Raw genomic sequence first — 343,135 nt, 5'->3', positions numbered from 1 at the left:
TGCATGTATTAGGCCTGCCGCTAGCGTTCATCCTGAGCCAGGATCAAACTCTCCATCGTAAATATGTTTGAGATCAACCGAAGCTGATCTCGATGTTGTTCAACCGGTGATCGAAATCACGCCGTTGTGTTTTATTATGCTGACCGTTTGTCAAAGAACTGGGCGCCTGACCCGTTGGTCGAAGCGTGGTTGAGAAGGAGATTCAAACAACTTAAATCATCTCTCGATGTTTGGGAGTGCAAAGGTACACTTTGTTTTTCCCTCTGTCAAGCAAATCTGAAAATATTTTTTTGTGTTGGTTTTCAGTATCTAACCTGTAACAGATTGATAATGAGCGACTTAGTTCTCTCTTTTCAATCTCCCTGATTGTTTGGGAGTGCAAAGGTACGAGACTTTAATTTGCTTGTCAAGTAAATCTGAAAATAAATTTTTACATTGATTGTCAGATCGTTGCACGTAATGAGTTGACTGCCAGCAGCTTTTGCCCTTGTTTTCGACTCATTCCCGATGTTTGGGAGTGCAAAGGTAGGGTGATTTTCCACCCTTGTCAAGGCCCTGTTGGAAAATAGTTTAGAAACTGCCAAATATTATTTGGTAATAGCCGCTAAATCAATTAGTTACTACTTGAAGATATTTTAAAACTTTTTTCGATCACTCTTGTTAGGGCTCCTCAAACAACATGAACAGCCCGCTCATGCCGTCTTTTTGCCCATTATGCGAACGTCATGAGTTATATTGCATCTTCCTTTTGTATCAACCCATTCGATACAACTTGTCATCTAATGAAAATACTACATACCGCCGATTGGCATTTGGGAAAACGACTACAGGACTTCCAGCGGCTACAAGAGCAGCGAGACGTACTGGAAGAAATCGTGCAACTCGCCGACCGTGACGATGTGGATCTGGTGCTGGTAGCAGGGGATTTGTTCGATACCTTTAATCCTGACCCGCAAGCAGAGGATCTATTATATAGTACGCTCAAAAGATTAACAGCTAACGGCCGCCGAACGGTAGTCGCTATCGCGGGTAATCATGACAACCCCGACCGGATTGAAGCGCAGGACCATTTTGGCCGGGAATGCGGTATTATTTTCGCGGGCTTTCCTCAAACAGAAGTTCGCTCCCATCAACTCAGTTGCGAAGCGAAACTGCTCCGGTCCGCTCCGGGATTTATTGAGTTGAAATTACCTCGGCATGAAGCACCAGTCCGTATTATCCTGACGCCTTATGCCAATGAGATCCGAATGCGTTCTTATTTTGGCATGACCAGCCTTGATGATGAACTGCGTCAGAGTCTGAAGGGGCACTGGACTACCTTGGCCGATACGTATATGGATGAGCAAGGTGTCAATTTACTGGTAGCGCATCTCTTTGTCATGAAACGGGGTGGAGAACAACCTGAAGAATCGGATGATGAACGTAGCATTTTGCAAATTGGTGGTGCATCGATGGTGTATACCGATATGATTCCTCCGCAAATTCAATACGTAGCTTTGGGGCATTTGCATCGTTATCAGGAAATGAGTGGCGGCCCCTGTCCTGTTATATATAGCAGTAGTCCATTGGCCTATAGTTTTGCCGAAGCCGACCAGCAGAAATATGTTGTTCTGATTGACGCCGAACCAGAGCAGGCCGTAACGGTTACACCTGTTCCACTGAAAACCGGCAAACGTTTGCTACGTCCTCGCTTCAAGCGCGTAGATGAAGCCGTGGATTGGCTGACGCAAAACCCAAATTGTTACGCTGAAATTACGCTGCAAACGCCAACGTATCTGACGAGTGAAGAACGTCGACAATTACAGCAAGCTCATGAATCGCTGGTGACGATCATTCCTGACGTGCGGGAAGTGGAAGACGTAGAGCAGGAAACGACACAGGCTATTGATCTTACCCAGAGTATAGAAACGTTATTTACGAGTTATTTTAAGAATGAGAACAAAGGTCAGGAGCCAAATGAGCGGCTTCTACACTTGTTCAAAGAGGTTTTAGCAACTGAACCTGAATGATCCCCATTAAATTATTGATTCAAGGTCTTTATTCGTATCAGGACCAGACAATACAGGAAATTGATTTTAAACAGCTAATTGCGTCGAGCGTATTTGGCATTTTCGGTAAAGTTGGCAGCGGGAAGACTTCACTCCTGGAAGCGATTAGCTTTGCGTTGTATGGTGAAACAGAGCGCTTGAACAGCCGCGATAACCGCCAGTACAACATGATGAATTTGAAATCGAAGCATCTGATTATAGACTTCGAATTTCAGGCTGGTCCCGAGCAGCAATTATATAAATTCGTTTATGAAGCCAAACGGCATCCCAAAAAACATCATGAAATAAATCCGGGGGAGCGACGGATGTTTATTCGGGAAGGCGATGATTGGAAACCTATTGGGAATGAAAAAGAGGACGTAGCAACCTTATCGAAGCAAATATTAGGGTTAGACTACCCTAACTTCAAACGGACAATCATTATTCCGCAAAACCAGTTTCGGGAGTTTCTGGAACTCAGTCCAACGGACCGAACCAAAATGATGAACCAGTTATTCAAACTGGATCAATATGATTTGGCCGGGCGGGTTAAGAAACTAAGTACAGCCAATAATGATCAACTGGCCGAACTACGCGGCTTGCTTTCTCCGCTGGAGGACGTAACGCCTGATGCGATAGAACAGGCAGAAACGACGATTGCCTCTATCCAGAATGTAGTAGCTGAGACAGATGGCCAGATTGAGCAGCTTGAGCCGGACGAACAGCAATTGCTGCATCTACAAAAACAAAACAATTCGCTGGTATGGGCACGTAGTGAACTGGATCAGTGGTTATCTCAGGAACCCAGGTTTCGAAAGATTGAGCGGGACATAACGCTTTATGAACAATGCCGTTTATTATTCCAGAGTGATTTTTCGACGATAAATACATTACAGGATCGACAAGCTGATTTGGCCAATTCTGTCCATAAAGCCCAAAATCAGTTGGCAGTCTTGAGTCAACTGTTGCCAACGCTTCAAACAGCTTACGCGGCAGCAAAAGCCGCTTACGAAAATCGGGGAGCTGTACAGAAGCAGATCGATGAGCTAGACACGGTTCAGCAAATCAGGACGCTACAGGATTCTATTGAACGCCTGACGAAAAATCGGCTTGTGCTGGAATCTCAGATTACCCACCAGAAAACCCAAATCGATCAGCTTAAGACCGACCGAAAAAAGCACCAGACTATTATTGACGATCATGCTGGGCAGGAATCTAATCTGGAACGTTTGTATAAAGTTCAAAACTGGTTTGGGGTGTATAAGCCATTAAAAAAACAGGCGGATACGCTTCAGGAGCAGATTGATTCGTATGATGCCAAAGTCAATCAGCTCAAACAGCGAAAAGACGAATCACTGACCGGATTTCCACCCGAATGGGCTGGCTTAACGCTCAAAACTCTCCCCGATCAGATCGATCAGGCCATTAATAAATTAAAGACAATTCAAGAAGAGCGCGAACTGGCTCATCAGCAAACACTGGTAAAACAAGAATTACTACGGTATGCCGAAAGTCTGACCGATGGCGTCCCCTGCCCCCTGTGTGGCTCAATCCATCACCCTGCCAAACACAATACAGAAACGGCCTCACCAGACGTAGCGAAGAGTGAGGAATCACTCAAAAAAGTCAGGCAACGTATCGACGATATGACAACCCTCCGCCTGACCATTAAAGGACTGGAAACCGATCTACGAAACGTGTTGGAGAATGGAAAACGACTGACAAACGAACGGGGTGACATTATTCAACAGCTCACGGCTCATGAAGACCAGTTCAGTTGGCCGGAGTTTTCCATTGACCAGGAAGGCGACGTGACCGAAGCCATCCAGAAGGAAGGTATACTTCAGAAACAGCTTCAGGAGGCACAGAAAGCCATTCGGGAGTTGAACAAAGAACTCGACGAAGTAGAGGCTATTCTTACTAAACACACCGACACGCTCAACAACGCAGGAAATGATATTGCCGGATTGACGGGACAACTTCAGCTACAGATAGCCTCGCTTGAGCACTATAAATTACCGGATGTGGAAACGTGGAGCTTGGGTCAGATTAACGATTTACGCGACTCATTGACGCAACGGTATGCACAAACAAAAATAGATTTTGACGAGGCAGATAAGCGCCGGGGCAATGCCGAAAAAGAGCAGGCTACTGTGCAGGAACAGATTCAGCAACTGACAAAACAGGTGGATAGCGTTGCCAGTGACATCAGTACATTGCAGCAAACGATCAACCAAAACCTAACCGATAACGGCCTGATTCGAGAACAGGTTGAACAAATACTACGTAGTGCGCTAAAGGTAGAGCAGGAAAGGCAACGGGTTAAAGAATACGACGACAAATTAAGCGGCTTTCAGAAGTTAGTAACTGATCTGGAAACTGAACTGGCTGACCAACCGTTCGATCAGGCCAAGCTCACCACTATTCAGGATCAGCTTAAAAGCCTTCGTAGCCAAAAAGACGCTTTGAATAAAGACCTCGGCAAGGCCGGAAATGTATTGACAACCCTGGAGCAACAGTGGGCCGAGAAGCAGAAATATCAGCAACGACACGACGAGCTTGAACTCCGGCGACAGGATCTAAAGAAAATGGATGAGATGTTCCGGGCGCAGGGCTTTGTCAACTACGTATCGTCGGTCTATCTAAAAAATCTGTGTGAGTCGGCAAATGAGCGATTTTTTAAGCTCACGAACAATCAATTGAAGCTGGAATTAGACGAGAAAAACAATTTTCTGGTGCGCGATTACCTCAACGGGGGCGAAGTTCGAAGTGTGAAAACCCTCTCGGGTGGGCAGACATTTCAGGCGGCTTTGTCTTTGGCGCTCGCCCTATCGGATAATATTCAGCACCTGACGAAAGCCAAACAGAATTTATTTTTCCTGGATGAAGGCTTCGGTACGCTGGACAAAGATTCGTTGCAAACGGTGTTTAAAACGTTGAAAGCACTACGTTCCGAAAACCGGGTTGTGGGTATTATCTCACACGTTGAGGAACTTCAGCAGGAAGTGGACGTCTACATTCGAGCCGAAGCGTCAGAAAACGGTAGCCGGATTACACGGAGTTGGGATGTGTAATTGATTATAAAAGTCGTGCCACGGTTCTGAACCGTGGCACGACTTACACTACGGCATAACTTGTTTCACGCCCCACTGCTCCACAACTTTTCCGTTAGCCAGGCGAAAGATATCATAGAACGTAGCGGGTTTTTTGTCCAGCTTGCCTTCCGACTGAACGACGACGAAGTTACCTTCACCAATAATCAGCCCTATTTTTTCAATAGACATCTCAGCTGACTTCTGCATTAGATAATCCATTAACCCACGGGTGCCATTGGCAATTTCGGGCTTGTGCTGAATCAGATCAGAGGTCGCGAAATCGGGGATTGCTTCAAGTTGTTTATTAACGAAAACTCGTTGATAGAAATCCTTCACAACTGCCTTGTTGCTGACGGTCAAGCTAGTATCACCAACCGGGATACCGCCGTCCATTATAGCATGGCCATTTAACGTAATGTCGGGCTGATCCTGTAAGGCATCCCAATGTTCTACTACTTGCCCATTCCGAAACCGGAATATGTCAACAACGACTTTCTGTTTTCCATCCCAACCAAAACTCATATTCGTCACTACGTAGTCGCCTTCGGCAATTAATCGCATGAAGGGCGTGGATGTAGTGGCCGGTTTCGGCATCTGTTTCATATAATGGAGAGCTTCCAGAAGGCCCGCTTTACCAGGTTTCACCGCCGAACTATGCTGGATATAATCGTCGGCCACTATTTCCTCAGCAAAAGCGATATCGCCCTGACTTACGGCCCGCCGATAGAAATCCCGGATAATTGATTTATTTATATCTTCCTGTTTCATGAAATTCTTTTTGTTAGCAGTCAATGGATTAGTTGTTCTGGAACAAGACAGTATCAGGGCAACTGCTACGTATAGCGAGCCCATGATGAAATAGCAAGATTTCATCGATACAAAAATTTAAATTGAAAAATGACCGGAAACTCATCGCGAGAATGTGATGAGCCAATTGCTGAAATGATCAGCAACACAGAAACATCCTACCTGCCTGAGGTGGAGTGTCTGGTTAAGGTCTGGGGTATGTGATAATACGGATCAGGGGGGTAAAGTTAACATATCTTGAAACCGATTCAGAAATAGGTTAGCTTTTTTACTTTTACTCGATAAATAACCAAACTCATTCCAATGAAAAAATCTGCTACGTTCCTCGTACTTGGTTGTATAATCTTGGCTGGTTGCCGTTCCGCCAGGCAGGGAATATCCAATACGCAGAAGCCCATTACAACAATCGCCTTTGGCTCATGCAGTCGGCAAAGTCTCCCACAGCCGCTTTGGGACGATATTGTCGCGCAGAAACCTGATGTCTGGATCTGGCTTGGCGACAATATTTATGGCGATTCGGAAAGTATGGATACGTTGCGAGCTAAATATGCTATCCAAAAATCGAATCCGGTTTATCAGCAATTGCGGCAATCGACACCGATCATTGGCATTTGGGACGACCACGACTACGGTGTCAACGATGGTGGTAAGGAATATCCTAAACGGAAAGAAAGCCAGCAGGTGATGCTCGATTTTCTGGACGTACCGGCCGATAGCCCGCTACGTACGCAGGAAGGCGCTTATTCCATGCATGCCTATGGACCGAAAGGACAACGAGTTAAGGTGATTTTGCTGGATGCCCGCTATTTTCGTGATCGGTTGAAGAAAGATGGGAAAGCAAACGTACCTGATCCCACCGGCGATATGCTGGGCGAGGCCCAATGGAAATGGCTGGAAAAAGAACTTACGAATTCCGATGCCGACATTCACATTATTGGTAGTGGCGTTCAGGTGCTCCCCGAAGAGCATGTGTATGAAAAATGGGCGAACTTCCCCACTGCCCGCAAACGACTGTTGGATTTGTTGGGCAAAACGAAACCGAAAGGCGCGTTACTCATCAGCGGTGACCGACATATGGCTGAGGTCTCGAAAGTGAACGTGCCAGGCTTGCCGTATGACCTGTTCGATATTACGAGTAGCGGCCTAACCCACGTATCGGCTCCACATGAGGAAGCAAACCGCCATCGCGTTGGCGAAATCGTATCCAAACTAAACTACAGTGTTATTACGATCAACTGGAACGACAAGCCACTGACGGCTATCGTTAAGATCAACGGGGATAATCAGGCGACGTATCTGACTCAAAAAATTACGTTTTAAGATACATAGAACATCGGGTTTTAACCCGGCGCAATGATTCATTTATATAAGCTATATAAGCGGTGTGCGTTTGGGCGTACACCGCTTTTTTGGTTTAGAGATACCTACAATTCATACAATCAATGTGCCGTTTCAGACGTTTTTTCAGTCAGTTCATTCGACACTGCCCAACGATTGATCAGTAGCTTCGATCATTCCTATAAGCCAATCAACTACCAATCAATACGTTAAAAGCAGTAAATCCAATGAAAACCAACATAGTGATGCTGGCCATACTAACGGCTTTTGCCGCCTGCCAGCCAGATCCGCTCGTACCGGGTGATAAGCCCAATGACAATGTCGATTCAATCAATGTATTCAATCGAGTGAAAATGAGCTGGGCACCTACCGATTATAAAGAAGTCGAGTACGATGCCAGTAAGAAGCCCATCCGGTACACACAGCAGAATCTGTATAATCAAGGCACAGGTGAGGTACGGAAAGTAGTACACAATCTTATCTATTCTGGCATGCAACTTACCCGACTGGACGTGTCTGATGGCTCGTATGTGACTTACAGCTATGATGGCGACAAGGTTAGTCGCACAGAGGAGTTTAGCGCAAATGGCAAACTGGTTGCCACCAGGACGTATCAATATTTCCCTGATAATCGCCTGAAACGAATGGATGAAATAAACCTTGGTGGGGCCAGAAAAGTAGAAACAGCGATGACCTTTGCCTATGACAACAAGGGAAATTTAATTCAACTGGTCGATCTTACCAAGTATCCTGAAACGGGAACGTATCAAGTGGAAATGGTGACGCGCTATACAAACTATGACTCAAAGAAGAATGTCTCAAACCTATGGGCGCTGTATCCGCTGTTACCGAATGTCACGCTTCAGGTGAATAATGCAGCAACAGTCACCCAGTACCTAGAAGGGCCTGATGGAGCGGAAATGCTGTTTCACACGTCGCAGTACGTGTATCAATACAATGCGCAGGATTATCCCACTTCGCACACGCATACAGATTCAGGCGGTGTACTGACGGCAACGTACTCCTACATTAAGGCACAATAAATCAGTGGTTTGCCTATCTGTTTACACGCAGAAAGGAGGAAAGATACGTAGTAGATCTTCCCTCCTTTCTGCGTGTAATTTATTACTGTTTATTGATCAACTCCATCACTTCTTCGGAGATTCCCGTGTTTGAAAAACCGCCATCATGATACAGATTCTGCATCGTAACCATTCGGGTCAGATCGGAGAATAGCGTTACTACGTAGTCAGCGCATTGATCGGCGGTCGCATTGCCTAACGGTGCCGTTTTGTCGGCAAAGTCATAGAACTTATCAAAGCCTCCGATACCTCCGCCCGCCGTTGTGGGCGTTGGCGATTGCGAAACGGTGTTCACCCGCACTTTGTGCGATTTGCCATAGCGATACCCGAAACTACGGGCAATCGACTCCAGAACGGCCTTAGCATCAGCCATATCGGTATAGAACGGAAATGTCCGCTGAGCCGCCATGTAGGTCAGCGCAACGACCGATCCCCATTCATTAATCGCATCCAGCTTATAAGCCGTCTGCAGCATCTTGTGAAACGACAACGCCGAAATATCGATGCTTTGCTTGAACCAATCGTAATTAAGATCCGTGTATTGTTTCCCTTTTCGAATGTTTGGGCTCATCCCGATGCTGTGCAGCACAAAATCTACTTTGCCGCCCAGCACCTCCTGCGATTTTGTGAACAGGTTTTCAAGATCCTCGACCGATGTAGCATCCGCCGGAATAACTTCGGCGTTGCATTGCTCGGCAAGTTGTTTGATAGCGCCCATGCGCATCGCAATCGGCGCGTTGGTCAGCGTAAATGTAGCGCCTTCTTCTTTCGCTTTCAGCGCGACTTTCCAGGCGATTGATTTTTCGTCCAAGGCACCGGAAATGATGCCGCGTTTTCCCTTCAGTAATCCGTAAGACATTGTCTAGATTTTCAGTTTTTCGGTTTACAGTTTTCTGTGTTTTACCCGGGGGTGAAATACAGAAAACTGCGTCTTTTACTATGGATATTTTTTCTTCTGTACCGAAGATTGCTTGTTCCTCGGAATGACAAAAATAGCTTATTTTTTCGGGCGGAGAGTCAGCAAAGGAGTTGGCGTAGATACTGGCTTCAACTTCAATACGTTTTTCATGAATGTTGAGGTACGCTGATACACGCCATTTATGTCGCCGGACGTAAAATGCGAGGCAATGACATGTGCCCCCGCTTGGGGGAAATCGACTTTTTCCTTCTTGTCAGCCGGTGTGCCCAGTTGGTCAAACATTTCCAACATAGCGGGCACTGACACTACGTTATCCTGATGTTCCTCATCTTTATAATAATAGCCCATAAAAACGGGTTGTTTTACCTTTTGGAATTGATCGGGTGTCATCCACTCGTCGAGCATCGTTTGCAGCGTAATCAATCCGTTCGTGTGATATTGAGGTAACCAATAGCGAATCCGGCCCGGCTGGTCGTAGGAGTTGACCACGTAATCACCCCCAAATACCTGGCTGAGAATTTGCTTACCCCAGGGTCTTGTAACCAGCTTCAGGGCCGGATTGGCCGTAGCAATACAAGGTGAATACAAAATAAGGCCTTCTATTTCAGGATGATGTGCGGCAAGATAAAGCGTCAGCATGCCCCCTGCCGACGTGCCCATCACGATAACTTTTTCGCCTAACTGTTTGCCAATGGCTAAAGCTCGCTCAGCCGAACCTGCATAGTTCGATGGCGTCAGGCCTTTAAAGGCATCGGGGGAATTGACGCCGTGTTCTTGGGTGCGGGCGAGGTATAAATTACAACCGAAATGTTTAGCCAGCTGCTTATGAACCGGATCGCCTTCGGCCCAGCTTGCCCCAAAACCAGGAATATAAACTATACTATAGGGCGTCTTTATTTTATGGGAACTGTCGGCCCAAACAATGCGGGCTTCGTTATCAGGACGTAAATTTGACTTCCGTTCAGCATCGGAAATGTTTTGTTCCAGCTTCACTAAGTCGGGATCAAGCATAATAGGTTCGTCTTTGATTGGGTCAGGATGCGCTGAAGGGCCCAGAAAATAGCCAACGACGATAACTGCCAGCAGTAGCCCGGAAATAGTTAAAAACCGTTTCATACGTATTCCTTGATGTCCATTCTGATCCGCCAATCTTTCGGCAGATAATTATTTACCCGGTTGCCGACACCTTTTACCCAACCTAGATTCAGACCGTTGTACTGCGCTAACAGCCAGCCTTTAACGGGTTCGTCAAACACCAGGTTTTCTTTCTTAAAGTACCGAAGTGCATCTTCCTTACTCAATGCCACGGCTGGCAAATCCCGGTTGATGACGGTACTGAGGGCCAGCGCGTGAGAGGGAATGAAATCCTGTCCTTTAAACTGGCCCATCTCCAGGCCAAACCCTTTATTGTGTATGGCACCATCCAGAAAAAGGAACGTCTTTTCCAGCGCTTTTGGCAAAGCCATTACGTCGCCGTTGGGTTTCTCCCAGAACGAAAATTCAGCCGGATGCTGGAGCCACTTCGCAGCCGATGCCGCTTCGCGGGGACGTAGCGCCCGAATGCTGCGAAACGTACGGGCATCCAGTTTCACCGTCGCCGTAAACGCTGTTTTTGTAAAAACACTAATAAAAAACCCTTCGCCCCGAACCTTATGCGGATAGCACTGATAACCAACCGCATTACCAGCCTGCTTTTCCACTACGTTCCATTCGGCGGGCAAATCGAGCGCCCGATTCCGAAAACCATTCGCGGCCAGATAACGAAGGTTATCCGTATTTTCATCGTCATTATAGGTACAGGTGCTATAAATCAAAATACCTCCTTCATCCAACAAGGGCGCGGCTGCGGCCAGGATTCGTTTTTGCCGGGCTGAACAAAGTTGTACATTTTCTTCCGACCACTCGTCCATGGCGTCGGGGTCTTTACGAAATAATCCTTCGCCCGAACAAGGTGCATCGACCAGAACGACATCGAAAAATCCAGCCAGATTGGTCATTTGTTCGGGGTCGTGGTTACTGGCCACTACGTTCGGATAGCCCCACTTTTCCAGATTTTCGCGCAGGACCGACACCCGGCTGCGAATCACTTCGTTACAAACCAGTAAACTATCAGGATGCAGGGCAGACGCCAGTAACGTACTTTTTCCACCCGGTGCCGCACACAAATCCAACACCCTCAGCGGTCGATTAAGCTTTGTGGTCTGCTGAAGCACTTCAGCCAGCAGCATCGACGATGCTTCCTGAACGTAGTAAGCACCGGCCTGAAACAAGGGGTCGAGCGTAAAACTGGGCCGTTCAGGCAAGTAGAATCCTTCAGGACACCAGGGAACGGGCTCTAAATCAGCCGTATTATAAACATTCTTGCGCGGGTTTATGCGAATGCTTACGGGTACTGCCTGCGCCAATGCGGTCTCAAACTCGGTAAAATCTGGACCTAACTGGGCTTCCATCTGCGCCCGAAACGCTTTGGGCAATCCAGCCGGTGAAAGCTCATCTGAAGAGTTTCCTGCCGAAGGCCGTTCGTGAGTAGTCATTCGACAAAAATACGGAACAGTCAGCCGGTTTTCACTAAACTTGCAGCATGGCAGTGACACAAGACCAATTCGGGCAAATAAAAACATTCATTTTCGACGTAGACGGCGTCCTTACCGACGGCAGTGTTAACCTGTTGGCATCGGGCGAACGATTTCGCACTGTTTTCATCCGGGATACCTACGCCATTGAGCGAGCGCTGAAAGCTGGCTTTCGGATCGGCATGTTATCTGCATCGAATGCGGAAGGTGTTCGTAACTGGCTAACCGCTATGAATGTAAAAGACATTTTCATGGGTGGCCCAAGCGATCAAAAAATAAAGGCTTACCTGGGCTACATCGCCCGCGATGGCTTAAATGAATCCGAAATCCTGTACATGGGCGATGACCTACCCGACTACGCTATTCTGAGCCGCCCGAACGTAGTAAGTACCTGCCCCGCTGACGCAGTTGACGAGATTCGAGCTGTCTGTCAGTACGTATCTTCTAAATCAGGTGGTCGTGGCGCCGTTCGGGACGTGATTGAACAAGTGATGAAGGCGCAGGGGAAGTGGGGTATTTGAAAAACGAACAATGGGTAATGAATACTTGAAAATGTTACTCTCTTTATCTCTCATTACCCGCTCCAACTTATACATTATTGAAAATGAACAATTTAGCTGAGCGAGATCAGGCCATTATCTGGCATCCGTTCACGCAGATGCAGACAACCCCGCTGCCCGTGCCGATTGTGCGGGGGGAGGGATCAATATTATACGGTGCCGACGGGCGCGAATATTTAGATATGATATCATCGTGGTGGGTGAATCTTCATGGGCATGCCCATCCGTACATCGCTCAACGAATATCGGAACAACTTCAAACGTTAGAACACGTCATTTTCGCGGGTTTTACTCACCAGCCTGCCGTCGAATTAGCGGAACGGCTACTAGAAATCCTGCCTAAAAACCAGACAAAGATTTTCTACTCGGACAACGGCTCAACAGCGGTTGAAGTCGCCTTAAAAATGGCTTTCCAATACTGGCACAATCTGGGTCAGCCACGCAGGAAAGTAATTGCGTTGGAGAACGCTTATCACGGCGATACGTTCGGTGCCATGGCTGTGAGCGGACGGAGTGCTTTCACGGCACCGTTTGTGCCTTTTTTGTTCGACGTGGAATACTTGCCATTGCCCATACCTGGACAGGAAGCAGACGTACTGAAACACGCCGAAGCACTGTTTACCGACGACGTAGCGGCTTTGATTGTTGAGCCGCTGGTTCAGGGTTCGGGCGGGATGATTATGTACGAACCAGCCTTTCTGGACGAGCTATTTCAACTAGCCCGACGGCAAAATTCGCTCATTATCGCGGATGAAGTAATGACGGGCTTTGGACGAACAGGCAAACTATTTGCGACAGACTACCTGAAAAATAAGCCTGACCTGATGTGCCTATCGAAGGGACTGACCGGAGGAACCATGGCACTGGGCGTAACATCTTGCTCACAAGTCATTTATGATGCGTTTCTCTCCGATGACAAGTTCAAGACACTCTTTCACGGTCACTCATTTACGGCGAATCCGCTGGCCTGCACAGCCGCATTGGCTAGCATGGACTTACTGTTAATGGGTGAAACCCAAGCTAATATCCAACGTATTATACAACGCCACACCGCATTTGCGCACCAGTTGACCCATTATACAACCGTTACAAATATTCGTCAACGAGGCACGCTACTTGCCTTTGATTTGAGCGTAGGAAGTCAGACATCTTATTTCAACAACATCCGCGACACGGCTTATAATTTTCTGCTGGATCGTGGCGTATTGATGCGTCCGCTAGGGAATGTATTGTACTTAATGCCGCCCTATTGCACAACCGACGAGCAATTGACGTATGTCTATGAGCAAGTAGAGGCCTTAGTAACTACCATATGAATAGCTACAGCTTGACATTTTGGTTTTAATAAGTCACCTTTGTTAGACCAATGCGGGAGTAGCTCAGTTGGTAGAGCGGCAGCTTCCCAAGCTGCAGGCCGTGGGTTCGAACCCCATTTCCCGCTCATAGTTGACTCATTGATCAATCCCCACTTACTATTATTGGTAAGTGGGGATTTTAATAGTAAGAGTCTAGTTGAAACAGATTGGGTTATTGCTCTTCAGTATGCATCTGTTTTATCCTATGTAAAAAGGAATATGGTTCTGTCTGATTATTTTTCTTAGTCAATGTAGGCAGCCCAGCATTCTCATTCTAGCCATGCCATATATCCAGCGTCTACGCATTTGCCTAATACTACTAAACAGCAAGAGAAGTATGTTTAGCAGGTTATAGGCTGTACTCAAAACAGGCTGTAAAAGAGCATTTTTCCGATATTACCCAGCGCTTCTATCAGTCCGCCGAAAGCCCCCTATGCCTCTTTTTAACTTGTCCATAGCTATCTCTTTAGCCCTGTGGACAAAATCCATAAAAGCAGAAATGGGTGAATTGGCCCAACTTAATATAATTGATGTACTCCGCCTAATACCTTATAAAGGATAATTGTGATGGCTATTTTCCTCATTATTTTTTTCAAACTCGGCTAGAAAGGGCTTTTGTTGCCGTTACTGGATATAGCTAAATAATCCGAAAAAAGATATAGCCTACACTTCCTATATATCTCCTCATGATCCAGCTGTTAGCAACAACGGCTGGGCTTCTTCAATTACCAGCGTGCTCTCCAAAACCGGAAAGAATTGCCACTAGATATCTAAGCACTTGACTAATAGAGGCTTTTCTACCGTAGGCAGCTGTGAGTTCGAGCCTCCACGGGCTTAAACATCTGCCAGATTGAGTAATGGTAGACTGGAGGACGTCCAGCTTCATAAGTTACGGGATCAATGAGTCGAAAAGCAACAGGCATGCTATAACATTAGGCCTAATATCCATGTTCTTTTTACTTTATTTTAGTTGAAAGAGCGACCCGATTTGCTGTAATGTCCGACCTTAACAAGTCTATCGATCCCCAGAAATCGCTCACCGAGCGAGTTGACTTAAGTTTTGCCCTGCAAGCCGCCGGACTCGGCGTTTGGGAGCTGGATACTGTTACTAACCAGGTGCAATGGGATGAGCGCTGCGGAGAGCTGTTTGGTATTAGCCAGGCCCGGAAATTTGCTTATCAGGATACGCTTCAGTTTATTCACCCGGACGATGTGAAACCGGTGAATCAAGCCATTGAACAGGCAATGAAGCCCGAGTCAGGAGGGAACTACCTGGCGACCTACCGTACTATCGGGGAAGACGGTCTAACGCGTTGGATACGCTCAACGGGCCGTAGTTATTTCAATCAAGAGGGCCAGGTGATTCGTTTTGCGGGTGTAGCACAGGATGTTAGTCAGGACGTAACGATGCGCCATCAACAACAGGCCAGTGAAGCCAAGTTCCGTTCCTTAATTGAGGAAGCTCCTGTGGCCACCAGTCTGTATACAGGCCCGAACATGATTATCGAAGTGGCCAATGAGAAAATGATGGGGTACTGGGGTAAAGACCATTCGGTGCTTGGCAAACCGCTGGCCCAGGCATTGCCTGAGTTACAGGGGCAACCTTTTCTGGGGTTGTTAGACACGATTTTTACGAGTGGAGCCGTCTATCAGGAAAGAGCCGCCCGAGCCGATCTGGTGGTGGAAGGTGTTTTGACTACGTTCTATTTCGACTATACCTACAAACCCCTACGGAATGAGCAGGGGCAGATTTACGCCATCATGAACACGGCTATTGACGTGACTGAGCAGGTGAAGGCTCACCGGCAACTGAGCGAAAGTGAAGCGCGCTATCGAGCGCTATCCCAGGCCCTTGAACAGCAGGTACAAGAGCGTACTGTGGAGTTGGCCACAATTAATAAAGAATTGATAGCTACCCTGGAAGAGTTAGCCACTACGAATGAGGAGCTAACCGCCAACAATGAGGAATATGCAGCCATCAACGAAGAATTGACCGCATCAGGAGAGGAAGTTGAGCAGGCCAATAAAGACCTTGAAGAAACCAATCGACACCTGATACGCTCCAACCAGAACCTGGAGCAGTTCGCCTACATTGCCAGTCATGATTTACAGGAGCCACTACGTAAAATCCAGCAGTTCGGGGATCTACTAAAAACTCGGTATGTCGGCTCATCGGGTGAAGACCTGGTTTATCTGGATCGGATGCAGGTGGCCGCCAGTCGCATGTCACTCCTAATTAAAGACTTACTGACTTTCTCGCGTATTTCAACCAGCCAGGCCGTTCTGTATGCGGTTGCCTTAACTAACGTGATTGATGACGCCATTGATACGTTATCCATCCTGATCGACGAATCGAATGCTACCATTCACGTTGGGGCTTTACCCATTGTGCAGGGCGATGCCTCTCAATTAGAGCAACTCTTCCAGAACCTACTCTCGAACGCCATCAAGTTTAGCCGTCAGGATGAAAAAGGCCAGAAAACCAAGCCGGAGATCCACATTCGGGCCAGCCGTATACTGGCCGGGGATATACCTGCATCCCTGAGGACGACCCGGGCAGCAGCCTATCACCTCATTGAGGTTGCCGACAACGGGATTGGTTTTGATGAGAAGTACACAAATCGAATCTTTCAGGTCTTTCAGCGGCTGCACGGCAGGAACGAGTTTGCGGGTACGGGCGTGGGTCTGGCTATCTGCGAAAAAGTGGTGACCAATCACGGCGGAGTCATTACGGCCACCAGTAAGCCCGGCCAGGGAGCTACGTTTAGCGTATATTTACCAGTTTAGCAAACGTTTCCCATGGCTGTCTACTCTATTTCAGTACTGCCGTCAAACCTCTTCAGGAAGAGGAGCTAATAAGCTTGCTGACCCACAGCGGAGTCAGAATAGCCAGGTAGGAATTACGGGTGCTCTACTCTACGTTCGGGGCAATTTCATTCAGGTGCTGGAAGGTAGTAAACAACTGGTTGAAGCCCTCTATGTAAACAAATCAGGCTTCATTTCTATTCTATCAATATGAACGCCCATCAAATGGTACTGAAATGGAAGAATCCGTAAATAAAGCGTCTGAATTGTACGACCGATCGATGCAGGCCAGACTTAGAGGAAAGAAACTAGTGGCTGACTCACTCCTGTTGCGCAGGAAAGCACAACTGGACTTCGACAAATTACACCAGTTCATTCGTCTTACCACCGGGGATGCGGCCTGGCGATAGTTTTATAAGTTCGTGCTGATAAATTGCCGAGGTTTATTGCTTCTGTCAAAAGAAGAAGGGCAGAAAACAGACCAGGCGTTTATCCTCTAGCTTGAGGTAGCAGGCGATCCTCCCACCTTGAGTTCTTCAACCCAACAAATTAGTCAGTAGGTTGGTCAGAACCGCTATATCGACCGGCTTGACCGATGAGCCGTAAAGCCGGCGGCCCGAGTCCGATGGTGGTCTTCCTGCTGGCCATAGCCCGTTAAGGCAATGACTACTATCGCTTCTCCCCAAGGCTGCTGATGAAGTAACTGACAGGTAGCATAGCCATCTAACTCTGGCATTCCAATATCGAGGAGAATGGCTACAGGCTTCAACCTATCGGCCGCTTCCAGCCCCGCCACTATGCCCTAGCCCCTCAACCACTGCATAAGCAGAAATACAGCTTTGAACTCAGCCAGCATAATGAGCGTGGAGATAAACAGAATAAGCGCCCAGACAGCGGATGTAATGTTTAAGGATAGTTTGCGCATAGCAGTAGTAGTCATCTTAAAACGTCATATGTACGACATCCGAAAGATATTGGATTTTACGCTGATTAAATTTTATTAATAGGATATAAAATAGTATCGACGTGCTTAATGGCCAACCTACTGCTGTGGGTTTATAGCGGCAGCTCATTAGGTCCTTCTAAAAATCCACCTATTCGCCGATGGTACGTAGCCATTAAGTGTGTGGGCATGATCCTAATGCGCTGATAATTATAGACAATATAAAATGGCTTTGATGTAGGTAAACACGCCCGCTTCATCGATACGTCCACGGGATTTAGGAAGCATTTCCAGCCAGTTGGGACCATTGTTCCAAAAGCTCGAAAAAAGCTGGTTATTTTTCTCACTCATCCGGCCAAAACCTTTACTCATCCAGCGAATGTTGATGTTTGGCATCTTTGATTGCCAATACGTTAGCATCGACTCTACTTTTGATGTGTCAACTAAAAACAACTAAATAATAGACAGATCATGAAAAGGATTCTTCTCCTGATGTGAGGACTGGTAGCCCGTTTCGCATCGTTTGCAGCAGCCAATAAACCCCGCAAATCCCTCATTACGACATATCTGGTTGGTAATGAAAAGTCAAACTAGTCGTTCTGCTCATGCTCGCTTTAAAGGATGAACAGGGATATGTACTTTATTCGGGCAACGTTAGTCTACACGATGGCCTTAGGCAGAATTTTGATGCTTCCGGGCGGGAAAAAGGCGTTTACAAACTGTCCATCGTAGTTGGGAGAGAACGGGCGTCCAATCCTCTACGGTAATGGAGTTACTCAGTTATCCATTGATCACCCTTTAGGGCGAATGATCACAAAGAGGTCTTTGGCTTGGTCGTTTCTTCGTGGGTTATGTGATGTAGTAGCCAATTGGCACCTTTGCCTTTTTACTGACAACGTATCATGGTCGCAAAACTAACGTACCAGCAAAAATGGCAATTAGCCATCCGGTTGCTGGTCCTCTATTCCCCCTTAATACTTTATATCAACCTGCCCGAATCGGTTCGTAATCCGGTCAGTCTGGTGAAAGCATTACCATTTATAGGTTTTTTCTTTCTTAGTGCACTGGGCTTATATTTTATCTGGATTACAGCTACTGACTGGATTCAGCTGCAACTATTCCGATGGTTTGGAGATAATTTTCTGCTCGATTTCAGCTGGCGGGCACTCACGTTAACCATGCTGATCTCGCTTGGACTGGCTCTGCTTTACGCCCAGGTTTTCCAACTGATCGTTTCCGGCTTTTTTTTCCTGTTTTTCCAGAGTGGTTTTATAGCGCAACCCAAGGGCCATGCCCCGCCATTTACACCCGAAGTATTTGCGTACTTACAACGCGTAAACAACGTATTTAACTTGGTCGTCATGCTGTCTGCTTTCTATCTGACGATCATCACTCGCTCCTATCAGCAGCTAAAAGATGTGAAGCTTCGGGCCGAACAGTCGGAAAAAGAAGCCGCGTTGAGTCAGGTCGAAGCCTTGAAACATCAACTCAGCCCGCACTTTCTCTTTAACAGCCTCAGTATTCTTACCTCCATGGTGCATGAAGATGCTGATCTCTCGGAGCAATTCATCAAGCAGTTGTCTAAAGTATACCGCTATATTCTTGAGCAGCGCGATCAGGAGCTGGTTTCCCTCAAAACCGAAGTGGATTTTATTCGCGCTTATACATTTCTGCTTCAGATTCGTTTCGAAAACAAATTTGAGGTCCTAATCGAACTCACCCCGGCTCAGCAGGAGCAGTATCGCATTGCCCCACTTTCTCTTCAATTACTGGTCGAAAATGCGGTCAAACACAACCGGATGTCGGTTACCGAACCGCTACGTGTACGTATCTATTGCTGGGATGACGTCCTGATCGTCGAGAATATCTGGCTTCCCCGCGACCAACCCGAACCCTCAACCGGCGTAGGGCTACAGAATATTGTCAACCGTTATGCACTGCTTACCCAACGACCTGTATTGTATGGCCATCAGGATGATTCGTTTGTTGTTAAAATTCCCCTCTTACTATGAACGTCGTCATTATTGAAGATGAAGATCGCACCGCCCGGCAACTGGAGCGACTCTTGAAAAAATATGATCCCTCGATGCATGTGCTCACCCAGTTGCCGTCCGTGAAAGCCGCCGTCGCCTGGTTCAGCGAGCATCCTCAGCCCGATCTGGCCTTTATGGATATTCATCTGGAAGACGGGCTGGCCTTTCGCATTTTTGAACAGCTTACGCTGACTGTACCGGTTATTTTCACGACGGCCTACGACGAGTACGTACTGAAAGCCTTTAAGGTTAACAGCATCGATTACCTGCTAAAACCGGTTGACTACGAGGAACTGGTGGCGGCTATGGAAAAATTCAAAACCATTCGGAGCCAACCCATACTCCCCGACCTGAACACCCTGCTCCAGTTGATACAAAAGCCGCAGGCGAGCAGTTTCAAGGAGCGATTTATGGTCACGATCGGCACCAAAATTCATAGCATTGAGGTAGCTGACATCGCTTATTTCTATTCAGAGGAAAAGGCGACATTCCTACTCACCAAAGTTGGCCAGTTACTTCCCCTCGAATACAGTCTGGATCAGCTATCGGGACTGGTTAACCCAGGCCATTTTTTTCGGGTGAATCGCCAGTTCATTGTAGCCAGAACAGCTATCCAGACCGTTCATGCGTATTCAGCGGGGAAACTCAAACTCGATCTGCTGCCTGCCTCCCGCCATGAAGTATTTGTCAGTATGAGTCGCCTGTCAGAGTTCAAGGACTGGTTGGGCCGTTAAGACATGCTGATCAGAATAGTGTTCCGTTACAATACATACCATACATACTTAGCTTACAATCCACTATATTTCCTTAAATTATTCAATATATACTTGGCATTCTACAGGAATGGTTAGTGGTCAATAATTCTTTATCCTATTCCTTCCCCTTATGAAAAAAATAACCTTTCTCACCTGGATGCTACCAGCGTTGGCGTTTGCCCAGCCATCCACGCTCAAAAACGGATTTCAAACCCCGCCTGATGCCGCCAAACCCCGCGTGTGGTGGCACTGGATGAACGGTAACATTACGAAAGAAGGCATTACCAAAGACCTCGAATGGATGAAGCGCGTCGGTATTGGCGGCTTTCAGAACTTCGACGCCAGCCTGCTTACGCCCAACGTAACACCTAAAAAGCTGGTGTTTATGACCCCCGAATGGAAAGACGCCTTTAAGCACACCACTGATCTGGCCCAAAAACTTGGGCTCGAAATGGCCATTGCCGGGTCGCCGGGGTGGAGCGTAACGGGTGGCCCCTGGGTACCAGCCAGTGATGCCATGAAAAAATATGTCTGGTCCGAAACGTGGGTTACGGGTGGGCAGGCATTCTCGGGTAAATTGCCCCAGCCGCCCGCCACGACGGGCAAATTTCAGAATGTGGCGCTGGCTCCCGATATGTTGAGTAATACGACCACGGCAGAAAAACAGTCGGGCTACTACGCCGATGCTGCCGTAATCGCTTACCGCCTGCCAACTGCTGAGAAGCCCATGGCGTCCCTGAATCCGAAAATTACATCGAGTGGCGGTACGTTCAGTCTGGCCGAATTGACCGATGGCGACCTGGCGAATGCCAAAACGCTGCCACCAATGGAAGTTGGTCAGGATATGTGGATACAGTATGAATTCGATAGCCCACAGACGATCAAGGCCTTCACTATCGTAGGCTCAGCTGCGGCCGGTGAGCTGGCCGAATTCAGAGGAATGCCTGACAACCGGATGCTGAAAGTGAGCGACGATGGCATAAACTTCCGGGATGTCGTTATTATCCGGGGCAGCACAATTCCCCAAAGTACGATGGGAATCCTACCGACGACGGCCAAATATTTCAGGTTTACATTTAAAACCGAGAAGCCCGAAGGAAATCCATTTGCGGCCATGATGGGCGGCCGTGCTGAACCCGGAAAGCCACAGGGCGTGCCCGTAGCCGAACTGGTGCTGCACAATACCGACCGGGTCGACCTGTTTGAACAAAAAGCTGGTTTTAGCGCCTGGCAGGAACCTACGCACTCACTGATAAAGCCCGGTGCCGATGTCATTCCTACGCAGGACGTAGTGGATTTGACGGCCCAAATGGGCGCCGACGGTACGTTGAACTGGACCGCTCCAGCCGGAAATTGGGTAGTAATGCGGCTGGGGTATTCGATAACAGGTCGAAAAAATCACCCGGCCTCGCCCGAAGCTACGGGTCTTGAAGTGGATAAGCTCGACAACGTAGCGGTTCGAAAATACATCGATACGTATCTGGACATGTACAAGGATGCCACCGGTGGCCAGATGGGTGCCAAGGGGTTGCAGTACATGGTGCTGGATAGCTATGAAGCGGGCCACATGACCTGGACTAAGGCCATGCCTGAGGAGTTTCTGAAACGGCGAGGTTATGACATCAAACCCTGGCTTCCTGTGTTGACGGGTCGTATTGTGAACAGTGCCGAAGATAGTGAGAAATTCCTGTGGGATTTTCGAAAGACCATTGGTGAACTGATCGTCGACAATCATTATGATGTGATCGGCGATGCGCTGCACGCTCGTGGCATGAAGCGCTATACAGAGTCGCACGAAAATGGTCGGATTTACCTGGCCGATGGTATGGATGTGAAACGCAAAGCCGAAATTCCGATGTCGGCCATGTGGACACCGGGCAGCCTGGCAGGCGGTAGCGACGAGGAAGTACGTAGTGAGGCCGACATCCGGGAAGCGGCTTCGGTGGCGCACATCTACGGGCAGAATCTGGTAGCGGCTGAGTCGATGACCTCCGTTCAAAATGCGTTTAGCTGGCATCCGGAGAAACTTAAGCGCACCGCCGATCTGGAAATGGCGTCGGGCCTGAATCGCTTTGTGATCCATACGTCAGTACACCAGCCGCTGGACGACAGGAAACCGGGCTTTTCGCTCGGACCTTTCGGCCAGTATTTTACCCGACAGGAAACCTGGGCCGAGCAGGCAAAACCCTGGATGGATTACCTCGGCCGGAGTTGCTTCTTATTGCAACAGGGCAAACCCGTTGTAGACGTATTGTATTACTACGGCGAGAACAACAACATCACGCAGGTATTTGCTCAAAAACTGCCTGCTATACCGGCTGGCTACGCGTTTGATTTTGCTAACTCATCCGTAGTAAAGAATGCGCTACGTATAGAAGGAGGCAAAATCAGTACGCCCAGTGGTCAGCAATACCGCCTGCTGGTGTTGGACTCCTCAGCGAGAACGATGACTCTACCCGTGCTGAAAAAACTGGGTGAACTGGTCAAAGCTGGTATGAAAGTGGCTGGGGTCAACCCGAACGCTCGCCTAGTATGAGCGATAATGCGACCGAGTTCACTACGTTGGTGAATCAGATCTGGAGCAACCCGAACGTATCGACAAAACCGGTGGAGGCCGTATTAAAAGAGATGAGCATTCAGCCGGATGTGGATATTTCCGGAGCCAAATCGAAGGTGCTGTATGTTCACCGCCAAACCAACGACCGCGACGGCGGTGATGCGGCATCCCGATCGACCGACCTCTACTGGCTCGATAACCGCAGTGAGAACCCCACCGAAGCCACCGTCAGCTTTCGGATGGCGGGTAAAGTGCCGGAACTATGGAATCCACAAACAGGCAAAACCTCAACCGTGTCCTATCAGATTAAAGACGGGCGCACAATTGTGCCTCTCAAGTTTGAATCGTGGGAAGCGTATTTTATCATCTTCCATGACAAAGCGACGGTTGTTTCGTACACTAAACCTGCCATTACCGAATCACCCGTTGCCAACGTAGCGAGTGCCTGGACGGTTAACTTTCAGGAAGGTCGGGGCGCTCCCCAGAAAGCCACGTTTACTACGCTGTCGTCGTTGACAGAAAATGCCGATCCGGGTGTCAAATACTTTTCCGGTACGGCGGCCTACGATAATACGTTCGACGTACCAACCGTCGCTAAAAACGCGTCATACATTCTTGATCTGGGTGAGGTAAAGAATATCGCCGAGGTGATTGTCAACGGCAAAAACGTGGGTACAGTCTGGAAAAAACCCTTTCGCATCGACATAACCGATGCGCTGAAATCCGGACGTAATACCGTTCAGATAAAGGTAACCAACCTATGGGTTAACCGACTCATCGGCGACGCCCAACCCGGTGTGACCAACAAGATCACGTACACTACGTTGCCATTTTATAAAGCTGACGCTCCCCTACTGCCGTCTGGCCTCTTAGGACCCGTTCGCGTACTGGCAGCTACTCCTGCTTCGTCCACCAACGAGGTAAAGCGGTAATCAGGTACGCACTGGCGAAGAAGCTTTATGCTTACCGCCAGCCAAAAGTATTTGCTCAGGAGTAAATGCTTTATACGCCTATAAACCAATCAAGTCTACCGCATTTAAGATCATGAAAAACCAACCAACACGCCGTCAGTTTCTGGGCGCTTCGGCCGCGCTCGTTGCCGGGACAGTAGCAGGCACGAACAAATTATTTGGTGCACCAGCTATTATCCGAAACCTGGGCAAGCCCAACTCGCTGATCAACGGTGTACAGATTGGCGTCATTACGTATTCATTCCGGGAAATGCCCGACCAAAGCGCCGAAGCTACGTTAAAATATGTACTGGATTGTGGAATCAGTGCGATTGAACTGATGGGTGGCCCTGCCGAGACGTTTGCGGGCGCCCCGAAAAATTCGGTCGATATGAAGACGGTCTTTCCGTTAATGCGGAAACGGCGCGAAAACCAAACCCTGACCGAAGACGAACAGAAAACACTGGCCGAAGCGGATGCACAAACGAAAGCCTACCGGGAAGAAATGTCGAAGTGGCGGATGTCTGCGCCCATGGATAAGTTCGAGAAGGTCCGCAAGATGTACAACCAGGCAGGTGTGACCATCTATGGATTCAAACCCGATGCGTTCGGCATTCAGAATTCAGATGCGGATATTGACTATGGAATGCGGGCCGCTAAAATACTGGGGGCTAATCAGGTAACGGTCGAACATCCGGCCAACGATGCACAGACGCTCAGGCTGGGCAAAATGGCGGTGAAGCATGGGTTACGCGTGGGCTATCACGGGCATGAGCAGCAGACGCCAACTTTCTGGGATACGGCGCTGGCCCAATCGCCGGGTAATGCCATGAATTTTGATTTAGGCCACTACGTAGCAGCCGGTCAGCCAGATCCGCTGGGCCTGATTCGTCAGAAGCACGACCGCATTGCCAGTATGCACATCAAAGACCGTCAGTTACCAGCTAATGGCAAGGGAAATCTGCCGTGGGGCCAGGGCGATACGCCTTTACTTCCCGTACTGCAACTGATGCGTGAACAGAAGTACAAATTCCCGGCTACGGTCGAACTGGAATACCAGATACCCGCGGGCTCAAACTCGGTCGCCGAAGTGAAAAAATGCGTCGATTTTTGCCGTAATGCGTTGAGTTAGGAGTATAAGCTTCCGTAACACCGGGTTAAAACCCGGCGCAAGTGGCAAGAACTAATGCACTGCGCCGGGTTTTAACCCGGTGTTACGTCTTGCATAAGTCGTAGCCATCATTTCCCAATGATTTCTTTACGATGGGCTAATCCCCAATAATGAAGCTCGTCCATCACTTTCTCCAGTGACTTTCCATGTGCTGTAATGGCATATTCCACCGTCGGAGGGAACGTAGCATGGACAGTTCGCTGAATCAATTTATTCGCTTCCAGGCTTTTCAACTCTTTCGACAGTGTTTTGTCGGTAATCCCAGGGACTTCCTTTGACAGTTGCTTAAAGCGCTTGTTTCCTGCTGACAGGGCGAACAATATGAGCAGTTTCCATCTGCCTTCCAGGGCTTCTAACGCATCTTTGATAGAAAGTGCTGTTTTGGGGCATCCACCTTTAGTTAGCATGTGTTCTTTCTGGGGTTGGTAAATTCCACGATACTATCAGATTGGATAGCGCTATCCAAGGTGGAAGTACTATCCATTAGAAAGCAAATGTAAATACTTTTGGGACTTGAATGAGCAATGATCATAGCATGTCAAGTCAACGAAAATCGTCAAAAGCAATTCACCTTATTCTCTGGGTGGCGCAGGTAGTTCTGGCGGCCACTTTTATCTGGGCAGCCGCCATGAAATTATTTCAACCTGTAGAAAAGCTGGCGGCTCTGTGGCCTTGGACAGGCCAAATTCCCGGAATAGTGGTAAAGCTTACCGGGCTCATAGATCTAGTAGGTGCCATTGGGTTAATACTGCCCTCATTGCTACGTATCAAGCCACAACTTACGCCGATTGCAGCCATCGGAGTTATAGCCCTTATGCTATGCGCCAGTATTTTCCATATTGCAAGAGGAGAAGCGGCACAAATAGGGGCGAATATTGTTTTTGCAGGTATGGCTGCTTTTATAGCGTGGGGAAGGTTCACCAAAGCACCGATTATTGAGCGTCCTTACAACTAGTATCCACAAAAAACATCTATGTGTTAACCATTAAAACCAGACGTTTAAACGCTACGTTCTCGGTAGACACTAACTTTACTGTGGGTCCAGTATTCAAGTATTTGTTTCCTCAACACTATTCTTTAGCCATGAAAAATACTCAGCCTCAGCGCATTAAAACAATTACTGAATATCATCAGCTCTTGGGCCTTCCAAAGCCGGAACATCCATTAATCAGCTTAGTCAGTTTTGAAAGCCTTAAACGTGTGTCAGGTCATAACCTAACAAGTCGCACCCATGATTTTTACTCTATCGCGCTGAAACGGAATTTCAATGGTAAAATGAAGTACGGGCAACAGGAATATGATTTTGACGAAGGGGTGATGATCTTCATTTCGCCCGGTCAGGTTTTTTCAATTGAGGCTGATAAAGATGTAAAACATACTGGATGGTTATTATTGATCCATCCTGATTATTTGTGGAATACGCCGTTGGCTAAAACCATAAAGCAGTATGAATATTTTAGCTATTCGGTCAATGAAGCCCTGCATCTTTCGGAAAAAGAAGAAGTAATGATTACCGGCATCCTGCAAAACATTGGGCAGGAATATCACTCAAACATTGATAAATTCAGCCAGAACGTCATTATCGCCCAGCTCGACTTATTACTGACATACGCTGACCGGTTTTATCATCGCCAATTCATCACCCGGAAAATTGCCAATCACAAAATCCTGGATCGGCTGGAAACTATTCTCACAGACTATTTCAACAGCGACGCCCTGGTGAAACAGGGCCTACCCACGGTTCAATACGTTGCCGACGCCCTGAACGTATCACCTAACTACCTAAGCGTCTTACTAAACGTATTAACAGGCCAGAGTACCCAACAGCATATACACGACAAATTGATCTCAACCGCGAAAGAGAAATTATCTACCACCGACTTGTCGGTCAGTGAAATCGCTTATGAACTAGGGTTTGAGCATTCGCAGTCGTTCAGCAAATTATTCAAAAGCAAGACCAATCATTCGCCTTTGGAATTCCGGCAGTCGTTCAACTGACCGCCAGCCAAGAAACGGCTACAACAGTCTGAGATTACGCTACAAGACTAAATCCTGAGGCATGGACCTTTGTACAGCAACAAAAACAAACTATTGCTGTACATATGAAAGTTGTAATAACAGGTTCGTTAGGGCATATCGGCAAGCCACTGGCCGAGGAATTAGTACAGAAAGGTCACACCGTCATAGTGATCAGCAGTAAGCCAGACAAGCAATCAGCAATTGAAACGCTGGGAGCCACAGCAGCCATTGGCTCACTGGAAGACGTTGATTTTCTGGCATCTACGTTTACCGGAACCGATGCCGTATTTGCGATGATACCACCCAACTACGCTGAACTCGATCAGTTGGCGTATTACCGCCGGATCGGCAGTAACTATGCACAAGCCCTTCAGGGATCGGGCGTAAACCATGTCATTCACCTCAGTAGCTACGGGGCACATTTAGCCAAAGGCACCGGCTTCATCCTTGGCTCCTACCATACAGAAAACATCATCAATGAGTTGCCTGACGTAGCGATCACCCATTTGCGTCCCGGCTACTTTTATTACAACCTGTACAGCCTTGTGGATATGATCAAAGAGCAGGGCATCATGGGCGCAGTCTATGGTGGCGATGACAAACTGGTGATGGTGGCCCCGAGCGATATTGCCGCCGTCGCTGCAGAAGAACTGGGAAAACCAGTTATGGGTAGACATATACGCTACGTAGCGAGTGATGACCGTAGTGCCAGCGAAGTTGCTCATATGTTGGGAGCCGCTATTGGTAAGCCGGATTTGCAGTGGCTAACTTTTAGTGAGGAGCAAGTGAAAGAGGCATTGACGAAGAGCGGCATGCCAGCACCTCTCGTGGCAAATTTTGTAGAATTGGGGGCCAGTATTCACAGCGGTGCATTGCGGGAAGATTATGACCTGCATAAGCCAGCCGTTATGGGCAACGTAAAACTGGAAGAGTTTGCCCAGGAATTCGCGGCTGCTTTTCAAAAAGCGTAATTGTCTTTCTACAAAAAATTACAACTATGCTATTAGTAACAGGCGCGACCGGCCAATTAGGTACAATAGTGATCCAGCATCTATTGAAAAAGACATCTGCCAACCAGATTGCCGCATTGGTACGAGACGAAAGCAAAGCTGCTGACTTAATTGATAGAGGTGTCGATATTCGCCCAGGCTCCTATGATGATATTGCCTCGCTCGACAAAGCTATGCAGGGTATTAACAAGGTTTTATTGATTGCCGGAACGGATGAGCACAAACGCCTTCAGCAACACCAACACGTAGTAGATGCTGCAAAAAAAGCTGGTGCTCAGTGCATTGCTTACACCAGCCGGACGTTGAAGGATAGAAATACGTTGGCGAACAAGTTAATGATGGGGCATTTTCAGACCGAAGATTACATCAAAGCAAGTGGCCTAAACTACATCGTATTCCGCAACGTCCTATATATGGACGCTATTCCACAATTCGTTGGAGGAAACGTTTTTGATACAGGTATTTTCTTGCCGACAGGCCAGGGAAAAGTGCCCTTTGCGCTTAGAAGCGACATGGGGGAGGCCATTGCCAATGCGTTATTGGCCGACAATTGTGATAACCGAATCTACCAATTCACCGGAAGTGAGCCATACTCTTTTGCCGATGTTGCGGTAACCCTGACCAACTTATCCGGCAAAGTGGTAACCTACACCTCCGCGGAGAAAACAGTGTTTGAGACGCAACTAAAAGCTCGTGGCCTACCTGACCTTATAGCTCAGCGGGTCATTGGTTTTCTAACCGACATCAAGAACGGGCAGGAAGACGAAGTAAGCAATGACCTGGAAAATCTACTTGGGAGAAAGCCCGCATCGCTTCGAGAGGGATTGAAAGCTCTTTACAATTTATAAGGGGTGCAATTGGCTTTTTGCAAAGAGACTGTCTCAACAGGGCAGTCTCTTCTTTTTTCGCTTTACCATCGGGTCATTCGTTTTCTATGTACTGGCTTCTAACCCCGCGCTATTGACTAACCTGTCGAGCGGTTGATCGATCAGCAGTTTTTTTGGCAAATGCATCAGGAGAAGCTGGATTCGTCAGATCCATCATTTTACAGAAGCAAACCCAGACCGACAATTAATCTGTAAACCTATATGACTTAAACCAGTTACAATAGCTTTGACCCCTATCAAACAGATATGACGATGAGCGAGAAAAACATAAAGAAAATAGCCCGGATTGCACTGGGAGCCAATTTAATTTTTGCCGGAATAAGCCATTTAACGTTCGCCCGAAAGGCGTTCAGAGCACAGGTGCCGGATTGGGTTCCCTTAAAGATCGATGACACAGTTGTGTATTCGGGAATTGCCGAAATTGCGTTAGGCAGCAGCCTTGTGCTAACTGACGAAGAACATCAGGAAGCCGTCGGCAAGGTTGCCGCAACCTTTTTTACGGCTGTCTTCCCCGGCAACATTTCTCAGTATGTCAATGATCGGAGTGCATTCGGCCTGGACACAGACACGAAGCGATTAGTGCGCTTATTTTTTCAGCCCGTGCTTGTCTATTGGGCTTTGAAAAGCACCAATAACCTTAAATAAACCTGACTTTAACAGGTAAAACTTTTGCTACGTGCGGTCATGACTGGGAATCGGAGAAACTGGTACAGAATGGTACGTAGCGTTCAACCCGCTGAATACCCCTCACGTTCGACTACAACAACCATAGATTTGACTACGTCTGCTTTTTAATGGCTGCCGAACTTTGCAGAAACAAAAAACAGAGACATGAAAGTTGTAGTAACAGGTTCGTTAGGACACATTGGTAATCCATTGACACAAGCGTTGGTGCAAAAAGGGCATACGGTTACGGTTATTAGCAGTAGCCCTGAACGGCAAAAAGATATTGAAGCCCTGGGGGCTACTGCCGCCATTGGATCCGTGGAAGACGTTGATTTTTTAACCACTACGTTTACTGGCGCAGATGTCGTACACGCCATGATTCCACCCAATAATGCCGTACCCGATCCGATGGCCCGTCATAAGAAGTTAGGTGAATCCCTTGTGCAAGCCATTGGGCAGTCGGGGGTGAAGCGCGTCGTTTATGTAAGCAGTTACGGCGCACAGTTAGAAAAAGGCACCGGCTTGATTGTTGGTCACCATCACGTGGAGAATGCGCTGAATGCCTTGCCAGGTGTCGAAGCAATTACGCATCTTCGTGCTACGTATATCTACTATAATTTATATGCGTTTGTCGGCATGATAAAATCGATGGGGTTTATGGCAGCAAATTATGGCGATGACGACTTAACCGTACTGGTGTCGCCAAAAGACATTGCGGCTGCTGCGGCCGATGAGATCGAGAACCAAACCAACGGTAAGCACGTACGATACGTAGCCAGTGACGAACGTACCTGCAATGAGATTGCTCAGGTGTTAGGCAATGCCATTGGCAAACCTGACTTGAAATGGGTAACAATTAGCGACGAACAAATGCAAAGCGGTATGGAAGCAAACGGTATACCCACAACCGTTGCGGCCAAACTGGTTGAAATGTTTGGTGCTTCTCATAGTGGTTTATTGCACGAAGATTATGATTTGCACAAGCCAGCGATAATGGGAAGCGTGAAGTTGGAAGAGTTTGCGAAGGAATTTGCGACAGTGTTTAATGGCAACTAAGTAGCCTGTACGATGAAACCCACACAACCTTATCGGATTAAAACGATTGCTGAGTATCACCAACTGATGGGGCTTCCTAAACCAGCGCATCCATTAATCAGTGTGATCAATATGCAAACCATCAAGCGGTTGCATGACAATGAGTCAATCAGTATGGTCTTTGATTTTTATTCCATTTCACTGAAACGGGGTTTTAATGCCAAGATTAAATACGGGCAACAGGCGTATGATTTTGATGAGGGTATCATGTTTTTCATTTCACCGGGCCAGGTTTTTGGCATCGAGGTTGAGAATGGGTCGACAATAAAACGAACGGGATGGATGTTGCTTATCCATCCCGATTTTCTCTGGAATACCTCGTTGGCCAAAACGATAAAGCAATATGAATTTTTTGATTATTCAGTCCATGAAGCCTTATTTCTATCCGAAAAAGAAGAAGTAATCATTACGGGCATGATGAAAATCATTGAGCAGGAATACCACTCAAACATTGATAAGTTCAGTCAGGATATCATCATTGCTCAGCTTGAATTATTGCTCAAGTATGCTGAACGATTTTATCAACGCCAATTCATCACCCGCAAAATTACCAATCATAAAATCCTGGATCGGCTGGAAACTATTCTCACGGACTATTTCAACAGCGATGATTTGCTGAAAAAGGGATTGCCAACCGTTCACTACGTGGCCGAGACCCTAAATATCTCGCCCACGTATTTGAGTGGCCTGCTCAAAGCCTTGACTGGACAAAGCACCCAGCAACACATACACGACAAGCTAATTTCAACCGCAAAAGAGAAGTTATCCGCCACCGACTTATCAGTCAGCGAAATTGCCTACGCCTTAGGCTTTGAACATCCGCAGTCGTTCAGCAAGCTATTCAAGACCAAAACCAACCTGTCTCCTTTAGAATTCAGGCAGTCATTCAATTGACAAAATCACTACGTGCCTGCGTCAAGCATGCAGACGCGGATATGTTATGATACGTTCGGGGGCTGGCTTTGGCGATTCTAGTTGATTCACCAAGGCCAGCCCCCGCATTATTCAGAAACCCTACTTAAAGCGGTGTTTTGGTGGCCACCATCTTTAGATCCAGCGAAAAAGTATCGTCGATGATTTTGTCGGCAGCCGTACCAATGATGGCAGCCCGGTACTTAATATCATAATCAATTCGATTGACCGTAAGCTTCGCCGTTGCCTGAGCCATATTGCCCGAAAGCGTTACCGAAGCCGGAAACGTTTGTGGTTTGGTCGTGTTTTTAATGGTCAGTTCGCCACTAACAGTATAATTAGGTTCGCCCGCTTTGGCTCCCTCAATTGGCTTCACGCTGGTGATTTTAAAGGTCGAGGTCGGGAATTTTTCCACCGCAAAAAAGTCCTCCGACCGCAAGTGATTGACCAATCTTTCGTTGAAGGGATTCGCTTCGCCTTTATCTACGTCGCGCATAGAAGTCATATCAGCGACAAAGGTTCCACCCGTGAGTTTATTCCCATCCATATTCAGTTGGCCTTTGGCAATTTTCACGATGCCATTGTGTTCTCCCGTCACTTTTTTGGCGTTCCAGCTGATGGCACTCTGGGCCGGATCAACCGTGTAGGTGGTGGCTTTGGCCACGGCATGTCGAGTAACTGTTTTGTGAGGAGATTCGCCAATACTATTGGCAGGCAGCAGACCGTTGGTCAGGCTCAGTGCGACCAGAGCGGCACCGATAAATAGGCTGTTTTGCATTAATGTACGAATGGTTAAAAGCAAGAATTTGAATTTTCACAAATAACTAATTTTCAATCGAAGAAACATCGAGCGTCAGATCAAAAATGTCAAACAAAGAAACTGTTTAACCTTTCGAATTTTACCCTAATAATAACGTGAATTATAGCCTAAAATATAGATAAATTATTGATATTCAATTAGTTATTTTTGTCATGTCGTCCTAAGGAGGGATCTTCGGACAAGACAAAGCTACTCCAACTTACCGAAGATCCCTCCTTTGTCGGGATGACAAAATCGTCTATGGTTTACTAGGCCAGTCATCTGTAATCCGCATTAATAATAGAGGCATTTATGTCATGCTGACGGAGCCGGGCGGCCGGTGCCGAAGCATGACATAAATGCCTGTCGTGTGCGTGTAACGTAGTGGTTAGTTCAACCCAGGAGAGTGCTGGAAATCGCCTGGGTTATATACTTCTCAGGATTTAATAAACGCCAACAGGTCTGCGTTGATGGTGGCCGCTTCGGTAGTGGGCATACCATGTGGAAATCCCGGATACGAAATGAGCTTTCCATTTTTCAACAGCTTTACCGCCTTTGCTCCACTAATAGGAAATGGAACGATCTGGTCGTCTTCACCATGCAGAACAAGCACCGGTATATCCACACTTTTGAGATCTTCCGTAAAATCGGTTTCCGAAAAAGCTTTGATACCATCGTGATGAGCTTTAATACTACCCATCATGCCCTGACGCCACCAATTATCCCGAATACCTTGCGATATGTTTGCTCCTTCCCGGTTGTAGCCATAAAAAGGAAGGGTAAAATCCTGAAAATACTGAGGTCGATGTGTGGCCGTACCTTCTCGTATTTCATCGAATACCGACATAGGAATACCATCCGGATTCGATTCCGTCTGCACCATGAGTGGCGTTACGGCACTGATCAATACCGCTTTCGCTACCCGTGCCTGTCCATGTTTGGCAACGTAGTGGATCACTTCTCCCCCACCGGTTGAATGGCCAATGTGTATCGCATCTTTCAAATCAAGGAATTGAGTAAGCTCCGCTACATCGGCGGCATAGGTGTCCATATCATGTCCCTCGCTGGTTTGGGATGATCGTCCATGTCCTCTTCGATCATGAGCAATCACGCGAAATCCCTCCTTTAGGAAAAACATCATTTGCCCATCCCAATCGTCGCCCGATAACGGCCAGCCGTGATGAAAAACAATCGGTTGCCCTGTTCCCCAATCTTTATAATAAATCTCGGTACCATCCTTTACTGTGATCTTAGCCATGTTTTTGGTCTTTACTTGTGAGAGGTGGCCGCTCGCGCGGTATTGCTACAGGCAATGGCTCAAAGCTAGCAAAGCAAGTCGTTTTTCCAAAGGACCGAGAGCTGAGTTGTGGGTTTCAGACGTATTGACTAAGGCAGGTAGGGCTTACCGACGACTAACTTGTCGCCGGAAAAATCTACTTCAAGTAAATGAGGATTCCGCACGGTACGGCCGTTACTCTTTCTATGACTATGAACGGACATCAACCAGTTACCAGTTAACGTCTGAAACAGCATACCATGACCATAGTTCGGCGGGGTTATGGGATCGGCCTCCTGTATCCACGGACCATCCAGCGTACCACTTTTGGAATAGGCAACGCCCTGCGTGTAGACATCATAAATCCAACTGGTCCAGATCATGCCCAGCCTACCGGTTCCTGTATGAAATAAGAAGGGTCCATCCGTTACTTTGTTAGGACCAATTTTACCATTCACGTTTTCACGACTCCAAGGGCTGTCGCTGGCGCGAAAGAGCAGTTTTCCTTCCCCAATCGAACCACTTAAATCAGGCTTCAACTCTATTTTTTCAATGGTTCCGTTCAGATTTTGCAGCCATTCATAACAATACACCATGTAAGGCTTGCCATCTTTATCTACCCAAAATGTGCCGTCTAAAGTAGGTTTGTCGGCGGGCAAATACGTTGGATCTTTCATGGGAACGTAAGGCCCCTCGGCTTTATCGCTGACTAACACATGGCTGGCACGGCGTTCGATGACATTTTCGCCAACCGTATCAATTTTTACCTCTCTGTTGGTGAACGTAGCAAAATAGTAGTATTTACCTTTGTACTGGTGCAGTTCGGCGGCCCAAATCATTGGGTTCTTTCCCATCCAGGATTCAGGGTCGGTCTTGGCTACTATAAAAGGACCAGTCCATGTTTTCAAGTCTTTGCTTTTCCACATCATACCCCCTGTACCGGTCATGTAGTAGGTGGCGGTCTTTTTATCGGCCAGAATAAACGGATCGCTCAGGCGAATAGAATCCAGGGGAACGTCCTGACGTAGTACTGGCGCCCGGTTTTGCGAAAAAACCGGAATCAGAGTAGCGCTAATCAACGCGAGTAGCAGCAGTGTTTTTTTGATCATTGTGCAGTGATATATAATTCGCTAAAACGTCATTCCCAACCAATTATCGTAAAGACGTAGCGAGCCTCGATGCTACTGTTGGCGATATGCGTTTATAGCTGTAAAAATCGCAGTTTTAACCAATGCAGATGGTTAGCGAGAATCAATACGTGCCGGTTTATAATCTGGAGCCAGACGAAGTAGCTGGTAATCGGAATTTTAGAGTCTATAATTTTGAAGGGATTTTACCCAGTGAGTCCGATCTTCTCGTACCGCACCGGAAGGATCACTACCTGATTGTTTTTATCAGGCGGGCTGGCAGTCGTCAATGGATTGACATGGCTCCCTATACAATTAAAGACAACACGATTTACTTCACAGGCCCTAATCAAATCATTGTAAAAGAAGGATTTGAGCAGTTATGGAGTACGGGAATTGCGTTTACGAAGGAGTTCCTGGCATTGCAGGAAAACGCTTCATTAAGCAAGCTGCCTTTAATTCAGAATCCGCAAAACGGCCATGAATTACAGCTTACGGAGGCTGACATTCTGTTTGTAGAAGACATGATGGCTAAGATCAATGTTGAGTATCAGCACCCTAGTGAATGGCAGCAACGCATGCTGGCTGCTTATTTGGCGGTGCTGCTTACGTACCTGAGCCGCCTATACACCGAGCAGTTTACAGGCAATGAAACTTCGGCGGATAAGCTTCTCCTAAAGGATTTTCAGGCTAAAATCAATGAATATTTCCACGAACTGCATGAGGTAGGTGATTACGCGTCTCTGCTGCATATTTCTGCCGGGCATTTAAGTGAGGTGGTGAAACTGCAAAGTGGTAAACCGGCTATCAAGCATATCCATGAGCGCCTGGTACTGGAAGCTCGGCGCTTGCTCTTTCATACCAATAATTCGTTAAAAGAAATTGCCTTCGAACTCGGTTTTTCAGAAGCTTCCTACTTCAACCGGTTCTTCAAACGCGAAACTGGCGTGACCCCTGCCGACTACCGCCATAACATCCGTAAAATGTACCAGTAATGCCGTAGAATGTGTTGCATCCGGGCACACTGCGCGCAGTAGCTTTGTACTGTTAACAACTTAATTATGAAAACAGTACTAATAACAGGAGCAAACAAAAGTATTGGCTTTGAAACAGCCAGACAATTACTACAACAGGGGTACTACGTATACCTGGGCAGCCGGGATATGCAGAAAGGCCAGCAGGCCGTTAGCCAGCTCCAGGCAGAGGGTTTAAATCAGGTAGAGCCAATTGAAATTGATGTAAATGACATTGCATCCATAAAGGCCGCTCGGGCCGTGTTAGGGCAAAAAACGAACGTACTGGACGTACTGATTAACAATGCGGGCATCTCCGGCACTATGCCACAGACACCGTTGGAAACGGACATCAGCGTGCTTAGGGAGGTTTTTGAAACCAATTTTTTTGGTGTCATCGAAGTAACGCAGGCGTTTATAGACCTGCTCAAGCAGTCGCCAGAGCCAAGAATTGTAAACGTTACGTCAGGCCTGGGTTCACTCACCCTGCATACTAATCCTTCATGGAAATATTATCAGGTAAAGCCAACCAGTTACGTTGCGTCTAAAGCGGCCCTCAATGCCTATACCATCGTGCTGGCTTATGATTTGCGGGATACGTCCTTTAAGGTAAATGCCGTTGATCCGGGCTACACCGCCACCGATTTTAATCACCATTCTGGCCCCGGAACCGTGCCAGATGCCGCTGCCAGGGTGGTAAAAGCAGCCATACTAGGGTCCGATGGGCCAACAGGTCAGTTCTTTAGCGATGACAACGTACCAGAAACAGGAATCAGCCCGTGGTGATCAATCGTTCGGAGGAACACTTCAGGGTACAATCTCCCGAGTCGGCTGATCGGTAAGACAACTACCTTCTTTTGCTTCAATAGAAATGCCGATGAGCCAACACGCATCGGCATTTCTATTGAGCGATACGTTCCCAATGATCATAAACTGGACGAAACTGTCTTATCAAGTCAGTTATGTTTAGATGAGTTTTGGCTAAACGAAAGGGCATTTCGGCTAAATCTGTTTTGAACGTAGTGCAGACCTTTGCATGAACAAAAACAGAACTATGAAAGCAATTAGAATTCATGAATTTGGTGGCCCTGTGGTAATGAAACTGGAAGAGGTAGAGCGTCCCGTTCCTGCCGCCGATGAGATTTTAATAAAAATGTACGCCAGCAGCGTAAATCCTGCCGATTATGTTATCCGCGAGGGTGGAAATGAAGTGTTGCGGTCTTTCCTGAAGTTACCCCTGGGCCTGGGCTTAGATGCAGCCGGTATCGTGGAGGAAACCGGCTGCGAGGTAACCGATTTCAAAAGAGGTGACAAAGTGTATGGAGTGCCAAACTTCCCCGGCGATGGCAGTTATGCGGAATATATTGCAGCAAAAGCAAATCAGTTTTCGTTAATGCCGCAGCATATCACGTTTAATGAAGCAGGAGCCCTCCCTTCATGTGCGCTTATCGCCTGGAATGGCATCGTGGATTTGGGTAACGTACAACCGGGGCAGCGTGTGCTGATTCATGGCGCAGCTGGTGGGGTGGGTAACCTGGCGGTGCAGTTTGCCAAAGCAAAAGGCGCCTATGTGATCGGAACAGCATCGGCTTATAATGTTGATTTTCTCAAAGAGTTGGGTGCCGATGAGGTAATCGATTACAATCATGAGCGTTTTGAAGAACGGCTGCGCGAGATTGACCTTGTTTTCAACGCAACGCCCATTCGGGATAACAACATCCGGTTAAAGTCGGTTGATGTCCTAAAGGAAGGTGGTCTCTTTGTCTGTACGCATCTGGATCAACCCCTCAGCGAAGATTTCCTGAACGCCCTGGCAAAAAAGAATGCCACCGGAACCCTGGTTGGCGGAGGCAGTATAACCACGTATACATCATCGCTGAGCGGTACTACCCAGCTCATTGACGAGGGTAAGGTAAAAGCGGTATTGAGCACCGTATATCCGTTGTCGCAAGTCGCAGACGCCCATCGCCAAAGCGAAACTAAACACGTGCGCGGTAAAATTGTACTCGAAATAAGAAAGGAGAACGAACCTGGTGAAACGCTTTAAAACCATTAGCGAATTTCTGCATTTCAGGCAGTTACCCAAACCACAACACCCGTTAATCTGTGTGTTCGAAGTGGAGACGGTGAGCCGTTTAAACCTGAGCGAACCAGCCGCCTGGGCTTGCGATTTTTATTGCGTTGCCTTTAAACGGGTAGCCAATGCCAATGAAATCAAATTAAAATACGGACAGCAAACCTATGACTATGATGAGGGTATTCTGTCCTTTATATCGCCTAACCAGGTAGTTGGCCTAGCTGTTGACAAGAGCGCTGTACAGCTCAAACAATCAGGATGGATGCTACTCATTCATCCTGATTTCCTATGGAATACGCAATTGGCTACAACAATCAAACACTATGATTTTTGGGATTACTCGGTCAATGAAGCCTTATTTCTATCCGAAAAAGAAGAGGACTTATTGATTGATATTCTCAACCATATTCAGCAGGAGTGCCATTCGCATATCGATACGTTCAGCAAACCCATTATCATCTCGCACCTTGAAACCCTGCTTAACTACGCCGACCGGTTTTACCATCGGCAGTTTATCACCCGGGAGAAATCCAGTCATCAACTACTGGAACGGTTGGACCACCTGTTAAGTGATTATTTCGACCAGAGAGACTTAAGCTCAAAAGGACTGCCAACGGTGGGGCATATAGCACAATCCCTGAATGTGTCTCCCAAATATTTGAGCAGCTCGTTAAAAGTACTGACCGGACAAAATACCCAACAGCATATTCATGAAAAGCTGATCGAAAAAGCAAAAGAAAAGCTGTCAACCACTGAGTTAACCATCAGTGAAATTGCATACGAATTGGGGTTTGAACATCTACAATCGTTTAGCAAGCTGTTCAAAACAAAAACGAACCAGTCACCGCTGGCGTTTAGAGCGTCCTTTCATTGAGGAGTGTCGATCATAACTTTACCCGATACATATCGATTCCAACTATCTTCCCTATTTCCTCCGCAGTTTTCCAAAGCTGCGGAGGGATTTGCCGTATCCTTTCCAAACACCTTGCTGAATAAAAGGGGTTTTGAAAACTCACCCGGTACGCTACGTTGCTGAGTGCTACGTCTTTTTCAATCTAAATGGAACATACAGGCTTCTTGCTTACCTTGTCTTAGTCTTGCTAATAACTGGCCCTATATACGGTTCAATACGTTAGCTACTACGTGTGTATGTTTGACGACAAAAACTTCGCCTAAATTTCGATCAGTCGTTCAAGTATAGCTGAGAGAATTAATGAATTCTTAGTCAATTAGGGTTACATCATATTATCAGATCATACTCCGTTTGGGAAATGAAGACATCTACGACGCAGGTCATATCTTCTGCTCCGGAGTATTACGTACCGTTAACAGGGATTAGTCCATACTGACTGACTCATCCGTTTCACCTGATTTAAGAGCGTGACCAACCAACAAGGCTATCTTAAACAGCTTATCCTTCTCTACAATAGTACATTACAGCAGCGGTTACTTTTAGGCATAGCTTTTTATACTTATTCTTGTTGGATCGTATGCCTTTTACGCCTTTTCCCGAAACCTTTCCCGTTTTTATTTTATTTTTGCTTTAAACTTTACAATCTCACATGGCGACGCAAGCAACCCTGAATCCATATCCCTGGCGACGGTTTTACCCTAAAGAGGTACCCAACGAAATAAATCCCGATGCCTATCCGTCGCTGGCTGCATTGTTTGAGGAAGGATGTCGGCTATTTAGGGACCGACCCGCCTATGCCTGTATGGGCAAACAGCTAACATTTGGTGAATTATACAACTTATCCGAACAGTTCGCGTCGTTTTTGCAGAATGATCTGGGGCTTCAGAAAGGCGATCGACTGGGTATTCAGATGCCCAACACATTACAATATCCGGTGGCTATGTTTGGTGCGTTGCGGGCGGGATTAACTGTAGTTAATACCAATCCGCTCTACACGCCCCGCGAAATGCAGCACCAGTATAAAGACTCTGGTACAAAGGCGATTGTGATACTGAGCAACTTTGCCAGTCATCTGGAAAAAATCATAGATAGAACGGAGATTAAACATGTAGTGATCACGCAACTTGGCGATTTGCTGGGCTTTCCCAAAAAGCAAATCGTTAATGCGGTTGTCAGATACGTTAAGAAACTGGTTCCTGCTTATAACCTGCCCGACGCTATTTCCTTTAACGAGGCACTCAGCCGAGGGAGTTCTCAGCCTTTCCGACCCGTAACGATCAAAAATACGGATCTGGCTTTCATTCAATATACAGGGGGAACAACCGGTGTCTCAAAAGGCGCTATGCTCACCCAACGTAACATTATCTCGAATGTTGAAGGACAGCATTACTGGATGAAACCGGGCGGTGTGCCCGACGGGGAGGGCATTATTGTCGCGGCCTTACCACTGTATCACGTTTACGCCCTGACAACGAATGCGTTAGCCGCGCTAAAAAGTGGAGCAATGAACTTGCTTATCACAAATCCGCGTGATCTGAACGCGTTTATTGACGATCTGAAGAAATATAAAATTACGGCTTTCACGGGTGTTAATACATTGTACAACGGCCTGCTGAATCATCCCCGCATTGGCGAAGTCGATTTCAGTTATCTCAAGGTTACCTCAGCAGGTGGAATGGCGCTCCAAACCACTGTAGCGGAACGTTGGGCTAAACTCACCGGCAATACGCCCTGTGAAGGGTATGGCCTGACAGAGACATCGCCCGTACTTAGCTCTAATCCGACTGATGGTACGGTGCGCGTCGGAACAATTGGTATTCCCTGGCCCAGCACCGAGATGAAAATTATTCACGATGACGGCACTGACGCACCACCTGGCGAAGCCGGAGAAATTGTAGCCCGCGGTCCACAGGTTTTCAAAGGGTATTATAATCGGCCCGAAGAGACCGCAAAATCCATGCTGGGCGATTGGTTTAAAACGGGCGACGTTGGCATCATGAATGAAGATGGGTTCTTCAAAATTGTTGATCGCAAAAAGGACATGATTCTGGTGTCCGGGTTTAACGTCTACCCCAATGAGATTGAGGAAGTTGTATCGCAGTGTCCCGGCGTCCTGGAAGTGGCCTGTATTGGCGTCCCCGACGAAAAATCGACGGAGGTAGTAAAGATTTTTGTCGTTAAAAAAGATCCGAACCTTACCGTCGAAACGATAAAAGCGTATTGCCGGGAGAATCTGACACCTTACAAAGTCCCCCGCGTTATTGAGTTCCGCAATGAGTTACCGAAGTCTAACGTAGGTAAAATTCTTCGTCGCCCCCTGCGGGATGAGGAATTAGAGAAATTGAAGAAGTAAATTTTGTTAAAAGTCAGAAGCCGTCTCACAGTTTAGAGCTACGAGACGGCTTCTGACTTTTAACAAAATTTTATTGCATTCTAAATGACAAGGTATTACGCTACCAGCACGACTGGCGCAGTGGGCTTTGAATCGAGTATCATCAACTCCTGCTGAAACCCTTTTACCTGCTTGATGAATCGGCTGGCCTTTCGGCGGGAAACTTCCACCCGATCGCCATTTACCAGGCTTACACTTAATTGCTGCTTGTCGGGATGAATACTGTCTAAGTACAGCAAATTGATAATGCTCTTCTTGTGTGGCCGAACGAACACCTTAGGTGATAATCGGCTTTCCATTTTTTTCAGAGTGAGTGACACCATCAACTGGCTCCCATCGGCAAAGTGAAAGACAGTATAATTTCCTTCACCTTCCAACCGCACAATGCGGTGCATCGGCATTTTTTTACGACTTCCCCAAAACGGAAGTGTTAAATCAGGCATGTCAAACTGACCAGCAATTTGTTCAACGTAAACGTTCGTGAGCGGTTTGGCAAATAGAGTTGCTTTCATTCTGAATTAAGTAATTAAAGGGTGTGAATAAAGAGTGTATGAAGTAACTTAACGTAACGAAAAATAACTTCTACATTCTCTGGTTAGCAAGTTTGCATAAAATTCATTGTCAAGCAATTAGCTAATGTAAAAAAGTAGTATCGGGGAGAATCTACTTAATAAAATAACAGGCAGCGATATAAGAAAACCAGATTATTCTGTGACCCTTTTTGCAGGAACAAAAACTGCTGGCGAACTTATTGGACAGCTTTAGCCTTGACAACTCAAAACAAGTTTATACGAATCAGCATGGCAACCCTGCTTGATTTAGTCGGTAACACCCCCCTGGTTGAATTGAACCGTCTAAATCCAAATCCTAACGTAGCATTATACGGCAAACTCGAAGGTAATAACCCCGGTGGCAGTGTGAAAGACCGGGCCGCGGTCAGCATGATTCAGGGCGCCCTGGCCAGAGGTGAACTGAAACCAGGCATGACGCTCGTTGAAGCGACGAGTGGCAATACGGGTATTGCACTGGCAATGATTGCCCGACTTTATGACATTCCCATTGAGTTGGTAATGCCTGAAAACTCTACCCGCGAGCGTGTCCTGACAATGGAAGCTTTCGGCGCAAAAGTTACACTGACCAATACGATCGAAAGCGCTCGCGACTATGCCGACGAGCAAGTTTTCAAAGGCGGCTATTTGATGCTCAATCAGTTTGCTAATCCAGATAATTATCTGGCACATTATCGGACCACTGGTCCCGAAATATGGCGTGATACGTCGGGGCAGATAACCCATTTCGTTTCTTCGATGGGAACAACGGGCACCATTATGGGAACTTCCCGCTATCTGAAAGAACAGAATTCGGCGATACAAATTGTTGGTTGCCAGCCTACAGATGGCTCCTCGATACCGGGTATTCGGAAGTGGCCAGTAGAATACCTACCTAAAATTTTTGAACCACAACGGGTTGATCGGGTCATGGAAGTTTCAGCCGATGAGGCTACGGTAATGACGCGTAAACTGGCAAACGTTGAAGGCGTTTTCGCAGGCATGAGCAGTGGTGGCTCCGTTCATGCCGCCATCCAGTTAGCGCAGGAACTGGAATCGGGCGTGATCGTTTGCATCATTTGCGACCGGGGTGATCGGTATCTATCATCGGACTTATTCGGTTAGACCCAGAAGGTTTTTTTAACCGTCTAGGTTTATAGGCGTATTTTTGCGGGTATGTACAAGCGAATTATCCTCCCGTTATTGTTCCGTTTCGACGCCGAGACCATTCACCATACTGTTTCGACTTTACTGAAATTTGCCCTTGCCATTCCCGGCATTTCGGCCCTTTGTCGGAAATTATACGTAGTGGAAGATAAGCGATTAGCCCGAACCGTATTCGGGCTAACGTTTCCAAATCCAGTGGGCATGGCGGCTGGTTTCGACAAAAATGCTGAGCTAATTAGTGAACTGAGTGATCTGGGCTTTGGCTTCGTCGAAATTGGTACCGTAACCCCACGCCCGCAACCGGGCAATCCACGCCCGAGGTTATTTCGACTGAAGGCCGATCATGGGTTGATCAATCGCATGGGTTTCAACAATAAGGGGGCTGGCCCGGCGGCTGGTCGGCTGCGTCACTTCGCTCAGAATCGAGGAAACAGGCAGGTTATTGTTGGAGGGAATATTGGTAAGAATAAAGACACACCTAACGAAAATGCACTGAGTGATTACCTGACCAGCTTTCGTGAATTATTTGATGCGGTCGATTATTTCGTGGTTAATGTCAGTTCGCCCAATACGCCCGGTCTTCGTGATTTACAGGAACGTGCACCGTTAACCCATCTCCTTACTGCCCTACAGCAGGAAAATCGCCAGCGCAGCACCCCTAAACCCATTTTACTGAAAATTGCCCCTGACCTGACCAACGGCCAATTAGACGATATTATTTCTATTGTCGCCGAGACAGGCATTGCTGGCGTCATTGCGACCAACACAACCATTAACCGCGCTGGCCTGACTACTAATTCAGCCCTTGTAGAGCAAATGGGTGCAGGCGGTGTTAGTGGTCGCCCCTTACAGGAACGCGCAACGGAGGTGATTCGCTATCTGTATCAACAATCAGAGGGCGCCTTCCCAATTATTGGGGTAGGTGGCATTTTTTCGGCCGATGACGCTCAGGAGAAACTTCGCGCGGGTGCGAGCCTTGTCCAAGTTTATACCAGTTTTATTTATGAAGGCCCCGCACTGGCAAAACGAATCAACCAGGGGTTGTTGAAAAATATGTGAAAACGTAGCCTACTACGTCTCTACACGATAGGTTTGGACTGTGGCTCGAAAGCGTCTGATCCGGTGATTTATCACATGAACCTGGCCTCATAGTAACGAACTGAAAACTTGTTATGTTTCTACGCTCGTTTTTCATGCGTTTCTACGTAGTTTCTCGTTAAAAAGTAGGAAATTTACCCCTGCTGCTTAAAGTACTACTTCAACGCATGGCACAACCGACGACATCTCCACGCCAAAATACACTCCGACGAAATGCTGACCGAAACGGTAATGAGCCCCGTCCCCGAATAAACAATGGTGCGTCAACCGGTCGTACCAGCAGCCCATCCTTTAACTGGGGAGCCGCCATTGACCGGTGGTTTACCGACCAACGATCAACCCTGACCCTGGGTGTTTTGCTGATGGGGTTAGCCGTAGGGTTGCTGGTCGCCTGTGTATCCTATTTACTGAATGGGCCAGCCGATCAAAGTGTAGTGGGTGCTGCTTTCTCTGAACCGCTCGCGGAAGCTGCCACCGAAACCCGTAACTGGGTTGGACTTGTAGGAGCTTATGTAGCCCATGCATTCGTTTTTCGATGGTTTGGCGTAGGTGCATTAGCCTTACCAGTCATTGTATTTCTGGCTGGGTATAAATTGACCTTTGGGAAAGAATTGCTACCCCTAAGCCGGACAACAGCGGCCCTGCTGTTCAGTGCAGTTTGGTGCAGCCTTGTGCTCGGGTACATCGTGCTCGTTACGAACTCTGCCGAAACGTCCAGCGTATGGTGCGGAGGTATTGGCTATGAGTTAAACGTTGCGTTATACGGCCTTTTTGGCTGGGGCAATCTGGCCTTCATTGCTTTTCTGCTCTTCGCTTTCGTTGTTTATTTCTTTGACGTACGTAATATAAAGTTGCCGGATGTCTCGGCGCTAAGTCGTCCACGATCTCCAAAACGGCCTGATGGTACGTTGCATACCTATGAAGAAAGTGAACTTGAAGCGGAGGAAGAGGATAATGAACCAGATCCGATAATTCATTCAAATGCTGCTGACCAGGATAAAACACCAGAACCGGCCCCGACTTATAACAATACCGCGCCTGTAGCTACCAGCACACCAACAGCCGATGCCATCAGCCAGAGTACAGGCGTTACGTTGACGATCAAAAACCGCGACGCCGTTGTGGAGGATTCGGTAGCTGATGCTGAAGAACTCGGTGCAACGCCTGCCCCAACGTTTGAGCCAGACCCATTCGAAGATGATGATTTGGTAGCCCTGCATGGTTTATATGACCCAACCCTCGACCTGCCGCAATACCAATACCCAACCAATACACTGCTAACGGAGTATCAGAACAATCGAAAAGCGTCGGTTTCAGACGATGAGCTGACTGCCAACAAAGAGAAGATTGAAAATACGCTACGTAACTTCGGCATCGAAATTGATTCCATTCAGGCGTCCATCGGGCCAACTGTTACGTTGTATGAAATTGTACCGGCGAAGGGGGTTCGAATTTCCAAGATCAAGAGTCTGGAAGACGATATTGCGCTGAGCTTATCTGCGCTTGGCATACGTATCATTGCGCCCATGCCAGGTATGGGAACCATCGGCATTGAGGTCCCGAATAAGAATCGTGAAATGGTTTCTATGCGGTCGGTGATTACAAGCGATATCTTTAGTAATAGCAAGTTCGACCTGCCAATCGTATTAGGGAAAACCATCTCGAACGAAATTTACGTAGCCGATCTGGCCAAAATGCCCCACCTGCTTATGGCCGGTGCCACAGGTCAGGGTAAATCAGTTGGTTTGAACGTATTGCTAACGTCACTTATCTACAAGAAGCACCCTTCGCAACTGAAACTGGTGCTTGTCGACCCTAAAAAGGTAGAATTAACTTTATTCAACAAGCTGGAGCGCCATTTTCTGGCCAAACTGCCGGATTCGGAGGAACCCATCATTACCGATACCAAGAAGGTTGTTAACACGCTCAATTCGCTGTGTATTGAGATGGACAATCGCTATAATCTGCTTAAAGATGCCGGTTGCCGAAACCTGAAGGAATATAACGCAAAATTTGTAAAACGACGGCTTAATCCCGACAAAGGCCATCACTTTTTGCCGTATATCGTTCTGATAATCGATGAGTTAGCGGATCTGATGATGACGGCTGGGAAAGAAGTCGAACAGCCTATTGCCCGGTTGGCGCAGTTGGCCCGGGCTATTGGGATTCACCTGGTTGTGGCTACGCAACGCCCATCGGTTAATGTTATCACGGGATTGATAAAAGCCAATTTCCCAGCACGATTATCGTTTAAAGTAACCTCTAAAATCGACTCCCGGACTATTCTGGACACGGGTGGTGCCGAGCAACTGGTTGGGATGGGCGATATGCTGTTATCCTCCAACTCCGACATTATCCGGTTGCAATGCCCGTTCGTCGATACGAATGAGATTGAAGATATTTGTGAGTTTGTCGGTAACCAGCGCGGCTACGACGATGCTTATTCATTACCCGAATTTGTTGGCGACGAAGGTGGTCAGAGCGATGATAAAGACGTGGATCTTGATAACAGAGATCCTATGTTCGATGAAGCAGCGCGTCTTATTGTCATTCATCAGCAGGGAAGCACGTCCCTTATCCAGCGTAAACTTAAACTGGGCTATAACCGCGCCGGACGCTTGATTGACCAGTTGGAAGCCGCTAAAATCGTCGGTGCATTTGAAGGAAGCAAAGCCCGTGACGTACTGGTGCAGGATTTACAACATTTGGAAGAAATTTTGAAGCGATTAAAAGAGTAGGGATAGCCTACTTATTCATTGAGCCGTTTCGTCTATTCCACTACGTTAAAACAGAGGCCGGAACGGATTTATTTGAGTTCGATTAAAGACATTAAACTATTTCGGCTTTTTTTAGTCTCTACAACAAGCCGACGTGGCCATGCGAAGTGGCCGATATACACCCTCAATTGACGAGTAATACCTATAAAAATGAAGAAAATAGCATGGATGCTAAGTTTAGCGTTGGTGATGACGCTACCTGCCTTTGCCCAGAAAGACAAACGGGCAAAGGATATTCTGGATGCAATGAGCAAATCGTATAAGGCCCTAAAATCGTACCAGGCAAACTTCACCTATGCGAGTGCTGGGGGGGGCACCAAAGAATCATATAAAGGTGATTTAACTGTCAAAAACGAAAAATTCCGGCTCCTGTTAGGTGGCCAGGAAGTGTTTACAGACGGGAAAACGATGGCTACTTATATCAAGGAATCGAACGAAGTAAATATGCAGGATTATGAAGGTTCGGCTAATGGAGAACTCAATCCTACACAGATTTATACGATCTACAAACGTGGTTTCGATTATCGTTTCCTGAAAGAACAAAAGCAAGGTGGCCGAACACTTGAAGTAATCGAACTCACACCCAATCGCCCTAAAAGCCCCATTTCAACGGTACAGATTTCTGTTGATAAGGCGGACAAATCTGTGCGTAATTGGCTAATAGTCAATAAAGACGGGAAACGTACGTCGTATACGATCACCAAGTTTACGCCAAACGTAAATGTTCCTGATACATTTTTTGTATTCGACAAATCAAAGTATCCGGGCGTTGAAGTGGTGGACTTACGATAAAGATATAGGATGTATGATACAGGATGCATGATGTGACTCGAATTCATGCATCCTAGATTCATATATTTTCTTACACTTTCGCCCCAAAGGCCAAATCACCTGAGTCGCCGAGACCGGGAACGATGTAGGAATGCTCATTAAGATGAGAATCAATTGCCCCCAGCCAAAGGTGGCATTGAGGCAATTGCTGCTGCACATGCCGAACACCTTCGGGGCTGGCAATAATGGCGGCAATGTGCGTTTGGGATGGAATGCCGTAACGGAGTAGGGCGTGGTACACTTTTTCGAGTGAACGGCCCGTAGCCAGCATTGGATCACATAGGATAAGAACTTTCCCACTCAAATCAGGACTCACGATGTAATCCATGGCAATCTCGAACTCGTCGCCACCTTCTACAGTGGCCCCTCGATAGGCTCCGGCAAACGCATTCTCGGCCTGGTCAAAATAACTGGCAAACCCCTGGTGAAACGGCAGACCCGCCCGTAAAATAGTAGCCAGAACGGGCTGCTGACGAAGCACTTGTGTCTTGGCAATGCCTAAGGGCGTTTGTATGGATACATTTTGATAGGACAGTTTTTTAGAGATTTCATAAGCCATCAATTCGCCAAGTCGTTCCAGATTCCGCCGGAATCGTAAGCGATCCTGCTGAATGGAAACATTACGAAGTTCGGCCATAAATTGATTAGCCAATGAGGATTGCTGAGCAAAAACGAACATAGCGAGTGGGGTTCTTCGCTGTAAATTAGCCGTAAGGTTGGCGTATATCCAAACCAATTTCCTAATTTAAGCGGTTCAATTGACCCATCGCATCGAATAATGAGTCATAATAGGGTCGACAGCCGGTAAATTACATGCGCAGCAACGTTTACGTTTTCTGTTTTCTTTTTCTTTCGTTAACAGTTCGGGCACAAAGTCCTCTTGTGCCGCTCAACGCGGATTATTATCATCTCATTGATCGGCTTGAAATCCGGCAGAATAAATGGGCAGAAGGCTTTCATAGTACTGTGAAGCCGTATAATCGCCAGAGTATTATTCAGTTAACGGACAGTTTACTAGCTCATCCGGGCCGTGACCTCTCCGATTCAGACTATTTCAATCTCGATTACTTACGTAACGATAGCTGGGAATGGCTGCAAACCAACGATTCAACCCAGTTGGACCCATTCACCAAACACCTGCGGCCCAAAGCGGCACCGGGCGATAGCCGCGAACCAATCCTGAAACATTTCTACCATAAAAAAGCGGACTTATATAATTTACAGACCCCTGATGTCGATTTGCATGTGAATCCCGTGCTTTATGCCGGTCTTGGCATAGATGTTACGTCGGGTCACGACGATCCGGCAGCCAATAACCAACGCTTATTATTTGTCAATACCCGTGGTTTGGAAATACGGGGCACTATTGGGAGCAAGCTAGGCTTTTACACGTTTTTTTCTGATACGCAGGCTTCTTACCCAGAATACGTTCGGCAGTATGGTAGAACCTACTCCGGGGACTCATTGGCTTCGGCACCGGGCGAGGGTTTTGTCAAGCCATTTGGCGCAAATGGCGCAGTCGATTATTTATCGGCAAGGGGGTACATTACGTTCAATACGCTCAAAGTCATTAACATTCAGTTTGGCCATGATCGAAATTTTTTCGGTAATGGGTTTCGGTCGCTGTTGCTATCAGACAATGCACCCCCAGCGCTGTTTTTGAAATTGTCTACTCGTTTAGGCCGACGTATTCAATATACGAACCTGTTTTCTTCGCTGCAAAACAAACAGGCGCCTTTACCACTCGGCGAACATTTGATTCCTCAAAAATTCATGGCGATCCACCATTTGAGTATTAACCTCAATGATCACATGAATCTCGGCGTGTTTGAAGCGGAGGTTTTTAGCCGCGACCGGCTGGACCTCAGCTACCTGAATCCTATTATTCTATACCGCTACGTCGAGTCAAGCCAGGGAAGCAGCGATAATGCGTTTATTGGCATTGATTTTAAGGCAAATTTTCTGTCTCAGTTTCTCGTCTACACGCAGATTATGCTCGACGAGTTTCGTCTAAAACAGTTGCGTGATGGGAAGGGTAACTGGACCAACAAGTTTGCCGTACAGGTTGGCGGAAAATATATCGATGCGTTTAACATACCGAACCTCGATCTGCAGGCTGAACTAAATCTGGCACGCCCCTACACCTACGCACACGAAGCGTCGGCAAGCGTCAATGCAGGCCAAACTAATTATGCGCATTATAACCAACCCCTGGCGCATCCGCTGGGTGGCAATTTTCTGGAAGGCATAGGCATTGTCAAATATCAGCAAAGACGCCTGTCGGGTACGGGTATTTTTGGCATCATGATGTACGGAGCCGACCCAGCGCCCGACATCAACTATGGAGGTAATATCTTAAAGGATTACAATGGCCGCGTTCGTGAAGAAGGAAATTTCATTGGCCAAGGTCGCAAAACGGTTATTACGTATGCTGACCTGCGCGCGTCTTATATGATCCGGCATAATATTTTTCTGGAAGGCAGGCTCCTCTATCGGTTTCAGGACAGCCAGTATCGTCCAGATAGTTACACCAACAATGTCGCCAGTTTTGCCCTACGCTGGAACCTACCTTACCGAAACACAGTATTTTAGAGAAAAGGCTCAGGAGACGCTAGTTACAAGAATGCTTGTACAGTTAGTCTCCTTGAGTAATTTTACACCCTATGCCTTAGGACCTTTACGCATTATGGCTTTTTTATGCTCGACCTTATTCGCCACGAACTGACCGAAGCGCAGTCCGTTTTAGATACATTCCTTAGCAATCCCGATCACCTGCAGGCAATTGAACGAGCCGCTGTGCTTATGGCTGATACGCTCAAAAGCGGCCATAAAATCATTTCCTGTGGCAACGGCGGCTCACATTGCGATGCCATGCATTTCGCGGAAGAACTCTCTGGACGATATCGTGAAAATCGTCGGTCGCTGGCGGCCATTGCCATTTCGGATGTAAGCCATATTTCCTGCGTTGGCAACGATTATGGCTATGAGCACGTGTTTTCGCGCTTTATTGAAGGATTAGGGAATCAGGGGGATGTATTGCTGGGGCTGAGTACCAGTGGCAATTCTGCTAACGTACTACGAGCCGTTGAAGCGGCCCGACAAAAGGGAATGAAGGTCGTCTTGCTAACCGGAAAAGATGGTGGCAAACTGGCTGGGCTAGCTGATGTTGAAATTCGGGTGCCACACTTTGGCTATGCTGATCGAATTCAGGAAATTCACATTAAAGTCATTCACCTGTTTATTCTCCTGATTGAGAAGCAGGTCATCTAACCGCGCGGGCGGCCCCGCCAGAATTTTTGTGATTTTATTGACTGACTATGACTTTGCTAGTAAGCTTTCTTCGAAAGCAATATCAAAGTGAAAGCAAAATCATAGTCAGTCAATAAAATCACAAAAATTCTGGTTTAGAATTGTTTCAGATACGATAACTTTCCAATCACATGTTGCTCCTGTTGTCGATCGGTAGCTCGTAATGACCCCGCAAAAGCGCCGTGGTTATAGACAATATATAGAAACGATAATGGCTGAAATTCCCAAGCCAGACGAATGTTCCAGACGTCTTTATCAGTATACGTATTTCGCTGATAAAAACTGATCAATTGCAAGCGCGGATTAACCGCCATCCGGCTTTCAACACTATACAAACCAATCGTACCCGAATAACCGCCGACGTTCTTAAACTCATTCAGCTCACCGCTCATGGTAAAAGACATGTGCGGAATAGGCGCCACAACCACCGAGCTCCGGCCATAATTTAGCTGACCATCGTAATAACGCCCGGTTTCGCCATTAAACTGAAAGGACAGTTTTTTTGACGGATCAGTACTGAACATAATCGTATACCGAACGTAGCGATATTTACCGGACGCAATGCGTAGGTCTAAAGGTCGGTAATCACCGTCGTCCAATCGTTGAAACGTTGGATTGACAAACAGACCAATGTTCCCTCCATTCTGAAACGTCAGCCAAACAGGATTGAAATTATACTGCGCTTCCTGTAAATAACCCGTTGACGCTTTGTGGTAAAATTCAAAAAATGCGCCAGGTTCAAAGCCTCGTACCCATTTCGGCAGCCATTTTCCCCGATTGACCAAATAAGCGCCGGGCGTAGTGGCCAGCACATCACTGCGCGATACAAAGCCCATTTCAGGATTGAAACTCTTCGTCACCAGCGACTCTGTCCACCAGGCTACAATTTGATTCGTACGATACGTTAACTGACTGTAGGCCGCCATTCCCTGATCAGCAGCACTGCCCGAACTAAGGGTTCCAATAGCCATCGCGCTATATGACAATGCCTGGTTCAGGCGAAAAAAGCCGTCTATGGCCAAGGTTGCATTTTGCCGCCCCCCGACACTATCGGTGCTGTGCACGTTTTTCAAGGTGAATAAACCACCAATTCGATTTTGTCGCCCAACGTTTTCAGCGTAGCGACCAACAAAAAAATCCGTTGTTGGACTACCGGGAATACCCCGTTGCCGGATAATCATACCGCCGTAATTTCGGTTGAGCGACCGATAAACAACCCGCGCTCCGGCATCAATTGGTACGGGCGTGCTGGTGCCGTCGGGCAACGTAGCAAGACCGATGGTGCGGCTAAAAAACGGTTGAATAATCATACTCCCCCCTTCGCCAGAGTTAGCGTTTCCGGACAGCCCTGCTCCAAACAAGCTGGCATTCTCCAGAAAAAAGGCACGTCGCTCGGGAAACAGTACGGAAAAACGAGTAATGTTATTGACCTGACGATCCACGTCAGCCTGCGCAAAATCCGTGTTCAGGGTAAGATCGAGAACCGTATTGGGGTTGATGGCCCATTTGAGATCGCCACCAATTTTTAGTTTTGCCGCCTGTCCATACCCTATTTCCATACCATTGTAGCGATCATCGCTCAGCAACAAATACGGCTGAATACGAATATTTGTCGAAGGTGGCGGTGGTTTCAATCCCGTAATCAAGCCCGCGTAGGCTACCCGGCTCGACGTAAAGGCTCTTGGATAAGGAGACCAGCTCGACAATTCGTTGGAGTACCGCCGATTACGGAAAAAATTAATGCCCCACGATTGTGTGGAATCAGCTGATCGGGCATAACGTAGCGTTTGCCAGGGAATCTGCATTTCAGCCACCCAGCCCGAATCGGTGCGGCTGGTGCGTACTTTCCAGAAACCATCCCAGTCTATATCATACAGCACATCGTCGAACGAAAGCATATCGCGTTGAGTACCATACGGATTCGTAGCAAACGTGGCCCCATTACGACGGTCATTAAAGCCGTCAATAACCACCCCAAACAGATCATGTGCCTGATTCGAAAAGTCTCGTTTGAAGTTAGGAGACCGTAGCCCCCGCCGGCCGAGCGAGTCGTGGTTAATGGCCGCTATGTAGAGGTATTGGCGATTATAAAGTACCCGAACATCGGTATCGAACGTAGCAGGTCGTCCCTGTTTAGGATCGACCTGCACAAATTTCCGGGCAGGTTTGCCTCGAAGCCAGTCGGCCTCATCAAGCCGACCGTCAATCTTAAGTTTATCGCTGATTTCAACAGCCTGAATCGTTCTACGCTTTTGCAAAGGCGCAAAAATTACCGCCTGGCCATTGGCAGTCTGCTCATTTTCGATACGTTGATCAATGGCTTCTTCACGACTTGTATCCTGCTGAATAACACCTGACTGGGCCGTATTGGGCACAACAGGATTTGTTTGAGCGAATGAAAAAGTCGGAAAAAGAATAAAAAACAGGTAGTAACGAACAGCAACGGGCAACATGTGATGTGAATGACTTAAGCTGCCAAAATTAGACACACGTGCTCGGAATCAGGCCTGTTTTTCGATGAACGGGCCATTAGTTTATTCATCGGTAGGTAGCTTAATAGTCGCCACCGGCGCCACCGCCACCAAAACTACCCCCGCCAAAGCCGCCGAAACCACCGCCACCACTGCCACCTCCCCCGCCCGAACTACCCCAGCCCGAGAATGTTGATGTGGGAAAGAAAATGGGACCGCCCCAGCCGCCACCCCGATTGCCGCTGCTACCACCACCCCGATTTCGACGCGATATAATGAATATAATGACAAACAGAACGATGAGTATAATAAAGAACCCACCCGGCCCGTCGCCATCGCTGGTTTCGGGTTCACCTTTGTACTCACCACTAGCCCGCCGGATAATCTCGGTCGTAGCGGCATCCAGACCCTGGTAATATTGCTCCTGCTTGAATGCAGGGGCAATTGTATTGGTGATGATACGTTTGGCAATCGCATCTGGAATGGCGCCTTCTAATCCATAACCCGGTGCAATGAAGACTTTTCGCGTCTGTGTGGCCCAGGCAATCACCATGCCATTGTTTTTATCCTTCTGGCCTACGCCCCATTTACGACCAACCTGAAAAGCGAAGTCTCCAATTGGATACGGTTCCGTTGTTTTAACAATAACAATGGTAATCTGCGTCGACGTAGAATCGTTATAAGCCTTGAGCTTCTGTTCAAGCTGCGCCCGCTCGGTGCTACTTAGAATACCCACAAAATCATTGACCAAGCGGGGCGGATTTGGCTTGGCAGGAATAACGTTGTTGGCCGATGTTCCATCATCGGTGGCGGTATCCTGCGCCCGTAAACTCACCGGAACGATGGTCAGTAATAAAAACAACCCAATACGCAGCGTTTGGGCAATATAAGAAAGGAAACGAGGTACGTTCACGGCAGTATCATTCAAACGAAATATCGTCGGTGAGTTCGTTAGTATCGTCGCTGGCGTACGGAAAATACTGTTTTAACTGTTGGCCGGCCCGCTCGATTCCCCGACTCAATCCTTCGACATACTGGCCAGCGGCAAAATGACTACGAAGCAGGTCTTTGGTGGTTTCCCAGAAATTGGCCGGCACCTTGGCATCAATTCCGCTATCACCCAGTATGGCAAATTTCCGATCGGTATGAGCGAGGTAAAATAGCACCCCATTCCGGTCTTTAGTCTGGTGCATACCTAAACGATCAAACACCTCAATGGCCCGTTGTACAGGGTCAGCGCTGGCGCAGTGCGGTTCAACGTGCACTCGAATTTCACCCGACGTGGCCTTCTCAGCCTGCCGAATGGCCTCCACAATGCGTTGCTGCTCGTCGGGAGTGAAAGGATTTGTTTGCATAGGGCGTGGGGCATAGGGCGTGGGGCATAAGGCAGAAATTTAATCCTATGCCCCACACCCTATGCCCTTTGCTACTTAAAACTGTACCGTTGGGGCGCTCTGAGCCGCTTGCGAAGCTTCGAAGAATCCTTTGACAGGGAAGCCAAAAATTCCGGCAAAAATGTTGTTTGGGAACGACCGTACCGATTGGTTATAGGTTTTAACCGCTCCGTTAAAATCATTGCGGGAAACAGCAATTCGGTTTTCAGTACCTTCTAACTGCGCCTGTAATTCCAGAAAATTCTGATTTGCTTTCAGATTTGGGTAACTCTCCGCAACGGCCAGCAGCCGGGATAGCGAACCACTCACCTGATCCTGCGCTGCCTGAAATTTCTGAACATTCTCAGGTGTCAATTGATCGGCAGTGAATTTTACCTGAGTTGCGCTGGCACGGGCCTGAATAACAGCGGTGAGCGTACTTTTTTCAAAATTAGCGGCTCCCTGCACCGTCCGAACCAGGTTCGGAATAAGATCAGCCCGGCGTTGATATTGCGTCTGAACCTGCGCCCATTTTTCCTGTACGTTGGTATCGGTCTGAACCAGTCCATTGTAGGAACTACAGCCGTACATGCCCAAAATAAGGGCGATAACCACCACAATAATTAATGTCTTAGACATGGTTTGATAGAATGCAAAAGGTTATTATTGGATTCAAAGTTGACAAAACTCGTTAATTTGTCAACATAAAACTACGGCAGCGGTGTTTTTCTGCCTTTGGTTAGGGGTTTGTATTGATGACTGGTATGAAGCTATTAGCGGCTTTATTTGCCGGGATTCTCTTCTTCTGTTTTTTACTATAGTAGATTTGCCTATACAGCTTTGTAAACGACATGAATCTAGACTTAACTGGAAAAACGGCCCTCGTTGGCGGTAGCACACAGGGGATTGGCCGGGCTACCGCTGTTGAACTCGCTCTGCTGGGCGCAAATATTGTCTTGATGGCCCGCAATGAACAAACACTTAAGACGACGCTGGCTGCTTTAGATACGACCAAAGGACAAACCCATCACTACGTAGTAGCCGACTTTAGTCAGCCGGGTGCTGTCTTGAAAGCAATTTCGACACACTTAGCTCAATTCCCGGACGTACATATCCTCATCAATAATACGGGTGGGCCACCGGGTGGACCGTTGATTGAGGCTAAGCCAGAGGAGTTCGTCCAAACGTTCCATAATCACTTACTCAACAACCAGGCGCTGGTGCAGGCTGTTTTTCCATCTATGAAGCGGGCAGGTTATGGGCGGATTGTCAATATTATTTCAACCTCTGTAAAACAGCCGATTGTGGGTCTAGGCGTATCCAATACGATTCGGGGAGCTGTTGCACAATGGGCCAAAACGTTATCACTCGAAATTGCCCGTTTCGGCATTACGGTCAATAACGTTTTGCCGGGCAATACCCGAACGGCTCGTTTGGAGACGATGCTGGACATTCGCGCCAGGGCATCGGGAAAAACAGAAGAGGAAATTGAGAAACAGATGGAAAGCGAAATCCCAACGGGTCGGTTCGCTACGTCCGAAGAAGTGGCCGCGGCTGTCGCTTTTCTGTGTACACCCGCAGCGGCATCCATCAACGGAATCAATGTTCCGGTCGATGGCGGAAAGACGGGGAGCCTTTAAATGAATTGTACAGTTGTAAGGTTATAGAATAGTAAAGAGGGTTATTCCTACACTTGACAACTTTATAACCTTATGACTGTACAACTTAGACCAAGCTATTTTTAAACGCATAGGCTACCATACCAGCGGTGTTTTTGGTACCCGTTTTTTCAAGAATTCGCAACCGATGCCCCTCCACAGTACGTGGGCTGAGGAATATTTTCTCACTAATTTCATTGGTGGAAAGGCCTTCGCAAATCAGAATCAGTACTTCCTTTTCACGCTCGGAGAGGAGAATCTTACTATTATAAAACCCATTAACTGGTTTATCAACTTTCGTTTTATTTGTCATCTTGCGAAGCATTGCTTTCGAGACAAACTCTGTCAGGTAAACGCCTTCGTCCATCACCTTTCGAATGGCCTTTTCGACTTCACCCGCTTCGGCATCTTTAAGCAGATAACCACTAACTCCTTTCTCCAGCAGATGCAACACCATCCGGTCTTCATCGTGCATGGTCAGCACAACGATTTTAATGAGCGGATAGTGCTCACGCATGTAATCGGCCGTAGCCGTGCCATCCATTACCGGCATTTGCAGGTCGAGCAAGACGACATCGGGCGTTTTCCGGGCAATTTTATCAATCAGTTCCTGTCCATTACCCGCTTCCAAAATCAACTCAAAATCGTGAATCTGCCCAAGAATGGTGGCCATACCAATACGAAATAACGTATGATCGTCGCAGAGAGCCAGTTTGATTTTTCGCATAGAGGAGGTAGAGTTTAAGCCAGATGCCTGTTAGTCGTTGTCAACGATAATTGAGCAAACAAATTAACTCAATAAATCAACAGGCTGAGCATCATGCCGATGAACCTGCACATGAATCTGCGACCCACGGCCAGGGGCTACGTCGAACGTTACATGTCCGTTCACTACGTTCAGGCGGCTTTCAATGGTACGCAATCCCAGGCCACCCTGGCGATTTTCCATAATTGCGTCGAAATCGAACCCTACTCCATCGTCCACTACCGACAAACGTATCTCATTATCAAGGCAAAGTAACTGAACGGCGATATGCCTGGCGCGGGCGTGTTTAATGGCGTTATTGACCAGTTCCTGCGCAATTCGGTAGAGCATTAGCTCCAAGGCGGGAGGAATTTGAACGGCCGATTCAGGATACGTCAATTGTACTTCCAGTTCGCCGTCATTAGCCCGGTCGATCAGTTCTTCGAGGGCGGCCAGCAAACCGAACCGTTCGAGGGTTGTAGGAACCAGATTACGGCTGATGCGCCGGACGTTGGTCATGGTTTCGTCAATCATAGACCGGGTTTTCTGAAACTCGAAACCTACCTGCACTTCGCCACCTAATTTACGTTCCAACTGATTCAGGCTCATCTTCGTAATCGACAGCATGGTGCCAATGCCATCGTGCATATCTTCGGCGAGCCGTTTACGCTCTTCCTCTTGCCCCCGAAACGTAGCGGCCATGAGTTCACGTCGATGTTGTGCCTGTAATTCCTTAAGCGATAACTGTTGTTTAGCCTGTTTTTGCTGATAATAGGCCACGAAGATGATGATGAACACTGCCATCATCAACAACACGGCCGTACCAACGGCAATTACAAATCCAGAGTCTACCGACATTACTTACAAATCAACCAGAGTAAGGTAAAGTTGACAAATATCGCTTTGAATGTCAATGATACGCCTTTACGATTGAGCGAGTGGTAAACTTAAATAGCTTATGGTCAAACTCATATTAAATTTTCCTGGTCGTATTTACTTGTCCAGAGCCCATAGGCAGAAAACAGGCAAAACATGACAAACAGTATCTGGCTTGCATTCCAATACTTATCAAATACTTCGGCAGGTACTTTGTTAATATCCTTGTACCAGTACTCACTAAAAAGCACGATAAAAAACGTGCCGGCCGCATAAATTAGCAAACCAGCTGTAAACCAGAACATGCTATGACTGGTAATACTTTTCACCCGCATGTCTGTCAATACTTTATTAAAATAACTCAATGAAAGAATAATTGAAAATAGTCTAAAGGCAGAGAGACTAATGGAGGAAACATCGGTGCTTTTATAGAAGGTAATTGTAATGGCAGCACAGATAATTGTGAGTACTATTAATAGCTTTTTATATAAGGGGTTATCAAAACTATATAAGAATATAAATCCTACTATTATGGTCTCGATAATGGCTTCTAAATTTTGCACATACAGTATATCAGGTATTAGAAACATATGAACGAGTGCATACGTATCTTTAAAAAAGAAGAAAATAAACAGATACCATATAATTCTTAAATTTCCCTTTAAAGAAGACAACCTGAAATAGCCAATTATTATAGGAAGACTGCTGCTTAAATATGAAATAAAATCAAGTGGATAACGCTCAATAAAATGCAGCAGTCTTTCCATAATTGCTTAATAACTAGGTATTAGTAGGACAATGTTGCGGACAAGTAAATCCATCTCCCACAGAACCACCACCTCCTCCATTATCATCTTTCATTCCAGATTTGTCAGCATAGATAGGCAAATCCCGACCCTGGGCATCTACCCCGGTTAGCAGCACACGGGGCACGAGTTGGCCCTTGTCTTTGGCTGTAGGCTTACCATTGACATCTTCCCAGCGTTTGGCATGATGAATACGTAGACCCACACAATCAGGATGATCCATCAGTTGTTTTATATGGTCAAGACCAAAAAACTCTGAGCGGACATACTCGTCCGGTTTTAGTTTTGCCTCGTTCACTTTACGTTCGCGGTAGGCATCTGTCATGCTTTGGGTCTCAGTCGGGCTAAGAATACGACCCGCGTCTTTGTTGAAAACACTCATGTAGAAAATGATTATAGATTAAGGTTCAATAAGGTTGCCCTGGAGATAGATATAATCGGAAAGCGGTGCCAAATTACAACAACCAGCTTAGTATGTCAATCTACGCCAGAACCTACTAAATCAGTATAAATGTCTATTTATTAACAACTTACACAAAATTGTTCCTTTATCAATACGTAGTTCTACGTAGTAAAATACGGGCTTTCGCCTATTTAGCTTTCTAAGCTTAGAATCAGGGTTTATGCGCTTAAAGAAGCACCTGCAAGCAACCTACCTTTGTATCGTAGCCAGTGACCGACTCAACTGAGTCAGGACGGGCAATGAAATTTCTCATAGGTTAGGTTTACAAAAAAACGCCGAAGCAGTTGCCTCGGCGTTTTTTTGCGGCCTAGGCCTTTCCGGGTTATATTGGTCTACTTCAGTATATTAAGCAAGTAGGCACCATAACCGCTTTTTATCAACGGCTGAGCAATCGTCTTGAGTTGATCGGCCGTGATAAACTTCATACGGTAAGCGATCTCTTCAATACAGCCAATTTTCAATCCCTGACGTTCTTCAATGACGTGAACGAATTGACCAGCTTGTATCAATGATTCGAAGGTACCTGTGTCAAGCCAGGCCGTTCCCCGATCCAGTACGCCAACTTTCAGTTGACCACGTTCCAGATAAACCCGGTTTATGTCCGTGATTTCCAATTCGCCCCGAGGGGATGGTTTAATATTTTTGGCAATTTCCACTACGTCGTTGTCGTAGAAGTACAGGCCGGGAACGGCATAGTTTGATTTGGGTTCATCTGGCTTTTCCTCAATGGACAGTACGTTAAACTGCTCATCAAATTCTACGACACCGTAGCGCTCAGGGTCATGTACCTGATAGGCATATACGACGCCACCTGTAGGATCATTATTTGCCTGAAGCAATTTCGATAAGCCCGAGCCGTAGAAAATATTATCGCCCAGAACAAGTGCCACTTTGTCGTCCCCAATAAATTCTTCACCGATAATAAATGCCTGTGCCAAGCCATCGGGGCTGGGCTGAACGGCATAACTAAACTGGCATCCGATACGTGTCCCATCACCCAGAAGTTTCTCGAAATGCGGCAAATCGTGTGGCGTCGAGATAATAAGAATATCCCGAATACCGGCCAGCATCAAAATTGACAGCGGATAGTAAATCATCGGTTTGTCATAAACCGGCATTAGCTGTTTGGAAACCGCCAGCGTGAGCGGATGAAGGCGCGTACCCGAACCTCCGGCAAGTATGATTCCTTTCATTTTTTAGCATGGGGCATGGGACGAGGGGCATGGGGTGTAGAGTGCTATTACCCTATGCCCCACGCCCCATGCCCCGCGCTCGTTAACGATTTGCGTACATTCCTTTATAATAACTCTGATAGGCACCGGACGTAACGTTTTCCAGCCAGGCCTGATTGGCTAAAAACCAGTCAACTGTTTTTTCAAGCCCTTCCTCAAACTGAAGCGATGGCTGCCAGCCCAGTTCGTTCATGATTTTATTCGCATCGATGGCGTAGCGAAGGTCGTGCCCGGCCCGGTCGGTAACGTACGTAATGAGTTGTGCCGATGTGCCTTCTGGCCGACCAAGTTTACGGTCCATGATCTGGCACAATAAGTGAACGAGGTCAAGGTTTTTCCACTCGTTGAAACCGCCAATGTTATAGGTTTCGCCCAGTTTACCTTTATGAAAAACGGCATCGATAGCACGGGCATGATCAACGACAAACAGCCAGTCACGAACATTTTCGCCTTTACCATAAACAGGTAATGGCTTGTTAGTCTGGATGTTATGAATCATCAGGGGGATCAACTTCTCCGGGAAGTGATTGGGACCGTAGTTGTTCGAGCAGTTCGACAGCACAACCGGCATTTTGTATGTGTTGCCATAAGCGCGTACGAAGTGGTCCGAAGCAGCTTTGGAAGCCGAATAGGGCGACTGTGGATCGTAAGCGGTTTCTTCAGTAAAGAAATCCTCCGGATTGTGTAGAGAGCCATACACTTCATCCGTCGATACGTGGTAGAATCGTTTCCCTTCAAAGCCACCCGTGCTTACCCAGCTATTTTTAGCTGCGTTGAGCAGATTAACAGTGCCTACTACGTTGGTCATCACAAACGACATCGGGTCGGTAATGGAGCGATCAACGTGCGACTCAGCCGCCAAATGAATTACACCATCAAAAGACAATTCAGCGAACATATCCTCCAGAAATTTCGCGTCCGTAATGTCACCTTTAATGAATGTGTAGTTCGGTGCGTTTTCAATATCCGACAGATTAGCCAGATTACCCGCGTAGGTTAACGCATCCAGATTGTATAGTTGATATTCAGGGTACTTCGTAACGAACAATCGTACTACGTGTGACCCAATGAACCCGGCACCGCCGGTAATAAGAAGTTTCATCTTAGTTAAGTTTTCGGCTTTCGGCTTTCGGCTTTCGGTTTACGATATTACGGAATATAGTTTCAGATACCCAAATGTCATAAACTAAAAATCGCAAACCTGTTTATTTAATTTTCTGCTGCCAGCGCCACGCATACCGCAGTGATTCTCCCAGTGGACGGCGGGCTGTCCAGCCTAATTCCTGGTTTGCTTTCGTAACGTCGGCATATACCTGTTCAACATCACCAGGTCGACGTGGGCCGATCACATAATTTACCTTAACGCCCGTTTCCTGCTCAAACGTTTTTATTACGTTTAGAACCGTTTCACCCCGGCCTGTACCAATGTTAATGACATCGTATGAGTAGTCCGTCGTTGCCTCGCTGAGCTTCTTCAACGCCTGTACGTGTGCATCGGCCAGATCCATTACATCAATATAATCTCGGATACAGGTCCCATCCGGCGTATTGTAGTCGTTACCATATACGGTCAAACTAGGTCGGATACCGGCAGCCGTCTGCGTAATAAACGGCACCAGGTTTGCCGGAACACCCAATGGTAATTCGCCGATTTCTGCCGATGGATGGGCACCAATCGGGTTGAAATAACGTAGCGCCATTGCGTTTACGGGAATCTGCGCCCGCACGGCATCGCGAATGATGTCCTCGCCGATGGCCTTCGTATTGCCATAGGGCGATTGCGCCGGAAGCCGGGGCGTCAGTTCTGTTACCGGCAAATGTTCCGGTTGGCCATATACGGTGCAGGACGACGAAAATACGAAGTTTGATACGTTGTATTTCGGCATTAACTCCAGCAACAGTAAAAGCGAGTCGAGATTGTTGCGATAATATTTCAGCGGTTGCGCTACCGATTCGCCAACGGCTTTGTAGGCGGCAAAATGAATAACGCCCATGGGAGCTTCCCGGCTGAAGATGTCTTCCATAGCCGCAACATCATTACAATTGATCGAATAACACGTGACATCGCGTCCCAAAATGGCACGCAATCCATCGAGTGCAGAGCGTTCTGAGTTCGAAAAATCGTCAACGATTATCGGTTCAAAACCAGCGTTAACCAACGAGACAACTGTGTGAGAGCCAATGAAACCAGCACCACCAGTAACCAGAATTTTAGGGGAATTGCCTGAGGTAGTCAAATCGTTATTTATAAAGATTTTGTTGCTACTTTAGCATAGCGAGTCATAAAACCAGACAAAAGTAGTATATTCATAAGGTTTCCGAAAACTGTTTTTATTCTAGGGTCATCCAGCAAAGCGGTACAAACGAATGAATGACAACCAATTGAAAGCTCTTATCTCGCTCTTAGACGACGACGATCGGGAAGTTGTTGAACATGTCGAACAGCAAATTCGACAAATGGGCGGGCAAATGATCCCGTTTTTAGAGTCAGAATGGGAAGGAAGTTTTAATCCCGAACTTCAGAAACGCATCGAAGAAATTATTCACGATCTTCAGTACGAATCAGTGCTGGATCGGATGCGCGACTGGAAAAATGGGGGGGGCATGGACCTCCTCGAAGGATTATGGATCGTGGCAACGTATCAATATCCCGATCTTTCGTTAGCTAAATTAAGGCAGGACGTAGAGCAGTTATACTACGATGCCTGGGTCGACTTTAAACCCGACATGCACCCCGATGAGCAGATAAAGGCGATGAACAGCGCATTTTTTTCAAAATTGAAATTTGCGCCAAACACCAAGCATTTTCACTCGCCCGCCAACTCCATGATCAACCAGGTACTCGAATCGCGACGGGGTAACCCCATAACGCTTTGTATACTCTATATGCTCATAGCCAAGCGGTTGAATTTACCTGTTTATGGGGTCAATCTGCCAAATCTGTTCGTTCTGACCTACAAGAATAGCAGTGGTGTTCAGTTTTACATCAATGTGTTTAACCGGGGGTTAGTATTTACAACCAAAGATATTGATCAGTATATTGATCAACTGAATATCAAACGGTTAGACACGTTCTATCAACCTTGCACCAACGCTGACATCGTTCGTCGGGTATTACGTAATCTAACCCTGGCCTTTGAGAAAAACGGTGATACGGAGCGGGTCCGGGAGGTCGAGCAAATTCTTAATGCCGTACGGGACGATGGGGATGGACTGCCACTGTCTGATTATACGCAGCGGTAAAAAAAGTCGTAAGTCAGTGACCGCCACAGTCAGTTACTGACGACTATTGACTTACGACTTTTTTTAATACGCCACCGCCAGCAAACCGGGGCCGGTTTGAAAACAGCGAATTATTAATTTTTCTTCGTGATCGGGCAGATGGACGTGACCGACGAGTTGGCTCTGTCCATCCGTAAATGGTTCTACATGCAAATGGTCCCGAAAGGTGAGCTGGCGTTTTCCGTAAAGTTTGTACAGGGCTTCTTTCGCACACCAATAAACCGCCAGTCGGTTTGGATCACCGGCTGCGTGGGAAATTTCGTCATCGGATAAGACTCTTGGAACCACGCGCCGGAATTGTTCCCGAATTGGCTCAATATCAATACCAACCGGTCGTGACCGATGCAGCACCACAGCCGCCCAGCCTGTGGTGTGTGACAATGAAATATGCCAGGGTGAGTTAATCAGATGCGGTTTTCCGAATTCATCTTTCCGTAGACCGGCGTAGCTTATACCCTGCGCTTCGATCAATTGACGAATAGCCACCCGACACGCTAGCCATTCGATACGTTGGCCCGCATGGCTGATACCCGCTAAATCTTCCTGTTCCGAAACGGTTAGCAGCAGATGAGCCTGAAGTGTCGGTTCGTCTTCTGTAATGGGCCGAAGCACGGCAAGGCACTCATTATTTGTATCTATCTGAAAAGTCACAAACCAAAGTTCGAGAAAAAGAAAGGTTTAACGACCTTTGACATTCAATTTGTTTGTCGTTGATCTGTGATTATTGAAAAAATTGATACGTTCGGGGGCCATCGGGACTGTGTTTATACGCTAGAGGCTGATTTGGAGCCCAATCAGTTTTTTTCGGCGGGTGCCGATGGATTGATCGTACGCTGGCGTCTCGACCGACCTGACCTGGGCGAGTTAGTAGCTAATATACCAGCCTCCGTGTATGCACTGGCCTTGCACCCAGTGAGTGGGCTACTGTGGGTTGGCCAGAATTATGAAGGTATTCACCTGATTGATACGTTTAATAAACGGGAAGTTGGTTCGTTGAAGCTTACTTCGGCCGCTATCTTCGACATCAAATTTCACAAAAATGATGCGTTTGTCGCGCTCTCCGATGGAGTCGTTGCTGTACTGGATGCTGAACAAATAGCTGCTAAAAAATACCTCAAGGCCTCAGATCAATCGGCACGATGCCTGACTATAAATCCGGTAGAGCGCGAACTGGCCGTTGGCTATAGCGACAAGTCGATACGTATCTTCGATCTAACGACATACGACCTCAAACGCGTGATTCCGGCGCATACGAATTCAGTCTTTACATTGGCTTACTCGCCAGATTTTCGATTCCTGCTTTCAGCCGGACGTGATGCCCATCTAAAGGTTTGGGACGTGGAGAAAAGCTATGACTTGCAAAACGACATCGTAGCGCATCTTTTCGCCATCAATCACCTGACATTCAGTCCCGATGGCAATCTAGTAGCTACGGCCAGCATGGACAAATCGATCAAGATATGGGACGCTGATACGTACCGTCTGTTGAAAGTTGTGGACCGGGCACGTCATGCTGGTCACGGCACGTCGGTCAACAAATTATTGTGGACAGACTATCATCAGGAACTTCTTTCAGCCAGTGATGACCGAACGATCTCGGTATGGAAAGTAAGTTAATACCTACCGTTTGAGTAGGATTCACCGGTTTTTCCTTCTATTTCTTGTAAAATCCGTATTATGCATGTTATTTCACCATTATCTGCTAGTCAGTAACTCATTATAATCCTAAGCGCACCCATGAAAATTACGCCCATCGAAATCCGGCAACAAACGTTTGAAAAAGGGTTACGCGGCTACAGAGCCGAAGATGTCGATGCATTTCTGTCTTCGTTATCTGAGGAATGGGAGAGACAAACCAGTGACTTTAAAATGTTAAAAATGCAACTTGAACTAGCAGAGAAAGAGCTGGGGAAACTGAAAGAAGTAGAAATGACCTTATTCCGTACACTTAAAACTGCCGAAGACACTAGTACTCAAATTACCGATCAGGCCAATAAAGCCGGTGAAAAATACATCAGCGAAGCACGCCAGAAAGCCGATGAAATGCTGGCCGACGCTCGTAAACGCTCAGCGCTGATGGTGCAGGATGCTGAAAATCAAGCTCGTTATCTGAAAGATAATATTTTAAATGATCTAAAGTCACTAGAACATGACTTTAAGGCATTAGAGAGTTATAAAGAAAATTTATCTGTGCAAATTCGCACGCTTGCCAGTAATGCCGTTGACAGCGTAGAGCGCTTTGAGAAAAAATTCGCCAAACAAAACCTGAAAGGAAAAATAGACGAAGTGGCTATGCAGATTACCGAGGAATTGAAGGAGGCTGATGCTAAAAAGCAAACGCCCGGTGAAGCCGCGTCTGACATACCCCTAGAACCGGCCACCAAGCCAAATTCGGTGGCCGATCTACCTCCATTAGCGGACCGCACTACGTCGATACCTGAAGCGATTCCGGTAGACGAAGCCGTTGTTGCAAAACTTGAAGAAGCTACTCATCCAAAACCAGAAGCAGTTCAAGAGACAGCCCCAGTTTCTGAAACAGAAACGCCTGATAAACAGGCCATTCCTGTTTCAACAGTATCACAAGCCACTATGTCCGAATCGAAGCCTGACGAACTGAAAGAAGCATCGCAACCAAATAAAAGCGGCTCTTTTTTCGACCAGATCTAAGTGAAATAATCATACGGGTAGAAATCCGCATTTTCAAGCCGCTCTCTGGTCAGAAAGCGGCAGTTCTGCACTATTTATGGGAACAATTGCCTTAGAAGGCCTGGAGTTTTTCTCCTATCATGGTTTTTATGATGAAGAGCAAAAAATGGGCAATAAATATTCGGTGGATATTGTCGTAACGGCAGATTTCTCCGAAGCCGCCCGTCGCGATCGCCTGAGTGCAACCGTTAACTATGCCGATTTGTATCAGATTACGGCCAAAGTCATGCAGCAATCCGCTCGCTTGCTCGAACATATAGCCCATCAGATTATTCAGAATATACGCGCCAAATATCCTGATCTACAATCCGTTGAAGTAAGCGTTTCAAAGTTCAACCCACCCATTGGGGGCGTTTGCCATCGGGCAAAAATCACGCTTAAAGAGTAAGAAAAGAAACGGACGAGGGGAAGAAAGGGGCTGATGGGAGATAATACCCATGTTTTCCTTTCTTCCCCTCGTCCGTTTCTCCTTTCTTATACCGCCTGTTGCAGACCCGCAAATGAAATAGACATGTGCGAAGCATCGTATATACACTCGCCATTGCGAATTAGCAGCACCTGGGGAGACTCGTGCTCGACGCCAAATTCACTTTCGATTTTTCTCGAAATGGGTCGATTTGCCAACAAGTCCAGATAGTACGGTTTCACACCTAGTTGGTCGCTCCAGTTGCGTTCCATCCGGCTAAGAGCCATTGCACTAATTGAGCAGCTTGTGCTATGCTTAAAAATCAGCACCGGCTGCCTCGCCGACTCTTCTTTAATAGCATCCAGTTGAGCGTCGCTCGTGAGTTTGTTCCAGTTCATTGTAACAACATACATTCTGTTGACGTAAAATCATTTTTCACGCTGAAAAGTTCGTCAGTTTTCGGGCGTATATCGTAGCTTCTCCGCCATTTCTGGAGAGATGGATTCGGCATACATACCATACGCATCGACCAACACACCTTTATTGCCGTTTTTAGCTTCAATAGCATATACTACGGCCTCATCGCCGGGATCAGTCATCCCTTCAAACCGATATACCTCAACGATATCGAAATCGGCAGGATGCAGTTCAACGTTATCGGGTTGACAATGCAGACGATCCGATTTAAGGTTATAATCCTGAATAAAGCCTTGTTTACGGAGCCCTTCAATAGCTTCAGTGAGTGTATCGTAAGTGTTCATGAACGGGGGAGTTTGCTAATAGAGTTTGTAACTTTGTAAGTATAATTAATAATAACCAAACGCTCATTCGCTTGTTTGCGGGATTCTATAACACAGGTATTTTCACGTTTCAATTCCTGATGCGGCTGGTGGCTCCATTGAACCGTAAGGCCCGACAATGGGTCGATGGACGGCAGGATTGGCAAGCTCATCTGTCGGCAAAACTCGCCAAAAATTCAGAAAATCCAATTGCCTGGTTCCATGCGGCTTCGTTGGGTGAATTTGAGCAGGGACGACCCGTAATCGAAGCCTTTCGAGCGCACTATCCTGCCTATAAAATCCTGCTGACTTTTTTTTCACCTTCGGGTTATGAAGTACGGAAGAACTACGACGGAGCCGATTATATCGTTTATCTACCCGCTGATACGCCCCATAATGCCCGACAATTTGTTGCTTTAGTGAAGCCCCAAATTACGTTTTTCATCAAGTATGAATTTTGGTATAATTATCTCTACGAATTAAACACAGCCAACGTAGCAGTCATTTCGTTTTCTGCCATTTTCCGACCAAGCCAGCTTTTTTTCAAGCCCTGGGGGGGCTTTTACCGCAACCTGCTACGTTATTTTGATCATATTCTGGTGCAGAATCAGGAGTCGGTTGATTTGCTGGCCAGTATCGGGATCACGAATGTGACAAAGGCAGGCGATACGCGCTTTGATCGCGTAGCACAGGTGGCAGCGGATAAGAAGGAAATTCCGCTGGCCGCTGCTTTCAAAAATAATCAACCTGTGCTGGTTGTGGGCAGCGCCTGGCCAGAGGACATGCACGTATTGATTCCTTTCCTGAACACGTTCAACCGATCGCTACGTATCATTATTGCGCCACACGAAATTCATGACGATGAAATTGAACGCTGGCGAAGCCAATTGGCCAAGCCTTCTGTGCGATTTTCGCAGACAAACGAACCGGAGATACGTAACGCCGAAATACTTTTTATCGACAACGTCGGGATGCTTTCATCACTCTATCAATACGGCGAATTTGCTTACATTGGTGGAGCATTCAAGCAGGGGTTACATAACATTCTGGAAGCTGCTACGTTTGGGATGCCGTTGTTTTTTGGACCGGAGTATGCTAACTATCAGGAAGCTGTCGATTTAGTAAAAGAAGGGGCTGCTTTTCCGGTAAGCACAGTAGCCGAACTGACATTGGCGTTCACGAAGCAGTACCTGGACCGATCAGAAGCGGCTCAAATTAGTCGTGATTATGTGCAACGGAACATTGGCGCAACGGCTCAGGTTATGAATGTTGTAGAACTAATAATGAGTGAAAGAGTGAAAGAATGAAAGGGCGATTTGCCTGTATTTATTTCACTCCGCTTCGGCGGTTATCTTTCACTCTTTCACTCTTTCATTCTTTAAAAATTGCAAAACGGCCTAATTATACGCTCCACGGGTTCCTGGTATGACATTCGCAATGCGGACGGACATATTTTTCAGGGTCGACTGAAGGGAAAATTTAAAATTAAAGGGCTGAAATTCACGAATCCAATTGCCGTTGGCGACCGGGTGACGTTTGATGTGGAGGACGAAATCGAAAACACGGCTATCATCACCGACATTGCCCCCCGCGAGAATTATATAATCCGGCAGTCGGTCCATAAAACAGCGCAGGGGCACATTCTGGCGGCTAATCTCGATCAGGCGGTGCTGCTGGCCACACTTGCCATGCCGCGTACGTCGTTGGGTTTTATTGACCGTTTTCTGGTTTCGGCCGAATCATTCCGCATTCCAACGACCCTTGTTTTCAATAAAGTAGATATTCTGAGCGACGATGGCCTTGACTTTCAGCAGGAAATCATAGAACTATACGAGCGCATTGGCTATCAATGCCTATCTACGTCGGCGACGGAGGGGGAAGGTGTAGACGCCTTTCGAAACTTGCTCGACCACAAAGTAACGCTACTGTCAGGACACTCGGGTGTTGGAAAATCATCCTTAGTCAATGCTATTTCTCCCAACCTGAACCTGCGCACAAATGAGGTGTCTACGTTCGCCAACAAAGGCGTTCATACGACGACTTTCGCAGAGATGTTCGAATTAGCACCCGATACGTATATCATTGATACACCGGGTATTAAAGAGTTGGGATTGATGAATACGTCGAAGGAAGAAATCGGGCACTATTTTCCCGAAATGCGCGACCGCCTGAATCAGTGTCGATTCAACAATTGCCTGCACCTCAACGAACCCGGCTGTGCCATAAAAGAAGCTGTCGCCCAGAACGAAATTGCTGAAAGTCGCTACATGAGTTACCTCAGCATGATGGATGGTGGGGATAACCGACGGTAGGTTAAAGATGTATGATGTAGGGTGTATGATATATGCTTTAATAGGAGCAATCATATATCATACACCCTATATCATACATCTTTTCAGTTCGTCATTGCGGCCAGCAAATCGGCCTGGGTGATGATGTGAACCTGCTCTTTTTCGTCGCGGACGAGCAGCGCTTTGTTGTCGCGGTCAATTAACGACGACAAGGCATCAATGGTATTATCCAGACCAACGAACTTAAATGGCTTATCCATTACGTCGCTGACGGGTTGATCTTTTACGCTTGGGTCCTCAATAAGACGGTTTAAAATCGTAGAGTCGGTCAGGCTGCCAACAATGTGGCTATTCTCATCTGTAACCGGAATCTGCGAAATACCGTAGCGATTCAATACGTGAATAGCCTGACTAATCGATACGCCCGAACCAATCGTTGTTAACTGCGAGTTCGATCCATCGCCCCGACCTGCTTTGTGATGGATAATATCGCGGGCCGTTTTAAATGCCCGATCCTCCAGAAAGCCGTGGTCCTTCATCCACGTATCATTGTAAATCTTGGCCAGATAGCGCGTGCCGTGATCGGGGAGCAAAATCACCAGTACGTCATCATCAGTAAGATTATCCTTCGCCCACTCCAGTGCACCGTGTACAGCCGTGCCGCATGACCAGCCGACAAACAGCCCTTCTTCGCGGGACAAACGTCGGGCCATAATGGCAGCATCTTTGTCAGTGACTTTTATAAAGTGGTCAATGACGCTGAAATCCACATTTTGTGGGAGAATATCTTCTCCAATACCTTCCGTTAGATACGGGTAAATTTCGCCCTCGTCGAACTGTCCCGTTTCCTTGTATTTCTTGAACACGGAGCCGTAGGTATCCAGTCCAACCGTAATCAGGTCTGGACGCTGCTCCTTCAGGAATTTCGACGTACCGGAAATCGTGCCGCCCGTTCCTACACCAGCCGCAAAATGCGTAATTTTACCGTCGGTATCCCGCCAGATTTCAGGGCCGGTTGTCTCGTAATGAGCGGCCGTATTGGCAGGATTATCATACTGGTTTGGATACAATGAATTCGGGATATCGCGGTTTAGTTTTTTCGCAACCGAATAATAGGACCGTGGATCGTCGGGTGCTACGTTGGTGGGGCAAACGACAACTTCAGCGCCAACTGCCCGCAGAATATCAATCTTCTCCTTCGACTGCTTATCGGCCATTGTAAAAATGCACTTGTAGCCTTTGCCGATCGCGGCCAGCGCAAGCCCCATGCCCGTATTTCCGCTGGTGCCCTCGATAATCGTGCCACCGGGTTTCAGAATACCCTGCGCTTCGGCGTCTTCGATCATGCGAATGGCAATGCGGTCTTTAACGGAGTTGCCGGGATTAAAATACTCGACCTTCGCCAGCACCGTTCCCCGAATTCCCTTTGTGACTTTGTTAAGTTTCACCAAAGGCGTGTTGCCAATGGTGTCGATAATTGAATTATAATAGTTCATGGCGGTTATTGTCGGTTTTAGGCAATTCTGTGGCGATTTGTTGTATAATCTAGTAAAGTAAACGCCAGAACCCGGTAGATCGTTTGACCGACTGCTAGGTTGCGGGACAGTTATCAGCCGCTCAACAGTTCGTGGGTCAATTCTAACCATTCAGGGCACGTTTTAGCATCTTCGTACAAACTTCTGTTTATGAGACGTTTGGCGCATCCTACCTTTGATCCGTTCTTCTTTTAAACCACAAACAAATACGAACAACCATGAAAATTTTAGCACAATCAATCCTTACCGCCCTGCTCCTAAGCACGGCCACGCTGGTATCCACAGCCGCTACAACAGCCGAAAATCCAGCAGCGCCAACCGCCACAACAAGTTCATACAAAGTGGCTGTTTTTCCATCATCCTCTGCGCCTAAACTGAATGTATATGTTGAACGGAAGCCGGGCCAATTCATGCTTATTTCCCTGAAATCTCTCGATGGAGCCTTATTGAGCAAACAGCTCGTCGGCAAAAAAGAGGGCAACTTTCACTTTAAATTCGATCTAAGCGATTTACAGGATGGTCAATATAAAGTTGAAGTAGTTTCTGGAAACGACGTAACGGTTCACCCGGTTACACTTACGACAAAGCCCGCCCAAATTGCTGCGCGTGTACTCACACTGAATTAGTTGAGTAAATTAAACATACAAACGCCACGGCCTCACGGCCGTGGCGTTTGTATGTTTATGGCAATTGAGAGAGAAAGGCTTCGACTTGATGGTGGAAGTGTCGGAAGCTTTCAGAACGTGATTCTAACCAGGAAGCATTTAAGTCGACTAAAATTTCACTGGCAATTACTATCTGCTTCCTGACAATATTTGTATCACCATATACAGCTTTCTTCGCATCAAGACGTTTATGAGACTCCAATGGTGAGTTTTTACCCGGTTCATCTCGGTGGCGTTTGGTATACCAAAGCCAGTATTCAATGCATTGCACAGGTAAAATAAGTATCGCAGGGTGGCCTATACATCTATTCTCATAGTGGTCCTGACGAATCTTAATAATTGGCTTATTTTCTGTGTCTGCATCACGTCCAACAAACAGTACGTCCAGTCCTAGTCTAGCTCGCTGTCGCAAGGCATCTGGCAGGAGTTTATCAACCTGATCGCCATTTGTGGCCTTGAACCTCCATCGCTCATTCTCATCCTCAATGAACGTATCAGGGTATTGCTTGTCCAGGTATTTTTCTAAAAAGTTGCGCAGGGCTTCATCTTCACCAAAAAAGCCGTAAGTAATTATCCGACTCATTTTGGGACCCCTCCTAAAAAACCAACTGTCCAGGCATTTCCCAATGAGCTTGTATAATGTGGTGGTTCAATACCCAAACGCTTGCTTTCTTCTGTTTCTGGCTCGATAATGTCTGTCTGTAGGTTTTTGACGTGCGTGGCACCTTCATCGTCTTTATCAAAAATAAAGACAGAATTTGGCATATCTTTAAACATATCCACGACCGTAGGGCTGTGCGTGGTCATAATGACCTGCACACCTTTATCCTCTGCTAACGCGAAAATGAATTGAATAACCTCGTGAATCCGGCGCGGATGAATACCTTTTTCGGGTTCCTCAAGAAGGAGAAGTTTGGGCGGATTGGGTTGATTGATTATACAAAGAAGAGCTAGAAAATATAAAGTACCTTCTGAAAGCTCATCAGCCCAGTAGGTTACATCTTGCTTACCATTTTTTAGCCCAATACGTTTGAAGGAATAATCTTTCCTGCCATGTAATTTTATCAATTCATCTGTTCGCGCAGCATCATCTAGCTTAATTTCAACGAACTCAGAGACACACTTGTGTAAATCCGTTTCTATTTGATAAAAAGCAGTCCTACGGTACTTGCTAAGCATTAAATCTAAGAACCCCACTAAGTTCGAGGCATCAGAACTGACTACTTCTTCACCAGTCCCTACAGGACCGGGTTGAGTAAGTTTATTTGGATCAGGTTTATAAATTTTTACCTTTTCGAGATCAGATAGAGAAATTGGGAATTTTGGCGATTGACCTAGAATAACATCTCCAAGCAGAGAATTTTTGTAATACCCTCTTACATCATTTAGCTCACCCACATCAAAAAAAAATTTGATAACTCTAGAATCAAAATCTTCATTATCAGATGGCCACAACAACTCTATATTTATCTTATTCTGGAATTTTTTCTCGAAATTAATTTGATTAACATCATGTTTCTTGCCTTTTCTATCGGGTCCTATTAACTCCAATGCCTTCAAAAAATTCGTCTTGCCGGAGTTGTTCGGGCCGATGAGCAAATTGACTTTTTGAAGGTCGAGTGTTACGTCTTTTAGGCTCTTGAAGTTCTGGATGGAAACGCGCTTGAGCATGGTCGGAGAGCGGTTAGTGGCAATGGAAGCGCCAAGTCGCAAGTTAGGAATTTAGTTAGCCGTTTGCGTCGCTCGCATCAGCACGGTATTGTCGGGGTCGATTACGACGGAAGTGGGTTTGGTGGCCAGCGGAATGGTGAATGTCTGCGTTGGTCCAGTCATGGTCAGGCGGGCGCTACGTTGCACCTCGCGCCCGTTGTTACCCCGAATGCTAAACGTTAGCGGGATCGTGAAATACGCACCACTACGTTGCGCCTGCCGAACATCAATCACCAGGGCTTTTTTAGCCGCATCGTAGCGGGAGCCCCAGACGATGTCGGGGAAACCGGGTTGGGAAAGCCACTGCTGGAAAAACTGCCCCAATTTTTTACCTGATGCGCTTTCCATTACAGCCTGAAAATCGCTGCTCTGCGCATTGGCATTGCGGAATTTCTCGTAATACGCCCGAATACCTTTCCAGAATATGTCGTCGCCAAGTTCGTGACGTAGCATGTGCAGCACCCAACCGCCTTTCTGATACGAATTCGGGTTTAGCAAATCCATCAGATTTGTCGTAGTCGAGTCAATAATGGTGCTTTTTGGCTTAAGCGCTACGTAGCGAAAAATCTGGTTTTTGTTTTGATTCAGCACCGCATTGAGCGTATCGCGGCCATAGGCATGTTCGAGATAAAGGGCCGAAAAATACGTAGCGAAACCTTCACTCAGCCACAGTTGCGACCAGTCGGTTTCGGTCGCCGAGTTGCCAAACCACTGGTGGGCAATTTCATGGGCCAGCAACGCTTCTACGTCTGAATCTTTCTTGCCGACAATAATCTTTTCGTCGTAAAAAATGCAACTGGCGTTCTCCATACCGCCAAAAATCGTAGTCGACTGAACGTTAGCCAGTTTCTCGTAGGAATACGGCCCAATTTTATCGATGAAATACTGTAGAATCGTTTTAGCTGGACGATAATCGATAAATCCTTTCTTGCTGTCCTCCGGATAAAGCCAGCTTTGAACCGGCACACCACTCACCGCACCGACCTCGTCGACCGCAAAGTGGGCCGCGCCAATCACCATCACTTTCGTTGGAATGGGCGTATTTTCCTGCCAGCGTGTTAGCTTCCGACCATTTGGCAAATTACTGTCGCCCAATAATTTACCATTAGCAATGACGCGATACGCAGCAGGTGCATTGACAGTGAATGAACAAGTGGCTTTGTCGGATGGGTGGTCAACGACAGGCAAATAATTTCGGGCGTTGTTGGGCCAGTTGTCCCCAAAAAATGTGCGTTCGCCAAATTTATTCTGGCTAATAATCAAGCCTCTGGCTGGTGTACCCTCATACCGAATCACGACCTCCGTTGGTTGGCCGGGAGCGGCTGGCAAATTAATAAATACCCGGTCGTTCCGTTGGCTAAACGGTGTTGCCTTCCCGTCGTTCAAGCTCACCGAGCGTACTTTCATGCCCGTTTTTGAGGAATCGGCCTTGCTGCCAATCAGGTCAAACCAGACGGTTTGCCGGTCGTCGGCGCGGACAAAGCGAATCGTTGTTTCACCCTGAATCTGGTTGGTTGAGTCGCTTAACGTAAGCGAGAAAGCATAGTTCTGAACGTCGACGCCGGGCTGGGTATATCGTGCTACGTTGCTGGGTACCTGGGCATTGGCAACTGTCGCAATCAAAGCCAACAGTGTTATCAAGATTTTTTTGTTTCCTTCCGTCATTCTACTTTACTCCTTAATTTCCTGACACAGTTCGATTAGTACGCCGTTCGTGGCTTTTGGATGCAGGAAACACACTAGTTTATTATCGGCTCCGCGTTTAGGAGCCTCATTTAATAACGTAAACCCTTCGGCTTTTAGCCGCTCCATTTCGGTTTCAATATCGTCCACTTCAAACGCTATGTGATGAATACCTTCGCCCTTTTTCTCCAGAAATCTGGCAATAGGACTATCGGGGTTCGTTGCTTCGAGAAGCTCAATTTTGGTCTTATTTACCCGAAAAAATGAAGTCGTTACGCCTTCCGATACTACTGCCTCCAACTTATACGGCTTAGCGTTCAGTAGTTTGGCAAATAGCTCGTTCGATGCGGCAATGTCGCGAACGGCAATTCCGATGTGTTCGACGTTTGTTAGCATAGGTAAGAGAAGAACTTTTCTGTTTGGCCGAAAGTTATAGAGAATAGCATTGATATGCGTCAATTACGACTCTATTACGACCATGGTTACTGTCTCAGAAATCGCTAAAAATAAAATTGTTGAACTCCGTCAGAAAGATGGTCTTGCCGAAAACACCGCCATCCGCGTAGCTGTAGAAGGCGGAGGATGCTCAGGCTTGATGTATGATCTCCAATTCGACGCGACGCAACAGCCAACTGACCATCTCGTTGAAGATAAAGGCATTAAGATTTTGGTAGATCGCAAAAGCCTGCTGTATCTGGCCGGTACCGAACTTGACTTTTCGGACGGTCTGAACGGAAAAGGTTTCCAGTTTAAAAATCCTAACGCAACACGCACCTGCGGTTGCGGAGAAAGTTTCGCTGTCTGAACCGCATCGGCGGCCCGGCAGGATTTGAATGATTTGCTTGATTTTTGAAAGGCCGCTACGTAGCGGCTTTTTTATTTATCCAGATTCCAGGACATTATGGAGATTTGTTAGATTGCGCAGCAAGACAAAATCATAGTCCATCATTCAAATCAAATAAATCCCGGTTCCAGATGCTAGCCAAACCCGTTAACCATTCGCGCACGACACTTACGGAGTTAATGATTCCGGCTTATGCCAATTTTGGAGGCCGCGTACACGGCGGTACGTTGTTATCACTAATGGACAAAGTGGCTTATGCCTGCGCGGCTAAACACGCGGGTCAGTACTGCGTGACGGTTTCCGTAGACAATGTGAACTTCCGGCAGCCGGTTGAGGTGGGCGAGTTGGTTTCGTTAATGGCATCAGTCAACTACGTTGGTCGAACTTCGCTGGTGGTAGGCATCAAAGTGATCGCCGAAAATGTGAAGTCTGGCAGTGTCAAACACACGAACACCAGCTATTTTACAATGGTCGCGAAAGATGAAGCTGATCGCCCAACCGAAGTACCTCCCCTCCTACTCGAAACACCCGACGATATCCGCCGTTTTCTGGAAGCCATGAAACGCAAAGAACTTCGTTCTTCTTTTAGTGAGCATTTCGACAACGCCAAAACGCGCATGCTCCTAACCGAAAATATTGACAAACTGACAACTGAGCGGTGCCAACTGGCTGATGGTCTGGAACAGGAGTTGCAGGATTAAAATGATTTTGCTTATTTTATATAAATCTGATATACAGATTTATATAAAATTTTTTTGAATTTAGAGAGATTCGTCAAATACGGAAAACAAAATCAAGAAAATCATTTAAATCACATAAATCCCGGTTTAGATTTCACCCCGAACCATCTTCGCACCTGCCACCATATTGGCTAGTTTCTGCTTTGCCGCCCAACGAGCCGTCTGACTTAGCCCACAGTCGGGTGCTACGGCCAGTTTCTCGGCAGGAACAAAGGGCAAACATTTACGGATACGTTCCGCTACGTCCTCAGGTGTTTCGATGTAATAGCTTTTAACGTCGATTACGCCCACTGCTACGTCGAATTTTTCGGCAAAGCGTTCCAATAAATGTACTTCGCTAAAGTTCAGGATAGTCATCTCAGAGTGGAGTTCATCGACCGTCATATCCAGGAAATCGGGTAGCATAGGCGCAATACTCTTTTTGCCAACCGACCGCCCTTTGTAGTTTCCAAAACAGAGGTGCATGGACAGTCGGGTTTTTCCTACGCCGGGCGCTACCGTCCGGTTGAAAATATTGACAAACCGCTTCGTGTCTTCACGATATGCGTAGCAGGACATGGATGGTTCGTCGACACAGATTTCAGGCACACCCAGCGCAACCAGATCTGCGATTTCTTTATTTACCAATGGTAAAAGGGCTTCCGTTACGTCCCAGCGATCTTTATAGAGATTTCCGGGTAATAGTCGGCCACTAAGCGTATAAGGGCCTGGAATGGAAACCTTTAACCCTTGCCCTTTAGGAGCTAGTCGCTTCAGACGTAAGTATTCTTCCACGACGCCCAATCCTTTTGGGGCCGTTAGAATTTCAACAATGTTATGCTTGCCTCGCTGGTCGTGGGCAGGTGGGCCGAATCGGCGGAGTTCGGTTTCGTTATTCTGAATACCGTTAATGTACCCGTAGAACGATAAATTAAAGTCAAAACGGGTTTGTTCGCCGTCGGTAATGACATCTAATCCGGCATTAACCTGATCATGAACGGATGCTACGACAGCATCTTCAATCATTTCATTGAGATCGGCCGGACCAAATTGGCCCAAATGCTGGCTGGAGAACTCAAGCCAGCCGGGAAACGGCATCGAGCCAACAACGGTAGTTTTAATAGGAACGGGCTGCAAGGTATGAATGGTTTAGGAGTACTACTGGATCGAACTATTTATTCAATAGTACTCCTAAATTACTGATCAGAATGGCTTTTTTCCAATTAGTTTTTTTACTACTTCTTTTAGCAGAACCGGTAAGGTAAAATTGTGACTCACAGCGTATTTAAACCCGCCGGTGTTAATGGTTTCAATAGGTTTGCCGTTTTCGCTATGCTGCACCACCTTACCGGTAGCAATGTTGACAACATGACGGAGATTGAGGTTATTCGCGAACATATCGGAGAAGCGGGGCGAATAATACATGCAACCCTCAAAATAGTAATGAGTTACCTGCGACCAGCGTGTCCGGTTTTCCCCTTTAATGGGCATTCCACCATGCACCAAGTTCGACGACCAGATCAGCACATCGCCCTTCTGCAAATAAATTTCCTGGCGCTTATAGCCATTGGCTTCCATAAACTCTTCCATGAACTCCTCATAATGAGGATACTCAGCATAGTTTTCTTCCGCTTCGATACCAATGTCGAAGTAATTGAATTCTTTTTGCCGATGCGAACGAGGATAATAAAATAGTGGGCCGTTGTTGGTGTCAGTTTCTTCCATAGCCACCCAGACACCACACATGAACCGAGCGGGCGTGCTGCTGAAATGGATCGTATCGGAATGCGCCCGTTGTTGGGTACCAAACTTAAAATTTAGTGTCTGGAACGGAATCGGTTCGCGGTCGTACAGTAAACGTAGTACGTCGAAAATTTGGGGTTGGCTGGCTACATCCCGTACTGACGAATATTTTTTCCATAAATCCTGGTGGCGCGTGGGTTGTTCGCCTACCCGGGCCGGATACTCGTGCTTAATTTCGTTCAGCGTGCGATCGATCAAGTCGTGACTTACGATCTGGCGTAGTACCAGAAAGCCTTCCCGGTTATAGTGCGTAACCATTTCCCGTTGTTCGGGTGTCAACTCTTTTTTCTGCAACAGGTCGTCAAAAAAAGGAGACTCGACCCACGGCAGATTCATTTTTGTGGCTACTGAGACGTTTTTCATTGAATTTTATAGAGAGTGCGAGGATACACTTATTGAAACAGCTGTTGACAATAGGCATCAATGACCAGCCTGATTTTCAGCAATGTTAATAAAAATCAGCTATACATTTCTTAAAAGCCAATCTAAATGAATTTTCTAGTCAAATGGCCTCAACTTTTTCGTTAACGGTCAAATTGATACTCGAACCACAGCATATTTTCAATCCGGTCGAACAGCGTAAATTTATTTTTCTCCAGTACTTTCTGGGACGCTACGTTCTCGGTCTCTGTATCGGCCACAACCCGCAAAACATCCGGTTGCTGTCCGGCCCACTGCACCAGCCCGGCAACCATTTCACTCATGTAACCCTTTCGTCGTAGAGCCGGATACGTACCGTAGCCAATCTCGACAGCACCGGTTTCGTCGGGTTCGCCCTTAAACTTGGCTTCAGCCACAAAGCACTGCTTCTCGCGATCAATGGCCATCCACATAGTATGGAAAAGGGGATCATTAGCGGGGTCTTTCAAGCGCGGAATAGTGAAATACGAAACAATACTCACCATAGGTTCGATGACTTCCCGATGCATTTTCTTCAAGCCAAGTGCCTGCTCCAATCGATAATTATCAGTCACATACAACTGAAGCTGATTAAGTGTCAGGGGAACGAGTGTTAGACGGGCTGTTTCAATCATGGCCGTTTACTTATCAATCAGCTAGATCTGTCCCTCACTCACACTCCAGCCACCATCCACTGTCAACACTTGCCCCGTGGCGAAGGCCGAATAATCGGACATGAAGTAAACAGCAGCGCCATCGAGATCGTTAGGTTGACCAATACGTCCGCCATCGAGCGGTTGCTTGGTTTTCGTGAACGCCATAATGGACTCATTTTGCGTAGCCCGTTGCGCCATCTGTGTTTCGACCAATGCCGGAGCCAACACATTTACCCGAATGTTGTCATTAGCGTAGTAAGCCGCTACCGACTTCGTAAAGCCAATAACCGCCGATTTCATGGCGGCATACGCATGGGTAGCAAAATACATCGGCGAAGGTCGCTCGCCCAGCACGGAGCCCATATTCAGGATAGTTCCACCCCCACCCTGCGCCCGAAATGCCCGCACGGCGGCCTGGTTGGATAACATCAATGACGTCAGATTGAGATTGACGGTATAGTTCCAGCCATCAAGTGTGAGATCATGAAGGGGACCATCACCGAAACGTCGGCCGCTGCCACCCGCTACGTGGTACAGACCATCAAAACCACCAAAAATCTGCTGACAAAGGGCAATGGCTCTAGGCGTAGTTTGCGGCTCTGACGCATCGCCCGACATGGCCAATCCGTTGCCGTCGAGTTGTTGTTCAGCAATCGTACAACTTTCAGGATTTCGCCCAACGACAACTACCTGCGCTCCTTCGCGTACAAACGCCAATGCAGCCGACAAGCCCATGCCCGACGTACCGCCGACCACAACAATCTTTTTAGACTCTAACCACATGCTGGTAAGCTGTTTTTTGCGATGCAAGAAACGAAAATGACTGTCGATCAGCAACTGCTCTCCTGAATTGTTCGTTTAGTGAGTTCATTTTATCAGCCTTGCCGTTTTTGTTTATCTTTGAAAAAACGCTGTTCGCTATGGAGACGAATCAGATAGAGTTCTTAGAAGAGTACCACTCAGAAGACATCAGGTCATTAAATCATTCAAAGATTATTCACCGCCTGAGTGTTGCCCTTGACCGTTATGAAAACACATATGATATTCTGCCAGAACTGGAGCTAGAGCTTTCCACGGGTAAGTGTAAACCGGACGTAGCGGTTTACCAAAACCTACCTATAGACTGGTTGAATGACATAATTTATTACAATCAGCCACCTATTATAGCCGTTGAGATTCTTTCACCAAAGCAGGCACTCACCGATCTTACGGATAAGGCTTATAAACAGTATTTTCCGGCAGGTGTTCAGTCCGTATGGCTGATTATTCCTACCCTCCGTATTATACAGGCATTATTCCCCAATGGCTCAATGTATACTTGGGCAAGTGGTACAATGAAAGATTCAGTTACAGGTATGGAAATTGACTTAGGATATTTGTTTAAGTAAGTATGTCGACTGGGGCGCGTGAGCCTTTGATTCAAGCGCCCCAGTTGGTTTACACCAAATCCCTCTCGATGATTTTCCCGCTGGCTTTCTCTTTCAGGATCACCTTATTCCGGCCGTCGTGGGTCATTTCCTGCTTGATCAGGTAATGATCCGCGTCGTACTCAACAAGCGTAGACTCCGGCTTTAGCCCTTCCTGTCCACGCCAGACGGGCAAATTAACCTTCTCCCATTGCTTGGTTTCGGCAGATTTATAGGCAGCATCCAGTACGGCATTCACTACGTATCCATCGTAGAAAGTTTCGGCAGGTTCGCGGCCTTCTTCCTGCGATTTGAACATGTCGGTAAACATGTGATTATACCCCAGATCGTTGACTTCATCGCCAACGGGGAATAGCCAGCCCGTGTTGGATTCAGCCTTTTCTGCTACGTAGTCTGCTCCTTTTCCGGTCGTAAACATCTCGAAACCCGTCCGCAGGAAGTTGTTGATCCAGATAGTACCTTCGGTGCCCATCACCTCGTCGCGCAGGTCCATGCCCCCGCGAAATGTCCAGCTTACTTCAAACTGTCCGATAGCGCCGTTTTCGTATTTTACCAGCGCAATGGCATGATCTTCAGCGGCAATGGGTTTTACCTGGGTAGCAGCCCAACACATTACCTCAACCGGCTTTACGTCTTTACCAATAAAATTGCGGGCAATCTCGACACAATGACAACCCAAATCAAGCATACAGCCGCCCCCGGCCTGCTCTTTGTCCCAGAACCAGTCGGAATGGGGTCCAGGATGCGTTTCGCGCGATTTTGCCCAGAGAATTCGGCCCAGGGCACCATTTTTGACACTCTCCAGCGATTTCAAAAACTTAGGTGTGTAACAAAGATCTTCGAGATAACCGGCGAAGATGCCTGCTTCTTCAACCGTTTTCATCATACGAAGTGCTTCGTCGGCGTTACGTCCCAGTGGCTTTGTGCACACAACCGATTTCTTGTGTTTCGCACATAAGTTAACAGCCATTTCGTGAATGTTGTTGGGTAATGCGATGCAGACCATATCTACGTCAGGGTGCGCAATAACATCTTCCATATTGGTCGACGAAAAGTCGCAACCGTAGTCAACAGCGAACTTTTGAGCGGTTTCTTCCCGGCGGGCATAAATGGCTACGACTTTGTCGCGGCTACGTTGACCGTGGATGGATTCGGCGTAGAAGCGGCCAATGAAGCCGCCACCGAGCATGGCAATACGTTGCATAAAATAGGAGTTCAGGTAAAAGGTTAATCTGTACTTTCGCACAAGTAAACCTAGAGAACGCCCACCGATTATTTTTACATATGCCCAATTTTTTTGACATCCATTCCATTTTCTTTACCGTGTGGGATTACTCCATGAGTTACCTGGAGTTCTTTGGCGTTGTTAGTGGTTCGATTGCTACGTGGCTGGCTGCCCGGGCCAATGTCTGGAGCTGGCCCATTGGCGCGGCCAGCGTTTTGTTGTTTTTCTTTTTGTTCTACCAGATTCAACTCTATCCAGACATGTTTCTGCAGGTGTTCTTCTTCATCACAAACCTGCAAGGCTGGTGGCGTTGGACACACCCAAAAGCGCAGGAAGCCGATCAGCATAACGAACTTCGCATTACCCGACTCATTGGACGACCGCTCGTTATGGTTCTACTGGGTGGCGTAGTCGCAACGGGAATATTAGGCGCTTTCGCACAGAACCTGCATACCTGGTTTCCAGTGATGTTTAGCCAACCCAGCGCCTTCCCTTATCTGGATTCTTTTACGACCGTCATGAGTATCATCGGTACGTTTATGATGATTCAGAAAAAGTTGGAATGCTGGTGGATATGGCTGCTCGTGGACATCATCAGCACGTACATGTATTTTACGAAAGGCGTTAAATTAGTCGGTATCGAATATGCAATCTTCTGCCTGATTGCCTTTCAGGGCGCCTGGCACTGGACGAAGGAATACCGTAGCTACAAGTCAATAACCCCAGCATGACGACAGGGTTGATTTTTGGCAAGTTTATGCCGGTTCACAAAGGGCATCTGGCATTGATTGAGTTTGCCAGAACGCAATGCGACCGGCTTATTGTATCGATGAGCGTTACGCCCGACGACCCGATTTCACCTGAATTGCGGCTTCGCTGGCTAACGGAACTGCTGGCTCCCTACCCGACCATTGAGGTAGTCGCCGAAGCCGACGATTTTCATGATCCAACCTTGCCAATCTGGGAAGCCACTAAGTTATGGGCGGCCTTTATCAAGCGTCGATTCCCGGAAGTGAGCGTATTTTTTTCTTCCGAAGATTATGCCATTCCTCTGGCGCATCACTCCGGTTTGCGACACGTAGCGTTTGACCCGCTCCGGCAGCAGGTCCCCATTTCAGCTACGCTGATTCGGCAGAAGCCATTTCATTATTGGGATTACATTCCCGATGATGTACGCCCTTACTTTGTCAAGAAAATATGCTTGTATGGCCCGGAAAGCGTTGGTAAAACGACCATGGCCCGTCAGCTAGCGACCGAATATGAGACGGTTTACGTGCCTGAAATGGCCCGCGACATACTTACATCTAACGACATTACAATCGATGATATGATCAAAATCGGTCATGCACAAACGCAAGCAGTCATACAGGCAGAACGCGTTGCCAACCGCATTTTGTTTTGCGATACGGACGTCATCACTACCCAGATTTATTCAGAGATTTATTTGCACTACGTTCCACCAATACTCTATAAATTGGAAAAGAAAATCCACTACGATGCTTACGTACTGTTAGATATTGATGTTCCATGGGTAGCCGATAATCTGCGCGATTTTAGCCATAAACGCCCCGAGATGCTGGCTCGTTTCCGGGAGGAGCTTACCAAACGAAAATTACCGTACACACGTATAAGTAACTCATTTTCAGACCGATTTCTGGCACTTAAGCAACTTGTAAATCAACTATTAGCCTAGATCACATACCATTTAGTAAATAAAATGCTGCTTTGTATAAATAACTATAAAACAAGATACATTAATTAGAATTATATGAAGAATATAAGCAATTAACCTGCTGATAATTATGAGTTTATTTATTTTGTTATATAATTTTGCAGAAGGAACCAAACAATCAATTTATATGGCAGTTGCCAAACAATTTCTCAAAAGCAAGCCTCTTGCAAAAGTAACGTTTGAGTTGTCGGCAGAAGCCGTCAACGGTGCAAAAACGGTCGCTCTGGCCGGTGATTTCAACGGTTGGGACCCCGCTGCCCAAGCCCTGAAAAAACAGAAAGATGGTTCATACAAAACTACGGTTGAACTAGCTGTTGGTGCCGAATACCAATATCGTTACGTACTGGACGGTACGACATGGACAAATGATTGGGCTGCTGACAAATACGTTGCCAGCGGTGTAGCCGGTGAAGAGAACTCCGTTGTTGTTCTCTAGAAAAGAAATTAGAGTAAACGTTCAATGGGTAAGCAGGTCGATACATATCAACCTACTTACCCATTGAACGTTCTGTTACGTATCCGTCTACACCGTAAAATTGTCCGACTCAACGTAGGCCTTGATAAGGGCTACTTCGCCTTCGGTTCCCTTCTGCGACTTGCCGTGCTCCATGCCGAAGATGAACTCTTTGTTTTCAGCTTTCTGCTTCTGGTAAATGTGTTTAAACACATTTTTATAGTTAATCTCACCCGTTGTCGGCTCATTGCGTCCGGGATTGTCACCAATCTGGAAGTAACCGATCTCACTCCAACACCAGTTGATATGCGGGATAATATGGCCTTCATTTTTCTGCATGTGGTAGATGTCGAATAGAATCTTACACGACGGACTATTGACAGCCCGGCAGATTTCATAGGTTTGATCAGACGTCCGCAGAAACAGATTTGGCGTATCGCTGAGCGGTTCAAGCACCATGGTCAAACCGCCCTGAGCCAGTATGTCGGCGCCCCGACGCAAGGCATCAATAACGTTCCCCGTCTGAATCCCGATAGGTAGATTACGTTCAAAATCGCCCGGCACAACGGTTGTGAATTTTGCATTGACGCGCTTGCCTGTTTCAACGGCTTTCTTACATCCGTTCAGGAATATGTCCACAAATTCGGGCTTTCCAGCCGCGAGTGTATTCTGACTATTTCCCCCTTTATCGAGCACAAAAACGCCCATTACCATATTCAGGCGGGTCATTTCTTTGGCTATTTTCTCCTGCGTAGCCGCATCGCGCCCCATCATGCCATTGTCTTCAAGGGCCGTAAAGCCCATATCGGCCATGAACTTAAGTTGATCAATGAGGTCTTTACCTGCACTGTTCTCAAACATGCCAAAGTGGGGCGCATATTTGAGTTTAAAATTATTTTTAGCCAAAGAGCTGGGCTGTGAATGCCAATTGTTGGCTACTACGTCGCTCGAAACAGCGGCACCTGCCAGGCTTAAGCCAGCCGCTCCAAACGTTGATTTTACAAAGTTGCGTCGTTGCATAGTGGTTGTAAATCCCGGTTCTTATTTGTTTTTTTTCAGGCTCGCCAAATAATCAACGAGGTCTACTAACTCTTGGGTACTCATGGATTCCTGCAAACCGGATGGCATCATAGATGGCTCGATCTGTTTCATTGATACAACATCGGCCATTTTGTAATTCTGGACCACACCACCCGGAAATTTCATTTGCAGGTCGGTTTCTGTTTTGCTGGAGATAATGCCGGTCATGGTACTGCCATCTTTAAACTTCACATCCCACCCTTCAAAGCCGAAACTGATGCCCGCATCAGGATGTAGAATGGCTAAGTATTGCCCTTCCTTGGGCAACTTAGACCCTATTTCCGACAGTTTCGGGCCAAAGTCCATACCTTCGCCGTTTACCTGGTGGCAAATTGAGCAGTTATTCTTGAAAACCAAAACACCCTTTGTCGCATCGCCAGTCATGGCCAGTAATTCATTCATGCCGGGCAGTTTTTTGCCTTCGACACTTTGCGCGCCGTCTAAATAGCTGGCCGCTTGCAGCCGAATGTTTTTGCGCCAATCACTGCTTACACCCTGCGCAGCCGCTTTTTTATAATCGCCTTTGATATCACCAGACTTCAAAAGGGCAAGCACTTCATTGGCCCCATCCATGCTGCCACCCAGCGAGCGAGTTGCTTCCTTACGTAGCGCAGTTGGGCGTTTTTCGTCCAGGGCGACCGTTTTCAATATATCAATGGACTCCTTATTTCCCACGCGACGTAAAGCAACCAGCATGTTTGTAGCGGCTTCGGCATCACCCGAAACGTCGGACCGCGCATTAATAACTTCCCAGACCATTGGGCCACCCTTTTGCTTCAGCAATTGCCGGACAGCGTCGCGTCCCATACCGTCCATAGCTTTTTGTATGGCCAATTGTTTTAAATGTGCATTTTCGGAAGTGGGTTCATAACGTGTCACGAGTTCAATGTATTCGGGCGTTCCGTATACGTCGCTCATAAGTTTGGTTAGCGCGGCCTGAGCTACCTGGTTCTGCTGAACAAAAGCCGGATCAAGGTGACGTAACGCCAGTTTCGTTACGTCTGTTGAGTTGGTATTCGCCTGTAAAATACCCAGTAAGGCCGTCGATTTTTCGGTAGCCCCCGGATTGAAATCAAACGCCCGGAAATAGCGAAGTCGCTGGTTTACATTAACCGCCGGATCGCCCGCCAGCTTGGCCAGCAAAGGTACAGATTCCTTTGTCCGGGCGCGCCAGACGATGTCACGACCACCTGCATTAGCCAGAGGATCGTTATTCATTTGTTTTACCCAGGCCGTGTAATACGTATCCCAGTTGCCATCGGCACCGATACCCAGCGCTTCCAGATACCAACGATCTTTTCCGTCGTATTTACTGGCTAACTGCGCCCATAACGCTGGGGCCTCAGGTGACGTACTCCTGCGTAGGGCAATGGCGCATTCGCGAAGAACCTGTGGGTCGGGCGGTCCGACGGTTCGGTCGTTAACCAGTTGCTTCACATAGGGGATAATGTCAGCTTTAAGTTCGCGAGCGGCCCGTAGCCCGGCGATGCGTATATCAGGATTAGCGCTTTTCAACGCCGTTTCAATATATTTTGGTCCTTTGTCTAGTTTACTCAACAACCACAATGCACGAGCCTGCATCCGCGGATTGTCGGAGGATTTATACAGTTTCGCTAGTGATTTTTCGGCTTTTTTATCCAACTCGCGCAATTTAACCCAACCCGCATACCGAATGTCCATATTAGGGCTTTGTAACGCTTCGATAGCCCCTTCAGTAGTTGAAACGTCCACTTTGGGCATTGTGTACGGCGAGTTTGGCGGTGCCACCCGATAAACACGGCCTCTATTCTGATCGCCCGCCTGGTGGCCACCCACACCGGGATCATACCAGTCAGCAATGATCAGCGAGCCGTCGGGCGCTACGCACACGTCGGCAGGCCGGAACCACTGATCACGGGCACCTTCCAGTACGTTTACGATCTCGGCTTTGTAACCAGCACCATCCTTTTGCACGGGATACGAGCGGACTACGTTCGGTCCGGCATCGCAATGAATCATCTGGTTCCGAAATACATCGGGCAACAGTTTACCTTCATAGACAATCATACCCGTTGGCGAGCCTGCACCCGTTTGCAGCAGATTTGGCACAACGCCAGGGTCGTTCAGGTGCCAGTGACGTAGTGGAATTTCGGCTTCGAGGTTGTCCCGATTGGCCTGCCAGCCCGCGCCTGTCATTTCATCGGTATAGCCATAATTACCGTATTCCATGACGTAGTTAATCCGGACACCTTTGTTGCCGTCGTCGTCGTTGTCCGATTGCCAGAGCGTACCGTAAGAGTCGACGGCGACTTCATAGTTATTGCGAAAATTCTGACCTAATACTTCTACGTTCTTCCCATCGGGGTCGCAACGAAAAAGCATTCCCATTTTAAAATTCTGCTTATCAATGGTTTTACCGGTAGCCACATCAACAACAGGCTTGCCGTCTTTATCGAGTAGCTGACCACCTTCATTACCAAAGTTGAAGTACCATTTGCCATCCGGCCCGAAGACAAACGTGTGCATGCCGTGGTCATGCTGCTCACCACCAATACCCGTAAAGAGCAATTCTTTTTTATCGGCTTTATCGTCACCGTTTTCATCCGTTAATACCCACACATTCGGGCTGTCGGATACAATGACTTTGTTGCCTTGCACCCAGATGCCTAACGGAGATTCGATACTTGGGTCCTGATAAAACACCTTACTGACATCAGCCTTGCCATCGCCATTGTTATCTTCCAGAATCACAATGCGGTCACCTTCTTTATGTGTCGGATTGCCATTAATCGCCGGACGGTAATTATAGGCTTCACAAACCCATACACGCCCGCGGGCATCCACGTCGATGTTAGTCGGATTTGTCAACATTGGCTCAGCAGCAAAAAGTGTTGCTTCCAGGCCCGGTGTTACGTTCAAACTCCCAACAGCATACTTGGGATCATGTTTGTCGTCGTCGCTAAGGTTAGCAAAAAGGCTCGTGAGGTAACTCCCCGAAGCTGTATTGAGGTTTCGATTCTGGTATGCGCCAATGAAAGCTCCACCTACAACCAAACCGGCTGTGGAGAGGGCTATAGCCCGACGAAAAAATGTGGAGGGTTTAGCCTTACGGAAAGGTTTCATACGTTAGGACAGGCGAATAGGAGTTGATTATCAAATAGCAAAGACAGCATTACATACTAGGTTAAAACGACAAAGTTGGTAGTTTATACCCATCTCCGGCCAAAAATAGCAATCCATTTTTTCTTGCTATAATGCTAATTACGTACGTTTTACGTACCATTGCAGAGCCAGCCTGGCAAATCACCTAATCTTCTTACACATATGGGCTTCTTATATTCAATTTTACTCGGCGGAATCGCCGGTTACATCGCAAGTCGGCTTATGGACAGTCATAACTCGGCTATCGTTAATATTCTGCTTGGCATTGTAGGTGGTTTCGTTGGTGGTTTTGTTGCGAAGCGTCTGGGCAACGATCCGGAGAACGATGGATTATTTATGAATCTGCTAATTTCCGTAGTTGGAGCCGTTCTGCTAATTTTTGTTGGACGACTGTTCTAATCATTAGTTGTTTACTACGAAACTGCTCAGGTTCTACCCCTAAATCCCCTGAAGGTACTTTGTGCCTACTCAAACAAAGTCCCCTTCAGGGAATTTAGGGGTAGAACCGATTAGAAAAAAGTAAATCCTTAATAATCTGCTACGTAAAACGCCGGGTCGAATAAGTTTTCGACCCGGCGTTTTACGTAGTGAGGACTGGTAATTAAATAGTCTTTCGCTTCATTTCTTTCACGGCGAAATCGGCGGCACGGGCAGTCAAGGCCATGTAGGTCAGTGATGGATTGACGCAGGAAGCCGATACCATGCAGGCACCATCCGTGACAAACACATTATTGACACCATGAATCTGGTTATTCGCATTCAGCACCGACGTTTTAGGATCTTTACCCATGCGGGCGGTACCCATTTCGTGAATGGCCATGCCTAAGTATGAGCCATTATCGTAACTTTTCACGTTTTTCAGGCCCGATGCTTCCAGCATCTCTTTCGCATCGTTCATCATATCGACGCGCATTTTCTTCTCATTCTCTTTCAGCTCCGCATCAAATACGACCAGTGGCATGCCCCATTTATCTTTTTCGGTTTTGTGAAGATACATGCGGTTTTCGTAATACGGCAGCGTCTCACCGAAACCACCCAACCCCATTGTCCAGGGACCGGGCGTAGTGAGTTCATCTTTATAATCAGCCCCAAAACTCATTTCGGCGATGTTCCGCTGCCATCCCGTCCGGCTACCTCCACCCTGATACCCGAAACCGCGCAGATAATCGCGTTTGTCATTACCAATATTACGGTAGCGAGGTACGTAAATACCGTTGGCCCGGCGACCGATGTAGTATTTGTCCAGATCCCCTTCCCAGATCCCCGACGCGCCCGTGCGGAAATGGTGGTCCATCAGGTTGTGGCCCAACTGCTCAGAATCATTGCCCAACCCATTCGGGAAGCGGTTCGATTTTGAGTTCAGCAGAACAGCCGTTGATCCTAATGTACTGCCGCAAACGAAAACAACCTTGGCGAAATACTCTTTAGGCTGCATCGTAACGGCATCAACAATACGTACGCCTGTCGCCTGCTTTTTATTTTCGTCGTACATAATCTCCGTAACAACCGAATCAGGACGGAGGGTTAAGCGACCCGTTTTAGCCGCCGGAGGCAACGTACAGGACTGAGTGCTGAAGTAAGCGCCGTATGGGCAACCCAACGAACACTTGTTCCGGTACTGACACGGCGCGCGCCCAACGCCTAGTTGAGCTTCACCCGCTTTCGAGAGATTAGCCACCCGGCCAATGGTCATGACCCGACCAGGAAAATTCTTCTCAATACGTTTACGAACTTCTTTTTCCACGCAGTACATTTCCATCGGTGGCAGAAATTCGCTGTCGGGCAGTTGGGGCAAATTCAGTTTCTCGCCCGAAATACCGACAAACTTTTCGACGTAGGAATACCAGGGCGCTACGTCCTTGTACCGAATGGGCCAGTCAATGGCGATACCATCTTTGGCATTAGCTCCAAAGTCAATGTCGCTTAGCCGATACGATTGGCGTCCCCACATAATGGATTTACCACCAACGATATTGGGTCGGTACCAGTCGAACCGCTTATCCTCTTTGTAAAGAGCATCGGTATCCTTCATCCAGTACGTTTCGGTCATTTCGTTGTACGGATAATCACGTGCCAGTTTCGGATGCGACTCTTTCTGCGCCATCGTCAGCCGACCGTTATATTTCAATTGCCACGGATCTTTCATGGCATTTTCGTAGCCTGTTACGTGTTCGAGCTGGTGTCCTTTTTCGAGCATCAGCACCCGTAACCCTTTCTCGGTTAGCTCTTTGGAGGCCCAGCCGCCTGCTATTCCCGAGCCAATGACAATGGCATCGTAGGTTTGCTCTTTTACCGAATCAATATTGAGATAAGACATTACTTAAAGTCGATAGTTATTAGTCAGCAGTTGGCAGTCAATTACAAAATGATAGTTGGTAGCCACTTGGCATTAAAGTGCCCAGGTTTTTTGACCGGGTTTGAGGGGCATGCAGCCGTTAAATTGACCCGGCACCGGCAAGTATGCCAGCGCTTTTGTTGCGCCAATTTCGGAGGTGAAATAACCCGTGGTGGTCAACTCCTTCATCCGCAGAAAAAATGGCTTATCGGCGGTCATGGTCTGCTTAACCATTTCGTTTTTCTGAGCCGCGTCCAATTCCACAAATCCTTTGCCAAATTTCGTCTTGCTATCGGCATCCAGTTTGGCTAACCCAGCGTAGAATTTATCCTGATCCTCTTTGGGATAGCAATCCCGCATCACCCGAACGATGAATTTTTCGGCGCCAGCAGCTTTAGCACCTGGTGTGCTGGTTGTCGGAATAATTACATCAGCAACTTCGGCCAATAGGGCCTCCTGCTCAACCGTGACGGCCACGCTCGGGCCGAGGTTTGTTACGCGCCCCATAGCACCGGCCAGCGTGGGAGCCGACAGAATGCCGCCCATCATCAGGGCTGCCCGGTGTAAGGCTTCTCTACGTTTCATAGATTAGGAATGTAAAAGTGTTTTTAAACTCTAGTTGCAGAACGACTACGATACAATAACGTCAAGGAACCATCAATCATACCCTGGATCAGGAATTACTTATGAAAACATAGTGTCAAAAGATCAGTACATAGTCAAGGTTCTTTCTTCTCATAAAAATAGTCATTCTACCGAAATAAACAGCATTTTCCTACGTGTAAGGGCAGCTAAAAAGCGCCCAGATGAGATTGGCTCATCTGGGCGCTTTTTAGCTGCCCTCTCTGTACCGGGATAAAACCCAGTGTACCTATAAAAAATCTATCGGAAGTAAAATCCTGTTGGCGCAATTTCGGCTTTAACGGAGTCAATCAATGTTCCGCTTGATTCATAGCGTAAGACATACCCTGCCTGTGTATAGAGAAGCGGATTCTGACTGCCATAAATCTGCCGGGTCTGTGGGTCAATACCCAACGCACTGAATGAACGGGCAATAACCTGATTACCGGGCGTTGTCGTGGCGTCAATCGAAAGGTTATAGGTCTTACCATTTAGCGTATAATAAAACGATTTTCTATCGGTATTGATGATAACGGAAGCGGGCATGGCCGAAAAGGTCAATCGTTTGGCAACCAGACGGGTCAAAGGATCAATCTGCACCAGATCCTTGCCTGCCTGTAGCCATAGTTTCCCAGTAGCATCAAGGGCAATGGGCTCGGGCGTTGACCCAAAAGCAATACGTTGTTTTTCTGTATCCGTATTCAGATCAATGATTAACAGGGTTTTATCGCCACTGTAGGTAGTACTCCCGACAAACGCTTCCGTTCCAGACACAACCATTTTTTCAACGCCTTTCACGGCGGGTATTTTTTTGATAACCGTGCCTGTATTCAAATCCACGACGGCGATATAACCGGGATCTTTGTAAAACGTACCGGCGTTATAATCACCGGAAACGTCCCAGCAACTGATGTAAGCTTTGTTCAAACCGACCTGAATCACCTGACGCGGATTTTCGATATCCGGTGTTTTTAACGTAGCGCGGGACTTGAATGTACCCACCTCAACAATCTCGACCTTATCCTGACCCGTCGAACTATTATCGACCAGAATCAGCCCTTTACCATTAATTTCTGTGTAGCCCTGTATCCCGCCACTCAGGCCTAACGATGGATTTGCGGCCTGAAAAATATTAGTAGCTACTGTTTTACTGCTACGTGGCAAAAACGAGATCGTCCCGTTATTGCTGGAAAAACTACCCGAATTCAATATATATACGCCCGAATCATACGGAATTGGATCGGGATCGGAGGTTTTACAGTTCCAGACGCTTAGCGCCAACAGGCTAACGGCAATTGATTTTGTCAATTGATTTTTCATCGTGTATTAGTTGGAAAATTAATAATCAAGTTAAGCAGCCCGTTTCGTCCCGGCAGCGCATTTCGCTTCACACTAAACGCTAATGCATCGAATACGTTATTCACCTGTCCCTGAAGCCTGCCAGTTATAGAACCGACTTTCAGCGTACTCTCCAGAATGATATTCGTCAGTACGTTCCCCTTAAAAAACTGGCTATTGTCGAACGTAATATACAGCCGGGAGTTCGCCTGAGTTTGTACCGTCAGGCGCATCGGGCCACGTTGCACATACGTATTGAGTGTGCCGGTGTGCTCCGGTACGTAAGGCAATTGTTTCTCAACCACGTCCTGTGCATACGTATCATAGGCCCGCTTCTGTGACGACCGTGTCAGAGCGTATCCAAGGCGCAAACCCGCCCGCCAACCATTGCGGGCATAGGTAAGCGTAGTAGCCAGTTCGCCACCACGCGCTACGACTAATTGCAGGTTTTCAACGTGATAATTATCCGTAGGATTCCAGTACGTCCAATTGTCTACCCGGTTATGATAGGCAGTTGCTTCGGCGTTCAGGTTAAGGTGATCGGAGAAAACAATAGTTGCAGCTAATCCCGCTTCGGCATTCAGGCCACTTTCAGGAAGCAGGTTCGGATTGCCCAGGTCGATCCAATAGCGCTCGTTGAGCGTTGGTACGCGATAGCTGCGACTCACCGATCCTTTAGCCGTCAACGTAAACAGATCGTGTTGTATAACCTGGTATTCAGCGCCAAGCGATGGCGTAATGGGTGGATTAAAATGCGTTACGAAGGCTTGTCGAAGATTCGCTGAAATTAGCCAGCGAGTCGTCTGGAAACGTAGCAGCGCATATAAATCCCCCCGGTCTTCCTGAATTAACTGGCCGCCGTAGCCATCCGTTCGCGTTCGATAGTGCGACCACTCGCCCCCAACTCTCAAATTTAAGTGACTATTGATTTTAGTCTGCAACAAGCTAAACTCCCGCTCAACTCGGCCAATGAAACGATCCGTTGCCGTATGGCTGGGTTGTGAAAAATCGCCTTTGCCATAATCAATGACGTCACGAATCCACCCCAGGCGCAGGGTTGTCTGATCATTTTCATACGTAGCAAGCAGACGGGCTGACTGCGTACGGGTACGTTCACGAGCAATAGGGTCCTGGGGCGCAAGAGTCAGGTCATTATCGGTTAACCAGGCATTCACTGATAGCTGCTTACCACTTTTGTGCAGAAAATAAAGATCCTGCATGAATCCACGCTGGGCCGTGGCCGATTGTTCCATGAAATAATTGCGCCGTTCGGTATATGGGTAATCATTGTTAAACTTGTTCCGATAGGCAAATGTCTTCCCCGATAATTTCCAGTTCTGGCCCAACACCGAAGCGTATCGCATGCCCACCTGTGTGTTATTGTTTCGAAAGGAAGCCAGTTGCTGGCCAACGGTTACGTTAATACCCGGTTGCCAGACAGGACTGCTACCCAATAGCACACTCCCGCCCACAGCATCGGAGCCAACAACACTGGCTGAAGAACCGTACTGAACCGCCATCCGGTCGAAGCCAGCAACGGGAAGTGTCGAAAAATCCGTTTGGCCAAGGTTTGGCTGGTTGATATTGATGCCATTCCAGAGAACGGCAGTATGGTTGGCCGAGGTACCTCGAAACGAAACCGTCGCTAACTGACCGGGGCCGTAATTTTTAAACGCCAGTGGCGTATTGAACGCCAGCAGATCGGTTAGTGACCCAAATCGAAACTGAAGAAGCGTTGTTGAGTCGATACGTTGTAATTTCTGCCCCGCCAGAAATCGCTCGGGCGCGATGGCCCGCACCGTCACCAACGACAGCGATACAACTTGTCCTGTGTGCGGCTGGTCAGCCACCACCGTATCCGTTTGGGCGTAACTGATACGTCCATATAACAGGCTGACAAACAGACTTAAAACGAACCGCCAAAGGGTTTGCTTTCCCAATATCAATGAAAAATAACTGTACTCCAAAACGCTGGATTACCCAATCACTACGTTGACGCATTTCCTCCGAATGCGTTACTAACTGACAGTTATCGGCAGGTCTCCTGGCTTGTCTCATCGGCTCCGGCCTTCCCACGCTAGACTTAGCGCAGTGGCAATGTAGATTGACCCGATTTTGGTGAGAGACGTACAGTTGCGGGGACAGCTTTGTCATTTCGCCACATCTGTGGTTCGACAACTTCCCTTTTAAGCCACGAAAGCTGCTATGAAACAGTATCAGGCACCGAAAACTCAGGACAAAGGTAGATGAATTCGTGGAGTATTGTCACGTGTTCAGTCAAGAGTATTGATGGAAACCTATGCAACGACGACTATGGTATGATTGCTATTACTATTTTTAGCCTACGCTACGTTTATAGTCATTACCAAAAACTCCATGAATCAATCACTCTGGTCGCTGAGCGGCCAATATGCCCTTGTAACAGGTGGCACAAAAGGCATCGGCGAAGCCATCGTTCGTCAATTTCTCGATCTCGGGGCGGCCGTTTTCATTGTGGCCCGCGATGATGAACGTTTGCAGCAACAATTAACCACGTATCAACAGCAGGGTCATACGGTAGCAGGCCTTGCTGCCGACATCAGCCAACCGGACGTAGCCAATCAGGTTATTGAGGTTGTAAAAGCAACTTGGGGCAGACTGGACATTTTGGTCAACAACGCCGGAACCAACATCCGAAAGCCCACCGTCGATTACAGCTCAGCCGAGTATGAGCACATTTTGAATACGAATCTTCGCTCGGCCTATGAACTGAGTCAGAGAGCCCACCCTCTTTTGAAAGCGTCGGGTAACGGGAAGATTGTTTTTGTTTCGTCGGTATCCGGGCTAGCGCATACTAGCAGTGGTTCGCTTTATGGCATGACCAAAGCCGCGATGCTGCAACTCACGCGTAATCTGGCCGTTGAATGGGCGTCGGATGGCATCCGGGTAAATGCCGTAGCGCCCTGGTACATCAATACACCGCTAGCCACGCCCGTGCTAACGAATCCCGAAAAATTAGCGGGTATCCTGAAACGAACCCCCATGAATCGCATCGGCGAAGCTGATGAAGTGGCCTCTGTCGTGTCTTTTTTGAGTATGCCGGCATCGGGCTACGTCACTGGCCAAACGATTTCTGTGGATGGTGGTTTGATGGCCTGGGCGTTTTAAAGGCCGGCCACCATCTCTTTCATCTTCGTCATGGCCGTTTTCGTGACGGTCATCGCATCCTGCGCATAGTAATTTTTGTTGAATACTTCCAGCGACAGCACAATAGGCTGATCAGTACGTTTGATGAGTTTCAACGTATCGCGAATGGGGGCAACTCCATCACCGGGAAACACCCGGTCGGCATCGGTTATTTTTTCGCGGGTAAAATCGGCGGTGTAATCGTTGACGTGAAATACTTCAATAGCCGGTTTACCCACCAATGGCAAACTAACCGAACCTGAACCGCCTTTGTAGAGATGATAAATATCCAGCAACACCCGAGCCGACGGGTGGCCGCTTTCGATAGCAACAAACATAACTTCTCCCAGGCGACTCAAATTGGGAGAAAAGCCCCATAATTCTAATTGAGGTACAACGCCCGTTTTGTCGCCCAACTCCAGAATAGCCCGGTAGCGTTCGGCAGCTTTATACAAATCGATTTTAGGGCTACCAGGGGTTTGAGCACCTATAGGCGGGGTAGCTACGCGCTTACAACCTACCTCGGCCAGCATCCCCATCTCACCCTTAAGTTGCTCAAGTCCCTTAGTGCGAGCAGCCTCATCGTCTATAATCCAGGGCGCGAAACCTATAGCATTTTCAACCTTTATGCCATTATCCGCCAAAATTTTACGGGCATCTGCCGTAGTAGCTCCGGTTTTCAGATACGTCTGCAATGTCTCAACCCAGATTTCAACCGACCGAAACCCTGCTTTAGAAGCGGCTTCTAACTCCTTTACGAATCCGAGTTTTTGCCCCCGGATTGTGCTCATGTTCAGGCAAAGCGTAAAGGGTGACTGAGCACTTGGCGCAGGCATAGCGTTCAGTGAATTTGGAGAAAGTGCTGCACCAACTGAGGCAGTCAGGGCAGCCAACGTCTGACGACGAGTTATGGATTGAGACATAAACGATAAAAAATTCAGGCGACTATCTAGATTTACACACCTCTGGTAAATCAGAAAATCGCCTAAACCTACTTGCTGTCTTTGGGAAAAGTTGATTGAGCTAATCATCCATAAATAGCTCAATCAACTCTTCTTAATCACGCTAAAGATAGCGTTGATCGTTTAGTCTGTTATTCCTGCTCCAGCAAAAATGCTTTGATGAAGGGATCAATGTCGCCGTCCAGTACGGCTTCTGTATTAGATGTCTGGTAACCGGTGCGATGGTCTTTCACACGCCGGTCATCCAACACATAGGAACGAATTTGCGAGCCCCACTCGATTTTCTGCTTACTAGCTTCCACTTCGGCACGGGCTGCATTACGTTTCTGGACTTCAATCTCATATAATTTAGATTTCAGCAGGCGTATGGCGACTTCTTTGTTTTGTAACTGACTACGTTCCTGCTGACACTCAATAATGAGGCCCGATGGTTTGTGTTTCAACCGTACCGCTGTCTCCACTTTGTTTACGTTTTGACCACCGGCCCCACCCGACCGAAATGTATCCCAGTCAATATCGGCGGGATTCACTTCAATTTCAATGGTATCATCGACCAACGGATACGCATACACCGACGCGAAGGATGTATGCCGACGAGCGTTGGAATCAAACGGGGAGATACGTACCAATCGGTGAACACCATTCTCAGATTTCAGGAATCCATAGGCTAATGGTCCGTCTACTTCAATCGTTGCCGATTTAATACCAGCGGTATCACCATCCTGATAGTCAACCTGTTTCAGCCCGTAACCGTGCTTTTCGGCCCAGCGCATGTACATGCGGTAGAGCATATCGGCCCAGTCCTGGCTTTCGGTACCACCTGCTCCGGCGTTAATTTCGAGAACCGCACTAAGCTGATCCTCTTCATTACCGAGCATTTTTTTGAGTTCGAGATCTTCGAGCGTGGCCGTAACTTTGCGACCTTCCTGGTCTACTTCGTCTTCAGACACGTCGCCCGCTTCGTAAAATTCGAACAGCGTTTCGAGATCACCAAACTGACTATTTAGTTTTTCATAGCCGGTAGTCCAGCCTTTCAGGGTGCGAACCTGCTTCATTACCCCCTCCGCACGGGTGGCATCGGTCCAGAATTCTGGCTGGAAGGTTTGCTGTTCGAGTTCAGCTAATTGTTCTTTCTTATTATCGTAGTCAAAGATACCCCCTTAGGGCCTCTACTCTGGCTCTCAAGTCGGTCAACTGGTCGGTTGTCATGAACTTGTCGTACTTGTTAATGTATAGGTATACTGCCCAAACACCGTAAATGGCTTTAGGAAGTACAAAGATAGAACAAAAGAAGGCGGCTTTCCGGTTTCCGGCACGTAGCTAACCGCTTGCGCCTGCAAGATGGAAGCCCCGGTATCAACTTTTCAGCCTACCTTTGCGTTCTCTTTTTAGGAAGATTCAAGATTATTCATTTTACTAATTCATTCATTAACTAATGGCTTCACAGTACGATGTAATCGTTGTGGGTAGCGGGCCGGGCGGCTATGTAGCTGCTATCCGGGCGTCGCAATTGGGTCTGAAAACGGCCGTCATTGAGCGCGAAAGCCTCGGCGGCATTTGTCTGAACTGGGGTTGTATTCCAACCAAAGCCCTGTTGAAATCAGCGCAGGTTTTTGAATATATCAAGCACTCTGCCGACTATGGTATCACCGTTTCGGGTGAGTCGAAAGCCGATTTTCCGGGTGTTATCAAACGGAGCCGTGGCGTTGCCGATAGCATGAGCAAAGGCGTTCAATTTCTGATGAAAAAGAACAAGATTGATGTTATTAACGGTTTTGGCAAAGTGAAAGCAGGCAAAAAGGTCGAAGTGACTGCTGCCGATGGCAACGTCACGGAGTATGAAGCCAAACACATCATTATTGCGACCGGTGGCCGCGCACGCGCTTTACCAAGTGTACCTATTGATGGTACCAAAGTGATCGAGTACCGTAAGGCGATGTCGCTCGAAAAGCGACCCGATTCAATGCTCATTATTGGCTCTGGTGCCATTGGCGTCGAATTCGCGTACGTTTATTCCAGCATGGGTACGAAAGTCACCATCATCGAATTCCTGCCGAACGTAGTGCCCGTTGAAGATGAGGACATCTCGAAAGAGCTGGCTAAACAATACAAAAAGCTCGGTATTGATATATATACCAAGTCTGAAGTCACAAAGGTTGATACCAGCGGCAGTGGCTGCAAAGTGTTTGTGAAGACGCCAGACGGTGAAAAAACCTTTGATGTCGACGTAGTACTATCAGCCGCTGGTGTTGTTGCTAACATCGAAAACATCGGTTTAGAAGAGTTGGGTATCGCCGTTGACCGGGGCAAAATTGTAACGGATGATTACTACCGGACAAACGTTGAAGGCTATTACGCCATTGGTGACGTAACAAAAGGACAGGCCCTGGCACACGTAGCATCGGCCGAAGCGATCATCTGTGTAGAGAAGATTGCCGGTGTGGCCCACGTTGAGCCACTGAACTATAATAACATTCCGGGTTGTACGTATTGCACACCCGAAATCGCGTCGGTTGGATACACGGAAAAAGCAGCCCGTGAAGCTGGTTATGAGCTTAAAGTAGGCAAATTCCCATTCTCGGCATCGGGTAAAGCCAAAGCTGCCGGTACGCCGGAAGGTTTCGTAAAGGTCATTTTTGATGCCAAATACGGCGAGTTCTTAGGCGCTCACTTCATCGGTAATAACGTAACCGAAATGATCGCCGAAGTCGTGACCGCCCGCCGATTGGAAACAACCGGTGAGGAAATTCTTAAGGCTGTTCACCCACACCCAACCATGTCGGAAGCCATCAAAGATGCAACCGAAGCGGCTTACGGTGAAGCAATTCACTTGTAATTTTCGCTCGATACACGAATAAATTAATGGCCGCCAGTCTGGAACATAGCGTTTTGGGCTGGCGGTTATTTTTATCCTGCTGTCGATACTACTTCAGGATTTTCCAGTGCATCAACCCAATTTTTGTAAAGAAATAGAGGAACGAGGTCCGCAGAACACCAAGGCCGTAAATCGAACTACGCTTGAAGTTAATGGACGACGCTTCGTCGAAATATTTGGTAGGGCAGGTAACCTCGCCAATTTCGTAGCCCTTATAAAAAATCTGGGCGATCATTTCATTATCGAAAATGAAATCGTCGGAGTTGTGCGTGAAGTCCAGACTACGTAGCACTTCGCCCGAGAACGCCCGGTAACCCGTGTGGTATTCAGACAGTTTCTGATTCATCAGTACATTCTGTGTGAACGTTAGAAACCGGTTGGCAATGTACTTATACATCGGCATTCCCCCTTTCAAAGCGCCTTTCCCCAAAATCCGGGAAGCGAACACCACCGGGTATAACCCATTCCCAATAATTGTAATGATGGCCGGCAACAGCAATGGTGTGTACTGATAATCTGGGTGGAGCATGACTACAATATCGCCCCCGAGTTCAAGGGCTTTGGCGTAGCAGGTTTTCTGATTACCGCCGTAACCTTTATTTCTATCATGGCGAATCACATGTCGGATACCCAATTGGCGGGCTACCTCAACGGTGTTATCGGGGCTGGCGTCGTCTACAAGTATGACTTCGTCTACTAAATCGAACGGAATTTCACGATACGTACGCTCCAGCGTTAGTGCTGCCCGGTAGGCTGGCATCACTACAATCACTTTTTTGTTATTAAACATGGGGCAAAATTAAGAGGTCGATGCCACTATGCCAATAAAATTGACAACTGAAACCGATTCCTTCGCCATATTGGGCGTAGATTTGTTGTTTAACTTACCATATAATCCAATTTGAGGCTTAATTGCCTGTCCACTTATTAGTTATGTTATCCAGCGAAACTATATTTTTTCTTGCTTTTGCCGCTTTCGTTCTTTTAATTATGACTATTGATCTTGGCGTTTTCTCCAAGCAAAAAAGTCACGTTGTTCATTTTAAAGAAGCTGCCATCTGGAGTGCGATTTGGGTTGCGTTGTCAATTGCCTTTTATTTTTTTCTGCAACGATACGGTTATCTCATCCATGGTATCAATACATTTGCCCGACTCAAGGAGGTACGAGATCTTTACGCCGACCACGTTGAGCTTATTCCGGGCAATTTTGCCGCTAGCTTAGATCGCTTCGAGGCCAATATGGCCCTGGAATACATCACCGGTTATTTAGTCGAATACTCGCTTTCTGCTGACAATATTTTTGTTTTCATCTTGATATTCAGTTCGTTCGGCGTTCAGGAACGGTATTATAAAAAGATTCTGGTTTACGGAATTCTGGGCGCTATCATCCTGCGATTTATCTTCATTTTTCTGGGATCGGCTTTGATTCAGCGGTTTGAATGGATCATGTATTTGTTCGGGGCCTTTCTTGTCTACACAGGCATACAGTTGTTTTTCCAGAAGGAAGACGACGAAAAAATCGAACCAGCCAAGCATCCTGTCATTCGTTTTGCCAGCAAGTATTTGAATGTTTATCATCGTAATGTAACCGATAATTTTTTCATCCGTCGGAAATCAGATCATAAGCTGTTTGTAACGCCCTTATTTCTGATTGTCATTGTTGTAGCCTTCACGGATCTGGTTTTTGCGGTTGACTCCATCCCGGCCATTTTTTCGATTACGAAAGACCCCTATATCGTCTTTTTCTCGAACGTATTCGCCATTATGGGCTTGCGTTCTATGTTCTTCTTTCTGTCGAGCATCATGAGCCAGTTCCGTTTCCTAAAAGTAGGCCTGGCCGTGTTGTTAACGTTTATTGGCGCAAAAATGCTGGCTGAACATTGGTTGCAGGACATCGGCTTCAAACCCGTTTACTCACTCTACATTATTGTTGGTATTCTAAGCGTGAGCGTTCTGGCCTCATGGTTGATCCCTGAAAAGAAGGAATAGCGTTGCCAGATCGGCAGGATTTGGACGACTAAAATGAATTATGAGGTTGAGACGTTGATTCGTTAGTAAATCCTGCCGGATTGCCGGTACAATTCAGACCATTGTGAAAATCCCGCTTCAGACTGTTCTTAAAACCTTTCGCCGACGATTAACTAACCTTAGCAGCCGCAACCGCTCCTTGTTGCTGACGAGCCTGCCCGCCGGACAGTTTCTGGATCTTCATGAAACGGATTTTCTGCTTAACAAGCCCTCATTCACTATAATTGCTGATTTAATTGCCCGAAAACCATCGGTTGCTTTATGCGAAGTCCTTGATCCGCGCCAGGAACGTAGCAATGAAGTCAGTCGTAAACTTCGGAAAATTGACCGCACGGCCCGCTTCATTGAGGAAGAGCGCGGAACAGAAGACTTATATGTAGGCTGGCCGTTTGTAAAAGGGAAATTCCTGGATGATACGACTGTTCATGGGCCATTACTTTTTTTCCCGGTTAAGATCGAGCAACAGGGGAAATTCTGGAAATTGGTCCGTCGGGGCGATGAGCTGGCCTTTCTGAATCCAACGCTGGCCCTGGCTTATGGGCAGTTCAATCAGGTCAAGCTACCCGACGATCTTATTGAGAAAACAATGGACGATCTCGACCGAGATTCGCTGGTTTTCCGTACGCAACTCTACGAGTGGCTCAAAAGCAGCCCGCTGGAAATCAACTTTAATCAGGATTTATTTGTCGATAAACTCCAGTTTTTCACCAGGCAAACAACAAAAGATCTCAGTCAACTGGAACGCACTGGTGAGCTAAAACTCTATCCAGAAGCTGTATTGGGCATTTTTCCGCAAGCCGGATCCTTTCTGGTGCCAGATTATGATGCGCTGATTGCGAAGGGTGAGGGGCAAGGGGCAGAGGGTGAGAGGCCGGAGGTAGAAACTGATCTGTCTGATGATACCCTTCTGAACCTTTACCCGTTGCCCCCTGCCCTTCGCCCTTTGCCCGAAAAAAATATTCACACGCCCTTGCTGATGGATGCCTCACAGGAACTGGCGTTGCGAGCGGTGAAAGCGGGTCAATCACTGGTTGTGCAGGGGCCTCCCGGAACGGGCAAATCTCAACTCATTGCTAACCTGATGGCCGACGCAGCCGCATCGGGGAAGCGGGTATTGCTCGTGTGTCAAAAACGGGCAGCACTTGATGTTGTACAGGAGCGACTTGAGCAGGTCGGTATGGGACCATTTATGGCTTTAATTCACGATTTTCAGGATGACCGACGTGCGTTGTATGATCAGATCGCCAGCCAGATAGACCAGGTAGATGCTTATCGACAACAGAATAATAGCCTAAACGCCGTATTACTCGAACGCGACTTTGAGATAGAAAGTAAACGTATTGATGAGACAGTTACAGTTTTGCAATCGTTCAAGGATGCGCTGTTCGATACGAGTGAATGTGGTCTGTCAGCCAAAGAATTGTATTTGATCAGTGAGCCAGGCAAACCGACAATTCCACTCGAAGATATTTATGCACAGTTCCCGTTGAACAATGTGGATAACTTCGTCCGGCGTATAAGCGACTACGTAGCATATCAGCATCGTTTGGGATCAGATCATCCATGGAATGATCGAATCAGCTTTGCGCCATTCGTTACTACCGATTTAACGAAAGCTATCCAGATAATCAATGGGTTAATACAGCTGCGTAATGATGCAAATGGCCAAACGGCGGCTTTCCTAGGGGGCCAGCCACTCGCGCTGGCTGAATTAGTAGACTGGCAGGCACACGATTGGGAATTGACCGCTTTATTAAATCTCCTGACTGTTGACGATACTGATACGTTATGGAAAGTTATAATGATGTTTCGTAACAATCCCGACCATCCAGCTTTCAAAACAGAGGAGACTCAACTGGAGAAACTAGCTCAGACATGGGATGATGCCCTGGTACCACCTGGCCCAGAACTGTCGTTGCAATCTATCGAATTATCCCCTTTTCGTGAATTACTGGCCGATGCGCTGGCTGCCCGACCTTCCTGGGTAACCTGGAATTGGTGGCAGTTAACGAAATCGGGCAAAGCTCAATTGCAGGATGTTGCAACAGCTAACGGATTGGTTCTATCAGAGCACGATTTGCAAACGTTGACAGTGAAAGTGGCCAAGCGTATTCAACTGGAAGGTGTTCAGCAGCAAAGTGCTACGTTGCTTAGTGATTTATCGCTTCCTAACTCACCTGACAGTGTTCGACTTGTGCAACAGGCACAGCATATTACCGAGCGTTTGAATACGCTTCAACTAGTATGTCAACTGCCAGAATCCTGCTGGCAAACGTCAAAGAAATTTCTGGAGGTTGTAACGAATTTATTACGTGTTGCCGCAGCAGTTGAGAAACAACGAATAGACGCTCAAACCTACCTTACGACGGACCAAATTGGTCAACTCTGGAAGGACGATGTTTATACTGATAATCTACGCCGTACACTGAGCAGTGACTTCGATCTGTTGGTTGAAGCGGACAGGATACAGGAAAACTTTTCTGAGTTTGAACGAACAGTCATAGCTCGATTGGGCAATCATGAGCCACTACGTTGGGTAGAAACGTTTCAGGAGAGTATACACCGGGCCTGGCTTGACCACATTGAAACGAAATATCCCGAACTCCGCAGCGTATCATCGCTTAGAATGAGTCAATGGGAACAGACGTTGCAGGAAAGTGTACAGCGAAAACAAGTGCTGAGTCGCGATATTCTGCTGGTTAAATTACGCGAACAGACGTATCGGAATCTAGTTCTCAATCGGTTGAGCAACGTAGTAACATACCGTGATCTACTGCATCAGACCAGCAAGAAACGAAACGTGTGGCCAGTTCGTAAACTGATGGAGTCATTTGCCGATGAAGTGTTCAAACTGGTACCGTGTTGGCTGGCCTCACCCGAATCGGTATCGGCCATGTTCCCATTACGTGAGGGTCTGTTCGATCTAGTTATTTTCGATGAAGCATCGCAATGCTTTGCGGAGAATGGTATTCCAGCTATGGTGCGGGGTAAACAGGTGGTTATTACCGGCGATAATCAGCAACTTAGGCCTAGTGATCTTTACCGAATCCGCATAGATGAGAATGAACTAGCGGAGGAAACCCCGATCGCTCTGGAAGTCGAATCGCTCCTTGAATTAGCGGCTCAGGAATTGCCACAAGTTTCGCTAAATGAACATTATCGAAGTCGATCGCTGGATTTGATTACTTTCTCCAACGAGCATTTCTACCAAAATAAACTATTGCTTTTGCCTCACTTTGAGGTTGTTAATCAGCAGGAACCAGCGATCCGCTATCTGAATGTAAAGGGAACCTGGCTGCGAAATACAAATCTTGCCGAAGCGGAAGCCATTGTGCATCTTATTGATCAATTGCCAACTGAACTGCCTGGTCGCTCTGTGGGCATCGTCACGTTCAACTATCCGCAGCAGCAACTAATTCAGGACATGCTGGAAGATCGTTTCGCATCAGAATCTGTTTCTGATGAAAATAAATCGGAACTTCCATCTGGTTTATTCGTCAAAAATATTGAAAACGTGCAGGGCGACGAGCGTGATATTATTATTTTCTCCATTGGTTACGCACCTGATGAACGCGGAAAACTGTCCATGCAATTCGGGAGCTTGAACGCACGTGGTGGTGAAAATCGTTTGAACGTAGCTGTCACCCGAGCACGGGAGCGAGTGTATGTTGTTACAAGCCTATGGCCCGATCAGCTCACTATTGCTGATACAGCTAACGAAGGTCCGAAGTTATTAAAAGCCTATTTAGCGTATGCGCTTAACGTAGCCCAGCAACAGTTCCGACCGGCTCAGCGCTTTCAACAGATTATTCCATTCGGCACTTTATTGAAGAATAAACTATCGGATCAACATCCCGATTGGCAACCCGAACTGCCTTTCGCCGACTTGACGATCAAGATCGACAATACGTATAAATCGCTTGTTCTGACCGATGATGATGCCTATTATCAGCAAACGCTTAAACAAACTCATGCTTATCTGCCAATAGCTTTACAAGATCGTAAATGGCCGTTTCAGCGTGTTTGGAGTAGGGAGTACTGGCGGGGTACGAGTAAAAAAGCCTGAGTTTCCCCAGGCTTTTCATTATTCGTTCATCATTGCGACAAACTGATCAAACAGGTAGCGAGAGTCGTGTGGTCCAGGCGAAGATTCTGGGTGATATTGTACCGAAAATGCTGGTTTATCTTTCCGACGAATACCCTCAATTGTATTATCATTGAGGTTAATATGCGTCAGCTCAACATTCGGATGATCCATCACCTCGTCGGCTTTTACGGCGAAACCATGATTCTGAGAAGTAACTTCACAATGACCCGTAATTAGGTTTTTGACTGGATGGTTCAACCCACGATGGCCGTTATGCATTTTGTAAGTCGAGATGCCACTAGCCAATGACAGAATCTGGTGGCCCAGACAAATACCAAATAATGGCGTTTCAGTTTCCAATGCCTGCTTAACAGTTTCAACTGCGTAAGGCATCGCTGCCGGATCGCCAGGGCCATTAGCAATAAAAAAGCCATCCGGCTTCCATGCCGCTAGCTCATTATATGGCGTTTTGGCTGGGAAAACTTTACAAAAAACATCCCTTTCATGAAAATTCGTCAGAATGCTACGTTTAACCCCTAGATCCAACACAGCTACCCGCAAGCTGGATTCAGGATTACCCGATTCATAGGCTTCAGGTGTACAAACTTCGGAAGATAGCTCAAGACCATCCATGTCGGGGACTTTCTGTAGTTCAGCCAGCAATATAGCCGGGTCCAGAATTTGTGACGATATAATGCAGTTCATCACACCTTTTGAGCGAATATAACGTACCAGTTGTCTAGTATCTACACCGTGAATCCCAACGATACCAGCCCGTTCAAAATAATCCTGCAATGAACCATCAGCAGTATACCGGGAATGAATATTCGAGAAAAAGTTACATACCATTCCACGAATTTTCACCCCACCTGATTCCTGCTCGGCGTTATTAAGCACACCGTAATTACCAATGTGCGAAGTTGTATTAATAACAATTTGACCATAGTAGGAAGGATCCGTGTAAATCTCCTGATACCCGGTCATGCCTGTATTAAAGCAAATTTCGCCCCCAGCTGTTCCTATTTTACCGAGAGCAAGTCCCCGATAAACGGTTCCATCCTGCAAAACTAGTAGCGCTTCAGGTTGCTGCGTATGTTTCATGTATGCGTTTTGGCTAATAAGACTAAAAAAAAGGGCTAACCATTGCGGTTAACCCATTTCTATATGACGTGTTAGTTAGTCACTTCGTTATTGTTCTTCTTTACCACCCTTTAAACGATCCTGCAGTTCTTTCAGTTCGTCCAATTTGCCGTCACGTGCCATCGCAGCCTGTTCATTCCAGGTAGTCGCGTCATGTACGTTAAAGCGTGAGCCTGCTTCAGCTAAGACTTGTTGAACCGTCTCATCCTGTGCGTCGGCCAATTGTGCAAAGGTAGTAACACCAGCGTTATTCAACAACTCAGCAATTTTAGGCCCGATCCCTTCGATCAGGGTCAGATCATCACCCGCCACTGGCGCAGCTGCAACAACTGCTTCATCAACAGGTGCTTCGGTAGACGTAGCAACTGGAGCAGATGTTGTTTCTGCTGGTTTCGTACCACTTCCCCGACGGCTCCGACGCGTTTTGGTCGTTGTCGCTGCTTTTTCAGCAACAGCCGAAAGAAGCAATTCGTTGAAATCAACAAGCTCGATTAGGCAGGTTTCTGCATTATCACCCAGGCGATTACCCAGTTTAATGATACGTGTATATCCACCAGGACGGCTAGCGATTTTATCGGCTACTGTTCCGAACAGTTCCTTCATCGTCTCTTTGTCATTCAACGACTGGAACACAACGCGACGATTCTGATAGGTGTCATCCTTAGCTCGCGTCAGAATAGGCTCCACAAATTTTCGGAGTTCTTTCGCCTTCGCAAGTGTCGTCTCAATGCGCTTATGCAAGATGAGCGACGAAGCCATGTTCTGTAACATCGCTTCGCGGTGCGAATGTGTCCGGCTTAAGTGATTATCTTTTTTACCGTGTCTCATTTTCTTATTTAGTCGTCAGTCGGTAGTCGTTAGTCGATAATAATTAGCTGGCATACCTGCTAATGACTAACGACTGACGACTAACTACTATTAATCTTCGTCTAGTCTGTACTTAGCGACGTCCATACCGAACGTCAGGTTCTTTTCAGCAACTAATTGCTCTAATTCCGTCAATGACTTCTTACCGAAGTTGCGGAACTTCATCATGTCCGAAATCTCAAGCCGAACAAGATCACCCAGCGTCCGTACATCTGCTGACTTAAGGCAGTTATAAGCCCGGACAGATAGATCAAGATCTGCAAGTGACGTTTTGAGAAGTTTCCGCATGTGTAGAACTTCTTCATCCACTACGTTCTCTTCTTCTGGCTTGGCCGTTTCAAACGTCATTGTCTGATCCGAGAACAGCATGAAGTGCTGAATCAGGATATAAGCTGCACCTTTTAGGGCTTCTTCCGGGTGGATCGAGCCATCCGTTTCAATATCCAGCAATAGCCGTTCATAGTCAGTTTTTTGCTCTACCCGTGTATTTTCAACACTATACTTCACGTTTTTAATCGGTGTGTAGATAGCGTCAATTGGGATGTGACCAAACGGTAACTCATTCGCCCGTGGTTCATCGGCAGGCACATAGCCACGACCTTTCTCCACGAAGATTTCCATCTCCAGATCCCGTGTATCGTCGATATGGCAGATCTCCAGTTCTGGATTCAGTACTTCGAACGAAGGCGAAAACTTGGATATATCACCAGCCTTTAAGACTGACTGTTTTTTAATATTGACGGTGATCTTGTTGTCGACCATGTCATTGATCTTCTTGAAACGAACCATTTTAAGGTTCAGAATGATCTCTGTCACGTCTTCAACAACGCCCTCAATTGAAGAAAATTCGTGCAACACACCGGGGAATTTTACGCTCGTGATGGCGTAACCTTCCAGCGATGACAACAGTATGCGCCGTAACGCGTTACCGATTGTTACACCGTATCCTTTTTCAAGGGGTTTGAATTCAAACACCCCGTGAAAGTCGTCAGCTTTCTCCACTACGACTTTGTCGGGCATTTGGAACGCTAAAATTGACATACGTTTCGTATTTTACAGCAGTTCTCTGCCTTGGCGTGAAGACTGAAATTTTATCTGGTTTTCAGTTTCTTCGATTTTGGTATTCTTCTGGACCCAATGACCAGCCTTCAACCGAAAACCAATCAATCCTGAACCGTAACTATTTATAGAAAAGCCAGCAGAACTCAGGCGAGTTCTGCCAGTACTGTTACTTCGAATACAATTCGACGATGGCTTGCTCGTTGAAGTTTTCCGGGATTTGATCACGCTCAGGATAGCTGATAAACTTACCCGTCAATTGTTGACCGTCCCACTCAACCCAGTTGTACCGTTTAGTATTCCGAGCTGAAAGGCTCGTAGAAACAGCTTCCAGTGATTTAGATTTCTCCCGAACACCGATCAATTGACCAGGCTTCAGTGAATAAGAAGGAATGTTAACGACTTCGCCATCAACAATAATGTGTTTATGCGAAACCAACTGACGGGCGGCCCGACGAGAAGAAGCAATACCTAAACGATAAACAGTGTTATCGAGCCGAGCTTCACATAGCTTCAACAGGTTTTCACCTGTGATGCCCTCCCGAACCTGAGCCCGGTGGAACAGTGCCCGGAACTGGCGCTCCAGAATACCATACGTATATTTTACTTTCTGCTTTTCAAGCAACTGAAGCGCATATTCGGATTGTTTCCGTTTGCGACCCCGACCGTGCATACCCGGTCCGTAATTTTTCTTCTGTAACGCTTTGCTCGGCCCCATGATGGGTTCGCCGAACTTGCGCGAAATTTTGGCTTTTGGCCCAGTGTAACGTGCCATTCTTCAATGAATGAATAATTGTGAAACATTGGACAGACACAACTAAATGTCGCCTGCCCCTATTCATGCCATCCGTAAGTTATACGCGACGACGCTTTGGCGGCCGACACCCATTGTGCGGCAGCGGGGTAATATCACGAATCGTTGTTACTTCGATACCCGAGTTTTGAATGGTACGGATTGCGGATTCACGACCTGATCCTGGACCTTTCACAAACACTTCTGCTTTGCGCATGCCCAGATCGTGAGCAACGGCAGCACAGTTAGAAGCGGCAGTCTGCGCAGCATATGGGGTATTTTTCTTTGAACCACGGAAGCCCATTTTACCCGCCGATGCCCAAGAGATAACTTGGCCGTTCATATTGGTAATCGAAATGATGATGTTGTTGAACGTAGCCCGGATGTGTACCTGACCAATGGGTTCAACGACTACCACCCGCTTTTTCGCTTTGTCTTTGCGTTTTGCTTGAGCCATTGTTTTTAGGTAATCGTCAATGTGTTACCGGTTATCATTACTTGTCCCAAGAAGCTCAGCCTCAAAGAACCACAAATGCTCCGTATAACGATGAGCGACCGATTAATTATTTCGTTACTTTCTTTTTGTTAGCAACTGTCTTACGCTTACCTTTTCGGGTACGTGAGTTGTTTTTGGTATGCTGTCCACGAACCGGAAGTCCCTTACGGTGACGCAAGCCACGGTAGCAACCGATATCCATCAAGCGTTTGATGCTTAATTGAACTTCCGAACGCAGCTGACCTTCAACCTTGTACTCGTTTGAGATAGCGTTACGTACGGCACTCGCTTCATCGTCCGTCCATTCATTGGCTTTCTTGTCAACACTGATACCAGCGTCGGTCAAGATTTTCTTAGCCCGGCTACGTCCAATGCCGTAGATGTATGTCAGCGCGATTTCGCCACGCTTCTTGTCTGGAATATCAACACCTGCAATACGTGCCATGCTTAGCCTTGTCTTTGTTTGTAACGGGGATTCTTTTTGTTGATCACGTACAGCTTCCCTTTCCGCCGGATCACTTTGCAATCTTCACTGCGTTTCTTGATTGACGCTTTAACTTTCATGGTAAAAGTTTCAGTTTACAGCCCTCAATCTCCAGTTTATGTATATCAGATAATCCTTGTCTGGTTACTGAAAGGCATACCCTGAAAACCAAAAGCTTACTTGTATCGGTACACAATTCGCGCCTTACTCAAATCATAAGGCGACATTTCCAATTTTACGCGATCTCCTGGCAGGATCTTAATGTAATTCATCCGCATTTTGCCAGAGATGTGGGCAATTACCTCATGTTTGTTGGCCAATTCGACCCGGAACATCGCATTCGATAATGCCTCCAAAATCACACCGTCTTGTTCTATAGAATTCTGCTTTGCCATGTTCGCTTTAAACCGCCATCAGATCTTGTGTTTCAACCATTAGGCTTGTGTTCGCGGTTACTGCTTCAATGTATTCAAAGGTTGTCAGAATCTCAGCTTTTCCTTTGCGCACAGCTACTGTGTGTTCAAAGTGAGCCGATGGCTTACGGTCAACAGTACGAATTGTCCAGCCGTCCCTTTCTTGCACAACACCCTTCTTGCCGAAGTTAATCATTGGCTCAATTGCCAGAATCATGCCTTCCTGCAATTTCGGACCTTGACCTCGTTTGCCATAGTTTGGTACTTCAGGGGCTTCGTGCAGGTTTTGGCCAACGCCATGACCTACTAACTCTCTAACAACCGAATACCCAAACTTCTCTGTATACGTCTGAATAGCATACCCAATATCGCCTACTCGATTTCCTTCAATGGCCTTTTCCAGACCGATATAAAGTGATTCTTTAGTTCGGGATAACAATCGACGAACGGCCGGACTTACTTCCCCAATTGGATATGTATAAGCACTATCACTGTGATAGCCATTCAACTTAACACCACAATCAATCGAGATGATGTCACCGTCACGGAGTTCATAGCGGCTAGGAAATCCATGCACTACTACGTCGTTGACTGAAATACAGAGTGAAGCCGGAAACTTGTTATAACCTAAGAACGATGGAGAGCCTCCGTTATCCTTAATAAACGTTTCTGCAACCCGATCAAGTTCCTTTGTTGTTACACCAGGTCGAATAAGCTTAGCCACTTCAGCATGAGCCTTTCCAAGTACCTGTGCACTGATCTTAATCAGAGCGATTTCTTCATCGCTTCTGATAAAAATCATTTTATCTTTTTTATCGGAACTAGACATCTCTGTTATGCGGCTACTGTCTCTGCACTCGTGCGACCCTGTACTCGACCTGATTTCATCAGACCTTCGTAGCGACGCATCAGTAAGTAACTCTCCACCTGCTGCAGCGTATCAAGCACAACACCAACCATAATCAGAAGCGAAGTACCTCCAAAAAATTGGGCAAAGCCACTTGTCATACCTAATAGATTAGCAATAGCGGGTAAAATCGCCACAATCGCCAGCATAATAGCGCCAGGAAGTGTAATTCTATCTAACACTGTACCAATATACTCAGATGTCTGAAAACCTGGTTTTACCCCGGGAATGAAACCGCCACTACGTTTCATATCATCAGCAATCTGAACCGGGTTGACGGAGATCGCCGTGTAAAAGAACGTAAAGACAATAATCAAAAGCGAGAACAACAAATTGTATTGCCAGGTTGTATAGCTCTGAAACGCGTTCTGCACACTAGCCGCAAAATCGCTTTTTTCTGCAAATAAACCTGCAACGTAAGTTGGAATAAACATCAATGCCTGAGCGAATATGATTGGCATTACACCAGCCGCATTCAATTTAAGTGGCAAATACTGACGCTGTCCACCAACAACTTTATTTCCAATAACCTGTTTGGCATATTGAATTGGAATACGACGAACAGCCTGCGTTAAAACAACCGCACCCATAATCACGAAAAACAGACCTACTAGTTCTAATACAAAAACCAGTACCTGAGATGTTCCGCGTGATAAGGCTTCTCCATATATAGCCCCTGGAAGACGTGACACGATCCCAATCATAATGATCATTGAGATACCATTACCTATTCCTTTATCTGTAATCCGTTCGCCCAGCCACATGCAGAAAATGGTACCAGCCGTGAGAATAAAGAGCGACGAAATTGTGAATAAGCCCCGATCTATTAGTAGTGCCTCAGCCGGAATCGTCGTGCGTACATACGTAATAGCCTGAACGGCGGTTACACCAATTGTTAGCACCCGCGTAATCTGGTTTAGCCGTTTACGCCCCGATTCACCTTCCTTCTGCATTTTCTGGAAGTAGGGTAAAGCCAGTGTAAGCAATTGGATGGCAATCGACGCCGAAATGTATGGCATGATGCCTAGCGCAAAAATTGACGCCTTGCTAAAAGCACCTCCTAAAAAGGTATCTAACAAGCCAAGCAATCCCTGAGGATTGAGATTCAATTTTTGTGGATCAACGCCTGGTAGCACAATAGCCGAACCAAGACGAAACGCCGTAATAAACAACAGCGTGTTGAGGATTCGACTCCGCAACTCGTCAATTGCAAAAATATTCTTAAACGTGGTGATGAGTCGGTTCATAAAATAGGTCGGCTACTGCCGTGCTCACAACTAATTCGCTGCTTCCTCTGTCACTTGTTTAGCAGGCACGATTGCCTTACCGCCCGCTTTTTCGATCGCTTCTTTCGCGCTTGTCGAGAAAGCATGGGCATGAATTTCAACGGCGGCTGTTAGTTCACCCCGGCTTAATACTTTGACTAAGTCTTTCTTGCTAACCAGGCCATGCTGAAGCAGAAATTCCATATCTACGATTGTAGCCTTAGTTTCATCGACTAACGCCTGAATAGAATCCAGATTCAGAGGTTTGTATTCGACGCGGTTGATATTCTTAAAGCCGAACTTAGGTACACGACGTTGCAATGGCATCTGACCACCTTCGAAGTGTGTTTTACGACTATAACCTGAACGCGATTGCGCTCCTTTGTGACCACGCGTAGACGTACCGCCCATGCCTGATCCCTGTCCGCGTCCGACTCGCTTGCGCTCTCTGACGGAACCTTTTGCCGGTCTAAGGTTGCTTAAATTCATTGATATATATTTAAAAAGATGATTCTTTTGGCTTTTAACATCACCCTTACACGAAGCCAGAGCAGTCTGAAAACCAAAAGAATCGCAAAGATACTAAATTTCTTCAACCTTCACTAGGTGCTGCACCTTATTGATTGCACCTTTCAGCGCGTCGTTGTATTCCAGCTCGACGCTTCGATTGATTTTGCCTAAGCCTAAAGACTTAATCGCGTTCTTTTGCGATAACGGCCGTTTGATGGTGCTGCTGACCTGCGTAATACGTACTCGTGCCATGTCGTCTGTTGCTCCTATTGATTAACCGTTGAAAACTTTAGCCAGACTGATCTGACGCTGAAAAGCCACCTGGTGAGGCAAACGCATTTTCAATAACGCATCAAGCGTTGCTTTTACTACGTTGTGTGGGTTCGACGAACCTTTCGATTTCGCTAGGATGTCGTGTATACCAGCCGACTCAAGAACGGCCCGCATAGCACCACCTGCGATCACGCCAGTACCTGGAGCAGCCGGTTTCAGCAGGACAAAGCCACCACTGAATTTACCTTCCATTTCGTGAGGGACAGTACGTTTCAAAAGTGGAACCTGCACAAGGTTCTTCTTCGCGTCTTCTACTCCTTTGGCGATCGCATCCGTTACTTCATTGGCTTTGCCTAATCCGTAACCAACGACACCGTTACCATCGCCGACGACGACAATCGCCGAGAAACTGAATCGGCGACCACCTTTTACCACCTTCGCTACGCGATTGATGGCTACAACCTTTTCTTTCAGGTCGGCTTCGTTGAATTTTGTCGGTCTTGCTGAATTGATGTTCATTGCTTAGAACTTAAGGCCACCCTCTCGGGCTGCATCGGCCAGTGCTTTTACTTTACCGTGATATAAGTAGCCGTTACGGTCGAACACAGCTGCGCTGATATTCTGTGCAACTGCCTTTTCAGCCAATCGCAGACCAACTTTCTTCGCCGTTTCGACGGTGTTGCCTTCGGCTTCGCTTTTCAACTCAACTGACGAAGCGGCAGCCAGTGTGCGGCCAGCAATGTCGTCAATTAGTTGCGCGTAGATCGCTGTGTTAGAGCGAAAAACCGAGAGACGGGGGCGCTCAGCCGTACCAGAGACTTTTGCCCGGATACCAAACTTGATACGCTGTCTTCTTTCTTGTTTATTCTTTGCCATGTTATTTGATTCCGACCAAATAGGCGTTTAAAATGTATTTGGTTTTCACTCTCGATTCACGATTGTATAGAATAAACACAAACCGAAAACTGAAAACCAGCGTATTATTTCTTGGACGAAGATTTACCAGCTTTCCGGCGAACTTGCTCACCAATAAAACGGATACCTTTGCCTTTGTAAGGCTCAACTTTACGTAATGACCGGATTTTAGCGGCTACATCACCAAGAAGCTGCTTATCAGACCCTTCCAGGTAAACCTTTGGGTTCTGACCTTTTTCCGTTACGGCAGTTACTTTGATCTCGTTTGGAACAGCTAAGTACACATTGTGTGAATAGCCAAGTTGTAATTCGAGAATGTTGTTAACAACCGATGCTTTATAACCAACCCCGATTACTTCAAGATTTAGTTTGTAGCCTTCACTTACACCCGTTACCATGTTACTAACCAGTGAACGGTATAGGCCATGAAGTGCTTTATGACGTTTCTGTTCCGTAGGGCGCGATACTTGAATCTGACCCTCTTCAATTGCAACCGAAATGTCCGGATCAACCGTTTGAGTCAGGGTGCCTTTAGGCCCTTTTACCGTTACAACGTTTTGCGCGTCAACGGACAACGTTACGTTATTGGGTAGGGCGATGGGTTTCTTACCTATGCGTGACATCGTTCAGTTCGGATTAATATACGTAACACAATACCTCTCCACCTACGTTCAGCGTCTTCGCTTCTTTATCTGTCATCACTCCTTTGGAGGTAGAGATGATAGCAACACCCAGGCCATTCAGAATACGTGGCAGGTGATCAGCACCCCGGTACTGACGTAAACCTGGGCGACTGATACGTTGTAGATCAACGATAGCATTCTGCTTCGTCGTTGGATTATACTTTAGGGCAATTTTGATAGTGCCCTGTGGGGTGCTGTCATCGAACTTGTAGTTCTGAATGTAGCCCTTTTCGTACAAAACTTTGGTAATCTCTTTTTTTATGTTGGAAGCAGGGATCTCCACAACCCGGTGCTTAGCCCGGATGGCGTTTCTAACGCGGGTCAGAAAATCTGCTATTGGGTCTGTATTCATTCTTAGCGTTGCGTTACTTGCAAACCTCTCTTTTAAAGAAAGTTCGCAAAATTACGGAAACTGAATTACAAATAGAAATGGAATCTGGAATTACCAGCTTGCCTTTGTTACTCCTGGGATTTTACCGGCTGATGCCATTTCGCGGAATGTAACCCGTGAAATACCAAACTTGCGCATATAACCCCGAGGACGACCCGTTAATTTGCAGCGATTGTGCAACCGTACAGGTGATGCATTTTTGGGAAGCTTATCCAAACCCAGGTAATCACCTGCAGCTTTTAGAGCAGCCCGTTTCGTAGCGTATTTGGCAACTAACGCTTCGCGTTTCCGTTCCCGTGCTTTGATTGATTCTTTTGCCATTGTGTTTTAGCCTTTGTGTAGGTTACTATTTACCACTTTTAGCAAACGGCATTCCCATTGCTTTCAGCAACTCATAGCTTTCATTGTCCGTATTGGCGGTTGTCACAAACGTGATATCCATACCCGAAATGCGTGCTACTTTGTCGATACTGATCTCAGGGAAGATAATCTGCTCCTGCACACCGAACGTATAATTACCGCGACCGTCAAATCCTTTGTCGCTGATGCCTTTGAAATCCCGTACACGTGGCAACGAAACCGTTGTCAGGCGATCCAGAAACTCATACATCTTCACACCACGTAGCGTCACTTTCGCACCAATGGGCATTTTTTCCCGCAGTTTGAAGTTAGAGACCGCCTTCTTCGACATAGTCGGAACGGCTTTCTGGCCCGTGATGGTCGTTAATTCTTCGACGCCTACATCAACTAATTTCTTATCGGCGACAGCGGCTCCAATACCTTTATTGATGACAATTTTGCTCAGACGCGGCACTTGCATAACCGACTTATATTGAAACTTGTCTTTCAACTGAGGTACGACCTCGCTTAAATATTTTTCTTTCAGTCTTGGCGTTGCCATTTTCTTAGACCTGCTTAGGGTTAACATCAGGGATAAAGTTGCCCGTCTTTTTAGAAAAGCGTTGCAGCTTTCCCTTTTCGTTCAACTTACGGCCCGTGCGGGTGGGTTCGCTGGTAGCTGGATCAACCAGTTTCAGATTACTGATATGGATTGATCCTTCGGTTTTTTCCAGACTCCCCTGCGGGTTAGAAGCCGTTGGCTTCAAGTGTTTCGTAATCATAGCGACCCCCTCAACTCGAGCACGATCTTTTTCTACAATTATTTCTTTCACTGTTCCGCGCTGGCCTTTCGAGTTACCGCCAATTACGACGACCGTATCGCCCGTCTTAATGTGGAACTTATGTTTCGGTAGCGTTATTTTCTTCTCCATTGCTTACAATACTTCCGGGGCTAGCGATACGATTTTCATAAACTGCTTCTCGCGCAATTCGCGGGCTACAGGACCGAAAATCCGGGTGCCACGCGGCTCATCGTTATTGTTGAGCAATACGGCTGCATTGTCTTCAAAGCGGATGTATGAACCGTCTTTACGACGTACTTCCTTTTTGGTCCGAACAACAACAGCTTTAGAAACCGTACCTTTTTTCATGCTGCTGGACGACAGGGCCTGCTTTACCGTCACGACAATCTTGTCACCGACAGATGCATACCGTTTACCTGTACCGCCCAGGACGCGAATAACAAGCACTTCTTTCGCGCCACTGTTATCGGCAACTCCTAATCTTGATTCTTGCTGTACCATGGCTTACTTCGCCTTTTCGATGATTTCGACTAATCTCCAACGCTTATTCTTGCTTAATGGGCGGGTTTCCATAACACGAACGGTGTCACCAATACCACACTCATTTTTCTCGTCATGAACAGTCAATTTTTTCGTCTTGTTCATGAACTTGCCATACATAGGGTGCTTCACTTTGCGATCAATCGCTACCGTGATAGTTTTCTGCATTTTATTGCTGGTCACCCGTCCGATACGCTCTTTCCGAGCGTTACGCTCCGACGCCGATTTTTCTTCGCCCATTGTGGGAGCGACTGCTTTCGGCTGTTCTGCTGCTACGACCGCTGGGGTTTCCTGTTCCGCCTGCGGTGCTGGTGCTTGTTGCTCTTCCATCGTCGTGTCTTATTAGGCTTGCCGCGATTTAACCGTCAGTTCCGTGTGAAGGCGAGCAATCCGTTTCCGGCTCTCGCGGATGCGCATGGGGTTCTCAATGGGAGAGACAGCATGTGCGAACTTCAGTTTCAACAGTCGGTCCTGTTCGGCACCAATCTCGGTGCGTAAGTCTTCGGCCGACAATCCTTTCAAATCTTCTTTTTTCATTTTGTTCGTCGCTTAGGGGTACTATTCCTCGACTTGCTCTTGATAGTCGCGCCGAACCACAAATTTGGTCCGAACGGGCAATTTTTGAGCGGCCAAGCGCAGGGCTTCCATACCCGTTGCTAAATCAACACCCGTCGTTTCGAACATAATCGTGCCGGGCTTTACTACGGCTACCCAATATTCGGGTGCACCTTTACCTTTACCCATCCGAACCTCAGCCGGTTTTTTGGTGATCGGCTTATCGGGGAAAATACGAATCCAAACCTGGCCTTCACGTTTCATGGCCCGAGTTACGGAAATACGAGCGGCTTCAATCTGGCGGGCGGTAATCCGACCTGGTTCCAATGATTTGATACCGAACGTACCGAAAGCGATTTCATGGCCGCGCGATGCGATACCTGGAATCCTTCCTTTATGCTGCTTACGGAATTTTGTTCTTTTTGGCTGTAACATAGCTCTAAAAGTTAGAGTCGATAGTCATTAGTCAATAGTCGTTTGTAATGAGCGACTGGCAACTGGCGACTGGCGACTGGATTTATCGTCTTGGTCCACCACCGCCACGGTTAGCACCACCCGGGGCACCACCGCCACGATTGCCACCACCCTGACCACCACCGCCACGGTTGCCGCCACCTTGGCCGCCACCAGCACGATTGTTACCACCCCGATCATTGCCACCGCGATCACCGCGACCACGACCACCCCGGTCGTTACCATCACGATCGCCACGAGGACCACGACGGTCACCACGGTCATTTGAAGAAGCACTACGTTCTCCGGCTTGTGCCTGGCTCATCATGGCTGCTGGCGACAGGTCGCGCTTGCCATACACTTCGCCTTTGAAAATCCACACTTTAATGCCGATTTTACCGTAAACTGTCTGTGCTTCCGAGATAGCGTAGTCAATGTCAGCACGTAGCGTATGAAGAGGCACACGGCCTTCTTTGTACTGCTCAGAGCGGGCAATTTCAGCACCACCTAAACGACCTGACACTTTCACCTTGATGCCTTGAGCGCCCACCCGGATAGCCGATTGAATCGCCTGCTTCATGGCACGACGGAAAGAAATCCGAGCTTGTAGCTGCTGAGCAATAGCTTCACCAACGAGTTTAGCATCAATTTCAGGCCGCTTGATCTCGAAGATATTGATCTGGACATCTTTGCCCGTAATCTTTTTCAGCTCTTCTTTGATTTTATCAACCTCACCACCGCCTTTGCCAATAACAATACCCGGACGAGCCGTGTGAATTGTCAGCGTAACGCGTTTCAGTGTACGCTCTATAACAACCCGAGCAATAGCTCCTTTCGGAATACGGGCTGCTACATATTTCCGGATTTTCTCATCTTCAACGAGTTTGTCCGCAAATTCTTTGCCGCCGTACCAGCTCGACTCCCAGCCCCGAACAATACCAAGTCGCAGGCCAATTGGATTTATTTTTTGTCCCATTTCTGTCTATTGTTCGTTTTCAGGGGTTTCTGCTTCTGCCGATTCCAACAAGGCTTTGGCTGCGCTGTCAACCACAATGGTAATATGGTTAGACCGCTTCCGAATCCGGTGACCACGGCCCTGTGGAGCTGGTCGTAGACGCTTAAGCATCGGCCCACCATCCACAAAAATCGTTTTCACATAAAGATCAGCATCTTCAATACGCTCATCTTCATTCTTTTGCTGCCAGTTGGCAACGGCTGACAAAAGCACTTTCTGCAATACGTCAGCACCAGCCTGTGGCTGATATTTTAAAAGACCCAACGCCCGGCTAACGCGCTGACCACGAATCAGGTCGGCGATTAACCGCATTTTACGGGGCGACGTGGGCACATCTTTAAGTTTTGCTACTGCTTCCATTTTTCTTATAGTCGTTAGTCAGTAGTCGATAGCCGTTAGTTAATTGAAAGTCACTGATGACTGACCGCTAACGACTGACGACTATTACCGTTTGCCCTTGTCTTTTTTTGCGGTGTGCCCCCGGAAGTTGCGCGTTGGGGAGAATTCTCCCAGCTTATGACCTACCATGTTCTCCGTTACATAAACCGGAATAAACTTGTTGCCATTGTGAACGGCGAAGGTATGGCCAACGAAATCTGGTGAAATCATCGAACGACGCGACCAGGTTTTGATGACCGATTTCTTGCCCGAATCATTTTGCGTCTGGACTTTATTGTCTAGACGAAAATCAATATATGGGCCTTTTTTGAGTGAACGTGCCATTATTATCTGTTACTTTTTGCGTCGGCTAATAATCATGCTTTCAGATGCCTTGTTCTTATTGCGGGTCTTCTGACCTTTAGCGAACTGGCCATTACGCGAACGTGGGTGACCACCGGATGCCCGGCCTTCGCCACCACCCATTGGGTGATCGACAGGGTTCATAACCACAGCCCGAACGCGGGGACGACGACCTAACCAACGGCTACGGCCAGCCTTACCCATTACGACGTTCATATGGTCGGGGTTCGATACTGAACCAACCGTAGCCATACCAGCGCTTAATACCCGGCGTGTTTCACCTGAAGGCAAACGCAGGATAGCGTATTTGTCTTCCCGGCCTACCAACTGAGCGTATGTGCCAGCTGAACGGGCCATGGCACCACCTCTACCCGGTGTCAACTCAATGTTGTGAACGATGGTACCAATTGGCATCAAAGCCAGTGGAAGCGCGTTACCAACATCAGGTGTTGACCCTTCGCCCGACTGAATAGTCTGACCTACGGTGATACCTTGTGGTGCGATGATGTAGCGTTTTTCGCCGTCTGGATATTGCACCAGCGAGATGCGGGCCGAACGGTTTGGATCGTATTCTACAGTCAAAACTTCGGCAGGTTGGCCGACTTTATCGCGCTTGAAGTCGATAATGCGGTATTTCCGCTTATGTCCTCCACCAATGTAGCGCATAGTGCGGTGACCTTCGTTATTACGGCCACCGGTTCTCTTAATGGGCTCCAGCAGACTCTTTTCTGGCTTGGAGGCTGTTATTTCCGCAAAGTCGGGTGCCACGCGAAAACGTGTACTCGGCGTTATTGGTCTTAGTTTTTTAACTCCCATGACTGATTAATTGGTAGAGCAATGCTCGGTTTACAGGTCAGCGTAAATATCAATTACTTCGCCCTCTGCAACCGTTACGATTGCTTTCTTAATGGTTGGGGTCTTGCCCGATACAACGCGTCCATTAATGTTTTTGCTGCGCTTCTTTCCATAGACCCGGAAAGTATTCACTGCTTCAACATTAACACCGTACATTTTCTCGATGGCTTTACCGATTTCGAGCTTGTTGGCTCTTAGTTCAACCTCAAAAGCATACTTCCCTTGCTTGTTAAGGCCCGTCATTTTTTCGGTGACGATTGGTCGTTTCAGTACGCTCATGGCTATTTGTCGAACAACGTTTGGATGGTTGACAGTGCTTCTTCGCTAATCAGCAGTTGGTCGGCGTTCATCAGATCATAGGTATTTACCTGCGATGCTGTGGTCACTTTCGTCTTCTGCACGTTCCGGCTCGACAGTACTACGTTCAGGTTCACGTCCGGCAGGATAAGCAGTGTTTTACGACCCGTTAATTTCAGATCGCTTATGAACTGAATATAATCTTTCGTGCGGGGTGCTTCCAGCGTGATGTTGTCAATAACCGAAATCTTTTCAGCCTTCGCTTTTACGGCATAAGCCGATTGGCGGGCCAGCGATTTCACTTTTTTGTTCAATTTGAAGCTGTAATCACGGGGGCGGGGACCGAAAATCGTACCACCACCGACAAAGACTGGCGACTTGGCGCTACCTGCGCGGGCACCACCTGTACCTTTTTGCTTCTTCAACTTACGCGTCGAGTGCGCATTTTCAGCACGCTCTTTCGCTTTGTGCGTTCCTTGCCGTTGGTTGGCTAAGTATTGTTTCACGTCGAGGTAAATCGCGTGTTGGTTTGGCTCAATGCCGAAAACCTCTTCCGGAAGCGTGACCTTTTTGCCTGTGTCCTCGCCTTTGCTGTTATATACGATTACTTCCATGACCTACTTCTCGATAATAACGTATGAATTTTTGGCTCCTGGAATCGAACCGCTAACAACGAGCAGGTTTTGCTCAGGCAGAACACGCAAAACGCGCAGGTTTTGAACCTTCACACGATTGCCGCCCATCCGGCCGGCCATCCGAAGACCTTTGAACACACGCGATGGGAACGAGCAAGCACCAATCGAACCTGGGTGACGTCCCCGGTTATGCTGACCGTGCGTTTGACCGCCAACCCCACCGAATCCATGACGTTTCACAACGCCTTGGAAACCACGACCTTTTGCAGTTCCAACTACGTCAACGAAGTCAGCTTCTGCAAATACATCGGCAACCGAAAGTGTTTCGCCAAGATTGAGCTCTTTTTCGAATTCTTTAAATTCGACTAGTTTGCGCTTAGGCGTGGTACCTGCTTTTTTGAAGTGGCCCATTTCCGGCTTGTTACTGTGCTTTTCTTTTTTCTCGCCATAACCCAGTTGCACAGCCGTGTAGCCATCTTTCTCGATGCTACGGACTTGCGTTACGACACAGGGACCCGTCTCAATCACTGTACATGCCAGAGCCTGCCCGTCCGCATTGTACACGCTGGTCATCCCGATTTTCTTGCCAATTAAACCAGACATTTGTGTTTGTTTAAAGTAAGCAGGTAAAAAATAGGTACTTGAATTTCCCACTCGGATTCTCCGAATCGGGCCGCAAAGGTAGGCAAATAATCAGACGAATCCTATATGTGCTTAACAATCAGCCCTAAAAAGACACAAAAAAAGGCCGGGCGCGCTGCACCTGACCTTCAATGGCACACAAAGCCATGCATAGCATGGTTTGTTTGTCGAAAAGTCAGATGTGGTTTCTGCTGATAGCGGACCTTCATCCTAATATGTCGTCAACTCGCAAGTCGAGTTTGGGAGTGCAAAAATAGAGAATAGTTATTAGAAATGGAAAATTTATTTTAAAATAAACATGTAAGAATTATTTCTACGTTTGTCTGTATACTATCAATAAGTGCACTATTGCGTATGAGTTGCTATAATTTATTAAGTGAGCTTTTTAAAATCTTATTTTATTATACCCACGTTTATTGGTGTGAGTTCAATGACCAACGAATGAGCAAAAATTATGGTAATCATAAAAATTACACAAATCTGCCGAGTTGCCGTCGCCGTTCTCATTTCTTCATTAGCCTGTATACAACGTACCCCTAAGTCTGATATGGTTGTGAACCCGAACGCTGGCGCATCAGCGTATTCTTTTTTGTCGCTTGGCGATTCATACACCATTGGCGAAAGTGTTTCTGCAAACTATCGCTGGAGTGTGCAATTGGCCGATATGCTACGTAAAGTAGGGAAAGATGTAGGAGATCCAGACATTATTGCCCGTACGGGATGGACAACTGCCGAATTACAAAATGCAATAAAAACTAGTGGTAATAATAAAAAATATGATCTGGTCTCGCTTTTAATTGGCGTAAACAATCAATACAGAGGACAAAGTCAGGATCAATATCGAATCGAATTTAGGGAGCTACTCCAAACGGCAACCAAATTTGCTGGCGGCAAGGCTACACACATATTCGTACTGTCGGTTCCTGATTGGGGCGTGTCACCCTATGCTGCTGGCCAAAATAAGACTAAAATTGGGCAGGAAATTGACCAGTTCAATGCCATCGCCAAAGATGAATGCCAGAAAGCTGAGATTACTTATGTTGACATTACGCTGCTGAGTCGCTCTGCTGCTGGGGACGATAGCCAATTCGCTTCGGATGGCCTTCATTATTCAGGCAAACAGATGAAACTGTGGGCTGAAAAGGCCTTGCCACTGGTAAAAGAGTTGCTAAAAAAATAACCTACGCTTTCACAGGTGTTTGTGTTCCACCAAACTTCTGTTTGTAATACCGTACCGTTCTGCTAATCAGCACTCCTCCAATAACAGAAGGCGCAATCCAAGTGAGTGTAGCCATCCATTCAGGCGCATTGATTGGTAAGATTCGACTATTATTAGTCACTAATGCGGCCGTGAACGTAGCAATATAGGAGCCCCCCATGCGAGTGAAGTGCTGAAAAAACCAGTGCATTTTTTCTGTTGGTCGATTCATTGCCTGAATGTCCCGCCCAGCAAATGTGAAGGTTAGTATTCCGAAGAAAGAAAATAGAATCGAAAAGAAGGAGGCTCCATTCGACGCCATTAAATATACCCCGAAGCCAACCATCAGCACGCTGACAGCAAGAGTTAAATAGGTCAGGATTTTATCTGTCTGTTGAGGTCCAAATTTTTTCTGTTTCGTAGCTCGCCAGCCGGTCATGCTCAGGTAAAAGCTAAAAATGGCGATGCCCGTTAGGAAAAGCCGCATCATCTTAAACGGTTGAAGTACGCACAAGAGCAGAGCTGAGACTGCAACCGCAATCATGCAATAGACGTAAATCAATCCGGCGCGATTGTGAAGGCGGCTGCCTTTTTTAGAATACATCGGAACCAGGCCAATTAAAAGAGCGATGACACCTGTAGCAATGTGAGTAATGAGTAGGGAAATGATAAGCGTTTTCATGGCCGTTACCGGGTTTGTTATTCGTTGAGACAAACCTACAATGGCTAATAGACCAGGGGCAACTAATAGGGCTGAACAGCACTCTTTGGGGAGTTTAGCAACTCAAGACTTTGTTTGGGACGAATGGAGGGGCGTTTTACAAAGCTTTCAACTCGGCAACAAGTGTTTCATTATACTGGCGGGCAACGGGTATCTGAAATTGACCACCCAGCAAATGGAGTTTATAACCCTGTGCATTGCCTGTTACGCGCTCAACCCGGTCCAGATTGACCACATACGAACGATGGCACCGTACAAATGGAGTACGAGCTACACTCGGCAACGGTATCTGCTTTTCCAATCGGCTAAGACTGCTACGTAGCAGTGGTTTAACAGGTTGACCATTTTTGAGATGAACGACAGTGCAATAGTTATCACTTGACTCAATAAAAAGCAGGTCTTTCAGCTGAATCATCAACATATCTTTCTCGTTGTCGGCGATGAGCGTCAACGTAGTATTGGAATTGGAATTTGTATCAGTTGGGCTGTCAGATGAACTGATCACATCAGACTTAGCAGGTAGAATAGTGGGAGCAGACGAATGAACCGCCAACTCTGCTGCCGCCTGGCTATATTTTTTGAGTTGGTTGATATAACTAAACAAAACAAGGCCAACTACAGGAAACAATCCGACTAAGAAAGTAACTAAGATCATTCCGAACCAGCTTAACCCACTGCTTTCGCCCAAGTCTAGTAACCATACCAGATAAACACGATTGGCTATAGAAATCAACAGAATATTCGCCATAATGGCTAGTACCTCTCGGCCAACCGTCCAGTGCTGTTCAGCGAAAGCATGAGGAAATAGCCGCCGGACTATGATAAAGTAAAGTGCTGTTACGACAAACGACACGACGCCAAAGCCCAGTATTTTGACAGTTTTATTAGGTGTTTCCCAAAGATTTAAACCAAAGGGCTGAAAAACCAGCAAGAATACCCCAACAAATACGCCAATCAGAACAGCTTTCCTTACCTGTGAAGTAGGCCTATCATCAGTAGGATAAGGTTGATTGAAAAGGCTGAACATGGTTTGTTTATGAACTTAGCAAATGATTGTGCTATCGTTTAAAACAATCGCCAACTGGCAATCTGTTCAAAAAAGCTAGGTAGCGCTGGCGGATAGGCAATGATCATGAAAAGAACGCCAAACAAAGCACCGTAAAAGTGAGCATCGTGATTGACACGCCCTAAACCCCGCCGTGATTCATAATAGGAATACGCGAGATACAAAGCTCCGAAAATGAAGCCGGGAATGCACAGCGCGAAATAGAGGCAGATTTCAGTTAAGGGTCGAAACAGAATACCCGCAAAAACAATGGCAGCTACGCCCCCCGATGCCCCTAATGAATTATAGCCAGAGTCAGTACGGTGCTTCAGAAAACTTGGAATGTCGGATACCAGAATGGCCACTAAGTAAAAGCCAATCATATAGATAGGTCCGCTATTCCCAAACAACATCCCAAATACTTGCTCAATGAAGCCCCCAAAAAAGTAAAGGCTTAACATGTTGAAGAACAGATGTCCCCAGTCGGCATGCAAAAACCCCGACGTGATCAGCCGGTAATATTGCCCCCGTTTAGCGATCTGGTAGGGATTCATGATCCAGCGATCCATCAGGCTATAATTATTCCAGGCGCCAACACTGACAATGACCGTTACAACAATAATAATAAGCGTTACACTCATAATTTTATGTATGATTCTCTTATGTACGATGTAGGATATATAAAAACGCTTAGGACTATATCATATTCATATGTCCTACATTATACACATTTTCAGCTTTCCCGCTCGACTAGCTGCCGAGCAAATTGAATTAGTACATTTTTTCGATCAGCATCAGCCTTAACCTGATCAAAATTGGCAAATCCCCGGGTAAAATAATCATTAATACGGGCTTCAGTAAGTTGGCGAATGCCCAACTGATCATAAATAGACGTAACAGCCTGGACTTTTTCACCTTTTTCAAACTCAGTTCGTGTAAGCCAGTCGGTCAATTCATCTTTAACAGAGCCTTTAGCCTGCTGGAGTGCTTCGATGAGTAAAAAGGTCTTTTTATTGGCGATAATATCTCCCCCAACCTGTTTACCAAATTTAGCCGGGTCACCATACACATCCAGCAAGTCGTCTTTCAACTGAAAACCAACACCAATATTCATACCACCTTCATAAAGATGTCGGGTCGTTTCTTCATCTGCGCCTGCAATCAGACCGCCCAATTCAAGGGCATACCCGAGCAAAACTGATGTTTTAAGGCGAATCATATCAATGTATTCGGCTTCTGTTACGTCCCAGCGCGTCTCAAAGTTCATGTCCATCTGCTGGCCTTCACAAACCTCAGCAGCCGTGCGACTGAAGCGAGCTAACGCAGGCGCTAGTTTATCGCCCTCTATGTTCAGCAGAAGCTGATAGGCATTTACGAGCATCACATCGCCCGACAGAATAGCGATGTTGCCATTCCATTTTTCATGCACGGTCAACTGGCCACGACGCAAGGGCGCCTGATCCATAATATCGTCGTGCATAAGAGTGAAATTGTGAAACACCTCAACGCCAAGCGCTGGCCGAACGGCTTTTTGCCAATCATCAGTGAAGAGATAGGTGGCCATTAATGTTAGCAGCGGGCGCATTCGCTTACCACCAAGATTCATAATGTACCGAATAGGATCGTAGAGTTCAGGAGGATGCTGACCGTATTGGGTATGTTGAAGTTCGTTTTGAAGGGCGTCAATAAAAACAGCTGGACTCATTCGGTTGTAGCAGTGCTCTGCTGGGTTTGACGCCAAAAATACAGCAAAACCCCTCAAAACCCTAACCGCCAAACATCCGGCGGTAATTCCGCTGAGACGGTGTTATGATAACGAAGACAAGACGCAGAGACAGAACAACGTAGCCATCCCGTCGATTCGAATTACCACGTATGGCACCGACTGCATTAGGCGTTTGACCTAGTTCAAACCGTCGGTCAGACAGAGCAGCGGCAAGTGGCTGCATGCCCGTTCTATCAGGATATACCGTACTCACATCATCTACATAATCGCTCAGCACATGTGTGTAAGTACCTTCAAAATGCCATTTAAACCGCTCATTAGCAGCAATTGGTACACCTAACCCGTACCGAATGATGAGTGGCAAGCGATTGTAGGCAACGCCTTCTGTATGCAATGGAGCAAGGCTTACAGCTTTCCCTTTGTAAGCAGTTTTGGGCGTTAAGTAGGTCAGACCCAGCCCGGCCAGTACGTATGGGATGATGACATGATTTCTATTATCGTCCCGCCAGAAATCCCATTGCAAACCCGCCCAGATGTCTGGGTTCAAGCTACGAAAGGAAAGATTATTGTAAGCAAGGTGTGTGTCCTGCTGACTACCCCGAATAAAATACAGTTGTGCTTCACCTCGAAGTGTAAGTTGCGGAGAATATCGGAAAGCAGCGGCTACATTAAGGGCAGTGCCTAATCGAAGATGAGCTAAATCACTACGTTCGTTTAAGTCGCCAACGTAGCGGGTAGTGCCCAACCCAACGTTCAGTAACCAGGTACCGGGTTTTTCCCGCCAGTATTCAGAACGTTGGGCTAGCAATTCAGCAGATGTGAAAATCCAGGCCGCGAAAACAAAGGGAAGTATCAAAAATCGCATAAAGCCTGTCATTACGAGAAGGCTTATGTGACGTATTCTAATCAGAAAGGTAACGACTATTCAATATTACAACTCTCCAATATCCTCATTCCAGAGAGTAGGCTTTTCAGCGATGAACTGCTTCATCATCTCAACGCATTCGGGTAAATCAAGGTCAATGACTTCGACACCGTGCTGCTCCATAAAATCCCGTGCACCCGGAAACGTCCGTGATTCGCCCACAACTACCTTCGGAATTTTGAACTGCACAATGGTGCCTGCGCACATGTAACAAGGCATCAACGTTGAATAGATAACCGTGTTTTTGAAGGAACCAACGCGACCGGCATTGTTCAGGCAATCCATTTCGCCGTGCAGAATAGGATTATTTTCCTGCACACGCTTATTATGACCCGAAGCCACTAATTCACCGTTTTTGGTAAGGGCCGAGCCAATCGGAATACCCCCTTCGCTCAAACTTTTCTGGGCCTGTCGAATGGCCTCCTGCATGAATTCGTCCATACTAGTTCGGTTTACAATAATTTCATCGTTTCGTAATCCCTAACGTGATTCAGGTATAAGAAATCAAGGAGTAACCCATTGACGTTGGTAATGAGCTTATGAGCCTCGGGCAACGTAGCGACTACGCTTGTAATACGCTCATGCTCTGATTCATTGCCCATATTTTTAAAGTGGAAAGCCATGATTTCATCCCGAGACATTTCTTTCTCAATAAAGAAAAAGTGCATGCCTTCATCGCTGGTTCCTGTACTGGGATGCCACACCTGAGGATTCAATTTGGTCAACTCAGCAGCCGTTACGGTCATGCCAATTTCCTCCCCTAGTTCTCGGGCAGCTACCTCATCGGGCTCGTCGCTGGCATCGACCATTCCGGCTGGATGTTCGTAGGTTTGAGACCCGTCGGCAATACGTCGCTGCTTCACCAAGACCACGAATTTCTGACGGGTCTCTTTATCAATTAAACACACCAACATAGAAACGGCATGACCTTTGAGAAACAACGCGGGGGGAATTTTATCGCCTTCGGGCGTATCGGCGTCTACTTCGAGCATAGCAAACAGCACTTCGCCATTGTGCCGACGTCGAATGTAAAAATCCTTTACATCATTGATTTTCATTCCGTTACTTTCCATCTGACTTTTCCAGTACCGGAACTTTGTTGCATCCTGAAGGGCCTCTTCTTGCTTACTCATACTAGTTTTTTAATTTTAAGTAAGGCGCCGGTTCCTCACCAGCACCCTGGCATTTTACTTCTGCGTCAATCGCTGTGCATCGGTGCCAACGTAGCGTTCAAAGAACTCATAGATACGTAGCAACCGATCAATCCGCTGACGAACATTTCCAGATCGGCTCAGTTCGTGCGTAGCGCCCGGCATACGTACATACTCAACTGGACGACCCAGTATTTTCAGACTTTTATACATCATTTCGCTTTGAATTGGCCCCGTACGCAGATCGTTTTCGCCGTGTTTGATTAACAACGGCGTTCTAATATTCTGGACAAATGTGTAGGGCGAGTTAGCATCCAGCACCTTGGCTTCTGCCGACCAGGGATACGCAAAATAGTTGGGAATCAGGCGCCAGGCGTTGCCTTCACCCAGAAACGTAGTAAGATCATAAACACCCCGCTGGGCAAAAGCAGCCTTAAAGCGGTTATCATGTCCAACGATCCAGGCGGTCAGGTAACCCGCATAGGAGCCGCCCGTGATCACCTGCCGACTCGTGTCCACCCAGGCTTCTCTGGCCGCATCCGTAACAGCCGCCAGTACGTCTTCGGCCGGGCCTGTTCCCCAATCTTTGATATTTGCCCGCTGAAAGTTAATTCCGTAACCGCCCGAACCGCGTGGATTGGCATAGACAACCCCATACCCCTGCGAACACATATACTGAAATTCGTGCCACATCGACACCTCACCAGGTCCCCACATCGCCGTTGGCCCACCGTGCATATTCAGCAGAAGCGGATACTTTTTGCCCGCATCAATACCCGTAGGCTTCATGATCCAGTAATCGACCGTCTGGCCAAGTGAGTTTTTGTACGTGCGTTTTTCGGGAAAACTCAGTGTTTTTTGAACCACCCAATCGTTGTGGCTGCTCAATTTTGTCTGCGTCTTCGCATCTGTATTCGTCAGGTATAATTCCGATGGATTCGCTACTTCAGTTTTGGCCAGAACAACCTGATTATCTGCTACGTCGAAACTGGTGATCCCATTTGTGAAATCTGTTAGCTGCGTAACCTGCCGTGTTGTCGGATCGAGCCGGTAGAGTGGCGCACCTCCGTTGGACGAAGCCGTGAAATAAATCGCGTAAAGGCCTTGTGGAGCCTTTTTGGCTTTAGCCGCAACGGGCATAGTTGTCCAGGTTAAATTACTGGCAGCCCGGTCGAAGGTTATGAGTTGACTGTTTGATGCCGTCGTCCCTGTCAGCGTTGCCAGCCCGATTTGAGGGAAATTTACCCCTTCTGAAGGACTCACCGAAAACGCCAGTTGCTTACCATCAGGCGACACCTCGGGTGAACTATAGCTTTTTCCCACTTCACCCAACACCTTCGTTCGGGTACCAGACCCATCGGCCGGAATAAACACGATAGCATTATCCTGTTCGCGGTCGGGGTGTTTGAGGCTATCCAGATCGGTTACGGCTAATAAACCCTGTCCACTGGGCAACCAGTTTGGGGCCTGAAACGATGTAAAGCCCCGAGTTAGTGGTTTCGCACTAGCCCCTTCCCGTACCTCAATGCCATATAGATGTGTAAAATTCATCTCTGGCTCGGTCGTAGCCTCACCCTGAAAATTCAATCGGTTAATAACTTTAGCTTTCTTGTCCTCAACATCTTTGTTCAGATACGCGCGTATCTCGGCCAGCGACCCATCGGGATTTGGCTTTATTTTTTTATCCGTCCGAATAAAATCATTCGTCGCAAAGCCCGGCTTTTCCAGCGACCAGGAAGGCGTTCTTTTTGCCGGATTGATAAGGCTATCCTTAAGCATTTCGGCCATCGTCAGGGTCGACGTAAATGTAATCCGTTTGCCGTCGGGCGACCAAAGCGGGCCCGACGCTGCATATGGACCGTTGGTCAGTTGCCAGGCTTCCCCCCCATCGAGTGGCATAATAAATACCTGTCCTTTTCCTTTCACTGTTCGAATGAACGCTACGTTCTTCCCATCCGGCGACCAAACCGGCTGCCGGGCCGACTCCGCGCCGTGTGTCAGCGCCTTGCTGTCACCCGGTTTTAGGTTGGTCAAATAAATGTGGGTTTTGTATTCGTACTCCTCTTTTTGATCGGGATTGGGTTCAATTGTGGCCAGTGTATAGACAGCACGCTTCCCGTCAGGAGCGAGTTCAATCCCACCGACCTGTTTGATACGTATCAGGTCGGTAACGGTAACTTTGGATTTGGTCTGGGCGTATACCGTTGGCGCCGTTAAGGCAACAAGTAGAAGAATTCGGAATCGCATCGTTTGTTGATTAAGTTAATAATGGAAGGTACCGTTCTCGAATGATATTGACGTGATGCGTAGCGTGGCCTACCAGTACAAAGCCAAGCGCTAGCACCGAGATTGTCTGATTAAAGGCCAGCCCACTACGTAGCAGCATGTCCTCATCAAAACTTTTAAATAAGGCGATTGTCGATTGCCTAACCGCAGCATACTCCTCATACAGATCGGCAATGGTTCGGTGGATTGCGTTCGTGTTTCGGCCGAATAATTCTTCGTCGTAACCTGGCAAAGCCGTTTTATCGTTACGGGCGAAACGCATGGCCCGATACGACATAATACGTTCGTTGTCAATGATATGCTGTAGAATATCTTTCACGGTCCACTTATCGGGCGCGTACCGTAGATCACCAAGAGCCTCCAGCGTTTTTGCGGGAATCAGCTTCTCGAATGAAGCACCTTCTGTTAGTGCATCGATAATGAGCATGTTATCGGCCAGATTAATGTATCGGTCGAAGAACTGCGGCATTATGGGTATTTCAGATTTCGTCATAGTCAGGTGGCAGCTATTCAATACACAAACTCCCCGAAAGTACTGAACTTTCGGAGAGTTTTCATGGCTTAGGAAGCCGATAGAGCACAATTCTTTATTTTTTTGCTGTGCCAGGCTTTGCTACAGTTGCCGTACCTACTAGCTCACTCACCAACCGATCGGCTTTATAGATGTACCGCATGGCAGCTATGATACCTCCCGCATGGACCGAAATCGTGCGGTTGACGTCAGGTACAAAAATGAACTCACCTGGCAGGCTCTCCATATTCCCGTCAAAGGCCAGGCCAACTGCTTCCAGGTTTTTATTGATCATCGGACTCCCGGAATTACCGCCAATAATATCGTTGGTTGAGATAAAGCACATCGGCTGTTTCAGCAACTCCATCGGCGGATTTTTCCATCGCGCAGGCAAATTCCAAGGCGCTTTATCGGCAAATGAATAATTACGGTCGTATAACCCCGCGAAGGTCGTGAGAATAGGCGCTTTGGTGCCGTTATAGTCGAACGACTTCACCACGCCATCATTGATACGTAGTGAGAACGTAGCATCGGGCGGAACAGCCGTGCCATACACGTCGTAAAGCATCCGGCCCAATTGGCCATGCAGTACTTCCTGACTCTGCGTAATTTGCCGGGCTTGTCGACCTGCCGCTACATAGCGCGGAAAACCAATACGTGCTAGTGCCAGCATCGGGTCGTCCGATGAGCCGACCGCACCCGGCCGCGTTGATAACTCTTTTATGAAAGCTGGGTCGTTTAGTTTTGTGTTCTTAATCAGGTAGGCAGCGGCTTCTTTTGGCGTCCGGCTTTTTCCGTCGGGTCCTGTCAAGGCTGCTTTCACGTAGGGATCATCATTGCCTAATCCCATTTGCGCTTCGGTCAGGTGAGCGGCCAGATAGGCCTCATCGAGGGAAAGGTTTTTCACGTTTGGTGCCTCCATCAATGAGCGAGCGCGTTCGGCATCCTGCGGTCGTGATGTTAGTAACTCGCCAAATTGCGTCGCTACGTTGGCAAACGTCATCAATTCGCCCATGGTGCGTTCGCTGGGCGCCAGGTAATTGGCATCCCTAAAAAAACTCCGCAGTTGAGCCGTGTTAGAGGCAATCTCGTCCCAGGTTTTGAGCTGGACAGGCGGAAGGTTCTTGGCTTTCGCAGCTGCTTTAAATTGCTCTTCAAATACCGCTTTTCGGGCCAGCAAACTGGCATCACGCAGTCCGGCTAACTGGCCACCGTAGGCTTTCAAGCTGTTGTCGTAGCTGAAAATTTCGTTCAGTATGCTGTCGCTTTTGGCCGTTTCGTTGTAAACCCGTAAGACATCAGCTCGATTTTGTAACATCTGAATTGTTGCAGGCGTTTGTAAATCCCGGTCAAATTCAAGTTCGGCTACTGTTTTCAGACGCTCCGTATGCCCAGGATTCCCGATTACGAAAATCGGCTCACCATCCCGTACGCCACTCGGATTGAATTTAAAAAAATGAGCCGTTTTCAATGGTTTACCATTATCATACACCCGAAAAAACGAGCAATCCAGCGCATAGCGTGGGTAAGTGAAATTATCGTAATCACCCCCGAAGAAACCAAGAGCGAGTTCAGGCATGAACACAAGCCGGACATCGGTATAGCGTTTAAAACCATACAATGAATAGCGGCCGCCACTGTAAAATATAATAGTCTGTAATTCCAGGCCCTTCCAGTTAGCTTTGGCGCCGTATTCCCGTTTAATGTCCTCAAACGTCTTTTCGCGAGCCTCTAATTGCGACGCGTCTGTTTGCCCCGCTCCAGTCATTGCGTCCTGAACGCGTTTCGTAATGTCTTCAATCTTCACCAGTTGATCGACGAACAACCCATCTACTTTGCGTTCTTCAGCCGACGTTTTGGCAAAGAAACCCGTGGCATTCAGGTCTTCACCTTTTCGAGTTACGCCCGTTCCTGACTCGCGAGCGCAGTGATGATTGGTCATAACCAGGCCATTCGCCGACACAAAAGAGGCTGAGCAGTAATCGGCAAAACGTAATGAGGCTAGTCGGGCTTCGTCGAACCATTTTTCATCAGGAGAGAACTTGTATGTTTTGCTGAAGTAGTCCTTCGGTGGATTGTCGAACGTCCACATTTTACCCAAATCCAATGGGCCGCCCTTGGCTGGGTCAGGACTGATTTCGAGCGCATTAGCAGTGGCTACTTGTACTGTTTGAGCCCGCGTCGGACCAATCACATGAATTAGCAACAGGCCTGTCAAAAGGAGGGAGCGGAGGTTGATGCGATGTAGAAGCATTTACAAACGGTTGGTTGTCTGTTAAAACGTGAATTTAGGCCAAACGTTTTGTCCGCTACGTTATCAAACGACCAGATTAGCCTAATTCTAAAAGTTTAACCGAAGCTTAATCGGTATGCTTTAGTCTATTTTCGATGATCGCTATCTAACCTGTGAATTGCAAAAAACCAGTTCGATAGCTATGAAAACTTCAAAATTGCTTACGCTTTTGACAGCCCTGATGCTTATAGTATCTGTGAGCAGTTGCACATCTTATTACGGCAGACCTAATTACGGCCGGCATTATGGCTACAGAAGGCCTGTAAGTCCACCGTCGCGTCCAAGGCCTTATAGTGGCCACTACGGTTATGGTCGTCTTGGTTGGTAAACACGCATTATAACTAGTTAAAAACATAAGGTGCAGGTCGAGTAGGGCTGCACCTTATATGTATGCAGCCGCAAGGAACTCATAAGACTGTTTTGCGCTTTATTGGTCATTTGGGAAAACTTACCCAAACACCACCGTCACTTAACACATCCTATGAAGCAAATACGTTTACTGTTAACGTTTGTATTATGCTGTCTTTTGCAACCCCTTTTTGCTCAACAATCGTTGCCCATGAACACCCTGAAAGTGGGCAAAATGCGCGGCAGCCTTTATTTTACCTGGGGATATAACCGGGAGTGGTATACACGTAGCACCATTCGGTTTCGCAATACAACGACTGATAATTACGACTTCACGTTTATCAATGCGAAAGCACACGATCGGCCAGACCTGCACGATTTTTATAAACTTAATAATCTGACCGTTCCTCAATACGACTTAAACCTAGGCTATTTTTTCAACGACAAACATGATCTGGGCATTGAGTTGAGTTGGGATCACCTCAAATATATTGTCACTGATGATCAGGTTATTCACGTGCAGGGGCAAATCAGAGGGCATCAGATTGATAAAGACACCTTAGTAACTCCTGATTTTGTCCATTTGCAGCACACCAATGGCAACAACTACCTGATGCTCAATTTAGTGAAGCGACAAAAAATATGGAATTCAAAGTATCTTCAATTAAGCGGGATTGGAAAAGTGGGCGCTGGACCACTGATTTCGTACACCATCTCGACCATTCTGGGAAACAATGACGAAGGGTATTTTCACTATCACGGCGTAGTAGCGGGCTTAAGTGCAGGTCTGAAGCTCGACATTTTCACTTACTTTTTCCTGCAAACCGACCTTCAGGGTGCCTGGGTTGATTACACAAATACCCGACTCGGAGCCGACCACCAAGGGCTATCCACGCAGCACTTCTATTCGTTGCAATACAAATATCTTTTCGGATTTAATTTTCCTCTTGGCCGACGGAAATTATAACATCGACCAAGGGGAAATAAATTTTATGCCTGCTCATTTTGCGTGACCATCTCCTGCCCTACTTTATCGTCTTTCCGTATGAATGGCCTGATGATGATACGTGTCCCCCGCTGGTAAGTAAACAATCTGTACATCCAGTTGCTGAACACCACCAGCTTGCTTCGAAACCCAACCAGATACCAGATATGTACGAAAAGCCAGGCCATCCAGGCAATAAATCCGCCAAGGTGAATATTGCCGGGTAAATCAGCAACGGCCCGGCTGCGGCCAACAATAGCCAGCGAGCCTTTATCGAAATACTCAAATGGCGTGGTTGGCTCATTTTTCATCATTCTACGGATGTTCTTCGCTAAGTGAACGCCCTGCTGAATAGCCGGTTGTGCCACACCTGGATGTCCTTTTGGATAATCAGGTAGCTTCATAAAAGCGATATCACCAATCGCAAATACATCAGTAAGCCCCTGCACTCGGTTAATTGGATCAACCAGAATTCGGCCTCTCTCGGTAGATTCAGGGGGTATGCCATCAATCAGTGCACCCGTTACGCCCGCACCCCAAACCAGCGTTTGCGTTTTAATCTGTTCGCCCCCTTTAAAGGTTACGGTTTCGCCATCGTAGGATTCAACTAACGTATTAAGTTTAATAATTACCCCCAAATCTTCCAGATACCGTTGCGCTTTTTGCCCCGCTTCATCCGACATAGGTGGTAAGACTTTGCCTAACCCTTCGACGATGTAAATGCTCATCTGGCTAAAATCCAGTCCCGGATAATCATTGGGTAGCACGTGCTTGCGCATTTCAGCTAATGAACCTGCCATTTCGACACCCGTTGGCCCCGCCCCTGCAATGACGAATGTCAACAGGCTTTGTCGTTCAGCAGGATCGGTTGTTACACTGGCCTGCTCAAAACATTGCAAAAACTGACTTCGCACATTAAGTGCTTCGGGAATAGTTTTAAGCGGGAAAGCGTATTTCTGAATTTGCGCATTGCCAAAATAATTAGATTTTGAGCCGCTGGCGATCACTAAATAATCATAGTGCAGATCACCAATCATGGTCGTAACTGTTTTCGTTGCGGGGTCTATCTTATTGACCCGCACCATCCGATAATGGAAATCGGTAAAGTCATCAAACATCTTCCGGAACGGCTCAGCAATAGCATCTGGCTCCAATCCGGCTGTAGCTACCTGATATAATAATGGCCAGAAACCGTTATAATTCTGTTTATCGAATAGCACGATCTGCACATCAGTATTGCGAAGGCTCTTGGCTAGATTCATTCCACCAAACCCACCCCCGATAATAACGACGCGGGGCTTGGTGGTATCGGGTATGTTAAGAGAAAGTTTATCGAATTGAAGCATAGTCTATGTGGCGTCGGCAACGCAGGTTGTTTTGTCTTTAGTACCTTATTGTCAGACGTTTTGTTTTACTAACAGAACAAAAAATAGCGTATTCAAGTGCTACTGTACGGATAGTTATATGATTTCGTTATTAGACATGTTAGTAAGCGTGAAGACATACTTAGTACTTCCGAACAACCACTTGGACGCCATAAGTCTTCTTATCTATCTTGATATTTCCCGGTATGCACGTAGGTTTATTCAGCCTGTTCTTTTTATTACTTTGCCATAGTTTACAAGCTCAGACGTCGGCGGTTCGCTTCACAGTTAGTGGTTATGTTCGGGAAACCGGTAGTCAGGAAGCGCTGATTGGGGTAAATGTTTACCTGCCAGGTACAACAACCGGCACCACTACCAATACATACGGCTTTTATTCTTTAACGCTTCCTGCACAGGATAGTCTGCGGTTAGCCTACTCATTTGTGGGCTATGAAACGGTTGAACGTACCGTTTCCTTCCGAAGGAATCAAACACAGAACGTAGCACTCACACCCGGCCGGTCACTGTCGGAAGTGCAGGTGAAAGCGGGGACGATGGTCGAAAAAGTTAGCGAAAGCGCCCAGATGAGTTCGATTGACGTCCCCATCGCTCAAATAAAGAAAATACCGGCGTTCCTTGGGGAAAAGGACGTATTAAAAGTGCTCCAATTAATGCCGGGCGTTCAGAAAGGATCGGAAGGACAAACGGGTATTTACGTTCGCGGGGGCGGACCAGACCAGAACCTCATTGTTCTGGACGATGCCGTCGTTTATAATGCCAGTCACCTCTTCGGTTTTTTTTCGGTCTTTAACGGCGATGCGATTAAGAGCGTCGAATTGATAAAAGGCGGGTTTCCGGCTCGGTATGGCGGACGGCTTTCATCAGTTATCGATCTGAACATGAAAGATGGGAACCGCGAAAAACTACATGGCGAAGGTGGCATTGGTCTGATCGCTTCCCGACTGACGCTCGAAGGTCCCCTGACGAAAAACAAGAAGGGATCTTTTCTGGTATCGGGTCGGCGGACGTATCTGGATATCATAGCGGCTCCTATCATCGACGCGCAGACACAGGGCCAAACGCAGGCAGGTTATTACTTCTACGACCTCAACGCAAAGGCAAACTACGATTTCAGTCCCAAAGACAAAATATACCTAAGTGCTTATTTTGGCCGCGATCGGTTCTATGCCCATGATAATGTCCAAAATACGGACACGGGTCTAAGATGGGGGAACGCGACCGGCACGCTACGCTGGAATCACCTCTTTAACCAGAAACTCTTTTCGAATACGTCGCTCATTTTTAGCGACTATAAGTTCCAGATTTCAGCCGATGAGAAAGGATCAGTCGATAATCTGACGTACTCGCTACGGTACAATTCCGGTATTCGGGATTTTTCGCTGAAGTACGATCTGGATTATTATCCTACACCAACTCACTCGGTACGGTCGGGTATCCAGAGTACGTATCACCGGTTTACGCCGAGTGCGGTGGTTTTGCAAAATGCCAGTATTAACCAGTCTATTGACAACATTAGCAATATTGACGTAATCGAATCGGGTATTTATGCGGAAGATACGTGGCGACCATCGAGCCGATGGCGCATAAATGGCGGACTTAGAGTCAGTTATTTCCAGCAGAAAGATGCTGGCTACGTTCGGCCGGAACCTCGAATTTCAGGTGCTTTTACGCTCAAACCTGATTTGTCGATCAAGGCATCCTACGCCATGATGAATCAGTACGTTCACCTGCTTTCCAATACGGGCATTGGCCTCCCCACCGACCTTTGGGTACCATCTACCGATCGCGTCAAACCACAGCAATCGCAGCAGGTGGCGGTTGGCATTGCCAAAGATTTTACGACCGGTGGCGCGTTCGCCAAAGGGCTGACGCTAACTGTGGAAGGGTATTATAAGACGATGTCTAACATTATTAACTACAAGGAAGGAGCCAGCTTTTTGCTTATCAATGACCCAACGGCGGCCAATAGCTTACGCTGGGAAGACAACGTAACGGCTGGTCGGGGCTGGTCGTATGGAGCCGAATTTTTACTTCAGAAGAAAGTCGGGCGGTTTTCGGGCTGGGCGGGTTACACCCTCTCCTGGACACAGTGGCAATTTGCCGAACTCAACGGTGGACAACCGTATTATCCGCGCTACGACCGGCGTCACGACATTTCGTTGGTTGGTATTTATGAACTGAACAAGCGGATAACGTTATCTGCTACGTGGGTGTATGGCACGGGCAATGCGCTGACGATCCCGATCGGGCGTTATGATACGTATCGGGCGAGCAATGCGCTGGTCTATGGCGGTACACCCGGCATTGTGCAGAATTTTTTTCAGAATGTCCGTACCTCGGATGATTACGGAACCCAGAAAAACAGTTTCCGCGCCGAAGCCTACCACCGGTTCGACTTCGGCATTCAGTTTCATAAGCAGAAAAAACACCACGAACGAACCTGGGAAGTCAGCTTTTATAACCTCTACAATCGCCGGAATCCCTTCTTCTACCAGTTAGAATCCGTGACGGCCACCTCAAAAGTACCAGCGCATACGGCTTTGTTTCGGTACTCTGTTTTTCCGATTGTTCCAGCAGTCAGTTATAATTTCAAATTCTAGCCGACTCATGAAATTTTCAAACGTTGTTTTCCCTTTTCTTCTTGCGTCTTTTTTCCTGAGTTGCGGCAGCCTGCGGAATGAAGTTGACCCCAGCCAATTAGGCGTAGAATCAGCCAAATTGGTAGTCAGCAGTTTTCTTTCTCCTCAGGATACTACGTTGGCTGTCAAGGTGACGCGTTCTGCCACGGTAGTGGGGGATAGTATAAGTCTGTTGCAAACCGGTAATACTATAACAGATGCCACAGTTACGCTCTCCGAGGGTAGCAAGTCTGTTAGATTACCTTACAACAATGTTTCCAAAAGCGACACGGCCAGAAATCATCCTTACTATAGTGTTGATGCTCGTTTGTTGCCTATCATAGCTGGCCATACCTATACGCTTACCGTTGTAACAGCCAGCGGGCAGCGAGCTATCAGTACTTGCACGATACCAGCTCCGGTTCAGCCAAAAGACATAGTTCTTGATTCATTGAATCGTCGCTATTTCATCCGTGCCAACTGGCAAGACCCTGGCGGTCAGGTCAATTATTATCAGGCTGCTGGCATTTTTCGATATATCCTGACCAGTTGCAAGAGCTGTCAGCTGTCAACCAATGACAATCTATCATTCGATGATGACACCCGGGGTTTGTTCACCGATGCTGGTGTTGACGGGAGTATTATGTTCTCTGGCCGCGCCTATCTAACCCCCAGCGGTCAGCAGGCAAATTTTTATAGCCAGTACAAGACGGCCAGCGTACTCATTAATTTGATGAGTGTCGATCAGGCGTATTACCATTACCAGGAAGCTGTCATTCGGCAAAGGCGTTCGCGCAACAACCCTTTTGCCGAACCTGTCTTGATTCCAAGTAATATCGAGGGAGGACTTGGTTGCTTCGCGGGTTACAATAATGCAGTCCTAACGCTGAAATTAAAATGAGCGAGCCCCAATCCTCAGTGAAGATTGGGGCTCGCTACGTAGTGATTCTGATAGTACTCAGATTATCCTCTATGCACCTTGTACCGCGCTGTGAATAATTTCCGTTTGCTTCCGAATCGACTCCATATGGATGATCTTATAGATCTCTTCCACTAACTCAGGGTATAGACCAAGTTTTTGGCCTAATTCCGTACGAGTTTTCAAAATCTCCTTCCAGCGTTCCGGCTGGAACAGCGTTACATTGTTATCACGTTTGTATTCGGCTAGCCGCTCAACCAGGGCCATACGAGCTGCCAGCATTTCTACGATCTGCCGGTCTACGTTATCAATGCTACGTCGTGATTGCTCCGTAAAACTCTGGAATTCCAGATTTTGTGACTCAACCTGCCGAATTTGCAGATGATCCAGCATTTCACCGAAAGCTGTTGGCGTTAATTGTTGAGCTGCATCACTCCACGCTTTATCGGGATCAATGTGCGATTCAACAATCAGACCGTCGTAGTTTAGGTCCATGGCCATTTGAGCCAGTTCATTCAGGTAAGCACGCTTACCTGCCATGTGACTTGGATCACCAATGAGGGGCAACTGAGGGAAGATCGACTTCAACTCAATAGCCATCTGCCACATGGGTATGTTTCGGTATTTACTGGCCTCACCCGTAGCAAATCCGCGGTGAATAGCTCCCAATTTACTAATACCAGCGCCAGCAAGACGCTCAAATGCGCCTACCCAGAGAGCCAGATCCGGGTTAACCGGATTCTTAACCAATACAGGGACATCAACCCCTCTTAGCGCATCAGCAATTTCCTGTACGTTAAACGGGTTAACGGTCGTGCGGGCACCGATCCAAAGAATATCAACACCATATTTCAGCGCCAGCTCAATATGTTCCGGAGTGGCCACCTCAACCGCGAACGGCAGACCCGTTTCGGCTTTGGCGCGCTGAATCCAGGGCAGAGCAGCTTCGCCCATGCCTTCAAAACTACCTGGCCGGGTGCGTGGCTTCCAAACACCGGCACGAATAACATGAACGGCTCCCAGCGCTTTTAGCTGACGAGCGGTTTCAACTAACTGATCTTCGGTCTCGGCACTGCATGGACCAGCGATGATCAGGGGTTTACCGTTGGTCTCAATCCACGATCCCAGCGGCTCTACGGCTAATTCTACCTTCATAACAAACGCGTAATAAGCGAGCAATACGACTACTCTATGGGGAACTTTCTAATCTAATTTTTGGTATATTTGCATAAGGAATCGGCTGTATCTCAAGCCGGTTCCTTAATTTGTCTAAGAGCGTTTTTAGTTTGTCAAAACAAGCCGCGCCGGGAGTTTAATCGATTGATCGAAATTTCGTTATATATTTCGGTCGTCTTAACCGACACGCACTGTAAGCTATGCTAATAGCACCGCCCAAACGGAGCATTATTATGTCGAACCGAAGTAATCTAATGTCGGAGGCTGTTCAGGGAATTACCGACGTAAAACCCGTTTCTTTTGAGGACACTTCGATTGCTTTTTCGTCCCAGTCAGACTTCAAGTTACGAAAGACTTACTGGCTATTTTCGTTGATGAACCAAGGATGGCTGGTAAATTTAGGGACTTTTTTTATAAAGATTGCCCTACGTCTTCATCTTCCCATCAAATTCCTCATTAAGAACACTATTTTTGAACAGTTCTGCGGAGGAGAAAGCATCCAGGGTTGCGAGAAAACCATCCAGCATCTTCACAACGCCCATGTGGGAACTATCCTGGATTATTCTGTAGAAGGTGAGGAAACCGAAAAAAGTTTCGATGAGACAACTCTCGAAATTCTGCGCACAATCGAGCGCGCCAGCGAATCTCCCGACATTCCATTCTCTGTGTTTAAAGTGACGGGGATTGCGTCAACAGAGTTACTCGAAGCCATCCAGATTGGCGACTCACTCAATAAAGACCAGAAGTCCGAATTCGATCGGGTCATGAAACGGGTGGAGACAATCTGTCGTCGGGCCTATACCCGCAACGTCCGAGTCTTCATTGATGCCGAGGAAAGCTGGATTCAGGATACAATTGATACGTTAGCGTATGAGATGATGAATCGTTTTAACCACGAGCGACCTGTCGTCTATAATACGTACCAGATGTACCGCTGGGAAAGCCTTGATCATCTACGGCGCGACACAGCCGAAGCCCAGGCTAAAGGATATTTTCTTGGCGTAAAACTGGTTCGGGGCGCTTATCTCGAAAAAGAGCGGCTCCGGGCCCACGAAGAGGAATATCAGGACCCGATTCAGGCTACTAAAGAAGATACTGACCGGGCGTTTAATGAAGCTATCGACTTTTGTCTGGAACACCGTGATACGATCTCCATCTGTTTAGGAACGCATAATGAATACAGTTGCCAATACTGCATTCAACAGATGAAACGGCTGGGAATCGAACCTAATGATTCGCATATTTATTTTGCGCAGTTGCTGGGTATGAGCGATAACATCTCCTACAACCTGGCCAATGCGGGCTATAATGTAGCTAAGTACGTTCCTTACGGCCCTGTTGACTGTGTAATGCCCTATTTATTTCGCCGGGCCGATGAGAACAAGTCCATTGCCGGGCAAAGCAGCAGAGAGTTCAACTTAGTAAGTGATGAGTTGAAGCGTCGAAAAAATTGCCGAATGTAGACCCTGTAACACAGCCTTCCGGTTACCGGAAGGCTGTGTCTTTTTTAATTGATTGGTACAGATAATCGGGAAATTGCCGAACCGCCAAAGCGGAGCCACGCTGTGCCATACTTCTTATTATGATTCAGAAAAATCCCTTCAAGTTTTTCCTTCTAACGCTGCTGTTGATTGCCCTTGATCAGGGCGTGAAGCTGGCCGTACATTTTTACATGGCTCCCGGCTTTGCGGGTCAGGTTAAACTCGTTGGCGACTGGTTCAAACTACACTACGTATTGAATCCAGGAATGGCTTTTGGCATGCAACTGGGTCATGAATACGGCAAATTGCTACTGAGCATCTTCCGGCTTTTTGCCATGGTCGGAATTGGTTATTATCTGGTTCATCTGGCGCATAGAGGAGCCCCAGATGGTTTACTCTGGGCCATGTCTATGATTCTGGCTGGAGCTGTCGGAAACGTTATCGATAGTACGTTCTACGGCGTATTTCTAAACAACGCTCCCTATGGATCGCCTACACCCTGGTTCCACGGGCAGGTGATCGATATGATTTTTGTGGACGTTTGGGAAGGATTTATTCCTGAATGGGTACCCGTCTGGGGAGGCCAATACTACTCGACGCCTATTTTTAACATAGCTGACTCCTGCATTTTCATCGGTGTCTGCCTAATTCTGTTCTTTCAGCGTCGGTTCTTTGGTGAGCAGTCGGCTGAAGATAGCCTTCTACCCATTTCTGGACCAGATGCCACCGAAGCATCCGTATTGCCAACAGCCGAATTCGTTGACGAAACTCAGGGAAGTGAGCCACGTACTCATGAAAGCGAAGATACTTCTACCGAAGATAGTCAGCCCGTTACGCCCGAATCTGTTTTACCAGACGAACCGAAACGTACTGAATAGATAATTGATAAAAGCTTTCTGATAGTTTTATAAAGTTCCGAAAATTTCATTCAGATTACGTCAACACATAAAAAGCCTTGGTCCAGACACAGGACCAAGGCTTTTTTAGTACGCTCAATTGAGTTGAGACTTTATAAATTATTTACTACCACCAGCCTGACCACTCGACATCAGATTGAAGAACTGATCCAGTTTCGGTGTGATAATAATTTCTGTCCGGCGATTTTGCTGACGACCGGTAGGCGTCATGTTATCATCCTTCGGGCTAAACTCTGACCGGCCACCTGCTGTCATCCGCTCTGGCGCTACAGCAAATTTGCTTTGCAGCGTCCGCACGACCGACGTAGCACGCAGGGCACTCAAATCCCAGTTGTCTTTGATAGAAGACGTAGCGATAGGGACAGCATCGGTGTGACCTTCAACCAGAATATCAAGTTCTTTGTGATCGTTTACAACCTTAGCCACTTTGCCCAGAACGGTTTCGGCGGCTGGCAAAACTTCATAACTTCCTGATTTGAAAAGAAGTTTGTCAGAGAGTGATACATACACAACCCCTTTCTTCACTTCAACCTGCACATCCTGATCATTGATATCATCCAAAGAGCGCTTCAGGCTCATGACCAGCGCCAGATTCAGAGAATCTTTCCGCTGAATCGATGAGTTAAGGTTGTTGGTGTATTTGGTCTGCTCATTCAACGTTTCAAGCGATTTCTTGATGCTTTCAGCACCCGCTTTACTTACAATAGACAGATCCGACATCCGGTCAAGAAGGTTGGTGTTTGTCTTTTTAAGGTAATCGACTTGCGCTTGCAGATCAGAGACTTGTTTGTCTTTACCCTGCAGATCCGTGTCTTTGGCTGATAATTGCGTGCGCAAATCAGCGGTACGTTGATCACAATCAGTGAGAGATGCCACAGCTTTATCACGGGCTTCCTGAAGAGATTTAATTTCGGCCAATCGCTTCTTACTATTACAGGAAGCAAGCATTGCAACAGCGGCAAAAACAATCAAAATTCGTTTCATACAAATGAAAGAGAAATAACGGGTAATGATAAGTTAGGTTCGAACGATATTGGTTATTCGCGAATCGTTTTGCAAAAGTACGTGATTCTGTTTAACCTTAATAAAAGCATTCTTCATGTAAAACAATTCTGCTTACATTATTTCCTTATTATTTTGCTATTTTTTTCGAAAATGCAATTTACCCACCCGCCAATATGGCTAATGACGGTAGTTTGCACTACTTGTATGCTTATTGAATAGTCTCATTATTGTTTTTATGAATAAGCTACTTAGTGGTATTTTGATTGGATTAAGCTTGACGGCTCAGGCACAATCGGCCAAAGAAATCATGTATGTTGGTACGTATTCCATTCGGGGAAGTGAAGGAATTTACGTGTTTGAATTTGACCGTAAAGCCGGCACCATGCACCCAATACAATCCGTCTCGAACGCAAAAAGCCCCTCGTTCCTGGCCATTCACCCTTCTAAAAAGTATCTGTATTCCGTTAATGAAGGAGCGGATAAGCTGGGCGGTGTCAGTGCCTATGCGGTTGACAAAGCAACCGGCAAACTTCAATTTCTGAATGGCCAGTCGTCGCTCGGCGGTGGTCCCTGTCATATTAGCGTCGATCAGACCGGAAAGACAGCTTTTGTCTCTAACTATGGAGGAGGTAGTCTGGCCGTATTACCGATTAATACCGATGGTACGTTAAGTGCAGCCGCCGACAGTGTTCAGGACGCGGGCACCGGGCCCAATGAGAAACGTCAGGAAAGAGCCCATGTTCACTCGGCGACATTAGCGCCAGATAATCGGTTTGTCTACGTAGCAGACCTTACGACGGATAAGCTTAATATCTTCGACATTGATGTTAAAGCGAGTACGGTAAAACCCGCATCAACGCCCTATGTCAGTGTGAAACCGGGTTCGGGACCGCGCCACTTTACGTTCCACCCCAACGGGAAATATGCTTACCTAGTCGAAGAGATAACATCGTCAGTGGCTGTTTTTTCGCGTGATGCAAAAACGGGTGCATTGACTCTGATCTCTGACAATATTAATACGTTGCCTGCTGATTTTAGCGGCCAGAATACGAGCGCCGACATTCATATTGATCCATCGGGTAAGTTTTTATATCAATCGAACCGGGGTGCTAATACGCTGGCAATTTTCGCGATTGGTAACGACGGCAAATTGACCAAAGTGGGCGATCAGCCAACCGAAGGTAAAACACCCCGCAATTTCCTGATTGACCCTAAAGGCGATTTTATATTTGTGGCGCATCAGGATACAGATAACATCACCATTTTTAAGCGTGATCAGAAGAGTGGTAAACTAACCTACACAGGTCATTCGGTGAAGGTTCCGGCCCCGGTTTGTGTGATTATGACCAGCTTGTAAAATTCATTTGCCAGAACAAATCAGCTCACAATCAATCTCTATACTCAATGAAATACTGCATTGCCATTTGTCTCGTGTCAAGTATGCTGGCCTTTATAGCGCCAACTAAAACAATCAATCTTTTCAACGGGAAAGACTTATCTGGCTGGAAGATTTATGGTACCGAAAAATGGTACGTTGAAAATGGCGAACTCGTCTGTGAAAGTGGTCCCGACAAAAAGTACGGCTATCTGGGTACTGAAAAATTCTACAAGAATTTCGATCTATCGCTTGAGTTCAAACAGGAAGCAAATGGTAATAGCGGTGTCTTTTTCCGGTCTACCGTAGATGGTACAAAAGTCAGTGGCTGGCAGGTAGAAGTAGCGCCCCCCAACCATGACACGGGCGGTATTTATGAGTCCTATGGCCGGAACTGGCTGGTGCAGATTCCCGATGAAAAGGAAAATATTCTAAAGCCCGGTGAGTGGAATAAACTCCGCATTCGGGCGGAGGGCGATCATATACAGACGTACCTTAACGGCACGCAGATGGTCGACCTTCACGACGAAAAGATTGGCAAGGGTGAGGGTGGAATAGCCCTGCAAATTCACGACGGCGGTGGGATTAAAGTCCGCTGGAAAAATTTAAAACTACAGGAATTATAAACCAACCATGAATGCCATAACCCACCGTTATGGCATTCATGATTTACAGCTGGTTACGATTTCTATTACCCTGAACCTATCTTCTGTATGAAATTGCTCCTTTTATCCGGCTATGCCAGCTTACTTATTGTTACGTCTACACTGGCACAGTCGTCCCAAAAGCCGGGCGGCTGGCAATCCTTATTTAATGGGAAGGATCTTGGTGGCTGGGAGACGTATCTGGATCGGCCTTACGCTAAAGACAATCAGCATGAAAAGACGCTCCCCCTCGGTTTAAATAACGATCCAAATCATGTTTTTTCGGTCGTTACGGTGGACGGAAAACCAGCGCTACGCATTTCGGGCGAGACGTTTGGCGGTATCAATACGCTGGCTGAGTTTGGAAATTATCACCTTCGCATGGAGTTCAAGTGGGGCACCCAGAAGTGGCCGCCCAAACTTGACCGCCCCCGTGATAGTGGATTGCTGTACCACAGCGTTGGTCCGCATGGTACGCCGATGCTGTGGATGGAGTCATTCGAATTGCAGGTTCAGGAGGGCGATTGTGGTGATTATTGGGGTGTTATGAACGTATTGGCGGATATCTCTGCCAAAAAAAATGAGAAAGGCACTTATGTGTATCAGCCAGGCGCTACGCCCATAACGTTTCAGGATAAGACGCCGATTGGACGATCGTGCCTTAAAAGTCCAGATAATGAAAAACCATCCGGGCAATGGAATGTACTGGAGCTTTATTGCTTCGGCGACACCTGCCTGCACGTCATGAACGGCAAAGTCAATCTAATGTTAACGCATACACGTCATCTGGTCGATGGTCAGGTTGTTCCGCTCACGAAAGGTAAAATCCAAATCCAGTCAGAAGGCGCCGAGGTTTTTTACCGAAACATTCAGGTTCAGACGATTAACCAGTTACCCGCAGATTTGCGTCAACAATAACTATCTCCTCAGAGTTTTTGACTTAGACTACGTAGCGGATTCAATTAACGCTAACTTTTTAGGCTAGCTTCGTTACTATCATATAAATTTTTCTGCAAAAGCCCTGATAGTAGAGCCTATTAATTAGATGTAATGAACGTTTCCACCAAACAACGAACGATAGCATTTGTACTCGCCTTAATCGTTATCAATACTCTGGCCATTTGTTTCACGCTGGTCGATAAAAGCAGCTATAAGAGCACTAAATTCTATCGATATACGCGCCAACGATTTGCCTGGATCGTGACCACTCCTCCCCCAGCGTATGGGATAAAAGCAGGATGGGCAAAGGTTAATATTACCCCCGCCCTTAAAACCCCGATTGCCAATAATGAAGCGAGCCAAAGCTGGACAACTGTCCACGACTCGGTTTATACGCGTGCGGTTGTTTTCGATAATGGAACGACACTGGCCGCTATGGTCACCATTGATTTACTCATGATGCCGCCGATGGTAGCTCAGACGCTACAACAACAACTGCCAAAGGTTGGTATGGCCTGGAAGAATATCTACCTAGGCGCTACTCATTCACACCATAGCCTGGGCGGTTGGGCAAACGATTACATGGGCAAAAAGATGGCAGGTGAGTACGACGAACGCCTTGTTTCTCAACTTACAGACGCTATTATAAAAGCTATTGTCGAAGCAAAAAAGAATATGGCCGCCGTTCAGATAGGATACAGCCAACTGAATTTGGATGCAGCAGGACCAAAGACTTTCGCAGAAAATAGCCCGCCAGGCAAAAAAATCCACTTCCTGAAACTCCGTAAACTCACGGGTGAATCAGCCGTCATTTGTTCTTCCGAAGGTCTTCAACTTTTAGGTATTCCATCAATATCCACTGCTTTAAGTCGCGATGGGAATGGAATTCTGACCGATAAATTAGAGCAGCGAACAGGAAGCTTCGCGTTGTTTATGGCCGGACCGATGGACCAGCCTAAAGCGAAGCTAAATCCGTCGAACGATTTAAAAGAGGACTCGATTGATAGCCTTGTGCTACGTATCACACCTGCATTAGTCAGTCTACCACTACACACAGACAGTACACTGGTAGCCCAGACAGTGCTTCTTGTCCAAAACGATCCTCAGATACGTATTGCCAAAAACTGGCGGCTGAAACCCTGGCTGGCAAGAGCCTTGTACGGCGATTATCCCGCCGAGCTAAAAGCGCTACGCATCGGCAAAACTGTTTTTGTAGGGACGCCCGGTACCGTCTCTGACAAGCTGCTTCCTACGTTATTGGCAATGCCGATATCCAGACGTAACAATCTGGTACTAACCAGCTTTAATGGCGGCAATATTGGTCAAATTGTACCCGATACATCTTATTACGCGGACCCGAATCCGTACGATATTCATGAAATAAATCGATTCGGCCCCCATACAGAAGCTTTCTTTAGCGAGATGGTTCAGAGTCTGGTTAGCAGCCTTAAATAGTAAAGTCTGCCATTCTGTGGTTTACTACGTACCTTGCAACTAAGACAAATCACGTATATAAATCGCTGATACGTAGCTATCTGAACTGATCTACTTTATAAAATTAGTTTACCACCTCTTATATACGCTCTGCAAAAAATGACCAGATTTACCCATTTGGTTTCTCTATTTCTCTTTGGGCTTACCATCCTAAGCTACGCGCAGTCACCGAAGCTGGATAAGCTCTTGTTTGGCGTCGCTTATTACGACGAATACATGCCCTACGAGCGCCTGGACAAAGATATTCAGATGATGAAAGAGGCCGGTATCAACGTCGTTCGTATTGCCGAATCGACCTGGAGTACCGTAGAGCCACAGGATAACGTGCTTGATTTTTCGCATATCGACCGCGTGCTCAATGCGATGCATAAGGCAAACATCAGCGTCATTATTGGCACGCCTACCTACGCGGTTCCGACCTGGCTGGTTAGAAAATACCCCGATGTGCTGGCCACTACGCCACAGGGACGAAATCAATACGGTGCCCGTCAGAACATGGATATTACGAACACGCACTTTAGGTTCCATGCCGAGCGTGTCATTCGTAAGATCATGGATCACGTAAAAAACCACCCAGCTATCATTGGCTATCAGGTTGATAACGAGACGAAATCTTACAACACAACGGGGCCTAACGTTCAACAGCTTTTTGTTCAGTATATGAAAGATAAATACAAAACGCTGGACGCGATCAACAAGGCATATGGCTTGGATTACTGGAGCAATCGGATCAATAGCTGGGAAGATTTCCCCTCGACAGTTGGAAGCATCAACGCCAGCCTACGGGCCGAATTCGCCAAATTTCAGCGAAAACTGGTAACCGATTACCTCGCCTGGCAAGCGACGCTGGTAAAAAGTTATAAAAAATCAGGCCAATTTGTCACCCAAAACTTCGATCTGGAATGGCGCGGTTATTCCTACGGCATTCAACCGGATGTTGATCATTTTGCCGCAGCGAAAGCAATGGACATTGCCGGGATTGACATTTATCATCCCACTCAGGACCAGCTTACGGGTACGGAAATTGCCTTCGGTGGCGACGTAACGCGCTCTATGAAACCAGGGAAAAATTACCTGGTGCTGGAGACTGAGGCTCAGGGTTTCCCGCAGTGGGTGCCCTATCCAGGACAGTTGCGGCTACAAGCCTTCAGTCATCTGGCTTCCGGTGCCGATATGCTTGAATACTGGCATTGGCATTCTATCCATAATTCAGCCGAGACGTATTGGAAAGGTCTATTAAGCCATGATTTTGAGCCAAATCCTACCTACAATGAAGCCAAAACCATCGGCCAGGATTTCGCCAGACTAAGCCCCAAACTGGTTAATCTGAAAAAGAAAAATTCGGTCGCTATCCTATTTAGCAACGAAGCGCTGACCGGATTTAATGCTTTTAGTTTTGGCTGGGGTGCCAGGGAAAACTACAATGACGTTTTACGCCCGATGTATGACGCTTTGTACCGAATGAACGTGGGCGTCGACTTTGTTGACCCACCGAGCACATCGCTTGAGAGCTACAAAGTGTTGGTTGTTCCCGTGCTTTACGCAGCTCCTGATAGCCTGTTAGTGCGGCTAAATCAATTTGTAAAAAATGGTGGCCATATCGTCTACACCTTCAAAAGTGGCTTCTCCAATCAGGATGTGCAGGTAAGAAGCATCCGCCAGCCAGGTATCATCAGCGAAGCTTGTGGCATTTCTTATGATCAGTTTACAATCCCACAGCATGTTTCGTTGACAGGCGATCCTTATCAGGTGGGGAAAGATAACAATCAGATAACGACTTGGATGGAGTTAATTACGCCTACTACCGCTAAAGTAATGGCCTATTACGACCATCCCGTTTGGGGAAAATATGCCGCCATTACGCAAAATCAGTTTGGCAAAGGTGTTGCTACGTACATCGGATGCTGGACATCGCCCGTACTGACAGGTAAAATTCTGGCCGATGTGATTAAAAAAGCGGGTCTGGAAGGTCCGGATCAGCAACTGACGTTTCCCCTCATTACCCGGTCTGGGACTAACCAGCAAGGGAAAGCCATTCATTACTACTTTAATTATTCCTCGACAGCCAACTCCATTAAATACCCATATTCCGCTGGTAAAGAGCTACTAGGCAATGAATCCGTAAGCAAGGATCAACAGTTGTCTTTGGCACCCTGGGGTGTGAAGATTGTCGAAGAAAATTGATTTTGTCGCAGGTATTGACCCGGTGATAAAATTCCATAAGAGCTTATATCTCCCTCAGCAGCCCTTCCAGATCCAGGGGATGCGTGTACATTTCGATTGAGCCATCCGGTTTGTGGGGCCATTCTTCCTTCGGCCGATCCCAGTAAAGCTCAACCCCGTTATGGTCAGGATCATTTAAGTAAATAGCCTCCGAAACACCATGATCTGATGCGCCTGTAATGGGGTATTTCGCATCGACGAGTCGCTTTAACGCCACCGCCAGATCACGGCGGGTAGGGTATAGAATGGCGGTATGAAACAAGCCCGCAGCCCGCGTAGGAGCTGGTGGTGCGTCTTTGCTATACCACGTATTCAGGCCGATGTGATGATGGTAGCCTCCAGCTGAAACAAAAGCGGCTTCCTTGCCATACATGGTGATCAGCGAAAAACCCAGCAAATCTCGATAGAAGGCCAGTGCCCGGTCAAGATCAGCGACTTTAAGGTGAATATGGCCTATGCGCGTTTCAGCAGGAATTATGTATGGAGATGGAGCCATGATTGAGCAGTATGTAGTGAAAATAATGCCTAAATTTAGGTGTCTAAGCAACAGCAATCGATTTGAAATAAATCCTCGACACAACCAAATGCACACATCAACAACAGCCGTATTGCTACGTACTTTCCTACTTCTTACTCTGGCTTTCCCATCGCAGGGACAGTCTCAGCCAGCATCGCCCACGCCTAAATTCGCCTTTGCCGAACCAAGCCTTTCGCCCGATGGTACCGAGGTGGCATTTGTGTCGGGGGGTGACATCTGGACCGTGCCAACGGCTGGCGGAGAAGCCCGGTTACTGGTTTCGCATCCTGATAATGAATCACGGCCGCTCTACTCGCCAGATGGCAAATACCTGGCCTTTGCCTCCTCCCGCACGGGCAATGGCGACATTTACCTGCTTACTCTGGAAACAGGGGCGATCAAACGGCTTACCTACGACGATGGTGGCGAAGTATTGAACGGCTGGTCGCGGGATGGCAAAATGGTCTATTTTCAGTCGACCAGCCGGGATATTTCGGGCATGAATGACATCTACCGGGTAGCCGTCACGGGTGGGACGCCCATGGCCGTCACCGCCGACCGCTACGCGAATGAGTTTTATGGAATGCCCGCGCCCGATGGCAAAACACTCGCTTTTTCGGCTCGTGGCATTGCCTCTAACCAGTGGTGGCGAAAAGGACGAAGTCACCTCGACGAGGCCGAAATCTGGCTGTATCATCTTGATGCGAAAAAGGGGAATTCATCTTACGAACGTATTACTGAGAGTGGAGCGAAGGAGCTTTGGCCAATGTGGAGTCAGGATGGAAAAACGCTTTACTACGTATCGGATCGGAACCAGACACAAAATTTGTGGTCACAGCCACTCGGTGGTAAACCGGCCATGCTTACTACGTTCTCTAACGGGCGAGTGTTGTGGCCATCGATTAGTTATGACGGCAAGGCCATCGTATTTGAACGTGATTTCGGCCTCTGGAAATATGACATTGCCAGTCGTCAGGCATCTCCTATTTCAGTTCGGCTCCGTGGCGTTGCTGCCAGTCCGGCCGCTGAGCATTTGAAATTAACGAATCAATTCCGCGAGATGACGTTGTCGCCAGATGGAAAAAAAGTTGCGTTCATTGCGCATGGAGACGTATTTGCCGCATCGTCAAAAGATGGAGGTGAGGCCACACGAGTCAGTTCGAGCGCGGCCAATGAATCGCAACCAGTTTGGGCTGCCAACAGTCGAAGCCTTGTATACGTATCAACGCGGGATGGCGTCGCACATCTGTATCGCTACGACTTTGCCACTCGTGATGAAACTAAGCTGACCGACGATGCCCAGGATGATGGGTCACCCGTATTCTCACCCGATGGAAAATTGCTGGCGTTCGTTCGGAATGGTCAGGAGCTGCGTGTACTGGACCTTGCATCGAAGAAAGAAAAACTCCTCAAAAAAGGGTATTTAGGCCGTCCGCCGTTTGCCACAAACGGTTCGGTCGTCTGGTCACCGGATGGAAAATGGATTGCCTTTGCGTCCTACGGAGCCAAAACATTTCGGAATGTTTCGGTGGTGCCTGCTGCGGGTGGAGAGAGCAAACCCGTTAGTTTTCTGGCCAATACGTTCGGAGGAAATTTGAGTTGGAGCCCCGACGGAAAGTACATTTTATTCACTACCAACCAACGTACCGAAACATCCCAGGTCGCCCGCATTGACCTGGTTCCCCGAGCGCCCAAGTTCCGGGAAGATCAGTTCCGGGATTTATTCAACGAAGAAATCCCCAAAACGCTGAAACCAGCGCCAACCACATCCACCACCACAAAAACGGCGACGCGTGATACCAGCGCCCTGGGCGATACAACCGCCAAATTGGGACGTAGTGGAGCCACAAAAATCGTTTTTGACGACATTCGTCAACGACTGAGCCTATTGCCGGTGGGTGTCGATGTTGATGCGCAGTCAATCAGCAAAGACGGCAAAACGCTACTGCTAATTGCTACTGTAGCGGGTCAGCAGAATCTGTACACGTATTCGCTCGATGAATTAGGCCGCGAACAATCCGTAGCCAGACAGTTGACTTCAACCCCTGGGAGTAAGAGCGGTGCCCAGTTTTCGCCCGACGGCAAAGAGGTTTTTTACTTGGAACAGGGAAAAATTCAATCCATTACGTTAGACAAACGCGAACCGAAAGCCCTGGCTATCACGGCCGAAATGGACGTTGATTTCGGCGACGAAAAAATACAGGTGTTCCGGCAGGCCTGGGATATTCAAAATAAAGGATTTTATGATTCGACTTTCCACGGCACAGATTGGAAAGCCATTCGAGCCAGTTACGAGCCGCTGGCAGCGGGTGCCCGCACGCCCGACGAACTCCGTCGGCTCATTAGCCTGATGCTGGGCGAACTGAATGCATCTCACTCCGGCATTTCAGCCCCGGCGGGTTCGGTGCAAACAACTACGGGGCGGCTTGGTCTGCGCTTCGATCGGGCCGAATACGAAAGCACAGGCAAACTAAAAATTACCGAAGTTATTGCGTTAAGCCCGGCTGCTTTGTCGGGCACAATCAACGTGGGCGATTACCTGTTGGCTGTAGATGGCACAAAAATTAGCCCAGCAACTAATCTTGACCAACTACTTGAAAACCAGATCAACCACCGCATATCGCTTATGATTGCGTCGTCGCCGACCGCGCCCCCGCAGGAAGTAACGGTACGCCCTGTCAATCTGGCCACGGAAAAAGGATTGCTCTACAAACAATGGGTGCAGCAACAGCGTGACTACGTAAATAAAGTTAGTAAAGGGCGACTCGGCTACGTGCATCTATTCGACATGTCGGCAGAATCGCTAGCTCAGTTGAACATTGACTTGGATGCTGACAATCACGCTCGTGAAGGCGTCGTGGTTGATGTTCGGAACAACAACGGTGGCTTTGTGAATGCCTACGCGCTGGACGTGTTTACCCGAAAAGGCTACATGACCATGACCCCACGCGGATTACCGTCGGCCCCGGCTCGCACACAATTGGGCCAGCGATCCCTGGAAACACCAACTATTCTGGTAACAAACCAGCATTCCCTGTCAGACGCCGAAGATTTCACGGAAGGCTACCGAACGCTCAAAGTAGGCAAAGTTGTTGGTGAACCAACTGGTGGCTGGATTATTTATACATCGGCTGCGCAACTCATCGATGGTTCGAACGTACGTTTGCCATTCATCAAAATCACCGATAATACGGGTAAGAATATGGAATTAGCGCCACGTCCGGTAGACATTGCCGTGTCGCGGCCAATTGGCGAAAGCTATACCGACAAAAATAGTCAGCTAGATACCGCCGTAGCTGAGTTATTGAAGGAATTAACCGAAGCAAAGGCGTCGAAACTCAGCACCGGCAAGTAACCCGAACGTAGCAAACAGGGGAATGTAAACTGATGGTTGCTTTTCCCTGTTTGTTAACTCGTCCCCTCCAGTTAGTAAGTCAGGTTCTTCGTTGACGAATGTACATTGTAGCTTTCAGCCCAAATTGATGCTATATGTTTCTTATTCGTTCATTAGCCATCTGGTTGATAGTCTGCCTGATAGCGGATCAATCAGTCGCGCAGAAAGCTGAAAAAACAATGGTTGGAGAATATTACCTGACAGGTGTCCGTGAAGTTGGTTCGGGCCTTAAACTCAATGCCGATTCTACGTTTGAGTTTTTCTTTTCGTACGGCGCACTCGACCGAGCAGGGCACGGTACTTGGAAAAAGCAGGGTAATCAGCTTATCTTATCCAGCAAAGCCCGCCCTCCAAAAGATTTTGCGCTCGTTACCAGCAAAACCGTTCCGGGTGACAGCATTACGTTCCGTATTGTCGATCCGAACAAGCAACTGATACGTTACGTAGACTGCTCGATCAAAAATGGCAACGACATTCTGCGGGATATCACTGACGAAGACGGGAAAGCTTATTTCCCCAAACAGCCTGTTGAAGCCATGTCGATACGGTTTCAACTTTGCCCCGATCGCTATTCGGTCTTTACCCCTACCGACAAAGCGCACAACTACTTCGAGTTTCGGTTTGAGCCGTGGATTGCCGAAGTCTTTTTTGAGAATACTGTCTATACGATCTCGGAAAAAGGCTTCGAAGGACCACTGTCAATCTTACAACCCGGCGAAACCTATTCGTTTGAGCGTAACTAAGTTTATGATGTGTTACGTTTACCGAACGCGATTGAACACAAACAGGTCGCTAAATGCCCACCGACCATCTTTTTGTTGGCCACGCTGAATAGCTAATTGATCGGCTGAGCGTTTCTCATAGATAATCCGAATGGAGCCGTCTTCTTTCTCAAACAGTGCCTTGTCTTTGCTGGCTTCGATAAACTTGTAGCGATCCGATTTATCTTTCTCTTCCTGTCCAATCAAACCGGGCTTAAAATGCTTGACCAGTACGATCGGGCCTTGTTCGGTTTGCTCAAAGATCAGCATTTCATACATCGAGACTTTGTTGTCTTTCATCATCCGCATGAAGCCCGTGAGGTTGTCGCCAACGGGTGCAATCCAGGATGCTTCAATGGGTCCACCGTTAAAAGTACCCAGCCAGCGGCCTTCCATAAAAGCAACGTCCGCTAACGTACCCGTTTTGGCCGTTTGGGCGTAGGTAGAAAAAGTAGCTAAGAGAAAAAGAAGTGATAGAAAGTTTTTTTTCATGGGTTTAGTTGTTTCAAGGAGCAAGATACAGGAATCCGCATTTACAAAAGCGCAGATTTTGTAGTATAGAAATGATGGTATACTCATTAAATATTCGACTAACTCCCGTTGATTATCCACATTTGCTTCCAAGAAACTTCAGATGCATAAAAAAAGCCTGGCTGTTCGGACCAGCCAGGCAAAAGTGAAACCTCTACAGCGTACCGTTGACCTTTCACCCATTTTGAGGGCTCAAAGGTAGGCATTGTCTGCTAAAAACGTGAGCTTTAACAGGCAAAAAAATACCCGTTGCATTCCTGAGAATGCAACGGGCGGCAACTTGGGTGAGCGACCAGACTTGTCCGAAAAGGCTAGCCGCATTGAGATTATGTAGTGAATGAATTTGCCCGAAGGCCATCTACGCAAACTAGCCGCTTAGTGCTTAATGCTAATGCTCGATGTAAATTGCTTCTGATTTGGGCCAACAATAAAGGTGTAGGCACCGTCTGGCAAGCCCGATAGATCGAACCGGCGAACCGAACCTTTGAAAGCGTCAGTTTGTACCAGAACGTTCTGAGCGTCGTAAATGGCGACACTAGCTTCCTCCACGTTTTTCGTTGGCAGATTGACCTCAAACTTATTTTTCTCGTAGGCGGTCAACGTTGGCTGCGCTAATAACTGTTGGTTACGATCTTCAATAATAAGCGCGTTTCCTTTAATGGTCAGCCCCTGCGACATCCAGTACGTATCGTTGCTGGCTGTCAAATAATACTGACCATCGGGCAGGCCTTTCAGGTTGAATGAAGTCGCTTTGGCGTCGTTTTTAGCAACAACTCCACTGTAAAGGATGTGGCCGTCGGCGTCGATAATGGCCACGTCAACAGACTCTCCTAATTTTGTATAAAGACGTACTTTCTTTTGCTCGGACTTCTCAACACTCACCCCGTTTGCGACTAAACCATTGTCGGCGTTGGCCACTCCTGTGCCTGCCAGACTCCATACTGAAAGTAGGATAGCGATTGATAAACGGAACTGTTTCATTGGATATGGATTTTATATTTTTCCGTGACAAAGGTGAGTAGGAAAGGCCATCCAGTGCAATAGGCGAGGCCTCTTAAACCTTCTAAACATGAAATATTCATCTAAAAAGACAATAAAATAGCGGCAAATTAGGCTGATTATTAAAAAAGTACAACAAGTCCATATAAAATGAGTATAATTTGTATTTTTCTAATAATTCTATATTTTTGGATTATCTGACTTTGGAGGACTAATTTTCAGGACAATAATACAATTTGACTAAATTTAGGTGAGTTAGGGAGCGCACCAGACTTCATTAAAATCCGGTATTTCGTTAGTCAATATGCACCTGGTTATAATAGAAATTTGCTCCGCGCAACCTTCCCCGCTGCTTCTGAGTTTATAGACGTAGCAACAATTTACATCCCGCCCTCTAACAAAATGGACTTTATCGACTACTACAGCATCCTGGGCATACCGAAAACGGCGTCGGACGAAGACATAAAAAAAGCGTATCGGAAACTGGCCCGGAAACATCACCCGGACCTGAATCCAAACGATCCGGAAGCCAACAAAAAATTCCAGCAAATCAACGAAGCCAATGAGGTATTGGGGAATGCTGAGAATCGCAAGAAATACGACCAATACGGCAAAGACTGGCAACACGCCGAACAGTTCGAGCAGGCCCGACGACAACAGAGTCAGCAACGCCAGCAATATTCAGCGGAGAACACTGGAGATTATGATTTTTCGGATGGCTTCGGCGGGGCCGATTTCTCAGATTTCCTATCGTCGATGTTCGGGCAGGAAGGTGGTTTTGGAGGAGGCCGACAACGTAATACGTTCAGGGGACAGGATTATCAGGCCGAATTACACCTGAATCTGCGAGATGCCTACACCACGCACAAACAAACCCTGACGGTTAATGAAAAGAATATCCGCATTACCGTCCCGGCCGGTATTGAAAATGGACAAAAAATTAAGCTGGCAGGATACGGCGCACCCGGTGTAAACGGAGGTCCCGCTGGTGACCTGTTCATTACCTTCGTGATTGCCGACGACAGCCGCTACAAACGAAAAGGTAACGATCTATACGTTGATGAGGAAATTGATTTGTATACGGCTTTGTTAGGTGGCGAAAAAATAATCGAAACGCTGGATGGAAAAGTGAAGCTGACCGTACCGCCCGAAACGCAGAACGGTACGACAGTGCGACTAAGAGGCAAAGGATTTCCCGTTTATAAACAGGACGGTTCCTTCGGCGACCTGTATGTGCAGTGGCAAATAAAACTTCCAACGAATCTGACCAACGAACAAAAAGACCTATTCCGAAAAATAGCCAGCCTGTAATTGGTTTACAGAAAACCCAAAAACCATATGCACCCCAACCAACTCATCTCCGTCAGCGAATTTTGTGTGCATCACCACATCGAGATCGCGTTTGTCCAAACGCTGGAGCAGCAAGGCCTTGTTGACACCATTTTGATTGAGCAATCAGTCTATGTCCAACCGGAAGAACTGCCCCGCCTGGAGAAATTTGTTCGATTACATCAGGATCTGTCGATTCATCCGGAAGACCTGGACGTAGTAGACGATCTACTGGAACGGCTGGAACAATTACAGTGCCAGATCACCCGACTGCAAAATCGGCTGGTTTTCTACGAACCACTTGAAAGCTAGCCAAGAATCTACATCCATTACTGGCCTGATTTAGACTATTTTGCGCTCTAATTTAATAGTAGTGTTGGTTCTACCTGTCAGACTGCCTATCTTGTAGACAAGACAACTTCTACTCATCATGGCTGGATTCTTCAATAAAGGATTTGGACGGAAGCGCGAATCGGCTCCCAGCGGACGGATTCCTCCTGGACAATATGAGACACGTGACTTTCCGGTGCTCACGGCCGGACCAACCCCACGTATTCCGCTGGCAACCTGGACCTTTGCGCTGGAAGGGCTGGTCGAAACGCCAATCCAGTTCACCTGGGATCAATTTAACGCCCTCCCCCTACAGACCTTCACCAACGACATTCATTGTGTTACGAAGTGGTCGAAGTTAGACACCCATTGGGAAGGTGTAAGAATTGATACGTTGCTCGAACACGCCAACGTGAAACCCGAAGCTCAATACGTAATGGCGTATTCTTACGGCGATTACACGACCAATATCCCCCTCGCCGACCTGCGCAACGGTAAAGCGTTTGTTGGACTTCGTTTCGAAGGTCAACCGTTGGCCCCTGAACATGGCGGCCCCGCCCGATTGGTCGTGCCGCATCTTTATTTCTGGAAAAGTGCCAAGTGGATCAAGGGATTACGCTTTATGGAGTCCGACAAGCCAGGCTTCTGGGAACGTGGCGGTTACAGCATGTATGGTGATCCCTGGAAGGAGCAACGTTACCGCAGCGACGACTGAGAGGTATATGGAAAAAACTCAGTGGCAGATTGCGCAGGTAACGTCCATCGTGCAGGAAACCCCCCGTGTAAAAACGCTTACGCTGCACCTGCCCCAGTGGATACCACATCTGCCCGGTCAGCACTACGATCTCCGCCTAACCGCCGAAGATGGGTATCAGGCAGAGCGTAGCTATTCGATTGCGTCGCCACCCGAACAAACCGGCGAAATTGCCCTGACTATCGAGGTAATTGAGGATGGCGAAGTCTCTTCGTATTTGTTTGATGGTATTGCCGTTGGCGACCCGCTGGAAGTACGAGGACCCATCGGCGGTTATTTTGTCTGGAAGGATACAATGGCGAACACTCCTCTCCTACTGATTGGCGGTGGTTCCGGCATTGTGCCGCTCATGGCGATGCTACGTCATCGGGCGAACATCGGCGCCACCAATCCGACTACGTTGCTGTTCAGCGTTCGCACACCCGAAGATGCCATTTATCGAAAGGAACTGGAGCTATTAGCCAGGAAGGATAATCATTTTAGGCTGGTTTTCACCTTCACGCGTCAGGCACCAACTGGCTGGACTGGCTATAAACGCCGGGTTGATCACGCGATGCTGACCGACGTAGTGGGCCGGTTTGAAACCCCGCCAAATTGCTACGTTTGTGGGCCAACCGCCCTGGTTGAGACTGTAGCTAATACATTAGCGGATATGGGATTCTCACCTGCCAATATCCGTACCGAGCGTTTTGGGCCTTCCGGAGCTTGAAAAATGGAACCTCTCTTACGGAGCTATTAACCTGCAAATTTTGTAGAATAGACGTAGTCAGTACTCAACGTATTGCTTTTGTCGCCCCTCTATTTTGTCGTTTCTATGTTAACCATCGCCGTCATCAGTGATATTCATGCCAATCTTCCTGCCCTCGAGGCTGTTTTAGCCGATATCGACACCCGCAACGTAGATCAGATTTATTGCTTAGGCGATTTGGTGGATTTCGCACCCTGGCCGAATGAAGTCATTGATCTGATCAGGCAGCAGCGAATTGCTACACTAATGGGAAATCATGATGAGCGCATTGCCTTCGATCAGTCTGTTATTCCGCTAAAGAAACATAATGCGCAGGAAACGGAAGCCCGATTTACCGCCATTGACTACACCCGACAAGCTATTTCAGCAGAGAACAAAGCTTTTCTAGCCAGCCTTCCCCGTCAGCTTCAAGTATCGTTTAGCGTTGCTGGTCAGCCCGTTAATATGCTGCTGGTTCATGCTAGCACACGAGCCATTAACGAGTATATTTATGAGGATCATGACCCGAACGACGTATTGACGATGATGGCGGAGAAGAAAGCGGATGTCCTGATTATGGGGCACACTCACTACTCCTATATCCGGCCGATTTTCGATAACACCAATACGTCGCGCAACGGCGTAACTCCTACCGCGATCAACTGTGGATCAGTCGGGCGCTCCAAAGAAGCCGACGTGCTGGCAACCTATCTCGTCATAACCATAGCCGGAGAGCAGGAAGTTTTCAACGACGATTCAATTACATACGAACTGATTAAAGTCAGCTACCCGATCGAACAGACAATTGAGAAAATTTACAATAGTGCTATTCCGAATTTTTACGCCGATTTTCTAAAGCGAGGCCTACCCCACTCGGTCTAGATTTTCAAAAAGTATGTCCATCCATTATAGCTCGACCTGAACATTACCGCAAATTGGGTACTGGCAACACGGGCAAACCCTCGTTACCGTCCTCGCTGACGGCCTGCACCGCAAAATAATAATTGTCTTTCGAGTAAGGCAGCGTCATGCCCAGCTTGGTGGTAAAGAATTTTTTCTGCCAGAATGGCCAATAGGTTTCGCGCATCAATACGTAGTAACCCTTCACTTTGCCGACTTTGGGAGCCTGCCAATACAGTACAGTTGAATTAGTCAGGTTCCGAACATCTACCGTAACCTGCTGTGGCACAGTGGGGGATTTCGCCAGATTGGCTAACGTAGCCAAGTTAACAGCCGTGTTTTTGCGCAGATACTCGAAGTCCATGAACTTAGGATAGTCACCATATTCAATGCCGTCCTGCGTCCGTAAATCCTGGTGCTGGTGTTCGTAGTTCTCGTTCATTTCGGTCAGGCGAACGGCCGCAAAACCACGTTGCACATAAGGTGTATGGTCGCCCCCGCGCAGATAACGGTCATTGCGATACACCATCACCACGTCCAGATTTTCGACGTAGCGTTCGCCAACTTCTTTCAGGTAGCGGGCCAGGGTACGGGCCTTTCCGTCATTTTCGTTGCCAAACCGCTGAATTTGGCCAATGCGTCCGGTTGTGTCTTTAAGCAGAACGCTAGGCAGCCCTTCGCTGAAAACACGGAGCCGGGTGTTATCAATGATGCGGGTATCGCTGCTGTTGTTGCTTCCCATAATGTCATTGTTCAGTACAGCTTCCACATTCCATTTTTCCTTAACGGCTCGTTCAGAAAGATGCTCTGCTCCCAGTAACCCCTGTTCTTCACCCGTCAACGTAACGAATATAACTGTAGCCGGAAATGACGCCTTACTCATCACCCGGCAGAGTTCAATCACAGCGGCTGTACCGGAGCCATCGTCATTCGCGCCGGGCGCATCCGATTCGCGGTTCATCACGTTCGTGACCCGGCTATCCATGTGTCCCTGTACAATAAAAATACGGTCATCGGCTGGATCAGTGCCTTTGAGCGTGGCCATTACGTTGCCCATGTTAGCAGGCTTGTCCACCCGTCGACCGTCGGGCTGAAGCGTCCAGGTATCGAGGGTAGCCGTCAGGCGCCCACCCGACTGCTTCGCATATTGATTGAACTTCCCCAGAATCCATTGCCGGGCCGCCCCAAGTCCTTTTGTTCCAACCGAGGCTTTCGCATCGGCGGGTACACTCAATGTATGACGTGTGCCAAAACTAACTAATCCGTTGATGTGTGCCCGCAAGCTATCGGCAGAAACCTGGGCAATAAGATCAGCAATTTGCGTGTCACGGTTGACAATAACCGTTTGGGCGAAGGCGGGTAACGTAGTAAAAAGAACTAAAGCAGGAAGGATTATTTTTTTCATGAAGTTGATGATTGGTCAGCTAAACTAACAAAAAAGCGTAAACCGGCCGGTTCGCACGTTGGAATTCAGGACTACTTATCAGAATGACCACGCGACACCAGCACCCAAAGCAGCTTGCCCCGTTAGCGGCACTGGCGCCACAGACATACCCAGGCGAGGTTGCCGCAGCATCTCATTGTACCGCGTAACGGCCTTGTTTACCTGGCTGTTGCCTAAAATCGTAAAAACGAGTGTAGCCCCAATCGAACCGCCATAAACGGTCCAGTAAACGCCATTATTATTGTTCTTACTCAGCAATATATACGCCAACGGTATAAATGCCGTCAGGCGTCCGAGCGTAGTCAATGTTCGAAAGGTTTGAAAATGGTGGGTGACCGTGGGATCGCTGAGTTCGTAGAAGGGTATCTCCAGGGAATAAGGGGACGACAGCTTTTTACCACCATAGAAGTAGACACTCCCCAGCGATGATGACCCATAGGCCCGCTCGATGGGAAGCAGATGGGCCGGAATGGGCGCGCTACGGTAATGTGACGTATCGTCAGACCGACGTTGAGAATGCCCCACCAGGGAAAAAAGCAGCAGTGTAGTAAGCAGTAAAAGGGTTCGCATACGGATAAAACGGGAAAGTAAGCAGTTGGCGTTACGTTAGACCTGGCAGGGTTCAAAAGTCTTACAGGTCTGGTTAAGCAATTCGCAGTCCGTTGGCCGCTGCACGTTCCGTCTGGAGCAAAGTTACGGTACCATCATCGGCAACAGCTCCCAAAATCAAACATTCGCTCATGAACGTAGCAATCTGTTTGGGCGGAAAGTTTATCACAGCTACAACTTGTTTTCCAACCAGTTCATTGGCCTGATAGAGCGTAGTGAGCTGAGCTGAAGTACGCTTAATACCCAATGAGCCAAAGTCGATGGTTAGTTTATACGCTGGTTTGCGAGCCTGCGGAAATATTTCAGCTGCAATGATGGTGCCGGTACGAATGTCGACCTTTTCAAAATCGGTCCAGGTTAAGGGCTCTTTACTCATAGTATGAATTCATTACTGACCAAAGCCAGAACATTGATCCTCAAAAATAGTAAAGTAATCGGCCACTCATTACATCAAAAACTTTTGCCCACTACGGCACGTTTACGGGGTGTTTCTATTTCTTGCTATCAATCAATTTTCTATTATGAATGTAACTCTGCTGTTACTCACGGTCGCTACGACCACCGCTCTGGTTGGTCCTTATGACGCCCCGCCTGCTAAGTCAGCTAAACTAAAATCGCCTGCGCTAAAGACAGGGCTACCTGCCCCAGCGCCCGACCCAGATAATGGGGGGATTAAACTCATGAACGGCTTTGGGGGACTAGTTTTTGCCGATAATCTGGGCAAAGCCCGACATATCGTTGTCGATGAAGCCGGTACAGTGTTTGTGAAACTAGAAAAACTTAATGACGGCAAGGGTATTGTTGAATTAAATGACACCAATGGCGACGGTCGCGCCGATCAGACGGTTATGTTCGGCAATAATACCGGAACAGGCATGGCTCTTTATAACAACTACCTCTATGCTTCATCAGACACGTCGGTCTATCGTTACAAACTAACGAATGGCAAAGTAATGGAAACCACACCCGCTGAGCCGATAGTCTCCGGGCTAACCCTTCAGCGTCAACATGCCAGTAAATCGCTGGCAATTTCACCAGACGGCAAATTGTTCGTCAATTTCGGGGCACCGTCCAATGCGTGTCAGGAGAAAGATCGGCAGAAAGGGTCGAAGGGTATGGACCCCTGCCCGATCCTGGAAGAATACGGCGGTATCTGGCTTTTCGACGCGAATAAATTGAATCAGCATAAAAGCGACGGCAAACGCTACGCGACGGGTATTCGTAACGCGGTTTCCCTGGATTGGAATACCGCCACCAATACGTTATACGCCATGCAGCATGGCCGCGATAACCTCAACAACTGGGGCGGGGTGTTTACGGATGAGCTAAGTGCCGAGTTACCCTCCGAAGAATTTCTGATGGTAAAAGAAGGCTCAGATTTTGGTTGGCCGTATTGTTATAACGATCACGTTAAAAACAAGAAATTATTAGCGCCCGAATACGGTGGCGATGGTACTAAAGAAGACCGTTGTGCCGGAAAAGAGAAACCGATTATGGCGTTTCCAGGCCACTGGGCACCCAACGACTTACTTTTTTATACGGGCAATCAATTTCCTGCCCGCTATAAAAATGGTGCGTTCATCTGCTTTCACGGGTCATGGAATCGCGCTCCACTAAAACAGGGTGGTTATTTTGTGGCCTTCGTTCCCTTTGGGAAAGACGGTCGCCCAGCGGGTAAATATGAGGTGTTCGCGGAGAATTTTGCGGGCGTAGCTGAACAAGGCAAGCCAGGAACCGACGTCAATGCGGGTAAGCTTGATCTGGCCAGCCCTGGCGATGCCAAAGCCCGTCCTGTAGGCCTCGCGCAAGGACCGGACGGATCACTCTATATCAGCGACTCGGTTAAAGGTAAAGTATGGCGCGTAATGTATACAGCGAAGAAATAATAGTTAGACGTAGTGAAACGATACTATGTCTGTTCTTCCGTCTGTTACGTTTGCGCTGAAAGTTTGAAAACCAATAGAAACCCGCTCTTTCTACAATAAATAGGAAGAGCGGGTTTCCTTATTTCGGCAGATGTCATTCGGGCGTCTATACAAATTCTAAACCAAGCCGAAAATACCAAGCGGGTGCAGCTATTTTATAATAGCTGCACCCGCTTGGTATTTTTATTCCTCAATACTATTTATTAAAATAGTCGATCTTCTCAGCGTCTGAATTATTATTGATCCGAACCTCACCCCCACTACCACCTACAATGGTCGTGCTGATGGTTAACGTTCCCTTCGTATTGCCAGGCGTCAATACACCCGTCAGGCCAAACGATTTACGCCCGCCCTCTGTGATAACCTCCGTGGTCTTCAGGATGTAAAAATCATCATTCTTATCATCAAACGTCCAGATGCTGTTCTGGACGATTTTGGCGCCAACAAAGGTTGAACCACTGGAAAAGCTCAGTTTAACCAAGGGATCTTTGGTGAGATAGAGGGTAATAAGTCCACTGGAAGCCGTTGGAAGCAGATTGTATACATCAACTACGACGGTAAAGTTAGTTGTACCATACTGAGTAGTAGGCAGCACGTAGAGAATGGGTGTTAAATCCGGAACTCCAAGGGTGAAGGGTACAGTAACCGTTTTTGCATCGGAAAAGACGTTAGCATTATCTTTTACAGCGTAAGTAAAAGTTGGATCAGGGAAAGCACCTGAGTTGCCGGTGGTGGCGCCTGTTGCAGTGGGGTCCAGCGTCACCTTCGTTGGATCGAAGCTGGTGATGGTTTGAGATGCCGTAACCGCCGTGCCATTGTAGTACAACGTAGCGTTGGTGGCTGGGGTCAGAATCACGGTACGGCCTGTCAGGTTAGCCGAATACGTCCCATCCTCCAGATCCAAGCCCGTGAAGGCCGTCGAAGCTACTGGCGCCTGAGCAGTTCCTCCGGGATTCAACTGAGCCGTTATCGTAATCGCATTCACTACTGGCTTCTTGTCGATGCCGAAGTTAGCATCAGTGATGCTCGACGATACGGAGATACCGGTCAAAATCCCATTAGCTGTTCCATCACTACCTGTACCCGTACCCAGCTTTTCGCCAACACTCGTCCAGCTGGCTGGCAGCGAAGCCGTTGTGCTACCGTTTGAGTTGGTGCTTAACACGATTGAATAGGTACCAGGCGCTACACCGTTGAACGTATAGGTACCTATGCTGCTCACCTGCACTGTGGCCAGTGCTACGTTGCTATTGTTGACTAGTGTCACATAGATGGGTTGATTGCCCGATACAGCGGGATCAATATCCGTTCCATTGATGACGATTGAGTTAGCGCCAAACTTGTTGACTGTGTTGTCCGTCAGGCCATTCCCATCATCAAATACATTTCCGGATACACTTACTACCGATGCGTTGAATGGAACTGTCACCGTGGCAGGGGTCGCAAATACACCAGCATTATCTTTCGCCGAGTAGGTAAAGGTGGGATGATTACCCGCGCTCGTGGCGCCTGTTGCAGTGGGGTCCAGCGTCACCTTCGTTGGATCGAAGCTGGTGATGGTTTGAGATGCCGTAACCGCCGTGCCATTGTAGTACAACGTAGCGTTGGTGGCTGGGGTCAGAATCACGGTACGGCCTGTCAGGTTAGCCGAATACGTCCCATCCTCCAGATCCAAGCCTGTAAAGGCCGTCGAAGCTACTGGCGCCTGATTCGTGCCACCAGGGTTGGGCTGAGCCGCTACGGTCGCATCATTGACATCTGGCTTCTTATTGATGCCAAAATTAGCATTCTCAATATCATTCGACGATACGGAGATACCGGTCAAAATCCCATTAGCTGTTCCATCACTACCTGTACCCGTACCTAGCTTTTCACCCGTATTATTCCAGCTAGTAGGCAAAGAAGCCGTTGTGCTACCGTTTGAGTTGGTACTTAACGCCACCGAGTATGTACCTGGAGAAACAGCTAAGAATGAATATGTTCCGGTTGATAATACCGGAACAGTAGTAACAGCTGCCCCATTACTGTTAACCAGTGTAGCGTAGATCGGTTGATTGCCGGCAACATCATCATCGATATCCGTGCCATCAATGACGACAGAACCCGCACCAGACTTGTTAACCAGATTATCTGTCAGGGCATTGCCGTCGTCGAATATATTTCCACTAAGGCTGGCTAATTCGGTTATTGGCTGCTGAAAACACCGTGCGCCATCATTATCATCAGTAATGGGTCCGTTGGAAACGAAGATACCCGTAGCCGAAGTAGCGGCTTTAGGTATACGGTATATTTTACCAGAAGCATTCTGACTTACATACAATGTTCCTGCATTGTCGAAGTAACATGCACCAAACGCATTGGCAACAGGATTAGCAATGGGGATGTTTGTAGCACCTACGGTTGAAACAGCACCCGTGCTGGAATTGATTCGCAGCAAATTTCCCGTTGTGGCATTAATCCCATATAAGTGACCGTCTACGGGATTAATTGCCAGATCAATCACTTCACGAGTTGCATCGACTGGCGCTAAGGTAAGTGGTGGGAGTAATGTCAAATAGGTTGCCGAAGAAGGCTTAAGATCAACCCGCAGAACTTGTGAACTGGAAACGTTATTATGTCCGCGGAATAAATAAAGAATTCCGTTTGCATCAATATCACCAGCATTAAAAGGCACATCTGTGGGTAGTCCAGCAATAGCAAAAAATTGTACCGACCAGTCACTACCCATCCGTACTAATTGATTTGTTCCCCGGCGAAAGCCCCAGAGATAACTGTCAGTAACGTTAAAGCCTACGTTGTTAACGGACGTTTTGGAGTTGGTGCTAGATGGTATTAACTGACCATGTACCTGTGTAGACGAACCATTGATAATGTTTATTTCATAAACACGCGTATTACTATTCAGCGTACCTCCATCTGCATTAGCATCGCCCTGAAACAAATAAGATTTAAATGTAGAACAGGAAAAAGTAGGCTGTAATGGAACAAAAGCGTTTGTACAGCGGGCTCCATCCGTATTAGAAATAGAGATATTCAGAGAAGGAGATATCTGTACACCACTTTCTGTATCAGGACTTGAATTTGGTCCCGTAACCTGATAAACTGTTGAGTTAGCATCGTTGATAAAGAACAGATTTCCTGATTTATCAATATACGTTGACGTGGTCATGGCTGGGATGCCAACATCAGTTAACGTGCGTACGCCTGTACTAGTGTTATACGTAACTAACCTTCCCGTTCCAGTATCTATACCATATATATAGTTACCATCCGCACTAATGGAAAAATCTTCAAGACTACTCGCATTGTTTAAGGTTAAACTAGACACCGTAAGGGTGCTAATATTTACCTTCTGCATGGTTGTCGTGCCTGAGTTATACAGATAAAATATTCCATCTTTCGATATGTCACCACCATCATAGTCAGCTACAGCCAGGCCTGACACGACCTTCTCTGTTACTGTCCCATTATTATGTATCTGTATGATTTTGTTGGTTCCTGATTGGTAGGCATAAAGAAATCCATCTTTGGGGTTATAACCCAAAGCGATCATATTCCGATTACCTAGTGTGGAAGCGCTAAACAACTGCGAAGCACTACCTGTCTCTAAGTCAACCGTGTAAAGTGCCGAAGGGTTGCCTTGAAGACGATAAGAAACATCATTACAGTCGAATGTTGTAGCAAAGACACTCTGCAAACTAAGAATGCTTACCAGCATAAGTAGCAGGGAAATCTTTAATGGCAAAAAAGGTTGTTGCTTTTGTTGCTTTTGTATCAAAAATTCAGTTAACTTGTTTCCAGATTCCACATAAGTACAACTTACTGTTCCTAAATGGGAATGTAATTTCAGCTTTCGTGTGGAATTCCATTGTTCTGGGAGCAAGGAATTTAGCACTCTGAAAATGGGCTGATAATTAAATGTAAATCGCTTCTTCATTAAAAATAACAGTTATACTAACGGATGAAAAAAAGAACAGAAACACTGTGTTCGTAAAAAAGCACGGCAAAGCCGTTCTGAATGATTTTATCCATTCAGTAAAAGATAAATCAGCCAGTAAAAGGGCCAGAATTGGCAATATGATAGATGGCAGGGCCTAAAGAAGTCCTGTGAATCCTAATGTGTTATTGTTTTGGGATGAATCGATCAGAACTTGAAAAACGTTTCGTGTTGTTTCGATTCAAATACTGAATTTACTCGACGAAAGAATCTAACACTGCTGCAGAAACAGACCTAACCAAGACGTGTAAATTGTTTATTCATAGTAACTTTTTTAGACATACAGAGATAGAGTATATAGTCAGAAATACATATGCTTTACAGAGATTAGCTCTTAAAGATCACACCTATTAATGTATACAAATCCTGGTCACATAGACTAGTAAACTTCTAGTTGGTCACTTTTTTTAACAAGTAATTAATATATTTTTATCATATAATGAGTGTTCATATGAACGCATTTGTATAATGTTTGAGTCTATAATTTCTACATAGTTAGCCACTGAGCTTTGTTTTAAACTTTACTCTCCATCCGGTTACAAGGTGTCTATCTTGAGCAACCAGGATAACAAGATATAAAAATGGAAGCCCTGACATTAGCAGAATAACTGTTAATATCAGGGCTTCTTAATGACAATTACTTAAACAACTTTGACTATATATATCCCTGTCTAGTGGCTGATCCTTCCGGGTTTTAGTTGATTTCCTCAGCCACTAATCCACAATCTTTACCCTGATGCGGTGTGGTGCAACTTGATTACCACCAAAATAAAGCCCTGTGTTGTACGCAAACGATTTGTTGTGCGTAAACGGTACTGCCTGGCCACCTAAGACCTGGTATAATTTACGGTCATAGTCGATTTTGATTGTAAGCTTCGTCGGTGTATTAATGCGCGTTTCAGCTACTTTAAAATCAATACGCTTGCCCTCAACATAAATATAAGCACCTAAATCAATTACTCCGCGTTGAGGGTTCCACCGCCAGCCAACACGCGCCCCATCCACCTGATGCGGAGGTACTCCATCTAAGGACTGGTCTTTAGAACCTACAAACCCTAAGCCAATTACTTTATTCCAGTCGTCAGTATCAACTGCGCCAACGTCATAGATACAACTACTATCAAAAGTGACAGTTGCCGATACTTCGTGTGGACTAATCAACAATCCTACTTTACGCTTGGGATCGGGTTCATGTTCACCTGCTTCAATAACAACCCAATCAGGATCCGATAGCAGAAAATCGGGTACGCACGAGCCCATAAAAATCATAAGGCCGAGCATAAATGATCTAGTAGCAAATGAAGAAAACCCTATCACTGAATTAAAACGTAACATATTATTTAGATTAGCGACCCTTACTATTGTGCAAATAACGTTAGAAATCAACTGTTTTGTGTCCCGTTGAATCAAGTGACACTACGTGGTTGCATATTACCAAGGTCGACAGCCTACGCACGGTACGGTATACAAGAATTTCGTAACTTTCTGCTTCCGTATTTTGACCTCTTATTTATCTGATTTATGCAATCGGCAATTTCGCCTTCGGTTCAATCCGTTCGTGAGCAATCTGCTACCCGGTCTATTGGCTGGCGGCTAGGAATACCTACCTACATCTACGCTGTCGTTTTCTCGTCGTTTTGCGTGGTTATGGGCCTCCTTTGGGATATTATGTGGCACATAAGTATTGGACGTGATGGCCTGTTTGCGGCTCCACACGTAGTGATTTACGTTGGAGCTGTGGTGGCGGGTCTATTTTCAGCGTATAGAATTCTGAACCTAACGCTTACCAGAAATCATCCAGGCCGAGCTGAAGCTGTTCCGTTCTGGGGTGTTTTTTATGGGCCGCTAGGGGCCATGTTCTGTGTTTGGGGAGCCCTGGCGATGTTAACATCCGCCCCGTTTGACGACTGGTGGCATAATACATACGGTCTGGATGTACAGATACTTACCCCGCCCCACACCATACTGATCGTCGGTATTATGACCGTGCAGTTTGGAGCCATAATAGGTGTATTAGCGCTGCAGAACAAGTATCGCGGTGTAAATGAATCTGGCAACACGGTGTCAACAAGACTGAAATGGCTATTCGCTATTGCATCCGGACTGCTTCTGGCTATGTTGTTTGTACTGTTCTCAGAATCAATGACCAGGAGCCAAACCCACCATACGCGCTACTACGTTACAGCGGCCATTGCGTTACCATTCTATCTGGTTGCTATGGGCAGAGCCTCTTTATTACGTTGGCCAATTACCACGATTGCAGGGCTTTTTATGTTATTTTTCCTTATGCCAAGCTGGGTGCTAGAAAATATTCCGGCCCAGCCTCGACTTGGGCCGGTACTAAACCCAATCACCCGTTATCAAGCGTTCATATTTCCTCCTTTATTAGTTATCCCTGCGTTTTTGATGGATCTCCTTATCCATCGCTTTGATACTTTCACTACTGGAAAAAAACTAAATGACTGGCTACTGGCGGTTTTACTAGGGGTTACGTTTCTGCTTGTTTTATTGGTAGTTCAATGGCCATTTGGTGAGTTCCTTCACACGTCGCCTTATGCGCGGAATGGTTTCTTTTTATCGAATAGCTGGTTTTACAGCCGGGCACCCGATTCGCCCTACCGATACGCCTATAATCCGGAACGGTTGCAATCTACTACTGATTTCGCAACTGGTTTCGGGAAAGCATTACTGTTTGCCATACTCTCAGCCCGAGTTGGTCTACTATGGGGCAATTGGATGAAACGAGTAGTACGGTAAAAGCACAATCAAGGAGATGTTAAAAAAATCAAATGGCCTCAGGTGGAAACTAGTAGCCTATTTACTTAGTCTGCTACTCACTTACTCACTCACTACAACTGCGCATATTGGTAGCGCAGGGATTGTTGTACAAAAACAAGCGGGTAAATATCAGTTACTAATTAGCATAAAACCACCTGATGTGGTACCAGGAACGGCTAGCATTACGGTATTTGTAGAGCAGGGTAGTGTCACTACTATTGGTGCCCGACCGATATATTTTAATGCTGGAGATAAGGGTGCCCCTACCCATGATATACTAAAGTCAATCAGTGCCAGCCGGTACGAAGGGGACGTTTGGCTAATGGAATCTGGTTCGTCAAGCATTGAATTAAGTATCGATGGGCCTGACGGAAAACAGCAGGTAGTCGTGCCTGTAATGGCTGTGGCAACAGCCCTGCGCGACATGCCTGAAGGAACGGGTATTGGCTTAGCAGCCATGGGATTATTATTAATTGTCATGTTGATTACAATTATCGGAGCTAGCAATGCCGATGCGCTTGTATTACCCGATCATCAAATACCAACAACGCTCCGGCGTCGGCGCTGGTTAGGTATGGGTATCGGATTAATAATGATCACGCTACTTTTAACAGGTTGGCGATCATGGTGGACTAATAAAGCAGAAGATTATCGGAATGTACAGCTCTACCGGCCAATGTCTATCCATGCATCGGTACATATTGCAGATGACCACCGGCAACTGTCGATCCTCTTTGACACTACTAGCTTCGGGAAGAGTCGGCGCAACCGACGGACTCTAAGTTACCTCATTCCCGACCACGGAAAGTTGATGCATACGTTTATGGTCCGGATCCCGGGGTTGGATGCATTTGCTCATTTACATCCCAATAGAAACGATACGTTACACTACGCTGCGACACTCCCAGCGCTACCGGGGGGCAAATACATTCTATTTTCAGACGTTGTGTACAGAAGCGGTTTCGCTGAAACCCTAACCGATACAGTAGATGTTCCTTCGTCAAAAAGTACTGCTGAAAGAGCGGCCAATGTCAAACCCTCTGATCCAGACGATAGCTGGCTCGTTACTGAATCCATGGGAGTAAAAGCCAATGCGGTGAACGTACCACATTTAGACAATGATATGGTCGTTTGTGGAAAACCCGGCGCTACTACGAAGCTCTCAGATGGCTCGTCCATGGTCTGGATGGATAAACCCACACAAATTCTGGAGGCAGGCAAGTTATACACGCTGAAATTTGCGGTAGCCGATTCCGCAGGGAAAGCGACGTCTTTAGAACCTTATTTGGGTATGGATGGTCATGCTGCTATTCTACGTTCCGATGGTAGTGTGTATATTCATTTACATCCAGTTGGTACGTACTCGATGGCTGCGGAAGAGTCATTGGTGAGCCGCATCTCCGACACCGCCCGAACCTTCCGTTATCCCAACGCAACGCGTTTCCGCGATAGCATCGACGCTTATGTTGCCAAACTTAAAGCGCTGCCTGAAAGCGAAAAAAATCAGTTGCTTATGGCTGAAATGCAGGGTATGAGCCATCCAATGAAAACGAATAACATGGTTGAGTTTCCCTACGCTTTTCCTCGAGCGGGTCATTATCGGATTTGGGTTCAGGTGAAACGAAAAGGCCGTGTTTTAACGGGTGTGTTTGATACGCAAGTCGATGAATCGTTATTATAATTTAAACTGTAACTCATTCAGAATCAGTTTTCGGGCATTTTTGGGATAGTATCATTGAAAATATTTTTAGCCGAAGGGCTTGACAAACGTCAAAAACAACCTAAATTTGCATCCACAATTCGCCAATGGACTGGCAAATTGTGTAACGCGAAAGTAGCTCAGCTGGTAGAGCGCGACCTTGCCAAGGTCGAGGTCGCGGGTTCGAACCCCGTCTTTCGCTCCACAAAGAGGCACCGACCACGGTGCTTTTTTTGTAAATGCCGCTTCGGCGGAGGAATGCCGGGATGGTGGAATCGGTAGACACGCCGGACTTAAAATCCTGTGGGCCTCAAGCCCGTGCGGGTTCGACTCCCGCTCCTGGTACATAAAAAAGAGCCCTTGAAATTCAAGGGCTCTTTTTTATGCATTTCGACAGCTCCCATACTTACTCAAAAACTATCTATACGCAATAAACATGATTTATTAATCGATTAAGCGTCATCTTTCACTACGTATTACTCTCCGCTTCCTAGCATTTACCGATTTTGTCAAATTCCTTCTTGTACATTTTGTTTTGATTTGTATATTTGAAACTGTTGCCAAATACAGATTAACGGTAAATCGTTCATTATGAGTTATTTTGAATGATTTTTTTCGTGTTTGCAACCCCCTTGTCCAGCCAGTTTCCTAACATTGTTCACCTCGCCAGCCGTTCTGCCGACTCCCGAAATAAGTGGGTTAGAATGGTACAGTCCTTATGAAAGTTTCGCCGTTGCAACCGTTTCAAATCGTGTATTCCTTGCTGGATCACGAGTTTCTGGGTTACTTAATCGAGGCTTTCGTCGTACAGCGTAATAGCCGGGGGGAGCTTACCCTGCAGAACCAGACACTCTCTACGCAAAACGTTGGAGAGTTTGCCAAGGGCTTAGATGAGCGTGATTTTGAACTGGTTAAACTCATCGATAGTATTCAGCAGGATACGATCGTTAAAAAGTTCAATACTAGGAAATTGCCCGCCGTTGATTTCTTCCTAAAAGTATACGATCCACAGAAAGGCGACAAGCTTGTGCAGGAAGCCATTGGTGGTTATCTGGAGCATATAAAAGCTCAGATTATGGGGTTGCTGCCTGGCAAACCTTTTTACATTATGGGCAATGACGGCAACCCAGCCTGGGAATCTATCATCTGGATGCCAGAACCAGCGAAGGTCCATTTTCACTTCGTTCGGAATACCGACTCTACGCACTATTTCCCGATTATCCGTTATCCAGTCGGTCCACGTGAAGCTGGCGAAACAGAACGCGTAGTCTTTCAATTTAAAGATGCACTGATGATTTGTGATGAGCCTGCCTACATGATGGTAGGCCATCGATTATACCATTTTAGCAAAAATGTAGATGGTAAAAAATTGCGCCCATTCTTCACGAAAAACCACATTGTCATTCCGCGCAATATTGAACAGCAATACTACGAACGGTTTGTAACCCAACTCATTGCCTCATACGATGTCTACGCAAACGGATTCGAGATTCGGTCCGAAGTCCTGGAGCCAATGCCTGTGCTAACGGTTTCGGAGATGGTTCAGCCGAGTCGCTTAGTACCAGCCGCAATCCATCAGAATGGCACCGCCGTAGCTGATCTAGCCGATAAAGATGCAGACGCAAGCCAGCGTATTATGTTCGATCTGTCGTTTAAATATGGTGATTTTATGTTTCACTTCGACAGTTTTGGGACATCGGCCAATGTAAGTCTCGAAAAGAAGAACGACGAGTATATTTTTCACAAAATTCGCAGGGACCAACGGTTGGAACGGCAAAAGCTGGCGTTGCTACGTGAAACAGGGCTTGATCTGCGCAATGGTCAACTGGCGCTCTCAAAAGCAGAAGCTTTTTCCTGGCTCTCGACAAATGGGAATCAAATTCGGGAAACAGGCTTTGTCATTCAGCAGGATGCACAGGACACGAAACGATATTTTCTAGGCTATTCGACGATCAACGTATCGATTCAGGAAGGTCGCGACTGGTTTGATATTTATGCGCATGTTCGCTTTGGTGAGTTCGACATTCCGTTTTTGAAACTCCGAAAGCTTATCCTCAACAAAAAGCACGAGTTCACATTGCCCAACGGCGAGATTGCCGTTATTCCGGATGCCTGGTTCTCCAAATATTCAGAACTCTTCGGGTTTATAGAACAAATCGATAGCCTCGACGCTGATGGACAACTGGTGCTGCAAAAGCATCATCTCGCACTGGTTCAGGAACTGGAACGCGACAATCTGGCGACAACGGTTATTACGCGCAAACTGGAAGGATTACGGAATTTTGAAGAAATCGAATCCTTTCCGTTACCCGCCCATTTCAACGGAACCCTACGTCCCTACCAGCACGCAGGGTATGACTGGATGAATTTCCTGAGGCAATATCACTTCGGGGGTTGTTTAGCCGACGACATGGGACTGGGAAAAACCGTAATGACGCTGGCTATGCTTCAGGGTCAGAAAGAAGCGGGTATACTGGAGCCAAGCCTGCTGGTTATGCCAACATCTCTGCTCTACAACTGGGAGTTAGAAGCCAAAAAATTTACGCCCGACCTGCGCGTGATGGTGTATACGGGTACGTATCGCGACAAGAATATGGCCCAGTTCGACGACTACGACCTGATTCTGACATCATATGGTATCGTACGAATTGACATTGACCTGTTGAGCAGTTATCGGTTTAACTACGTCATTCTGGATGAATCGCAGGCAATCAAAAATCCATCGTCGCACATCACCAAGGCCGTTATGCAACTGAATACGGCATACCGGCTTATTCTCACCGGTACTCCGCTCGAAAACAGTACGATGGACCTTTGGTCGCAAATGTCTTTCATTAATCCTGGTTTGTTAGGCAATCAGGCATTTTTCAGAAATGAATTTCAGATACCCATTGAAAAGCGACACGACGATTCTAAAACGGCAAGACTCTACAGTTTGATCAAACCTTTTATGCTTCGGCGCAATAAGGCGCAGGTGGCCACTGATTTGCCGGCGAAGGTAGAAAGTGTCTTGTATTCAGAAATGACACCTGATCAGGAGAAACAATACGAAGAAGCCAAATCGTATTACCGAAATCTAATTCTGGAACATATCGAGGAATCTGGGATGGCGAAGTCGCAAATGATCGTGTTGCAGGGTTTGACCAAGTTGCGGCAGATTGCCAATCACCCGCGCATGGTGGATGCTGACTATGAGGGCGACTCAGGCAAGCTGGACGACGTATTGATTCGATTAGATAGCGCCATTATCGAAAACCACAAAGTTCTGTTATTCAGCCAGTTTATCAAACATTTAAGTGTAGTTCGGCAATACTTGAAAGAAAAAAATATTAAGTACGCTTATCTGGACGGATCAACCATCGACCGGCAGAGCCAGGTTAAACTGTTCCAAACCGACGAATCGGTAAAATTATTCCTGATTTCGTTGAAGGCAGGCGGCTTAGGTCATAACCTTACAGCCGCCGACTACGTGTTTATTCTGGATCCTTGGTGGAACCCTGCCATCGAGGCTCAGGCTGTTGACCGAGCCCACCGCATTGGGCAGGATAAGACGGTGTTTACCTACAAATTCATCGCCAAAAATACCGTCGAAGAAAAAATCCTGTCGCTGCAACGAGCCAAGCAACAACTTGCGGGCAGCTTGATTACCACGGAAGAGAACTTCATGAAATCACTCACGAAGGAAGATATTATGGTGTTACTGGAATAAGCCGAGGAATAAAATCAGCAAAGTTCAAGAAGATATGAGCGTAGAATAGTTATGTATTCACTGATACTAAAAACTCGATTTATGAATGTCAAAAGTGTATTCGGTATTATCCTAACGCTGATCGGCTTGGTTGGCCTAATTTACGGAGGAATCGATTTTACGAAAGGTGGAGTGTCTCAGGCGTCGTTTGTCTATATAATTTTAGGCGGTATTTTCTTCTTTTCGGGCATTAGCCTGATTCGCGGTACAAAAGCATAAAATGGCGAACTAAGAATTTACCTTCTATCTACCTCAGATACACACCCATCCGATTTTCATCGCTCAGCACTACGTCAACATGTTCCGTTAGCGTTGTGCTGAGTTCGTAGCCTTTGTAGTCGGCCGCAACCGGATAGCGTGGATGATTCCGATCAATCAAAACAGCCACCTGTAATTTACGGACGGGCACCTTCAGAAATGGTTGCAAACTAAAGGCTAGGGTGCGGCCCGTATATAATACATCGTCGACAACAATAACGACTGTATCGGTATAGTCATTCATAGCGCGATCGGGTCGAACGGGTGGCTGGGCTCGCTGTGTTTTATCCAGGTCAAGTTGAATCAGATCGACCGAAAACGGAGCAATCGTTTGTAATTCACGCGCTAAAGCCTGCGCCAGTACGTAACCTTCTCCCGATATGCCAGCCAGTAGCAGGGCGGGTTCTTCAAAATTATTCTCGTAAATCTGAAACGCTATCCGCCTGATTTTCTGGCGAATTTGTTCAGCATTCAGGATAAGCGTCGGCAGGCCGGTGTTCATGAACTGATCGAAAAACGAATTGACTACGTAAAGATGAGAAAAAGCTGTTAGGCAATGAAATACATCATACCGCCAATATCATACAGCATGGATTCTAAATCGCTGTATCTTTGTCTGTTCATGTAGAAGTAACTATGATTGTTAAGACCAAAAAATACGCGTTAGACCAAAAAACGTATATCAACATCGCCCTAAGGCAGTGGGTGAAAGACAACTGGAAATGGGCATTTGTGCCGTTGGCTCTGATTATTCTGAACGTCATTCTGAGCCTGACGAAAGTATATCCTAATTACTGGATTTACATCGTTATTGTGCTGCTCACGATTTTGTATGTTTTATTCTGGGCTGTACAGATTACGGGTATTGCCCAAATGGAGCAGAGCAAAGCCTTATTTCAGAAGTATGTGTATGAAATTGACAGCCGTCAGATTCTCATGCGGATTAACGCTAAAGAAGGCGGCATTCTGAAATGGAACCAGATTAACAGTGTCATCAAAGATAAAGATGCCTACATCTTATTTCTGGACAACGCCGAGGCCATGGCAAATGTAAAAGCCAGCTGGATCGCTAAGATTGTAACGAAAGGCTTGGCCAAAGCACAGTTTTTGTACCTACCGTTTAACATTTTCACCAGTGATAACGACCTGCGCTTCACGGATGCGCTGCTGAAACGCAAAGGGTTACTGCCAGGCAGCGTTCCAGCCGAGACTACGGTGAAATAGGACATGAATACGTAGCATAAAGCCTCCCATCGACAACGAATTTACTGTTATCGATGGGAGGCTTTAGTCAATTTATACCTTCCTGAAGCTTATTTAGCTTGATCCGTAAAATCCAGGACCGTCAAATCGGCTATCCATGGGCCAACAATCGTACCAAACTCTTTATGAGCAGGATGAGGCAAGTAAGCGTCACGATCTTTTTCGGAGTCGAATGTCAGCACAAACCCATGCGTCAAGCCGTGCGCGTGATTTTCAGGGCTATTATTTGTACCCCATTTTAAGTCCTTAATTTCTTTAATTTTTGATGGAAGCGCTTGAAAGGCATCCAAGATTTCCTTCAGCTTCGCGGGCGTTGTTTCGGGCTTGAACTTGAAAAGCACGATATGCTGTACGGTGGTAGCTTTCATCTTTTTTGTGGGAGGTTCGCTGTTAAAATTGTGGGCGTATGTCGTGACAGACAATAGCGTCAGAGCCACGAACGTAATAAGGTGTTTCATAAGACAGTAAGAGTTTTGGAGGTAAAGAAAATAAAAGTGCCGCCCTACTATGAGCGGCACTTTAGCTGAACCTGGATTATTTGATTTGACGGATTGACCTGATTCTTCAAGAGAAATCAATCAACAAAAAATCAACCCAATCCGTCAAATCAAATAAATCCAGGTTCAGGATAGTTTCGCTTTCAGATTTATATTCAGCGCTTCGAGGAACTCCTCGGTGTTAACGTACTGCTCACCAGCCGTCAGCTTCGTACCGACAGGATAAGCCGACAGCGCCAGGTCTTTTGTCATGATGCCGCTTTCTACGGTTTCTACACAAACCGCTTCCAACGCATTAGCGAAGTCGATCAGTTGCTGGTTGCCATCCAGTTTACCCCGGAAAGCCAAACCACGTGTCCAGGCGTAAATAGAGGCAATTGGGTTAGTACTAGTTTTATTTCCTTTCTGGTATTCGCGGTAGTGGCGCGTTACGGTGCCGTGAGCCGCTTCGGCTTCCATCGTCTGGCCATCGGGCGTAACGAGCACCGACGTCATCAGACCCAGTGAACCAAAGCCCTGCGCTACGGTGTCCGACTGCACGTCGCCGTCATAGTTTTTACAAGCCCAAACAAAGTTACCTTCCCATTTCAGGGCCGAGGCAACCATGTCGTCGATCAGACGGTGCTCATAATGAACGCCTTTTGCTTTGAATTCAGCGTCGTAAATTTCCTGAAAAATATCCTTGAAACGACCGTCGTATTTTTTCAGAATTGTGTTCTTAGTCGATAGATAGAGCGGCCAGCCTTTTTGCAGCGCCATGTTGAAACAAGCCTGAGCAAACCCACGAATCGACTCATCGACGTTATACATACCCATAGCCACACCCGGGCCCTGGAAATTGTACACCTCGTATTCCTGTACGGTTCCGTCTTCACCTTCGAATTTCATGGTCAGTTTACCTTTACCAGGCACCAGAAAATCCGTTGCACGATACTGATCACCAAAGGCGTGACGACCCACGATGATCGGCGCTTTCCAGTTAATCACCAAACGTGGTACGTTGCTCATCACAATCGGCTCGCGGAATACCGTTCCATCCAGAATATTGCGGATCGTGCCGTTCGGCGACTTCCACATCTGCTTAAGATTGAACTCTTTAACTCGGTCTTCGTCGGGCGTAATGGTGGCGCATTTGATACCAACACCGTATTGTTTAATAGCGTTGGCCGCATCAATCGTTACCTGGTCGTTGGTTTCGTCGCGGTACTCGATGCCAAGATCATAGTATTTAATGTCAACGTCAACGTAAGGCAGAATCAGCTTGTCTTTGATGAACTTCCAGATGATACGGGTCATTTCGTCGCCATCCAGTTCGACAACCGGATTTGCCACTTTAATTTTTTCCATTTGACTAAGGTATAAACGATTGAAAACGATACGAAAACTTGGCCGCAAAAGTAGTGAATATCGCCCAAATATGGGTACTTCTTCTTCGTCGGCGACTCCGATTCCACAACATAAGCGTGTTAACCAAAGTCCTTCTTTCTATGGACAACTCAGTAAGAATTGCAGAAGCCATTAATGCCTATATTGAAACTATGAAATCATAATCCTGCTGATCATTACCAACGGGAAGAGAGCCCAAAAGGGTGTTTTTTTCGGTACAAACAAATTATGCCACCGGTTTTAGCCGTATCTTTAGCAAGCAAATTACCCAATCATCCTTATAAAATTTGGCATTATCAATGAAAAACTGTACAAATCTACTAATAGCGCTCTTTATAGCGCCTGCCCTACTCTTTGGCCAGGCTAAAAAAGCGGCTAAGACTGGTTCAGATAAAATTGACAAGCTCAAGGCTGAAGCTGTTGCTGCCGTCGAAGCGAATGCGGTGCAGGCGCAGCAGATCAACGACATGCTTTTCAGCTTCGCTGAACTGGGGTTTCAGGAGGAAGAGTCATTTAAATACCTGACGACATTACTCGAAAAAGAAGGGTTTACGGTAAAGAAAGGCATTGCTGGAATTCCTACTGCCTGGATTGCTACCTGGGGGTCAGGCAAACCGCTTATTGCGGTCGGATCCGATATTGACTGCATTCCTAAAGCCAGCCAGAAACCCGGCGTGGCTTACAAAGATCCTATCGTTGAAGGGGCTCCCGGTCATGGCGAAGGGCATAACTCAGGCCAGGCACTCAATATTGTGGCCGTTTTAGCCGTGAAGAAACTGATGGAGCGGGAGAAGATTCCCGGTACATTGATGCTCTGGCCGGGCGTAGCCGAAGAGCTTGTAGGCACTAAAGCGTTCTACGTCCGGGATGGTTACTTTAAGGATGTGGACGCCTGTATTTTCACTCACGTAGGGAACAACCTTGGCGTTTCCTGGGGTGACAATGGCAATAATGGGCTGGTATCGGTACGATTCAACTTTGAAGGGCAGGCGGCTCACGCAGCAGGTGCGCCCTGGCGGGGACGTAGCGCGCTGGACGCGGTCGAGCTTATGAATATTGGCTGGAACTTTCGGCGTGAACACCTCGAACTCACCCAGCGCTCGCACTACGTCATTTCTGACGGGGGCGACCAGCCGAACGTAGTACCTTCCAAAGCTGCCGTCTGGTATTATTTCCGGGAGCGGACGTACCCAAAAATTAAAAAACTGTTTGAAACGGGGGTTAAAATAGCCGAAGGTGCCGCCTTAATGACGGACACCAAATTCACGTACGAGATTCTGGGATCGGCCTGGCCTGTGCACACCAACAAAGTGATGGCAGCCGCAGCCTATGACAATATCAAAAAGGTAGGTTTACCAACCTGGTCAGAAGAAGATCAGTTGCTGGCCAGAGCCTCTCAGATAGAGCTTCAGGCACCCAAAACTGAAGGCCTGGCAACGAAGCTGGATTCGATGGGCATGCCTACTTCGTCGGCACCTGTCGTGATGATGGGTGGCCAGGCCATGACGCCCATGGGCGGAGGCTCCGATGACATCGCCGACATCTCCTGGTCGCTGCCCACTATCGTGCTACGTTACCCCAGTAACATTCCAGGACTACCCGGTCACCACTGGGCCAATGCTATCTCCATGGCGACGCCCATCGCTCACAAAGGCGTTGTCTACGGCGCCAAAGCAGAAGCTATGACCTTGCTGGATTTGCTGCTCAAACCCGAACTCATTAAAGATGCCTGGGCGTATTACAAAGACGAGCAGACGAAAGACATCAAATATGAACCGTTGATTTCCCCCAAAGAGCAACCAGCCATCTATCTAAATAAGAAGATTATGGCTGAGTTTAAGCCCAAGTTGGAGAAGTTTTACTACGACCCATCCAAGTACAAAAACTACCTGGAGCAGTTGGGCATCAAATACCCAACCGTACGCGATGACCAGCGGGAAGCAGTGAAGAAAGTTGTTGAGAAAGAGAAGTCTTCAGCGTCAAAGGTATCTTCGTCGCGGTCTGAATAAGTTATTTTTTGTCATACTGACTGGTCCGCCGGTGCGGCAGGAAGCATCATAAGTTTTCTTAACAGGTTTGTTTGGACAGCTTGAGACGCTTCCTGCCGCACCGACGGACCGGTCAGCATGACAAACTCCTAATTCACAAAAAAAGCGATGAGACTCTCTCATCGCTTTTTTTATTCGTCTTCAGCTGTCATTATTTAAGAACTACTTTTACATCCACGGGCTGGTGATCAGATGGATAACGCTGCTCTTTGGCATCGGTCAAGACGCCGTATTTAAGTACATTGAACTGCTTGCTCACAAAGATGTAGTCGATACGTTTATCCATCGGCGCATCGAACTTGAAGCTGTTAAATGTTCCTTCGGGACCGTAGGGCGGAGTTGCCGTTACGTTGTGGGCGTCGCTCAGCAATGTCTGGATGGTTTGGATTTGCTCGGTTTCGGGGGTCGAATTAAAATCTCCCACCAGAATAACCGGCTCATTTTTCGCGATCTCTTTGATTTTTGCTACCATCAATTTCCCTGATTGCCGACGCGCTTCAACGCCCTGGTGATCGAAGTGAACACTGAAAAAGTAAAACTCTTTCTTTGTTTTCAGATCGTTAAACTTAGCCCAGGAACAGATTCGGTTGCAGCAGGTCGCATCCCAGCCTTTACCGGGTTTGTCGGGTGTTTCGCTCAACCAGAAATTGCCCGATTGAAGTGGTTTAAAGCGGTCTTTCCGGTAGAAAATCGCCGAATGTTCACCTGCTTCTTTGCCATCATCGCGACCAGCACCCAAAAAAGCGAATTCCGTTAATTCCGCTACGTCATTCAATTGATTTCTGAGTGCCTCCTGCGTTCCAAACAAGTCGAAGTCATGAAACCGGATCAGCGCCTTGACATTTTCCTTCCGATTCGGCCAGGCGTTGATGCCGTCGCCTTTATTGTCATAGCGAAGGTTATACGTAGCAACGGTTATCGGTTCGGTTTTTTGGGCAAATGTGACCTCGTTAATCAGCAAACTACCTAGCATTAGAAAAATCAATACGCGCATTTTAGTTGAGTTTAAACGTTAATGTTTTACGACCTATCTAAACCAATAAATCACAAAACAGACTCATTCTACCAGCCGGGGTTCTGGCCCAGCTTAGGATTTAACTGTATGTCATTGGTCGGAATGGGATAGAGGTAAAATTTATCATTCCATTTTCGGGGAATATTCGCCAGCCAGGTTAATTCGCCATACGTATCGTTTTTGAGTCGTTGGGGATTTACGACGCCGTTAACTGTTTCAGCGACGCTAACATAGGTAACGCCTGGTAATTGCGTAGCCGGTTTAACTTTATAGAACACGACATCGTTTTTGCCATCTTCATTCAAATCAAGCGGTTTGTCTAGGGCCGGCACATAGAAACCATTCCAAACCTGCTCCATCAGCGGACCGCGATTCCAGCGAATAATATCCGAAAAACGGAAGCCTTCCAGCACCAGCTCAATACCCCGCTCACGACGAACTTCCAGCAATACCGGATCTGAAATATCGGGGAAGTAATTCGTTTTCAGATACGTATCAACAACCGTCGGCTTGACAGACAAACCCGCTGTAATGCCCGCTCGTTTCCGTAAAGCACCGACTGTTTTGGCCCAATCGTCATTCGTCAAGGTACCAAGTTCGGCTTTGGCTTCGGCGTAATTCAGCAAGATTTCGGCATACCGCATGGTTGAAATGGAGTTGATATTGCGCGTTCCACCGTCGTAATACGTATCGTCCAGCGACCATTTGATGGGCATATAACCCGTATAGGTATAGGAGAAAACCGGCGGGGCAGCTTCGGTAGCCCCAGCGTTCGTACGGGTGTAGTTCCCCATCCGAATGGTTTGTTGCAGGCGCTTGTCACGGTTCTTCACTTCGTCCATGAAGGTCAGTGTCTGATAGCCTGCTTTGTCGGTAAAGGGCGTACCGTCGATGTTTAGATACGTGTTGACAAACGTTCTGATCAAGCTTACCCGTGATCCATACGTAGCACTGGTCCACCACCAGTTGGCGTCGTTGTAGACAGCTAACGTAGCGTCGGAAACGGCCGATAGCATAATCTCATTGGTAACGGGCGTTGTATTGATAAACAGTTGCCGATACGATTTGTCGGTGCCGCCCGTCTCGTTGAGGCTATAACCACCTTCGGTCATCACTTTACTGGCTGCGTTCACGGCTTCGGTCAGCCACTTATCGGCAGTACTGCCCAGATTATAGCTCGTTCGATATTTCCGAAATGTACCTTCGAACAAGCAAACCCGCGATTTAAAGCCGTAAGCCACCGATTTAGTAATTAAGCTACGTGTGTTGTCGGTTGTGGTACGTATGTTTTCCGTTGCATAGTTTAGATCGGCCAGCACCGAATCCATGACCATAGCCCGCGGGTCGCGCCCATTGAACAAATCCGGGTCCGTAACGCTCATTGCTTTGCCAATCCAGGGCACATCACCAAATCGTTTCACCTTATCGAAGTAAAACCAGGCTCTGAAAAACTTGGCCAGACCAATATAATGCCGACGCGTTTCGACCGGAATGACGGGGTTTGTGCAGTTAGCAATGAAATAATTGATGTTTCGCAGCGCTTTCCAATCCCAGCCATTACTTTGTTGAGGTCCATACGCACCATCCCGCAAAAAGTCGGGAATTTGCGTTCTTACCGAAAAGTCGGCCATCTCGTCGCTCCGGATAATATCGTTGCCCGTGGGTAAAACACCGATACCGTTATTAGCCGGCGTATCGTAAAATGAGTTGGTGTATAAATCCAGCCCCCCAACGCTGCCAAATACGGCATCCTTCGACGCCGTTGATTGAGGAATTTGCTCCAGATCGCTGCAGCCAACCAGAAAAAGGCCAATCAGGAGGAGCCAGCTATATTTTGTGTTCATGATCGTTCTGTTTTCAGGTTAAAAAGTGGCAGATAGGCCCATCGTGAAACTTTTCAGAATTGGGTAATTATTCCCGTTTCCGCTACTGCCATTATTCGGATCGGGGCTGGTGCTGGATGGCGGATTCAACACCGTGTCGGAGCGACCAATATTTTCAATGTCCAAATCCCTTGTGATTTTGTAGAGTGGAGACCAGCTCAACAGGTTTTCGCCCGATACAAATACACGAGCGCTGTTCATGCCCACTTTCCGGATTAAGGTTTTAGGCAAGTTGTAGCCAATTTGAATGTTCTTCATCCGAAGATAGGCCGCGTTCTGAAGGTATTTCGTTTGTGGCTGAGCCAGTTCACCAGCGCTGTTCTGCGCTACGTACCCGCGGTAGCGAGGCAGGTAAGCATCCGGATTGCTTTCCGACCAGATATTTCCCAACTGCCACTCCGGCAGCTTGTTATACGGGCGGTTATACTGTCCCCAGAAAATTCCCGCTTCCGAACCCGGCCACCAATCCTGCTTGGCTACCCCCTGAAAGAAAGCCGAGAAGAAGAAATTGTTGTAGTCAGCTCCCAGCATAACGCCATATGTATAGCGGGGCGTAGAGTTCCCGATAATCCGCCGGTCGCCGGGATTACCCACCGTGTTATCGCCATAACTGATAACGCCGTCGCCATTAAGGTCTCTGAACTTAATATCGCCCGGCAACAACTGGCCCGTATTAGATGCTTTAAACAAATTCTGTTTAGGCGACTTGGCAATGTCATCGGTAGAGGTGAAATAGCCAGCCGTTTCGTATCCCCAGATTTCGCCCAGCTTTTGTCCAACGTAATACGTTGAGTTGTCCGTCGTTAAGCGCTTGGTTGGGTTGTTGTAGCTATCGATAGTCGCCTGGTAATCAGACATAGTAAAGCGAACTTCATAATTAAAGGGCTTACTGGATATGTTGAATTTATCCCGCCAGGTCACAACGGCCTCCCACCCTTTTGTCGTCAGGTCAGCATAGTTACCCTTAGGCACATCCGTCCCGAAAACGGCGGGAAGTGTCATACCCGTTGTGAACATGCCTTTTGTGGTACGTATGTACGCATCTCCCGTGAACGTCAGCCGGTTGTTCAGCATACCGAGATCGATGCCAAGATCCGACGTAGTGGATGTTTCCCAGGTAAGGCCATCGGGAATAACTGTCGGCTGACTGGTTTTCTGCGGTTTAACACCATTTTCCACCCGGTTCAACTGCGAAATACCGAATTGCTCCTGAAACGCATAGGATGCAATACTACCATTACCCAATGAACCATAGGAACCTCTGATTTTCAGATCCGTAATAACTTTGGGGGATACTTTCCAGAATGGCTCGTTCGAGACGCGCCAACCGGCTGAAACGGAGGGGAAGAACGCATACCGTTGATCGGAAGGGAACTTCGACGATCCATCATAACGACCGTTGAGTTCGAGCAGGTAACGATCTTTGAATGAGTAGTTTAAGCGATAAAACCCACCGACAATGGCCCACTTCTCCGAACCGCCACTCGTCGTTATCGATTGGCCCAGTGCCAGGTTAAGGTCCTGCGCGTTTTCGTAAATCAGGCCATTTCGAACGACTTCTAACCGTCGGTAATTCGACTGTTCGTAGTTATACCCGGCCAGTACTTTAACGTAGTGGTTCGGACTAAACCGAGGCTCATATTCCGCATAGATGTTGGTGGCGGTATAAAGCGTTTGCCGGTACAGATTCTGTAGGTCATTGTAGTTCGTGCCAACGTATTCGATAACGCCCGGTTTGCGACTATAAGGCACCGGCACGCGCGTACGGGATTCGTTGTTATCAGTCGTTTGAAAGGTAAAATTGCCTTTGATACGCAGTTTGTCGTCGAAGAAATTAGTCGCAAAATCGGCCGTGTTCCGGAACACCCGCCGATCCATATTAATGCCGTTTTTGCCATACCAGAAATCACCTACCGTATAAGCTGCTGAATACGTGAGTGTTCCATCGGGGTTGAACATCGGCGCAACTGTATGGCCTTCATCCGAAATGTTCCGCCAGATGCTGCCGCCCTCGCCAACGTTCAGTGGATTATGGTATTTCATGGACGAGAAATCGGCATTGTTCGACACTTTCAACCACGGATAAAGCTGGATGGAGCCTTTGGCGCGCAGACTCAGGAGTTTGTAATCATCAGAATTGTACTTGAAAATGCCGTCCTGTGTATAATAACGGCCCGTTACGTAAAAGTCAGCTTTGCCGCTGCTCCCCGACAAAGAGAGATTGTGCTCGGTAGCGCTCGTGCTCTTTTTGTAGAGTTCGCTGTACCAGTCCGTATTTTCGTAATAAACATACTCACCCGTGGTTGGATCAACGACCGTTTTTGGCAACGAGGGGTCGTTATTCCGGCGCTCCAGTTCCGTCAAGTAGGCAGGTGAGAATTTCACCGTTTTATTGATGTTCTGGGGTGTCTGCGCGTAATCGTTCCAGGCCGACCACCCTTCGTTAAAATTCTTGGCAAACAGGTAGCCGTTCGTTACGTACTTGGGAACCGTTGTAGGACTTTTAATCGAATGATTGACCGAATACGTAATGCTTGTACGGTCTTTCGTCGGACTTTTCGTTGTGATCAACACTACCCCGAAAGCCCCTCTGGCACCGTAAATAGCCGCCGAAGCCGCATCTTTCAGGACTGATACCGTTGCCACGTCATTCGGATTCAGACGGCTCGGATCACCTTCAACCCCATCAATGAGCACCAACGCGCTCCCACCCTGACCAATGGACGTAGTACCGCGAATATTGTAGGTAGGTGATTGCGTTGGCTTACCATCGCCCATCACTAAATTCAGGTTCGGAATAGTACCCTGCAGACCCTGGCTTAGGTTCGGCAAGGAACGATTGTCGAGTACTTCGCTGGTCACCTGATCGACGGCACCGGTTAGGTTAACCTTCTTCTGCGTTCCGTATCCCACCACAATCACCTCTTCCAGCGATTTGGAGTCCGTTTTCAGCGTTACGCTGAAAACGGACTGATTACCAACCAAAACTTCCTGCGACAAATACCCCACAAACGAGAAAATCAATGTAGCAGACCCGTTCGGAACCGTAATTCGGTACTGGCCCTTGGCATCAGTGGTTGTACCGCGCTGCGTGCCTTTTACGACCACACTCACGCCCGGCAGAACTTCCCCTTTTTCATCGCTAATAGTACCCGAAACAGTCTGATCGGCATTAGCCATAGTGGGCAACGTTACCGTATTGATCGACGGCAAAAACGAGGTTTCGAGTGTTTTCTTACGTAGCAAAATCCGGGAGCCTACCACCTCATACGAAACCTTGAGTGGTGTTAGCAGATCGTCCAGCACTTTCGACAGTTTCCCATTCGATACGTTGACTGACATTTTTTGTTCGGCCCGAATGCTGTTGGCGCTGTAGACAAACTTGATATCAGCCTGCTTTTCGAGTCGATTCAGTATTTTCCACACTTCGGCGGATTCCATTTTCAGCGAAATTTCTTTGTTAAGAATTTCCTGAGCATGGGTGTCACGGGCGAAAGACAGGCCACAGAAGATAGCAGCTACAACTAACTGCACAATCGTTGTCTTCATGGCGTAAAACATACCCTTTTTTAAGTGTATACTTCCCATCATAATCATAAAGGTTTCATAAAAAGAAAGAGTAGAACTTGGCATTTAGATGACCATTAACTGGCCTGTTAGCGCTCAGAGGCAGTTTTTCGTTGATGCCGCAAAAGTAGGGGTAGCCATATTACCGGACTGTTAAGTGTGCGCTTGGCATATTAAGATATTTTAATCTGGACATCCTTCGCCCGTAATAAAGAGCGTAGTTCCCCGCCTTTCGTAGCGAGCGTTCACCGATTTACAGACCAAATCGAGTTGGACATACAGTGGTAAATCGTTTAGGTCGCCGTTAAAAACACAGCGGCTTAGCGACGGACTTTCGACAACAAACTCAATGCCGTAAGCTTTTCGTAACGTAGTAAGTACCTGATCAAGTGGGGCTCGGTCGAACACAAAACTCGTTCGGATTTCGGGAGGCTGAACCAGACTGGGCGTCTCGACAAGGCTGGGAATAAGTTTCTGCGATGCTTTGTCGAACGTGATTTTCTGATTGGGGATCAGGATAACACCGTTACGTCCCTGAGACGCTTTTTCCGAAGCCTCATAAACCGATACGCGTCCTCTGCTGACCAGCACTTCGATAGTTTTGGCAGCCTCGTATGATTTTACCGTAAAACTGGTTCCCAATACCTGCGTTACCAGATTACCCGTATGCACTATGAACGGCCGGGCCGGATCTTTTTTGACGTCGAAAAAGGCTTCTCCCTGTAAATAAACCTGCCGCGTTTTCTCGCCAAAATGTTCAGGATAGCTGAGGGTGCTCTGGGCTTTCAAGACAATATAACTTCCATCTTTCAGAGGAATTTTCTGTGGCTTTTGGGATGTATTTTTGACGTTGATCGTCCCTTTTAGCTCTTCTCGCCTGCTGGCGACGGCCAGTTCACTGCGTTTCGCGGCTTGCTGCTTCCAGATGAACAGGCCACTTATGATGACCAATAGAATCGAGGCCGCCACCGCACTAATTCGAAGCCACCCATAGCGAATAATGACTGACTGCTGACTCAGTGTGTCCCGGTGAATGCTGGTCCAGATTCGTTTTTGAATCGCTTGCTGCTCAGGTTGACTAAGGCTAAGATTACTTTGCGCCAGTTTATTATCCGCCCATTCACGAATGAGCGTTTCTTCTTCCGGGCTGCTCTGGCCAGCCAGGTATTTTTCCATTAATTTATCGAAATCGTACTGGTTCATGCGATTGTGAGTTTGCTCGAATCAGTTATCCGAATGATAGACTTTGAGTTGCTGCTGCAGGACGCGGAGGGACTTTGTGATGTGGTATTCAACGGCTTTCTCGGACAGACTGAGTTGGCGGGCAATATCTTTCACGGGCTTATTTTCGAAGCGGCTTAGTGTAAATACCTCGCAGGTTTTCTCCGGTAGTTTCTTCATGACTTCCTCGACCGCTTTCGACAAATCGGAGAAATTGACGGTTTCATCAGTTGAGTCCGACTGATGCAATTCATGAAGAATCAAGTATTCCTGGTAGCGACGATGGGTAATTTTAGACTTTATATAATTGGTTACCAGATGCTTGATTGACACAACCAGGTACGAGCTAAGATGCCGGATTATGGCCTGATGACGCTTATTCCAAAGGCTCTCGAATAAATCATGCACCAGTTCTTCGGCATCTTCACGACTGCCCGTTTCGTGGTAGGCTACACAAAGTAATTTGTACCAATAGCGATTGTATATCTCCTCAAAGGCTTTCTGACTATCCTCTTTAAGAAAACAGACCAGATCCTCATCGGTAGTTCGTGCGTTCATTGAGCAGAGAGCTAGAATTTAGGTATAGTCAAGTATCACTAATAAATCCCTAAATAATTTTTAATATTCTACGATAAATACAATATTTAACAAAACAATATGATTGTTTTAATCTACTGACTACCTGATTGGTGGATTGAGTTGGTTAGAGTTGCCGGCAACTGAAAATATAAAAACAAAAAAAAGAGTCAGTCCAAAATCAGGACTGACTCTTTTTATAAGGGATTTGTATCGCGACACCAGCGTACAGGCATCTAACGTAGCCTTTCCAAAATCAATAATATAGCTCTTTCATCGGCGGTAATATCAATTCGCTTATAGGGATTCGTAAACCCCGCGACAATCGTTACGCTCGACTTGGCAATACCAAATTGTCCGGCCAGAAACTCAACCAGATAAGCATTGGCTTTACCGTCCTGCGCTGGTGCTTTGATTTTTGCGTTTAGCTGTCCGGCAGCATCGTAGAACAACTGATCCACTTTACTACCGGGCTTAGCTTTCAGATGAAGCGTCACAGTTTAGACATTGATTTTATAACTCAGCTTTATTTCGTCGCCCGTCATGCCGCGAAAACCCCAGTTATGAAGTGGACTTTCCTGAATGCAGATTTCGAGGTCAGTATTAGCAAGATTAAGCTGAGTACAGATACGTTCATACAGCAGGTGAATCAGGCGTTTTTTTGTCTCAACGCTACGTCCTTCCATCATCATAAACTCCAGAATAACGTAGCGTTCCGAGGCCGTAGCGGGCATGAAGAAATCGGCCTTCTCCAGATGAAAAAAACGATGTGCCCGCTTGTCGGCCGGAAATTGCAAGGCATCTACTACACACGAGTGAATCACATCAGACAGTTGATCCCGAATGGGCAACAGATGCTCTCGCACGCCATAAATTTTCACTTGGCTCATAGCCGCTACGTTATTTCAACTGATCAGCCAATATGGCAATACCCTCTTCAAACGAATGCGGATCATAACCCAATACGGACTTCGATTTATCTAAAATGAAGCCGGTACGCGGTGGACGACGGGCTACCTGCGTAAACGTAGATGAATCAGCCTGCGCAATCAGGGATTTATCGAGCCCAAAATAATCGGCGGTTTTGATAGCCATCTCGTAAGGCGTCAGCACTTCTTTCCCTGAAATATTGAAAATGCCTTCCGCTTCTTTATCGGCAATCAGGTAGCAGCCCATGGCCAGATCTTCAGCCAGTGTTGGGCTACGCCATTGATCGGTTACGACCTTGATATTTTTACCATCTTCGAGCGACTTTTTGACCCACAAAATGATGTTGCTACGGCTCATATCATGCGCAATACCATATACAAGCACCGTCCGGGCAATAGCCCAACGTATATCTGAGTGAATAACCGCCGATTCGCCAGCCTGCTTACTCCAGCCATAAAAACTGATCGGATTGGCTTCGGCGGTTTCGTCATAAGGACCAGCCGCCCCGTCGAAAATAAAGTCAGTCGATACGTGCAGTAGGAAAGCGTTCGTAGCCCGGCACGCGTCGATGATGTATTCGACAGCGTGAACGTTTTGTGCCCAGCAGGCGTCTTTCTGTGTTTCACACTTATCCACATCGGTCATGGCCGCACCGTGGATGACCACGTTAGGTTGTACCTCTTTAATCACCTCCAGCACCTGCTGACGGTCAGTAATGTCCATCGACCGATACGTATACCCTTCCGAAAACGGCAGACGGTTATCGCCACGGGCTGTAGCAATTAATTCGACGTCGGGCTGCTTGGTAAGCAATCCAACTAATTTCTGACCTAGCAGCCCATTGGCGCCGGTAATAAGAATGCGTTTCATAAAAGTCGATAGTCATTGGTCGATAGTTATTAGCCGGCGGGGAATGTTATCGACTAACAACTATTGACTGTTGACTAAAATTTATATCCGTACTGTTTTGTAATCTTCTTTTTTTTCACCCAATCGCCAGTCATCGTCATGCGGACGTCTTTTATCGGACGATCCATCTCATTACGAGGTTGTTTGGCAACGCTATCTATAATTGCCAACCCATCAATAACTTCACCAAAGACCGTGTAATTGCCATCCAGATGGGGCGAGCCTCCCAGCGTTTGGTACACCTTTTTCTGCTCATCGGTTGGCATGCGTCCTTTCATGCTTTCGAGACGCTGGAGTTGTTTCTGAAAACCCTCATTGTCCCAAACGCGCCCCTGCACAATGTAAAACTGATTGGGGCTCGATGCTTTCTCGGGGTTGTTGTCGCGGGCAGCTGCCAATGCCCCTTTCTTATGGAAAAGCGTTGGCACAAACTCAGCCGGAATCCGTTCGCCGACGCTTCCATTTCCCAGTGGCTGATCTTCCTGCGCTTTACGTGAGTTTGGGTCGCCCCCCTGAATCATAAAGAGTGGAATAATTCGATGAAACAGTAGACTATCGTAAAATTTCTGATTAACGAGTTTGATGAAATTCTCCTTGTGCTTCGGCGTCTGATCGTACAGCACGAGTTTCATAGGACCGAACTGCGTAGTTAAGGTAACGAGGTAATCCTTTTTCTTCCGATTCTGCGCGAAGAGAAGCGTTGGAACCAATAGGAATATGAGTAAGAGTTTGTTCATTTTTTGTCATGCTGGAACGCCAGCCCGGTAACGAAGGAAGCATCTTCAGTGGCTAGGGTAAACTGCTGTCAACGAAGATGCTTCCTTCGTTACCGGGCTGGCGTTCCAGCATGACAAAAATTTACAAAGCAACCCGATTTTGAATGACGTCTTTTAGCCGCTGATCATGCGTAACCACAATCAGACTGGCCCCAATTTGCTCAGATTGTTCGCGCAGCAACGTAACAACGCGGCCCGTATTCTCATCGTCAAGACTGGACGTTGGCTCATCGGCCAGAATAACATCGGGCTGGTTCATAACGGCCCGGGCGATACTGACGCGCTGCTGTTCACCCTGGCTGAGTTGATGCGTTTTTTTTCCTAACTGCTCACTAAAGCCAAGTTGTGCGGCTAATTCACGAGCCCGATTTTTATCCTGTGGCTTGTTGGCTAAGTAATTTGACAGCAATAAGTTATCCAGCACTGACAGCGCACTGACAAAGTGCGGTTTTTGATACACAATACCCAGGTGCTTGGCCCGGAAGGCAGCGGTTTCAGCCGCACTTAGTTGCGTCAGGTCAGTCTGACCAATCACGACGGAGCCACTTTTAGGACGTAGCAGTAAGGCCAGTAAATGCAGAAAAGTAGTTTTCCCGGTTCCGGATCGGCCCAGAATCAGGAGAGATTCCCGATTAGCACAGTGTACATCTGGAAACGAAAACTGTTTCGAAGGGCCGTATTCAAACGTGAGTTGCTTAGTTGCCAGCATTGGATTTGGGCGAGTACGCACAAAAATAGCCAAAAGTTGTAATTTTGAGCAGGTTAGTCGATAGTCGTTAGTCAATAGTTACAGTACGTTCTTGTCGTCTCTCATATAACTTGCCTCCAACGACTCATTACGATCGCCTAACGACTGACTTCTAGCGCCTGTGAAACGTATTGCCTTATTTGCCTCTGGTTCTGGCTCGAACGCCGAGAAAATTGCTGAGTACTTTGTTAATAATACCGAGGTCGAAATCTCGCTGATCGTCTCTAATAATCCGAAAGCAGGCGTTATCGATCGGGCGAGACGATTGCACATTCCTGTCCTGCTTTTCGACCGGACAACGTTTTATGATACCAGCCGAATCACACAACTACTCGCTGGTCAGGCTATCGATTTAATCGTGCTTGCGGGCTTTATGTGGTTGATGCCGACGGAATTAGTGCAGGCTTTTTCGAATAAAATTATTAATATTCACCCAGCGTTATTACCGAAGTTTGGTGGCAAAGGGATGTATGGCCATTTTGTGCACGAAGCCGTTGTAGCGGCTGGCGAAACCGAATCAGGCATCACGATTCACTACGTGAACGAACGCTACGACGAAGGCCAGATTATTTTCCAGGCCAATTGCCCCGTGCTACCAACTGATACGCCCGACGACGTGGCACACAAGGTTCAGATTTTAGAGCATCTGCATTACCCGAGAATAGTGGCCGACGTTTTAGCTAAGCAGTCATGAAAAAAATAGCCGTATTGTTCTTAATGGTTGTGTCGATATCGGGCTGCTTCAGTCCCGTCGTTTACCTACAGAATAAGGGACATTATCCGGTCGATGTCTTTTATGATACCCAGCGACCCGATCGGCCATTTGATCCACTACAGGACCTGGAAGTGAAAGGCGAAGTTCCGTTGACGAGTCGTCAATCGGGAAACGAACGGATGTTGAGCCGGGGTAACGATGCACAGCAGAAAGAACTGATGCTTTCCCGGCTGACTTTACAAGCCAAGAAACTTGGCGCCGATGCACTGGTTTCGGTTCGCTATACGTACTACACGTCCGTGACCGACAATGGCTACGTAATGACGGGTGTCGCCGTGAAGTACAAGCAGGAACACGAGGCACGTCAATAAGTTTTATACATAAAATCCCGGCCAAACGTAGTGTTCGTTTGGCCAGGATTTTATGTGTATATAAAGTCAATTATTTAACTTCTTCGTAGTCAACGTAATCTCCACCTTTAAAACGAGATCCGTCGTTAGCAGGGCGCGCGTCCACACGCACTTCTCCCTCCCGACTTCTTCCAGAAACATTGTTAGCCTGTTTTTGCTGCTTCACTAATTGCCGACCAACCAGCAGATAAAACACAAACCGACGTACTGGCGGCACAAAAAGAATAATCAGGGTGATGATGAACAGATATTTGAACAGCATAGCAGAGTATCGTTGATGCTAAATAAACGTTGGGTTAGCCTGTTTAGTTTTCCAAGTTGGCAAACGGTTCTTACAGCAGGTAACCGGCTTATATAAAGGGATATTCGTTAAAACTCTACTACTGGCCATACAACGCTTTACCGGCGGCTTCGTATTTATCACCCACCGACCACTGCGGGCGCGTCTGGCGATTGGCAATCAAGCGGGCTGTATGCGCATAAGCCTGACAGTAGCGCAGAACGTAGTTAAAATTGAGTGATTCAGGATTATCAATGGCCTGATGGTAGTACTTGGCTATTTCCTGATCAAACGATTTAAAACCGGGAGAAAAGTCCGGAGCTGGAACGCCTTTGATCGCAAAATTTACGTTATCCGATCGATCAAATAAACCTTGCTCAGGAGCAGGTTCGGCAAATACACCCAATCCAAAAGCCTTTGCCCCCGCTTCAATTTCGGCCTTTGCGCCCGTGCGCTCAAGACCGATAACCGACACAATCGTTGTATCACTATAACCCGCTCCATCCGTATCCAGATCAAAAATCGTTTGCTTTAAGGGCACTAGGGGATGTTCGGCATAGTATTTACTGCCCAGTAAGCCAATCTCTTCACCCGTAAAAGCCAGCACTAGTACCGACCGGCTGGGCCGCTGTTGAGACAAGGCTTTGGCGGCTTCCAGAAGGGCGGTTACACCCATTGCATTGTCACGTGCCCCGTTGAAAATACTGTCTGACGGCTGATAGTCAGCGCCACCTTGTTTCCCCACGCCCACATGGTCAAAGTGAGCGGATAGTACTACGTATTCATCTTTCAACTTGGGGTCACTCCCCTCAATAATTCCTGCTACGTTGGCCGAAGGAGCAGCCGCTACTGGCCTGCCCGATGTCCGGAATGTTATGGTTTGACCTGCTTCCTTAAGTTGTTTGTACTGATTGTTTGCATTGTTAATCCACGCGTGCGCGATTGATGGCGTAGTAGCACCTCCTCCCGTTGGCAGGCTAACCTGTTCGCGGCTAAAATACTGATTCACAAAACCCCATGGAATAGATTCGCTGTAGAGTTCAATAAGGGCAGCCGCTCCTTTTTCGGTAGCCAGTTTACGTTTGGCGGCTGACGCACTGAAAATTTCGCGTGGCCCTTTGGCATCCGGTGATCCACCCTGCGCCACCAAAATACGGCCTTTCACATCACGGCCTTTATAGCCATCCTCGCCGTCAGTCAGTCCGTAGCCTACATAGATGACCTCACCCGATACATCAGTTGGTTTACCCGCCATCACCACCAGCTCTTTGCCGAGCTTAAGCGTGTCTTTTCCCAACATTATTATGGCAGACGTAGCGGCACCGACTTTTTCAAAATTGATCCGTTGGAAATAATCACCCTGATCAGCCGCTGGTTTGAGGCCCAATTGCCGAAACTGCTCAGCAATGTAACGAGCGGCTGCCCAGTTGCCTTTCTCGCCGGTCCGACGCCCTTCCAATTCATCGGAAGCCAGAAAGCGTACATGTGCTTCAACTTCGGCACGGGTAAATGAAAATTCAGGAAGTTTTGAATTTAAGGATGTGCTTTTGAGACCTGGAGTGGCTTTGGCGGGCCGGGTTTGCCCCTGTAATGAAAAAGCTGTCAGTGTCAGCCCTACCGCTAGAGTCAATGAAGCAGAAATTTGCATGATGATTGAATTTACAGGCAAAAGTACGAAAGCTAAACCCATGTCCCTATGCCTTCATCTCTCTGCTGCTCACCCACGCTTGTAATGCTGCCGGGCGAAGCGCATGAACGTATCAGCAAGTCCTTCGCTAACGCCCTGCAGCTGAATGGAATACAAATCTCGTTGAATGGAAAGCCCCTGCACGTCAAGAATTTTAAGTGTTCCCGCCTGTAGTTCGTGTTGAACGGCAAAAACCGATATAAAGGCCATACACCGCGAGTTGCTGAGGTAAGACTTGATACTTTCGGTACTGCCCAACTGCATTTCAACTGTCAGGTCAGTGAGTCGTAAGCCTACACCCCGAAGGGCGTGTTCAATCACTTCCAGCGAGCCGGAACCGCGTTCCCGCAGCAAAATAGGCACGGTACGTAGTTCGTCCAGTGTAATTTCATCACGGTCGGCAAACGGATGGTCTGCCCGGCAGATAAGCACGAGTTCGTCTTTCACGAAAGGCGTATAGCGGATATCGCTGTGATGTGTTCGACCTTCCACCAAACCCAGATCAATATCGTTGTTAAGCAATTGTTGCTCAATCTGTTCGGTGTTGCCGCTGAACAGGGAAATCGAAACATCAGCCGACTGCTCATGAAATCGGGCCAGCACGGGTGGAATTACATATTGCGCTACCGTTGTGCTGGCTCCCACCCGAAGCGCTCCCCCAGCCTGCCCTTTGAGCGCGTTCATATCAAACTCCAGCTGGCGATACGTGGCCATGATGGTTTCGGCATGACGAAGCAATACGTTCCCGGCGACCGTCAGACTAATCTGATTGCCTCGTCGGTCGAAGAGCGCCGTGCCAAAATGATGTTCGAGTTCCTGAATATGCTTGGTTACAGCAGGCTGCGTTACATACAGTTCAGCCGCAGCTTTGGTAAAGCTGAGCCGTTTGGCAACGGTGTAGAATACATTCAGACGAAAATCGAGCATGAAGAATCAAGGACGAATAATGGCCCAGCCTTCCTGTTCGCGGATGATGAGTTCGCCATTGGCCGTTGGTACATAACTGACGACCGGAAACAATTCATCACGACTGATTTTTCGCACGCGCATGGTGTTTTCGCACATAGCCATAATGACACCCTGCTTTTGGAGACTGGTAACCTCCTTCTCAAAATAGGGTTTGTCTTTTTTGTAAACTGCTACTGCGCCACTATACACCACTAATTCAACATCTAATTTACCTTTCAAACGTGGGTCGTTCAGCGCGTTCTGGATGTTGGCCAAGGCATGCCGGATAACGTTCGTATCGGCCGTATTAAGTTGATAAACAGCCTTATATCGCTCTTTGGTGGGTTGAGCACCATGAAATGCACTAGCGTCATTGGTTTGGGCCATCGTCGATCCAACAGCACTCAGGAAAGCCAGCACGAACAGATAGGTAATTTTTTTCATGATTGTCAGTTTTTGGTAAATCTACTTTACTTTCCGCGCATCAGCAATCGGCTGAAACGGTCCGAGTTTGTGTTGTTGCTCACTAAATTGATCGTCATAAGGACCAATTGGAAAATCAATGGGTTTATTAGCCAATACTGGCCAATCGCTACGCTGATCTTTGTGCGGTCGGGGCATTGAATTGATAAACGCGGCTACGTCCCAGGCTTCTTCGTCGGTTAGTTGCGGGCTCGTGTAACTGGCGCCAAAGGGCATGTTGTTTTTAACATAGCCCGCAAATCCCGACAGCCGGTACAAACCGGCGCCGTCGTTATAACTATTTGGTCCCCACATGGGCGGATACACATATTCAGAAGCTCCAGCGACCTTTATCCCTTCGCCCTTTATACCGTGGCAGACCTGACATTTGGCCATGTAGACAATTCGGCCTTTTGTAGAGTCGGCAGCACGATCCAGATACGCCAGTTTGACGAGTCCTACCCCATTGGGTCGCTGGCCTTTCGGTACGTCGGCACCAAGCCATCGCATATAAGCCACGATGGCTTTCATTTCACGGCTCGTGCTGTCTGGCGCTTTACCGGCCAGGCTGCGCTCAAAGCAATCCGATACGCGCTTAACAATCGTTTCAACAGATCCGGAACGCTCCCGGAATTTTGGATAGGTCGAAAATACGGCGGAATAATTATTACCCAGCACTTTTGTACCAGCCTCAAGGTGACAGTTCTGGCAATTCATGCCATTTGACAGATGCCGAATCGAACCTTTCGGCCCAAGGTATTTAGCGGTATGCGCAATCAACTCTCGCCCGTAGCGAATTTGTTGCCCCAGTCCCCCCGCAGGGATACGGCTATCATCGGGTGGATGCCAATAATCAGGTGGTGTCAACGATGTAAGTAGTACAAGCGTACCTAGCAGACCAACGAGATAATAGGTTAGACCCGATTTATAAACTTTATTCCTCATAGATAATAGCAAACGATCAATCGGCTTTGGGGCACTCACATCACGTAGCTGCAATCTATAGCCAAAGTTTCACAGATAGGCATTGTCACTATCAAAAAGCAAATAAAAAGCTCCATCTGTCGAATGAAGCCATATTTTATCAACTAATTTTTCTAAAACTTAAAACTTCCGGAAAGTTTCGTTAAACTTTTGGTCGTTTGTAAAGTGGCACCGTACTGCATGGCTCCCCAAACAGCAAGCTTTGCACAACAGGACGTAGTACCCGTGTGATTTCTACGTAAGCCGCTGCTGGCACCGGCACTTTGGAACAGCCTTTCACGACCACACGAGCATTACGGTAGTCTTCCAAATTAATCTGAGTAATGGCATCGAAATAAAGCTTCTCTTCCAGGTCATCCAGGTTTCCAAACACGACCGTGTTGGCATACGGCTGGAGCTGCAACGTCAGCAGCATATACGCCCAGGTTGGCACAATAGCATCTTCGGTGCAGGTGATGGCTACGTTCTTCCCCGTATACTGGCTCCAGTCATGCTCTTTCAGAAACGCCCGGAAGTCTTTTTCCTTTAAAATCAACCCCATATACAGGTTGTCTTTCAAATCATAAACAACCCGTTCCCCAGGGTGATAATACTCTTCCAGATCAAGGGTAATAAGACCGCTGTTCGCGACTCGATTGATAATTTCGGCTTCCATAAAGTCAGTTGTCAGTTACTGGTTAACAGTTAGCACTAGCTGGGTGTTCCCTATTCCTATCGAATAAAAAAACAGCATCATTATCACTGGTTTACTGACGAACTGTTTGTTGGTAACTGACTAATTGATCGGCTTTTTTTGCTACTTTTGTTGGTATATTCGATTAAAAACTGCCTTAGACACTTGGCCCATGAAATTCATTGTATCTTCATCTGTCCTGCTTAAAAACCTTCAACATATCAATGGTGTCGTTGCAACGAATCCTATTGTACCGATCCTTGAAAATTTCCTGTTTCGCATTGAAGATGGAACACTTACGGTAACGGCATCAGACTTGCAGACGACCATGACGACCCAGATTCCGGTCGATGCCAGTGAGAACGGAGCTATCGCTATTCCAGCGAAATTATTGCTGGATACACTCCGTAGTCTGCCCGAGCAACCCGTCACGATCAATATTGATACCGATACGTTTGGAACAGAAATTCTGACCGACAATGGTCGGTATAAGCTCTCTGGCGAAAACCCGATTGATTTTCCGAAACTGCCAACGGTCAATAAAAATATGTCGGTCGATATGACGTCGGACATATTGCTCAATGCCATTAACAATACCGTATTCGCGACCAGCACCGACGATCTTCGTCCGGCCATGACGGGGGTACTTCTGCAGTTGACTGGCGACAACGCTACGTTCGTAGCCACGGATGGTCACCGGCTTATTCGCTATCGTCGAACCGATATGAGTGCGTCGGCCAGTACGTCGATCATCATTCCGCGTAAAGCTCTGCAACTGTTGAAAGCGTCGCTGCCGGAGAGTGTTCCGGTCACGGCGGAGTTCAGCCAGGCAAATGCATCGTTTACGTTTGGGCCAACCCAACTAATTTGCCGGTTGATCGACGAGCGTTTCCCCGACTACGAAAACGCGATTCCGACAAACAATCCGAATGTAATGACAATTGGCCGGACCGATCTGCTCAACTCACTGAAGCGGATTATGATCTATGCCAACCGCACGACGCATCAGATCCGGTTGTCGCTCAAAGCCAACTCGTTAACCATTTCGGCCGAAGATCTGGATTACTCCAACGAAGCTAATGAAAAGCTTTTGTGTGAGTATGACGGCGAGCCAATGGAAATTGGTTTTAATGCCAAACTGATGGCCGAAGTTCTAAGTAACCTCAGCGCTAAAATGATCTCCCTTGAATTGTCGGCTCCTAACCGCGCAGGTCTTTTGATTCCAGCCGACAAAGAAGAAAACGAAGACATCCTGATGCTGGTGATGCCTGTGATGCTAAATACATACGCTTAAGTCAATGAAGAGTGAAGAATGAAGAGTGAAGAATAGACTGCTGCTCCAGTTTTTTTATTCTTCACTCTTCATTCTTCACTCTTCACTTATTACTCTTCATGGCTTCCAAACGAACGGCGCCTGCGCTTGTTTTTATTTTTATTACTCTTCTGATTGATGTTACGGGACTGGGAATCATTATTCCGGTTTTCCCGAAACTGATTGAGCAGCTCATTCATGGCAATATAAGTCAGGCGGCAAGCTGGGGCGGCTGGCTGTCATTCTCATATGCAGCCATGCAATTTATTTTCTCGCCGATTCTGGGGGGATTAAGCGACCGGTTCGGTCGTCGGCCGATACTGTTATTTTCGCTGTTCGGTTTTGGTCTTGACTACATATTACAGGGCTTTGCCCCAACTATTGAATGGTTGTTTGTTGGGCGCATGCTGGCGGGTATTACAGGTGCCAGTTTCACAACAGCCAGCGCCTACATTGCCGACATCAGCACACCCGAAAAAAGGGCGCAGAATTTTGGGCTTATTGGCGCAGCGTTCGGTGTGGGCTTCATTCTTGGTCCGGCAATGGGTGGTTTTCTGGGCCAATACGGTCCGCGCGTACCTTTTTTCGTGGCGGCCGGATTAAGCCTGCTGAATTTCTTATACGGCTTTTTTATTCTTCCCGAATCGTTGGCGCCTGAAAACCGTAGACCATTCAACTGGCGCCGAGCCAACCCGATTGGATCGCTGATGAATCTGGGACGCTACCCGGTCATTCTGGGGCTGGTTGCGTCGTTGATCCTGATTTACATTGCTGGGTTTGCCGTGCAGGGAACCTGGACGTTCTACACGATGGAGAAATTCAAGTGGGACGAAAAAACGGTTGGTCTATCACTAGCCGCCATCGGACTATCATTTGCTGTCGTGCAGGGTGGTCTCAGCCGGATTATTATCCCCAAGCTGGGCCAGGAGCGTTCAGTTTATGTTGGATTAGCGTTCAGCGCCATTGGCTTTGGCTTGTTTGGTTTCGCCAACCAGAGCTGGATGATGTTCGCGTTTATGATCGTTTACGCGTTGGGCGGCATTGCCGGACCATCCGTTCAGGGGATTATCTCCAACCAGGTACCCGCGAATGAACAGGGCGAATTGCAGGGAGCCTTAACCAGCCTGACCAGCACAACCTCTATTTTTGGTCCGCTTATTATGACCAATCTATTTTCGTATTTCACCTCACCCAAAGCACCCACCTATCTTCCCGGCGCTCCTTTTTTTCTGGCTTCCATACTGGTTGTAATCAGTGCGTATCTAGCCCGTCGTGGCTTTAAACGTAGCATGGTGACTAAGACCAGCGTACCCGAATCGATTTGATTGGGTGATGTTCTTCTCGTTGATGAACGCCTATTTATGAGCGACCTGTGCCCTGATCCGGCTCAAGGAAGGGCCTTTGATACCTAAATAGGAGGAAATGTGGCCCAGTGAAACGCGATTCAGCAGATCAGGATAATTCTTTAACAAGTCAACGTATCGTTCTTCAGCCGTCTGGGTCAATAAACTCTCCGACCGGCTCTGATTGAAAATAAGATACTGTTCCGCTAAAAGTCGCCCAAATCGTTCCCAACCATGTGACTGAGTATAAAGCGCTTTCAGGTGATCATGCTGAATCACCAACAGCTCAGCGTCTTCTAAAGCCTCGATAGCATACGGGCAGGCCGTTTGTGTTACCATACTTTTCAAGGAAGCCAGAAACATGTTTTCGTTGGCAAAAACAAGATTATGTTCCTGTTCGGTTTTTGGGTCTGTGTAGTAGACCCGAAAAATTCCTTTGACAATAAAACCAACGTGCCGACAAACCGAATTACGGAAGTTGAAAAAATCATGTTTGGGAATTGTTCTAAGCGTCCAGAATTCATTGGCTAATTGTGTTTCCGCTTCGGAAAGGTCAGCAAACTGGTGTAAGTGATAGTCTAAAAGTATGTGTTGCGGGGAAGCCATTCGATATTCTATCATTAGCGACTAAACTTTTAACTCATTAACAACAAAGTAACGATGGCTCAACGTAGTATTGGCTTCATTTTTTAGTCATTCCGTTGCTTTTTAACATAGGTGAAAAATGGGCAAACAATCACCCGTTACTTTTGGTCTATCAAAAACAAATTGTAATTAGTTCAACTCTTAAAATCATGAAAATCACCCGCAATGCGTCGGCTCACTGGGCTGGAACCGGTAAAGATGGCAAAGGTACACTCTCCACAGCCAGCACAGTTCTTAACCAAACTCAGTATTCATTCAATACTCGTTTCGCGGATGGCGTAGGCACCAATCCCGAAGAACTGATCGGGGCGGCTCACGCCGGTTGTTTCGCCATGCAATTAGCGTTTAACATTCAACAGGCTGGCTTTGCCGCTGATTCGCTGGATGTTCAGTGCGCGATAACGCTTGAAGATGGTGGCATTACCAGTTCCAAATTGACCCTCAAAGCCAGTGTACCAGGTCTGGACAAAGCAAAGTTCGATGAACTGGTCGATCACGCCGAGCATAATTGCCCAATATCGAAGTTATTCAACACGACAATCACCGTTGACGCTACGTTAGTCTAACGTTAAGTACGAAACACAAGCCACACGCCCCTGAATAGCTACAAACAGCTATTCAGGGGCGTGTGGCTATATTGTACAGGCTATTCTTTCTTAAAATCCATTCCATCAAAAACTAACGTAGTAATCTTCCCGGAATTGCCGAGCACGAACCGGGCGAGGGCCTTACCATACCAGGCTTTTTTATAAGGTCCATAGAACGTATCGTAATGCCAATGGGTCAAGGTCGCGTTTAATGTATTGTCGTTAACGTCGATAATTAACTGATTACCAGCCACGCTAACGTCGGCCTGTCCATAGAGCGGGCTGGTGTATTTTCCGGCGTATCGGGGCAATGGCAACGATGGCGATGTATTGAGCACTCGTTTGGCGTCGAAGTCTTTTCTGGCCTTCTTACCGTCTTCCCTGATTTTTGAATACAAGTTTTTGAACTCGGTATTCCAATCCCGGGTACCACCCAGCGCAAACCAGTCGAAGGTTTTGTAAACCAGTACGTGCCGTACTTCGGCATGATCGTAATTTCCGAACACGTAAACGCCCAGTTTTTCATCGGGCAATTGCGCCGTTATGGCTGTCAGACCCGATAAGCTTCCAGTATGGAAATTCACTTTGTGCCCTTTGTAGTCATGCTGATACCAACCCAGGCCGTAGGTACGCCAGTTGGGTTTCAGAATCTGCATGGTTGGGTATTCATCCTCCGGGAAGAAGGTTTGGGGTGTAAACATCTCAGCCCAGGTTTCGGCCCTGACCAGACGACCACCGCTATATTTACTGCTATCGAGCATGCAGATTACCCACTTGCTGATGTCGTCGGCCGACGACCAAACGGCACCAGCCGAACCGATCTCGCTATCAGCGCCGTACTCAATGACCTGAATTGTGTCATTAATAGCAAAATGCGGCTTTGTGACGTTCGCGTCGCCCTCCTTTATGTAGCCACGCTTGGGGGCGGTACGCGTCATGCCCAGCGGTGTAAAAATCCGTTCCTTTAAAAATTCCGCCCACGTCTTTCCCGTGATCCGTTCAATAACTCGCCCGGCGGCTGAATAAAAGGTATTTTGATAGGCAAATCCCGCCCGAAACGGATAACTTGGCTTGACCATTTGCATCCGTCGAAACATTTCATTGGCGGGAATGGTCATGGCACCGGTCATGAAGTCGGTACTGCCTACACCTGTATCATGAATGAGGAGATCACGAATTTTTAATTCCCGCGTTACGTAGGGATCGTAGAGTTGAAGTTCGGGCAGAAATTTACTGACAGGATCGTTCCAGGCGAGTTTTCCTTCATCAACCAGCATACCCATCAACGTAACAGTCATAGCTTTAGTTGTGGAGGCACAAGCGAAGAGGGTTTCGGTATCAACCAATTCAGGTTTGCCCAGTTCACGGACACCGTAGCCTTTTTTGAAAATCACCTGATTATCTTTTACTACCGCAATGGACAAACCCGGTACGTTCCACTGCTTACGAACGGACTCTACATACGCATCGAATGCCTGAATTTGTTTAGAAGAGATTGTTTTTTGGGCAAAAGTGGTAAGCGTAGTTAGCAGGAAGAAGAGAATTGGAAATACGTTCATGTTTATTCACGATATATTGCGAACGAAGCAGTCTATGCATCAAATTCAGCGAATAAGGCTCCATTCGCAATATATTCATAAAGTAAACACAACATTGAACCGAAGTATCATGGCGTCTTCTGTTTTCATACCCATTAAGGAGGGCCGTTCGATTTTGTAGTCGGTCATATTAACCGGAAACTCGCCCGTCAGTATCATTTTCCCGCCAGCCTCTTTACTCATTGCCTGCAATGTAACAGGTCTGGCAACACCATGAAATGTTAGAGTACCTTTAGCGGTTAGCGCTCCATTATCACCCGCTTTAATATCCGAGCTTGTGAACGTTACATTCGGGTATTTTATGCCCTCCATGGCTTCTACGGCGTGCGAATCGCGGTTATTGTTGTCGCTATCGAATGAGGCCACTTTAATCGAAACAGCTATACTTTCGGGCTGCTTGCTTTCATCGTTATAAATCATAGCACAATTCACGTCGCGACTAACCCCTTCCCAGCTATGAAGCGGGTGTTTAGCCGCATAAGAAACCGTAGATGCCGCTTTGTCGGCCATTACTTTACGCTTGGCCATGGGTGTCACAAAGGCACAAAGAGCCACCATGGCTAGCAAATAGCCATTCAGCATTATGCAGTTTTTCATGAGCTTAGAATTTTAAGGCAATAATCGATGCGGCATAAGCCCCAAACGTAGCGTAAGCAGCCGCCCGATGGTAAGGTTTGAGTTCAAAATTATTCTGAATCATGTGAGCCAGAATGTTCGTAGCCACCATTCCCGTCAGGTGGACAATAGCCAGGTATTTATGCAGCTTGATCGTCGTGAAGCCTCTTCTTGGCCCTACAATTGGCGGGGGTGTGGTTAACGCCATTACCAACGTAGTGCCATAGGTGATATTAATGAAGGTGGCCGAGCGTTCATGCCATTTCTTAATATCGACGTAATCCTGCCCCTGCGCCTTATAGAGTTTTGCGCCAAGAAGCCCCTGAGCAACAAAGCCTGCCAGTGTTACAAAGCCGCCAATCTGGTGCGCTACAAGCATCGTTCGCCTAACTTTCAGCTCTTTGATACGTCCTTCAGACGTTAATGGAGCGACGTTTAGGGTACGTAACAACCCTTTTGGTCCCCAGAATGCCCGCTGCGTGAACAACATTTTGTGAGGTAATAACTCCGGCGTTTCCGTTGAATCGCTCAGGCCAGCCAGCAAATCAGTAGCCGAAGCATCCGTTGTCGTTGGGGTAATAACCGTATCCCGACGAACAGCCGTCGAATCCTGTGCCCATGACAGACTAGTTCCACAGAGAAGATACAGAGCAACAAAAAGGTATTTCATAACGCCGATCTTTATGGGTTAGGCTGTAACGGTCAGGGTATTACCGTCGGCACTGACGGTTGATTTGTACAGTTTCATAGCGGTTGTAGCCGGGCCGACCTTCACTGTCCCATCAAGATCGAAAACTGAACCATGTGCACTACAATTGAAGTTGTTGGAGCTTGATACATACGAAACGAGGTCGTTAGCTTCATGCGTACAAAGCCGTTGAATGGTTACGTATTTTCCGCCCGTCGTATTAGCGACCAGGACACTGCCCACTTTCATGAAATTCCCTACCGTTTTGAGCGAGCTGTAATTGCTGTTAGTCAGATCAATCGTAAAATTAATTGCCCCGGCGGCTGTGTCAGCATTGCCCGTCAAGCCGGCAGCAGGTGGGGTAACAGGCGTTGGCGTACTGCTGTCACTTTTTGAGCAGGCTGTCAAACCCGTACCCATGCAGTAAAAGGCCATCAGCGCAGCACTACTCATTCCCAGACTCCGCAGAAATTCTCCGCGATTAATGTTGTTTTCAGTTGGATTCTTGATCATAAGATTAGGCAATTAATGTAGTTACACAGATTTATGTAGAGACCGATTGCATTCCTGATTTGCCTCACCGATTCTAAATCAGTGATTAGTTAACTTGTAACGTATTGAGAAAAAGGCGCCGGTGCTTACGAGATTAATTTTGTAATACCCTACCCCCTTCAAGGGCACCTTCATAAAGGGTTCTACCTGCCAGGATAAGCGCTTGCTAAAGGCATGCTCGTACCCAAATGATACATTCAGCTGACTGAAGCCGTACCCACCAGAATTACCACTATACGGTGAAGAGGGATTATGTACGTATCCACTGTAGTTATATACGTAATCTTCCTGTTTCATAATGTAACTCGTCACACCACCACTCACAAACCAGCGATTGGGCAATCGTCCGTCTTGTCGTGGCCGCAGGGCAAAGTCGTAGCGTACATTCACTGGTATATCAAACATGGTGCATTGCCCATCAACGTTCGATAGATTAGGTGGCAAAGTCCAAGGAGAATTATATTCATTTGGCAGAGCCCGGTACACTTTTGTACTCTTAATCAATCCTGCCTGAACACTCCAGCGTGACGCCAATCGATACTCTAATAGTAATCCAACATTAGTACCAGGTCGCGAGAAGTTTTTCAAACCAACTGTACTCAAATCAGGTGCTACTACTACCCGGACACTTAACCCTCGCTGTGTTTGTGTTGCCGATTTTGGCAGAGCACTATGTGTCAGCGTCTCAGGCTGAGCGACTACATCCGGGTTCGCGAACGTCGATTTAGGCCATTTCCCCGGCCGAGCGGCTAACTCACGTATATCCGTCAATACTATAGGACCAGACCCGCTGGATTCGAGCGCCGATACGTTGTCAGATGAAGTAGTCGTACCAATCTGCACCACTCCGGCTTTGTTCGTTTCACGCTTTTTGGCAAACGGTGACGTAGTCGGCACCGCAGAATCCGTCACTAAAAATGCCTCGTCAGTACGATTGTTAGCTGTCCTGGAAAGTTTCCGGCGTTGTAGATTTCCCTTCTGATTAGGTTTTTCAATTGAATTGTATCCGACAGCGGCTAACGTTTCAGTAGGTGTAGAAACCGACGTAGTCAATTTCGAGCGACTCGTTCGATCACGCTTTGCTTTTAACCCATATGCCGTTTCTAACCGCTTCGTTGCAGTCTTTGTCCTGGAGGCCGAGTTCATATTTAGCCGTGTTGTCGACGCTGCAACCCGATTCCCCGATTTATCAGACGTAGCGGTACGGTTTTTCAACGTAGCAGATTTCGCAATATGGCTTTCTAATTCACTCAATTTCACAACCCCATTTTCTGACTTACCAGCCGCCACAATGTCATTTTCTGGTTTGCTGGATTCAGCAACCGACTTTGTTAAATCAGCCGGTTGCTTATCCAAACCTGCACCAGACTCTGGTGAGTCGGCTGACGTTGTTTGTGCTGGCTTACTATCAGGCAATCGAGGTGCTACGTCTTGTTGCGATTGTTCAGACGTCTGACTCAACGGTGAATTCGTACGGGTCGCTACCTGCTTTGTCGGTCTATCTACAACAGCATACATCTTCCGATAAGCATACCACCCCCCTCCTGTCAACACTAACAATAGGAGCGCAGGCACTCCCCAACGGAGTAGCGATTTCCACATGGATGTCCCAGCAGCAGGCCGAGTTTGGTCATGCGTGTCCAGCCGGGTTGCCATATCCTGCCAGGCAGCCGGATCGAACGGGGGATCGAATTCTTCAGCCGACTTTCTGAAGAGCCCGTCCAATTGGTCATCGGTTAGCTCTGGCATACTCGTCGTAGTTTACGTGCTTCAATAACTGGCGCAGGTTTTCCCGCGCTCTCGCCAGGTTCGATTTCGACGCGCCAACTGAAATGCCAAGTTGTGCGGCAATTTCTTCGTGCGTGAATCCATCCATAACATACAAATTAAAAACCAGCCGATAAGCGGGTGATAGCCGCTGAATTAAGGCCAGCAAATCTTCGTGAGCCAACTGGCTAAACGCATCAGGTACGCCTGAAGCGGCAGTTTGTTCGGCCTGTTCAACATCTTCGTGATGATGATGACGTACTTCCTGCCGGTAATGATCTACCGCTGTGTTAATCAGTATACGCCGGAACCAGCTTTTAAATGGCTGAGACGAGTCGTATTGATCCAATCGCGTAAATACTTTCAGAAAACCATCATTCAGCACCTCCAGCGCTCCCTCCCTGGTAGGAGCGTAACGCAGGCACACCGCCATAGCATATCCGTAGAACTGCCGGTAAAGCAACTCCTGACTCTGGCGGTGATTGCGCAGGCAACCAGCCAAAAGCTCGGGTAAGGCTATTATGTTAGGTGCGTTGGACATTCAACAGTTGGACAGCCACAGCGTTGTTCACTCGTAAAATTTTCTTTACGAAAAACGCCTATTTATCAGTCTTTCAGAACCTTATAAACTCAAAACATAAATTTAATTTGCTGGAGCAACCGGTGATGTCAGGTTAACTACTGGCCAGACGCCCGGCCTTGGCACACTAACGCCCTTCGTAGCTCCCCGCTGTCCACCGTCAGCACCAAAATAATAAAGCGGCCATCCTTTAAAGGTAAGTTGCGTTTTACCTACGGCCGTGATGGTCGCGAAATTTGTTTTACCAAGAACGGAAGGAATATCACCAATCGTAGCCGATGTCTCGAATATAGGCCATGTAGCGTTATTACTCAAATCCGCTTTGGTATAGTTATTCTTATTGTTTTTGTCACTAGCGAATGCGTAGAGTGTACGACCCAGGCTATCCGTTAAAAATATGGAGCTACCTGTACCTTCTTTGGTATCAAACGTGTAGTTTTTCCCATCATTACCGACCAATTGCCGGGATGCGATCATAACCGTGTAATGAGGTTTAGCCACCTGCCAGACACCGTTTCCAATACCCTCGCCAAGTACGTCGCCAGCATTCACATCGTTTTTGTAATAATAGAGCGGCCAGCCTTTAAATGTTGTTTGCTTAGCCCCATCAGCCCGCGTAATCGTGGCGAAATCAGACGCTTTCAAACTGGTACCGAGCGTGGGCGTTTCCTTATAGAAAATAGGCCATGTATCTAAACAACCACCTGTACAATTAGCATCTCCCGCTACATCAGGACCGAAGAAATAAAGTGTTTTGCCCCCTGCCCCAGTTATCACACTACCAAGCGTAGAGGTTCCAAGTGCTACATCAGGTCCGGGTGTTGTAACAGTATCATCTTTTTTGCAGCCTAGCATAGCTACGACTAATAAAACTGTCGCCAGCAACGTACGATTAGCGTAAATGAAAGGTTTCATTGTATCAACTGTGTTTTAAAAGTGAGAGACAGAACAGTTGAACCGGTTCATTCGCTAATACGGGAGGCCCTGAAAAAGGGTTGCGTCGCCTGTAGAAAAAAGTTTGATTGATACCTTACATCAGGTTAAGATGAAAGACAATGTATTGCAAAAAAGTCACTTATATGAATCTTAAATGAACGTATTATTCTTTATCAGCTCGTCGGTCAGCGCGGATTTCGGGAATTGTGTCCGGGTCAATCAGGCCTAGCGAGGTTGCATGTTCGGCAGCGGCAACCGTATCAGATACAAGGAGCATAGGCACATTGTAGGATTCGGTTGTTTTGATAAGCTGACGTACATCTTCATCGCGCCGATCTTCTGATACGTCGCGGATATAAATAGCCCGAATCCGCCCTGGATTTTCGCGTACGACCTGTGCATATATTTCGGGGTCCTGCTGCCCACTGTCGCCAATGAGTACAAACGACAGATGGGGATTCACCTCCATCACTTTCCGAATCATGGCCAGTTTGTGGGTATGATGGCCTTGGGACGACAATATTTCTGGACTCAGGCTAAAATCACGCAGTAAAATTGGTCCTTTTGGAATCCCCTGAATCCGAAAGAAATCGACTAGCAGATCATATAAATTCCACGGGCTGCTCGATACATAATAGATCGGGTTGAACAACGTAGTGACCGGTCCACTTTGCAAGGCCCGATAGAAAGCCGCAATGCCAGCGAAAGGTAAGCGCGTATACGCATTCCCCAGAAACGTTAATCGCGCCGTTTGAAGCAGGCTGGTCGCACCCGTTACGAGTACGGTATCGTCAATATCAGAAATGACGCCAAACTGACTAAATGTAGGCGAAATCATCGTGTAGCCATCCTTAAAAACGGGCTGTTTCGTTTCAGACGTAGCATCCGCTGGCTGAAAAATTCCATCCAGCGAGTATCGAATCGGAAACCAGACGCGTCCCGGCGGCAAATCCACGGGCGAGTTTATGGTTAGGTCAAAATAGCCTTCATTATCGGTCACCGTCGTGTGCGTCTCGCCAAAAGCCTCGATACGTACCGTAACACCGGGCACTTCATCGCTTTCGAAACGCTGATACGTTGCCAGCAGATTTTGCCAGAACGTATCGTTGTCACTGGGCGTACTCAGGTCACGTTCCCGCAAAACCCGCCCTTTGAGCCAAACCGTGGCAGGACTATTCTGCGTTGGGCCACCAAACCCACGGTAGTAAACAATTTTATACGGTTTTTGCGCATCCAACCGACCTGACAGCCTGTTTTTAAGCCGGTTAAATTGTGTTTCGGCGTCAGTCGATGCATTGCTTAAAAATTCTCTCCAGGAGGCCATATGCGCTAAATTTGAAACATTTAAACGGTCCGAAAAAACCATTTTTTTTGGAAGATGACGGCGTGTTTTTCGGCCATCCGGGGGTTTAATGATAACTTGCAGGCAATTTAGATGTCAGTTCCTATTCGTAGTGATTTTGTTCCTAGCTGAACAGAGCTTTTGCCGCGACCGATTACTTTTTATTAAAAACCATGAGCAAACAAATTGTTTATACAGACCAGGCCCCGGCAGCCATTGGACCTTATAGTCAGGCGGTGAAAGTCGACGTAGCCTCTCCGTCAAGTATGTTGTTCGTTTCCGGCCAGATAGCCCTTGACTTGGCGCCCTTGGGTGATATTCAGGCGGAGACCCAGAAAGTAATGGAAAACATTGGCGCTATCCTGAAAGCCGCGGGTCTGGATTATACGAACGTAGTAAAAGCCAGCATTTTCGTCAAGGACATGAACAATTTTGCCCTTATCAATGAAGTCTACGGGCGTTTTTTCACCAGCGAGCCACCCGCCCGCGAAACCGTCGAAGTAGCCCGATTGCCCAAAGATGTTAATGTTGAAATTTCAGTAATAGCCATTCAATGAGTGAATGAGCGAAAGAATGAATGAGCGAATTGCTGATGCCAGTTTTACCCGCTCATTCACTCTTTCACTCTTTCGCTCTTTCAAACTTATGTCAACTCCCGTTCGCGTTCGTTTCGCCCCTAGCCCCACCGGCCCGCTGCACATTGGCGGAGTGCGTACTGCGCTTTATAATTATTTATTTGCCCGAAAAATGGGTGGTCAGATGCTCCTTCGCATTGAAGACACTGACCAGAATCGCTTTGTGCCCGGTGCCGAAGACTATATTCTGGAAGCACTACGTTGGGTCGGCATCGAAATTGACGAAGGCCAGGGCGTGGGCGGCCCACATGCCCCTTATCGCCAATCGGAACGTCGGGACATTTACCAGAAAGAAGCCCAGCGCCTAGTGGCAGAAGGGAAAGCCTATTACGCGTTTGATACGGCCGAAGAGCTGGATGCCATGCGCAAACGACTGGAGGAAGCCAATGCGCCCGCTGCCCAATACAACTCCATTACGCGCATGCAGATGCGCAACTCACTGACCATGAACGCCGATGAAGTCCGCGCGCGTATGGATGCAGGTGATCCCTTTGTGATTCGATTAAAAACACCCCGTAAAGAAGAAGTTCGGCTCAATGACCTTATTCGGGGTTGGGTCAATGTCCATTCCTCGGCCATTGACGACAAAGTCTTACTGAAATCGGACGGCTTGCCAACGTATCACCTCGCCAACATTGTCGATGACCATCTGATGGGAATCACACACGTGATCCGGGGCGAAGAATGGTTGCCATCGGCCCCGCTGCACGTATTGCTTTATCGTTATTTAGGTTGGGAAGACACCATGCCGCAGTTTGCTCACCTGCCGCTATTATTGAAACCCGAAGGGAATGGCAAACTCAGCAAGCGCGACGCTGATCTGGGTGGCTTTCCTATTTTCCCACTGCAATGGACTGATCCCGCTACGGGCCAGGTGGCACGAGGATTTCGGGAAGACGGTTACCTGCCCGAAGCAACCGTTAACTTTTTAGCCCTACTAGGCTGGAATCCCGGCACCGAGCAAGAACTCTTCACCATGGACGAACTGATTGCCAGTTTCGATATTGCACAGGTGCACAAAGCCGGAGCCCGGTTCGATATTCAGAAAGCGCAGTGGTTCAACCATCAATACATTCGTCAGGTAGCTGACGACGTACTGGCGCCAACGGTTCAGCAACAAGCAGAGGCTGCTGGATACGATTGTTCATTGGAGAAAGCAACCAAAATTGCAGCGCTGCTTAAAGGACGAGTCAATTTCGCCCGTGAAATCGTTACAGAAGCTGGAACGATTTTTAATGCACCAACGACTTACGACGAAGCTATAACAGCCGCAAAATGGAATGCCGATGCGGTACGTGCCGTTACGGCTTTCCGCGATGCCTTGCTACCGTTTGACGGTGAATTCGTAGCCGATGCTATTAAACATACGTTATCTGATGCCATGCAACAGGCAGGTATCAAACAGGGTAAAATTATGCAGGCCATGCGTTTAGCACTTACGGGTACCGGAGCCGGTCCCGACCTGATGCTAACCATGGAAATCATTGGAAAAGACGAAACGATTGGGCGTCTGGAGAAAGCGCTCAGTGCGCTAAAGATATAGGATGTAGGCTATATGATGTATGTTTGGCCTTTTGTTTATAAACATCTATGCCAAATATGCTGACTAAAATGGCTCAGAAACCCAACATCACGAAAGACAAAAGTTTTGCGTTTGCTATTCGTATCATCAATCTGGAAAAATATCTTCGGTCAACAAAACGTGAAACTGTCTTAAGTCGGCAATTACTGAGAAGTGGTACATCGGTTGGAGCCAATATCCGTGAAGGTTACAACGCTGAGTCTGATGCCGATTTTATTCATAAAATGGGGATTGCCCAGAAAGAGTGCGACGAAACATGTTATTGGTTGGAGTTGTTAAAGGCAACAGATTATCTTGACGAAAAGCAGTTTACATCTATACACGCCGACGCAGAAGGGTTGCTTAAAATCATTAAGAGCATAATTCTTACGAAAAAGCAAAATCGCTCTTAGGCTAAATATACATCATATAGCCTACATCATATATCTTTAATCATGGCAAAGAAGAAAACTAACCCTGACGAAAACGACAAACCGCGCGTTCATAAAGAACTCGAAGGTTTCGACATTCAAATCAACTCGTTCGGCGAAATCACCACGAGTTTTGATATTGATAAGATCAATCAGTTTTTAAATAAAACGGTTGACGACAAAAAGCTTCGTCATCGCACCGATCTGAATCTCAAGGGCGATCCTGAGCCCGACGAAAAAGATGAAGAATCGGATGAAGATCATCTTTTTGATGAGACCGATAATGATCTGCCCGACGATATAAACCAACGCTAAAAGCCCGACCCGTTAAAATGCCCGGTCGGGCTTTTTTTGTACCGTTTGTCAGAAAAACCATGCGCAGAATGCACAGGTTTATGTAGTTTTCCTCAGTAATTCCTGTTAACCGTTTACTGATAACTGACTATGTACTCTCACGAAGTTGATTACAAAATCATTGGCGAAGACATCCAGATCGTCGAAATTGAGTTAGATCCTAACGAAACCGTTATTGCTGAAGCTGGTTCGATGCTGTTCATGGAAGACGGCATTACGTTCGAAACCAAAATGGGGGACGGCTCGCAACCCGACCAGGGCTTTCTGGGTAAATTACTACAGGCTGGCTCTCGGGTAATCATGGGCGAGTCGCTCTTTATGACGCACTTTACGAACCGGGGCGTTGGCAAACGAAAAGTTGCCTTCTCTGCTCCATATCCGGGAACGGTTATGCCTGTTAACCTGGCTAATATCTATGGAAACACGCTTATCGTTCAGAAAGATGCGTTTTTGTGTGCCGCTCTTGGCACAAAGCTTAGTATTCAATTCAATCAACGACTGGGCGCGGGCTTCTTTGGTGGCGAAGGCTTCATTTTGGAAAAGGTGCAGGGCGATGGTATGGCGTTCATCCACGCCGGGGGCGTTGTGATTGAGCGGACGCTAAACAATGAAACGCTACGTGTAGACACGGGCTGCGTCGTTGGCTTCGAACCCAGTATCAATTTCGACGTTCAGCGGGCGGGCGGCCTACGTAGCATGGTTTTTGGCGGAGAGGGCTTATTTTTGGCTACGCTACGTGGTTCGGGCAAAGTCTGGATTCAATCCATGCCAATCTCTAAACTGGTTCAGCGGTTATCGCCGGGTGGTGGACAAGCCCGCAAGGAAGGTGGCTCCGTATTGGGGCAGCTAGGCAACCTGTTTGAGGATTAATAGCTGATTGAATACAGAAAGCTGCATTTTTTTGAAAACATTTTAGGACATTTTTTATCAAAATCATGTTAATCATGAAAATCTGATAAATTTTAGTTCAGACAATATGGAAGTTATTTGCACGAACGACAAATTCCCGGCGCCTGTGCTGGCTTTTTACGCCGAATTTGGCATACAGACGCCTAAGCAGGATCAGTTGTACACGATCCGGCAGGTGAAACGGCACACGACTGGTGACACAGGGGTATTGCTGAATGAAATTCAGAATCCTGAGGTTCCGGTCAAGCATCCGGTAATGGGCGAAGTTTGGTTTGAACCAACGTTCAATATCAATCGGTTTGCTACGTTGATGGGACAACCGGTTAAGCAGGAGGAGATGGAAGATGTAAATGCCTGACCGGGCCACATCTATACAATAAAAAAAGCCTTGGCACCAAACCGCCGGGCTTTTTCGTTTTCTTATTTGTCATGCTGGAACCGCAACAGCGGACCGCACCAGCCCGGTGACGAAGGAAGCATCTACGTCAGTAAAGCATTTTTAACCAGCTAGCGAAGATGCTTCCTTCGTCAGCGTACCAAAGACTTGTGATAAGGTATTTGCTCTTTTTCCTCACGGGCCTGACACTAGCTGCCTGTGGCAGTAGCTCGTCTGACAACTATGTACCGAAACCAAAAGGATTTCCTCGGTTCGATTTGCCTACGCCTAGCTACACACTACTCGACCCAACGCATCCATACCAGTTTGAGTACAACAAAATAGCCCGGATTTTGCCCGATACGTTCGCCCGATCGGAACCAGACTGGATTTTCATTAACTATCCGGCTTATCACGCCAGCGTTCAGTTGACCTACAAGCCCGTTCGTAATGATCTCAAACGACTGAAGGCTATGCTGGATGATTCATATAAACTGGCAACCCGTCATAATATCAAGGCCTCGGCGATTGTGGAGAAAAAACTACGACTACCGTCAGGATTGGAAGCAAGTCTGATCGACCTTGCCGGTGAAGTACCCAGCCAGGTGCAGTTTATCACAACGGATTCGACGACGCATTTCCTGCGTGGGGCTTTATATTTCAACACGGCCACTGAAAATGATTCATTACAGCCTGTGATTCAGTACATTCGTAAAGACATTCTGCATCTACTCAATACCTTGAAATGGCGGAAGTAGATTCCATCCGTATGAAGACACTCCTTACACTTTTTGCCTGTCTGTCACTAGCGGTGGCGATGGCACAAACAAAGAAACCAGCGTCGAAATCGACCAAACCAGCAGCGGAAGCTACCATTGGCAAGTCTCCGGGACAGCTTATTTACGAACAAAACTGCCTGACCTGTCATCAGTCAAACGGGTCGGGTGTGCCCAACCTGAACCCTCCCCTGCGCGGAACAGACTGGGTGCTAGGGGATAAAAACCGGCTCATCAACGTAGTGCTAAAGGGATTACAAGGTCAGGAAATTGAAGGAGACATGTACGATAACGCTATGCCCGCTCACGATTTTCTGAAGGATGACCAAATCGCCGACGTGCTGACCTATATACGTAGCAATTTCGGCAACAAAGCGGATGCCATTACCGCCGATGAAGTGAAGGCTGTGCGGGGGAAATAGGTTTACCGTTTTCGGGTATACGGCAGGCTGACGCGAGAATTGCTAACAACTCGACCAGTCAATTGTATACCAAAAATTGAAAACTACTACGTCTGGATCACGCCAACCGAAAACCGCTTCGTGATGGGTGCGTGGTTAGCGGCATTTATACCTTCAGAAAGAATTTGTCGGGTCTGGAGCGGATCGATAACAGCATCGACCCAGAGCCGGGCAGCTGCGTAGTAGGGCGACAACTGGGCATTGTATTGATCGGTAATCTTATCCAATTGCGCCTGTTCTTCTTCCGGCGTCATCGGCTGCCCTTTCGCTTTTTGAGCGGCAACCTGAATCTGAAGTAGTGTTTTAGCGGCTGAGGCTCCGCTCATGACGGCCATTTGCGCCGTAGGCCAGGATAGCATCAATCGTGGATCGTAGGCTTTACCGCACATAGCATAATTGCCAGCGCCATAACTGTTCCCTATTACAACCGTAAACTTCGGGACAACCGAGTTGGCCATAGCGCTAACCATCTTGGCACCATCTTTAATGATGCCACCTTGCTCCGCTCGGCTACCAACCATAAAACCCGATACGTCCTGCAAAAACACCAGTGGAATCCGTTTCTGGTTGCAATTCATGATAAATCGGGCAGCTTTGTCGGCGGCATCACCATAAATGACCCCGCCCATTTGCATTTCAGAAGGTTGGCCCGTTCTTCCTTTGGCTTTGACTACCTTTCGCTGGTTAGCCACAATGCCTACTGCCCAACCGTCGATACGGGCGTATCCACACAACAAAGACTGACCATAACCGGGTTTATACGCATCGAACGCCGAGTTATCCACAAGTCTATCCACAATTTCCTGCATATCGTAAGGTTTGACACGATCTGTAGGCAGAATCTGGTAGATTTCTTCGGGGTTTTTAGTTGGAGGGGCTGACTCGACACGGTCAAAACCAGCCGTTTCGTAATGGCCAAGTTTATCAAAAATGCGTTTAACCGCGTCTAAACAACTTTTATCATCAGGGTATTTATTGTCGACTACGCCCGAGATGTCAGTGTGAGTAGCGGCTCCGCCGAGTGTTTCGGCATCTACGTCTTCCCCAATGGATGCCTTTACCAGGTAAGGACCAGCCAGAAAAATAGACCCGGTTCCCTCGACAATCAGTGCTTCGTCGGACATGATGGGCAGGTAAGCTCCACCCGCTACGCAACTTCCCATGATAGCGGCAACCTGCAAAATACCCATCGCTGAGAGATGCGCGTTGTTTCGGAAGGTTCGGCCAAAGTGTTCTTTATCAGCAAAAACCTCATCCTGCAAGGGTAGATAAACTCCCGCGCTATCAACCAGGTAAATAATAGGCAGGTGATTTTCCATAGCAATCTCCTGCGCCCGAAGGTTTTTCTTGGCTGTAATTGGGAACCAGGCACCCGCTTTCACGGTGGCATCGTTGGCCACAATAACACACTGCCGACCTGATACGTACCCAATACCCACGACCACTCCACCAGACGGGCAGCCACCATGCTCGGCGTACATACCCTCGCCCGTAAACAAGCCGATTTCGACGAAAGGCTTTTCGGCATCCGTCAGATAAGCGATACGTTCACGAGCCGTCAATTTCCCTTTTCGGTGCTGATCGTCAATTTTTTTTTGACCACCACCCAGTTGGACCTGGGTTGTTCGCTGGCTTAATTCGTCAAGAAGGGTTAGAATTGGGCTCATTGTGAAGTGTATAAGTCAGACGCCTGCCCAACTCGTATAGAATGAAAAAGACCACGCAGAAACTTGGTCCAGACATTACTCTTTCGTCGAATCAGCCGGTGTGACGGTTGTAATCGTCGTACTGGCGGGCAGCGTAGTAACTGGTTTGTCTTTTCGGCCAAAGAGCGAAAAATGAACGTAGCGTTTTGGGTTTTCCCGGAAATCAGTTAGAAGTTTTTCAAGGCTCGTGGTCGTTTTATTAACGTTACTGTAGAGCGCTTCGTCGGACGTTAGCTTACCAAGTGATCCTTTACCGCTATTGATATCAGCCAGTATATGTTGCAGATTCTGAATCGTTTTATTGACGTTACCGAGCGTTTGTTTCAACTGTAAAGCCTGAAGTGAATCGGCAAAATTATCGGCTTTGGCCAGAATAGGATTGAGTTTCTTTTCCGTTTCAATGAAGGATTCTGACAACTTATTAACGTTCGCAAGCGTTGCTTTCAGGCCCGCCCGGTTTTCAGCAACCGTTAAGCCGAGCGTTCCAACAGCAGCATTTGCACTACGTAGGGTTTGGTTCAATACCACACCTGTCTGATCAAATTGGGCCACCACCCGGTTAAGTTGGTACGTCAGCGAGTCCACATTGTTCAAAACGGGCAGGGTTTTTTCCTTGATTAAAGCCGACAAACCAGATTCTTTGGCAGAGATTAACATACCTCCGTCTTCTAACTGAGGGGAGCCGTAATTAATACCCAGCCGAACGACTTTACCGCCCAGCAATCCATCGTCGGCCAGAACAGCCCTCGATCCTTTTGTGACAACAATGTCCTTCTTTAGTTCAAGCGTAACCAGTAACTGATTTTTCTTATTCTGTAAGATTTCAATGCTCTTGACCTGACCCACTGTTAAGCCGTTGATTCTAACGGGGTTGGATGGTGTCAACCCATCAATATTATCGTACAGAACCTGGTATTTATGCGTTGAAGAAAAGAAGTCAGAGCCTTTCAAAAAATTAAACCCAAAATAGAGCATCATCAGCGAGACGACAGCCAATAAGCCTACTTTTACTTCCTGCGAAACTTTCATGCGTATGTGAAGGTGAACAGCCCACCGGGCCGAACTAACCAATTTGGTTGAAGGTATAACCAACTTTTAGAGGTGTTTGTCCCAAAGAGCAGCGAATTTAAATAGGCTAAGCGCCAACATTCCCTGCGCTTATTCGCCTTCAACTTCCTGCTTATACCGGGCAAAAGCCTTATAGATTGCCTCCGCAATTTCCTCCTGCCCTTCGTCTGACCGAAGAAAATCTTCTTCTGCCGGGTTCGTTAAATAGCCACTTTCGATCAGGACACTGGGCATGGTGGTTTTCCAGAGCACAATAAAACCAGCCTGTTTGACGCCATTACTTTTCCGTTCAGCATTTTGACGGAAACTACGTTCCACTTTTTCGGCGAAATTGATGCTGCTGCTCATGAAAGCATTCTGATAATTTGCCAGCATAATCGTGGCTAAAGGGGAACGCGGATCAAAGCCCTTGTACGTCTGCTGATAGTTCTTTTCCTGTAAAATAACGGCGTTTTCACGTCGGGCCACGTCCAGATTACTTTGGGTTCTATGCAAACCTAGCGTATAGGTTTCGGTACCATAGACCCGGCTACTGGATGGACTGGCATTGCAGTGAATCGAAATAAACAGGTCGGCCCGGCTACGATTAGCGATGGCCCCTCGTTCATATAAATCGACAAAGTAGTCGGAGGCCCGCGTATAAATTACCCGAACGTTTGGGTGCTTCTGCTTAATTTTACGGCCCAGTTGTAGGATCAGCTCTAAATTGATCGTTTTTTCTTTGGCATAACGACCATGCGTCCCCGGATCTTTGCCGCCATGCCCTGCATCCAGCACAATCGTACGTAGCTGGTTAGGCGTATCGGTAGTTGCCGGAGCCGTCCCGATCTCTTGTGATCCTGTCCGGCGAACTGTATCCTGCGTTAGTCCAGGTGACAACAAATCCGGGCTTGTCAGAGCTAATAGAGGTGACACAACAATAACTAATGTTGTCATTATTCCGGGAGTTAAGACCGTAGTCGTAACCCCTCTTGATTTAATAATATTTAACAGCTGAAAACGTTTCAAAGCGATAGCAGGATAACAGTTCGTGAATACCTTTGTAAGCTATAGACTTAACGGTCTTCGGGCAAATATAATTTTTTTAATAATCCTAACGAAACGATACTTTATTTTGCGGCCCTCGCTGATACGACCAACATGGATAAAGGCAGCCTGTAGCCTTATCTGCTTACTCTGGACGTTCAACGTGTTGGGGCAAAATACGCCTGTGCCAAAGAGGCTTACACCAGCCACTACTAGCCCAAAATCGCAAACGGTCCCCGCAAAAGCCACGCAGGAGAGCGAGCTGGAGCATGAACTCAATCAGGCACCCAGCCGCCTTGGGCCATCCCCATCAAGAACCAAAGTCCTGCCGCCAACCAGTGCCCGTCCAACCAGCCAGGACTCCCTGCGATTACGGCAGGTAGAACAAGCTGCCATCACTTTAAGAGATTCCCTGAAAAGAGATTCGGCCAGAGTAGCGCCTGTGGCCCGGTTGAAACCTAGACCTTTCCAATTAAGTCCGGCGCGCTTCACGGTTTTATCACCGGTTGTATCCTCAGACTTAGTTCGTCTGCAAAGCCGGATTGCCACTTCCGTTAAAACAGCGCCTGTGGTACAACCTAAAACCGTGCCACTAGCTCAGACACGACCTAGTACCAGTACTGTTGTTGCAGCCCCTACGCCAGCCAAACCCGTTCAGATAAAACCAGTCAGACCCGGTATTAGTGCTGATTCTGTTCGGGTAGCAGTTGGCGATTCAGCTCGCAAAGTTGCGGCTAAACCAAAGACAACGCCTGCTACGTCGACGACGGCTTCCGGCCGCCCTCGTTCGCAAACAGCGGTGGCAAGTCAGACGAAGCCCGTTCTGACCAAAGTGAATCCTTTAAAGACGGGGCAAACCAAACCAAACCAGTCTAAACTGGGTCGACTAAATCCGGGCATCGTTTCGCCTAACGTAGTACGGCCAGAAAGTCGTCAGCGGATTGGCAACGATTCGACCCAGGTAGCCATGGCCGACTCGGCTAAAAAAGATTCGACCGAAACGGCCGATGCCTTTAAAACAACGGTTAAATACCAGGCAAAAGATTCAACTATTTATGCAGCCGACGGCCGGACTGTCGAGCTGTTCGGCGATGCCAGCGTTATCTACGGCGACATTTCGCTTAAAGCGGAGTATATCCGTCTGAACTACCTGACAAATGAAGTGTACGCCAAAGGCCGCTACGATTCAACAGCCAAAAAATGGATCGGCCGCCCTATTTTCCAGGATGGCGAAGGGAAGTATGACACCAAAGAAATTCGCTATAATTTCAAATCCAGAAAGGGCCGGATTCAGGGCGTCGTTACGCAGCAGGGTGAGGGGAATATCCGTGGCACAACCGTAAAGAAAGATGCCGAAGACAACATGTACATCGGCAAAGCTATTTACACAACCTGTAACTTAGCCACGCCCCACTTTCATATTAATGCCAGTAAGCTAAAGGTCATTCACAATACCCAGGTGGTAGCAGGACCATTTAACCTGGTCATCAACCAAATTCCATTACCTATTGGGTTGCCGTTTGGCTTTTTCCCGTTCCCCAAACGCAAGGAGATCGGTGTGTCGGGTATTATTGTGCCCCAATATGGCGAAGAACCTAATGGTCGGGGCTTTTACCTGCGCGATGGAGGTTATTATTGGGCTGTGAGTGAAAATCTTGGACTACAGTTCAAAGGTCAGATCTACTCTCGCGGAAGCTGGGGTTTGGGACTATCGTCGGCCTATAATAAACGGTATCGGTACAGTGGAAGCCTGAATCTTCAATTCAACCGCAACCGCTCCGGCGACCGCGTCGACACGACCCAGTCGCCCCGTAATGATTTTTCCTTTACGTGGTCGCACTCGCCGGTACCACGTGGCCGGGGAAGTTTCTCGGCGAACGTTAACGTCAGCAGTAATAGCTACAACCAGTTCAATTCCTATACTACGTCGTCGTATATCTCCAACGTAGCCGGTTCGTCCGTGCAGTACAGCCGCACCTTTGGGCAATACGTTCGGGCGGGAGCCAACGTCCGCGTCAACCAGCAGTTTGGACAGGTGAATCAGATAACGCAGGTTCGCGAAAATGGTAAGACCGATGTCTCGACGGACTTCAACCTGGGTATCAATCAGATTGCTCCTTTTGCTCTTAAAGGCGGTACTGGCCGGTGGTATGAAAGCTTCCGGGTAGGCCTGGATGTAAGTGGTTCCTTTGCCATTAGTAATACCATCCGTCGTCAGGTAGATACAACGGGGCTTGGTTTCGCAGTTGTTACCAATCTGAGGACGATAAGTAGTATCGAGCGCATTCAGGATAGTATTACCCGCGCGAATAATCTACGGCTGGGCATTGTCGCAGCTGACCCGAACCTGATTGCGTTTAACCTACCGAATTTACCAACCATCTTAAAAAATCGCGTTGTTCAGGCCCGGTATAGTATCCCGATCTCACTGCCTAACGTTAAGCTATTGCGGTATATCAACCTGACTCCAGGGTTCTCACTCCAAGGCAATATTTTCTCGAAACGGCTGGATTATAGGTACATAAAAGAATTGGATGCCGTGCAGATTGACACGACTAGAGGGTTCTTTCCGTCTTATAATTTCTCGGTCAATGCCAGCATGAATACCCGCTTTTACGGCACCTATTTCATTCGGGGAAAACGTATTGAAGCGATTCGGCATACCGTTGCCCCATCCATTTCGTTCAGTTACGTGCCCGATTTTACGAACCCGTCTTTTGGGCAGTTTCAGATCTTACCAGCCGAAGGCAGCCTGGCAAACCTCCCGCTCTACCGGCGAACGCTGTCTGTATTTAGAGGTATTGACGGGAACAGCAGTAGTGCATCGAGTACACAGTCAGCCTTCGTTTCGTTTGGGATTGTGAACCAGTTAGAAATGAAAGTACGTACCCGAGGTGATTCTACAGGGCAGGATTTCAAGAAAATTCCAATTTTCGATAACCTGAGCATCAATGGAAGCTATAACTTATTGGCGCCGGACTATAAGCTTTCGCCCATTGCGATTAGCGCGAACACGCAGATTTTCAAAAACATAAGCTTTAACTTTTCGTCTACGCTCGACCCTTACGCCTATCGCCCCTACGGCGGTACAGCCCAATATTATTTTGCAACAACGCCGTCAACGCTGACGCCCCTTGCCTACTCGCCTTCTATTCAGGCATTACGTGCCAATGAGCCTTATACGGATCAACAGTACGTTCGGTTGCCAAATGTCTTTGCCATTACCGAAGGGCAAGGCTTATTACGGCTGACGAACTTACAAACCTATGTTAGTGCGCGATTTGCCCCCAAACAGGCCGACAAGAAGAAAGTCAGCCCGAACGCATCTGAAGCAACCATGAACGCCATCAACAGCAACCCGGAACTGTACGTCGATTTCAACGTCCCCTGGTCGTTCAATGTCAGTTACACATTCTCCCTGACAAAACTTACGCCCGTACTGTCACAGGTGGTTCAGGCGCTGACCCTCACAGGCGATCTGAGCCTGACGCCCAAGTGGAAAATAACCCTTAATACGGGTTATGATTTCACCTATAACAGTCCCACATTAACCACCATTGGCATTAACCGTGATTTGCACTGCTGGGAGATGGCCTTTAACTGGACACCCTACGCGGGAAACAATAGCCGCGCAGGCAATTATTCTTTCGACCTGCGGGCCCGGTCGTCAATCCTCCAGGAACTCAAGCTTAGTCGTCGCCGGAGTTTCTACGACAGGGGCGGTTTTTAACGTAGTGAATGTGTATCCGTTCTACGTCTGGAATTACATTTACTACGTAAGTAAGCGCAAAAGCAAAGCAAAAACTGTAACTTGTCGCTCCCATTCTTACTTATAAACTCCTATGACTGACCGCGATAAACAACGGCTTGACGAATTGGAAATCAAAACGGCTTATTTGCTGGCCCGTCAGGATGAGCAGGACGCACGAATGAACAAGATTGTTGCCCGCCTGGTCTACGTAGAAGCCCGTCAGTATCGGCTCATGAAAGAATTGGGGATTGCACCCGACAAAATTGATACGTCGCAAACGGCCCAGGTCGATGCGAAAGCTATTAATCTGACAACCATTCCTGAACAGCGATTGAATTAAAGTACTCGTTATAATCTTCGCTCTTACCCTATCCGAATACCGTAGCATACCGGTCATTCGTTGTAGTTCCGTATGAAATCTGCTTCCCTGCGCTTACTTTTCGTTATTGCTGGGTTAATTGCCCTCAATGTCTTGTCAGCATTTGTATTTTTCCGACTAGACCTGACCCAGGAAAAGCGCTATACCCTTTCCCCCGCTACACAAACCCTACTGACTGACTTACCCGACGACGTACACATAGACGTCTACCTGACGGGTGACTTACCTCCCGCCTTCAAGCGACTCGAAAACGCCGTTCGCGAGACGCTGGACGAATTTCAGGCACAGGCAGGCAAAACCATTACGTATCGCTTTATTGACCCGAGTGCTACGAATAGTGTCGATGAGAAAAATAAGCTCATTGATCAACTTCAGCAAAAAGGATTGTTACCAACCAATTTAGTAGCCAATGAGGGCGGCAAACGGACGGAAAAACTGGTTTTTCCCGGCGCTATTGTTTCCTATAAAGGCCAAGAAACAGCCGTATTACTCCTGAAAGGCAATAAATCCGCATCGAAAGAAGACCAGTTAAATCAGTCCTACGAAGGAGTCGAATTTCAACTGGCGTCAGCCATTCAGAAATTAACCCAGACGGAAGGCAACCGTCGGCGAGTGGGCTTGCTGTACAGCCACACAAAGGTCCCTCCTTCCCGTTTTGCCGATTTGCTGGCTTCTGTACAGGAACGCTATGATCTGTTTTTCATTGACATGAGCAAACCGGGGCCTATTGCCAACCTAGATGCGGTGTTGGTACCAAAGCCAGATAGCGCCTTTTCGGAAGATGAGCTTTTCAAACTCGATCAGTTTGTTGTCAATGGCGGCAGAGCCTTATTTTTTGTGGATGGACAACGTGTTGACTCGGTTAATAACGAAGGCACCTACGCCCAACCACTCAATCTGAATCTCGACGATTTATTTTTCCGCTGGGGCGTCCGTGTCAATCGCGACGTAGTAAAAGATTACTACTGTGCGCCGATTCCGCTCAACGTAGGCAACATTGGTGACAAGCCAAATGTCCAATTATTACCCTGGCGATTTTATCCACTTCTAAACAATTTTGGCGCATCGGGCAATCCCATTGTACGTAACCTGGATATGATACTGGCCCGGTTTGCGAGTACACTCGACACAGTGGGGGCAGTTGGTGCGAATGGGCAATCAATTCAAAAAACGCCCCTCCTGCTTACGTCTTCTTATACGAAAATTCTGAAAACACCTGCGTTGATTTCCTATAACGAAGCACGGCAGCAACCCGACCCCAGCACATATGACGGCGGCACTAAAATAATCGGATGCTTACTTGAAGGACAATTCCAGTCGATGTTTGCCAATCGGATTTTACCGAGCGACCCACGCGCCAAGGGATTTAAAGCTGCGGGTGTAGCGTCGCGGGTACTAGTCTGCTCCGACGGTGATTTAATCGTAAATGATGTCGATTACAAGCGAAATACGCCTTACCCGCTGGGTTTTGACCGGTTTACGCGTGCTACGTATGCCAACAAGGATTTCGCTCTGAACGCGATTGATTATCTGGTCGACCCCAACGGTGTAATTGCCGCCCGCACCCGAACCGTTACGCTACGTCCTCTGGACAAAATCCGTATGGATACCAATCGCACAGGCTGGCAAGCCTTAAATCTCCTTGGCCCGTTAGCCTTGGTAGGGTTAGCAGGACTGGTTTGGCAGGTAGTAAGACGGCGACGCTATGGTGCGTGAACTCTTACTCCACCGCGAATTTTGCTAACCACTGCGCCACCGTTGCGCTGCTAAGGTTGAAAACAAGATTTGGAAATAATCCCAGCAGTAACGCCATTGCCCCCAGGGGAATTAGGAGCAGTTTTTCTCGGGCGGTGAGATCAGCCAGTACAGTCGTAGCACCCGACGGGGAATCGAAAGCCCGCACCCAGGTTGGTCCGAAAAACATACGCTGGAGCGTCCAAAGGAAATACGCAGCAGCCAACAAGATACCTGTCGTTGCGATCGCTGTCATCCATCCAGGTAGCCATTCTGACTGAAAGCTACCCATAAGCGTGAACAACTCGCCTACAAATCCTGAAAAGCCTGGCAATCCTAATGATGCAAAAAACGCAATCGCCGTCAACGTAGTGTATTGTGGCATGGGTTGCATCAGGCCTCGGTACGAATCAATACGCCGGTCGTGAGTACGATCATAGAGCACACCCGCAATCAGAAACAGCATCGCTGACAAGACACCGTGGCTAACCATCTGATAAATAGCTCCGTTTACACCTTCAGCCGTGAGTGAGGCAACCCCCAGCAGCACAAACCCCATGTGCGATACCGACGAATAAGCAATCATCTTTTTAACATCGGTCTGTGCCAGCGCATTCAAGCCCCCATAGACGATGGAAAGTACACCTAAACCAGCCAGCATCTGGGCGTATTCAGCTGCACTATCCGGGAAAAAGCCCCAAACGATACGTAAGAAACCATAGCCTCCAATTTTCAGCAACACACCCGCCAGCACGACCGACACAGGTGTGGGGGCTTCAACGTGCGCATCGGGCAACCAGGTGTGAAGCGGCACGATCGGAAGCTTGATAGCAAACCCGATAAATATGGCCCAGAATGCCAGCATCCGGGCAGGCAAACCTAACACAACGGGTTCGGAAGCCGGGTTCAGGAAAGCATTGGGCAAGTAATTGCCCCCGTCGGACAGGTAGCGCATATCGAACGTATGGACGATGTGCGCCGGGTTTAATCGCCCATTTTGAAGATACATTTGAACGCTACGTATAATATCGCCCGTAACGGCCGAAGAGTCCGACACCAGGCCCTCCATCACTGCCGTGCTTGCGGGGTCCATAACAGACAGATATAGGCCAATCATAACCAGCAAAATCAGCAGTGACCCGAGGAGTGTATAAAGGAAAAATTTGATCGAGGCATATTCCCGGCGCGGCCCACCCCATAGTCCGATGAGGAAATACATTGGCAGGAGCATAAACTCGAAAAACAGAAAAAACAGAAAAAAATCAAGGGCTACAAAGCAGCCCATAATCGTTCCGGTCAGGAGCAGGTAAAGCGAAAAATAGGCTTTTAGGCGATGCGTTACGTTCCAGGATGATATAACGCCAATTAGCATAACTACGGCGGATAAAACAACCAAAGGCAAGCTAATACCATCTACACCAACCAGATAGTCGATGGATGCAACACCTAAGTTACCCAGCGGCAACGTAATCCAGTCAGTCTGTTCGAGCAGTTGGTAGCCGGCAATGGACTTATCAAAGCTAGCATATGCCATGCCGGAGAGCATAACTTCAACCACTGTAACAGCCAGAGCAATCCACCGAAACCTTACAGTTTGGTTCCCAGGCAAAAGTGCCACCAGTAGTGAACCCAAAAGAGGCAAAAAAATGAGTAATGATAAAATCATAATTGTACTCGACAGCAAGATGCTACCGGCATGTATGTAAACGACGACAGCAAGATGCTGCCGGGTGTACTAAAGTAACCACCAAAGCAGCATCAACAAACCAACTACGGCAACCGTAATGTATGATTGCACCTGGCCATTTTGAATAGAGCGGGTCAATCGGCCCAGCCGACCGGCAATCCAGGCCGTACCATTCACAATACCGTCTATACCAAACCGATCAACTACTCTAACGAGATTGGCGAGCACCACCGTCGATATGCCTGCTGTATCAACCACCCTATCGACAACGCGTTGATCCATGCGATTAAGCAACGTAGCGAATTTGAGTGGTGGATTGATAAAGAGATGCTGAAAAAATGTGTCCAGAAAACCATACTCCAGCGACAGGCGAACGTAGCTGTAGGCTTCTTTGGGCTCTCTCATCCGGAAACCAATCCACCCACCGATCAGCACCAGTCCAATCGACACCGGAGCCAGCCACCAGTAAGCAGATTCTTCAGTCATGGGCACTATCCGGAAAAACCAACTCCCATGCGCCGAAAAGGGATTTAACGCAAACCAAAACCACACAGATAACAGAACCAGAACTACAACAGGGCCACGCATAAGCCAATCGGGTTCGTGAACCTGCCGGATCATTAGGTGTTCGTTGCGATAGGTACCAAAGAAAATTAACCGCCACTGCCGCCCCATGTAACAGGCCGTTAGTCCCGACGATAGGAGCAACAAGACTGGTATAAGGAATGATAGATTACTATTCTGCTCATTGGACCAGCTAAATGAACCGACCAATATGGCTTCTTTTGAGAGGAAACCCGAGAAAAAAGGCAGTCCAGACAAGGCAGCGGCACAAACACTATACCCTAAAAAGGTCGTCGGCAAGGCTTTACGTAATCCGCCCATCTGTCGCATATCCTGCGTGTGGACAGCGTGGATTATGGCACCTGCACTCAGAAATAGACCTGCTTTGAAGAAAGCATGAGTCAGGAGGTGAAACATGGCTCCTGCTACGTTATTGGTGCCCATTCCGGCAACCATCAGCCCTAATTGCGAGACGGTTGAAAAAGCCAGCACTTTCTTGATATCCGTTTGAAAAACCGCCGAATAACCACCCCAAATTGTTGTTATAGTGCCAACTAAGGCGATGACAACCAAAGCATCGGGCGAGAGTAAAGGATGAATGCGCGCTAGTAGGAAAATGCCAGCCGCCACCATGGTAGCCGCATGGAGCAAGGCCGACACGGGCGTGGGGCCCTCCATTGCATCGGGTAGCCATGTCAACAAGGGAAACTGCGCCGACTTTCCCACGCAGCCAATGAACAGACAAAGGCCCAGGACGGTTGGCGTAACAGTACCCGCACCAATGGTTGTCAATGCATCGAACTCGAGCGTATCGAAATAATAATACGTTAGAAAAATACCAATCAGGAAACCTATATCGCCAACACGATTCATCAGAAAGGCTTTTTTGGCAGCCTTCGATGCGGCTGGGCGTTCGGCATAAAAGCCAATCAATAGGTAGGAAGCTAACCCTACCAACTCCCAGAACGCATACATTACCAGTAGATTTCCCGCCAAAACAATACCCAGCATGGCGCCTACAAACAATTGCAAATAGGAGAAATAGCGGGCTAGCTTTGGCTCATCGTGCAGATAAGAAATTGAATAAAGCTGTACTAATAAGGCCACAAAATGCACCAGAATGAGCATTAGAGCAGTCAATGCATCTAACCGGAAAGTAATACCAAAGGCTACACCTGATAGCATCGCCCAGTTGGCGTGAAGTGCCAGTGATTGTTCGGGCAGGTTGATCGACAGTATAATCGACAATGCTAATCCCGCACTCGTCAGCAAGATGGCCCACCATCCTGCCATTCGTCGACTAACCATTGTCAACGCCAGAAACCCCACGAAGGGTAGACCCAGCAAAACAGCAGTTAACATCGAAAAAAGCGAAGAGTCGGCGGAGGGCATTTATAACCGGTCTGAATTAGGCGCAAATATCCCGATTCTAGCGTAGGGAAACAAACCACATTTATGCCGTTTTTAACCAGCCGGTAACGCTCAGCCGTTCTCGGGTAGCAGGTAACACTTCATGTTCCAGGCGGGCACTCTCGAAACAAACCAATCGACCGCCCAGTGGCGCGATGGTAATTTGCCGTTCGCCTGTTGCTTCCGGATCGGGAAAATAAAGCGCTAGTTGTCCGCCATCCGTTTCCTGCCAATCGGCATTGAGGTAGCAGATAACTGAAAGCTTACGGCGTGAATCGCTGCGAAATTGATCCAGATGGCGTTTATAGAACGTACCGGTCGGATATACGGCATAGTGAAACTCATAATCCCGCAGGCCTAAATAACAGGTTTGGTTAACGTAATCGACAAATTCATGGATTCGTTGCAGGAATGTCTGTTCGGCGGATGTAGCCGTAGCTTCATCCACCCACAAAATTTCATCACCACGGATCGCACTTTCAACCACTACGTTCTGATTACCAATACCAGCCGCTCGAAACTGGCCCATTGCCCGACGGTCATGTAGACGCTCGGCTAGCCTAGCTACTTCATCGGATGCCAGAAAATTATCCATTATTCCATACCCATCGGCTAGAATTCCGTCAATGATGGGTTCAAAAAGTGGATTCATATTTTGTCATGCTGACGAAGGAAGCATCTTCGATAGCTATGTTTATAATTGTAAGAAGATGCTTCCTTCGTCAGCATGACAAATTCTACTGTTTCAACTCGTTCAGTTCGTCTAGCTGCGCCGTGCGGAAATGTCGGTACACTTGCAAAACAATTGCCAGGGCCACTGCCGATTCCGCTGCGGCTACAACCATCACAAATAGGGCCAGCATTTGCCCCTGCAACCGGTCTGGATCATATTGGCTGAAGGCAACAAGGTTGATATTGACAGCGTTGAGCATTAATTCAACACCCATCAAGACAACAATCGCATGTCGTTTTAGCAAGACAACAGCCAGCCCAATGCTAAACAGAGCCGCGCCAACGAACAAAAAAAACTGACTATCAACGGCCTGCATGTCTGGACGATTTAAGTTGAAGAGAGGCCAAACAAGTAGCCCCCACCAGGGCGGCCAACAACAAGATTCCAGCAATTTCAAACGGCACTACGTATTCGGTCATCAGTTGCTTACCTATGGTATTCACCGTGCTTTGCCAGCCAACAGGTCGATCGAGCAGACTAAAGTTTGCTCGTACCAGCAAGGTGTATAAGGCAATAAATAGACAACCGGCGACCAAGATGGCTACTACCCAACTGGCCTGAGCACCTACTCTGTTTAGCGATGCAATTGTATTGGGTTGCTGGCTGTTTGTACTGGCCGGGAGTTCAGGTTTATGGGTAAGCATAACGCCAAAAATCACTAGTACCAATACGCCACCGACGTAAATCATTATTTGTGCAACAGCCAGAAAGTCGGCGCTTGCCAACACGAATAGTCCTGCCACACCGAGTAGCGTCAACAATAGAAAGAAAGCTGCGTAGAGCACGTTCCGGGTGAGCAGGACAGCCAGAGCGCCAAAAAGCGCCAGAGCAGAAAACGCATAAAAAGCAAGTTGGAGCACTGATTTGTCTTTTTAATTAGGCGGATGTATCGTCATCCGGTTTCGCTTTGGGTTTCATTGTTGGCCGAAAAGCTGGTTTCGTCGGCTTTGCCGGTTCATCAATCGATGTCTCGGGCTGATTGCTGGCATTCTTTTCAGAAACTAACTTCGTTTCTTGGTCCTCTTGCTCCGGGTTTAATACGTCAGGCGGCTTTGGCCCAGCGGCTGGCTTCATGGTTGGCCGAAAACCAGCAGGTTTCGGCTTTGGCGCGTCGGGCGTCGGCGACGTATCAATTACTGGCTCCTCGGGCTTCGTTACCGACGGTTTCATGGTTGGCCGAAAGCTCGCTGGCTTTGGCGTTTCTGGAACTGATGGTGGATCCGACTCCGTTACCGCCGGTTTCATGGTTGGCTTAAACGCTTGTTTCGGTTTTAGTACGTCATTCTCTACCGTAGCATTCGACTGATCAGGCGCTTTGACAGGCGGCTTCATCGTTGGCCTGAAGCCCGTAGGTTTTACAGGTGGTTTGGGTGGATCCGACGACTCTTGACTCGATTCAGAACCAGCGTTAGCTTCAGTTGTGGGAGCCTTTGGTGGTTCAGCAACATTCGGCTTCATGCTTGGCCGGAACGCTTTTGGCGGAGCGCTCGGCTTTGGCGTTACGGGCGGTTCAGGTAATGCTGTTTCTTCTCCTGTTTGACCTTCAGCCGGTACATCTGTTAACCGCTTTGTTGGCATTGGCGCAGGTTCAAAAACCGGATGCTTCGTTATTTCCAGACCACCCTGCGCAATATGTTGCATTTCCTCGGGTGTCGCATCCGTCAGTGGATGTTCTATAGCAGAACCTTCGGAGTTAGCCGATTCCGGCGATGGTGCCTTTGCCGCAGGCTTAGCCGTTGGTCGAAACGCAGGGCGGGGCGGTTTAACTGGCGCCTGAATGTCATTGCTTGGTTGAGTCGGTTCAGAGCCTTTGGCCGCTGTCTGTGCTTTCGCTGCGATCCTGGCAGCTTCTTTCTCCTGAAGGAACTGTTCGTACAAAGACCGTTTTTCATCAGCCTGCTCGGACGTTAAATCCGAGAAATGGTAGGTCAACGCGCCTAACTCAAATTCGCTGTAGTCGAATTTCTTGTCCATCGTCAGGCATTCAGTCGGACAAACTACGGTGCAAAGACCACAGTAGCAGCACTTGGCCATGTCAATGTCGAACGTAGCGGCATATAATCGAATCGGAGATCCATCAGAGGCACGGCCTACTTCCTCCGTGGCTTTAATTGCATCAATGGTTATGCAGTCAACGGGGCATACCTTAGCACATTTATCGCAAACAATGCAGTCATCAATCTGATTACGGAGTTGATAACGGCCATTATCGGGAATAGGCAGTTGCTCATGCGGATACTGAAGCGTAACCAAGCCGTTTTGCAGATCAAAATAATTTTCACTGGCAACTCCCTCCGGTGTTCGGCGCTTCGTTGCGTTTCGTATATGCCTTAGTGTCAGACTCAACCCCTTCAGTGTTGTTCTGATTCCAGCTTGTATGTCTTGAAAATAGGACATTTTTAAAGAGTGAACGGGCGAAAGGATTCACGCAAAAAACACTCTTTCGCTCCGTCGCTAAATTTTGGGGAAACGATCCGGTTCAGCCTCGCTCATGATGGCATAGATCGCTTCAATTATATCATCAACATTTGGTTTTGAAAAATAGTCACCATCAGAGCCATAAGGTGTACGGTGAGCTTTTGCTGATAACGTACGGGGTACCGAATCCAGGTAGCGGTAGGCATTTTGCTCCTCAACGACTTGCTGCATCATGTAAGCTGACGCACCACCGGGTACATCTTCATCGGCAAAAAGCACTCGGTTCGTTTTCTTGATTGACTCAACAATCATGTGATGCACATCGAATGGCAGTAATGTTTGTACATCAATTACTTCAATACTGATACTCATCTGTGCCAGTTGGGCAGCCGCTTCCATAATAAGGCGGCACATGGAACCATATGTCACCACGGTTACATCTGAGCCGGAACGTAGTGTTTCCGGTACGCCCAAAGGCAAACAGAATTCGGCAAGATTATCAGGTAACAACTCCTTCAGGCGGTATCCATTCAATGACTCTATCAGCAAGGCAGGATCGTCACCTTTGATAAGTGTATTATAGAAACCAATGGCTTGGGTCATGTTACGTGGTACCAGCACGTGTAACCCCCGCAAACTGCCGAGCATGGCTCCCATTGGTGAACCTGAATGCCAAATGCCTTCCAAGCGGTGACCGCGTGTTCGAATAATAAGCGGTGCCTTTTGTCCCCCTTTGGTTCGATAGAGCAATGTTGCCAGATCATCGGTTAGCGTCGCTAGGGTATAGTAAACATAATCGAAATACTGGATCTCGACTATGGGACGTAAACCGCGCATTGCCAAACCAATACCCTGACCAATGATGGTAGTTTCCCGAATACCTGTATCTGTGACACGTATCTCACCGTATTTATCTTGTAAACCCGCAAAGCCCTGGTTTACATCGCCAATCTTTCCTACATCTTCACCCAGCGCTACTACACGGGGGTCGCGGGCAAACAGATTATCAAAATAGCGTTGCAGTAACAGGTACCCATCAACCGCCAGGCTTTCGTCCGTATATTGTGCCGGTACGCCCTTGATGAGCATAGGCGAATCAGGTGATTCACTATATAAATGTGAATTGTAGCGATCATTGTTCTCAGCGTTTGTCCGATCCAGCCAAGCTTGCAACCGTTGACGAGCCGCACTCGTATCCGTTCGCATGATACGTAATGCCTTACGAACAGCCGCAACCGCATCACGACGTACAGGGGTGAATGTTTTTCGTAACTCTTCCCGTATTGCCATCAGTTCGGCTGATTTAGCGTTATGCCGAGCCGCTTGCTGTAGTAAGTCGACGGCTTCGTCAAAATCGCTTTTCATCGATCCCTGAAAGGCATTCCAGGCATCAAGACGCGCTTTTTTAGCCGTCTGCTTTGCTTCTGCCTCAATAACTTCCAGCTCTTCGTTGGTAGCATAGCCGTTTTCCAGAATCCACTGCCGAAAAATCCGGTTACAGTCATGTTCGGCTTCCCAGTCCAGTCGTTCTTTCGATTTATAGCGCTCATGTGAACCGGACGATGAGTGGCCTTGCGGCTGGGTAAGTTCCTGCACATGAACCAGCACCGGAACATGTTCAGTACGACAAATATGGGCGGCTTGCTGATACGTTTCCAGCAACGCTACGTAGTCCCAACCTTTTACGGTAAAAATTTCAAATCCTTTATCATCGGCATCCCGCTGAAAACCAGCCAGGGCTTTCGAGATGCTACCTTTCACTGTCTGATACTCGACGGGTACTGATATGCCATAGCCATCATCCCAAACCGACGTTAACAATGGGACCTGTAACACGCCCGCGGCATTCATCGTCTCCCAGAACATGCCCTGTGAGGTAGACGCATCGCCAATCGTAGCAAAAACTATCTCGTTACCACTACGTGAAAACTTGGTTAATTCGCTAAGGTCAATATTTTCACGAAAGAGTTTTGAGGCATAAGCCAGCCCAAGTGCGCGCGGAATTTGACCGGCTGTAGGCGAAATATCACAAACAGAATTAAAGAGTTCGGTCTGGTTACGCCACAACCCTTTCTCGTCGAGCCATCGCGTAGCATAGTGTCCATTCATCGACCTGCCTGCGGTATTAGGATCGGCTTCAATATCGGTATGGGCATATAACTGGGCAAAAAACTCTGACCAGCGCAGTTCACCTAAAGCCGCAACAAAGGTCTGGTCACGGTAATAGCCAGATCGAAAATCCCCCCTTTCAAACGCATGAGCCGCTGCCATTTGCGCCAGTTCCTTGCCATCGCCGAATATTCCGAACTTAGCACGCCCTCCCATTACATCGCGCCGACCTAACAAACTAACCTGTCGACTCTCGAAAGCCAGTCGGTAGTCCGATAGGATTTTTTCACGACTAATAATATCAGTCGAGCGGAGTTGTTCGTTTGCTATCACAACAGAGCCACGGGTTGAAATCGTCTAACAATCTATTTATCGATGAAGTAGCCACCACTAGTTGTACCAATGATTAAGCAAAAGTAAAAGTAAGGCAAAACAAGACAGCTTTCAAAAAAACGATTTTTTGAGTTTCTTTGTTGAGCAAATGGTAACTAATGCTTTTATTGGTACCTGGTTGCTCAGAATATGCGTATCACCTTTAGTATTTTAACAATCAAACCATAATTCCGTTTAGTCCGATGAAAAATATTTTTGCACTTTTCGTAGCTTTATTTGTGTTTGTCGCAGTTAGTTACGCTCAGAAAGGGGTTCTGAAATTTGCCAAAGAGACACATGACTTCGGCAAAGTTGAACAGGGAAAGCCAGTAACGTTTGTATTTGAATTCAAGAATACAGGAACCGATCCGGTTATCATCAACGATGCGCAAGCTTCCTGCGGTTGTACCAAGCCAAGTTTCTCACGTGAGCCTGTACTTCCAGGTAAAACGGGCTCAATTTCGGCTACTTACAACGCGGCTTCGGCTGGCCAGTTCACTAAATCTGTTACAGTAACGAGCAATGCAGAAGGTGGTAGCTCGGTTCTCTATTTGAAGGGTGAGGTAGTTCCTCAAAAAGAAGCCGCAACAGCGGCTGCTCCAACTGGCGCACCTGCATCTAAAGACAAGAAAAAAACTTCACGCTAATCTATTGAAGGGTTAATAGTGTAGTTAAAAAAGGCATCTGGTTGTTTACCGGATGCCTTTTTTTGTGCGTATATTTTTACCATCATGCCCGGTAACCGATTGACAAACCCGGCATCCGTTCTTACGATATTGGTTCTTTACGGCCTGAGTATCATCTACTTTTAGCCTGCCTTTTGACTTAATATCTCCATGACTCCGCCCCAACGCCGGTAAATCTTTTCCACAGTCACACGGTATCCTCTCCTGTTTATTTCACCAGTTGTCGAGTTGCTTTTTCAGCGACATAGATAGCTCATTTCTACCTAAACTATGTTTTTTATTGTCATTGGCGTTTTGGCGCTTATCGTCGGATTTGCCATCAATACCCCTGCGCTGACATTCTCGCGCTTTTCCAGGCCAGCCAAAGTAGCTGGAATATTCTTATTACTAATAGGCGCTCTTACTGCCGGTGTGCGGCAGATAGACGCCGGTCAGGTAGGGGTCATATCTCTATTTGGTAACGTTAGTGACCGCGCTTTGGGCTCTGGCCTCAACTTCGTTAATCCGTTGGCTAACGTAACTGAATTTGACATAAAAACGCAGAACTATACAATGTCTGCTTCTCACGATGAGGGCCAACGATCAGGCGACGACGCCATACGAGTCCTGACGGCCGATGGGCTGGAAGTTGTAATTGATTTAACAGTGCTTTATCGGGTAGTATCTGACGATGCGCCCAGGATTTACAGAGAAATCGGTCCGGATTACATGGATAAAATTGTGCGCCCGATTACCCGTACCCGCATTCGGGATAATGCCGTTTATTATGATGCTATCGCCTTGTACTCAACTCGTCGTGATGAATTTCAAACCCGAATCTATAAAACCATTGAGGCCGACTTTCGAAAGCGGGGTCTATTGCTGGAGCAGTTATTGATTCGGAATATTGATTTGCCCGCGTCAGTTAAAAAGACAATTGAATCAAAAATTAATGCTGAGCAGGATGCGCAAAAAATGCAGTTTGTTCTGCAAAAAGAACGCCAGGAAGCCGAGCGAAAGCGGGTAGAGGCCCAAGGCATCGCTGATTACCAGAAGATTTTATCTACCGGGCTAAGCGACAAACAATTGCAATATGAACAGATTAAAGCCCAGCGGGAACTGGCGGCCTCGCCAAATGCTAAAATTGTGATTATGAACGGGCGCGGAAACGTACCATTAATTTTGAATGATAAGTAATGGTATGATCGTTATATTCCGGTCATAGTCCACGCAGTCAGAAATAATCAAAACAGGCTCTATTGATTCTTACCGTTTTAATTGAGCTTGTTTTCTGCCAATCCTTGTTTCCCTTGAAGTTTGCCAATCGATCCATTGTTGAAATGCGTTTCGAGAGGGTATTGAATCAGTGGGCGTCTTTGCGCTCACCTTACTATTTCGGAGAAGTCAATGCCATTAGCCAGGCTTTGCAAGTATCAGGCCAGGTAGTAAGTGAGCCAAATTTTGCCGTACGCAATCCGTAACCATGCCCACCGGTTGGATAGAGATGCATTTCGGCTGAAACGCTATTCTTTAAGCACGCCAAATAATAATTGATGCTATTTTCAACGGGAACAGACTTGTCATCCTCCGAATGAACCAAAAACGTAGGTGGTGTTTGATTTGTAACCTGTAACTCATTGGAGTAATAAGCTATCATTTCAGGTGAATTTTTCAAGGTACCTAATAAATTGTCTCGGGAGCCCGTATGCGCTTTCTCACCGAACGTCACTACAGGATAAAGCAAAATGGCAAAATTCGGTTTCGCCTGTTCATTCGCTTTCGGTCCACGGTGATAGTGTGTGGCAAGCGTTGCGGCCAAATGTCCACCGGCGGAGAAACCCATTACGCCTATTTTATCGGATTTAATACCATATTTAGCCGCATTCTGACGAATCAAGGCCATACCTTGCATGGCGTCCATCAACGGGACTTCCTGCTGATTCGTCATAATAGCTGGGTTTGGCAAACGATATTTTAACACAAAAGCAGCCACCCCCATGTTATTGAACCATTGTGCCACCTCTTCGCCTTCGTGTCCCGAAGCCAGAAGAGCATAGCCGCCACCGGGACAAATCATAACAGCTGCTCCAGTGGCTTTTTCCTTGGATGGCAAATAAGCCGTAATTGTAGGTACCGATACGTTACTAATACGTAGTATGCCACCTCCTGTTTCTGACTTTTCGGTAATCTGCACTCCAGCAATAGCATTTGGAATGGCCTCATCTGGCCAAAGCTTGATAACTTCCTGCGATAACGCGATTTGGGGTAGCACAGTAGCGAAAAAAATAATAATGAACAAGAAGCGCATAACCTATTGACAAACGGAAAAACAGATACGTATCAAAACTGAAAAAGCCGACCAACCGGTCGGCTCTACTCATATTTCTACTTCGCCATCCTCAGACGACATTTTATTATTAGTACCACCGTGCAGTACGTCAATAAGTTCTTTTACGCGATAAACGGTTGTATTGTATTTGTTCCCGAGAATAATAATAACATATTCATCTTTTGGACTAAACCAGAACATGGAATTATATCCTTTCCACCAACCAGAGTGATAGATGTATTCAGGCTGATTAAGGTCATTTAGCATCATTCGGAAGCCATATCCATAGTTTTTAGCACCCTTTCGTTCAAAGCTACGTGGTACAAATGCTTCGGCAAGGCTCTTTTTTTGTAAAAGACATTCTCCATTTAGGGCGCGATACCACCGAAATAGATCGCCAGTTGTTGAATAAATTCCCTTATCGCCAACCACATCGTCATAGTAATCTTTGGGAATCCGTCGGTTCCATTGATAACCGGCCGTTCGATGATGATTGATCGAGTCATTCTTGGTTGTAGCAACGAATGTTTGATGCATTCCGAGAGGCTCAAAGATATTTTTGTGAATAAATGTCTCGTAACTCTGTCCGGTTGCTTTCTCAATGATTGAAGCCAACACCATATAGTTTGTATTGCTGTAACTAAATCCTCGACCCGGAATGTTGTAAGCTTTAGGCGTTGGTTTCACCGTGGCAAACCAGTGCATAATGGTTGCGTTGGATGGATAAGGCTTCTCTTTTTTGTAGAAATTCACCTTCATACTATCGTCAAAGGCATATTGGTAATTTGGTAATCCACTACGGTGACTTAGCAGTTCGCGAATCGTAATACCGTGATATGGAAAATCTGGATAAAATTTCTGGATGGTATCTTCAAAAGAGAGCTTGCCCGATTCAATTAATTTTAGCGTACCAATAGCGGTAAATGTCTTAGACAGGGAGGCTAACTGAAATTTGGAGTCATCAACTAACGTATCACGTTGATTACGCTCGAAATGCCCCAGCCCAAAACAGTGTTTATACAGAACTAGTCCTTTTTGAGCAACTAATACGTTACCGTTCAGGCCACTTCGCACCTTCTGGCGAAAAATCTCTTCGATCTGCCGAGCCTTTTCATCCGCATTGATTTGCTGACGAATTTTCGTTTGTTGGCTGGGTGTTATTGCCTGCTCGTCAGCACAATTACGTAACGCATTCGCCGAACGATTCAATTCGGTCTGAGAATTTGACCCGCACGAGAAGCCTAATCCTATAACTATTAATATACTAAACCAAGTACAGGTTTTATTTATTCGCACCATCCTCACCCACGTATTTCACTTTTGATTTAATCAAACTTCCACAAAAATAAACATTGCTTAACAGCAACCACTGCTCAATGCGTTAAAATAATGGGAAAGCTTTTTAATGGTCAAAAGTTGTATTTGCTTTGGGGAGAAATTCTTCAATAACTATGCAGGCTTATTTACCACGTCCCTGCGCCATCACCCGAAGAGTCTGGGCAATAATCCACATATCAAAAAAGAATGAACGCCGTTTAGGATAGATCAGATCGTAGCGTAACCGTTGCACCATTTCTTCAACACTAGCCGCGTATCCATACTTGATTTGCCCAATGGAGGTAATACCTGGCTTCACTTCTAATAAAGAGCGGTACTCCGGAGCAATTTCGATAATTTGATCTATAAAAAACTGTCGCTCCGGTCGTGGCCCTACTACCGACATATCCCCTTTTAGTACGTTATAAAATTGAGGAATTTCATCTAGTCGAGTTTGTCGCATAAAACGACCCCATGGCGTAATACGGTTATCAAGCAGTCCACCAGATAAAACAGGACCCGACTGTTCTGCATTTGTATACATACTTCGGAACTTGTAAATTTTAAAAGGTTTACCGCCTTGCCCAATACGTTCCTGGGCATAAAATGTTGGACCAGCCGAAGTAAGCTTTGTTATTGCCGCCAGGAGGAAAAATATAGGCATACCCAGACCAAGGGCCGCTAATGAAAACAGAATGTCAAATGACCGCTTAAAGATATTTACCTGAAAATCGGACAATACTTGAGAAGAGAGGTTCAGTACTGGCAGAAAATCGTGATATTCAACTGATGCCCCGCGAGCCAGAAACCCTCTGAAGTCAATCAATACTTTTACCTGATAATTACCGGCTTCTGCATGGTCAGCAATAACCTTTAGCCGGTCATTATCCATGTATGTCAAACAACAGTAAATACAGTCTATACCTTCCTTTTCTACGTAGCTTAATAATTCGTTGTAAGTTCCCTTGATTAGCCCTGCATTTTCGGGCGTGGGCTGATCAAAGTAGCCATGAAATCGAAAGCCCATTTCAGGATGTGTCTCATAGAAACTATGAATTGAAGCAGCCAATTTACCATAGCCTACAATAACGTATCGACGTGTATTGTAACCCCGAGCTCTATATTCGCGCAAGAAAACTAATCCTCCTATGCGAAGTGCCGCCCCCAAGCTTAGAAAGAGGGAATATGTTATTACCAAGTGCTCCCTAGAGTAATAATAGCCTCTAATAGCTACCCAATACATTGAGATAACCGCTATATGAATAGCAGTCAACAGCAGCATTTTTTTTAATAGATGACCAACTTTAAATAATTGGCGAGGGAAAACATAAGGTTTAAGTATCAAAACTTCAATCAGCCAGATCAGATTGAAGAGCAACCAAAGGGATGTATAAGGCGGTGTCGAAACGCCTTCAATCGTCTGAAATTTAAGCAAATAGGCCCCTAAAAAAGCTACATTAAGGCTTAGTGAATCAACAATTACATGAAGTGGAAAAAACAGTATAGAATAGCGATGCCTCATATCTGCCTGGTTTACTTGTATAAGTCTATTATTAGACAGACTCTAAACGCTAAAGTAGCGCATTCAAAATAATTAGTTTCACTAAGATCCTAGAAATTAGACCGAAAAGTAATGATTAATCTTTGTTTATAAAAGCCTCTTTATCAGTTCTACAAAATCTTCAAGATGTTTGTTGATAGATTATATATTAATTACGCTTGACTTTAAAAGCAAAAGATGCTGTTATAATTTACCTTGGATCGCCTTATAGCAACGCACTTATTTAGCTTGGTTTGCAGTCCACATTTTTCGTATGCTGATATACGTACCAACACTGTTCTGATAAAGTGTGCCGGAGTCAACAGCAATATTTCCGGTAAGCTGAAGCCCACCTAAAACGTTTAAAGGAGCTACTACGCTAGCATAGCCAGAAAACTGGGTACGGATTGGAGAATATGGAGAGTTATATGTACCTAAATTTCGACTATATGACAGTTTTACCTGATAAGCAATAGGCCCTGATAATGCACGTCCACGTAGAGGGAGACTACCTGCTAAGCCCGTATGGAATACATAAACACGATTACTCGAGGTAAACGTACCATATGGATATTGATCTCTCGGCCCTAACGCAGGTGGAATAAAAGGTGTACCAATAGTGTGCTGCCGATAAGCCCAACCATCCCGGAACTGTTGATGGTTAAAATAGTCGTCCTTACCACGACGTTGAGGATCGTCAATTATAAATTCGGGACCGCCCTGATCGGTCGTGTTTAGAAATTCAAACAAAATATCCCGAACAACCGCATTAGGGTCATTTCGACGTATTCGTACCCCATTTAGTCCATCAGCCAAATTAGTTAGCAAAAATAACGACCCATCATCATATACATTCTGCCGGTATATGTACAACATGTGGCGCACTAGATCAATTTCAACAGCTACGTCTACTGAACCTAAGTGATTACCCACTCGATTAGTTAAGTCAAAATAATTGTATTGAGATGAATCAGTCTGTTTAGGATAAAGAGCCGATACGACATACCAGTAATTAAGTAAACCCGACGGCAATTTACCATCAGACGGGATTGTAGGGGGTACATTTTTAGGATCAGATACCTTACCGCCCCATACAACCTGATGATTTATGCCACCGTAAGCCCGAACGACATCTCTAGGTCGTCCTAGCCGCAGATACAGCGATTTTTGATGCAACATTGTGTTATCGATATAGCCATTTGCATCTAGATAACCGTGTGCAAATGTCCCCTGAACAGCTACCCAGCCTTTCGTGAACCCAATAGGTGTGAAAGTCGGAATCGATAGTTGAATTTTGGGCACAGGCATTGCATTACCTGACCAAGCATAGGAGCCCGTTGATAAAGTTGAGTCAGCCAAACCAAACTTTTCGCGTCGGCGACCAACGTACAGTTCCCAAACACCCCGGCGAATTTTCACATAAGCTTCAGGAAGTAATACATTGTGTTCGTAGGATAAGCCATTCTGAGTACCATTAACGACTACATTAAAACCATAACCGACGTCAAATTTTGCGTCTCGCCATTGCCCAGTACCATTACGATTGGCATCATAATCACTATATAGGCCAGCTCGAAATGTTGCTACCGGTGATCTATTTGGAACGATACCGTACTGATTAGCTCTCAGCCAGAACGGCGTTTCAGTTGATGAAGACAAGTAAGTACCAACTTCGGCGGAGTATTGAGTAGGTGTACGAATAGGTTGGGCTTGCAGATAATAGGAAGCAATTACTATAAGGATAAATATGTATAGGAAACCTGACTTTGAGCAAGTGTGCATTGAATGTCGGGTAGAGTGATAAGAACTAATTCACAATAATAATACCTTCGTTTAATCTTTATCACTAAGTCACTTATCTTTTTAGAATATACTTACCTATAAGATAGCAAAAAGAAATGACCTATACTATTTCGTATAGGTCATTTCGAAGTATATATTAGTTACATTTATTTCTTTACAATTCGACTGGCAGCTTTCTCCTGGTTAGCTTCTACAACGGGAATATATATTCCTGAAGCTACAGATTGAGGTCTCCATTTCACTTTGTGCTGCCCTGCAGACTGGTTTTCGTCCTGCACCAACTGACCTACAATTTTACCATGCGTATCCGTAATCCATAGATTTACTTTGCCGTCCGCCGGTAAATAGTAATCTATCGTAGTAGAATGTTCAAAGGGGTTTGGGAAGGCCGTAAGTTGTAAGCGCGTATCACCTTCTTGACCGGTATTTACTGGTTTGATGTTAGCACTGAACGTACTACCTGTGCGTGCTTCAAACCCCGGCAACAACGTAACTGAGCGTCCCGCTCTATATTCTACCGTTGTCAACCTACTTACTGTATTAACAGCTTCTATAGTTGCGACAGCCTGTTCAAGATACTGACCTGCTTTTTCGTAGGTTATCTGAACACGTAGCGATTGTTGAGGAGCCTGCCCGACGCTAATCAGCGCTATGCCACATCCTAGTATTGTTAGTAGAAGTCGCATCTTACTTACGAGATTTAGCATTCAGTTTGTTAATGCGCTGCTCCAATTTATTACTTTTTTGCGTCAATGCGTCGTTCTGCTTTTTTAGAGCAATAATGTATAGGGTCAACTCTTCCACTTTTTCGAGTAATTTCGCCTGCATTTCCCCAATATCAACTCCTTCTTTAACAGCTTCTTCCGCGGACAGCACACCAGGAAGGTGCTTTTCACGGTTGATGTAGTTTTCTACTTCACCTAAGCTACGTAGCTGGTACCCATTTTCAAACACTCGGTCTGACCAATCATTTGTGCTCTTTACAGCCACCTTCACTTTTTCAGTCAGAATTCCATCCGCCACGTAGAGTCGGTAACCCGCAGGCGTTTTACTAACGCCCGGACCAATTACTATGCCACCAGAATTCGTATTTTGAAGATTATCTCCGTTGGCTTGCCACAATCCATCTGTTTCGGCACCCACTCGGCCCGATCCGTTGATACTGGCCAGGATGACATCTCCCTGGGCATTGACGGTTAAGAATTTAGTTTGATTAAGGACAGAAGCCGTAGAGGAAGAGGTTAAATTTGTAAATCGAAGTCCACTATTACCCGCGGTGCCCTGTGCGATTTCCAGCTTGTTAGTCGGGGCTGAAGTACCAATTCCCACATTCGCATTGTTGCCCAACACCAGCGCATTCGAGACCGTAACGACTGCTCCCGCACCGATCGCCCCCGCGTTAGTCAGATTGGACAAATTGGCTCCACCACTATTGGCCTGCCAGCCAATGAACGTATTGCTGCTCCCATCAATAATACCCGTGCCGGCCTCCTGACCAATAAAAACGTTACTGCTCCCATTCTGATTATTAAAACCCGCGCTGGTACCTACAAAGGTATTTTGATTACCTTTATTTTTATAGCCTGCTCCACTGCCAATCGCCATGTTGTAATTACCTGATATATTTAAGGCTCCCGCTGAGCTGCCAAAGAACATGTTATAACTACCAGTGGTATTGTTGGCCCCTGATTGCGGACCAATAAATACGTTATTACCTCCGCTTGAATTAGAGTAGCCGGCTAATGTCCCTGCAAAAACGTTACTAATGCCTGTTTTATTAGTAAAACCAGCCTGTTGACCAATAAAAACATTGTTGTTTCCTGATGTCGTATTATTGCCTGTCTGATACCCCAAAAATGTATTGGAATTACCAGTATTACTTGCTCCCGAACCAGATCCAACAAAAGTATTTTGAATCGCTCCTCCATTCGAGGATCCGGCAAGTGTACCTAAAAATGTATTATCTGTTCCCGTACTATTACTACTTCCAGCATCAGACCCCACAAAAGTATTATTATTCCCCAGCGTATTAGCGTAACCGGCCCCAGCACCAAAAAAAGAATTACTGTAGCCCTGCGTATTAAAATAACCAGATCTGGAACCACTGAAAGCATTATTATAGCCCGTACTATTTGTATATCCCGCTTGCGTACCAAGAAATGTGTTGTTATTACCTGTTGAATTGCTGTAACCAGAACTAAACCCAACAAATGAATTACCTTGCCCAGATATATTCTGATTGCCTGACAAAGCACCTAAAAATACATTCTGTGTGCCGGCCATATTTTGAATGCCCGTCCCACGACCTATAAATAGATTACTTGCACCACTCATATTTAGATTACCAGCACCGACCCCCACTAGTGTATTATCAGAGCCAGGAGCAGATGTAGCTGGACTGTTCGCGATATAATTGGTCTGAGCAAATGAAACAACTGGTGCTATCAATAGAGCGAATCGTGTGAATCGGAGTAATTGTATTTTCATAAGTATGAAATTTTTACAAATTTTTTGTTGACAATGATTGAAGGAACTTGGAAATATTCTTCAACATCTAAGATGTACAAACCCAAAACACTTCTATAAAACCTTAACAAGAAGTAAGGTTTTCAAATGTACTAAATTAGCATAAACAATATATTTCCTGGATTATATTTAATAGGCTTCTTTAGGACAAAACTTTTTGTTAATATATTTTAGGATATAGTGACATATATAGCATATTAATTCTGCTGAAACCAATTATTTTACAATAAAGGTAGAACAGTGATAGTTAGCGTACCACCGTCCATATCTGCGTTATTAATCGTAGCTTCTAATCCATATGAGGACTGACCAGTTCCTGTAGGCGCCTTGTATCGTATATTAATTGATCTTCCCGCATTATTAAAAGTGATTGTATTAGGAGTCAGAAGAGGGGGTATTGGGGCGCCAGGGTTGCTGTTATAGTAAGTGCTTGACATCGGGAATACATAACTCTGCACTATCTGATCTACACCAGGTTTTGCCCATATAACTTTCATCACATATATTGTTCCAGAAGAAAGCGCGCCTATTGGGACGATCTGATTATAAGCACTTGTTGTCCATCCTGATGTGCTAAAATTCTGAGAATTTATAACAGCATTCATAGCAAGTGACTTTTTTTCAAAAGGATAGGCTGTTTTAAAACTAGTATTCTCGGCCTTGCTAAGCAGGTTCGCGCTAAGAAAATAATTGTTGACCATCCATAGAGAGCAGCTGATCTCATCGTTTAAAATGTAAGTAGTAGCATTAACGTTAGTTGCCCCATCATATAAAAGATATCGCCCGTCCATTTCTAGCAAGCCATTTCCAAATGTAACGTTGATCTTACAACCTTGCAATTGCCCTGCTCCAGTAACATCGATTACAGGGTGGCGGGTGGTACCTGCTGGAAAAGCAGAGCTGGCGTTTGTTTGGTTAGCTAAAACGCAATTAATTGTGGAATTTAATAACGAACTTCTTACCCGCATTAACTGAGAAAATGACTCCACAGTTGCATTAATCGTTGCGTTATAAGTTGCTGGCCCCCCCAATAAAATTGCGGCTTCATTTGTACCGCTACCAGAAGTCGATAACCGGGCTAGATAGCCGTGAAACAGGAACGAATTTGTACCATTCAGCACTAATGCTGGCTGAGCAATACCGTAATTTTGAATTGAGTTCTGGCCACTAAAATTTACTACACCCATACTGCCGTTTCCTGAAGCCAATGTTGTGTAAGCACTCTGAATTGTAAAGCCGTAGCCTACATCAGCAAGACTACTACGATATGAAAAAACAGCCCCGATGTTGGCTCTAATTACACAATCAGTAACGGCAAATTCCTCTGAGCGGCAGTTTACAATACCAATAGTTCCCATATTGTTATTTGCTGACGGATTATCAGCCATCTGAAAATAACAATTCCTAATTGAACAATTGAGTCCCCCTACAGCATCCGGACCAAGGGCAAACAGTACACCAATAGAGCTTACATTTGTATAACCAAGGTACGATCCAAACATTAAGTTTTCACAACCTGACATTGAAGACCCCGTAAAATCGAAAATTGCTCCAGTTGTGGCACCCACTAAACTGGTATTTATATAGCGACCGCCAACACCTTTAATAATAACGCCACTGGCGTTTGTAATATCAATAGTATTTTCAATTTTGTAATTTCCTTCGGGTATTAATACAGTAGGGCGATAAAACCCACCACCACCAGCAAACAGAGGTAACTGCCGATCTATTTTACCTTTTGACCTAGCATAATCTACTGCAGCCTGGATAGCTCTTGAATCATCAGTTACGCCATCTCCTTTAGCCCCAAACCATCGAACGTTAATTTCACTATCATAAACTCTTTTATAAGTCATCCTATCTCCTCTTAGACTTCTTCCGGCTGTAACTAATACCATAACTCCGTCGTCAGGAGCAAACCACTCGGGGTGTGCTGGGTCAGCAAGAGTTAATTCTGGAGAGTAACGAAATAAACCCTCTTTCCCTTCTTCAACCAGCATAAAAATCGGTGGCGACGCACTACTGTAACTAGCTGGAGGTGAGGACGTTAAACTCCGAACTTGAGCAAGGGTATATTGTGGAACCGGCGTACTACCGGTTTGAGTTGTTGTGCTTAATCTTATCCATTTACCGACTTCCCAAAAGTAATAGCCTGGTGTCACATCACCTATGTTAGCCGTATTATAAACCAACAAACCCGTAGTGGGATTTGTAACTGGAGCTGATTGTGTAGTCTGATTCAAAGCAACTTTAGGCGGTAAAAGACCTCGGTAAGGACTTCCGGAACTATAAGGTCCACTGCTTATATCAAGTGCTGCAGAACCATCGATTGAACCCGAGGGCTGGCCTACGCGCACTTGAGCCTGAGCATAATGTAAGCTGAGGACCAGCCAAACAAGGCATATAACTTGTTGCCGTAAGACAGCATTGATTTTCATAATAAAACTCGTTTTGATCATATAGTTGACATACTCTCAGAGTACGCAACGAAGCAAATTTTAGACTTCGGTTGTATAAACCTGTATTACATATATTCATTAGTAGGCTAACATATGGTGCGGTTTTGAATAACTTTAGTTTGTGACTTTTTTTCGGCCAGCGTAGTGAGGTGTTAAAGTTAACTTTACGAATATACTAATTTTACTCGAAAAACTTACTAATAATAATATTAGTTTAATTTTTCAGAAATTTACAAACAAATAGTATAAATAAATTAAAATATTTATAATTATCATATATAATAGTTTACATCAATTTGTTTCTTACGCTGAGTTATGTACAATCAAAGGCACAAAAGATTTAGTAACACCTCAGAAGATTAGTGTATACAAAGTACTTGATTCAATCTGTAATTCTAGCTTAACATTATAAATAGGCAGAATCTCCAAAAAATTCACGTTGCAAACCAAATTTGTTCCTACACTTTATTTTTAAGACTGAACTATTCAGCAGGATAACAAAATAGTTAATTGATTCTGCTTATACCTATTGTCTCTACATTTATTCCTTTCAATACGTTTATGACGAATCTATCATCAGTTAATATCAAAAGATTAAACAAATTAGACCATTAGTAGAAACAAGTATCTGATGTGTAAAAGAATGACTCTTCCTAAGAAATTATTCTCTAACATGTACATTCCATTTATAAGTAGTATTAGCCGTTAGTGTGCCATTGGCATACATGACATACGTGTTTACTGAATTAGCATCGACTAGTATTGTTACTCCAGGCGGCACAACGCCTGACGCAGCACTGAATACTACAATTGGTGGCTTGGAATAAGTTTTAGCAAAAGTTACGGTTAAGAGTGTTCCAATTTTAGGAGCAGTACCAGTTGTAACGGTAACTTGATGCGCTTCATCATTGCCACCACTACGTATGCTAGCTATAGCGGTTGATCCTGCCCCTGGGCCTACCGAAACTGACGGTGGGCCGCTTAGGCTGCCCGATGAGTGGACGTATTTGAGTAAACCGTCGTCCTCAATTCTGGCGACATTGGTCGTTGTACTGTTATAGGCTGTTAGTATAGGGGCAGATGAACTGTTATTAGTAAGCTGTAAAGTTGGGTTAGTCGTTCCAGACACGTTATCGACCTTTAATCCGTGAAAGGATAACAAAGTCCAAGGACGACCAAATGTGGCCGTAAATTTCAGATAAGTATCTAAAGAAAGACCTATTGTTTGACCACTAGCAAAACCAGTAAAATTGATCATTCGCCTGTTGGCTGATGCTAAAGTAAGATCACCAGCGAGGCTAAGGCTAGTAAGTCCATTAACTATGCCTCCTGTAATAGCGATATCATTAGCGTTTTGGCTTGCCACTGTTCCTAAACCTAGATTATTTCTGGAAGCGCTTTTATCAATTAAATCATTTAAGTTATTTGCTGGATTAAGCGTACTACCTCCTGATATCATTTCAAATATAGAGCCATTATAATACCAAGCGAGTGGCCTGACTCCATTTGGAAGTATTATGGATTGCTTGTATCCTCCATCCAGATCCTGAAATAAATTATACTTAGGCGCAATTGATTGCACAGTTATTATTCCTTTACTAAATTCATTATACCGCTTTACCCATATTTTTTGTCCTTCCAATATCTTAGTATTATCGATAGTAATCGTAACAGGACTATTTCCATTTTCAACTGATACTACATCGTACAACGATACATCAATTGCAGCAGACGTGGTAATATGTATTGCCTTAGAAACATTAGCAACATGAGGTAATACAGGTCTATATACGTAATTTCCAGCTAAATTATCGTATCTTAGTACTGAACCTTCAACAGGCTTTTCAGCTGAACTCGTTATTGGTGCCCATCCACGACCGCCCACTACTGCCAATTTATCTACAGGTGGCCCACCCGTAGTACCCGTCCATATCCTTTCTACATCCAATTTTCCAGGAAATGTGGCGTCTTGTTTTACAAAATAAGTTTTAGCATAACTATGACTTCCATTAATTCTCATGTCCAACCCACCACCTATACCTTTGAACTCAGCACCAGCAGGTAGGTTCCCTATTAGGTGTAAATCGAAGTCTCCTTTGCAAAAGACACTATTACTAATATAGACTGATCTTGGCGGTATAATTCCGGCAGTAGATGTGTTTGAGTAAAACAAACATTTACTAAATACTAATTGTATATATCCATCTAGATAAATTGCCTCTCCTCCAAATGTATTAATGTGGACATTGCTAAATCCGAGGTAAGGACTCCTATTTCGTATAGCTGTAATTCCGACAACACCTTGGACCGCTCCTACAATACTGCCATCTGTAAATTGAATACCTTCGATAGTTCTTGTACCTGTTGGCGGAGCATCAATGGCAACTCCTTTTTTCAAGGATTGAAAATTAAAGTTTGTTACATTATGCTCCACTGAACTCCTATTAGAATCTGTGGTAAAAGCCAGACCTGTCATAACTGAATAGTCAATACCACTAATGCTGAGCCCGTAAGTGTTTGTCCTTGAGGTATTGTGGTATCGAAGCCCTACCGTCCATTGGTTCGTAGAAACGCCTGTTGAACGTATCATTAAATTATTCAAGGCCGGACCAGGACGTTGCTCATGCTCAGAATTGATATATAGGGCTTCTTTTCCTGCCGACTTTGTTCCAGTTGAAGTTATCTCAAAATCACTCATAGTTATCTGTCCATAAGCACCTTTACCTAAAACATTAGCAACTCTTATACCATGCGTATCTCCTATAAATTGAATAAATGATTTGCCCTGACCAGCACCTTTTAATGTAAACCCTTTTTTATCTATTCTAGTTAGAGCAACACTTGACAAAAAAACTCCTGCTGGTAAGTAATGCTCGTAGCTACCAGTATAATTAATCCATGCTAATAAAGAAGCGCCGTCATCATTACCATCATCAGGAATCGCGCCAAACATTTGCGGAGTAATTCGGTTGTCAGATAGCACACGTTTATAATGCTTACCATTTGATGTAACCACCATTATAGCTCCATCATCAGCCAAAGTACTGGTTGATTCATATCTAAATAAACCTTCTCTACCTAGTTCAACTAAAAGTATGTTAGATACTGGGATAGTTGGTGTGACTAAACTTCTTAATTGGCTCAATGTGTAAGCTGGCACAGGTTCACTACTTATTATTGGACCTCTTGCCCCGGATGTATCCATTTGAGGCCAAACATTATATATTGTATTAGCAACAGAAATATTAGGTAAGAGTATCTTGGTTTGATAATAGCTTTGGTAGGAACTACTTATCCTAGAAGATTGATTACTAACATAAAGGTTCGTCGAAAAAGTAGCTGACTCTAATTTTAAATCAGTTTTTAAAAAGATAAAATTTATATTAATCGATAAACAGATTAACATAACACATTGAAAAAACAAAAATGTAGGGCTATTCATAGAAATCGGTTCAATTTATCTGTTTACTAAAAAGTAACCATATTTTGATTTCCTCGCCACATTCTGAAACTATAAACACACGATTTACTACACTATTTTAACTTAGGATTCAGAACACAAACAAATCTGCCTCAAAATACAGAATCAAAACTTTCTCCTATGTGCTGCAAATATTTTTCAGCGACAAATTGTTTAATCTTATGTATAAATATTGGCTCATCAAATGATTCAGCATGTTTACGAATAAAGGATGGTATAAAACGGTGTTCTATTACTTCAAATTGTTTCACAGCTTTTATTAAGTCTTCAACAGTCTGATTATCAAAAAACAAAGCTGTTGCGCAAGATGGATCATCAAACACAGGAATTTGCGTAGCTAACACGCCCCCCTCACCGTAAGCTATTACAGGCCTGCCGGCTGAATTAGCTTCTAAAGGTGTGATTCCATAATCTTCATGTTGTGGAAACAGAAATGCTCGGCAACCGGCATATACATCAGCCAATTCTTGAGTTGATAAACCACTCATAAAAGTAATGTTGCTGTTCGCTGATTCTATAATTTCATCTGCCTGCACACCTTTACCTACGATAATTAAGGGATATCCTAATTGGTTAAAGGCTTCTACAACTAAATCTACCTTTTTGTAATACTCTAACCGGGATACTACTAAAAAATATCTTTTAGGCCTATTTGAAACATAAAACTTACTCGCGTTAACAGGAGGATATATTACTTCAATAGATTTATTGATTTGATAAAACGTAGCTATACGCTGAGCCGTTTCTTTAGTATTTGCTATGTAATAATCTGGCCGTTGAGCAGCTTTAAAATCAACAGAACGCATTATATTTATGGCGCTGTCAAATAAAAAACGCTTTAATTTAGTTGATCGCACGTATTGCGCATAAGAAGTAGGATCCCAAACCAAGCGAAATGGCGTATGACAGTAATTAATTACCAATGCTGAAGAACTTAACTTGATGTATTTACCAGAGTGTGTTGATGATATAAGTACAACGTCAAATGCCGTTAAATCATGAGATTTCATTGCCCAAATACCTAGCGGAAAAAATAACCTTTTCATTGTATTATCAGTCTTAGCAACACGTTGTAGCCATGTGGTTCGAATATCACAATTTTTGAATTCTGAAAATGTTAACCCAGGTTGATAACATTGTGTGTAAATAGGCGCTTCTGGAAATGCTTTGTGAAAGCACAAGGCCACTTGCTCAGCGCCTGCTCTACACATTAGACCGTCTTGTACTATGGCAATTTTCATATAATCATAAATATTGTATTGTTGCTGAAGTAAGATTATTTGAATAGTATATAATTTTGGGAAATCTCACTTTTAATAAATTTCAATTCATACTATTTTCAAAATTATCTTACTCTATAAAGAATTAATATTTAATAAACATTAATTCTTTATAGAGTAAGATACAAGTGAACACTTACTAGGCCATAAACCCATTTAAACTATTTATTTTAAATCCTAAATATTATTCTATTAATAACCGCTATTAATAACAGCCATCGGCCTAGCAATTTAGTTCTTAAACTATTAGGGCTTTTAGCGCTTATTCCCGTAGGACTAGCATTATCTCCGTGCCTTCTGAAGGAAGATAAAACTTGAGGTACAAATTTTATCCGGAATTTCAAATCTGCAACTAAGCCAATCCATCCATCATGAAACATCGAAAATTTACTTAACTTATTTAATTGTTCAGGAAAGGGTAAAACTATCTTCAAAATTCTCCTATCAAAAGCCATACAATTTCCTAAATAAGTGCTTTTTATAAAATTCTTAAGTACACCCGGTCCGGAATGATACACATCAAAATAAGAACTGTAAATAACGCTACCATTTTCGTCAATAAAATCACAATTATTTATTACTAAATCAACCTCTCTTAAAGTCTCTAACATTACTTGTACTTTATCCGCTTTCCACACATCGTCCTGATCTGACAAAAAAATATATTCTCCTAAAGCATACTGAAGTGCATTTGCAAAGTTTAATGTCGGAGACCTGAAGCTTTGATTTTCGTAAATGTGAATTCTTGGATCTTTAAATTGCCGAATGATATCAACCGTTCTGTCTGTTGATGAATCATCTGAGATAATCACTTCATCATCAACCCCTAATTGAATTAGAATTGAATGTAGTTGTTGCTCAATAAACCGCTCACCATTATAAGTGGCCATGCAAACACTGATACGAGTCATTTATGTACAGAAGTGTTATTGCGAATAGGCGTAAATGGAATATTAGAATTTCCAATATTCCATTTACGCCACTTAATTCTCCCATGAACAGCGAAATTCACTAAAACATATATAGGAATAACAAAAAAGTATGTCTCAAATATTTTGGTAAGGCCATAACTAGCCTCTATAGTTATGGCACTTGCTTGAATAATAACACAACTCATAAAAACAAAAGTAAAAGCGGAGGAAAATTTTTTATTAAAAAAAACTTCTCTACTGTAAGCGAAACAAGCACCAATAACTAAACTGTATAAATAAGCACCATAATATCCAAAATATATTTGTCCTTCTATGTAATAAGGCGTATTAGGACCAGAAAATACAAGGGACTGATTCTCAATTACATTCAAAACCATAACATTTCCATTAGCCTCTATACCAGGCACTAATCTAAAAAAACTCAAAATGCTATTAAAGAGATATGCAGGGTATTCCCAAAACCGAAATTGAGCAAAATATTGCTCATTAACAGGTCGATAAAAATACAAAGTTGAATCAGCTCCATATAATAATCTCAATACAAATTTTAAAACTGCTTGTTCAGAATCTGTGCTTTCCTTTATAAAAACAGTGAATGATACAATAAATATACCAACAATCCCAAGAGGAGTCATTAGCTTTAAAGCAGAAGTAATTTTACGATTGTACCTAAACACAGAGTGATTTGCTATTAGTGCGGCCGTAATTACAACATCTACAAATGCACTCTTAGCACCAGTTAATGACTTAAGTGCGATAGAAATTATAATTAGAACAAAATCAGTAGTTTTTGGCTTGTAATATAAACTGAAAAATAGACCTGTTAATACAAAAACACCGACGGATTTATTAATACGAGCAATAAGTCCAAAACCCTTTGTGAAATTTTCCACCTTTGCATCACTTGGATCTTCGCTAAGTAAGGCGAAACCTTTAGTAACAAATAAAACTATATTTGTTAGAAAAAAAAGAGCACACAATATATATAAAATAACACGAAAAGTTTTATAATCATTAAATTTAGATAAATCATTCGTTTTTGATTCTTCAGTTGTATTCTGATATATATAGGTGATTATTGAGAATCCTGAAAAGAAAAACAATTGGCACCAGAAAAAATGATAAGCAAAATTTGGTTGACTGTCTGCTAATACATTAACTACTAATACGCTGGAAAAGGATAATGTAAATACATAAAGAAATAAAGGATCAAAAATTGAATATATGTATTTTTTATACAGAAGAGAGTATAAACTCAGAAAAAGAGCTGCTTGAAGAAATATTTCGGGTAAAAGATCAACATCAATGTACATATGCCTTTCTATAATTACATTTGACAATTTCTTTTACTGTTTAATAAACGGAGAAGTGTCCTTACCCCTTTCGATGAGCCAGTTTTGCCTAGAGTTTAAGCTGCCTGTCAATATTCAACTGGCGTCATAAATTTCAATGCCTGATGAGGTCGTTCGGTGTTGTACTCCATCAGCCACTCTTCAACCACTCGCCGTACCTGCCGGATACTCCTAAAAACATGGGCGTCTATTACCTCCCGTCGAAAAGTCCCATTAAAGCGCTCAATATAAGCGTTCTAAGTGAATTTGCCCGGGTCAATCCAATGCAAGGCCACTTCCTCATCTGAGCACCAATCCTGTAATGCCTGACTAATAAACTCAGGTCCCTTATCACTGCGCAACCGCTTAGGCTTGCCATACTGCTCAACCAATCGATCTAATAATCGAGTGACCCACTGAACTGGCAAGGAATAATCAATCTCAATTCCTAAGGCTTCTCGGTTATAATCGTCAACCACATTCAAGGTGCGAAACTTGCGCCCGTCCGTTAAGTTGTCGGAAGTAAAATCCAACGACCAGCACTCATTACAAGCGCTTGCTTTGGGTAGTGGCTTACGTATTGCATCGGGTAATCGTTTTTTGGTTTTTCGCCGTAAGCATAAGCCTAGCTTTCTGTGCAACCGTCTGATTCGCTTGTGATTAACTAACCCCCCTTGCTTGCGCAACCGGTGATAAATCTTCAGTATGCTCCACTGCTTAGGTCGCCGAGCCAACTGCTCGATCCGGCTTGCCAGCACTTTATCTTTCTCTTTAATGGCCGCTGGCTCAACTAGTGCATTCCGACTGAGGCCCACCCAACGACCGCACCGGCGGCTTTACTTTGACTGATCTGTTTCTGATCCATCATCCACTTGACCATTACTCGACGCTCAGCAGGCCCTGCCACTTTTTTGCCAGAGCCTCTTTGATGACTTCGTTTTGTAAACTTAGCTCGGCGTACATCTTTTTGAGCCGCCGGTTTTCATCCTCCAATTCTTTCAAACGTTTGACTTCCGAAACCTGCATTCCACCATATTTAGCTCGCCAATTGTAAAAGCGGGGCGGCCCGTACCGTAGCCTCGCTTTTACGATGCTCACGGGTGATCTGGGCGACGGTTTGTCCGCCATCCTATCGCGTAAGAATCGCGACAATCTGCGATTCGGTAAATCGTATTTCTTTCATTTCCCTTTTCGATTACAGTGAAAGTTAAGTTTTCTTACCCTACTTTTCACTGGCTCACTTTCAAGGATTCAAGACAGGATATGTTAAACAGTAAAAGAAATTTCTATTAATTTGAAGCTTTATTCACTAGTCAGCTAATTTTTTACCCAAATTACCATTAAATCCATCAACAAGCGCCTTAATAAAAAAAGAAACTCTATTGATTTTATTGTTTTCTAAAAATATGATTTTAAGTAAATCCTTTAAAATGTCTTTATAAAAAAACAATTTCAACGATAACTTAATAAAGCCATATTTTTTTAACACAAAAATGCAGTTTCTAGTTTTGTAATAAATACGTAAAGGATTGTGCGATACCCACATAATAGGTAGTTCAAACTTTAAAAACTTTAGATATTTTTTTTCACCTAAACGATGCTTAAGATATATATAATTTATTTCATAAATTATATACTTTTTCTCAGTAAGGCGAAAACAATATTCATGATCTACAAAATCAATAAATAATTCATTCATAAATGGTCCACAATCTCGATAAGCTGACAAATTAAGCAAATTTCCGGAGGTAATAGTATGAGAAACTGATTTTACAGTGTCCCCCACAAGATGCAAAACAGATTGACCAGTTATTATGCCTATTCTTTCCGTACCATGTCGATTTACATATTCCAACATAATATCTATTGCTCCTTCAGGTAAAGAAGTATCATCATCCATCGTTAATAGGAATTTATAGCCTGCGTTTATAGCTAGAGCTGCCGCTTTATTTAAAGCATAGGCAATACCCATATTACATCCATTAAATAAATAAGTTACATTTGACAATAAATTTATATATTGGATAAGCTGATAATTTTCTATATCAGAGTTATCAATAATAAACAAATGATCTACTTGCGTCAAGTAAGTATGGATGTTTTCTAGGGCCTGAATATCAGAGTTATACAATACAACTGAACCAGAAACGCTACATTTATCAAAGGGCACAGTAGGCATGACATAATTAATAATATTGAATAAACTACTCTATCCACATCAATTAAAATTAATTGAGTTTTCTTGAGCCTTATGCAAGCTATTTATATATCTCACAATAGTTTACGTAATAAACTACAATAGATGCATTAAACTAACATTAAAGCTGCTAACCATGAAAGTTAATAGGGTTTAACGAATTATTAACTTTAAAATCTTATGTCTACTTAGAGTTCTCAATTTTAATATTATTCCATAAATAAATGTAACAACAAGCTCTCACGTAACTATGATTAATTTAGGAAATGGAAGAATTTATTACTAAATTAAATTTTTCTTTAATTTATGTACTGTTCTTCTAGCCATTTTCATAAAAGGCTCATATATATTGAGTATAACGCTTAGTGAAGCATTTAATAACGGATTTTTTAAATAAATGCCTCGAATAGCATTAACATCCGCACTTCCACCTAGAGTGCTATAACCACCCGAAGCAAAAACAGAGATTATACTAGGAATATATAACGTAGGTTGTTTCTGTAAATAGATCCTTAATGTTAACTCATAGTCTGCTGCAACGCTAAACTTTTGATTGTAACGAAACTCATCAAATAAGTCCTTGTGATAAAAAGCGCCTTGATGATGAAGCCTGTTTTCCAGCAAACACCTCACACCAATATGAGATCGCATAATTCCCCCAGTTGTATACAACACATCTCCATACACAACTTTCAGAGAAGGCTTAAATTGTGAAGTGATTTTGTTGAGAATTCCATCTACTAGTAAATCATCAGCGCCCAAAAAATATAACCAATCTCCTTTTGCTCTATCGATACCTTTATTCATCGCATCATAAATTCCTTTATCCGGCTCACTAATCCACCCTGCAAGTTGATTCTCATATTTTTGGATAATATCAATTGATCCATCGGTACTACCACCGTCGATAATCCAATATTCAAACAAATCTTGTTTTTGACCAAGAACGCTTTCAATAGTGTCCTCCAGAGTTGACTTAGCATTATATACGACGGTAATAATCGATACAAGTGGAGAATGCATAAGAAGCAAATTTGAAAGAATCTCATTTAAGGCTAATAATTTATTAATTATTAGCCTTAAATATTACAAATAACTTTAATAATGCCTTTTTTTAGATTATCTAATATAAGTAAAATTTATTAAATTGTGTGATAAATATAATTTAGGGGCACAAACTATTTAACAGCATGAAGAAACGTAGAGGACGCAAGAAAATGTGATTTTTCTTTATCGTTAAGTAACAAATCTATTGGTTTAAAAACTAAAGAAGCGCCTGCTGCAATAACCAATAATGGGTATTTGAAAATTGATGGATATATATATTTTTGAATATATTGCTTAAGAAAAGAAAATAAAACGAATGTAGGGCCTACTGAAGTCCCGGACTGTATTACGGTGAAACCGTTTCGAGAAAACAATCTCTTATGACCTTCGATGGTAAAATTTTGAAAATGATTTGGGTAACCATGAAAGCCTTGCATAAAAGGCGTATCAGCATATACTTTACCACCTTTTTTTAAAACTCTAAATATTTCCTTAACTGCATGTTCTGGAAATTCTAAATGTTCAAGAACCGCTTCTATATAAACTGCATCAACGGAATTATTAGCATAAGGCAGACTGTAAGCATCAGCGACTACGTCTACATTTTTAAAGCCTCCAATATTTAAATTAGTTAATTTTGGATGGTGTCTAAGCGGCCCACCTCCAATTGCTATACAAAGTGCAGTATCTGATTGATTATCAAATATTTCCCTAAAACTCTCATTAGCTCCTTTACTTTTAAAATCTTTAGCAAGCAGTTTCTTAAAAAAATTAAAATTTTTCTTACTGTCTATTCCCTTATACTCTTCATTCATTTCCCCACCATTCTCCCGCAAGTAAGCCTCTTGCGTCAAAATATCAGGAAATAATATGGGTACTTCACCGACTAAACTATAACTCACTTTTCCATCTATTGTCTCTAAATGGTTATTCACTTTCTTAAGAGGAACATGCGTACGCGGACATACTAGGCTTCCTGATTCAAGTTGTTTACTTAAAGATAACATACCTATGTTAATTTTTAATTATTATTTTATATAGTCGAGACAACTGCCATTAAAATCATAAGAATTCTCAATAAACTCCAAGCTGCTCTACTACCATCATACAAATATCATCTATAAACGTAAGTTTATCAAGAATTGTCTAACTTAGGTCAGTGTCTTATATAAGCTGAGTGTCTCCGTAATATTTTGTTTCCAAGAAAATTTACTTAATTGATTAGAGCCTCTTTCAATTAAGATTTGACGAAGAGTTGAGTCATGCAATAATTGTTTAACAGCATCTACTATTGAATTAGGCATTGTGGGGTCTATATATAAAGCTGCGTTACCAGCTACTTCGGGTAGCGAACTTTTATTACTAATAATACAAGGACAATTGCATGAAAAAGCTTCCAATACTGGTATGCCAAAGCCCTCATATAAACTTGGAAATATAAAAGCAAATGCCTCTTGGTAAAGCTTCCGTAGCATATAATCATCTGCAATAGGGATTTGTTGCACCCATTTATGTGCGCCAAAAGAGTGAATTAATAATCGTTCATCGTCGACAAAAGGCCCACCACCAGCACATATTAATTTTAATTTATATTCCTTTAACAATGGATGGATTGACTCAAGCAATCCTTTAAAATTTTTATATCGCTCCCGACGTCCTACAAAAAGAAGATAGGGATCTTTAATCCATTTTTCACTCTTTTCATATATTACAGGAATTAGTGAACTACCTAAATAAATAACTTCAATTTTCTCTGGATTTATATTTAATAATTCAATTATATCTTGCTTAGTGCTCTCTGAAATAGCAATAATTTTATCTGCACGGTTGGCTAAGAGTTTTTTCCTTTTATAAATTAAGTTATTTGCCTTCGTATCAGGAAATTGGTCAGCGAATTTTTCATTGATCATATCCAAAAAAGTAATCACAAAAGGATGTCTTTTTAAATATGGTATAAAATAGGGGTTGTAGTATGTAGCGTGAAAGACATCATATGGCTTTTGTTGCAAATTTGCAATTGAGAATAGCTGATTAGCCTCCTGTATAAATTTGGATTTACCACGAAAATCGGACTTGGCAAAAAAAGAATTTACTTTGAAATTATTCTCTCTTAGATGAGTATTATTGGAAAATAATATAGGTAAATAAGCTTTATTATCTATCGTTTTATTTATGCCATTAATAAGTTCAGCATAATAACGTGATATGCCCCCAAAAGTTTGAAGAGAGAAAGCTTGATGATCAAAAAAAATTCTCATAAAATTAAATAGTTTCGAGTATACCAGTTTGTGTATTCACAACTGGCAAGCCTGTAATTGTCTTCAACCTTTCTTTTTCCGTAAGGAAAGTGAGTTTTCCATTTTGATCGCGGGATTCCCTGAATTTTGCTTTTACATATCCCTCTCTTGGAGAAAGGGCTTTTAATTCCCCTAATAAATAGTTTTTCACAAAGTAAGCATTGTTACCTGCTTGATTACAGCCAACAAATGCATATCCCTTCTTATTACCTACATCACAAAGCGCGCATAAAGAAGCTCCAAAATACAAACCCGAATAATGGGCTTTTAATCTACTAAAATCAGATTTATATGGAATAGATATAGCCCGTTCAAAACCAAATGTACTATTGTACTCAACTATTACTATATCAGCATCAGCATCAGTAATTGCCTGCCATACCCAGTAATCATTACCATCTATATCTATGCTAAGAATTCCTAATTTTTCATTGAAACCATTTTCAGATAAAATCTGATTTATGTTAGCAGTTGTTATAAACGAATTTACAGCAGTGAGATCATGTAACCAATAAATAGGATCATTTTTAATATAATTAATATGATCTATAGAACCATCAATTATCAATCCTTGCCAATTATTATGCTGTAACAAAAACCGGGTATTCGATTCTTCATAATTTTCAACCCCAAATTCCACAAACTTTTCTGCTGTAATATTTAGCTTATTTACTAAATACTGTATTATACCATCATCTCCGAATTGAGAAAATACCTTAAACTCAGCTTCCTTAAATGATTTTGCAGTTCGTATATTTTGGGAAAGTAGCGTACCGATTAATAACTTCATTTCCTTATTCTCGTACCTTAAAAGTCTTATATCACTAAATAGCTGCTTAACTTTCTCTAACAATTTCATATATTAAGTCGTTATTTATTCCAAACTCCTTTGGCATTACCATTAATCAATTGTTTTGCTTGTATACTTCCTAAAATACTACCAGCCCAAAGAGATATACAAGATGCTAAAATTACAGCACCACTACCGATATTTAATATCTTTACCAAGAAAATAGCTAATGGAATATTTAAGAAGGCAGCAAATAAAGAACTATACAATTGTAATTTCATTTTCCCTAAGCCATTTGTTACAATTACCGTAACATTGTTCCAACAAATTGTTATTACATTCAAACCCATAACTATATTGAGTGTTTCAGGTACTGTTACTCTGCCTCCTATCCAAAAATTGTAAATAGAGCTTGCTGTTATTGTCATAATAATGACAACAACAACTAATCCAAGCCATAGTTTCTGCAAATAACTATATGTACGTACCATCCACTCTAGGTCATTTTTCACAAAAGCTTCAGTAAACGCCGACCAGTAGGGAGTTATAGCAATCATGAATAATGTGTTAATGGAATTAAAATAGCGAAAGGCTACATTATAAGTAGTTACTTCACTAGGACCGAATAATTGAGTAATAATAAGATTATCCGTATAAAACAATATAATAACTGATATTTGTATAAAGAAAAATTTATATCCTAACGCTAATAAATTTTTAGCATGCTTAAAATTCACTAAACTAAAAGATGGTCTATATGCATTTAACGATTTTTTATAAAGCACAAATCCGCTAAGTAGCATGACAATTACAGGACTAATCACCGTTAATATTACTAGATAAACTAAATTCCTATCTGCGTACCTAGTTAAGAAATATGTACCACCAAGAATCAATATATTAGACAGTAAATTAATTAATCCTGCTTGGCCTGATTCTTGAAGAGCCAGCAGAATATAAGAAAGAATATCAAGAACTAACTTAACAGCCATTGCAACTACAGTTATTAGTATAATTAATTGTAGTTGCTCAACATCAATAGTTGTATTTAAAATTCGTTGCCACGGGATGAGTTGATAAGCTACAATAAAAATTAGAATAAATCCTAGCTGAACAGCTCCAAATATAAAATAGGCCGTGCTAACATAGGTACGCGCTAATTTTATATCGTTTATAGTAACAGCTTCTGAAAATTTATTACGCAAACCATTACCAATACCAATATCCAAGAAAGTTAGCATGGTTACTATCGAACTTATCGTTAACCAGGTACCATATACGCCTGTAGATAAGTAATCAATGGTTAGTGGGACAAGTAATAGTGAAATCAACATACCACCGCCTTTATTAATTAATCCTAATAAAGTATTAAGAAGTGCTCGTCGAGTACGGGGGTGAGTGTTTTGAATTCGTTCACGAAGAAACGTAAGTGTTCCGTTTATCATAACTTCGATTTACCTTCTACATTTCTATGCAACCAATCTTTTACCATCAATTGCCCAATATTTTCCATTTTATAGTAAGCAATCCAGCCTAGATGCTTAAATGCTTTAGCTGGATTAGCATGCCCTTCGGCAATATCGGTTGGTCGAAAATAAGTTGGGTCAATACGAACATAGTTTTGCCAATCCAAGCCAACATTTTTAAAAACGACATCAATAAATTCACTTAGTTTGTGGGTCTTTCCTGTCGCGATAACATAGTCACTTGGCTTATCTTGTTGAAGCATCAACCACATAGCTTCAACGTAATCGGGTGCCCACCCCCAATCTCGAGCAATATCTATATTACCTAACACTAAAGGCTCTGTGCTACCGTTCGCAATTCTACAAGCGGCAGCTACAATTTTTTGAGTTACAAATCGCTCTGGGCGTAAGGGTGATTCGTGATTAAAAAGAATTCCGGTGCTAGCATGTAACTGGTAAGCTTCTCTGTAATTAGCTACTTGCCAAAATGCGGCCGCTTTAGCTACGCCATAGGGACTACGAGGCCGAAATGGAGTTTCCTCGTCAGCCGCTAAGGTACCTACATCACCAAAACATTCACTAGATCCAGCATTATAAAATTTGATAGGAATATCACTAAATCTAATAGCCTCTAATAGGTTTAACGTCCCTACGCTAATACTTTCAAGTGTTTCAACAGGTTGCTCAAATGAAAGTCCTACTGAGCTTTGACCAGCTAAATTATAAACCTCATCAGGTCTAACTTTCAGTAAAGTTTGTAGTACGCTCCTAAAGTCATTTATACTTATTGATACAAAGTGGATAGACTCCCGGATGCCCAATCGCGCCAAGTTGTTAAAAGAAGCCATTTGTGCATCACGTGATCCCCCATACACCTTATAGCCCTTCTCAAGAAGTAGTTTGGCTAAATAAGCACCATCTTGGCCTGACACACCACAAATTAACGCCGTTTTCATGTAAGTGGATTTCTACTCATTACTTGACGAACCAACAAAACGCCTAGTGTTAAAAAAGCTCCCGCAATGGCGCAACTAAGCATAATGATAGTACGCTTTGGTTCGCTTTTACGCAGCGGTACCGTTGGAGGCTCTAGTGTTTTAAAGGTTGGTGTATCCTCTTCTACTTTGATTTTAGCTTGCTCTAATTGCTTAGCTAAATCGCTATAAACAGACTGTTGAAGTAAATAATCGGCCTGTAGTCTTTGTTCATCAAGTTTAGCAGTATTCAAATATAGCCCTCGATTACGATCCCGATAATTAGACAGCGCATATTCGGCTGTTTGGTAACGTTGCTTTGCTTCTCCTACTTGATTCGTGAGAAATAAAACTCGTTTGCGAGCTTTATCAGTCCGGTAAGAAGTGATATAACTTGTCAAATAATTAAGAGACAATTGCGCAACCGTGGCTGCCACAACTGGGTCTGGCTCAGTAGCTGTTATCGTTAAAATACCTGTTTTCTTGTCGAATGTAGATGTAACACCTCCTTGTACGGCTTTGACTAAGCCGTCCTGCTCCTTCGTCAGTTGGATGGCCTGAATGTTATTCTTCGATTCCGTTATTTCATTGTCATCATCTTTGATTGTAAAAAATCCAAGTAATTTATCTAGAAGGTTAGTGGAACTAGTTCTGTTAATAAATTCCTCTAGAGTTGTTTCGGCGTTCAACTTTCTGGAATATACTTTTTGATTAAGCATATTCATGGCAAATGGAACACTTTGCAAAACGTTGGGGTATAAATCAGGGCGAATAGCATCAGGCGAAGATGAGTTATCAAGTCCAAGGCCAGCAAAGGCTGATACGGCGCTTAAGCCATTTGCATTTCTGCCTTGAACTTCCGGCATCACAGTAACCTCAACTTTGAATAAATTAGGTTTGGAGAAAGCATAAAGCGCACCAATTAGCAACCCAATAACTCCTCCTACGATAATTTTCAGGCGGTTCTTTTTTATGAACTGTCTAATATCATTCAGACTAATCTCTATTTCAGTCTGGTCATTATTTTTTATTTTCTCGTCAGCAATATCCATTTTAACCTTACGTAATGATAATTAGCAATCTAACTTATTAATTACGCAGTACATTAGTGAGTGCAAATGCCAGTGTGGCCAGTAGCGAAAGTATGGAGATTCTCTCTCCAGTTGACAACCTAGTTCTCTCATCGAACGGCTTAAACGGAACAATAACGGTTGAGCCAGGCTCTACTTCAGGCCAAGTTTTGAAAAATAGAAATTTATGAGTCCGTTTTTTGTGCCCGTTTGGGTAAATAACGTACGTTTTCTTCTCTAATGCGTTCTCTGTAAATCCACCTGCATCACTTACATAATCATCAAATGAATAGCTGGCTTTATAACTTACCAGAGCAGGATTTAGAACAGCCCCTTGAATAGACACGACTTCAGGCCTACGTGGAATGTATAATGTATCGTTGGGATTAAGTAATAGGTTGTCATCGGTACTTGGGTTATCGATTACCTTACTTATATCTGTACCAACATTCAAGCCATCCCGTTTAAACTGCGCAGCAGGCAGGTAGGCTTGTGGCTTCAGTCCACCAGCTCGCTTAATCAAATCAGCAATCCGTTCTCGGGGCCTGAAAATAGCATAGCTGCCAGGCTGCATTACCTGTCCCCCTATATACACTTGTTGCTGAGGTTCGTAAGTGGGTGATGTACGAACATAAACGATGTCGAACGGTTGCAAGGCAAATGGAACCTTTGATTTCGCGGGATCAGCCCCTATTTCCTGAGCATTAATCTGCAAATCTCGATCAATAGAAAACCTATGGATTTCTAAAGCCGGGGTATTTGAATCCAATGAGTCCTGACGAATACGCCTGGCAACTTCGATCAAACTTGGCTTAGCACCTTCTCGAAAACCGCCGGCATTAGCCACTAAGTCGGCTATACTCATGTTACTGACGAAAGGAATAGCCGCTGGCTCATTGACAGCTCCTTCAATATTAATAAAGTACTCTTCGCGCAAATCCCGAATCGATAAAATTGTAAGAACGTCCTGCTTCATCAATGGGATGTCAGCAATTTCGCCTTTCATCAATTTACCCAAGTCAAACGATATATTCTCTTTATCTAAGTTAGGCAACTCGCGAACAATCATTGCCCGGTTTTTAAAGGCATCATTACGTAGCCCTTCTGCCCGTTGAATGAGCTGGCGAACAGTTTCTGTACCAGGTTCAATAGCAAAATCACCAGGCCGCATAATAGCACCACCAATTTGAACCCGATTTTCGTAGCGCTCCAGAATCTTCCCAACAAAATAGGTATCTCCAGATTGAGGCACAAAATCAGCCATTTGGGCTTCAGTAATTGTCTTTATCTGGCGTTCACGATCGGTATTACGGCGAACGGTTATGCTAGCTCGGTAGGCATCATCAGCGAAGCCCCCAGCAAAGCTCAACATTGTCTTCACTGTTTCACCCGGTAGCATTTCAAAAATAGCTGGTCGGCGCACTTGTCCTGTTAATTCAACATGTGTCTGATAATCAGCAACACGAATAACATCCTGATCCATCAATCGAATATTATCCCGCTGATCAGCCCGAAGAATATAATCATACAGATCAATGGTACGAACCACGTGATTACCCCGAATGACATTAATCTTACGAAATGAACCTGTCGCTGGATTTGGCCCACCAGCTAGATACAAAGCATTAAAGGCTGACCCTAATGATGAAATCGTATAAGTTCCTGGACGCACTACTTCACCAACTATAGTAACTTTAATACTCCGAATGTTAGCAAGGGTCACATTTACAAACGTATTGCTACCCGGAACCCCTAATCCCTGATATCCACTTTTTCGTAACCGGTCTACAATACGTGCTTGAGCTTGTTCAATAGTAAGACCACTAACGAAAATGGGAGGCAGGTTCTGAATTTTAACAGTTCCTTCTGGTGCAACTTTAAGCTTTAAATTGTCAGACGATGCCCCTGAAATATCGATCCCGATTTCATCATCAGGACCAACGATATAATTACGGGGTGTCGCAATACGGAGATTTGGTTCGAAAGACAGGCTAGCATTGGCAAACAGGGAGGCCCCGAATACGGCTAGTCCACCATTTGCATCCCGCCGAGTAGTTGTCGGCAGAGAATCAGTGGCATTTCGGGTAGAAACATCCGAGGGTAGCGTACGAGCGTTACTGGAAGAAGTCGTTACCCTATCTTTCGACTGCGCGGCACCTCTTGTCTGAATCTCGGCACTGCGTCGGCGCAGAATAGCAATGTCTGCCTGAGTGAATCCCTGCGACATAGCCGCTATTTCTATCTGTGATTCAGTGAGCCCCCGACTTTGTGCCTGCCGATAGAAGTCCAGTACCTGTTCATCACTCATCAAATTGGCTCGCGAACCAGCCTGTTGAGCGGCTGCCCAATTCATTCCTATCAGCGTAAATAGCAGGAGAATAAATGAGAATTGATAATTTCGGCAGATAGAATATGACAATTTGTCCTTAGTAAGCATGAACACTGGCAATTGGGCCAAAAATTGAATTACAAAAGTAATAGATTCCCTTGAAAACGTTGTTGCACTGTAGCAAAGTATATGCTGCAACACCACCCTTACCTTGTAGTACCGCTGTAATGCACTAAATTTGCAGAAAAATAATCGGTAGTTGCTGGTAATTAGATGCATCAACGGCTGAAAAGTAACGATTACTGACCGATTACTAATGAATAAAACGAAATGATTAACTTAATAGCTAAATTTTTCGGCACCAAATCACAACGGGACATCAAAGAACTGCTCCCCTATGTTGAAAAGGTAAATACCGAATTTGTCCAGTTAAAAGAGCTTTCAAATGACGAATTACGTCGGGTCTCGGCCGAGCTTAAAGCCCAGATTGCCGGTGAGTTAGCCGATATTGACAACCAACTTTCCGAGCTCAATGAACAGGCTGGCAATCCCGATGTAGATGTTAATGATAAAGAGCAGATCTTCAATCAGATTGACAAACTCGAAGCCGATCGCAACACCGAACTGGAGCGCGTCTTACTCGACATCTTACCCCGTGCTTTTGCCGTTGTAAAAGAAACAGCCCGCCGGTTTACCGAAAATGAGCAACTAACGGTTACCGTCACCGACTTTGACCGTGAGATTGCCAGTCGTAAGAAAAATGTTGTTATCGACGGCAATCAGGCGCATTGGGCGAATACGTGGGATGCCGCTGGAACACCCATAAAATGGGACATGGTGCATTATAACGTCCAAATTATTGGTGGTGTAGTGCTTCATCAGGGCAAAATTGCGGAGATGGCAACCGGCGAAGGTAAAACTCTTGTTGCTACGTTCCCTGCATTTCTAAATGGCCTGGCGGGGCGGGGTGTCCATATTGTGACGGTCAACGATTACCTGGCTAAACGTGACTCGGAATGGATGGCACCTTTATTTGAGTTTCATGGCCTGCGAGTGGATTGTATTGACAAACACCAGCCAAACTCTGAGCAACGTAAGCATGCCTATCTGGCCGATATTACGTACGGTACAAACAACGAATTCGGTTTCGACTACCTGCGCGACAACATGGCCCGCGAAACGGGTGAGCTAGTACAGCGTAAGCATCACTATGCTATGGTGGATGAGGTTGACTCTGTCTTAATTGATGATGCTCGTACTCCACTCATTATCAGTGGACCCGTACCTCGTGGCGATGAGCAGGATTATATTGAGCTGAAACCCCGTGTAGCTCGTGTCGTTGAAGCCCAGCGTAAATTAGTTTACGATTTTTTGAACGATGCTAAAAAGAAAATAGCCGCTGGTGATGAAAAAGAAGGGGGGTTATCGTTGTTTCGGGCGTACCGTGGTTTACCGAAACATAAGCCACTCATTAAGTTTCTGAGCGAAACAGGGAACAAAGCGTTGCTGCAAAAGACCGAGTCTATCTATCTGGCCGAGAACCAGAAACTCATGCCGGAGGCCGATGCTCCCTTATATTTCACGATCGACGAGCGTCACAATGGTATCGATCTGACGGAGAAAGGGATTGATTATATTACCGGCTCGGGTGAAGATCCGAACTTCTTTATTCTCCCTGATCTTTCTATTGACCTCAACGCAGTTGATAAAGACGCTAATTTCTCGGAACAGGAGAAAATTCTCCACAAAGAAGCTGTTATTCGAGACTACGCAGTTAAAACGCAACGCATTAATACGGTCAACCAATTACTGAAAGCTTATACATTGTTTGAGAAAGACACTGAGTACGTTATTATGGACGGAAAAGTGAAGATCGTAGATGAGCAAACAGGCCGAATCATGGAAGGGCGTCGCTGGTCGGATGGGTTGCACCAGGCCGTTGAAGCCAAGGAGAACGTAAAAGTTGAGGACGCTACGCAGACCTACGCCACCGTTACGCTCCAGAATTACTTCCGCATGTATCACAAGCGGGCCGGTATGACCGGTACCGCCGAAACCGAAGCCTCTGAATTCTGGCAGATATACAAAATGGACGTGGTGGTCATTCCAACCAACCGGGCCATAAGTCGGGCTGACGAGGAAGACAAAGTATATCGGTCGGTTCGAGAGAAATACAATGCCGTAGTCGAAGAGATTACCAGTCTGGTTGAGAAAGGACGGCCCGTGCTTGTTGGTACAACTTCGGTCGAGAACTCTGAATTATTGAGTCGATTGTTGACGCTACGGAAAATTCCTCACCAAGTTTTAAATGCCAAATACCACCAGCGAGAAGCTGAAATCGTTGCATCGGCTGGTTTGCCAGGTAACGTTACGATTGCCACAAACATGGCTGGTCGTGGTACAGATATTAAACTAACACCTGAATCTCGAAGTGCCGGTGGCTTGGCCATTATTGGTACCGAACGTCACGAATCGCGTCGGGTCGACCGGCAGTTACGTGGTCGGGCGGGTCGTCAGGGGGACCCCGGTACGTCGCAATTTTTTGTATCGCTTGAAGATAGTCTCATGCGTTTATTCGGTTCCGACCGGATTGCGAAAGTGATGGACCGCATGGGACTTGAAGAAGGCGAGGTTATTCAGCACTCGATGATTACAAAATCTATCGAAAGGGCCCAGAAGAAGGTTGAAGAAAACAACTTCGGCATTCGGAAGCGCTTGCTGGAATACGATGACGTAATGAATTATCAGCGCGAGGCTATATACAAACGTCGTCGGAATGCGTTGTTTGGCGACCGGTTACCGCTGGACATTGCCAACACGATGTACGACGTAGTGGAAGAAACCGTCAATAATGCGGAGGGGAACTATGAAGAAATAAAACTCCAGCTTCTGACGACTCTTGGCGTCACTCCGAATTTATCGAATGACGAGTTTAACCGCTTGAAAAAGCCCGATCAGATTCGGCGCCTGTATGACGAAGCCGAAGTGCAATACCAGGCGAAGAATCATGCCATTGCAGAAAAAGCGTTACCCATTCTAACACAGGTCATGAATGAGCAGGGCCATCAGATCAAAAATATCGTTGTGCCTTTCTCTGATGGTATCCATGAGTTGACGGTTGTTTCTGACTTGCAAAAAGCCGTTAGTTCGGGAGCTCGCGAGATCGTAACGGAAATGGAGAAGGCCGTAACCCTGTCGGTGATTGACCAGGAATGGAAAGAACACCTCCGCGAAATGGACGACCTGAAGCAGTCGGTACAGAATGCTGTCTTCGAGCAGAAAGATCCGTTGCTGGTTTATAAATTCGAGTCGGTTGAGTTATTCAAACGGTTCCTTAACAAAGTAAATTTCGACACGATCAGTTTCCTGACGAAAGCCGACATTCCAGCGCAGGAACCAGAGGAAGTACAGCAGGAGATCCGTCAGGCCCCCGCGCAGCGTCGTCCGCAGCCACAACCAAAGCTGCACACGAACATGGAGGATTTCGATGACGATCACCTCGCCACCGGTCCCGAGGAATACGCCCGACGGATGGCCGAAAATAATGCAATGGGTGCAGGTGCTCCACCAATGCCGCCACGGCAGCCTGCACGGGTGGCCAAAATGGATCGCAATGCCAAAGTAAGCGTTCAATATGCCGATGGATCGGTCAAGCGTGATGTTAAATTCAAAACGGTTGAAAATGACGTAGTGAGCGGCAAAGCGATGCTTATTGAGTAAAAAATCAAGATAAATACACGAAAATGCCTTCTGGAACATCTGGTCAGAGGGCATTTTTTTTGATCGAAGTAACAGTTTTTATAGACACTTTTAGGCAAGCCAAATCGTTATAAAACAGCATGAAAAAGGTCATTTTTTCTCTGTTTCTATTTGGATTATTTTCTTTCTCACCGCCAGCGAATCCCATTCTGTTGCGCCCGGAACGGCTGGCCTTTACACCCAAAGAATTCTATATTGCGACCGTTACAGATCAACGATCTGAACGGGGTCCTATCGCCCGATTAGCTCTAACGCTAAATCAACCTACTCAAATGGTTGACCTAGAAAAAGGAGTAGCCGCAAGCTTCCAGGATTTTATCAATCAGGGATTAAAGCAAAACAAGGGGCTACGTCCCATCGCAATGCGTATTCGACAATGTCGAGTCAATGAAACCGCTGTTGGAAACCGGGTGTCAGGCCAATTTGCGTTTGCTGTTACGTTTGAATTATTGGGCAAAGACGATTCGGGAGACGAAACCAGTACCCGTTTGACTGACTACCAAGGTAGCGCTATTTACACACGAGCCCTCGGCCAGACGACAGTTATTGAGCAAACTATTCGGCAGGCATTAGTTGCTTCACTACGTAGTTTAAATGACTACATGAATCGCGAGAGTGGACAGAATGAGAAATTGGCAAAGGCGCTCAGGGTTAACTTTATTGATGATACCCGAATTACTAACGACGATACGGTTCATTATAATACTGATCGCAAACTGACTTGGTCTGACTTTCGGGCTGAGCCTCGCAAGGGTAGTCACTACGCTGCCGAAGTATTTACCAGTTTTGCGTATGAAGGAAAAAGTACGGTTAAAGACGGAGTCATAAATCTTAATCTGACGGCCAAAGCATACATGTTGAAAAACTCATCGTGGGGTCGCGCCGATGCTCGAAATGCCTATGCGCTCAACCATGAACAAAGACATTTCGACATTGTAAAAATTATTATTGAACGCTTTAAACGTAAAATCCAGGCCGACAGCCTGACGCTGGAAGATTACAACAGCATCGTTCAGTATCAGTTTATTGAAACGTATCGGGAAATGAACCGAATGCAGAATCAATACGACGATGAGACCAATCACAGCTTGAATCAGCCAGCTCAGGAACGCTGGAACCAAAAAATTGATGCAGAACTACGTAGCTTTGGGGTGATAAAATGAGTTGGAAAGATAAGGCAGCATGAGAAGAACTTGCGCTGAAGGCCGGGCATCTTATCTCTACTGTCTTTCTTCTCATATTGTATGAAGAAAGTCCGCGTTCTGCACATTAGTACTGCTCACCAGCCTCAAGACCCGCGCATTGTATTCAAACAATGCCAGACGCTTGCCGAATCATCATACGATGTTTTCTGTGCCTTACCCAACGCGGACCCAGCTGTTGCCCCCGGTATTCATTTCATCCGGCTACCTTATTTTCAGCGTGTTATCTGGCGTACGCTTCTTACTTGCCCGCTTATTCTGCTACGTTGCCTGTGGTTACGGCCAGGGATCATCCATCTATACGTACCAGAATTCATACCGTTTGCGTTTGTTTTCCAGCTTTTTGGCGCGCAGGTGATCTATGAAGTGCAGGAAAATTTACACAAGAAAATGCACTTGAAAAGCTTCAATAAAGGGTATGTGCTGGAAAAAGCATTTCGGTGGTTCGATGCTCTCGCCCGACGGCATTTCTATCTTATTTTTACTGAACATGGCTATTTAGATACGTATACATCACTGGCTAAGCCTCATGTCGTTATCTACAACTATCCATTGCTAGCGTTTCTGGAACCATTTCGACAGCCTTATCAACCAATTCCAGCGCAGCCATCCTTTTTCTATATTGGCTGGCTAAGTTTCGAACGGGCATTTGATACGTTGGTAGCAGGCTTGGTGAAACTGAAGCTAACGTATCCCGATTTCGTGGCGCATCTGTTTGGTCGGCAAACGTTTACGGAAGCGGATCTGATTAATTTGCCAAATTTTACGGACATACGTAGTAATCTGCGCTTCCACGGTTATGCAGACCAACGCAGCGCCTTTCCTTATGCCGCCCGGGCAACTGCCGGTCTGGCGCTCCTTAAGCCAGTCGGAGATTATCCCGATTCCTATACGACTAAATTATTCGAATATATGGCTTTAGGTCTGCCGGTTATTACCTCCGACTTTACGCTTTATAAGGACGTAGTAGAGCGGCATTTTTGTGGCTTCTGCGTTTCTCCTTATGACTCCAATCAAATTGCCGATGCACTTATCTATTTGATCGAACACCCAGAGGATGCCCGTGCTATGGGACAACGGGGACGTAGCGCTGTTGAAAACACTTATAACTGGACAAGTGAATCAAAAAAACTACTTATCTATTATGATCTTGTTCTTTCCTACAAGCATAATAGTACTTAAACAAGATATATTCAACATATTGTAGCATTGTTCTAATGTTCAATACCACGTTTTCCCGGAAGGATTTAACTTTAGGTGCTAATTGGGATCAAACCTGTATTAGCGCTACTTTTTTGGCCTGATGTACATACATGCAGTAAGCCATTACCTACCAACAGAGGTAGTTGGCAACGAATATTTTACTCAACTCAACGGTTTATCCAGCGAGTGGATTATTGAGCGCACTGGAATTGTGGAGCGACGCAAAGCCGCCCCCGGTGAAAATACAAATACCATGACGGTTGACGTGGTTCAACGGCTCATGGACAAAACGGATTTGACCACGGTTGATCTAATCGTAGGGGCAACATATACACCCTATGATACCATCGTTTCGCTTGCTCACGAGGCACAGCATCATCTTGGTATCGCAGATATTCCAGTTGTTTCGATCTCGACTGCCTGTTCATCTTTCATAAATGCAATTGAGGTAGTAGAAGGCTACTTTGCGCTGAATAAAGCCAGTCGTGCTTTAGTCATTGTGTCGGAACATAACACAGTTTACAACAACGAGCAGGACAAAGTATCCGGGCATCTATGGGGTGATGGAGCGGCCGCTCTGCTTATTACCAAAGAACGGCAGAGCGAAGATGATTTTAATATTGTAGCCCTACTGACTGGTGGGGCAGCCCATACAGCCAAAGCCACTACAGCGGTCATGATGAAACCCATGGAAGGAGGTGTTACTATGCCTTTCGGTCGTGATGTATTCATTAACGCCTGCCAATACATGCCTAAAGCCAGCCTACAGATTCTCGAACGCTGTGGTCTGACGCTTGCCGATGTTGACTACATTCTACCTCATCAGGCTAACCTGCGCATATCCCGGAATGTCATGAATACGCTCAGCTTACCGGAAGAGAAACTAATCTCCAATATTCAGCGGTATGGCAATACGGGTTGTGCTGGCTGTGCTATTGCTCTATCAGAGCGGTGGGATACCTTTCAGAAAGGCGAACGTATCGTTATCACCGTATTTGGCGGTGGTTATTCCTACGGGGCTATGCTGGTGGAAGTATAAAAATAGTCGTAAGTCGTAAGTCGTAAGTCAGCAGTCGCCAACATCAGATACTGGCAACCACTGACTTACGACTTACGACTTACGGCTTTACTGGGCTTCTGCCCGCCAAGTGTTGTTTTTTCCGTTGATATCCGGCAATTTTTGATCCGGATCAACGACAACGGTCTTAAGGGGCGACGTTGAATTGTACTTGAACGTCCAGGTTCCACCCCGCTGCCAAACTTCTATTGGCAAATTCATTCGCCCTTTCTTACCGTTCGTCTCAGTCACTTCAATGGTGACAGGCATGGCCATTTTTTCGAGGTTTTCAATAGAGATCAGCGATCCTTTATCAGCCGCACCGTCCACGTACTTCACTTCTTTAACGCTCTGGTCCAGTTTCCAGGTTTCGTAAAAGTAGCCACGCCAGAACCAGCCTAAATCTTCACCGGCGCCATCTTCAATACTTCGGAAGAAATCGTATGGGGTTGGGTGTTTGAACGCCCAGCGGCTAACGTAATTTTTGAAGGCAAAATCAAAGCGATCAGCCCCAAGAATAACATCACGTAGCAGTTTCAGACCCATGCCCGGTTTGTAATAGGCCAAAATACCGAGCGCTCTGGGCTGCTGCACATCGGGGATAGTCATAATCGGTTCAGCGGGATAGAACAATGCCGGTGCCAAATCATGCATTGTGCCACGTTCCCGATTGTACTCACCTTTGTTGAAATTAGCTGTCGACAACGTATTGATGAACGTATTGAAACCCTCATCCATCCACGGGAATTTCCGTTCATTGTTTCCCACGATCATTGGAAACCAGTTATGACCAAATTCGTGATCAGTTACACCCCAAAGGGCATCTTTCTTATCTTTATGATCGCAGAAGATAATGCCGGGATATTCCATACCCCCCACAATACCCGCTACGTTGGTCGCGACAGGGTAACTGAATTCGTAGAGATATTTCGAGTAAAATTCAACGCAACCTTTAACGTACTCCGTCGATCGATTCCATGAATCGTTCGTGGCGCTCTCGGCCGGATAAACCGATTGCGCCAACGCAGGTTTACCGCTTGGTAAATTCATTTTAGCCGCGTCCCAAACAAATCCACGCGACGACGCCCAGGCAACATCGCGGGTATTCAGGCATCGAAATTTCCAGGTCAATGTACCCGATTTCTTCGGGCGTGTATTGGCGTCCGAAACTTCATCTTTACTACGTATTATAACTGTCTGATCACTTTTGCGAGCCTGGTCCAGACGCTTCATCTGCTCAGCAGTAAGCACCTCATTTGGATTGAGTAATTCTCCCGAACCAACAACAATATGATCCCAGGGAGCGGTAACGCTGTATTCATAATCACCGTAGTCGAGGTAAAACTCGCCCGCTCCTAAATAAGGCAATACGTTCCAGCCTTCAATATCGTCGTACACACACATGCGGGGATACCATTGGGCAATCTCGTAAATGATACCATCACGACGCTTCAGCTGCCCCATGCGGTCTGAACCATACTCCGGAATTTTGAAGGAATACGCCACCTTGACTTTAACCAGGTCGCCGTTTGGCTTTACGGGATCGGCTAAGCGAACCTGCATGCGCGTGTCGGTAACTTCATAGGGCGTCGTAGTGAATTTACCCTTCCCCTGTTCAACCGTAACGCTGGTGATAGAAAGGCCACCTGAAAAGCCCTGATTACCAAAGCGGCCACCACTAATGGGCGTCGTTTTAGCCGCCCGGGACGTATCACTAAACGCGTTTTGGTCTAATTGCAGCCACAGATAGGCTAATGTTTCGGGCGAGTTATTTTTATAAGTAATTGTTACTTCGCCGGTAATGGTGTTCTGCTGGTCGTCGAGCGTAACATTAATCTGATAATCAGAGCGATTTTGCCAGTAACGTGGCCCGGGAGCACCGCTGCCGGTGCGGTAGTCATTGCCAGGCTGCATGTTAAACAGGGGATGAAACAGTGCCAGAGGATCGTATTTCGATGTTGCGGAGGTGGACGATGTCCCAGTTTGAGCAAAGGATGCTAAACTTAACATCCACAATCCTGCCCAGAAAGCAATTTTTTTCATGAATTATCAAATACAAAAACTAGTAGTCTACAAATAACGGCAGAAAGCCTCAAAATCAGCTAGGGATTATAGCGACAGTCTAAGATCAAGCCCGTGATGTACTAATAGAAAAACGAACAGTCCGATCCAGAGTATATCTACAAAATGCCAGTATAACGTAATTAATTTGAGTTTCAGCCGGTTTGGTGGATTGACGCTGTACACGAAGGAATCAACATAGGGTCGGCGTCGCATGGCTTCGGCCAGGGCAACAGCTAAAAAAATGATGCCAATCAGAATATGAAGCAGATGAATCCCTGAAATGATATAAATAAACCCACCGGCGGGATTCTCCTCCAAACCAATACCTGCCCGAACCATTTGACGCCATCCCCAGCCTTGCAGCATAATGAATAACGTACCAAGTACCAGCGTCGTAGCCAGATTTGTTCGGTAATTCCCAAAGCGTTCGTGCCGAAATGCCTGAATGGCATTGTTAAGCGTAAAACTGCTCAGAATAATCACCAACGTACTAACTAAGAATACGTTGGGTAGTTTTATATCCATCCATCCTGCCCCCGTTCGGCGGATTACGTAAGCAACGAGCAGCATTGTAAAGATCATGACACTGCTTGCAATGCCCAGCCAGACCATAAAGCGGAACGGCTCCCGCCGTTTAGTCACAAAGTTGCTCATATTAGTCACTCCTCAGAAGTCGTCACTTATCAGTAAAACCAGCCATTACTAGCTGACGACTATCTCTATAACTTTCCTTGCCAAACGCTGTAATCCAAAAATTGGTTTGGCACGATTGGTGGCGCGTTGAAAATGCCGTATAGCGTTGATCCCGAGCCAGTCATACTGGCGTAGACAGCACCAGCCTCATAGAGTTCCTGCTTGATTTGGGCCAGAATAGGATACTTCGGGAACAGGCTGTCTTCAAAGTCATTATGAATCGTATCAGGCCAGGTATCGACGGACGCTTGTAACTGATCCTCCAGCGAAATTTCAGGTCGTTGAGGTCTAACCCCGGCATAAGCTTCAGCTGTCGAAATGGCAAGATTTGGATAGACTAACAATATATAATACCCGCTTAGATCAATTTCTGTTTCCAGAAACGTATCACCTTTCTCAATACAATACAAGGGTCGATTCTGGATAAAAAAGGCACAATCGCTACCCAGCAAACGAGCGTAATTTTCCAGTTCTGAAACAGTTAACCTCAAGCTAAAGCGCTCATTCAACAACTTTAGTGTAAATGCGGCATCGGCTGAACCGCCACCCAGACCTGCACCTATGGGCACAATCTTATGAAGGTGCATTTTAACCGGCGGCAAATCGAAATCAGCTTTTAGTACGTTATAAGCCTTGATACACAGATTACTGCCAGCATCTCCAGGAATGGCTAATCCACTACTACTAAACGTAAACTCATCCGCAGGAATTATTTCCAGCACATCGCCCCACCCAACCGGATAAAAGCACGACTGCAGGTTATGAAAGCCATCTGAGCGCTTTTCGGTGATACGTAGGCCAAGATTTATTTTGCTGGTAGGAAAGACGATCACAGGGTAAATGATAAAAGTAAATGATGGCTATTTACGACTATTAAGGTCGTAAATCTGGTTTACACTCCTGGGGAGTTCATGCTGATCGTGCGTGACGAACAGAATAGTTTTCCTGGAAAGACTATCAATTAATCGTCTGGCTAATTCAATATGGCGGGCATCTATTGCCTGAAATGGTTCGTCCAGTAGTAATACCGGCGGATTTTTAAGCAGTGCCCGTACCAATAACACTAGTCGCTGCTCACCTGCCGACAAGGTTCCAAAAGGTCGGCTTATGGTATCTGTAAGTTCGAAATAAGCCAACAGCTCACTTAAATCGACCTCCGTTTCGGCAGAAACCCGTTTGGGAGGAGTAAGGGTATCTGTTAGCCCTGTCAGCGCGACCTGGCGTACTGACAGGTTCTGAGGAAAATAAAGATGTAGTTCGGGCGATACAAATCCAATCCGACGTTTCACATCCCAGATGCTTTCTCCCGATTTACCACGTCGATTACCAAACACGCTGACATCATTGGCATATGCCTGTGGATGATCGCCATAGAGTAAACTGAGCAAGACTGACTTTCCAGCCCCATTTTGCCCCAGCAAAGCCCACCGTTCACCCGCACGGACAGCCCAATCAATGGCATTCAGGATTATCGTATCACCGTAGCGCACAGTTACGTTGTGTAACTGAAATGCTACGTCAAAGTCGGCAGGTCTGGGCTTCGTCTGGAGCTCAGGTAGTGTAGCCGTTGATACGTCCAACGGCTGGGCTACGTAGCTTTCTTTAGCGCCTATCCATTGAACTTCACCGTTATCCAAAGCGATCACATGCGTTACGAATGATGGAATATCAAGTGGATCAGCGACTAACATAAGTGTCAGACCATGATTGATCAGCTCACCTAGCCAATTGGTCAATTCTGTACGGAATCCTTTATCTAAACCAACGAGAGGATTGTCTAGCAACAATACTGCTGGGTGCTTCAATAAGGCTTTGCCAATGCGTGACTTCCGCGTCTGACCATTGGAGAGTTTCAGAAACGAACGATCCAGCAACGGTTTCAGCCCTAACCGCTCAACGAGCAAATCATTTTCAGGCGATTCAGTAAACCGCAGGTAATTGCGTAATGTCGGGATGGATTTATAGGCTGGATCAGTTCCTTCCGGGCTATCGCTCATTGTAGCCTGGTAGCGTTGTTGATAAAAATAACCGCTGTAGGAAAACTGACTTGACTCTTCTTTAAACGAAACCAATTCGGCCGCTGTCCGACGAATCATCATGCTCGGTGCACCGGGCATCACCTGCCCGGCAAGTGTCTGCAAAAGTGTCGTTTTTCCGCTCGCGGTCGGGCCAACAAGTGCCCAGCATTCGCCCGGGTTTAGCTGAAATGTAACATCACGCAGTACTAACTTCCCACCCCGGCGGACAGTCAGTTTGTGTAAAGAAATCAACGCATTCAGATCAGGCATAAAAAAATTGGGGTGATACCTTTACAAAGGTATCACCCCAATTCGCTTCTTGTCGCTTCAAACTAAATTACATAGTGCTGGAGCGAGGCTTTGTTGTTGAAGGAACACTCTTCGTACGAGTCGATCCGTTTCCTGTCGATCCGTTATTCATACGATCTGTAGTGCCCGATTGCATATCCGTAGTAGTACCGGTATTTGTTGTACCGTTGTTCATTGTACCTGTACCGGTGCTATACGTACTACCCGTTCCTGTTGTTGGTGGTACGGTAGTCGTCCCAGTAGTTGGGTTTACCGTACCCGTCGTTCCCATGTTAGTCGGCGTGGTGGTTGACTGATTCTGGTTTGCACCAGTCATTGGCTGTGGCTGGTTAATGCCTGTATTGGTTGGTGGCTGCGTCTGATACGTACCAGAATTTGTTCCGGTGTTCGAGCCATTTGTATATGTACCTGTTGTGCCCGAGCCGGTTGTACCTGTTGTTGTACCTCTTGACCCAGCGTTCGTTGACGTGTTGGTCGTCTGTGCATTTGCATTAAGGGCTAAGCCAGCTACTAGCATACAGCCCATGATCATTACTTTTTTCATAATTGAGTTGAGTGTTATTTTATTCGTTTCTCGATATTCTATAACATAACTCGACTAGTCAAAAAATGTTTAGATATTTTTAATTTTAACCAGCACATTGGCAAGCGTTTATCTAATAAAATATAAAAAAGGGTCAGCAAGCAATACATGCTTACTGACCCTTTAAACTCAAATAAATGATCTATAAGGTACTTTTTTTCATCTCTTTTACCGCAAAATCGGCCGCACGGGCAGTTAATGCCATATATGTTAACGAAGGGTTTACGCAGGAAGCTGATGTCATGCAGGCCCCATCCGTATTAAAGACATTCTTAACGGAATGAAGTTGATTGTGTGCATTCAGCACCGACGTTTTCGGGTCGCGCCCCATCCGGGCAGTCCCCATTTCGTGAATACCAATGCCAGGGTGCTTCGACTCGTCGTTGTAAGGCGTTACATTCTTTATACCAGCGGCTTCGAGCATTTCAGCGGCATCGTTCATCATATCGATGCGCATCTTCCGTTCATTCTCACCATAGGCGGCATCGAATACAATCAGTGGTAAGCCCCACTTATCTTTCTGATCTGGCGAAAGCGTCATACGGTTATTTGGGTCAGCAATCATTTCACCAAAACCGCCGAGGCTCATTGTCCACTGACCAGGCTTGGTCAGACTTTCTTTGAAATCAGCCCCGAAACCGTCGGCACCATTGCCCCGGTTCCAGCCTTCACGACCGGCACCGCCCTGGTAGCCGAAGCCCCGAACGTAGTCGCGTTTATCACCAGCCCAGTTCCGGTAACGGGGTACGTAGACACCATTGGCCCGGCGACCAAAGTAGTATTGATCTTCCATGCCTTCGAACGTTCCGGCAGCACCCACGGCCAAATGGTGGTCCATGATATTACGGCCAAGCTGGTCCGAATCATTACCCATACCATTCGGGAAACGATGCGACTTTGAGTTCATCAGGATAGACGTACTGGCAAATGCTGACGCATTCAGGAAAATAATTCGGGCATAATATTCCCGAACCTCCTTGGTGTTCTGATCAATAATCCGGACACCAGTCGCTTTACCCTTTTTCTCATCGTACAGTACTTCCGACACGATCGAATCAGGCAGCAGCGTTAGTTTTCCGGTCTTAACAGCCGCGGGCAACGTAGCGGCCTGTGTACTGAAATAAGCTCCGTATGGACAACCTCTCATACACTGGTTACGGAACTGGCAAGCTGCCCGGCCCAGATCGTAGTGAAGTTGCTTTGGCTGAGTCAAGTGAGCTGTACGGCCCATTGTTACATGGCGGGCCGGGAACGCTTTTTCAATACGTTTTTTAGCTTCCTTCTCCAGGCAGTTCATCTGCATCGGTGGCAGGAAGTTGCCATCAGGCAGCACATCCAGCCCATCTTTATTACCCGAAATTCCAGCGAATCCTTCTACGTAAGTGTACCAGGGCGCGAGGTCTTCATAACGAATCGGCCAATCGACACCGATACCTTCTTTGGCATTGGCCATGAAGTCCTCTTTGTTCCAGCGATAGCTTTGCCGACCCCACATCAGCGACCGTCCACCCACGTGATAACCGCGAATCCAGTCTACCTTACGTTTTTCGAGGTATGGGTTTTCCTTATCATTTTCGAAATGGTGCCGCCATTCCTCGTTAGCGGTGTAGCCAGTACGCATGTTGGCCCAGTATTCTTCAGCCGCCATGGTTGTGATACGTCCCCGGTGCGGAAAATCCCAGGGATTATTAGTCGCCGTTACGTATCCTTCGATATGTTTGATATCGCGACCACGCTCCAGCATCAGCACTTTCAATCCTTTTTGAGTAAGTTCTTTGGCAGCCCAGCCACCCGAAATACCCGACCCAACGACAATAGCGTCGTAGGTCATATCTTTTTTTGCGTCTATGATTAAATTCATGATGTACAGTCGTAAGGTATAAGCGTCATAAGGTGCAAGTGGCTGACGCAAGTTTTTACTTACGGTTTACCGACTTACTACTCATCACTTTTTTAGATGGCCCACGCCTTCTGGCCGGGTTTGAGCGGAACACACCCATCGTAGCGACCAGGAACGGCTACATATTCGAGCGCCTGTGTTGCACCGATCTCGGACGTGAAATAACCTGTTAGCGTCAAGTCTTTCAGCATGGTGAAGAAAGGCGTATACATTTTTGCCCCTTTATCCCCCGGCATCTGTAAATCAGCCTGTCCATTGTCTACTTTTTTCGCAGCTTTAGCATTGGCCATATCAGCACGCTGCTGTTTGGCTTCCGCTTCCAGCTTTTTAACAACCTCAATACGTTGCGTTGGATCAAGTTGCACAAAGGCTTTACCGTAGGCATCCTGACTGAGTTTGTTCGTCTGGGTAAGCCCATCCAGGAACCGTTGCTGATCGGCAGGCTTGTAGCAGTCTTTCACAATAACGTCAATAATTTCGTTCACCTTGGCTGCTTTTGCGCCAGGCGTGCCTGTCGTCGGGATAATGGTATCGGCCAGTTCCGCGACAGTTGCGTCCTGATCGGCCGTAAAGAAAAGCGGCTTGCCCGTCAGGGCGCGTCGGGCGGCCGACGCTTCGAGCGTATCGGCCAATGCGGGCGACACCAGGCCGGGCAGCGACACAGTGGCGCCAGCCAGCGCGGCTACCCGCATAAGAGCATCTCTTCTGTTCATAGGTTTATAGCAAATTAGACTTTCAAATAGAACGATATATACAAATACAAATGTATAACATTCAATGAATGGATTGTGCAATTTGGAGACGCACTTTTGGCGGATAATTCTATTTAGAACGTAGCTAATTATCAGCCTTAACCGAATGAAGCAAATCAGCCAGATAATACCAAAGTTTCAAAAAATGAATCACAAAAAAGCCGACTCACTCAAACGAGTCGGCTTTTTACAGAAAGGTTTTTTGAATCGTTATCCTACCGCTAACTCCCGTACGGCCAGCCAGCTCATTAATCCAGCGCCAGTCTCCAGAGCCGCTTCGTCGATGTCGAAGGTGGGGGTGTGAACACCCGAAATGATACCACGAGCTTCGTTACGTGTTCCGAGTCGGTAAAAGCAGGAATCGACTACTTGCGAATAGAAGGCGAAGTCTTCGCCCGCCATCCATAAATCGAGGTCAACGACGTTTTCCGAGCCCATGTATTCAACGGCCTGTGCCCGTACACGACGAGTCAATTCGGGATGATTTTTGAGGAAAGGATACCCGTGCACAATCGTAAACTCGCAGGAGCCACTCATTGCTTCGGCAATACCTTCGGCCAGTTTGACCATGCGTTTTTTACCTTCTTCGCGCCATTCTTCGTTCATGCATCGGAACGTGCCCTGAATCGTGACTTCGTTCGGAATTACGTTCGTCACGCCGTCGGCAATAAACCGCCCGAACGACAATACTGACGGACTGGCCGGTGGGCAGTTTCGGCTGATGATCTGCTGGAGCGCCACAATGATGTGCGATGCGATTAAAACCGGATCAACGAGATTATCGGGCATGGCAGCATGACCACCTTTCCCGCGTACAGTCATGTAAATTTCATCGGTGCTGGCCATGTACATGCCTTCGCGAAAGCCAATTTTACCGACCGGAATGTTTGGTGCTACGTGCTGACCGAGCATACTGACAGGGGCCGGGTTTTCCAGAACACCTTCCCTAATCATCATCGATGCACCACCGGGGGCTTTCTCTTCGCCCGGCTGAAATACCAGTTTTACTGTACCGTCAAATTGATCGCGTAATACGTGCAGGATACGCGCTACGCCCAACAGGCTTGCCGTATGTGCATCGTGTCCGCACGCATGCATAACCCCTTCAACAGTAGATTTATACGGTACGTTGTTCGCTTCGTGGATTGGCAACGCATCCATATCGGCTCGCAAGCCAACGACTTTCGAGGTGGCAGAACCGTTGCTCTTGTTCCCCTCAATAAGGGCCACCAGGCCCGTATCGGCTACACCTTCCTGTGGCGTTATGCCAATAGCTTTGAGTTGATCGGCGACAAATCGGGCTGTGTTATGTTCCTGAAACGAGAGTTCGGGATGTGCATGCAGGTGTCTACGAGTCTGAACGATGTCGGCCGCATATTGCCGGGCCAGAGATTTAATGGAATCGAGCATAAGTAATGCGGTGGTGCGGCATTCCGACGGAAAACCGCATTTAGATTTATACTGCGGCTTCCCAGCCGCGTTACTGTGTTGTTATAAACTGATAATCGCTCACAACCGTTTCCAGGAAGGCGCGATTTGACAAACTACTTTGAATACCGGTTACTTCTTTCACTTTATCGGCGGTACGTTCCAGAACATGTTCGTCGGTTCGGCGAAGAACCTCACGAACGATGCTGATGTCCCGGTCGGAAAGCAAGCTAACATCAGAAAACTGCACGATGTAATTCTCAGGGGCAGGGCGATAGACTACGTCCTCTATCGAAACGGGTTGCTTGAGCTTGACAACCGTGGTTCCGGCCGCAATATCGCCCAGGCGTTGGCCCTTACCATTGGCCGCTACCGTAATTATCGGTACAATACCGCCCAAAAATGCTATCGATTCCACAATTCGAAGCAACCAACGTAGTAGATAAGCGCCTAAGCCCGGCTGCGATCCATCGAGCATGACCACCCGAATATTCATAGCGATTTTACCAATGCTCCTACCGTTGAGGAACCATTCCGACGCCAAATCATAGAACACAACGGGTAGCATGGCAATTACCCCATAGAACCTGCCAACATTCAGATTGAGGCCTGCGGCAATGGCCATCATCAGCAGCACCCAGCCAAAAATCACTACGTAGTCAATTAAAGAGGCTATAATCCGGTCACCAACACTGGCAGGCTCATATTCAAGTAAAACGTTCTGAGAAGTGCGGATGGCAAGAGACATGGGGTAGAGTCGTAAGTCAGCAGTCAAAAGTCGTAAGTAAGGTCGTCTAGTCAAAAACTTTTTAGGGAAAACCTATTAACTTAGCCAACTGACCCTTACGACTTATATGCGCGAAGCCCTTTTCGTTAAACGCAACTCCGACAAGTGGCGCGACATCGAACAAAATCCTACGCGAGACCCCGACGAGCTGACAAACCGCTTTGTAGAACTGACTGATGATTTGTCGTACGCCCGGACGTTCTACCCCAATTCGAACGTAACACGCTACCTCAACGGGCTGACCGCCCAGATGCACCGGGGGCTGATGCAGAATAAGCGCGACGATCGCAGTCGATTCGTTACGTTCTGGAAATATGAGTTACCCTTTCTCTTTCAACAGTCGCACCGGCTGCTGGCGCTATCGGCGGGCATTTTTTTGGTGGCGGGTATTCTCGGCTGGTTATCGGCGGCTCATGATGCTACGTTCGTTCGACTGATTCTGGGCGATCAGTACGTGAATATGACGCTCGAAAACATCAAAAAAGGCGATCCGCTGGGGGTGTACAATAGCAGCGATCAGGCGTCGATGTTTATACAGATTACGCTCAATAACATTTACGTAGCGTTCCGAACGTTCATATTTGGCTTGTTCGCGTCCTTTGGCACGATGGCTATGCTGTTCTACAACGGCATCATGCTGGGCTCTTTTCAATATTTTTTCTACGAACGTGGGCTGCTGCTCGACTCCATCCTGAAAATATGGATTCACGGCACGCTCGAAATATCGGCCATTATTATTGCGGGCTGCGCGGGCTTAACCGTCGGCAACAGCCTGCTATTTCCTGGGACATTTTCTCGACTGGAGTCGTTTAAGCGAGGCATTAAACAAGGCTTGAAAATCGCGATTGGGCTAGTACCAATTTTTATCATGGCTGGTTTTCTGGAAAGTTTTATCACCCGGCTAACGCTGCCGCCAGTTGTGAGTGGCGGTATTATTCTGGTTTCGGCTGCTTTTATTAGCTGGTATTTTATTCTGTACCCAATTTCACTTAACCGCAGAATTCCGTCATGATTCAACTTTTCGAGCAGCGCGATTTTGGGAACAAAATCAATGCTACGTTTCAGTATATTACTCAGAATATCAACAGCTTCATCCTGTCTATCATTTACATTGCTGGCCCGCCTGTTTTACTTATGATCGTGGCTGGCAGCTTCCTGATCAGTGATGTTGTCTTGCTGTTTGGGTCGAGCCCGACCAATCCGCTCTGGTTTATGAATGAACTACCAGCCATTCTTGTTATCGGGATTGGTTTTTTGCTGAGTCTATTGGCGGTAAGTCTGACGACCTTTGCTCACCTGAAAGTATACAACCGAAATGCGGGCCAGCCAATTCAGGTATCGCAGGTTTGGGAGGAGGCTAAAGAACACATCGGAGCCGCCATCGTGTTTAACATCCTGTCGACCATCGTAACCATTGTCGCTACGATGTTTTTTGTTTTACCAGGCATTTACGTCGGTGTTGTTCTGAGTCTGGGGGTTCCGGTTCTGGTCTTTGAAAATACGAATTTCGGGCAGACCTGGAACCGATGTTTCGAGCTTATCCGCGACAAGTGGTGGTCTACGTTCGGGCTGGCCCTGGTCATGGGCATTCTTGCCGGACTGCTACGTCTGGCATTTCAGATTCCGGGTTTACTTATTGGTTTCTTATTCAGTGATGTAGCTACCCAGGGCGTTATTGCTATTATCTCGGGGGCAATCAGTTTGCTCGGGGCTTTGCTGCTCAATAGCTTAGTTTACCTGGCCATTGGTTTTCAATACACAAATCTGGTTGAACGGCAGGAAGGCCGAGGAATGATTTCGGCCATTGACTCTATTGGAACCCAACCAACCCAAGCCCGCGAAACGGATGAAGGCATTTTTTAAATTAACGTTTGTTGTTGCCGCGCAAATTACTACGTTGCTTGTAGGCGTGTACTCATTGCCGGTTTCGGCCCAGGTAACTGCGCCCCAAAGCCAAACGGTTTCGCCCCCCGACGACCGTTCGGCGCTACGTGTCCGTTATCCTGATCCTGACCATCTGCATGAGCTGCAAACCGATCGTGATTACCAGTATAACAACGACGCGCCCCCGTCTACCAATCCAATAGCTCGTTTTTTCAATTGGCTCTTCCGTAAAATTTCCCGTTTTCTGGCCAGCAAAGCCTATCAGGACGTTTGGCAGTACGTAATTCTGGCGGGCATAGCTGGTGTCTCTATTTATCTGCTGATGAAAGCCGAGGTGCTGGGTTATTTGTTTCCAAAGAAGGCACAATCGAGCGATCTGGATTACGCAACACTGGAGGAGAATATCCACGAAATCAATTTCGATTCGGCTATTGAGGACGCTATCAACCAGCGAAACTTTCGGCTGGCCGTGCGGCTTCTATACCTGCAAACGCTTAAAAGCCTGACCGACTCGGGCCAGATCAACTATAAACCCGAAAAAACAAATCGTCAGTACGTTTACGAGTTAACTAATTCTCCTCTCCAAGTTGATTTTGAGATCCTTACCCGCCAATTCGAGTTTGTGTGGTATGGCGATTTTCCGGTAGACGAAACGCGGTTCGGGCAAATCAGGCAGCAGTTTCAGCAGTTTAATTCGTCTCGTCCAGCCCCGATACATGATAGATAAGCGCTGGGTTGACGTACATAACCGGCCTTCTTTTTTTACATTTGTAGTCTAATCAGACGAAACTATTGGTAGACGCGTCGTACTTTTTGGCAAATAAACCCGCATTTACCGATTCGGTGATTTTTCGTCTTAGGGAGTTAATTCGTTCTGCATACACAGCATCTCCAATGGTCAGGAGGTTTGTATAGGCCCGATCCCAGTCGCCGTTTGTGTTCAAGGCGGCCGCAATCCGGTCAAACGTAGCGCGCCCCTGATGCAAAATGTCGCAAACGACTACACATACTTTAACGGGTGCTCTGTCGAGTCCTAGCCGATGATGATAGCGGGGCAAATTTGTCTGAAAAAAATCAACCGCCAAACTGACCTGCACTAACCGATTTTGGGGATCGTTCTGTGCCCAGTGTACCATTCGGGCCGCACTTATGGTTTCCTGATTTTCAATTTCTGAAAGCGTAGGATTTAAGTAATCCATTAACCCTTGTGTCGACGTATCATTCTCCAGTTGGGTTAAGGTTTCGTTGCTATTTTTATAATAAATACGGCCCTGGCTCAGTTCCAACCGAGGAAAGTAATCAGCTGCCAGCGGTAACTGAAGTAGCTTTTTCAGGTAGCGCACAAAATCGCCATTGGGTACATGGGCAGCATACTGCATGAAACTGAAGGTAAATTTGGCCCGATCATACGTATTGAGGCAGAAGAAAGATCCTTTACTTTCGACAAAGGCCGTAGGGTTTATAAAATCTGCCCAAAATCCATAGTCGGCTCTGTAGTCGTTGGGATTGTAGGTAAGGCCGGGTTTGGTATCCGTATTAAACAGCCCGAAATTATCCTGGTATTTAGTCCTGTAGGCAATTACAAACCGGCTCTCGCCCGAATTGAGCCGTGTACCATAATAAACCGTTCTACCTGTGGATAAAACAGCAGACGAAATGTTGAACGCGTAGGCCATGTTAAGGAGAGGATTGAATGGTAATGGATTGTATCGTTGAAAGGAACTAACCAAGCACTACGTTGACGTAAGCAAGTGAAATCATTATACGTTATCAATAGAGACGATTGAGCCTGAATCCTGACCGGAAGACGACATCAAAACTGTTGGTATTCAGATCATTCATTTAAAAGTACTATAAGCCATGCCGATACCTAACGACCTCTTATTTAACGGTGAGTCCTTTTAGTATGTAGCGCATCCACCGACTTCGCTAAAGGCCAGACGCCTGCTCCCTGTATCTTAAATAAATGTGCATTTGCAAAACAAGTCGCGAAACGGTAGTATTACAGAGAGAAACTCGATGAGTAAAATCTGTCTGATTCGTTGCCCCTGACCTTGGCTGTCAGAATGCTTGCCTATTCATAACTGTCCTTGCTGAAGCCTAACAAATATCTCTTTATCCTGCTTACTACGGTAGTAGCTTACGTGCTCTATGAGTATTATCGACCGAGGCCAATTAACTGGGAACCAACGTATCAGAATGACGACAAAATTCCGTTCGGAACACAGGCGTTGTTTGAGTTAATGCCTGACATATGGCAAGGGGCACCCATCAAGACGGTTCGCTTGCCGGTCTATAATTTTCTGACAGAAACAAAGCTGCCAACACGTAGCAATTATATGTTCGTGTGCCATGATTTCAATACTGATGGCAACGATCTAAAGAAACTGTTGGCTTATGTCAGTCGTGGGAATAATGTCTTTATTTCTACTTACGTACTGCCTGATTCACTAAGTACGCTATTAGGTTTCAAAGCCGACGAGAAAGACCCACTCAAAGCGGATTCAACGCTACGTCAGAATTTTGTGAACCCTCAGTTAAAGAAGGCGGGTGGCTACAACTTCTTCCACGACGATGGACGTAATTTTCTAAGCATCAGGAAGTCACAGCACATAACGGTACTAGGCCGAAATGTCCGAAATGAACCGACTTTCATCCGGGTACGGTACGGAAAAGGACAATTTTTTATTCACAATTTGCCCTTAGCCTTCACAAATTACTACGTTCTGGATAAGAAGACGTCGGACTATGCATTTAAAGCACTCTCCTATTTGCCGGTTCTGCCGACCTACTGGGACGAATACCAGAATCAGGGGCGCTTCGATAAGGATCAGCAGTCGGTTTTCCGGTATATTCGTTCGCAACCCGCTTTGAACTGGGCGTATTACCTGGTGGCATTTGGACTGCTTTTTTACGCAATCTTTGCTGGAAAACGTACACAACGTATCATCCCGGTGATTGAGCCCCCTAAAAATACTTCGCTGGATTTTGTAAAGACCGTTGGTCAAATGTACTTTCAGCAGGGTAACCACGATAACCTGGCCCGCAAGAAAATTCAGTATTTCCTGGCTGACATCCGCGACCAGTATGGACTAAACACAACCGTACTGGACAGGGAGTTTATGGAAACGTTAAGCCGAAAAAGTGGTACGCCAAGCGATGAAACGGATGAATTAGTGCGACTTCTTCGCAACGCTCAGAAAAGCACTTTGCTATCGGAATATGATTTATTGACCCTAACCAGGGCCATGGAACGATTTAAACAAGCCCTCTGACCGGGCTTCCACTGATTTAGGGATTTACAGGATTTGCGTTCAACGAAAGTCTAGAACAAAATCAGATTAATCCATAAATCGGTGGAATCCTGGCAGGGCCGCCCGCGCGGTCAGACATTCTTTATGGAAAATTTTGAAACTCGATTAGACCTTACGACTCTCACGTCCACTGTCGATGCCATTCGCGCTGAAGTTGGTAAAGTCATTGTTGGCCAGCAAAATACGATCGATTTGTTGTTGACAGCCTTGCTTGCCGATGGACACGTCCTGATTGAAGGCGTGCCGGGTGTCGCTAAAACATTGACGGCCAAGCTGCTGGCCAAAACAATGTCGGTGGGCTTTAGCCGGATTCAATTTACCCCCGACCTGATGCCGTCCGACGTATTGGGAACGTCTGTTTTTATACCCAAAACCGGTGATTTCTCATTCCGGCAAGGGCCCATTTTCTCCAATCTGGTTCTGATCGACGAAATCAACCGGGCTCCGGCCAAAACCCAGGCTGCCTTGTTTGAAGTCATGGAAGAGCGGCAGGTGACGAACGACGGCACTACGTATTATCTCGCCGAACCATTTATGGTGCTGGCCACCCAAAACCCGATCGAACAGGAAGGGACGTATCGACTGCCCGAAGCGCAATTAGACCGGTTTCTTTTCAAAATCGTGGTCGGCTATCCATCGGCAACTGAAGAGATAGACATTCTTCGTGGCCACCATCAGCGCAGAAACCTCGCCGATGCACTCGATGCGGTTCATGAAATACTCACCGCCGACCAGTTAGCTACCTTACGTAGGCAGGTGCATCAGGTGCATGTAGAAGACAAGTTGTTCGACTATATCGCTCAGGTTGTGCAGGGGACACGCGCGAATAAATCACTTTATCTTGGTGCATCACCCCGCGCATCGGTAGCCTTACTAAACAGCGCCAAAGCCCTTGCTACGTTGCGGGGGCGCGATTTCATTACGCCCGAAGACGTTCAGGAACTAGCGGCTCCCGTATTGCGCCATCGGGTGCTGCTTACGCCCGAACGCGAGATGGAAGGCAGCACGGCCGATGATATCGTTGCGCAATTAGTGCAGAAGGTTGAGGTGCCACGATGAAATTTATCCGTCCCTTCTTCGTAGCCACTCGGCTCTGGCTTGTCTTACTGGCTATCGTACTGCTGTTCGTAACGGCCTACGCTTTCCCAATTCTGTTTGCGCTGGCACAGGTTGTCTTTCTGGTTTTTATGTTTTTGATTTTCCTGGATGCCTGGCTACTCTTTCGCGTTAAATCCGGTGCCTTTTTCGCCCGGCGCGAACTGCCAGACCGTCTATCGAATGGCGACGAAAACCCGCTGTCAATTTATCTGGAAAACCGGTACACATTTCGGGCCGCTGTCGATGTAATCGATGAAATTCCGTTCCAGTTCCAACGACGTAACGTATTGTTTCAGGCTAAACTGAACCCGCGCGAAACGCAGGTGCTACGGTATGAACTTCGACCCACTCGGAGAGGGGAATACAGTTTCGGAGCCATTAACGTATTTGTTATGACGCCCTTAGGCTTGCTTAAACGGCGTTACCAGTTTGAGCAGGGTAAAACTGTGGCGGTTTATCCATCGTTTTTGCAGATGCGACACTATGAATTGCTGGCTGCTACCAATCGCCTGAACGAAGTGGGCGTGAAACGAATGCGTCGTATTGGGCACAGCATGGAGTTTGAACAGGTACGCCCCTACGCCACTGGCGATGATGTTCGTACAATTAACTGGAAAGCTACCTCCCGGCGAACTGATCCAAGAGGCACAACGCTCATGATTAATGCCTATCAGGATGAGCGCTCGCAACCTGTTTATTGCCTGATTGATAAAGGACGGGTTATGCAGTCGCCGTTTGATGGACTGACATTGCTCGACTACGCCATTAACGCCAGCTTGGTATTGAGCAACATTGCGCTTATGAAACAGGACCGAGCGGGTATCCTGACCTTCTCCGATCATGTTGGCCAAATCGTGCCCGCCGAACGCCGGTCAGGCCACATGCTCAAAATTCTGGAAGTTCTGTACCGGCAGAAAACCCGCTTTTTGGAAACGGACTATGAGAGTTTGTACGCCACCGTTCGGTCGAATACTCGCCAACGGAGTTTGCTCTTGTTATTCACCAACTTTGAGACCGTGAGCGCTATGCACCGGCAGTTACCCTACCTTCGTCGGCTCGCGAAAGATCACTTACTATTGATCATCTTCTTCGAGAATACAGAACTTCGCAGTTTGCTCGACCAGCCAGCAACAGACACGGAACAGATTTATCTCAAAACGATTGGTGAGAAGTTTTCCTTCGAGAAGAAACAGATTGTGAAGGAGTTAACTCAATACGGCATCCAAACCATTCTAACCGCTCCACAGAATCTGACGGCTAATACCATTAATAAGTATTTAGAGCTGAAAGCCCGTGGCATGATTTGAGGTCGTCAATTATCGCCAAGGCCACCTTTTACGGACTCATAATCAGACTTGAGCCGTCCCATTTCTTTCGCCAGGAATACTTGCAACTGGCGATTGAAGTCTTCTTTTTCCGTATCAGGTAAAGACGCATATAGCTCTTTCAATTCCTGATTGATGGCAGCCCGTTCCTCGTCGGTGACTGCATTAATGGATTTATAGTGGTATTTTCTAAAATCGTATTGCATTGGTATTCCAGTAAAGAGACTGGACGTTAGCTGTTGAAAAATTTCCAACAACTAACGTCCAGCTTATAAAAATTAAACGTTTACGATTTCATCAACTCCTGGTGCTCTTTCAAGCGCTGTTTTTCGATTCGAGCCGATACGATAATACTTACTTCGTAAAGGAGTGTTAAGGGTAGAGCCACCAGTACCTGGCTGTAGATGTCCGGCGAAGGAGTAATAATCCCTGCCACAATCAAAATCACGATCCAGGCGTGTTTGCGATAAGAGCGCATGAATGCAGGGGTCAGTACGCCCACTTTCGATAATACGTAGGCGATCATCGGCATCTGAAAGATCAGCGCGCAACCCAGCGAGAGCGTTACCAGAATACCGATGTACGACGTAATATCGAACTGGTTCTTGATTTCAGGCGTAATCTGATAGTTTGCCAGAAAGTTGATCGCCAGCGGAGAAACGATAAAATAGCCAAAAAGAAGCCCTAACAGAAACAGCATCGAGACAAAGAAAACGGCTCCTCGGGCAGCCTCTTTTTCAACGGATCTGAGCCCCGGTTTAATGAACCGCCATAACTCCCAGAAGGCATAGGGGAATGCGAAACAAAGACCAATAATAGCCGACGAAGTCATGGCCATGGTAAACTGATCCGACACGCCCAGAGACTGTAATTCAAAATTGAGTTTCTTGACGCATAAATCGGCATACCCTGTCATATCAGCCAGTTTGCACATCATCCGGTACGTCCAGAAGTCGGGGTTTTTGGGGCCCATAACCACCACTCTGAAAATATCTTCAATGAAAATAAAGGCAGCGATGGCAAATACGAAAATTGCCCCAACAGCCCGAATAATGTGCCAGCGGAGTTCTTCCAAATGGTCCAGAAAGGACATTTCCTTGCCTTCTTCGGACAGTATCTCTTCGTCAGTTACTTGATCTAGTGGCATTGTTCAATTAGCGAATGAGTGTTTGGCTGAATGAGTGAATAAGAATCTAACTATGTGAATTAGTTTCCTGTGAATAGCTATTCGCTCATTCACTCATTCGCCATTCACAATTAACTTTTATAGAGAGGAAACGCTTTCATCCACTCATTAATTTCTTCTTTTACGGTCGCTAACGTAGCAGCATCGTCATGGCTCATCAGCACCTTGTCGATATATACGACAATTTGCTCCATGTCCGATTCTTTCAATCCGCGCGTTGTCATAGCAGCCGTTCCAACACGGATGCCCGACGTTACCATTGGCGACTTATCGTCGAACGGAACCATGTTCTTGTTGATCGTAATATCCGCCTTTATAAGAGTATTCTCAGCTAATTTACCCGTCAGTCCTTTAGAACGAAGGTCGATCAGCATCAGGTGGTTATCTGTGCCACCTGAAATAATTTGATAGCCCCGGCTCAGGAATGCATTCGCCATTGCCTGCGCGTTGGCTTTCACCTGTACAGCATAGTCGTAAAAATCGTCGGTCAGCGCTTCGCCAAACGCAACCGCTTTAGCCGCAATAATATGTTCCAGTGGCCCGCCCTGCGTACCCGGGAACACCCCAGAATCCAGCAACGATGACATCAGACGCGTTTCTCCTTTTGGCGTTTTAATCCCGAATGGATTCTCGAAGTCGTTCCGCATCATGATAATACCACCACGCGTACCCCGCAGTGTTTTATGCGTCGTAGTCGTCACGATGTGGGCATGAGCGAGCGGGTCATTCAACAAGCCTTTGGCAATCAAACCAGCCGGGTGCGATACGTCAGCGAGCAGAAGCGCCCCAACTTCATCGGCAATAGCGCGAAGGCGGGCATAATCCCAGTCACGGCTATAGGCCGAAGCGCCACAAATAAGCATTTTTGGGCGCTCACGTTTCGCCGTCTCTTCAACAACATCGTAGTTAATAACCCCCGTTTCCCGTTCAACGCCATAAAATGTTGGGCGGAAATATTTACCTGAAATATTTACTGACGACCCATGCGTCAGGTGACCACCGTGCGAAAGGTCGAAACCCAGGATGGTATCACCCGGATGTAGGCAGGCTACAAATACAGCCGTATTTGCATTGGCACCCGAGTGAGGCTGCACGTTGACCCAACTAGCCCCGAAAAGCTCTTTGGCACGGTCAATAGCAATCTGTTCTACCTGATCGACTACTTCGCAGCCACCATAATACCGTTTGCCAGGCAGGCCTTCGGCGTATTTGTTGGTCAGGACACTACCAGCCGCTTCCATAACGGCGGGCGATACAAAATTTTCGGAAGCAATCAGTTCAATACCTGACTCCTGCCGGTGTTTTTCTTTGGCAATCAGATCAAATACCTGCGTATCGCGGGTGGTGGTGGCGGTCGTCATACTACGAGCGGTTAGTGCAATCGGTTGTTTCAGTGGCTGGCTAGCGCATTTTCGAACAGACAAATAGCCAACCTATTATACTACAAATGTACGGTAGAAAACGGTAGGATAGAGAAGATTTTAGCGATGAAACAATAGGATAAAACACACCCGCTATAAACAATTTTTAAGGCCCCCTTACTACAGTATCTTAAACCATCGACTTAAAACCCAATCTTATTAAGACATGACACAGACCGAAGATGATGCCCGTGTTGTGGATCAGACATAAACTTAATAACGCGATGAAAAGTCAAGTAAAAGTATTCATCTTTCTGGGCCTTCTTTTCCCAGCTTTATTTTCAGCCTGCACAGCGACATCCGTAACCCAAGGCCCTCCACCAGCCCGCGTTGAAGTTATTCCAAGAGCGCCATCGACCCGACACGTGTGGATTCCGGGACACTACGTTCGCCGGGGACGTAATTATATGTGGGTCAATGGGTTTTATCAGGTTACCCCAGCGCGTTACTCAGCCTGGGTTCCGGGTCAATGGCGCCAATCCCGCCGTGGTCCTGTCTGGGTTGAAGGACATTGGCGTTAATTGATACGTGAATTCTGAAGGGCCACTATCAGTTGATAGTGGCCTTATTTTTTTAGGCTATCCTTTCCCTTTCGTCGCTATCTGATACTGCAAAGGCGTCATGCCAGTATGCAGCTTGAATTGCCGATGAAAATGCGAATTATTGACAAATCCGCTTTCTGCGCCTACCTGCCCAATGCTCAGATTAACATCGGTAAGTAACTTACGAGCATGACTAATACGTAGTTCATTAAGGTACTCAATAAAAGATTTCCGAGTACGCTTCTTAAAATACCAACAGAAGGCAGCCGGAGCCATACTGGCCACTGACGCAATGGTCTCTATCCGAATTTCATCCCGGAAATGAGTCAGCATGAACTCCAGCATCCGCTTCATGCGCTCGGTTTCATCCCTACCAGGAGCCAGTTGATAGCCCTTACTAGCCAGCATTTTTGCACCCGAATCGGCAGCTAGCTGGTTCAATAGATTCAAAAACCCAAGCAACTGCGGCAATCCCTGTTGCTCCAGTAACTGCTTAATTAACGCTGCTAGCGACTGGCAGGTAGTCGAACTAAAGCGCAGTCCATAACGGGCACGTTCCAGCAAGTGACGTATCGAACCAGCCTCGGGTACGGCGGCTAACACGCGCTGATCAAACGAAGCTGGAAATTGAATAACAATGGATTCAGCCTGTTGTGCTGCGTTACCAGTATAAAAATCGTCGTCATTTCGCCAGAAATGAGATAAATCCGGCCCTAATAATACCAGATCCCCTGCCTGAAATGCCTCGACATGATCGCCCACAAACCGACGCCCATAGCTTTTAACAATATAGGTCAGTTCGTACTCAGGATGGTAATGCCAGGGTGCGTCAAAATACGATAGCTGAAACCGTCGAACCAGTAGCGAACTTTGCTCACTGAAGGTTATCTTTTCGAAGAGCGCTTTCAAGATATAGTGCGTTATTTTAACGTATCGGCTAGCCAATCGGGTTAGTAGTAGTCAAAATTGCACATAAATCAGTAAAAAGAGGTCAGTTATCAGTTTACAAAACCCGTTAATTTTGTCTTACTCGCTACGTCATAATGAGCGATGCAAACCCCTAGTCTTTTTCACTGATGGAAACCACAATTGACAAATCAACCTTACTGAACGAATTAGATCTGCCCTACTCGGTCAGCCCGGAAGCGATTGCATTCTACCAGCAGCATGGATATGTAAAACTCAAGCACGTATTAAGTCAAGCCGTTCTTGATTACTACGGCGCTATTATTACCGATTTAGTTTTTCGGCTTAATACGATCATCAAGCCAATGGAAGAGCGGACGACTTATGAGCGTGCTTTTCTGCAAATTATGAACTTATGGCTGGAAGATCCGGAAGCGAAAGAATTCGTTTTCTCGAAGCGACTAGCTAAAATCGCCACCGACCTGATGGGCGTTCAGGGGGTACGTATTTATCACGATCAGGCCTTATATAAAGAACCGTCGGGCGGCATTACGCCCTGGCACGCCGACCAGTTTTACTGGCCGTTGGCATCACCCAATACGGTTACGGTCTGGATTCCATTGCAGGAAACGCCCATGGAAATGGGGCCACTGGCTTTTGCCGAAGGGAGTCAGCGCGTTGAAATCGGCCGTGATCTGGAAATCAGCGATGAGAGTGAGAAAATTCTGGCCGACGAATTGCGAAAGCAAAACTTTACCGTCTATGACGCACCCTTTGATTTGGGCGAAGTAAGTTATCACGCGGGCTGGACATTCCACCGCGCGGGGCCGAACGTATCCGATCGCCCCCGCGGGGTAATGACAATGATTTATATGGATAAGGACCAGATTATCATACAGCCCCGCAACAAATATCAGGTGGCCGATCACGCCAAATGGCTCAACAATGTTCCCGTTGGCAGCAAACCACAGGATGAGCTAAACCCGATTTTGTTCAGCTATTGATAAGACAAAACCGCTTTGGGGAAACTGTTTGTTGATTCGGTCGATAAAAATGGAAATATTTTGGCGGTATTTCTGTTGTTCAACCAAACCATCACTTACCCAAAGCGGTATGAAGTCATTATTCGCGCTTATTGCGTGGTTATTCGTTACTCTAAGCGCAACGGCGCAGATTCGTAAAGACCCGACTCATTGGTCAGCCAAAGCAGATAAACAACCGGCTAAAGTTGGCGACATTGTCAGCGTTCAGATTCAAGCCGGTATTGACGATAGCTGGCATATTTACTCCAACGACCTTGATCCTACTATTGGACCAATCCCAACATCTTTTAAGTTTTCTCCATCTGATACGTATTCACTCGTGGGCAAACCGACACCGGAGGGTGTTAAAGAGGTTTTTGAAGAAGTTTGGGGGGCAAAAGTTCGCCAGTTTGAAAATAAAGCCATTTTCATTCAAAAAATCAAAATCCTAAAACCAGACGTAACTTTCTCAGGTACAGCCGAATATCAATCTTGTTCTACCAAAGAGGGTGTGTGTTTACCGCCTGCCGAAGCTGAATTTTCAGTAGCGCTCAAGGCCACTTCTACGGCAACGCTACCACAAGCTACTACGGCTACAGCCGTAGCTTCAACGCCTAAAACGACTTCGGTTACTACGTTGCCCTCTTCTGAATCGGTCACTCTGGCTACAACCCAAGCCAGCGCAGTAAGTGCAACAGAAGCGACTACAGCATCTGATGCCGCTATTGTAGAAGACGTTAGAAAGAACAACTTAGCGCTAAATGAAAACGGCACTGCAGCAGGCGGTTCATTATGGAGTTTTATGCTAGCCGCTTTCCTATCAGGGCTGGTTGCCCTGCTTACTCCCTGCGTATTTCCAATCATTCCAGCAACAGTCAGTTTTTTTACTAATCAGCAGGGTGGATTTTGGAAGGCGTTGCTATACGGTGCGTTTATCATCGGTATCTATGTATTGATTGGTACGGTTGTATCCCGTTTTAACGGTCCAGCCTTCGCCAATTTTGTTAGCACACACTGGCTTCCAAACCTCCTGTTTTTCGCCATCTTCTTTGTCTTTGGCCTTTCATTTCTAGGGCTTTTCGAGATTGTATTGCCGAACTCGCTTATTAACCAAGCCGATGCGAAATCCGAACAGGGTGGCGTTCTAGGTATTTTCTTTATGGCTTTCACGCTCGTGCTGGTGTCATTCTCCTGCACAGGTCCGATTGTCGGTAGTCTGCTCGTGGCCTCAGCGGGTGGCGAAGTAGTGAAGCCAATTCTGGGCATGGCCGCTTTTTCGTCGGCTTTTGCAATTCCTTTTACATTATTCGCGGCTTTTCCGCAATGGCTGAAAAACCTTCCCCGTTCGGGTGGCTGGCTCAACTCGGTAAAGGTTGTGCTGGGTTTCATTGAATTAGCCCTAGCGTTGAAATTTCTGAGTATCGCTGATCAGGTTTACCATTGGGGCTTACTTGATCGTGAAGTGTTCTTATCCGTCTGGATTGTCATTTTTGCGCTGATTGGCTTCTACTTCTTAGGAAAACTTCGGTTGCCACATGACAGCGAAACCAAGTTTATCAGTGTTCAAAAGCTGTTACTAGCAATTGCTACGTTCTCCTTTGTCGTTTATATGATTCCGGGTCTCTGGGGAGCACCTTTAAAGGCACTATCGGGTTATCTGCCTCCGGAAACCTCTCAGGATTTCAATCTCTACAGTCGGTCAACGGTTTTAGCCACACCAGCCACTACGTTGTCAGAAACACCAAAGTACGCAAACCTCTTTAAGCTACCGCATGGCTTACAGGGCTTCTTCGATTACAAACAGGGGCTGGCGTATGCGAAGAAAGTCAATAAACCCGTATTTATTGACTTCACTGGCCACGGTTGCGTGAATTGTCGTGAGATGGAAGCGCGCGTCTGGTCCGACCCAGCTGTGCTATCGCGTCTGCAAAACGATTTCGTGATCTTGGCTTTGTATGTAGACGACAAGACCGAACTGCCAGAAGCCGACTGGTATACCTCAACCTACGATCAGAAAGTTAAAAAGAGCATCGGTGCCCAAAACGCCGATCTACAGATTACGAAGTTCAATAACAATGCTCAACCGCATTATTGTCTGGTTAACAGTGATGGCAAGTTGCTCGTGGCACCCAAAAATTATGATCGCGACATAGCGCACTTCGTGGCCTTTCTGGAGTCGGGGAAGGCAAAATTCTAGGGCATTTCAGGCAACAGGGATGATATATTTCGAGCCTAGTTAACACAACATAAATCGGGTGAACTTACTTTTTGTTTATAGTAGAAATCAATGGCGTAGTCCAACAGCAGAAGCAATTTATAAGAACCATCCCAGTCATACAGCGAAGTCAGCGGGAACAGAACCATCGGCCCGAATCAAGCTAACGGTCAAACTTATAGACTGGGCTGATCTGATTTTTGTGATGGAAAAGCGACATAAACAACGTATCGCTGACAAGCTTTCCGACGCCATTCCAAGTAAACAACGTGTCGTCCTTAACATCCCTGATGACTACCGATACATGGATGAAGAATTGATTGAATCCATTAAATCATCCGTTTCTCCTTATCTGTGTATATCAGAGCAATAATAATCGTGTAGCGTTTACCATTTACCATTAACAAAAAATCCCCACCAGACTTTGGCGAGGATTTTTTATTAACTGATAAATTCTGTAGGCTAGGCAACTGCTTTGGCACGGACCGATTCTGCCTGTACCAATTCCATATCGGGTTTCGATTGATCAGAAACAGGAACACGGCCACGCTCCTTGCGAACGATGCGCGAGTAAAGCGATATCTCCTGATCGAACAGAAAGAGAAAAAATAGCTTCACAAACGATGTATGGTATTTCAGCGACTCGTAATACTCAGGAGCCGATTTCTTAATTTCTGGTAGCTTATTCCAGGGAATGGATGGAAAATCATGGTGCTCATTGTGGAAGCCTACGTTCAGATTCGGGCCGTTAAGCGGGCCATAATAGCTGTAGGTTTCCTGTTCAGGATCGAGCGTCAGGAAGTGCTCCTGAGCCCAGCGGGCACCTAATGGGTGGAGTCCAACCGAGAAGAATAGACACAGCACCAAAAATACCAGCGCCTTCCAGCCAAATAAGGTTACAATCAGCACATCAAACGTAATCTGAACAATAAAATTAGCAATTACCCATTTATCAAAAACAGCTAACTCTTTCATCCGCAGGGTACGAATACCTTGAAAAATAGGATAGAACAACAACCAGATGGCCTTTCCAATCGAATAGTTTTTGATAAGCTTGGCTTCATACCAGTCTGGCAAATCAGCATCTAACTCATGAACACCCTGAAACGCATGGTGCTTGATATGAAAATTTTTGAACGTCAGCGCCGTTGGAAAAATCGTTGGAAGATTGGCAAAAATAGCCGCCCACATGTTGGCCCCTGGTTTACGGAAAATCAAATTGTGTGCTGCTTCATGAATGCAAACGAACAGTGTATGGGCCGGAAATGCGCCAATAAACCACGCAGTTGCCACCACAATCCACCACGATTGGTCGCGAACAAGGTAGGCCAGGCCTGTCATGAGCGTAACGCAACCCAGAATAACCCAAAACGTAGTGGGGTTTTTCTGCCCAATCAGTTTTTTAATTTCGGGGTGAGACTTCAGGATTTGTCGGGTGCGAATCCGATGCGGTTCAGAAGCGTTCGAGTGAACAAAATTAGTTAATGTTGCCATAGATGAGTGTCGCCGGAACAACGGGGCCGCCCGCGCAGTTCGGTGAATACGAAGAGTAAAATTAACACATTTCCTACAATATACCTCTATTAATTGGAAAGCTCTTTTTTCAGGCTGAGTGAGCATAATAATAAGCAAAAAGCTGGCAGAAGGGAGTGTTCAGTAAAGGGTATCAACTTATGCTTTACTAATTTGATACTTGTATGAAATGGAAGAAAAACGGCTTCTACAATAAGCCTTTCGTCAAACCGCCATTGCCAACGTGTTGGCAGGAGGCAGCGAGTCGACAGACGTGGATCGATTGCTGGCTACAAAAATTGACTATTTTGTTTGAAGAGCGAGTCAAACTCTGTCAGAAGATATGAAGAGGTGATACTATTCATTGAACATTCCCTCTAAATTAAATATAGGTTCTCTCTTATTGATTCCTACTAACGGCGCCTTCCTCTACCTAATTGCTGTTATTCGTTGGCTTGACAAGCGCACGTAGAAAGTCCATTGCTATACAGTATGACCAGTTGTCAAAACAGTCGTCATCTAATTAGATAACGACTGTTTACACCCATTCAAACACGTTTATGTGATGCAACATCTACCTGTATACAGATTCCATAGTTACCAATAGAACCCAAACAGTGAGCTTACGGATCGTTAGTTTGGTGATCCGTAAGGCAACAAAATGACTCAACAAAGACTTATGGGGAGCAAAAATGAATGTTATGGGAAATCCTTATTATCCAAGTCGAGCTATGGACGGTAGGGCCTGCGAAACCTTTAACCTTTCATCAACTTACGGAAGAAAGAATAAGGAAAACCATCAAGAAAAATCAGGATGCACATAACAGGTGTGTTCCTTTTGAAGAGCGCATTATGGCTTGCGAATACAGAGCTGACAGGCTGCTGGCTGAAATACAGCAAATCAAGAGGCAATGGAAACTAGCATAAATAACCTTTAGGTATTACATCAACCTGATAAAGCAAGTCAAGTCGTAAACAAAGTCACTTATATAACCTGAACTTCCTGATTTTAAGACACCTTTGGTTTAACAAGAAAAGTGGAGCCAATTAGCCCCACCTTTACTAAATTCAGGTTGATTCAATAAAAAACGGAATGAGTCTTATGTAGTGAATGGTGAAATTGAAGATTTAGAAGCTGATTGGAAACGAATAGCCTAGTGAGAAGGCCACTCCGCGATTCCGCACATTTACATTGACAATAGGCACTTGTATCTGGCGCGTGAAGCCATGCGTATAGCGGCCTTCGATAAAAAACTTACCAGCCCCGGCATCCATTGCTAACCCCAGTCCACCAACGGCTCCAACATCCCAGCGACTCAACATGCCCCCGTAGTTAACATCTACATCAAAGGGTTGCGTTGTAAATAGAGCCGAAGCACGGGTACGGATACGACCGTCGAGCGCATAACTAACTGCTGGTCCAGCAATCAGGTAAGGTTGCACGGCACCTTCGCTCAGATTAACTTTAAATAGCAACGGGATTTCTAGATTCTGTGATTGGTAGGCAACCGTTGCCCCAAGTGGCAGATTGAATCCACCCAGGTTCAGATCAAGGTTTTGCTTGATAGCAACCCCTTTCTGGACATAAGCAAATTCGGGACGAAACGATACGCGGTCACTCAGTGGAATATCTAAGAAAATAGCCCCCGTTGGTCCGGCTGTCGAATGGAAAGAAGGCGTTAAGCTTCCAAGGTACTCAGGTTTAGAAGCAAAGCCCCAGTTGGCCCCACCCCGAATGCCTACCTGAACCTGAGCATATGATAGTTGCGAAATTAATAAGCCAAAGAAGGCAAAAACACTGGCAAGCACAATTCGTTTCATGGTCTTGAAGGATAAAAAATGATTAATAAAATGTGAACCTGAACTTGATTGTGTAAAGTGTTTGCAATAGGCAAATCGAGTTTCTTATCAGCGAATTTGTTGGTTAGAGAGCGTAGTATCCGTAAGGATTAATCAGAGGAGAAAAAAATTTAGACGTCTTCACAAACAGAGACTGGACCGACAAGCGAAAGGAAGCAGTTTCGCCTGGCAATCAGTTGGTTGTACTTTTTCTTGAAAACATTGTAATGGCATTGTAACTTTACTCATTACCGACTACCCTTAACTTAACGATGAAATACGTTAAACCAACTAAGTTCAGTTATCTGCCTAATTTTCTGATGCCGCTGGACCTGCTTGGCCTATTTGAGTGCGATCCATTTGGCAATTCGCTGTTATTCAGGCGGCTAATAATTGGCTTGGTAGGCTGGCTGACGTATGCCCGATACACGGTTGTGAACCGCATTGAAATTACGGGTACTGAAAACCTGGAAAATTTGCCGATCAATAACGTATTGTTTCTCTCGAATCACCAAACCTATTTTGCTGATGTTATTGCCTTTTTCCACATTTTCTGTGCGGTAAAGTGGGGGTTCCAGAATACGATGGTGCCCCCGGTCTATTTACTTGGACCTCGGGCTCGGCAATACTACGTAGCGGCTTCAGAAACAATGAAAAAAGGGATTGTGCCCCGTGTATTTGCGGCTGGTGGTGCCTTAACCATTGAACGATCCTGGCGGGCCGAAGGGCGGGAAGTGCAGCGCTCAGTCGATACGTCGGCTAATGACAAAATTGCGAAAGCATTGGCGCATGGCTGGGTTGTCAGTTTCCCACAGGGTACTACTACGCCTTATGCGCCTGTTCGGAAGGGAACGGGGCACCTCATCAAGAACATTGACCCAATTGTTATACCAGTGGTTATCAATGGTTTTCGCCGAGCCTTCGACAAGAAAGGGCTGCGTTTTAAGAAACGTAATACGTTGTTAACAGTCCAGTTTAAAGCACCGCTCCAGATTGACCCAGACGAAACGGTTGATGACATTGTTGCCAAAGTCCGCCACGCCATTGAGCAGGATGCGCCCGAATGGGCACAGGAGCAAGGTTAGTTACGATGCCGGTTAATTACCCGGACGTGGCCGTCCAAGCTACAATACCCAGCGGAAGAAAATATAAAGTGTAAAAGACAGCAGCACCGAAACAGGCAAAGTTAGTACCCAGGCAAGCGCGATGTTCCGAACGGTACCGGCCTGAAGGTTTTTAACGCCTTTATTGGCAACCATACTGCCCGCAATACCCGACGACAATACATGTGTCGTACTAACAGGTAACTTTAAAGCCGACGCTAAACCGATCATCATGGCGGCCACTAATTCAGCCGAAGCGCCCTGTGCGTACGTCAAATGTTGCTTACCAATTTTTTCACCAACCGTTACTACAATCCGGCGCCAGCCAATCATGGTGCCAAGCCCTAATGATATGGCAATCATCAGGATAACCCATAAGGGTGCATAGTCCGTAAAACGACGTAGACCACTTTCTTCACCCAGGTTTTTGTTCAGGGCCGACAACTGGTTTGCGCTAAGATTCGCTCCTTCGTCTTCAGCAATTTTTTTCATATTGCTGTTAATGAGCAACAAATCCTTTCGAACGTCCAGGCGTTTTTCGTTCGGAATTTTATTGTCCACGAGCGGACCGTTTACTAACGCCTTTAGTTCAGTTAATTCAGTACGTGTCTGGCCTAGCCGAGCGCGATTGGCAGGCGAAAGATTGTTCGAATCCAGCGCGGCAATGGTTTGTTCGATACCGCCAATGTTCGTTTGCATTAAACGGGGATCAAGATTGGTTTGCACCGCGAAGTGATACGGCACAATACCGATCAGAATCAGCATAATCAGACCAACACCTTTCTGTCCATCATTACTGCCGTGAAAGAAACTGACCAGTGAGCAGGTAGCAATTAATATACCCCGAATCCAGGAGGGAGGGAGGCTGTTCTTCTTTGGTTCTTTGAATAGAGCGTCTTTTACATCGTCGGGCACAGAACGACGTAGCACAAACATCAAAACAATGGCCAAACTGAAACCCAACAATGGAGAGAGCAAAAGGGCATAGCCGGTTTCAATAGCTTTTTCCCAGTTTACAGCGGCTCCCGTTTTATTGTCCGGCATGGTTGCAAAGGCGAGGCCCACGCCCAGAATGGAGCCAATAAGTGTATGCGAACTGGAGCTGGGTAAACCAAAATACCAGGTGCCAAGATTCCAGATAATGGCGCTGAGCAGCAACGCCATCACCATCGCCACACTATGATAAACGTTTTGATCTACGAGTAACTCAACCGGCAGGAGGTTCACAATACCCATCGCAACCCCAATGCCACCCAGCAATACACCCGTGAAATTGCAGATGCCCGACCACACAACTGCATACGTTGGCTTCAGCGAATTGGTGTATATAACTGTTGCAACGGCATTGGCCGTATCGTGGAATCCATTAACAAATTCAAAGGCGCAGGCAGCGAAGAGGCTGATAAACAAGAGGATAAAAACATCCGTTTCTAATCCAAACATAACTGATGTATCGTCGGTGATGAAGCAAACGGTGGGTCCGTAAGCCAATGATTGCCACAAAAGTACGTCAAACCGGGCAGAGCGATATTACCAAATTGTTAAGACACGTAGCATGTCTTTCCGGCTACGTTACTTTTTCCCTGCTAATTGCCCGCAGGCAGCATCAATATCTTTACCGCGACTCCGACGAACATTCACGATTACGCCTTTGCTATTTAGAAAATCAGCGAATTTATCCAGTGTTTTAGGATCTGTATTTTTGAAATTAGCTTCCGCTATGGGGTTGTATTCAATGATATTTACCTTGGCAGGAACACGTTTGGTAAATTTCCAGAGTTCCTGCGCATCCTGCAACGTATCGTTAAAATTGTAGAAGAGAATGTACTCGAACGTGATACGCGTGCCTGTTTTCTTATAAAAATAGCTCAGTGCATCGCCCAGCACCTCCAACGTATTGCTTTCGTTGATAGGCATAATCTGGTCCCGCTTCAGGTCATTGGCTGCGTGAAGCGACAGGGCCAGATTGAACTTCACGTCGTCGTCACCAAGTTGTCGGATCATCTTGGCAATACCCGCGGTCGAAACCGTAATACGCTTCGGCGACATGCCCAGGCCATCCGGCGAGGTGATGCGATCAACCGATTCCAGTACGTTTTTGTAGTTTAGCAACGGCTCACCCATCCCCATATAGACAATGTTCGAGAGCGGTACGTCGTAATGCTCTTTCGCCTGCCGGTCGATGACTACTACCTGGTCGTAGATCTCAGCCGCATCGAGGTTTCGTTTTCGATCCATGTAGCCCGTTGCGCAGAATTTACACGTCAACGAACAGCCTACCTGGCTCGATACACAGGCGGTCATACGGTCTGACGGTCCGTCGCCACGGTCATCATTGCGAAGGGCCGGAATCAGGACACCTTCCACTAAATTCCCATCAAACAAACGGAACGACGATTTAATAGTACCATCGCTGCTACGTTGCTGCTGATCAACGGTCAGCGGTCGAATTTCGAAGTGTGTGTTCAGCAAGTCACGGGTCGACAGCGACAGGTTCGTCATTTGTTCAAACGACTGCGCTGATTTCTTCCAGAGCCATTCATGGACCTGTTTAGCTCGAAACCCCTGTTCGTTATGCTGTGTAAACCAGTCTTTTAATTGCGGAGCCGAAAATTTTCGGATATCTTGTTTCATTGATTCACTCAATAAGTTCTGCCCGCCATTTCTTCCCGGTTTCTAAACCTTTGGGTACCCAGACAGCCGCTTTGTCCATTACTTTCGGCGCAATTGGCCGTACGTAGGGGTACAAAAAGGCACTTTCAGTTTGGCGAGGGGGCATTTTGACGCCCATATAGCTTAACAACCAAAGGATAACACTAATTCCAAAGACCCACGTAAAAACGCCCACCGTCGCACCAGCCACACTGTCGAACGTACCAAGGACGGAATATTTCAACGACCGGCGCATAGCCAGTCCCATCTGGTTGATCATAAACACCGTGGGGAAGAAAATCACCGAAAAGCCAAGCCAAGGCAGCAGTTTTCGAGCCAGTTCACGGCTGATGTAGGGGCTAAGCAAGTCAATTCCGAAGGCCAGAAACTTGAATCCGACGATCATAGCCACGACAAAAGCAATGACCGCAACGATCTCTACCAGAAGGCCTTTTCGGTACCCGTTGAAAGCCCCCCAGGCGAGGGGAATAAGCATTAATATGTCGAGAGTATTCATTCGTACCTACGGGCTAAAGCCCGTTTCTGACAGTAATTAATCCGGGCTAAAGCCCGTAGGTACGTTTATTGTAACAAGGTCTTCGCCATTGCCGAAATGGCTTTACCATCCGTCTGGCCAGCAAGTTCTTTCGTCGCTACGCCCATCAGCTTACCAATATCTGAGGGGACGGATGCGCCAATACGTGTCATAATGGCCTGCAATTTCACCTTCAACTCATCTTCCGAGAGTTGTTTGGGTAGAAACTGTTCAATAACGGCGATTTCTGCTTCTTCAACTTCTAATAAATCCGGACGATTTTGCTGACGGTAGATATCAGCCGAATCTTTGCGTTGCTTCACGGCTTTGGTCAAAATCCGGGTTTCGTCTTCTGGTTTTAGTTCGCCAGACTGGCCTTCTTTGGTTTCTTCAAGCAAAATCATGGACTTCACCGCCCGCAGGGCCCGAAGTTTCGTCTGATCTTTAGCCAGCATAGCCTGCTTGATATCAGCGTCAATTTGTTGTTTTAAAGACATAATTATAAAAGCAAAAGAGTGAATGAGCGAAAGAGCGACTAATTAGCCGTGAACCTTCATACTTTTGACAAAGTTACGAAACCAATGAGCCTAATCACCCTCTCGCTCATTCACTCTTTCGCTCTTTAAAAAAGATGACTCGTTTAAGTGTTAATATTAATAAAATTGCTACTATTCGAAATGCGCGTGGTGGCAATAACCCCAATCTGGTAAAAGTTGCGCTCGATTGCGAACGGTTTGGCGCCCAGGGTATCACGGTTCATCCTCGCCCCGACGAACGGCACATTCGTTATCAGGACGTACTGGATTTGAAGGAAGTGGTAACGACTGAGTTCAACATCGAAGGAAATCCCGACGAGCGGTTTATTGAGTTGGTGAAACGGGTTCGGCCTGAGCAGGTTACCCTTGTGCCCGACGCCCCCGACGCCATTACGTCCAATGCCGGTTGGGACACGATTCGTCATGCCGACCATCTGCGCTACTTAATTGATACGTTCAAAGCCGATGGCATCCGGGTATCCATTTTCGTGGACGCCGACGAACGCATGGTTGAAGGCGCTAAAGCCGTTGGTACCGACCGGATTGAGCTATATACCGAACCGTATGCCACGCATTACGCCGACGACCGGGAAGTTGCGGTTACCCCTTTCGTACGCGCGGCCATACGCGCCAATCAACTCGGCTTAGGGTTAAACGCCGGTCACGATTTGAGCCTGGAAAACCTGCAGTTTTTTAACCAGCGAATTCCTGGCCTGCAGGAAGTTTCCATTGGCCACGCGCTCATCAGTGATGCACTTTACTTTGGCTTAGAGAATACGATTCAAATGTATTTGCGCTGTTTGAACCAGGATTTAAATGATTAATCTGATTTTGCTTTCAGAGGAAGCAATGTATTGAAATCATAGTTTGTCATTTTAATCATAAAAATCCCGGTTCAGACAGTGGTTCATCAGTTATCCGTCCAAGAATTTCTTATCAAAGCGGAAACCCTGCCCGTCATTGACGTTCGGTCGCCGGGCGAGTATGACCATGCCCATATTCCCGGCGCAGTGAGCATCCCCCTGTTCAACAATGAAGAGCGGGCGCAGGTTGGCACCAAATACAAAAACGCGGGGAAAGATGCTGCCGTAATTCTGGGGCTTGAACTGGTTGGGCCAAAACTGGCCGGATTTGCCAAGCAGTCAAAAAAGCTTAATCCGCAAAGCAGGGAAGTACTGGTACACTGCTGGCGGGGGGGCATGCGCAGTGGCTCATTTGCCTGGTTGTTAGACACTGCCGGCCTAACGGCTTCGACACTTATTGGCGGCTACAAAGCGTATCGAAACGCAGTTTTGGCGGCCTTCACAGAACCTCGTAATCTTATTATTCTTGGAGGAAAGACGGGTAGCGGCAAAACAGACATTCTGAAAGAATTAGCTCAATTAGGCGAACAAGTTATCGATCTGGAAGCGCTGGCTCATCACAAAGGTTCGTCTTACGGTGGAATCGGGCAACTCCATCAACCTGCAACGGAGCAGTATGAAAATCAATTATTTGCTGCGTGGCGGAGATTGGATCGGGGTCGACGGATCTGGATTGAAGACGAAAGCCGCAATGTTGGCTCGTGTTTCATACCAATGGCTCTCTGGCAACAAATGCGAATAGCGCCGGTGGCCTTTGTCGACGTGCCCAAAGCGCTACGTATTCAGCGACTAGTCGCTGAATATGGTGGAATTGATCACCATTTATTGGTTGAAGCCACCGAACGAATTCGGAAGCGGCTCGGCGGGAAAGCGACTAAAGATGCGCTGGAGGCCCTCACGCATTATGATTATGCAACCGTGGCTGATCTTGCGCTGGATTATTATGACAAAGCTTACTTACACGGTCTTTCTCAACGCGATACGTCCAGCATTCATTCGGTTGACATTACAGAAGATAATCCAGTAAAAACAGCCCGGCAACTGATTGACTGGGCTGATACGTTGTAGATCATTTTTTCTTCGTCGCCTGCATCCGCCGAACCACTTCACGTTTCCGAAAACCTACGTGCCAGACCGCAAATGGTACGTCCTGTTTACCAAAACAGACTTCGCAAATTGGACTATCAGACGGAACGGCTGCGTTATATACAAATGACGTATCGTTGATTTTCTGGATGTTAGAGATAGGCGATAGTTTCTGTTTAGCGTTGTACAGATAAGCATCCAGAATTTCCCGCTCTTTCGGATCCAGCGCTTTGTTGCGTATATCATCCGGTCCGAGCAGGCGAATGTCGAGAACATATTGGCTGGCAATGGCTTTCGTTCGAGGTAGGTTTTGCAACTGACAGAGTTTGGTCCGTTCAGCAGGATCGGTTGTTTTCTGAAGTTGAGCCGTTAATTCTTTTTGAATTGTGGTGCTCACTTTCGCACCCAGATTGTCTACCGTCTGAATCAGGTCGGCGTTCGTAATTCGCTTGATTTTCGAATCAGCCATTTCTGCTTTCAACTCCTTGGTATATTTTACCCGCTCAGGATTACAGGCTGACAAAAAGCTGATTAATAGGCACAACAGTAGCCAGGAGCGTACCATAAACAGGAACTTAATAGGGTTGCGTTTCGTCATTTGTATAGCAAACGATACCGTTGATAGCTTGGTTGCACTTCAGTAAAACAAAGCCAGACTGACGGGATTTTCGTAATTTTGTTTTTTAGTATCTAAAAATGCTCTCCCTTGTCATTCAAACCGAATGGCAAAAATAGGTATAACTTATGCTTGACCAGTTAGAAGCCATCAGCGAACGCTTCAACGAAGTAGCTCAACAGATTGTGCAGCCCGAGGCCGTTTCCGATCAGAAACGGTTCATGAAGCTCAGCAAAGAATACAAAGATTTGGAAAAAATTGTCGTGCAGTATAAGGCCTATACGCAACTGCTCGAAGAGATTGACAATGCCAAACAGATCATTGCGACCGAAAAGGACGAAGATTTCCGCGAATTAGCCAAAGCCGAACTGGACGAACTGGTACCTCGTCGGGATGCGCAGGAAGAGCTCCTCAAGGAGATGCTGATGCCGAAAGATCCGAATGACAGTAAAAACGTCATTCTGGAAATTCGGGGCGGCACCGGGGGCGACGAAGCTGCCATTTTCGCGGGTGATATTTTCCGGATGTACCAACGCTTCTGCGAAAAAATGGGCTGGAAAATGTCGCTGGTTGACTTTACGGAAGGTACGTCTGGCGGCTATAAAGAAATTATCACCGAAGTTGAAGGTGACGATGTGTACGGCAAACTGAAGTTTGAATCGGGTGTTCATCGGGTTCAGCGTGTACCCGCTACCGAAACGCAGGGCCGTATTCATACCTCGGCAGCTAGCGTAGCCGTGCTTCCTGAAGCTGAAGAGGTCGATGTCGAGATTAATATGAACGACATTCGTAAAGATACATTCTGTTCATCAGGAGCTGGTGGTCAGTCGGTTAACACGACGTATTCGGCCGTTCGGTTAACGCACATTCCAACGGGTCTGGTCGTACAATGTCAGGATGAGCGCTCGCAGTTAAAAAACTTCGACAAAGCGTTGACCGTGCTACGTTCGCGGCTTTACGAAATCGAATTGCAGAAGCATAATGACGCCATTGCTTCGCAACGGAAAACGATGGTGGGCAGTGGCGACCGTTCAGACAAAATCAGGACGTATAACTATCCGCAAAGCCGCGTCACCGATCACCGGATTGGCCTGACTGTCTATAACCTCCCAGCTGTAATGGACGGTGGAATTGGTGAATTTATCGAGCAGCTCCGCATTGCCGAAAACGCCGAACGCTTGAAAGAAGGCGCATCTGTATAGCAACGTAGTAATACTTCCTGCCAGCTTTGGCAACGTGTCAAACGTTGCCAAAGCTGATCTGTAAATATTTAATTAGATGGCTCAGAACGGATGCATGTGGCAAAAAACAAAGTGGTTGGGAAGCCTGATGGCAATCTGGTTGCTGGTCGTTTTGCCCGCCCGTTCGGCCGAACTTGTATTGGAAAACGAGCGGCAGGCCGTTATCTTCAGTACACATCCCTGGTCTTCTGATAAGGGAAATTCCGATTACTCATCGGTTATTCACGCCCATGCGCCGATTGCCCTTGTTAGTCCACTGGCAGGTTTCTCATTTTTTTCCTCACCTGGCTTTCTGCCGCCCTTAGTTCCGGTTTTATATCGAGCCCTGATCCTAAACGTATCGGGCTACGCACACCGATCTTATTTTGTTTTTGGTTTTCTGCGGCCCATTTTCGAACACCAGATTGCCATTAATGCCCCCTGATGGGCTTATTCGTCGTATAGCCTGTTGGTATTTCTTCTTCCGAATTACGCCGGGCTGGTTTTTCTGTATCTGGCAATCACTAGTTCGTCGTTACTTAGTGGGAATGTTGGGTCAAGTTCGATAGGAAGTTCAGACTGCCAGTCATCAACATTACCACTGAAACAACCTCTGCTTTATTAACTTCTCTATCTATGTGGTCTTCTGTAGCCCGCGCTATTCTTGCTTATCGGGCATTCTGGTTGATTCTATTAGCCTTGTCGACCGGAGTAATGGCCTATATTGGCACCCGTATCCAGTTATCCTACCAAATCCAACGGGTACTTCCTCTCTCCGATTCTACCCAACAGCACTACGAAAGCTTTAAAAAGCGATTTGGTGCTGACGGTACGCTTATGGTGATCGGCTGGCAAAGCGACCGCTGGTTTGATCTGCCTGTTTATCAGGACTGGTACAAGCTGACGGAGCGGATGAAAAAAATGACCGGTGTCAAGCAGGTCTTATCGACCACCAGTCTTTATACACTCGAAAAACAGGGGACCGCCTGGGGCGTTAAGCCACTCATAAAACAGTATCCTCAAAGCCAGGTAGAAGTTGATAGCTTGAAAAAGCAGGTGTTGTCTCTGCCGTTTTATGAAGGACTGCTTTTTAACCAGAAAACAAAGGCAACGCTGATGGCGATTTCCTTTGATGAGAAGAAACTCAACTCGAAGGCCCGTATTGCCGTTGTCGATAGTATTCGTCGCTTTGGCCAAGCGTTTGCGGAGAAAAACAGCATTGAGCTTCATTATTCAGGGATGCCGTCCATCCGAACGGAGGTGATGAAGAAGGTGGGGGGCGAGATGAAGCTGTTCATGGCCCTGGCAGCTCTGGTTACAGGCCTGATGGTCTGGGTCTTGTTCAAATCAGGGCGCGTGGTCTGGATATCAATGCTCGTTGTGGCAATGGGCGTTGCCTTCACCCTGGGAACGTTGTCTCTTTTTGGCTATGAACTTACGTTGTTGACGGGTCTGCTACCTCCCCTACTCATTGTCATTGGCGTTCCAAACTGCGTTTTCATGGTCAATAAATACCATGAAGAACTGTCGCTACATGGCAACAAGCAGCAGGCACTTGACGTCATGATTCGTCAGATTGGCTTGTCTTCTTTGTTGGCAAACGTAACGACCGCCATTGGTTTTGGCGTATTTTACTTTACCAACAGCCGCCTACTGATGGAGTTTGGCGTTGTCGCTGCGATCTCGGTCATGGTTGTGTACGTCATTTGCTTGCTGATGGTACCGATTCTGTTGAGTTATCTGCCCGTTCCTAAAGAGGCAAAGCTCCAAACACTTCGGGGTGAGGGCTGGCGATCGCTTCTTAAGCGAATCGATTATCTGGTACACAACCGGCAGAAGCTGATTTATATAGCGATTGGCCTTGTCACGCTGGTGAGCGCCGTAGGTTTGACACTCATTCGGGTAGAAGGATACGTAGTAGATGATCTGCCGAAAAATGACCCGGTCTATACAGATCTTCGATTCATCGAAAAGCAATTCAAAGGAGCACTCCCTCTCGAAATCATGATCGACACGGGTCAGCCGAATGGCGTTTTTGCCGGAGCAGGCCGAGCGTTGTACAAAGTACGGGCGCTTGAGAAAATCATGGCTCAGTACCCGGAATTCTCTAAATCAAGTTCGCTGGTCGATGCCATTCGGTTTGCGTACCAGATTCACCGGGGTGGCGATCCGCGTTACTACGTATTACCCCCTGCGATGGAACTGAAAAAGCTGTCGGACAATGCCACCTTGATTGGTCCTAAATCACCAGGTAATACGCAGTCATCAATGGTAAATTCATTTCTGGATAGCACGCGGCAGGCTACACGGGTGAGCTATCAGATGGCTGATATTGGGTCAACCAAATTGAAAGCGGTGATGGCGAGCCTGCGGCCTCGGGTAGATTCGCTGTTTGCCGGTACGCCTTATAAAGTGAGCCTGACGGGACACAGCCTGGTTTTCCTGCAAAGCAACGACTACCTGCTGGACAACCTCTACGAAAGTCTCCTGATCGCCATTTTACTGATTGCGTTGGTCGGGATGATTCTTTTTCGATCAATTCCCATTATTCTGCTCTCTAAGCTGCCCTGTCTGATTCCTTTGGTGGTGACGGCGGGCATCATGGGGTTTGCGGGCATTCCCTTCAAACCCTCAACTATTTTGATTTTCAGCATTGCGTTTGGCCTGGCGTCCGATGGTACGGTCTATTTCCTGACTAGCTACCGACGGCAGCTTGAATTAGGCCTGGTTCCATCGGCTGCGATCACGGCCGCCATCAACGAAACGGGTATTAGCCTGATCTACACGGCTTTGATTCTGGCAGGCGGCTTCGGCGTCTTTGCCGCGTCGAGCTTCGGAGGAACAGCCGCCCTGGGTGTGCTTGTCGCTACAACGGTATTGATGGCCTGCCTGACAAATCTTGTTCTGTTGCCTGCTTTATTGCTGACACTTAAACGATATCGTGTTTAACGCATCATCATTATGCATTATGACCTCTCAACTTACACTGACTTCTACGTCCCAATCCTGGGCCCGCTGGTTGAAAGACTTGGGGTTTCTGTGTGCGGGCGTACTATGTGCGGGTATGGGCCTGAAAGGGTTTTTATTACCCAATAATTTTCTGGATGGGGGCGCCATGGGTATTTCGCTGCTCATCGAAATTACGACCGGCGTTGATCTGGCGGTGCTGATTATTTTAGTAAACATCCCATTCATCTGGATGGGCTATAAACAAATGTCCCTCAGCTTTGCCATTCGTACCATTATTGCTATCGGCTTGTTAGCGCTCTGCCTCGTACTTGTGCCCTACCCAATGGTCACGAACGACAAACTGCTGATTTCGGTTTTTGGCGGTTTCTTTCTGGGCGCGGGCATTGGATTAGCAATGCGGGGCGGAGGTGTTCTGGACGGCACGGAGGTACTGGCCATCTGGATTAGCCGACGTTCCCCACTAACGGTCGGCGACGTAATTATGCTGATCAACGTACTGATTTTTGGCTCCGCAGCCATACTGATAAATGTCGAAACCGCACTCTACGCTATGCTAACGTACCTGGCGGCTTCCAAAACGGTTGATTTTCTTATCCACGGTATTGAAGAATATACCGCCATCATTATCGTCTCTGATCATCATGAAGCCATTCGCCACATGATTACGGAAGAAATGGGCCGGGGTGTTACAGTCTTTAAGGGTGAAAAAGGATATGGAAAGCGTGGCCCTCGGGAGCAGGATACAAACATTCTTTACGCCGTTGTGACGCGCCTGGAATTAACTCGCCTGAAAGACAGAATAGATGTCATTGACGATAGGGCTTTTATTATCAATCACGGCATCGACGATGCGAAAGGCGGGATGATTAAAGGGCGGCCATTGCATTAGATCACCCAAATAGAACCCGGATGAGACTGATTAATCAGTCTCATCCGGGTTCTATTGCTTTCATTCTCTACTCTACTCCTTTCGCTTTCATCTGTAACGTATAGATGGACTCGGTTGCGGTTATGAATAATGTTTTTCGGTCTTTTCCACCAAAGCAAATATTACCAACCCAACGCGATGGTACCGGAATGTTGCCCATTTTTTTTCCAGTAGGGTCATAGACCGTTACACCCTTCCCACTCAGATAAAGATTACCCTGACTATCCAGCGTCATACCATCTGATCCCTGCGCGATGTGTAGCTGTCGATTGGCCAACGTACCATCGGGTTTGATTTCGTACTTATACGTTTTGTTCGCCCGAATATCCGCTACGTATAGATAGTTGCCGTCGGGCGTACCTACAATGCCGTTGGGCTGCATCAAATCACCGTCGACGAGAATGGCTTGTTTATGGCCTTTGGGTAAATAATAAACTTTTTGTCCGTCAATGTCGGGCTTTTTCCGCTCCCAGTAATCCCGTTGATAATAGGGGTCAGTGAAGTAAATGCCCCCCTTTGGATCAATCCATAGATCGTTAGGGCCATTCATGCGCTGGCCTTTATAATCGGTCATTAACACGGTGATTTTCTTATCAGGGCTAATAGACCATAACTCGTCTTTCTCATCGGCGCAGGAAACCAGATTACCTGCTTTATCGAAATATAGCCCATTGGAGCGCCCCGTTTTGTCCATATAAAGCGACAACGTACCGTCTGTGCCATACCTCCAGATTTTATCGTTAGGCTGATCGGTGAAATAGATCACGCCATTTTTGTCAACAGCCGGCCCTTCTGTAAATGCAAACTGGTCGGAAATTTTCTTGACTATAGCACCCGGCGCCACAACAGCAACTGAATCGCTCAATCCCTGCCCAAATCCACTCCATGAAATGGATAGGAAGGTTATGACTAGGAGCTCAGTTCCCTTATACTTTTTCATTATTACTGATTTTGAGTAAATAGTTTACGTAGCACTTGCTCTTCTATAAAACTGAGCAAAATATACGTAGCTACAAAGACAGCTTTGAATCAATGCTACTGAACTAAGTAGCGACTTTGGGTTACCAAAAAGGGCTGCTACTCTCCTAAAGGACAAATACCCTACCAGATAACTTCATCAACCAATAATCTACCGGCTACTCAACCACATGACCCTCATCGCTGACATTAGTCGTGAGGTCATCATCGTGCCCATCTGTAGGCGAATACCCCGATTAAATGATCGTGCCATAAGATTCTCAGCATCTCTCACTACGTTATCAACGAACGGCTATTTAACTTCCAATTATGTATTTAGTACGAATAAAATTCTTATATTTATTGAATAATAAAAATATAATTTTAAATAAACGTGCTTTTATAGTGAAATAATAAGAATTACATAAATGATCGTCTGTTTTTTTAGACAGTTGGCATGTGAAGTCCTAGGCTTAAGTCAAGATCGTAATTGCTCATATCGTAACTCCTTTAACCAGCTTTATTAAATGACTTTTTCCAACGAAAGTATCCTGCTTGACCAAATCGCAACTGGAAACGAAAAAGCCTTCAACAAGCTACACGATTTTTATCGGCCTGGTATTTACCGGTTCATTTATAAGTTCATAAAATCCGCTGAACTTTCAAATGACATCTGCCAGGAAGTTTTCATGAAAATATGGGAGGATCGTTACGCAATTCAGGGAATCAATTCCTTCAAATCCTATCTTTTCACAATTACCAAAAACCACACATTTAATTTTCTTAAACGGGCTGCTGTTGAAGATCGCATAAAGGCTGAATTCTTAAGAAATTATTGTCTATCGACTAATTACACAGAAGAATTTCTCCTGGCAAAAGAATACCAACAGTTTCTACAGACTGTTCTGGACACATTACCCCCGCAAAGCCGCACCGTATTTAAATTGTGCCGACAACAGGATAAAAGTTACGAAGAAGCCGCTCAGATTCTGGGCGTATCTAACAATGCCATCAAGAAACACATGGTCAGATCAATGAAGGTGATCAAATGTGCCGTCAGAAAAGATATGGGAATTGCCTTCAGTTTATGTATGGAAGTAGCGGTTCAAACCGCTGATTTATTACTAGTGATATAAGGAGATATTCCTTCTTGATGAGTAAGCAAAAGCACTAAAAATCAGTCTGTTAATTTTCAGATACGTGTAATACTCTTCTTCAGAAAGCTAGTTTCTGAAGAAGAGTATTCGATTGATTTATATGGCATCCGACAAGCTGGTAAATGTGAAGTCGCGGGCTTTTACGGGCGGAATCATGTTGCCGTTCATGCGTATGGGTGTTCCCAGAGATTCTACATTATTCAACACAATAACTGCACTTTCATTAAAGCGGAAGTTTTTCACCGGAAATTTGATCTGTCCATTTTCGATGTAGAACGTACCATCGCGGGTCAATCCCGTTTGTAGCAACGTCTTCGGATCGACCATCCGAACGTACCAAAGACGGGTTACCAGAATGCCCCGCTCGGTGCTTTTTATCATCTCAGCCAGCGACTGGTTGCCTCCCTGCATAATAAATCCAGTCGGTGGCGGAATGGCCTTTACCCCTTTTTTGTCGGCCCAAAAGCGGGAATAACTCATATTTTTAACCACTCCCTTCTCGAACCAGGTCACTTTCTCCTGCGGCCGACCATCACCAACGCCCCCTCCACCCAGAAAGTTGATCGCAGCAAACCCTCTTCGGCCATCGCCAGAAAACGGCTCACTTGGCGCATCAGGATTCATTGGGTCGGAATAGATCGTGATACGTTCGTCAATCAGTTTTTCACCCAATCGGGTGCCGCCCCCTTTTTTGCTCAGAAAGCTTCGGCCTTCATCGGCCAGGCGGGTATCCATACCCGACATCATGCTCTGCAACAGCGTACTCATAGCCGTTGGCTCCAGAATGACGGTGTATTTACCGGGTTCAATCGCTCGGGCACTGGTCGACGCCATAGCTTTCTGCATGGCAATCTGGGTAGTGTCGGCGGCATTCAGTTTCGCTATGTCATTAAAGTCGCGGGTAACGTAGCCAGACCCTTTTGCGTCGGCCGTCCGAACCGTAACCGAGAAATCAACGGAAGTAGCTTTGTTGTAGCCAAACAACCCTTTGCTGTTAGCGATGGCGGAAAATCCGGTCGAATCCTGCAAAAAACCAGCCGCACTCAGGTTCTTTTCCATACACGGCGCCACGCTGTCGAAAGCGACCTGGGCGCGATATTCCGAGTCCATTTTGGCGGTATTTTCAGAATAAGTCGGCGTATCCAGGTATTTCTGTGGCCCAATCATGGGCATATATTCCGAATTTTCGGGGGCCAATCGGGCAATTTCCTCCGCGCGTCGAACCGTTCGTTCAATAGCCTGATCGCTGAATTCATTGACCGTCGCTGAACCCAGTCGTTTACCGATTCCAGCGCTAATCAACAGCGACATATTATCGAATTCGCCCCCGGAGGAAACGCTGTTAAGCGCATACCGGATATTACTGGTCCGGCCTCCGTTCAGGCTGACACTCATTTCATCGGCCTTGGAAAAGGATAAAACCTTATCCAGGATTTTCTTTGCTTCTTCTTGAGATACGATAGCCATGTCGTTGAGGGTTAAATTTTTCGTGACGTGTTCAGTACGTTTACGCCGTTGAAACGGGCCGTCGAGCTACCGTGCGAAACCGAATTGATCTGGGCGGGCTGTCCTTTCCCGTCGAAGAACGTTCCACCCAGGCGGAAGTCCCGTTCATCACACACTTTTACACACGAGTTCCAGAATTCCTGCGTATTGGATTGATAGGCGACATCCCGGAGCATACCGGCAATCTGGCCGTCTTTTATTTCGTAGAACAACTGACCACCAAACTGGAAATTGTAGCGTTGCTGATCAATCGAATACGACCCGTCTCCAATAATGTAAATGCCTTTCTTGACATCCTTGATCATCTCATCGACCGTAAGCCGTTCTTTTCCAGGCGCTAACGAAATATTTGCCATCCGCTGAAACTGAACCGTACTCCAGCTATCGGCGTAGCAACACCCCTGCGACTCCGTTTCACCCAGTATGTGTACCTGATCGCGGATGGCCTGATAATTGACCAGAATACCATCTTTAATAATATCCCACTTTTTGGTTTTGACGCCTTCGTCATCCCAGCCAACGTCGCCCAGCGAACCGGGTTGCGTTTTATCAGCGAAGAAGTTCACCTCTTTGCTACCATAATTGAACTTCTTCGACTGCCATTTGTCAATCGTCGCAAACGACGTACCGGCCAGATTCGCTTCGTAGCCCAATACCCGGTCCAGCTCTGTCGCGTGCCCCACCGACTCATGAATAGTCAGATAGGTGTGCGATGGGTCCAAGACCAGATCGTATTTACCCGCTTCCACCGTCTTGGCTTTCAACTTCAGCCGAGCCTGTTTAGCGGCTGCCGTCGCATCTTCGAGCATGTCGTAGCCTTTGTTGTATCGGGTGGTCACACCGGCCAGTCGGTCGGGAGGGGCGGTTTGCAGGTAGTCGTAGCTTCTACCCATCGGCGCACTCAGCGAATCCCGGGTTGCCATCAGGCCGCTCGCTTTATCAACAGCGGTGACGGTGAAATTTGGCCAGATCCGGTGAACATCCTGATCAATATACGAGCCATCGGTCGACGCGAAGTATTTCTGCTCATTGATCATAAACAGCACCGAATTGACAAAGTCAGCCCCGTTGGCCATCGCTGCGCCATTGACCGATAGCAGCAAATCGGTTTTCTCTTTGACCGGTATCTCAAATGAATGTTTCTGAACCGGCGTCTTCCAGGATACCTCACCAAAGCCCTTCTGGGGCGCTAGCTGTACTGGTTTTTTTAACAGTTTAGCATGGGCTTTGGCAAAAGCAACTGCTCTCTCGGCCGTTCTGGCTACGGCTTCTTCACTTTGAGTATCGCCAATGGCGGCAAATCCCCAGCAACCATTGGCAATAACGCGAACCCCTACACCGAATGACTCCGTATTGATGATGTTCTGCACTTTGTCTTCCCGCGTCATGACGTATTGATTCAGGTAGCGGCCAATGCGCACATCAGCATAAGTAGCCCCTTTAGACGTCGCAGCATTTAGCGCAGCATCGGCCAGACGTTTCTTAACGGAGACATCCAAGCCGGGCTCCATTAATTCTTCAGCCGTGATAGTACGGGAAAAGGCAGGCAGGGTGGGGAGTAAAATCCCGGCCGCCCCCAGGCTCATAAGTTGATTGAAGTCGCGACGATTCACTGTATTTTTCGTTAGGTGAATTAAAAGAGTGGTTTATCTTTCGGTAAGGAGTAAATCAATCAACTTCCAGCAACTTCTGTTAAAATTTTAATTTACAGCATATTATATTGAATAAATCACTTTTATCATTTTTTAATTTTACATATAATCAAAATAAAAATAATTATTCATTTAGTAATATATTCTACCTAGAGCAGTCTGTTATTAGCTATAGCGATTTATAAAAGATAAATCTTCCTTGCTGTATCACTAGTGATTCTTTGACTACATACCAGCGGTTAACGCTACGTAGCTTTTGGCAAAACCAGCCTATAGTCGTTTCGGGCAGATAAAAAAAAGGCCCGAAAGTTCTAATTTTTCGGGCCGTTGAGTTTTCGAGTCTACTTACCAGACTTTGGAAAATAACTCGCTTCGATGAGTGCTTTTACGTCTTTGAATTTCTTGTTCGGCTTGAGGTATTGCGCTAGGAAATCATAAATCTTCATCCGGCTTTCCTTCGCGCCATAGGAGTCAATCCGGTTGAACGTGTGCCCGCCCGGAGCCTCTTTATAAATTTCGTACTCAAACTTTTTACCTTCGGCCTTCAGCGATTTTATCAAATGTTCGACCTCCAGTACGTTCACATCCTCGTCGTTGGTGTTGGTATGAATGAGCAGGGGCGTTTGCAGTTTTTCGGCATTCCAGGCTGGCGAGCGCTTCCGGTATTCTTCCACGTTCTGATCCGCTGATTTCCCGATGTGATAATCAGCCGAATAGGCATCGCGGTAACTCTGGCCTTTGTAGCCCATCCGAGCAATGAGATCGCTCACGGGAACACCCGCGTAACCAACGGCATAATCGGATGGATGGTTGAACAGATTGAGCAGCGTAATCATCCCGCCGTGGCTCCACCCTAAAATGCCGACGCGTTTCTTGTCGATGAAATCGTAGTTGTCCAGCATATAATCCCGGCAGCTCTTCGTGTCCTCCACTTCCAGTCCGCCGTAATCAATGAGCTGGTAGAAGCCCTGGCCGTAGCCCGTGCTTCCCCGATAATCGGGCGCGATCACTACGTATTCCTGCGCCGTAAGTTCTTTGATGATGTGCGCATAAGCCGTATTAAAATTACTATGCACCCCGCCGTGCGGAAGCACCAGCAAAGGGTATTTTTTGGCCGGATCAATGTTCGACGGGATGAATACGTAGGCTGAAAAACGGACGGGATTTTTAGCCCCCTGCCCCGTCGGATTTTTGATAACGGCTGGTGGTGGTCCGGTGATGATCACCTTATCAACCAACGTAGCATCACCCAGCCGCTGGCTCCAGGTGAGGTCGTCAATGGTTTTATCCAGGGCATCAAACTGATGCTGCATACCCGCTATCTGCCGCTGAAGCGCCGTTATCTGAGCGGCTTCTGAGTTTTGAGCTTTCGTCTGGCCATAAAGAAATGTACCTGTCGCCAGAGACAAAACCAGTCCAATTGTTTTTTTCATAGAGTTAGTGAAAAGAGGAGTGATGGCTACTAATTAATTCTTGATTGGTTCGTTACATCGTCCTCACCCCTAAATCCCCTTCAGGGGACTTAGGGGTGAGGACGATGTAGTTTCTTAGAGTAATCTATACCGCATCCGAAAGGCTGCTGAACGTGAAATCACGGATGCGCAAAGGAGGAACCAGGTTGCCGCGGGTACGTACCGGCACGCCCATGGCCTCCAGGTTGTTGAGCATAATGACCGGGCTTTCGTTGAACCGGAAGTTCTTGACCGGATATTTGATCTGGCCTTTGTCGATGTAGAATGTACCGTCGCGGGTTAAGCCAGTGTACAGCAGCGTTTGTGGGTCAAGCCAGCGGGTGTACCAGAAGCGCGTGACCAGAATTCCTTTTTCCGTGCCTTTGATCAAATCAGCCAGGGATTGCGTGCCGCCCTCCATCACAAAACCCGATGGTTGCGGCAGTGGCTTAGCCCCTTTTTGCTGCGCCCAGTAAGGCGAATACGACATATTTTTCACTACACCTTTGTCAAACCAGGTTATTTTTTCATGCGGATAGCCTTCGCCAGAAAAAGGAGAACTGGGGATCTGGGCGTTGGTAGGATCAGAATAAATGGTGACGCGTTCATCCAGAATCTTCTCGCCCAGTCGGGTACCGCCCCCTTTTTTGCTCAAAAAACTCCGGCCTTCGTCGGCGGTGCGAGCGTCCATCGCGTTGACCATGAATTGTACCAGTTCGCCGGCGGCTAACGGCTCCAGAATAACCGTATACTTTCCCGGCTCCAGCGCAACAGCCTTTTGAGATGCCTTCGCTTTTTGAATCGCTACGTCCGTCAGGGCGCCTGTATTTAGTTTACTGACGTCGTTGAAGTCTCCGGCGGCATAACCGGACCCTGTGCCATCCGGTGTACGGATGGTCAGTGAGAAATTAACATTTGTGCTTTTGTGGTAGCCGACCAGTCCTTTGCTGTTGCCAATGGCGTTGAAATTGGCCGAGTCTTCTAGGAAACCCGCCCCGCTCAACTGGCTGGCCATGATGGATTTGATGCTGGCGCCCGCCAGTTTAGCCCGGTCGGGTGCTTTGATGGTGGCCGTCGTATCGGCGAACGCCTGTGGTGTGGCATAGGTTTGAGGTCCTGGCATGGGAACGTACTCCGGATTTTCGGGAGCCAGTCGGGCCATTTCCTCCGCCCGGCGAACGGCTTTTTCCAGCGACGCATCGTCAAACTCATTGATGTCGGACGTACCCGTTTTCTTGCCAAATACCGACGAGACCGATAGCGACAGATTGTTAGTAGCTCCGGCGGTGGACACCGAGTTACGGGCAAAGCGAATGTTACCGGATCGTCCTCCGGTTAATTCGACCTTCATTTCGTCGGCTTTGGAATAACTCAAAACCTTATCTATAATTTTCCTGGCTTCTTCCTGAGATAAAATGGCCATTTTTTTAAGGGTTTACTGTTTACGGTTTTTTATTTTAGTTAAGAGAGGGCTTCGGCTAGGCACGTAGTACAGTGAGTAAGCACCACTGAAAACGGTAAACAGAAAACCGTAAACTATTTTTAAATTTTCCTACCCGTATTGATAACATTTACGCCGTTGAAGCGCGTCGTGGGGCAGCCGTGCGAAACGGCGCTTACCTGTCCGGGCTGTCCTTTCCCGTCGAAGAACGTACCGAATAACCGGTAGTCGTCTTTGTCGCAGATGCGGGCGCATGCATTCCAGAACTCCTGCGTGTTGGACTGGTAGGCTACGTCGTCGAGCATACCCACGATGGCCCCATTCTTGATTTCGTAGAAAAGCTGACCGCTGAACTGGAAGTTATACCGCTGCTGATCGATCGACGATGAGCCCCGGCCCAGAATATAAATACCTTTCTCGGTATCCTTGATCATGTCGTGAATGCTGTATTTATCCGGCCCCGGCTGTAGTGATACGTTCGGCATCCGCTGAAACTGTACGCTATCCCAGCTTTCGGCAAAACTGCACCCCTGTGACTCTTTTTCGCCCAGCAAATGCACCTGATCGCGCGTAGCCTGAAAATTGACCAGAATGCCGTTTTTAACCAGATCCCACTGTTTGCCCGGAACGCCTTCATCGTCATAGCCAACCAGCCCCATGGTATTTGGCTGCGTTTTATCGGCTCTCAAATTGACGATTTTGCTGCCGTACTGGAAGTTCTTCGATTTCAGTTTTTCCATTGTAGCAAAGCTGGTTCCGGCCAGATTGGCTTCGTAGCCAAGGACGCGGTCGAGTTCCAGCGGGTGCCCAACGGATTCGTGAATCGTTAACCCCAGATTGGACGGGTCCAGAATCATGTCATATTTGCCCGCCGGTACCGATTTTGCCGATAGCTTTTCCTTTGCTTGCAGTGCCGCTGCGGTGGCATCCTCAATCATGTTGTAGGCGTATCGGTAGGTAGTGGGTCCATTGGGTATCACAATCTTCTCGGCCGGATTATCCGATAAATATTCGTAACCCATACCAATCGGCGCACTCAGCGCATCGCGGGATTTAAAGCGTCCGGTCTGCTTGTTCACGGCCGAAACCGTAAACGTGGGCCACATCCGATGGATGTCCTGATCGATGTAGGAGCCGTCAGTAGATGCGAAGTATTTCTGCTCGTTGACAAAGAACAGATTAGACGTAACGAACGAAGCGCCATTTTTCATTGCGGCTCCGTTCACTTCCATAAGCAGGTCTATCTTTTCCTTAACCGGAATCTCAAAGGCATTTTTCCTGATGGGTGTTTTCCAGGTCTTTTCGCCGAAGCCTTTCTGAGGGGCCAGCACCACGGGTTCTAACTGGATTTCTGCATTGGCTTTCGCCATGTCAACAGCTTCAGCGGCACACCGGGCAATACTCTCGGCACTCATCTCATTCGTTGAGGCAAACCCCCAGGTGCCATTGGCAATAACCCGGATACCAATGCCATACGACTCCGAATTGACGATGTTCTGCACTTTGTTTTCGCGGGTAAACAGGTACTGCCGCAGATACCGGCCAATGCGTACATCCGCATACGTAGCGCCTTTACTTTTAGCCGCATTCAGGGCTACGTCGGCCAGTCGTTTCTTCAGCGCTACGTCCAGCCACGGACTCAGCAGGTCTTCCGCCGAGACCCGACGACCGGTCAGCAACCCGGCAGGAAGCAGAGCCGCGCTCATGCCCAAACCGGATAATTTCGCAAACTCACGTCTTTTCATAGAGAATACTAGGTTGTTAGGAAGTTGAACTGTTTCTAAAGTGTGAGGTCCGAATTAACAACCTCACACCGCAGGAATCTTACCCCCAACCCCCTGAAGGGGACTTTGCCGATACGCAAATAAAGCCCCATTCAGGGGGTTGGGGGTAAATCACTTGTCGCCGGGGTGATAGACTTTCTCAGCGTGTTTGTAGACGTCGTCTTTGTAAAAATAAATTTCCTTGTAGGTTCCATTAATGTAGCCATTCACCTGATCGGTGTAGTGCGGAGACGCTGGATCGGCACTGGCCCCACCCGTCAGGATTGTTTTGGCCCGAAGCTTGTCGCCAAACTCAACTGCGGCTACGAACGTATTGCCCGTGATCCCGTAACGCTTATGCGTTTTAGGCGATTTTTTACTCACATACGCGTTCAGCGAACCCATATAACCCGGCGTTGCGGGTATGCCCCAGCTAGGTTTTTCATCGCTGGGTTCTTTATCCGTTGTCCGCTGAAACCGGTTGGCCGTACCCCAAGCTACCTGCCAGGTCCCAAACTCTTTTTCCAGATCAGCAATGACCTGAATCAGCGCGGTGAGCTGCTCCATGGGCGATAGAAATTCGGTGGTGAGCGCGGCCCCGTTGGTCAGCGAATATTGTTCCTCGGTCGTGGCCGGTTTGGGTAATCGGGCCATGTCCAGTTGAATGATCTTTTCCAGCCAGAGCGTGGTCAGGGTTGTGGCAATGGAACTGGTATCTGTTTTGAAATTCCATTTTTGTAAGACGTCGATCGGTTGTGCCAGTCTGGTCTTTATGGAATCGATGGCTACAGAATTATACGCGGCAATCAGGCTGGGAACAAATCGCTCGCCACTGGGCAGATACGTATCGTAGGAAGCCATGATGACATCATCCATCGTCGCGTTTTTCAGGGGTGTTAATACGCGTACAGCATGCACAGCCCGGGGTGTGTGACCGTCGGGAAGCATGTAGGTCGGTAACTTCAACATGGGAGTCGATAATTCGCCTGCCCCGTACAACGGCGTTGAGTTACAGTTCTGTAGCCAGCCGTTAGTCGGGTTGATGTATTGGGGAAGTTCTGCCAGTTCGTGCGTTCCCTGCCATTCCGTGGCCGACGTAGTACCGTCGACGGGTCGTTTCCAATCGAGCAATGGGTTCTTCTTTGGGACGAAGTTGCCGTGCCAGTAGGCAATATTTCCGGCCTTGTCGGCATAAACGATGTTGCTGCCCACCATGGCGCGGGCGTTGATGGCCGTGGTAAATTCCTTCAGGTTACGCGCCTTCATTTTCAGCCAGTTCATGCCCAGCAGTTCGATGTTAGGTTCGTAGGTTTTCAGGGCGATCCAGCGGGTGGCGGTGGCATAAACAACCGGTCCGTGATGCGTATGATACGTCGTAAATTTCTTCATTGCCCAGCTATCGCCTTTTTTGTAGCGAAGCTCCGTGGTCGTGCTATCGACCGGCTTCCAGACACCGTTGTATCGGTACATCAACTTCCCATTCTTCCGCTCGACATCTTCAGCGTATAAATCTTTGGCGTCCGACAGCGAGACCGGGTGCATCCAGCCGCAGAACTCATTGAAACCCTGAAAAATGTTGAACTGGCCCAGGAAGGGGGCTCCATAGGAGTTCAACCCTTCGGCACTTACCATGTGCACTTCAATACGTCCGTAGTACTCCGCGTGCGGATTAATAAACAGGATCGCCTTTTTGTTTTTCGTCCGGGACGGCCCCAGCGCCCAACCATTGGAGCCATCATTCTTGGGCGGATCGGCCGTAAAACTCCGGCTACCCGTAGCCACCTGAGCGACTTCTTTCCCGTAAAAGGCCTTGAAATCAGCTTCACTAACGTTGCTGCCGCCCATGGCCGGTACGTTGTTCATCAGCACCATCCAGGGCTCGATTCGGGCAAGCAATTTGGGTTTAACCGTCGGATGCGTGATCATGTAATAATTAATCCCGGCAGCGTGGGCATCGCAGAGTTTTTTCAACCAGTCCGGCGTTTTTTTGTACAGTTGAACGGCTTGCGTGGAGTCAATGAACATACGCGTCCAGAGGTCTCGGTAGACAGCGGATTCGCCTTCGATTTCGGAAGTACGGCCCAGGCGCGTAACCAGTGAATTTTCTACTTTGTCGAAGAACTCTTCGCACTGTATGTACATGAGGCCAAACACGGCGTCGGCATCGGTTTTCGCGTAGATGTGTGGAACCCCGTAGGTGTCCTTCACAATCTCAACGCCTTTCGCCTGCTTTGTTAGTTGATCGACTTCCTGAGTAGAAAATTGCGCCTGCACGACCGTAGAGTAAATCAACAAGCCAAATAAGACAAGGAAAAAATAAGCTTTATTGTGCATTGAAATAAGTTGGATTACGATTTTTTGCCATACTGAGGAACGATGCATCTTTGGTAGCTGTAGTGATTCCCCCTCCCGGAGACGCTTCGTTCCTTAGCCTGACAGACCTCCGGTAGCTTTCCAGATTATCTGGTTGCCGAAAAACTAATGATCAGAAAGTTTACTTGTAAATAGCGATTGGATCAAACAAACCTGGTGTTGAGCGCGGACTGTTTGGATTGGAGTTCAGCTCGTTCTGAGAATAAATAAATCGCCAGGGCAACTGACTGCCGTTGTTTGGTTTGAGTTTAACACCCAGCCCTTCCGTTCGGGTACGGCGCTCATCATTCCAGCCTAAATGCTGGCCGTAGAACGTAACGTAGCGTTCTTCCAGAATTTCCCGCAACAAAGCATTCGAGGCCGTAATACCATCTTTGTTCTCAATCCCTCCGGCGGCAAAGTCGGCAGCTACGTAGGGGTCATATTTATACGTACCTGCCACTTTATAGGTCGCGTGCAGATACCCGCCACCGTTCAGAAAACTACGATACGTGTTCAGGTGACCAAGGGCTACATCAAATCCTTTTCCTGAACGCAGCGCCATCTCGGCCAGCGTCAGCATATTCTCCTGATACGTAACAAGGGGAAAACTGGCATCCCGGGCGAAAAAGCCACGATTTGCGGTGGTTGTCAGCGTGTTTGGTTCGATTACGCCCGGTGAATTAACGCCGTTCTCCAGGTAATAGAATTTGAAGCGGGCCGTTTCGTTTGTTTTTGAATTTCCCCGATACGTAGCCGTTTTAGTCGGATTTAAAAGCTCTGCGTTGTAGGCACCTTCGGCCGTAATACTGCCCGCCCGAACGTTGGTCAGGAAGCTGTAATTCTGATTTTCGTTCACGCTGGCCGTTGTGCCATGCGTGGCATACATCGAATTAGCGTACGAACTCACCCCCGCTGTAGCTGCAGTATACGCTTCATTGTATTGTTTTAAATCCACATACAAACGAGCTTTCAGCGTATTGGCCACCTGTTTCCATTTCGTGACATCGCCCCCGAAAAAAATATCTTTTGTTCCCACGGCACCAATGCCCGATTCCAGATCGGCAATTCCATCATTCAGTTGGGCAATGAGTTTGGGAATCAGCTCTGCCTGCGTTTCGAAATGGGGATTCGAGAACGTAGCGGTGTTGGCGGTTTCTGTAAATGGTGCATCGCCCCAAAGTTCAGTAACGGTTCCGATGTTATGTGCCTGGATAATCTTGGTGATACCGGCCATGACGCGGTTGCCTAACTGATTCGCTTTTTCTAAGGTTCGTACGGCATTTTTGTTGGTCCCGGTATAGAACAGATTCCAGTCATCGTCAAAATTGGCGGCCGTAATCTGGTATTGTCCCCACGTACCGAACTGCTGGAAACTTCCGTAGCCGTAGCCCGTCCAGACAATGGTGAGTCGGCTAGCCATGCCTTCCTGAGACGCAATGTGGGCGATCTGAGTACCGGTAAAAATATACTCAGCCGAAGCATCCGTTGGATTGTTCAAATCCTTGTTCATATCGGATACTATTGACTCGCACGAGAAAAAAGCCAAGGCAATCAGCCCTGCACAAATGGATCTATATCGTCGTTTCATTCGATTCCAGTCGTTAAAATTAGTAATTGATTTTCAGGCTGAAGACCAGCGATCTTGTGCTTGGATTATTGAAGTAATCCACTCCACGGGCATTGCCAACCCCCGATACGTTGGTTTCCGGATCAATGCCCACTACTTTGGTCCAGAGTACCGGATTCCGGGTAGTTACGGCGAAACTGACCGACTCCAGCTTCGTTTTCTTCCGGAAACCCGGCGTGTTCAGTTGATAGCCCAGGGTAATCTCACGAATGCGGGTCCAGCTTCCATCCCGGACGAACTGCTCCGTTAGCTGCCCGGAGTGCCCACCAATCGAGGTATAGAACGACTGATCCAGCAAGACGGGGCCACCACCGTAATTCGCTACGTTGCCCCGCAGGGTAGTCCCGGCCTTGAACAGGGTTCCGGCATAGTTGTACGTATCCTGCGCCAGGGTCACTTCGTTGCCGACGTCGGCATACGTACCAAAGTTCACCAGCACTCCGCGTGTACCTTCGTAAAAATCGCCACCCTGGAAGGTTTCAAACAGAACGTTCAGCGATAGTTTTTTATAGGAGAGATTCGTCCCAAAGCCACCGCGCCAATCGGGGTTTGGGTCGCCCACGATGCCTAACGTAGTGCCTAACTTAGGAAAGCCCGTAGGCGTCAGGTTCATCGAACCGTCTTCATTACGCTGATACACACCACCGTAGAAGGAAGACAACGCGTCGCCTACGTGGGCAACGGTACTCAGCGCACCGGCCGTAAAGGTGACGATTTCGGTACCCCCTAGATTCGTGACCCGGTTTTTGTTTTTACTCCAGTTAGCGAATAGATTCCAATTAAAATCTTTCTTCTGCAGAACGTTCAGGTTGAAGTCTACTTCCATGCCTTTGTTCTCCATACTGCCGGCATTGGTATATTTCTGGCTAAACCCGGTTGAACCAGCCGATGATACCTGGAGCAATAAATCCCGGATGTTATTCTGGTAATAGGTGTAGCCTACCGTTAGTTTGTTTTTGAAAAACCGTAAATCTGCACCGACTTCCCACTCCGTTTTGCGCTCGGGGAAAAGGTTCGGATCTCCCTGTGTTGCACTTTCTACGTAAGCGCCCCCGTAACCTGAACTGGTCAGCGTGGTTGCCCAACTGCTGAACGAAGCCGTTACGTAAGGGGTCGTGTTCCGATAGGGTTCGGGCTGAATACCCACGATACCGAAGGAGGCCCGCACCTTACCAAACGAAAGCGCACTACCCCGGAAGGCTGGCAATTGGCTAAACTGCCAGGCTACGTCAGCCGATGGATAGTAGAATGTCGATTTGGATGCGCTACCAAATGTAGAGCCCGATTCGCTGGCAATGGACCCATTGACATACAGTTGGTTATAGAATCCCAGGTTCAGGGTTGAGTACAAACGAGCCGTCCGACGGTGCGTTTCCGTATTGAATGGAAAATTGTTGACGGCCGTGGAGTTGGCGAAATTAGGTGGTGCTTCTTCCAGAATGAAGCCGTTCATGGTGCCGCCCAGCAGGTTGTACTTCCGATCATTGATGTTGAAGCCAACAATCAACGTACTCGTTATATTTTCACCAAAATCCTTGCTGGCTCGCCCAATGACGTCCAGGTTCATTTCAGTTTCCGAGATGATACGTTGGTCGTACGCGCCAGCGCCCGAGTTTTCAACCGACGACACCGGATTGTTGGTCACCCGACGGTCGTTATAAGTGTCCATCCCCGCCCGAGCCGTGATGCTGAACCAGTCTTTGGGTGTCGCTACGATCTCCGAGTTCATAATAAACCGATCGACTTCCGAAAAATTGGTCAGCTCGTTGATCGTCCAGAGTGGATCGTTATAGCTTGGGTTCGCCGAAGCCCCCAGGTAGTTGCGATACGACCGCTGGCGATTCCGAATGGCAGCGGCCGTAGGTGAAGCGAAGTAGCTTCCTTTCCAGTACCGGCTGTCGAAATCGGGCGACGAACGCAGCATGCCTAGATACAGACCGCTGGCGTTGTCGCCTTTTTGCACCCGGTTAGAGGTGGTTCGGATGTAGTTGGCGTTTGCCGACGCTTTGATAATGTCATTAAGCTGGCGGGACGCGTTAAACCGAACCGAGTTTCGTTTGTAATCACTTTGCCCGGCGAAAATTCCTTTCTGATTTAGATTGCCCAGGCTCAGGTAAAAGTTACCCTTGTCGTTTCCTCCGCTCAGGCTAACGTTATTATCGTAGTAGGTACCCGTTCGAAACACAGCATCCTTACGCGCTTCGTTGTAGGTTTCTTTCGAGTTTTTCGTCAGAATTGGATAAAATGTTTTCCCCTGATAGGATTCAAAGCGGGCGCCATTCATGTTCACTACGTCGTCGCCACCGGCCCGGTTGGCAATTTTATCGCCCCAGGAATATTGCGTCGTTGGATTGTAAATACCACCTGAACCTTGCCCGTAGGCTTCCTGTAAGGGATGCAATACGTTGACTTTGTCGAAAGAAACCGTAGAACTAAAGCTGACATTCAGTTTATTATCCGCAGCGCCCCGTTTCGTTGTGATCACAATCACACCGTTGGCCGCCCGCGATCCCCAGAGCCCAGCCGCCGAAGCCCCTTTCAGGATTTGCATGCTGGCAATGTCTTCCGGGTTAATGTCATTCAAACGGGATTGTTGCGCCACTCCACCCCGAGAATCGCCACTGGTGCTGTTGCTCATGGGCACGCCATCAATAATAATGAGTGGCTGGTTTGACCCCGTAATTGTATTCTGACCACGAATCTGGATGTATGAACCGGCGCCCGGATCACCCGTAGAACGAGAAATCAACACGCCAGCCGCTTTACCCGCCAGCCCATTAATGATGCCCGTTTCGCCGGAGCGTTTAATGTCTTCGGGTTTGACCGTCGATAGCGTCGATGCCATTCGGTCTTTTTCTTCTTTGAACCCTAAAGCCGTGACTACCACTTCGTTGAGTACTTTAGAGTCGGCCGCCAGTGTGACATTGATGGTCACTTGATCGCCAACCGGAACCTCCTGGGAGACATAGCCCAGAAACGAAAAAATCAGCGTACTTTCTTTGGACGGTACGCTAAGGGTGTAATTCCCTTCGGCGTTCGTTGTGGTGCCAATCGTGGTCCCCTTTATGGAAATGTTAACGCCGGGCAACGCTAACCGGTCTTCCTGAGCCGTGACTTTCCCTTTAATAACGATAGCGGCTGGAACGCTTGATGTTACCGCAGCATCGATCCGGTAAGTGAGCTTAGTGGGGACACTACTACGTTCATTTCTGGTAACGATGTCTCTGAGGTCTCCTTTTTCAATCAGTCGGTTCTGGGCCCTGACTGTCGTCACCAGCGAAGCAGAGACCGCTAAATAGCCTAAGATCCGAATTCTGTTTTGTAATAATAATCTCATTGCTCTCAATCAGTTGGTTGGTTTATTGACAAAAGCTCTTCTGGCGTCCCTTCGAAACAAAGAGTGACAACTACGATGACTAGTAAAAGAAGGTGGTATGATAAGCAGGCGTTTACAGAAATAGCCTCGCCGGATAAATTCAAAAGATTACCAGAGAATCAGGGATAGGGAAGCTGCTACGTTCAGCCATTGTGCCCAGGGTTGAAAGACACCAGTGTTTAAAAAGCCAGCTTTCGTGTCCTCAGGACCGTCTTCTTCTCGGTCCATATGGTCCTTCACTAAGTCATCCAATTCTCCCCGTTTGAGTAATTCCAGGAACACTTCCAGCTCCTGGTCAGTTGCCTGATTGCTGAGATAGCGCTCAACTAAGGTTTCTTTAAATCGGCTCTCATCCATAGGTTCCCCATTAATTATCCAGAAGACAATCGAGCCGACCGGGAGGGTACCCCCTTAAGAGATTTTTTTTAATCGTTGATTTAAAACCCACCAACAGGGTTACGTGTCTGGTTACACGTATCAGATGAAGGGAAATACGAATTGCTTCGGTATAGACTGACCGAAGCAGGGCGTTTTAGGATAGAGTAGACAATTCATCCACGACACCATCGGGATCAATGGATTGTCTGTAAGAAAGGAAGCTATTCAGGGGCAGCGGCCTTACGTTGTTTGTCGGTTCAGGTAAGCTTTAACGGCAAAACTGGCCACTACGCCTTCACCCGTAGCCGCAGCAACCTGCGCAATAGCGCCTAACCGGCAGTCGCCAGCAGCCAGGATGCCGGGAACCGATGTCTCGACCGATCCGGGTCGGGTGCAGATAAATCCTTGCTCGTTGAGGTCAATGGTTTTAGCCAGAAACTTGGTATTGGGTGTAAGCCCTACAAACAGAAAGACGCCATCAGCTTCAATCTCCATTACCTCGCCTGTGGCATTATCGGTCACTTGCAATGCCCTGAACGTACCTCGATCGTTACTGAGAAAGGCCGTTGGCGTTTGGTTCAGATGCACGGCTACGTTCGTAAATTCGGCTAATTTGTCGGTGTAGGTTGTTGAGGCACTAAATGATGGTTTGTAATGAACAAACGAAACCTTTCGGCAAAAACGAGCCAGAAACATGCCTTCCTCCAGTGCGCTGTTGCCTCCGCCGATAACCAGAATCTCCCGATCCCGGTAGAAAGCCCCATCGCAGGTAGCACAGAAATGAATTCCCGCACCAATTAACTCGGACTCTCCCGGGATATGCAGTTTCTTATAGGTTGATCCTACCGCCACTACGACTGAGCGGGCCGTAATATCACCCATGTTCGTTTCGAGATGAAAAATCTCATTTTCATGGGTGATTTTGCGAACGTCAGCGCCCAGTTTGATATCTGATCCGTAGATTTTAGCCTGCTCGGCCATTTTATTCATTAACTCCTTACCGCTGATATCAATAAATCCCGGATAATTTTCGATTTTATCAGTCAATGAAGCATTTCCGCCGATGAGTCGTTTTTCCAGAATAATGGATGAAAATTTATCCCGCTGTACATAAATAGCGGTGGTTAGTCCAGTGGCCCCGCCCCCGATGATAGCCACATCATATAAATGAGACTGGGCTTCTTCGGTTATGCCGATTAGGTCTTTTAAGGTTCGGTTGTCGGGGTTGGCAAATACCTGATCATCAATAAAAATAGTCGGAATGATCCGCTTCCCGTTATTTACGGTTTCAAGTATGGGAATTGACCAGGCATGCACCTCAATATTTATATACTGGTAATTAATGCCATTATCACTCAGATAGGCTTTTGCCCGGTGGCAGTCTGGACACCAATCAGCCCCAAACAAACGAATGCGAGGTCGGCCGGGGTTAAGTCCGAGTAACGCGGCAATCTGTTCGTTGGTAGGATTTACGAACGATGTTTCATTAATAAGTAGCGTGGGCGTTAGCCGTTTACCATCCTGCATTTTCTCCACCTGCATGGCGGCTTCCCGATCAAGGTCAACATTGATGTAGGTAAAATCCAGTTGGTTCTCTTCCAGATAAGTCTTTACCCGTTGGCTATCTTCACACCATTCCGCCCCATACAGGGTCAGTGTTGTTTGGTCTATGATCATCAGTTCAAAAAATGGTCAGGGAAATCAGTCTCAAGATAGCGTCTACATCTCAGAAATAGAGCAAAACGGTCCGAAAAGGTATAAAACAAACAAAGCCCGGTTGCGACTGACGCAACCGGGCTTTGTTCACTATTTTTATTTTTTATCCCTGAACGTTATCCGAAGCCAGTTTAGCGCCCAGATATTCGCGGTTCATGCGGGCGATGTGATCCAGCGAGATCGACTTGGGACATTCGACAGAACAGGCGCCTGTAAACGAGCAAGCTCCGAACCCTTCAGCGTCCATTTGCGCGACCATACGCTCAGCCCGTTCCCGGTGCTCAGCTTTCCCCTGTGGCAAAATAGCTAATTGGGACACTTTCGCCGACACAAACAGCATAGCCGACGCATTTTTGCAAGCCGCTACGCAGGCGCCACAGCCAATGCAGGCTGCCGCATCCATGGCTTCATCGGCAATGCTACGTGGGATAAGAATTTCGTTTGCGTCGGGAGCTGAACCGGTATTGACCGATACGTAACCACCCGCCTGAATAATCCGGTCGAACGCTAGGCGATCAACCATCAGATCTTTGATGACCGGGAAAGCCCGTGCCCGCCAGGGTTCAACGACAATCGTGTCGCCGTCGTTAAACGAACGCATGTGAAGTTGGCAGGTAGTGGCCCCCGTTTGCGGGCCGTGTGGCCGACCATTAATATACATCGAACACGTACCGCAAATACCCTCGCGGCAGTCGTGGTCGAAGGTTACAGGATCTTCGCCCTTCCTGGTCAATGAATCATTCAGCACGTCGAACATTTCCAAAAAGGACATGTCCTCTGAGACGTTATCCAGCTGATAGTCAACTAGCTTACCCTCAGTATTCGTATTTTTTTGTCTCCAGACTTTGAGTGTAATCTTCATACTTGTAGTCGTTAGTCGACAGCCGTTGGCGAATAGTGTCCTATTACCGACAGCTATCGACCAACGACTTTGACTACTGTTATTTATAACTCCGCTGTGTCAGTTTCACGTTCTCGAATTCCAGCATTTCTTTATTGAGCAGTTCAGGTTTGCCTTCTCCCTGATACTCCCAGCCAGCTACGTAGGCATAATTCGCGTCATCACGAAGGGCTTCACCGTCGGGGGTCTGGTATTCCTCACGGAAGTGACCACCACAGGATTCATTGCGATTTAGTGCGTCGTCGACCATTAGCTCACCTAATTCGATAAAATCAGCTACACGGCCCGCCTGTTCCAATGCCTGATTCATTTCCTCGGCATCGCCCAGAATTTTGGCATTAGACCAGAATTCTTTTTTCAGCGCCTGAATCTTCTGTTTGGCGAGTTGGAGTCCTTCTGCATTTCTTGCCATACCGCAGTATTCCCACATAATATGGCCCAGTTCTTTGTGCAGGTCATCAACCGGACGAGTGCCTTTTATAGACATCATCCTGTTAATCAAAGCCTGAACTTTCTGTTCCGCTTCTTTAAAGGCAGGCGAATCGACCGGAATTTTGTCAGCCGGACCAATGGTTGCCAGATAATCACCAACTGTGTAAGGAATGACAAAATAACCATCGGCCAAGCCCTGCATTAATGCCGACGCGCCTAAGCGGTTGGCACCATGGTCAGAGAAATTAGCTTCACCAAGCGCATATAAACCAGGAACGGTGGTCATGAGGTTGTAATCGACCCACAAACCGCCCATCGTATAGTGCACAGCGGGGTAAATCATCATCGGCGTTTCGTACGGATTTTCGCCAGTGATCTTTTCATACATCTCAAACAGGTTACCGTATTTGGCTTCGATCACTTTCTGCCCGTCGCGCTTGATCGCATCGGCGAAATCCAGATATACCGCTAAGCCGGTTTTACTGACGCCCCGACCTTCGTCGCACATATTCTTGGCGTTTCGAGATGCTACGTCGCGGGGAACCAGGTTACCAAATGCGGGATAGCGACGCTCCAGGAAATAGTCACGAGCGTCTTCAGGAAGGTCTGTAGCTTTCAACTCGCCTTTCTGAATTTTCTGCGCATCTTCTTTCGACTTTGGCGCCCATACGCGACCATCGTTCCGCAACGACTCCGACATCAGCGTCAGTTTCGATTGGTAGTGGCCCGATACAGGAATGCAGGTTGGGTGAATCTGGGTGAAGCAAGGATTACCAAACACAGCGCCTTTTTTGTGCGCCCGCCAGGCTGCCGTTACGTTACATCCCATCGCATTGGTCGAGAGGTAAAATACGTTGCCATAGCCGCCCGTACAAAGCAGCACAGCATGGGCCGAATGCGATTCGATTTTTCCGGTAATCAGATTGCGGGTAACAATACCCCGCGCCTTGCCACCCTCAACCACCAGGTCGAGCATTTCGGTACGGGTATACAATTTTACTTTACCATTGGCTACCTGACGACTTAAAGCCGAATAAGCGCCCAGCAACAACTGCTGACCCGTTTGGCCACGGGCGTAAAACGTTCGTGATACCTGCGCGCCACCAAACGAGCGGTTTGCCAACGTACCGCCATATTCCCGGGCGAATGGAACACCCTGCGCTACGCATTGGTCAATGATGTTGACACTAACTTCGGCCAGCCGGTGAACATTGCCTTCGCGGGCACGGTAGTCACCGCCTTTAATCGTATCGTAGAATAACCGGAACACGCTGTCGCCGTCATTCTGGTAATTTTTAGCGGCATTGATTCCCCCCTGAGCGGCAATAGAGTGCGCCCGACGGGGACTATCCTGATAGCAAAATGCTTTAACGTTGTAGCCCAGCTCTGCCAGTGATGCAGCCGCTGACGCACCAGCCAAGCCAGTACCTACCACGATAATATCGTATTTACGCTTGTTAGCTGGATTGACCAGTTTCAAGGCGAATTTGTGCCGTGCCCATTTTTCGGCTAAAGGACCCTCGGGGATTTTAGATTCCAGTTTCATGCTTTAAAGAGCGAAAGAAAGAGCGTAAGAGCGAACGAGAGATGAAGACGTATTCAATTGGAACATCCTTTGATTCACTCTTTCACCCTTTAAATAATGTGATGAACCTGTAAGTACACGTAAATTGGCATTGCCGCAAAAGCTGCCGGAATAATGACAGCAAAGAAGACTTTGCCCACAAACTCAATCATTGGTGTATACTTCTTATGACGAACGCCAATGGTTTGAAAACCACTCTGGAAACCATGCGCCAAGTGAAAGCCGATAGCTACCATACAGATAACATAGAGCGTTACATACCACAGTTCACCAAATGCGACCTGGACAACTTTATACAAATCTTTATACTGTTTGCCATCGTATTCGGCCATCGGAACAGACCCAAAGTGCATTTCATACCAGAATGTACGCATATGGATGACGATAAAGAGCAGCAGGATTGTGCCCAGTATTCCCATGTTACGCGACGACCACGGACTATTTTCTTCAGGCTTGCTATAGGCATACTTAACCGGGCGCGATGCCTGATTATGCCGGGTAAGAATGAAAGCCATCAGCGCATGTACCAGAATAGAGGTATAGAGCAGATACGAAACGGTCATGATAAGCGGGTTGTGGGTCATGAAGTACGTATACTCATTGAAAGCCCGTCCGCCATCGCCCTTGAACAGCTGAAGATTACCAGCCATATGAACGATTAAAAAAGAACATAAAAACAGTCCTGTCAGCGACATTATTACTTTGCGACCAAGGGAGCTGGAGAGTGTTTGTGTTACCCAAGCCATACGGTGAACGACACGAAAATTAAGTGTAAACGATTGAAAAAAAGCCGGGTTAAACGGCGCATCAAAGCTAAATCACAAACGCCACGGAAACAAGATTAAGCGGCATTATCCCCTGTTTTATAACTTATTTACAGCCGGTATAAACTATAGGTACAAGCTGGTTTTGCAACAGTGTGTAGTAGCCGTTTGTTTCTTTGTTTATTCGTACTGTGTAGCAGAATTGTAAAAAAGTGAGATTAGACCGCTTGTAATGGACTATTATGATAACATATTTTACCGAGAAAAAGTCGTTTCGTTGCCTGGAAGAATGTCAAGATTTGAACAACTATAATTCTCCCGCTATTTTCGCGCCATCGACCGTTTTTCTGTACTAGTATTTCCTTATGAAAGCATACGTATTTCCCGGACAGGGTTCCCAGTTTCGAGGTATGGGGCAAGACCTCTATCAACAGTCCCAGGCCGCCCGTCAATTATTTGATCAGGCAAACGAAATCCTGGGTTATAACCTGACCAATATCATGTTTGAAGGGTCTGACGAGGAACTAAAGCAAACCATTTATACACAGCCAGCCGTTTTTCTGCACGGTGTGGTGGTAGCGCTCACGACCGATTCATTTTCCCCCGATATGGTGGCAGGTCACTCACTCGGCGAGTTGGCTGCACTCACAGCCGCTGGTGTTCTCTCCTTTGAAGACGGCCTACGCCTGGCATCCATCCGGGCAACCGCCATGCAG

309 protein-coding genes, 3 tRNA genes, 1 pseudogene and 1 riboswitch (1 of these 314 cut by a window edge) are annotated in these 343,135 nt (G+C 46.7%); of the genes and pseudogenes, 120 read left to right on the top strand and 193 right to left on the bottom strand.

The window, feature by feature from the left end:
- The first annotated feature begins 782 nt into the window (after window positions 1-782).
- Together ACYVEA_RS16850 and ACYVEA_RS16845 are read left to right on the top strand one after the other, a co-directional pair.
- Complete coding sequence (locus ACYVEA_RS16850; RefSeq protein ID WP_461114589.1) at window positions 783-2,009, top strand: metallophosphoesterase family protein; 1,227 nt, start codon at window positions 783-785, stop codon at window positions 2,007-2,009.
- Window positions 2,006-5,101 (top strand): AAA family ATPase, encoded by a 3,096-nt coding sequence (locus ACYVEA_RS16845; RefSeq protein WP_461114588.1) that lies wholly within the window; start codon window positions 2,006-2,008, stop codon window positions 5,099-5,101. Before ACYVEA_RS16850 ends, ACYVEA_RS16845 begins: the two co-directional genes overlap by 4 nt.
- Window positions 5,102-5,149: 48 nt before the next feature.
- Here ACYVEA_RS16845 and ACYVEA_RS16840 read toward each other — a convergent pair whose 3' ends face one another.
- Window positions 5,150-5,890 carry a nuclear transport factor 2 family protein gene (locus ACYVEA_RS16840; protein WP_461114587.1) on the bottom strand — a complete coding sequence of 247 codons (741 nt, stop codon included), beginning with the start codon at window positions 5,888-5,890 and terminating at the stop codon, window positions 5,150-5,152.
- Window positions 5,891-6,232: 342 nt separating this feature from the next.
- Between ACYVEA_RS16840 and ACYVEA_RS16835 the strand changes: the two genes are divergently transcribed.
- Window positions 6,233-7,249: an alkaline phosphatase D family protein gene (locus tag ACYVEA_RS16835; RefSeq protein WP_461114586.1), complete on the top strand. Its 1,017-nt coding sequence runs from the start codon at window positions 6,233-6,235 to the stop codon at window positions 7,247-7,249.
- A gap of 245 nt (window positions 7,250-7,494) precedes the next feature.
- A complete protein-coding gene (locus tag ACYVEA_RS16830) occupies window positions 7,495-8,310 on the top strand; it encodes a hypothetical protein (RefSeq protein WP_461114585.1) in 816 nt (271 codons plus the stop codon).
- Between the two features lie 82 nt (window positions 8,311-8,392).
- On the opposite strand, the gene ACYVEA_RS16825 is transcribed toward ACYVEA_RS16830, so the two are convergent.
- From ACYVEA_RS16825 to ACYVEA_RS16815, 3 genes are all read right to left on the bottom strand, one after another.
- Entirely contained in the window at window positions 8,393-9,208 is an 816-nt protein-coding gene (locus ACYVEA_RS16825) for an enoyl-ACP reductase FabI (protein ID WP_461114584.1), read from the bottom strand.
- Between the two features lie 138 nt (window positions 9,209-9,346).
- A complete protein-coding gene (locus tag ACYVEA_RS16820; protein WP_461114583.1) occupies window positions 9,347-10,384 on the bottom strand; it encodes an alpha/beta hydrolase in 1,038 nt (345 codons plus the stop codon).
- Complete coding sequence (locus tag ACYVEA_RS16815; protein WP_461114582.1) at window positions 10,381-11,802, bottom strand: methyltransferase RsmF C-terminal domain-like protein; 1,422 nt, start codon at window positions 11,800-11,802, stop codon at window positions 10,381-10,383. The genes ACYVEA_RS16820 and ACYVEA_RS16815 overlap by 4 nt, the downstream gene beginning before the upstream one ends.
- Window positions 11,803-11,849: 47 nt before the next feature.
- Between ACYVEA_RS16815 and ACYVEA_RS16810 the strand changes: the two genes are divergently transcribed.
- From ACYVEA_RS16810 to ACYVEA_RS16785, 6 genes are all read left to right on the top strand, one after another.
- On the top strand, window positions 11,850-12,362 hold the full coding sequence (locus tag ACYVEA_RS16810) for a KdsC family phosphatase (protein ID WP_461114581.1): 513 nt from the start codon (window positions 11,850-11,852) through the stop codon (window positions 12,360-12,362).
- An 83-nt stretch (window positions 12,363-12,445) separates the two neighbouring features.
- The gene (bioA, locus tag ACYVEA_RS16805; RefSeq protein WP_461114580.1) at window positions 12,446-13,717 is read left to right on the top strand and encodes an adenosylmethionine--8-amino-7-oxononanoate transaminase; all 1,272 of its coding nucleotides are present in this window, start codon (window positions 12,446-12,448) and stop codon (window positions 13,715-13,717) included.
- A gap of 52 nt (window positions 13,718-13,769) precedes the next feature.
- Window positions 13,770-13,842 (top strand) — tRNA-Gly (locus tag ACYVEA_RS16800).
- A gap of 910 nt (window positions 13,843-14,752) precedes the next feature.
- Window positions 14,753-16,543 carry a sensor histidine kinase gene (locus tag ACYVEA_RS16795; RefSeq protein WP_461114579.1) on the top strand — a complete coding sequence of 597 codons (1,791 nt, stop codon included), beginning with the start codon at window positions 14,753-14,755 and terminating at the stop codon, window positions 16,541-16,543.
- A complete protein-coding gene (locus tag ACYVEA_RS16790) occupies window positions 16,470-16,775 on the top strand; it encodes a BLUF domain-containing protein (protein WP_461114602.1) in 306 nt (101 codons plus the stop codon). The genes ACYVEA_RS16795 and ACYVEA_RS16790 overlap by 74 nt, the downstream gene beginning before the upstream one ends.
- 22 nt (window positions 16,776-16,797) lie before the next feature.
- Window positions 16,798-16,971, top strand: a complete 174-nt coding sequence (locus ACYVEA_RS16785) for a hypothetical protein (RefSeq protein ID WP_461114578.1) — start codon at window positions 16,798-16,800, stop codon at window positions 16,969-16,971.
- A gap of 164 nt (window positions 16,972-17,135) precedes the next feature.
- On the opposite strand, the gene ACYVEA_RS16780 is transcribed toward ACYVEA_RS16785, so the two are convergent.
- From ACYVEA_RS16780 to ACYVEA_RS16770, 3 genes are all read right to left on the bottom strand, one after another.
- Window positions 17,136-17,357 (bottom strand): response regulator, encoded by a 222-nt coding sequence (locus ACYVEA_RS16780; RefSeq protein ID WP_461114577.1) that lies wholly within the window; start codon window positions 17,355-17,357, stop codon window positions 17,136-17,138.
- A 6-nt stretch (window positions 17,358-17,363) separates the two neighbouring features.
- The gene (locus ACYVEA_RS16775; protein ID WP_461114576.1) at window positions 17,364-17,486 is read right to left on the bottom strand and encodes a hypothetical protein; all 123 of its coding nucleotides are present in this window, start codon (window positions 17,484-17,486) and stop codon (window positions 17,364-17,366) included.
- Window positions 17,487-17,714: 228 nt separating this feature from the next.
- Window positions 17,715-17,900 (bottom strand): hypothetical protein, encoded by a 186-nt coding sequence (locus ACYVEA_RS16770; RefSeq protein WP_461114575.1) that lies wholly within the window; start codon window positions 17,898-17,900, stop codon window positions 17,715-17,717.
- A gap of 209 nt (window positions 17,901-18,109) precedes the next feature.
- Between ACYVEA_RS16770 and ACYVEA_RS16765 the strand changes: the two genes are divergently transcribed.
- From ACYVEA_RS16765 to ACYVEA_RS16745, 5 genes and pseudogenes are all read left to right on the top strand, one after another.
- Window positions 18,110-18,271 carry a hypothetical protein gene (locus ACYVEA_RS16765; protein WP_461114574.1) on the top strand — a complete coding sequence of 54 codons (162 nt, stop codon included), beginning with the start codon at window positions 18,110-18,112 and terminating at the stop codon, window positions 18,269-18,271.
- A 135-nt stretch (window positions 18,272-18,406) separates the two neighbouring features.
- On the top strand, window positions 18,407-19,516 hold the full coding sequence (locus tag ACYVEA_RS16760; protein WP_461114573.1) for a sensor histidine kinase: 1,110 nt from the start codon (window positions 18,407-18,409) through the stop codon (window positions 19,514-19,516).
- Complete coding sequence (locus tag ACYVEA_RS16755; protein WP_461114572.1) at window positions 19,513-20,271, top strand: LytR/AlgR family response regulator transcription factor; 759 nt, start codon at window positions 19,513-19,515, stop codon at window positions 20,269-20,271. The genes ACYVEA_RS16760 and ACYVEA_RS16755 overlap by 4 nt, the downstream gene beginning before the upstream one ends.
- Before the next feature lie 178 nt (window positions 20,272-20,449).
- A pseudogene (locus ACYVEA_RS16750) lies at window positions 20,450-23,781 on the top strand (glycosyl hydrolase).
- A gap of 112 nt (window positions 23,782-23,893) precedes the next feature.
- On the top strand, window positions 23,894-24,931 hold the full coding sequence (locus ACYVEA_RS16745) for a sugar phosphate isomerase/epimerase family protein (protein WP_461114571.1): 1,038 nt from the start codon (window positions 23,894-23,896) through the stop codon (window positions 24,929-24,931).
- Between the two features lie 107 nt (window positions 24,932-25,038).
- Here the strand turns inward: ACYVEA_RS16745 and ACYVEA_RS16740 are convergent, their stop codons facing one another.
- Window positions 25,039-25,377, bottom strand: a complete 339-nt coding sequence (locus ACYVEA_RS16740; RefSeq protein WP_461114570.1) for a winged helix-turn-helix transcriptional regulator — start codon at window positions 25,375-25,377, stop codon at window positions 25,039-25,041.
- Window positions 25,378-25,487: 110 nt separating this feature from the next.
- On the opposite strand from ACYVEA_RS16740, the gene ACYVEA_RS16735 reads away from it, so the two are divergent.
- The 7 genes from ACYVEA_RS16735 (at window position 25,488) to ACYVEA_RS16705 (ending at window position 31,541) form a co-directional block, all read left to right on the top strand.
- A complete protein-coding gene (locus ACYVEA_RS16735) occupies window positions 25,488-25,925 on the top strand; it encodes a DoxX family protein (RefSeq protein WP_461114569.1) in 438 nt (145 codons plus the stop codon).
- A 128-nt stretch (window positions 25,926-26,053) separates the two neighbouring features.
- Window positions 26,054-26,968, top strand: coding sequence for a helix-turn-helix domain-containing protein (locus tag ACYVEA_RS16730; protein ID WP_461114568.1), 915 nt, complete (start codon window positions 26,054-26,056; stop codon window positions 26,966-26,968).
- 104 nt (window positions 26,969-27,072) lie between these two features.
- Entirely contained in the window at window positions 27,073-27,960 is an 888-nt protein-coding gene (locus tag ACYVEA_RS16725) for an NmrA family NAD(P)-binding protein (RefSeq protein ID WP_461114567.1), read from the top strand.
- Window positions 27,961-27,986: 26 nt separating this feature from the next.
- Window positions 27,987-28,847, top strand: coding sequence for an SDR family oxidoreductase (locus tag ACYVEA_RS16720; RefSeq protein WP_461114566.1), 861 nt, complete (start codon window positions 27,987-27,989; stop codon window positions 28,845-28,847).
- A 291-nt stretch (window positions 28,848-29,138) separates the two neighbouring features.
- Window positions 29,139-29,531: a DoxX family protein gene (locus tag ACYVEA_RS16715; protein ID WP_461114565.1), complete on the top strand. Its 393-nt coding sequence runs from the start codon at window positions 29,139-29,141 to the stop codon at window positions 29,529-29,531.
- A 186-nt stretch (window positions 29,532-29,717) separates the two neighbouring features.
- The gene (locus ACYVEA_RS16710; RefSeq protein ID WP_461114564.1) at window positions 29,718-30,608 is read left to right on the top strand and encodes an NmrA family NAD(P)-binding protein; all 891 of its coding nucleotides are present in this window, start codon (window positions 29,718-29,720) and stop codon (window positions 30,606-30,608) included.
- A gap of 12 nt (window positions 30,609-30,620) precedes the next feature.
- Window positions 30,621-31,541, top strand: a complete 921-nt coding sequence (locus tag ACYVEA_RS16705; protein WP_461114563.1) for a helix-turn-helix domain-containing protein — start codon at window positions 30,621-30,623, stop codon at window positions 31,539-31,541.
- A gap of 124 nt (window positions 31,542-31,665) precedes the next feature.
- Here ACYVEA_RS16705 and ACYVEA_RS16700 read toward each other — a convergent pair whose 3' ends face one another.
- The 3 genes from ACYVEA_RS16700 to ACYVEA_RS16690 form a co-directional block, all read right to left on the bottom strand.
- The gene (locus ACYVEA_RS16700) at window positions 31,666-32,337 is read right to left on the bottom strand and encodes a YceI family protein (RefSeq protein WP_461114562.1); all 672 of its coding nucleotides are present in this window, start codon (window positions 32,335-32,337) and stop codon (window positions 31,666-31,668) included.
- A 457-nt stretch (window positions 32,338-32,794) separates the two neighbouring features.
- Complete coding sequence (locus tag ACYVEA_RS16695; protein WP_461114561.1) at window positions 32,795-33,616, bottom strand: alpha/beta fold hydrolase; 822 nt, start codon at window positions 33,614-33,616, stop codon at window positions 32,795-32,797.
- 128 nt (window positions 33,617-33,744) lie between these two features.
- Entirely contained in the window at window positions 33,745-34,743 is a 999-nt protein-coding gene (locus tag ACYVEA_RS16690; RefSeq protein ID WP_461114560.1) for a glycoside hydrolase family 43 protein, read from the bottom strand.
- 122 nt (window positions 34,744-34,865) lie between these two features.
- Here ACYVEA_RS16690 and ACYVEA_RS16685 point away from each other — a divergent pair, with 122 nt between their 5' ends.
- The 5 genes from ACYVEA_RS16685 to ACYVEA_RS16665 all read left to right on the top strand — a co-directional run bounded on the left by ACYVEA_RS16685 (window position 34,866) and on the right by ACYVEA_RS16665 (window position 41,117).
- Window positions 34,866-35,756 carry an AraC family transcriptional regulator gene (locus ACYVEA_RS16685; protein ID WP_461114559.1) on the top strand — a complete coding sequence of 297 codons (891 nt, stop codon included), beginning with the start codon at window positions 34,866-34,868 and terminating at the stop codon, window positions 35,754-35,756.
- Between the two features lie 66 nt (window positions 35,757-35,822).
- Window positions 35,823-36,560, top strand: coding sequence for an SDR family oxidoreductase (locus ACYVEA_RS16680; RefSeq protein WP_461114558.1), 738 nt, complete (start codon window positions 35,823-35,825; stop codon window positions 36,558-36,560).
- A 268-nt stretch (window positions 36,561-36,828) separates the two neighbouring features.
- On the top strand, window positions 36,829-37,821 hold the full coding sequence (locus ACYVEA_RS16675; protein ID WP_461114557.1) for an NADP-dependent oxidoreductase: 993 nt from the start codon (window positions 36,829-36,831) through the stop codon (window positions 37,819-37,821).
- Window positions 37,808-38,725, top strand: a complete 918-nt coding sequence (locus ACYVEA_RS16670) for a helix-turn-helix domain-containing protein (RefSeq protein WP_461114556.1) — start codon at window positions 37,808-37,810, stop codon at window positions 38,723-38,725. Before ACYVEA_RS16675 ends, ACYVEA_RS16670 begins: the two co-directional genes overlap by 14 nt.
- Before the next feature lie 688 nt (window positions 38,726-39,413).
- Window positions 39,414-41,117: an AMP-binding protein gene (locus ACYVEA_RS16665; protein WP_461114555.1), complete on the top strand. Its 1,704-nt coding sequence runs from the start codon at window positions 39,414-39,416 to the stop codon at window positions 41,115-41,117.
- Window positions 41,118-41,212: 95 nt separating this feature from the next.
- Here the strand turns inward: ACYVEA_RS16665 and ACYVEA_RS16660 are convergent, their stop codons facing one another.
- Window positions 41,213-41,668 carry a LytR/AlgR family response regulator transcription factor gene (locus ACYVEA_RS16660; protein WP_461114554.1) on the bottom strand — a complete coding sequence of 152 codons (456 nt, stop codon included), beginning with the start codon at window positions 41,666-41,668 and terminating at the stop codon, window positions 41,213-41,215.
- A gap of 288 nt (window positions 41,669-41,956) precedes the next feature.
- Here ACYVEA_RS16660 and cysM point away from each other — a divergent pair, with 288 nt between their 5' ends.
- The 4 genes from cysM to ACYVEA_RS16640 all read left to right on the top strand — a co-directional run bounded on the left by cysM (window position 41,957) and on the right by ACYVEA_RS16640 (window position 47,538).
- A complete protein-coding gene (gene cysM, locus ACYVEA_RS16655; RefSeq protein ID WP_461114553.1) occupies window positions 41,957-42,829 on the top strand; it encodes a cysteine synthase CysM in 873 nt (290 codons plus the stop codon).
- Between the two features lie 51 nt (window positions 42,830-42,880).
- A complete protein-coding gene (locus ACYVEA_RS16650) occupies window positions 42,881-43,930 on the top strand; it encodes a quinone-dependent dihydroorotate dehydrogenase (protein WP_461114552.1) in 1,050 nt (349 codons plus the stop codon).
- A 206-nt stretch (window positions 43,931-44,136) separates the two neighbouring features.
- Window positions 44,137-46,707, top strand: coding sequence for an FtsK/SpoIIIE family DNA translocase (locus ACYVEA_RS16645; protein WP_461114551.1), 2,571 nt, complete (start codon window positions 44,137-44,139; stop codon window positions 46,705-46,707).
- A 189-nt stretch (window positions 46,708-46,896) separates the two neighbouring features.
- Complete coding sequence (locus ACYVEA_RS16640; RefSeq protein ID WP_461114550.1) at window positions 46,897-47,538, top strand: LolA family protein; 642 nt, start codon at window positions 46,897-46,899, stop codon at window positions 47,536-47,538.
- 70 nt (window positions 47,539-47,608) lie between these two features.
- On the opposite strand, the gene upp is transcribed toward ACYVEA_RS16640, so the two are convergent.
- Entirely contained in the window at window positions 47,609-48,256 is a 648-nt protein-coding gene (upp, locus tag ACYVEA_RS16635) for a uracil phosphoribosyltransferase (protein ID WP_461114549.1), read from the bottom strand.
- Window positions 48,257-48,390: 134 nt separating this feature from the next.
- On the opposite strand from upp, the gene ACYVEA_RS16630 reads away from it, so the two are divergent.
- Entirely contained in the window at window positions 48,391-50,169 is a 1,779-nt protein-coding gene (locus tag ACYVEA_RS16630) for a hypothetical protein (RefSeq protein WP_461114548.1), read from the top strand.
- A 105-nt stretch (window positions 50,170-50,274) separates the two neighbouring features.
- Window positions 50,275-50,847 carry a D-sedoheptulose 7-phosphate isomerase gene (gene lpcA / locus ACYVEA_RS16625; protein WP_461114547.1) on the top strand — a complete coding sequence of 191 codons (573 nt, stop codon included), beginning with the start codon at window positions 50,275-50,277 and terminating at the stop codon, window positions 50,845-50,847.
- Between the two features lie 134 nt (window positions 50,848-50,981).
- On the opposite strand, the gene ACYVEA_RS16620 is transcribed toward lpcA, so the two are convergent.
- The 4 genes from ACYVEA_RS16620 to ACYVEA_RS16605 all read right to left on the bottom strand — a co-directional run bounded on the left by ACYVEA_RS16620 (window position 50,982) and on the right by ACYVEA_RS16605 (window position 55,369).
- Entirely contained in the window at window positions 50,982-53,339 is a 2,358-nt protein-coding gene (locus ACYVEA_RS16620; protein ID WP_461114546.1) for a DUF5916 domain-containing protein, read from the bottom strand.
- A gap of 100 nt (window positions 53,340-53,439) precedes the next feature.
- Window positions 53,440-54,285 (bottom strand): TPM domain-containing protein, encoded by an 846-nt coding sequence (locus tag ACYVEA_RS16615; protein WP_461114545.1) that lies wholly within the window; start codon window positions 54,283-54,285, stop codon window positions 53,440-53,442.
- Complete coding sequence (locus ACYVEA_RS16610) at window positions 54,278-54,712, bottom strand: TPM domain-containing protein (RefSeq protein WP_461114544.1); 435 nt, start codon at window positions 54,710-54,712, stop codon at window positions 54,278-54,280. Before ACYVEA_RS16610 ends, ACYVEA_RS16615 begins: the two co-directional genes overlap by 8 nt.
- 75 nt (window positions 54,713-54,787) lie before the next feature.
- Complete coding sequence (locus ACYVEA_RS16605; protein WP_093827635.1) at window positions 54,788-55,369, bottom strand: LemA family protein; 582 nt, start codon at window positions 55,367-55,369, stop codon at window positions 54,788-54,790.
- 212 nt (window positions 55,370-55,581) lie between these two features.
- Here ACYVEA_RS16605 and ACYVEA_RS16600 point away from each other — a divergent pair, with 212 nt between their 5' ends.
- The gene (locus tag ACYVEA_RS16600; RefSeq protein WP_461114543.1) at window positions 55,582-56,370 is read left to right on the top strand and encodes an SDR family oxidoreductase; all 789 of its coding nucleotides are present in this window, start codon (window positions 55,582-55,584) and stop codon (window positions 56,368-56,370) included.
- 85 nt (window positions 56,371-56,455) lie between these two features.
- Here the strand turns inward: ACYVEA_RS16600 and ACYVEA_RS16595 are convergent, their stop codons facing one another.
- The 7 genes from ACYVEA_RS16595 to galE all read right to left on the bottom strand — a co-directional run bounded on the left by ACYVEA_RS16595 (window position 56,456) and on the right by galE (window position 62,747).
- Entirely contained in the window at window positions 56,456-57,115 is a 660-nt protein-coding gene (locus tag ACYVEA_RS16595; RefSeq protein ID WP_461114542.1) for a response regulator transcription factor, read from the bottom strand.
- A 63-nt stretch (window positions 57,116-57,178) separates the two neighbouring features.
- Complete coding sequence (locus ACYVEA_RS16590) at window positions 57,179-57,991, bottom strand: sensor histidine kinase (RefSeq protein ID WP_461114541.1); 813 nt, start codon at window positions 57,989-57,991, stop codon at window positions 57,179-57,181.
- A gap of 110 nt (window positions 57,992-58,101) precedes the next feature.
- Complete coding sequence (locus ACYVEA_RS16585; RefSeq protein ID WP_461114540.1) at window positions 58,102-58,776, bottom strand: hypothetical protein; 675 nt, start codon at window positions 58,774-58,776, stop codon at window positions 58,102-58,104.
- A gap of 13 nt (window positions 58,777-58,789) precedes the next feature.
- Complete coding sequence (locus ACYVEA_RS16580; protein WP_461114539.1) at window positions 58,790-59,197, bottom strand: hypothetical protein; 408 nt, start codon at window positions 59,195-59,197, stop codon at window positions 58,790-58,792.
- A 413-nt stretch (window positions 59,198-59,610) separates the two neighbouring features.
- Window positions 59,611-60,471: a glucose-1-phosphate thymidylyltransferase RfbA gene (gene rfbA, locus ACYVEA_RS16575; protein ID WP_461114538.1), complete on the bottom strand. Its 861-nt coding sequence runs from the start codon at window positions 60,469-60,471 to the stop codon at window positions 59,611-59,613.
- A gap of 82 nt (window positions 60,472-60,553) precedes the next feature.
- Window positions 60,554-61,612, bottom strand: coding sequence for a dTDP-glucose 4,6-dehydratase (rfbB, locus tag ACYVEA_RS16570; RefSeq protein ID WP_461114537.1), 1,059 nt, complete (start codon window positions 61,610-61,612; stop codon window positions 60,554-60,556).
- Between the two features lie 103 nt (window positions 61,613-61,715).
- Window positions 61,716-62,747, bottom strand: a complete 1,032-nt coding sequence (galE, locus tag ACYVEA_RS16565; RefSeq protein ID WP_461114536.1) for a UDP-glucose 4-epimerase GalE — start codon at window positions 62,745-62,747, stop codon at window positions 61,716-61,718.
- A gap of 130 nt (window positions 62,748-62,877) precedes the next feature.
- On the opposite strand from galE, the gene ACYVEA_RS16560 reads away from it, so the two are divergent.
- Window positions 62,878-63,753, top strand: coding sequence for a transglutaminase-like domain-containing protein (locus ACYVEA_RS16560; protein ID WP_461114535.1), 876 nt, complete (start codon window positions 62,878-62,880; stop codon window positions 63,751-63,753).
- A gap of 63 nt (window positions 63,754-63,816) precedes the next feature.
- Here ACYVEA_RS16560 and ACYVEA_RS16555 read toward each other — a convergent pair whose 3' ends face one another.
- Window positions 63,817-64,443 carry a 4'-phosphopantetheinyl transferase family protein gene (locus tag ACYVEA_RS16555; protein ID WP_461114534.1) on the bottom strand — a complete coding sequence of 209 codons (627 nt, stop codon included), beginning with the start codon at window positions 64,441-64,443 and terminating at the stop codon, window positions 63,817-63,819.
- A gap of 66 nt (window positions 64,444-64,509) precedes the next feature.
- On the opposite strand from ACYVEA_RS16555, the gene ACYVEA_RS16550 reads away from it, so the two are divergent.
- The 3 genes from ACYVEA_RS16550 (at window position 64,510) to folB (ending at window position 66,886) form a co-directional block, all read left to right on the top strand.
- A complete protein-coding gene (locus ACYVEA_RS16550; protein WP_461114533.1) occupies window positions 64,510-65,409 on the top strand; it encodes a WD40 repeat domain-containing protein in 900 nt (299 codons plus the stop codon).
- Window positions 65,410-65,529: 120 nt separating this feature from the next.
- Window positions 65,530-66,459 (top strand): DivIVA domain-containing protein, encoded by a 930-nt coding sequence (locus tag ACYVEA_RS16545; protein WP_461114532.1) that lies wholly within the window; start codon window positions 65,530-65,532, stop codon window positions 66,457-66,459.
- A gap of 76 nt (window positions 66,460-66,535) precedes the next feature.
- A complete protein-coding gene (gene folB / locus ACYVEA_RS16540; protein WP_461114531.1) occupies window positions 66,536-66,886 on the top strand; it encodes a dihydroneopterin aldolase in 351 nt (116 codons plus the stop codon).
- A gap of 86 nt (window positions 66,887-66,972) precedes the next feature.
- Here folB and ytxJ read toward each other — a convergent pair whose 3' ends face one another.
- A complete protein-coding gene (gene ytxJ / locus ACYVEA_RS16535) occupies window positions 66,973-67,302 on the bottom strand; it encodes a bacillithiol system redox-active protein YtxJ (RefSeq protein ID WP_461114601.1) in 330 nt (109 codons plus the stop codon).
- Between the two features lie 54 nt (window positions 67,303-67,356).
- On the bottom strand, window positions 67,357-67,665 hold the full coding sequence (locus ACYVEA_RS16530) for a phosphoribosylpyrophosphate synthetase (RefSeq protein ID WP_461114530.1): 309 nt from the start codon (window positions 67,663-67,665) through the stop codon (window positions 67,357-67,359).
- A 71-nt stretch (window positions 67,666-67,736) separates the two neighbouring features.
- On the opposite strand from ACYVEA_RS16530, the gene ACYVEA_RS16525 reads away from it, so the two are divergent.
- Both ACYVEA_RS16525 and rsgA read left to right on the top strand, forming a co-directional pair.
- A complete protein-coding gene (locus ACYVEA_RS16525) occupies window positions 67,737-68,990 on the top strand; it encodes a 3-deoxy-D-manno-octulosonic acid transferase (RefSeq protein ID WP_461114529.1) in 1,254 nt (417 codons plus the stop codon).
- Window positions 68,991-69,068: 78 nt separating this feature from the next.
- Window positions 69,069-69,995, top strand: a complete 927-nt coding sequence (rsgA, locus tag ACYVEA_RS16520; RefSeq protein WP_461114528.1) for a ribosome small subunit-dependent GTPase A — start codon at window positions 69,069-69,071, stop codon at window positions 69,993-69,995.
- Window positions 69,996-70,078: 83 nt separating this feature from the next.
- Here the strand turns inward: rsgA and ACYVEA_RS16515 are convergent, their stop codons facing one another.
- The gene (locus ACYVEA_RS16515) at window positions 70,079-71,470 is read right to left on the bottom strand and encodes a cystathionine beta-synthase (RefSeq protein WP_461114527.1); all 1,392 of its coding nucleotides are present in this window, start codon (window positions 71,468-71,470) and stop codon (window positions 70,079-70,081) included.
- A gap of 257 nt (window positions 71,471-71,727) precedes the next feature.
- On the opposite strand from ACYVEA_RS16515, the gene ACYVEA_RS16510 reads away from it, so the two are divergent.
- A complete protein-coding gene (locus ACYVEA_RS16510) occupies window positions 71,728-72,135 on the top strand; it encodes a hypothetical protein (protein WP_461114526.1) in 408 nt (135 codons plus the stop codon).
- Window positions 72,136-72,190: 55 nt separating this feature from the next.
- Here the strand turns inward: ACYVEA_RS16510 and ACYVEA_RS16505 are convergent, their stop codons facing one another.
- From ACYVEA_RS16505 to mce, 4 genes are read right to left on the bottom strand one after another with little or no spacing between them, the layout of a single operon-like run.
- Entirely contained in the window at window positions 72,191-72,757 is a 567-nt protein-coding gene (locus tag ACYVEA_RS16505) for a hypothetical protein (protein WP_461114525.1), read from the bottom strand.
- On the bottom strand, window positions 72,754-73,845 hold the full coding sequence (locus tag ACYVEA_RS16500; RefSeq protein ID WP_461114524.1) for an AAA family ATPase: 1,092 nt from the start codon (window positions 73,843-73,845) through the stop codon (window positions 72,754-72,756). Before ACYVEA_RS16500 ends, ACYVEA_RS16505 begins: the two co-directional genes overlap by 4 nt.
- A 51-nt stretch (window positions 73,846-73,896) precedes the next feature.
- On the bottom strand, window positions 73,897-75,507 hold the full coding sequence (locus tag ACYVEA_RS16495; RefSeq protein ID WP_461114523.1) for a M1 family metallopeptidase: 1,611 nt from the start codon (window positions 75,505-75,507) through the stop codon (window positions 73,897-73,899).
- A gap of 48 nt (window positions 75,508-75,555) precedes the next feature.
- Entirely contained in the window at window positions 75,556-75,963 is a 408-nt protein-coding gene (gene mce, locus ACYVEA_RS16490; protein WP_461114522.1) for a methylmalonyl-CoA epimerase, read from the bottom strand.
- 82 nt (window positions 75,964-76,045) lie between these two features.
- On the opposite strand from mce, the gene ACYVEA_RS16485 reads away from it, so the two are divergent.
- Both ACYVEA_RS16485 and ACYVEA_RS16480 read left to right on the top strand, forming a co-directional pair.
- Window positions 76,046-76,372, top strand: coding sequence for a HesB/IscA family protein (locus ACYVEA_RS16485; protein WP_046577768.1), 327 nt, complete (start codon window positions 76,046-76,048; stop codon window positions 76,370-76,372).
- Between the two features lie 170 nt (window positions 76,373-76,542).
- Window positions 76,543-77,112, top strand: a complete 570-nt coding sequence (locus ACYVEA_RS16480; RefSeq protein ID WP_461114521.1) for an acyl-CoA thioesterase — start codon at window positions 76,543-76,545, stop codon at window positions 77,110-77,112.
- Between the two features lie 126 nt (window positions 77,113-77,238).
- Here the strand turns inward: ACYVEA_RS16480 and ACYVEA_RS16475 are convergent, their stop codons facing one another.
- The 4 genes from ACYVEA_RS16475 to ACYVEA_RS16460 all read right to left on the bottom strand — a co-directional run bounded on the left by ACYVEA_RS16475 (window position 77,239) and on the right by ACYVEA_RS16460 (window position 80,771).
- On the bottom strand, window positions 77,239-78,267 hold the full coding sequence (locus ACYVEA_RS16475) for a methionine synthase (RefSeq protein WP_461114520.1): 1,029 nt from the start codon (window positions 78,265-78,267) through the stop codon (window positions 77,239-77,241).
- 66 nt (window positions 78,268-78,333) lie between these two features.
- The gene (locus tag ACYVEA_RS16470; RefSeq protein WP_461114519.1) at window positions 78,334-79,296 is read right to left on the bottom strand and encodes a phytanoyl-CoA dioxygenase family protein; all 963 of its coding nucleotides are present in this window, start codon (window positions 79,294-79,296) and stop codon (window positions 78,334-78,336) included.
- A gap of 161 nt (window positions 79,297-79,457) precedes the next feature.
- Complete coding sequence (locus ACYVEA_RS16465; protein ID WP_461114518.1) at window positions 79,458-79,967, bottom strand: GNAT family N-acetyltransferase; 510 nt, start codon at window positions 79,965-79,967, stop codon at window positions 79,458-79,460.
- Between the two features lie 21 nt (window positions 79,968-79,988).
- Window positions 79,989-80,771, bottom strand: coding sequence for an SDR family NAD(P)-dependent oxidoreductase (locus tag ACYVEA_RS16460; RefSeq protein ID WP_461114517.1), 783 nt, complete (start codon window positions 80,769-80,771; stop codon window positions 79,989-79,991).
- Between the two features lie 137 nt (window positions 80,772-80,908).
- On the opposite strand from ACYVEA_RS16460, the gene ACYVEA_RS16455 reads away from it, so the two are divergent.
- Window positions 80,909-81,376 carry a Uma2 family endonuclease gene (locus ACYVEA_RS16455; RefSeq protein ID WP_461114516.1) on the top strand — a complete coding sequence of 156 codons (468 nt, stop codon included), beginning with the start codon at window positions 80,909-80,911 and terminating at the stop codon, window positions 81,374-81,376.
- Between the two features lie 49 nt (window positions 81,377-81,425).
- On the opposite strand, the gene ACYVEA_RS16450 is transcribed toward ACYVEA_RS16455, so the two are convergent.
- Window positions 81,426-82,619 (bottom strand): Gfo/Idh/MocA family protein, encoded by a 1,194-nt coding sequence (locus tag ACYVEA_RS16450; RefSeq protein ID WP_461114515.1) that lies wholly within the window; start codon window positions 82,617-82,619, stop codon window positions 81,426-81,428.
- A gap of 80 nt (window positions 82,620-82,699) precedes the next feature.
- Here ACYVEA_RS16450 and pnuC point away from each other — a divergent pair, with 80 nt between their 5' ends.
- From pnuC to ACYVEA_RS16435, 3 genes are all read left to right on the top strand, one after another.
- Window positions 82,700-83,371, top strand: a complete 672-nt coding sequence (gene pnuC / locus ACYVEA_RS16445) for a nicotinamide riboside transporter PnuC (RefSeq protein ID WP_461114514.1) — start codon at window positions 82,700-82,702, stop codon at window positions 83,369-83,371.
- Window positions 83,368-84,333 carry an AAA family ATPase gene (locus ACYVEA_RS16440; RefSeq protein ID WP_461114513.1) on the top strand — a complete coding sequence of 322 codons (966 nt, stop codon included), beginning with the start codon at window positions 83,368-83,370 and terminating at the stop codon, window positions 84,331-84,333. The genes pnuC and ACYVEA_RS16440 overlap by 4 nt, the downstream gene beginning before the upstream one ends.
- A 166-nt stretch (window positions 84,334-84,499) precedes the next feature.
- Complete coding sequence (locus ACYVEA_RS16435) at window positions 84,500-84,808, top strand: isoamylase early set domain-containing protein (protein ID WP_461114512.1); 309 nt, start codon at window positions 84,500-84,502, stop codon at window positions 84,806-84,808.
- A gap of 87 nt (window positions 84,809-84,895) precedes the next feature.
- Here ACYVEA_RS16435 and ACYVEA_RS16430 read toward each other — a convergent pair whose 3' ends face one another.
- Both ACYVEA_RS16430 and ACYVEA_RS16425 read right to left on the bottom strand, forming a co-directional pair.
- Window positions 84,896-85,846, bottom strand: coding sequence for a hydroxypyruvate isomerase family protein (locus ACYVEA_RS16430; protein WP_461114511.1), 951 nt, complete (start codon window positions 85,844-85,846; stop codon window positions 84,896-84,898).
- Window positions 85,847-85,867: 21 nt separating this feature from the next.
- On the bottom strand, window positions 85,868-89,008 hold the full coding sequence (locus tag ACYVEA_RS16425; RefSeq protein ID WP_461114510.1) for a PVC-type heme-binding CxxCH protein: 3,141 nt from the start codon (window positions 89,006-89,008) through the stop codon (window positions 85,868-85,870).
- Between the two features lie 201 nt (window positions 89,009-89,209).
- Between ACYVEA_RS16425 and ACYVEA_RS16420 the strand changes: the two genes are divergently transcribed.
- Complete coding sequence (locus ACYVEA_RS16420) at window positions 89,210-89,446, top strand: GlsB/YeaQ/YmgE family stress response membrane protein (protein WP_461114509.1); 237 nt, start codon at window positions 89,210-89,212, stop codon at window positions 89,444-89,446.
- A 202-nt stretch (window positions 89,447-89,648) separates the two neighbouring features.
- Here ACYVEA_RS16420 and ACYVEA_RS16415 read toward each other — a convergent pair whose 3' ends face one another.
- The 4 genes from ACYVEA_RS16415 to ACYVEA_RS16400 form a co-directional block, all read right to left on the bottom strand.
- Window positions 89,649-91,364, bottom strand: coding sequence for a GMC oxidoreductase (locus ACYVEA_RS16415; protein ID WP_461114508.1), 1,716 nt, complete (start codon window positions 91,362-91,364; stop codon window positions 89,649-89,651).
- A 72-nt stretch (window positions 91,365-91,436) separates the two neighbouring features.
- Window positions 91,437-91,967: a gluconate 2-dehydrogenase subunit 3 family protein gene (locus ACYVEA_RS16410; protein ID WP_461114507.1), complete on the bottom strand. Its 531-nt coding sequence runs from the start codon at window positions 91,965-91,967 to the stop codon at window positions 91,437-91,439.
- Between the two features lie 297 nt (window positions 91,968-92,264).
- A complete protein-coding gene (locus ACYVEA_RS16405) occupies window positions 92,265-93,323 on the bottom strand; it encodes a YncE family protein (RefSeq protein ID WP_461114506.1) in 1,059 nt (352 codons plus the stop codon).
- Window positions 93,320-95,281, bottom strand: coding sequence for a TonB-dependent receptor plug domain-containing protein (locus ACYVEA_RS16400; protein ID WP_461114505.1), 1,962 nt, complete (start codon window positions 95,279-95,281; stop codon window positions 93,320-93,322). The genes ACYVEA_RS16405 and ACYVEA_RS16400 overlap by 4 nt, the downstream gene beginning before the upstream one ends.
- 77 nt (window positions 95,282-95,358) lie before the next feature.
- Window positions 95,359-95,584, bottom strand: a riboswitch (cobalamin riboswitch).
- Between the two features lie 133 nt (window positions 95,585-95,717).
- On the opposite strand from ACYVEA_RS16400, the gene ACYVEA_RS16395 reads away from it, so the two are divergent.
- Complete coding sequence (locus ACYVEA_RS16395) at window positions 95,718-96,488, top strand: SDR family oxidoreductase (protein ID WP_461114504.1); 771 nt, start codon at window positions 95,718-95,720, stop codon at window positions 96,486-96,488.
- Here ACYVEA_RS16395 and ACYVEA_RS16390 read toward each other — a convergent pair.
- The gene (locus ACYVEA_RS16390) at window positions 96,485-97,429 is read right to left on the bottom strand and encodes a sugar phosphate isomerase/epimerase family protein (RefSeq protein ID WP_461114503.1); all 945 of its coding nucleotides are present in this window, start codon (window positions 97,427-97,429) and stop codon (window positions 96,485-96,487) included. The two genes, ACYVEA_RS16395 and ACYVEA_RS16390, sit on opposite strands and share 4 nt — an antisense overlap.
- 170 nt (window positions 97,430-97,599) lie before the next feature.
- A protein-coding gene (gene prfB, locus ACYVEA_RS16385) for a peptide chain release factor 2 (protein ID WP_461114502.1) occupies window positions 97,600-98,677 on the bottom strand; the annotation gives its coding sequence in 2 pieces (ribosomal slippage) (window positions 97,600-98,616 and window positions 98,618-98,677; 1,077 coding nt in all).
- Between the two features lie 226 nt (window positions 98,678-98,903).
- Here prfB and lpdA point away from each other — a divergent pair.
- Entirely contained in the window at window positions 98,904-100,304 is a 1,401-nt protein-coding gene (gene lpdA / locus ACYVEA_RS16380) for a dihydrolipoyl dehydrogenase (protein WP_461114501.1), read from the top strand.
- 88 nt (window positions 100,305-100,392) lie between these two features.
- On the opposite strand, the gene ACYVEA_RS16375 is transcribed toward lpdA, so the two are convergent.
- The gene (locus ACYVEA_RS16375) at window positions 100,393-101,133 is read right to left on the bottom strand and encodes a glycosyltransferase family 2 protein (RefSeq protein ID WP_461114500.1); all 741 of its coding nucleotides are present in this window, start codon (window positions 101,131-101,133) and stop codon (window positions 100,393-100,395) included.
- A 143-nt stretch (window positions 101,134-101,276) separates the two neighbouring features.
- Between ACYVEA_RS16375 and ACYVEA_RS16370 the strand changes: the two genes are divergently transcribed.
- Together ACYVEA_RS16370 and ACYVEA_RS16365 are read left to right on the top strand one after the other, a co-directional pair.
- Window positions 101,277-102,332, top strand: a complete 1,056-nt coding sequence (locus ACYVEA_RS16370) for a TerC/Alx family metal homeostasis membrane protein (RefSeq protein WP_461114499.1) — start codon at window positions 101,277-101,279, stop codon at window positions 102,330-102,332.
- A 103-nt stretch (window positions 102,333-102,435) separates the two neighbouring features.
- A complete protein-coding gene (locus ACYVEA_RS16365; RefSeq protein ID WP_461114498.1) occupies window positions 102,436-106,437 on the top strand; it encodes an AAA domain-containing protein in 4,002 nt (1,333 codons plus the stop codon).
- Window positions 106,438-106,455: 18 nt separating this feature from the next.
- Here ACYVEA_RS16365 and carA read toward each other — a convergent pair whose 3' ends face one another.
- The 30 genes from carA to rplC all read right to left on the bottom strand — a co-directional run bounded on the left by carA (window position 106,456) and on the right by rplC (window position 123,490).
- The gene (gene carA, locus ACYVEA_RS16360) at window positions 106,456-107,559 is read right to left on the bottom strand and encodes a glutamine-hydrolyzing carbamoyl-phosphate synthase small subunit (RefSeq protein WP_461114497.1); all 1,104 of its coding nucleotides are present in this window, start codon (window positions 107,557-107,559) and stop codon (window positions 106,456-106,458) included.
- Window positions 107,560-107,646: 87 nt separating this feature from the next.
- On the bottom strand, window positions 107,647-108,426 hold the full coding sequence (gene rplQ / locus ACYVEA_RS16355; RefSeq protein ID WP_461114496.1) for a 50S ribosomal protein L17: 780 nt from the start codon (window positions 108,424-108,426) through the stop codon (window positions 107,647-107,649).
- A 90-nt stretch (window positions 108,427-108,516) separates the two neighbouring features.
- Window positions 108,517-109,506: a DNA-directed RNA polymerase subunit alpha gene (locus ACYVEA_RS16350; protein ID WP_046577854.1), complete on the bottom strand. Its 990-nt coding sequence runs from the start codon at window positions 109,504-109,506 to the stop codon at window positions 108,517-108,519.
- Window positions 109,507-109,693: 187 nt separating this feature from the next.
- Window positions 109,694-110,299, bottom strand: coding sequence for a 30S ribosomal protein S4 (gene rpsD / locus ACYVEA_RS16345; RefSeq protein WP_093827726.1), 606 nt, complete (start codon window positions 110,297-110,299; stop codon window positions 109,694-109,696).
- 79 nt (window positions 110,300-110,378) lie between these two features.
- Window positions 110,379-110,774, bottom strand: a complete 396-nt coding sequence (rpsK, locus tag ACYVEA_RS16340; RefSeq protein WP_461114495.1) for a 30S ribosomal protein S11 — start codon at window positions 110,772-110,774, stop codon at window positions 110,379-110,381.
- A 106-nt stretch (window positions 110,775-110,880) separates the two neighbouring features.
- Complete coding sequence (gene rpsM / locus ACYVEA_RS16335; protein WP_093827730.1) at window positions 110,881-111,258, bottom strand: 30S ribosomal protein S13; 378 nt, start codon at window positions 111,256-111,258, stop codon at window positions 110,881-110,883.
- 2 nt (window positions 111,259-111,260) lie between these two features.
- Window positions 111,261-111,377: a type B 50S ribosomal protein L36 gene (ykgO, locus tag ACYVEA_RS16330; RefSeq protein ID WP_018618719.1), complete on the bottom strand. Its 117-nt coding sequence runs from the start codon at window positions 111,375-111,377 to the stop codon at window positions 111,261-111,263.
- A 96-nt stretch (window positions 111,378-111,473) separates the two neighbouring features.
- A complete protein-coding gene (infA, locus tag ACYVEA_RS16325) occupies window positions 111,474-111,692 on the bottom strand; it encodes a translation initiation factor IF-1 (protein WP_009284801.1) in 219 nt (72 codons plus the stop codon).
- A 7-nt stretch (window positions 111,693-111,699) separates the two neighbouring features.
- The gene (gene map / locus ACYVEA_RS16320; protein ID WP_461114494.1) at window positions 111,700-112,539 is read right to left on the bottom strand and encodes a type I methionyl aminopeptidase; all 840 of its coding nucleotides are present in this window, start codon (window positions 112,537-112,539) and stop codon (window positions 111,700-111,702) included.
- Window positions 112,540-112,544: 5 nt separating this feature from the next.
- The gene (gene secY / locus ACYVEA_RS16315) at window positions 112,545-113,864 is read right to left on the bottom strand and encodes a preprotein translocase subunit SecY (RefSeq protein ID WP_461114493.1); all 1,320 of its coding nucleotides are present in this window, start codon (window positions 113,862-113,864) and stop codon (window positions 112,545-112,547) included.
- Window positions 113,865-113,894: 30 nt separating this feature from the next.
- Window positions 113,895-114,371, bottom strand: coding sequence for a 50S ribosomal protein L15 (rplO, locus tag ACYVEA_RS16310; protein WP_461114492.1), 477 nt, complete (start codon window positions 114,369-114,371; stop codon window positions 113,895-113,897).
- A 93-nt stretch (window positions 114,372-114,464) separates the two neighbouring features.
- Window positions 114,465-114,644, bottom strand: coding sequence for a 50S ribosomal protein L30 (rpmD, locus tag ACYVEA_RS16305; protein ID WP_046577840.1), 180 nt, complete (start codon window positions 114,642-114,644; stop codon window positions 114,465-114,467).
- A 21-nt stretch (window positions 114,645-114,665) separates the two neighbouring features.
- A complete protein-coding gene (rpsE, locus tag ACYVEA_RS16300; RefSeq protein ID WP_093827736.1) occupies window positions 114,666-115,184 on the bottom strand; it encodes a 30S ribosomal protein S5 in 519 nt (172 codons plus the stop codon).
- Between the two features lie 3 nt (window positions 115,185-115,187).
- Window positions 115,188-115,541, bottom strand: coding sequence for a 50S ribosomal protein L18 (gene rplR / locus ACYVEA_RS16295; RefSeq protein WP_093827738.1), 354 nt, complete (start codon window positions 115,539-115,541; stop codon window positions 115,188-115,190).
- Between the two features lie 104 nt (window positions 115,542-115,645).
- The gene (rplF, locus tag ACYVEA_RS16290; protein ID WP_461114491.1) at window positions 115,646-116,203 is read right to left on the bottom strand and encodes a 50S ribosomal protein L6; all 558 of its coding nucleotides are present in this window, start codon (window positions 116,201-116,203) and stop codon (window positions 115,646-115,648) included.
- 13 nt (window positions 116,204-116,216) lie between these two features.
- On the bottom strand, window positions 116,217-116,615 hold the full coding sequence (gene rpsH, locus ACYVEA_RS16285) for a 30S ribosomal protein S8 (RefSeq protein ID WP_093827742.1): 399 nt from the start codon (window positions 116,613-116,615) through the stop codon (window positions 116,217-116,219).
- Window positions 116,616-116,705: 90 nt separating this feature from the next.
- On the bottom strand, window positions 116,706-116,975 hold the full coding sequence (rpsN, locus tag ACYVEA_RS16280) for a 30S ribosomal protein S14 (protein ID WP_093827744.1): 270 nt from the start codon (window positions 116,973-116,975) through the stop codon (window positions 116,706-116,708).
- A 25-nt stretch (window positions 116,976-117,000) separates the two neighbouring features.
- A complete protein-coding gene (gene rplE, locus ACYVEA_RS16275; RefSeq protein WP_093827746.1) occupies window positions 117,001-117,555 on the bottom strand; it encodes a 50S ribosomal protein L5 in 555 nt (184 codons plus the stop codon).
- Between the two features lie 4 nt (window positions 117,556-117,559).
- Window positions 117,560-117,925 carry a 50S ribosomal protein L24 gene (gene rplX, locus ACYVEA_RS16270; RefSeq protein ID WP_461114490.1) on the bottom strand — a complete coding sequence of 122 codons (366 nt, stop codon included), beginning with the start codon at window positions 117,923-117,925 and terminating at the stop codon, window positions 117,560-117,562.
- A 3-nt stretch (window positions 117,926-117,928) separates the two neighbouring features.
- On the bottom strand, window positions 117,929-118,297 hold the full coding sequence (rplN, locus tag ACYVEA_RS16265) for a 50S ribosomal protein L14 (RefSeq protein ID WP_018618706.1): 369 nt from the start codon (window positions 118,295-118,297) through the stop codon (window positions 117,929-117,931).
- Between the two features lie 3 nt (window positions 118,298-118,300).
- Window positions 118,301-118,666, bottom strand: a complete 366-nt coding sequence (rpsQ, locus tag ACYVEA_RS16260) for a 30S ribosomal protein S17 (RefSeq protein WP_461114489.1) — start codon at window positions 118,664-118,666, stop codon at window positions 118,301-118,303.
- Between the two features lie 12 nt (window positions 118,667-118,678).
- Window positions 118,679-118,873 (bottom strand): 50S ribosomal protein L29, encoded by a 195-nt coding sequence (gene rpmC / locus ACYVEA_RS16255; protein ID WP_093827752.1) that lies wholly within the window; start codon window positions 118,871-118,873, stop codon window positions 118,679-118,681.
- 21 nt (window positions 118,874-118,894) lie between these two features.
- A complete protein-coding gene (gene rplP, locus ACYVEA_RS16250) occupies window positions 118,895-119,326 on the bottom strand; it encodes a 50S ribosomal protein L16 (protein ID WP_093827754.1) in 432 nt (143 codons plus the stop codon).
- A gap of 82 nt (window positions 119,327-119,408) precedes the next feature.
- Complete coding sequence (gene rpsC, locus ACYVEA_RS16245) at window positions 119,409-120,320, bottom strand: 30S ribosomal protein S3 (protein ID WP_461114488.1); 912 nt, start codon at window positions 120,318-120,320, stop codon at window positions 119,409-119,411.
- A gap of 6 nt (window positions 120,321-120,326) precedes the next feature.
- Entirely contained in the window at window positions 120,327-120,719 is a 393-nt protein-coding gene (gene rplV / locus ACYVEA_RS16240; protein WP_093827758.1) for a 50S ribosomal protein L22, read from the bottom strand.
- Window positions 120,720-120,803: 84 nt separating this feature from the next.
- On the bottom strand, window positions 120,804-121,082 hold the full coding sequence (gene rpsS / locus ACYVEA_RS16235) for a 30S ribosomal protein S19 (protein WP_018618700.1): 279 nt from the start codon (window positions 121,080-121,082) through the stop codon (window positions 120,804-120,806).
- 9 nt (window positions 121,083-121,091) lie between these two features.
- The gene (rplB, locus tag ACYVEA_RS16230) at window positions 121,092-121,916 is read right to left on the bottom strand and encodes a 50S ribosomal protein L2 (RefSeq protein WP_461114487.1); all 825 of its coding nucleotides are present in this window, start codon (window positions 121,914-121,916) and stop codon (window positions 121,092-121,094) included.
- Window positions 121,917-121,946: 30 nt separating this feature from the next.
- Window positions 121,947-122,234 (bottom strand): 50S ribosomal protein L23, encoded by a 288-nt coding sequence (gene rplW / locus ACYVEA_RS16225; protein ID WP_461114486.1) that lies wholly within the window; start codon window positions 122,232-122,234, stop codon window positions 121,947-121,949.
- A 2-nt stretch (window positions 122,235-122,236) separates the two neighbouring features.
- Window positions 122,237-122,866 (bottom strand): 50S ribosomal protein L4, encoded by a 630-nt coding sequence (rplD, locus tag ACYVEA_RS16220; RefSeq protein WP_461114485.1) that lies wholly within the window; start codon window positions 122,864-122,866, stop codon window positions 122,237-122,239.
- A gap of 3 nt (window positions 122,867-122,869) precedes the next feature.
- Window positions 122,870-123,490, bottom strand: coding sequence for a 50S ribosomal protein L3 (rplC, locus tag ACYVEA_RS16215; RefSeq protein ID WP_093827766.1), 621 nt, complete (start codon window positions 123,488-123,490; stop codon window positions 122,870-122,872).
- 586 nt (window positions 123,491-124,076) lie between these two features.
- Between rplC and ACYVEA_RS16210 the strand changes: the two genes are divergently transcribed.
- Window positions 124,077-124,709 (top strand): SGNH/GDSL hydrolase family protein, encoded by a 633-nt coding sequence (locus ACYVEA_RS16210; protein WP_461114600.1) that lies wholly within the window; start codon window positions 124,077-124,079, stop codon window positions 124,707-124,709.
- Between the two features lies 1 nt (window position 124,710).
- Here the strand turns inward: ACYVEA_RS16210 and ACYVEA_RS16205 are convergent, their stop codons facing one another.
- From ACYVEA_RS16205 to ACYVEA_RS16160, 10 genes are all read right to left on the bottom strand, one after another.
- The gene (locus ACYVEA_RS16205) at window positions 124,711-125,409 is read right to left on the bottom strand and encodes a DUF2306 domain-containing protein (protein WP_461114484.1); all 699 of its coding nucleotides are present in this window, start codon (window positions 125,407-125,409) and stop codon (window positions 124,711-124,713) included.
- 136 nt (window positions 125,410-125,545) lie between these two features.
- Window positions 125,546-126,475, bottom strand: coding sequence for a LytTR family DNA-binding domain-containing protein (locus ACYVEA_RS16200; protein WP_461114483.1), 930 nt, complete (start codon window positions 126,473-126,475; stop codon window positions 125,546-125,548).
- Window positions 126,476-126,513: 38 nt separating this feature from the next.
- Window positions 126,514-127,134, bottom strand: a complete 621-nt coding sequence (locus ACYVEA_RS16195; RefSeq protein ID WP_461114482.1) for a rhomboid family intramembrane serine protease — start codon at window positions 127,132-127,134, stop codon at window positions 126,514-126,516.
- Between the two features lie 92 nt (window positions 127,135-127,226).
- Complete coding sequence (locus ACYVEA_RS16190; protein WP_461114481.1) at window positions 127,227-128,198, bottom strand: polyprenyl synthetase family protein; 972 nt, start codon at window positions 128,196-128,198, stop codon at window positions 127,227-127,229.
- Window positions 128,199-128,259: 61 nt separating this feature from the next.
- On the bottom strand, window positions 128,260-129,084 hold the full coding sequence (locus ACYVEA_RS16185) for a hypothetical protein (protein ID WP_461114480.1): 825 nt from the start codon (window positions 129,082-129,084) through the stop codon (window positions 128,260-128,262).
- A gap of 66 nt (window positions 129,085-129,150) precedes the next feature.
- The gene (locus ACYVEA_RS16180; RefSeq protein ID WP_461114479.1) at window positions 129,151-129,585 is read right to left on the bottom strand and encodes a nucleoside deaminase; all 435 of its coding nucleotides are present in this window, start codon (window positions 129,583-129,585) and stop codon (window positions 129,151-129,153) included.
- Window positions 129,586-129,596: 11 nt separating this feature from the next.
- A complete protein-coding gene (locus ACYVEA_RS16175) occupies window positions 129,597-130,277 on the bottom strand; it encodes an NUDIX hydrolase (protein ID WP_461114478.1) in 681 nt (226 codons plus the stop codon).
- 54 nt (window positions 130,278-130,331) lie between these two features.
- Window positions 130,332-132,542, bottom strand: a complete 2,211-nt coding sequence (locus ACYVEA_RS16170; protein WP_461114477.1) for a S9 family peptidase — start codon at window positions 132,540-132,542, stop codon at window positions 130,332-130,334.
- A 10-nt stretch (window positions 132,543-132,552) separates the two neighbouring features.
- Entirely contained in the window at window positions 132,553-133,074 is a 522-nt protein-coding gene (locus tag ACYVEA_RS16165; protein WP_461114476.1) for a DinB family protein, read from the bottom strand.
- 94 nt (window positions 133,075-133,168) lie between these two features.
- Window positions 133,169-135,346: a S46 family peptidase gene (locus ACYVEA_RS16160; RefSeq protein WP_461114475.1), complete on the bottom strand. Its 2,178-nt coding sequence runs from the start codon at window positions 135,344-135,346 to the stop codon at window positions 133,169-133,171.
- Window positions 135,347-135,944: 598 nt separating this feature from the next.
- Here ACYVEA_RS16160 and ACYVEA_RS16155 point away from each other — a divergent pair.
- Window positions 135,945-136,700 carry a hypothetical protein gene (locus tag ACYVEA_RS16155; protein WP_461114474.1) on the top strand — a complete coding sequence of 252 codons (756 nt, stop codon included), beginning with the start codon at window positions 135,945-135,947 and terminating at the stop codon, window positions 136,698-136,700.
- Between the two features lie 23 nt (window positions 136,701-136,723).
- On the opposite strand, the gene ACYVEA_RS16150 is transcribed toward ACYVEA_RS16155, so the two are convergent.
- Window positions 136,724-138,064, bottom strand: a complete 1,341-nt coding sequence (locus ACYVEA_RS16150) for an NAD(P)/FAD-dependent oxidoreductase (protein ID WP_461114473.1) — start codon at window positions 138,062-138,064, stop codon at window positions 136,724-136,726.
- A 224-nt stretch (window positions 138,065-138,288) separates the two neighbouring features.
- On the opposite strand from ACYVEA_RS16150, the gene ACYVEA_RS16145 reads away from it, so the two are divergent.
- Window positions 138,289-140,703, top strand: a complete 2,415-nt coding sequence (locus ACYVEA_RS16145) for a TonB-dependent receptor (RefSeq protein WP_461114472.1) — start codon at window positions 138,289-138,291, stop codon at window positions 140,701-140,703.
- A 7-nt stretch (window positions 140,704-140,710) separates the two neighbouring features.
- Window positions 140,711-141,622, top strand: coding sequence for a DUF4249 domain-containing protein (locus tag ACYVEA_RS16140; protein WP_461114471.1), 912 nt, complete (start codon window positions 140,711-140,713; stop codon window positions 141,620-141,622).
- 69 nt (window positions 141,623-141,691) lie between these two features.
- Here the strand turns inward: ACYVEA_RS16140 and ACYVEA_RS16135 are convergent, their stop codons facing one another.
- Window positions 141,692-142,795, bottom strand: coding sequence for a chorismate mutase (locus ACYVEA_RS16135; RefSeq protein ID WP_461114470.1), 1,104 nt, complete (start codon window positions 142,793-142,795; stop codon window positions 141,692-141,694).
- Window positions 142,796-143,070: 275 nt separating this feature from the next.
- Here ACYVEA_RS16135 and ACYVEA_RS16130 point away from each other — a divergent pair, with 275 nt between their 5' ends.
- Window positions 143,071-144,279 (top strand): proline dehydrogenase family protein, encoded by a 1,209-nt coding sequence (locus ACYVEA_RS16130; RefSeq protein ID WP_461114599.1) that lies wholly within the window; start codon window positions 143,071-143,073, stop codon window positions 144,277-144,279.
- 119 nt (window positions 144,280-144,398) lie between these two features.
- The gene (locus tag ACYVEA_RS16125) at window positions 144,399-145,175 is read left to right on the top strand and encodes a lipoprotein signal peptidase (protein WP_461114469.1); all 777 of its coding nucleotides are present in this window, start codon (window positions 144,399-144,401) and stop codon (window positions 145,173-145,175) included.
- 138 nt (window positions 145,176-145,313) lie between these two features.
- Here the strand turns inward: ACYVEA_RS16125 and ACYVEA_RS16120 are convergent, their stop codons facing one another.
- Window positions 145,314-146,198, bottom strand: a complete 885-nt coding sequence (locus ACYVEA_RS16120) for an OmpA/MotB family protein (protein WP_093827798.1) — start codon at window positions 146,196-146,198, stop codon at window positions 145,314-145,316.
- A gap of 256 nt (window positions 146,199-146,454) precedes the next feature.
- Here ACYVEA_RS16120 and ACYVEA_RS16115 point away from each other — a divergent pair, with 256 nt between their 5' ends.
- The 5 genes from ACYVEA_RS16115 (at window position 146,455) to ACYVEA_RS16095 (ending at window position 152,855) form a co-directional block, all read left to right on the top strand.
- Window positions 146,455-147,576, top strand: a complete 1,122-nt coding sequence (locus ACYVEA_RS16115; protein ID WP_461114468.1) for a lactonase family protein — start codon at window positions 146,455-146,457, stop codon at window positions 147,574-147,576.
- 47 nt (window positions 147,577-147,623) lie between these two features.
- A complete protein-coding gene (locus tag ACYVEA_RS16110; protein ID WP_461114467.1) occupies window positions 147,624-148,220 on the top strand; it encodes a 3-keto-disaccharide hydrolase in 597 nt (198 codons plus the stop codon).
- A gap of 87 nt (window positions 148,221-148,307) precedes the next feature.
- Window positions 148,308-149,156 carry a 3-keto-disaccharide hydrolase gene (locus ACYVEA_RS16105; RefSeq protein ID WP_461114466.1) on the top strand — a complete coding sequence of 283 codons (849 nt, stop codon included), beginning with the start codon at window positions 148,308-148,310 and terminating at the stop codon, window positions 149,154-149,156.
- Between the two features lie 132 nt (window positions 149,157-149,288).
- A complete protein-coding gene (locus ACYVEA_RS16100; RefSeq protein ID WP_461114465.1) occupies window positions 149,289-150,632 on the top strand; it encodes a neutral/alkaline non-lysosomal ceramidase N-terminal domain-containing protein in 1,344 nt (447 codons plus the stop codon).
- Between the two features lie 138 nt (window positions 150,633-150,770).
- The gene (locus ACYVEA_RS16095) at window positions 150,771-152,855 is read left to right on the top strand and encodes a beta-galactosidase (RefSeq protein ID WP_461114464.1); all 2,085 of its coding nucleotides are present in this window, start codon (window positions 150,771-150,773) and stop codon (window positions 152,853-152,855) included.
- Between the two features lie 43 nt (window positions 152,856-152,898).
- On the opposite strand, the gene ACYVEA_RS16090 is transcribed toward ACYVEA_RS16095, so the two are convergent.
- The gene (locus ACYVEA_RS16090) at window positions 152,899-153,390 is read right to left on the bottom strand and encodes a VOC family protein (RefSeq protein WP_461114463.1); all 492 of its coding nucleotides are present in this window, start codon (window positions 153,388-153,390) and stop codon (window positions 152,899-152,901) included.
- A gap of 88 nt (window positions 153,391-153,478) precedes the next feature.
- On the opposite strand from ACYVEA_RS16090, the gene ACYVEA_RS16085 reads away from it, so the two are divergent.
- Window positions 153,479-156,766, top strand: a complete 3,288-nt coding sequence (locus ACYVEA_RS16085; protein WP_461114462.1) for a S41 family peptidase — start codon at window positions 153,479-153,481, stop codon at window positions 156,764-156,766.
- A 134-nt stretch (window positions 156,767-156,900) separates the two neighbouring features.
- On the top strand, window positions 156,901-157,548 hold the full coding sequence (locus tag ACYVEA_RS16080; RefSeq protein ID WP_461114461.1) for a hypothetical protein: 648 nt from the start codon (window positions 156,901-156,903) through the stop codon (window positions 157,546-157,548).
- An 18-nt stretch (window positions 157,549-157,566) separates the two neighbouring features.
- Here ACYVEA_RS16080 and ACYVEA_RS16075 read toward each other — a convergent pair whose 3' ends face one another.
- Both ACYVEA_RS16075 and ACYVEA_RS16070 read right to left on the bottom strand, forming a co-directional pair.
- On the bottom strand, window positions 157,567-158,058 hold the full coding sequence (locus tag ACYVEA_RS16075) for a DUF6265 family protein (protein ID WP_461114460.1): 492 nt from the start codon (window positions 158,056-158,058) through the stop codon (window positions 157,567-157,569).
- Between the two features lie 414 nt (window positions 158,059-158,472).
- Entirely contained in the window at window positions 158,473-159,078 is a 606-nt protein-coding gene (locus ACYVEA_RS16070) for a T9SS C-terminal target domain-containing protein (protein WP_461114459.1), read from the bottom strand.
- Window positions 159,079-159,498: 420 nt separating this feature from the next.
- On the opposite strand from ACYVEA_RS16070, the gene ACYVEA_RS16065 reads away from it, so the two are divergent.
- From ACYVEA_RS16065 to ACYVEA_RS16045, 5 genes are all read left to right on the top strand, one after another.
- Window positions 159,499-160,407, top strand: a complete 909-nt coding sequence (locus ACYVEA_RS16065) for a DnaJ C-terminal domain-containing protein (protein ID WP_461114458.1) — start codon at window positions 159,499-159,501, stop codon at window positions 160,405-160,407.
- Between the two features lie 27 nt (window positions 160,408-160,434).
- Window positions 160,435-160,737 (top strand): chaperone modulator CbpM, encoded by a 303-nt coding sequence (locus tag ACYVEA_RS16060; protein WP_461114457.1) that lies wholly within the window; start codon window positions 160,435-160,437, stop codon window positions 160,735-160,737.
- A 118-nt stretch (window positions 160,738-160,855) separates the two neighbouring features.
- Window positions 160,856-161,470 (top strand): sulfite oxidase-like oxidoreductase, encoded by a 615-nt coding sequence (locus ACYVEA_RS16055; RefSeq protein WP_461114456.1) that lies wholly within the window; start codon window positions 160,856-160,858, stop codon window positions 161,468-161,470.
- Between the two features lie 7 nt (window positions 161,471-161,477).
- Window positions 161,478-162,218, top strand: a complete 741-nt coding sequence (locus ACYVEA_RS16050) for a ferredoxin reductase (RefSeq protein WP_461114455.1) — start codon at window positions 161,478-161,480, stop codon at window positions 162,216-162,218.
- Window positions 162,219-162,323: 105 nt separating this feature from the next.
- Window positions 162,324-163,118, top strand: coding sequence for a metallophosphoesterase family protein (locus ACYVEA_RS16045; protein ID WP_461114454.1), 795 nt, complete (start codon window positions 162,324-162,326; stop codon window positions 163,116-163,118).
- 43 nt (window positions 163,119-163,161) lie between these two features.
- On the opposite strand, the gene ACYVEA_RS16040 is transcribed toward ACYVEA_RS16045, so the two are convergent.
- The 3 genes from ACYVEA_RS16040 to ACYVEA_RS16030 form a co-directional block, all read right to left on the bottom strand.
- The gene (locus tag ACYVEA_RS16040; RefSeq protein WP_461114453.1) at window positions 163,162-164,541 is read right to left on the bottom strand and encodes a M28 family metallopeptidase; all 1,380 of its coding nucleotides are present in this window, start codon (window positions 164,539-164,541) and stop codon (window positions 163,162-163,164) included.
- Window positions 164,542-164,619: 78 nt separating this feature from the next.
- The gene (locus ACYVEA_RS16035) at window positions 164,620-165,150 is read right to left on the bottom strand and encodes a hypothetical protein (RefSeq protein WP_461114452.1); all 531 of its coding nucleotides are present in this window, start codon (window positions 165,148-165,150) and stop codon (window positions 164,620-164,622) included.
- A 73-nt stretch (window positions 165,151-165,223) separates the two neighbouring features.
- Complete coding sequence (locus ACYVEA_RS16030; RefSeq protein WP_461114451.1) at window positions 165,224-165,565, bottom strand: tRNA-binding protein; 342 nt, start codon at window positions 165,563-165,565, stop codon at window positions 165,224-165,226.
- 145 nt (window positions 165,566-165,710) lie between these two features.
- Here ACYVEA_RS16030 and ACYVEA_RS16025 point away from each other — a divergent pair, with 145 nt between their 5' ends.
- Window positions 165,711-167,075, top strand: coding sequence for a PQQ-dependent sugar dehydrogenase (locus tag ACYVEA_RS16025; protein ID WP_461114450.1), 1,365 nt, complete (start codon window positions 165,711-165,713; stop codon window positions 167,073-167,075).
- A gap of 235 nt (window positions 167,076-167,310) precedes the next feature.
- Here the strand turns inward: ACYVEA_RS16025 and ACYVEA_RS16020 are convergent, their stop codons facing one another.
- Together ACYVEA_RS16020 and ACYVEA_RS16015 are read right to left on the bottom strand one after the other, a co-directional pair.
- Complete coding sequence (locus tag ACYVEA_RS16020) at window positions 167,311-170,832, bottom strand: beta strand repeat-containing protein (protein ID WP_461114449.1); 3,522 nt, start codon at window positions 170,830-170,832, stop codon at window positions 167,311-167,313.
- A gap of 993 nt (window positions 170,833-171,825) precedes the next feature.
- Entirely contained in the window at window positions 171,826-172,392 is a 567-nt protein-coding gene (locus ACYVEA_RS16015) for a hypothetical protein (RefSeq protein ID WP_461114598.1), read from the bottom strand.
- 240 nt (window positions 172,393-172,632) lie between these two features.
- On the opposite strand from ACYVEA_RS16015, the gene ACYVEA_RS16010 reads away from it, so the two are divergent.
- The 6 genes from ACYVEA_RS16010 (at window position 172,633) to ACYVEA_RS15985 (ending at window position 179,555) form a co-directional block, all read left to right on the top strand.
- The gene (locus ACYVEA_RS16010) at window positions 172,633-173,868 is read left to right on the top strand and encodes a hypothetical protein (RefSeq protein ID WP_461114448.1); all 1,236 of its coding nucleotides are present in this window, start codon (window positions 172,633-172,635) and stop codon (window positions 173,866-173,868) included.
- 16 nt (window positions 173,869-173,884) lie between these two features.
- The gene (locus ACYVEA_RS16005; protein WP_461114447.1) at window positions 173,885-175,570 is read left to right on the top strand and encodes a hypothetical protein; all 1,686 of its coding nucleotides are present in this window, start codon (window positions 173,885-173,887) and stop codon (window positions 175,568-175,570) included.
- Between the two features lie 147 nt (window positions 175,571-175,717).
- Window positions 175,718-175,793, top strand: a tRNA-Gly gene (locus ACYVEA_RS16000).
- A gap of 55 nt (window positions 175,794-175,848) precedes the next feature.
- Window positions 175,849-175,933 (top strand) — tRNA-Leu (locus ACYVEA_RS15995).
- A 373-nt stretch (window positions 175,934-176,306) separates the two neighbouring features.
- Complete coding sequence (locus ACYVEA_RS15990) at window positions 176,307-179,297, top strand: DEAD/DEAH box helicase (protein ID WP_461114446.1); 2,991 nt, start codon at window positions 176,307-176,309, stop codon at window positions 179,295-179,297.
- Between the two features lie 81 nt (window positions 179,298-179,378).
- Window positions 179,379-179,555: a hypothetical protein gene (locus ACYVEA_RS15985; protein ID WP_461114445.1), complete on the top strand. Its 177-nt coding sequence runs from the start codon at window positions 179,379-179,381 to the stop codon at window positions 179,553-179,555.
- A gap of 28 nt (window positions 179,556-179,583) precedes the next feature.
- Here the strand turns inward: ACYVEA_RS15985 and ACYVEA_RS15980 are convergent, their stop codons facing one another.
- Window positions 179,584-180,096 (bottom strand): phosphoribosyltransferase family protein, encoded by a 513-nt coding sequence (locus ACYVEA_RS15980; RefSeq protein WP_461114444.1) that lies wholly within the window; start codon window positions 180,094-180,096, stop codon window positions 179,584-179,586.
- A 134-nt stretch (window positions 180,097-180,230) separates the two neighbouring features.
- On the opposite strand from ACYVEA_RS15980, the gene ACYVEA_RS15975 reads away from it, so the two are divergent.
- A complete protein-coding gene (locus ACYVEA_RS15975; protein WP_461114443.1) occupies window positions 180,231-180,818 on the top strand; it encodes a YcxB family protein in 588 nt (195 codons plus the stop codon).
- Window positions 180,819-180,907: 89 nt separating this feature from the next.
- Here ACYVEA_RS15975 and ACYVEA_RS15970 read toward each other — a convergent pair whose 3' ends face one another.
- Window positions 180,908-181,315, bottom strand: coding sequence for a Dabb family protein (locus tag ACYVEA_RS15970; protein ID WP_461114442.1), 408 nt, complete (start codon window positions 181,313-181,315; stop codon window positions 180,908-180,910).
- Between the two features lie 165 nt (window positions 181,316-181,480).
- Complete coding sequence (locus tag ACYVEA_RS15965) at window positions 181,481-182,701, bottom strand: NADP-dependent isocitrate dehydrogenase (RefSeq protein WP_461114441.1); 1,221 nt, start codon at window positions 182,699-182,701, stop codon at window positions 181,481-181,483.
- Between the two features lie 338 nt (window positions 182,702-183,039).
- Between ACYVEA_RS15965 and ACYVEA_RS15960 the strand changes: the two genes are divergently transcribed.
- Window positions 183,040-184,749: an amidohydrolase gene (locus ACYVEA_RS15960; RefSeq protein WP_461114440.1), complete on the top strand. Its 1,710-nt coding sequence runs from the start codon at window positions 183,040-183,042 to the stop codon at window positions 184,747-184,749.
- Window positions 184,750-184,939: 190 nt separating this feature from the next.
- Here the strand turns inward: ACYVEA_RS15960 and ACYVEA_RS15955 are convergent, their stop codons facing one another.
- From ACYVEA_RS15955 to ACYVEA_RS15910, 10 genes are all read right to left on the bottom strand, one after another.
- Entirely contained in the window at window positions 184,940-185,782 is an 843-nt protein-coding gene (locus ACYVEA_RS15955) for an endonuclease/exonuclease/phosphatase family protein (protein WP_461114439.1), read from the bottom strand.
- Window positions 185,783-185,850: 68 nt separating this feature from the next.
- On the bottom strand, window positions 185,851-187,647 hold the full coding sequence (locus ACYVEA_RS15950) for a RagB/SusD family nutrient uptake outer membrane protein (RefSeq protein WP_461114438.1): 1,797 nt from the start codon (window positions 187,645-187,647) through the stop codon (window positions 185,851-185,853).
- 18 nt (window positions 187,648-187,665) lie between these two features.
- The gene (locus ACYVEA_RS15945) at window positions 187,666-191,235 is read right to left on the bottom strand and encodes a TonB-dependent receptor (RefSeq protein WP_461114437.1); all 3,570 of its coding nucleotides are present in this window, start codon (window positions 191,233-191,235) and stop codon (window positions 187,666-187,668) included.
- A 201-nt stretch (window positions 191,236-191,436) separates the two neighbouring features.
- On the bottom strand, window positions 191,437-192,456 hold the full coding sequence (locus tag ACYVEA_RS15940) for a FecR family protein (RefSeq protein WP_461114436.1): 1,020 nt from the start codon (window positions 192,454-192,456) through the stop codon (window positions 191,437-191,439).
- 21 nt (window positions 192,457-192,477) lie between these two features.
- Window positions 192,478-193,032 carry an RNA polymerase sigma-70 factor gene (locus ACYVEA_RS15935; protein ID WP_461114435.1) on the bottom strand — a complete coding sequence of 185 codons (555 nt, stop codon included), beginning with the start codon at window positions 193,030-193,032 and terminating at the stop codon, window positions 192,478-192,480.
- Between the two features lie 254 nt (window positions 193,033-193,286).
- Window positions 193,287-193,547, bottom strand: coding sequence for a DUF167 domain-containing protein (locus tag ACYVEA_RS15930; protein ID WP_461114434.1), 261 nt, complete (start codon window positions 193,545-193,547; stop codon window positions 193,287-193,289).
- 3 nt (window positions 193,548-193,550) lie between these two features.
- Entirely contained in the window at window positions 193,551-193,940 is a 390-nt protein-coding gene (locus ACYVEA_RS15925) for a tautomerase family protein (protein ID WP_461114433.1), read from the bottom strand.
- A 10-nt stretch (window positions 193,941-193,950) separates the two neighbouring features.
- Complete coding sequence (locus tag ACYVEA_RS15920; protein WP_461114432.1) at window positions 193,951-194,850, bottom strand: SDR family oxidoreductase; 900 nt, start codon at window positions 194,848-194,850, stop codon at window positions 193,951-193,953.
- A gap of 74 nt (window positions 194,851-194,924) precedes the next feature.
- A complete protein-coding gene (locus tag ACYVEA_RS15915; RefSeq protein WP_461114431.1) occupies window positions 194,925-195,626 on the bottom strand; it encodes a peptidylprolyl isomerase in 702 nt (233 codons plus the stop codon).
- A gap of 121 nt (window positions 195,627-195,747) precedes the next feature.
- Complete coding sequence (locus ACYVEA_RS15910; RefSeq protein ID WP_461114430.1) at window positions 195,748-196,374, bottom strand: ABC transporter ATP-binding protein; 627 nt, start codon at window positions 196,372-196,374, stop codon at window positions 195,748-195,750.
- A gap of 160 nt (window positions 196,375-196,534) precedes the next feature.
- On the opposite strand from ACYVEA_RS15910, the gene purN reads away from it, so the two are divergent.
- Both purN and ACYVEA_RS15900 read left to right on the top strand, forming a co-directional pair.
- Window positions 196,535-197,107, top strand: a complete 573-nt coding sequence (gene purN, locus ACYVEA_RS15905) for a phosphoribosylglycinamide formyltransferase (RefSeq protein ID WP_461114429.1) — start codon at window positions 196,535-196,537, stop codon at window positions 197,105-197,107.
- A complete protein-coding gene (locus ACYVEA_RS15900; protein WP_461114428.1) occupies window positions 197,104-197,499 on the top strand; it encodes a hypothetical protein in 396 nt (131 codons plus the stop codon). Before purN ends, ACYVEA_RS15900 begins: the two co-directional genes overlap by 4 nt.
- Before the next feature lie 70 nt (window positions 197,500-197,569).
- Here the strand turns inward: ACYVEA_RS15900 and ACYVEA_RS15895 are convergent, their stop codons facing one another.
- The 6 genes from ACYVEA_RS15895 to ACYVEA_RS15870 form a co-directional block, all read right to left on the bottom strand.
- Window positions 197,570-197,800, bottom strand: a complete 231-nt coding sequence (locus ACYVEA_RS15895) for a DUF4834 domain-containing protein (protein WP_093827874.1) — start codon at window positions 197,798-197,800, stop codon at window positions 197,570-197,572.
- A gap of 118 nt (window positions 197,801-197,918) precedes the next feature.
- Window positions 197,919-199,466 carry a M28 family peptidase gene (locus tag ACYVEA_RS15890; RefSeq protein WP_461114427.1) on the bottom strand — a complete coding sequence of 516 codons (1,548 nt, stop codon included), beginning with the start codon at window positions 199,464-199,466 and terminating at the stop codon, window positions 197,919-197,921.
- A 69-nt stretch (window positions 199,467-199,535) separates the two neighbouring features.
- Complete coding sequence (locus ACYVEA_RS15885; protein ID WP_461114426.1) at window positions 199,536-200,432, bottom strand: LysR substrate-binding domain-containing protein; 897 nt, start codon at window positions 200,430-200,432, stop codon at window positions 199,536-199,538.
- 6 nt (window positions 200,433-200,438) lie between these two features.
- Window positions 200,439-200,897 (bottom strand): DsrE family protein, encoded by a 459-nt coding sequence (locus ACYVEA_RS15880; protein ID WP_461114425.1) that lies wholly within the window; start codon window positions 200,895-200,897, stop codon window positions 200,439-200,441.
- A 21-nt stretch (window positions 200,898-200,918) separates the two neighbouring features.
- Window positions 200,919-201,860, bottom strand: coding sequence for a c-type cytochrome (locus tag ACYVEA_RS15875; RefSeq protein ID WP_461114424.1), 942 nt, complete (start codon window positions 201,858-201,860; stop codon window positions 200,919-200,921).
- 181 nt (window positions 201,861-202,041) lie between these two features.
- Entirely contained in the window at window positions 202,042-202,554 is a 513-nt protein-coding gene (locus ACYVEA_RS15870; protein WP_461114423.1) for a DUF2480 family protein, read from the bottom strand.
- A gap of 190 nt (window positions 202,555-202,744) precedes the next feature.
- Between ACYVEA_RS15870 and dnaN the strand changes: the two genes are divergently transcribed.
- Both dnaN and ACYVEA_RS15860 read left to right on the top strand, forming a co-directional pair.
- The gene (dnaN, locus tag ACYVEA_RS15865; RefSeq protein WP_461114422.1) at window positions 202,745-203,866 is read left to right on the top strand and encodes a DNA polymerase III subunit beta; all 1,122 of its coding nucleotides are present in this window, start codon (window positions 202,745-202,747) and stop codon (window positions 203,864-203,866) included.
- 98 nt (window positions 203,867-203,964) lie between these two features.
- Window positions 203,965-205,209 (top strand): TCR/Tet family MFS transporter, encoded by a 1,245-nt coding sequence (locus ACYVEA_RS15860; protein WP_461114421.1) that lies wholly within the window; start codon window positions 203,965-203,967, stop codon window positions 205,207-205,209.
- 30 nt (window positions 205,210-205,239) lie between these two features.
- On the opposite strand, the gene ACYVEA_RS15855 is transcribed toward ACYVEA_RS15860, so the two are convergent.
- Window positions 205,240-205,848 carry a Crp/Fnr family transcriptional regulator gene (locus ACYVEA_RS15855; protein WP_461114420.1) on the bottom strand — a complete coding sequence of 203 codons (609 nt, stop codon included), beginning with the start codon at window positions 205,846-205,848 and terminating at the stop codon, window positions 205,240-205,242.
- Between the two features lie 173 nt (window positions 205,849-206,021).
- Between ACYVEA_RS15855 and ACYVEA_RS15850 the strand changes: the two genes are divergently transcribed.
- Window positions 206,022-206,438, top strand: a complete 417-nt coding sequence (locus ACYVEA_RS15850; RefSeq protein ID WP_461114419.1) for an OsmC family protein — start codon at window positions 206,022-206,024, stop codon at window positions 206,436-206,438.
- Between the two features lie 80 nt (window positions 206,439-206,518).
- Here the strand turns inward: ACYVEA_RS15850 and ACYVEA_RS15845 are convergent, their stop codons facing one another.
- The 8 genes from ACYVEA_RS15845 to ACYVEA_RS15810 all read right to left on the bottom strand — a co-directional run bounded on the left by ACYVEA_RS15845 (window position 206,519) and on the right by ACYVEA_RS15810 (window position 214,519).
- On the bottom strand, window positions 206,519-208,018 hold the full coding sequence (locus tag ACYVEA_RS15845) for a serine hydrolase (protein ID WP_461114418.1): 1,500 nt from the start codon (window positions 208,016-208,018) through the stop codon (window positions 206,519-206,521).
- 75 nt (window positions 208,019-208,093) lie between these two features.
- Complete coding sequence (locus ACYVEA_RS15840) at window positions 208,094-208,654, bottom strand: YceI family protein (RefSeq protein ID WP_461114417.1); 561 nt, start codon at window positions 208,652-208,654, stop codon at window positions 208,094-208,096.
- 4 nt (window positions 208,655-208,658) lie between these two features.
- Window positions 208,659-209,342 (bottom strand): hypothetical protein, encoded by a 684-nt coding sequence (locus ACYVEA_RS15835; protein WP_461114416.1) that lies wholly within the window; start codon window positions 209,340-209,342, stop codon window positions 208,659-208,661.
- An 18-nt stretch (window positions 209,343-209,360) separates the two neighbouring features.
- Complete coding sequence (locus ACYVEA_RS15830) at window positions 209,361-209,873, bottom strand: QcrA and Rieske domain-containing protein (protein ID WP_461114415.1); 513 nt, start codon at window positions 209,871-209,873, stop codon at window positions 209,361-209,363.
- A gap of 78 nt (window positions 209,874-209,951) precedes the next feature.
- Window positions 209,952-211,661 (bottom strand): porin family protein, encoded by a 1,710-nt coding sequence (locus ACYVEA_RS15825; protein WP_461114414.1) that lies wholly within the window; start codon window positions 211,659-211,661, stop codon window positions 209,952-209,954.
- Entirely contained in the window at window positions 211,642-212,220 is a 579-nt protein-coding gene (locus ACYVEA_RS15820) for an RNA polymerase sigma factor (RefSeq protein ID WP_461114413.1), read from the bottom strand. Before ACYVEA_RS15820 ends, ACYVEA_RS15825 begins: the two co-directional genes overlap by 20 nt.
- Window positions 212,221-212,322: 102 nt before the next feature.
- Window positions 212,323-213,174, bottom strand: coding sequence for a hypothetical protein (locus ACYVEA_RS15815; RefSeq protein ID WP_461114412.1), 852 nt, complete (start codon window positions 213,172-213,174; stop codon window positions 212,323-212,325).
- A gap of 184 nt (window positions 213,175-213,358) precedes the next feature.
- The gene (locus ACYVEA_RS15810; protein ID WP_461114411.1) at window positions 213,359-214,519 is read right to left on the bottom strand and encodes an App1 family protein; all 1,161 of its coding nucleotides are present in this window, start codon (window positions 214,517-214,519) and stop codon (window positions 213,359-213,361) included.
- A 191-nt stretch (window positions 214,520-214,710) separates the two neighbouring features.
- Here ACYVEA_RS15810 and ACYVEA_RS15805 point away from each other — a divergent pair, with 191 nt between their 5' ends.
- From ACYVEA_RS15805 to ACYVEA_RS15770, 8 genes are all read left to right on the top strand, one after another.
- A complete protein-coding gene (locus tag ACYVEA_RS15805) occupies window positions 214,711-215,094 on the top strand; it encodes a Rid family detoxifying hydrolase (RefSeq protein ID WP_461114410.1) in 384 nt (127 codons plus the stop codon).
- Window positions 215,095-215,182: 88 nt separating this feature from the next.
- The gene (gene gltX / locus ACYVEA_RS15800; protein WP_461114409.1) at window positions 215,183-216,715 is read left to right on the top strand and encodes a glutamate--tRNA ligase; all 1,533 of its coding nucleotides are present in this window, start codon (window positions 215,183-215,185) and stop codon (window positions 216,713-216,715) included.
- 68 nt (window positions 216,716-216,783) lie between these two features.
- Window positions 216,784-217,146 (top strand): four helix bundle protein, encoded by a 363-nt coding sequence (locus ACYVEA_RS15795; RefSeq protein WP_461114408.1) that lies wholly within the window; start codon window positions 216,784-216,786, stop codon window positions 217,144-217,146.
- 42 nt (window positions 217,147-217,188) lie between these two features.
- The gene (locus ACYVEA_RS15790; RefSeq protein ID WP_461114407.1) at window positions 217,189-217,479 is read left to right on the top strand and encodes a hypothetical protein; all 291 of its coding nucleotides are present in this window, start codon (window positions 217,189-217,191) and stop codon (window positions 217,477-217,479) included.
- A gap of 129 nt (window positions 217,480-217,608) precedes the next feature.
- Complete coding sequence (locus ACYVEA_RS15785; RefSeq protein WP_461114406.1) at window positions 217,609-218,388, top strand: TIGR00266 family protein; 780 nt, start codon at window positions 217,609-217,611, stop codon at window positions 218,386-218,388.
- 106 nt (window positions 218,389-218,494) lie between these two features.
- A complete protein-coding gene (locus ACYVEA_RS15780; RefSeq protein ID WP_461114405.1) occupies window positions 218,495-218,785 on the top strand; it encodes a hypothetical protein in 291 nt (96 codons plus the stop codon).
- Window positions 218,786-218,943: 158 nt separating this feature from the next.
- Complete coding sequence (gene gldD, locus ACYVEA_RS15775) at window positions 218,944-219,561, top strand: gliding motility lipoprotein GldD (protein WP_461114404.1); 618 nt, start codon at window positions 218,944-218,946, stop codon at window positions 219,559-219,561.
- Window positions 219,562-219,572: 11 nt separating this feature from the next.
- On the top strand, window positions 219,573-220,001 hold the full coding sequence (locus tag ACYVEA_RS15770) for a c-type cytochrome (RefSeq protein WP_461114403.1): 429 nt from the start codon (window positions 219,573-219,575) through the stop codon (window positions 219,999-220,001).
- Window positions 220,002-220,087: 86 nt separating this feature from the next.
- Here the strand turns inward: ACYVEA_RS15770 and ACYVEA_RS15765 are convergent, their stop codons facing one another.
- From ACYVEA_RS15765 to ACYVEA_RS15755, 3 genes are all read right to left on the bottom strand, one after another.
- A complete protein-coding gene (locus ACYVEA_RS15765) occupies window positions 220,088-221,698 on the bottom strand; it encodes an acyl-CoA carboxylase subunit beta (protein WP_461114597.1) in 1,611 nt (536 codons plus the stop codon).
- A gap of 84 nt (window positions 221,699-221,782) precedes the next feature.
- Window positions 221,783-222,775 (bottom strand): MlaD family protein, encoded by a 993-nt coding sequence (locus ACYVEA_RS15760; RefSeq protein WP_461114402.1) that lies wholly within the window; start codon window positions 222,773-222,775, stop codon window positions 221,783-221,785.
- Between the two features lie 129 nt (window positions 222,776-222,904).
- Window positions 222,905-223,750, bottom strand: coding sequence for an N-acetylmuramoyl-L-alanine amidase family protein (locus ACYVEA_RS15755; protein WP_461114401.1), 846 nt, complete (start codon window positions 223,748-223,750; stop codon window positions 222,905-222,907).
- Between the two features lie 274 nt (window positions 223,751-224,024).
- Here ACYVEA_RS15755 and ACYVEA_RS15750 point away from each other — a divergent pair, with 274 nt between their 5' ends.
- From ACYVEA_RS15750 to gldG, 3 genes are all read left to right on the top strand, one after another.
- A complete protein-coding gene (locus tag ACYVEA_RS15750; protein ID WP_461114400.1) occupies window positions 224,025-227,570 on the top strand; it encodes a putative LPS assembly protein LptD in 3,546 nt (1,181 codons plus the stop codon).
- A gap of 112 nt (window positions 227,571-227,682) precedes the next feature.
- Complete coding sequence (locus ACYVEA_RS15745; RefSeq protein ID WP_093827924.1) at window positions 227,683-227,931, top strand: hypothetical protein; 249 nt, start codon at window positions 227,683-227,685, stop codon at window positions 227,929-227,931.
- A 72-nt stretch (window positions 227,932-228,003) separates the two neighbouring features.
- A complete protein-coding gene (gene gldG, locus ACYVEA_RS15740; RefSeq protein ID WP_461114399.1) occupies window positions 228,004-229,686 on the top strand; it encodes a gliding motility-associated ABC transporter substrate-binding protein GldG in 1,683 nt (560 codons plus the stop codon).
- A 4-nt stretch (window positions 229,687-229,690) separates the two neighbouring features.
- On the opposite strand, the gene ACYVEA_RS15735 is transcribed toward gldG, so the two are convergent.
- The 7 genes from ACYVEA_RS15735 to ACYVEA_RS15705 all read right to left on the bottom strand — a co-directional run bounded on the left by ACYVEA_RS15735 (window position 229,691) and on the right by ACYVEA_RS15705 (window position 238,958).
- Entirely contained in the window at window positions 229,691-231,370 is a 1,680-nt protein-coding gene (locus ACYVEA_RS15735; protein ID WP_461114398.1) for a complex I subunit 4 family protein, read from the bottom strand.
- A gap of 69 nt (window positions 231,371-231,439) precedes the next feature.
- Complete coding sequence (locus ACYVEA_RS15730; protein WP_461114397.1) at window positions 231,440-233,317, bottom strand: NADH-quinone oxidoreductase subunit 5 family protein; 1,878 nt, start codon at window positions 233,315-233,317, stop codon at window positions 231,440-231,442.
- A gap of 91 nt (window positions 233,318-233,408) precedes the next feature.
- On the bottom strand, window positions 233,409-234,017 hold the full coding sequence (locus ACYVEA_RS15725) for a 2OG-Fe(II) oxygenase (RefSeq protein WP_461114396.1): 609 nt from the start codon (window positions 234,015-234,017) through the stop codon (window positions 233,409-233,411).
- An 85-nt stretch (window positions 234,018-234,102) separates the two neighbouring features.
- Window positions 234,103-234,414, bottom strand: a complete 312-nt coding sequence (nuoK, locus tag ACYVEA_RS15720) for an NADH-quinone oxidoreductase subunit NuoK (protein ID WP_461114395.1) — start codon at window positions 234,412-234,414, stop codon at window positions 234,103-234,105.
- Window positions 234,401-234,958, bottom strand: a complete 558-nt coding sequence (locus ACYVEA_RS15715; RefSeq protein ID WP_461114394.1) for an NADH-quinone oxidoreductase subunit J family protein — start codon at window positions 234,956-234,958, stop codon at window positions 234,401-234,403. The genes nuoK and ACYVEA_RS15715 overlap by 14 nt, the downstream gene beginning before the upstream one ends.
- A gap of 16 nt (window positions 234,959-234,974) precedes the next feature.
- Window positions 234,975-236,495, bottom strand: a complete 1,521-nt coding sequence (locus ACYVEA_RS15710; protein WP_461114393.1) for a 4Fe-4S dicluster domain-containing protein — start codon at window positions 236,493-236,495, stop codon at window positions 234,975-234,977.
- A gap of 57 nt (window positions 236,496-236,552) precedes the next feature.
- A complete protein-coding gene (locus tag ACYVEA_RS15705; RefSeq protein WP_461114392.1) occupies window positions 236,553-238,958 on the bottom strand; it encodes an alpha-ketoacid dehydrogenase subunit alpha/beta in 2,406 nt (801 codons plus the stop codon).
- Between the two features lie 242 nt (window positions 238,959-239,200).
- On the opposite strand from ACYVEA_RS15705, the gene ACYVEA_RS15700 reads away from it, so the two are divergent.
- Window positions 239,201-239,644: a DUF1573 domain-containing protein gene (locus ACYVEA_RS15700; protein ID WP_461114391.1), complete on the top strand. Its 444-nt coding sequence runs from the start codon at window positions 239,201-239,203 to the stop codon at window positions 239,642-239,644.
- Between the two features lie 309 nt (window positions 239,645-239,953).
- Window positions 239,954-240,859: an SPFH domain-containing protein gene (locus ACYVEA_RS15695; RefSeq protein ID WP_461114390.1), complete on the top strand. Its 906-nt coding sequence runs from the start codon at window positions 239,954-239,956 to the stop codon at window positions 240,857-240,859.
- Window positions 240,860-241,052: 193 nt separating this feature from the next.
- Here the strand turns inward: ACYVEA_RS15695 and ACYVEA_RS15690 are convergent, their stop codons facing one another.
- The 23 genes from ACYVEA_RS15690 to ACYVEA_RS15580 form a co-directional block, all read right to left on the bottom strand.
- Window positions 241,053-241,970, bottom strand: a complete 918-nt coding sequence (locus tag ACYVEA_RS15690) for an alpha/beta hydrolase (protein ID WP_461114389.1) — start codon at window positions 241,968-241,970, stop codon at window positions 241,053-241,055.
- A 69-nt stretch (window positions 241,971-242,039) separates the two neighbouring features.
- Window positions 242,040-243,290, bottom strand: coding sequence for a serine hydrolase domain-containing protein (locus ACYVEA_RS15685; RefSeq protein WP_461114388.1), 1,251 nt, complete (start codon window positions 243,288-243,290; stop codon window positions 242,040-242,042).
- Window positions 243,291-243,450: 160 nt separating this feature from the next.
- Window positions 243,451-244,830, bottom strand: coding sequence for a sugar transferase (locus ACYVEA_RS15680; protein ID WP_461114387.1), 1,380 nt, complete (start codon window positions 244,828-244,830; stop codon window positions 243,451-243,453).
- 258 nt (window positions 244,831-245,088) lie between these two features.
- On the bottom strand, window positions 245,089-246,630 hold the full coding sequence (locus ACYVEA_RS15675; protein WP_461114386.1) for a capsule assembly Wzi family protein: 1,542 nt from the start codon (window positions 246,628-246,630) through the stop codon (window positions 245,089-245,091).
- A 167-nt stretch (window positions 246,631-246,797) separates the two neighbouring features.
- Entirely contained in the window at window positions 246,798-247,337 is a 540-nt protein-coding gene (locus ACYVEA_RS15670) for a T9SS type A sorting domain-containing protein (RefSeq protein WP_461114385.1), read from the bottom strand.
- A 1-nt stretch (window position 247,338) separates the two neighbouring features.
- On the bottom strand, window positions 247,339-249,138 hold the full coding sequence (locus ACYVEA_RS15665; RefSeq protein WP_461114384.1) for a beta strand repeat-containing protein: 1,800 nt from the start codon (window positions 249,136-249,138) through the stop codon (window positions 247,339-247,341).
- Window positions 249,139-249,398: 260 nt separating this feature from the next.
- Window positions 249,399-251,615, bottom strand: coding sequence for a glycosyl hydrolase family 28-related protein (locus tag ACYVEA_RS15660; protein ID WP_461114383.1), 2,217 nt, complete (start codon window positions 251,613-251,615; stop codon window positions 249,399-249,401).
- Between the two features lie 682 nt (window positions 251,616-252,297).
- Window positions 252,298-255,078 (bottom strand): hypothetical protein, encoded by a 2,781-nt coding sequence (locus ACYVEA_RS15655; protein WP_461114382.1) that lies wholly within the window; start codon window positions 255,076-255,078, stop codon window positions 252,298-252,300.
- Window positions 255,079-255,209: 131 nt separating this feature from the next.
- On the bottom strand, window positions 255,210-256,358 hold the full coding sequence (locus tag ACYVEA_RS15650; protein WP_461114381.1) for a glycosyltransferase: 1,149 nt from the start codon (window positions 256,356-256,358) through the stop codon (window positions 255,210-255,212).
- A gap of 209 nt (window positions 256,359-256,567) precedes the next feature.
- On the bottom strand, window positions 256,568-257,308 hold the full coding sequence (locus ACYVEA_RS15645) for a glycosyltransferase family 2 protein (protein ID WP_461114380.1): 741 nt from the start codon (window positions 257,306-257,308) through the stop codon (window positions 256,568-256,570).
- On the bottom strand, window positions 257,305-258,669 hold the full coding sequence (locus ACYVEA_RS15640) for an O-antigen polymerase (RefSeq protein ID WP_461114379.1): 1,365 nt from the start codon (window positions 258,667-258,669) through the stop codon (window positions 257,305-257,307). Before ACYVEA_RS15640 ends, ACYVEA_RS15645 begins: the two co-directional genes overlap by 4 nt.
- A gap of 80 nt (window positions 258,670-258,749) precedes the next feature.
- Window positions 258,750-258,908, bottom strand: a complete 159-nt coding sequence (locus ACYVEA_RS15635) for an integrase core domain-containing protein (protein ID WP_461114596.1) — start codon at window positions 258,906-258,908, stop codon at window positions 258,750-258,752.
- A 9-nt stretch (window positions 258,909-258,917) separates the two neighbouring features.
- Window positions 258,918-259,475, bottom strand: a complete 558-nt coding sequence (locus ACYVEA_RS15630) for a transposase (RefSeq protein WP_461114378.1) — start codon at window positions 259,473-259,475, stop codon at window positions 258,918-258,920.
- A 64-nt stretch (window positions 259,476-259,539) separates the two neighbouring features.
- A complete protein-coding gene (locus tag ACYVEA_RS15625; RefSeq protein WP_461114377.1) occupies window positions 259,540-259,788 on the bottom strand; it encodes a transposase in 249 nt (82 codons plus the stop codon).
- Between the two features lie 181 nt (window positions 259,789-259,969).
- On the bottom strand, window positions 259,970-260,839 hold the full coding sequence (locus ACYVEA_RS15620; RefSeq protein ID WP_461114376.1) for a glycosyltransferase: 870 nt from the start codon (window positions 260,837-260,839) through the stop codon (window positions 259,970-259,972).
- 300 nt (window positions 260,840-261,139) lie between these two features.
- Entirely contained in the window at window positions 261,140-261,880 is a 741-nt protein-coding gene (locus ACYVEA_RS15615) for a glycosyltransferase family 2 protein (RefSeq protein WP_461114375.1), read from the bottom strand.
- 155 nt (window positions 261,881-262,035) lie between these two features.
- Window positions 262,036-262,911 carry a methyltransferase domain-containing protein gene (locus ACYVEA_RS15610; RefSeq protein ID WP_461114374.1) on the bottom strand — a complete coding sequence of 292 codons (876 nt, stop codon included), beginning with the start codon at window positions 262,909-262,911 and terminating at the stop codon, window positions 262,036-262,038.
- A 144-nt stretch (window positions 262,912-263,055) separates the two neighbouring features.
- Window positions 263,056-264,162: a glycosyltransferase family 4 protein gene (locus ACYVEA_RS15605; protein WP_461114373.1), complete on the bottom strand. Its 1,107-nt coding sequence runs from the start codon at window positions 264,160-264,162 to the stop codon at window positions 263,056-263,058.
- 4 nt (window positions 264,163-264,166) lie between these two features.
- Window positions 264,167-265,060: a hypothetical protein gene (locus tag ACYVEA_RS15600; protein WP_461114372.1), complete on the bottom strand. Its 894-nt coding sequence runs from the start codon at window positions 265,058-265,060 to the stop codon at window positions 264,167-264,169.
- Window positions 265,061-265,071: 11 nt separating this feature from the next.
- Window positions 265,072-266,436 (bottom strand): MATE family efflux transporter, encoded by a 1,365-nt coding sequence (locus ACYVEA_RS15595; protein ID WP_461114371.1) that lies wholly within the window; start codon window positions 266,434-266,436, stop codon window positions 265,072-265,074.
- Window positions 266,433-267,413: a GDP-mannose 4,6-dehydratase gene (locus tag ACYVEA_RS15590; protein ID WP_461114370.1), complete on the bottom strand. Its 981-nt coding sequence runs from the start codon at window positions 267,411-267,413 to the stop codon at window positions 266,433-266,435. The genes ACYVEA_RS15595 and ACYVEA_RS15590 overlap by 4 nt, the downstream gene beginning before the upstream one ends.
- Window positions 267,410-268,483 carry a GNVR domain-containing protein gene (locus ACYVEA_RS15585; RefSeq protein ID WP_461114369.1) on the bottom strand — a complete coding sequence of 358 codons (1,074 nt, stop codon included), beginning with the start codon at window positions 268,481-268,483 and terminating at the stop codon, window positions 267,410-267,412. Before ACYVEA_RS15585 ends, ACYVEA_RS15590 begins: the two co-directional genes overlap by 4 nt.
- Window positions 268,484-268,520: 37 nt before the next feature.
- Window positions 268,521-271,109 (bottom strand): SLBB domain-containing protein, encoded by a 2,589-nt coding sequence (locus ACYVEA_RS15580; RefSeq protein ID WP_461114368.1) that lies wholly within the window; start codon window positions 271,107-271,109, stop codon window positions 268,521-268,523.
- Window positions 271,110-271,160: 51 nt separating this feature from the next.
- Here ACYVEA_RS15580 and secA point away from each other — a divergent pair, with 51 nt between their 5' ends.
- The 4 genes from secA to ACYVEA_RS15560 all read left to right on the top strand — a co-directional run bounded on the left by secA (window position 271,161) and on the right by ACYVEA_RS15560 (window position 278,033).
- A complete protein-coding gene (gene secA / locus ACYVEA_RS15575; RefSeq protein ID WP_461114367.1) occupies window positions 271,161-274,550 on the top strand; it encodes a preprotein translocase subunit SecA in 3,390 nt (1,129 codons plus the stop codon).
- Between the two features lie 119 nt (window positions 274,551-274,669).
- The gene (locus ACYVEA_RS15570) at window positions 274,670-275,752 is read left to right on the top strand and encodes a hypothetical protein (RefSeq protein ID WP_461114366.1); all 1,083 of its coding nucleotides are present in this window, start codon (window positions 274,670-274,672) and stop codon (window positions 275,750-275,752) included.
- An 81-nt stretch (window positions 275,753-275,833) separates the two neighbouring features.
- Window positions 275,834-276,973, top strand: a complete 1,140-nt coding sequence (locus ACYVEA_RS15565) for a glycosyltransferase (RefSeq protein WP_461114365.1) — start codon at window positions 275,834-275,836, stop codon at window positions 276,971-276,973.
- Between the two features lie 121 nt (window positions 276,974-277,094).
- Window positions 277,095-278,033: a 3-oxoacyl-ACP synthase III family protein gene (locus ACYVEA_RS15560; RefSeq protein ID WP_461114364.1), complete on the top strand. Its 939-nt coding sequence runs from the start codon at window positions 277,095-277,097 to the stop codon at window positions 278,031-278,033.
- A gap of 87 nt (window positions 278,034-278,120) precedes the next feature.
- Here ACYVEA_RS15560 and ACYVEA_RS15555 read toward each other — a convergent pair whose 3' ends face one another.
- The 9 genes from ACYVEA_RS15555 to ACYVEA_RS15515 form a co-directional block, all read right to left on the bottom strand.
- A complete protein-coding gene (locus tag ACYVEA_RS15555; RefSeq protein WP_461114363.1) occupies window positions 278,121-280,094 on the bottom strand; it encodes a M1 family metallopeptidase in 1,974 nt (657 codons plus the stop codon).
- A gap of 66 nt (window positions 280,095-280,160) precedes the next feature.
- Window positions 280,161-280,769: a cytochrome c oxidase subunit 3 gene (locus ACYVEA_RS15550; protein ID WP_461114362.1), complete on the bottom strand. Its 609-nt coding sequence runs from the start codon at window positions 280,767-280,769 to the stop codon at window positions 280,161-280,163.
- A gap of 65 nt (window positions 280,770-280,834) precedes the next feature.
- Window positions 280,835-281,641 carry a 4-(cytidine 5'-diphospho)-2-C-methyl-D-erythritol kinase gene (ispE, locus tag ACYVEA_RS15545; protein WP_461114361.1) on the bottom strand — a complete coding sequence of 269 codons (807 nt, stop codon included), beginning with the start codon at window positions 281,639-281,641 and terminating at the stop codon, window positions 280,835-280,837.
- A gap of 27 nt (window positions 281,642-281,668) precedes the next feature.
- Window positions 281,669-283,096: an ATP-binding cassette domain-containing protein gene (locus ACYVEA_RS15540; RefSeq protein ID WP_461114360.1), complete on the bottom strand. Its 1,428-nt coding sequence runs from the start codon at window positions 283,094-283,096 to the stop codon at window positions 281,669-281,671.
- A 67-nt stretch (window positions 283,097-283,163) separates the two neighbouring features.
- Complete coding sequence (locus ACYVEA_RS15535) at window positions 283,164-283,679, bottom strand: hypothetical protein (protein WP_461114359.1); 516 nt, start codon at window positions 283,677-283,679, stop codon at window positions 283,164-283,166.
- 181 nt (window positions 283,680-283,860) lie between these two features.
- Window positions 283,861-285,579, bottom strand: a complete 1,719-nt coding sequence (locus tag ACYVEA_RS15530; RefSeq protein ID WP_461114358.1) for a GMC oxidoreductase — start codon at window positions 285,577-285,579, stop codon at window positions 283,861-283,863.
- A gap of 92 nt (window positions 285,580-285,671) precedes the next feature.
- Window positions 285,672-286,310 carry a gluconate 2-dehydrogenase subunit 3 family protein gene (locus ACYVEA_RS15525; RefSeq protein WP_461114595.1) on the bottom strand — a complete coding sequence of 213 codons (639 nt, stop codon included), beginning with the start codon at window positions 286,308-286,310 and terminating at the stop codon, window positions 285,672-285,674.
- Window positions 286,311-286,580: 270 nt separating this feature from the next.
- The gene (locus tag ACYVEA_RS15520) at window positions 286,581-287,780 is read right to left on the bottom strand and encodes a M20 metallopeptidase family protein (protein WP_461114357.1); all 1,200 of its coding nucleotides are present in this window, start codon (window positions 287,778-287,780) and stop codon (window positions 286,581-286,583) included.
- Window positions 287,781-287,850: 70 nt separating this feature from the next.
- Entirely contained in the window at window positions 287,851-288,546 is a 696-nt protein-coding gene (locus ACYVEA_RS15515; RefSeq protein ID WP_461114356.1) for an RDD family protein, read from the bottom strand.
- A gap of 106 nt (window positions 288,547-288,652) precedes the next feature.
- Between ACYVEA_RS15515 and ACYVEA_RS15510 the strand changes: the two genes are divergently transcribed.
- From ACYVEA_RS15510 to ACYVEA_RS15500, 3 genes are read left to right on the top strand one after another with little or no spacing between them, the layout of a single operon-like run.
- Window positions 288,653-289,597, top strand: a complete 945-nt coding sequence (locus ACYVEA_RS15510; protein ID WP_461114355.1) for a stage II sporulation protein M — start codon at window positions 288,653-288,655, stop codon at window positions 289,595-289,597.
- Window positions 289,594-290,448, top strand: a complete 855-nt coding sequence (locus ACYVEA_RS15505; protein WP_461114354.1) for a hypothetical protein — start codon at window positions 289,594-289,596, stop codon at window positions 290,446-290,448. The genes ACYVEA_RS15510 and ACYVEA_RS15505 overlap by 4 nt, the downstream gene beginning before the upstream one ends.
- The gene (locus ACYVEA_RS15500; protein WP_461114353.1) at window positions 290,432-291,196 is read left to right on the top strand and encodes a DUF4129 domain-containing protein; all 765 of its coding nucleotides are present in this window, start codon (window positions 290,432-290,434) and stop codon (window positions 291,194-291,196) included. The genes ACYVEA_RS15505 and ACYVEA_RS15500 overlap by 17 nt, the downstream gene beginning before the upstream one ends.
- A 52-nt stretch (window positions 291,197-291,248) precedes the next feature.
- On the opposite strand, the gene ACYVEA_RS15495 is transcribed toward ACYVEA_RS15500, so the two are convergent.
- On the bottom strand, window positions 291,249-292,145 hold the full coding sequence (locus ACYVEA_RS15495) for a hypothetical protein (RefSeq protein ID WP_461114352.1): 897 nt from the start codon (window positions 292,143-292,145) through the stop codon (window positions 291,249-291,251).
- Window positions 292,146-292,559: 414 nt separating this feature from the next.
- Here ACYVEA_RS15495 and ACYVEA_RS15490 point away from each other — a divergent pair, with 414 nt between their 5' ends.
- The 3 genes from ACYVEA_RS15490 to ACYVEA_RS15480 all read left to right on the top strand — a co-directional run bounded on the left by ACYVEA_RS15490 (window position 292,560) and on the right by ACYVEA_RS15480 (window position 296,188).
- A complete protein-coding gene (locus tag ACYVEA_RS15490; RefSeq protein WP_461114351.1) occupies window positions 292,560-293,744 on the top strand; it encodes a DUF4350 domain-containing protein in 1,185 nt (394 codons plus the stop codon).
- 123 nt (window positions 293,745-293,867) lie between these two features.
- Entirely contained in the window at window positions 293,868-294,842 is a 975-nt protein-coding gene (locus ACYVEA_RS15485; RefSeq protein ID WP_461114350.1) for an AAA family ATPase, read from the top strand.
- Window positions 294,839-296,188, top strand: a complete 1,350-nt coding sequence (locus ACYVEA_RS15480; protein WP_461114349.1) for a DUF58 domain-containing protein — start codon at window positions 294,839-294,841, stop codon at window positions 296,186-296,188. The genes ACYVEA_RS15485 and ACYVEA_RS15480 overlap by 4 nt, the downstream gene beginning before the upstream one ends.
- 5 nt (window positions 296,189-296,193) lie before the next feature.
- On the opposite strand, the gene ACYVEA_RS15475 is transcribed toward ACYVEA_RS15480, so the two are convergent.
- From ACYVEA_RS15475 to ACYVEA_RS15465, 3 genes are all read right to left on the bottom strand, one after another.
- Window positions 296,194-296,412: a hypothetical protein gene (locus ACYVEA_RS15475; protein ID WP_461114348.1), complete on the bottom strand. Its 219-nt coding sequence runs from the start codon at window positions 296,410-296,412 to the stop codon at window positions 296,194-296,196.
- Window positions 296,413-296,492: 80 nt separating this feature from the next.
- Window positions 296,493-297,353, bottom strand: a complete 861-nt coding sequence (gene tatC / locus ACYVEA_RS15470; protein ID WP_461114347.1) for a twin-arginine translocase subunit TatC — start codon at window positions 297,351-297,353, stop codon at window positions 296,493-296,495.
- A 110-nt stretch (window positions 297,354-297,463) separates the two neighbouring features.
- Window positions 297,464-298,753: a serine hydroxymethyltransferase gene (locus ACYVEA_RS15465; protein ID WP_461114346.1), complete on the bottom strand. Its 1,290-nt coding sequence runs from the start codon at window positions 298,751-298,753 to the stop codon at window positions 297,464-297,466.
- Window positions 298,754-299,037: 284 nt separating this feature from the next.
- On the opposite strand from ACYVEA_RS15465, the gene ACYVEA_RS15460 reads away from it, so the two are divergent.
- Entirely contained in the window at window positions 299,038-299,334 is a 297-nt protein-coding gene (locus tag ACYVEA_RS15460) for a hypothetical protein (protein ID WP_461114345.1), read from the top strand.
- A 57-nt stretch (window positions 299,335-299,391) separates the two neighbouring features.
- Here ACYVEA_RS15460 and ACYVEA_RS15455 read toward each other — a convergent pair whose 3' ends face one another.
- Window positions 299,392-300,264, bottom strand: a complete 873-nt coding sequence (locus ACYVEA_RS15455) for an AraC family transcriptional regulator (protein ID WP_461114344.1) — start codon at window positions 300,262-300,264, stop codon at window positions 299,392-299,394.
- Between the two features lie 167 nt (window positions 300,265-300,431).
- On the opposite strand from ACYVEA_RS15455, the gene ACYVEA_RS15450 reads away from it, so the two are divergent.
- The 3 genes from ACYVEA_RS15450 to ACYVEA_RS15440 all read left to right on the top strand — a co-directional run bounded on the left by ACYVEA_RS15450 (window position 300,432) and on the right by ACYVEA_RS15440 (window position 303,871).
- Window positions 300,432-301,265 (top strand): phytanoyl-CoA dioxygenase family protein, encoded by an 834-nt coding sequence (locus tag ACYVEA_RS15450; protein WP_461114343.1) that lies wholly within the window; start codon window positions 300,432-300,434, stop codon window positions 301,263-301,265.
- A 109-nt stretch (window positions 301,266-301,374) separates the two neighbouring features.
- The gene (locus ACYVEA_RS15445) at window positions 301,375-303,480 is read left to right on the top strand and encodes a protein-disulfide reductase DsbD family protein (protein ID WP_461114342.1); all 2,106 of its coding nucleotides are present in this window, start codon (window positions 301,375-301,377) and stop codon (window positions 303,478-303,480) included.
- Window positions 303,481-303,538: 58 nt separating this feature from the next.
- Window positions 303,539-303,871, top strand: a complete 333-nt coding sequence (locus ACYVEA_RS15440; protein ID WP_461114341.1) for a low molecular weight protein tyrosine phosphatase family protein — start codon at window positions 303,539-303,541, stop codon at window positions 303,869-303,871.
- Window positions 303,872-303,960: 89 nt separating this feature from the next.
- On the opposite strand, the gene ACYVEA_RS15435 is transcribed toward ACYVEA_RS15440, so the two are convergent.
- Together ACYVEA_RS15435 and ACYVEA_RS15430 are read right to left on the bottom strand one after the other, a co-directional pair.
- Window positions 303,961-304,992, bottom strand: a complete 1,032-nt coding sequence (locus tag ACYVEA_RS15435) for a fatty acid desaturase (RefSeq protein WP_461114340.1) — start codon at window positions 304,990-304,992, stop codon at window positions 303,961-303,963.
- Between the two features lie 1,146 nt (window positions 304,993-306,138).
- On the bottom strand, window positions 306,139-306,831 hold the full coding sequence (locus ACYVEA_RS15430) for a porin family protein (RefSeq protein ID WP_461114339.1): 693 nt from the start codon (window positions 306,829-306,831) through the stop codon (window positions 306,139-306,141).
- 290 nt (window positions 306,832-307,121) lie between these two features.
- On the opposite strand from ACYVEA_RS15430, the gene ACYVEA_RS15425 reads away from it, so the two are divergent.
- Window positions 307,122-307,934, top strand: coding sequence for a lysophospholipid acyltransferase family protein (locus tag ACYVEA_RS15425; protein ID WP_461114338.1), 813 nt, complete (start codon window positions 307,122-307,124; stop codon window positions 307,932-307,934).
- 39 nt (window positions 307,935-307,973) lie between these two features.
- On the opposite strand, the gene ACYVEA_RS15420 is transcribed toward ACYVEA_RS15425, so the two are convergent.
- The 4 genes from ACYVEA_RS15420 to ACYVEA_RS15405 all read right to left on the bottom strand — a co-directional run bounded on the left by ACYVEA_RS15420 (window position 307,974) and on the right by ACYVEA_RS15405 (window position 311,636).
- Entirely contained in the window at window positions 307,974-309,395 is a 1,422-nt protein-coding gene (locus ACYVEA_RS15420) for an inorganic phosphate transporter (protein ID WP_461114337.1), read from the bottom strand.
- Between the two features lie 129 nt (window positions 309,396-309,524).
- The gene (rlmN, locus tag ACYVEA_RS15415) at window positions 309,525-310,586 is read right to left on the bottom strand and encodes a dual-specificity RNA methyltransferase RlmN (protein ID WP_461114336.1); all 1,062 of its coding nucleotides are present in this window, start codon (window positions 310,584-310,586) and stop codon (window positions 309,525-309,527) included.
- 4 nt (window positions 310,587-310,590) lie between these two features.
- On the bottom strand, window positions 310,591-311,121 hold the full coding sequence (locus ACYVEA_RS15410; RefSeq protein WP_461114335.1) for a CvpA family protein: 531 nt from the start codon (window positions 311,119-311,121) through the stop codon (window positions 310,591-310,593).
- A gap of 65 nt (window positions 311,122-311,186) precedes the next feature.
- Window positions 311,187-311,636, bottom strand: a complete 450-nt coding sequence (locus ACYVEA_RS15405; RefSeq protein WP_461114334.1) for a GatB/YqeY domain-containing protein — start codon at window positions 311,634-311,636, stop codon at window positions 311,187-311,189.
- 134 nt (window positions 311,637-311,770) lie between these two features.
- On the opposite strand from ACYVEA_RS15405, the gene ACYVEA_RS15400 reads away from it, so the two are divergent.
- On the top strand, window positions 311,771-312,499 hold the full coding sequence (locus ACYVEA_RS15400) for a pyridoxine 5'-phosphate synthase (RefSeq protein WP_461114333.1): 729 nt from the start codon (window positions 311,771-311,773) through the stop codon (window positions 312,497-312,499).
- A 78-nt stretch (window positions 312,500-312,577) separates the two neighbouring features.
- Window positions 312,578-313,606 (top strand): tRNA 2-selenouridine(34) synthase MnmH, encoded by a 1,029-nt coding sequence (gene mnmH, locus ACYVEA_RS15395; protein ID WP_461114332.1) that lies wholly within the window; start codon window positions 312,578-312,580, stop codon window positions 313,604-313,606.
- A gap of 1 nt (window position 313,607) precedes the next feature.
- On the opposite strand, the gene ACYVEA_RS15390 is transcribed toward mnmH, so the two are convergent.
- On the bottom strand, window positions 313,608-314,222 hold the full coding sequence (locus ACYVEA_RS15390; protein WP_461114331.1) for a hypothetical protein: 615 nt from the start codon (window positions 314,220-314,222) through the stop codon (window positions 313,608-313,610).
- A gap of 146 nt (window positions 314,223-314,368) precedes the next feature.
- On the opposite strand from ACYVEA_RS15390, the gene prfA reads away from it, so the two are divergent.
- The 4 genes from prfA to ACYVEA_RS15370 all read left to right on the top strand — a co-directional run bounded on the left by prfA (window position 314,369) and on the right by ACYVEA_RS15370 (window position 319,319).
- Entirely contained in the window at window positions 314,369-315,442 is a 1,074-nt protein-coding gene (gene prfA / locus ACYVEA_RS15385) for a peptide chain release factor 1 (RefSeq protein WP_461114330.1), read from the top strand.
- A gap of 76 nt (window positions 315,443-315,518) precedes the next feature.
- Entirely contained in the window at window positions 315,519-315,905 is a 387-nt protein-coding gene (locus tag ACYVEA_RS15380) for a hypothetical protein (RefSeq protein ID WP_461114329.1), read from the top strand.
- 191 nt (window positions 315,906-316,096) lie between these two features.
- A complete protein-coding gene (locus ACYVEA_RS15375; RefSeq protein ID WP_461114328.1) occupies window positions 316,097-318,409 on the top strand; it encodes an efflux RND transporter permease subunit in 2,313 nt (770 codons plus the stop codon).
- 19 nt (window positions 318,410-318,428) lie between these two features.
- Window positions 318,429-319,319: a YitT family protein gene (locus tag ACYVEA_RS15370; RefSeq protein WP_461114327.1), complete on the top strand. Its 891-nt coding sequence runs from the start codon at window positions 318,429-318,431 to the stop codon at window positions 319,317-319,319.
- A 67-nt stretch (window positions 319,320-319,386) separates the two neighbouring features.
- Here ACYVEA_RS15370 and ACYVEA_RS15365 read toward each other — a convergent pair whose 3' ends face one another.
- Complete coding sequence (locus ACYVEA_RS15365) at window positions 319,387-320,298, bottom strand: SMP-30/gluconolactonase/LRE family protein (RefSeq protein WP_461114326.1); 912 nt, start codon at window positions 320,296-320,298, stop codon at window positions 319,387-319,389.
- Window positions 320,299-320,842: 544 nt separating this feature from the next.
- On the opposite strand from ACYVEA_RS15365, the gene ACYVEA_RS15360 reads away from it, so the two are divergent.
- Entirely contained in the window at window positions 320,843-321,451 is a 609-nt protein-coding gene (locus ACYVEA_RS15360; RefSeq protein WP_461114325.1) for an RNA polymerase sigma factor, read from the top strand.
- A gap of 117 nt (window positions 321,452-321,568) precedes the next feature.
- Here the strand turns inward: ACYVEA_RS15360 and ACYVEA_RS15355 are convergent, their stop codons facing one another.
- The 13 genes from ACYVEA_RS15355 to ACYVEA_RS15295 form a co-directional block, all read right to left on the bottom strand.
- On the bottom strand, window positions 321,569-322,939 hold the full coding sequence (locus ACYVEA_RS15355; protein WP_461114324.1) for a TldD/PmbA family protein: 1,371 nt from the start codon (window positions 322,937-322,939) through the stop codon (window positions 321,569-321,571).
- 11 nt (window positions 322,940-322,950) lie between these two features.
- Window positions 322,951-324,591 (bottom strand): TldD/PmbA family protein, encoded by a 1,641-nt coding sequence (locus ACYVEA_RS15350; RefSeq protein ID WP_461114323.1) that lies wholly within the window; start codon window positions 324,589-324,591, stop codon window positions 322,951-322,953.
- 380 nt (window positions 324,592-324,971) lie between these two features.
- Window positions 324,972-326,063: an alpha/beta hydrolase family protein gene (locus tag ACYVEA_RS15345; protein WP_461114322.1), complete on the bottom strand. Its 1,092-nt coding sequence runs from the start codon at window positions 326,061-326,063 to the stop codon at window positions 324,972-324,974.
- A 124-nt stretch (window positions 326,064-326,187) separates the two neighbouring features.
- The gene (locus ACYVEA_RS15340) at window positions 326,188-327,504 is read right to left on the bottom strand and encodes a TldD/PmbA family protein (protein ID WP_461114321.1); all 1,317 of its coding nucleotides are present in this window, start codon (window positions 327,502-327,504) and stop codon (window positions 326,188-326,190) included.
- A gap of 119 nt (window positions 327,505-327,623) precedes the next feature.
- Entirely contained in the window at window positions 327,624-329,267 is a 1,644-nt protein-coding gene (locus ACYVEA_RS15335; RefSeq protein WP_461114320.1) for a TldD/PmbA family protein, read from the bottom strand.
- 150 nt (window positions 329,268-329,417) lie between these two features.
- Window positions 329,418-331,619 (bottom strand): penicillin acylase family protein, encoded by a 2,202-nt coding sequence (locus ACYVEA_RS15330; protein WP_461114319.1) that lies wholly within the window; start codon window positions 331,617-331,619, stop codon window positions 329,418-329,420.
- Between the two features lie 160 nt (window positions 331,620-331,779).
- On the bottom strand, window positions 331,780-333,150 hold the full coding sequence (locus ACYVEA_RS15325; protein ID WP_461114318.1) for a SusD/RagB family nutrient-binding outer membrane lipoprotein: 1,371 nt from the start codon (window positions 333,148-333,150) through the stop codon (window positions 331,780-331,782).
- A gap of 97 nt (window positions 333,151-333,247) precedes the next feature.
- On the bottom strand, window positions 333,248-336,604 hold the full coding sequence (locus ACYVEA_RS15320; protein WP_461114317.1) for a SusC/RagA family TonB-linked outer membrane protein: 3,357 nt from the start codon (window positions 336,602-336,604) through the stop codon (window positions 333,248-333,250).
- 147 nt (window positions 336,605-336,751) lie between these two features.
- Window positions 336,752-337,000, bottom strand: a complete 249-nt coding sequence (locus ACYVEA_RS15315; protein ID WP_461114316.1) for a hypothetical protein — start codon at window positions 336,998-337,000, stop codon at window positions 336,752-336,754.
- A gap of 261 nt (window positions 337,001-337,261) precedes the next feature.
- On the bottom strand, window positions 337,262-338,698 hold the full coding sequence (locus ACYVEA_RS15310) for an FAD-dependent oxidoreductase (protein WP_461114315.1): 1,437 nt from the start codon (window positions 338,696-338,698) through the stop codon (window positions 337,262-337,264).
- A 142-nt stretch (window positions 338,699-338,840) separates the two neighbouring features.
- A complete protein-coding gene (locus ACYVEA_RS15305) occupies window positions 338,841-339,599 on the bottom strand; it encodes a succinate dehydrogenase/fumarate reductase iron-sulfur subunit (RefSeq protein ID WP_461114314.1) in 759 nt (252 codons plus the stop codon).
- A 79-nt stretch (window positions 339,600-339,678) separates the two neighbouring features.
- Window positions 339,679-341,616, bottom strand: a complete 1,938-nt coding sequence (locus ACYVEA_RS15300) for a fumarate reductase/succinate dehydrogenase flavoprotein subunit (RefSeq protein ID WP_461114313.1) — start codon at window positions 341,614-341,616, stop codon at window positions 339,679-339,681.
- 89 nt (window positions 341,617-341,705) lie between these two features.
- Complete coding sequence (locus tag ACYVEA_RS15295) at window positions 341,706-342,401, bottom strand: succinate dehydrogenase cytochrome b subunit (RefSeq protein WP_461114312.1); 696 nt, start codon at window positions 342,399-342,401, stop codon at window positions 341,706-341,708.
- 383 nt (window positions 342,402-342,784) lie between these two features.
- On the opposite strand from ACYVEA_RS15295, the gene fabD reads away from it, so the two are divergent.
- On the top strand, window positions 342,785-343,135 hold the 5' portion of the coding sequence (fabD, locus tag ACYVEA_RS15290; protein WP_461114311.1) for an ACP S-malonyltransferase. Its footprint extends 525 nt past the window's final position; 351 of the gene's 876 nt are visible here — the first part of the coding sequence; its start codon is at window positions 342,785-342,787; its stop codon lies beyond the right edge, outside the window.

It is taken from the genome of Spirosoma jeollabukense, assembly GCF_054777855.1.
Note: the sequence above shows the minus strand (reverse complement) of the source record. Positions and strands in the feature narration are given on the sequence as shown.

Excerpts from the sequence above, each read along its gene's own strand:
- ACYVEA_RS16850 (WP_461114589.1), top strand. The coding sequence starts at position 783 with ATGAAAATACTACATACCGCCGATTGGCATTTGGGAAAACGACTACAG.
- ACYVEA_RS16845 (WP_461114588.1), top strand. The coding sequence starts at position 2,006 with ATGATCCCCATTAAATTATTGATTCAAGGTCTTTATTCGTATCAGGAC.
- ACYVEA_RS16840 (WP_461114587.1), bottom strand. The coding sequence starts at position 5,890 with ATGAAACAGGAAGATATAAATAAATCAATTATCCGGGATTTCTATCGG.
- ACYVEA_RS16835 (WP_461114586.1), top strand. The coding sequence starts at position 6,233 with ATGAAAAAATCTGCTACGTTCCTCGTACTTGGTTGTATAATCTTGGCT.
- ACYVEA_RS16830 (WP_461114585.1), top strand. The coding sequence starts at position 7,495 with ATGAAAACCAACATAGTGATGCTGGCCATACTAACGGCTTTTGCCGCC.
- ACYVEA_RS16825 (WP_461114584.1), bottom strand. The coding sequence starts at position 9,208 with ATGTCTTACGGATTACTGAAGGGAAAACGCGGCATCATTTCCGGTGCC.
- ACYVEA_RS16820 (WP_461114583.1), bottom strand. The coding sequence starts at position 10,384 with ATGAAACGGTTTTTAACTATTTCCGGGCTACTGCTGGCAGTTATCGTC.
- ACYVEA_RS16815 (WP_461114582.1), bottom strand. The coding sequence starts at position 11,802 with ATGACTACTCACGAACGGCCTTCGGCAGGAAACTCTTCAGATGAGCTT.
- ACYVEA_RS16810 (WP_461114581.1), top strand. The coding sequence starts at position 11,850 with ATGGCAGTGACACAAGACCAATTCGGGCAAATAAAAACATTCATTTTC.
- bioA (WP_461114580.1), top strand. The coding sequence starts at position 12,446 with ATGAACAATTTAGCTGAGCGAGATCAGGCCATTATCTGGCATCCGTTC.
- ACYVEA_RS16795 (WP_461114579.1), top strand. The coding sequence starts at position 14,753 with ATGTCCGACCTTAACAAGTCTATCGATCCCCAGAAATCGCTCACCGAG.
- ACYVEA_RS16785 (WP_461114578.1), top strand. The coding sequence starts at position 16,798 with ATGGAAGAATCCGTAAATAAAGCGTCTGAATTGTACGACCGATCGATG.
- ACYVEA_RS16775 (WP_461114576.1), bottom strand. The coding sequence starts at position 17,486 with ATGCGCAAACTATCCTTAAACATTACATCCGCTGTCTGGGCGCTTATT.
- ACYVEA_RS16770 (WP_461114575.1), bottom strand. The coding sequence starts at position 17,900 with ATGCCAAACATCAACATTCGCTGGATGAGTAAAGGTTTTGGCCGGATG.
- ACYVEA_RS16765 (WP_461114574.1), top strand. The coding sequence starts at position 18,110 with ATGCTCGCTTTAAAGGATGAACAGGGATATGTACTTTATTCGGGCAAC.
- ACYVEA_RS16760 (WP_461114573.1), top strand. The coding sequence starts at position 18,407 with ATGGTCGCAAAACTAACGTACCAGCAAAAATGGCAATTAGCCATCCGG.
- ACYVEA_RS16755 (WP_461114572.1), top strand. The coding sequence starts at position 19,513 with ATGAACGTCGTCATTATTGAAGATGAAGATCGCACCGCCCGGCAACTG.
- ACYVEA_RS16745 (WP_461114571.1), top strand. The coding sequence starts at position 23,894 with ATGAAAAACCAACCAACACGCCGTCAGTTTCTGGGCGCTTCGGCCGCG.
- ACYVEA_RS16740 (WP_461114570.1), bottom strand. The coding sequence starts at position 25,377 with ATGCTAACTAAAGGTGGATGCCCCAAAACAGCACTTTCTATCAAAGAT.
- ACYVEA_RS16735 (WP_461114569.1), top strand. The coding sequence starts at position 25,488 with ATGAGCAATGATCATAGCATGTCAAGTCAACGAAAATCGTCAAAAGCA.
- ACYVEA_RS16730 (WP_461114568.1), top strand. The coding sequence starts at position 26,054 with ATGAAAAATACTCAGCCTCAGCGCATTAAAACAATTACTGAATATCAT.
- ACYVEA_RS16725 (WP_461114567.1), top strand. The coding sequence starts at position 27,073 with ATGAAAGTTGTAATAACAGGTTCGTTAGGGCATATCGGCAAGCCACTG.
- ACYVEA_RS16720 (WP_461114566.1), top strand. The coding sequence starts at position 27,987 with ATGCTATTAGTAACAGGCGCGACCGGCCAATTAGGTACAATAGTGATC.
- ACYVEA_RS16715 (WP_461114565.1), top strand. The coding sequence starts at position 29,139 with ATGAGCGAGAAAAACATAAAGAAAATAGCCCGGATTGCACTGGGAGCC.
- ACYVEA_RS16710 (WP_461114564.1), top strand. The coding sequence starts at position 29,718 with ATGAAAGTTGTAGTAACAGGTTCGTTAGGACACATTGGTAATCCATTG.
- ACYVEA_RS16705 (WP_461114563.1), top strand. The coding sequence starts at position 30,621 with ATGAAACCCACACAACCTTATCGGATTAAAACGATTGCTGAGTATCAC.
- ACYVEA_RS16700 (WP_461114562.1), bottom strand. The coding sequence starts at position 32,337 with ATGCAAAACAGCCTATTTATCGGTGCCGCTCTGGTCGCACTGAGCCTG.
- ACYVEA_RS16695 (WP_461114561.1), bottom strand. The coding sequence starts at position 33,616 with ATGGCTAAGATCACAGTAAAGGATGGTACCGAGATTTATTATAAAGAT.
- ACYVEA_RS16690 (WP_461114560.1), bottom strand. The coding sequence starts at position 34,743 with ATGATCAAAAAAACACTGCTGCTACTCGCGTTGATTAGCGCTACTCTG.
- ACYVEA_RS16685 (WP_461114559.1), top strand. The coding sequence starts at position 34,866 with ATGCAGATGGTTAGCGAGAATCAATACGTGCCGGTTTATAATCTGGAG.
- ACYVEA_RS16680 (WP_461114558.1), top strand. The coding sequence starts at position 35,823 with ATGAAAACAGTACTAATAACAGGAGCAAACAAAAGTATTGGCTTTGAA.
- ACYVEA_RS16675 (WP_461114557.1), top strand. The coding sequence starts at position 36,829 with ATGAAAGCAATTAGAATTCATGAATTTGGTGGCCCTGTGGTAATGAAA.
- ACYVEA_RS16665 (WP_461114555.1), top strand. The coding sequence starts at position 39,414 with ATGGCGACGCAAGCAACCCTGAATCCATATCCCTGGCGACGGTTTTAC.
- ACYVEA_RS16660 (WP_461114554.1), bottom strand. The coding sequence starts at position 41,668 with ATGAAAGCAACTCTATTTGCCAAACCGCTCACGAACGTTTACGTTGAA.
- cysM (WP_461114553.1), top strand. The coding sequence starts at position 41,957 with ATGGCAACCCTGCTTGATTTAGTCGGTAACACCCCCCTGGTTGAATTG.
- ACYVEA_RS16650 (WP_461114552.1), top strand. The coding sequence starts at position 42,881 with ATGTACAAGCGAATTATCCTCCCGTTATTGTTCCGTTTCGACGCCGAG.
- ACYVEA_RS16645 (WP_461114551.1), top strand. The coding sequence starts at position 44,137 with ATGGCACAACCGACGACATCTCCACGCCAAAATACACTCCGACGAAAT.
- ACYVEA_RS16640 (WP_461114550.1), top strand. The coding sequence starts at position 46,897 with ATGAAGAAAATAGCATGGATGCTAAGTTTAGCGTTGGTGATGACGCTA.
- upp (WP_461114549.1), bottom strand. The coding sequence starts at position 48,256 with ATGTTCGTTTTTGCTCAGCAATCCTCATTGGCTAATCAATTTATGGCC.
- ACYVEA_RS16630 (WP_461114548.1), top strand. The coding sequence starts at position 48,391 with ATGCGCAGCAACGTTTACGTTTTCTGTTTTCTTTTTCTTTCGTTAACA.
- lpcA (WP_461114547.1), top strand. The coding sequence starts at position 50,275 with ATGCTCGACCTTATTCGCCACGAACTGACCGAAGCGCAGTCCGTTTTA.
- ACYVEA_RS16620 (WP_461114546.1), bottom strand. The coding sequence starts at position 53,339 with ATGTTGCCCGTTGCTGTTCGTTACTACCTGTTTTTTATTCTTTTTCCG.
- ACYVEA_RS16610 (WP_461114544.1), bottom strand. The coding sequence starts at position 54,712 with ATGCAAACAAATCCTTTCACTCCCGACGAGCAGCAACGCATTGTGGAG.
- ACYVEA_RS16605 (WP_093827635.1), bottom strand. The coding sequence starts at position 55,369 with ATGTCTAAGACATTAATTATTGTGGTGGTTATCGCCCTTATTTTGGGC.
- ACYVEA_RS16600 (WP_461114543.1), top strand. The coding sequence starts at position 55,582 with ATGAATCTAGACTTAACTGGAAAAACGGCCCTCGTTGGCGGTAGCACA.
- ACYVEA_RS16595 (WP_461114542.1), bottom strand. The coding sequence starts at position 57,115 with ATGCGAAAAATCAAACTGGCTCTCTGCGACGATCATACGTTATTTCGT.
- ACYVEA_RS16590 (WP_461114541.1), bottom strand. The coding sequence starts at position 57,991 with ATGTCGGTAGACTCTGGATTTGTAATTGCCGTTGGTACGGCCGTGTTG.
- ACYVEA_RS16585 (WP_461114540.1), bottom strand. The coding sequence starts at position 58,776 with ATGGAAAGACTGCTGCATTTTATTGAGCGTTATCCACTTGATTTTATT.
- ACYVEA_RS16580 (WP_461114539.1), bottom strand. The coding sequence starts at position 59,197 with ATGAGTGTTTTCAACAAAGACGCGGGTCGTATTCTTAGCCCGACTGAG.
- rfbA (WP_461114538.1), bottom strand. The coding sequence starts at position 60,471 with ATGAAAGGAATCATACTTGCCGGAGGTTCGGGTACGCGCCTTCATCCG.
- rfbB (WP_461114537.1), bottom strand. The coding sequence starts at position 61,612 with ATGAAACTTCTTATTACCGGCGGTGCCGGGTTCATTGGGTCACACGTA.
- ACYVEA_RS16560 (WP_461114535.1), top strand. The coding sequence starts at position 62,878 with ATGAATGACAACCAATTGAAAGCTCTTATCTCGCTCTTAGACGACGAC.
- ACYVEA_RS16545 (WP_461114532.1), top strand. The coding sequence starts at position 65,530 with ATGAAAATTACGCCCATCGAAATCCGGCAACAAACGTTTGAAAAAGGG.
- folB (WP_461114531.1), top strand. The coding sequence starts at position 66,536 with ATGGGAACAATTGCCTTAGAAGGCCTGGAGTTTTTCTCCTATCATGGT.
- ytxJ (WP_461114601.1), bottom strand. The coding sequence starts at position 67,302 with ATGAACTGGAACAAACTCACGAGCGACGCTCAACTGGATGCTATTAAA.
- ACYVEA_RS16530 (WP_461114530.1), bottom strand. The coding sequence starts at position 67,665 with ATGAACACTTACGATACACTCACTGAAGCTATTGAAGGGCTCCGTAAA.
- ACYVEA_RS16515 (WP_461114527.1), bottom strand. The coding sequence starts at position 71,470 with ATGAACTATTATAATTCAATTATCGACACCATTGGCAACACGCCTTTG.
- ACYVEA_RS16510 (WP_461114526.1), top strand. The coding sequence starts at position 71,728 with ATGAAAATTTTAGCACAATCAATCCTTACCGCCCTGCTCCTAAGCACG.
- ACYVEA_RS16505 (WP_461114525.1), bottom strand. The coding sequence starts at position 72,757 with ATGAGTCGGATAATTACTTACGGCTTTTTTGGTGAAGATGAAGCCCTG.
- ACYVEA_RS16500 (WP_461114524.1), bottom strand. The coding sequence starts at position 73,845 with ATGCTCAAGCGCGTTTCCATCCAGAACTTCAAGAGCCTAAAAGACGTA.
- mce (WP_461114522.1), bottom strand. The coding sequence starts at position 75,963 with ATGCTAACAAACGTCGAACACATCGGAATTGCCGTTCGCGACATTGCC.
- ACYVEA_RS16485 (WP_046577768.1), top strand. The coding sequence starts at position 76,046 with ATGGTTACTGTCTCAGAAATCGCTAAAAATAAAATTGTTGAACTCCGT.
- ACYVEA_RS16480 (WP_461114521.1), top strand. The coding sequence starts at position 76,543 with ATGCTAGCCAAACCCGTTAACCATTCGCGCACGACACTTACGGAGTTA.
- ACYVEA_RS16470 (WP_461114519.1), bottom strand. The coding sequence starts at position 79,296 with ATGAAAAACGTCTCAGTAGCCACAAAAATGAATCTGCCGTGGGTCGAG.
- ACYVEA_RS16465 (WP_461114518.1), bottom strand. The coding sequence starts at position 79,967 with ATGATTGAAACAGCCCGTCTAACACTCGTTCCCCTGACACTTAATCAG.
- ACYVEA_RS16460 (WP_461114517.1), bottom strand. The coding sequence starts at position 80,771 with ATGTGGTTAGAGTCTAAAAAGATTGTTGTGGTCGGCGGTACGTCGGGC.
- ACYVEA_RS16455 (WP_461114516.1), top strand. The coding sequence starts at position 80,909 with ATGGAGACGAATCAGATAGAGTTCTTAGAAGAGTACCACTCAGAAGAC.
- ACYVEA_RS16450 (WP_461114515.1), bottom strand. The coding sequence starts at position 82,619 with ATGCAACGTATTGCCATGCTCGGTGGCGGCTTCATTGGCCGCTTCTAC.
- pnuC (WP_461114514.1), top strand. The coding sequence starts at position 82,700 with ATGCCCAATTTTTTTGACATCCATTCCATTTTCTTTACCGTGTGGGAT.
- ACYVEA_RS16440 (WP_461114513.1), top strand. The coding sequence starts at position 83,368 with ATGACGACAGGGTTGATTTTTGGCAAGTTTATGCCGGTTCACAAAGGG.
- ACYVEA_RS16435 (WP_461114512.1), top strand. The coding sequence starts at position 84,500 with ATGGCAGTTGCCAAACAATTTCTCAAAAGCAAGCCTCTTGCAAAAGTA.
- ACYVEA_RS16430 (WP_461114511.1), bottom strand. The coding sequence starts at position 85,846 with ATGCAACGACGCAACTTTGTAAAATCAACGTTTGGAGCGGCTGGCTTA.
- ACYVEA_RS16425 (WP_461114510.1), bottom strand. The coding sequence starts at position 89,008 with ATGAAACCTTTCCGTAAGGCTAAACCCTCCACATTTTTTCGTCGGGCT.
- ACYVEA_RS16420 (WP_461114509.1), top strand. The coding sequence starts at position 89,210 with ATGGGCTTCTTATATTCAATTTTACTCGGCGGAATCGCCGGTTACATC.
- ACYVEA_RS16415 (WP_461114508.1), bottom strand. The coding sequence starts at position 91,364 with ATGTCTTATCTCAATATTGATTCGGTAAAAGAGCAAACCTACGATGCC.
- ACYVEA_RS16410 (WP_461114507.1), bottom strand. The coding sequence starts at position 91,967 with ATGAAACGTAGAGAAGCCTTACACCGGGCAGCCCTGATGATGGGCGGC.
- ACYVEA_RS16405 (WP_461114506.1), bottom strand. The coding sequence starts at position 93,323 with ATGAAAAATCAATTGACAAAATCAATTGCCGTTAGCCTGTTGGCGCTA.
- ACYVEA_RS16395 (WP_461114504.1), top strand. The coding sequence starts at position 95,718 with ATGAATCAATCACTCTGGTCGCTGAGCGGCCAATATGCCCTTGTAACA.
- ACYVEA_RS16390 (WP_461114503.1), bottom strand. The coding sequence starts at position 97,429 with ATGTCTCAATCCATAACTCGTCGTCAGACGTTGGCTGCCCTGACTGCC.
- lpdA (WP_461114501.1), top strand. The coding sequence starts at position 98,904 with ATGGCTTCACAGTACGATGTAATCGTTGTGGGTAGCGGGCCGGGCGGC.
- ACYVEA_RS16375 (WP_461114500.1), bottom strand. The coding sequence starts at position 101,133 with ATGTTTAATAACAAAAAAGTGATTGTAGTGATGCCAGCCTACCGGGCA.
- ACYVEA_RS16370 (WP_461114499.1), top strand. The coding sequence starts at position 101,277 with ATGTTATCCAGCGAAACTATATTTTTTCTTGCTTTTGCCGCTTTCGTT.
- carA (WP_461114497.1), bottom strand. The coding sequence starts at position 107,559 with ATGAAACATACGCAGCAACCTGAAGCGCTACTAGTTTTGCAGGATGGA.
- rplQ (WP_461114496.1), bottom strand. The coding sequence starts at position 108,426 with ATGAGACACGGTAAAAAAGATAATCACTTAAGCCGGACACATTCGCAC.
- ACYVEA_RS16350 (WP_046577854.1), bottom strand. The coding sequence starts at position 109,506 with ATGTCAATTTTAGCGTTCCAAATGCCCGACAAAGTCGTAGTGGAGAAA.
- rpsD (WP_093827726.1), bottom strand. The coding sequence starts at position 110,299 with ATGGCACGTTACACTGGGCCAAAAGCCAAAATTTCGCGCAAGTTCGGC.
- rpsK (WP_461114495.1), bottom strand. The coding sequence starts at position 110,774 with ATGGCTCAAGCAAAACGCAAAGACAAAGCGAAAAAGCGGGTGGTAGTC.
- rpsM (WP_093827730.1), bottom strand. The coding sequence starts at position 111,258 with ATGGCACGTATTGCAGGTGTTGATATTCCAGACAAGAAGCGTGGCGAA.
- ykgO (WP_018618719.1), bottom strand. The coding sequence starts at position 111,377 with ATGAAAGTTAAAGCGTCAATCAAGAAACGCAGTGAAGATTGCAAAGTG.
- infA (WP_009284801.1), bottom strand. The coding sequence starts at position 111,692 with ATGGCAAAGCAGAATTCTATAGAACAAGACGGTGTGATTTTGGAGGCA.
- map (WP_461114494.1), bottom strand. The coding sequence starts at position 112,539 with ATGTCTAGTTCCGATAAAAAAGATAAAATGATTTTTATCAGAAGCGAT.
- secY (WP_461114493.1), bottom strand. The coding sequence starts at position 113,864 with ATGAACCGACTCATCACCACGTTTAAGAATATTTTTGCAATTGACGAG.
- rplO (WP_461114492.1), bottom strand. The coding sequence starts at position 114,371 with ATGAATTTAAGCAACCTTAGACCGGCAAAAGGTTCCGTCAGAGAGCGC.
- rpmD (WP_046577840.1), bottom strand. The coding sequence starts at position 114,644 with ATGGCACGAGTACGTATTACGCAGGTCAGCAGCACCATCAAACGGCCG.
- rpsE (WP_093827736.1), bottom strand. The coding sequence starts at position 115,184 with ATGAACATCAATTCAGCAAGACCGACAAAATTCAACGAAGCCGACCTG.
- rplR (WP_093827738.1), bottom strand. The coding sequence starts at position 115,541 with ATGGCAAAGAATAAACAAGAAAGAAGACAGCGTATCAAGTTTGGTATC.
- rplF (WP_461114491.1), bottom strand. The coding sequence starts at position 116,203 with ATGTCACGCATAGGTAAGAAACCCATCGCCCTACCCAATAACGTAACG.
- rpsH (WP_093827742.1), bottom strand. The coding sequence starts at position 116,615 with ATGAATACAGACCCAATAGCAGATTTTCTGACCCGCGTTAGAAACGCC.
- rpsN (WP_093827744.1), bottom strand. The coding sequence starts at position 116,975 with ATGGCAAAAGAATCAATCAAAGCACGGGAACGGAAACGCGAAGCGTTA.
- rplE (WP_093827746.1), bottom strand. The coding sequence starts at position 117,555 with ATGGCAACGCCAAGACTGAAAGAAAAATATTTAAGCGAGGTCGTACCT.
- rplX (WP_461114490.1), bottom strand. The coding sequence starts at position 117,925 with ATGGAGAAGAAAATAACGCTACCGAAACATAAGTTCCACATTAAGACG.
- rplN (WP_018618706.1), bottom strand. The coding sequence starts at position 118,297 with ATGGTACAGCAAGAATCAAGATTAGGAGTTGCCGATAACAGTGGCGCG.
- rpsQ (WP_461114489.1), bottom strand. The coding sequence starts at position 118,666 with ATGGAAGAGCAACAAGCACCAGCACCGCAGGCGGAACAGGAAACCCCA.
- rpmC (WP_093827752.1), bottom strand. The coding sequence starts at position 118,873 with ATGAAAAAAGAAGATTTGAAAGGATTGTCGGCCGAAGACTTACGCACC.
- rplP (WP_093827754.1), bottom strand. The coding sequence starts at position 119,326 with ATGTTACAGCCAAAAAGAACAAAATTCCGTAAGCAGCATAAAGGAAGG.
- rpsC (WP_461114488.1), bottom strand. The coding sequence starts at position 120,320 with ATGGGACAAAAAATAAATCCAATTGGCCTGCGACTTGGTATTGTTCGG.
- rplV (WP_093827758.1), bottom strand. The coding sequence starts at position 120,719 with ATGGAAGCAGTAGCAAAACTTAAAGATGTGCCCACGTCGCCCCGTAAA.
- rpsS (WP_018618700.1), bottom strand. The coding sequence starts at position 121,082 with ATGGCACGTTCACTCAAAAAAGGCCCATATATTGATTTTCGTCTAGAC.
- rplB (WP_461114487.1), bottom strand. The coding sequence starts at position 121,916 with ATGGGAGTTAAAAAACTAAGACCAATAACGCCGAGTACACGTTTTCGC.
- rplW (WP_461114486.1), bottom strand. The coding sequence starts at position 122,234 with ATGAGCGTACTGAAACGACCAATCGTCACCGAAAAAATGACGGGCCTT.
- rplD (WP_461114485.1), bottom strand. The coding sequence starts at position 122,866 with ATGGAAGTAATCGTATATAACAGCAAAGGCGAGGACACAGGCAAAAAG.
- rplC (WP_093827766.1), bottom strand. The coding sequence starts at position 123,490 with ATGTCTGGTTTAATTGGCAAGAAAATCGGGATGACCAGCGTGTACAAT.
- ACYVEA_RS16210 (WP_461114600.1), top strand. The coding sequence starts at position 124,077 with ATGGTTGTGAACCCGAACGCTGGCGCATCAGCGTATTCTTTTTTGTCG.
- ACYVEA_RS16205 (WP_461114484.1), bottom strand. The coding sequence starts at position 125,409 with ATGAAAACGCTTATCATTTCCCTACTCATTACTCACATTGCTACAGGT.
- ACYVEA_RS16200 (WP_461114483.1), bottom strand. The coding sequence starts at position 126,475 with ATGTTCAGCCTTTTCAATCAACCTTATCCTACTGATGATAGGCCTACT.
- ACYVEA_RS16195 (WP_461114482.1), bottom strand. The coding sequence starts at position 127,134 with ATGAGTGTAACGCTTATTATTATTGTTGTAACGGTCATTGTCAGTGTT.
- ACYVEA_RS16190 (WP_461114481.1), bottom strand. The coding sequence starts at position 128,198 with ATGAGTCCAGCTGTTTTTATTGACGCCCTTCAAAACGAACTTCAACAT.
- ACYVEA_RS16185 (WP_461114480.1), bottom strand. The coding sequence starts at position 129,084 with ATGCGATTTTTGATACTTCCCTTTGTTTTCGCGGCCTGGATTTTCACA.
- ACYVEA_RS16180 (WP_461114479.1), bottom strand. The coding sequence starts at position 129,585 with ATGGACGAATTCATGCAGGAGGCCATTCGACAGGCCCAGAAAAGTTTG.
- ACYVEA_RS16175 (WP_461114478.1), bottom strand. The coding sequence starts at position 130,277 with ATGAGTAAGCAAGAAGAGGCCCTTCAGGATGCAACAAAGTTCCGGTAC.
- ACYVEA_RS16170 (WP_461114477.1), bottom strand. The coding sequence starts at position 132,542 with ATGCGATTCCGAATTCTTCTACTTGTTGCCTTAACGGCGCCAACGGTA.
- ACYVEA_RS16165 (WP_461114476.1), bottom strand. The coding sequence starts at position 133,074 with ATGACGAAATCTGAAATACCCATAATGCCGCAGTTCTTCGACCGATAC.
- ACYVEA_RS16160 (WP_461114475.1), bottom strand. The coding sequence starts at position 135,346 with ATGCTTCTACATCGCATCAACCTCCGCTCCCTCCTTTTGACAGGCCTG.
- ACYVEA_RS16155 (WP_461114474.1), top strand. The coding sequence starts at position 135,945 with ATGAACACCCTGAAAGTGGGCAAAATGCGCGGCAGCCTTTATTTTACC.
- ACYVEA_RS16150 (WP_461114473.1), bottom strand. The coding sequence starts at position 138,064 with ATGCTTCAATTCGATAAACTTTCTCTTAACATACCCGATACCACCAAG.
- ACYVEA_RS16145 (WP_461114472.1), top strand. The coding sequence starts at position 138,289 with ATGCACGTAGGTTTATTCAGCCTGTTCTTTTTATTACTTTGCCATAGT.
- ACYVEA_RS16140 (WP_461114471.1), top strand. The coding sequence starts at position 140,711 with ATGAAATTTTCAAACGTTGTTTTCCCTTTTCTTCTTGCGTCTTTTTTC.
- ACYVEA_RS16135 (WP_461114470.1), bottom strand. The coding sequence starts at position 142,795 with ATGAAGGTAGAATTAGCCGTAGAGCCGCTGGGATCGTGGATTGAGACC.
- ACYVEA_RS16130 (WP_461114599.1), top strand. The coding sequence starts at position 143,071 with ATGTCGGAGGCTGTTCAGGGAATTACCGACGTAAAACCCGTTTCTTTT.
- ACYVEA_RS16125 (WP_461114469.1), top strand. The coding sequence starts at position 144,399 with ATGATTCAGAAAAATCCCTTCAAGTTTTTCCTTCTAACGCTGCTGTTG.
- ACYVEA_RS16120 (WP_093827798.1), bottom strand. The coding sequence starts at position 146,198 with ATGAAACGAATTTTGATTGTTTTTGCCGCTGTTGCAATGCTTGCTTCC.
- ACYVEA_RS16115 (WP_461114468.1), top strand. The coding sequence starts at position 146,455 with ATGAATAAGCTACTTAGTGGTATTTTGATTGGATTAAGCTTGACGGCT.
- ACYVEA_RS16110 (WP_461114467.1), top strand. The coding sequence starts at position 147,624 with ATGAAATACTGCATTGCCATTTGTCTCGTGTCAAGTATGCTGGCCTTT.
- ACYVEA_RS16105 (WP_461114466.1), top strand. The coding sequence starts at position 148,308 with ATGAAATTGCTCCTTTTATCCGGCTATGCCAGCTTACTTATTGTTACG.
- ACYVEA_RS16100 (WP_461114465.1), top strand. The coding sequence starts at position 149,289 with ATGAACGTTTCCACCAAACAACGAACGATAGCATTTGTACTCGCCTTA.
- ACYVEA_RS16095 (WP_461114464.1), top strand. The coding sequence starts at position 150,771 with ATGACCAGATTTACCCATTTGGTTTCTCTATTTCTCTTTGGGCTTACC.
- ACYVEA_RS16090 (WP_461114463.1), bottom strand. The coding sequence starts at position 153,390 with ATGGCTCCATCTCCATACATAATTCCTGCTGAAACGCGCATAGGCCAT.
- ACYVEA_RS16085 (WP_461114462.1), top strand. The coding sequence starts at position 153,479 with ATGCACACATCAACAACAGCCGTATTGCTACGTACTTTCCTACTTCTT.
- ACYVEA_RS16080 (WP_461114461.1), top strand. The coding sequence starts at position 156,901 with ATGTTTCTTATTCGTTCATTAGCCATCTGGTTGATAGTCTGCCTGATA.
- ACYVEA_RS16075 (WP_461114460.1), bottom strand. The coding sequence starts at position 158,058 with ATGAAAAAAAACTTTCTATCACTTCTTTTTCTCTTAGCTACTTTTTCT.
- ACYVEA_RS16070 (WP_461114459.1), bottom strand. The coding sequence starts at position 159,078 with ATGAAACAGTTCCGTTTATCAATCGCTATCCTACTTTCAGTATGGAGT.
- ACYVEA_RS16065 (WP_461114458.1), top strand. The coding sequence starts at position 159,499 with ATGGACTTTATCGACTACTACAGCATCCTGGGCATACCGAAAACGGCG.
- ACYVEA_RS16060 (WP_461114457.1), top strand. The coding sequence starts at position 160,435 with ATGCACCCCAACCAACTCATCTCCGTCAGCGAATTTTGTGTGCATCAC.
- ACYVEA_RS16055 (WP_461114456.1), top strand. The coding sequence starts at position 160,856 with ATGGCTGGATTCTTCAATAAAGGATTTGGACGGAAGCGCGAATCGGCT.
- ACYVEA_RS16050 (WP_461114455.1), top strand. The coding sequence starts at position 161,478 with ATGGAAAAAACTCAGTGGCAGATTGCGCAGGTAACGTCCATCGTGCAG.
- ACYVEA_RS16045 (WP_461114454.1), top strand. The coding sequence starts at position 162,324 with ATGTTAACCATCGCCGTCATCAGTGATATTCATGCCAATCTTCCTGCC.
- ACYVEA_RS16040 (WP_461114453.1), bottom strand. The coding sequence starts at position 164,541 with ATGAAAAAAATAATCCTTCCTGCTTTAGTTCTTTTTACTACGTTACCC.
- ACYVEA_RS16035 (WP_461114452.1), bottom strand. The coding sequence starts at position 165,150 with ATGCGAACCCTTTTACTGCTTACTACACTGCTGCTTTTTTCCCTGGTG.
- ACYVEA_RS16030 (WP_461114451.1), bottom strand. The coding sequence starts at position 165,565 with ATGAGTAAAGAGCCCTTAACCTGGACCGATTTTGAAAAGGTCGACATT.
- ACYVEA_RS16025 (WP_461114450.1), top strand. The coding sequence starts at position 165,711 with ATGAATGTAACTCTGCTGTTACTCACGGTCGCTACGACCACCGCTCTG.
- ACYVEA_RS16020 (WP_461114449.1), bottom strand. The coding sequence starts at position 170,832 with ATGCTGGTAAGCATTCTTAGTTTGCAGAGTGTCTTTGCTACAACATTC.
- ACYVEA_RS16015 (WP_461114598.1), bottom strand. The coding sequence starts at position 172,392 with ATGCTCGGCCTTATGATTTTTATGGGCTCGTGCGTACCCGATTTTCTG.
- ACYVEA_RS16010 (WP_461114448.1), top strand. The coding sequence starts at position 172,633 with ATGCAATCGGCAATTTCGCCTTCGGTTCAATCCGTTCGTGAGCAATCT.
- ACYVEA_RS16005 (WP_461114447.1), top strand. The coding sequence starts at position 173,885 with ATGTTAAAAAAATCAAATGGCCTCAGGTGGAAACTAGTAGCCTATTTA.
- ACYVEA_RS15990 (WP_461114446.1), top strand. The coding sequence starts at position 176,307 with ATGAAAGTTTCGCCGTTGCAACCGTTTCAAATCGTGTATTCCTTGCTG.
- ACYVEA_RS15985 (WP_461114445.1), top strand. The coding sequence starts at position 179,379 with ATGAATGTCAAAAGTGTATTCGGTATTATCCTAACGCTGATCGGCTTG.
- ACYVEA_RS15980 (WP_461114444.1), bottom strand. The coding sequence starts at position 180,096 with ATGAACACCGGCCTGCCGACGCTTATCCTGAATGCTGAACAAATTCGC.
- ACYVEA_RS15975 (WP_461114443.1), top strand. The coding sequence starts at position 180,231 with ATGATTGTTAAGACCAAAAAATACGCGTTAGACCAAAAAACGTATATC.
- ACYVEA_RS15970 (WP_461114442.1), bottom strand. The coding sequence starts at position 181,315 with ATGAAACACCTTATTACGTTCGTGGCTCTGACGCTATTGTCTGTCACG.
- ACYVEA_RS15965 (WP_461114441.1), bottom strand. The coding sequence starts at position 182,701 with ATGGAAAAAATTAAAGTGGCAAATCCGGTTGTCGAACTGGATGGCGAC.
- ACYVEA_RS15960 (WP_461114440.1), top strand. The coding sequence starts at position 183,040 with ATGAAAAACTGTACAAATCTACTAATAGCGCTCTTTATAGCGCCTGCC.
- ACYVEA_RS15955 (WP_461114439.1), bottom strand. The coding sequence starts at position 185,782 with ATGCGCGTATTGATTTTTCTAATGCTAGGTAGTTTGCTGATTAACGAG.
- ACYVEA_RS15950 (WP_461114438.1), bottom strand. The coding sequence starts at position 187,647 with ATGAACACAAAATATAGCTGGCTCCTCCTGATTGGCCTTTTTCTGGTT.
- ACYVEA_RS15945 (WP_461114437.1), bottom strand. The coding sequence starts at position 191,235 with ATGAAGACAACGATTGTGCAGTTAGTTGTAGCTGCTATCTTCTGTGGC.
- ACYVEA_RS15940 (WP_461114436.1), bottom strand. The coding sequence starts at position 192,456 with ATGAACCAGTACGATTTCGATAAATTAATGGAAAAATACCTGGCTGGC.
- ACYVEA_RS15935 (WP_461114435.1), bottom strand. The coding sequence starts at position 193,032 with ATGAACGCACGAACTACCGATGAGGATCTGGTCTGTTTTCTTAAAGAG.
- ACYVEA_RS15925 (WP_461114433.1), bottom strand. The coding sequence starts at position 193,940 with ATGAGCCAAGTGAAAATTTATGGCGTGCGAGAGCATCTGTTGCCCATT.
- ACYVEA_RS15920 (WP_461114432.1), bottom strand. The coding sequence starts at position 194,850 with ATGAAACGCATTCTTATTACCGGCGCCAATGGGCTGCTAGGTCAGAAA.
- ACYVEA_RS15915 (WP_461114431.1), bottom strand. The coding sequence starts at position 195,626 with ATGAACAAACTCTTACTCATATTCCTATTGGTTCCAACGCTTCTCTTC.
- ACYVEA_RS15910 (WP_461114430.1), bottom strand. The coding sequence starts at position 196,374 with ATGCTGGCAACTAAGCAACTCACGTTTGAATACGGCCCTTCGAAACAG.
- ACYVEA_RS15900 (WP_461114428.1), top strand. The coding sequence starts at position 197,104 with ATGAAAAAAATAGCCGTATTGTTCTTAATGGTTGTGTCGATATCGGGC.
- ACYVEA_RS15895 (WP_093827874.1), bottom strand. The coding sequence starts at position 197,800 with ATGCTGTTCAAATATCTGTTCATCATCACCCTGATTATTCTTTTTGTG.
- ACYVEA_RS15890 (WP_461114427.1), bottom strand. The coding sequence starts at position 199,466 with ATGCAAATTTCTGCTTCATTGACTCTAGCGGTAGGGCTGACACTGACA.
- ACYVEA_RS15885 (WP_461114426.1), bottom strand. The coding sequence starts at position 200,432 with ATGCTCGATTTTCGTCTGAATGTATTCTACACCGTTGCCAAACGGCTC.
- ACYVEA_RS15880 (WP_461114425.1), bottom strand. The coding sequence starts at position 200,897 with ATGAAAAAAATTACCTATCTGTTCGTGCTGGCTTTCCTGAGTGCTGTT.
- ACYVEA_RS15875 (WP_461114424.1), bottom strand. The coding sequence starts at position 201,860 with ATGAGGAATAAAGTTTATAAATCGGGTCTAACCTATTATCTCGTTGGT.
- ACYVEA_RS15870 (WP_461114423.1), bottom strand. The coding sequence starts at position 202,554 with ATGGAAGCCGAAATTATCAATCGAGTCGCGAACAGCGGTCTTATTACC.
- dnaN (WP_461114422.1), top strand. The coding sequence starts at position 202,745 with ATGAAATTCATTGTATCTTCATCTGTCCTGCTTAAAAACCTTCAACAT.
- ACYVEA_RS15860 (WP_461114421.1), top strand. The coding sequence starts at position 203,965 with ATGGCTTCCAAACGAACGGCGCCTGCGCTTGTTTTTATTTTTATTACT.
- ACYVEA_RS15855 (WP_461114420.1), bottom strand. The coding sequence starts at position 205,848 with ATGATAGAATATCGAATGGCTTCCCCGCAACACATACTTTTAGACTAT.
- ACYVEA_RS15850 (WP_461114419.1), top strand. The coding sequence starts at position 206,022 with ATGAAAATCACCCGCAATGCGTCGGCTCACTGGGCTGGAACCGGTAAA.
- ACYVEA_RS15845 (WP_461114418.1), bottom strand. The coding sequence starts at position 208,018 with ATGAACGTATTTCCAATTCTCTTCTTCCTGCTAACTACGCTTACCACT.
- ACYVEA_RS15840 (WP_461114417.1), bottom strand. The coding sequence starts at position 208,654 with ATGAAAAACTGCATAATGCTGAATGGCTATTTGCTAGCCATGGTGGCT.
- ACYVEA_RS15835 (WP_461114416.1), bottom strand. The coding sequence starts at position 209,342 with ATGAAATACCTTTTTGTTGCTCTGTATCTTCTCTGTGGAACTAGTCTG.
- ACYVEA_RS15830 (WP_461114415.1), bottom strand. The coding sequence starts at position 209,873 with ATGATCAAGAATCCAACTGAAAACAACATTAATCGCGGAGAATTTCTG.
- ACYVEA_RS15825 (WP_461114414.1), bottom strand. The coding sequence starts at position 211,661 with ATGCCAGAGCTAACCGATGACCAATTGGACGGGCTCTTCAGAAAGTCG.
- ACYVEA_RS15820 (WP_461114413.1), bottom strand. The coding sequence starts at position 212,220 with ATGTCCAACGCACCTAACATAATAGCCTTACCCGAGCTTTTGGCTGGT.
- ACYVEA_RS15815 (WP_461114412.1), bottom strand. The coding sequence starts at position 213,174 with ATGAAACCTTTCATTTACGCTAATCGTACGTTGCTGGCGACAGTTTTA.
- ACYVEA_RS15810 (WP_461114411.1), bottom strand. The coding sequence starts at position 214,519 with ATGGCCTCCTGGAGAGAATTTTTAAGCAATGCATCGACTGACGCCGAA.
- ACYVEA_RS15805 (WP_461114410.1), top strand. The coding sequence starts at position 214,711 with ATGAGCAAACAAATTGTTTATACAGACCAGGCCCCGGCAGCCATTGGA.
- gltX (WP_461114409.1), top strand. The coding sequence starts at position 215,183 with ATGTCAACTCCCGTTCGCGTTCGTTTCGCCCCTAGCCCCACCGGCCCG.
- ACYVEA_RS15795 (WP_461114408.1), top strand. The coding sequence starts at position 216,784 with ATGGCTCAGAAACCCAACATCACGAAAGACAAAAGTTTTGCGTTTGCT.
- ACYVEA_RS15790 (WP_461114407.1), top strand. The coding sequence starts at position 217,189 with ATGGCAAAGAAGAAAACTAACCCTGACGAAAACGACAAACCGCGCGTT.
- ACYVEA_RS15785 (WP_461114406.1), top strand. The coding sequence starts at position 217,609 with ATGTACTCTCACGAAGTTGATTACAAAATCATTGGCGAAGACATCCAG.
- ACYVEA_RS15780 (WP_461114405.1), top strand. The coding sequence starts at position 218,495 with ATGGAAGTTATTTGCACGAACGACAAATTCCCGGCGCCTGTGCTGGCT.
- gldD (WP_461114404.1), top strand. The coding sequence starts at position 218,944 with ATGCTTCCTTCGTCAGCGTACCAAAGACTTGTGATAAGGTATTTGCTC.
- ACYVEA_RS15770 (WP_461114403.1), top strand. The coding sequence starts at position 219,573 with ATGAAGACACTCCTTACACTTTTTGCCTGTCTGTCACTAGCGGTGGCG.
- ACYVEA_RS15760 (WP_461114402.1), bottom strand. The coding sequence starts at position 222,775 with ATGAAAGTTTCGCAGGAAGTAAAAGTAGGCTTATTGGCTGTCGTCTCG.
- ACYVEA_RS15755 (WP_461114401.1), bottom strand. The coding sequence starts at position 223,750 with ATGACAACATTAGTTATTGTTGTGTCACCTCTATTAGCTCTGACAAGC.
- ACYVEA_RS15745 (WP_093827924.1), top strand. The coding sequence starts at position 227,683 with ATGACTGACCGCGATAAACAACGGCTTGACGAATTGGAAATCAAAACG.
- gldG (WP_461114399.1), top strand. The coding sequence starts at position 228,004 with ATGAAATCTGCTTCCCTGCGCTTACTTTTCGTTATTGCTGGGTTAATT.
- ACYVEA_RS15735 (WP_461114398.1), bottom strand. The coding sequence starts at position 231,370 with ATGATTTTATCATTACTCATTTTTTTGCCTCTTTTGGGTTCACTACTG.
- ACYVEA_RS15730 (WP_461114397.1), bottom strand. The coding sequence starts at position 233,317 with ATGTTAACTGCTGTTTTGCTGGGTCTACCCTTCGTGGGGTTTCTGGCG.
- ACYVEA_RS15725 (WP_461114396.1), bottom strand. The coding sequence starts at position 234,017 with ATGAATCCACTTTTTGAACCCATCATTGACGGAATTCTAGCCGATGGG.
- nuoK (WP_461114395.1), bottom strand. The coding sequence starts at position 234,414 with ATGCAGGCCGTTGATAGTCAGTTTTTTTTGTTCGTTGGCGCGGCTCTG.
- ACYVEA_RS15710 (WP_461114393.1), bottom strand. The coding sequence starts at position 236,495 with ATGTCCTATTTTCAAGACATACAAGCTGGAATCAGAACAACACTGAAG.
- ACYVEA_RS15700 (WP_461114391.1), top strand. The coding sequence starts at position 239,201 with ATGAAAAATATTTTTGCACTTTTCGTAGCTTTATTTGTGTTTGTCGCA.
- ACYVEA_RS15695 (WP_461114390.1), top strand. The coding sequence starts at position 239,954 with ATGTTTTTTATTGTCATTGGCGTTTTGGCGCTTATCGTCGGATTTGCC.
- ACYVEA_RS15690 (WP_461114389.1), bottom strand. The coding sequence starts at position 241,970 with ATGCGCTTCTTGTTCATTATTATTTTTTTCGCTACTGTGCTACCCCAA.
- ACYVEA_RS15685 (WP_461114388.1), bottom strand. The coding sequence starts at position 243,290 with ATGGTGCGAATAAATAAAACCTGTACTTGGTTTAGTATATTAATAGTT.
- ACYVEA_RS15680 (WP_461114387.1), bottom strand. The coding sequence starts at position 244,830 with ATGAGGCATCGCTATTCTATACTGTTTTTTCCACTTCATGTAATTGTT.
- ACYVEA_RS15675 (WP_461114386.1), bottom strand. The coding sequence starts at position 246,630 with ATGCACACTTGCTCAAAGTCAGGTTTCCTATACATATTTATCCTTATA.
- ACYVEA_RS15670 (WP_461114385.1), bottom strand. The coding sequence starts at position 247,337 with ATGCGACTTCTACTAACAATACTAGGATGTGGCATAGCGCTGATTAGC.
- ACYVEA_RS15665 (WP_461114384.1), bottom strand. The coding sequence starts at position 249,138 with ATGAAAATACAATTACTCCGATTCACACGATTCGCTCTATTGATAGCA.
- ACYVEA_RS15660 (WP_461114383.1), bottom strand. The coding sequence starts at position 251,615 with ATGAAAATCAATGCTGTCTTACGGCAACAAGTTATATGCCTTGTTTGG.
- ACYVEA_RS15655 (WP_461114382.1), bottom strand. The coding sequence starts at position 255,078 with ATGAATAGCCCTACATTTTTGTTTTTTCAATGTGTTATGTTAATCTGT.
- ACYVEA_RS15650 (WP_461114381.1), bottom strand. The coding sequence starts at position 256,358 with ATGAAAATTGCCATAGTACAAGACGGTCTAATGTGTAGAGCAGGCGCT.
- ACYVEA_RS15645 (WP_461114380.1), bottom strand. The coding sequence starts at position 257,308 with ATGACTCGTATCAGTGTTTGCATGGCCACTTATAATGGTGAGCGGTTT.
- ACYVEA_RS15625 (WP_461114377.1), bottom strand. The coding sequence starts at position 259,788 with ATGGCGGACAAACCGTCGCCCAGATCACCCGTGAGCATCGTAAAAGCG.
- ACYVEA_RS15620 (WP_461114376.1), bottom strand. The coding sequence starts at position 260,839 with ATGCCTACTGTGCCCTTTGATAAATGTAGCGTTTCTGGTTCAGTTGTA.
- ACYVEA_RS15615 (WP_461114375.1), bottom strand. The coding sequence starts at position 261,880 with ATGCATTCTCCACTTGTATCGATTATTACCGTCGTATATAATGCTAAG.
- ACYVEA_RS15610 (WP_461114374.1), bottom strand. The coding sequence starts at position 262,911 with ATGTTATCTTTAAGTAAACAACTTGAATCAGGAAGCCTAGTATGTCCG.
- ACYVEA_RS15605 (WP_461114373.1), bottom strand. The coding sequence starts at position 264,162 with ATGAGAATTTTTTTTGATCATCAAGCTTTCTCTCTTCAAACTTTTGGG.
- ACYVEA_RS15600 (WP_461114372.1), bottom strand. The coding sequence starts at position 265,060 with ATGAAATTGTTAGAGAAAGTTAAGCAGCTATTTAGTGATATAAGACTT.
- ACYVEA_RS15595 (WP_461114371.1), bottom strand. The coding sequence starts at position 266,436 with ATGATAAACGGAACACTTACGTTTCTTCGTGAACGAATTCAAAACACT.
- ACYVEA_RS15590 (WP_461114370.1), bottom strand. The coding sequence starts at position 267,413 with ATGAAAACGGCGTTAATTTGTGGTGTGTCAGGCCAAGATGGTGCTTAT.
- ACYVEA_RS15585 (WP_461114369.1), bottom strand. The coding sequence starts at position 268,483 with ATGGATATTGCTGACGAGAAAATAAAAAATAATGACCAGACTGAAATA.
- ACYVEA_RS15580 (WP_461114368.1), bottom strand. The coding sequence starts at position 271,109 with ATGCATCTAATTACCAGCAACTACCGATTATTTTTCTGCAAATTTAGT.
- secA (WP_461114367.1), top strand. The coding sequence starts at position 271,161 with ATGATTAACTTAATAGCTAAATTTTTCGGCACCAAATCACAACGGGAC.
- ACYVEA_RS15570 (WP_461114366.1), top strand. The coding sequence starts at position 274,670 with ATGAAAAAGGTCATTTTTTCTCTGTTTCTATTTGGATTATTTTCTTTC.
- ACYVEA_RS15565 (WP_461114365.1), top strand. The coding sequence starts at position 275,834 with ATGAAGAAAGTCCGCGTTCTGCACATTAGTACTGCTCACCAGCCTCAA.
- ACYVEA_RS15560 (WP_461114364.1), top strand. The coding sequence starts at position 277,095 with ATGTACATACATGCAGTAAGCCATTACCTACCAACAGAGGTAGTTGGC.
- ACYVEA_RS15555 (WP_461114363.1), bottom strand. The coding sequence starts at position 280,094 with ATGAAAAAAATTGCTTTCTGGGCAGGATTGTGGATGTTAAGTTTAGCA.
- ACYVEA_RS15550 (WP_461114362.1), bottom strand. The coding sequence starts at position 280,769 with ATGAGCAACTTTGTGACTAAACGGCGGGAGCCGTTCCGCTTTATGGTC.
- ACYVEA_RS15540 (WP_461114360.1), bottom strand. The coding sequence starts at position 283,096 with ATGCCTGATCTGAATGCGTTGATTTCTTTACACAAACTGACTGTCCGC.
- ACYVEA_RS15535 (WP_461114359.1), bottom strand. The coding sequence starts at position 283,679 with ATGAAAAAAGTAATGATCATGGGCTGTATGCTAGTAGCTGGCTTAGCC.
- ACYVEA_RS15530 (WP_461114358.1), bottom strand. The coding sequence starts at position 285,579 with ATGAATTTAATCATAGACGCAAAAAAAGATATGACCTACGACGCTATT.
- ACYVEA_RS15525 (WP_461114595.1), bottom strand. The coding sequence starts at position 286,310 with ATGCGGGTAGCCGCGCTGGCTGGCGCCACTGTGTCGCTGCCCGGCCTG.
- ACYVEA_RS15520 (WP_461114357.1), bottom strand. The coding sequence starts at position 287,780 with ATGCTCGATTCCATTAAATCTCTGGCCCGGCAATATGCGGCCGACATC.
- ACYVEA_RS15515 (WP_461114356.1), bottom strand. The coding sequence starts at position 288,546 with ATGTCTCTTGCCATCCGCACTTCTCAGAACGTTTTACTTGAATATGAG.
- ACYVEA_RS15510 (WP_461114355.1), top strand. The coding sequence starts at position 288,653 with ATGCGCGAAGCCCTTTTCGTTAAACGCAACTCCGACAAGTGGCGCGAC.
- ACYVEA_RS15505 (WP_461114354.1), top strand. The coding sequence starts at position 289,594 with ATGATTCAACTTTTCGAGCAGCGCGATTTTGGGAACAAAATCAATGCT.
- ACYVEA_RS15500 (WP_461114353.1), top strand. The coding sequence starts at position 290,432 with ATGAAGGCATTTTTTAAATTAACGTTTGTTGTTGCCGCGCAAATTACT.
- ACYVEA_RS15495 (WP_461114352.1), bottom strand. The coding sequence starts at position 292,145 with ATGGCCTACGCGTTCAACATTTCGTCTGCTGTTTTATCCACAGGTAGA.
- ACYVEA_RS15485 (WP_461114350.1), top strand. The coding sequence starts at position 293,868 with ATGGAAAATTTTGAAACTCGATTAGACCTTACGACTCTCACGTCCACT.
- ACYVEA_RS15480 (WP_461114349.1), top strand. The coding sequence starts at position 294,839 with ATGAAATTTATCCGTCCCTTCTTCGTAGCCACTCGGCTCTGGCTTGTC.
- ACYVEA_RS15475 (WP_461114348.1), bottom strand. The coding sequence starts at position 296,412 with ATGCAATACGATTTTAGAAAATACCACTATAAATCCATTAATGCAGTC.
- tatC (WP_461114347.1), bottom strand. The coding sequence starts at position 297,353 with ATGCCACTAGATCAAGTAACTGACGAAGAGATACTGTCCGAAGAAGGC.
- ACYVEA_RS15465 (WP_461114346.1), bottom strand. The coding sequence starts at position 298,753 with ATGACGACCGCCACCACCACCCGCGATACGCAGGTATTTGATCTGATT.
- ACYVEA_RS15460 (WP_461114345.1), top strand. The coding sequence starts at position 299,038 with ATGAAAAGTCAAGTAAAAGTATTCATCTTTCTGGGCCTTCTTTTCCCA.
- ACYVEA_RS15450 (WP_461114343.1), top strand. The coding sequence starts at position 300,432 with ATGGAAACCACAATTGACAAATCAACCTTACTGAACGAATTAGATCTG.
- ACYVEA_RS15445 (WP_461114342.1), top strand. The coding sequence starts at position 301,375 with ATGAAGTCATTATTCGCGCTTATTGCGTGGTTATTCGTTACTCTAAGC.
- ACYVEA_RS15435 (WP_461114340.1), bottom strand. The coding sequence starts at position 304,992 with ATGGCAACATTAACTAATTTTGTTCACTCGAACGCTTCTGAACCGCAT.
- ACYVEA_RS15430 (WP_461114339.1), bottom strand. The coding sequence starts at position 306,831 with ATGAAACGAATTGTGCTTGCCAGTGTTTTTGCCTTCTTTGGCTTATTA.
- ACYVEA_RS15425 (WP_461114338.1), top strand. The coding sequence starts at position 307,122 with ATGAAATACGTTAAACCAACTAAGTTCAGTTATCTGCCTAATTTTCTG.
- ACYVEA_RS15420 (WP_461114337.1), bottom strand. The coding sequence starts at position 309,395 with ATGTTTGGATTAGAAACGGATGTTTTTATCCTCTTGTTTATCAGCCTC.
- rlmN (WP_461114336.1), bottom strand. The coding sequence starts at position 310,586 with ATGAAACAAGATATCCGAAAATTTTCGGCTCCGCAATTAAAAGACTGG.
- ACYVEA_RS15410 (WP_461114335.1), bottom strand. The coding sequence starts at position 311,121 with ATGAATACTCTCGACATATTAATGCTTATTCCCCTCGCCTGGGGGGCT.
- ACYVEA_RS15405 (WP_461114334.1), bottom strand. The coding sequence starts at position 311,636 with ATGTCTTTAAAACAACAAATTGACGCTGATATCAAGCAGGCTATGCTG.
- ACYVEA_RS15400 (WP_461114333.1), top strand. The coding sequence starts at position 311,771 with ATGACTCGTTTAAGTGTTAATATTAATAAAATTGCTACTATTCGAAAT.
- ACYVEA_RS15390 (WP_461114331.1), bottom strand. The coding sequence starts at position 314,222 with ATGACGAAACGCAACCCTATTAAGTTCCTGTTTATGGTACGCTCCTGG.
- prfA (WP_461114330.1), top strand. The coding sequence starts at position 314,369 with ATGCTTGACCAGTTAGAAGCCATCAGCGAACGCTTCAACGAAGTAGCT.
- ACYVEA_RS15380 (WP_461114329.1), top strand. The coding sequence starts at position 315,519 with ATGGCTCAGAACGGATGCATGTGGCAAAAAACAAAGTGGTTGGGAAGC.
- ACYVEA_RS15375 (WP_461114328.1), top strand. The coding sequence starts at position 316,097 with ATGTGGTCTTCTGTAGCCCGCGCTATTCTTGCTTATCGGGCATTCTGG.
- ACYVEA_RS15370 (WP_461114327.1), top strand. The coding sequence starts at position 318,429 with ATGACCTCTCAACTTACACTGACTTCTACGTCCCAATCCTGGGCCCGC.
- ACYVEA_RS15365 (WP_461114326.1), bottom strand. The coding sequence starts at position 320,298 with ATGAAAAAGTATAAGGGAACTGAGCTCCTAGTCATAACCTTCCTATCC.
- ACYVEA_RS15360 (WP_461114325.1), top strand. The coding sequence starts at position 320,843 with ATGACTTTTTCCAACGAAAGTATCCTGCTTGACCAAATCGCAACTGGA.
- ACYVEA_RS15355 (WP_461114324.1), bottom strand. The coding sequence starts at position 322,939 with ATGGCTATCGTATCTCAAGAAGAAGCAAAGAAAATCCTGGATAAGGTT.
- ACYVEA_RS15345 (WP_461114322.1), bottom strand. The coding sequence starts at position 326,063 with ATGAAAAAAACAATTGGACTGGTTTTGTCTCTGGCGACAGGTACATTT.
- ACYVEA_RS15340 (WP_461114321.1), bottom strand. The coding sequence starts at position 327,504 with ATGGCCATTTTATCTCAGGAAGAAGCCAGGAAAATTATAGATAAGGTT.
- ACYVEA_RS15335 (WP_461114320.1), bottom strand. The coding sequence starts at position 329,267 with ATGAAAAGACGTGAGTTTGCGAAATTATCCGGTTTGGGCATGAGCGCG.
- ACYVEA_RS15330 (WP_461114319.1), bottom strand. The coding sequence starts at position 331,619 with ATGCACAATAAAGCTTATTTTTTCCTTGTCTTATTTGGCTTGTTGATT.
- ACYVEA_RS15325 (WP_461114318.1), bottom strand. The coding sequence starts at position 333,150 with ATGAACAAGGATTTGAACAATCCAACGGATGCTTCGGCTGAGTATATT.
- ACYVEA_RS15320 (WP_461114317.1), bottom strand. The coding sequence starts at position 336,604 with ATGAGATTATTATTACAAAACAGAATTCGGATCTTAGGCTATTTAGCG.
- ACYVEA_RS15315 (WP_461114316.1), bottom strand. The coding sequence starts at position 337,000 with ATGGATGAGAGCCGATTTAAAGAAACCTTAGTTGAGCGCTATCTCAGC.
- ACYVEA_RS15310 (WP_461114315.1), bottom strand. The coding sequence starts at position 338,698 with ATGATCATAGACCAAACAACACTGACCCTGTATGGGGCGGAATGGTGT.
- ACYVEA_RS15305 (WP_461114314.1), bottom strand. The coding sequence starts at position 339,599 with ATGAAGATTACACTCAAAGTCTGGAGACAAAAAAATACGAATACTGAG.
- ACYVEA_RS15300 (WP_461114313.1), bottom strand. The coding sequence starts at position 341,616 with ATGAAACTGGAATCTAAAATCCCCGAGGGTCCTTTAGCCGAAAAATGG.
- ACYVEA_RS15295 (WP_461114312.1), bottom strand. The coding sequence starts at position 342,401 with ATGGCTTGGGTAACACAAACACTCTCCAGCTCCCTTGGTCGCAAAGTA.